This window comes from Pseudovibrio sp. Tun.PSC04-5.I4, assembly GCF_900104145.1.
Taxonomy (GTDB): domain Bacteria; phylum Pseudomonadota; class Alphaproteobacteria; order Rhizobiales; family Stappiaceae; genus Pseudovibrio.
The window spans coordinates 4,009,564-4,470,936 of the sequence record NZ_FNLB01000006.1; the positions used below are offsets into that span (position 1 = coordinate 4,009,564).

The following is a 461,373-nucleotide window of genomic DNA, read 5'->3' on the forward strand; positions in this document are numbered from 1 at the left end:
GGAACAGGTTGAGCGCTGGTTTGCGGACGCAGGCCTTGACCTTGTTTCAACGAATGATCTCGCCCCGGGCGCGGGGGAGAAAGACAAATTAACCGTTACCCTTTGGCTCGCTCAGGATCGTCGGGTTGTGACCGACTTGCCTGTAGCTGATCCGACCAAGGAGCTTGCTTAGTTATGAGCGAACACAGTATAGATCGCCGTTTTCGGCTCAATGGAGCCTCTGACATCTCCGTCTCTTTCGAGTTTTTCCCTCCTAAGAGCGAGAAGATGGAGCAATTGCTTTGGTCTGCAGTCAAACGGTTGGAACCACTGGCCCCTTCCTTCGTTTCTGTTACCTATGGCGCTGGTGGGTCTACCCGTGAGCGTACCCACGCAACTGTTTCCCGCATTGTGCAGGAAACGGCCTTGAAACCGGCTGCACACCTGACGTGTGTTGATGCTTCCAAGGAAGAAGTGAATGAAGTCATTCAGGCTTACTGGGATGCTGGCGTTCGCCACATTGTAGGGCTGCGGGGTGATCCGGCTGCTGGTCTTGGTGAGACCTACGCTCCCCATGATGGTGGGTATCAGACCACTGCGGATCTGGTTGCTTCCATCCGCTCGATTGGTGATTTTGAAGTTTCTGTTTCTGCCTACCCTGAAAAACACCCGGAGTCCCCGAGCTGGGATGTTGAGCTGGATGTGCTGAAGGCAAAGGTTGATGCGGGTGCTACACGGGCGATCACGCAATTTTTCTTCGATAATGATCACTACTTCAGATATGTTGATCGGGTTCGTGCCGCTGGCATCACTATTCCGATCATTCCGGGCATCGTGCCTGTTACCAGCTTCAAAGGCATTTCAAGCTTTGCGAAGAAAACCGGTGCATCTGTTCCGGGTTGGTTGGCGCACCGCTTTGACGGATTGGATAACGATCCACGGACACGTGAACTTGTAGCTGCTGCGGTTGCTGCTGAGCAGGTGATGAGCCTTGCTGATGATGGGGTAGAGGACTTCCACTTTTACACCATGAACAAAGCGGACCTCGTTTATGCCATCTGCCACATGCTTGGACTGCGTGAAAAACGGGCATTGACTGAGTCAGTGGCTGCTTAAGCTTCCCAAGCCAAACTGAAATATGAAAATTCAAGGCGAGCTGCGGCCCATACGCAACCCGCTGAATAGATAGTACCAGAGAAGATCAGATCCCATGAGTTTGCAGGACAAAAAAACCGGTCAGGACATTTTTGCAGCCCTAGAAGCGGCGACCAAGGAACGTATTCTTGTGCTTGACGGCGCCATGGGAACTATGATCCAGAATCTTAGGTATAGTGAAGCTCAGTTCCGTGGTGAGCGCTTTAAGAACTGGAACCAGGATCTGCAGGGCAACAATGACCTTTTGATCCTGACACAACCGGATGCCATTCGCGATATTCACCTACAATACCTTCAAGCTGGTGCAGATATCATTGAGACGAACACGTTCTCGTCTACATCCATTGCGCAGGCTGACTATGCAATGGAGAGCGTTGTTTATGAGCTGAACAAAGAGGGTGCCCGCCTTTGTTGTGAAGCTGTAGCGCAGATGAAGGCGATTGATCCTTCCCGTCCACGTTTTGTGGCGGGTGGTCTTGGGCCTACCAACCGGACGGCTTCTATCTCTCCTGATGTGAACAACCCGGGTTTCCGTGCTGTTTCCTTTGATGGTTTGAAGGATTCTTATGCCGAGGCGATCCGTGGTCTGATTGATGGTGGCAGTGATCTCATTTTGGTTGAGACCATTTTTGATACCTTGAACGCGAAAGCGGCCTTGTTCGCGATTGATCAGGTGTTTGAAGAAAAGGGTATCAAACTGCCGGTTATGATTTCCGGCACGATTACGGATTTGTCCGGTCGTACACTTTCCGGTCAGACACCCGAAGCATTCTGGAACTCTGTTCGCCATGCTGACCCGTTCACCATTGGTTTGAACTGTGCGCTGGGCGCAAAGGAAATGCGCGCGCACGTTGACGAGATCTCTCGTGTTGCAAATACGTTTGTGTGTGCTTACCCGAACGCGGGTCTGCCGAACGAGTTTGGCGAATATGATGAGAGCCCGGAATACATGGCCGGTCTCATGAAGGAGTTTGCCGTCTCTGGTCTAGTCAACATGGTTGGCGGGTGTTGTGGTACGACGCCTGCGCACATCAAAGCGCTTTCAGATGCCATGGTCGGTTTGAAGCCGCGGAGCGTGCCAGAAATTCCGCGCCTGATGCGTCTTTCTGGACTGGAGCCATTCACGTTCACCAAGGAAGTGAACTTCGTGAACGTGGGTGAGCGTACCAACGTGACGGGCTCTGCGCGGTTCCGCAAGCTGATCAAAAACGATGACTACAATGCTGCGCTGGATGTTGCCCGTTCTCAGGTGGAAAATGGCGCGCAGATCATCGACATTAATATGGATGAGGGGCTTCTTGAAAGTGAAGAAGCCATGGTCACGTTCCTCAACCTGATCGCCGCTGAACCGGATATCGCGAGAGTTCCAATCATGATCGACAGTTCTAAATGGACTGTGATTGAAGCTGGAATGAAATGTGTGCAGGGTAAGGCTGTGGTGAACTCCATCTCTTTGAAAGAAGGAGAGGAGAACTTCATTGCGCAGGCCAAGCTTATCCGCCGCTATGGTGCCGCTGTTGTGGTGATGGCGTTTGATGAAACTGGTCAGGCTGATACGTTGCAGCGTAAGACTAGCATCTGTAAGCGCTCCTATGATGTGCTGGTTGATAAAGTTGGCTTCCCGCCTGAAGACATCATTTTTGATCCGAACATCTTTGCTGTTGCGACTGGTATTGAAGAGCACGACAATTACGGTGTGGATTTCCTAAACGCGACCAAATGGATCTCCGAGAACCTGCCATACGCTCATATCTCTGGTGGTGTTTCCAACCTGTCATTTTCGTTCCGCGGAAACGAGCTGGTTCGTGAAGCGATGCATTCCGTGTTCCTGTACCACGCCATTCAGGCAGGCATGGATATGGGCATTGTGAATGCGGGGCAGCTGGCTGTTTATGATAACCTGCCGGTTGAATTGCGCGAGTGTTGTGAAGATGTTGTGCTCAACCGGCGCTCGGACTCCACTGATCGGCTGTTGGATGCAGCAGAGAAGTTTAAAGGCCCGGGCGGTAAGAAGCGTGTCGTTGACCTGACATGGCGTGAAGCGAATGTTGCAAAGCGTCTTGAGCACTCCCTTGTTCACGGGGTCACTGACTTCATCATTGCGGACACTGAAGAAGCGCGCCAGAATTATGATCGCCCTCTCCACGTTATTGAAGGTCCGTTGATGGACGGCATGAACGTGGTTGGTGATCTGTTTGGTGCTGGCAAAATGTTCCTTCCTCAGGTGGTGAAATCTGCCCGCGTGATGAAGGCGGCGGTTTCTCATCTTATGCCTTATCTGGAAGAGGAAAAACGCAGGACTGGGCTTGATGAAAGCTCCTCCAACGGCAAAATCCTGATGGCGACGGTTAAGGGTGATGTGCACGACATTGGCAAGAACATTGTTGGCGTTGTTTTGCAGTGTAACAATTTCGAGGTCATTGACCTTGGGGTGATGGTGCCTACTGCGAAGATCATTGAGGAAGCCCGTAAGCACAACGTGGACATCATTGGTCTCTCTGGTTTGATCACACCTTCGCTTGACGAAATGTGTCATGTGGCTTCCGAGATGGAGCGTGAGGGCTTGGATATTCCACTGCTGATTGGCGGTGCGACCACATCGCGGGTTCATACAGCGGTGAAGATCCACCCGAACTATTCCAAAGGGCAGACAATCTATGTGACGGATGCTGGCCGTGCCGTGGGTGTTGCCTCGCGTTTGATGAGTGAAGGTGGCCGTGAGGTTCTTTATGAGGCGACGCGGGCGGAGTATGTAGAGGTTGCGGAAAAGCACGCCCGGTCCCGGAGCAAAAAGGTTCGTGCACCTATTGCGCAAGCCAGAGCAAATCGCTTCAAGCCGAACTTCGAGGGATACACACCAACAAAGCCGAAATTCATCGGAACCAAGGCCTTCACAGAGGTCTCGTTAGAAAAACTGGTAAAGTACATCGATTGGACACCGTTCTTCTCCACCTGGGAGATCAAAGGAGCTTATCCAGCTGTTCTGACTGATGACCGTTATGGTGTGGCAGCTCAGGCTCTTTTTGATGATGCGCAAGAGCTGTTGAAGGAAATGGTTGAAGGTAAGCTGCTGAAGGCGAACGCTGTTGTTGGGTTCTGGCCGTGTGCGCAGGATGGTGATGATCTGGTGCTTTACACCGATGAGAGCCGCAGTACCGAGCTGAAACGCCTCTACACGTTACGTCAGCAGATGGACCGTTCCTCCTCTGATCGTGGCAACGTGGCGATGGCTGACTTTGTTGCTCCAGTTGAAAGCGGCATCCCCGATTATATCGGTGCGTTTGCTGTGACTGCAGGTATTGGCGAGGATGAGATCGCACGGCGTTATGGCGAGGCTGGCGATGATTATAACAAGATCCTTAGTCAGGCGATTGCAGATCGGCTGGCAGAAGCACTTGCGGAACATATGCACCAGTTGGTGCGGACTGAGTTGTGGGCTTATTCACCGGAGGAAGGGCTGTCTAACGCGGACCTGATTGGGGAAGTGTACGACGGGATTCGTCCTGCGCCGGGTTACCCTTCTCAGCCAGATCACACGGAAAAAGGCACACTCTGGGAGTTGCTTGATGCGGAAGCGCAGACTGGTATTTCCCTGACCGAGAGCTATGCCATGTGGCCGGGGTCTGCTGTGTCTGGTCTCTACTTCTCTCATCCAGATAGCCACTACTTCGGTGTTGGCAAGATTGAGCGGGATCAGGTGGAAGATTATGCAAAGCGCAAGGGTTGGGAACTGGCAAAAGCAGAGCGTTGGCTCGCTCCTATCCTGAACTACAATCCTATGGCTCAGGTCGCGGCTGAATAAGCAGCCTGAAATTATGATTTGATAGAGGGCTGCGTATGGTTACGCGGCCCTTTGTTTTTGGAGACTGTTGCTTGAGCGTGCAAAGACTGTTTCCAATTAGTGGTCTAATCATTCTCCGTGGTTCGACTATGTATGTTCGAGAGAAAACAATAGGGCCTGATAAGGGCATAGGAGACGATCAATGAAACAGTCGATTTTGAAGATTGAAAGTTCTGCAGCAACGTCAACATCTATCACGCGTCAGCTTTCGGCTGAGATTGTCGCGAAGATTTCCAATGAAGGAGATACTGTTGTTGAGCGGGATCTGAATACTCCTTTGACCTTCCTGAGCGAAGGTTGGATTGGTGCTGCATTCACCCCGGAAGATCAGCGTTCCGCTGAGCAGAAAGAGGGTCTGGCCCTTTCAAACGAGCTTATCAGCGAATTGAAAGAGGCAGATGTGATCATCATTGGTGCCCCGGTTTACAATTTCTCTGTTCCAGCGGTGTTAAAGGCGTGGGTAGACCAAATCGCGCGCGTTGGTGTTACCTTCCAGTATACCGAGAACGGCCCTGTGGGCCTTCTACAGAACAAGAAAGCCTATATTGTTGTGGCAAGTGGAGGCATCCTGACGGATTCACCCGTTGATTTCGCTATTCCGTACCTGAAACAGATCATGAAGTTTATCGGCATCACCGATGTGGAAGTTGTTATGGCGGAAGGGACTGCGATTGATCGCGACTCCGCAATTACAAAAGCACAGAACTCAATTTCTGTGATGTCAGCGGTCGCTGCTTAAAGCCGACACTTGTCTTTTGAAGGCTTTGAACCCACCTTGTTACAGCAAGGTGGGTTTTCTTTGTCCCAGTGCGCAGCTCGTTCGCCTGCGCTGTCTTTTAACTTTGGTTTTTATTCATGTCTTAGAGTGGGTGACTAAAGCAGGCCGAACACGACGGCACCTACAAAGGCAAAAGCAAGAGTGATTGCAACTGCGTTAAAGCTTCTTGTGACTGTCATGGTTTCGTCTCCCGATACTCACTAGCTCCGTGAAGCTTATGTGACAGAAGAGAGATTAGGAAGCAAAAATTTGCCACATTCCTTAGTGCTGTTAGAAAATAGTGTGAGACGAATGAAAAAACCTACATGAAAATATTTGTGTAAAGCTGTTGAGTGCTCATGTGCTCTTCTGGCTACAACCAAGGGAAAACTTGTGTTTTCTCTGTCAAATCAAGAAACGATATTTTTGTGTACCCTAGAATACTTTGTTAGTTGTGATATCTCTGAATTTGCAGTGAATTGGGCGTGGATAGTTTTAAACATTCATGACAAATAGGGCCGCGAAATAGAATTATTCAGTAATGATTCAGGAGCGGTGTCGGGCTTGCTGCTGTTCACAGTGGGGATTTTGAGTTGTTTTACGAGATGGGGTACCGGGCAACCGGGCGACTCTTGGCGGGAGTTTGTCTGGCAATCATGTGCGTTTATGCTGCACAGGTGCGAGCTACGCCTGTACCTAAAGTGCGTCCTTATGTGGTTGCTCCGTTTGCTGCCCCAACATTCAAGAGGCCTTTGACGAAGCCGAAAGATGCGCTTTATCTGCTGCCCCCGCAAAAACCGTTGTCTCTGATCCCTTCGTCTTTGGGCAGTGTAAAGGTGCCGGCTCCCACATCTAACGTGGCGATGTGTACGATGGGTGCATGGCAGGTGAAGATGGAAGCCAGTGTTAATGGCTCAGGCGGATGTGGGATTAAAAAACCAGTCTCTCTAAGTGCGATGGTTTCCCAAGGGCGACAAATTGGTTTTACACTTCCGGTACAGATTGAATGCTCCCTTGCGCAGAAGCTGGAACGCTGGATGCGAGATGTTGCTCAACCGGCTGCTCAGCGAGAGTTTGGCCTTTCCATCGTGAAGCTTCGAACTGCTGCGGGCTATGCTTGCCGGGGGCGTAACAACAAGAAGGGCGCAAAGCTTTCGGAGCATGGAAAAGGCAATGCAATTGATGTTGCTGCGTTTCAACTCTCCGATGGCCGGGAAATTACAGTTGAGGATGGGTGGGATGGATCTTCCTCAGAAGTTCGCTTCCTGACCAGCTTGCACAAGGGCGCATGTGAACGGTTCACGACTGTTCTTGGCCCTAATGCTGATCGTTATCATCAAGATCATTTGCACTTTGACCAAGGCTGTCACGGCAAGACCTGCACTTACCGTGTTTGCAAATAGGGACGCCCGTTTGACTGAGAACGGGATTTGTCTCAGTCAAACGGGCGGTTCTTGTGATTTTATAGGTTACTGACAGAAGCGGTTATGACCTGAGTAGGTGCGGTATGTCCCCGTGTTCGGGTTAAAGCTTCTGAATTTGCTTGTGCAGTAAGCGTACCAAGCAGGTGACCACGGTGCTGGTGCTGCAGCTCTTGCCTGATAAACTGGCGCTGGTTGGTAAGCGACCACCGGTGGGCGATATGCTGGTGCTGGCGGGCGATACGCAGGTGGACGGTATGCTGGCACAGGCGGGCGATAAGTGGGGCGTGGCGGTGCAACATACTGTGGCTGTGTTGCCGCGTTGCCGATGATGAGGCCTGCTGCCAGACCGATTACACCGATTGCTGCTGCTTCACCTGCATTGATGCCGCGCTTTTTTCTCTTATGATTCTTACGCTTGTGGCGATGGTTGTTTTCCACGTAGGTGTAATTGTAGCTGTTGTTCTCAACATAAGTGTTTTTATGGCGGGAAGAGCCTGCCTGAGCCACGGAAACAACTGGCAACATCATTGCCCCTGCGAGTGCTACTGAAATTACTGCTGCTGCTTTAGCCATTCTCGTCTCCGTAACCGGTATTTCGTGTTTGTTGAGACTACTTAAACAGATGGGGGCTGAACCAACTTTGAGGGTCTTATTCATCTTCTGTTCATGTAAAATAATGGGCGAATAATTAAGTTATATCAACGTGATAATACTTTTCCTTGTTGTGCAGAAACTTGTTTTGCCCGCAAAATATAAGTTGAATATGAATTTCATATTATTTACGACTGATGGATAGGACGGGAGAATCTCAGCAGATTTCTCCGAGCCAAGAGAGGTTGCTATGGAAAAGAAGATTGATCCCATTCGCGAAACCACAAAGGATGCGCGAGCCCTCGCAAAAAAACTGATCCGCTCCGCACGATTTGCCTCTCTTGCTGTTGTAGAGCCTGAGACTGGATACCCCATTGTCAGCCGTGTGGGGATTGCTGCTGATGTTGCGGGCGCTCCGTTTATGCTGGCATCCAGTCTTTCCAACCATTCGCAATGCCTGGAACAGGACAGCCGCGTTTCTCTTTTGATTGGAGAGCCGGGAAAGGGAGATCCGCTGGCGCATCCACGTTTGACTGTGATTGGCCATCTGGAAAAGCTGAGCAAAGGGGATCCTGACTGTGTTCAGCTGCGGGATCGATATCTCATGCGGCACCCTAAGGCCAAGCTCTACGTAGATTTTGCGGATTTCGATTGGTATCCGCTGCGTGTTGAGCGTGTGAATATGAACGGTGGGTTTGGCAAAGCGTACCTGATGAATGATCAGGATATTCTCTCCTCTCTCCCCGACAAGGCCCATTTTTCAGCTCAGACCCACAAGCTGGTGGAGATGATGAACGCTGAACATTCAACGCATCTCGCTGAGTTTGCGGTTGCTACGTTCAAAACCAATGCCGCGAAATGGACGTTGGTGAGCGCAGATACTGAGGGAGCAGATTTCTTTGATGGAGAAGCTGTTCATCGGCATTTATTTGGCAGTGTGGTGACACAAGAGAGTGTTGAAACGGTTCTCCTCCAAGCCCTTGGTTGTTCCGCTTAAAACTATTACGTAGGGTTTTGCTTGTATATCTGGTCTTGTTATAGGTGAGTGGTCATATTCACCGCAAAATTAGATTGGTGCCAGTATGAACAAAGAAAATTTGGACAGCACAGCAGGTGCAGCGGTTTACACTCCCCGTATGCTGCGCATCTATGATTTTTTGGTGCTGCGTTTTTCAAACACGTTCCTCTGGAAATGTTCTGCTCAGCGAGCCCTGCAATTCTTCAATCGAAATGCGAGCCGCAATCATCTGGATGTTGGGGTTGGGAGTGGGTATTTTCTGGAGCATGGCCGTTTTCATGACCAGACCCGTTTGGTGTTGATGGACCTTAATCCGACTTGCCTTGACTATGCCAGGCAGAGAGCAGTCGTTGACAATGTGACGTGTACGCAAGCGGATGTTTTGGAACCTATCGCGTGGTCTGATGAGTTGTTTGACAGCATCAATCTGGGCTATCTGCTGCATTGTTTGCCGGGTACCATGAAGCAGAAACATCTTGTTTTTGACAACCTTAAGCCGCTTCTCAATGAAGGTGGCGTGCTGTTTGGGTCAACTATTTTGGGGCAGGGCCGAAAGCCAAACTGGGCCGCGAAAAAACTGATGACTTTTTACAATAGCAAAGGCATTTTCTCTAACACGCAAGACAACCTTGATGATTTGCGCGCCGGTCTGGAAACGCAGTTCAGAGATGTCTCAATTGAGGTTGTGGGTGAGGTCGCGCTGTTTACAGGGCGTGTGTAGCTGCCTGTTAAGGGAATACCACGAGGTCATCTTCGGGCGACCATGGCTTCCACTTGGTGCCAAAGACGACTGCAAAGTCTGGTTGCTCAATTCTGTTGGTGAGCCAGGTCTGTACAGCTTTGGGTGCCTGACTGATGAAACGGTCCTTATCCGAGTTGGCAAACTGACGGATAAACGGAAACAGAGCCTGATCAGCTAAGGATGGGCCTCTTCCAAACAGATAGGTTGTTTTCTCCAACCGCTCTGAGAGCTTGGAGAGTTCATTAATGGCGAGCGCGTAATGCTCATCTGGGTCAGCCTCCTCATAGCGCGTGGCGTATTTGTAGCGGTCCAGATTGCGTTTAAACTCCCCATCTATTTCTTCGATGAGATCTAGCATTTCCTCAAGGCTACCTGATTCCGGTTTGAGCCAGTTTTGAGGATCGTTGTGTTGAAGGGCCCAGAGCATGATCTCAAGGCTCTCTTCAATCACCGTCCCGTCATTCAACTGGAGAACTGGAACCGTGCCTTTGGGGGAAATCTCCAACATGTGTGCGGGCTTGTTGCGCAGAACAATCTCCCGCAAGGCAACACTTATACCGCTGGCCACCAACCCCAATCTGGCGCGTATCGCATAAGGGCAACGGCGGAAGGAATAGAGGATTGGAAGGAGCGCTTGTTCAGCCATGTTTTCTGGTTTCTGCAGTTGAGAGATCGTTTTCAGCCGCTGGTATTTCTAAAGTGTCTACTGGGGCTATGCCAGCAGATTTGCGCTCATAGGCCTGGATTGCCTTCTCTTCTTTTAAAAAGGCTTCAATATGTGGTTGGAGCATCGGCGCTCTGTAGGGCGTATCGGTTTCGCTCAACACTGTGGCGGTTGGCACAAAGGCTTTTTGGGCGCGGTCGTACATGCTGATGCGCACCAACCCAGTTGCGGCGACGATATCCTTCTTTGGACCTTTCGTGAATATGAAGCGTTGTTCCATGACCGATGCTTCTTCCGTCCAATAGACGATTTTGCTCTCAAGTCGGAATGGTTCCCAAAATGGCAGCTCACGGCGAAAACGAACAGTTGCGTGGTTTGCAAGTGGGGTCCATTTGTTGCGGAAAATCGCTTTGCCGAGCTTGGTGCGGCTCATATGGTCTACGCGGCCATAATCCATCATCGCCAGATAGCGACTGTTGGTCAGGTGTAAGTTCATATCAATATCACCCGGCAAGACACGCAGACGCACAACTGACTTGCTGAGCATATCCGTGAGTTTTTGCTGGAATGGTAACTTCAAAAAATAGAGTATAAGTCTAAACCAGAGCTGCATAATTTCTCCAAGTGAAAGCTTGTGCAGCTTTCATAAATTTTTAAAGAGGTTTGCCCGATTACCCGTTACTCGAATAGCTTGATCTATGAGTGACATAGGCATCAGGTGTTCCCAATAGGATATTCTCTTTCCTAATACGTTAGGTGTGTTGTGCCAGATGTCTGATGGTTTTTCTAGTTATCTCTTTGGGTTGGAGATTGCATATAGCTCAACTGAGCTTGCAGCAATTGCGTGTACTTTTTTCTTTGCAGCTTTTGTTAAGGGGGCGACAGGTCTGGGTTTTTCAACCACTTGCTTGCCGTTTCTGGTTTATGCGGTCGGGTTGAAAAGAGGAATTCCGCTCATTATTCTGCCCAGTATTACCAGCAATATTTTTGTGATGATGGATGTCGGGCATTTCAAGGAAATCGCGCACCGTTTTCGTTGGATGCTCCTTGCCACTGTACCCGGTGTTTTGATCGGGCTTTGGCTGCTGGATGCAGCGCCTGCTCAACAAGCGGTTATGGTGCTCGGCGCTGTGTTGATTAGCTACGCATTATTTGCCGCGTTTACCCCCGATCTCAAGCTCTCACATGAAATGGAGAGGCTAATTGGGCCTGTTAGCGGCTTTGTTACAGGCGTTGTCAACGGTATAACCGGCTCACAAATCATGCCGGTTATGCCTTATCTTATGGCTTTGCAGTTGGACCGCGGGCGGTTTGTTCAAGCAATAAATTGCTCGTTCACCCTCTCTTCTCTGATCATGGCCGGGGGGCTTTACTATCTGGAATTGCTGGATTTAAGTGCAGTTGGCGTCTCCGCTCTCGGTCTTGCTTTTGTCTATCTGGGAACACGGTTGGGTTCTGTTGTTCGCCGTATGATGTCCCCTGCCGTGTTTCGAAACAGTGTTTTGTTGTTGCTGTTTGGGCTTGGAGTTAGCTTGCTGGCAAAGGGATTTTAGCCCTCCTGAACACTTAGGCTAATGACTGGTTGATGCTTCCCCTCGCATTGTACCGGGTGAAGTGAGGAATTGTTTTGAGTTAGTGCCTAGGCTTTGCGGCATGACCGAAGTTGACGCAAACATGGCCATGGCTACAGAATATCTTGGCTACACAGTGCTTGAAATTGCCATCATCATGTTCACGTTTTTTTTTGCAGCCTTTGTGAAGGGAATGGCTGGGTTGGGCTTCACGACCATCTGCCTTGCAATTCTTGCGTATTCTGTTGGGATCAAAAAAGGCATTCCCTTGATCCTTATCCCTGCACTCATTAGCGACGTGATCCTCGTTTATGAGGCCGGAAACTTCAAACGCTCAGCTCGGCGGTTCTGGCCAATTCATCTGTTTGCTATTCCCGGTGTTGCCATAGGGCTGTGGTTTTTGGGTTGGGTGTCAGGCTATATTTTAACAATTCTGCTGGGCTTTGTGATCTTCGCCTTTGTTGTGTTTGCCAGCTTCTCTCAAAACCTTCAGCTGCACACCCGTTGGGAGCGGACAGCCTGTATTATCTCTGGTTTTACGACAGGTATTTTGACTGGCATGACCGGATCTCAATTAATGCCGATTATGCCGTTCCTCGTTTCGCTTAACATGCCGCGAGATTATTTTGTGCAGGCGATCAACACCTTCTTCACGGTCGTCACAATCACCATGATCCTCGGTCTCTATTTAATGGGTATGCTGAATTTCGGCGTGCTCACGCTTTCCCTTGTCGGGCTGGTCTTTGTTTATATAGGTACCAAAACCGGTAATTACCTAGGTCGACGCTTCAGCCCCTCGGTGTTCCGATACTGCGTTTTGACGATGATGGCCTTCTCAGGCGCGGGTCTGATTATCAAGGAATTGTGGTTGCACCCGATGATGTGATTTGTGTTTTCTTTCTACGAGTATTGCCGTCATCCCTGACAAGCGTTGCGCGATCAGGTGTCTAGGGCCAAGAGCGCAGGCGTTAGTGGGTATCGCTCTGGATCCCGCAGTAAATGCGGGAAGACGGCATAGGGAGAGTGCGTGGTTTTCATTCTCTCATGGATGGCAGTGGAGAGTTTAGTGACTTCAAAATCTTATCCCCCTTGGGTAGATCTGCCCTATCTTTATGGAGTGCTCACGTAACCGGGCAGCTGGCGGGCCGTCCGTCAGTGCGGCGTGGGCTGGGCGGGGCTACCGGAAGAGGTAACGCATCTTTCGGCGGGTCCGTTGAAACACCCCCTGATAGTCAACAATGCAGGGACCAGGTGGATGCTGGTCAACCTGAAGGGTGTCTGCAACTGCTCTCAACGCCTTTTGGGGATGGCCTTGTTTCATGCAAAAACGTCCGGGTAAGGCGATCAGCCGATGCCGAAGACTCGTATCTAACACTTATGCGCAGGCCTTGCCTGCTCGCCTTACCCCTCCCGTTCTCCGGGTTCTCAAACACAACACTGCATGGAATGCCATGCGGTGATGTTTGTGTTTTGATTTGGGTGTGTGAGTGGTTGAGGCTTCTTCATAAAAAACGCCCGACATATAGCCGGGCGTTTGGTGTTTCGTTGGCGTCAAACAGACGTTATTCAGCTTTGCCCCAGCCGCCGCTGGTTGGGGGGATGACTGTGATGGCTTCGCCGGCTTCTAAAATGGTCTGGTCGCAGCCTTTTAGCTCTTCCATCTGGCCTGAGTTGCGGCGCACATAAGTGCGGCCCATCTGGCCGTCTTCCCCGCCCTGTAGGCCTTTGGGGGCGATGGTTCTGTGAGAGGCGAGGATCGCGCAGTCCATCTTTTCAAGGAAGCGGATGGTGCGGGAGGTACCTTCACCAGCAGACCATTTGCCCTTGCCAGCAGAGTTTTTCCGAATGTGGAAGTCCTCCAGCAGCACAGGGTAGCGGAATTCGAGCACTTCCGGGTCCGTGAGGCGAGAGTTGGTCATGTGGACATGAACAGCATCGGTGCCATTGAAGCCCGGACCAGCAGGAGAGCCGGAACACAGGGTCTCATAGTATTGGTAGGTATCGTTGCCGAAGGTCAGGTTGTTCATGGAGCCTTGCGAGTTGGACATGGCGCCCAGTGCTGCAAACAGCGCATTGGTGATGTGCTGTGAGGTTTCCACGTTACCCGCCACAACCGCCGCCGGATAATGCGGGCGCAGCATGGAGCCTTCTGGCACCACAATGTTGATTGGCCGCAGGCAGCCTGCATTCATTGGAATGTGGCCTTCAACCATCACACGGAAGCAGTAGAGCACCGCCGCGCGGGTGACAGGTTCTGGTGCGTTGAAGTTGTTGGGCTGCATTGCGCTGGTGCCCGTGAAATCAACGGTGGCTTCCCGCTTGGCCTTATCAACGGTGATCTTGACCTTGATGGTTGAGCCCTGATCGGTTGGGTATTCGTAGGAGCTGTCAGAGAGTGCCTCAATGACACGGCGGACGCTTTCTTCTGCGTTATCCTGCACATGGCCCATGTAGGCTTGCACAGTTTCCAGACCGAAGTGGTCTGTCATCTTGCGCAGTTCCTGAACGCCTTTTTCATTGGCGGCGATCTGGGCTTTCAGGTCAGCGACGTTCTGATGAACATTGCGCACCGGGTATTTGTGGTTGGTGAGCAGCTCAACCAACGCTTCTTCGCGGAACTCGCCTTGATCGACCAGTTTGAAGTTGTCGATCAACACGCCTTCTTCATCCACCACGGTGGCGAGCGGGGTCATGGAGCCGGGAGCGGAGCCGCCAACATCTGCATGGTGACCACGGGAAGCGGACCAGAACAGGATTTCGGTGTTGTCGTCATCAAACACCGGAGAGACAACGGTGATATCTGGCAGGTGTGTGCCGCCGTTGTAAGGTGCGTTAAGTGCGTAGACATCGCCCGGTTTGATGGTGCCTCTGTTGAGGGCAATAATGGCCTCAACGGAACGGTCCATGGAGCCAAGGTGCACCGGCATGTGCGGAGCGTTGGCAACCAGCGCGCCGTTCTGGTCAAACACGGCGCAGGAGAAGTCCAGACGCTCTTTGATGTTGACCGAATAGGCGGTGTTTTGAAGCGTCACGCCCATTTGCTCTGCGATGGACATGAAGAGGTTGTTGAACACCTCCAGCATCACAGGATCAGCCGTGGTGCCAAGCGCCATGTTGCGCTGTAACGGTATGTTGCGGGTGAGAATGATGTGGTTCTTGATGTTGACTTCCGCCAACCAGCCCGGTTCCACAACGATGGTTGCGTGTGGTTCCATGATAAGGGCAGGACCTTGCAAGCTCATGCCCGGTTGGAATGCATCGCGTTTGAGAACCGCGGCATACTGCCATTGGCCATCGGCGTAGAACTGGGTTTGTTGAGCTATAACCGGAGTATCTTGGGAGGTCGCTAGGTCTGGTTCCTGCAAATCAGCGCCACCGCCGATTGCTTCGACTTCCAGCGCTTCGACTACGATGGATTTATTCTCATAGGCAAAGCCGAACTGCTTGATGTGGTTTTGTGTGAACGCAGTAATCATCGCAGCGAGGTCTTTGGTGTTCAGCTCCACGGCAATCGGGGTGTCGGTTCCATCATAACGCAGATGAGCGCGCGGTATGAGGGTGAGTTCGTCTTCAGGAACACCCTGATTTTCGACCTCGGTTTTTGCCTCATTGGCAAGACGAGCCGCGAGTTTGTCCAGAGCGGGCAGGTTGTCAGTGTTCAGCTCGCGCACCACGGCCTGCTGGCGGGTTGCGCGGATATCCGCAAGGCCCATGCCGTAAGCGGACAGGATGCCGGAAAGCGGATGTACGATTACGGTTTTCATGCCGAGGCTGTCCGCCACCATGCAGGCGCTTTGGCCACCAGCACCACCAAAGCAGGTGAGGGCGTATTCGGTAACGTCGTAGCCGCGCTGGACGGAGATTTTTTTGATGGCGTTGGCCATGTTCTCAACAGCGATTTTCTGGAAGCCTTCGGCAACCTCTTCGCCGGTTTTGCCGTTGCCGATTTCATTGGCAAGGGTGTTGAATGCGGTTTTAACGTCATCAATCGCCAGAGGTTCGTTCTGGTTCGGGCCGAAGATCTTCGGGAAGTAGTCTGGGTTGAGCTTGGCGGTCATCACGTTGGCATCGGTCACGGTGAGCGGACCACCACGGCGGTAACATTTTGGACCGGGGTTTGCGCCAGCGGAATCTGGACCAACCTGGAAGCGACCATCTTTGTAGTGGAGGATAGAGCCACCACCAGCTGCAACGGTGTGGATCATCATCATAGGAGCGCGCATACGAACGCCAGCGACTTCGGTTTCAAAGGCGCGTTCAAACTCACCGTCGAAATGGGAGACGTCAGTTGACGTTCCGCCCATGTCGAAGCCGATGAGCTTTTCAAAACCCGCCATCTTGGAGGTTTCAACTGCGCCCACAACGCCGCCAGCAGGACCGGAGAGGATTGCGTCCTTACCCTGGAAGAGAGAGGCATCCGTCAACCCACCGGAGGATTGCATGAACATGAGGCGGCAGCCGGTGTTTTTTATATCAAGCTCGCTGGCAACCTGATCAACATAGCGACGCAAAATTGGCGAAAGATACGCATCGACAATGGTGGTATCACCGCGGCCCACCAGCTTCATGAGAGGGGAGACTTCATGGCTGACTGAAATTTGCGGGAAGCCGATTTTCTTCGCAATTGCCGCGATCTGCTTCTCGTGTTCAGGGTAGGCGTAGGCATGCATCAATACGATTGCCAGAGAACGGATACCATCCTCGTAAGCCTGCGCTAGTTGCTTTTGCAGCAGGTCAAGATTTGGAGCAGCTTCAACGGTGCCATCTGCCCGGACGCGTTCATCTGCTTCCAAGACCTGATCATAGAGGAGTTCAGGCTTGATGATTTCTTTTGCGAAGATATCGGGACGAGCCTGATATCCGATCTCTAAGGCGTCGCGAAACCCTTTGGTGATGAGGAGAAGCGTAGTGTCTCCCTTCCGTTCCAACAGGGCATTGGTGGCAACTGTAGTGCCCATTTTGACAGTCGCGATCTGGTCGGATGGGATACGGGCATCCTTTGCCACTCCCATCAGATCGCGGATGCCCTGGATTGCGGCATCTTTGTAAGCTTCTGGATTTTCGGAGAGAACTTTGTGGGCGCGAATTTTGCCCTCTGGTGTTCTGGCTACGATGTCAGTGAATGTGCCACCACGATCGATCCAAAAATCCCAGTTGCCTACCGTCATAATAAGTGCCCTCAAAACAAAGCTATTCAATATGTGTACTGTGATACATCTACAAAATGTCGATAAATTGTCAATGTGTTTATGGCGGTCCATTAGAAGGGGTATGTGATAATTTGGAGCTTGGGTATGGTGGTGCTGTTTTTGATGACTGCCGGTCAATCTGGCTTAAGTTATTGACATTGGACGATTTGAGGGCGATCAAATCTACGGTTTCTTGTTGGCTAGGAGGCGCGGTCAAATATGAGTGATACGGTGAACCATAAGAATATTGCGGCGTTTGGGGTTGGGCCCGTCGTTTCATCATCTCATCTTGCTTCAGGCGAGTTGCCTGCGCTGTCTGAGATTGAGTTTGCTGTGACGATGATGGTGAACGCTTATCATCGCTGGATGGTGCGGTGTATGGCTGCGGCGGGGCAGGAGGGGCTGTCTTCACTGGAAACTCTGGTCTTACATTCGGTTAATCACCGTGAGCGCCCTAAAACGCAGGCTGACCTATGCCTTGTGCTCAACATCGAAGACACGCACACAGTCTCCTATGCTTTGAAGAAGCTGGAGAAGGCGGGATTGATCCGATCTGGTAAGCGCGGGAAAGAGAAGACCGCTGAAATCACCGAGGCGGGCCATGATTTGTGTGGTGCCTATAAACAGTTGCGTGACGCCTTGCTGGTTAAGCCGGTGAAAGAACTGGGACTTGATGAGGTGGAACTCTCCCGTCTGGCTTCTATCTTGCGATCTGTTTCAGGTCATTATGATCAGGCGGCGCGATCTGCTGCAGCGATGTAGTGTTGCTGGAGCAGATCGTTTGGTTTCTGTACATCAGTCGATGTTTTCATTTTGAGCGAGTGCTGTATCGCCCATTAGAAGCTTGATCCACACTGGCATCTTGCCTGTTCTGCGCAGTGCTCCATCAATTGAGAACTCTCCAGCTCCTGTTGTTGTAAAGCTGAGATAGGACGCAAACAGGATCAAAGGTAGCTCCCAGGAGACAGCAGTGGCGAATGATACAAAGCCATGCTCCAGCGCGCCGCTTAGGGAGGCTGCGAAGAGTATGAAGGCTGCCCCGAGGAAGCAAGATAGGCGAGTAAGGAGCCCTAAACCAACACCTATGGCGATTGCAAACTCCGCAAGGCCGGCTGCATCAATGATCATTCCTGGATTTTGGAAACCCAACAGGGAGAAGAACTCGATGTGCTCCATGTATGGTAAGGGGCCTGCAAAGAGTTTATCGGTGAAGTGCGGCACCATGATAAAGCCGACCAGCATTCTGAAGAAGGTCAGTTGCCATTGCCACAAAGTGAGGCCGCGGCCTGCGGTTTCAAAGGAATTGCGCTGGATTGTGCTGAGGAACCACATCAGATTGATGAAAAACACAAAAGCCAGCGGCCAGCTTAATAGGTAGGCATAATAAAGCGATGCGATCCGCCATGCGATGAGCTGACACAGCATTGCGCAGAGAAAACCGACGGTGAAGTTTCTTGGTACGATGATCACTACAAAGAAAAAAGCCAGACCAAGCCACACCAGCAATGGCTTGAGGGCTTCTTCCGGAATGGGAGACATGAGTACTTCCAGTGAGATGAGTGCTGCTACGCCCAGAAGAAGAGCGGTTATGAGTGATTGAAGAAGTTGGAAGAATGAGAGGTAATGGAATGGACGAGCAATTTCTGCAAGATCGTTTTGCTCGCTCATTTCATCCGGTGTGGTTGTGCTCTTCTTCGCCATATCTACCTCACAAAGCAAGCCCGACTAGCGGGTCAGTTGTGTCAAGGTAACGTACAGTCAGCCTCCAGAGATATCCTGCTATTTCCGCTAGGCCTATTTAAGAGGGTCAACCCGCGTAGGCTGCTTCGATCAATCTGGCGTCATCCGTTCCCCATATACACCGGATGTTTGCGTGCGGGTTGGCGGGGTCCACATTTGCAGGTTTTCCGAAATAATAGCCTTGAACAATGTCACAGCCGCCAGCCCGTAAGATCTGAGCCTGAATTTCCTCTTCCACGCCCTCAGCTGTGATCAGCACGTCCAGAGATCGACCCAGACCGATAATGGCTGCAACAATTGCATCTGTATGAGCATCCTTACCGATGTTCATGATGAAGGTGCGATCGATCTTGATTTTGTCAAACGGGAATCTGGAGAGGTAACTCAATGAGGAATATCCTGTCCCAAAGTCATCCATTGCAATGGATACACCCATGTTACTGATCTTCTTGAGTGATTTCACCACACTCTTTGTGTCTGCGATCAGCAAGCTTTCGGTGATCTCAATCTCGAGCCGCTCAGGGGCAAGGCCAGACTCTTCAAGGGCTTCTGAGATTTTTTGCTCAATGAGGCCGGTTTTAAATTGGGCCGGTGAGAAGTTGACTGCCACCTTTAGTGTTGGATCCGCCCAAGCAGCTGCATCGGTACATGCTTTCTTCAGCACGTACTCACCCAATGCTTCGATCAAACCGGTATCCTCAGCGATTGGAATGAAGACTTCGGGGGAAATTCGGCCTTTTTCAGGATGTACCCAACGGAGCAGAGCCTCAAAAGCTTTGAGTTTGTTGTCTGCAAGGCCAACCTGTGCCTGATAAACGACAGAGAATCCATCGAGCTTTAGAGCTCGGATCATTTCGGTTTCCAATTCGCGGCGGCGTTCCAGCTCCTCGTCCATGCTGGATTCATACCACGTATATGTCGAGCGGCCCCCGTTCTTGGAACGATAAAGGGCAAGGTCAGCACAATGGAGCAAGCGTGAAGATCTCCATGCCGCGTCAGTTGCTTGTGCGATACCCATAGAGAACGAAATCTGAATCTCTTTGCTATCAATGGTGCAGTTTGGATTGGTGGTTGCAAGCGCGCGCTGGGCAAGGACAGTAACGTCGTGGTAGGTGTAATCCCCTTCAATCATCACTGCAAACTCATCACCAGACAAACGAGAGACAAGGTGGTCAGTAAAGACCAAACGCAGGCGGTCGGAGATGATTTGCAGGAAAGTATCACCTGCAGCATGGCCGTGGTTATCGTTGACATCCTTGAACTTGTCGATGTCGATAGCGATTACATAGACATTGGAAGCGGTGATAGAGGCCTTGCGCAAAGCCTTGTTGAGTTCGTCAGAGAAGACAGCGCGATTTGGCAAGTGTGTAAGGGGATCGTTGTGCGCCAGAAAACGGATGGTCTTGGAGGTCTTCCAGCGATCATGCAGGCCTTTCCATGCAAACATGATGGAAACCAGCGCGACGACCATGACCAAAAGAAAGGCAAAGGCGGAGCCAAACGCGATTACTTCCAGAAAAACGATCGTGTTGAGGTTTGGATCGACAGAGAAGATAAAGCCGCCGCGTGGTTTTCCTGCTTCATTTACGTAGGGAACGATTACGCCAAACCTCGGGATCTTCCAATCCAGCCACTCGAAATTGGAGTAGATCTGCAATTCACCTGAATTGAAGGAGGAATGCCAAGCATCATAAGCGGCGGGATCTGACAGGATTTCATCCACCCGCTGTGTGGTCATATCACGAGGATGAACTGCCAATGGACGGCCAGGAACGTTGAGCACCAGTAATTCAAAATTTTCAAACCGCTCTGAGAGTGCTTGTTTTACAGCTATCGCTCTTTTAGGGGGAAGCTTCCAACTTGGGGAGACAAGTTCAGAGGTGAGAGCGATGCTAGAACCACGTAAGCCAAAGCTTAGCGGGGAAGGGTTTGATTGTAACTGTGGCTTTTGAATTGTAGGTGCCTCAAAGGGCTTATATTTTGCGATTATTTCTTCTGCTGCTTCAAAGTCTTTTTGTGCTTCGCTTTTGAATAAATGAAATAAAGTTGCCTGATCAATGGCATAAAAACTAATAGCAATGGCGCCCAAAACAGCAACAACCATGGTGGCGTATAATATTTTGCGATGTGGAGGTATAGTTTCCACTTGAAAATCCCCATCCCGAAACGCAAGAAAAATTTGCGCATTGGCACCCGGCAACTGTAAGATCGTTGTTGTTGCCGGTATGTGTACATAATTGATAATCAATTTATCCGGAAAACATTACCCATATGTTTTCATTGCTTGTATTTTCAGGGTTAAATATCGAGTGGCAATGGAATTATCGTTGTTGGCTCCACGTTAGTTTGTGCTGCATGTGCTTTAAAACCCAAAGGAAACAGACTACTCGGTTTAATAAATGATTTGTTAGGTATGAATCTGTTTTGCGGTGGTTATGTTGTTTGACACCTCTCGAATTGAATTTTGGGTCGCACGGAATAACGATTGGCTTCACTAATAAAACGTATGCGCAGATTTGTGCAGAACGAGGAATATGAGCGTTAAAACTGAATGCGCAGTGCCTGCGCGCCTTCGCCCCTCCCCTAATCATAATGAGCGATGTGCTGGTGAGATTGATATGCTCATCCTGCATTACACAGCTATGGAAAGTGCCGAGAAGGCTGTTTCGTGGTTGTGTGACCCTCGCTCAGAAGTGTCCTGTCATTATCTCGTTGATGAGCTAGGCACTGTTACTCAGATGGTGCCAGAAAGCCGGAGAGCGTGGCACGCTGGGGTTTCTCGCTGGAAAGGCGAAGAGGATCTAAACTCCCGCAGTATCGGTATTGAGATTTCCAACCTCGGGGATCTGAAGACGGGCACACAGTCTTATCCTGAGGTGCAAATCGAAGCTGTTATTGCGCTGGCGAAGGATATCTGCGCGCGTCGCAACATTGCTCCGGAACGTGTTCTTGGTCATTCTGATGTTGCTCCTGCCCGTAAGCAGGATCCGGGAAAGCATTTCCCATGGAGTCAGTTGGCAGAGGCTGGCGTGGGCCATTACCTTGCACCAGTCGATATTGATGGGTCCAGCTTCTTTCAGGAAGGCGATGAAGGCCAGCCTATTGAAGCTCTGCAATCGCTGTTGGGGCTCTATGGGTATGATGTTCTTGTAAATGGTGTATTTGATGAGAAAACACGGTATGCGATGGAAGCGTTTCAGCGCCATTTTAGACCCAGCAAAGTGGATGGGATTGCAGATCCGCAAAGCATAGCGACCCTGCATAGCCTCCTTAAAAAGCTAAAAATCGACTGAGTGTGATGGATGTCATTGATATATCATGAAAATGACTGTTATCACTTAGTGGTTTTATGAATGCATTCCCTAGGGGAAGATGAAGCCTTTGCTTAAATGAATCCATATATGTGGCCACCGTGACATACGGTGGTCTCTTTTTTGCCATGAACCGGGGTTTATGCCAGTTTTTAAACATTAAAATTGTAACTTTTCGTGATCAGCATCGTCTGAATTTCGTCGCATCTTCTGAAGATAAACACTCCTGCTCAAAACATGATTGCCAGGAAATGAAGATGAACCTCACAAAGATAAAAAATATTGTAGTAATTCCAGCTCTAGCGCTAAGTGTAATGCTCGGCGGAGTTGTGAATACAAGCGTCTTTTCTGATGAAGCTGCGGCAGCGACAAAGAAATCTAGCTACGTTAAGATGATTGAAAAGAAAGCCAAAAAACACGGCGTCCCAAAATCAATTGCTAAGGCCGTGGTTGAAGTGGAAAGTAACTTCAATGAAAAAGCACGAGGCCGTGCTGGTGAAGTTGGTCTGATGCAAATTAAGCCTTCTACAGCACGTGGTATGGGCTACCGTGGATCGACAAGAAACCTCTACTCTCCTGAAAATAACCTCGAATGGGGAATGAAGTATCTCGCTGGTGCATATAAACGTGCGGGCGGTGATCTCTGTGGCACAATCTTGCGCTACAATGCTGGTCACTACGCAAAAAGAATGAACCGAGTAAGCGCCAAGTACTGTAAGCGCGTTAAGGCCATTATCGCTCGCAGCTAAGTGCATGTTGCATTTTCGGACCAGGAACGGTAAGTTCTTGTACAAAATTTCATAGAATTTTACGAATGTCTGACCCTAGGTCAGTCTGTCTGCAGGGACATAGAGATGGTTGACCGGGCAAAGTCAACCATCTCAATTCTTAAAATTTTAGACAAATTTCTCGAAAATTACGCGAACTTTTGTGCGGCCTTTGCTGGGGAGCCGGGGATTTTTACGCCTTCCAAGATTTTTCCATCATCTAACGGTTGCCCAAGGGATGTGGTGACAGGAATAACGCCCGCCCAATAGGGTTGCGCGTAATCCTCTTCATCATCAATGGGGGCACCTCGGCGGATTTTTGCAGAAGCGTGTTCGATCTCCACGGCTATGACACCCGTCGCAGCCTGTTCCTTCGGCGTCATTGGGCGAACTTCCTCCCATCTACCCGGAAGCAGATGCTCGGTTACCGCTTTGAGCGCGTCGTAAGCTTCCTGCTCATCCGTTAGCACACGGGCATTGCCGTGAATGATGGCTGTTCTGTAGTTCACGGAGTGATGGAAAGCGGAGCGTGCAGCAACGATGCCATCTACATGCGTGAAGGTGAGGCATACAGGTGAGCTATCGGACGTCTTTTTCACGATGCGGGCAGCTTTTGCGCCGTGGATATAGATGGTGCGTTCAATTACTGCGAAGGCCATCGGAATTACGATTGGGCGATCTCCATCCAGAAAGCCGACATGAACCACCAGCGAGGTTTCCATTATGGGTTGGATTGTCTCCCAATCGTACTCAGCGCGGAGACTGTTTCTCACACGGGCATACTTGGGTGGTTTAGTGCTTTGAGGCTCTGAAATCGGAGCCTTGGCGATTGTCATCGTATCATCTGTCATTTTCTTAACCGCTTCTGGTCCTCGGTTTTGAGCAAAGTCGGCAATATAGGACCAGTTGGCCCAGCAAATGGAATGCACCTTCGCAGGTTCTTCTGTTTGCTGGGTTTTCCGTTTAAATTCGTGCGTTCCTACTGATTTGAATCAGTGAGGCGCGTTGTGTTCCTGTGTATTCTCTGCAAAACTGGTCCTAAATATAGATCCGCTTAATGTTAGTTTGGGGTGCCAGTTTGTTTGAGCATGTGGTTGCAATATCTCGTGAGGAGAATGCCCCGCTTTCCAGCCAGATTTACCAGCAATATAGGGAGGCGATCCTTGCGCGTCGCATTCCTGAAGGGGAGCGCTTACCAAGCTCCCGTCAACTGGCTATTGGCCTATCTGTTTCTCGAAATACCGTGAATACAGCCTATGACTTGCTTCGCTCTGAAGGCTTAGTGGACGTGCGCTCTGGTGCGCGACCTGAGGTTGTTGCTTTGCCGGTGGTAGAGCGGTCTTCCCTCAAAGAGGAGAACATAGAGGGTGTTGTGCCTTTGTCCTCACGAGGAAAGCGATTTGCCACCAACCATCGCTATTATTGCGCGACAGGTCGTGGAGCGCATATGCAGCCGGGCGAACCCTCGAAAGAGCTGTTTCCCAAGGAGCAATGGGCGCGAAGTTTACGCAGGGCTGCACGGATGCTGAGCGGGAATGCGCTTGGCTATGAACATGCCTCCGGGTTGCCTGAGCTTCAGCGTGTGTTGGCTCAATACTTGGCACAGGAACGCGGTGTGATCTGCGCGCCAGAGCAAATCCTTGTGTTCCCCAGTGTTCAGTCTGTGCTGTCGTTGATGTCTCAGTGTTTTTCTGAGGAGGGCGATGTGGCCTTGCTGGAAGAACCGGGGTATCTGGGCGCAAAATCCGCCTTTGTTTCTGCCGGACTGGATGTTCAACCTCTGACCGAGAGTGAGCAGTTTCAACGCGCTTCGCTCATTTACGTGACGCCCTCTCATCAATACCCAACTGGCAAACGTATGGAGATGACTGAGCGGCTGGCTCTGTTGAAACAGGCCAGTGAAAAAGGTGCGGTGATCCTTGAGGATGATTATGACAGCGAGTTTTTGTTTGAGGGACGGCCTATTGCGGCGCTTCAGGGGCTCAGTGCGCACAGTCCGGTGATCTATATCGGCACCTCTGCCAAGTCATTGATGCCCGGTATTCGCCTTGCTTATATTGTGGTGCCCAAAGCACATGTGTTTGATCTGGCGATGGCGCAGCGGACATCGGGCGCACTTGCAAATGTGCATGTTCAGCTTGCCTTTGCTGATTTTATCGAGAGCGGTCATTTTCGAGCGCATCTGAATAAAATCCGCAGTGCTTATCATGAAAATGGCAGCGCTCTTTGCAAGCTGATTGGGGAGCGGTTTGGCAATCAAATTGGGGTTTCGATGCCCACGGGTGGTTTGCAAATGCCGCTGTACTTGCCAGAGTATTGCGATGATGTCGAGATCGCTGATTACATGAACGCGCAGGGGTATGGGGTTAATCCACTTTCTGGTTTTTACCTTGGTGAGCCGGTTAAAGGCTTGATTGTTGGTTTTGCAGAAGCGGATGAACGAAGGAGACTAGGGTTTGTGACAGCCTTGATTGAGGCGATGAACTGCGCAGGGCAGGCTGTGTAAGCGTAATTCTTTGCTTGACCTTTTCCGGCTAGCTCCGTACTTGATGCGGACCAGTCGGCCGGACGGTTGCTGCTGCAAGTGCTGAAAGGCCGCAGTGGAGGAAAGTCCGGGCTCCATGGAAACACGGTGCCGGATAACGTCCGGCGAGGGTGACCTTAGGGAAAGTGCCACAGAGAGTATACCGCCAGCGCATGCGTTGGTAAGGGTGAAAGGGTGGGGTAAGAGCCCACCGCGTTTTTGGCAACAAAAACGGCATGGTAAACCCCACCGGGAGCAAGACCGAATAGGGGCGGCGCGGAAGTTTACTTCCAGTCACGTTTTCAGACCTGACCGCCCGGGTAGGTCGCTAGAGGCGTCCAGTAATGGGCGTCCCAGATGAATTGCCGTCGCGTACAGGGGTTAAAGCCTGTGCCTTACAAAACCCGGCTTATAGGCCGACTGGTATTTTTTCTATTTTGGAACTAATCGCCCCGCGCTGCGGATGAGTGCAGGGTAATCGAGGATGTATGAAGGTACTTTTTGTCCTTGGGTTAACCCGTGAGGAAATCTTTTCTGACATTCCCTGCGTAGGTTGAATTTTGGCAAACTAGACCAATGTCTTTCTTTGTTCGAAGGTGGAGCTTGAATATTAGAAATGTCTCTCGCAGCATTAAAAAACTGCTCAATCATTTGGTGAGCTGAAATGGTATTTTCGAAATTATTGGGTGATGTCAGAATCCATTCGTAGTGGCTTTTGTCGGTAAATGTGAGTACGGGGTGATCTTTTAGATCATCTTCTGACTTTGGTATCTGCTCGCCTTTGAGATGGGCCACAATCATTGGCAAAATAACGAAGGTTACAATTTGAATGTCTTGGTGGGGCCATGCCTGAGTACAAATTTTCAGCAGGTCGATAGCTCTCAAAGCTTCGCGGGTACTTACTTGGTAAGCTTCCAGACCATTTGTTATTATTTCTCCCAGTTCCACACCATCAAGCGATAACAATGCACTTGTATTGAAGCTCGTTGCCGCTAAAGCAGCATCAACACTTGCTCTTAGTTTCGGAGGTTCAAACTTATAGGTCTGGTCGAAAAATCTCTGAAGATAGCGTTTGCCATCAAAGCCACTGCCATACACTGCCTTAACAGACTCTGCCAATTGTCCTGTGTCTGTCGCGAGAACAAAAATAAGTCCCTCAATATCGAAGAGGTGTTTGATCCGTTCTAGAAGCTCAATGGCGTAGGTTGGGCGGCATCGATCTAGCTCGTCAATGAATACAAAGAACGGTTGGGTCTTCCCGTCTTTATCTTGGGTGATGGCAGCAGCGAGTTGTTTTTTGAAAGATGAAATAGCGCTTTGATTACTTTTAAAATTTTCGAGTGAAGCGGCAGCAAAGTTTTCCAATCCGTTGATCAGTTCGTCTCCGCCTTTGTCAAAGGCACTTTCTTCTTCTGTATCAAAAGTATCAATAGCCTCCCCTATGTGCTTTTTGAGTTGATGTTTGGCAGCCGCTTTTACAAAGGAAAAAGAGAGCTTTCCCATGGATGAGAGAGTGTTTTTGAAAGAACGTTTGGCCTCATCGGAAAAGCTCTCATCTTCTTCAATTGTGCGTTGAATTTCTGACATGACGGCAACGAGTGGATCATCTGTATGGTCATCTTCCCAAGCGTTCACAAAAGCAACTTGTTGTCCCGAAATCTCTAACTGTTGCTTGAAGCGTTTAAGAAAAAATGTTTTCCCAACTCCCCAACTAGAATCGATGTTTAGGACGAAACTTCCCTTGTTGTGCTTTGTCTGCCCAAGTAGGAAAACTTCGAGAAACTCAGCATCATTAGCTCGCCCTAAGAGATCGTCGCCCCAAACGTTTGAAGTATCTAAGATTTTATCGAGCACAGGGATATCTGTCACATTTATCTCCAAAATTTTATGGCCTGACTATCGGTCGTGGTGATGTACATCGTCAATCTATGATTGTCGGCAGTGCTCTACAAAACCGGTGCACTTCTGTGCGTTTCCGCCCTTCCTTCTTGAAACTCCAGATTGCCTCCCCCAAACAGGAGGTAACAAGGAGACATGTGATGAGAACTGAATTCGATAGAGAGCTTGAAGAGCGTTTGGTGCGTTATGCTGCCGTTGATACGCAAAGTGATGAAACGTGCGATGCGTCCCCGAGCACGCAAATCCAGTTGGATCTTCAGCGCATACTCCGTGCGGAGCTGATGGAAATTGGCGCGTCTGACATTGAGCTGACTGACTACGGTGTTGTGCTTGCGACAATTCCAGCAACTGTTGAGGGTGATGTGCCGGTTGTTGGCTTGCTGGCTCACGTGGATACGGCTCCTGCATATCATGCCGTTGGTGTGAAGCCGCGCGTTCACCGTGATTACGATGGGTCTCCAATCGCGTTTCCTGATGCGCCTGAACTGATGCTTTCTCCAGAATTCTCCACGTATCTGGGAGACAAGATTGGTGATGACATCGTCACGGCCAGTGGAAGCACACTTTTGGGTGCGGATGATAAGGCCGGTGTTGCGATCATCATGTGTCTTGCACGGTATTTGCTGGCGCATCCTAAGATTCCTCATGGAAAGCTGCGCATTGCCTTTACGCCGGATGAAGAGATCGGTCGCGGTGTCCATGACGATCTGCCAAAAGCGATGGGTGCTGATTTTGCCTATACGCTGGACGGCGGCAAAGTGGGTGAGCTGAACTATGAGAATTTCGGCGCTGATGGGGCCGTTGTTAAGATCGTTGGCGTTTCTGTGCATCCGGGCTATGCGAAGGACAAGCTGGTTAATGCTCTGCATCTGGCGGGCAAGATCATTTCCACGCTGCCGCACGCGATAATGACACCGGAAACAACGGATGGACGTGAAGGCTTCATTTTTGTGAGCGACATGCATGGCACGGCGGCTGAAGCTGAGTTGCATTTTGTGCTGCGTGATTTTGAGCTGGAAGGCCTTGAAGCGAAAGCGGATCTTCTGGAGCAGGTGTGTGCAGCTGTGCAGGCGACAGAACCGCGGGCTGTAATCACCTGCGAAGTTAGGGAGCAATATCGCAACATGCATCATTGGCTGCGCGATGATATGACCCCGGTTGATCTTGCGAAGGCTGCGTTTGAAGAGGTTGGGCTTACCGTGTCCTCCAAGCCAATTCGCGGTGGAACTGATGGAGCTGCGATGACGGCAAAAGGCGTCTCCACGCCAAATATCTTCACCGGTATGCAGGAAATTCATGGTCCGCTTGAATGGATCAGCGTTCAGGATATGGCACTGGCGACACAGGTTTGCCTAAAGCTTGTTGAGCGCGTTGCAAAACCAGCTGCTTGATTGCTCTCTTTCGATGAAGTTATGGAAACCGCTGGTTATTTGGTCAGCGGTTTTTTGTTTGCCGACTTCGTTTTGCTTGCGACTTTGATCAGGCGTTGGAAGGAGGGGCATTCCAGATGGGATGGTGCCGGGCAATCAGCGACGTGGTGCAGTGCGTTTTTTAACGCTGTCAGCTCTTTGATTTGTTGATCAATTAAATCCGCCCGAGCGCGGAGGTCTTCTCGTGGGATTTGAAGTTTCCCATTCTCACTAAACATTCCGGCAATTTCAGCGAGTGAAAAGCCCGCAGATTTCGCCAGAGCAATCAGTGAAAGCTTCATGAGGGCGTGCGGCTCATATTGGCGTCGGAGGCCATGCCTGGTCACGGATTGAATCAGTCCAACTTCCTCATAATAACGCAGGGCTGAGGGCTTCACGCCGGAGCGTTCTGCAATTTCTCCAATATCCAACAGTTTCATACTTGACCTCAAGTTGACTTCAAGTCGTATCCTGACTTCAACTGAGCAATTTTGCAAGAGGAATACAAAAATGAAACAACACCAAACAGGGCCTGAACAACAGGTCTGGCGGGATCCCAGAGCGATCGCGCTGCTCATGGCAGCTACCCTTACAGTGATGGCAAATGCAACCATCAGCCCTGCTTTGGCAGGGTTGGAGAAGATGTTCATGAATGAGCCTAATGCGGCTTTCTTGACGCGGTTGCTCGTATCGGCTCCCTCTTTGACCGTTGTGATCTTTGCTCCGCTGGCTGGGTTGATTGCGGATCGCTATGGACGGCGGGCGTTGTTGCTGGTTGGCGTTTGTCTCTTCATCGTTGCCGGTAGCTCAGGCCTGTTTCTTCCAAGTCTCAAGTCTATGTTGATTAGTCGGCTGGGGCTGGGCGTTGCGGTTGCTATGGTGATGACGGCGCAGACGGCTCTTATTGGAGATTATTTTACGGGCAATCAACGCGGTTCCCTGATGGGGTTGCAAACCTCTGCCCGCAACTTTGGTGGGTTCCTCTTCATCTCCTTGGCTGGGTTCCTTGCTGTTAGTTCTCCACGGCTGCCATTTGCGGTTTATGGTTTGGCTCTCCTTTATCTGCCGTTTTTGTGGCGCTACATTGTGGAGCCGGGCGCACATAAGGCCAAAGCGAAGAGCACAGGTCAGGTGCAAACCGATGGGCATCCTGCATGGGCGTGGATGTTAGCTGCGCTGGCCGTTCTACAAATGCTGACGAATATGATTTTCTTCCTGATGCCGACGCAATTGCCGTTTTTTCTGGAAGCCCGTGGATTTGACAGTGCAAGCATGACAGGCGCAGGTCTTGGTGTTTTGATGCTCAGCGGCGGTACCGCAGCGCTGATGTACGGAAGACTTAAGGCGCGGATCGGGTATAGCGGGGCCTTTGCGCTTGGGTACGGGTTTATGGCGCTGGGTTTGATTACCCTAACGGTTCAGGAAACCTATGCCGTGTTTATCGGTGTTGCTGCCATGGGAGCAGGCTATGCACTTGCTATGCCCAATTTCCCCGCGATTGCCTTGCAAATTGCACCTGGTATCCGCAGAGGTATGGCAGGGGGTGTGCTGACATCCTCAGTCTTTTTGGGTCAGTTTCTCTCTGTTTTCATAAGTATCCCACTGATCGCAGCCATCGGGTTTACCGGTACATTTCAGGTTGTTTCTTCGGTGCTTGCCGGAATGGCAATTGTTGCACTGAGTTCACGTATCTGGATTGGCAAGCGCAGCACAACGACCGCCTCAATCGGCACTCAGGGCAGGTAGCATTCGTATGTTGAACGAGGCAGCATCAACGGAGGAATTCTCTTCGATATTTATTCTGTTGATGCTCGTTTTTACTCTGCAAAAATACGTAGATTTGAAGGTTCTGAGCTGACATTGTGCGATGATCTTTTGTTGTAATGCCTTTGACATGCAAGCTGTGTATTGGCCTTGGCATTACAAACAGTAGTGCCTGTCAGGCCGTATTTTGGATTTGCCGCATGAGTGATTTGCCAGTGTTAGGCGCAGCAATGTGCGTTAAACATCTCGCCCAGCATCGTGATTGGTTGTTGGAGCTGCCTCGTGATCTTGAACTTCAGGATTTTCACAATTGGAGCTTGCTGGATAGCGGCTGTGATGAGTTGATTGCTGACGCAAAAAAGCTTCTTGATGGGCATGAAGGCCGTGTGGGTATTCACGGCCCGTTCTGGAATATGGATCTTGCTGCGGGTGATCCCTTGTTTCAGGAGGTGGTGCGTAAGCGCTTGGACAAAGGGCTTGATGCCTGTGCCAAGATGGGTGGTGACCATATGGTTATTCATAGCCCCTACACGATTTGGGATCACAACAACCTTGCTACCTATGATGGTGCGCGTCAGGTGAAGCTGGATATGATCCATGCGAACCTGAAGGGTGCTGTTGCCAAGGCCGAAGATATTGGTTGTGTTATGGTGCTGGAGAATATCGAGGATCTGGATCCCGATTTTCGTCTTGATATCGTGAAGAGCTTCAACAGTGAGGCGCTTGCTGTTTCCATCGATACCGGGCACGCGCATTACATGCATGTTTCCCATGGGGCGCCTCCGGTTGATTGTTTCATCAAATCAGCAGGTAACGCGCTGGAGCATCTGCATATTCAGGATGTTGATGGCTATGCAGACCGGCACTGGAACCCGGGCGAGGGGGCTATTGCGTGGGAGCCGGTTTTTTCAGCTCTTGGCAAGCTGGAGAGCAATCCACGGCTGATTATTGAGGTGATGGATGAAACCAAGCTTCGTAAGGGCGCTGATTATCTCGTGAATCTGGGCGTTGCTCGTTAGATCACTCGCGCGGGAAGCTGGCTTCTTCCTGCGCGTATTTTGCAGTCTCCTACGGTCGCACGCAAAAACAACCAAGAATGTGCGGCCGCGTGACTGCTTCTTCATGCTTTTCAAATCAGAAAGAATGTTGGTTCTGGGCAATCATGGAAATTTGCCCCACACATGCGGATGAGCCCATGGAATCTCGCGATCTGAACTGGGATGTGGATCAAATGCCTTTGGCCTGTAGGTTGAAACCCTAGGGTCGCCAGGCCATATTTCTTTCTACATTATTTATAAAAACTGTGAGTACTTAGGGTTGTATCAGCTCTTGAAATACGTGTAAGTCACAGAAATCCCTGCGTAAAGTCTTATCAATACTTTGTTTACCATAATTGGTGATAACTAGCAGATGTTAAGGGGCATTCCTTTCGATTTGGAAGGGCGTGTTCATTGACGTCCCATGTGATCCCATGGTATCCCATAGGTTCCCGGAGTATTCCGGTGTGTACTTCAGTAATCTTGTTGTTTTTGCCTGATTTTAGCGCTGACCTACCGAGTGTTTGGCGGAACTATTGATGTGCAGTTGTTAGATCGTGGAGATCTGGCTCTTTGAAGAGGGAACCAATGGCTAGCTTTGTTTCGCACTTCACCAACCGGGTGGATGCCAAGGGTCGTGTATCGATCCCTGCGCCCTTCCGTGCGGCGTTGGCGAAGGATGGCTTTGAAGGGCTTTATTGTTTCCCATCTCCTTTTCAAGGAGCTGTCGATGCTGGCGGGAATGGTTTGACAGCTGAAATCCAGAAACGACTTGATGCGTTTTCGACGCTTTCAATGGAGTACGATGCTCTGTCCACCGCGCTTTATGGTGCGAGTGAAACACTTAAGATTGACCGTGATGGCCGGATTGTTCTTTCAGACATGATCCGCAACCACACCGGTATTGATGGTGAAGTAACTTTCGTGGGGCAGGGGTTTAAGTTCCAAATTTGGGAACCAACAAAGTTTGGCAAGCACCGCGACGAGGCCATGAAGCGGGCGCTTGCTGTATTGTCGTCTGGCGGAGTGCCAGGGGCAACAGCCGGAGGGGCACTATGATGACGGGCGGCGACGGAGACAAATCCGATATCGCTGGCGGACCAGCGCGTCACATCCCAGTCCTTCTGGAACGGGTGCGGGAGGCAATGGCCCCCGCCCCGGGTGATGTGATTATTGATGGCACGTTTGGTGCCGGTGGTTATTCCAGGGCTTTCCTTGATGCGGGAAGCAAAGTGATTGGCATTGACCGTGACCCGGATGCGATCCGGGATGGTCGTGCTTTGGAGCAGGCGTCTGATGGGCGGCTGCAATTGGTGCATGGGCAGTTTGTTGATCTGGACGATCATGCACGGGACCTTGGTTATGATGCTGTCGACGGCGTTGTGATGGATCTTGGCGTGTCTTCCATGCAGATAGATCAGGCTGAGCGTGGATTTTCCTTCCGCAATGATGGGCCGTTGGATATGCGCATGGCGCAGGATGGTCCAAGTGCTGCGGATGTGGTCAACCAGATGGAGCGTAAAGATTTGACGCGCCTCATCGGTATGCTTGGAGAAGAAAAGCGGGCTTCCGGTGTGTCACATGCCATTTGTCAGGCACGGGAATTAAAGCCGTTTGAGACAACGCTGGAGCTTGCTCGTGTTATTGAGAAGGTTGTTAAACGCAATCCGAAAAAAGCTGGCATTCACCCTGCAACGCGAACCTTTCAGGCGCTGCGCATCTATGTGAATGGTGAGTTACATCAGGCCGCGGGTGCGTTGGCTGCGGCTGAGCGGATCTTGCGTCCGGGCGGGCGATTGGTTGTGGTTACGTTCCACAGCCTGGAAGATCGTATTGTGAAGCGGTTTCTTGCTGATCGGTGCCGGACCATTGCGGGTGGCTCGCGCCACATGCCGGAGCTGGAGGTTCCTCCTGCAACCTTTGAGTTCATTGTTAAGGGTAATCAGGACGCTAGTGCTGAGGAGATCTTTGATAATCCTCGGTCGCGTTCCGCGCGGTTGCGTGCCGCACGGCGGTTGCCAGCTCCTGAGCGAACATTAGACATTCATGCTGCTGGCGTTCCACGTCTGGCATCATTCCACGGACTAGGGGGCTAGGTTTATTATGCTACGCTTCGTCAATCTGTTCTTTGTTATTGCAGTGGTTATTGGTGCTGCGGTTGTTTACGACATTAAAATGTCCAACGAAAACCTAGCGGATCAGGTGCGCCTGCTCTCTAACGAGATCGCTAAGGAAAAGGACGAAATCCGCTACTACAAAGCGCAGTGGAGTGTGTTGAACCAACCGGGGCGCCTGCAGGGTATTGTTGATCGTTATAATGATATTTTGAAGTTAGAGCCGTTGCGCGCAGAGCAGATTACAACTCTGAAAGCGTTGCCCGTTAGACCTGTGCTCATGGAGCCGGTTTCTGCAGATGCGATGAGCGGATACGCCAGTCGCTTCACATCCGTACAGTAATAGGAGGGGTTTGTGGCCAGAATAGCTGACAGCTCCTTTTTGCGGCGGTCTAAGTCCAGTCCAAAACATGGCACGAGTGCGATCCGGCTACGTGGGCCCGGACGCTCGCGTATCTTCTTTGCCATGGTGCTTTTCATTGGTGTTTACGGAGCAATTGCGGGCCGTCTGGTTCTGCTTGGTTTGCAGGATGGCGATCCGGCTGAGCGGTTTTTGGCAGCTCAAAACAGTGGTACGCAATCGCGCCCTGATATTGTTGATCGCAATGGAGAAATTCTTGCGACCGATATCAAGAGTGCTGCGCTTTATGCGGAACCACGCAAAATTCCAGACACCGATGAAGTGTTTGACGGGCTGATCTCTGTTTTGCCTGAACTCGATACGCCTGCGATCAAGAAACGTCTTGAAAGCAATGCGCTGTTTACGTGGCTTAAGCGTGAGATCACTGTTGAGCAACGTCAGGCGATCCATGGCCTTGGCCTGCCAGGGGTTGGCTTTCGTAGGAGCAACAAACGGTTTTATCCCGGTGGGCAAACTGTCAGCCATATTCTAGGTACGGTGAACGTAGATAACCAAGGCCTTTCCGGCATGGAGAAATACGTTGATCAGGCGTGGCTGAAGGATCTTCAGGACCTTGGCTTTACGCAGGATAGTACTATGGAGCCGGTTCGGCTTTCCGTTGATCTGCGCGTCCAGCATGCGGTGCGAGATGAGCTGCTTAGGTCCATGGAGTACTACAAAGCCAAAGCGGCTATGGGTGTGGTGCTCAAGGTGGATACTGGCGAAGTTATCGCCATGACCTCACTGCCGGATTTTGATCCGAACAACCGTCAGCAAGCGCTTGAGGCGGAGCGTATGAACCGTGTTACGGGCGGTGTGTATGAGATGGGCTCTATCTTTAAGGGCATTACTGTTGCAATGGCGCTGGATAGCGGCAAGGTGAAGCTGGAGGATAGTTTTGATGCCACAAAGCCTATCCGTATTGCGGGTCAGAAGATTGATGATTTCCACGGTAAACGCCGGGTTCTGACGGTGCCTGAAATTTTCATTTATTCTTCCAACATCGGCACTATCAAGATGATGCAGAAGGCGGGTATTCCTGCTCAAAAAGCGTTTTTGAAGAAGATCGGGCTGACAGAGAAGTTGCAAACGGAAATGCCGGGTGTTGCGCGTCCTTTGCTTCCTCCAAAGTGGAGTGAACTTGCGGCAATGACCATCTCTTTTGGTCATGGTTTGGGCGTGACCCCGCTTCAGATGGCCGTTGCTGGTGCTGCTCTGGTGAATGGCGGTAAGTACCTCCAACCAACTTTTCTGCCACGCACTGTTGAGCAGGCGGACAAGATAGCGAAACAAGTTCTGGCTCCTGAAACCAGCGAAATTCTTCGATATCTTAACCGTGAAAACGTGTTGCGTGGATCAGGTCGCCGGGCTGCGGTGCCGGGTTACGATGTTGGTGGAAAGACAGGGACGGCACAGAAAGTGGTCGACGGCCGCTACGCAGAGGGTATTTATCTGAATTCCTTCCTGTCTGCTTTTCCCATGTCTAACCCCCAATACCTTGTTTTGATTGTGTTGGATGAGCCGCAAAAAGTGGAAGGTCAACGCTACTCGACAGCCGGGTGGAATGCGACGCCAACCACAGCATCTGTTATCCGCAGAATTGCACCGATGTTGGGTGTGGTGCCTGATTTCGTGGATGACGCAGAAACCATTCCGGTTTCTTATCAGAGCCGGAATTAAACAAGAGCCAATTGAATGAGGCAGTACATGGTCATATTGAGGGGAATTGAAGTCATCAATTTTCATCGACCACTTTGCCACATTCATGTCTCATAGGCCGGACATATCGACATCATGTTGCTTAAAGACCTTACAAAACAAGAGATAGAATCCGCTGAAGCTGATGGATCAGACAGCGTTGATACTCTCACTATTACAGGGCTTACTGCTGATAGTCGGGCAGTTGAGCCAGGTTTTGTATTTGCGGCCTTAGATGGCGTCAAAGTTGATGGTGCGCGGTTTATTTCGCAGGCCGTGGACGCTGGCGCTGCTGCAATTTTGATAGATGCTGCACGTGTTACCGATGAAATTCGCGGGCAAGCCAAGCTGGTTGCTTTGATCGCTGCGGAGGATGCGCGTAAGGAACTTGCGTTGATGGCTGCTGCGTTTTCTGGTGAACAACCAGAGCGAATGGTAGCTGTGACGGGTACAGCGGGCAAAACGTCGGTTGCTGTGTTCATTCGCCAGATTTTTGAATATGCGGGGCACGTTTCTGCCAGTCTTGGGACGATCGGCACGGTTACGTCTACGGGCCAGAGTTATGGCGGCCTGACAACGCCGGATCCTGTCTCCTTGCATCAGGATTTAAAGCGTCTGGTAGACGATGGAGTTACCCATGCTGCCATGGAGGCATCCAGCCACGGGTTGGATCAGTTTCGTCTGGATGGGGTGCGTATTTGTGCTGCTGGGTTTACCAATCTTGGCCGCGACCATATGGACTATCATTCGACCATTGAGGATTACCTGCAAGCCAAACTGCGCTTGTTTAAGGAGATTCTTCCTGATGATGGTGTGGTTGTTGTTGATCCGGAAACTCAGTTTTCTGATCGTGTGCTTGCGATTGCCGAAGAACGCGGGCTCAAGACATTCACCATTGGCTACTTTGGCGATGACCTGAAGCTCCTTAGTGTTGAGCCGGAAGGATTTAGTCAGGTCTTACAGTTGGAAACAGCTGAAGGCCTGTATTCTGTTGCATTGCCGCTTGCTGGTGATTTTCAAGTCTCCAATGCGCTGCTCGCTGCGGGGCTGGCTATTTCTGCTGGTATTCCAGTTCAGACAGTGTTGGAAGCGTTGACAGTGTTGCAAGGCGCACCGGGGCGTATTGAGCTTGTTGGTTCGCGCGAAAACGGCGCGCTGGTGTTTGTAGATTATGCCCACAAACCGGAGGCCTTGGAAAATGTGTTGGCGGCACTGCGTCCGTTTGCATCTGGGCGTCTAATCAGCGTGTTTGGTTGTGGTGGTGACCGGGATACAGGAAAGCGTCAGCTGATGGGCGAGATTTCTGCTCGCCTTGCCGATGTTTCCATTGTGACTGATGATAACCCGCGTACTGAAGATCCAGATGCTATTCGTGCTGAGATTGTTGTAGCTTGTCCGGGTGCATTGGAGATCGGTGATCGGGCTGTGGCGATCCAGCAGGCCATTGGCATGCTGCAAGCAGGTGATGTGCTTTGTATTGCGGGTAAAGGGCATGAAACCGGCCAGATTGTTGGATCTGAAGTTCTGCCATTTTCTGATCATGAAGCGGTGCAAGGTGCATTGACACTTGCAGGCGAGCAAGCGGATGCTCCGGCCTCCTCAGAGGGAGAAGCCTCTGAATTCTCCTTAGACCTCGATGAAATGGATTTACTTGCCGGGGACGGTGAGGATGATGCGGCAGCTGATTTGAGCGATGATGATTTACTGGCTGCTGTTCAGGTTGGTGTTGAAGAACTTGAAGCTGTTCTGCCAGAAAACCCTGATGGTAGCGAAGATCAGGTTGAAGAAGATTGGCTTGTGCTGGAGGAAGACGCGCTTGGCAGCGACGATCTTGCCGATGCTGAGTTGGCGGATGCTGAATCTCGTGATCCAGAGCTTGCCAAGGAAACTTTTCCTACTGTTGCCGTGGATACGCCTGATGCGCTTGAAGATGAGCTGCTGGGTGATTTAGTGGCTATCGAAGCAGAAGCAGAAGCAGAAGCGATTGTTGCGGATGAAGGCCTTGAAGAGGTTGCCCCCATTGCAGCAGAGGATGTATCGCAAGCTCCTGAACCTGAGTTACCTGTTGAGCCTGAAATCCAGAGTGAACCAGAAATACAGAGTGAGCCAGAAGCGCCAAGTGAACCAGATCCTGTTCTGGACATTCCGGTGCCTGTTGCTGAATCTGATGAAACGCCTGCGAAAAAATCCGTACCTAAGTCAGCGATAGACAAGCCTAAGTGGACTATCGTTCCCCATATCAACCTGTTGGATTCAGAAGTTAAGTCGGAATATGAGCGGCAAATGATTGAACTGCCTGATATTGATCGTGGGCCGCTATGGACACTTACAGATTTTCTTGAAGCCGTGGACGGGGATGTCCTTGGTGACGTGACAACTGATGTGACCGGTATTTCCATTGATAGCCGGACATTACAGCCCGGTGATGCGTATTTCTCCGTCAAAGGCGAAAACTTTGATGGACATCTATTTGCAGTGGCAGCGGTGGAAGCGGGGGCATCTGTTGCTGTCGTCTCACGTGAAAAACTGTCGGAGTTGCCTGAAGGCGGTCGTTATGTGGTCGTTGATGATGTGCTTAAGGCACTAGAGCGGCTTGGTGTTGCAGCTCGTGCCCGGAGTAAGGCCCGTATTATTGCGGTGACTGGTTCTGTTGGTAAGACCGGGACGAAAGAAGCGTTGCGGCTTTGCCTGTCTAAATCCGGCTTTACACATGCGCCCGTTGCCAGTTTCAATAACCATTGGGGTGTGCCTCTCACGCTTGCGCGTATGCATGCTGACACCGAGTTTGGGATTTTTGAAATCGGCATGAACCACCGCGGCGAGATCACGCCGCTGGTGAAGATGGTGCGCCCACATGTGGCGATTGTGACCACTGTTGAGCCGGTCCATCTGGAAGCCTTCAACTCTATCGAAGACATTGCCCGTGCCAAAGGGGAGATTTTCTCCGGCCTTGAACGGGGTGGTGTGGCTATTTTGAACCGTGACAACCGGCAGTATGATTTGCTGCGGTATCTGGCAGCTGTGTCTGGTGTGAAAAACATCGTCAGCTTTGGGATGCGGGCGGGCGCGCAATCTATTGCCAAGAAGGTTGCAGCTAACCCTGATTGTTCTTGCTTGAATGCGAGCATTCTGGGGCAGGAAATATCCTACAAGATCGGTGCTCCCGGTGCGCACCATGTCATCAACTCTCTCGGGGTTTTGACGGGTGTGATGGAACTGGGCGCAAACCTTGCGTTTGCCGGTCTTGCGCTTGCGGAAATGGAAGCACCCATAGGGCGAGGGGCGCAGTCGGTTCTGGATATGAACGGCGGCTTGGCTCTACTCATTGATGAAAGCTATAATGCGAACCCTGCCAGCATGAAAGCGGCGATCAAACTGGTTGCTGATTTGCCTGTCAAACGGTCTGGCCGGCGCATTGCTGTTTTGGGTGATATGCTCGAATTAGGTGCAAATTCTGACAAGTTGCACGCTGACCTTGCGCGCGAACTGGATCAAGGCAAGATCGACATCGTTTATTGTGTGGGAACTCACATGAAGGTGCTGTGGGAGCGGTTGCCTGCACCGTCCCGAGGCGCTTATTCAGAGACCTCCGATAAACTGGAAAAACACCTGCTGTCGGACGTGCGTCCCAACGACATCGTTATGATTAAGGGCTCACTGGGGACCCGTATGGGTCCTCTGGTCGATGCTTTGAAGAAACGTTTTCCCGAGCCGGCTTCAGCCGGTGAGTCCTGAGGTTGTATAATGCTATACTTGCTGGCGGAGCTTGCTGAGGTTTACCCTTACTTTTCCGCATTAAATGTTTTCAAATACATTACGTTCCGCACCGGCGGAGCGATTATGACTGCGTTGCTTTTTGTGTTTTTGTTTGGCCCACGCATCATTACCGCTTTGCGATCGCGTCAAGGACACGGCCAGCCAATTCGTGAAGACGGACCTCAGAGCCATCTGCTGACCAAAAAGGGCACGCCAACCATGGGCGGCCTGATGATCCTTTCCGGGATGATTGTTGCAACGCTGTTGTGGGCTGATCTGGGTAATCCTTACACTTGGATCGTTCTGGGTGTGACCATTGGTTTTGGCCTGATTGGATTTTATGATGATTATCTGAAGGTCACCAGCTCCTCTCATAAAGGATTTAGCGGTAAGGCGCGTCTTGGGTTTGAGTTCTTGATTGCTGGCGCAGCGGCCTTTGCTGTGACGCTTTTGGATGCTGAACCCTTTTCTACCAGCATTGGTTTTCCGTTTTTCAAAGAGCTCACGCTGAATCTTGGTCTGTTCTTCATCCCATTCGCTGCTTTCGTGGTTGTTGGCGCGGGCAATGCGGTGAATCTGACTGATGGTCTTGATGGACTGGCAATTGTACCTGTGATGATTGCTGCCGGCTCGTTTGGTCTGGTAGCCTACCTGACGGGTAACGCGGTATTCTCCAGCTATCTGCAAATCCATTATGTGGCGGGGACAGGTGAACTAGCTGTAGTTTGTGGTGCTGTGATTGGTGCCGGGCTGGGGTTCTTGTGGTTCAACGCGCCTCCAGCCGCCATCTTCATGGGTGATACGGGCTCTCTGGCACTGGGCGGCATGCTTGGCGCGATTGCTGTTGCGACCAAACACGAAATCGTTCTGGCAATTATTGGTGGTTTGTTTGTGCTTGAGGCTGTTTCTGTGATTGTACAGGTGGCCTCCTTTAAGTTGACCGGTAAGCGTGTGTTCCGCATGGCGCCTATTCATCACCATTTCGAGCATCTGGGCTGGACTGAAAGTCAGGTGGTTATTCGCTTCTGGATTATTGCTGTTGTGCTGGCCTTGGTTGGGCTTGCCACACTGAAGCTGCGCTAGGAGAGACCAAGATGATCCCCATTCGTCATATGGCTGGCAAAGAAGTTGCATTGTTCGGACTCGGTGAGTCCGGGCTTGTCACTGCGCGCGCGCTTGAGGCTGGTGGGGCTCGTGTTGATGTATGGGATGACAATGCTGACCGCGTTGCCGCTGCTGAAGAGCAGGGGTTTGCGACCCTTGATCTGCGAGAAGCGCATATGGCCCGTTATGAAGCGCTTGTTGTCGCTCCGGGTGTTCCACTTACTCATCCTGAGCCGCACTGGAGTGTGGTTCGGGCGCAGGAGGCTGGCATTCCTGTCATTGGTGATGTGGAGCTTTTCGTGAGCGAGCGGGAAGCTGTTTGTCCAGAAGCTGCGTTTGTGGCGATCACCGGCACCAACGGTAAATCTACGACAACAGCGTTGATCTCTCACATCCTCAAAGAATGCGGGTTGGACGTGCAGATGGGCGGCAATATCGGTCGCCCTGTGTTGGACCTGGATAGCTTGTCCGAGGATCGTGTTTATGTGGTTGAGGTCTCCTCCTACCAGATTGACCTTGCGCCAAGCCTTGTCCCCGATATTGGTGTGATGCTGAACTTGTCACCGGACCATCTGGACCGACATGGCGATATGGATCATTACGCCTCCATCAAGGAGCGGCTTGTGAAGGCGGCGCGTCTTGCTGTTGTTGGTGTAGACGATGACTTGAGTGCAGCTGTCGCACAGCGTTTGATTGAGCGTGAAGAGCCGGTTGAATGCATCTCCTGCCAGAGTGCAGTTGAGACAGGCGTTTATGCGGAAGACGGTTGCGTTTACGAGATGTTTGAAGGTGAGGGCGTTGAAGTTGCCGACTTATCCTCCTCCAACTCGCTGCGTGGAGCGCACAATGGCCAGAATGCTGCGGCGGCTGTGGCTGTTTGCGGTGCGCTTGGTCTTGAGCTTGACGAGATTTCGAAGGCACTGCTGACCTTCCCCGGTTTGGCACATCGGCTTAAGCTGGTTGCGCGGGCGGGCAAGGTGTTGTTTGTAAATGACAGCAAGGCCACCAACGCAGAAGCGGCAGCCCATGGATTGGCGGCGTTCGATCGGATTTACTGGATTGCAGGTGGACGCCCGAAAGCTGGCGGTATTTCCTCCCTGCGGGCATACTTCCTGAAGGTTGCAAAAGCTTATCTGATTGGCGAAGCGGCTGATGAGTTTGCTCAGGAGCTGGATGGCTCCGTTGAGGTTTACAAGTTTGCAAGCCTTGCTCTGGCTGTAGAAGCTGCTGCAAAAGATGCAGCTCGTGATGAGAACGGCGAAGTCGTGGTGTTGTTATCCCCTGCCTGTGCCTCTTTTGACCAGTTCAAGAGCTTTGAAGTTCGCGGTGATGCATTTGAGAGTGCTGCGATTGCAGCTGCCCAAGTGCTGACTGGTGAGGGGGCTAGCTGATGGTTTCGCGCGTAGATCGCAGTGCATTTTCTGAATGGCTTTGGACAATTGACCGGTACATGCTGGTGGGAATTTTCATTCTCATGGTGTCGGGTCTTGTTCTGTCGCTTGCAGCCAGTCCGCCTGTTGCAGAACGGATCGGGCTGGAAAGCTTCTACTTTGTGAAGAAACAAGCGGCCTTCCTTATTCCCAGTATTGCGTTGATGCTTGGCATCTCGGCCTTATCGCCGCGCTATGTGCGCCGAGCTGCGTTGCTCGTGTTTTGCGCAATGCTGGTTTTGCTGCTGGGGACCTTGTTCTTTGGAGCTGATATTAAGGGTGCACGGCGCTGGATTAGTCTGTTTGGGGTCTCTATTCAGCCCTCCGAGTTTATTAAACCAGCTCTTGTTGTGATCATCTCCTTCCTTTTGTCGGAAGGGCGTAAAGCGCAAGGCGTACCGGGACAGTTGATCTCGATTATTCTGTTTGCTGTTGTGGCTGCCATGTTGGTTGCTCAGCCTGACTTTGGTCAGACCATGCTGCTGACAATCGTGCTGTTTGCTCTGTTCTTCCTCAACGGTCTTTCGTGGTTGGCGATTGTGCCACTTGGTCTTCTTGGCATTCTTGGGGTTGGCGCTGGGTTTACCTACCTGCCGCATGTGCGTGGCCGTATCATGCGTTTTCTTGATCCCTCTAGTGGTGATACCTACCAGATTGATAAGGCCATCGACTCCTTTATTGCGGGCGGTTGGCTGGGTCGCGGTGTGGGTGAAGGCACTGTGAAACGTATTTTGCCAGATAGTCATACGGACTTTGTCTTTGCGGTGGCGGCGGAAGAATATGGCATCATTGTTTGCGTTTTATTGGTGAGTGTCTTCGCGTTTGTTGTTCTGCGCGGTCTTTACATGGCGACGCAGGATCAGGACCCGTTTGGCCGTTTGGCCTCCTCTGGTCTTATCGTGATGTTTGGGTTGCAGAGCTGCATTAACATGGCTGTGAACCTCAATCTCATACCTGCTAAAGGGATGACGTTGCCGTTGATTTCTTCTGGTGTGTCTTCATTGATGGCGATTTCTTTAACTATGGGTTTTGTTCTGGCGTTGACGCGTAAGCGGCCTCACCCGCGTAAGAACCCGATTATTAGTGTTCCGCGTGCTGCCCCTGCGCAGCACGCTTAGATTATTTATTGTGTCGGAGAGTGAAATGAAGCCGAAGATTATGCTCACAGCTGGAGGAACGGGTGGTCACTTGTTTCCTGCACAAGCGCTAGCCGGTGAGCTTATGCGCCGTGGGTATGGTGTTGAGCTGATCACTGACAGCAGAGCTGACAGGTACGGCAGTGCGTTTCCGGCTGATAAAGTGCATCTGGTGAAGAGCGATACCATTCGCAGCAAAAACCCGATCTCTCTTGTCAAAACGGCCATTAAGCTTGGACTTGGCACATTACAGGCGATGAAGGCAATCCGCGCGGCTAAGCCTGCTGCGATTGTTGGCTTTGGTGGGTATCCAACTTTTCCGCCTATGTTTGCTGCGCGTTTGCTTGGTGTGCCTTCTATTTTGCATGAAGCAAATGCAGTGATGGGCCGCGCAAACCGGATGCTTGCCAAAGGGGCACGTTCTGTTGCGACCAGTTTCCCGTTGCAGTCCTTGCCTGCTGATCTGGCGGCAAAGGCGGTTATGACCGGCAATCCTTTGCGCGATAATGTGATCGCGGTTTGTGGGCATGCTTATAACTCACCGGAAGAGGGTGGTGCTTTCCATCTGTTGGTGTTTGGCGGGTCGCAGGGCGCGCGCGTCTTTTCTCAAGTTTTGCCAGAGGCACTTAAGTTGATGGCGCCGGAAGACCGCGAGCGGCTGGTGATCGTACAGCAGACACGGCCGGAAGACCTTGATGCTGTTGAAGCGGCCTATCGTGAGATGGGTGTTGCTGCTCAAGTGGCGTCCTTCTTTACCGACTTGCCGGAGCGCATTGCTGCGGCACATCTTGTTATTAGCCGGTCTGGTGCTGGAACTGTTTGTGAACTGGCTGCCATTGGGCGCCCCTCCATTCTGGTTCCGCTGCCGAGTGCTTTGGATAATGATCAGGGCCGCAATGCTGAAGTGCTTGCTGAAGTAGGTGGGGCATGGCCGATTGCACAAAAAGAACTGGATCCGCAAAGACTGGCCTTTGAGTTGAAAGAACTTATGGATAATCCGGGCCGTCTGGTTTTGGCAGCACAAGCAGCATTGGCGCAAGGCGCGCCGCATGCCGTGCAGCGCCTTGCAGACCTGACTGAAACACTTGTCGGCTCTGTTCCGACAACGACAAAGAAAGAGGCCACCTCATGAAAATGCCAGTAGATATTGGTGGTGTGCATTTCGTCGGTATCGGCGGCATCGGCATGAGCGGTATTGCAGAAGTTCTGCATAACCTCGGGTACCGTGTGCAAGGCTCTGACATGTCTGAGAGCGCGAACGTTCAACGTTTACGCGAAAAAGGCATCAAGGTCATGGTTGGGCACAATGCCGAGAACCTTGACGGTGCCGATATCTGCGTCATCTCCTCTGCGATCAAAGGCAGTAATGTGGAGCTGAAAGCTGCGCGTGAAAAAAACATGCCTGTTGTGCGCCGTGCTGAGATGCTGGCGGAGTTGATGCGCTTTAAACAGGCGATTGCCATTGGCGGCACTCACGGCAAGACGACGACAACCTCTATGGTTGCGGCGCTGCTGGACGCTGGTCATATGGACCCGACTGTTATCAATGGCGGCATCATCAACGCTTATGGCACCAACGCTCGTATGGGTGAGGGTGATTGGATGGTTGTTGAGGCGGATGAGTCTGATGGGACGTTTGTCAAGCTTCCTGCAGATATTGCTGTTGTGACCAACATCGACCCTGAGCACCTTGATCACTATGGTGATTTTGATGGTGTACGGGCAGCGTTCGCGCAGTTTGTTGAGAATGTGCCGTTCTACGGTTTTGCGGTGATGTGTCTTGATCATCCTGAGGTTCAAAGCCTAGTCGGGCAGATTGAAGATCGCCGTATTGTGACCTATGGAACGAACCCGCAGTCTGACATTCGGTTTACGGATGTATCGACCAAGGGCGGGAAGTCCATCTTCTCCGTGACTATTCATGATCGCCGTGGCAACAAAGTAATTGAGTTGAAAGACCTCGTGCTGCCTATGCCGGGTCTGCACAATGTTTCCAACGCGACTGCTGCAATTGCGGTGGCGCATACGCTGGGTATTTCCGGTGAGTGTATCCGCAATGGTCTTGCCTCGTTTGGTGGTGTGAAGCGCCGCTTTACGCAGACCGGGACATGGAATGGCGTTGAGATTTTTGATGATTATGGGCACCATCCTGTCGAGATCAAATCTGTGTTGCATGCAGCGCGGGACGCCAGCGAAGGTAAAGTGATTGCTGTGATGCAACCGCATCGCTTCTCCCGTCTGGAAAGCTTGTTTGATGATTTCTGTGCCTGCTTCAATGACGCAGATCGTGTGATCATTGCGCCTGTGTTTGCTGCGGGTGAGCAGCCAATCAAGGGTGCTGATCAGTCGGACTTGGTTTCTGGTCTCAAATCGGGTGGTCACCGTTCTGTTCACAGCATGGCCGGGCCGGAAGAGTTGGCTGGTCTTATCGCTGAGATGGCCGAGCCGGGCGATATTGTTATGTTCCTTGGTGCTGGCAATATTACGCAGTGGGCTTACAGCCTGCCGAAAGAACTGGAAGAGCTTTCCGCCAAAGATGGAGAGCATGCATGAGCTATCCCGATCTGACACCGCTTCTGGGTGATGCTATCGACGATATTCGAGGTCGTTTGATCCCGAACCAGCTGCTTTCTGCTGTGACGTGGTTTCGTGTTGGCGGACCTGCGCAATTGATGTTCCAGCCTGCTGATGAAGCTGATCTGGCTGTGTTCCTGAAGGCGTTGCCAGAAGACGTGCCAGTAACTGTGGTTGGGCTTGGGTCCAATCTGCTGGTTCGTGATGGTGGGTTGGAAGGTGTTGTTATTCGACTGCCAATTCGTGGGTTTGGTCAGGTTGAGTATCTGGGCGGACATCAGCTAAGGGCAGGGGCTTGTGTCCCTGACAAGAAGCTGGCGGAAGAAGCAGCGAAGACGGGGACGGGTGGATTTGCATTTTACACCGGTATTCCCGGTGCTGTTGGTGGAGCGCTGCGGATGAATGCAGGCGCACACGGAACTGAGACAAAAGACCGGGTTGTTAACGTTAACGCGGTAACAAGGTCTGGTGAACTCCTCACGCTTTCCAATGAGGACATGGGCTATGCCTATCGTCATTCTTCGGCCTCCCAAGACCTGATTTTTACCTCAGCGGTATTTGAGGGCATTGCGCAGAGCGAAGACGAGATCCGTGCTGAGATGGCAGAGGTGGTTGCTCACCGTGAACGGGCGCAGCCAATTCGTGAGAAAACCGGTGGCTCAACCTTCAAAAACCCCGAGGGGCACAGTGCCTGGAAGGTGGTTGATGAGGCCGGATGCCGAGGAAAGCAGATCGGCGGCGCAAAAATGTCGGAATTACACTGCAACTTTATGTTGAATGTTGCTGATGCTACCGCCCACGATTTGGAATTGCTTGGCGAGACTGTTCGCTCTGAGGCTTTGGCCAAGACAGGGATGCGTCTGGAATGGGAAATCAAGCGCCTTGGGGCGTTTGTAGACGGTGCGGCGATTGAGCCGTTTTTGGGTAACGCGGGCTAACTCCGACCATGTGTTGTTTTAGGTGTTTTAATCGGAATTGGGTTTTGTGATGGCCAAGCATGTAGCAGTTTTGATGGGCGGATGGGTTGCAGAGCGTCCGGTCTCCCTTGCCTCTGGCGAGGACTGTGCCACTGCGCTTGAAACGGCTGGCTATGAGGTGACGCGTGTAGATGTTGACCGCAACATCTCCGCAGTCCTTAAAGACCTGAAACCTGATGTTGCCTTTAATGCCTTGCACGGACCTTTTGGTGAAGACGGTGCCATTCAGGGTATTTTAGAAGTTCTGGACATTCCTTATACGCACTCCGGCGTTATGGCATCTGCACTTGCTATGAATAAGGAAAAAGCCAAAGCCGTGATGAAAGCGGCTGGTGTGCCTGTTGCCAATTCAATGGTGGTGAGCCGCGCTGATGCAGCGCGCCGCCACGTGATGGAACCGCCTTATGTCATCAAGCCGATTAGTGAGGGGTCGTCCTTTGGTGTGCTTATTGTGCAAGAGGGACAGGAGTACCCACCGCAAGAATTGACCCGCGAAGATTGGGCATTTGGTGAAATGTTGATGGTAGAGCGTTACATCCCCGGTCGCGAGTTGACGTGCGCGGTAATGGGTAATGTGGCTTTGGGCATCATCGATATTGTGCCATTGGGTCACAAATATTACGATTATGCTGCAAAATACGTCCCAGGCGGTTCACAACACATACTTCCTGCGGAAATTTTACCATCTGTTTACCAAGAAATACAAAAATCAAGTCTCAGGGCGCATCAGGCTCTGGGCTGCCGCGGTGTTACTCGTGCCGACTTCCGTTTTAACGAAGGACCCGGTGGCCTTGGAGAACTGATTTGTCTTGAAGTAAACACTCAACCCGGCATGACGCCAACATCGCTCCTACCGGAAATCGCGGCACATGCCGGACATGATTTCCCAGAGTTGGTCAGTTGGATCGTGGAGGACGCAAGTTGCGGAAGATAAAGGCGAAATTGTTTGCGATGCGAGATCGTACAGGTGGCTGGAGCACGCGCTTCAGAAGCCGTGGCGTATCGCGTCTGCACCAGAAATCCGCTTGGGGGGTTACTGGGTTTTTTGCTGTTATTCCTTCCTGGGCGCCGACTGCAAGCGCTCTGGGTTTCCTCGCTTTGTCCGCTATCTACGGGATTACACTGGGCGGTCATGTCCGTGAAGTGAGCGAATCAGTTACCTCCGCCGTTGGTTTTGCTGTTGGCGAGATCGAAATGGATGGATTGCAGCGCGTAACGGAGTTTCAGGTGCTTGAAGCGCTGGAACTTCATGATCGTCCTTCCTTGCTGCTGTTTGATGCAGGTGAGGCGAAAACACGGCTGGAAGGCATTGCATGGATCAAAAGTGCATCCTTACAAAAATTCTATCCCGGTACTCTTCGGGTCGTGGTTCAAGAGCAAGTGCCTTACGCGCTTTGGCAGCGCGGTGACATTACGTCGGTCATTGATAAAAAGGGCAAGGTCATCACGGATGAAGTGGATGGCCGCTATGCGAATTTGCTTCGTGTGGTGAACCACGGTGCGCAGTTGCGTGCTGGCGAAATTATGAGTGAGTTGGAAAAGTTCCCGGGCATCCGAGCCCGTGTTCGTGCAGCGCAGTTGCGCTCCGAACGCCGCTGGGATCTTGCCATGGAAAATGGAATTACGGTGCGGTTGCCGGAATTCAAAGTTGAGGAAGCTCTGGCCGAACTCAAAAAGCTCGATGATCAGGGTGGATTGCTCTCTCGTGATATTGTTGCGGTGGACCTGCGATTGCAAGATCGTGTTGTTGTACGTCTTTCCGAGGATGCAGCTTTGCGCCGCCAGACAACGATTAAGGGACGTCCTAACCGCTCAAAGAATGGGAGGGACACATGAACGCGAATAAGAATGTGATTTTCCTACCGCGTATGCGGCCTTTGCCAAGCCGCCGCTCTGTTGTGGTTTCCGTTCTGGACGTCGGCTCCACGAAAGTGTGTTGTATTATAGCGAAATTGGTGCCTGGTGAAGAGGAGGCCCTGATGCCGGGTCGTTCTCATGGCATTGAGGTGCTTGGCTACGGCTATCAAGCCTCTGCTGGTATCAAGTCCGGTGTGGTGGTGGACATGGATCAGGCGGAGCAGGCGATCCGCCGCGCCGTTGATCAGGCCGAGCGTATGGCTGGTGTGATGGTGGAAACACTGCTGGTGACTGTGACTTGTGGTCGCCTCCAGAGTGAGATTTTCTCTGCGACTGTACCTCTTGGAACTGAAAGTGTTACAGAAGCTGACATTCAGCGGGTTCTATCTGCAGGTTCCACGCATACAGCCACTGAGGGCCGGGCGGTGATGCATGCGCTGCCGATCTCGTACGCGCTGGATGGCAACCGGGGTATTCGTGATCCGCGCGGCATGATGGGCCGCAAGCTGGGCGTTGATATGCAGGTGGTTTCTGCGGAAGTGCCGCCTGTGCGTAATCTGGAGCTGTGTATCGAGCGCGGTCATTTGCATGTGGAAACACTTGTTGCGACGCCCTATGCCTCTGGACTTTCCACGCTGGTGGAAGATGAAACAGAACTAGGTGTTGCCTGCATCGACATGGGCGGCGGTACGACGACAATTTCCATCTTCGTGGATGGCCAGATGGTTCATCTGGACGGGCTGGCAGTTGGTGGCAATCACGTAACGATGGATGTGGCGCGGGCGCTTTCAACACGCATGGAAGCTGCGGAACGCCTTAAGGTTTTACATGGGTCGGCCCTGCCAAGTGTGGTGGACGACCGTGATTTTATTCAGGTACCGCCTGTTGATACAGATGGAGATCTGCCAACGCAGATCCCACGGGCGATGCTAACGCGGGTTATTCGCCCGCGTGTTGAAGAGATATTGGAGATGGTGCGAGACCGGATTGTCGCTTCCGGTTTTGCTGGCCGAGTGGGTAAACGCGTTGTGTTGACAGGAGGGGGCAGTCAATTGACCGGCCTTTCTGAGACGGCACGACGTATTCTTGGACGCAACGTGCGTCTGGGGCGTCCGCTGGGTATTTCCGGTTTGCCAGAGGAAGCCAAGGGTCCGGCTTTCTCGGCGGCTGTGGGCTTGCTGATTTATCCGCAGGTTGCGCAGATAGAACAATTTGAACCCCGGCACCAACGCCGCGGCCTTTCCGGGCGCGGGAGCTATTTGGCTCGAGTTGGTCAGTGGATTCGAGAAAGTTTTTAGGCGGGGAACGCATAACCCCCGTTACTACAAGTTTCGCCAGATGCGGCGGACGCACGAGAGGAAGAACGACATGCCCGAATTCGGGCATGTTATTAGGGTCGCGAGGTTAATATGACAATCAACCTGAAAATGCCTGATATTCAGGAATTGAAGCCCAGGATCACCGTGTTTGGTGTTGGTGGCGGCGGCGGAAACGCTGTAAATAACATGGTAACAAGTGGCCTTCAGGGCTGCGATTTTGTTGTTGCTAATACGGATGCACAAGCCTTGGCTCTTTGCCAGGCTGAACGTGTTATTCAAATGGGCGTTGCTGTAACAGAAGGCTTGGGCGCTGGTTCCCAACCTGAAGTTGGTGCAGCAGCAGCCGAAGAAGTTATTGACGAGATCAACGATCATCTGTCCGGTTCGCACATGGTGTTCATCACCGCGGGCATGGGCGGGGGTACCGGTACAGGTGCTGCACCTGTTGTTGCTCGTGCTGCGCGTGAGCAGGGGATACTTACGGTAGGTGTGGTTACCAAACCTTTCCAGTTCGAAGGGTCCCGTCGTATGCGTGTTGCCGAAGCCGGCATCGAAGAGTTACAACGTAATGTTGATACTCTTATTGTAATTCCAAACCAGAATTTGTTCCGCATTGCCAATGCGCAGACAACCTTTGCTGATGCCTTCTCCATGGCTGATCAGGTGCTGTACTCCGGCGTTGCGAACGTGACTGACCTGATGGTCAAAGAAGGTCTCATCAACCTCGACTTTGCCGATGTACGCTCCATAATGCGTGGCATGGGTAAAGCGATGATGGGTACCGGTGAAGCTTCCGGCGAACAGCGTGCCATTCAGGCTGCTGAAGCTGCGATTGCGAACCCGTTGCTTGACGAGACTTCCATGAAGGGCGCGCGCGGTCTGCTTATCTCCATCACTGGTGGTAACGATCTGACGCTGTTTGAAGTGGACGAGGCTGCAACTCGTATACGCGAAGAAGTTGACCCAGAAGCAAACATCATTCTTGGTGCGACCTTCGACGAATCTCTGGACGGTATCATCCGTGTTTCTGTTGTTGCTACTGGCATCGACAAGGAACTGCGTGAAGACATCTCCCCGGCTGAAGTTCGTATGGCTGAACTGACAGAGCGTCTGCAAAGCGCAACAATGTCTACGCCCAGTTCCACGGTAGCTGCGCCGATAGAAGTAGCTCCTGCACCGACCCCAGTTCGTGCGATGCGCGCGATGGGATCATCTGTTTTGGACACTCACATGCATTCTGAACCAGTTGCTTCTGCAACGGATCCGGAAGTTGAGATTGCTCCATACCAGGCTCGCCGTTATGAGCCTGTGCAGGAATATGACGCATTGGACGAACCAACTCAGGCCTATGAAGAGCCAACTTCAATTCCTGAGCCGTTCATTCCACCTGTTGCACAACGGGCAGAGCCTCAATCACGTATGCCACGTGTTGAAGACTTCCCGCCTATTGCACAGCGTGAAATCCGTGCACGTACACAACCAGAAACAAGCGCACCAGCTCCACAGCCTGCAAGTGCAACTCCACAGCCAGCTCCTGCAACTATGATGCAGCCAGCTCACGCTATGGAAGAGGCACATGTTGAGGACGACCGTCGTCCAATGGGCTTGCTGCGCCGTCTGACGGGTGGTCTTGGCCGCCGTGAAGACGACCACATGGAACAACACCATGAGCCAGTACAGGCAGATGCGTTTGTGGAAACGCCGCGTCAGCCTGCAGCACCGCGTATTTCTGAACCACAGAATCACGGTGCATCCGGAAATCATGATGCTGGTGGACGCCCTGCGCCTGCCCGTACACAGATGATGGAAGATGATCAGTTGGAGATTCCGGCGTTCCTTCGCCGTCAGGCCACCTGATTATCAACAGAACTCGCGCCTCTCGAGCAGCAATCCGGATTTTTCCGGATTGCTGCTTTGCGCTTTTTTTATAAATTATCCGTAAATATGCCTAAAATTATCAGTGCGTTACAAACCGTAATAAAGCTTTATTTTATTTGGTAAGACCCTCGGGCTATGTTCCGGTCATCCCGGTGGGGTATTCGAAAGTAGTGGCTCATGGGGACCTGCAATGGACCTAGAGCAGAAATATAAAGGCTGGAAAACCATGGGAATGCGTGTCGAAAAACAGACCACGCTTGCAGATAGTGTAACCCTGAATGGCATTGGGGTTCACTCTGGCGGTCCAGCTTCCATTACGCTCCACCCAGCAGACGCGAACTCCGGTATTGTTTTTCATCGCAGCACCAGAGATGGTTATGTTGAGACGGAAGCAAACTGGAAGCATGTAACTGCAACATCTTTATGCACCGTACTGGGTGATCCTCATGAAAACGGTATCTCCACTGTTGAACACCTGATGGCTGCCTTGCGCGGCATGGGTATCGATAATGTGACCGCTTACATTGATGGCCCTGAAATGCCAATCATGGACGGTAGCTCCGAAGCCTTCGTTGAAGCAATCGAACAAGTTGGCGTGAAAACCCTGAATGCAAAGCGTCGCTTCATCCGCATCAAAGAAAAGGTGCGGTATGTATCTGGTGATCAGTGGTGTGAACTGAACCCACATGATGGCACTCGCTTTGACATCACCATCGACTTTGATCATGCGAAGATTGGTCGTCAGCAGCTCACGTTTGACCTGACACCTGACGTTTTCCGCAAAGACATTTCACGCGCTCGTACATTTGGTAGTGTGCAGGACGTAGAGAAGCTTTGGAAACTTGGTTTCGCTATGGGGTCTTCTTTAGATAATTCCATCGCTCTGGATGGTGATCGGATCCTGAACCCAGAAGGCACACGCTGGACTGACGAATTCGTTCGCCATAAAAGCCTTGATGCGATTGGTGATCTGGCCCTTGCTGGCCTGCCGATTCTTGGTGAGTACCGCAGTTATAAAGGCGGTCACCGCATGAACCACTGCATTCTTGTTGAGCTTTTCAAGAATCCAGATGCTTTTGAAGTGGTTGAAGCTGACGTTGCTCTGGAAGAGCGTCATGTCCGCGAAAAAGGCCATGCAGAGCTGATCGGTGGACTGCAGGCTGCTGCATTCGGGCCTAACGTCTCTTGAGGCAAAAATAGTTATTCAACGGTTTTTGCCTCTATTCCGACATAAATTCGAGGCAAATGCTGTGGTACTACGTGACGTTATCCAAACATTGAGATAGAAGCGTGAAATGGGAGGGATTTTACCCGAATCCCAACACGATAGGAGTCGGAGACATTGCTGCGTTCAGATGCTGCTCGGAATGCTTTGGGGACCAATCGCCTCGGCAAAGTTATTAGATACGCCAGTTTGGCTGTTGCGCTCGTTGTTGCGGGTTGTGCGGCCAAGGATGATATTGATCAACTTGCGCTGAATGATACCCCTGCAGAAGTTATGTTCAACCAGGCTCTTGCTCTTCGCGCTTCTGGCGATGTGAAGAGTGCAGAGAAGAAATTCGCTGAACTGGATCGTGTTTACCCTTACTCAGAATTTGCACGTAAATCGCTCATCAACATTGCTTATCTGAATTTCAAGATGGGCAAGTATCCTGAAGCGATTTCTGCTGCCAACCGGTTTACCTCGCTCTACCCAGGTAACAAAGATTCCGCTTACGCGCTCTTCATCATTGGCGAATCCTACTTCCGCCAGATCCCTGATGTTGGTCGTGATCAGTCTGCGACTGCCAAAGCGTTGCAGGCGATGCGTGAACTTATTCAGCGCTACCCAGATTCCGAATACACCAAGCAGGCACGTCAGCGTATCCGCGCGACGGAAGATCAGCTGGCTGGTAAGGAAATGGAAGTTGGTCGCTACTACCTTGCGCGCAAAAACTACCTTGCCTCCATCAATCGCTTTAAGACAGTTGTCACCAACTACCAGACAACCCGTCACGTTGAAGAAGCACTCTACCGCCTGACCGAAAGCTACTATGCGCTTGGTGTTGTGAATGAAGCGCAGACGGCTGCAGCTGTTCTGGGTCACAACTTCCCGCAGAGTGAATGGTACAATGACTCCTATTCTCTTTTGAAAAAGGGTGGTCTTGAGCCGAAAGCGGGCAGTGGTAGCTGGCTCACCAACGTGTTTAGCGATATGAAACTCCTATAAGCCGTTAACGGATACGGAGTTACTTGAAGAATTATGCTGGCATCACTTTCTATTCGGGACATCGTTCTTATCGACAAGCTGGATTTGCATTTCAGTGATGGGATGAGCGTGCTTACGGGTGAAACGGGTGCCGGTAAATCCATTCTTCTTGATAGCTTGAGCCTTGCCCTTGGTGGGCGAGGCGATGCCGGTCTTGTTCGGCATGGTGAAGACCGCGGTCAGGTGAGCGCGGTTTTTGACGTTCCGATGGGCCATTCTGTCCGGGCGCTTCTCAAAGAAAATGAATTAGAGCACGACAGCGATATTATCCTGCGCCGTATTCAGGCGTCGGACGGGCGGACCCGTGCGTATGTGAATGATTCCCCTGTGAGCGCTGGCTTGTTGCGGCAGATCGGCTCCATGATGGTTGAGGTTCACGGGCAACACGATGACCGTGCGCTGGTCGATCCTGAAACTCATCGCCGGTTGTTGGACAGCTTTGGTGGGTTGGAAGGTGATGCGCACAAGGTGGGGCAGTGTGCTAAAGCCGTCCGCAAAGCTGAGAAGACCCTCAAAGACCATGTGGCGCGGATTGAAGAAGCCCGCCGTGAAGCGGATTATCTTCGCTCTAGTGTTGATGAGCTGAGCACGCTTGATCCTCGTAATGGGGAAGAGAACGAGCTCTCTCTGCGTCGTCAGGACATGATGCAGGTTGAGAAGGTTGCTGGTGATCTGCGTGATGGGTATGAGGCGCTTGACGGATCAGGCTCGCCGATCCCTGAACTTTCCAGCCTGTTGCGCCGGCTGGAGCGCAAGGTTGATCTGGCACCCAATTATCTGACCAGTGTTGTGGAAGCGATTGGCAACTCCATTGATCAGCTGGAGGATGCGCGCGCCGGTTTGGAGCAAGCGCTGCGTGATACGGATTTTGACCCTCGTGAGCTGGAGCAAACGGAAGAGCGTTTGTTCGCTTTGAGAGCTGCCGCACGTAAGTACTCGGTTCAGCCTGATAATCTTGCCAAGCTGCGTGAGCAGATGACCGGAGATCTTTCCGACCTTGATGCGGGTGAAGACACGTTGCTGGCACTACAGGCTGGCGTGACGAACACTCAGCAGACTTACGATAAGTTGGCGGTATCCCTTTCCAAAAAGCGTCAGAAGATAGCGAAAGCCCTTGAGAATGCTGTTCATGCCGAATTGCCAGCCCTGAAGCTTGAGCGGGCGCGATTCATCATCAACATTGAGAGTGATGCTGCGCTGCGCGGGGCGTCTGGTATCGACACGATTGAGTTTTGGGCTCACACCAATCCGGGCACGCGTCCCGGACCGATGTTCAAGGTTGCGTCCGGTGGCGAGCTGTCGCGCTTCCTGTTGGCGCTCAAGGTGTCGCTGGCTGATAAAGGTTCTTCTCCAACGCTGGTGTTTGATGAAATCGACACAGGTGTGGGCGGTGCTGTTGCTGAAGCAATTGGTGTGCGTCTTGCTCGCCTTGCTGAAAGTGTTCAGGTGCTGACTGTAACGCACGCACCGCAAGTGGCAGCTCGTGCCAAGGGGCACTTCCTCATTCGCAAGGATGAGGTTGCCAAGAACCGCGTTGCCACAAAAGTGAGTGAGATTGCGCTTGCAGATCGCCTTGAAGAGATCGCCCGTATGCTTGCCGGTTCCACCATTACAGAAGAAGCCCGCGCCGCTGCCAAGCGGTTGATGGGGCAAACCGGCGAAATCGGTTTGTTGCTATAAGCTGCAGGTCTTGCCCTCTGTTTCTCCTCACCGAATGGCAATCTGAAGCCTTGTCCTTACCACCAGTAGCTGGGGTAAGGCGCGCGCTTGCATAGGCGCAGGAATATCCATGATACGACTACCAGCAGTATCGCACCTGTCAGGGTTGGGAATATCAGAAAGTCCCACGCAGGTTGCCCGAGGAAGATGATTACCGGATTGGAGCCAGCAGGTGGATGTACGGTTCGCGTTGCCATCATTACAGCGATTGCAACCCCTGCTGCTAAGGCAAGAGCCCACCAGACCGGCCCGAACAAGGTTAGAAACAGTAAGCCGACGAATGAGCTTAGGACGTGGCCAGCAATGATGTTCCTTGGCTGAGAGAATGGAACTTCCGGGAACCCGAAGATGAGGACGCAGGAAGCTCCAAACGAGCCGAGGAGTAGGGTTGCTTCTAAACTGCCATCAAGTATTGCCAAGGAAGTAATGGCAATGACACCTCCAAGTCCTGCGATGAGAATATGACTCGAGGGATGTTTGGGTGGGAGTGGGCTGCTAGTTGATTTGAAGAGGTCTTGGATTTGCGGCATCAGGATTCTCGTTTCTCTTTGACGTAATGCGCGGTGGGTGCACTGTAATTTGTAGGTAGACCAATCAGTCTACTTGTATAAATAGACAAGTCGGTCTACCACTGTCAATAGCGACTACAACGGAGTGTTTGGGATGTCCGAGAAACGTCAGCAGCTCATCACGAGTGCTTTTGGTTTGTTTTATGAAAAGGGCGTACACGCAGTTGGCATAAACGAGGTTCTCGCGGCCTCCGGTGTTGCCAAGAAAACGCTCTATAATCATTTTGCAAGCAAGGACGAGTTGGTCTCTGCGGTGCTGGATCACCGCAATGAAGCTTATCTGAGTTGGTTACAACGGCGGTTGGACACAGCGGATACTGGTCTGCCCCAGGTCGATGCGTTGTTTGATGCATTGGATGATTGGTTTCATGACCGCGAAGAGGCCCTGTTTCCATTCCACGGTTGTTTTTTCATAAACGTGAGTGGTGAGTGTGGAGAGCCAGACAGCGCTATTCACCAGCAATGCGCAAAACACAAAGCGGATGTTGAAGAGCTTGTTCTCACCGCAATGAAAACGCTTGGCTTGTCAGCGGAGAAGACTGAAGAAATTACAGAGGCTTTGTGCCTGCTGAAGGACGGCGCTATTTCCAAAGCGCGTGTGCAGGGTGATAAAACAGCTGCCGTTAAAGCTAAAAGAGCGGCACGGCAGCTGGTGAGAAGTATCTTGAATTCCTAGTTTGGAATTTTGCGAGGCAACCTTTAGGCCTCACGACCCGAAATGAACTTTGTCTTCCTCATCAAGATCAGTTGTTAGGTGGTATTCAGTCAGGCGAGGGCTTTGGGTTGCAGCCCCTTTATTCTTCAGCAATAGATCGATGAAACGCATGGAAGACGGGTATTCCTGAAGGGTTGCATTGACCCCATTTCCCAGCGAAGTTACCCGAATCTGAGCTTGCGCCGTGTTGTGATCACCTGTGGTTATTTGGAGTGTTTTACCATCAAGCAAGGCAGATGGGTTTTCGGCTGAGAGAATTATTTGATTACCCTCTAGGCGCTGAACCACAACAGGTACGCTTTTGTTGGTTTTAAGCCGTACGACCGCCTGAATATTTGTATCGAGAACCGGAGCTGGGTTGCTCACTCCATAGCAACTGAAAACGCTGTCGTATTCGGTGGAAGCATAATGCTGCCGCAACAGGTTGAGGTCATCTGGAGAAAGTGCCGCTGCCCCTTTGATGGGTCCCTTGAGGAGGGCCTCCAGCTGTTCTGGTGACCAGAGGTTTCCGCTGTAAACAGTCGCTGCATGGCGGGGAATTTGAAAGCTCTCAAAGTCGCTCTCAAAATGATATTTATACATATTTCGCCATTCAGGAGCCTGCGCATACACGTTGGCGTAATCTGCCTGCATGGACGCAAGGTCCAGACGAGCGCCCACTGCTGACGTTCCATTTACATAGTCATAGGCGTCGATAACCTCATCGCTCAGTCGCTGGAATAAGAGGACGTCCTCATATAAACCCATATGCTCGGGCGTGCAGGCTATGACCAGGTCATGAATGCCAAGTGTGTCTCTTGCAATCTGGAATAGGTATTTTAACATGGCGTGTTTGATGTTGTCGGGGTGGGAACGGTAGTTTGGATGTACGGTGAAGGAGGATGCTTCTGCTGTTCGGCGATCCCATTTTAAGTGATCCGTTAGGGAGAAGATACTTTCGACGGGCAACTCCTCTTGTGATTTTATGATTATGGTCGTGGTGGCAATCACAGTATCGCCCGCCTTTGCAATGAGCGTATAGCAGGAGGGGAGAACGTAGAATGGCGTAAACCTATAGCCGGTCTCGTTGACCTTCATATAGCCAACCTCGGTGTAAGAATCATAGAGGATCTTGCAGGTCTGAGTGAGCTCATCCACTGTCTCGACAAGTTTAAATGTGATGCCCTCAGGTGCCTTCGACTGTAGGTTAAACCTGCTTGTGTAAGCAGAATGAGCCCTCAGCTTTGCTTCTCCGTTAAGTGCTGGCGCGGACTTCTGATTATGCATTATTCAATCCCCCACATGTAAAATCAAGTTTAGTTATTAAAATAATCATGACTTAACTTAGGGTTGTGAGTCGCGATGTAATGTAAAGATTAAATATAACTAAAGTATTATTAACGTTAATCTTTTTTTTATATTTAAATCAGATTGATAAAGTTGGAATTTATCTTATTCAAGTTGTGAGTTTGTTTTTATTACAACTCTGATAATCGTTTATTTCAGAAATTTAATTACCGGTTTCTGGAATTTATCTTCAATTTTGTGGAGGAAGCTATTGGCAGTACTTATTGCATCTCAATCTGAGAAGTCGTCAACCGATGGGCAATTGAGCTCGAGTTTCTCTTATGATGAGGCGTTTTCTCGCAACATTGGCTGGGTGACCACGGATGAACAGCAAGCCTTGAGAGGGAAACGCGTTGCGATTGCTGGGATGGGGGGTGTTGGTGGAATTCACGCCGTAACGCTGGCCCGGCTTGGCATTGGAGCCTTCAGCGTTGCCGATTTTGACCGCTTCGATATCGTCAACTTTAACCGCCAAATCGGGGCCACTGTACGTACCCTGAATGAGCCCAAGGTTTCTGTCATGGCCGAGCAGGTTCGTAACATTAACCCAGAGGTGGATCTGCGGGTCTTTTCCGAAGGAGTGAGCGACGACAATATCGAGAAGTTTCTGGACGGCGTAGACCTGTTTGTGGACGGGTTTGACTTCTTCGTTTTAGGGATACGGCGAAAGGTATTCGCTCGGTGCCGCGACCTTGGTATACCCGCTGTGACAGCAGCCCCGCTGGGTATGGGAACGGCTTACCTTTGTTTTACGCCGGATAGCATGCCGTTTGAAGACTACTTTCAATTTGAAGGTGAGGAAGAGGTTCATCAGTACTTGAAATTTATGCTGGGCCTTGCTCCCAGTGCCTTGCATCGCAGTTCACTTGTTGATCCTACGCAGCTTAATCTTGGTGAGAGACGCGGACCTTCCACCGCTGCGGGGTGCCAACTGGCCGCTGGTGTTGTGGGCGCGCAAACCGTCAAACTTCTTTTAGGCCGAGGCCCGCTTAAACCGGCTCCGTGGTACCACCACTTTGACGCCTATGAAGGTAAGTTTGTATCAAAACGCCTGCCTGCCGGAAACGGCAATCTCTTCCAACGACTGAAACTATGGCAGCTAAAACGCCACATGAAGGACGTGTTAGCTGCGGCGTAGTTGATTGCATAAGAGAAGGGGCTGCGGATGCTTTCATGATGGGATCAACACAGAAACCTGACGAGTCTCCTTAGCTTTCTTTGTTCTAATCCATTTTGTAGAGTGCCGCTTCCCTTTTTATACGCGGTTTCATTTCCCTAAGGAAATCTTAAATTACGTAGCGTATTCAATTAATTAACCGTGGATCATGTAAAGTCCTCATCAACTAAATCCTAATGGAGGCCGGTTGATGTCTGTTTCGTTTGCCCGCTTGCAGATCTATTTTGTTATTGCCTTGCTGTTGATTGTGGTGGTCTATCCGATCTACTTGATTGGGATGTCGCCAAGCCTTGATGCGATTGATCTGCGCCGTATTGGGGGTGACTTCTATGCCTTCCTGATGGCCTCTAAGTTGGCTGTCTCCGGGCAGGCGGCTCAGCTCTATGACTTAGAGTGGTTTTACGGTGAAATGCAGCGCAATGTGGAGAGCGGGTCCGGCTTTAATGCATGGTTCCATCCGCCTAGCCTGCTTGTGTTTCTGGTCCCGCTTTCTGGCCTCACCTACCTGCAAGCCTACAGCTTGTGGATGGGCGCGGGCGGTGCGTTTTCCCTACTCGTCTCTTTCAGCCGCAAGGCACCTATTCGGGCCGTCACGTTCTTTCTGCTTGCGCCTGCGACGTTGGTGAACCTGTTTTACGGTCAGTTTGGAATGCTCGCTGGTGGGTTCCTCTATGGCGGCTTGCGGTTGATGAATCGACATCCGGCATGGGCTGGTGTTTTGCTGGGCTGTGTTTCCATCAAGCCTGAGCTGTTTATGCTGATCCCGATTGTTCTGATTGCCCACCGCAGTATCCTAGCATTTTGCTCTTGCGTTGCCACTGTGGCGTTTCTGGTGGATGCATCCTCGGTGTTCTTCGGGTCCAGCTTGTGGTGGATTTATTTGGAGACCGTCCCGTCCTTGCTTGCGACGGTGATGGAAAAAGGTGAGGGCAGCTTCCTCTATCTGATGCCTTCTGCGTTTGGTGCTGTTCGGGCTTTGGGTTTTTCCGCGACCTCTGGATATATGGTGCAGTTGCCGTTTACGATAATGGCCCTTGTGGTTTCTTATTGGTTGTTCCAGCGGGATCGCGATCCGGTTGCGCGGAATCTGGCCTTCACACTTTGCGTGTTGCTGGCAACGCCGTTTTTGTTCCTTTGGGATTATGCAGTGGTCTCGCCTGCGCTTTATCTTTACGCCATGAAAACCGGTTTGTTTGATAACCGTGAAGATTCGCCGTTGTTTGAACCTCTACTTCTGTTTGCCGTATATTTGCTGCCCATCATCAACATTGCTCTTGCCGCGCATAATTTCCCCGTTGGGCCGATCTTCACTGCTTTGGCCTTGATGGTTGTGATTGTGCGTATGGTCAGCTCCTGCGAGGTGCTTGGTGAGGAGGGGGATAACTTCCCTGAGGATGGGAATAATGATGAAGAACTGGGCGCGGCCTGAGAAAAGACCGTTTTTCAGAGGAACGCAGGGAAAACGTGAAAAACGCAGATCCACGCAAAGCAATTCACAAAACCTTGCAAAGTGAGACACGTGAATTCCTGTCCAAATCCATTGTTCTTGCTGGCTTGTAATCCTCAGGGGCGATAAGGATAATTCCCTTATAGATGACGAGACAGGTGGGTAGACCGGTGAGCCTTGCTGATACTTCTTTGAAAGACGTTGGAGCCTTAACTGCTGAGGACGCAGCGCTTGAGCTTGAGCGACTGGCAGGGCTGATTGCTGAATACGATAAAGCCTATCACACCGAAGATGCGCCTGTTGTTGACGATGCGACCTATGATGCCTTGCGCCGCCGCAATGTGGCGCTGGAAACTGCTTTTCCTGAGCTTGTGCGGGCAGATAGTCCAAGCGAACGGATTGGCGGGGCTGTTTCTGAAGGCTTTGGCAAAATCACCCATGCGGTGCCCATGCTTTCCTTGGACAATGCTTTTTCCGACGGTGATGTGCAGGACTTCATTGGCAAGGTGCGTCGCTTCCTGAAGTATGATCCGTTGATGGGCGCGCTTGCTGTCACGGCTGAGCCCAAGATTGACGGCCTCTCCCTATCATTGCGCTATGAAAACGGCAGGTTGGTTTATGCGGCAACGCGGGGTGATGGCACCACGGGTGAAAATGTAACGTCTAACGCGCTGACAATTCAGGATATTCCGCAGGTGTTGCCTGCTGGCGTGCCGGATGTGGTTGAGGTGCGCGGTGAAGTTTACATGGCACATGCTGATTTTGCATCGCTCAATGCCCGTATGGAAGCCAATGGCGGCAAGGTGTTTGCTAACCCGCGCAATGCGGCGGCGGGCTCGCTGCGTCAGTTGAATTCGGAGATCACCAAGACCCGCCCGCTAAAGTTTTTCGCCTATGCATGGGGCGAAATGAGCGACATTTCTGCTGATACGCAGATGGGAATGGTGGAGTTGTTCGGGCAGTGGGGGTTCCAGATCAACCCGCTGATGAAACGCTGTGAGAGCGCCGAGGAATTGCTGAAAGTCTATCATGGAATTGAAGAGGACCGCTCTGGTCTCGGCTATGATATTGACGGCGTTGTTTACAAGGTGGACCGGTTGGATCTGCAGGGCCGTTTGGGTTTTGTATCCCGATCTCCACGGTGGGCAATTGCGCACAAATTCCCAGCAGAGCGAGCATTTACTACCCTCAATGCCATCGAGATACAGGTTGGGCGCACAGGGGCATTGGCGCCAGTTGCAAAGCTTGAGCCTGTTACCGTTGGCGGTGTTGTGGTTTCCAATGCATCGCTCCATAATGAAGACTACATTAAAGGCATCGGTCAGGACGGCGAATCTATTCGTGGTGGCAGGGACTTACGGGTTGGCGATACGGTCATTATCCAACGTGCTGGCGATGTTATTCCGCAGATCGTTGATGTTGATGTGAGCAAGCGTACTGCTGAATCGGTTTCATTTGAATACCCTGAAATCTGTCCTGCTTGCGGTTCTCATGCTGTTCGTGAAATAAACCCGAATTCAGGTAAGGTTGATGTCATTCGCCGCTGTACTGGCGGTTTGATTTGCCCTGCACAGGCTATTGAAAAACTAAAGCATTTCGTATCCCGCAATGCCTTGGATATTGAGGGTCTTGGCGAAAAACAGATTGAGGCGTTTTATGAGTATGACATGGACAAGGGCGGTGTTCGCAGCCCTGCCGACATATTCACGCTAGCAGAACGGGATAAGAGCTCATTTAACAAGTTAAGGAGCCGCGAAGGGTGGGGCGCTGTCTCGGCGCGTAAACTGTTCGATGCTATTGATGGCAAACGCCAAATTGAGTTGAACCGTTTGATTTTTGGCCTCGGAATTCGCCATGTCGGGGAGGGGAATGCCAAGCTGCTCGCTCGGGCTTATACCTCCTGGACTGGCTTTAATGAGGCCATGAATTCTGCGACGGATACGACTTCGGATGCCTATCGTGATCTCAACGATATTGATGGTATCGGCGGAACTGTTGCCAATGCCTTGGTTGAGTTCTTCGCGGAGGAACATAACCGAGAAGCCCTTGATGCTTTGCTGGCGGAAATTACACCACTTAATGTTGTTGTTGCCGATAGCTCAGGCAGCCCTGTTGCAGGTAAAACACTCGTGTTTACAGGTAGTTTGGAACGGATGAGCCGCGATGAAGCTAAGGCGCGGGCCGAAAGCTTGGGCGCGAAAGTATCAGGCTCGGTCTCCCAGAAAACGGATCTGGTGATTGCTGGACCTAAAGCAGGTTCCAAGCTTACCAAGGCACAAAGCCTTGGCATTGATGTTATCTCAGAGGACGACTGGTTCGAGCTTGTCGGCGACAATTAGAAGCAAAATGGTCAGGCTCTTATAAAATTCAGTCGTGGTCCGGGGTTTACCCCGGGCCGAACTTCAGTGTAGCGACTAGCTTTACTGAGGCTTCCGCTTTTTTACCGATGTAAACGAGCAGGTTTTTCTTGTCGTATTGCACGCTCATCTCAATTTTTTTGGAAACGTCTTTTTTGAGTTTATCATAAGCTTTGGTCACGTCATCACAAAGCTTTGCAAGTTTATCGTATTCCAGCTTTTTCTTGGCCACAACAGGTCTTGCTTTGATTAGTTTTTTGAGTTCAGTTTGAGAATCTATAAAATTCTGATCTTTCTTAGGGTCCAGTTTTTTTTCTACTAGCCTGCTTTCTATTACATCCAGCATTTGTTTTTTAGCACTGATCTCAGAATCCAAACGGCTCAAAGCATTAGCGTAGGTTAGAGCTGCTTTTTTCTTCTTCTCTACAGTTTCAATTTGCGTGCGTGCTTTGGCAAGTTCAGGAGCTGCGTCTACATGGTTGTCATAGGACTGCCGCATAGCTCCTTTGCCTTGAAAAATTGCTTTATCGAAGCGTCCTTTATCAGCAGAATTCAGGCCGACACGGCTATTAATCTGGCTCCAAAGCGAAGAGTAAGAGCCGTAAAAGTCGTCAAAGTTTTTGAATTTACACAATACCTGCGGCATGTTTTTTTCTCCATCAAGGTTGGGTTCGCATACTGCTAGATCTAACAATAATTCTGGAGACAAAAGCATAGGAATGGGTTTAGAAAACTGACGGTTATTGCGACTAATCCAATTTGAATTTAGCTTCAATATAGAGGGGTTTTTACCTAAGGTAAGATCAAGTGAAACCATCAGAATACTGTTGACCCTGACGGATAGATTCAATCAATGTGTCGCTAGATAACTAGCTGATTTGTTTGCGAATTTCTGCGAGCATCGTTAGATGCGTATGGATGAATGGTACCAAGATAGTTGCGGTTGCAACATTCACGTTGATCGGATTTTTACCAGATTCAGGCATTTGAACTGCCAACAAGTCTTCGTGACCAATAATTTCAGTCGAGATATAAAGCCGGTCAAAGTCTTCTCCAGAGGCAGCTTCAAGTTTTTTGTAGATATCTTCTAGTGCTGGCGGGCGTGGCGGTGCAATTGCGCCCGTGGATTCAATCAGGTGCGACACAGCTGTTTGCTCGCCTTTTTCCAGTTTGGCGAACTGGCGAACCAATGGGTTGGATGCCTTTGTTTCAGCCATCTCGCTGATCGCGAGGGAAAACGGGCTAATTGTGAGTGTTTTATCGACGTACTCACCTCCCGCATGATGATCCGCACTGGCGGAGGTGATGAGAGCGGGAGTGGCCAGCAAAGCGCCAGATAAGCCGATGAGTGTTTTTCTACGAGAAATTTGTAACTTACCAGTATTCATAGTTTTTCTTTCAGGTTGTTACGAGTCTACAAACTATATCTTTGGGGTTTGACCTTGTATGGAGTGAGCGTGCCGCTGTGAAATAGCTTATAATGTATTTTTCTATTTAAATTACTAAGTGCTCCTTCCTATTTTTCAGTGTTCTGAAGATCTCTTCAGTAAAACGCCGCAGGTTAAATTAGTATTTGACCAAGAGTAGTTGAGTGAAGGTGACCCGTGCTGCAAAACGATGTGTATCGCTTCGTAGATCTCTCGCATCTTCAACGCTGTTGCTATATTGTTCTTCATTAAGTATTGAAGATTCTCCCTCTGATTTTTGAGGGTAATGCGTTCAAAGGATCCTACGAGTTCAATGGCAAATTCTTCTGGCCCACTACATCGCGGAATGCCTCTTCACCCTGCTGATCCATCGGTTGCTCCGCAGCCCAAGGCGGGTGGTATAGCGGCACGAGCGATGGCTGCGCGTCAAACGGACATGCCGGCTTATATGGAAGGTTTGAACCCCGAACAAAAACTCGCCGTTGAGACGATCAACGGTCCAGTGTTGGTTTTGGCAGGGGCAGGAACCGGGAAAACCCGTGTCCTAACAACGCGCATTGCCCATATTCTTGCAACAGGACATGCGACACCCGGCCAAATTCTTGCTGTGACTTTCACCAATAAAGCTGCGCGCGAGATGAAGAACCGTATTGGCGCCTATATCGGTACTCACGTTGAAGGCATGGCATGGCTTGGCACCTTCCACGCGATTTGTGTCAAGATCCTGCGCCGCCATTCTGAGCTGGTTGGGTTGAAGTCTTCCTTCTCCATTCTGGATACGGACGACCAGTTGCGCTTGATCAAGCAGATCATTCGCGCTGAAGGGTTGGATGACAAACGCTGGACTGCAAAAGTCTTTGCTGGGCTCATGGATGGCTGGAAGAACCGTGCGCAGACGCCTGCGCAGATTTCTGCTGGAGATGCGCAAAGTTTTGCAAACGGGTTGGGGCGTAAGCTCTATGAGACCTATCAGGAACGCCTCTCCATTCTAAATGCTTGTGATTTCGGCGATTTGCTGTTGCATTGCATCACCATTTTCAAAGAGCATCCAGATGTTTTGAAGAGCTTTCAGCATCGGTTTCGATACATGCTGGTGGACGAGTATCAAGATACCAACGTTGCACAGTACCTGTGGCTGCGTTTGTTAGCTCAGGGCAATCCCAATGTGGCCTGCGTTGGTGATGATGACCAGTCAATCTACGGCTGGCGCGGCGCTGAGGTAGATAACATCCTGAGATTCGATCAGGATTTCCCCGGTGCGACGGTTGTTCGTCTGGAGCGGAACTATCGCTCGACCAGCCATATCCTTGCCGCAGCGTCTCATTTGATCGCTCATAACCAAGGTCGGTTGGGTAAGACCTTGTTCACGGATCAAGCGCTGTCTGAGGACGAGGAAAAGGTTCAGGTGGCTTCAGTCTGGGATTCTCAGGAGGAAGCGCGTGCTATTGGTGATGAGATTGAAGTGCTGCAGAACCACGGTCATTCTCTCAATGAGATGGCTATTCTGGTGCGGGCCTCTTTCCAGATGCGTGAGTTTGAGGATCGGTTTGTTACGCTTGGGTTGAGCTACCGTGTCATTGGTGGTCCGCGGTTTTATGAGCGCATGGAGATCCGCGATGCATTGGCATATTTCCGCTGTGTGCTGCAGCCAACTGATGATTTGGCTTTTGAGCGCATCGTCAACACGCCTAAACGTGGTTTGGGTGAAGCTACGCTTAAACTGGTTCATACATACGCGCGATCTCAGGGCATTCCGATGATGGCTGCTGCTGCTGAAATGGTGCAGACTTCTGAACTTCGCCCGAAAGCGCGTGCTGTTCTGGCGGATGTGCTGGGGATGTTTGATAACTGGCGCAATCAGGTTGAGGCTATGAGCCATACGGAGCTGGCCGAGATCATCCTTGATGAAAGCGGTTATACCCAGATGTGGCGGCAGGATCGTTCTGCTGAAGCGCCGGGTCGTTTGGACAACTTGAAAGAACTTATCCGCTCCATGGAAGAGTTCGAGAGCATGGCTGGCTTCCTTGAACACATCTCGTTGGTGATGGATAGGGATAGTGAAGCCAATGAGGATGCGGTCTCGATTATGACGCTTCACTCGGCAAAAGGTCTTGAATTTGATAGTGTTTTCCTCCCCGGGTGGGAGGAAGGTGTGTTCCCAAACCAGCGCGCTTTGGATGAAACCGGGCAAGCGGGACTGGAAGAAGAGCGGCGTCTTGCCTATGTTGGTGTGACGCGTGGACGGAAGCGGGTGAAGGTGTGGTTTGCCTCTAACCGACGCATTCATGGCTCCTGGCAGTCCAGTATTCCCTCCCGTTTTCTGGATGAACTCCCCCCTGATAGTGTTGAAGTTGTTGAATCCTCAAACTCCTATGGGGGCTATAACTCGGGTGGTTCCGGAGGGGGATATGGGGCAAGTCGTTTTGATAGCAGCGATGCGTTCCAGAATACCTACTCAACTCCCGGCTGGCAGCGCGCCCGCAAAACGCAGGCTTCTGGTCAGCAGTATGGCCGTATGCATGGTGGCAACCAAACCCGCAGAGCGAAAAAGGCTGGTCCGACGACCATTGAGGGCGATCTTGTTGCCAAAAGCGTCATTGAAGTCAGCAGTGATTTTGCCATTGGTGAGCGGATTTTCCACTTGAAGTTCGGCTATGGGATAATCAGTGACATCGAGGGGAATAAGTTGACCGTCGACTTTGAGAAATCTGGCCTAAAGAAAGTGCTGGATGGCTTTGTTGACCGGGCATAAGCTTCAAGTCACGCGTTAATTGCCTCTGCGGAAGTTTGTGTTATCTCTCTTCATGGTTGTGTTGGGAGGTGCGAATGAACGATGTGGTTATCGCTTTGGCGATGATTGTTGTTGCTGGTGTTGGTGCACAGTGGCTCGCCTGGCGGTTGGCACTTCCCGCGATTGTGGTTTTGCTTGTCGCAGGGTTTTTGATCGGGCCAGCGACAGGCATTTTGCATCCCACTTCGTTGTTTGGTGATTTATTGCGTCCTACTGTTGCGCTGGGTGTGGCCGTTATTCTGTTTGAGGGCGGTCTTTCCCTTAATTTTCAACGTATTAGCGGTGTTTATAAGGGCGTTTGGCGACTCGTTCTTATTGGAGCCTGTATCGCGTTTATGTTGGGTGCCCTTAATGCTCATTACGTAGCTGAGCTCAGCTGGCCTTCGGCTCTTGTCTTTGCATCTATCCTCATTGTCACTGGTCCAACGGTTATCATTCCGCTTTTGCGGCAAGCTCGTTTGGAGCGCCGTGTTGCCTCGCTCTTGCGGTGGGAAGCAATTCTGGCTGACCCGTTTGGGGCCTTACTCGCCGTTTTGATGTTCGAAGGATATCTGGTTTATCACGGTGAGCAGGGTTTTCAGATTTTGGCTGTTCGCGCCATCGCTGGTTTGCTGTTGGGCGGTGCTGGTGGTTGGGCACTGGGGAAGGGATTGATCTGGCTGTTTGTGGGTGGCCGTGTTCCTGAGTTTCTCAAAGTGCCGCTTATCTTCATCTGTGTGATTGGCTGTTATGCCCTTTCAGATCTGGTGCTGGAGGAGTCTGGTCTTTTGACTGTGACCGTTCTTGGGCTGGTTCTTGGAAATTCACGGCTTGCCAGTCTTGAGGAGTTGAAGCGTTTCAAAGAGGCAATCACGATTGTTCTGGTTTCCTCGGTGTTTATTGTTCTCACAGCTTCGGTGCAGCTTTCCAGTCTTGCTCAGTTTGGATTGCAGGATCTGGCCTTTGTGTTGGTTCTGCTGTTTGTTATTCGGCCAGTTTCTGTTTGGCTTGGCACTATTGGCGCGCATTTGAGCTGGAGGGAACGGGTGCTGGTTGGATGGATTGCCCCGCGCGGTATTGTGGCGGTTGCGGTTTCTGGCTTGTTCGCCCGTTCCTTAGTTGAGCATGACGTTGCCGATGGCGAACGGCTGGCTGTGCTTTCCTTCGCGGTTGTGGTGGCTACTGTTTTTGCGCATGGGTTTACGCTCGGCCCATTTTCGCGGTGGTTGGGGCTTTCCAGTCATACCGGGCCGGGTTTGCTGCTTGTTGGGTCCAGCAGGTTTAGTGTCGCGCTTGCGACTAAGCTGAAAACACTGAAGGTTCCTAGTCTGATCGTTGATCGAAACTGGGGCAAGTTACGTCTCTCCCGTCATGCCGGCTTGGAACATTATTACGGTGAGGTGCTTTCTGAAGAAGTTGAGAATGCATTGCCGTTGGAGAATTACAGCGCGCTTCTCGCACTTACCGATAATGATGATTACAACGCGTTGGTTGCAACCAACTTTGGTCCATTGTTCGGGCGCGGAGAGGTGTATCAGTTCGCGCCCTCTGAGGAGCAGGGGGAGCAGGAGCGCTTTCGGCGTGTTGTTACGCTTGGCGGCAGGCCCTTTCTCTCACCTGAGCACAGCTATAATGATCTTGAGACAAAGATGTGTGAGGGTTGGTTTATCAAAGCCAGTGAGTTGACGGAAACATATGGATGGGTTGCGTTTATGGAGGCACTGCCAGAAACGGCAATTGTACTCATGGTGATTGAGCCTAAGAAGAAGTTGCGTCCGCTGAATGGCCCCCCGAATGGAACTCCGGTTTCAGGTTCAATAATCCTTAGCCTTGTTGCTTGTGAATATGCAGAGGAGCGCGAGAAACGCTCCTGAGTACTGGCTTTTCCATGCCGCGCATTCTATACGCCTATTCAATGATTTTTTGGGTGAGTTTAGATAGCTCACCAAAACTAAGGGTTTATGCATGGACACGATCCGGGTTCGCATTCCTGCGCCTGAAGCGGAAGCCAAAGCACTTTCTGACGTTATGGAATATCGCTTTGAAGATGACGGTTTTCCTGTCGCTGTCTTTGAAAACTCCGAGGATGGTGAGATCTGGACAGCGGAAGTGCTGATTCTGGAATCCACCATTGATGAGGCCACCAGTTTTGTCGAAATGCGCTTGTTCGATCAATTTGAGGGCGGCGTTATTCCAAGCGATGCAGAGGTTGAGGTTCTTCCTGACATCAACTGGGTTGCTAAGTCCCTTGAGGGTTTGAAACCTGTTCGTGCCGAACGCATTATTGTGCATGGCGCCCATGATCGGGATGCCGTTGGTAGCAGCCATATCGGTATTGAGATTGAAGCGGCACAGGCTTTTGGCACCGGGCACCATGGTACGACTGAGGGTTGTTTGTTGGAACTTCAGCGCTTGCTGAAGCGTCACAAATATTCTCGTATGCTTGATTTGGGTACAGGAACCGGTGTTCTTGCTATCGCATTGGCTAAATTGACCGGCTCAGAAGTGCTTGCGACGGATATTGACCCTATCGCAGTAGAAGCAGCTATCGATAATGCACGCAAAAACAATGTCGGCCCGCTGTTTAAGGCGTTTACCGGAGCTGGTTTAGAAGACCGTCGCTTTAGTGAGTATGGTCCGTTTGATCTTGTGGTTGCCAATATTCTGGCAAAGCCGCTGGTACAGATGTCTGCCAAGCTGTGTTGTAATCTGGCGCATAAATCCACGCTGGTGCTTTCCGGGTTGCGGATTGAGCATGGACCGCGGATTATTTCCGCTTACGGCCAGCAAGGGTTGAAGTTGTCGCATCGCCACGAAATTGATGGCTGGCTGACGCTTACATTTATTAAAGGCAACTGGTCACCTTAAGCTGCAAGTTGCTGAACCAGATTTAAAACCCTCATAGCTTCGTGCTGTGAGGGTTTTTTGTTGGCTATACGCAGCAAAGCAACTTGCCTTCAACCTGGTTTTTTCGAACTGCTTTGATCTTTTGTTTTGTGCGTTTGCTGTTCGAAAACCGAGAGTATTTTTTGGGAAACACGCTTTAGAAAACAAAAAACCTTTGCTTCCGGTTCCAGCAGATTGGGAGGAAACTGCTGGGGAAGCAAAGGTCTTTTTGTGTGCCAAGCAACTGGGAGGAACTTGCTTGGTATGCCAAACAACTGGGAGGAGTTTGTTTGACGTGCCAAACACAGGGAGGGGTGTTTGGCGGTGTGAGCCGCTTAAAAGCGCTTTTCAGCGGCTCAGGGCTGCCAGCCGTATTCTGTGTTCTTAATTTTTGTGCACTTTGCAGTGCAATATTGTTTTAGATTCTGTGGAGCTTGCCTTTTACAACTTCATTTGCTTCTGATTGGCGCGCATTCCGAATAGATTTCCATACGCGGCTCATCAAAGAAGTCTTTTTGGTAACTTTTACGTCGAATGTTGCAGTAACCGGCATTGCCATAAGGTGTGCAGCGAGGATCATCATTTAGTTCCTTAATAATTATTTTCAATTTCATCATCGTACGGTCATTTGCTGCAGCGGTTTGTCTCGTCGACAGGCAGACTTATCTATTATTTCGGTTTGTAAAAAAATACATAGTTTCGCATGGCGACTATGCGTTACACGCATGTCTCAAGAACGTCACAATCTTAAAATGCATGGATTGCATACCAGATCTGCGTTTTTTGCATGAATTGTGTACCAATGTATTTGAGAGGAGCTTGCAGAATGAACAGTAATGCTCTGAGGAGCTTTTAATTGATCTGTTGAGTTGTGCCGCGATCAGCATTAGCCTCGCGGACATGTTTCAAAGCTTCAATACAGTAAATGATAAGTCTCGTGGGCCGGTACGGTTGACCGCTCTGCGAGAAGAGCTGGCCCTCCGCGGGCTTGACGGTTTTTTGGTGCCACGTGAAGATGCGCATCAGGGCGAGTATGTGCCTGCCTGTGATTGCCGACTGGAATGGTTGACCGGATTTACCGGGTCTGCTGGTGTTGCAGGCGTTCTGGCTGGGAAAGCCGCGATCTTTGTTGATGGCCGCTACACTATTCAAGTGCGTGAGCAGGTGGAAGAAGATGCGTTTGCCTATCGCCACTTACATGATGAGCCCATGAGCGCCTGGCTTGGTGAAAACGTCTCTGCAGGCCAGATGATTGGATATGATCCAATGCTTCATCCCGTTCGTCAGGTTCGCGTGTTGAAAGCAGCCGTTGAGAAGGTCGGGGCTGAACTGGTTGGTGTTGAGAGCAATCCGATTGATGCGGTTTGGCCAGACCGGCCAGAGGCTCCACTTGGGGCCGTTACTATGCATGGAATGCAGTTTGCAGGCGAAAGCGCAGCGGACAAGCTGAAACGTATTGGCGATCTCATTGCTTTGAGTGAAGCTGATACAGCGCTGTTGACCCAGCCGGACTCCATTGCTTGGTTGTTGAATATTCGTGGTAGCGATGTCACACATACGCCACTGCCGCTTTCTTTCGCTTTGGTTCCCTCCAAAGGCAAACCGTCCCTGTTCATTGATGGCCGCAAACTTTCCAATGAAGTGCGGGATGAGTTGAGCTCGCTGACAGAGATTGAAGCGCCTTCTGCCTTGCTGGGTGCGCTGGCAGCTCTTGGTACAGACGGTAAGCGGGTTCTGGTTGATACTGGTTTGGCTGGGCAGGCGCTTTATGATGCGGTTGCTACCAATGGCGGTAAGGTTGTTGAGGGGCAGGAGCCTACTCTGCTGCCGAAGGCGATCAAAAATCCATCCGAGATTGAAGGTGCACGGGCTGCTCATCTGCGTGATGGCGTTGCTTATGCCAACTTCCTTACATGGTTTGAAAAAACTGCTCCACTTGGTGAGCTGACCGAAGTGAGTGTTGCTGAGAAGCTTGAGGCGTTCCGCCGCGAAACAGGTGCGCTCAAGGATATCTCCTTTGACACTATTTCTGCTGCTGGTCCTCATGGAGCTATCTGTCATTACCGTGTGAGCAATGACAGCAATCTGCCGATTGAACTCAACAGCGTGTATCTGATCGATTCAGGGGCTCAGTATGAGGATGGCACGACCGATATTACGCGGACGCTGGCTGTTGGTGCTGTAACTGGCGAACAGTGCAAGCACTTTACGCTGGTTCTGAAGTCTCACATTGCGATTGCTACAGCGCGGTTCCCTGTTGGAACGGTTGGGTCGCAGCTGGACACATTGGCGCGTATTGAGCTTTGGAAACAAGGTCTCGATTTTGATCACGGTACCGGACATGGTGTCGGGTCCTATCTGGGTGTGCATGAGGGGCCGCAACGTATCTCAAAAGCACCGAATAGCATCGCGCTTAAGCCGGGTATGATCCTTTCCAACGAGCCGGGATATTACCGCGCTGGCGAATATGGCATTCGTATCGAGAACCTTGAGTTGGTGAGCGCTGCTGCCGGTATTGCTGGTGGTGATCAGGATATGCTGGGCTTTGAAGCGCTTACACTGGCGCCGATTGACCTGCGCATGGTGGACATCAAATTGCTCTCACCCTTCGAGCTGAATTGGCTCAACACCTACCACGCTCGCGTTAACGAGCTGGTTGGGCCGTTGCTGGGTGACGAGGCTCGGGCATGGCTTGAAGAAACCACGCGCCCAGTCTCCTGATTGTCGACTTCAGGATAACGAATCGAAAAAACCTCGCTTCGATTGGAGCGAGGTTTTTTGTTGATCTTATTTGCGCGTATTCCTATCCGAAAACCGGAGCCACTTTTCGGGAATACGCTTTACACGTAAAGGAAAGCAGCTCTTAAAACGACTACGCAAACCACCCCGATTGCCATAGCTGCCAGCATTGGTAGCCGCAGGGCCGCAATGGCTGTAGCTGCGGTTGCTGTTGTTTCTGGAATGCCGGTTGCGAAAGCCATTGGCGCGACAACTGACATAAGGATAGCAGGAGGCACAGCTTGTAGTGCAGCCTCAGTTCGTCCTGAAAAGACGACAAATTTCGTCAGGATAAGACCTGCAATTCTGGTGAGATAGGTTCCAGCGGCCATTGTGATAATGGTGAAGAGAACCAGCGGGTCAACGGAGAAGATTTCTGCGATCATGACTGAAGCGCCTCCTCGGTTTTCTTCAGAGCCTGTGACGTCTCGTCGTACTGGAGTGAGGCAGCGGCAACGCCTGCCGCTGCGCCTGCAATTATGTACCAGGCACCGGGAACGAATTTGTTGGTCAGCACAGCCGCAAGGCCACTTGCTGCAAGGACCACACCGGTTTTCCGACCCTGCCAGAAGCTCATGACCAGACAGATGAAGAGGGCGGTAAAGGCGAAATCGAGGCCGTACTTTGATGGATCACCCATCACAGCCCCAACCAAGCTGCCAACGAAGGTTGCTATTTGCCAAGTGACATAAAGCGTTACGCCGACCCCCAAGTAAAAACTGAAGGATGTTTTTTGCTTCATGGCCCTTTGTTCAGAGAGCGCCCAGACTTCATCGGCCAAGATGAAAAAGCCGAGGTATTTTTGCAATGGCGTCCAGTGACCAAGTTTAGGTGCGAGCGATGCGCTCATGAGGACATGGCGCAAATTGACCAGAAACGTGGAGAACGCGATGGTGAACCAGGACAGGGGACTGGACCAGAGATCAAGCGCTACGAACTGGGAGCCGCCTGCAAAGACGAATGACCCCATGAGTAAGACTTCCAGCGGAGACAAGCCTTTTTGAGCGGCAAGCGCACCAAAGAGAAGACCGATGGGGGTTGCTGCGAAAATCAGCGGGAAAAATGTTGAAACGCCGAGAAAAAATTCATTCGGACCAGCGTTGTTCGCCGTATTTTTTTGATTGGACTTCACAATGCCCTCCTAGAGCTTGGAGGGCTTTTAAAAGACTTCGCCAATGGCGTCTTGAATGAAATTGCGTTTCTTTATCAATATCAGAAAAACATTCAATCAGAGAGAGATACACGCTTTTTGGAATGCACCGGGCGTTGTGCCTACTCGGGATTTGAACTGGCGTGTGAGGTGAGCCTGATCAGCGAACCCGCACATGCTTGCTGTATTGCTGGGGGAGGTGCCAGCAACAAGAAGACGGCGGGCATTGCGTACTCTCACGTCAGTTAGATAGGCATGCGGGGTCTGGCCTGTGGCTTTTTTGAAGGACCGGATCAGGTGGTATTTTGAGCGGCCTGAGATGGTGACCAGATCGTCCAGATGTACATTGCCCATGAAGCTTTCCTCCAGATACTCGCGGGCGCGACGAACAGCGACCGGGTCTTTGGAGCCGACTTCTTGTTCTGCGAAGTTGGCGTATTTGGCGAGCATCTTGGCCAGTATCATATAGAGAGGCTCTTCTGCTTCCAGATCGATAGAGCGGCTCTGTATGGATTTATGTGCTTCGATGAACTCATTACAAAGCTCTGGGTCATGGACGCAAGCTTCAGGAAAATAGAGTGCACCGCTTTGCGGTTTGTCGGTCAGGTCTTCTGCTATCTTTTGCAGGAGTGAGATGCTCGGATATGTCATCCGGTATGTGTAGCCATAGCCCTCTGGTATGCCGTCATGTAACTCATGAGGGTTTACGAACACCAGATCTCCGGGGCCTGCAAATATCTGCTTGCCGCGCTGCCAATAGCACTGGCACCCTGAGAGAATGCCGCCAACAACAAAGGTGTCATGGGTATGAGGGGCGTACACATGGGTTCTGAAACTGGCAGCAAGGCACTCCAGCCCATCAAATCGTGGAGCGCACCAGAATTGTGCATTCTCTCCTGAATTGAGCGGAGTGGCTTCTAACGCTGCTTGTTGAGTTACTGGTTTCATAGTCCCAATTTATTCGCAAATGCCGTTCATGTCTTGAACGAGATTGCTGTTTTTTGCGATTGGGTCAATGGAGATTATCTGAGCATTGCTTAACGGTGCTCCTCAACATTCGCCTGAATGAGGGCGGAGTTGAAGTAACGCAGGGCCTTCACATAGCTTGCATATCCCATAATCACGGTTGGATTTTTCGCATCAATCACCGGAAGGGTGGATTTCCCAGTCTCATCAAACGTTCTGAGTGCGGTTTCCAGTGTGTCCAGCGGTGCCAGTGAAGCTTCACCTGCCTCTGGATTAAAGGCTAGGTCTGTATCTGGGCGCGGAGGATCAGCAAAGTCCTCCACATGAACGATGCGCACCAGCCATTTGTGGGCGCCGTCCTGCAACATGACACCGCGCATTTCCAACTGCCATTGGAAGTAGGAGCGCCCATGGATTGCCTGATTGAGGCCTGAGGAGATTGACACAGCAATCAGCAAGGCGATGGAAAGCTCGTAACCGCCAGTGAGTTCAAACACGATCATGGTGGTGGAGATGGGCGCGCCAAGCACAGCTGAGGCCACTGCACCCATGCCAAGGATGGCATAGAGGCCGTGGCTTGACGCCATTTCTGGCAGGTGGGTTGCCACTATCAGGCCGAATGCTCCGCCTGTCATGGCTCCCAGATAAAGCGAGGGAGAGAAAATACCCCCACCAAACCGGGAGGCGAGGGTGATTGCTGTTGCAACTGTTTTTGCCACGAGCAAGGACAGCATCAGCGTGAGGGGAAGCTCCGAATTGAGCGCGCCGTCAGTTGCTTCATATCCCACACCGATCACTTCTGGGTAAAACACAGCGATTGAACCGACCAGCGCGCCGCCAATGACAGGGCGCAGCCAGATCGGCATTTTGATGTTTCGTGCGATCCAGTCCGTGCCAAGCAGTGCAAATTGAAAGCTGACTGCAACCAGAGCACATATGATGCCCAGCAGAACAAACGCCGGGAACTCCCAGTAGGTGTTGATCTGATAGTGAGGCAAGATGAAAGCTGCCACATCCCCAAAATAGAGGCGTGAGACCAGTGTGCCCATTGCGGAGGAAAGCACGATCGGCACAAACGCTGACATTGCATAGTGCCCGAGGATGACCTCGTGTGCGAACAGGACACCAGCGATTGGTGCGTTGAAGCTGGAAGAAACCGCACTTGCCACACCTGCAGCCAGTAGAATGCGCATGGTGGAGTCTGGCAGGTTTAGTTTTGAAAACAGCGACGTGCCAAGCGTTGCACCCAGATGGACCATTGGTCCTTCTCGTCCGGCACTGGCGCCGCTGCCGAGCGAAATGATGGTGATGAGTGCTGAGCTGAGACTAGGCCAGAACGGCAGCCCCGTCCCACCATGTGCACGTGCCTCAATAACGTCTGCAACACCGCCTACGCGTTGTTTCTTCTGTATGGTTTGTAGCAGGAGCCCAACAATTGCGCCGCCCACCACGGGCGCTAGAACAACCACATACCAGGGTTGAGAGGTTGCTGCGCTGATCATCCGCTCTGACGTTGTTCCGAGCCAGGACCACTGCACCAACCCGATTCCAATACGAAACAGGATCGCCGATCCACCCACAGCGACCCCGATGAGAATAGCAAGGAACCACACCAGCGGAAGTCGCGATGACAAAAACAGACGTATATTTGGTTCAACCCACTTCAGGGCAATATGCATGGCATTTTTCAGCGCATTAGCTCGTTTAGGCATAATAGATTAAGAGATTCAGACAATGAATGATTAGCACTGTCTTTAAGAGATTCCTCCTGAAACGCCAATCTTGATGTCCTCTGATTATCAAATTAGGCCCCATTATTTTCCATAAGCACTGAAAAACACTTAAGGGTATGTGCCGCAAGTAACCTTTGGTCATGTTAAAAGTTTAATAGTAGTGCGCGTCAAGATGATTATAATTCCAAAAATTACAGAGTCATAGATCTGAATTTGGATTAAAGACTTAGGGTTGTGTTCCGTGGGAGGAGCACGTGGAATAAGAGGGAGGTCGGCAATGTCTTTGGCAAGTATGCAGCTAGAGGTGGCGCGCAATGAAGAGGGAATCCGCGCGGCGGTTACTTCTTTGAGCGAACAATTTGGAGAGCGGTGTCAGACTTCTCTGAGCCTGCGCGAGCAACATGCACATACAACGTCCTGGCTGCCAAACCAGCCGCCGGATGCTGTTGTCTTTGCGCATTCTACTGAGGAAGTTGCCGAGATTGTCAAAATTTGTGCTGCATTACGGGTGCCAATTATTCCATTTGGAACAGGGTCTTCGTTGGAAGGTCACCTCAATGCGCCGGGCGGCGGTATCTCACTTGATCTTTCTCTAATGAACGAGATTATTGCAGTCCACCCGGAAGATTTGGATTGTGTGGTGCAACCGGGTGTGACGCGCAAGCAATTGAATGCCTATCTTCGCGACACTGGTTTGTTCTTCCCTATTGATCCGGGTGCTGACGCTTCTATCGGCGGAATGGCGGCAACACGGGCCTCTGGCACCAATGCGGTTCTTTATGGCACCATGAAAGATGTGGTGCTGGGGCTGACCGTTGTGATGCCAGATGGAACTGTTGTTAAAACCGGTGGCCGCGCCAAGAAATCCTCAGCCGGATATGATCTGACACGGTTGATGATCGGTTCTGAGGGCACGCTTGGTGTGATCACCGAGATTACGCTCAAGCTGAACGGCATACCTGAAGCCGTTTCAGGTGGAATTGCCTCCTTTGATAGTATTGCAGATTGCTGCAACACGGTTATTGAGGCGGTTCAATATGGTATTCCTGTTGCGCGGATTGAGCTGCTGGATGCGCTTTCCGTCAAATCAGTGAATGCCTATTCCAAGCTTACCCTGCCAGAATCACCTTTGCTTCTTGTGGAATTCCACGGTTCAGATGCAGGCGTTCGCGAGCAGGCAGAGCGATTTGGGGAAATTGCTGCTGAAAACTCGCTGAAGAACTTTGAATGGACGGCTGACCCAGAAGAGCGGAACCGGTTGTGGGCGGCGCGTCACGATGCTTACTGGGCGGGCTGTGGCTTGGCTCCAGAGCGGACCGGCCTGTCTACTGATGTGTGCGTGCCGATTTCGCGGCTGGCTGACTGTGTGACGGCTACACACGATGATATCGCGGAAAATGGTTTGCTTGGCCCGATAGTTGGTCATGTTGGTGATGGCAACTTTCACGTTCTGGTGCTGACTGACATCAATGACCCAGAGGCAATTGCGCAGACTGAAGCGTTTGTTGAACGGCTCAATTACCGGGCCATTGAGATGGGTGGAACCTGTACAGGCGAGCATGGTGTCGGGCAGGGTAAGATGAAGTATCTGCCGAAAGAGCATGGTGCTGGAGTTGCTGTGATGGCAGCGATTAAGCGTAGTCTTGACCCGCTCAATATCATGAACCCCGGCAAGATTATCGCCATAGATACGGAGTAAAGAAGTGCCATAAACGCGCACTGGCTTCGTTCCGTTCGGAAACATTGCCTTATGCCGTTGCTGTCGACCTATTCCTGCTGTAATTCACATAGACAAACAAGTGTTTGCAGGCAACTCATGGTTGGACAGCTCGGCAAGGCAGGTGTTCGAAATGGGTAAAGGAGCTTAACGTTGAATTCGGTTTATATTACCGTCGGTGGGACATTGATATTGGCGCTGATGATTGCGCTGGTTGGACCCTTGGTCATCGATTGGTCAGCTTATCGGTCGATGTTTGAAAGCTATGGCGAGAAAGTTTTGGGGCATCAGGTTACCATTCTTGGTGAGACTGATGTCCAGTTGTTGCCTGCTCCCTATGTGAAACTTTCAGACCTGCGGGTTGGCGCGGTGGAAGATCCACTGCTGACAATCAAGGGGTTTGAAGGTCGCATAGATTTGCCATCTTTGTTCCGGGGTGAAGTTCACGTCACAGAAATGAAGCTGACAGAGCCTCAGTTGAACCTTTCTCTGGATGAAAACGGGCGTTTGGATGTGCTGCAGAGCGCGACCCGCCGTTCCGTTATTTCTGATATGGACCCAAGCTCGCTTGTGCTTGAGCAGGTGAGTGTTGAAAACGGCTCTATCGTGCTTACTGATGCCCGAACCGGTGAAGTGCGCCGGGCTGATAACGCCAATCTGGAACTGAGTGCGGGAGGTCTGGAAGGTCCTTTCAAAGCAGAAGGTGCGATGCGCTATGAAGGTGTGCCTTATACGTTGAAAATTGGCAGTGGCCGGTTGGAACGCACTGGGCAGATCCGCGTTAAAACTCAGGTTTCTCCAGCCAATGTTGCAGCTCAGTTCACGACTGATGGGTTTCTTGCGCACCAGAACGGTGTGGTTTCCTACTTTGGTGATGCAGCTGTTCGCTCCGTCACCAGCGAAGGCTCTGATGACCTGGAATGGGCTGGCAAAGGCAAATTCAATCTTAACAGTGACCGGCTTGAGCTGACCGAAAGCTCGCTGCGTCTGGGTTCTGAAGATCGTCCGATCACTGCTGAAGGCGGCGGTGTTTATGCGTTCGGGCCAGAGCCTCAATTCCAAGCTGTTGCGCAGTTTAAGCAGGTTGATCTGGATCGCTTGCTTGGTGGTGGACCTCAAAAACCGTTGGTCCCCTCAGATGCTGTCTTGGCTAGGGTTGCAGGTGGTTTGAGCTCTCTTCCGCTTCTGGATATTCAGGGCCAGATTGATCTGAGTGTTCCGGTTGTTGTTGCTGGCGGGTCTGTGGTCTCAAATTTGACTGCGATGCTTGAATCTATCGGAACGGGCTGGAAAATTAATGAACTCTCCGGTGAAATGCCGGGTCGCAGTGCATTTAAAACAAAGGGTTATTTGGATCTGCGTGGGTCCTCTGGATATCAGGGTGACTGGGAAATATCATCCCGCCAACCGCATCAATTGGCGCATTGGTGGCTGGGTGAACGGAAAGACGGCTCGAAGCGGCTTGCTCCGATTGCTCTTAAAGGACGAGTTGAAGCTGGGTCTGGCGCGTTACGTCTTCCTGATTTGAGGATTGATGCTGGCGATGTGCGCAGTGTTGGTTTGATATCACTGGAGCATCCGCTTGATCAAAGCCCGTTGATCACGATTGATATGGACAGTGATCGGGTCAATCTTGACGAAATTCAGCGCTACGTCGAAGCCTTTACGGGCAGAAAGATCGAGCCGAGCGCGGTTGATATGTCCTTGCGGCTTTATGCTGATGAGCTGGTGGCCAGCGGTGTGAAAGCCAAGAGCATGGCTGTGAGTGCGAGCTTAAGTCAGGATACCTTGTCTATTGAGCAGCTGAAAATTCGTGATTTTGCTGGCGCTTACATTGATATGAAAGGCCGGATTGATGACCTTAGCACCACACCGCAAGGGAACATCAAAGGCACGTTGACAGCTTCATCGTTGACAGGCGCTGTTGCTGTTTTGGAAGAATACGCACCAGATCACCCGTTTGTTGAGCGATTGAAACTGGCAGCTCCTAATCTTGCGCCTGCCAACTTGAAAGCTGAGCTTTCTGCCTATGCAGAAAAAGGCCGGACTGACATGTCTCTCAACCTGTTTGGAGAGGTTGGTGTGAGTGATGTTGATCTGAATGGCACGTTTGAAGGCCGCATTGACGATTTCGCAGAAGGCAACCTTTATGCGGAAGCAACGTTGGGTGGCAAAGATGGTGTTCGTGTTCTGCGCCAGCTTGGGTTTGCAGCTATTCCGATAACTCAGCTTAAACCGGGCGAAGTTCGTTTGTCAGTCTCCGGAAGCCCACGTGATGAGCTTGATTTTGGATTCTCCAGTGACCTAGTTGGTGTGAAAGTGCAATCAGAGGGGACCCTGCGTATTCCAGCGCGGTCTGATCCTGTTTGGTCTGCCAAGGTCTCTGTTCAGTCTGATGATCTCTCCGCCTATGGCCTCGCTTTTGGGAAAGTGTATCCGATTTACTCCGGTCCGTTGGTTGCGAACCTGACGACTGATGTTGAGGGCAGGGGACGGGAGTTCAAACTTAAAGATTTGAAAGGCCAGCTGGCCAATATGGATCTTAGCGGGTCATTGACTGGCACCCTTGAAAAAGGCGGCGTCCTGAAAGCAGGTGGGTCGGTTGAACTTTCCGAGCTGGATATGCGCGCACTCAGTGAGTTGCTGCTTGGTTCGAATGTTTGGGCTGGCGTGTTGCAAGATGATACCGTCTGGTCCTCGCAAGCTTTGGGACAGAGCCTGACTGAGGGTGTTGACCTGACGCTTGATGTGAAGAGTGATCGTGTGCTCTTCAGCGATGGGTTCCGCCTTGATGCGGCCAGCGGCGAGCTGCGGTTGCGCTCTGATCTGGTTGCCATCAACAAGGGCAAGGGGCGCTTTGCTGGCGGAGAGTTTTCCGGCGCATTTGATCTTCGGCGTGATCAGGGGCAAGCAATGCTTTCTGGCCGGTTCCGCTTGGATGATGCAGACTTTGAAGAGCTGGTCTGGACCGCTGATGAGCGGGCCTTGGCGACCGGTCGGTTGCAGGCAATTGCTGAGTTTGAGGGAACGGGCCGCACTATTTCCGGCCTTATTTCCGGCCTCTCCGGTGGCGGCACATTCAACGTTACTGATGGGGAAATTCGCCGGGTGAACCCTGCTGCGTTTGGCCTTGTTATCAAGGCCGCAGATGCGGGTATGGAACTGGATGAAGCTGCTATTCAAAAAACGTTTGCGAGCCATCTGGACGCAGGTTCTGTGAAGTATGAGCGCATCGACGGGGCACTGGCTATTGCAAGTGGACGTGTTCGAGCGCGAAACATCTCCGTTAATACCGCTGGTACGACGCTGTTCGGGTCTGCGTTGATTGATCTGGAGAAATGGGAACTGACTGGTGACGTTTCCATGAAGACCCACGATAAAGCGCAGAAGGTTGCTGGCGCTGAGCCTCAAGTGGCTATTTTGTATTCTGGAGCGCTGGAAAGTCCGACTCGCAAGTTGGATACTGGTCCGCTTCTCTCTTACCTCAATCTGCGTGCTATCGAGTTGAATGTTCAACGCATTGAAACAGAGCAGGCAAAGATTGCCAAGCAAGAGAAGATGCTGGATGAGTTGAAGAAAAAGCGGGAAGCAGAAGCTGCCGGCAAAGTGAAGGAAGCTGGAGACGCTAAGGCACGACAAGCGGAAGCTGCTGTTGCTGCAGCGCAGGCTCGAATTGCCAAGGCAAAAGCAGAGGCTGATGCGAAGGTGCAAAAGGCAAAGGCTGAGGCCGATGCTAAGGCGCGCAAAGCAAAAGCAGAGGTGGATGTTAAAGCACGTAAAGCGAGAGAGCTGGAAGCGTTAAGGATTGCGGAGAAAGCTCAGCGGGAGCTGGACATGCTGGTGGGTGAGAGTGCCGTGAAGGAGCCTATTGTGTTACCAAGTACACAGAGGACGCCAGCGCCTGCTCAAACCTCTCCCTCTCCAATTGGTAACAAAACTTCGGTTCAGGATTTTGAAGAGCGTATGCGCTCCATTCTTGAAGGAGGGGCCTCATCAAAAAAGCCCGATAGCCCCTCAGTTTCGATTGTAGACCCGCCGAAGCCACGAGCTAAAACCAGTTTGCCTGCATTGGAAACGCCGATCACTATTGGCAAGGTGAATGAGACGACAGTTTCTGCTGGTGAAGTGAACTTGTTAGGGCCAATCCAGCAATCAGGTGCTCCGCGCAATCTTGGTACGCTTGAGGTTGGGAATGATAATCAGGTTTTGCGTGCACCCTTACCCGATTTGACCGGTGAAGTCCGCGGAACACCGAAGTTTATTGAACTTCCAGGTGGTCGTCTGCTTCAAGTCAATTAGGGCTGCCAAGCTCAGTCGTGTCAGATTGATGGCTCTGATAATGTTTTAAAATTGCGACGCGGATACAGCTTGAGAGGTTATTCTCAGGATTTCGCTGATCATCTATCTCCGCGATGGTTGCGGTGATGTTTTTGCTCAGGCTTTTTGCCATCTCTTCCAAACCAGACCAAAATTCCGGCTCAAGTGTGATGCTGGTTCTGTGACCGTGAAGGGTGATGGAACGCTTCTTGAGGCTCATAACCGGCTCAATCTTCGTTGGATTGAGAGGAGGGGGATGCAGTTCGCTTGTGGCCCTCAAACCGCTTGGTCTGAAGGCTAGCTTCCACCTCTTCCCGAGATTTTTCGGGTTTGGTACGCCCAAACTTCCGCCGGTTTTCCGCTGCGGACTGGGCTTTGCTGTCTCTGGCCTTTTGCTTGCGGGCCTGACGGAGGCTTATGACGGTCGCACTCATGTTTCAATCATCCATTTATGACTGTTTATGAGCCGACCGTACTTGCCTGTCTTGTGAGATCAGCTCTTTTTACGGAATGCGTCCAGAGAAACGACTTGCGCGCTTGCTACATCGTCTTTTGGTTTGCTTTCCGTATCCTGCTCTGTCGCACCTTCCTGTATCTCTTCCTCAGCTGAGTCAGAATCTGTATCAGGGGTTTGGGCAGCGGGGGCAGCTTGTGCGTCTTCTTTGTTCTCGATGGTTTCCAGACGAGTCTGAAACTCTTCTACAGCTTCCAAATCACGTTCTGCGATGCGGAATTCTGCAGGTAGTTCTTCGCCGGTTTTACCTGGTTCGAACTCAAGCGCGAACTGCACGGACGGGTCAAAGAAGCCTTTGATTGCAGAGAACGGAACATAAAGATGCTCAGGAACTCCACCAAAGGACAAACTAACCTCGAAAGCATGCTCAGTGATCTGCAGGTCCCAGAACTGGTGCTGCAAAACAACTGTCATTTCTTTCGGGTAACGCTCTTTCAAGCGATTTGAAATCTTGACACCAGGAGCCGTGGTTTCAAATGCTATATAAAAATGGTGCTCACCGGGAAGTCCTGCCCGGTTGACCTCAACCAATATCTTCCGAACTGCGTTTCTCAACGCGTCCTGAATGATGATGTCATAGCGGATCAAATCTTCAGCCATGTTCGGCACCGCTCATCCTTTGCGTTCTTATTCGGCATAACTATAGCGTAGAGGCAATAAAAAGGCCTATCTTTTATTTCTATACCCTAATTCGGTGTAGAATAAGGAAGGCGCCTTTTAAATACTAAAGTGGAGGCTTCTGTTGCCAGGTGCCTCCGAACCCCGCCCGAAGGTGCTACCCAACAGGACTTAGCGGACTACCGGAACTGCATTACGCAGCTACAGCGTTGTCCATAGCGTAGTTGTCATTTGCAACTATCATTTTGGCCCGATATCGGTGGTACCATGCCGAGCAAAAGTAAAACCTTTACACCCTCGTCGATCCTATTTCGCCCCCCCGAAGACCGCTGGAGTACAACGGTCTTGGGTGGAGGCGCCGGGTACCGCCCCCGGGTCCGAATGGTTTATTGCGTTCACAATTTATTGCCGTAGCCAGCGAACTGGCACGGGGAATATAGGTGCAGGCTTTCCTAAATGGAAGGGCAAAAACTATCAGTGTTCATCGTAAAGCTAGGAGAACCTGTTGACAAAACGTCATATTCACCGGGCACCTTGTACAAGTTCGCTATTAGAGAATTGTAATCAGCATATTTGACGCGATTTGTGCAGTGCATTGTTGGCCATAATGGAATCCGCAGACCTTTTTATTGGCAGACGCTTGGGGTAAGACCTCCTGAGCATGAGCGCGCAGAGGCATAATCCCTGAGTTTGTCTATACTGAGCGCATTCGAATCGTATTACAGGAGATGGTCCTTCGTGCAGCAATATGTGGAGCTGATGCGCCGTATCATGGATGAAGGTGTGGTCAAGGAAGACCGGACCGGTACTGGCACCAAATCTGTGTTTGGTCATCAAATGCGATTTGATCTGGAGCAGGGCTTCCCTGTTGTTACGACAAAGAAATTACATCTAAAATCAATCATTCACGAACTTCTCTGGTTTCTTACCGGGGATACCAACATTATATATCTGAAGGATAATGGTGTTCGGATCTGGGATGAATGGGCTGATGAGAATGGCGACCTGGGCCCTGTATACGGGTATCAGTGGCGCTCCTGGCCGAAGCCTGATGGTGGGTCAATCGACCAGATTGCTAATGTAATCCATCAGATCAAAACCAATCCAGATAGCCGCCGCCTGATTGTCTCTGCCTGGAATCCTGCTCTGGTTGATGAGATGGCCTTACCGCCGTGTCATTCGCTATTCCAGTTCTACGTGGCTAATGGCAAACTTTCCTGTCAGCTCTACCAGAGGTCTGCGGATGTGTTTCTTGGTGTGCCGTTTAACATTGCGTCCTATGCGCTGCTGACCATGATGGTTGCGCAGGTCTGCGATCTGGAACCTGGTGACTTTGTGCATACGCTTGGTGATGCCCATTTGTATTCCAACCACATGGAACAGACAGAATTACAGCTTTCTCGAGAGTTGCGCGCCCTGCCGAAACTGTGCATCAATCCAGATGTGAAAGACATTTTTTCCTTCCGTTTCGAAGATTTTTCATTGGAAGGTTATGATCCGCATCCCCATATTAAAGGTGTGGTTGCAATTTAGTTGACCTCACATGACTAAAAGGAGTTCCCATGCGAGCGCTTATTTGTGTGCCTGCGCGTATCGGTTCTACTCGGTTCCCGCGTAAACCTCTGCATCCTATTAGCGGGCGCAGTTTGTTGGAGCGTGTTGTTCAGGTCGCTCGTGTTGCTGCCAAGCAAACCGGCTCTGACTTTGTTGTTGCCGTCGACCACGAAGAGGTTGCTGAGCTTTGCCGCCATATTGGCGCGCCTTTTGTGATGACCGATCCGGGGCATTCATCTGGCACGGACCGTGCGCTTGCTGCTGCAAAAGCTTTTGGCAGTCATCCTGAGTTTGTGCTCAATCTGCAAGGTGATGCTCCATTTACACCGCCAGAGCATGTGGCAGCATTAATTAGAGCTGCTGAAGTTCGTCCGGGAGCTGATGTTTTTACACCAGTTGTTCGTCTCGACTGGGACGGGCTGGACACGCTTCGTGCACATAAAAAAGAACATCCGTTTTCCGGTACGACGTGCGTTCGACGGGATGATGGTACGGCCCTATGGTTTTCCAAGAATATTCTTCCTGCTATCCGCAAGGAAGAAAAGCTTCGCGAAACAGATGCTCTATCACCCGTATTCAGGCATATCGGTCTTTATGGATACCGCATTGATGCACTGGAAGAGTTCACAGAGATTGGCCTTGGCTATTACGAGCAGCTGGAAGGTTTGGAGCAGCTTCGGTTCCTTGAAAACGGGATGGTTGTTCACGCAGAAGAGGTTGCGCCCCCTAAATTGTCCATGTCTGGTGTTGATACGCCGGCTGATGCTGAGCTTGCTGCCCAGTTGATTGCAAAGTTTGGCGATCCGTTTGACCATCTGGAGACTGGCCTGTGACACGTATTTATATTCTTCGCCATGGGAATACTTTTGATAAAGGCGATGTGGTTACACGTGTTGGTGGCCGCACAGACTTGCCGCTGAGCGTTTCGGGTTTGGATCAAGCTGAAAAACTCTCGGAGCATTTTGCAGAGCTTGCCGTGGGTTTTGATATGGCGTTTTGCTCTCCTTTGCAGCGAACCAAGCAGACCGCTCAGATTGCATTGAAAACTCAGGTGGAAGAGGTGGACCTTAAAGTTCTGCCATTTCTTGTTGAGATTGATTACGGTCCAGATGAAAACAAGCCGGAAGACGAGGTTCGCGCGCGGATTGGCGAGGATGCTCTAAAGGCTTGGGAAGAGGAGGGTATCCCTCCAAACGGATGGTATGTGGACCCACCAGCTGTGATTGGGCGGTGGCAGGAGTTTTTTGCTTCTGCGCCGAAAAAATATCCAAACAAGACGCTTTTAGTTGTCACCAGCAATGGAATTGCCCGTTTCGCGTTAAAAGCTTTAAAAGATGGGAGTGCCAACGCCGACCTGAAGTTGAAGACCGCTGCCTATGGTGTGTTCGATGTTACAGAGGATGGTCAGCCGAAGATGCTAAGTTGGAATGTGCGGCCATGACATTAAACTGGTCGTGTTAGCTTGAGCGTGACCTGAGGGTTTGCGATCATTTTGTGAGTGAGGACTGGCAGGTTCTTTGCAAATAATATTGAGGTTCCGATGAAACGTGTTTCGATGATTTCCGCAGTCGCTGAAAATGGTGTCATTGGCGCCAAAAACGATATGCCGTGGTCTATTTCGACGGATCTCAAGTTCTTTCGCAAAACCACAACTGGCAAACCAGTGATTATGGGGCGGCGGACGTTTGAGTCCATTTGTAACAGCCTGGGTAAGCCCCTTCCGAACAGAACCAACATCGTCATTACACGAGATCGAACCTATGCCCATGACGGGGCTGAGGTTGTTGGCAGTCTTAAAGACGCTCTGACATTCGCTGAACATGTCGCTGAAACCGATGGTGTTGATGAAATCATGATTGTTGGTGGCGGCCAGATTTATGCTGAAGCTATGCCAAGTGCGTCCACGCTTTACATCACCCGCGTTCACGCGGCTCCGGAAGGGGATACCAAATTCCCCGAGATTCATGAGAGTGAATGGGAACTAGCGGAACGCACGCCGTTTGATCGTGGTGAGAAAGATACCGCTGATACCTCGCTTGAGATCTATAAGCGTTTAGGCTGAGACTAGGTTTTTTGGGCTAATTAAAGCGGGCAGAGGCCTTTGTGGATATTTCTGCTCGCAACGCCAAACGCGGTGTCGTATGTGCATTTTGCGCGATGTTGGTGCTTGGCAACCTGCCATGGAAACCAGTTTCATCCCAGATGAGAAGTGTGTTTGCCTCTACTCGAAGAGGCAGTAAGGGCGGCAGGTCCAGCTCTTGCAAGTCTGTCAGACGTGTTGATGCGCCTTCCTCTTGATACTCCCTCTCGTCTTCTTCCAATTGTTTTTGGTATTCCCACTCAATGCGTTGATGTGACATGTGATGGGAGCCGGGCACGTAAAATAGGGCTCCATCTTCTGGCGTTATTTTTTCCAAAAAGAGCAAGGCCGTTGCTTTGGGGGCTCTGGCGTTATGTTCAATGGCAAAGGGAGCTGCGCCGAGGTTTTCACTGCCAAAGTTAAAGGCGGGTGCGCATTGAGCCATAGCCTCCAGATGGTATGTCGGTTTTGCTTTTCTTCCTGCCGCATATTGAAGTGGATGCGGGATAAAATCATCTGTGATTGCAGATTGCAGGAAGGGTTGGCGCAATAGGTTGGTGTAGCTCAACGGAAGCGTGAAGCTTTGGGATTTATGCCAGTTGGCCAGCAGGTTTTTGTTCCGGTCTCTTTGACCTACGAAATGGTCAAAGGCTTCAAATTTTAGCCGACGGAAGAATTCCAGAGGCAAAACGTTGTGTTTGAGCCAGATGCCGTGGGATTGCAATGCTTGGGCGCAGGGCGTTGGAAGGTTGCCTATGAGGTTTGCTTGTCTTGTTCTCTTCTGCCTGTGAAGGTCTGCAACTTCCCTGTGAAACCAATGTGGGACAGTGTGCTCGCCCCAATCTGATCTATGCAGGGAGGACGACAAAAACCTGCGATGCAGACTGCTCATGAGCTGTCTTGGCTTGATTGCCCTCATCTTATTCCCCACTCTGGTTTGTTAAGAGAAGGTTAAGGTGAGAACTGGAGCAGGTCTTTCCGCTTGATTGAGCTTGTGATTTTTGCCGATAATAGTTTTTCATCGGCATTTTCACCTTGCAAATTGCTGCAAGGCTAACAACATTAGAGGAAGCTTTGGGGTGTGGTTTTCATGAATGACCTCGCCTGCGTTTTTGGTGTTTGGGGTGGAATGTCCAAGGTTCTTGAACTGAGAGATTTTAACGAGTTTAGCGTTGAGCAGCTTTATGCTCTGCTGAAACTTCGTTGCGAAGTATTCATCGTCGAGCAGGAATGCGCCTACCCCGATGTGGATGGGTTAGATCCGGTAGCGAAGCATATTCTGCTGCTGAGTGGCACCGGTGCGCTTTTGGGTGCACTCCGAATTTTCATGAAATATGAAGAGGGTGATGTCTATAAAATTGGACGTGTGGTGGTCTCAAAAGCTGTGCGTGGGCAAGGGATCGCGCGTCAATTGATGGACGCTGCCTTGTCTTATTGTACTGCAACCAACTCAGATGCGCGTGTAGAGCTGCAAGCCCAAGCGTATTTGCAGGACTTCTATAGCCAGTGTAATTTTTCTGCAATTTCTGAAATCTATCCGGAAGATGGAATTCCGCATGTTGATATGCGTTTGCGGCAAGCGCCAGAAAGCTGAGACACATTCAGTTTACAGATTATTGCTGTGTTTCGGGCGGATTAAGAAACTGTTGAGCAAAAACAAAGGAATTTTGAGACATGTACCTCAAATTTTTGCAAGTCAGATTTGTGGGTATTGCTTACAGTACCAGTTGAAAGAGGGGAAATAGAGCTTATCTTCCTCAATAATAGTCAGTTTTGTGGGGTTATCGGCTTTTTTCTGTAAGTGCTGCCTATTGGCTCATGTGCTTTCGTTGAAAGGCGTTGGTAACTCGCTTATAACCCTAATCAAGTAATAGTTGGCTTAGTCCAACTCTCATTTATTTGTCGGCGTGTCCGGCATCATACCAAACAAAGGGATCACTCTATGCCTTGGAGCAATCAAAGCGGAGGTGGCGGCAATAACGGCGGCCCTTGGGGGAACTCCGGCGGCAACAAGGGCGGTGGTGGCCCTTGGGGTGGCGGCAATGGCCCACAGCGCGGCGGCGGTAACGGCGGCGGCAGTCCTCCGGATTTCGAGGAAATCCTCAAACGTGGTCAGGATCACCTGAAGACAGTTCTGCCTGGTGATGGCGGTGGTCTGGGCTTCAAGGGTATCTTGTTTGCTATTCTTGTTGCTGTTGTGATTTGGCTCGCAACCGGCATTTACCGCGTCGAACCAAGTGAAGTCGGCGTAGAGATGATCTTTGGTAAGGTTGTTGGTCGAACCGATCCGGGCCTGAATTACAACTGGCCCTACCCAGTTGGTGACGTTTACACACCAGAAGTACTGCGCGTTCGCGAATTGACCGTCGGTATGGAAGAGTTTGTTCGTGGAAGCACTGTCAACCAGCGTGATGTTCCAGAAGAAAGCTTGATGCTGACAGGCGATGAAAATATCGTTGACGTTGACTTCAAGGTACAGTGGCGTATTCAGAACACTCCGACTGGTGTTCAGGAATTCCTCTTCAACGTTCAGAACCCTGCTGGCACTGTGAAAGCAGTTGCTGAGAGTGCGATGCGTGAAGTTGTTGGTAGCTCTCGTATTGATTCAATTCTGACTGAAAACCGGGCTCCAATTCAGATTGCAGTGCAAAAACTGATGCAGGAAACGCTTAATAACTACAAGGCTGGTATCGAGGTCACTCAGGTCCAGATGCAGAAGGTTGATCCTCCTGCGCAGGTTATTGAAGCATTCCGTGATGTTCAGGCAGCTCGTGCTGACCAAGAACGTATTCAGAACGAAGCACAGGCTTACGCCAACAAAATCGTTCCTGAAGCTCGTGGTAATGCGGCTCGCGTTTCTGAAGCCGCTCAAGCGTACCGTGACAAGACCGTTGCAAATGCAAATGGTCAGGCACAGCGCTTTACCAAAATCTATGAGGAATACGCGAAGGCTCCTGAGATTATTCGCCAGCGCCTCTATCTTGAGACTATGGAAACTGTCTTGAGTAAGAATCCAAAAATCATCATCGATGGAAACGGTCAGCAAAGTGGTGTTGTGCCTTATCTGCCGCTTGACCAGCTGAATAAGCGTGCTGGAGGAAATAACTAATGAAAAGCGGTCTTCTTGGCATTGTTATAGCCGCAGTCGCCCTGGTTCTTTACTGGTCGGTTTACATTCTAACCCCAACCGAGCAGGCAATTGTTCTGCAGTTTGGTGAAGTTAAAGCGCAGGAAACTGAGCCGGGTTTGAAATTTAAAATGCCTTGGCAGAACGTCATTGTTCTGGATAAGCGTATTCTGGATCTCAATATGCCTCCTCTGGAAGCGATTGTTGCTGATAAAAAGCGTCTGAAAGTTGATGCGTTCGCTCGTTACCGCATCACCAATCCAGTGCGGTTCTACCAGTCTGTGAACAACGTAAACGAAGGCTCACGCCGTCTTGCTACGTTCCTGCAATCTTCCTTGCGTTCTGAATTGGCTAAAGCAACCTTTACACAGGTTGTGCGTGACGAACGTTCTGCCCTGATGGAAACAATCCGTCAGGATGTGGACAAGAGCGCTGCTGCAATCGGTATTGATGTGATCGATGTGAAGATCCGTCGTGCAGATTTGCCTGAAGCCAACTCTCAGGCGATTTTCCGTCGTATGCAGACTGAACGTCAGCGTGAAGCGACTGAAATCCGCGCGCAGGGTGAAGAGCAGTCTCGCCGCATCAAATCTCGTGCGGATCGTGATGCAACTGTGCTTGTTGCTGAAGCTCAGCGTGATGCCGACATCATTCGTGGTGATGGCGATGCTGGTGCCAACCAGATCTTTGCGAAAGCTTATGGCGAAGACCCGTCGTTCTTCCAGTTCTACCGGTCAATGCAGGCTTACACCAGAGCTCTGGGAGATGGGAACACATCGCTGGTTCTTTCTCCCGACTCAGACTTCTTCCGCTACTTCAACGATCCAAGTGGCAAAGGGAATGTTTCAGCGGCTGGTGCCGGGCAGTAATGAATGATTTTGTCGTGGCTCTGGGGCTTGTCCTCGTTGTTGAGGGAGTTGTTTATGCTCTTGCCCCAGGTCATTTGAAGGAATTCATGCGGAAAGCTCAGGATATTCCTGAGCAATCCCTCCGGATTGGTGGTGTTGCAGCCATCGCGTTGGGTGTGTTGATTGTATGGTTGGTGCGTTCCATCAGTGGGTAAACGCATATTTTCCAATGATACAACTACGAGAAATCAGCCTGACGCTGCGAAAAAATAAATGTTAGTTTTGCCCGCGCTTTATTAACCAAGCGCGGGCATATTTGTTTCCACTATGAGTTCTGGTGGCACGTCTATGCCCACCTTATAATCTGAGGAGATGGCTTATGGCCGGTGTTTTCTCCCGCCTTGAGCTGGGAAGATCTATTAAGTCTATTGTATTTGCAGGCGTTCTTGGCGTCGTGGCTGTAGCAGGTAGCTTTGAGAGCGCGGTGGCACGGGGGCCTGAATCCCTAGCTGACCTCACTGAGGAGCTGGCGGATGCTGTGGTCAATATCTCCACTGCGCAGCGCGTTAAGGCCAAGAGATCACTTCAGCTTCCCGATGTTCCAGAGGGTTCTCCGTTTCAGGAGTTTTTTGAAGAGTTTTTCAACGGGCAAGAGCCTGAAGGTGACAGCCCGCAACGGGTCCAGTCTCTGGGGTCCGGGTTTGTTATTGACGGCGAAAACGGCATCATTATCACCAATAATCACGTGATTGAGGATGCTGACGAGATTACTGTCAACTTCAATGACGGGACCAAGCTTTCAGCAAAACTGCTTGGGTCTGATGAGAAAACCGATCTTGCTGTTTTACAAGTCGAGCCAACATCCACGCTGGATTCCGTTAAGTTTGGTAGCTCGGAAGTGCTGCGTGTTGGTGACTGGGTTATGGCGATTGGTAACCCGTTTGGTCTGGGCGGAACGGTGACGGCGGGTATTGTTTCTGCTCGCAACCGTGACATCAACTCTGGTCCTTATGACAACTTCATTCAAACAGATGCGGCAATCAACCGGGGTAACTCTGGTGGCCCGCTGTTCAATATGGATGGCGAGGTTATTGGCATCAACACCGTAATTTTCTCACCGTCTGGTGGGTCTATCGGTATCGGCTTTGCTATTCCTGCAGAGACGGCGACCCGTGTGATTGCGCAGCTGCGTGAGTTTGGTGAGACCCGCCGTGGTTGGCTTGGTGTTCGTATTCAGCATGTGAACGATGAGATCGCAGAAGGTCTTGGCATGGATAGTGCCCGCGGTGCATTAATTGCCGGTGTCTCCGAGGGTGGACCTGCACAGGAAGCCGGTATTATGCCCGGTGATGTTGTTTTGACATTCGATGGACGCGATGTGCCAGAAATGCGCGACCTGCCTCGTATGGTTGCGACAACGACGATTGGGAGCACCGTTCCTGTGACCTTGTTGCGTCGTGGTGAGACTGTGAAAATCGAAGTTACTCTGGGCCGTCTCGATGAAGTTGCTGAAGTTGAGAAGGTTGAAGATCAGCAGGAAAGTCCTCAGGATAAACTTGATGAGACTGTTGTTCTTGGATTGTCCTTAGAAAAAATTGATGAAGCTTTGCGGGAACGGTTTGCACTTTCCGATGAAATTGAAGGTGTGGTGATTACGCGTGTCGCAGAAGGAAGTTCTGCCGAGGACAAGCGTGTTCGTGCTGGGGATGTTATCGTGGAAGTCGCGCAGGAGCCTGTGGCTGTTCCTAAGGACGTTGCCGCCATGGTGAAGATGCTGAAAGACGACAAGCGTCGTTCTGCGTTGTTGTTGCTTTCCAACGGTGCCGGTGAACTTCGCTTTGTGGCTGTCCGTATCAAAGACTAGCCTTTACTGAGCTGAACAAAAAAGCCGCTTCCAGATTTGGGAGTGGCTTTTTCTATTCTACGCTAAGGGGCAGGTGTCTTAAGCGAATTCTTCGATTTTATAGCCTTGCAAATAGAGCAGGGCGGTTAAGTCGCCGTGATCAATCTTAGCGCGGGCTTCAGCCGCGACTTTCGGCTTTGCGTGGAAGGCGACGCCAAGGCCGGCAGCGCAGATCATTGCCAGATCATTCGCGCCATCGCCAACAGCGAGCACATCACGCATTGTGATGCTTTTTTCCTCGGTGATCTCTGTGAGACGATCTAGCTTTGCTTGTTTGCCGAGGATTGGCATTCCGACTTCGCCGGAAAGTTTGCCATCTTCTTCAAGCAGTGTGTTGGCGCGGTTCTCATCAAACCCAAGAATTTCAGCGATCTTTTGGGTGAAGGATGTAAACCCACCCGAGACCAGTGCTGCGTAGCCACCATTTGCCTTCATTGTCCTGACAAGAGCCGTTCCGCCGGGTGTAAGAGTGATCCGGGTTTTGATGGTTTTTCCGATGACGGACGTGTCTAGCCCCTTTAGCAGGGCGACGCGCTCTTTCAGAGCTGGCTCAAATTCCATCTCACCGCGCATGGCACGTTCAGTGATGTGGGAGATCTTCTCTTTGAGGCCCAATTCGGCAGCCAGTTCGTCAATGCACTCCTGCTGGATCATGGTGGAGTCCATGTCTGCGATCAGGAGTGATTTTTTGCGTCCTAGCTGGGGTTGAGTGAAAACATCAACTGGCGCATCTGCAAGGCTTGTGCGAATAGTGCCCGTCAGTTCTTCCGCTTCTATGTGGTCTTCGATAAGCAGATCCACTGCAATGCCCGGATTGAGAGTTTTAATCTCGGGCGTGCTAGGCAGAAGGGCGCTGACCTTTGCAATAAGGTCTTGAGTGACAGCGGGTTTGGCTGGATTGGAAATGAGCGTGACAACGAACGACATAAGCAGCTCTCGAACTATGCAAGTGGGTGGATTTCAGAAAAAACCTGTTGCGGTGTTGATAGCCGGACCGACGGCAAGCGGCAAGACAGCTCTTTCGTTAAGGCTGGCAAAAGAGCTGAATGCGTCTGTTGTGAACGCAGATTCCATGCAGATTTATCGTGACCTGCGAATTTTGAGTGCCCGGCCGAGTCTCGAAGAAGAATCGCAAGCCCCTCATTTATTGTTTGGTTGCATTGAAAGTGAGCGTCCTTACAGCGTGATGACATGGCTGGAGGACTTCGCGGAAATATTCAATTCTGCCAAAAATGAAGGACGTCCACTTGTCGTCGTCGGTGGGACAGGTCTTTATTTCAAAGCAGCTTTGGAAGGGATTTCGCTGTTGCCGGATATTCCAGAGGATGTTCGTCGCTCCTGGCGGGAGTTTTCTCTTCATAATCCTACCGAAACCTTGCATGAGGCGCTTCGTGAGCGTGACTCTGTGATGGCTGACCGACTAGAGCCGGCTGACACACAGCGCATTGTGCGTGCGCTTGAAGTGATTGATGGGACAGGGCAATCGCTGGCTCATTGGCAAACTGAAAAAAGCACACCGATAATCAGCGCTGGTGAAGCGCTGCAGGTGGTTCTTGAGCCCGACCGGAAAGTCCTCCACGACCGAATTCAGCAACGGTTTGACATGATGATGGATCAGGGAGCCGTGGAAGAAGCGAGTAGTCTTTGGGCCAGGGGGATGGATCCAAACTTACAGGTCATGAAGGCCATCGGTGTGAAGCTGCTTGCAGAAGCGGAGTTGGGTAAGACGAGTCTTGAGTGGGCGATTGAAAGATCCAAGACTGAAACGCGCCGTTATGCCAAAAGGCAGTGCACGTTCTTTCGTGGACAATTAGGGGGCTGGCCTCGCCTTGATCCTTTAAACTCTCATGAGATTGATGTTTTTGTTGAGAGGATTCGAGCGGCCTTCTTATAAGGACATGTTTTGCTGCGCTTATTGATAACCGCAAATGCCTATTAAAAGAGGCGCCTAGATAATATTACCTGTGAAATTCAAGGTGACATCTCTTTCCGGTTTCCTTAAAGAGGTGCGCACGCTCAGCAGAGGCCGCTGAGCAAGTAAGACTTATTTCCAAGAATTTAAATATGCGGCGGAGCTGAGGCTCCCAAGAGTTCTGGTTGGTGTGAGATTTCTCCACCGGTCAGTACTTATTTTAATCTATTGCTTTCAGAGAGGTCACCAATAGATTACGCTAAGTCATTGTGAGGTCCTAGCTATCAGGGTTATGCGGTCCAATTGCGTTATGCACTCACCACAGTGTTGCCTTAATGAATGCAGTGTTCATGTGGTGGTTTGAAATAACTCACTGAATTTCAAGGGATTGCACAAAGTGGTTATTCCGACGCTTTTTAGACATATTCAAGTGCCACGAAGCACTCGGCTTTAAGTTTTACAGGTATTTATAAGCATAGTACATGCATTAAAATTAGCTGTTTTATGGAGAGGGTTTCTCCAGAATTGGACCGGTGTTTTTGGTCTTACGCGTTCGATCTACGATTTGGTGTTTGATCGTATGTGGCGTTTACAATGGAGGAAGCGAGCGTGATACTCCCTATACTGGAAACGAAACGGCTCAAGGCCCGACTTTTCACCTCCGAAGATTTAACCGACCTGATAGGTCTTCACGGAAACCCGAGCGTTAACCGGTACCTTCAGCCCACCAATGTGGCTTGGGATGTGAAAACCGTGAAAGGTCGACTAACTGAGATTATTGAGGTTCAGGAATTGTTCGGCTTCAGCAAGTGGCATCTTTCTACTCACTCTGGCGAGTTTGTAGGACGGGCTGGCTTTTCGCTGTTTAAAGAAACCGCTGAGATCGAGATGGGATATACGCTTCACGAGCATTTTTGGAATAAAGGTCTTGGCAGTGAGATTGCACAGGCTCTAGTGGAGTGGTTTTTCGAGAACACCTACTATTCTCATCTGTTGGCGTTTGCCCACCCTGAAAACCATGCTTCAAAAGTGGTGATGAAGCGGGCAGGGTTTGAATTCCGTGAGACTCGATTAGTAGAAGGAATGCCCTGCGAATTTTATCAGGTCCTCAGTCCTAGCTGCCAAAAACTGGCTGTTCCTGCATAGGTGAGATTGTCTTATTCTCTGGCTGAGACGATAAAAAGTAGAGGTGGCAGGAGCTGTTTGGATCTTGCCAGCTTTTCTCTATATCGTATCGCGCTTCTCTGAAAAGTTTGAGGGCGTGGTCTTCGGGATACTTGTGTGAACTTTTCAATATGATGTGTTCATCGGGCAGTATTTCAAATTGACGGCCAGCGATGCTAATTGTCTGCAGACACTGTGAGATATACGTCATTTCAATGGCATAGTCCGCCGGATTCCAGATAGCTGCATACTGAAAATTATCGATTTGAATATTGCCGTTCAACTCCTTGTTGATGCGGGTAATCAAGTTGTCGCAGAATGCTTTTCGTATTCCTTTGGGATCATTCTTATAGGCTTTCTGATGAGATTCAGGGTCTGACAATATATCCAGAGAGACAAGCAGACAGGCGTTCGGGCCTAGTGTTTTACGCGCGCACCGAAGGAACTCCGGGACTTGTTTTTGGGTAAAATTGCCTAGCGTTACACCGAAGAGGACGCCTAAGCGGTGTTTATGCGGCGGTAAGTGATTTAGATCTAAGATATTGAAAAAATTACCTAAAATCGGATTAATGTGAAATTCTGGATGCTCTTGCTTCAGTGTCGCTGATGCGGCGTTGAGAAATTGCTCACATATATCGATAGGGACGTAGCAGGTGAAGTTTGAGTTCTCTGAAAACAGGATCTGTGCTTTCTTGATGCTTCCAGCGCCGAATTCGATGAGGGCGCTGTCACTTCCCAAAAGACTTCCAATATCTTTTGCATGCGCTTTGATAAGGCCCGCGGATTCAACTCGCCAGTGCAACTTTACCTACGGTATGTGATGTGAGGCAGCGATGCCCATGTGTCTCTCACCGTCTAATGTAAAGGAACACGAATGCGATCCTATCACCGCCTCACTGAGGGTCAGCGTAACCAAGTTTACGCCTTGAAGAAAGCCGGTTTGACCCAACGAACCATTGCGGACCAGATCGGTGTTGATAAATCGACGATTTGCCGGGAGCTTCAGCGCAACAAAGGTCTTCGCGGATATCGTCCAAAGCAGGCCCATCGCCTGGCTTGTTTACGGCAGTCACAAATTCCGCGCACCCGTATTTTGGATAGGATGTGGACTGGGATTGAAAAGATGATCCGCGAAGACTGGAGCCCTGAGCAGATCAGTGGTCACCTGAAAGATAATGATGAGCCAAGCGTCAGCCCCGAGTGGATTTACCAGCGTATCTATGCTGATAAGCGCAGAGGTGGCGATCTTCACAGCCGCCTGAGGTGTCAAAAGAAACGGCGCAAGCGCTACGGCAGCATCGAGCGGCGTGGCCAGATCAAGAATAGGGTGTCCATTGAGAAACGCCCTGAAATTGTCGATCTGCGCAGCCGTATCGGAGATTGGGAAGCCGATACCGTGATCGGCAAACAGGGGCACTCAGTCCTTGTTACGCTTGTTGAGCGAAAGACACGCTTTAGCGTTGCCATCAAGGCCGCAAATAAAACAGCACGGGCTGTCACGGATGTGATTTGTGCTAACCTGAAACCCTACCAGGACCGGGTTCTCACCTTGACTTACGACAATGGCAGAGAATTTGCCTACCATGAAGAGATCGCTCGCGAACTGACAGCCGAGGGGTTCTTCGCTCACCCCTATCACTCCTGGGAGCGGGGCCTCAACGAAAACACCAATGGTCTGATCCGGCAATATATCCCAAAAGGAAAAGACATCGATGATCTGAACGATGCAGAGGTTGCCCAGATTATGGAGAAGATAAATAGTAGGCCCAGAAAATGCCTTGGCTTTAAAACGCCAAATCAGCTATTCCTTGGCCTTCACCATGCTGTTGCACTGGCGAGTTGAATCCGCGGCCAATTTCTGAGCGAGTAATGTAATAATTGGGGAGGTTTGTTACTTGTTCGAAGAGTTCTGAGCCTGCGTTATCATACATGTAATGACTTGGGAGGCGCTTGGGCCTTTGTTCAAGACATTGGAATACTTCAGCTTTGAAACGTTCGCTTTCCTCTGAGAAGATCTGGAGTTGGCTCTTCTTGGCAGATTGCATCGGGACGCCTATCTTCGAATAGTGACGGGTTATATCTATCGAAGAAGTAAAAAAATATCTGTTCGGTGGGCTGAGGGATTTAATGCACTTTGTATTTAATAGGGTGTTGGCGTCATCAGGCTAGTTCATTGTTTTAGCTTTGATTTTTGATGAGAGACTGGTTTCTCGGGGATATGCCTTTGAGACGGGATAACAAAAACGCGGACCAATGACCCGCGTTTTGTTGTCTCTATTCTGTCGTGGTTTAAACTGTGATTGCGTCTTCTACATTGACTTGACGTTGGCGCCGGATTGTCAGCTTGTTCAATGCGGAGACGTAAGCGCGGGCAGAAGCGACCAGTGTATCTGTGTCAGCACCTTTACCCGTAGAAATCTTGCCATTGTCTTCCAAACGAACGGACACTTCAGCCTGCGCATCGGTGCCTTCAGTCACTGCATGTACTTGATACAATGACATGTTTGCATCATGCGGCCAAATTGCCTTGATGGCGTTAAAGGTCGCATCAACAGGTCCGTCCCCCGTAGCTTCGCGGGTTTCATGCTTGCCGTTGACATCCATGGTCAGGATTGCCTTCTGCGGGCCGCCTGTACCAGCGATGACGGTCAATGCGATAACTTTGACGGTTTCGCTTTCGATGGTGATCTGATCTTCCACCAGAGCTTCAATGTCTTCGTCGTAAACGTTTTTCTTGCGATCTGCCAAGTCTTTAAAGCGGCGGAATGCATCCTGCAAAGCATTGTCGCCCAGCTCATAACCGAGCTCAGACAACTTGTCTTTGAAGGCATGACGGCCAGAGTGTTTGCCCATGACCAAGGAAGTTGCACGAACTCCTACGTCTTCCGGGCGCATGATTTCGTAGGTTTCAGCGTGCTTCAGCATGCCATCCTGATGGATGCCGCTTTCGTGTGCGAACGCGTTCTTACCGACGATGGCTTTGTTGTACTGGACCGGGAAAGAGGAGACTGCAGAAACCAGCTTGGAAGCGCGGGTCAGGTAGCTCGGATCGATTGTACACTCGTATGGCAGTACATCGCCGCGGGTCCGCACAGCCATGACGATTTCTTCCAGAGCTGCATTGCCTGCTCGTTCGCCTAAGCCATTGATTGTACACTCAATCTGACGAGCGCCACCAGCAACACCTGCCAAAGAGTTTGCAACAGCCAAACCCAAATCGTTGTGACAGTGGGCCGAGAATACTGCTTTATCTGAGTTTGGAACGTTTGCGATAACCTGTTCAAACATCATCTGATATTCAGCTGGGGTCGCGTAACCTACTGTATCAGGCAGGTTGATGGTCGTTGCGCCTGCGGAGATTGCAGCTTCAACACAGCGGCTCAGGTATTCGATGGATGTCCGGGTTGCATCCATTGCGGACCATTCAATGTCATCGATCAGGTTACGGGCCTGAGCAACTGTTTTTGAAATGATCTCAAGTACCTCTTCCTCGCTCTTATTCATCTGATATTGCAGATGAATTGGAGAGGTGGATACAAATGTATGGATGCGGCCTTGATTGGCGAATTTGACTGCTTCACCAGCGCGTTCGATATCCCCCGGGATAGCGCGGGCCAAGCCTGCTATGACGGAGTTTTTGGAGCGTTTCGCAATTTCGCTAACTGCTTCGAAATCGCCAACTGAGGCGATCGGGAAACCTGCTTCGATGATGTTGACGCCCATTGTGTCAAGCAACTCAGCAACTTGCAGTTTTTCTTCCAATGTCATGGAAGCGCCGGGAGATTGCTCTCCGTCACGCAAGGTGGTGTCAAAAATGACAACTTGGTCTTTGGCTGGTGCGGTCATTGGTGGTGCCCTTAATTTGCCCCGGTAGCCCGTTTGTCCTGACTGGCGCTGGGGGATCTTCCTTCTTTCTCAGATGTTTAGTGTGATCCCCTAAGTGTGCGCCCAGATACGGGGCCGCCGACGCCTAGGGGCATCTAAGTAGAAGGAGGGTACGCAGGAGGAGGCCGCCATGCTGGTGCATGGTGCTGGTTTCATTCAGATTGTCGCGGTTCGCGATCATTATCTGTCAGCTGCCTTCTTGTCGCTGCGGCTTGAAATCAAGTATTCGGATGCTCTGTGACCAGAATATTACCTTGATACTATTAGCCAAATCTTGTTTAGGTGTTCGCGAGTTCATCTCGTTTTTGCCAAATCTGTAATTTTCCTAGCGGATATAGGATGTAAACGCAAGAATTTTACTCAAAGCAGGGCCTCAGATTACTCAAAAGTATATGAGGGTTGCGCTGAGGTAATCTCAATATTCGTGCGATCACGCCTTTGACCACGCTGTGGCAGAGGGGATAAATGCCTCCCCTGCGTCAATTCTCTTAATAATTCAACTCACCACGCGCGAGGATAACTGATTGCCCACCGATGCGGTGCGTTCGGATGGCCCCACCTTGTATCTCCATCTCCAGCGATATGAAGGAGGGACGGCCCATCTCAAAACCTTGCTCGATTTTGTGGGTGTGGGTTCCATCCAATGGTTGGTCGAATTCTGCGATAACGCCGGCAAAGGCTGCAACCGCGGATCCGGTTGCTGCGTCTTCACGGGGGATGCCGCCATCGAAATACACCATGCGGGCGTGGAAGGCGCTGTCCATATGGATGGTCTGCCGGCAATAGGCAAAGGCGTTGTTGTGGGGGATAGCGCTGAAGGCTTCATCCCAATACTTTTGCACGGGCTGAATGCGCTTCATAGCGTCCATGTCTGCCACTGGTACAAATGCGAAGGGAATACCTGAATCCATGGAGATAGGACGATGGTTTTCAAATGTAATTTCATTTGGTTCCAGCGAGAGAGCTGCGGCAATGACGTCTTTGTCTCCCAGTTTCTGCCCGCGCTCTGGCAGTTTTGGTACGTCAAACTCAGCGGAGGTTGCCTGGCCATTTTGGATGGCCACGGCGCAACGGATGAGGCCGATTTTTTCTTCCAGCAAAACCAGCGCATCCATATCGTTATGAGGCGCGCCAAACCGGTTTTCGGCCAGCAATATGGCTGTGCCTACGGTTGGATGTCCGGCAAATGGCAGTTCCATGGCAGGTGTAAATATGCGAATGGCAGCGTTATGCGCTGGGTTTTGCGGAGGGAAGACGAAGACGGTTTCTGAGAGATTAAATTCCCCGGTGATTGCCTGCATTTCGGCGTCAGATAAGCCTTCTGCATTCAACACTACCGCGAGCGGGTTTCCTGCCAGCGCCTTATTGGTGAAAACGTCGAGCAGGGCATAAGGTCTGGCCATGGTGAAGTCCAACTATCTCAATGTGTTTTCGGGCTGAGGGGAAAAATCCACTCGCCAATCTGATGAAAAATGTAAGCAGAGCATTACTCAAGATTGTTTTAGCTGTAATTACAAGCCTGCTTTTAGGGAAAGCCCGTTAATTCAACACATGTTCAGCGAGCCTCCGTGCGTGAGGAGGGACATTATGTGCGTCCAAGTTCGAAAGAGTTTTAACGATAACCACTTCATCCAACTCAGGTTTTTCTTGGTTTGCGTTGAAATGTAAGATTTTTGCAAGGATTTGCTCTGCGGTGAGAGGTAATGTGAGAACTCGGGCTATGGCAAGGCGAGGGCCGTCTTCAACAGCGATCAACTCACCGAGGTCTCCATCGCTGTGTTTGAAGCCGGTTTCTTCCTCCAGCTCGCGGGCAATGGACCCATGAATGTCCACCAAGCCCGTTTCGGTGATATCATTGAGATCCAGATTGCCGCCGGGAGGATAAACCTGACCTGCCGTTGCTGTGTTGCTGGCCATCTTGCCAAACACGAGGTGCCCTTCGCTGGAGCGCAGGATTGTGCACCCGAAAAGGTTTTTGGCCTTGCGATCTGGAAATCCCCAATCTCTCCACGCCAGAAATGCGGAGTAGTTGGTTTCTACGAGTGACCCAACTAAATGTTGGGCCTCAAATGTGTAGTGATACAAAGAGAGGACACGGCCATCCCAAAGGTCTGGATTGCTCTGCGTGAGGGTCTGCCAGTGGTCTTGTATGGCGGTTTCGTTTTTTACCGCGAAATCCCAAGTGGTGTTTGTATTGAGCTTGAGATTGATGGATGAGATCTGCCGAATTTTCGGTGTCAGGTCCTTTTCCATAAAACGAATGTCACCGGCATTCTTAAAGGCGCTAGGGCGTTCGCTTGTGACTGAATACTTATGGCGTTCGTAGAAGGGCACTGCATTGGCATCTGATTCCAAACGCAGGTGATTGCAGTTCATGCGCTTTGCCAGTTCCTCCGCACCTTCTAGCAGCCAAGCTCCATAGCCTTTGCCGTGGGCTTGCGGCAACACAAACAAACAATCCAGTAGCGCAATGCCATTGCCCTCATTCACGACCCGTACAAACCCAAGGGGCGTTGTGTTTTCCGTGATGGTGAGGATTTTGTCCTCCTCAATCATTTGAGGTGTAATTTTCCAATGCTCACAAAACAGCTCCATATCCTTAGGGTCATATCCCCAGTGACCTTTTGCCTTATGCATTATGTGAGTGAGCACAGCTGCTTGGCTCGTTTTCGCTGGCCGCATTTGGCAAAGCATTACCTATAATTCCTTTTTGCAACTCAGAGTAGATGTAGCTTCGTCGCCAATTCATCACGGCGCCGAGAGAAGAAATACTCTGATTAAACCTAGACCAATTAAATGGCCCAAAAGAGGAAATGGTTTCAAGTGACCAACGCAATTTGAAGGATACACAACCTGAAGAGATTAACGATTAACTCTTTGCATGAGGTTTGTTGGCTGACAAGGGCTCGCAGGACCATACGACCTGTTTGGCGTAGCTGCATGGCGCGTGCTTTGTGACCCGTGACGATCGCGACTGAGAAGGTGCTCATGCGATTTCTGATTTCTCTTCTTTGCTTATTTGTTGTTGCTGGCGGAACGCCTGTGCTGGGCCTTGGTTGGCAGGCAACTGGCAGTGAGAAAGAGATTCTGCTGACCAAAGGGGTTGGCGGCTTAACGCTCCTGCACAATCGTGCTGGTAAAATACACCGTTCTGTCCGAGCGGAGATCTCCAAAAGTGCGCTGGTTACGACGTTGGATTCTGAAGCTCTTTCTGGCAATGCTGAGGCTGTGTTTGGTTTGGCCCTTGCCAATGAAATGGGACGTGGGGTTCCGCGTAATGTGGGTGCGGCCATTAAACTATATGAGGAGGCTGGCAGATTGGGTCTTGCCGCCGCCTATAACAACCTCGGTGAAATTTATCGGCAGGGCAAGCATGGGGCTGTGGATCTGGTCCGTGCGCGAGAACTCTACCAGAAAGCTGCTGATTGGGGAGATGCGTGGGCGCAGAATAATCTGGGCCTGCTTTATCTACATGGAATCGGTGTTGGGCATGATCCTAAGCTGGCGTTCTATTGGGTAAAGGGCGCTGCTATGGCTGGGCTGCTGCAGGGGGTTGAAAACCTTGCAGGATTATACCGGGATGGTGTTGGGGTGGACGCGGATGCCGGACGAGCGCGTGTGCTTTATAAAAAAGCCATCGCGCTTGGCTCTTTTGATGCGCACGTGTCGCTTGGCGAACTGATGGAAAATGGAGAGGGTGGCAAAGAAGATCTTGCTGGTGCCATTACACATTATCGCATTGCGGCCCAAGCTGGGAGCGCGCTTGGCCAGCACTACCTTGGTACGCTTTATGAAGACGGTGTTGGGGTGGGGCAGGATTATGGACAGGCCCGCGCGTTTTATAAGAAAGCGGCCAACAAAGGGTTGGCGCGATCTCAATTTGCACTTGGACGGTTGTCGTTGTTGGGGCGTGGTGCTGAGCCAGATATTGATAAGGCCCTTCGGCTTTATAAAGCTGCGGCGAAACAAGGAAATGCTCAGGCCCTGAATGATCTTGGTGTGCTTTATGAAAATGGTCGTGGTGTTCAGCAATCCTATGAGCTGGCCTTGGAATTCTATATGGCATCTTCTGCTCGCTTTCCGTTTGCGCTGACCAATGCGGGGTTGCTCTATTTAAATGGGCACGGTGTATCGCAGGATGTTGCGCGCGCAAAAGCTCTGTTTCAGGAGGCCTCAGATCGTGGGGAACCTGTTGGTGATGTGTTGCTGGGGAAGGTCTTTTTGCAAGGCTTTAATGAGGAGCCGAACGCAAGTGAAGCTGCGCGGTTGTTTTTTCTAGCCGCCTCAAAGGGTGTGCCGGAAGCGTTCTATCTGCTTGGATATTGCCATGAAACGGGACGTTGTTTGGAACGCAATTTGTTGAAATCACGTGATTTTTACAAAATAGCAGCAGATCAGGGATACCGGGAAGCAAACCGTGCTTTAAGGCAGTTGGAATGGAGATTGCGTACACAATCCACCAATTAGCTACATAGTGTTAGATGGAAAGAGCTGAGTTTGGAATAAGGGCTGATGAATAACGAGTATATGCTCGTTCGTGACCAGCCCTTATGTTGTACTAGTTGGCTTTATCAAGTGGGACAGGTCGCACAAGATTGAACCAAAACTCGAATGTGTCCAACATGCCCAACAAGGCCTGAAGCTTAGCGGCTTCTCCATCAATTGAGATGTCTCCGCCCTTCATGCTCTCCTCGAAGGTTTTCTCACCTAGCATGATTGCATTCAGTGTGGTCCTGTTGATGGTTATCGTGGCATCCGGGTTTTCCAGCTGGTAACCTTCAATATGGCTGAGAGCTGCATTTTGAAGCTCCATGGCATATTCCTGCTTGGTGTCCGGGAACACCCAGTTCAACTTGATCTGCTGGTCTCCGGCCTTCTTGTTGTTCAGCCGCATTGCGGCATAATCAAACAGCAGGTCCAGATCCATGGCACGAATGATATCCGGGCTTGCTGTATCTGGAGCTGGCAGCTCTTTGATGCCGGTTCTGAGTTCTTGCGCACCAGATAGATAGAAATTGCGCCATGGACCAGATTCAGCCTGGTAGCCAAGCTGTTCCAGTGCATCTGCTTGCAGTTGGGCTGCATCTTTATTGTCTGGATTAGCGAAGACCAGATGGTTCATCACTTCCACGACCCAGCGGTAGTCACCTTTGTCGAAGGATTCCTGGGCTTTTTGGATCAATATGACTGGACCTCCCATGAACTCCACATACTTAGCACCAGCAATGCGCTCCGGATATTCATGCAAGGTGGCAGGGTTGCCGTTGAACCAACCTAGGTATTTGACATAGGTGGATTTTACATTGTGGTTGAAGGAGCCATAGTAGCCGCGTGTGCTCCAGTCACGTTGTAGGGTTTCCGGCACGTCCAAAAGCTCAGCAATCTCAGTCATGCGGAAGCCATGGTTGGCCAGACGCAGAGGTTGATCGTTGATGTAACGGTAGAGATCACGTTGATTTCGCAGGTGTTTTAGAATGGTGTCGTTGTCTGATACGTGCCAGTGGTGTGGCGCAAACAGGGTTTGTACATCTTTGCCATACTTGTAGATGGCCTCATTGATGTATTTGGACCAGCCAAGCGGGTCGCGCAGTTTTGCGCCCCTCAATGAGTATGTGTTGTGCATGGTGTGGGTGGCATCTTCCGCCGTGCAGAGTGCTTTTAACTCTTCGATATAAAAGAAGAATTCTGATGGAGCCTCAGAGTCCTGCGCCATCCAGAAATCAAAGGTGAGGCCATCTATTTGATGAGATTCGCCATTGCCTTTGATGATGTCAGTCGGCGGAATGAGGGTCACCGTGCCGGTTGATGTTGTTGGCCCCAATCCGGCACCCACCTGACCTTCCGGTGAATGCGGCAGCAGATTGCCATACATGTAGGAGGCACGGCGGCTCATGGCATTACCGGCCATCACATTCTCGGAGACCGCATGTTCCATGAAACCTTCGGGCGCGTAGATTTTAACGGCTCCGCTTTTCACATCGGCTTCATCCACAATGCCGCGAACACCGCCAAAGTGATCCACATGACTGTGGGTGTAGATGATTGCTTTCACGGGCTTTTTGCCACGCTGGGCGTAGTACAGCTCTAAGGCGTAGCGGGCAGTTTCCTCTGAGATGAGGGGATCAACGACGATCAACCCTTCCTCACCCTCAATAAAGGTGATGTTGGAGAGGTCTGCTGCGCGGACCTGATAGATGCGGTCAGACACCTGATAGAACCCACCCAGCATAATCAGTTGAGATTGGCGCCACAGGCTGGGGTTGACTGTCTCCGGTGCGATGGAGCCTTGCATGATGAATTCAAACTTGGAGAGGTCATAGACAATCTCTCCCTTGGCGTTTGTGACCTGACCGGCATCAGGCAACGGCGCAAGGTATCCTTGCTTGGCGTCGAAGAAATCCTGTTCATCAGAAAACGGAAGCTGCTTTAAGATGTTCTCGTAAAGCTCACCGGTGAACCGTGTTGCAGGTTTGGTGATCGTCTCGGCTGAAGCTGTGCTCAGGGAGAGCGTGCTTGCAATAGCAAGACCAAGCGTGGTGCCAATAGCATGGCGTAGAAGGGATGTTTTGGTTTTATTGAACGTCATTCCCGACCTCCAGAGTAGAGTTGCCTCACACCTAGAGGATTTGAGTTAAGTTGCTCGCTTGGTCCTTGTTTGAAAAATTGTTTTTGGTTGCCAAATGGCTAAAACAGGTTGCAATCTTGAGTGGGATTTATCGATGTAGTAACCCTTATAGGTTGACTTGTGCAAATAGCGATGTGAATGATTTACCTATCGATTTATCAGGGTATTGGTCCAATGTTTTTCAAATCTCTTTTCCTTGGAGTTGCCTGTTCTCTTGTTCTTGGGACTGTTCATCTTGCCTCAGCAGCTCCGTCCTTGGAGATTTCACGGAACGAGCGAACGAAGCGTGGAATTGAGGACAAAGTTGTTGGGCAATCTCTGCTCAAAAAGTACCAGAGCGATGTAGAGAGCTTTGATGTTGATGAAGTCCGACTTTTGGCGGAACAAGGTGATCTTAAGGCACAATTCCAGCTTGGAGATGCTTTCTGGCAGGGCTTTGGCGTCGAGATTAATTACGAAAAAGCCTTCTATTGGCTGAATAAAGCTGCTCAGGGAAATTACCTTGATGCGCTGACCTCTCTCGCATTGATGTATGAATTCGGCCAATTCGTTGAGAAGGACGAGAAGCGGGCGTCAGAGCTGTATTTCGATGCTTCCCAGCAAGGAAGTGACTGGGCGCTGGCGCAACTGGCGGACATGTATATTGATGGGCGCGGGGTTCGAAAAGACATGCCCTATGGGCTCGGGCTGCTCAATCAACTTGCTCAAGGCGAGTATCATGAAGCTCTGCTTTATCTCGGAGAATTTTATGATGATGGACGAGATGGAGCGCCTAACTACGAGAAAGCTGCCGAGTATTATGAGAGGTCCAGAGCTGCTGGAAGCAATATTGCCGCCACCCATCTTGCCTTCCTCAAATATTATGAGCATTTGGGGCCGGTTGATATTGAGGATGTAATTGTTCTGTTTGAAGAAAACCTGCCTGACCGTACATCTAGGGCAGCGTTAGGGCTTGGTCATATCTATTTCGATGGGGTTGATGCTCCTCGGGATTATGAAAAAGCGTTAGAATACTATGAGTTGGCGGCTTCATGGGGATCTCGTTATGCATATCTTCGCATTGGTAGTATGTTTGAGGGAGGGCATGGTGTTGCTCAAAATTATGCAAAGGCTGCGGAGTATTATCAAAGTGCAATTAAAAGCGGGTATGCCGTCGCCTCTGCTGATATTGCCTATCTTTATGAACGTGGATTTGGTTTCGAAGAAGATTTACTGAAAGCCAAAGAGCTTTATGAAACAGCCAATGGTGTTGGAAGTAGTTTTGCCGCTTTCAGGTTAGGGTTGCTTTATTATTATGGCTCTGGTGTCGAGCCTGATTATCCAAAGGCTTTGGGCTATTTTCTTTCTGCGGCACGTGATGGAAATGATGCGGCCTACCCTTATCTTGGTCTCACTTATCACTATGGTTATGGAGTTACACCTGATCCTTTTGAGGCTCGTTATTGGTATGAGCGCGCGATCAAGGCAGGTAGTGATTTTGTGAAAATAGATCTGGCTTTTTTGTTGGAGGATGGGCTGGGAGGTTCGTTGGATCTACAGCGAGCCGAGCAACTTTACAAAGATGCCAGTTCAGAAGACCCAGATGCTCTCTATCATTTGGCGCGGATAGCAGACGCCGCTGATACAGAGGGAAAACAAACATCCAAGCATTTGACCGCCTATTTAGAAGCTGCGAAGAAAGGTAGTAATCGCGCCAAACTCAAGCTTGCTGTTGTCTATATATATGGTGAGGGGGAGCTTAGAAATCTAAAAAAGGCAGAGAGTTTGTTATTGGAGTTGGCCGAAGCAAATTGGACGGATGCCTATGTGTACCTTGGCGTACTTAATGATGAAATGATATATGATCGTAAAGGCACGCAGCAAGAAGCCGTTAAATGGTTGTCAAAAGCAGCTGATAATGGAAATAGGTTTGCAGCTGAACGGTTGGCATTGAAGTACAAGAATGGCTATCAAGTTGAAGCCAGTAAAACGAAATTTGTGCATTGACGGCAAGTGCTTGGCTTGAATGGAGATCCAGAAACGGCTTTGGATGCTGCCCGCGAGCTGGAATATAGCCGCTTAGATCAAGATATGAAGATGCAGGAACGTCTTTATAAGGTTGCTGCAAATGCAGGATTGCTGTTTGGTCAAATAGACCTCGCAAAGAAATACATATTCGGTTCTGAGTTTTCTGGCGATTATGAGCGCGCGATTGATCTTTTAAGATCTGCGCTTAGAAAACATGGAGCATTAAATGCTCACAAAATTACGCGTTCGCTATCTGGTGGTAAAACCCTCAAAGAACTGCTTGCAATTAAAAACAGCAATATGCGGGATTGGGATAGTAAACTTCTGACTGCTGTTAATTTTTCTTATGGTTTGACCATTCCGCAAAACACGAAGATAGCCGAGCTGCTTTTGCGCTCTGAACCGGATGAATGGCAGTATTCTCCCGCGGCTCGATACACTTTGGCACAAATTATATTTTCTGAGGATGACCCAAGTGCGGAGCGTGTGAAGGAAGCCTTGCAGGAGCTGATTATCACTGCAAATTCTGGTTATGTGAGCGGTCAGGTAAAACTGGCAGAGTTGTATGAGCTGGGGCTTTATGTCGAGAAGGATTTCAAGAAAGCGGCGCTGTGGTACCGAATTGCTGGTTCAAAACTACCGCGCATTAAGGTTCACCTTGCAAAACTTATTCTTGAGGGGAAAGTGGCGGCCAATTACGGTGAGGATGCGCTTGAAATTTTGACCCGTGCAGCGGAAAACCTTGACCCCACTGCGATTGAGGCGCTGGTTCAGTATTGGGCCAAAGAGCAAAATGATGGCTATGACCATGAGCGTTGGATGCGTCGTCAGAAGCTTTTGAACTGATCAGTGAGGGAGGGCGTGCCCTCCCGTGTTTATCGTCGCCTAGCTATTTTGCATAGATAGATCGGTCCAGCTGCTCCATCATTTTTTGTGGTGCTGAAAGTGATGTGAAGCCGAATTGTTTGTAGAGGTCGTGCGCGTCAGCTGTTGCCAGTGCAAAGCGGGCGGAGGTTTTGTAGATCTGGATGGGTCAGTATGGCTTTCATAAGTTGTTTAGAGAGGCCTTTGCCTCTGTGGTTCTCCGCAACGAAAACGTCTCCCAGATAACCGAATGTGGCCTTGTCCGTAATGACACGGGCGAAGGCAATTTGATCCCCGTTTGGCAGGTATACGCCGAAGCAGAGTGAGTTTTCGACCGAACGATCAAACACGTCGCGAGGCAAGCCTTTGCTCCAATAGGCTTCCTGTGAGAGATACCGGAATATTTTGTCCAACTGGAGTTTGTTTTTATCGGTCGAGATTTCAATTTCTAAAGCTTGGGTCATCGTATTTCAGCGCTGTTTGTGATCAAGGTTGTGATGGGTGCAAGGCCACTTGTGGATTTGGCGGGCGGATGAAGAGCAAGATTGCCGCTGCCAGCATGGTGGTGACCGCCGAGAGCTGAATGGTGTTCTGGAACGTGGTGACGCTGGCGACTGTTCCCGTAATCATATTGCCCACCAGTCCGCCCGCAAATATTGCATTGACGTAATACGCTGTGGCTATGCCCGGTCTGTGGGGTGCATAGGACTGAATGTAGGTGAGTCCTATGCCGACGTTAATGCCGTAGTATAGCCCCTCTAATGCGCAAAGCAGATAGACCTGCGTTGGATCTGTCACTCTCACAATCATAAAAAAGAACAGAGTGCCAAGCAGGGCTGAGAGCATCATTAGGTTTCTGTCGCCAAACTTTTGAGCAGGTTTAACGACAAGGTAAATGGCGAAAACTTCAACCAGACATTTGACTGAAAATGCCAGTCCCGGTGTTGCTGTCGGGAAGCCCATCTCTTCTATGAAGAATACAGGGCCTGCGGACACGAAGGTGACGTTGGCAGCTGTGAGTGCGAAGATTGGGAGGCAGGCGAGTAACAATGGCAGTGGAACCGGTTCAATGGCCTTGCTCTGCGTCTTCTGGATTGGGTGATGGGTTTTGAAGCCATTTGGAACGACAACAACACCCATGATGAGCCATAGGATTGCGAGACCACCAGCGGTTGGGAAGATGGAGTTGATGCCGTAGATGCCATAGAGCGTGAAGGCGATGGGCGTGCCAATCATCCAACCTAAGGACATGCTGATGCGCATGTGAGAATTGAAACGGGCCGGGTCTCGGTTGGTCTGTTCTGCAAACAGGCGACCGAGTGAAAATGTGGTTGAGAGTGTTCCGCCTGAAACGCCCATGAATGGAATTCCAAGAAGCAGCATCCAATATGTTGGAACGGCTGACTGTAGCCCCATGTTGACGGTGTATAAGGCCGTACAGAGCAATAGGATTGGCTTTAATGCGGTTCCTGCGTCAATTTTCGCGCCGAAATACCTGTTTGAGAACAACGTAATAACCGTGGACCCAGCAATATAGACCGCGAGTTTCCAAGCCGGCTCTCCCAGTTCAGTCACAACGTAGGAACTGTAAAGCGGGATGAGGCAGGAAATGGAGAGCGCGCCGACGAATAGGTAGAGTGGCACAAGAAAAGGAAATCTATCCAGCAGAGCTAGAGAGCTTGGTACTTGGCGCATGAAATGTGGTCCAGAAGACTGGGAGGAATAAATACTGGAAACGCGGTGGTCTAAAGCATGTCCCGTATTTTACATTCACAAGACAGGCTCCAGTTTTCAATTTTGGGCGAATTTTTATCCTTTGATTGAAGCCAATCAAAGGGAACGTGCCCTACGTATTGATACAGGCTTTGCGTATATTTGCAAGCAAGCTGCCTCTGCAACTTTTCCAGCTTACGCCTGTGTGGCCGCTTGGGGCAGCGCCTGTCTAGTTTGTTGCGATCTGCTGCGAGGCAGGGGGCTTGATTACCAGCAAAACGGATGCGGCGAGCAAGGCCAGCACGACACTGGTTGAGATCGTGTTTTGGAAGCTGGTGTAAGAGGCGATGATACCGGTGAGGACGTTGCCTGCAAATCCACCCACAAAGACAGCGTTGACGAAATAAGACGTGGCAACGCCCGGCTTATGGAGGGCATAATTCTGGATGAATGTGATGCCGATGCTGGCGCAGATGCCATAATACATCCCTTCGATCATACAGAGCATGAGGACTTGCCCGACGGATGTTGCGCTTGTGATTGTTGCAAAAAACAGCAATGCGCCAAGGCTGGACAGAACCATCATGTTGCGTTCGCCTAATCGTGCTGTTGGTTTGACTGCGAAATAGATGACGACCACTTCAGACAAGCACTTCACGCCAAACGCCCAGCCGGGGGTTGAGGCTGGCAGAGAAAGCTCCTTAAGCAAAAAGATTGGTCCTGCGGAGACAAAAATTGAGTTGGCCGCAGCAAGAGCGAACACCGGAATGCAGGCAATCACCAGAAGCGCCGGAACTGCATCGGTTTTGCCAGCTGCTGTCAGGCGTTTTGCGATGTGTGTTTTTAGGGAGCTTGGAACAAAAGCAATACAGAGGCTGAGCCAGATCAACGCTGAGACAACAGCTGCCATATGGATTTGTAAGAAGCCAAATGAGCCATAGAGCAGGAATGCGGCCGGAGGCCCGAACACCCAGCCAAGGGAGAGGCATATGCGCATGTGCAGGTTGAAGGTGCCGGGATTGCGGCCTGTTTGCTCTGCAAAAAGACGCCCCGTGGAATACATTGTCGAGAGGGCTCCGGTGCCGATGCCCAGCAGAGGAATGCCGAGCACGACCAGTGTGAAAAAAGTGGGCGCGATCAGCTGTGCCAAGGCATGAGCGGTTATTGCGCAGACATTGATGAGCAGTAGAGGTTTAACGCGAGCGCCATTGTCTATCCAGCCACCAAAGACGCGGTTGGTGAGCAATGAGACCAGAGAAAAACCGCCGATCACCAGAGCTAAATTCCATGCTGGCTTTTGCATCTCCTCGATGATGTAGGTGCTTAAAAGCGGGATTATGAATGCGATTGAGAATGCGCCAAAGAAAAGGATGGCAAAAAATAAAATCGGATGCTTATCAAGTCTTTGTAGTTCAATATTTACGGGTTTCAAAATAACTCCACGCCCAGATTGAATAGAGGTGTCTATGGGCTAGTTTCTTCAATAACTACGTAAATTACCTGATGAGCCAAGCGTGTAAAGTGAGCAATTTTAAGCACAAAAAAACCCAGCAGTGTGCCGGGTTTTTTTGGATATCGCGTATACCTAGGGATCTGGAAGGTCCTTGATTATTGATATCTTGGTATTGCTGAGCTGAATTAAAGCAGCCTGTCGCCAAGTTGCTTTACTCTGCAATGCCTCTTAGTTCTTTGATTTGTCGACGAGTGCGCCAGACTTGATCCAAGGCATCATATCACGCAGTTTGGTGCCGATTTCCTCAATTGGATGCTCGTCGTTCAAGCGGCGAGTTGCTTTGAACTTAGCACCGCCTGCACGGTATTCCTGCATCCACTGGGAGGTGAAGGTACCGTCCTGGATTTCGGTCAGAACGCGCTTCATCTCTGCTTTGGTCTCAGAGGTTACGATGCGCGGGCCGGTCTGGTACTCACCCCATTCAGCAGTGTTGGAGATGGAGTAGTTCATGTTGGCGATGCCACCTTCGTAGATCAGATCTACGATCAGCTTCACTTCATGCAGACACTCAAAGTAGGCCATTTCAGGAGCATAACCAGCTTCTGTCAGGGTCTCGAAACCAGCACGGATCAGTTCAACCAAACCGCCACACAGAACGGCCTGTTCGCCGAACAAATCGGTTTCACACTCTTCACGGAATGTGGTTTCAATGATGCCGGAACGACCGCCACCAACGCCGGATGCGTAAGCCAGACCGAGGTCTTTTGCATTACCGGTTGCGTCCTGATGAACAGCGATCAAACATGGCACGCCGCCGCCCTTCTGGTATTCGCCGCGTACGGTATGGCCTGGGCCTTTTGGTGCAACCATCAGAACGTCGATGGTGGACTTAGGCTCGATCAGACCGAAGTGAACGTTGAGGCCATGTGCGAAAGCAATTGCTGCGCCGTCGCGGATGTTTGCCGCGATGTCGTCTTTCCAGATGTCGGACTGCAACTCATCAGGAGTTGCCATCATCATCAGGTCAGCTTCAGCAGCAGCTTCTGCAACGGTCTTAACAATGAAGCCATCAGCTTCAGCTTTAAAACGTGTTGTGGAACCTTCACGCAGAGCAACAACGATACCAGTTACGCCGCTGTCTTTCAGGTTCATTGCATGTGCACGGCCCTGTGAACCGTAGCCAATGATCGCAACTTTTTTAGCCTTAAGCAGGTTTAAATCTGCATCGCGGTCGTAATATACGCGCATGGTATTTCCCCTAGTTTCCAAGTGTGCCTTTCCCAAAGCACATGTGGTTTTTGTTTCTAAAGCAATTTGACGGTGCCAATTTGCTTTAATCTTCTGATCTGACGCGTATTCTTTTCCGAAAACCGGTAGCCACTTTTCGGGAACACGCTTTAGTCCTTAGCTCCGTAGAGCTGCATGAACTGTGAGACTGCGGTTTTGGCCGCACCGTCTAATTCTTTCCGGCTTGCTTGTGGGCTTGCGCCAAGAAGCAAGCGGATGTGCTGATCGCGAACGACCAGCCCGTAAAGTGTGCTGTAAGCTTCCTGCGGATCTTCGCACTGCAGGTAACCTTGTATGCAGCCCTTTTCCAGCAGGACTGTGGTCTGTCTGCCAATGCGGGCGCGGCCACTTTTTTCAAGGACGGCGCCAAGACCTGTTTCAGCTTTACTGGCTTGCCCGATGGCAAGTCTGTTCAGGGCCAGAGAGACATCACCGGAGATTGTCTCCAGCAAGCTCTTGGCAAATTCTTCAAGTGCGGCACGAAGGCCGGTTTCGCTCATGTTGGCTGCAGGATCTGCGCCCGGAATAACCTTGGAGGCCTGCCGGGTAACAATTGCAGCCAGCAAACCATCCCGATCTCCAAACCACTTGTAAAGACTCTCTTTGGAGCATCCTGCCGCCCGTGCGATAGCTGCTGTTGTCAGCGCTTTTTCGCCGCCTTCTACGAGCAGTTCCAAGGCCTTATCCAGAACCGCACGCTGGCGATCTGTGAAGTCTTGTTGTTCTGGCTCGGTTGGCATTGTGGGTTGGCATTCCTGTAGTTTATCGTTGGTTATTTTCTGTACCGTACGGTACGGTTCGGTTATGCCCGAGAATCATTTGGTGTGCAACAGGAAAGTGTGAGGACCGCCCAGAAATTTGAAATTTAAGTATAGGGCTTGGGGTGATGACGTTGCGATTGTTGCTGTTTGCACAAAACGCAAATACCCCGGAGGCTTGTGCTCTCCGGGGTATCGCTGTGCTGAACTAGATGCAGTTCAGTCGGGGGACGTTAAACTATGCATGTGCTGTGGTTGATCCCACAGATGCAGTGTTGTTCTGATCCATGCTGCGATCTGTTTTCCATGGCCGCGCCATTTCCAGAGCAACCATGACGACGATAAGCGCACCGGCTGTGATCAGGCCCAGCATCCAAAATGGCAGGGCAGGGAACAGGTCGGCATAGGTGATCTTGCCGAAGCTTCCCAGATCCAATGCGCCGTCAATGAGGGACTTGTTGTAGCCATAGAAAGCTGCGCCGAGGATGCCGCCGGTGACGGTGAACCATGCATCTTTGTAGCCGCGGCCAATCTGAGCAAAGACTGTGCCCGGACAAGCGCCTGCGATGGCAATACCAACGCCGAGAATAGCACCACCAACGATGATGTTGCCAACTACAAAGCCCTTAGGGTGCAGCTCGGCAAGGCCAAATGCTGTCAGGCCGGAAAGAACGATGAGGCCAGTTGCGGTTGCTGCCAGAAACATCTTGAGCATGGTGTAGTCTTTGAACAGGAACTGTCCGATGAGAACACCCGGTTCCATGACGCGTGATTTTTCAAGCGCGACGCCGAAGACGAGGCCCATAGTCAGGCCGAGGATGACAAGCCAGAAAACTTCCATGATATCGCTCCTTAAGCCCGTTTGTAGAGAAGATTGGCAGCAACTATGCCGCCTGCAAACATTGCCGCAACAGCGACGCTAGACCCGACGCTCAGCTGAGCCAGACCAGAAATACCGTGGCCGGATGTGCAGCCCCCGGCGATGCGTGCGCCGACCAGAAGCACGAAGCCACCAATGAAGCCTTGCAACATGCGGACCACTGGGGATGTGCTTGCGCCGACGCTTTGCCAGCTGAGAGATGAGAAGGTGGCTTTGCGGCCACTTGCTTTGTAGGAGATCAACGCGCCCAGAGCTATGCCGATGACCAGAGCACTCTGCCAGAAGTATTTGTCCTTCGACATGTACTTGGCGAAATATTTGATGTCTGTCACGCTGGAATCAAACATGGAAAAGATGAAACCAGTCGCTGTCACGAATGATGATGAAGCCCCCAGTGCCGTATCCACCAACAAAAATGCAGGGATTTGCAGAAGCCCGATAACTATGCCCGCCAGATAGGGGGACCAAACGTTTTGCTTGAGAATGTCCAATTGATTGCCCTCTCTTTAATTTAATATATTCATATATGCTAATAAACTAATATACAAGAGAATTGTGCATGGCGGTCGGATTTGGGATTTTCATTGCCAGCGGTCTGGGAGTAAGTGACCTCGCTGGGACGGGGCATTCGCTTGCTGGAGGAGTTGTTGCCAATAGGGCAGAACGCAGTAAAGCGTGACTGGGTGGTTTTGCTGTTCTTATAAGCGAGGCAGAGCTCTTCAGTTTTGATCTGGAGAATGCCCCATAGCCTGAGCGCGGGAGATTTCATCTTTGCGTAGATGCTCAAAGGCTTCCCTTGCCGTTTCGGCGGCGAGGGAATGTTTAGCAAGAATTACTGGTTTCTAATGATTTAGCCCGATAGGCGCGCTCGTTCCTCAGCAGCTGAGGTGCGTCGAGCGTGCTGATTGGGACTGACTTGTCTTTGGGAATATCGTCTGTCAGTTGCAAAGACAGATAGCGCAGGCAACACACGCGTAGGAAGCTGGTGAAATTGCCAAGGTCATGTCCGGCTTCAACGGATTCGATGTGCAATCTCGTCAGAAGTTGCCCAACGGATATGCTATCCCGCTGAGCTATCTCCTCAAGTATCGTCCAGAAATACGTTTCCAAGCGGACACTTGTCACCATGCGGTCAACGCGAAGAGATCGTGTTGTGCTCTCCCACAAGTCAGTGTCTGCCTTGATGAAAAGCTCGCACATGGTTCTCTCCGCATTGGTTTACTGGTGTTGATTAAGCATAGGCTGGCTGGTTGAGCCGGGCAAGGAACTGCTTAAGCCATGCAGGATGAGCTGGCCAAGCCGGTGCTGTTACGAGATTTCCGTCAGTTATGGCATCAGCCACATCAATATCTGCAAACGTGCCGCCTGACATGGTGACTTCAGGAGCACAGGCTGGGTAAGCAGAGCAGGTTCTGCCTTCTAGCACACCAGCAGCGGATAGAAGCTGCGCGCCATGGCAGATGGCAGCGACGGGCTTATTTTCCTTGAAGAAATGACGGATCATGTCCAGAACGGCTGGGTTCAGGCGCAGGTACTCGGGAGCGCGGCCTCCAGGAATGACGAGTGCGTCGTAGTCTGCCGGATTGATGTCATCGAATGTGGCGTTGAGTGCGAAGTTGTGACCACGCTTTTCCGTGTAGGTCTGGTCACCTTCAAAATCATGAATGGATGTTGCGATTGTATCGCCGGCGTTCTTGTCCGGGCAAACGGCATGCACATCGTGGCCAACAGCGCCTAGAGTTTGGAATGGCACCATGGTTTCGTAATCCTCGGTGAAGTCACCGGTGATCATAAGGATTTTTTGAGCAGACATGTTTCCCTCCCAGATATAACTGCGAGGGAAACCTAGCAAGGGATGTGGCTGAGCGGGTAATAGCGTAATACTACATAGTTCAGTCACATGTTGGAGCTTATTGGATTTCGTTTGTTGTAATGGAAACCCAACGCTGGATTTGCGGCAAATCAAGGCCCGCAGACGTGCGATCATTTGCTTTCAGAGTAGATGTACCGAATTGGTAGAACGCACCAACGCGGACCTCATGAACCATTGGCTTGTCAGTATCATCACCTGGTTTGAAGTCGTATCCGTTGTAGGCGGCAGAAACACCAATCGGTAGGGATGCCAGCTTGTGCTTTACACCTGCGCCCCAACCCAAAATTGTAATTGTTGGATCATAGTCATCATTACCCTGATAACGATTACCAGCAAGATAGCTTAGATCAGCACTGAACTTGGTGTTTTTGGTCAGGTAGTAATCAACGCCGCCGCGTACAAAGACAGCTTCGCTGATTGATTCCTGATATTCGTCGTGATCATTACTGCTCAGGTAACCGGCCTGACCGAGAAGCGTCACCTCACCAAGATAGTACTGTGTTTCGAGACCGCCAAAGGTGAAGAACTTGTTGGTGTCATCATCACCATTGTCTTCTGTGAGGCCAACACCTGCAAATGCGCCAACCAGGCCAGATTCTGGAAGGCGGTAGGTCACGTGGGATGCGAGGTACCCTTCGCCCACTGTGAAGTCGTTGTTGTCTTCGTCTTTATTTTGATAATAAAATGTAGCAAGTCCGTCGAACTGAGCGCTGAAGTTTGCAGCAATCGGAAGGGAATATGCCCCTTTGACGGTCAGGGATTCAACCTCTGTATCATCTACGTCGACCTCTCCTTCTTCAAAGTCGGTACGGCCAACGTTCAGTTCCAGGATGCCACCTGCCGTCAGCTGAGCTGCATCGGGTTTGGTGTTGGAGTGAAAGGCTGAGATATCGGCTGCAAAAGTCGGAGATGCGATCAACGCTAGTGGGAGGGCCACTGCAGTAAGCTTAAACATTGTAATACCTGTAATTCTGGTCGCCTGTGAGGCACTAGATATAATTATTCTGAGTCTTTGTTGGTTTTCTGAAAGTAAGGTCTCAGGAAATACTTATTTATGATTTAGAAGCTTCAGGTTGTGTGCCGAATGGTACAGGTGGAAATTTTGTGATTGTTGGTATGGCAATGGTATGCTTGCTATAGTTGTGTAAATATATGTGGATGTATTTCGTGGCAGTGCAGATACGTGATTTTCATTAGATTTAACTTCAAATTTTATCAGAGGTTTCATGGTGAAATTCATGAGTGTGCTTTGAAGAACAGGACATGTAGAAAATAATTCTCCGCAATCTGGAAGTTGTATTTTGCTGACTTGTATTTATTGTTGAGAACTCGTCGCAAATAAGGCAGCGTTTTGCTGATAAAAAAAGCAGCTGCGATAGGCAGCTGCTTTCATTGATTTTCAATTTTGTTGATAGACGCCTGCTACAGCTCTCCAAGGGCTCCGCGGAAGCGGCGGACGCTTTCGGTGAAGCCGTGGATGAGGGCGTCGGCTGTAAAGCCGTGGCCGATCGAGACCTCGGAGATGTACGGGACGCGCTCGATCAAGGCTGGCAGGTTTTCGACAGTCAGGTCATGGCCTGCGTTGACCAGAAGACCTGCAGCTTTTGCGGCTTCCGCCGTTGCAACAACCTTCTCCAGTTCCCGCTTTTCAGCCTCTTTATCTGCGTGGCAAGCGCCATAGGGGCCGGTATAAATCTCAATGCGTTCTGCACCCGCTTCTGCTGCCAGTGTTGGCTGGCTTGGATCCGGGTTCACGAACAAGGAGGTGCGGATGTCCAGAGATTTTGCCTGTGCAATGACCTCTTTGAGAAGATCCATGTTCTCATCAAAATCCCAACCATGGTCAGAAGTTTGTTGGGATGGGTCGTCTGGCACAAAGAGAACCTGCGTTGGACGAACTTCTTCCAGAAGCTCCATAAAGCGTTTGTCGGGGTACCCTTCAAGACATAGCTCTTTACCCTGCATGTCTTCGGTAAGCATATTGGAAAGGTCCAGCACGTCCGTGCGGCGAATGTGGCGCTCATCGGGACGTGGATGAATGGTGATGCCCTTTGCTCCGGCATTCAGAGCCAAAGCAGACAGGTGCGTGACGCTCGGCCACGGCACGTCGCGGCGATTGCGTATCACGGCGACAGCATTAACGTTGACGGATAGGCGACTTGGCGTCTTCATGGGGCAGCTCGTATGTGAGTTATGAATTTATATTAAAACGGCGTCTTTGCAGGTTTGCAAAAGACGCCGCACAATAGCAATAGGACAAAATTGTCCGCCACCATTAAATTTCGTCTTGCAAATCCTTCAATGCCTGACCACCACGGGCCAATGCTGCAACGCCCGTACGTGAAACCTCTACAAGGCCGAGCGGAGTAAGAATTTCGATGAACTGGTCGATTTTATTTGTTCGGCCAGTAATCTCGAATACGAAGTGCTCGGTGGTTGCATCAATAACGGTTGCTTTGAAGGCATCTGACAGGCGTAACGCCTCCAGACGTTTGTCGCCTACACCGCGCACTTTGATCAGAGCCAGCTCGCGTTCCAGCGGCTTTTCCTGATTGGTGTTGTGTGCTGCAACGGTGAGGTCGCGAACAAGATGCACTGGCACAAGCCGGTCAAGCTGATGGCGGATCTGCTCGATCACCTGCGGCGTACCGGTTGTGACAATTGTTATGCGGGAAACATGCTTCTCGTGCTCGGTTTCAGATACACTGAGGCTATCGATGTTGTAGCCGCGGCCTGAGAACAGGCCGATCACGCGGGCAAGAACACCGGGTTCGTTGTCCACGATGATGGATAGCGTATGTGTTTCGAGGACATCACTGGTTTCAGCTAGGAAGTAAGCTGATAGAGCGTCTGTTTTCTGTGCGTTCATAATGTATCTCCCAGCCTACCTATACCAATGACTTGCCAGCGGTGTCGATGGCATTTGCAATGACTTCATCAGTTGCTTCATCTGGCAACAACATTTCGTTGTGGGCTTTGCCTGATGGGATCATTGGGAAGCAATTGGCCAGCTGAGCGATGTGGCAATCAAACAGAACCGGGCCAGGGGTTTCAATCATTTCCTGAATAGCATCATCCAGTTGATCCGGTTTGGTGACGCGAATGCCCTTGCCGCCGTAAGCTTCTGCCAGTTTAACAAAGTCGGGCAGGCTGTCGGTGTATGAATGGGACATGCGGTTACCGTGCAGCAGTTGCTGCCATTGGCGTACCATGCCCATGTGGGAGTTGTTCATGATAAACGTTTTAGGCGCCAGACCATGTTGAACTGCGGTCGACATTTCCTGAATGTTCATCAGGATAGACGCATCGCCTGCAACGTTGATACACAGGGCATCGGGATGAGCAACCTGCGCGCCAATTGCTGCTGGCAGACCGTAGCCCATGGTGCCGAAGCCGCCTGATGTCAGCCAATGGTTTGGAGATTCAAAACCAAGGTACTGAGCAGCCCACATCTGGTGCTGTCCAACCTCGGTCGAGATGTAAACATCTTTACGGCCTTCAATCGCCGCACTCAAACGCTGCAGAGCGTATTGAGGCATGATGATGTCATCGTTCGGACTATAGGAGAGACACTCGCGGGCCCGCCATTTGGCGATCTGGTTTTGCCAGTCTTTCAGCTCTGGTTGAGAGCGGAAACTGGACGCGCGCCAGATGCGAACCATATCTTCCAGAACATGCGCAACATCGCCAACAATCGGCAGATCAACATGTACGATCTTGTTGATTGAGGATGGGTCAATGTCCACGTGGATTTTGGTTGAGTTTGGCGAAAATGCATCCAGACGGCCCGTGATACGGTCATCGAAGCGCGCACCGATGCAGATCATCAGATCACAATCGTGCATGGCCATGTTGGCTTCATAGGTGCCGTGCATGCCCAACATGCCAAGCCACTGCTTGCCAGATGCCGGGTACGCACCTAGACCCATCAAAGTGGAGGTGAGGGGGAAACCTGTCAGGTCAACCAGCTCACGCAGCAACTGGCTGGCAGCTGGACCAGAGTTCACAACACCGCCGCCCGTGTAAAACACAGGGCGCTTTGCCTTAGACATCAGCTCCACAGCCGCACGGATGGCAGGCATGTCGCCTTTCAGTTGTGGGCGATAGCTTTTGTGGGCGCTCAGGTTTGACTGAGGGCTTTCATACATGCCGGTTGCAAACTGAACATCTTTGGGGATGTCGACAACAACCGGGCCTGGACGGCCGGATGTGGCAATATAGAAGGCTTCATGCAGGATACGCGCCAGATCATTAACGTCTTTTACCAACCAGTTGTGCTTGGTGCAGGGACGGGTGATGCCAACAGTATCGCACTCCTGGAATGCATCTGTACCAACGAGGTTTGTTGGAACCTGTCCGGTGATACAAACCATTGGAATGGAATCGAGCATTGCATCCGTCAGGGCCGTGACCATGTTGGTTGCGCCTGGACCTGATGTGACAAGAGCGACACCGGCTTTGCCTGTCGATCTTGCGTAGCCTTCCGCAGCATGGCCTGCGCCCTGCTCGTGACGGACAAGGATATGCTGGATATCTTCCTGCTGGATCAGTTCATCGTATATGGGCAGGACTGCGCCGCCCGGATATCCGAAAACATGTTCCGCTCCATTGTCCCGCAGCGCCTGGAGAACCATTTCAGCGCCTGTCATCTCCCGTTGCATCATCAAGTCCTTGTTGCCTGTATCTGCTCGCGACACCCGATTGAAGGGTGTCCGATCAATCTTGCTGTTTGGTTGCAAAGAGCCTCATTGAAGTTCTTTGCCAATTAGCCATAAAAAAAGGAGCCGTTTGGCTCCCTGTACGCGTCTAACCGTTCCGAGTGAACTGGTTCACTCCGGCGACGCGCATCCCACGACGATAAGAAGAATTGAAGTTTGCATACTGGTAATGGAAGCCAGATGGCTTCACTCTCCCTTTACATTGCTCGAACACTCTCAGAGTTCACCGCGCTTCTGGATTGAATCGCTCAGGTAAACTCTAAAATCTAATGAGAGATTAGGCTCAGATACTTAATAAGGTCAAGTGGGTATGCATAAAGGTTGCGTGGTGCTCTGCTCCTGTTTTCTTGAGTTATCTGCAACAGTGTTTTTGCTTTTTAAAGATTGCTTGCGTGAGAGAACTTCAGGTTAGGCCTGTGAACGTTAGGGAGCGTAAAACAGAGTGCGCATATGAACCGGCAGAATCATGCGGTTTTGCAAAGCGGGGAACCTTGGGACGGGTCTTCACGCGTGCAAACAGTCGCCATTGTGGTTTAGTGCAACTGAAAAGTGTTGCTCCTAAGGGGGAGGGAAGCGTGTGCTACTAATTGATAGGGGTAGTGAGATGGGGAAACCGTGCTGTGGAGCAAAGTTATGCACTTTGAGGTTGTTTTTAAATGGTTCCTCCTCGTAGATTTGCATAGGCGGGGCTTGGATAAGTTTAGTTTACACAAGACATTTTTGAAAACTGATGGTCTGACCCTTGCGCTCTTTGAAAAGGCTAGATATATACCCGCCATCGCTTCGGCGAGAACATTGGGTGTATAGCTCAGTTGGTAGAGCAGCTGACTCTTAATCAGCCGGTCCACGGTTCGAACCCGTGTGCACCCACCAATGTTCTTGTTATTAGTGAGCCTGTAGCTCAGCTGGTAGAGCAACTGACTTTTAATCAGTAGGTCCACGGTTCGAAACCGTGCGGGCTCACCATTTAACCTCATGGTACCTAAAGAGGTTTTGCGAAGCTCCCTTACGGGAGCTTTTCGCTTTTGGGCTTCGTGTCTGCACTATGTAAGCAAATGAGAGCGTTTGTAAGCATCATTTTGCCTCTCACGACCCCTCCAATTACCTATTTAAATTAATACTGGAAAAGCTGTTGATGTCGTCATTGCCGTCAACAAACAGCCATTCTGTGAGGTTTTGACTCTCATGAGTTGTCAGTAAGCTGGAACGAGCCGTCACAAGTTCAGCTATTTTCCAGGCCAGATTGACTTATGCTCCGCAAGTGGCAGAGATTTACCGCTTGGAACCCTTAGCTGACTTGACTTATTCATTACAACAGATGGGTGCCTGCCATGCGGATAAACAAGATCCTGCAGTATGCAGAGTTGCAATCTAGTTACGGACGATATAGCACTTCGGCACTCAATTGTGCTGTCAGCGGAGCACAAAAAGAAAACCCTCACGCATCCTCATTATCAAGACACGGAGGTCGTGATAAAGAACTAGGCGACGGTTTAGCTTGTTTAACTCGCGGATGATCTGCCCATGCGGGCATAGTCGCCATGTAATCAAGGGTATCATTTTCGGCTTGGCCTTTAGCTGTTCCTTTGCGCATTTGCCACGCGACCATTCGTGCAAACCTTGCATCAAAATCCTGTAAGTGACCGTGCTCGTCAACGCAGTGTTGGCAATAAGCGCCGGTTTCAATCGGCATGCCGCAGCTAAGGCATTTCTCATTCATAGTCTCTGGACTCCATCATTTACCGCTTGGACAATGTTGCGCGCAGATCGCCAAGCAGATTGGCCAGTTGCACTTGCTCTTCTGGCGCAAGATGTTGAGCAGCGAAAGCCAGCTTGTCGATATCGAGAACTGTTTGGGCTTCGCTCAACGCCGTCTGTCCCAATTCTGTCAACCAGATCAGGGACTTTCTGCCATCATCTGGGTCTTTTTGCTTTTCAACGAAACTCTTCGTTTCCAGATGGTCGATCATCTCGCTAAGAATGGACTGAGCACGATCAAAATGCACAGCTAGCTCAGACAAAGTCATTGGGCCTGTCATTGCCAAATGGTTTAAAAAACCAATGGTTGCCGGTGACAAACGATGTCGTTTGTCCCTCACTCGTCGCATAGCGTGCGTATAAATGTCTTTGTAGAGCGCTTCGAATTCTTTGGCGAACTGCAAATTTTTTGTTTTTGCCATGGTGCGACGATAGGCTTCACAAACTCCATCGTAAATCCCGAACTAAAAATTTTTTACATCGGGGTGTGGGATGGAGTTGCAGCAATTAACGTATACCAACGTTGAAAGCTAAGGAGCGCAAAAGTAGTGTTGAAAGTTGTTGTAACATTGTGTGCCGTTCTTAACGGTGGCTGGATGCTGTTTGATGGGATTCATGTGCTGCGGCACGGCAAATATTTTGGGCCAGCCGAACCCGGACCATGGCAACATATTGTGAAGATGATTGGTTTAAAACCAATGACGCTGGGACCCGTATTTGTCATTTTTGGAATCGACTGGCTTTTGTTGGCGGCTTACACATTGATGCCCAATAGCCATTTTTTCTGGCCTGCTTTGGTCATTGCAATTTCAACTTTGTGGTACATCAAAATCGGCACCGGATTCTCGCTAATTGTACTTTTGGTGCTGCTCTTCATTTGAACACAAAAGATAGTGGCTTTGGGCTCTATGCGGAGATTCCACTTAATTTCTCGGGGCAAAATATTGCGACATCTAGGCCGTTGAAAACGCAGATCACTAAAGCCTTCCATTTAGCGACCCACATGAACCCACCCCATTGCGCTGCCAATCAAAAAAGGCCTGAGAAGCATCACGCTTCCCAAGCCAGAATATTCCGTGAGAGGCAATGCCCCTCTTCATTCCGTGTTATTTTGTTTTGGAGACTTCCAGCGCGCAAGGTTCAAGCAGCTCTGAGATATTCACGCTACTTCCCTGTACATTTTCTATGTGATTGCGCACAGTATCAAACAGCGTCAGCAACGCTTCATATTCCTGTGTGTGCTCCATGCGCTCACTCAGAACCACGCTCATGGAATAAACTAGATTTTTGAGGTGGTTGGCTGTGAGGTGAAGCTGGTCCACTTCATTGCGAAGGGACGTATGGGCACATTTCTCTTTACCAGTTTCAGTCATCATAAAGCCTTCTCTGTTGGCTTGTTGAACAAACCACTCAGCAGAAGGTCTTCGACAACCCACTGGCGAGCGGGAGGTTCGAAACCTGACAGAGACAGGCGGGTTTATTCCCCCGCAAAGGGTATTGTATTCACCGCCCTCCCGCCCATAAGCGAGAGTTTGCGTTTGGAGAATTAACTCCAGCGCAAATTGACCGCCGATATTACGGCAGCGGTGACCGCTCTGTGAGAGGTTTCGACGCCTCAACCGGAAGATGCGATGTATTGGTTAAACTGTCAATGAGAGGAAAATGAATTACCCCATAAACCCATGGGATTAGCTGGGTCTTAAGCTGAAACAACAACATGAACATCAACACCAAGCCCTCGCGAAAACCATATAGGCGCTTGCGCCGTGGTCTCGAACTACCCGTAGGCAGAGAAAAGGCTACGAAGGACCCTTAGTTAGGTGATTTGGATTAGCTTTCGTTTTCCCGTTTCAACGCGCCGGGAAAATAGCCGGGATCAGGTGCATGTAGTGCCCATATCTCTTCGGTTGCGACGCACTTGTATCGCTTTGTGCCAGCGAAGCCCCCTTGCGCTTCGTCCGATAGTAATTCTTCGATATGTCCGGCATTCTCTTGATGCAAAGCCCAGCTCGGAAATCGTTCATATTCTGCTGGCGAGGCGAACTGATCTATCTCATCAAATATACATTTCGACATGGCAAGCCTTCAGCCGTCAGCAGGATAGGAAACAGGTTTTCAGGTCATCGGCAGGTAGCTACTTTGCCTCATCTACATTCGACCAAATAACAACCTTTCGCCTTTTGTAAGGAGGTCATTTTTGTATCTTCGCTGCATTTGATCTACTGGAGATCTGATGTAAACATGTTGCGCTAACAACTGCTTTTCAACACTTACAGTGTTTTCCGTTCAATGACATAAGCAACTATAGGGAAGTTGTAAAAATTTTATCAACTAAAGATTGTGGTTAAAATTTCCTGAGAATTTCTAATGCTAGAAGACTAATAATGCCTACATAAATAAATTATGGGCTCGATTTCAGAGCATTAAGGTGCAGATGTTGCAAATTTCCGAGAGGGTGTAATCTGATCGTAACAGCGTACTGACTCGGATATTACAGAGGAGATCATCAATCTTCCATTTTTTAATATATCGTGTTATTAATCAGATAGATAAGCTAGTAACTGCTTCATGAAAATGGGCCTGTTGATGGTTGCTTTTGATAGTCCGTGATTACGATGCCACTGGTGCGGGACACTCCATTTAAACTCGAATTTCTCGATGCGTGATTTTCTTTCATCGATGTGACTACCTGAAATCATTTTGAGTAAATTGCGAATTAAATCGTATTTGATATCAGATTTTTTACATGAAAGCGTCTCTGGGAATTTTTGATTTATATGAGGTTTGCATGTCTGATTCTGTTTCTGCGGCACCGTCCAACAACGCACCTGCATTTGGTCCAGTCGAGGTCATTTCCTCTTCAGAGCTTATTCTTGACTCGAATGGTTCCTTTTTTGATGAGTTTGGTTCCAGTATCGCGGTGAATGCTTCGGGCACTATGATTGTCGGCGCTCCTCAAGAAACGATCTCAGGTGATGGCTCCATCTTAATCCGCCAGCCAGACGGGCAAGGCGGATACCATGAAACCAAACTGACAGCTCCTGCTGGTGTTTCAAATGGGAAATTTGGATCATCTATTGCAATCAACGACGCTGGAGTAATTGCTGTTGGTGCAAAGAATGATGGTGCTGGGGGTGAGCTTTATGTTTACCTGCCTGATGAAAATGGGGCCTATGGAGAGCCAGTAAAACTTGCTGTTGAAACCAGTGGAGGAAGTCAGCTTGGTAGTTCTGTTTCCATCAGTGAAGACGGTACCATAGTCAGCGGCGCGCCTTACTCGTCTAGTGACGCAACCCCGGGAAACGGTAGTGTTCAAGTTTTTGTTCCAACCGAAGACGGAGGTTACATAACACAGCTCCTGGAAGCGCCAGATGCAGTTTCAGGAGCTCTCTTCGGAACTGCAGCCAGCATTAATAGCTCGGGATTACTGATTGTTGGCGCACCAGGGGATGATGACAATGGATCACAAAGTGGTTCGGTTTACGTCTACCAAAAGAATGCGGAAGGCCTTTACCAAATTCCGACGAAGTTGGTTCTGCCACAGGGTGTAGCGTACGATCAGTTCGGCAGTTCCGTTAGTGTGAACGAGCAAGGGATTATTGTTGTTGGTGCAAAGGGGGTTGACGCCGGCAACTTTGACGCTGGTTCTGCCTATGTTTACGTTCCATCTGAAGATGGAGCATATGGCGAACCGATCAAGCTTTCGGTAGACGGAGCTGCTATCTTGGACAGAGCTGGCAGCTCGATTGCGATCAGCGATGATGGTGTCATCGTTGTTGGTACAGAGCCTGGTGTCAATACGGCAGGACTTGCCTATGTATTTACTCCGAATGGCGAAGGCGGTTATGTCTCCACTAAGCTAGTGGCTCCTGATGGGATTCCTGATGATGCCTTTGGTCGTCATGTTGCTATTGGCAGTGACGGAACAATTTATGTCGGCGCTCCTGGTGACGACGATAGCGCATTTAATGCTGGATCCGTTTATGCCTTCCAACAAGATGTGCTCGGAAACTACGTCCATCTCTCAAATGAGCTGGCCTTCCTTGAAAGCACCGATGACGCTGCTATTTCCGATAGTTTGGAGTTAGCGTTTACAGATGCGGATGTAACTGATGCGGGCCATAGCGCTACAGTGTCGTCAGTAAGCTTTACTGGTGTTGCATCAGGGCTTTCTTCTTTGAGCAATTCTGAACTCGTCGATCTGCTCCAAGTAATTGGTGTTACATCTTCTGATAACAGTGTTGATGGGCGCGTTAATCTTACATTCTCTGCTGCTTCATCAGTGTTTGATTACTTGGCACAGGACGAGCAGGTCAAACTGACTTTCACAGTCGAACTGAGCGATGGCGCTGGCGGAACTGCAACCCATCCAGTGATTGTAACAGTTGTTGGCACAAATGACGTGCCGGTCGTCTCCGATATCTCGGCCTCTACTTCAGAAGACAGCCTCGTAGAAATTACGCCCGATTTTGTGGACCCAGATCACTCTGATACGCATACGATTACATTTGACGCGACTGACACAACAGGCGAAGTGTCTCTTATCGATGGTAAGTTCCACTACGATCCGGATGGTCAGTTTGATGGTCTAGGTTCAGGCGAGAGCGCGACTGATACGTTCACCTACACCATCAATGACGGCAATGGCGGTGTGATCACCAAGACGGTGACGGTGACGATCAACGGCACCAATGATGTGCCTGTTGTGAATGACATCGACATTACGGTTGTGCAGAACACCAATGTGGTCATCATCAACGCAGACTTTAGCGATGTTGATATCAACGATACGCACATCATCACCATCGACAACAGCACGACGGTTGGTGTTGTGATCAACAATGGTGACGGCACGTTTTCTTATGATTGCGGCGATGCGTTCATCCATTTGAGCGTTGGCGAGACAGCGACCGACACGTTCACCTACACCATCAATGACGGCAATGGCGGTGTGATCACCAAGACGGTGACGGTGACGATCAACGGCACCAATGATGTGCCTGTTGTGAATGACATCGACATTACGGTTGTGCAGAACACCAATGTGGTCATCATCAACGCAGACTTTAGCGATGTTGATATCAACGATACGCACATCATCACCATCGACAACAGCACGACGGTTGGTGTTGTGATCAACAATGGTGACGGCACGTTTTCTTATGATTGCGGTGATGCGTTTGTTCATCTGAGTGTTGGCGAGACAGCGACCGACACGTTCACCTACACCATCAATGACGGCAATGGCGGTGTGATCACCAAGACGGTGACGGTGACGATCAACGGCACCAATGATGTGCCTGTTGTGAATGACATCGACATTACAGTTGTGCAGAACACCAATGTAGTCATCATCAACGCAGACTTTAGCGATGTTGATATCAACGATACGCACATCATCACCATCGACAACAGCACGACGGTTGGTGTTGTGATCAACAATGGTGATGGCACGTTCTCCTATGATTGCGGCGATGCGTTCATCCATTTGAGCGTTGGCGAGACAGCGACCGACACGTTCACCTACACCATCAATGACGGCAATGGCGGTGTGATCACCAAGACGGTGACGGTGACGATCAACGGCACCAATGATGTGCCTGTTGTGAATGACATCGACATTACGGTTGTGCAGAACACCAATGTGGTCATCATCAACGCAGACTTTAGCGATGTTGATATCAACGATACGCACATCATCACCATCGACAACAGCACGACGGTTGGTGTTGTGATCAACAATGGTGACGGCACGTTTTCCTATGATTGCGGTGATGCGTTTGTTCACCTGAGTGTTGGCGAGAGCGCGACTGATACGTTCACCTACACTGTTGATGATGGAAATGGCGGTATCGTCACTAAAACCGTTACTATCACCATAAACGGAACAGATGAAACTCCGGTTGTGCAAGGAATGATCATCATTGGCGATGAACATGACAATGTGCTTACAGGAGGTCAGGGAAACGATACCATTCAAGGCAAGGAAGGGGCAGACGTCCACAATGGCGGCGAAGGGCAGGATACTGCTCACTACGGCAACTTCTCAGACCTAACTTCGGTCTCTGTAATCAACTTGGCTGATGCAAGCGAAAATACGGGTCTTGCAACAGGTGATACCTACAACAGTATCGAAAATGTGATCGGCTCAGCTGGGCAAGACACCATAATTGGTAACTCAGAAGCCAACTCCTTATCAGGAGGCCGTGGGGATGATGTTCTGATAGGTGGCAGCGGTGCAGACATCTTGAACGGTGGTTCTGGGACGGATACTGCAAGCTATTCGGACTTTACTGATGAAGCTGTGTCTTCCCGTATCAATCTATCAAACTCTGCACAAAATACAGGCGTTGCTGCGGGAGATACCTACACCAGCATAGAAAACGTTATTGGTTCAGCTGGTCGGGATACTATCATCGGTAATGCACATAATAATGAGTTATCAGGTGGTCTTGGCAACGACAGTCTTTACGGAGGGCTCGGAAACGACACGCTGAAGGGCGGTGAAGGTAACGACTATCTGCGAGGTGACGCTGGTGATGATGTTCTGATTGGTGGACTTGGAGATGACAATCTGCAAGGAGGCACCGGCAATGACACCTACCATTACAGCCTTGGTGATGGAAACGATACGATCACCGAGACTAACAGCGCTGATCAGGATCGCTTGATCCTTGGAGATGGCATTACGCTTGAGAATGTCCAGTTCACCCGCGTTGGTCGGGTGGTTTCCAGAAACAAGGTGACTCGTGAGAACATTGATCTTGAACTGACTTTTGAAGATGGCAGTGTGCTTTTGATCAAGGATCAATTCAATGCCAACAGCAACTACGGTGTTGAGTTCATCGAGTTTGCCGATGGTACGGTTCTGAGTGGCTACGACATTTTGCGTGTTGCGTATGAGGATGCAACAGATGGAGCTGATTGGCTCTATGGTGGTTCTCAGGATGATGTGATCAATGGCCTTGGCGGTAATGACATCATCGTGGGTGGATCAGGCAATGACACCATTGATGGTGGTGAAGGCAGTGATACGATCCGTGGCGAAGCTGGTGACGATGTTCTGATTGGATCAGAAGGCAATGACGGTCTCTATGGTGGTGCAGATAACGACACGCTGAAGGGCGGTGAAGGTAACGACTATCTGCGAGGTGAAGCAGGTGATGATATTCTGATTGGTGGACTTGGAGATGACAATCTGCAAGGTGGTACGGGTAGTGACACCTATCATTACAGCCTTGGTGATGGAAACGATACGATCACCGAGACCAGTAGCGCTGATCAGGATCGCTTGATCCTTGGAGAAGGCATTACGCTTGAGAATGTCCAGTTCACCCGCGTTGGTCGGGTGGTTTCCAGAAACAAGGTGACTCGTGAGAACATTGATCTTGAACTGACTTTTGAAGATGGCAGTGTGCTTTTGATCAAGGATCAATTCAATGCCAACAGCAACTATGGTGTTGAGTTCATCGAGTTTGCCGATGGTACGGTTCTGAGTGGCTACGACATTTTGCGTGTTGCGTATGAGGATGCAACAGATGGAGCTGATTGGCTCTATGGTGGTTCTCAGGATGATGTGATCAATGGCCTTGGCGGTAATGACATCATCGTGGGTGGATCAGGCAATGACACCATTGATGGTGGTGAAGGCAGTGATACGATCCGTGGCGAAGCTGGTGACGATGTTCTGATTGGATCAGAAGGCAATGACAGTCTCTATGGCGGTACAGATAACGACACGCTGAAGGGCGGTGAAGGTAACGACTATCTGCGAGGTGAAGCAGGTGATGATATTCTGATTGGTGGACTTGGAGATGACAATCTGCAAGGTGGTACGGGTAGTGACACCTATCATTACAGCCTTGGTGATGGAAACGATACGATCACCGAGACCAGTAGCGCTGATCAGGATCGCTTGATCCTTGGAGAAGGCATTACGCTTGAGAATGTCCAGTTCACCCGCGTTGGTCGGGTGGTTTCCAGAAACAAGGTGACTCGTGAGAACATTGATCTTGAACTGACTTTTGAAGATGGCAGTGTGCTTTTGATCAAGGATCAATCCAATGCCAACAGCAACTACGGTGTTGAGTTCATCGAGTTTGCCGATGGTACGGTTCTGAGTGGCTACGACATTTTGCGTGCCGCGTATGAGGATGCGACAGAAGAGCTGGATTGGCTCTATGGTGGTTCTCAGGATGATGTGATCAATGGCCTAGGTGGTAATGACATCATCGTGGGTGGTTCAGGCAATGACACCATTGATGGTGGAGAAGGCAATGATACGATCCGTGGCGAAGCTGGTGATGATCTCCTGATCGGATCAGAAGGCAATGACGGTCTCTATGGTGGTGCAGATAACGACACGCTGAAGGGCGGTGAAGGTGACGACTATCTGCGAGGTGAAGCCGGTGATGATATACTGATTGGTGGTGAAGGAGATGACAATCTTCAAGGAGGCACCGGCAGCGACACATTTGTGTTCATGGTGGATACTGCAGGCCATGATATCATCAAGGATTTTGCAAGTGGAGAAGGAGCTTCGGATGTTATCGAGTTTGCAACATCTGTCTTTGCTGATTTTGAGGCAATACTTGCAGCAGCCGAACAGGATGGTGCGAATTCGGTGATCACGATCGACGCTGATACCTCTATTACGCTTGAAGGCGTCACTCTCTCTAGTCTGCATCAAGATGACTTCACGTTCCTAGGATAAGTAATTGTGATTTTAAGAGAGACCCCAGCGATATGTTTCGCTGGGGTTTTGGTTCGGTGAGGCCAATAAATTCACGCAAGGAAACTAACCTTGACTAGAGTTAAAGGCAAAGGAGTTGCTGACCATTAAAGTAGTCAGATGCTCTAACTAGAGACGTTCAGCTTCAAGGCCACTGGCAGCTAGTATCACATAGTGACAAGCAGCAAATACGAAAGCCTGTGAATGGATGAATAACCGTCTTTCTAAAGATGTTATCCTGCATTTCATGTGAGATGCCCTGAGGGCTCGTACGTTGCAAATACCAATAATAATTAGATTCACGATTGTGTGTTTTGGCTGTCAAACTGCCCTAGCGGGAGTAAATCGTTTCCCCTCAACCCCGCTTCAATCCTCTCACCAACCGTCTCAGATAGCATCCTGATAGGGTGCGCATCTTGGTTCACATAGCGGTTGGTGATGGTCACGTTGCGGTGGCGTAAAAGGTGGCTGATGAGGAAGGCGTTGCTTCCAGCTTGTGCGGCAAAGGTGCCGACTGTGTGCCTCAGATCATGAATGCGTACATCTGGAATGCCTGCATGATGCCTCACCCGCTGCCATGCACTCTCAATAACCTCTACTGATGTATGCCGTTGCGGGTCACTGATGCGGGGAAGTACAAAGGGCGACGTGTCAATGCGCGGAATTTCGGCAAGAATATCGAGCACATTTGCGCTCACAGGGTGCGGTTTGCGACCATCCCCTTTTCTTGAAGGCAGAGCAATGGTGCCCAATTCAAAATCTACATGCTTCCATTCCAAAGTGGCAATCTCGCTCAGGCGTGCGCCCGTATATAAAAGCAATCGTAAACAAAAGAAGGTCATCGGGCTTATTGGCGTTCTGCGCTTTTCGATATCCTTTCGTAAATGCTTTGCGGTTTCCGGTTTGGCTTTGATAATCCACGGCAACCCCTCGTTCTTGGCGAGTTCAAGGGTTTGTCCCAACCTACGAAGCTCTTCATCTGATAAGAACCGATCACGTTCATTTTCTTTATAACGCTTGATCAGTCGCACAGGGTTGCTGTGCTCAGGTCGTAGCCCCCAAACTTCAGCGAGGTTGAACGCCTTTGAGAGGATTGCCAACACATGATTACCTTGGCGCGGGGTTGCTTTCATTGAGCGGTGAAGCTTGGAAATATCCGGCCGCATGACGGAACCCAGCTTCATCTGGCCTAATTGTGGACGAATATTCTGCGTGACCAGACGCGTAATATCTCTCATTGTCCTCGGTTTGTTGTGCACCTGCACATGTTCTGCAATGTACATATCAAGGAGGTCGTTCACGGTGGGAGCTGCCCGAATGGTTTTGCGGTTTGCAGTCGGGTCTTCGCCATTACGTACCTTTGCTAAAACGTCCGTGCCCAGTCCTCTTGCCTGATCGGGTGTTAGCTCACCGTATTTCCCAAGGCTCATACGACGAGAGCGCCCCTCTAATGTGCGATATTGCACAATGAATGACTTAATCCCACTTGGCATCACCTGAAGCCCAAATCCTTTGAGCTTGCCATCCCAGACAAAGTACTTCTTCCCGATTGGCTTTGCCGCATCCACTGTCCGTTTCGTTATGTTCGGCATAAGCACACCTCTCCCGATGACGGCCCATGACAAGAACCACCGCACATGCGAATATTGAAATTGAAAATAGTCCCCGATTGCTGCTGTTTCTGACGGCCTGACAGCTTGCGACGACCTTTGAGCCTTTGTTGCTCTGCTTATGCAAAACACTGCTCAAACTGTCATAGGTCGAAAACTACCTGCTTGCCGTTCTGTGTCAGCACTATGTCAGCAAATGTATGAGATTGAGCGCGAAATGCAAGGTAGGCGAACGTAAATAATTTTCTACAACTATTTGATTCATAGTAGATAATCGCTCTTCATCGCAAGTGGGCGCGATATGATGAACCGGTCTTTTAATCAGTAGGTCCACGGGTCGAAACCGTGCTGGCTCACCATTTTCTCCTAGAAAATTGGTGAGCATAACTAAGGCAAGCGTTGTTGCTTGTCTTGTAGATTCGTTTCTCTGTCACAAAAACCGAACGGATGTGTCTAGTAAGGACAGATCTGCTGCTGTCCCATGAGATTGTCCTTAGATGATTTTTGGGTTGTGCGTCGTTGTGTTTTACACCTTATAGGTTGTTAACAGGCGTTGTTCTTGTTTCAGGTTGTGTTGTATATATGCATAGTTTTGCAAACTCGATTTATAACAGACTGATTTCTCTAATCTTTCCCCCATGTGCAGTAGGTAAGTAATTTAAAGTTGCGCTACTTAATTTGTACAACCCATAAGATTACGTTGGTTTCCGTTCCGAAAAAATATCCGTAGCTTCAACCTCATTGAGACGGGCACTTTCTCAGTAAATGCAGATGAAATCTGGCGGTGGTTCTTTTGAAGTCCACCGGGGCGATTAGTTTTGCTTAATTATGAGAGAAGGGGGCCTGTAATACATTGAGGTGTGACGGATGTATTACAAGAATACTCAGATTGAACATCTTGATGGGCGTCAGGATCTTACGCCTGTTTGGGAGTACTGGAGTGAGCATAGAAGAAGGATCTTCGGAAGAGCATTTCATCTCACTGGTGGGGATATGGATGCGGCAGAAGAATTAATGTCTGCAACCATTATTAAAGTGGCGACACACTTTGAACAGCGTCCTTTGAATATGAGGGAGCCAATCGCGTTTTTTATGTATGCGTTGAAGAACGAGTTCATCAGCCAGTATCGCAAAAAACGCTATGAGTATCAATTTCGAGATGGGGAGAAGGATGTTTATGATGAACATCTCTCCAGCTCAGATGGGGAGCCTGCTCCTCAGGAAACCATATTGGCTCAGAAAGAGGAATTGGCGCTGATCAGCCAGACTCTGGAGAGCTTGCCCAAGATTTACCAACAGATTTTCAAGATGAAGTTCGCGGAGGATCGCAACTACAGCGAGATATCTGAGGACCTGAATATTTCCCAGGCTTTGGCCCGCAAACGGGTGCAGTTTTTGCGTGAGAAGCTGAGGAATGCACGGTCGAAGAAAAGGCCGCGGTTCAATTGATGTGATTGAGAGTTCACAGGAGAGTGTGGAGTGCGTCTCTCCAAATAGTTAACCATTTTGGATTGTGAGGGTGAAGGCATGGCGGAAGAGACTGTAAACGCACAGGTGACGGATGCCGTTACTCAGACGAATGTGAAGGTGGTTGGAGAGGCACCCTCTCAGGCAATTGCCAACCTCTATCAGGTGGTCAGCAACGCGACCGGGCTTTCTGTTCAAAACGCCACACACGCCCAACAATCCATGAACCAGATCTCGACAGCTGTGGTTTCCAAAGGTGTGCAGCTGATTATGGAAATTGGGCCGGGAACCAAGGTTTAAGGTGGGAACTGTTGAGGGACGTTGATGACGGGGGAGAGGCGTGAGAGTTCAGTTTCGCAAGACTATGAGGATGCTGTCACACGACGCCGACGGTTGATCTCATTGCTGCATGGAACTGCCGGTGAGAAGAGTATGCGTCCACCGCCTCGTTTGTCTGCGGGACCTGTACAGGGCAGTCAGGCACAGGAGCTTTCTCCGACTTCTAAAGTGAGCTCACAGACGCGTGAGACAACCGTCAAAGGTACAAGAGAAAACAACACTGAACCCGGAGCGCATCAAACCATGGCGATGGATAGTCAAAAGGGGTCTGCTGGCGGCGCAGACCAAGAGAGTACCTCATATTCTGCTATTCTTGCCAAGGGGTTGCAGGATTCGTTAGCTGGTAATGAAGCAGATGACAGCTCTGGTCCTAAATACCCCCCTTTGCCGATGTCTCCGCCGTCTACTCCTGCTGTGAATAGCCAGATTACGCAGGCGGTTCAGTTTACGAATTTCGAGAATTATCAGGGTTTGGAAACAATGATTTCCGTGCCTGAGAGTGTGATGACCAATCAATCCATCGGTCATGCCTCACAAAATGCGGAAAGCTATATGAACGGCGTTATGCAAATCTCCATGGCGGCGCAGGCCATTGTTGCAGCCAAGATTGCGCAGGACCCGGCTTTGGCCGCTACGCCCGCTCTTACTGAACTCAATACGATGGTGACCAATGCCATTACTGCCTTTCAAGACGTGAGTAAGTGACTATGAGCAGTCCTTCTGAACGGCCCAGATACGGTTTTGAGAAAATCGCGATTGCTGAGCCGGTAAAGGAGGAGCCACCTGAGATAGACCAGTTGGCTTTGCTTCTTCATCAAGTCACGCTGTTGTTTCAACGGGACTACATTATGCTTGTAATTTTTCTGCGGGCTTTAGCGCGTTGAGCTGAACGCCTGCCGACTTAAAAAAGGTGGATCATGGAACGCGATGTTACATATATTCGTGAGGAATTAGAGGAAGTTATCCTCAATCAACTGCGGCGCTGGGAGGATGTTATTGAGCAAGAAGAAGCTGTGACGCTTTCCCGATCTGGGGTTGAAGCTTTGCCGGGGTTGCTCTGGCATCTGAGTTCTGCACGCGATGCGCTGGTTAAAGCGGAAGGGGTTCTGGTTGGCGGGGAAGCCTTTAGTACCGCAGATACCGTCCTTGGGTTTCGGCAGGAGCCGGAGAGGGATGATGGCCGTATAGAGCAAGATCGCGTCGTTCAGGATGACGTGGAAGAGGAAATTCTTGCGCGTTTTACGTCAACTGGCGAGATAGAATTTGAGGAGCGAAGTGATGGGCGGGACTACGGACGATCTTCAGACTGCTACCGAGCCTAAAAAGGTAACGGCAACACCGGGGCCTGAATTGAATGTTGCCCTTGATGATGCTGTGGTGCAGCTGACCAAGGTGAAAGAGAATGTGGATCAAGCTGCCAGTGAGTTTGCTGAGCTGCGAAAGGGAATTCCCAATTACAATGAAGTGATTGCGGATATTCGTCAGCAACAGGTGCAGATTAACCGGGCTTGTGTAGATGCTTCCAGTTCTGCGCAGACAATAGTCTCTGAAGTGGAGGAGGCGGCAGCGAAACTTTGCAGCTCTATTGATGAAGAGATCAACACCATCAAAAGCGTGATTGGTACAGGTGAGGAGGCAACTGTTCCAGTTACACCCGAGCCACAGCCAGCCCCTCCGCAACAGCACGCGCCGGTGGCCCAAGGGCAGGGCGTTCCTTCAGGTATTGGCGGTCCCAATCAAGAGGTTGTGGCTGTGCAAGTCGCAGAAGCTTTGCGGGAATATTTAAAAAGAGAAATACAGACAGAGCTTTCCAACCAGATTGCGCCTCTTTATGAGAAAATGACTGAGTTGTTGATCGGATTTATGCAGCAACGCTCACGAGACAGGTAATAGTTTTGTAAACCATGTCTTGTGGATGCCAAGATTTATTAGGAATTGGTTCACAAATGGAGGTGAGGGGCGTCAATAATCTGTAAATGGCAAAAATAACAAGCATATTGGAGAAAAAATGCCAAAGATTATTGAGGAACAATGTGGTGTGCCGACCCCATCCGACGGTGAAATGAGCGAGGCTAATGTAATTCAACTTCTGGGTGTTGCACCCGCATTTGCGATGGCGCTTACTTTTTTAACAGCGGCGCAATCGACTGGAGTGCTATTTGAGAATTCTGTTGCGACAGCGCAGCGCCAAAACACGATTGCGCAATGCGCGCTGACTCAGGGGATCTTACATATTCACTCGGTTGGCACAATGGCCGCTGCGACAAGTGTTGCGCATATGGACCCTAAAGAGGTGGAGCAGGCGGCGGACAGTCTGCTTTCTAATATGTGTAAGTACTTTAAGCGTTAACTCGTGCGTACTGGCAGTGCAACCACAGTTTTAAGTCAATGAGACAATTAGGAGTTTGCTTCTGGCTGGAACCCATATCCGGTGTTCGGTCAGGAGCGAAGCAGGGCTGCTTTGTGCCGAATTGCTCTAGTATTCGGCGGTATTGGGGGAAGTGGGTGTATGGCAGATCTTCCGGGGATTGGCCCCGTTATTGGTGAGGGCAATATGGTCACAGATGCTGTGACACAAACGAACGTGCAGGTTATTGGTGACGCGCCTGCAATGGCTATGGCAAATATTTATATGTCTATGGCTCATGCGACTGGAATTATGTTCCAGAATTCTGTCGGGGCAGCTTCTCAGCAACTTATCCTTTCACAAGCGGCAACCACTCAGGGCGTCATGCAAATCAATTCCGTCAACACAATGGCAGGGGCATCTGCAACGCAAAAGATTGCCCAGGTCGGAACCGCCGACCAGCTGACTACGCTGTTGACCACCTTGCAAGGTCTTAACCAGTAAACCGGAACTTTCGAACTTCGTCATCTGGCGTAATGCCAGTGCGTGGAGAGCGGTTCTGATGCCTCCTTACTTTGTTGTAGTGCGTACTCCTTTGGAGCCAGTTCAAGGAAAGACAGAACCGGATTTAAACAAGGACTGTATGAAAGAGGACTTTTAGCATGCCAACTACTGTTAGCCCTATGATCACTGATGCTGTTACTCAATCCAACGTGAAAGTTGTTGGTGAAGCCCCTGCAATGGCAATGGGCAGTGTCTATCAGACAATGGCCCATTCCACCGGTATTCTCTTTGAGAACTATGTCTCTGCCGCTCAGCAGCAGAACATTCTTTCTCAGGCAGCAGCCAACCAGGGTGTCATGCAGATTTACTCTATGGATACAATGGCTGGTGCTGGTGCTACCGAAAAAGTGGCTCAGAGCGGTACCCCGGATCAGTTGAATACACTGCTGACAATCATGAAGGTGTTCAACCCAAGCTAAGCATTGATGTCGCCCTCAGGCGGTGTTTTCTCTGCATACAATTAAGTGGGTTCCGGTTGATTGACGTAGCAAGATCTGCCTGTAAACGGGTCTCTATGGAGATCACCGGAAGCCATGTCTCTCTTTTTCAAAGGATATAGATTATGCCAGATATGGTTAATCCGATGATTACCGATGCCGTCACTCAAACCAATGTGAAAGTTGTTGGTGAAGCCCCTGCCATGGCGATGGGATCGCTTTTTCAGACAATGGCGCACTCTACCGGTATTCTCTTTGAGAATACTGTAGCAGCTTCCCAGCAGCAGAATATTTTGGCTCAGGCTGCGACCAACCAGGGTGTTATGCAGATTTACGCGTTGGATACCATGGCTGCGGCTGGTGCGACAGAGAAGGTTGCTCAGACTGGTACACCAGACCAGTTGCAGACCTTGCTTTCTATGATGCAGTCTTTCCGTCCCGGACGATAATGTCGCCGTCATCGGTAAATCTGTTCTGGACACGACCTTGCGCGCGTTTCCTTTTACCCTTCCCTACTTCGGTAGGGGAGGTTTTTTTGGTTCTAACGATGTGTCTTTTGCTGACAGACCTGATTGAAATGAGTATAGGTACTGCTACGATTAAGGCCAAAAGGCAAAGAATGACACATACCCTTACCCCCATTTTGGTTTGCGCACTTTATAAGTTTGTAGAGTTCGCGGACTTTGAAGATATGCGCGAGCCATTGCTAGCCTATTGTAAAACCCGCGGTGTAAATGGCAGCATCCTGCTGGCCCGTGAAGGGATCAATGGGACCATTGCCGGTGAAGAGCCACAGGTGCGTGATGTGATTGCATACCTGCGCAAAGAGCCTCGGTTCAGTGATCTTGGTGCAAAAGAAAGCTGGGCGAAGCGGGGCCCGTTCAAGCGCATGAAAGTGCGGCTCAAAGCAGCGATTGTGAATATGGGCATGAACGAGATTGATCCGAACGATCTTGTTGGATCCTACGTTAAGCCTGAGGACTGGAATGCCCTGATCGCGGATCCTGAGACCGTTGTTATTGACACTCGCAATGACTACGAGTTTGCGCTGGGTACGTTTGAAGGGGCGCTTGACCCTGAGACGGAGACGTTCAACGAGTTTCCTGAGTGGGTGAAGCGGAACGACAACAAGCTACGCTCCAAGAAGAAGGTTGCCATGTTCTGCACCGGCGGTATTCGTTGTGAGCGGGCGACAGGCCTGATGCTGGAACAAGGTTATGATGAGGTCTACCACCTTGAAGGCGGTATTTTAAATTACCTAGAGACAGTGCCGGAAGAGAATAGTCTTTGGAAGGGCGAGTGTTTTGTTTTTGACGACCGTGTTTCAGTTGATCACAAACTGAATGCAGGATGGGGCAGGAACCTGCCGGAGAAAACCAAAGCAGTTCTGGCGCCATACCAGATCGACGATAAGCCTTTAAAAAGCTCTGAGAGCTAAAATGGGTTGAAGGAGGGGCAGCACGTACTGCCCCTTTTTGTATTTTTCTTTAGCCGAACCGGAATGTTGGCAGGCCTTTGTGTTCCACATCCATTGCGAACAGGCCGCCGGATTTCGGGAACTCTTTCAGCAGATCTTCATCGCCGTGCGGGCGTAGGCTGGCCACGACCATCGTTTTTAAGTGCGGACCGGCGAAACATGGAACAGTCGGGCGTGGCACTGGCATCGGGATTGAAAAAATCAGCTCTCCATCCGGTGCAAAGCAGTTGAGGTTGCCTGCGGATATGCCTGCGGACCAGTAGTTCCCTTCCGTATCGGTTGTTGCGCCATCTGGACGGCCCACTGTGTTATCCAGCTGCAAAAATTGCTTCTGGTTAGAGGCGGTGCCGAAATCCTTATCAAAGTCGTAGGTGTACACCATGCCTGAGCCGGTATCGGAATGGTACATGGTTTTGTTATCTGGTGACCATGCCAAGCCGTTGGAGGTGCGCAATTCCTCGGCAAACTTCTGTACTGTGCCATCAGGTGCGACGCGGTACAGGCCTGCGATTGGTGTGCGTGGGCTGATGTCGTCCATGGTGCCGACCCAGAACGCGCCGTCTGGTCCGACCTTGCCATCATTCAGGCGCGTGCGCGGGTTATCTGGTTCAATCTTGGCGATGGTGTCGTATACTTTTGACGTAGTGTCGAAGAGGATGATTTCATCCTTCATCGCCACGACCAGGCGCCTGTCCTTACACAGGCCGAATGAGCCAACCACTTCGGGGAAGTCCCATGTGACGACTTCTTTGCTATCCCATTGCATTGCATGGATCTGCTTACCGAGAATATCGCAGAAGAACAGGTTATTACTGAGTTCATCCCAAACGAGGCCTTCTGCCAACTCGTAACGGCCATCCAGTAAGCAGGTGATAATCGGGGTCAAAGTCGTACTCCAAAACGTAAGCGAGGCTAAAGCAGTTTGCCCCTTTGTCAGGGGCGGCCAAATTGCTTTAGCCTTATGTTTTATGGTGTATTCTTAACCGAAAACCTGAACCACTTTTCGGGAATACATCTATGAACTGAATAGGCAAACTGCAATTTTACATTGTTATAGAATGCTTCTAGCGGAGCGTCGAGTATTAGCCCTCTGAAATCGGAACGGCACTGCCTTGTTTTGTGGAGCGGATCGCAAAGGATGAACGCATACGCACAACTCCGGGCAAGCGGGTGAGGTGATCGCGGTGAATGCGTTCGAAATCAACCGGATCCTCTGCCATCACACGGAGGATGTAATCCGCATCGCCGCCCATGAGGTGGCATTCCATTATCTCGTTGGACCGGTCGACGGCCTTCTCAAAAGTGGAGAGGGCCTCTTCTGATTGTGATCCCAGAGAGATCTCTACAAAGACATTCATGCGCTTGCCGAGCTTTTTGGGGTTAAGCAGGGCAACGTACTTCTCAATGACACCATCTGACTCCAACGTGCGGACACGGCGCAAGCATGCAGAGGCAGATAACCCTATCTGGTCGGCGAGGTCGGAGTTGGAAATCCGGCCATCATTTTGCAAGGTGCGGAGGATTTTCTTGTCGAGCTTGTCCAGTTTCATAGCTTTGCCATTTTCGCAGATTATTGTGTCAAGGCGATAGTAATTCGAAGAAGTTTGCTAAAATGTACAGTGTGACGCGCACATTGCAAGCATCTGCAAGTGAAAACTCCATAAAGTAGGTAGAATGACAAAGTCGAAGCTGATTGGGAGAACGAGATGCTTGTAGGTGTTCCTAGAGAGATCAAAAATCACGAATATCGCGTTGGCCTGACGCCAGACAGCGTGCGTGAAGTTGTTGCGCACGGTCATCAGGTGGTTGTTGAAACCAACGCTGGTGTTGGTATTGGCGCAAGTGATGCAGCTTATGAAGCGGCTGGTGCAACCATTTTGGCAACAGCTGTTGAGATTTTTGCAAAAGCTGAGATGATCGTGAAGGTGAAAGAACCTCAGGCTGTCGAGCGCAAGATGCTCCGCCCTGATCACCTGCTGTTCACCTACCTGCACCTAGCTCCGGATCCAGAACAGACTGCCGACCTCGTTGCTTCCGGGGCGGTATGCATTGCTTATGAAACTGTAACTGATACAAAAGGTCGCCTGCCATTGCTGGCGCCTATGTCTCAGGTTGCTGGTCGTCTCTCCATTCAAGCTGGTGCTACTGCTTTGCAGAAAGCAAATGGCGGTTCTGGTGTTCTGCTCGGCGGCGTACCCGGTGTTGCTCCTGCCAAGACCGTTGTTATTGGCGGTGGTGTTGTTGGGGCCCATGCTATTGAAATGGCAATTGGCCTTGGTTCCGATGTGACTGTGCTTGACCGGGATGTGAACGTTCTGGATGCACTCTCCGCTCGTTTCGGTTCCCGTCTGAAAACAGTTTACTCCAACCGTGCTGCGCTTGAAGAACAGGTGCTGGCCGCTGATCTGGTTGTTGGTGCCGTTCTCGTTGCTGGTGCTGCTGCTCCTAAGCTGGTTACCAAAGAGCACATCAAAGCGATGAAGCCGGGCTCTGTTGTGGTTGATGTTGCAATCGATCAGGGCGGTTGTTTTGAAACCTCTCGTGCAACAACTCATCAGGACCCAACCTACATTGTAGATGAGGTGGTTCATTACTGCGTGGCAAACATGCCGGGCGCTGTGGCTCGGACCTCTACCTACGCGTTGAACAATGCAACTCTGCCGTACGTTCTTGCGCTTGCTGATAAAGGCTACGCCACTGCACTGCGCACCATTCCGGGCTTCATGCCGGGTTTGAACGTTTACAAAGGTCAGGTAACTGTTGCTGAAGTGGCTGAAAGCCTTGGTTACAGCTACGTTGCACCGGAAGCTGCTCTGGCTAAGGAAACCGAAGCAGCTTGAAAGGCTGGCGAGACCTAATTTGATTTTGAAGCGGGGGCCTTTGGGCTCCCGTTTTTGTTTAGAAGGGTTTATTAACCCTGTCAGATCTTTGTCTGCGCGTTAATCTCTTTTCAGTTCCTGATTATTATGATGACCCTGAATATAATACTGGTTGAAATTTACTATAATTTATTGGTTAGGGCATTGCCGTGTATCACGATTTGGAACTGGTTCTTCAGCACGATTTGATTGTTGATTGGAAAGAACACTACAAAGAAGTGTATGGCAAACAGACATTGCTTTTGCAGAACCGTCTGCATGAGCTCCCCGTTTTTCGCCCCGAAAACCTTGCCCGCCTCATTGAAGTGGCGCCTTCTGAGCACTATGATTTTGTGCGCCCCGGAGCTATTGGCACCAAAAAATCTGAATGGCTACAGTGCAGTCTTGAAGGCACGAAGGGCGGCGATGTGCTGCGGGCAGTTGAAGAGGGACGGTTCTGGCTCTCTCTGCGTGCTTTGCAAGAATGGGACGAGGGCTTTCGCCTGATCACTCGTAAGATCTTTGATGAGCTTGAGATCAAAATGCCTGGGTTTGAAACCTTCAAACATAAAACGGGCATGTTGATCTCCTCTCCGGGCGCGCAGGTTTATTACCACGCAGATGTTCCGGGGCAGTCACTCTGGCAGGTGAAGGGTCATAAGGACGTTTACATCTACGATAATACAGCGCCGTTCCTCTCTGACGAGCAACTGGAAGAGATCTTCCTTGGTGAGACGGAGGAGGAGATCAGGTTCGAGCCTTGGTATGATGAGTTTGCGACCAAGGCCACGCTTAAGCCGGGTGAGATGGCGCATTGGCCGCTTAACAACCCGCACCGGGTCGAAAACCATGATGAAGTGAATATCTCGGTGACGACAGAGCATTTCACTTCAGAGATCCGCGATTTTTACGCGATTGTTTATGCAAATGGGCTGCTGCGGGCTGCAGGAATTTCAGGCAGCCGGCACAGCCGTGGTGCGATGAAATATGCCAAGATGGCTTTGGCTGCTGCACATAAGATGATCTACAAGAAGATGGTTCGCTCAAGTGCAAACGCCAAGAGCCCACGGAGCTTCAAGCTGGATATGACAGCGCCGGATTTTATGGCTGAGCTGTAGATTGATTTTATCGATGCTCTAGCAACGATAGTAGTAAGGGCGACCTTGGCGATCATACCCAACACAGCGACGCGGTGTGGTGTATGCGCCGATCAGTCCTCCGGCCAATGCGCCTATGCCAGCACCGGCAAAGGCGGCACCCACATCCCCTGTTGATGCGCCGATGGCTGCGCCTGTTGCTGCGCCTAATCCGCCGCCAACAAGGGCGCGGTCAGTGCGGTTGTATTCGCTACATGCACTGAGGGTGAGCAGAGTTGCTGTGACTAGGATTGCTTTTTTCACGGTTTGTCTCGTGTTGTTGTTTCTTTGGAGACAACCGTAGTGTGCAACCATTGCCGGTGTGTGAACAGGGCATGGCGCCTTTCGTCATGGTTAAAATGAGCTGATCTTGTGTGTGTCAAACGTAAAAAGGCCCCGCTTGGAGCAGGGCCTTTGAAATGGTTTTACCAGTTCTAGCGTAAAGCTTATGGGCATTTTACGCGGTAGGGGCGACCATACTGATCATAGGCAGTACAGTTTTTTGGGGTGGTTACGTTGCCGAGAATGCCGCCTGCAACGCCGCCGATTGCGGCACCTGTAACTGCTGACCTCACGCCGCCGCCTGTGGCCGCGCCGATAGCTGCACCAGTTGCAGCGCCGAGGCCACCACCAAGAAGGGTACGATCAGTACTTGAGGATGTGTTACAGCCAGCAAGAGCCAGCAGCGCAACACTTACACCAACAAGAGCAAATTTTTTCATTCCAGTCTCCTTTTGCTGCCAATCCCAATCTGACCGGACCCCGATATCTCCTGGCAGCTCAAATTTTATGAATTCGAACTAACAAAAAGAACATGGTTAAAATTTGTTAAAACTTAGAGACTTCTCGCCTTCTTTAGGTATTTCAACAAGCCTTGGGTCGAACTGTCCTTGTTTGCGGCGGATTGACTGCCTTCAACCATTGGCAAAAGCTGTGTCGCAAGTTCTTTACCGAGTTCAACACCCCATTGGTCAAAGGAATTGATGTTCCAGATCGCACCCTCAACAAAGACGCGATGTTCGTAAGACGCAATCAACCTACCCAGTGTGAATGGATCGAGACGATCATAGATGAGGGTCGTTGAAGGCCGGTTACCCGGGAACACCTTTTGTTGAGCTAGTTTGGCAATCTCTTCTTCAGCTTTTCCGTCTGCTTTAAGCTTTTCTTCGACTTCTTCTTGCGAACGACCACGGAGCAGAGCTTCACTTTGAGCCAGACAGTTTGCCAGCAGGAGATTGTGATGCACCTTCAGGTCGTCTTCATGATTGTTGGCAGCAACCAGAAACTCACAGGGGATGATGCTCGTGCCTTGGTGGATAAGCTGGTAGAATGCGTGCTGGCCATTGGTACCGGGTTCACCCCAGACAACAGGCCCGGTTTGTGTTGCAACCGGAGTGCCGTCTTTGGTGACGCTCTTGCCGTTGGATTCCATATCCAGCTGTTGCAGGTAAGCCGGGAAGCGGGAGAGGCGTTGATCGTAAGGCAATACGGCGCGGGTGTCGTAGCCCAGAATGCTGCGATGCCAAACACCGATCAAACCCATGATAAACGGGATATTGTCTTCAATCGGAGCTGAGCGGAAATGGTTGTCCATGGCATGGCCACCGGCAAGGAAATCTGAGAAGGCATCCGGGCCGATTGCGATCAGAAGTGGCAAGCCAATAGCTGACCAGATGGAATAGCGCCCGCCGACCCAATCCCAAAACCCGAAGACGCGATCTTCTGTAATTCCAAAGGCAGTGACTTTGTCGAGTGCAGTTGAGACAGCTGCGAAGTGCGCTCCAACTGCCTCTTCACCACAATGCTTTGCAATCCAGCGGCGTGCTGTTGCTGCATTGGTCATGGTTTCAATGGTGGTGAAGGTCTTGCTGGCAATGATGAACAGGGTGGTAGCTGGGTTCAGTTTTGCCAGCGTGTCAGCAATGTGCGCTCCATCAACGTTGGAGACGTAATGCAGGTTCGGGCCGTCATGGTAGGGAGCCAGCGCCAGCGTTGTCATTGCTGGGCCAAGATCAGAGCCGCCGATGCCGATGTTGACCACATCTGTGATAGCCTCGCCGGTATAACCAGCAATTTCGCCAGAGCGGATACCTTCAGCGAAGTCGCCCATATTAACGAGAACTTCGTTGATGTCTGGCATCACATCTTTGCCGTCCACCAGAACCGGATTTTCTGATTGGTTGCGCAGAGCTGTGTGGAGGACTGCGCGGTCTTCGGTTGTGTTGATGTGTTCACCGGCGAACATGGCATCGCGTTTTGCTTCAACGTTGGCAGCTCGGGCCAATTCCAGCAGAAGGTCAAAGGTTTCTTCTGTCAGTTTATTCTTGGAAAAATCGTAGAGCAGATCATCAGCTGAGCGGGAAAACTTGTCAAAACGGGACGGGTCAGCTGCAAAAAGATCTGTAATCTTGGTGGAATGAATAGCCTGCGCGTGGTCTTCGAGGCGTTTAAAGATATCTTTTGGATTTGCTGTCGGCATGAAGGCCTCCATTCATCATTATAATGGCTGTTGGCTGGCTGCGAGTGTCGCGCCTTGCCCAATTGCCTGGGACCTGTGATGTAAGGCCCCAAGCAGATTATTCAATGCAATCAAATGTGATTGGCTGCGATTAAACGGTCAAAGCTGCTGCTTCGCGGGCCCGTTCTTCAATGCCTGCCCAATCTTCAGCTTCGATTGCTTTTGCATCCGCAATCCACGAACCACCTACGCAAAGAACGTTTGGAAGAGCGAGGAAATCGCGCGCGTTGCCTAAGTTAATACCACCAGTTGGGCAGAACTTAGCCGCAGCAAAGGGAGAGGACAGGCCTTTCAACATTGGTGTGCCGCCCGCAGGAACTGCTGGGAAGAACTTAAGGCGCTCATATCCAGCTTCCAAAAGCATCATCACATCAGAAGGAGTGCTTGTCCCCGGAAGAAGGGGGGCGTGCTGAAAATCTTCGGCAGCTGCGATAAGACTGTCTGTAATGCCTGGTGAAACAACAAAGGTAGAGCCTGCTTTGACAGCTGCTTCATAGAGTTTGTGATCCAGAACTGTACCGGCGCCAACCAGAGCGCCTTCTACTTCATCGGCAACGGCTTTGATGCAGGCAAGTGCATTTGGTGTGCGCAGAGTAATTTCGATACCTGGAATACCGCCTTTAACCAATGCTTTGGCCATTGGGACAGCTTTTTTAGGGTCATTTACAATGAGAACTGCGATCACCGGGGCGGCGGTCATGATTGCTTCTACGCGCTCTATGTTTTGAGCCATTACACTGTCTCCATTGCGCTGACCGGGTCAGCATAGTTTTTGGTTTTGGTTGTTTGCTCTAGATTGAAAACGCGTGCACCTGAGTCGGCGGAGCTGACGTTTGCTCTAAAGCTTGCGAATAATTCTCGTCCGATTCCGCTCTGGTAGCCTCCAAAATCTACAGGTTCGATAGATCTATTGGAGAGCTCTTCCACGGGAACCAAGATGTCCAGAGTGCCGTTCACAGCATCGAGACGCAAAATGTCTCCGTCCTGCACCTTGGCGATCAGCCCTCCGTCCATGGCCTCTGGAGTAACATGGATTGCAGCTGGGATCTTGCCGCTGGCGCCGGACATGCGCCCATCTGTTACAAGTGCGACTTTATATCCACGGTTCTGCACAACGCTCAAGGGCGGCGTTAGTTTGTGAGCTTCCGGCATACCGCAGGCTTTTGGTCCCATGTAGCGCAGGACAACGACAACATCTTTGTTCAGCTGGCCAGCTTTGAAGGCGGCCTCAACATCTTCCTGTGTGTGGAAGAGTTGTGCCGGTGCTTCAATAATGTAGCGGTCTGGAGCTACTGCTGAGCTTTTGATGATTGCAGCGCCGAGGTTACCAGTGAGGACCTTGAGGCCACCGTTTGTATTGAAAGGGTTTTTGGCGGTTGCGAGGACAGTCTCATCCAAGGCTTTTGCCGGAGCAGGTTTGCGCAGGACATTGCCATTGTCGTCTAGGAAGACATTTACGGTGTAGCCGTCCAATCCCGTTCCATTGACGGTTTTTACGTCTTTGTGAAGCAGGCCTGCCTCTATCAGTTCGCGGATGAGGAAGCCCATGCCGCCAGCAGCTTCGAAGTGGTTTACATCGCTTTTGCCATTTGGATAAACGCGGACCAACAAAGGAACGATCTCTGAAATCTCCGAGATATCCTGCCATGTGAGCTGAATGCCTGCGGCGGCGGCGATCGCAACAAGGTGCATGGTGTGATTGGTGGATCCGCCGGTTGCATGAAGCCCCACAACACCATTTACAATGGCGCGTTCATCAATGATTTCATAGAGCGGTGTTGGATTGGCGCGTTGGGCCGTGAGGTCAATAACCTGTTTCACGGCTTCTTTCATCAGTGCGTCCCGGAGTGGGGTAAGCGGGTTGATGAAGGAGCTGCCCGGCATATGAAGACCCATGATCTCCATCAGCATCTGGTTTGAATTTGCTGTGCCGTAAAACGTGCAGGTGCCCGGCGAATGATAGGAGGCACTCTCTGAGGCGAGGAGTTCTTCGCGTGTGGCTTTGCCTTCAACAAACAACTGACGGGTGCGGGACTTCTCATCGTTTGGAAGGCCGGACGTCATTGGGCCTGCTGGCAGAAAGATTGCCGGGAGATGACCGAAGGTGAGAGCTCCGATCAGCAGTCCGGGAACGATCTTATCGCAAACACCAAGAAACACTGCTGCATCAAACATGCCATGGGACAAACCAACGGCAGCGGACATGGCAATCAGGTCTCGTGAGAACAGGGAGAGGTCCATTGCCGGCTGGCCTTGCGTGACACCATCACACATAGCCGGTACGCCGCCGGCGACCTGTGCCGTTGCCTGCACTTCGCGAACAATTTCCCGAATGATCTGCGGGTAGTTCTCATAGGGTTGGTGCGCGGAGAGCATGTCATTGTAGGCGGTGATGATGCCTAGATTAGGCTGCTTGTCTGAGGCGAGGTGCTGCTTGTCTGAGACTGAGCACGCTGCGAAGCCGTGGGCAAGGTTGGTACACGCGAGACCTGCGCGTTGCGGAGCGTTGGATTGCTGCGCTTTCATACGGAGAAGGTAATCTTGTCTGCTGTCTGCGCTTCGGCTGACAATGCGATCTGTAATCTCTTTGAGGCGAGGATGGATCATGTCGTGTGCTCTGCCTTTTGTTTTGACTTTTATTTAGCCGAACGGAATAGAAAATAGGGGGACTTGGGTGGAGTCCGCAGCCCTGAATTTAGCCGTTTTAATCGATTTAAATCGTGGAGCCAATCATTTTTTACCAACTCTGCCTATAGGTAACTTTGATTGTTTCCGTGGGGATCGCAAGTGGGAGTAATACTTGCTTTAGTGCACAGGTGCCGGAGAACCGGCACCTGAATCTTAATCAGTCGCTTTCGTCATGCCATGTGCGGCCATCACGCTCGATGAGGGCAATAGAGGAAGACGGCCCCCAAGTCCCGGAGGTGTAAGGCTTCGGGCTTTCCTTGACATGGGACCAATGGGAGAGGATCGGATCAATCCATGCCCAGGCCGCTTCCACTTCGTCACGGCGCATGAACAGGGTCTGGTTGCCACGGATCATGTCCATGATCAGGCGCTCATAGGCATCTGGGTGACGGGCGTTGAAGGCTTCAGCGAATGTCATATCCAATGGCACTTCGCGCAGACGCATGGATCCTGGACCCGGGTCCTTGATCATCACCTGCATTTTGACGCCTTCATCTGGCTGCAAGCGGATGACAAGTTTGTTTGCTGCAATTCGGCCAGCATCAGGTAGGAAGATGGAGTGGGGCACGTCTTTGAACTGAATGGTGATTTCGGAGACACGCGAGGCGAGGCGTTTGCCTGTGCGCAGGTAGAATGGAACGTTGGCCCACCGCCAGTTGGCGATATCTACCTTCGCTGCCACAAAGGTTTCGGTTGTGGACGTGTCATTGCCCAGCTCTTCGAGATAGCCTCTTACAGCGCCGCCAGCAGATGCCCCTGAACGGTACTGTCCGCGAACGGTGTTCCGCTCAACCATCTCCGGTGTCATCCGGCGCAGAGCTTTGAGAACTTTAAGCTTCTCATCACGCACACTGTCTGGCGCCATGGATTCCGGTGCTTCCATCGCAACAAGGCAGAGCAGTTGGAGGAGGTGGTTCTGTACCATGTCGCGCAGTGCGCCAGCGGTGTCGTAATAACCTGCCCGGCTCTCAACGCCGAGGGTTTCGGCCACTGTGATTTGTACATGATCGATATGGGCTGAATTCCAGAGTGGTTCGAACAGGACGTTTGCAAAGCGTAGGGCCATCAGGTTCTGAACGGTTTCCTTACCAAGGTAGTGATCGATACGGAAAATCTGGTGTTCTTTGAAAACCGAGCCAACAGTTTCGTTCACTTCATGCGCAGAGGTGCCGTCTTTGCCGATTGGTTTTTCGATGGTTACACGGGATTTCTCGGTAACCAGATTGTGCTCACCCAATGCGGAACAGATTGGGCCGAAGAAATCAGGAGAGACGGAGAGATAAAAGGCACGAATAACGTCTTCGCGGCCTGCTAGTTTTTCCTCCAATGCTTCCCATCCGGTGTTCTGGGCAACATCGACAGATACATACTGGATGCGCTTCAAGAAACGACCCAAAGCATCCTGATCAACGTCTTTAACATGCTCGCAGATCGCTTTGCCGGCCCATTCGCGGTATTCTTCATCGGTCAGTTGGCGGCGGGATACTGCAATGATGCGTGCGTCTTCGCAAATGTGTCCGACTGGTTCGCGGTGGTAGAGAGCTGGTAGCAGTTTGCGATAAGTTAGGTCGCCAGTTCCGCCAAATACGACGAGGTCAAACGGGTCAGTTGGTGCAGGACGGTTAGGCATGGAGTTCCCTTTTGGCGAGCCGGAGACCGGATTTCCGACTTTAATAATTTGTCATGCAACCGCTTCAGCTGGTGTCGCGTCGTCGTTTTACGAGCAGACCTTCTGAATGTAATTTGGTTGTAGAGTTTGAAGATGCGCAGCACATTACCTGTGTGGCGGCAGCTTGGTCGTCTTGCTGCTCTTTTTCGCGTCAAAACTCATACAAAGGTTGCATTTATGAATTTGCACCCTGTTTGATGCGGGTTTAATCAAAAAGCAAGCAAAAATACGCGGGTGCCTAGAAAGTGGGCAGTCGAAGTGCATTTCGAACGAATTGGTATTGGGAGTTTTCTGGTTTCTGTGAGTTTTGTTGTGGAACTGTCATGATTTGCACAGTTACAGCAAGAAGTTGAGGGGACAAGCATTGGGGTCCCACTCTTCCTTTGCTAGTCTTGCCTCTAGGTCATAAACATGCGGAGGCGTCCACGCGCTTCCTGATAAAGGGAGAAGTGCTATGGGATCTCGGCAGGATAAAGTCGCTGGATTAAAAACACTCATTGATCAGGGGCAGGGAGCTGTGCCAGCTGATCTGGTGCTGAAGAACGTAGAACTCTTCAACGTGATTGATGGAAGCCTGACAAAAACTGATATCGCCATTTGCGGTGATAAGATCGTCGGGACATACGATACCTACAGTGGTGAAACCGAGGTGGATTGCAGCGGTAAGATTGCTGTGCCGGGCTTCATTGATACGCACTTGCATGTGGAATCCTCTCTGGTAACACCGTTAGAGTTTGATCGCTGTGTTCTGCCGTATGGTGTGACGACTGCGATTTGTGATCCGCATGAAATTGCGAATGTGACGGGCGCGGCGGGCATTAAGTATTTCCTCGACAGTTCACTCGAGACCATCATGGATTTGCGGGTGAACTTGTCTTCCTGTGTGCCAGCAACTGAGTTTGAGACGAGTGGTGCGCGGTTGGATATTGATGATCTGCTACCGTTCAAGGATCATTCCAGCGTCATCGGTCTTGCGGAGTTTATGAACTTCCCCGGTGTGCTGGCAGGTGATCCGAATGCACTTGCCAAGATTGCTGAATTTGAGGGTGAACACATTGATGGGCACGCGCCCTTGGTTCGAGGCAAGGCGCTGAATGGGTATCTTTCTGCTGGTATCCGCACAGACCATGAAGCAACAACTGCAGAGGAAGCGCTGGAGAAAATCTCCAAGGGGATGACGATCCTCATTCGCGAAGGGTCCGTTTCCAAGGATTTGGATGCGCTTGCGCCGGTGTTAACACCAGAGCGCGCCAGCTTTGTTGCTCTGTGTACGGATGACCGCAATCCACTTGATATTGCCGAGGAAGGGCATCTCAACTGCCTGATTAAGCGCCTGATTGGTCATGGAAGTGCACCGCGTGATGTTTACCGTGCTGCAAGTTGGTCCGCCGCCAATGCGTTTGGTTTGCGTGACCGTGGTTTGATTGCTCCGGGTTGGCGGGCTGATATCGTTCTGCTGAACGATCTGGAAACCTGTGACATCAGTGACGTTATTTCTGCTGGTCGACTGGTCAATGATGAGCTGTTTGCAGGTCGGAAACTGATTGAGCCAATCGGATTGCTTGATACGTGCCATGCGGAGCAAGTGAGTGCGGCTAGTTTTGTGGTGCCTGCACAACGAGAGACATCGGTTATCGGTGTGAAACCGGGCCTGATTATCACTGAGCATTTGAAGATGGATCTGCCTGTTGCAGACAACTATTCACAAATCGATCTGGAGCAGGATGCAATCAAAGTTGCAGTGGTTGAGCGGCATGGCAAGAATGGGAACATTGCCACGGCGTTCGTAAATGGGTTTGGTATGGCGGGCGGGGCTATTGCCTCTTCTGTGGGACATGACAGTCATAACATCTGCGTTGTTGGAGCAGATGAAGAGGCAATGGCTGCGGCGGTAAACCGGTGTATTGCCTTAAAAGGCGGCTTTGTTGTAGCCAAAGGCAGTGACGTGCTTGCAGAGATGGAACTTCCGCTTGCTGGGCTTATGAGCTTGGACCCATTTGAAAAGGTGAAGGAGCGTCTTGAGGAACTCCGGGCCGCAGCTAAATCGCTGGGCTGTGTGCTTCCGGAGCCGTTTTTGCAGGTGGCATTTCTACCTCTCCCCGTTATTCCCCACCTTAAAATCACTGATTTTGGGTTGTTTGACGTCTCACGATTTGAGCTCATTCAATAGAGCAGGGCGTTGATATCTCTCAGTTTCCTCACAAAATGTCAGTGTACATGAGGAAAATGTCACATTGCGGGTCAATCGTATGTCTGAGTTGACGTTACCGTCAACTTGACGCAAATTCCGTGCAAAGCATCGGGATGTAAGGTTTTTCTGGTATGTTGGAAGCGTCAACTTTGGCTTGATGCCGAGGAAGTTTGCCAATTACTTCAGAAGAACAATAATAATCGGGGAGGAGATCTGCGCATGACGACAGGTCGTGAGGCACAAGTCGAATTTCCAGTTCGTACTATCGACAGCTATCTGGATGATACGGTTAAGGGCTACGCACATCGTCCAGCCATCTACTTCATGGGTAAAACCACGAGTTATGGCGAGCTTGGGGCTCTTGTTGAGCGTGCGGCTGGTTCTCTTCAAACTATGGGTGTGAAGAAGGGAGACAAAGTTGGTCTTTGTCTGCCAAACACGCCTTATTACACCATTTTCTACTTTGCGGTTTTGAAGATTGGCGGCGTCATCGTTAACTTCAATCCGCTGTATGTTGAGCGTGAGATTGCGTTTCAGGCCCGTGATTCTGGGGCTCGCATCATGGTCACCATGGATCTTTCGGTCATTTACGACAAGGTTGAGACTGTTCGTCAGGAGGGAGCGCTGGACAAGGTTATTGTTTGTCCAATGGCTGACATTCTGCCTCAACCCAAAAAGCTGTTGTTTAAGCTGTTCAAGCGCAAAAACGTTGCGAAAATTCCGGCGGACAGCGCTCATGTGAAGTTCGATGCCCTTCTTGCGCTGTTCAAAGGTGTTACGCCTGTTGAGATTTCGCCGAAGGAAGACATTGCGGTTCTGCAGTACACTGGTGGAACCACTGGAGTTCCCAAAGGGGCAATGCTGACGCATTATAACATCACCTCCAATATGGAGATGTTGGAAAGCCACTATGGTGGGTTGAAGCGTGGGTATGAAAGGACACTTTGTGTGCTTCCCTTCTTCCATGTGTTTGCGATGACCGTGTTGCAGAACCTTTCTGTGCTGGGTGCGGCTGAAATGCTGATGATGCCACGCTTTGATCTGAAAGAATTGCTGGATCTAGCTGGTAAGAAGCAACCTACGTTGTTTGCTGCTGTGCCAACCATTTATACGGCGATTAACAACAGCGAGATGACCAAGGATTATGATCTTACCTCTATTCGCTACTGTATGTCTGGTGGTGCGCCGCTTCCTGTTGAAGTGAAACAGAAGTTTGAAGCGCTAACCGGTTGTGTGCTGGTGGAAGGGTACGGCTTGACCGAGAGCTCTCCTGTTGCGACAGCCAATCCAATGGATGGAACTGGCAAGGACGGCTCCATCGGCGTTCTTATGCCTGGAACGACCCTTGAGTTCCGCGATTTGGAAGATTTGGAAAAGATTGTCGAAAAAGGTCAGAAGGGTGAGGTTTGTATCATTGGCCCTCAGGTGATGAAGGGCTACTGGAACCGACCTGATGAGACTGCTAAAACGCTGGAAGATGGTCGTATCTTGCATACCGGTGATGTTGGTTACATGGATGAAGACGGGTTCATCTTCCTTGTGGATCGCATCAAAGACCTCATTATTTGCTCCGGTTACAACGTTTATCCGCGTGTGATTGAAGAAGCACTTTATCAGCACCCAGCTGTTGCTGAGGTGATTGTGATCGCAATTCCAGATGGATACCGCGGGCAGGCCCCAAAAGCGTTTGTGAAACTGAAGGACGGTGAAAGCTCGACGGAGAAGGACCTGAAGGACTTCCTGAAAGGGCATATCTCCAAGATCGAAATGCCGAAATCCATTGAGTTCCGTGATGAGCTGCCAAAGACCATGGTTGGTAAGCTCTCCAAGAAGGAACTTGTTGAGGAAGAAGCTTCTAAGTCTCGCAATTCTGAGCGTATCTAGTGGTTCAGCTTAATTGATAGATTAACCCCTCGCAGTGATGCGGGGGGTCTTTGTCTAGAGCGGGCCGACTTGTTGGGTAACCGCGTTAATGGGTTTTGGCTGGTGCCGTTCCCATCGTTACTTTCCTACCCAACACTGTTTCGCGGTGCAGGGTGTAAAGCGATGCGCCAACAATGATTGCGCCGCCGAGATATGTTGTCCATAGCGGCCAGACGCCGAAAATTACAACGGAAATCAGAGCTGCGTAGACCAAGCGGATGTAGTCGAATGGGGCGATTGCGGAAGCTTCCCCATATCTGAGCGCTTGGATGTTACACATTTGCGCACTCCAGCTGACACCGGCAAGAGCCAGCAGCAACAGACCTTCATTGAACTCAATCGAGACCCAGTAGTAGATGCCGAAGGGCGCCATGATCAGGCCGACGAATGTGGCTTGAAATGTCAGGATGGTGATCGGTCTATCCAGTTGAGTGACCTTGCGCAGGATAATGCCCACCATGGCAGCACATGCTGAGGCCAGAATAGCCATGAGGCTGTAGGTTCCTAGCGCTGCGCCGTTGCCGGGCTGGACGATGATCATCACGCCAATGAAGCCCAGCACTGTCGCTGAAATCCGATGGATGCCAATGACTTCCTTGAGGAAAAAGACCGCGAAAATGGTGATGAAGAACGTTCTGGCAAACCCAATCACGGTGCTTTCTGCCAGAGGTAGGTGAATGACGGCTGTGAACCCGAAGTACATTGCTGCAGAGGCCAGCAGGATACGGCCCAAGTGTAGCAGAGGTGCTTGCGTTTTAATGGAGCCCGGAAAGCCCTTGATGATGATCGGTGCTGAGATGATCAGCATAAAAAACTGGCGCAACATAAGAATTTGAGTGACGTGCATACGATCGCCAAGCAGTTTTATTATGGTGCTCATTATGGCCATGAGAAAAGTAGCCAGAAGAGCCCAGCAGATGCCGCGTGTGTTGTTTGAAAGGCTTTGCCATTTTTTGGAAAACCTAATCTTGAACGCAGCAGTTGTTGAGCTGTCTTCAGACTTCGCTGAAGGAACAGGCATGTAACTGCTTTCGAAGCTGCCCTGTTGCAGGGGAAATGGACCGGACACTATGTCAGGTGCAGAGGGCGCTTTGATGAGAGCAAGCGCTAAAAGCAACAGAGAACAGGTGGGTGTAAGTTATAAATAACCCCATGTTCCCTGTTTGGTCAATTTCAAAAACACCAATGCGATTGAGAGTTTCGACAGTAAGCGCGAAGACACTGGCAACAATTTACCTTAAAATTACTGGATTACTGCTGTTTTTAAAGCGTATCTGGCCTGCGCCAATTGCCTTAGTTGAGTTGAATTTTGAGTTTAGAAAAGACTTGCAGGTGATGAAATCCGCTGTAGGTTCTCTTGTAATACGTAATTTGCTGTATTTGGGAGATGGCAGTTTTCTGCTGCTCTTCGGCGTTTTGAGGTTTTTATGAATCAGGTTGCGACACCTAAATTTGGAATTGGCGCTCCCGTGCGTCGTAAAGAAGACAATGCCTTTATTACAGGGCAAGGCCATTACACCGACGATATATCCGTTGAGGGTGCGGTACATGCCGTTGTCCTCCGCTCCTCTCTTGCACACGCAAAAATTACATTGAGCGGCGTGGATGATGCGCGATCCATGGAAGGTGTTCACCTCATCCTGACTGCAGCTGATCTGGAGGGAATCAACAAAATCCCTTGTAAAGCAGTGCTTAAGCAGCTGGATGGAACAAGGCACTGGGTTCCCCACCGTGAAGTATTGTGTTCTGACACTGTTCGCTTTGTGGGAGATGCTATCGCCTTTGTGGTGGCCGATAGTATTGACCAAGCGCGTGCTGCGCTTGAAGTGATCGAGGTTGATTACGATGATCTTGATGTAGCTATTGGGTGTGAAGCTGCTCTGGATGAGAACGCTGCTTGTGTGTGGCCGGAACATGGAACAAACAAGGCGTTCCATATTGGCATGGGCAACAAGGACGCCATGGAAGAGGGCTTTGCTCAAGCGCACCATATTACCAAAATCAAGGTCGTCAATAACCGTTTGGTTTCCAACGCCGTTGAGCCTCGTGCCTGTATTGGTGAGTTTGATAATGAAAGCGGACGCTACACTCTGACGACTGGGACGCAGGGTGGTCACGGTATGCGTGACCTCATTACCAAAAATATCCTCGGCATTGATCCCAAAGATTTGCGTGTTGTGACGCCGGATGTGGGTGGTGGTTTTGGCACTAAGATGTTCACTTACCTTGAGTATCCGCTCTGCCTCGTTGCCGCTAAGCGGTTGGGGCGGCCTGTAAAATGGCTGCAGGAGCGCACTGAGCATTTCATGTCTGATGCACAAGGGCGTGACAACGTTTCAGAAGCTGAGCTGGCGCTTGATGCGGATGGCAAGATGATTGGGCTTAAGGTTCATGTCATCGCGGATATGGGAGCTTACTTGCACGAGTTTGGTCCGGGTATTCCTTCTATCGGCATCACGATGACCTCCGGGCTTTATGATATCCCCGGTACTTGGGTTGAAGCGACAGGGGTTTACACCAACACTGTTCCCGTTGATGCGTTCCGTGGTGCTGGTCGTCCAGAAGCTGCGTATGTGCTGGAACGGCTTGTTGATAAAGCTGCGTTTGAGACTGGTGTTGATCCGGCTGAGTTCCGCCGCAAGAGCTTTATCAGTTCTGAAGCTTTGCCTTACACAACGGCGCTGGGCCGGATGTATGATACTGGAGAGTTCGACGTCCATCTGACAAAGGCTTTGGAAACAGTAGGTTATGCTGGTTTTGCTGAGCGTGAAGCAGAAAGCAAAGCGAATGGGCTGTACCGCGGTATTGGTATGGCGACCTATGTTGAAGCCTGTGCGTTTGCTGGCGGCGAGGAAGCAACATTGGAGTTGAACAAAAACGGCTCGGTCACATTGTTGATTGGAACGCAGAGCAATGGGCAGGGTCATGCGACGGCGTATGGTCAGGTTGTTGCCGAGCAACTGGGTTTGCAACTGGATCAGGTGGAGATGGTTCAAGGTGATACGGACCGGGTGAGGACTGGTGGTGGTACTGGCGGGTCGCGTAGTATTCCGCTTGGACTGACCTCTGTGAAAGCTGCCTCTGAAACTTTGGTGCGTAAAATCAAAGAGATAGCCAGTGAGAAGTTAGAGGTTGGTGTTGCTGATCTTGAACTTGAAGATGGGCATGTTCGTGTTGTCGGGACTGATCAGCAGATCAGTCTTGTTGATATTGCCGGATCTTTACCTGAACAGTTGAGTGCAGCTGAGAAGGTGATGCAGGATGAGTGTACATATCCCAACGGAACTCATATCTGTGAGCTGGAAATTGACCCGGAAACCGGTAAGACTGAGATCTTAAAGTATGTAATCGTTGATGATTTCGGTGTGACCGTGAATCCGATGTTACTCGCCGGACAAGTGCATGGCGGAGCTGGGCAAGCGATCTCGCAGGCGTTGTATGAGAACACCGTTTATGACGAAACCGGACAGCTGCTGAGTGCATCCTATATGGACTATCATATTGCGCGTGCTGATAATTTGCCGAGTTTTGACTTCTCGACGAACAATGTTCCGTCGACGACAAATGCGCTGGGCATTAAAGGTGCTGGTGAGGCTGGATCTATTGGAGCAGCGCCTGCTGTGATGAACGCAGTGATGTATGCGCTTCGGAAGAATGCCGGTCTTGATGAGGTGGATATGCCTGCAACACCGGTGAAGGTCTGGAGCGCTCTTCAGCAGGCTCAAGGCTAAGTATTTCGTAAATCAGAAGCAGGCGGATTGATGTTGCTCCGCCTGTTTTCTTTAATATTTAGAATGCCTTAAAGGTGATAATGGTCTTTGTGTCCTGAATGCCTTCAAAGACTTGAACCTTCTCAGCGACGAAGTGGCCGATGTCGTCATCGTCATTGATGTAAAACTTTGCCAGTAGATCATAGTCGCCGGAGGTGGAGTAAATTTCCGAAGCGATTTCCGCATCCGCAATGGCGTTGGCGACCAGATAGGTTTTGCCCAACTGGCACTTAATTTTCACAAAGAACGGAATCATAATAGTGCTATCCTTCTGTCCCGTAAGCTCAATTTTGAGTTTGCGTGGTTTTGTGGGCATTTTGCGGTGAAGTTGCGTATTCTTGCAAGCTTTTGCGTTTTTTAAGAAAGATCTACCCCCAGTTGCTTCAATGAGGTGTCTGCGTGTTTTCTCTTGCAGTTCTGAGTCCGGTTTGCTAGCAAAATAACTCACCAATGGGGGTGCCGGATTTTAAGATGACGGCTGAGAGGCAACTGTGCCAACTCCTAGAACCTGATCCGGATTGTGCCGGCGGAGGGAATTGGGATGATTACCTGTAGTGTCGTTCCCACCGATTTAGGAAGAGGGAGCGCAAGCGAGATGGCTTATAAAACAGAGGACCTATGGCAGGTTTTTGAAACCGTGCGTGAGCGCGGTGTTCGTGTGCATTGCCTTACCAACTCAGTTGCGCAAAATTTTACCGCAAATGTGATGTTGGCCTGTAACATCGTACCGTCTATGACATCCTCCCATGATGAAATCCCGATCTTCACGGCTGGCGTTGATGGCTTGTTGATTAATCTGGGAACACTGGATGGGAAACGCCGGCATGGAATTCGCCTTGCGCTGGATGTGGCTGTAGAGCGTTCCATTCCTGTTGTGCTTGACCCCGTGAAAGTGGACCGTTCTTCCATCCGATTGGAATTTGCGCAGGATATCCTAAAGCAGAACATTTCTATCCTGAAAGCCAATAGCGCTGAGCTTGATAGCCTTAAACTCTGTGTTGGTGCGCAAACATTGGTGGCGCGTACTGGGGTAGAGGATTTTGTTCTTGGTAAGGATGAGGCTTGGCTTGTGCGCAATGGTCATCCGTTTATGGACAAGGTGACGGCTGTTGGCTGTGCACTTGGTGGTGTGCTTGCCGGTTTTGCAGCGGTTGAGCCTGATAAAGAGCTGGCAGTGTTGGCGGGCCTTGCCATTTATGGGGTTTGCGGCGAACTTGCCGCAGCCAATGCGAATGGTCCGGGAAGTTTCGCGCCAGCTTTTATCGATAGCATCTATGGGCTCAATGCTGATCAATTTGGGCAGCATGTGAAGTTGGACATAATTAAGAATAAGAGTGGAGAATTGGCCGGATGAGTGCAATTGCAGTCACGATAGCTGGGTCAGACTCAGGTGGCGGAGCTGGTATTCAGGCAGATTTGAAGACGTTTTCAGCCCTTGGCGTTTATGGCGCCAGCGTGCTGAGCGCCTTAACGGCTCAAAACACCAAGGGCGTAAGCGGTATCCATGATGTGCCGCCGGAGTTTGTTGGTGCGCAGATTGATGCGGTCTTTTCTGACCTTAAGGTAAATGCTGTCAAAATCGGGATGTTGTCTCAACCTGCAGTCATTGATGTGGTTGCCACAAAGCTGACGGAATATGGCGTTAAGCGCGTCGTTCTTGATCCGGTGATGGTGGCGACCTCCGGGGATGTTTTGCTACAAAACTCAGCGATTTCAGTCCTTAAGGACAAGTTGTTTCCATTGGCGGATCTTATTACGCCAAATATGCAGGAAGCGGCTTTGTTGCTGGATCAACCCGTCGCGCACTCCCGAGAAGATATGCTGATGCAGGCGAAAGCTCTGTTGGAGATGGGTGCTAAGGGTGTGTTGTTGAAGGGGGGACATGGGTCGGGCGACACCTGTGACGATCTTTACCTCACACATTTGGCGGAAAAGTGGTATACGGCTCCTCGTTATAATACGCAGAATACACATGGGACAGGATGTACCCTGTCTTCTGCTGTTGCTGCCGGGCTCGCCAAAGGGTTGGAGCTGGGCGCTGCGATTGGCGAGGCGAAAGACTATATTAGTCGTGCGATCAAAGCTGCGGACACGCTGGATATTGGCGAAGGCCATGGGCCTGTGCACCACTTTCATGAATTTTGGTCTAAGTAACAAAGGGCGGTCCTGATGACCAATAAAAAAGAACAATTTCTGACACGCCGTCAAGCTCTAAGCTTTGCTGGTGGGGTTGCCGCAGGCGGTGTTGTATTGGCCGCACCGGCACTGGCGCAAGAGGCTGCTCCTACCATTGAATGGCGCATGGTGACCAGCTGGCCGAAAAATCTACCGGGCCCGGGTATGTCTGCCCAACGCATTTGTGATCGCATCAACCTCATGAGCAATGGCCGTATACGCGTTCGCCTTCATGCCGCTGGTGAGCTTGTTCCTTCGTTTGAAGTGTTTGACGCGGTTTCCAGCAATACGGCTCAGATGGGGCATTCAGCCTCCATGTATTGGGTCGGTAAGATGCCGGGCTCTGCTTTCTTTACCACTGTTCCTTTTGGTATGTTGCCGCATGAGCATACAGCCTGGATTGACCAGATGGGTGGTCAGGACCTTTGGGATGAACTTTACCTCCCCTTTGGCGTTAAACCATTTATGGGTGGGAATACTGGCCCAACTATGGCGGGCTGGTATCGTGATCCGATTGAAACTCTGGATGACTTGAAGGGCAAGAAAGTTCGGATGTCTGGTCTGGGCGGGGAAGTGATGCGCCGTCTTGGTGTGACGCCAGTCAATATTCCTGTTGCGGAGATCTTCACCAGCTTGCAGACCCGTGTGGTTGACGGTGTCGAGTTCCTTGGTCCATGGAGTGACAGCGCTCTTGGGTTCCAAAAGCTCGTTAAAAACTACTACGGTCCGGGCTTCAATAAGCCTAATGGTACAGGTGAAGCTATTGTCAATGCAGTGGCGTTGGCTGGTCTTCCCGTTGAGCTGCAAAGTGTTGTAGAAGAAGCGTGCCGTGTTGAAGCGGATGTGGCACTGGCGGAGGCGAATGCGCAAAACGCACTTGCCCTTGATGTACTGCAGAGTGAACATAACGTGACGGTACGTGAGTTCCCAGAAGAAGTGCTGCAAACGCTGAAAGCAACCTCTGAAGAGGTGCTGGATGTGTACACGCAAAAGGACAAGCCGGCTCGTAAGATCTTTGAGAGTTATCGTGAAGCTCAGCAGGCTTTAGCAAACTGGAGTTCTCTTTCTCTTGGTAAGAATATAGCGGCAAGAAGCTAGTAAATAGTTTGGTGATTTGTATGAAAGGCCCTTTTTTTGGAGGGCCTTTTGTATTTCATAAGGTTTGTCACAGAAAATATTGTATATAAACTGCATTTAATGCTGATGAGTATACTAAAAAATTATCAGTTATTATTGGTAAATGATGAAAATACGAAATTTGTTCTAAAAAATACCAGTGCAACAAGTATTTAATATCTTTAGAAATGTAAGAGAGGGCCGAATCAAAAAGTAACTCGTAGTTTGATCATGGCGCTGCTGTTTGCTGTATTAGAAACAGAAAGTACCGTACATGACCAGAACCATTCCCTTTGCTGTAGCAGCAACTCTTTCAACTATCCTTTTCAGTTCTAGTGCGCTTGCTGGCGCTTTTGCCCTTCGTGAACAGTCCTCTTGGTTTCAGGGAATGTCATTTGCAGGGCATGCGACGGCAACCAAAAGCCTCTCCAGTATGTACTGGAATCCCTCCACTATGACGGCCCATGATGGTGTGCAAAGTGAAACTGTGCAGACTTTTGTGCTGCCGCGAGGAACTATTGACTTGGATAATGCCACTATTGATGTTCTTGGCATTCCTGTGACTGGCGTTCCATATTCTTCCGGTGATGTTGGGGTTAATGCATGGTTGCCATCTGGATACGGTACCTGGAAAGTGAATGACCGGTTGTCCCTAGGCGTTAGTTCAAACGCGCCTTATGGACTTGAGACTAAGCCAGATATTGAATGGGCCGGGCAGGTTTATGCCAGATCGTCTCGCGTGTTTTCTGTGAATGTAACGCCAATGGCTGCGTTTCAGGTGACGGACAAATTTTCGGTCGGAGCAGGACTTCAGCTCGAGTACATTCAGGTGCGCTTAAAGTCTGCGACAGGTGTTCCCCCTATTGCGGCGGCGTCGCCGACAGCTGAGCTGCGTGGAGAAGATTACAATCTTGGCTTTGGGGCGACTGTTGGAGCGCTCTTTGAGCCATGGAAGGGAACCCAGTTGGGCATTGGCTATCGTTCTCCTGTAGAGCATAATCTCAAAGGACGACTTGTTGTTGGAGGGGATGCGCCGACACCAATTCGCGCGAATATAATCATGCCTGAAACTGTGAGTGTTTCCTTCCAGCAAGAGCTCAATACGGAATGGCGTGCCCTCGGATCGTTTGAATGGACGCACTGGTCGCGGTTTGGAACTTTCCCAGTCTTCAATCTAAGCGGTGATGTGGTGACGGAACTTCCGTTCCAGTATAATGATGGCTATTTGATCGCCCTGGGAACCGAGTATGATTTTACCGAGAATATAACAGGTCGTTTCGGATTAGCTTATGAGTGGTCGCCGATTGATGAAGCGAACCGGACACCACGCTTACCAGATTCCAACCGCTTCTGGTTAAGTGCTGGACTGAGTTACTTTTATGAGGATTGGCTTTCTTTCGATTTTGGTTATACGCATATCTTCCCTGAAGCCAGCAACATCAATATCAATCCAGACCATCCGTTTTATGAGGGTATCACGATCCAGGGCCCTGTGAATGACACGAATATTGATATTCTCAGCGCGGCTTTGAGGATTACTTACTAGGTTAGTGATGCCGCGCTGGTGTTAAGCTGTGATTTAAAAAGCGCTTGGGTATAGACCGCCGTCCAGAAGCAAGTTCTGGCCCGTTATATAACCAGCGTGCGCAGAGCACATGAATGCACATGCATTGCCGAACTCATCAGGATGACCAAGGCGTCTTGCTGGTATTTCTTCAGAAGACAATCGCTTGGCTTCTTCCAAGGAAATGCCAGTTTGCTGTGCCTGACGCTCGAACCCACCTTTGAGGCGATCGGTATCAAACTTGCCGGGCAGGACGTTGTTGATAGTGACGTTGTATTGTGTGTACTGCCTGCACACACCTGCGAGGAACGCCGTCAGGCCAGCGCGGGCTCCGCTGGAAAGATCCAGCCCTTCAATCGGCATTTTAACAGACATGGATGTAATATTGACGATGCGGCCGAAGCGGCGCTCAGCCATGCCTTCAATGACGGCTTTGATGAGTTCGATCGGGGTGATCATGTTCTGGACAATGCCAGCCTGAATGGCTTCCCTATCCAGTTCCTTAAAGTCTTTACGTGGCGGACCACCATTGTTGTTGATCAGAATATCTGGTTTGGGGCAGGCAGCCAGAACAGCTTGTTGACCCTCAGGTGTGGAGATGTCTGCCGCGACTGGAATGACAGCAACATTGTGTGCGGTTGAAAGTTCGCGTGCAATCTGGTTGAGCAGGGTTTCATTACGCCCATTGATGACAAGATCACAACCCGCTTCGGCCAGAGCCTTTGCTGTGCCCAGTCCCAAACCCCGACTGGATGCACAGATAATCGCTTTGCGCCCGTTAATTCCTAAGTGCATTTGAATATTCCATTGTTTCAACTGGATAAATCGTGGAGGCATCCTACTGTGTCTTTGCCTGCTGAACCAGTAAGGATCAAGCTTAGCAAGCGAAAGGAATATTGAATTGAATTGCAGAGCCTTGGTTTGGCATCCCCTAATATTCGTAGAGTTATATTAACAGGGATAGGAGCAAGGAGCTGCGCGGTTCCAGTATATCTACGCTGTCATATTTGTTTCTTGTGAATCGTTTTAAAAGAAATGAACGTTTTCTTATTCCGGAGGCATATGGTGACCGGGGATTCCAACAGTAAAAACTACAAGAGCTTGTTTTTGTCCGATGTACATCTTGGTACGCGTGGTTGTCAGGCGGATCTCTTACTGGATTTTCTGAAAAATAACGATGCCGAGACGGTCTATCTTGTCGGTGATATTATCGATGGGTGGCGTCTGAAGCGGTCGTGGTATTGGCCGCAATTGCACAATGATGTGGTGCAGAAGCTGCTCCGTAAAGCTCGTAAGGGAGCGCGGGTAATCTACATTCCGGGCAACCATGATGAGTTCCTGCGGGATTTCTTCGGCGTTTATTTTGGCGGCATCGAAGTTGTCGAACAACACATTCATGAGGGTGCCAATGGCAAAAAGTACCTGATCATTCACGGAGATCAGTTTGATGTTGTTGTGCGTCATGCCAAGTGGCTCGCGTTTTTGGGGGACTGGGCTTACGTCTCCGCGCTCAATCTCAATACAGTTTTGAATTACGGTCGCCGGAAAATGGGGCTGACCTATTGGAGCTTGTCTGCATGGGCGAAACTCAAGGTCAAAAACGCGGTCAACTTTATTGGCAAGTTTGAAAAGACATTAGCCTCCGAGGCACGACGTCAGGGTGTTGATGGGGTCATCTGCGGGCATATTCACCATGCTGCGGATCATGAGAGTGACGGCATTCATTACATCAATACGGGTGACTGGGTTGAAAGCTGCACCGCTGTTGCGGAACATTTCGACGGAACGTTTGAGGTTATCCATTGGGGTGAAGGGAATGCCCTCGCTATTATTGAGGATGGCTCTGAGACTGGTCGTCAGGTGGCAGCATGAGCTCAATTCTGATTGTCACAGATGCATGGAAGCCGCAGATCAATGGCGTTGTTGGCTCGCTGGAGCGGTTGGCGAAAGAATTGAAGCAGATGGGTATACGGGTTGAGTTTCTGACCCCATTGTCCTTTAAAAGCGTTCCTATGCCATCGTACGGGGAGATCAGGCTTAGTTTGACACTGCCTCATAGAGTGCGGCACTTCATTGAGGACTTTGACTGCGATCATCTACACATTGCCACTGAAGGCCCACTGGGGCTGATGGCGCGGCAGGTTGCCAAGCGAGATGGACGTGTCTTCACCACCAGCTACCACACCCGGTTTCCCGAGTATTTGCAGGCGCGGTATCCGGTACCGTTATCCTTCAGTTATTCGTGGCTGCGCTGGTTTCACAACAGCGGGCAGGGTTGCATGGTGGCCACCAATACGTTGGAGATTGAACTTCGTGCGCGTGGATTTGAGAACTTGATGCGCTGGTCTCGTGGTGTCGACCATAAACGGTTCCGTCCTCTGAAGACCGACAGGTTATCTCCTCTATCTGGGCCTACTTTCCTCTATGTGGGACGTGTGGCTGTTGAGAAGAATATTGAAGCGTTTTTGAAGCTGGACCTGCCGGGAACCAAGATCATTGTTGGCGGTGGTCCGCAATTGGAAGAACTGCAAAAGGCTTATCCTGAAGCTGTGTTTACTGGCCCTAAAGAAGGGGATGAGCTGGTTGAGTACTACGCCAACGCAGATGTTTTTGTGTTCCCAAGTCTAACCGATACATTCGGCAATGTGCTGCTGGAGGCGATTGCTTGCGGAACGCCTGTCGCCGCGTTCCCTGTGATGGGGCCGATTGATGTGATCGGAAACAGCGGGGCGGGCGTGTTGAACAAAGACCTGCAAATTGCAGCGCTGGAAGCGTTGGAAGTTTCGCGAGAACACTGCCGGGATGTCGCTTTGCGGTATACATGGCGGGCAAGCGCTGAACAGTTCTTGGCAAACGCAGATCAGGCGTATAATCCAGCTTTGCCTGTTGGCTTTCGGCAGGGACCTTCTTCTGCAAGCACTTCTGTTGGAAATCATCTGAATGGTTGAGCTGATCTCTGCGTGAGGGTTAAATAATACTCAAGGACGATGTGAATTTGCGTGCTATGTTTGGCCTCAATTTCCTAATGCCTTGAGGTTCCGATGTCTTTTGATGTTTCCAATCCCGTAGAGCTCTCCTTTTCCGAGATTGAGAAAGCAAGAGCGCGGATACAGGGCTTTGCAAGCCTGACACCTTTGTTGAACTTTCCCGTTTTGGATGAACACGTGAATGGTCGGGTTTATGTGAAGGCAGAAAACCTGCAACGGACTGGATCTTTCAAATTCCGTGGTGCTTTCAACCGTCTGTCTCTTATTCCGCAGGCAGACCGTGCAGCTGGCGTAGTTGCATGTTCTTCCGGTAATCATGCGCAGGGTGTTGCTGCTGCCGCGAAAATTCTTGGATTTCCGGCTGTTATCGTAATGCCTGAAGATGCGCCTGCTTTGAAAATTCAGCGGACCAAAGCATTGGGCGCACAGGTCATTCTATACGACAGAGAACGAGAAAACCGCGAAGGGATCGCCAAGCAGATTTGTGCAGAACGTGGTGCGACGTTTATCCATCCTTACAATGACAGTGGTGTGATTGTCGGGCAGGGCACAACTGGATTGGAGATCGCTGAACAGTGCGAAATTCTGGGTGTTACGCCAGATGTATTGATCAGCTGTACGGGCGGTGGTGGTCTCACCAGCGGTATTGCTCTGGCGCTGGAAGAACTCTTGCCAGAATGTCAGATCTACACGGCGGAGCCTGCTCGATTTGATGATTATGCGCGATCTTTAGAGACTGGTGAGCGGGTTGCCAATTCCGCTCTGAGTGGTTCTGTGTGCGATGCAGTTCTAACTGAAATGCCGGGTGAGAAGGGTTTTTCTGTTCTGAGACGGCGCGGAGCCAAAGGGCTGAGTGTTAGCGATGACGAGGCAATGGATGCTGTTGCGTTTGCCTATTTTGAGCTGAAACTGGTGGTGGAGCCAGGTGCAGCTGTGGCGCTTGCTTCTGTCCTGTCGAGGAAAATTGATCTGGCAGGTAAAACAGCCGTTCTTACAATCTCTGGTGGAAATGTTGATCCAGCTGTGTTTGAGCGGGCCTTGACGCAGTATGCAGCGGGCGAAAAGACGCCCGCTTAAAGTCTTGGTGAATTACGAGAAGAGAGCCAGACGCTCTCCAGTAGACAGGTGATGCAGAGGGTCTGCATTGCTGCTTGGCGGCGTTGTTAAAGGTGGAGATTGCCCTTCGATTTCAATAGGGCTTTCCTCAACTTCCAGCGCAATCGGTTTAACAGGCAGTTCTGCTGCAACTTCAGGTATTTCCTGCTCTTTTTGCGGTGCCTGTATAACGATGAGCTCTTCACTCTCAAAGCTTATAGCTGCCGTGTGAGTGTCTTCTTCCAGAGAGGTTTGTGTTGCTGGATTAGCCGCCAACTGGATAACATTCTCACTCAGTTTTTCATCCGCAGAGGCAGGCGCTTCACCAAACAGCGCATCAATGTCAGCCTGATCAACGCCATCGCCATCCATCTGCGGGCCATTTAGCAAATGTGCATCCGGGCGCTTGTCGATGTGGCGTTCGTCTTCCTCATGAGGGTCTTCATCAAGATTAATCTGAGGACGCTCGCGGTTCTCATCGTCTAGATCAATGCCCCAAATGCGGATCATTTTGTTGATGCGACCTTCAAGGTAATGAAGAGCCTTGACCACTTTGTTGATGCGCTGGCCTGTTAGATCCTGAAAGGAACAGGCCATCAGAATTTCCATGGCCATTTCTTCAATAGCATCACATGGAGCATCTTCTGCACCAGAAGCGCGAAGTTTATCTGTCAGGTCCTGAATGGCTTCAGATGATTCCAAAATGGTCTGTGTGGCATTTTCAGTTGAAGAAACAATGGCATCCAGCTCATCAGAGGCGGCAGAAAATCGGCTGTTGTCTGCATTTTCGAGCTTGATCTTGGAGATCTCATCTCTGGTTCGCTCAATTGCCTCAAACATTTCGTAGGTATGGAGGCGGTAGCTTTCCATCTCTGAAGGCAGCTCGCGTTCAACCAGCGTCTTTTCCAACCGGCGAACAGCTTCAAGGAGTTGCTCGGATTCCACCGAACGACTGTTTGCTATATGGTCGTGTAGGAACGCGCGGCCACGGTCGGTTTCCGACAGTGCACTCTCGATGGCATCAAATTCCTCGGGGCTCAAAAGGACCTTTCGGTTTTTGCCAGCCATAAACGGCTCCTTCGCAACTAATTAAGAAAATACTACAAGTTTATATAACAGATTCTATGGCTAATAATTGGTTTACATTGATTTGGATAGTCCCTATTAGCACAAGTCCAAGGAGTGTTCCTTATCAGCTTAGTTTTGGGATGCTCTCCACCCCATTCGTAGTATTTTTCAATGACCAGCCCCAGAACTACTTCCCCAAAAGGGAAAGCAAGCAACCTATTCTGGGTTGCCGCAGGCGTTAGTGGCTTGTTCGCAACATTCAATTTTGCGAATGCGTTCTTCCTTGCCTACTTTCCACTGTTCCTTGAGCAGATTAGCTTTACTCCCGTGCAGATTGCATTCGTAATTGCACTGCCAAACATTGTGCGGGTGTTCGCAACTCCAATTATGACGAGTATTTCGGATAAGGCCGGGCGCCGCCGCCATTCCATGGCGCTTTTTAGCGTTATCTGTCTTCTCTCGTTTCTGGTGCTGATTTACTCCAGCGATTACTGGGTCGTTGTGGGGATGGTGTTCTTTCTCTCAATTTTCTACGTGCCGATTCAACCACTTCAGGATGCTTATGCCTATGAAGCGGTAAATACCTGTGGCCTTAATTATGGTCCCATGCGGTCCTGGGGCTCTGCCGCCTTTGTTGTCGCCACGTTGATTGGTGGTTGGTACCTGTCATTTGGCGCGCCTGCTGACCTGTTGTTTTTAACTGTGGGAAGTTTGGGTTTGCTGGCCGTGGTTGCATTGATGCTTCCCGGTATGCCTTCTGAAAGTCGGAGCACGACACAGGAGAGCGTTTGGAAATCCAAGGAACTTCGAGATCCGCAGTTCCTGCTGGTTATTCTGGCATCGGGCCTTCTGTTGGGAAGTTTCTCGGCTCTCTATTCCTTTGGCAGCATCTTTTGGCTTTCTGTGGGCCTCAGCGATACTGTTGTTGGTGGCCTTTGGGCGCTGGGTACACTGGCCGAGATCGGTATTTTCCTTGGTGGTACATTCTTCCTTCGTCACTTTGGAGCGTGGGGATTGATGATCACTGGTGGATTGGCAAGCCTCATTCGCTGGATTTTGTTCCCGTATGCGACAGAGATATGGTCAGCGATGACCCTGCAACTGCTGCACGCCGCGAGCTTTGGAATGGTTTTCCTCGGCCTTGTGGCTTACCTGTCAACTTTGGTCTCTGACAAGCGATTGGCAACGGCACAGGGTCTGGCGCAGACTGCCCTTGGTCTCGTGATGGGTGTGGGCGGTATTTCCAGTGGCTGGCTTTACGAGGTCAATCAGGCTTATGCATTCTATCTGATGGCAGCGATTTGCGGTGCGGGTGTTCTCGTGCTTTTGATGGTGCATCGCCGCGCTTAAGACGGATCGATATGTTTAAAGAAAAGGCGGGCCCTGTTGAAGGTCCCGCCTTTTTGCATTTTTGAGAGGTTTGCCGCTACCCCCAGAGCAATGGGGAGGGCGGATGCATCAAACTGCCCTCAAAATGGATTGGATGGTCCCGGTCTTTTGCTAAAAGTAGTGGCCCGTCCAGATCTACGAATTCTGCATTTTGAGCCAGTAGCATGGCGGGGGCCATGGCCAGAGATGTGGCTAGCATACAGCCAACCATGATGACGTAGTCCATCTCTTCGGCTTTGCGCAGCAGCTTTAGACCTTCTGTCAGGCCGCCGGTCTTGTCGATTTTGATATTGATGGCGGAATACCTGTTCCGCAGCGATTCTAAATCTGCTGAGGTGTGCAAGCTTTCATCTGCACAGATCGGAATGAGGTGCTTGATCTCCGCCAGAATGCCGTCTTTACCTGCCGGGAGAGGTTGTTCCACCAAACCAACGCCCGCGTTCTGGCACGCCTTGATGTTGGCTTCCAGATTGCTTTCTGACCAGCCTTCGTTGGCATCCACAATCAGCTTGCTGTTTGGTGCAGCTTGTCTAACAGCAGCTATGCGCTCCACATCCCCATCGCCAGCTAGTTTGACCTTCAGCAGCGGACGGCTTGCCGCTTTGGCTGCATCTGCTGCCATCTTTTCCGGTGTACCGACGGAAATGGTATAGGCGGTTTCCAGAACTTTCTGTGTGTTGATTCCGGCGAGTTTGGCAACTGTTGTGCCCTGACGCTTGGCCGTCAGATCCCAAAGGGCACAATCAACGGCGTTTCTTGCAGCGCCTGCGGGCATGAGAACCTGAAGTTCTTTTAGGGACACTCCGGCTTCAATAGCAGATTGTGCGGCCATAATTTGTTCGGAGACACTCGCAACGCTTTCACCATACCTCGGGTAGGGCACGCATTCGCCGCGCCCGACAATGCCATCCTGTTTGAGGATGGCGGCGACAACGTTCACCTCGGTTCGGGAACCGCGGGCAATTGTAAAACTCCCGGCAATTGGGAAGGTTTCTGCTTCAATGGAAAGGCGACAGGTCAAACCAGTTTAAACTCCGCACACATGTGGTCGATGATTGGATCAGTCCCGAAACGGACAGGATCGGTTGCGGGTAGTCTATGTTCTTCGCTCAACTCTGCAATCAAGTTTTTCGCATGGTTTTGTGAAAGCATCATGGTGTTGATAGCCAAACCCACACAGCAGATATCGGGATTGGTCAGTCTCCCGAAGCGGATTGTGAGGTCGATGATTTCCTGAATGGTCGGAATCGGGGTTGCCACTCCGCGCATGGTGGCGCGGGTTGGTTCATGACAAACCACAAACGCGTCTGGTTGGGAGCCGTGTAGCAGGCCTAAGGATACGCCAGCATAGGAAGGGTGAAGCAGCGAGCCTTGTCCCTCAATTACATCCCAGTGGTCATCTTTGGTTGCTGGGCTGATATGTTCGGCGGCGCCCGAGATGAAATCTGAGATGACTGAATCGATTGCTATGCCGCGCTCTGCAATCAGGATGCCGGTTTGACCGGTGGCGCAGAAGTCGGAGCTCAAGCCGCGATCTGCCATGCCTTGCTGGAGGGCGAGAGCTGCGTATTTCTTGCCAACAGAACAGTCTGTGCCAACTGTTAACAGGCGTTTGCCTGAGCGGTTTTCACCTTTGCCCGTGGGGAATGACACATCCGTGAAACGCAGGTCGTGCAGTGTGCCGCCGTTCTTTTCAGCGGCCTGTGCGATTGCGGGAATGCTGCCGAGCTGGATATGCAGACCTGCCGCAATGTCCAGACCTGCATTCAACGCCGCAACAATGGTGGCAATCCAATGATCTGGAAGAACGCCGCCTGCATTAACGCAGCCAATGACCATGGTTCTTACGCCAGCCTCGGAAGCTTCTGAGACTGTCATCTCCGGCAGGGAGGTGTGGGCCTGACAGCCGGGCAGAGTGATCTGGCCAAGGCACCAGTCGGGACGCCAATCAAGTACGCCGTGAGCAGTTTTTGCTGCCAACTCGTCTTTTACGTCCCCAAGAAATAATAGGTATGGTTTAGAAATAGACATGTTCCTACCCGTTGTACTTGTAGTTGTGCTTGAATGAGGAATACTAGACGACAGACTACAGAAGCCTGTATAGGATCAATAGGATTTTTGGCGTACGGGGGCGCGGGTTCCGATTATGAATCTGACTGAACAAATGGAAGCGCCGGGCCTGATAACCAAGGAAGACGGAGCGTCACTCCTTGTTACGGTATCAGGTGCATGGAGCATACGGCAGGGTGCTACTTGCGAAAAACTCATCAATGAGGCGGCTTCCAACCTCTCCAAATCCGCAATTCATGTGGATTTAAAGGCGGTTAGTTTTCTGGATACGGCTGGAGCCTGGCTGTTACAACGGTTTCAAATTGAACAGACGGAGCAGGGGCGGTCCGTCAAGTTCCTCTATGAGGATGCGCGTTATGATATCCTGCTCAAAGAGGTTGATCGGCGGGAAGTTGACAATCCAACAATCGAGCCTCGTAGTAACTCAATCGTAAATTATCTGGAATCAACGGGCGAGGCGACACGGCAATTGGGTCGTGATATCCGTGATGTCCTTGCTATGTTGGGTGAGCTTACCGCCACGATCACTGCCGCGACCACACACCCGAGACGACTGCGGCCTCTTTCCATTGCGGTTCAGTTCCAGCGTACCTGTATGGGCGCTGTTCCAATTGTGTGTCTGATGAGCTTTCTCATTGGCGGGATTATTGCGCAGCAAGGCGGCTTTTATCTGAAGCAATTTGGGGCGGAGATTTTTGTTGTCGACCTGACCGGCATTCTGGTGCTACGTGAAATTGGTGTCATTTTAACCGCTATTATGGTCGCAGGGCGCTCCGGGTCCGCGTTCACCGCTGAGCTTGGTTCCATGAAGATGCGCGAAGAGATTGATGCGCTTCAGGTGACGGGCTTGCGTGTAACTGAGGTGCTCATCTTGCCTCGTCTTGTGGCGTTGATGATGGCACTTCCTATTCTGGTGTTTTTGGCAAACCTTTCAGCTCTGGCAGGTGCAGGCCTGACGTGCTGGTGGTATCTGGATATTGTGCCGGATTCCTATGTTACTCAACTTCAAGCTGCTGTTACGCTTGATACGCTTATGGTCGGCATCATCAAGGCTCCGTTTATGGCGTTGATTATTGGCCTGATCGCATGCATGGAAGGTATGAAAGTTGAAGGATCAGCCGAGTCTCTTGGTCGGCATACAACTGTTTCTGTTGTGAAATCTATTTTCATGGTCATCGTAGTTGATGGGATATTTGCTGTGTTTTTTGCGTCGATTGGATTTTAGCAAGTATGGGAGATGACCACACTCAATTCCCACCGGAACCGCAGGCAGAGCATCCCAAAGGGGATCGGGAGATTTTGCTCCGCGCCCGTGATGTAACCGTTGGTTTTGGAAGCAAGCTTGTGCTGGAAAACCTCAATCTAGATGTCTATCGCGGAGAGGTTTTGGGGTTTGTCGGCGCTTCGGGCATGGGTAAATCTGTTTTGATGCGAACGGTGCTGGGCCTTACGAGAAAGAAGTCCGGTAGTATTGAGGTCTTTGGGCAGGATTTTGATAGTGCTACTGATCGTATGCGACGAGAAATGGAGCAGCGCTGGGGCGTTCTGTTCCAACAAGGTGCTTTGTTTTCGTCGCTGACCGTTAAGCAGAATGTGCAGTTGCCTATGCGAGAGCATATGAAGCTGTCTTCCCGGTTGCGGGATGAATTGGCCCTGCTGAAAATTGAGATGGTTGGCCTACCGTTGGATGCTGCTGATAAATTTCCCGCTGAACTTTCCGGGGGGATGATTAAGAGAGCTGCTTTGGCTCGTTCTCTCGCGCTTGACCCTGATTTGTTGTTTTTGGATGAGCCCACATCTGGACTTGACCCTATCGGGGCGGCTGATTTTGATGAACTGATTGTAAAACTTAAAGAAACTCTGGGGCTCACAGTTTACATGGTTACCCACGATCTAGATAGTCTACACAGTATTTGTGATCGTATTGCTGTTTTGGGCGAGCGTAGGGTTTTGGTTGAGGGCACCATTGAAGATATGTTGCAGGTGGAGCACCCTTGGGTGAAATCCTACTTCCGCGGGGCTCGCGCCCTTAAGCGGGTATGAGGAGATTGCATGGAAACCCGTGCTAACAATATCGCAATTGGCGGCTTCGTTCTTGTGGTTGTCGGAATTGCGTTTCTGTTTTCGTTCTGGTTGCTCAGCGCAGGCGATCGATCCAGCCGCCGTGATGTCAAAATTATTTTCCCCGGTGCTGTGACCGGCCTGCCTATTGGCGGGCAGGTGCTGTTTAACGGTATTAAAATTGGTGATGTGAGCGCACTCACCTATGATCAGGATAACCCGAAACTTGTTGTTGCGATTGTGCGCGTTGATGCTGCGGCTCCGCTGCGCCGTGACACGGTTGCTTCCCTCGGGTTTACCGGTCTGACGGGTGTGGCCTATGTGGATTTATCTGGCGGCTCTAACCAGTCGCCAGCTATCTTTGCAAAGGGTGGGGACACTATTCCGGTTATGTATGCGCGCCGGTCCCAGTTTGAAGACCTTCTGGAAGGCGCCAAGGATATCATGCGTAAGGCGGATTCGACGCTGGCGCATATTGATGAGCTGGTGATGACGGCGCGTCCTGAAGTGCAAAAGACCATCAAAAACGTTGAAGTCTTTACGGACGCTTTGGCAAAGAATGCCAAGGGTGTTGATGATTTTCTCGCGGGCGTGACGGAAACCAGCAAGGCGCTGACTGGCCTTTCGGGGCGCATTGGCAAATTGGTTGACCGTGGTGAGGCACTGCTTGCAAATGTGCCTCCGGACAAACTTGGCGATATCGTCAGCAATGTAGAGGTTATGACCAAAAAGCTGTCTGTTTCTGCAGATGGTGTTGGCGATATTATAGCAAACGGCAAGCTTGCCTCTGAGCAATTGTTGAATTTTTCGACTGAGCTGGTTGATGAGCTTGAGCAGATTGAAGCTGTCATCGCAGCGATTAAACCGGAAGATGTTGCGCGCACGTTGAAAGGCGCGGCTGACCTTGGTGGTGTTTTGACCGAGCGCCGCGGTGACATCAATAGCATGCTTTCCTCTGCCTCTGTTGTTGCTGATAATGCGCGGCAGTTGACGGAAGAGCTGACGAAGAACAAGGATGCCATTGATCTGATCGTTAAGAATGCCGAGATTGCCTCTAACGAGATCGTGACAACAACGCGGAACGCAAATCGTATTTTGAGCATGGTGAAGTCCGAGCAAATCGGCAACATCGTTAGCTCTGTCGAAAAGGTTACCAAAACGCTGGCTGACAAAGATCAGGTGATCGCTAAAGTCATTGATGATGCGGGTGTCGCGACTGCAAACCTTCGCAAGGTGAGTGACACGGTGGCCGGGCGTACCAAGGAGATTGATAGTGTTATTGTCTCCGCCAAAGACACTGGCAATAATTTGAGTTCTGCTTCTGATCAGCTGAGCGAGACGATGGAAAATGCAAATGGCTTGATTTCCAATGCCAAGGACGTGTTGGCGGCGATTGATCCGGCGAAGGTTTCCAATATCATTGCCTCAGCGGATACGGTTGCGACAAGCCTTGCAGCTAAAGCACCTGAAATCGGTAAGGCTATTGATCAGATTCAAAATGCGGCACAATCTGTCAGTGACATGGCTACCGAGCTGAAGAAGAAGGTGCCTGACGTTGATAAGGTCATTGATCAGGCGAAGTCCATTGCGACCAATCTCAATGCTGCTTCGGTTCGCGTGAATTCAATTTTGGAGAAGGTTGATGGCATGGTTTCTGCTGATGGGCAGGGCTTTATCAAGGAAGCAACTGATGCTGCAGCCTCTATTCGGAAGGTTGCGGATGCTTTTGCCAAGCGTGCAGAGCCAATTTCGGCTGCCCTGTTGAAACTAAGTCAGCAAGGTGGACAGGACTTTACAGCAGCGATGCAGCAACTAAATCAAACACTTATAGAAGTTAGGCGCGCGGTTAGTAATTTTGACCGTAACCCAAATCGTGTAATTTTCGGCGGATCGGACACACCTGTCTTTAATGGTGCGCAGCGGCGTTGAGTTTTTTGAAATGTTTGACAAAATCATAAGTGGACGACTCGGGACAATCCGGGGTGCCAAGAGATGTAGGCTGGAGCTCAGCGTGTTCGGTACGGCAATTACAAAACTAGTGGTCAGCGCCGTTCTGTTGAGTGGTTTGGCAGCGTGCGGGACAAGTGGCCCAGAGGCGCTTTATGGGCTTACGGCTCCGCGCAATGTGCCTGTGAAAGCGGGCCGCTCTGACTATCAGGTGCTTGTTGCTACGCCAGTGGCGTTGCAGGCTCTCGACACCACCAATATTGCCGTGACGCAGGGTGGACCGGTTTACTCCTATTTCCCGAAGGTTGCGTGGTCGGATACTTTGCCACGGGTGTTTCAGGCCAAATTGATTGAGACACTGGAGAATACAGGCAAACTGCGCGGTGTTTCTCAGCCGGGACAGGGATTGTTGATTGATTATCAACTGCAGACCACTTTGCGGGCCTTTGAGCTACAGGTGAATGGCGGTTCACGGGCCTATGTGGAAGTTTCCGCAAGGCTGGTGGATGATCGTGACGGTCGCTCTGTGGCGATGCGTGTGTTTGCCTCTGAAGTGCCTACAACAAGTGATGGTGTTGGTGATGCTATCCCGGCGTTGAATGCAGCCTCGGATCAGGTGTTGGCTCAAATTGCCAGTTGGTCTCTGATCACCGTTGGTCGTATGCCGCGCTCTGCAGCGGCGGCTAAGCGGGCTGAACTGAACAAGCAACAAGCTCCGGGTAAACGTCAAGTGGTTGCGGCAGCTGTGCCTGCGGAAGATGCGGCAACCAAGGCAAATTAGTTCACGCAGTCTGTTGCTACATGAGTTCCGAATTTGGCGTGTGTCGTGATGGCATTTTCTAGGGTGATTCCCGCGGCTGCGGTTTCAAGCTGGCAAGGGGAACGATTTTATTCCTTGGTTTTCAGAAGTTCGACTTCAACAAATGCGCATTCAAATTCGTTCATGCTGATCACATCATGCTCCACACCAACCTCGCGGAAATAGGGTATCCCGTTCTGCATGAGGGCGTGGTCTCTTTTGCCATTTCCCAGATCAATTTCAAGTACGCCATCGAATAACGGGATGACAACATAGTCGAAGGCATGGCGGTGCCAGCCGGTGTTGTCACCTTGGTTTTTAAAACGCCATTCGGTGATTTTGACGCTCTCATTTTCTATCAATACTGTAGGTTGGGCTGAGCCCTTCTGGTTGCACATGGCAAATCCTTTTATTTTAGAACTTACGCTTGCTAGCTGAATTGTTGCCGTTCTGCATAGAACCAACCAGCTGCAATGGGTGTTGCCAGCTTTGATCGCAGCGTCATAAACATACAAAAAAGGCTCCTGAAAATGTCAGGAGCCTTTTTTATAGTGTAATGGCAGTTCAGCTTAGTCGAAGCGGCCACTTGCGTGTGCCAGCATGGTGTAGACCTTGCCGGTATCAGAGGTCAGGTACGTCTGACCAAGCTGATTATCGGTGTCGCTTTTGGAGACCTGAGAGAGAAGCTGCTCGAAGTCCTGAATATAACGCTCTACAGCGCCGCGGAATTCAGGATCGCGACCGTACTTCTGACGGATCTCATCAAAGGTTTGCTGTCCTTGCAGGGTGTAAAGGCGACGTGTGAAGACGTCCCGCTCACCGCGTTTGTACCGCTCCCACAGATCAACAAAGGTTTCGTGATCAACTGCGCGAGCGATGTCCATGCTCAGGGAGTTGAGGGATTCCACCATGTGCTGCGGGGTGCGTGTGTTGGACGTATCCGGCGTTTGGGCTGCGCCCATACCGTCTTCGTCGTCTGACGCACGGCGGAGCAAATCACTGATCCAGCCTTTTGGTGTGCCGTTTGCCTGTGTTGGTGCGGCTGGTTGTGCCCGTTGCATTACGCGCGGGGCCGGAGCTTCCATGCGGCGCGGGGCAGGTGCCATACGTGCTGTTTTTGCAGGGCTTGCTGCAACTTGCTGCAAGGTTGGTGCTGCAACTTCTCCAGCGTACTGACTGCGAGCAGAGACTGCCGCCGGTGCTGCATTCACAACACGGGCTGGTTCGGCTGGCGTGGACACATCAAACTGAGAGGACTGGCGAGACACGATGGTGGAGAGTTCCTCCAGCGCTTTCACTTGCTCACTTACGATGCGGCGCAGAGCGGATGTTGAGGCTTCTGCTTCTTCTGGAAGGGCCAGAATACCTGCGTTCAGTTCGCTGCGGGTTGCTTCCAGTTCGTGATGAACAGAGCGGGCAACTTCACGCATCCGGGATGTTGCATCTGTAAAGCGTTCAGATGCCTCAGTCACAGTGGACTTCATGTCGCGGAGGATATCATCATGTGCTGTACGAACAGCATCACGTGCCTTCTGACCTTCCATACCAGCTGTCATGCGCATGCTCTCAAACTGTTCAGTGACAGATTTGGTAGCAGCTTCTGCAGCTGCACGGAGCATGCCAGAAACTTCGCGGGCCTTGTCGTCCGCCACTTCCAGGGTATCCCCGAGAGTTTCGGTGTAATTGGCCATGAGTTGTTCGACACCCTGTGTCTTCTCAATAAGGGTGTCTGCAACCATCTCAATGGCCATCCGGCGGTCAGTGAAGCGGCTGTCCACGTGGTTGTTGGTTGCTTCGAGGTCGGAAATAGCCTGACCGAGAAGCTGGTTCTGGTTTTCCATGCGGCCTGCGATTTTCGCTGCATCAGCAAGCACAGTATGTGTTGTGTTGCGGAGCTGACCGACCTGAACTTCGATGGTTGCGTTTGCAGCCTCGGTCTCGGTGACAGCACGATCAATCGCGGTTCTGAACTCACCTGCACGGTGCGCCAGATTGACTTCAACTTCAGACAGGTTCTCGCTTGCGCTGGAGAGGATCTGACGAAGGTTACCGTTGGATGCGTTCAGGCGTGTCAGGATTTCAGAGACATCTGTTTCCAGACGTTCTTTGGTTCCTGTCATCACATTCACAGCCATGCGAGTGCGATCTTCGATGGTGTTGCCGATGCCGTCGATGGTCTGGGTGAGTGCTTGCGTGGCGACTGCACCCTGACGTGTGACGTTTTCAGCAACTTCATGGCCCTTTGTAGCAACCGCGTTGAGCAAGACATTCATGTCAGACTGCATGCGCTCACGGCTGCTGTCCAAACGAGTGGTTGCAATGTTGCTGCGCTCGTCGATGACAGTGGCGATTTTCTCACCCGCTTCAACGAGGTCACGGGTTGCCTGAAGACCGTTCTGAGCGAAGCGATCGGATACTTCGCGGCCCTTCACGGTCACAGCATCAAGAATTGCGTTCTGCACTTCGTTGACGCGGGAGGTGAGGTCATGGGCGCGGGTCTCGATGGCCGTGATGAGCTCGCTGCCGTCCTTGCCGATGATTTCGGAAAGCTCAGCAGAGCGGCTGCCGAATGCGTCGTTGAGGTTCTCTGCTTTGGCAAGCAGTTCATCTGCAACAGACTTAACGCGGATGGACAAGGTTCCTGCAGCTTCTTCGATGGTGGTGAAGACACGGGCCCGAACTTCGTCCGTTTCGCCAGCCAGCAGTTTGCGGACATCTTCAGCAGATTCTGCGAGGATCCGTTTGGAACGTTCGCTTTCTGCGGAGAGACGGCCAGTGACCAGTTCAATGGTATCAGCCAGATCGCCCCGAACCTTGTCGCTTTCGCCTGTCAGCGCACCAGACATCTGTGCCAGTGTTGCTGAGTACATGGCGCGTGCGTTTTCGCTTTCCACGGCCATGGTGTTGGCTGCCTGCGCAACCGTTGCCAGTACGCGCTCTGCAACCTGGTCGCTTTCCTGGGTAAGTGTGCCACGAACAGATGCCATCGCTTGCGTGACGGCTGCTGCGGCTTTCTCGCCTTCGCCTTCCAGAGAGTGACGTGCCTGACCAATGGAGTTGGAAACGATTTCCTGAAGGCGTTCGCCTTCTTTGCTCAATGTGCCGGAAAGCTGCTCTACGCTGCTGACAACCTTCTCGGTTGTAAGGTCGCGTTCTTGAGCAAGGCGGTCGGATGCCTGTCCAACAACCTCAAGGATGAGATCGCGAACGCGGGTGCTTTCGGAGCCAAGAGAAGAGGTCGCCTCTGCCATTGCGGTTGTAAGCGTACCGGCTGCCTTTTCGCTCTCATCACCCATGGTGGTGGAGATGGCTTCAAGGCGATCGGTGAGGATTGCCTCAAGAGCTTTGGAGCGGGTGTCGAGCGTTTCAGCGACTTCAAAGACTTTGGAGCCAAGAGAGACGTTGATCTCTGCAACCTGCTCAGACAGGGCGTCTGTGAGGTTTTTGGACTGCTGCACAATGATGCTGCCAGCTTCTTCCAAACGGCTGTCGAGTGCTTCGTTGATCTCGGTCTGACCATCGTGGAATGCCTTGGCAATTTCACGGGTGCGGTTGACCAGTGTCTCGGAGATCTGCTTGGCACGGGCATCCAGAGCTTGGTCAATACGGTCGGTACCGGAAGACAAAGATTCTGACAGATGCTCGGCACGATCGGAAATAACGGTTGCAGCCGCTTCGACTTTGTCGCCAACAGCCTGATTGAAGGTGGACAGGCTCGTGGAGATTGTTTCTTCGATGGTCGTGCTGCGCTCTGCGAGGATTTCGCCGATCTTTTCTGCACGATTGGAAAGGGAAACGCCAACTTGCTCCACACGCTCGGAAAGATTGATCGCGATGAGGTCGGTGCGATCCTCCAAAATCTTGGAGATGGACTGGGTTTTCTCTTCCAGAGTGCTTGCGATGATGCCTGTACCCTGTTCCACAGCATCGGTCAGCTTGGTGGTGCGACTTTCGATGGTTTCTGTCAGGGCAATTGCGCGCGTATCGAAGCTCTGTTCGAAATTGCTGGTGCGTTCTTCGAGCGTTGCGTCCAGTGTCTGAATACGGCTGTCGAAGGAAGCGCCAAGGTTCTGACTGCGCAAATCCAGAGACTGAACAAGATCGGAACCGTTTTCAGTAACAACCTGTTCCAGTTCTGCAAGGCGACTTGCCAGACCGTCGTTCAGTGCGCGACCACGAACATCAAGGGTTTCGGTGATGCGATCACCGATCTCGTTCAGGTCAGCTGTTACACGTTCACCACGGGACCCGATGAGGTAGGCAAGCTCAGTACCTGTATCAGCCAGCTTGTCAGCCAGTTCTTCAGTCCGCAGACCAAGTGCGCCGGTGATGTCAGCTGTTGTGCTTTCCAGAGCAATTTTGAAGGCAGATGTCTGTGTGCTGATTGTTTCAGCAACTTCAGCGCCGCGTTCTGCCAGACGTTGATCCAGTTCAGCACCGTTGATTGTGATGCTTTCATAGATCTGCGTGCTGACGGACCCAAGACGATCAGCCAATGCGCCGCCACTAATAGTGATGGTTGAGCCGAGGCTGGTGGCTGTTTCATCAAGGCGGGTGGCAATGTCACCACCGCGCAGGGACAGATCAGCAATGATGCTGTCGCCTGTGCCACGGAGAACTTCAGAAACTTCCGTAGAGCGATGGGATAGTGTGTCGATGAAGTCTGTGCACTGGATTGCAATTGCTTCGTTGATCTCGCGACCACGGTTTGCAATGCCGTCTGCTGCCTGTTCGCCAGTGGCGCGCAGGGCGGTGTCCAGATTGGTCACACGTTCGTCGACAACGCCCATCATCTCTTCCGTACGTCCGGTGATCGTGTCGATCAGGCGGCCACTTGTAAGAGACAGGTTGGCATTGATTTCTTCGCCGCGTGTGAGGATCTCGTCTGACAGACGGGTACTTGCGGTGGAGAAATGCTCTGTAATGCCAGAGATGGAGGTTTCGAGTGTTTCGTGCAGCTGAGAATTTGCGGTGTCGAACTGACCTGCAACCTGCGTCACGGTCAGGTTCAACGTATCTGTCAGCTGTGTGTTTGCAGAGTTTACGGTCTCATTCAGACTGCCAACACCACCGTCCAGTGTTGTTGAAATCCGGGAGGTTGCAAAGCTTACGGCCGCGTTCAGGCTGCCAACGCCGCTGTCCAGAGTAGTTGAGATCTGGGAGGTTGCCGAGTTGACTGTCTCGCTAAGGTTGCCAACGCTGTTGTCCAGAGTTGTTGAAATTTGAGAGGCCGCAGAGTTCACGGTCTCATTCAGGCTACCCACACCGCTTTCCAGCGTTGTAGAAATGAGGGTGTTTGCAGTGTTTACAGTATCACTCAGGTTCCCTACGCCGCTATCCATCGTCGTGGAGATTTGAGAAGCTGCAGAGTTGACTGTTTCGCTGAGGGCGCAGACGCCGCCATCCAGAGCTGTTGAGATCTGGGAGGTCGCAGAATTGACTGTTTCGCTGAGGTCGCCAACACCACCTTCCAGTGTCGCGGAGATCTGGGTGGTTGCAGTGTTGACTGTTTCGCTGAGGTTGCCAACTCCGTCTTCCAGTGTCGCGAAAATCTGGGAGGTTGCAGTGTTCACAGTATCGCTCAGGCTGCCTACGCCGCTATCCATCGTCGTGGATATCTGGGAGGTTGCCGAGTTGACTGTTTCACTGAGGGTGCAGACGCCGCTGTCCAGCGCAGTCGAGATCTGGGAGGTTGCGGAGTTAACTGTTTCACTGAGGTCGCCAACGCCACCTTCCAGTGCTGCTGAGATCTGAGTGGTTGCAGAGTTAACTGTTTGGCTAAGATGGCTGACACCGCCGTCCAGGGTTTCGAAAATCTGGGACTTAGCGTCGGAAACAGTTTCGCTCAGGCTGGATACACCGCCTGCAAGTGCATCAGTAATGTTTGCAGTTGCACCAGATACGGACGCTGTGAAGCTGCTTGCGCTGGTCTCCAGAGTCTCGGAAATCTGAGTGTTCGCAGTGGAGACAACGGAACTGAGGTTGTTTACACCGTCTTCCAATGCGTCTGTGATGTTTGCAGTTGCACCAGATACGGACGCTGTAAAGCTCTTACCGCTGGTATCCAGAGTTTCAGAGATCTGAGCAGATGCGTTGTAAACAGACTCGTTGAGGTTGCTTACGCCATTTTCCATTGTCTCGGCAATGGCAACAGTTGAACCAGTTACGGTCTGAGACAAAAGCTCAACGCCTGTGTCCAAAGACTGGGAAAGTTCACCGCTTACGCCATCCACTGTACGTGTAATGGTTTCAACGCCATCCTTGAGGGTTGCTCCAAGGTTGTCATTGGCCGTGATGATCTTTTCAGTCACTTCGTTGGAGGCTGTGAGCAGTGTCGTTGTCAGTGCAGAGCCAGCCGTTTCGACACTCTGGTTGATGGAAACAACACCAAGGGTCATTGTCTCATTCAAAGTGTCGTTTGCGCTGTTGATCTGATCGGTAACGGCAGCTGTTGTGTTTGTCAGCGTTGCACTAAGTTCTGCAGTTGCGCCAGAAACGCTTTCGGTCAACGTCGCAACGCCAGTGTTCAGCGTATCGACAACCTTCGAGCTTGCCTGTTCTGCAACGTCGCTGATGGACTGTACAGATGTGTTGAGTGTGCCAGTGAGGGCAGAGTTTGCCTCATTGATCTGCTCAGTAACAGTAGAGGTTGTGATGACGAGGGTCTGGGCCAGTTCGGAGCTGGTTTCGGACACACTTGTTGTGAACTCAGAAAGACCATTGGTCAGTGAGGTGTTCAGCTGTGCGTTTGCAGAGTAGATCTGCTGGGTTACATCGGAGGATGTCGTCACCAGAGTCTCGGTCAGCTGAGTACTTGCACCCGTAAACTGCTCTGTAACAGCGCTGACTGTTGTCTCAATGGAGTTGGTCAGCTCGGAGCCCTGAGCTTCCAGTGCACCCTTCATTGCGTCCGTCTGCTGGGTAATTGTGGCTGACAGTTCAGCGCCAGCTGTTCCCAGTGTTGTGTTGAGTGCGTCACCGCGCTCTGCAAGGAGTTCGCTGATTTCATTGCCACGGTTGGTGAGGCCATCGACGATTTCAGTGCCGGTTGCAGATAGCGTGCCGGTGATTTCTTCACTGCGGCTTGCCAGATTATTGACAAGAGCTTCAGAAGTTTCTGAAAGTCGGGTGTTGAGGTCCGTGCCACGCTCGGTGAGATTATCAATGAACGAGTTTGCGGTGGAGGAGAATGTGTCGTTGATAGAGGACCCGCGTTCCTGAAGCGTTTCAGAAAGCCGGGAGCCAGTGTCAGCCAGTGTTTCGACGAGTTCAGATCCGGTTGACGTCAAGCGCTCAACGTAATCGTCGGAGCGCAGGGTCAGCGAGGAGACCATGTCGCTGCCGGCTTCTGTAAAGCTGTCGGTGACTTCTGAGACGCGGGTTTCGATCTTGCTTGTCATCTGCTCAAGCGTTGCATCGATCGATCCGGTGAGGCGTTCCCGGGCGCGATCTACAGAGGAGGCGAATTCCTCTGATGTGTTTGCGAGCTGTGATGCAAGGTTTTCGTGAGAGCCGGAGATGGTTTCGCGCACCAGTTCTGCATTGGCCTGAATGGCTTCGCGCTGGCTGACGAGTTCTTCTACAAGACGGCGGATTTTCAGTTCGTTGTCATTATAGGAGTTCTCCAGAGAAGAGACTTCCTTATGAATCAGAACTTCAAGTTCACTGGCGCGGGCAATCGCCCGCTCAATACCGTCGCCCATGGCTGCGGCTTCGCGGCGAATAGCCTGACCAACGTTCAAAATGCTTTCTTTGGCAACATCTTCTGGTTCAGCAAGACGAAGAGCAACCTCTGTCATGCCTCTCGCGACGTTGCGCATTTCCTGCGCACGCCAGAACAGAAGTGCCATGACCCATGCGAACGTAATCGGAATAACAATAAGGACAGAGACAAGAACCAGCGTTGGGTTCTCGAATACACCTGCAAAGGAAGAGGATTTTTCCAGCTGAGCTGCGAAAGCTTCCCAGGACATTGCAAGGCCAAGACTTGCCCATACAACGGAAACGGCAAATGCGAACCAGAACGGAGCCGCAGATGGTTTGCGTTGCAGAGCAAACATCAATGAGCCGATAGACTGGCGGTCATCGTTGCTTGCCGTCGGTGGGCGTCCACCTCGACCCCGTTTACGAAGTTGTCTGGGTGCTTGGTTTTCTTCAACCAACTCAGATAGCTTTTTATCAGAAGGCGGAGGTGTATTCGTCACTTCCTGTGCAGGGCTTGCAGACATTGGTGGTTTGTCCGCGCTCTTGCTTTCCTGATCATTGGATAAAGTGGTGTCCTGCGGAGCGTTAAAATCAGCCTGAAGGGCTTCTTCTACCGCAGACAGTGCCACTTCCGATGGAGCTTTCGCCTTCGGGGTGTTCGCCATAACTTGCCTCGCGTCCGTACTCTTTACTCATCGGTCGTCAGCACACTATTTCGCCTTTGTGCCAGCGACGCCGCCGCAAGTGATTGCCAATGCCAGATGGCGCTCTTTCCCAAACAAGAACGCCGGACAAATCAGAACAAACAATATGACCGTCGAATATTCAGGGGTTCGGTTGTAAAGCACCTTGAACTTCTTGGGCCAAAAACAGGGAGTTTCCAGAATCTATTCACCTCGTTAAGATTAACGAGGCATTAAGAATTAGAGGTCCCCACCTTGCAGCTACCCTTAACCTAATGGCACAATCCGTAGGACTGCACAACAGAAGTTACCGCCATTTGTGGATGCCCCACGATAAGTCACAGGCGGCAATTTTGGGGGGAACTCACTCTGCCTAATCGCGAAAAATCACCAGTAGGTTCTATTGCATCTCGTGGACCGAGTCCCACACAAGTCAAATGGTTAAGGCAAGGTCTTAACGAAGCAGGTGGGAAATTACCCCTGTACGATGACAGTGGTCGACAGGTGCCTTCTGCAACTGTGCGTGCTTGCATCGCTGCGGGTTGGGCGGAGCCTTGGTTTTCCAACCCATTGAAGCCAGATTGGTTGGTATGCAAGCTGACTGAAAAGGGGTGGGCGCTTTTGCAAAAGGATGCCGGTTCGAAAAATACTGTTAACCATTTTTAACAGAGCACCTTGTCAATTTTAGCGTGTAATGGCACTGAAAGCGGGCAGTCGGTGGGTGAGTCTAGATTTGAATTTGGACGATAAGGGCTTGTTAACCATAAAATAAAAACCTGTGTTTTCTTTTGGGGAATAGATTCCGTTGCCCATTGGAATTGAGGGGTGGAGTCACTGCAGAGTCATCGTGGTGATAAGTTTTGAGTCATCTTCGCGAATCAACTTCCCCGGTATCACTATAACTTTGAGTCACCTGGTCCTGTTGGAAGGCGCTACGTAAACTTGATGGTAGAACTACATGGAAATACAAGAGCAATATGCAGGGATCACTTCTCATCCGTGACCTTTGATGACCCTGAGTTGCAGGAGGAGATCCTCGAACTATTCAATCAGCAGGTCGAAGACTTCGATTCAACTCTGTCTGATGTCGTGACTTCAGAAGTTTTGCGTGGCGTTCTTCATCGCTTCAAGGGATCAGCCCGCGGTGTTGGTGCTTTTGCGCTTGGGGACGCATTGGAGGCAGGGGAAGCACAGGCTGCAGTGGGAGCTGTTCCCGCGATGGAGCCGATCCGAAATCAAATCGGGTTGGTGAAACTGGATTTGCAGCAGTTGAAGGCTGCGAGCACGTTTCTTGCGAAAATTGCGCCACTTTGACTATACCCGCTTCAGCAGAAGTTCTTGAATAGCTGCGCGCCTGCCTGTATCTGAAGACAACATAATAAGCCAATCAGGGTCGGGACGACTTAAAATATGCCAAAGATTACTTTCATCACCTCAACAGGTGAAAACCATGAGGTGGATGCTGCTGCCGGTTCTACCGTTATGGAAAACGCGATTAAGAACATGGTGCCTGGAATTGAAGCTGAATGTGGTGGTGCCTGCGCTTGCGCGACCTGTCACGTTTATGTGGACCCTGCCTGGAGTGGTAAGACAGGTGAGCCGGAACCAATGGAAGAAGACATGCTGGATTTCGCTCAGGATGTCCGCGATACATCCCGGCTTTCCTGCCAGATCCGAGTCAGTGATGAACTCGATGGCCTTGTGGTTCATATTCCAGAGAACCAGAGCTAGCCATCTTTTAGCAGTTTGAACTCAAAAAGGCTGGTCCATTGGATCAGCCTTTTTTGTTTGTTTGCAGCGGCTTTCTTATTCAGCACCAACAGCTTGTGGCCGTGAACCATTTATCCAAACTGTTTCGTTTCCAGCTTCGGGATGGCGCGGAATCATGCGGCTCAGGATCAAGCTCACGACTGCCATGGATGCACCGGCGATAAACACCATGGTTGGGGAGTAAAGCCAGATTGCGCCGAATGCGACCGGAATTACGACCGCTGCTATGTGGTTGATGGTGAAATCAACAGCAGAAGTCGGGGCGATATCAGCAGGGTCTGCAATCTTCTGGAAATACGTCTTCATGGCAATCGCCATGGCAAAGAATGCATGATCAACCACGTAGAGTGTTCCGGCGACATACACGTTGGTGACGAAGGCGTAGGACAGGAAGACGATGATCAGGCCAGCGTACTCACAGGTGAGGGCGGTCCGTTCGCCTACTCGGCCGATGAAGGAGCCAATTTTGGGGGCGACATAGATGTTGATGAGGCCATTGATGAGGAATAGGCCAGCTACTTCATGTACGTCAAAATTAAAGCGTTCCACCATCAAGAAGCCCGCAAACACTGTAAAGATCTGGCGACGTGCTCCACTCATGAAGGTGAGGGCATAGTACAGCCAGTAGCGTTTGCGTAGGATCAGCTTTTTGTTCTGCTCAACATGGGCTTTGTAATGTGGGAATGCGAAGGCCGCAAAAAGCGTTAGAGCCACACTTGCGATGCCGCCAGCAAGGAAGAGATCCTTGTAAGACAGGTCAAATGTCTTCCAGCTCAACATGATCAACCCGTAGATGCACAGGGATACCAGTGAAGAGACGGAGAGGATTTTGCCCAATAACGCTGGTGCATCTTTTTTAGGAAGCCATTGCAGAGACAAAGACTGTTTCAGTGTCTCATAGTAATGGAAGCCGAAGGACATGACCAAAGTGGTGGCGTAAAACCCAATGGATGACGGGAAGTAGCCCGTTGCTGCAATGCCAACACCCATCAAAGCCAACGACATAAGTGCGAAGGTTTGTTCTTTGAAAATCAACAGCATGAAGACGACAGTAAAGGCCAGCAGGCCCGGTATTTCGCGGATTGATTGCTGAATGCCGATTTCCTGACCTGTAAAGTCAAGTGTGTTTACTGCAAAATTGTTGATGAGGTTCCACCACACAGAAAACGAGAGCTGTGAGGCAACGGTAAGAACCAGCAGGAAAACAAATGGGGAGCGCCAATCGGCGCGGATTTCTTTAAAGATATTGAACATGAGCTTCGATCTTTTGTTTAACTACGTAATTAAATAAGGGATAACTATATTTACGTGTTAGCATTAGTTTGCCAAAAAATATCTCGGTTTCGCCAAAGGTATCCTGATGTCAATTCATGCGGATGTTTACACACTTCCCCAACATGAGCTTTCGCAACCTATTGTTGCCTATGCGGTGGAAATGCCGCGCGGCGAGCAAGGTGAAGCCCATTCTCATTCTCGGGGGCAGTTGGTCCATATTGTCAAGGGAGCCACGACTGTCTTCACAGAAGAGGGGACATTTGTTGCTCCACCCGAGCGGGCGGTTTGGGTTCCCGGTGGAATGGCCCATAGAACCGTCTATCCGGTCAAAACGCAGTTTCGCAGCCTGTATATGCGGGAGGACCTGCTGGGTTCGCTTTCGCCGGACCCTGTGGTGATACAGGTAACGCCGCTTTTGAAGGAGCTTATTCAGGAGTTGATGGCTGCCCCGCGTGATTATGCTTTGGATGGTCCTACGGCTCGAATTGCTGAAGTCATTCTGGATCAATTGCAGAGCTTGCCGGATGCGCCGTTGCAGCTACCTATGCCCGTTCATCATGAACATTTGAAAGCGCTTTGCCGGTCTATCATTTCTTGTCCGGCTCATTTGCCAAGTCTGGCGGATGCGGCAGAGAGGACGTTGATGTCTCAAAGGACATTTGAGCGGCGCTTTTTTGCTGAAACAGGCTGGAGCTATCGGAAATGGTGCGGGCAAGCAAAGCTGTTTCGCGCGCTGGAGTTGCTCTCAATTGGGTACAGTGTTGGTGATGTTGCCCATAAACTGGGGTATGAGGGAGCAAGCCCGTTTATCTCGCAGTTTCGCAAGGCTTTTGGCACGACACCGGGCAAATATTTCAAACCTCAATAGGTTATCTAGATCCGCTGCATGCACGGATGAAATCGCGGACTGGCTTGGCGCTGCCTTTTAGGCTCACGTTGTAGGTGGCATATCCAGCCAGATTGATTTTGAGTTCGGTGTCTCTTGCCATACGGTTCCACAGGGATGAGCCGTTGTTCAGGAAGAGGAGTGGCAACGGTACTCCAGATTCGGGTTCCAGCGCACTGCCAACACCTACAAAACTTTCGGTGAAGCGACGTGTGTTTAGGGAGATCAGAAGACTGTCGCCCTCCTTCAGGTCTGGCACTGTTTGTTGAAACATGATCTCCACATCTCCACTACCCGCCAAGCAGCGGGCATAGAAGTCTATGTCGTCGGTTTCCGGAACTCCATGCACCAGTACGGCGCCTTTGTCACCCTCTCCGACTGGCAGACCAGCTACCCACACGTATGAACCATCATAGCCATTCAGAGAGGCTTTCTCTTTGGAGAATCTATCTAGGTTCGGGACCAGGTCTTGCGTGATCAGGTCCGCGTTTTGTTCATGGAAAACAAAGTGCTGGGCGGTGTTGCCACTGCGATTGAGTGCGCAGGAAAAGTTGAAAGGCGTATACAGGCCCTGATTTTGGTAGAGGCCGCGCCCGGCGAGCTTGTCGCCTGTGCGAACCAGAACAGGTTTCTGGTTCATCTGCGTGTTGTTGAATGTGCCGAGGCCTAGATACACTGGCGGCAATTCAGAGAGGGAGAGTTTACTGGCGATAATCTTGCTACCAAGCTTTGAACAGGCTCTGCGTGCTTTCCAAAGAGGTTCTGCAACGCTGGTGGTTTGCTCATCTGGTGGGGCGAGCAAGCTGTTTTCCAGCGGAGGCAGATCTTGCGCCACAACCTGTGTTGGTGGTGTTGCTTTAGGAGAGCTGCTGTCTTGCTTCAGCTTGTAATAACATGCCTTTCTTGCATTGGGGGCAGGGTCGCCAAACGTTCCTGTTCTGCAGTGAACATCCCCTTTGCCGCTCTTTTCATAGAATGCGCCGGGTTTGCCGAAGCGAACTGTTGTTGGATATGGCAGTTCGCAGACTTGGAACTCCAATGCACATTTACGCCAGCCATCACTGGTGAATTCTGGCAATTGAGGGATTGGTGTAATTAACCCACCTGAGCTCGCAGCCTGTACGCGCCGTTTGAGTGAGGATGAACTGGCACTCACTTTTTTATCTGATTTGGGAGCGTAAGGCTTGTTGCCAAGGTAGAAGATGCCAGCGCAGCCTTTATCTGTCCAAAGATGGGACGGCACAACGCCCCAGCTTTCGTTCAGTTTACACAGCGCCGTTGAGGTTTGACGCAGCAGTTGAACGTAATTCCGGTTAGCATTGGAGACGCGGCATTTGGTGTATTGGGCATTGTTTGAGGAGCAGACCACCACGTTGGTGTTGTCCAGCCCGTCAGGTGTGTTCGTGATATGGTTGGCAGTTGACGGGCGATGGGTTGGGTCGCTGCGGTGGACGTTTTTGCCCTCCGCATTTTCCGTCAATGTATTGGTCAGGCAATCAATAAACTCCGGGCTATCCAAAGATGCGTCGGTTTTATCGAGGCAGCTTTCAATGATGAGCGCCGGGATGAGGGTATTGAGTGCAGGTATTGACGCGCCGAATGCTGAAGGTGCAACAACTGTTCCCAGTAGAAACAGGCTGCACCCGGCTATTAGTGCGGGAGTGCGCCTAAACATTGATTTGCTCATGGCATCGCCTCTGTTAGCTCGTTGGGTGCATACATTGCCTAACGCAGCCAGCTTGCGCCCAGCTTGGCTGGAGATCTGTGAGCGCGTCAAAAATTAAAGTGACTGCCAGTCTAGTTTGAAATTTGTGGCGTTGGGAGAGCTAAATCGCACAGGTTGTGCATTTATTATCGCACAAGCTCTTTCATGGCCGAATCCAATCCCTCCAGAGTGAGGGAATACATGCGTTGTTCAAAGAGTTCCCGCATCATTCCAATGGAATGAGTGTAGTCCCAATGCTTTTCCTGAACCGGGTTAAGCCAGATTGCTCTTTGGTAAAGGTCTGTGACCCGTTTGATCCAGAGGCTGCCCGCTTCCTCGTTCCAATGTTCCACTGAACCGCCGGGATAGCTGATTTCATAGGGGCTCATGGACGCGTCACCTACGAATATAATCTTATAATCGCTTGGGTACTTATGCAGCACATCCATGGTGTTGATGCGCTCTGTGTGGCGTCGGTTGTTGTCCTTCCAAACGTATTCATAAAGGCAGTTGTGGAAGTAGAAGTACTCCATCACCTTGAATTCAGTTTTGGCGGCGGAGAACAGCTCTTCGCAAACGCGGATGTGGTCATCCATTGAGCCGCCGATATCAAAGAACAGCAGCACCTTCACCGCATTGCGGCGTTCCGGACGCATCTGAATATCCAGCAAACCTTTGTGAGCTGTGGACTTGATTGTTCCGTCCAGATCCAGTTCTTCTGCTGCCCCGGTGCGAGCGAATTTACGCAAGCGTTTGAGGGCGACTTTGATGTTGCGGGTGCCGAGTTCGACTGTGTCGTCAAGGTCCTTGAATTCACGCTTGTCCCACACTTTGACAGCGCGGCGATGGCGACTGCCATCCTGCCCGATGCGAATGCCTTCCGGGTTATAGCCGTAGGCTCCAAATGGGGAGGTGCCACCGGTGCCGATCCATTTGCTGCCGCCTTGGTGGCGTTCTTTCTGTTCTTCCAAGCGCTTCTGTAATGTTTCCATGAGTTTTTCAAAGCCACCCATGGATTCAATCAGTTGCTTTTCCTCTTCGGTGAGGTGTTTTTCGGTGAGCTTGCGCAGCCATTCCTCGGGAATATCCGTGGTTTGAACTTCGCTCATCAGATCAAGACCGTTGAACGTGTGACCGAATACGCGGTCAAACTTGTCCAAATTGGATTCGTCCTTCACCAGAGTAGTGCGAGCAAGGAAATAGAAATCTTCAACCCGTTTGCCTGCCAGATCAGCATCCAGCGCTTCCATAAGCGTTAGGTATTCGCGAACGGAGACGGGCAGGCCAGCGGATTTGAGCTCTTCGAAAAACTGAATAAACATAGGGGCAGATTATGCGAAGGGGCGGCTTCCTGTCGAGTGCTCAGTGACTGCCTTGGGAAAAAGGATAATTAAGAAGTCCCTTGCCCGCAAATGGCTGCATTGTTTAACCCGCATCGGTGGACTTATCAGGGGCGGATTTGGTGATCTCGCTCATAAACTCAGAAAGCTTAGGTCCATTGGACGCGACAAAGGGAGCGGGACGGCAGGTTTGGATTGCAGCCACGCCAATGCGTGCCGTGAGGAAGCCGTTGACTAAGCCCTCGCCCAGACGGGCGGAGAGTTTTGCAGCCAGACCCTGCCCAATAAACTGCTCAATCAAACTGTCTCCTGCGGCCATGCCTCCGGTGACAGCGAGATGGGCTGCAACATCGCGTGCAAGGCGCCAGAAGCCGAGAGCTCCGGGGCGTGCTCCGTATAAGCGGGACACGCGACGAATGATCCTCAGGTTCTCGTAAAGCACCACAAGAATATCCACCAATGCACGGGGTGAAAGGGCGGTGACAACGGAGACGCGCTTGGCGCTTTCCATAACGATCATTCTGGCGCGAGCATCTAGCGGTGATAACAGGTCTCGCTCTGCCAGCTTCACCAGATCGCGGCCATCAATGATTTCTTGCATGTGGCCTTTGAGCAGGGCGCGTCCGTGAGCGGTTTCCGGCCTGTCTGCATAAAGAGACATTAGGGCTTTGATGGCGGCGCGGGCTTCTTTATCGCTGTTGTTGTCTGCAGCTTCTTGCAGGTCATCGCGGATGTGGTCGATGTGTTCCAGCTGAGCGAGTGCGCGCCATTCCTTAAAGGCCAGCCCAAACAAGCCAAGAAAGGCAACTGAAGTTAAGCCAACACCTGCCCAGCCCAGCCATTCGTAGCGGGCAAACAGCTCTCTTATCAATCCGTCAATGGCCAGACCAACTGCAAGGGAGACCAAACCGCCGCCGCCAATGGCAAGGATTCTGCCCCATCTGCTCTGAGTGGGTTTCGGTTCTGGCGCAATTGCCAGTTGCTGAGTGGAAAGAGCATTTTCGGCTTCCGGGGCGACAATGGCTTCAGATGAAAGCGGTTCATCGGCAAACTCATCCTCAAAGCGAACGGATGTATCATCGAGTTTGAAGGCCTTGGGTGCCCGCCGAACCTTCGGGTTTTGCTGTGTTGGTTTCTTTGCGGTCATGCCAGTTTGTCTCCCAGCAGGAATTCCAGTGCATTGTCCAGGCGGATATGCGGAAGCGATAGTGTTATGCCTTCCGCTGTTCGTTCCAGATTTGGCGGGCGAAAGCGCACGTACTTCAAAGAGGCCTGATCTTCAGTATCTGTTGCGCTGCTCTTTTCTGAGAACAGATCGTCAAGATCTTCTGGCAGATCACCGGGGAAGATTGCAGCTTCCTCCTCTCCGTTAAACGCCATCTCACCAATGGTTTCATTGGGCATGGGAGTTCCCAGAAGTGCCGGGGTTTCAACGCCCTCATGATGCACGGTTGCCTGCTTGGTCGCTCTGACGGACGCGATTGCCAGTGTCTCCACCTGAGCACCTGAAAACTCTGCGCGGTTGATTGCTTTTTGTACCAGCTGCTGAAGGAGAGATTCTAGATGATTGTGATCTTCGCGGCGGAGGTGATCCGCTTTGGTGGCGGCAAACAGGATCCGATCAATTTTTCGGTTCATGATAGAAAACAGCCAGCTGGATTTGCCGGGACGGAACGCCCCCATGATCTCGGAGAGGGCATTGTTGAGATCGTCCAGCGCATCCGGGCCTGCGTTGATGGCTGTCAGAGCATCAACAAGAACAATTTGCCTATCCAATTTTGCGAAATGGTTTTTGAAGAACGGACGCACAACGTGCTTGCGATAGGCCTCGTAACGGCGCTCCATCATGGCCAAAAGCGTGTTTGCTTTCGGTTTGATGTGCGTATTGCCGAGATCGAGCGGAGCAAAGGTGAGGGCTGGGGTGCCCTTCATATCTCCCGGCATGAGAAAGCGACCTGGAGGCAACATGGATAAGGCGTTTTCATCTTCGCGGCACCGGCTCAGATAGGTTGTGAATGTGGTGGCGAGTTCGCGTGCGATGTCCTCAGAGAACACATCATGTAAGTTATTTTGGTGTCTGGCCAGAGTAGACAGGAAATCGCCGGACAGGTCTGGTCTTGCTTTTGCGCGTTTGATGGCCTCTTCCGAGAAACGGCGGAAGTCCTGTCTTAACAAAACAAGATCTAACAGCCATTCGCCGGGATAATCGACGATATCAAGATGAATTTTACCGTGGCCGAATTGGCGGTTAAAAAACGTGGCGGACTCGTATTCCAATGTAAGGCGGAGTTCGGAAATCTGGTGCGTGGATTCCGGCCAGAGGCGATCCCTAGTCAACGTCTCAATATGCTGCTCATAGTTGAAACGGGGAACATTGTCGTCAGGTTGTGGCTGCAGGTAAGCTTGCGCCAATCGTCCTGTCCCGGCTGCATCAAACAAAGGTAAGCGGCCTCCGGCGATCAGATTGTGCACCAGTGCTGAGATAAAGACGGTCTTTCCGGACCTTGCCAATCCAGTAACACCCAAGCGCACAGTTGGAATGGTTAGATCTTTTGCAGACTCCGTCATATTATCAACGGCGGTCTGGGCATCAGCCAAAGCCAGCTTGGCGTTTTTAAATAATGAATTCAGTGGGCTCACAACTCATCCTCCAAAAGACGATGTGGTGTGTCCTTAGAAGGAATGCAATTGCAAGGAGTTTATAAATTGTCCCCTAGCCTCTTTGTCGGTTTTAGGAGCGGGAGACAGCTTGCAAGTGGCGCGGTTGAAAGAACGAGATAATCCGTCCCTTTTTCCGTTCAATCTGCGACCAGCGATGTTCTTCAAAATCCAAGACGGCGAGAGCACCTGTTGGATATTTGGATTGAATTTGATGCATGTACTCAGGGTTGCCTTTGCCTGTCAATTCCGTGGCAGTATCTTGCATTGCAGTATTATGGCCGATTACCAGAACTGAGCTATAGCCACCACCATAGGCACGGATCGCGTCGACATAATCGCCTTCGCTGGAATTGTAGAGATCTCTCATCAGTTGTATGCGCGTATCGCCTCTCAGGTACGGCATAAGTTCCATAAGTGTTTGCCGAGTGCGCAAAGCAGTGGAGCAGAGGATTAGTTTTGGAAGAAGTTCATGTTGGTGTAAATGCGCTCCAACTCGCGATGCTGCTTTCCAGCCCGGCGTGTTTAAAGGGCGGTCATGATCATGAAGGACATCGTCACTCCAATCAGATTTGGCATGGCGAAGTAGCATCAGACGAAGCATATGTTGTCCTCCAAATATACATTGTTACTTTGATATTCCTTCGAGTAAGGAATATCAAAGAGGTATTTGTGCTGCAGGTTGATGTTGCATTGCAGCAAATTTGGGAGCGTTTATTTGTTTTACTTGTTGTGTTTCTTCGTTTGAACCTACAGGTTTTTAAAGTACTTTGAAAGTCAGGAGTAATCCCCTAATAGTATGGGGTTTTTGTGTCTCAATTACTGAAATGTTTATGGATGTCGCATGCAATTTACATAATCTAAGCGAAACTTAGCTCGCCTTATATTGATTGAATAATTAAATGGATTCAGGAAATCCGTTTCCGAATACGAAACGATGAAATCGCACTCGTATTTACGAATAACGGCTGCTGAACATTTTTCCTATGAGCTTATTGAGTTCATGCTGCATGCAGGTTTACTGTCGTGAGGACAACTAGTTCTTTTGCAGGTCGGTTTCTATTTTGATCGCCAGATTCATGAAGTTTAAACGAACTTCGTCAAGTTCACTGATGGGCAATTGGTCCGAAATGGAAGTCCATACGGTATAGTCAGAGGTTGGCGCCGTATAGCTTATTAAGCTTTCAATTCTGCCCATTCCCTCCATTGTTTCTGTTCGAAATGCGATTTCGTTTTCAGGGATTCCTAGTTTAAGCTGCTGGAAATGACTTTCTGTGAAGCCAGAATTAAAGTTGCTCAATACCTGCTTTGCTGTGCCCTTTTTATGTCTACGGAATATGGTCTTGATCTTGCCGCCTTCCGTTTCATAGATGCAACCAATACCCAGTTCTTTCATATCTGGAATAAGAACTGACCTTGACAGTTTACCAATGTAATCTGGACAGAACATGCCCGAGAAATGGGTGAGGGCGTCGATATCCTTACGCCACCCATTTTGCAGTATACGTGGTTGGTAAAGCAGGCTTTCGGAGACTCTGTTGTTTGATTGCGCCAGAGTGCTTGCTGCCGAGCCCATAAGAAAGCATAGACTTACTGCAAGTCTGATCAGCATTGCAGGTGTGTGAGTTAAATTCAGGCTGTGCCTCATGTTATTCTTGCTCTTATAAGGCACAGCTGTGCTCGTATTATTCTGGCTTAGCGTCGGTTCATAAAGGCAAGACGTTCAAACAGATGTACGTCCTGTTCGTTTTTAAGGAGCGCGCCATGGAGTGGTGGGATGATCTTACGGCTTTCTGTTTCTTTGAGAGTATCGGGATCTATATCCTCATTCAGAAGCAGTTTGATCCAGTCCAGCAGCTCAGAGGTCGATGGTTTTTTCTTCAAACCCGGAATATCGCGCAGATTGTAAAACGAGTTGAGGGCTTCCTTCAAAAGGCGGTCTTTGATCTTCCCGAAATGAACATTGACGATCTCCCTCATCGTTTCCGCATCTGGAAATTTGATGAAGTGGAAGAAGCAGCGGCGCAGGAATGCATCAGGCAAATCTTTTTCGTTGTTCGAGGTGATGATGACAATCGGGCGCTGACGCGCTTTGATCACTTCGCCAGTCTCGTAAACGTAGAACTCCATGCGATCGAGTTCTTGTAAAAGGTCGTTCGGAAACTCGATGTCTGCTTTGTCGATCTCGTCAATCAGGAGAACCGGGCGCTCGTCCATCTCGAAAGCAGTCCAAAGCTTACCCTTGCGAATGTAGTTTCCGATGTCTTTGACGCGTTCATCACCCAACTGGCTGTCGCGCAGACGAGAAACTGCATCGTACTCATAAAGGCCCTGTTGGGCTTTTGTGGTGGATTTGACGTTCCATTCCAGGAATGGCCTGCCCAGACTGTCGGCAATCTCTTTTGCTAGGACAGTTTTGCCGGTTCCAGGTTCACCTTTAACAAGCAGGGGGCGCTCGAGGGTAATTGCTGCATTGACTGCAATACGGAGATCTTCCGTGGCAACGTACTGGGAGGTCCCTTCAAATTTCATGTCTAATTCCTGCTTGTATAAATGTGCTTGGCGAAAACACTAGTGATTTGCATTCGCTTCGGCAATCCCTTCCTGTTTGCACTGGAGCTAACAATTGGTTTCAGTTTGTGTGGGTGAATTTTTCCCGGTATGGCAGATTGTGCCTAGTTATTCGATATTTTTGCCGAGTAAGACTTAGGTTTTGCTTGGTTAACAATAAGTTAAAATTTTAAGTTATTGAATTACATGAAGAAAATTCCAATTAATTGGTTGGCATGTAAGTTGCATCGGCATCTTCAGAATTTGCGCAAGTATGAGCGTATTAGATTTAGGTGGGCTCGATGAGTATTTATGGTGCAATTAACTCTGCAACGACCGGTTTGGATGCCCAATCCAAGGCGTTGGAGAATATTTCTGGTAACGTGGCGAACTCGTCGACCACAGGCTATAAGCGTTTGGATACCAGCTTTTCTGATTTGGTTGCCAGCACCGGTAGCCGTCAGAGTGAGCAAGTTTCCGGCACTGTGGTCGCGACATCGCGTGCGACCAACTACTTGTCTGGTGACATCAAATCTGCCGATAAAAATACATACATGGCGATCAATGGTCCTGGTTACTTTGTAGTGACTGATCGTGACGGTCTTTCTCAGCCAACACCGGATCTTTATTATACCCGTGCAGGCGATTTCGAGCTTGATGCAGACCGTAATCTAGTGAATGCAGCGGGTTATTTCTTGCAAGGATATCCGGTCAATCAGGCGACGGGATCGACAAGTGATAAGGCTGAGGCAATTCAGGTTTCAGATAAGCCAATGCCTGCTGAACCTTCCACTAAGATTGACTACCAAGGCAATTTGCCGTCAACGCCAACAACCAATGACTACAATGCGACTGTTCCTAATTCGCAATACGTAGATCTTGGTGTGTTTTCTACGCCTGAAACGAGTTTAACGCCTGCTCTGGTTGCGACTACGGGTGGAGCGGCATTGACGGCTACGGGTAAGCTTGTGGATTCCACTCAGTTTATCGCTGGTGACACTTTGACGTTCAAGCTTAGTAAGAACAAAGACGTCACCTTTAATATTACAGCCGATACAACGGTTGAAGATCTCGTCAATAAACTTAATGGTATGCACGGTGTTACAGCTGAACTGCAGGCAAGTGGTGAGATTAGCATTTCTTCCTTTGATACGCTTGAAGTGGACCAAGCGTCTGCATCTGCTCCAGCTTCCGGCTTAGTTGATATGGATTTTACACCCCAACCGCTCAATGTGGGTGGTACGGTTGATCGCAGTGTTGTGACGGGTGAAAAAGCGCAGGACTTCATTGATAGTTCTGTTCCAGGTGGATCTGAAACTGTCTATGATAAAAATGGTACGCCGGTAAACGTCGAGTTACGTTGGGCGCTTAATGCTGAAGATAACTGGACGCTGTATTACAACAGCGACACGAAGGCGACTGGAAACGAAGTTGCCTGGAAAGCCGTAACTGATGTGACTTTTGACGCTGCGGGGCGCCTGGTTACTCCTGCTGCGGGAATTGTTCAAATTCCTAATTTAGAAGTTAATGGCGTTTCAATGGGCGACATCAACCTCGACCTCGGTACAGATAAGCTCACACAGTATGAAGACAAAATTGGCTATGCGGCCGGTATCGATTTGGCTCAGGATGGTTATCCAGCAGGTACTTTGAGAGATGTTTCCATCGATTCTGAAGGTTACGTCATTGGCGAATACTCAAACGGTAAATCACAGAAGCTGTTTAAAGTTCCAGTAGCAACGTTTGCTGCTGAGCAGGAGCTGCAGCGTATAGATGGTGCAGCGTTTGCTGAAACCTCATCGTCTGGTGAACCCGACTTCCGTGGTGGTGGTACTATTCGTGCCAAAGCGCTTGAGAGCTCCAATGCTGATATCGCGAAAGAGTTTTCGAAGTTGATCATCACACAACAGGCCTATTCTGCAAATTCAAAAGTGCTCTCGACAGCAAACCAGATGCTGGATTCTGTCCTGAATATCGTTCGTTGATTTACGGATTTTGGGTCATGCGTGATGTCTGACCCATCCTCTTTAGGAGAGTAGCGGATGAGTCTGGGATCTGCACTAAATGCAGCAATGTCGGGATTGACACTGACAAAGGCTCAGTTGGCGGTCACGTCGCAAAATATCGCCAATGCCAGTGTTGATGGCTACACACTGAAAAGCGTTGTTGGTACTGAGGTCTATAACACCGCTACATCTGCGTCGTCAGTCCTTTCCAATCAGGTGCAACGCCAAGTCAATACTCAATTGCAGTCTTCCTACTGGGAAAGTCAGAGCGACGCTGCCTTCGCGACGCAATATAACGCCTATATCAAACAGTTGGACCAGATGTTTGGGAAAGTCGGGGATACATCTTCGATACCAAATCTGGTCAATACCTTTGAGAGCGCGTTGACGTCACTTGCTACAGATCCCAGCTCGCAAAGTGCGCAACAAGTGGCTGTGACATCTGCTCAAACATTATCGCAGAGTATCAATCGAACTTCCAATTCAGTTCAAGAGATGCGCCGGGATGCCGATACTCAAATCTCAGAGAACGTAGATGGCATTAATTCGACGCTTAAAGGGATTGAAAGTCTAGAAGACAGCATCATCTCTGAACGCGCTGCGGGCAGAACAACGGTTCATCTGGAAGATCAGTTGGACCGCCAGCTTGAATCACTGTCCAGTCAAATGGATATCGATGTTGGTCGGGATGGTGATGGGTATCTGCGAATTTCCACACGCACGGGGCAAACGCTTTATAGTGACAAGGCCTCAGAACTTAAGTTCACATCTAGCCCAACCTTGGGTGCAGGTGTTGAGGGTAATCCTATTGAGGTAATTACGCCGTCAGGGTCGTCCATTGAACTCAATAAATATGATTTGCAAAGTGGTAGCATAGGGGCGTTGGTTTCATTGCGAGATGAAGCCTTGCCAGATACGCAAGCTCGTCTTGATGAACTCGCTGGTCAAATGTCGCTGGCATTGTCTCAACAAACAGCTGAGGGCGTTGCCGCAGATGATGGAGGAGCCCCTGCTGCCGCGACTGGCCTTAGCGTGGATACGTCGAGCCTCAAGTCTTCAGGCGACAAAATCGAGTTGGAGTTCAAGGTCAATGGCGGCGAAACGCGTAAAGTTAGTTTTGTCGCGGTAACCGACTCTAGTTTGTTACCACTGTCCCCTGATGTTACGGCGGATTCAAACGATATCGTGCATGGGATTGTGATCCCAGCAGATGCGGCATCGTTGCAAAGCCAGATCTCTAGTGCTCTTGGCACTGGATTTGATGTCAGTGTTGATGCAACGGGTAGTTTGAAGGTATTAGCGCCGACAAGCCCAGGGGCGATCGAAGTTACTGGGTTAGCTGCCAAGAATACTCGTACTGTCACCAGCGCTGATGGGGCTGAGCTCCCTTTATTCGTAGATTCCAGAGATGGCGGTACGCCCTATACCGGAGCGTTGGAAAATGGCGGACAGAAGACGGGGTACGCGCAACGTATCGTTGTTAATCAAGCAGTTTTAAATGACCCGAGTTTATTGGCTGGTGAATCTGATAAACAGAATTCTGATCGGGCCAATCTCATAAAAGATAGATTAACGAAAACAGAGTTTACGTTTTCTCCTGGGACTGGCATAGGCGCGCAGAATGCTCCTTATGTGGGGTCTATATCTGATTTTGCGATTGAAACGGTCGTTAAGCAGAGTTTGGTGGCGGGTGCCGCAAATACTGCTGAGAGCAATACGAGCGCTGCGAAGGTGATCTCGAAAAATGCTTACGAAAACAGCTACAAAGTAGACGTTGACGAAGAACTTGTTAAACTCACAGAATTGCAGAACGCATATGCTGCAAATGCGCGTGTGCTCAAGGCTATTGATGAGATGCTTGATACTCTTATGAATATTATTTAGCGCTTTTGAGGATTGGACCGTCCAATGAATACAATCGGATACTCAAAATCTCATAGTTATATGATTGATTTGCTCATGCAGCAAAAGACGCAGCTGGAAGACAAATCGATCCAATTGACTTCGGGACATAAGGCGCAAACATACGGCGGTATGAGTGCTGATGCCCGTATTGCGTTGGATATGCGGCGTGAAATTTCGGGCATTGAAACCTACGAAGATACGAATGCGACCGCGAGTCTTCATCTGACGCTTATGAGTAAATCTCTGGAATATATGGAGAAAATGCGTTCTGAAAGTGTAAGCTCTATTGATGATAACAACTACACGTTGACAACTGGTGGTCAAACGACAAGCCAACAAGCTACAGAAATTATGCTGCATGAGACGATTTCGCAGCTGAATACTGATGTTAATGGTTATTATCTTTATGGCGGTAAAGACGCGAGTGGGCCTCCTGTTGCTCCTCTTGATGATATTATGGACGGCAAAGATGGGAAGATGGGTCTTAAGGAGCTTATGGCTCGTTATGAAAGCGCCCACCTCGGGAGTTCGCAGAATGGGCGATTGGGAAGTAGTGTAACCGTCCCTGCTGGCTCTCCTGTTCTGACACTTCAGCAAGATAATGTTGAGGGCTTTGGCTTTAAGATCAACTCAGTAACCGCTTCATCTGCTGATGTGGCAACGGCAGTTGTGCCTGAAGATCTAACTGATCCTCTTAATCCGAAGGGAAAACAGGGGTCTTTTACATTTAATGACACCCCAAAAGTTGGCGATACGATTGAAGTTGAGCTTGAGCTTCCAGATGGCACAAAATCTATTGTTAGGCTAACCGCTACAGATGATCCTGATGCAGGTGAGGGAACCTTTTTGATTGGTACCGGCGCTGACCCTGCACTTGAAAGCACTCAAAATGCCCAAGTCGCCTTTGATAAAGCCATCTCTGATATTGCGAAGACAGATCTTCGCGCCGTTGCTGATGTGCAGGCAGGTGAGGAATTCTTCGGCAATCATGGACGCGCTGATCCTGCTCCAAAAGTACCGAAGGCGAATGGGTCTGGGTATGAGACTTCCACTGATCTTCTTGTCGATTGGTATACGGGTACAGAAAACTCCGAGGATCCGCGTGCTGATAAGTCAGTTCAAATCGACGATAATGTAAGTGTCAATTATGGTGCACGTGCAAATGAATCCGCCTTTTCTGAACAGCTGCAGAACTTAGCGGTCTTTGTTGCGGCAGATTTTATTGCAGCTACACCTGATGACGCAGCCAGTGAAGCTGAGGCGAAATCTTATTACAGTGCTTTGGCAAAGCGCAGCGACGCTGCACTCTCTGTTGCTGGTGATAGTAATTCCGGCATTCAGAGCGTAGCCGCTGAGATTGCCGTTGTGAACACAGCTGTTGTGAGCACTGCTGAACGCCTGACACAGACCAAGCTGAGCTATCAGAATACTCTGGGCAGCGCGGAGAATGTAGACAAAACATTGGTTGCAACGGAAATTGCAGTTTTGCAGACTGATTTAGATGCGTCCTTTAAAGCAACATCAATGCTGCTGAACCTGACGATCACTCGGTTTCTTTAGAAATCGTGGGCATCTACGAAAAAGCCTCCGGCATTTGCTGGAGGCTTTGGTGTTTATGGAGCCGCTTTTTGACCGCGTAGTCCTGCCGCCAAAGACTTATTGATGTTGATCATGGTCTCCAAGGCAACAGGGTCTTCCCCTGCCATCATCTCTAAGGTGCGATTAAAAATGAACAAACCCAGATTTGCAATATTGTTTTGCAGCGGGAAAGGAAGTTCACTGGTAGTCTCAGTCGCTTCGGCAACAAAAATCGTCCAAAGTGTGCGGTTGAATATGAGAGCGTCATTACGTTCTTCTATCGAAACAGTAGTCCACTCCCTTTGCAGCACTGACAGTCGCGCAGCAGCTTTCATCAAAGCTTCAGCTTCCAGAGCTCTCGGATCCATCGATGCCGAGGTGTTGGCGGATTGCTGATATGCTTGAGTTGCTTGTTGATACATGACTGATCAAAGTCCTTTCATATTCAACCAATTTTTTGGCGAGCTTAAGTGCACGATAAAGCTCTTCCGCCAAAATGGCTGTGCTGATGTCACTGATATAGGGGTGAGTGCTTGGTGCGGCGTTGAGCATCTGTTCAATTAGAACCAGATATTCACTCTGCGTTGTCGTAATGTCGCCCTCGAGATACATGAGCTGAACAGCAAGATATATCTTCTTTGCTTGCGTATCTGCCAATTCAACGGTCATGATATCTTTCTCCCGTAAAATGGGAGCTTTTCCCTGTATGAACAGGCGCGCACGCTGTTTGTCGTTGGTGATGAGTGTATCGCCAACAATCAGCATTTCTCCAGGTTTTAATTCTACCTTAAGCGCCATGTTCACCTTCCTTACTTAAATCTAGTCTCAATTGCCCATCAATTGGTTAATATTGGTTGTTTGTACAATGGAAATTCTTCGATATTCCGTGGGCTTAAGGAAAGCAAGCGACTTTAGTTTTCTCCTGTCATTTTAGATTCCGGTGTCGCTCTCCATATGTACTTACGGGTCTTTTCTGACGGTGTAATTTCTTGGTGATAAGTCTGTATATCCTGTCAAAAATAACTACTCTGGGTTGCTTGTTAAGAGGCTGGCAATATTGTGGCTCCCATACAGAGGCAGTGACGATTGTCACGAATAGCTCAAGAATGAGCTTCTCTTCATCCTAGAAAGGATAGTTATTATGTCTGATATTACACTCACTGCAGCGGTGCGCTCCAACCTTAGTACTCTGCAAAATACAGCTTCTTTGATTTCTCAGACTTCCGAGCGTCTTTCCACCGGCAATAAAGTGAACTCCGCGCTCGACAATCCAAATTCATTTTTCACAGCATCCTCTTTGAATTCACGTGCGTCCGATTTGAGCAACCTGCAGGATGATATTGGGCAGTCTGTTTCTACACTGGATGCTGCTGATAAGGGTATTGGTGGTATCAACAAGCTTCTTGATGCGGCTAAAGGTAAAGCAAACCAGGCTCTTCAATCAAAAGACGAGTCTACTCGTGCCAAGTATGCAGAAGAATTCAATGAACTGCGTACACAGATTGAAGATATTGCCAAGGATTCTGGCTACAAAGGTAAGAACCTTCTTGGTGGTGACGGCAATGATCTGACTGTTAAGTTCAACGAAGATGGTTCATCTCAGCTGAAAATTGGTGCTGTTGATTACACCGACCTAGACTCCGAAAACTCCTCGTTCACTTTGGATAAGATTGGTTCCACCAAGTCTTCTGTAACTGAGCGTAACGAAGAAGCCGCATTTAGCCTTGGACGTACGCCGTCAACTGATCCGAATGCAGGTAAGTTTGACATTGGCATTACTGCTGGTGCTGCTATAACCGGCGCAAGTAATATTAGTGCTATTAATCAATTTGAGGAAGGCGATAAAATCACGCTTTCTGCTGGTGATCAGAAATTTGAAGTAGAGACGAAGGATGCTGAAGATCTTGATGCAACGGCTTTAAAAATTCAAACTGAGCTGCGGAAAATTGATGGTAATGATGCGGCTACTGTAACGTTTAATGTCGATAAATTTGAGATTTCCGGCGCGAATGAAGATTTCAAAATTGGTTATGAAGCAGCTGGCACAACAGCTACTGGGTTCACAGACACCAACGTAGCTGGTGAAGAAAAGTTGCTTGCAACAACTAAGCTTGAAGATCTTGATGCGTTTAAATCCGGCGACGTTATCGAGTTCCAGCTTGGAGATGGCAATAAATCCTCCTTTGATGTAACTGGTAAATCTGTAAGTGATCTTGCTACTGCTATTGGTGGCCTTACAGGCGTTACGGCTAACGTCGCAGATGATAAGATTAACATTGATGTTACCGACCAGGACCTTAAATTCAGCTTTAAAGGGGATGGTGCAGGTGCAGAATTTTCTGACCCTAAGAAAAACGAGATCGGAAAAGATCTTGATGCGGTTGATGGACGCGGTTGGGGTGATGACGATCTTATCGAGAAATCTCTCGAACAGGTTCGTACAGCTCAGACTGATCTGCGTGCGCAAGCATCTACTTTTGGTACCAACCTTTCCGTTGTGACCAACCGTCAGGACTTCACTTCAGATTTGATTAACACACTGCAAACTGGTGCTGGTAAACTGACGCTTGCAGATTCTAACCTTGAAGGTGCGAATCTTGCAGCTTTGAACACTCAGAACTCCATTGCGACAACAACTCTAAGCTTGGCTACTCAGGCTGGACAGTCTGTTCTGCAGCTTATCCGATAAGCTCTCGACCAGATTTGAGTTTTGGAGAACGCGCCTTTCGGGGCGCGTTTTTCTTTGTTTGCGCAAGGAGATTCGTGGTTTGCGTTGCTGCGTGCGTTGCTATGCGTATATCTGAGTGGTTTTGCGTTGTTGTGTTGCTAAGGGGCATGATAGGCAAAAAAAGAGCCATGCTGCGGGGCAACACGGCTCTAGGGGGATAGATTTAGCAAGCTGCGGGGATAAAGCTTAGGCTGCTCGTTCCTGCTCGGCTTGTGTGGGCTGGGTCTGCTTAGTTTCGTAGGCTGCTGGATCAACTTCTTTGGCTTCACCGCCAAGATTACGCTTTTCCTGAAGCTGAATGACTTCGTCAACGAATGCGCGAATGCGACGGGCAGTCTTGGACGGAAGTTCATAGATGACGTCGCCTTCAGGTTCTTGTGTCAACGAATAGATGAGTTCTTTTGAATCTTCATCGTAATTGTATTGACGAACTAGTCGGGCTTGATCCAGCGTGGCCTGTTCAGTCTTTTGTGGATCTCCTGTGCGAGAATCCGACTTGAACGGCTTATTCGTTGCTGTTTGATTGTCAGTGGTCTCTGCTGACGCGGTAACAGCGCGTGCGCCAGACAGCTCTGTCTGAACCTGTTCGGTTTCAGCTTTTGCCGGAGCGACCTGAGATGTTAACGACTGATGTAAGAGTGTCGGTCTCTGTGCTGTAATTTCCATATAGCCCCCACGGTTTTCTTCTTGGCAACTTTACGGTGTATATTCTTAAATAAACTTAATATTAACGAGTGTTATTTAATCAAAATTTAATGAAATTACATTCAAATCCGCACAATTCCCCTATTTCTCAGCGAGGCAAAGTGAGGGGCTTTGGCCTATTTCGTTAATATGCACGCCATTATTTGCGTGTTTAGAGTGTTTGATTAACAGCAATGCCCTGAGCGGATCTTTGTGGTGAAGTCATGACACCCGCAGCGGTGTAACCTTTTGTTTTCATTTGCGAACCAACGGCCTTAGCGACAGTCTCAATAACGTTGTCAGTCACTGAGCGCGCTGTTGATACCACTTGCAGGTTGGTTTGCAGGATGGGCCTCAGGTCGCCGTGGCGCTCGCGCATACGTTGAATGGAATGCGGTGCAAGGTTTCCCAGAGCAATCGCATTGTCACTCGCAACCTGAATACCAGATAGGTAAGATTCGATTGCGGCATGCTTTCGCGGCGCCACTGTCGGAAGCTTCGAGATATGCCCGTCTCGCAACAGCTCCGTTTCGGCCTCGATAGCGGTTACGAGGTTTTCCATTGCGGTGTGAAAGCTTTCGCAGAAGACTTCAGCTTGTGTCCGGGTTTGGATCGGGGCTTCTTCAAACAATACAATTGCCTGAATAGCGTCAGGGTCGTTCTGAACTGTCATTCCGAGGTCTCTTGAAGTTGTAATAGTTGTGAATGAACCGTGGAAGCTAGGCCAATGCCACCAGATTGAGACAATGTGTTGGCGTACTCGTTAATCAACATAGATTTCCACGCATCAGAGCCTTCTTCTGTTCCGAATGTCCCGCCGTTTTCCAATCCTGTGAACATGTTCTGCAGCATTTCGTTCAAGAAAACGGATTCAAATTCCTTTGCCTTCTCCATTAACGCATCGTTGGTTTTAGCGGACACGCGGGATGCGCCCACCTGATTTGCGTTGGCACCTGCGATAAGGTCGGCAGACGTTGCCAGAGAAGGGGAGGGCAGTTGGGCTTGAGATAACATTAGAGAACCTCAATTTCTGCTTGCAGCGCGCCTGCTGCTTTGATGGCTTGAAGTATGGAGATCAGGTCTCTTGGGCTGATGCCCAATGCATTGAGACCGTCGACCAGCTGCTGAAGGGTGATTGTCTCATTTACGAGCGCCAGCTGTTTGTTGTCTTCGGTTACTTGCACATCAGTACGAGGTACTTCCGCCGTCCGGCCACGTGAGAAGGGAAGCGGCTGCACCACTTCAGGTGACTCTGCGATGGTTACGGTGAGGTTGCCTTGCGCGATTGCGACTGTGGAGACCTTCACCTGCTGTCCCATGACAATGATGCCTGAGCTTTCGTCGATGACGATTTTGGCTGGTAGGTCTGGCTCAACAATCAGCTGTTCAATGTCTGTGAGGAGGTCAACGATGTTGCCATCATATTGTTTTGGCAGTGTCAGACGGACAGTCGCTGGATCGAGTGGCTCAGCGGTTGGCAGGCCGATCAACTCGTTTACTGCAATTGCAATGCGGCGTGATGTTGTCAGGTCCGGGTTGCGGAGCGCCAGTTTGATTGTGCTGAGTGAGGAGAGTTTGAAGTCCACTTCGCGTTCAACAAGGGCACCATTTGGGATACGGCCGGATGTTGGTACACCGCGCACGATGGAGGCTGCTTCGCCCTGTACTGCAAAGCCAGCAATTGAAACTGGGCCCTGTGCGATTGCATAGGCCTCACCGTCGGCACCCATGAGCGGGGTAACCAGCAATGTGCCGCCTTGCAGGTTTTTGGCATCACCAAGGGCGCTCACTGTTATATCGATGCGAGTCCCTTGCGTGGAAAAGGCTGGGAGGTTCGCTGTCACCATCACTGCAGCTGTGTTTTTGGTGTTGAGTTCAGCCTCATTGGTGTTAACGCCTAAGCGCTCCAGCATTGCCTGCAAAGATTGCCGGGTGAAGGGTGAGGCGGTGAGCGAGTCACCAGTTCCCTGTAGACCGACAACAAGTCCGTACCCGATCAGCTGGTTGTCACGAATACCTTCAAAGTCAGCAATATCCTTGATCCTTGAGGCAGCATGACCTGGAAGGGTTGCGCCAAAAAGAACGATAAATGCCAAGACGGCGATTCTACTTAGACTTGCGAGATTGAACATCGGTACCCGACTATACGATTCATATTTGCCAAATACATGCGAAATTTATGCCAGTTTTGAGTGGCTATTTTCAATTTCTTAACTAACTGAACTTAATAGGAATTTTTAGTATAGGGTGGATAAAGGGTTAAAGCACAATAAATTTGCGTGCGGCAATTGTTGCCTGCTTGGTAAAGTTTTGTGTGAGACGGTCGGCAAATCTGTTCTGGCTGGCCTTTTATTCCAAACACGTAGCTCAGAGGGTAACGCTTTGCTTGTTCGCACCACACCAGTTTCTGGTTTAAACTCTACGAGCAAAGTGGGGAGCAAACGACGTAAGGAGTCTGGCTCAGATAACGGCTCTGGGTTTGTTGTTGAAGAAGACGCGGCAAATGTAGGACATGCCTCTGCCAGCGTTGCCTCCTCGAACATTCAGGGCGTGGATTCCCTTCTTGCTCTTCAGCAGATGGACGTTCCTGTCGATGATAGGCGCCGTGCCGTTCAACACGGAAGCAAATTGCTGGATCAGTTAGATGCGCTGCGTCTGGACATGTTGCAGGGGAAAGTTCAACCAGAACGCCTCGAGCGTCTGGTGGACAACCTGTCCATGCGAGTCAAAAGCGGCAACTCCGGATTGGACAGAGTGATCGAAGATATTGAGGTCAGAGCTAGAATCGAACTGGCAAAACTGGGTCATTTTGTCGATTAACCCAGCTTATTCGGTTAGTTATAAATATTTATAGGCGTGTAAATCGCTGAATACACTGAATAATCGCATTCATAGACAAATTCGTCTTTTTAGTAGATTGTTGTTTTAACCTCCCCTCGTTATATTCCAGCCGCCAATATAGGTAGGCGGAGTTTCAGATGGCAGTTGACGTCGCAATTGATTATCGTCCTTCAGAGGGTGAACCATTCATGAACGACCAACAGCGGGAGTACTTTCTTAGAAAGTTGCTCACGTGGAAGGAAGATATTCTGAAAGAGAGCAAGGACACCCTTGCGACCCTTCAAGAAGAGAACACGAACCATCCTGATTTGGCTGATCGTGCATCGTCAGAGACCGACAGGTCTATTGAGTTGCGTGCACGTGACCGGCAGCGGAAGTTGATCTCTAAGATCGATGCTGCCTTGGCCCGTATAGAAGATGGGTCCTACGGTTATTGTGAGGAGACCGGCGAGCCGATCTCCGTGCGCAGATTGGATGCGCGTCCTATTGCGACGCTCTCCATTGAAGCGCAGGAAGCTCACGAGCGCCGCGAAAAGATCTATCGTGATGATTGATCTTTAGGCTCTTGGAATATTAGCCTTTCAAGCTGTGGTCCTTAATTCTTAGGCACAATTTCTTGGAAGAAACAAAACAAGGGAAGTGCGGGTCTACTGCGCTTCCCTTGTTTTGTGTTTGGGGGCTTTTGTTAAGCTCAACCCACTCGTGAAATGAAAACGAGCCCGGCATGCTGGGGAGCATGTGGCCGGGCCCGTTTTATTTGCCGCTCAAGCTGGGGAGCTTATTGAGCGGTTGTAGGTTCTTCAAATTATTTAAAATGGTAAAACGATATCGAGCACCTGGCTGCCATAGCGCGGCTGTTGGGTAGCGGAGATCTGTCCGCGACCACCGTACCCAATGCGGGCTTCTGCGATTTTCGTGCTTTCCACCGTGTTATCCGAGGCAATATCTTGCGGACGTACGACACCGGCAACGATGAGCTCACGCACTTCGTGGTTCACACGGACCTCCTGACGACCTTCGATGACGAGGTTAGAGTTGGGGAGGACCTGCGTTACAACGGCTGCTACGGTGGTCTTCAGGCTCTCTGTGCGGTCAATTGTACCGCTGCCCTGAAAGTTGTCGGAGCTGTTGATGGAGGCGATTGCATCTGCAGAGGAGCCTCCGGGTAATGCAAATTTGTCAATTGCTGCCCCAAGTGCGCCGCCTGCGCCTGCGTCTTTCTTGTCGGATCGGCTGCTTTTGGATGTATTGGCAAAAGCGGCTTTATCTGAAATCGTCACGTTGACTGTTACAATGTCACCGACACGTTTTGCGCGTTGATCCTGAAAGAACGCCCGATTGCCGTTACTCCAGAGGGAGTTGGCGTTGTAGCGCTGGGTTTCCTTCATTGGCATTGGCATTTGCACTGGGCGGTAACCCGGCTGCGTGCGTGGGTCCTGAATGGCAGTCAGGACTGGTTCCTGACCGATCTTGGAAAGTTTGTCAGCAGTTTCACACCCTGCCAATGCGACCAAGCTGATTGCAAGAGCGGTGTACTTCTGGATTTTTGTTGCAAAGGTTATTGTAGGCATCAACGGTTCTCCAGTAGGGCTGCAACTTGTGTGGTTGCGCCGCTTACAATGGCGATGTTTTTGCCAACGACTTCAGCAAGGATTGTCTTTTGGGAAATTGGATTGACGATCTCGATCAGGTCGTTTTTGCCGCCGTCAGATTTGGCTTTGCCCTGCGTTGAAATGTTCATGCCCGGAATCTTGTAGATCACGGTTACTTTAGCGCCGCGTTTTACCAATATAGGTTCGCCGACATCTCTAGGTGTCAGAGTAGAGCCTGCGCGCATGTTGCGGCGGACTTCCATTCCAATCAGGTCGGCTGCGGCGAGAAATTCACGGCCTGCGTAACGTCCTATCGGTTTGCGCTCCTCGCGGATGTCTTTGGCGGTGATGACTGTGCCGCGGTCTAGCCGGCGTGCTAATGTGGAAATGGAAACCATTTGCGATGCGTTGCCAAGGATGGAAATTGGTTTTGTCCTGCCTTCCTGAACGATATTCAAAATGACTTTGAAGCGGGAGGTGCGTGGGGACCAGTTGATGCGTCCGATTGTCAACGGTGAGATTGCATCAACGTCAGCGTGCATGTCCATCGGGAGAGGTGTGGTGTAGGAGATCTCGATGTCCTCAGGCAGAATGCGGGCCCGTTCTGCAAAGGCGTTGCGCAGGATATCTGAAATCAGTGCTTCATCTACCGGGATAGAAAGGCGATGAACGCTGACTGTCGTCAGATTGTTGGTTCCGGCCTGAATGAAGCCCGCTGCCTGTGCTTGCTGCGCAATGATCATTGCAGAGACATTGCCAGTCGTTCCAAGATCGGGACTACGGAAGATTGGGGTTTGAGCCAGATCACCCGCTTCGGTATAGAAGTCGCCGATGGTAACAACCGGGCCCGCGACATTCACTGTTGGGCGCAATGTTGCTGCCGCAAAAGCGTTGCTTGCTGTGAGCATCATAAGGCCCGCAAAGAGTGTGGTCGCCAACTTCCTCATAACATCACCCCTTAGCGTAGATTCGTGGTTGTGGAGTACATCTCATCAGCGGCTTTGATGATCTTCGAGTTCATCTCATAAGCGCGCTGTGCGGAGATCAGGTCGGACAGTTCGGTCACTGCATCCACATTGGAGGCTTCAAGGTGACGCTGGAGCGTGTTGCCGAAGCCTGCTGCTCCTGGGTTGCTGGTTTGTGGTGGGCCGCTGGCCGGGGTCTGAAGGAAGAGGTTGTCTCCGATGGCATCCAGACCGGCTTTGTTGACGAAACGCGCAAGTTCCAACTGGCCAAGGCTCAACACCTGATCGTTGTCATCCATAGCCTGAACCAGACCTTGAACATTGATCGTGATGTCGCGGGCGTTTTCCGGGATCACGATGCCGGGCTGGACCTGGTAGCCGTCTTTGGTCACCAGTTGCCCGGATGCAGAACGCGCGAAAGAACCGTCACGGGTGAAGCCAGTTGAACCATCCGGGCGCTGGATCTGGAAGAAGCCTTCGCCGCGAATAGTAACGTCAAGTTCATTACCAGTCTGATTGACCGGACCGGCGGACATGATGCGGGTTGTGGCGGCTGTTTTTACGCCGGAGCCGATCTGTACGCCGTTGGGAACAATGGTGCCGGCATCGGAGGTTTGTGTCCCCATACGGCGCTGGTTTTCGTAAAGTAGATCCTGAAAATCTGCGCGCTGGCGTTTGTAGCCGGTGGTGCGCATGTTGGCCACGTTGTTTGAAATGACTTCGACGTTCAGTTCCTGAGCTTTCATGCCGGATGCGGCGATGTGAAGAGCTTTCATTGTTCTATTCCTTAAGCCTCAACCGATCCAAGTTCGCGGATGGAGCGCTGACGTAGTTCGTTGCGCTGCGACATCATCTTGGACACGCTTTTGTATTGACGGGTGATTTCGATCATGCGGGAGATTTCGCGAACGCCTTCTACGTTGGAGCCTTCCAGGGCACCTTGTAGAACGGATGGGTTGGTTGCTGGGATCGGGTCTGTGCCGGAGAACAGATTTGCGCCAACATGCATAAGCTCTTGGCGGTTATCGAAGGTATAAACGTCCAGACGGCCAAGCTCACCTTGAGGTGTTGAGAGAACGCCTTCTCTGGTGATGGTGATTGCGCCGTCTTCCGGATTGATCTGAATTGGTGCGCCATCGGCCAGAACCGGGAGGCCCGCATCTGTGACGAGCATTCCATCGGGATCAATGGCCAGACTGCCAGCGCGGGTGTAAAATTGTTCACCCTCAGCGCCAGCTACGGCAAAATAGCCCTCGCCATCAATTGCGATGTCCAGCGGATTGCCAGTCAACCGAATTGGACCCTGTGTCAGGACAGTGGCTGTGCCTACATCCTGTGTGAAGGAGAGGGGATGATCTGAGCGTTGAAACTCGGATGCCTGTGCGTTTGGCATCAAGTATTCCTCAAAGATCATTCTTTGAGCCTTGTAGCCAGTTGTATTCGTGTTTGCCAGATTGTTGGCGACCACATCCAAGTTCCGTCGAAGGGTACTTTGGCGTGATAAGCCGATCAGCTGTGCGTTTTCCATTTTATGCTCCCCAGCATACTGCAGGTCTCCTCAGACCCGCCGCACCAAGGTTCTTGCAGAAGTTGTGCCAGTTTTGCGCTTTGGCGGATTTCTGCAGTTTTGCAGAGGTGGTCGGCAAAATATCTGTTAAGTCTCTGATAAAATGTGCCTACTTTGATTTCCTAGTGGGCAAAAATTGCTTAGTAAGATCAAATTAACCATTTGGTAACCTTTGTTAACCAATTAGGTTGTATTAACACTTTTTAAACCTTTGATTGCGATTCACCGGGGCGCAAAATGGCAGATACGGAACTGCAAAAAACTGAGGACGAGGGTAAAGCTGGCAAGCGCAAGGTTGTTATCGGCGCGATTGCGGGTATTTTACTGCTCACTCTTGGTGTGGGTGGTGCCTATGTCATGGACTGGTTTGATATGAGTGGTAGCACCTCGGTCGAGCTGGCGGATGGGAGCGTAACGCAGGTGCAGACAAAGCCTGTTGTCTTCTATGACCTGCCTGAAATGACGGTAAATCTCTCAACTCAGGGTCGTACTACTTATCTTAAGGTCCGTATCGCACTTGAAGTCGAGAGCGATCGCATGGTTTCTCAGGTAGAACCATATTTGCCTCGTATTCTTGATGCCTTTCAGATTTATCTGCGTGAGCTGCGTCCAGCTGATCTTGAAGGGTCTGCTGGTCTGTTCCGTTTGAAAGAACAGCTTTTGCGCCGCATCAATTCCGCCATTTATCCAGCCAAGGTTGAAGGGGTTCTCTTTAAAGAGATCCTTGTTCAGTAGGGGAGCGGCATATGTCAGATACCGATACTCCTCCTGAAGACGAAAACATGGATGACGCTTGGGGGGAAGCTCTTGCCGAAAGCGGCGACAGTGATGGGGATGAAGATCTTGCCGCAGCCTGGGGCGCGGCGCTTCAGGAACAAGGCGTAGAAGGCGGAGAAGAGGCAGCAGCTCAATGGGCTGCTATGATCGATGACAGCGAGCCTGACATTGAGAGCGCGTCTCGTGGTGCCGACCGTATTCTGAATCAGGAAGAGATCGATAACCTGCTCGGTTTTACGCTGGACGGGTCCCTGACGGGTGATGAAGGCGGCATTCGTGCGCTGATTAACTCAGCATTGGTGTCCTATGAACGCCTGCCGATGCTGGAGATTGTGTTTGATCGTCTGGTGCGGTTGACCACGACTTCTCTGCGCAACTTTACGTCGGACAATGTTGAAGTCTCTTTGGACTCTATGACCAACGTTCGGTTTGGTGATTATCTGAATTCTATTCCGTTGCCGGCAATCCTGGGTGTCTTTAAGGCGCGGGAATGGGACGGTCTCGGTCTTGTTACCGTTGAAAGCTCTTTGATCTATTCCATTATCGACGTGTTGCTTGGTGGTGGTCGCGGTTCCTCTCCAACTCGCGTTGAGGGACGTCCCTACACGACGATTGAGAGCAATCTGGTTCGCCGGATGATTGAAATTATTTTACTGGATGCAGAGCAGGCCTTTAGTCCGTTGTCTCCAGTGAGTTTCCCGCTTGAGCGATTGGAAACCAACCCGCGTTTTGCTGCGATTTCTCGCCCTGCGAATGCCGCCATCATGGTCGAGCTGCGCATTGATATGGAAGATCGTGGCGGCAAAGTTGAAATTGTCCTGCCTTATGCGACCCTTGAGCCTATTCGTGACCTGCTATTGCAGATGTTCATGGGTGAGAAGTTCGGGCGTGATCCGATTTGGGAAGAGCATCTTGCGACTGAAGTTCATGCTTCAGAAGTGCAGGTGGATGCAGTGCTTTACGAGAATACTATCCCGCTCCAACGGGTTCTTAATCTGGAAGTTGGTCAGACGCTTTTGTTTGACATTGGACCTCGCGATCCTGTGCAGGTTAAATGCGGAGGGGTTGCTTTGACCGAGGGACTTATGGGGCACGTTGATGACCACATTTCTATTGAAATATCGAAGAAGCTGACGCAATCAAAAATGACGCTGGCCGCTTTTGAACAATCCTTACAAAGCGAACTGGAGACAAACTAAAGATGTCCCTAGGTCTTATTATTGAATGTATCGTTGCCGTTCTCCTTGTGATCACCATTGGTTACTGCTGGACGCTTAATGGTCGCCTTAGTCGCCTTCGATCTGATGAAGAGTCATTGAGGGCAACAATTGCCGAATTGATTACAGCAACTGAGATTGCTGAACGCGCCATCATGGGCCTCAAATCTACTGCTGGAAATGCCGATCGTACCCTTGGTGCACGCTTGGGTGAGGCCGAAGCTGTCTCTCTCAAGCTTTCCAATCAGTTGGGTGCAGGTGAAGAGGTTCTGGACCGGATTGGCGAGGTTGCTGATCGTGCGCTTGCTGATCGTGGCGCACGTGGTTCTGCACCATCTGTATCTCAGCGCACTTATGAGACTGCTGCTGAAGGGCTTGTTGCCGGGATCATTGCTGAACAGGAAACTGTTGCTCCGGTTAATACCTACCGGGAGCCTGCGCCAAAAACGACTGTCCGTTCTATGGCGCATGAAATTCGCGATGCTGCAAATGAATCTGCTGCGCGTCTTGAGCGGTTCCGTAGGCAAGCTCAGGACCGTGTGGCATGAGACTAAGGCTCCTTCCCATTGTTGTTTTTGCAGGCAGTGCTCTTCTTGTCTTGAAAGTCCTCGGGTTCTTTCTGGAGGGCAGCTACCCGATCGGGGCTGTCCGTGTTTCGGAAGCGCAGCAGGCTGAACCAGCAAAGGCGAAGGAGAGTGAAAAGACAGATGCCAGTGTTTTGCCCCATCCATCTGGAGGCCAAAAAATTCGATTGGCTCAGGTTAGTAGTGGGGTAAAGGAAAGCGGTGTTCCAACCAACTCCGTGTCTGAACTTGCTGTATTGAACAGCCTTGGCAATCGCCGGAGTGCGCTCAACAAGCGTGAGGAAGAGCTGGAGTTACGGGAACAGATGCTGGGTGCTGCGGAAACCCGCCTCAATAAGCGTTTTCAAGATCTTAAAGCGTTGGAAGCCAAGATTGATGCGGATGTTGAGCGGAAAGAAAAGCAGGCCGCCGAAGAAATCCTAGATCTTGTGAAAATTTATGAGAGCATGAAGGCTAAAAACGCGGCCCGTATCTTCGACCGGCTTGATCTGGATATCATGCTGAAGGTGGTACGAGAGATGCAGCCACGTAAAATGGCGGATGTGTTGTCTGCGATGGATACTGAGGTTGCAGAGCAATTGACGATTGCGCTCGCATCTGGCGAAAGCCGAGAAGTGAAAACCACTTCAACTATTCTGCCTAAGATTCAGGGAAATTAATCGTTTGAATTGGTGGTTTCATGCTCTAAATGCTGGAGTGTGTAAGCTTGCGTTAATAGCCAATTGCTACACATACCTAATTAATTTTGGGAGTAAGAATCGGGCATGGGCGACATAGGGGAAAAGCAGAAGCGTTCCTTTCTGCGCGCTATATTACCTTGTTCGCTGCGTCGTGCGCGCATTGTGAGGGGTAAAGCTTGGCTCGCCTCGATTATGCTCGCAACGACGGCTCTTAGCGGCAGTGTGCTGAATGGCTGGGCTGAGCCTGCCTCAGCAATTGTCTCGGCTGAAGATGCCGGAACATATGCCCGCATGGTGATCACTTTTCCTGATCGCAATTTGCTGCCACCCTATGAAGCTTCCATCTCCACGAGTGTTTTGCGTATTTCATTCCCTGACGGAGTTGATGCTCAGGTTGATGGTGTGCCTGAAGCGCTGGCCAATTATATCTCCGTTGCCCGTTCTGACCCTGATGGGGCTGCCCTCCGCTTTGCTCTGCGCCAACCGCTTAACATCAACAGCATGGAAGCGGGCGAGAAGCTTTTTATCGACCTGTTGCCCTCTACTTATGAGGGGCGACCACCAGCTTTGCCGCAGGGTGTGATTGATAAACTGGCACGGCGTGCAGCGAAAGCACTGGAGCGGGTTAAAGAACTTGAAGAAGCCAACGCGCTGGAAGATCAGGAAGTCAAAGTTGCTTTGCGCATTGGGGAGCACCCGACGTTTACGCGTTTGATCTTTGATTGGAATGTGAATGTTGGCAGCACGTTCGAGCGCAGTGGGAACAACATTCGTGTTGGTTTTGATCACTCAGCAGCTCTGGATCTTTCTGAACTTAAAGCGCACCTGCCGCCCAGTGTTTTGGATGCAGCTTCCAAGTCTCGTGAGAACGATCTGATCTTCAACATGATTGTTGACCCTAAGGCGGATGTGCGGTCGTTCCAAGAAGGTAAGCAGCTCATTGTTGACATCACACCGGATGAGGCTATTCAGCTGGATTCTCGCGTTTCCGATGTTCGGGAACAAGTGTTTGGCAACACAGATGTGCCTCAAGGCGCGTCGAACGTTGTTACAGCACTCGGCGATAGAACAACAGTAACGCCTGCTCTGCCAACAGCTGCGCCACAGGCTTATCCTCGATCTCCGGGTAGTTTGATGCCCGCTGCTGAACCTGTTCCAGAGGCTGTCGTGGATGAGGAGGTGCTTGAATTCGCGCTGATGCCGACACCGGTTGCTAAACCTGAGCTGGAACGTGTTGGTGAGCCACTCAACGGCGATGTGCCCGTAGATACCCCAAGGGTGAAGCCTGCTGTTGATGAGACTGTCGCCGAGCCAGCATCTAATGCAGCGAGCGCGAGCCCAGTTGAGCCAGCTCCCGCCCCCGCGCCGGAAACAGATTTGATTGCCGAAGTGGTGAATGCAGGCCGGCCGGCCTCCATTCCGCTGGAGATTGCGCCGAAGGCCGTGGAAGAGCCTGTGCCATTTGTCATCGCAGCGCCTTTTGAGGTTCATGAAGTGGGATCGCTGCCAATGGCGCGGCCTGCCTCAGCTGAATCTATCATTCGGGAAGAGGATGATGCGGCCGGGCAAGTGGTTGGGGTAGAGACTTATCGCATTGGCGATACTGTGCGGCTGGTGTTCCCGTTTGTGGGGGATGTTGGTGCTGCTGTTTTCCGCCGTGATGATAAAGTTTGGGCTGTCTTTGATAGTGAAGACAAACTAGATGGCCGCGGTATTCCTGCTGTTTTGAGTGACCTGGCTCGTAATGTCGAGCTAGAGGAAACTGATGGTGCGCAGGTTTTACGTTTTGACCTGAAACGAACCACGCTGCTTTCAATTGAATATCAAGATGAAGCATGGGCGATTACCCTTGGGCCTTCCATCTCCACCAAAACCAAACCGGTGGATGTGGAGCGGAATGTACAAGGGGATGGCTCCAGCATTTTGCGCCTTCCATTTGGTGCAAGTGGTCGCTTGCATACGCTGACAGATAAGAGTGTTGGTGACCGGATTTATGTTGTCAGTGGACCTGCGCCTGTTCGGGGTATCCTGAAATCACATCGGTTCCCGCAGGTTCAGATCTTGCGGAGTTCTCAAGGTTTGGCTGTTGTTCCGAATGCAGATGGTATTGATGTTGAGCTGTCGGGCGATGATCTGATTATCTCCAGACCGGATGGTTTGAAAATCTCCAATCGTGGCCTTTCCAAAGGGACGGCTGTGGGGTCTCAGGTGAAGGATCCGACACAGCCGAGATTGATTGAGTTTTCGCAGATCAACCAGCAAAAGCCAGAGGACTACATGCGTAATCTGCGTGTGCATGAGGAGAACCTTGCTAAAGCTGATCCTCAAGAGATGAATGGCCCGCGGCTGGATTTGGCACGGTTTTTTCTCTCTAGTGGATTTGCACAGGAAGCGATTGGCATGCTGCGGATGATGGAGGAGGAAGATCCTCTCATCGAGAAGGATGCCACCTTCAATGTGATGATGGGTGCAGCTCAGATACTTGCGTCTCGACCTGCGGAAGCTCTTGAATATCTTGCTGCTCCAGAACTGGCGAGTAGTCCAGATGCTGCGGTTTGGCGTACGTTCGCCCATTCCGACCTCAGGGATTGGACCGGAGCGCATGCCAATTTGGGGCGCGCTCAGGCCGTGATGGCCAACTACCCAGTGATGTTGCAGGTTAATTTTAATCTGGCAGCAGCCAAAACGCATTTGGCGCTCGGTAATTTTGGTAAGGCTCTTGCCGTGCTGTCACAGATTGAACCATCTGATGTGAATGAAGAGCAGGCGGTGCTCTATGATTTGCTGCGTGGCCGTATTGCGGATGCCTCGGGGCGATCTCAGGAAGCGCTGGATGTGTATGATCTGGTCGTGCGCTCCAACAACGGGCCGCTGAGTGCTGAAGCTCAATTCCTCAGCGTTAAGCTGCGATACCGTGATGGTTTGATTGGTGCGCGGGACGCACTTTCGGAGCTGGAAGGTCTGGCGGCATCATGGCGTGGTGATGACACCGAGCTGAAGACCTTGCGGCTGATGGCTCAGTTGCATTCACAGGAAGGCAATTACCGCAGAGCGTTTGAGGCTATGTCTCAGGCTGTTCAATCGGATGCAGGAGCTGAAATCACCTCCAATATTCAGCAGGAAATGGGCTCCGTTTTCGCAACGCTGTTTTTGGAAGGTAAAGCGCAGGCGCTGGAGCCGGTCAAAGCACTGGCATTGTTCTATGATTTCCGCGAGCTGGTGCCTGCTGGGCGTCAGGGCGATGAAATGGCGCGTATGTTGGCCAGTCGCTTGATCGACATGGATTTGCTGGATCAGGCTGCTGCTGTGTTACGCCATCAGATCGATAAGCGTCTGAAAGGGGCAGCGCGTGCGCAGATTGCTGCGGATCTAGCTGTTGTCTATCTGCTTAACCGTAAGCCTGACGAAGCGCTGCGCGTGCTTTCGCAGACACGTCAGGGACAGCTGCCAGCTGCGTTGCAACGGCAACGTAATATCGTGGAAGCGCGTGCTTTGAGCGAGAGCAGTCGTCCTGATCTTGCGCTTGAACTTGTGCGGAATATGTCCGGCTCTGATGTGGACCGACTAAGGGCGGACACGTTGTGGTCCGCACGGTCCTGGCAGAAGGCTGGCGAGCAGCTTGAGCGGATGAACGGCAGTCGCTGGTCTGATGAAGTGCCGCTGGCTGACTCTGAACGGGTTGATGTTATTCGTGCTGCAATTGCTTACACATTGGCCGAAGACGGACTTGGGTTGGAACGGCTGCGTCAGAAGTTCTCCGAGAAGATGAGCCAGTCCCCGCATGCGACTGCCTTTGAGGTTGTTACGCGCCCTATTGATGATCGTGGGGTAGAGTTCCTGTCGGTCGCAAGCACAATGGGCGGTGGCGACAGTCTTGATTCCTTCCTTGAGGAATATAGGCGCCAATACCTCTCTGCTAAACCTATATTGCAGACGGAAGAGGCTGGTTTGCAGTCTGGCGATACACTAGGAGCAGCTTAAACGGCTTGCATTTTTGTTGCCTGTTTAAGCTTTAACCCGCCTACGCTATTCCTTGTTTTGCAAAGCGCCTTATTCGGGAACATATTGGAAACCAGCGGTGTTCTTTACGGCTTTGAAGCGCATTGGTATGGATGCAACACGCTTCAAAGTCATTTTTCATCTCATTCCTGGCTATGCGATCGGCTTTGCTATCCGCCGAAACTTCGCACGAGGCTGCCTGCGATTAACTGCCATCCATCTACAAGCACAAAGAAAATGAGCTTAAAGGGGAGGGAGATCACAATCGGTGGCAGCATCATCATACCCATTGACATGAGTACTGACGCAATTACCAGATCGATGATCAGGAAGGGGAGATAGAGCAGAAAGCCTATCTCAAAAGCTCTGCGTAGCTCACTGATCATGAAAGCAGGTACAAGAACACGTAGGTTCAGGTCTTCTGGCGTCTCTGGAATCGGGAGCTTTGAAAGTTCCTGAAACAGAAGCAGATCAGACTCGCGGACCTGTTTGCGCATGAACTGATGGAACGGTTCGGATGCGCGATTGAAGGCTTCTAGAGGCTCAATGGTCCCGTCAATCATAGGCTTTGCGCCCAGATCCCACGCGGTTTCAAAGGCAGGTGCCATGACGAAGGCCGTCAGGAACATGGCCAGTGACAACATGACTGCGTTTGGCGGTGCAGTTTGCAGGCCAATGGCAGAGCGTAGAAGAGACAACACCACCACGATACGGGTGAAGCTTGTCACCATAATCAGGATGCTTGGCGCAAGCGAAAGCACCGTGAGCAGCATGACCAGCTGCACGGCACGTTCTGTTACTGAGTTGCCTTCACCGCCTCCAAAATCAATAGAGATGCTTTGCGCTGCAGCGGGCCCGAACCAGAGAAGTAAAAGAGCGAACGCCAAAAAACCGATTTGCCCTTTGGCTCCGCCCATTTTTGCTTTTGCAAGTGTCAGGAAATTATTTTGTATTGGCTTCAATGTCATCCAACAGGTCTGCCATTTCTTTTTCCATGCCTTCTGAGGCGACTTTAGGGGCTTTTTTAGAAGCCTTACCTTGTTTTTTCTCGTGGGCTGCTTTGGGAGCAACTTCCACTTTAGGAGCGCTGTCTTGGGGCTTTGCAGGGTTTGAGGTAGAGGCTGGGCTTTCCGTTGTCGGCCCTTTGTCCTCTTTCTTATCTGCGGGAGTAGGCTCAGGTTTTGCGGAGACTCCCGTTACAAGCGCAGGTTTAAGGTCTTCTTCCTTTGGCCCTTTTGGTGCGGCTGGTTTTGGAGCAACGCGCGGGCGCATGAAGGCACTTGCGGCGTGAGCTGCCGGGCCATTCATTGGCGGCTTCAGTGCCGCTTTTGGAATAGGCTTTACAGGTGCTGGCGGTTCTGCCTTTGGCGTTTCAACGATTGGGGCAGTAACATCTGCCGGTTTATGTGTCGTGATTGTTGCTGGTGCTGGCGTCGCAGGTTTGGTGCGAGGCGAACTCAAAGAGCGAGACACTGGTGGGCGCGCTGTAATTGGACGTGCAGCTATTTTTTGAGCGCTGCGTGCGCCGCCAATAGTCGGTGTCTGCAAGGCAGCCGGTTTTGTTACTGGTGAGACTGGTGGCGCTGGTCTAATAGGGCGCGCTGCAGGCATTAGTGGTGTTGTCTTCTCATGCGGTGCTTTGGCGTAGGCTGCGGCTCGCGTCTCTGTTGGGGTGGCTTGAGCAGGCGCTATAGGTTCAATGGCTGCATTCGGTTCCATTTTTACTGCAGGTGCAGGATTAGGTGCTGCCATTTTTTGTTTTGGCTCTTCACCCCAATCTGGTTGTGGTGATGGTGTCACTGGCTCTGCAGGCTGTGCCTCACTGTCATAAGAGGCAGGATAGACACCAGATTGCATGTTGCTTGCAAATGAAGATCCGCGCGGATGAGGTGTTACCGGGACACCGCGGACGATGCCTTGTTCCACCACCAGATCATTTGCGCCGCCGATCAAAATGAGATGCTCGACATTATCGCGGCGAACCAGCAGAAGTCTGCGGCGCGCGTCTATGTCTGTGGTATCCATAATTGCGAGGCGTGGCTGGCGACTGCGGGAGCCTTTGTAGCTTGTCCTTGCCAGCCGTTTTAAGAGCGGAATACAGACCGCAATAAGAACGGCGATTATAAGCATTGCCAGTACGACTGCGAGAAGCTGTGCGCTCCCTTGGGACATACCAGTGGTTTGAGCTAGCCAGTCAGGCATAAATGGTCCTCGACTAATTTACAACATTTACAGGACTGGCTTGCATGCAAATCAGTCATCACGTCATGGGATCCGAATCCCATTTAAACTCACGGGGCAGTTGTACCCTATAGTTTGTCCAGAATGAACAGTTCAGAGGGGTGAAGTTTGCAGAGTTACCCTAGTTTTTAATAGAAATCCGCGCCTGGGTCAGGTGAGCTAGGTGTAATTTGCTAGCTGGGCAAAATTTTCCACCTGTAAGGACGATGAAATCTTAACGGGAACGCCAACTCTTGATTCCAGGAGCTGGCTGTTAAACGGTGAGATTGAGTTATGCCACTGCTTTCTCTCGTTTCTTTGGTGCGAAATTATTAATGATCTCTTAATATTAACCATTTATTAACCATTACCTAGGCACTTTCTACCTAGTTTAATTTACCAAATATGTTCGTATAGGTTGAGTGGTCTCATGGCACTAACTGATCTTCCGATGTTTCAGGCTTTACGCCAGAAGATGCAATGGCATCAGCAACGTCAGGGTGTGCTCGCAGAAAATGTCGCGAATGCCGACACGCCGGGCTACCGCAGTCAGGACCTGAAGGATTTGAGTTTTTCTGAGATGGTTAACACTGAACAGAGGGCAGGAAACCTGCGCCCTGTTGCTACTGTTTCAGGACATATCACGAGCGGTGGGATTAGTTCAGGTGGCCGCATCAAAACAACGCGTGCCAGTAGTTTTGAGCGAACACCAGATGGGAACAGTGTCGTTCTTGAGGAGCAGATGATGAAAATCGCTGAAAACCAGATCGACTATCAGACAGCGACGAGCCTTTATTCGCGTAGTCTTGGAATGCTGAAAACTGCGTTGCGCAAGTGAACCAATGCACCTGCAACAGCGGATGCGCTGTCGTGGTGAGTGTGGGAGGAACCCATGGATTTTATTAAGTCGATGTTTATCGCAGCATCAGGTTTGAAGGCCCAAACGGGTCGTATGCGTGTGATCTCTGAAAACATTGCCAATGCGGATTCGACTGGCCAGACACCGGGTGAAGACCCGTACCGCCGTAAAGTTCCGACTTTTACGAGCACGTTTGACAGCAAAGTTGAAGCTGAACTGGTGAAGCTGGGCAAGGTTCGTGAGGACCAGAGCCCGTTCAAACTGCGTTATGAGCCTGACCACCCAGCAGCTAATGACAAAGGTTACGTCAAAATGCCTAATGTAAATACATTGGTCGAAATGGCGGATATGCAGGAAGCGACGAGAACCTATGAGGCTAACCTCAATGTGGTGAAATCGTCGCGGTCCATGATGCAAAAAACACTCGATATTCTTAGAGGTTGAAGACCGGTTGTTAAAAACCGGAAGGGGAGACACTTATGTCTAATGCTTTTGTTGCTGCAAGTGCATATGCAAACACAGCAAAGCTCGCTAACCCATTGGAATCCGTCAATGAAGCTGCGGCTAAAACTGGGTCTTTTGGCAATATGGTGCAATCTGCGATCAGCGAAGTAAATCAGGCTGGTCAGGCATCCGAAATTCAGTCTTTGGGCCTGTTGCAGGGCAAAGCCAGTGTGGTGGATGTCGTGACAGCAGTCGCTGAAACCGAGTTGGCGCTGGAGACGGTTGTTTCTGTGCGTGATCGTGTTATTTCGGCCTATGAAGAAATTATGCGGATGCCTATGTAACGGGCTTCACCCTTTTTTTCTTGTTTTGAGATTGATAGATGACTGTAAGAGCGCAATGACCGGTCCAGAGGTTTTGGATATCGCCAGTGAGGGGATCTGGACACTTATTTTGGTGTCCTCCCCGGTTATGCTGGTTGGCTTGTCGGTTGGTGTTATTGTTGCTCTGTTTCAGGCGCTCACACAGATTCAGGAGCAAACATTGGTATTTGTTCCCAAGATCCTGAGCATCTTTATAGCGCTGCTTGTGACCTTGCCCTTTATGGGGGACATGATGAGTTCCTTTACAAACCGCATTGCCGGATTGATTATTGCCGGATACTAGGCGAAATCGGTGCCGGACCTCGCGCACCCTAGGAGCACTTCTGTGACGATCAATCTGGATTTTCTGCCGGTGATCGTTGTCACGTTTTTGCTGATGTTCGCGCGGGTCGGCACCATGATTATGCTTGTCCCGGCTTTTGGCGAAACCTTCGTTCCCGTGCGGGTGCGGTTGACCATTGCACTCCTGCTGACCTATGTGATGTTACCCATCAACATGAACCTTTACCCAACCGATGTAATGAGCAGTTTATCTCGCCTGCTGGGAATGTTGGGCGGTGAGCTGTTGGTTGGGTTTGCCGTTGGCCTCTCTATGAAAATGATGGCCTATGCGCTTTCAACGGCAGGCACAATTATGGCGAACCAGTCCGGCCTCGCTTTTGCTATGGGCGGGGATGCGACGAACTCTGGTCAACAGGGTGCGTTGCTTGGTAACTTCCTGAATGTTCTCGGTATTTGCATGGTGTTTGTCACCAATCTGCATTACGTGATGATTGCGGCCATGCATGACAGCTTTGTATTGTTTCCGCCCGGCAATCCGCTTCCGGTGGGTGATCTATCTACGCTCGCCGTTGATAATGTCACCAATATGTTTTCTGTCGCCGTCAGACTGGGATCACCCTTTATCGTGGTTGGGGTGGTCTTCTATTTCAGCCTTGGTTTGCTGAATAAGCTGATGCCTCAAATGCAGATCTTCTTCATTGCCATGCCCGTTAACATCCTTATCGGGTTTGGTATCTTCGTGCTGCTGCTTTCTACGCTCATGGGTTTTTACCTCAATGCGTTCCGTGAAGCACTGCAGCCGTTCCTTTTGAATTAGACGAGGGACGCGATGTCAGATGATTCCGACGATTCGGAGAAGACCGAGGACCCAACCCAAAAACGGTTGGATGATGCACAGGAAAAAGGCGACATACCAAAGTCACAAGAGGTGTCTGCGTGGTTCTCGCTTCTTGGTACGGCTTTGGTGGTGTCATTCCTTGCTCCTTCCATGGTGAAGGGCATCGCTTCACTTTTGAAAGGTTTTTTGGAGCATACAGACACGATTGCTGTTGATGGAGGTGCTCTTGTTTTCCTTTTGGAAATAACTGGCCCCGAAATACTAGGGGTGGTGGCACTTCCTTTGCTTACCCTTCTTGCGCTTGCTGTTGTTGGTAATGTGATACAGCACAAACCGCTTTGGACGGCAGAGCGTATGAAGCCAAAGCTGAATAAGATCTCGCCCCTTGCAGGTGTGAAGCGGCTATTCTCTAAGGATAGTCTTGCTAACTTCCTCAAAGGACTAGTGAAAATGACAACGGTGGCTGCCGTTGTGTTTATGGTGCTGTGGCCTGAACGGGACAGGCTGGACACTGTGGTTTTTCGCGAAACGGGGATGCTTCTGGAGGATGTCCAGGAGCTTGCTGTGAAGGTGATTGGGGCAATTCTGGCTTTGATGACTGTTGTTGCGGGGTTGGATTTTGTCTGGCAGCGCAAAAAATGGTTCGACAAACAGAAGATGACCCAGCGGGAAATCAAAGAGGAATACAAACAATCCGAGGGTGATCCTCAGATTAAAGCGAAAATTCGAGAGTTGCGTATTCAGCGCTCACGCAACAGAATGATGGCAAGTGTGCCAAAAGCGACGGTCGTCGTCACTAACCCGACCCACTACGCGGTTGCTCTGCTTTATGATGAAGGCATGGGAGCACCGCAATGTGTGGCTTTGGGAGTTGACGAACTGGCGTTGCGCATTCGAGAAGTTGCGAAGGAAGCTGATGTGCCTATCGTGGAGAATCCACCGCTGGCACGCGCGTTGTACGCGTCGACTGAATTGAATGATTATGTGCCAGAGGAGCACTACGCCGCAGTCGCTAAGGTTATTGGCTACGTTATGCAACTGCGGAAAGCGAAGAGTTGGCGAACGTAATTGCACTTCGGTGCTGACACGCTGACTTGACGCGAGGAGTTCTCTCAGTGCGACGTACATGAGGTGTCTGCGGGGCAGCCGTGGAGAGGGTGAAATGACGAAGACCGAAACGCGGCGGCCAGAGCCGGTTATTGACAGGACAGACAAGGGCGGCAGCCTTGGTGCGCTAATGTTGCTCGCACTGGGGTTGGTTGGGGCAACCGTTGCCTTTGCGTTGATGCGCAAGGAGCAGGCGGAGCCTTACATCCTTGGGTTGCTTGGAGTGCTGGCGGTTGTTGGCGTGTTTTCGCTGTTCGCCATGGCCATTGGATTGCTGCGGTTTATCTCCAAAACCCATCGTAATCCACTGGCAGAATCCTTCATGAATTCGTTGGATGACGGCGTTTTGCTTTCTGACCACAACGGACGGATCGTTTACGCCAATCAGTCTTATGCCGAACTCACAGGTGCCCGCGGCCCTGCCGATGTGCGCACGGTGGAGCGGGTGTTTTCTTCTGACCCTGATGCGTCTGATGCGATCTTCCGGTTGTCGCAGGCTGTGCGTGCTGGCAGATATGCGCAGGAAGAAGTGCGCCTACCCAATGCTGTAGGTGAGGTTGCTAACGGTGCACGTTGGTATCGCATTGGTGTGCGGCCCTTGGAACAGGATGCAGCTGTTGGTGTTGAAAGTGGGATCACCATCTGGCAGGTGAGTGATATCACTCGCGACCGGACCGAACAGGAAAATTCCTTTCAAGAGTTGCAAAGGGTTATCAACTTCTTGGATCATGCGCCCTGTGGGTTCTTCTCTTCTGACAACACGGGTAAACTGGTTTATCTCAACGCCACACTGGCAGACTGGCTTGGATATGATCTAACCCAGTTTATCTCTGGAGAATTGTCACTCAAAGATATTGTCCGTGGTGAGGGAGCCGCTCTTGTTGAGGCTTTGCAGGGCTCTGAGGGCGAAGTTAAAACCGAGAGCTTCGATATCGATCTGGTAACGCGTAGCGGCACAGGGCTTCCTGTGCGGCTTGTGCACCGTGTTCCGTTTGGTGGTGATGGTTTGGCGGGGGACAGCCGGACGCTGGTGATCAACCGATCTGCTGGCAATGATGATGAAGAGGCGCTGCGCGCTGCAGAAGTTCGCTTCTCACGCTTCTTCAACAACACACCTGTTGCGATTGCTTCTCTTGATAAGAACGGGCGTGTTGAGCGGACCAACGGTCCGTTTATACGGTTATTTGAGCAGGGCGAGGGCCTTGGCAAAGATGTTAAACTGACCGAATTCGTGGCTGAGAACGACCGGGTTGCCTTGCAGAGTGCGTTGGAAGAAGCTGCACTGGGCAAGAGTGAAATTGCTCCACTTGATGTTTCTCTGAAAGGGAGCGGGGATCCAAGGTCGGCAACGTTTTATGTATCTGCTGTACAGGACGGTCAGGCTGGTGAAGATGCCGCCGTGATTTATGTGCTGGAAACAACGCAACAACGGGCGCTGGAAGCGCAATTTGCGCAAAGCCAGAAAATGCAGGCGATTGGCCAACTTGCTGGTGGCGTGGCGCATGATTTCAACAATGTGCTGACGGCAATTATCGGGTTCTCTGACCTGTTGTTGGTAAGTCATCGCCCAACAGATCCTGCTTTTCAGGACATCATGAATATCAAACAGAATGCGAACCGAGCTGCGGGGTTGGTGCGCCAGTTGCTTGCGTTCTCGCGCCGGCAAACGTTGCGGCCACAGGAACTGGTGCTTGCTGATGTGCTTGCTGATGTTTCCATTCTTCTGGATCGGTTGCTGGGTGAGAAGGTTGAACTCAAACTTGTGCATGGGCGGGACCTCTGGCCAGTGATGGCTGATGTGAACCAACTTGAGCAAGTGATTGTGAACCTAGCGGTGAACGCGCGTGATGCGATGGTAAATGGTGGTGAGGTTTCTGTCCGGACCCTCAATGTGAATGAGGAAGCCTCCAAGACCTATGAGAATACACGAGGCATGCAGCCTGGAGAGTATGTGCTGATTGAAGTGACTGATAATGGTCACGGCATGTCTCAGGACGTCATGGATAAGATCTTTGAGCCATTCTTCTCAACCAAAGACGTTGGCAAGGGGACGGGCCTTGGTCTGTCTACTGTTTACGGTATTGTTAAGCAGACCGGTGGCTATGTGTTCTGCACGAGTGAGGTGGGTTTCGGTACTATTTTCCGTATCTTCCTGCCGCGTCATGTCGCGAGCGGAAAAGAAGAGGTTGTTGAAGTTAAGCCAGAGTTGGAACCAACAAATGCTGACTTGACTGGTTCTGCAACTATTCTGCTTGTGGAAGATGAAGAGGCCGTGCGTGCCTTTGCAGCGCGTGCGTTGAGCGGGCGCGGTTATACCGTGCATGAAGCGGGCTCAGGCACGGAAGCGCTGGAGATCATGGAGGAAACCGGTGGTGAGATCGATCTGGTTGTTTCTGACGTGGTTATGCCGGAGATGGATGGGCCGAGCCTTTTGATTGAATTGCGTAAAACCCGACCAGACCTCAAAATCATTTTTGTTTCTGGTTATGCTGAGGATGCGTTTGAAAAGAATTTGCCTCCGGAGGAAGGTTTTACCTTCCTACCAAAGCCGTTTACGCTGAAGCAGCTTGCGACCACTGTGAAGAAAACGCTGGATGCAAAGACGCAGGAACGAGCGTAAACCAGAGCTGGCTACAAATAAAAAAGCCGGAGAGTGCAGGGTGCAGTCTCCGGCTTTTTTGTTGAACTGTTCGGATTAGCAGGGAGACGTTGCTTCCGCATTTGCTTTTAACTGCTGCAAACTTTGCATGGAACCAGGGCTGCCCGGCAATTTAAATGCCTGTTCTTGTGGCGTGTAAATATTGTTTACGAGCGCGAGATCCTGAACCACACTTGTGTTGCACTGATTTCCTGAGAACCGCAGACGGATGCGATAGGCGCGTTCTCCGGAATCTGATAGGCCAAACTCTTGATCTAAAACAGGATTTCTTCCGTGCACATAGTTTTCCATAACAACCATGTTAGGTTGGTTTTGCTGGATGATTGTGCCGCGGGCGGTCGCGCTTTTCACTAGGGTGGCGCGTACGACTTCTGGCGATGCTTTGATCTGAATGGACTGGGCGTCAGCGTCCGGGCGAAGAGTCGATTGACCACTGCGGTTTGATGGGCCGCTTTGACAAGCAGCAAGTGCCGCGGTTAATCCGATAAAAATGAGTTTTTTCATTGCGTAAATCCTGCGGATGACAATGGATGAAATACCCCTCGCCAAACCATGAAACTCTGTTGGGCGTGATTTAGTGGAACTACCCAATAATGGGATTGGCCCGTTATCGCATATGCCCGCCCGATGGCGTTTTGATGTGCACGGTGTGACTACAAAATGCAGATGCGCTAATAAAAGCACAGCGATGTAAATGAACTCTAGTGCAGAAACACCTAGAATATTTAGGGCTGAAAAACAACGGAATCTTTGCCGACAAGCTCATGGAAATTCTCAGCAAGTATTGAGTTTTTGCGAGACCAACTACGGACTAAAATGGAACTTTGGGGTATATTTGGAGGAAAGTTAACTCCGGGTCAGCCTTGCCGACCCGGAATTTTTGATGATTAGCTTGTCAGTCCGCATGCAATTTTTGCAGAAAGCTTTGCATTATTTTTTACCAGCGCAATGTTGGTGGCAAGGCTTCTGCCTTGTGTGCGCTCAAAGATGTCTTGCAGAACGAATGGAGTAACGTTCTTGCCTCTGACGTTCTGCTCTTCAGCTGCCTGAATGGATGCATCGATGAAGACCTGCATTTCATCTGCCGGGATCTCGTTTTCCGCTGGTACAGGGTTAGTTACGAGAATGCCGCCGTGGTCAGCGAATTTTTCACGGAATTTGATGAGTTTTGCAACATCAGCTGCATCATCCAGGCGGTACGGTGCTTTAAGCTGTGAATCGCGAGACCAGAATGCTGGGACGTTGTCGCAGCCAAAGCCGATGACAGGTACGCCGCGGGTTTCCAGAACTTCCAGTGTTTTTGGAATATCGAGCAGGGCTTTTGCGCCAGCTGAGACAACACAAACTGGGGTGCGGGAAAGTTCTTCCAGATCAGCAGAGATATCGAAGCTTGTTTCTGCACCTTTATGTACGCCGCCAATGCCGCCAGTTGCAAATACGCGAATGCCAGCTGCGTGAGCAGCCATCATGGTTGCTGCTACTGTGGTAGAGCCGTTTTTGCCCAGTGCCATTGCAAAGGAAAGGTCAGCGCGGGAACACTTCATCACATCTTTGGCGTTGGCCAGCTTTATAAGCGTGCTGTCTTCCAGTCCAACGTGAAGTTCTCCGTCCAGAACTGCGATGGTCGCAGGAACTGCTCCGCCATCACGAATGATCTGTTCAACTTCGCGAGCTGTCTCAACATTTTGAGGGTACGGCATGCCGTGGGTAATAATTGTAGATTCTAATGCGACAATTGGGGAGCCGTTGCTTAGGGCATCTGCAACTTCTTTTGAATGATGAATTTTAATTGAACTTCCCATGGTTTCCCAGTCTTTCATTTGTTGATTGCGCGTCAGGCGTGCTCAAGTAAACGCGCCTGAAGCGAGTGTGGTGAAAGCGTTTCCGGTGCTGCACCAGTTGCCTCCACCGTAATAGATGCGGCAGCAAGTCCGCTGCTTACTGCTGCATGTGGGGTTTCATCGAGGCAATTTGCATAGAGGAAGCCAGCTATAAATGCATCGCCGGCACCAGTTACATCTGTTGGCGTAACTGCAAAGGGTTCGTGCATGCTGGTCGTACCACCGCTATAAAGCGCCAATGGTTTGCTTGAGTTGCTCACCACAACCGTTTTTGCCCCGCGCTCTGCAAGCATCTTTGCCATCACCTCATTGGAGTGGCTGTCTGCTTCACAGTTCAGAAGGGCCGTGGCCTCATCCTTGTTTGTGAAGAGAATGTCAATTTGTGGCAGAAGAGCGCGAAGTTTGGGGGCTTTTGCTATGGAAACAGTATCTGCTGCGAGGAGCCGGTGGCCTTTGGCATTTGTAAGAGCTGCTAGAGTATCTTCCTCAAGGTTGGTTTCACACAACCAGATATCGCAGTTAAGGAGGGCTTGGGGGATCGGATTGTCCTTACCGAACCGCACTTTGGATGTGATCTCGCTATCGGAGATAGCACAAAATAGCGTGCCATCCGGGTTATGAAGTGCAAGGTATGACCCCGTCCGGCCGCCCTTAACAGTGTTAAGGCTCGACGTATCAATTCCGCACTGAGATAGAATTTCAGCAAGGAAGGCTCCATCCGCATCATCGCCCAGACAACCGTTCATTACGGGCTGCATGCCCAAGCGAGCCATGGCTCGCGCGATGTTTGCTCCTACGCCGCCCGCACGGGACATAATTTCCCCGGGTGTAGATGTATCTGGTTTAAATTGTCGATCTGCATGCGCAATCCTGTCTAAGTGAATTGCGCCTATTACTCCGACATTGCGTAGAGACATAACCAAAACTTCCCGCCAGTTTTTTTGAAACACTGTTGATATGCAATGCGGGCACTCAGCGCAAGCTAATCACAAATACGGACTGTGGGTGGATTGCAAATCGACTGTTCTTGCGCAATGATTCCGAATTCTGATTTAATTGAAGCACGGAACAAAAGTTATCTACATACTGAACAATAAGAGAACGAATTGTAATAAATCTATTTTTATTAGTTAGTTATAGGGTATTGCGTATTTGGAACAAAATGAGTACAAATAACTGACTTTGAAACTGCGCGTCCATCGTGAAATAAGGGATGAGAACGTATGGCACAAACTTCACTTCGCCTTATTGAGGGCAATCAGATGGATAAAAATAAAGCACTGGATGCAGCGCTTTCTCAAATCGAACGAGCCTTTGGTAAAGGTTCGATTATGCGCATGGGCCAAGGACAGGTCGTGGAAATCCAAAGTGTCTCGACTGGTTCTTTAGGTCTTGATATCGGTCTTGGTATCGGTGGGCTTCCTAGAGGGCGTATTGTTGAGATTTACGGGCCAGAAAGCTCGGGAAAAACGACTTTGGCTCTGCATACGGTCGCCTGTGCGCAGCAGGCTGGCGGTGTTTGCGCGTTTATTGACGCTGAACACGCGCTTGATCCTATTTACGCACGCAAGCTTGGCGTGAACATTGATGACCTATTGATCTCTCAGCCTGATGCTGGTGAACAGGCGCTTGAAATTGCTGACACACTGGTTCGTTCGGGTGCGATTTCTGTACTCGTGATTGATTCGGTTGCTGCGCTGACTCCAAGAGCTGAACTTGAAGGAGAAATGGGGGACTCGCTCCCAGGTCTTCAGGCTCGCTTGATGAGCCAGGCTCTTCGTAAGCTTACAGCTTCGATTTCCAAGTCGAAAACTATGGTGATCTTCATCAACCAGATTCGTATGAAAATTGGTGTGATGTTTGGGTCTCCGGAAACAACGACTGGTGGTAACGCGCTTAAGTTTTACGCATCCATCCGCCTTGATATTCGCCGTATTGGTGCGATTAAGGATCGTGATGAAATCGTTGGTAACCAAACCCGCGTGAAGGTGGTTAAGAATAAGCTGGCGCCTCCATTCAAACAGGCTGAATTTGACATTATTTATGGTGAAGGCATATCCAAAATGGGTGAGTTGCTGGATCTGGGTGTTAAAGGTGGCATTGTTGAAAAATCTGGGGCTTGGTTCTCTTACAACAGTCAGCGACTGGGGCAGGGACGAGAAAACTCGAAGAATTTCCTAAAAGAAAATCTTAAGCTTGCTGATGAAATCGAATTGGCGATCCGTCAAGGCGCTGGTCTGATCGCTAAAGCGCTTGATGACCCAGAAAAAGTAGCGGAAAAACAATAAGAGTTAGAAGAGGCTGGTTTTACCAGCCTCTTTTTTTTGTAGGGTTTTATGGACAGACTTGCTGCGGATGGCTAAAACGCGGCAGATACATTTTTTTGCGGCATCTTGATGATGCACAAACCCTGCAGTTCGGGTGCTGTGATTATTTCAGCAGCAATCCCTTTAAAACGAGACGGACATCAAGACCTATGAGTGGCGTCAATGAAATTCGGTCGACTTTTCTCGACTACTTTGCAAAAAACGGACATGAAGTTGTTCCTTCCAGTCCATTGGTGCCACGTAATGACCCGACATTGATGTTTACCAATGCGGGAATGGTGCCTTTTAAGAACGTGTTTACGGGTCTTGAAAAGCGTGATTATGTTCGCGCTACGTCCTCTCAAAAATGTGTACGCGCAGGCGGCAAGCACAACGATCTGGACAACGTTGGGTATACGGCTCGTCACCACACATTCTTCGAAATGCTGGGCAACTTTTCGTTTGGTGATTATTTCAAGGAAAACGCTATCGAATTGGCGTGGAACCTTATTACCAAGGAATTTGGCCTCGCAACTGATAAGTTGCTTGTGACTGTGTATTCCGAGGATGATGAAGCGTTTAACATCTGGAAGAAACTCACCGGCTTTGCCGATGAACGGATCATCCGTATTCCAACCTCAGACAATTTCTGGGCAATGGGGGATACGGGGCCGTGTGGTCCGTGTTCCGAAATATTTTACGATCACGGTGAGCACATCTGGGGAGGCCCTCCTGGTTCTCCTGAGGAAGACGGTGACCGCTTTATTGAGATCTGGAATCTCGTGTTTATGCAATACGAGCAGTTGCCTGACAGACGCATCGATTTACCGCGCCCGTCAATTGATACTGGTATGGGTCTTGAGCGGTTTGCGGCTATCATGCAGGGCGTTCATAACAATTATGAAATTGATCTCTTTAAAGCGTTGATTGCGAGTTCTGAGCATCTCACAGGCGTTGAAGCTGAAGGTAAAGCGCAAGCAAGCCACCGTGTGATTGCTGACCACCTACGGTCGATGGCTTTCCTCATTGCTGATGGCGTTACGCCCTCTAATGAGGGACGCGGTTATGTGCTGCGCCGTATCATGCGCCGCGCGATGCGCCACGCAAACTTGCTTGGTGCGAATGAGCCGGTCATCTTTAAAATGCTGCCGACGCTTGTACGCGAAATGGGGCAAGCCTTCCCTGAGCTACACCGCGCTGAAAAGCTTATTGAAGAAACTGTCCAGCTGGAAGAAAGACGCTTTATCAAAACACTGGAACGCGGTCTTGGTCTTCTGGAAGATGCAACGAGCTCGCTTGGTTCTGGTGACCAGTTGGATGGAGAGACTGCTTTCAAGCTCTATGACACATTTGGCTTCCCGCTTGATTTGACACAGGATGCATTGCGTAACCGCGAGATCGCTGTTGATACGGATGCCTTCAATGTTGCCATGGAACGCCAGCGTGCTGAAGCACGTGCGGCTTGGTCTGGCTCTGGCGATGCTGCGACGGATGCGATCTGGTATTCTATCAAGGAAAAAGCGGGTGCTACTGAGTTCCTTGGGTATGGAACTGAGAAGGCTGAGGGCGTTGTTCTGAGCCTCGTAAAAGATGGTGAAGAGGTAACTGTCCTGACACAAGGTGAGGAAGGATTCCTCATTTTGAACCAGACGCCGTTTTACGGTGAGTCCGGTGGTCAGGTTGGTGATTGCGGCATCATGAAGGGCGATAATGTCTCTATCCGTGTAACCAATACGCAGAAAAAGACTGATGGCCTGTTCATTCACGCGATCACCGTAGAGAGCGGTGACGTGAAAGTTGATAATGCGCTTGAGTTGATTGTCGAGCATGGTCGCCGCAGTGCAATTCGCTCCAACCACTCCGCAACGCACTTGGTTCATGAAGCGCTTCGCGAAGTTTTGGGTGCACATGTAGCGCAGAAGGGGTCACTTGTGACACCCGAGCGTCTGCGTTTCGATTTCTCTCACCCCAAACCAGTGAGCAGTGAAGAATCAGCGCTGGTTGAAGCGTTTGCCAACGAAGTGATTTTGCAAAACACGTCTGTTGAGACGTCTCTCATGGAAGTTGACGAGGCGATTGAAGCAGGTGCGATGGCACTCTTTGGTGAGAAGTACGGCGATGAGGTTCGTGTCGTTTCCATGGGAACGGCCACGCGTGGTGAGAAAGCTGGCAAAGCCTTTTCCGTTGAGTTGTGTGGCGGGACTCATGTGCGGCGCACAGGCGACATCGGTCTTGTGACTGTTGTGTCTGAAGGTGCTGTTGCGGCTGGTGTTCGCCGTATTGAAGCGCTGACCGGCGGAGAAGCTCGTAAATACCTTGCTGAGCAAGATGCTTTGATGCGTGAGACGGCTGGTCTTTTGAAAATTTCAGCGACTGATGTTCCTGCGCGTGTTGCGAGCTTGTTGGAAGAACGCAAGAAGCTTGAGCGTGAGCTTGCAGAAGCGAAGAAGAAGCTTGCTATGAGTGGCGGTGGATCTGGCGCAGATACTGGTGTGTCTGATGCAGGCCAATTCAAGCTTATGGCTCGTGTTTTGAACGGTATCAACCCGAAGGACCTTAAGTCTATTGCTGATGAGGGTAAGACAGCCCTTGGCTCCGGTGTTGTGGTGCTTATCAGCAAGGCTGAGGATGGCAAGGCAGCTATCGTTGTTGGTGTGACCAAAGATAAAACCGAGACAGTGAGTGCTGTGGATCTTGTTCGTATAGGTTCCGCTGCGTTGGGCGGTCGTGGCGGCGGCGGTCGTCCAGACATGGCGCAGGCAGGTGGGCCAGACGCGGATAAAGCGGATGATGCGATTGCTGAAATTAAGTCGCATCTTGAAGGTCTCTAAGAGATATCTAAAGTAGCTATGTGAATTGAGGGGGGATTTAAGTCCCCCTTTATTTTTGGCGGATATTCTCTCATTGGCTCGGGCAGCCATTGGGGGATTAGGTGGCCAGCACCATTAAATTTAAGGTTTACAATCTTTTAGAGCGTAGCAGTGCGGGCAATCGTCTGGCTCAGCAGATTGATGCAATTCTCATCATATTTATCGTGATCAATGTGGGTTTGGCGGTTCTGGAAACTGAACCGAGTATTGGCGAGGTTTATATTTGGGAGATTTTCATTCTAGACTTCATCGCTGGTTCAATCTTTGCGATTGAATACCTGCTGCGGCTTTGGGTTTCTGATCTCCATCCTCCTTTGAAAAAGTATGGCTCCTTCAAAGCCCGCTTTGTTTACGCGCTTCAACCTTTGTCTGTTGTTGATTTTGTTGCGGTGATGTCGTTCTGGCTCTCCCTATTTTTCACGAGCATCAGTTGGAAATCATTGGTTATTTTGCGCCTGCTGCGTTTCTTGAAGATTGCACGGTATTCCCCCGCGGTGCGTTCCCTTATTTCCGCGGTGGTTGCTGAACAGACGGCGATTATAGGCAGCCTTGTGCTTATTCTTGGTGTTGCTCTCGTAGCCGCGACCCTTCTTTACAGCGTAGAACATGCCGCTCAACCTGAGCATTTTGGGACGATTCCCAGTGCGCTCTGGTGGGCATTTTCTACACTCACGACAGTTGGGTATGGGGACGTTGTGCCTGTTACTGTTATGGGTAAGATCATTGCTAGTGTGGTGATGTTGATGGGGTATTGCCTGTTTGCTCTGCCTGTTGGAATCGTAGGTACGGCGTTTGCCCGTGAGATTCACAGCCGCGACTTTGTTATAACCTGGGGTATGGTTGCCACGGTTCCGTTGCTTGAGCGTCTGTCCGCTGTTGAAATTGCTGCTGTCACAGAGTTATTGCATTCACACAGTGTACCAGCTGGCCACTTCATTTGTGAGGCGGGAGAGGAAGGAGACAGCTTGTTTCTCATCGCATCAGGGGAGGTGGAGGAAGTTTTTGCTGATCATACTGTACACCACGGCGAAGGTGAACATTTCGGCGAGGCTTCCTTGTTTGGCCATAGCAAACGCAGGGCCAGTGTCTTTGCTAAAACACCTGTTCAATTGATGGTTTTGAAGATGGAAGACCTACGCGGATTTATGGAACGCAAACCTGCAGTCGCCCGCAAAATTATTGATGAAGCTATTGATGAGCGGAAGAGCCATCATGTGGATGCGGAATTCACGCCTTAACGCGAGAGATGCCATTGAGGTCCCATCTGTTCTATTTTACTTGTCCAAATATAACCGCCAAAGCCTCCTGGAATTGAGCTCTGTTCCATCGGGAGATCTCTCACATCAAATGCATTCACGAAATGACCCGTTTTCTGGATGGTAGCGCTTAATGAACGGGATAAATTTCCGCATTTCAGAGCTGGAGAAAGTTCTTATTACAGTGGCCTGTGTGTGGCAGACGATAATACCCTTGCATTTGTTGATCCTGAAATAAACGAGGATAGCTTGGCGCCATTTTGTTCCTGCTGTACTCACACTTTTAATGGGAAGAGATTTGGTCAACGATATCAGCTTAGATAACTCGGAGTGTCTATTTTCGGTTGTTGTGCTTGCTTGCGGATAAAGCAGGCAATAAAAAAGGGCACCCGGAGGCACCCTTTTTCGTGAAAGCGGTATCGGTTGCTTATGCAGCCATAGCTTTTTGTAGGTTTTCGTCAACTTTGTCGAGGAAGCCAGATGTGGTGAGCCATTTCTGGTCTGGACCAACGAGCAGTGCCAGATCTTTGGTCATGTGACCGCTCTCAACGGTGTCGATGCAGACGCGCTCAAGAGTGTTTGCAAAGTCGGCAAGTTCTTTATTGTCGTCCAATTTGGCACGGTGAGCCAGACCACGTGTCCATGCAAAGATTGATGCAATGGAGTTCGTGGAGGTGTCTTCGCCCTTCTGGTGCTGACGGTAGTGACGGGTCACTGTGCCGTGTGCAGCTTCAGCTTCAACAGTTCTGCCGTCTGGTGACATCAGAACGGAAGTCATCAGGCCAAGGGACCCGAAGCCCTGTGCAACGGTGTCGGACTGAACGTCGCCGTCGTAGTTTTTACAAGCCCAGACGTATCCGCCAGACCATTTCATGGATGCAGCAACCATGTCATCGATGAGACGGTGCTCATAGGTGATCTGCGCTTCCTCGTACTTTTCTTTGAACTCAGCGTCGAAGATTTCCTGGAAGATATCTTTGAAGCGACCATCGTACACTTTGAGGATTGTGTTCTTTGTAGAAAGGTAACAAGGAACCTTACGGCCCAAAGCGTAGTTTAGGGATGCGCGCGCAAAATCGCGGATCGAATCATCCAGATTGTACATCGCCATTGCGATACCAGCTGATGGAGCATCGAATACTTCGTGCTCGATCTCAGCACCATCTTCACCAACGAACTTGATGGACAGCTTGCCTTTGCCAGGGAATTTGAAATCAGTCGCGCGGTACTGATCACCATATGCGTGACGGCCAACGATGATTGGCTGAGTCCAGCCTGGAACCAGACGTGGTACGTTGGACATGATGATTGGCTCGCGGAAGATTACGCCGCCCAAAATGTTACGGATGGTGCCGTTTGGAGAACGGTACATGCGCTTCAGGTCGAATTCTTCAACGCGTGCTTCATCAGGAGTGATGGTTGCACATTTAACGCCGACACCGTGTTCTTTGATCGCGTTTGCTGCGTCAACGGTGATCTGGTCATCAGTTGCATCACGAGACTCAATGCCGAGGTCGTAGTACTTCAGATCGATGTCCAGGTAAGGATGGATCAGCTTTTCCTTGATGAACTGCCAAATAATGCGAGTCATTTCATCGCCGTCTAGTTCGACGACTGGATTTGCTACCTTGATCTTCGTCATATTAGTAGACCTCGTGTTTTTATGTACGTGACTATGGAGCTTGAAACAGCTCGAATTGCCATGTGTATACACATGTGCGCAATTTAATGCCAGAGGGAATCCCAAGTTGAATGGCCCATAATACCAAATTCGTATGTGCCGCATAAGTGCCGTTCCCTAACAAACCGCAATTTCAACCGCAATTGCGCCTTGTGTCAGCGTGAACCGCATACAATAGTAGTTTTGCTGGTCTAAATTATGGGATTGGGTCCGGTTCAATAATGCGCTTCAATGCGAGCTCGATAATCGCACAGTACCAAGGTGTTATCCACTAGTGGTTGTGGGTGTGAAGTTTGTCCTTAACTCCACAATCATATCCAATTACTCTACCGGCAACACAGTGCCTTATTTGGGACGCGAGTATTTTGTAGTACGCATTTGTACTAAGGACACTGCGCTCGTTGACTTAGGAGTTAAGGAATATGCGGGTTGTTGTAACCGGTATGGGAGTGGTTTCGCCACTTGGTGTGGGCACTGACCGATTTTGGAAGCAGTTGGTGGCTTCTGAAAGCGGAATTCGTGCTCTCACCCGGTTTGATGGAGACGAGCATGCTTGCCAAGTTGCGGGGCAAGTCCCGACTATTGAGGAAGATGAGTTTGGGTTTGATGCAAGTGTTGTGATTTCGCGGCGCGACCAGAAGAGAATGGATTTGTTTATCCACTATGCGCTGGTTGCTGCAAAGGAGGCTTTGACACAAGCTGAATGGGCACCCAAAACAGCTGAGGAACGTGAAGGTACGGCTACCATTATTGCCTCCGGAGTCGGTGGATTTCTATCCATGAAGCGCGCAACTTTGTTGGTTGAGAGCAAAGGCCCTAATCGTCTGTCACCTTTCAGTGTACCGGCATTTCTTGCAAACCTTGCGGCCGGACAGGTTTCTATTGCTCACGGATTTCAAGGACCTCTTGGCACTCCAGTTACAGCGTGTGCAGCTAGTGTGCAAGCAATTGGCGACGCTGTGCGTCTTCTCAGAAGTGGCGAAGCACTGGTTGCTTTAGCGGGCGGTGCTGAGGCTTGCATTGATGCAGTATCGTTTGCTGGCTTCTCAGCTGCACGCGCGCTTTCTAGCGGATATAATGCAGATCCTAAGAAAGCGTCGCGCCCATTTGATAAAGACCGGGATGGCTTCGTAATGGGGGAAGGGGCTGCAATGCTGGTGCTTGAACCTCTTGACCATGCTTTGGCCAGAGGGGCAACGCCCCTTGCCGAAGTTATGGGATATGGAACCTCTGCGGATGCATACCATGTAACAGCTTCTCCGCCAGATGGTTCCGGCGGACAGAAAGCTATGCGTAAGGCGCTGAAGCAAGCAGGAATCAATCCAGATGACATCGACTACATAAACGCGCACAGCACGTCCACTCCTGTTGGAGATGCCGCGGAGATCGCCGGTATTCAGGCGGTGTTTGGAGATCGAGGTAAGGATCTTGCTATTTCATCGACTAAATCTGCGACTGGACATTTGCTTGGGGCGGCTGGAGCGCTAGAAGCGATTGCATCTATTATGGCTCTGCGTGAGGGAATTTTACCACCAACGCTCAATCTAGATGATCCAGACGATGCAGCCTCTCAATATGAATTGGTTGCCAAAACAGCCAAGGAGAAGGAGCTTGAGTATGTTATGTCCAATGGCTTTGGGTTTGGCGGCGTTAATGCCTCACTGATTTTTGGTAAGATTGATTAGTCTCGGCATATTTTTATAGGTTTAGGAAAGGCTCGGAGGTTCTCTGAGCCTTTTTCTTTTCGCCATAATCGCTTAGTAAGCAGAATCTGATAGACGAATTTTTTGAAAATTAATTGGACTTACCTTTTATGGCACGTGGATTAAACAACAAGCACTATGCACTCATCACTGTTGGTCTCATTGTTTTGACGGCTATTATCTTACTTGCGATGGGCCGCGAGCCGATCTGTAAATGCGGTGAGATCAAGTTCTGGACATGGGATGTTAACAGCTCTGACAATAGCCAACATATCGCGGACTGGTATGTCCCATCCCACATAATTCATGGGATGTTGTTTTACGCTCTGTTCTGGTGGATGGGGCGGTTGTTTACCGGCGGTACTGGTTGGTCAATGGGCTTGCGCGTGGTGCTTTCGGTTGTTGTGGAAGCGGCCTGGGAAATACTTGAAAACTCAAGTTTCATCATTGATCGGTACAGAGAAGCCACCATTGCACTGGACTATTTCGGCGATAGTGTTCTGAATTCTGTTTTTGATCTGTTGTGGATGTTGCTTGGTTTTTGGCTTGCTGCGCGCCTACCAGTTTGGTTGACCATCGCACTCATTGTGATCATGGAAATTTTTGTGGGTGCGATGATCCGGGACAATCTAACACTGAATGTATTGATGTTGGTCTATCCGCTGGATGTCGTTAAAGAGTGGCAGATGCAGGCCTATTAAGGCTTAACTGCTGCCATCTCCTGCATGTTTATGGGCCGCCAATGAAATGGCAATATAGCTCCAGCCATTGAACATGATTGAAATACCGGCAACAAGGCCAAGTGCCCATGCGCTTGATCCAGGAAAGTCAAATAGGATGAGAATGCCTGCGGCAACTGAAATGATGCCGGAGGCCAGTATCCAACCCCAGCCATCGTGCGGCCTTATGCGGAAGGCAAACATGGCTTGCGCAACACCCTGCGCCATGAAGACGATGGACAGGATGAGCGTCAGGGCCTCTGTGCCTGCGACCGGATTGTAATAGATGGCTATGCCGCCGATGATGGCGATGAGGCCTGTTAGGGTTTGCCATAAAAATCCAGCCCATGCTTTCACCTGCATGGCATGCCAGATCTGAAGAACCCCGACGACGATCAGAACCAGTCCGATCACCAATGCTACGCCGATGGAGGACGCCAGCGGCATGATCAACACGACCATTCCACCAATCACCATCAATACTCCGAGCACTAGAAATTTCCACCAATTGTCACGCACAAGTTGCGTGAGTTTTGGGACTGGGTCAGGGACAGTAGCAGGCGGGGTGCCACCTGTGTTGGGATTTTGTCCAGACATGTCGTCGGGGTCTCCTTCGTTGAGGGCAGATGTTTCACAAAGGCTGCTCTGAAACGTCGTTGCTCTCTACCTAACACCAAATCACAGCTTTACTCTTGATTGAATTCGCTGAATTTTACCCTCTTTAGGTGCTTGGTCAGAGCTCCCACCTGTGATTTTGGGGCTGAGGTGCTGTGGGTGACCTGCCACCCAGGACTAAGCGTGGTCTTTTGTCTCTCCAAGGAAACATTAAGGGTGTTTTAAGATGGCACTAGATTGGCTCAAGTGACAAAACGGCTCTGGAAATTTGTTTGATGATCGGCTAGAGGATCGATATGTCTGAAAGCACTCTTGAAACTAACTCCGCCATTCCTCCCGTTGTCGTCTTGTGTGAGCCTCAGCTTGGCGAGAACATTGGCATGGTTGCCCGTGCAATGGCCAACTTTGGCCTGAGCGATTTGCGCTTGATTAATCCGCGAGACGGATGGCCGAGTGACAAAGCCCGCTCCACATCCAGTCGTGCGCATCATGTTATTGAAGCAGCCCGCGTATTTGACACTGTTGAAGCGGCGGTTGCTGATCTGCAGCTGGTGTTTGCGACGACAGCGCGTAACCGGGATATTCCCAAGCCGGTTGTTGGTCCAGACGAGGCTGCGACTCAGAGTGTGGCGCAAGGACTAAGCGGAATTTCCTCCGGCTATATGTTTGGGCGTGAGCGCTGGGGCCTCAACAACGATGAAGTGGCACTGGCGCATAAGATCGTCACATTGCCCGTTGATCCGACTTATGCATCTTTGAATATTGCTCAGGCTGTTTTAGTCTGTGCCTATGAATGGCGCCGTGTGGCGACAGCAGGTGTCCTACCTTTCTCTCTGGAAGATTATGATGGGGTGCCGGCTGCTCAGGATGACATTCAACGGATGTTCAATCATCTCGAACAGGCATTGGATGCCCGTGGTTTCTTCCGTCCCCTTGAGAAAAAGCCCGTAACAACTCGTAGATTACGGAACCTTTTCCAAAAATCTGACCTGACAGATAATGAAGTTCGCATTATGCGAGGCGTTATCAGTTGCTTTGAAAAGTACGGTGTGAAGAACAAGGGCAAGGGCTGATGAGAGACCGACCATACTCCTCGCCAGTTGCCAGCGCTTTCCAGTGTTGGAACGGGGATGTGTGGTCGAAGACGCCTGAAGCAGAACGTTTTGGGCGGGTGTTGGTTCTGGATAGTGGGGTGGGCGGGTTTTCTGTTGCACGTGCCATTCAAGAACTGATGCCAGAGGCCAGATTGCTTTATCTGGCTGATACTGCTGCCTTTCCTTATGGTGATTGGCAGGAGGATGAATTGCGCGACCGTATTGTTGGCTTAGTGGTTGAAACCTGTCGCACATGGCAGCCAAGTGCTGTCGTTGTTGCGTGTAATACGGCCTCCACCTTGGTTTTGCAGGCGTTGCGGGCAGTGATTGACGTTCCCGTAGTTGGAACTGTACCTGCTATTAAGCCGGCCGCTGAGCAAACTCAGTCTGGTGTTTTTGCTGTTTTGGCTACGCCGGGTACTGTGAAGCGAGATTACACGCAGGAACTCATTTCTACGTTTGCACCAGACCACCATATCGAGCTGGTTGGAGCAACGCGGCTAGCTGAATTGGCGGAAAACAAGCTTGCAGGCAGAGGCGTTGATAAACAGCTTCTAATGAATGAGATCAGCCCCTGTTTTGTGGAGCAAGATGGCAAGCGAACTGACCACATTGTGCTTGGTTGCACGCACTATCCCTTTTTAAAAGAAGACATGGAGAAAGTTGCTCCTTGGCCCGTGACGTGGATTGATCCTTCACCCGCCATCGCAAAACGGCTTGCCTCTGTTTTGGCTGGGGCTGTTGTGGCCTCTACGGGTACAGACATTTATCTGCATACAGTGTGATACAAGCTGGTCAGACCTGCCTCTCTTTTTTCAATATGAATTAAGTGTAAAATCTCAATTGGTTCCTATTTTAAGAATGAACCGAGTAAAAACATGAATATGTATGGAACTCTCAGTTCTGTATTGAAATTCATTTTCTATTGTTAGAGGTTTTGTTACAAATACAGGTCCTAAATCTAGAATGACTTAAAATCATCATGGTATACCCCTGCGCTAATAGTAATTCAGGCTCGCGCAAGATAGGGAATACCTGCTTTGGTCGATCTCATCGTCAACTCCGTCAATACAGTTTTGTGGAATTATGTTTTGCTGTTCGGCCTGCTGGCTGTTGGTATTTACTTTACAATCCGGTTGAGATTTCTGCAGTTCATACATTTCTGGCAGTGCTTTGAAGTTCTGCTGAAGTCCAGACATGAAGACAGTCACGGGATCAGCCCTTTTCAGGCGTTGTGTACCAGTCTGGCCTCGCGCGTTGGAACGGGCAATATTGCAGGTGTGGCGGTTGCCCTCACGCTAGGCGGTCCGGGGGCTATCTTCTGGATGTGGGTTGTTGCTTTGGTTGGTATGGCAACAGCTTATGCCGAAAGTACACTCGCCCAACTTTATAAGGTTGAAGATAAAGATGGGCAGTTTCGTGGTGGCCCTGCTGTCTACATGGCCGCAGGGCTCAAGAGCCCGCTTATGGGGCATGTCTTTGCTATTGCGTTGATTTTTGCATTTGGCGTGGTGTTTTCCGCAGTTCAGTCCAATTCTATCGCTGATGCGATGTCGAGTGCATTTGGAATGCCTGTAATGGCGACAGGTGCGGTGCTTGTGGTTGCTGCTGGTGTGGTTATTTTTGGCGGACTGCGTAAGATCGCGCACTTCGCTGAGATTGTTGTGCCCTTTATGGCAGGTGCCTATGTCGTTGTTGCTATTGGCATTCTGGCAATGAATTATTCTGAAGTTCCAGGCGTGCTTTGGAGTATTGTGGCTCATGCACTTGGCTTGGAAGAGGCTATTGGCGGCATCTCCGGCGGTGTTATGGCGGCTATGATGAATGGTATACGCCGTGGTCTATATTCCAATGAAGCTGGTATGGGGTCAGCACCAAATGTTGCAGCCTCAGCTATTCCCGATCCGCATCACCCAGCTTCTCAAGGCTTTGTGCAGGCGCTTGGTGTTTTCATTGATACGATTGTGATTTGTACGGCGACTGCACTGATCATTTTGCTTTCCGGTATCTACGACCCAACATCAGGGGTCACGGGAATTTCATTGACGCAGTCGGCAGCTGAAGCTCACGTGGGTGGTTTTGGGGTCTACTTTATTGCTGTGGCAATCCTGTTCTTCGCGTTTACCTCTATTGTGGCGAATTATTCTTATGCAGAAAACGCCATGATCTATCTTGATCATGGGTGGAAGCCGGGGCTCACTATCTTGCGGCTTGTTTCTCTTGGCATGGTGTTCTGGGGGGCGCTCCAAACCGTTGATACGGTGTTTAATGCAGCCGATGCGGCTATGGGGATAATGGCAACGATTAACCTGATAGCGATTGTGTTGCTTGCGCCAAAAGTGAGCTTGATTACCAAGGATTATCTGAAGCAATTGAAGGAAGGCAAGGAGCCGCAATTTGATGTTTCGGAGCATCCCGAACTTGCAGATGGTGTGGATGCCACTATCTGGAGTAAGAAACGCGGTGATGAAGCGCGTTTGCGCTATTGATACGGCGCAGTCATTTGGCAGGCTCCGCGCTATAGTGCGTTGACTCTTGCGTGCATTTTCACTAGATATGCGCTGTTCAAGGCGGTTCCATTGGGGCCGCTTTGATTTTACGCACCCGTGTGGTTCGGCATGCGCTATTTGCCAGGACCGCTGTCAACCTTTGTAGGCTTTTGGGTTTACAAAGGAAAGGAGGGCGCGTTTCCTTTAAAATTACAGATAAACGCTAAGGAAACTGCGAAATGTCTAAGCGCCAAAGCGCCAAGTATAAACTAGATCGCCGGATGGGTGAAAACATCTGGGGTCGTCCTAAAAGTCCTGCGAACCGTCGTGAATATGGCCCAGGCCAGCACGGTCAGCGTCGTAAGGGCAAGCTTTCTGACTTTGGTGTGCAGCTGCGCGCAAAACAGAAGCTTAAGGGCTACTACGGCAACATCTCCGAGAAACAGTTCCGTAAGACTTATGATGAAGCTTCCCGTCAGCGCGGTGATACTTCTGAAAACCTTATCGGTCTGCTCGAGTGCCGTCTTGACGCAGTTGTTTACCGCGCAAAATTCGTTCTCACAGTGTTTGCTGCTCGTCAGTTCATCAACCACGGTCATGTGAACGTTAATGGTCGCCGCGTAAACATCGGTTCTTACATGTGTAAGCCTGGTGACGTTGTTGAAGTTCGTGAAAAGTCCAAACAGCTGACAATGGTACTGGAAGCAGTACAGTCCGCTGAGCGTGACGTTCCTGACTACATTGACGCTGACTCCCATAAGTTGACCGCGACATTTGCTCGTGTGCCTTCTTTTGGTGACGTGCCTTACCCAGTTCAGATGGAACCAAACCTGGTTGTGGAATTCTATTCCCGCTAATAGGTTTAGTCTTGAACTTGTTGATTTGGGCCGCCTTCTGGGTGGCCCTTTTCTTTTGCCCAATTGGCGGGCTTGTCTGCAATTGACCTTGGTGCAGGGCGGCGGTATAGCGCTCAGGCCGTGTCCAAGTCATCTAGCAGAGCAGATATGAAGCCCATGAGCACCTTCGACCCCAGCGATGTTGTTAAAGCAGCAGAGATCGAAAAGACATTTGATCCTGATTGCCACCCGCTCTTTCGTCGTGTGCCGAGCTCTGTATCTTTCAAGAAACTACGCAAACGGCTGCTGAATGAAACACGTCAGGCTATCGACGCGTACAAGATGGTTCCTGACGGAGCAACGCCTGAGAAGACCAAGTGGTTGGTTTGTCTTTCTGGCGGTAAAGACAGCTACACATTGCTGGCTGTTTTGATAGATCTTAAATGGCGCGGCTTGCTGCCCGTTGATTTGATCGCCTGTAACCTGGACCAGTCTCAGCCGGATTTTCCGCAGCACGTTCTTCCTGAGTTCTTTGAACGCTATGAGATTCCAAATAAAATCGTGCGCGCAAACACATACGGTGTCGTGAAAGAAAAGCTGCCTGAAAACAGCACCTATTGCTCTTTATGCTCACGTCTGCGGCGAGGCATTCTTTATCGCACCGCGCGTGAATTGGGCTGTGAGGCCATTGTGCTTGGTCATCACCGCGATGATGCACTGGAAACGTTCATGTTGAACATGTTCCACGGGGGGCGTATGTCCTCTATGCCGCCAAAGCTGGTGAATGATGATGGCGACCTGATGGTGTTGCGTCCGCTGATGAATTCTTGCGAAGCGGATATAGAGAAGTTCTCTGCTGCAATGGAATTCCCGATCATCCCTTGTAACCTTTGTGGCTCGCAGGACGGATTGCAGCGCGTTCTGATTAAACAGATGTTGCAGGATTGGGAAACTGCGACACCGGGGCGCTTGGGTATTATGGCTCGGGCCTTGTCTCATGTAAGCCCATCTCATTTGCATGATCCTAAGGTATTCGACTTCAAAGGCTTGCGTCCGAATATGAGTGTACAGAGCGGTGAAGACGCAGAGCCATGTGCAGCAGCGTTGGCGATGACTGAGAAGTTGTTGGGCGATGAGATTTAAGACCGAAAATACTTCGAGTTTTTTGGCGACTGCATTTATTGATATGGTAGCTTTTTAGGATGCTCCTGTAATTAAAGTACAAAAATCCCATCAAATAAGTATGAAAACAACTTTGTTTTATGGATTTTATAAAGATTATGTCCAGAAGGCCACGTGTAATCTGAAGGCCGATCATTTATTGCAAAATCTGTATCCCAGTTTCGGGTTTTGTATTCTCAGTTTTCTCGATGTGACTTTTCCGCACAAATATCATTGGAGAGCAGCTATGAATATGATTATCGACGGCTTGAACGGCATCGGCTGGAAGAAGCAGAAAGATACTGCTGATGAGGTTTGCCGATGTAACTCCTTAAAGGAACATTGGATTCAGCATTCACGAAAGAGCTGGCCTGCAAAATGCGGTAATGTTGGGTGTCACAATAAACCCACGCATGGTGCGCATGTGAAATGGTTGAGTGGCAGTCGAAGCCTTATTATCCCACTGTGTGCCAGCTGTAATAAGCAAACTGAGCGCTTTAACGTTCGAGACGGTATTGTTACCGTTGCCAAGTATCAATTGCAGTGCGGTTAGCGGACTATTTCATTCCACCATAATACTTACAGGCACCGGAACCAGTCAGTATGGATGGCTTCTGAAATACGGTTATTTGATTACATTCGTACCGTGCAAGGCCCTCTTTGTTGGTTGGAACAATGCTTGCGGCAACTGCACCCATTGTGGTGCCTGCCATAAGACCGAGTATTAGAACTCTCAGATAAACTTGCATCTCTCATCCCCCGATGATCTTCATTTGATGAGATGTTTTTAGCAGGGGGACTGTGAGAGTGACCTGAGAGTGATATTCATATTGGGTTCAGAAGTGTTAAACGGTAAGGGTGCTCCAGTTAACCTTTAGGAGTTCTGCGGTTTCAATTGCTTGTTCAAATGCATCGATGCTGAATGGGGTCATTTCCTTTTCATGAGGCGCGATATGCAGTGCTCTCCAACCTGCAGCGCGTGCCGGGTTTATATCTTTCTCCAAATTGTCACCGATGAACAGAGCTTGATTTGCAGAGAAACCGTGCTTGGATTCTAGTTTACGGAGTAGTCCGACGCTTGGTTTGTTTTCTGCTGGGAATGCATCTCCACTTGCATATGCAAAGTCAACATAATCAGAAACGTGCAGTTGGTTCATGACAGCCCATTGGAAACTTGATGGTCCGTTGGTCAGGATACCCACCTGACAATTGTAGTGGGATTTGAGCAACGCTATTGCATGGAAGATACCTGAGAAGGGCTTTTGACACTCCGCCCAACGCGTTGTGAAGTGCTCCAGTGCTTCTTTTTGCTGGGCGACGGACATATGAGGGAAACACGCATTCACGGCTTCCATGCCCGTGTGTGCTCCATTGTGCATCATATGGCGAAGCCAGACATTGCTGTGTTTGTTGAATTGCTCGCCGAAGATTTCATGAAACATTTTGGGGTAGGAGGCTTTGTGATGGCAGATCGTGCCATCCAGATCGAATATAATTGCTTTGAACATGAGTTTTGAGCGCTCCCGAGAATACTCTGAAATCTTATGCTCTTTTGGCGTGATAACAATAAAAAACGGGCCCTCAAATGAAGGCCCGTTTTGAAACTTGGTGTGTCAGCAGAGACTTATGCAGCTGGTGCTGTCTCGATGCCTTTTTTTGTCAGTAGAGCCTGAAGTTCCTTGGACTGGAACATCTCGCGGATAATATCACACCCGCCTACGAACTCACCTTTGACGTAGAGCTGTGGGATTGTTGGCCACTGGCTGTAATCTTTGATGCCCTGACGAAGGTTATCATCTTCCAGAACGTTATGGCCGACGTATTTTACGCCGATATAGTCCATAATCTGCACGCACTGACCTGAGAAGCCACACTGTGGGAAGCTCGGTGTGCCCTTCATGAACAGCACAACATCGTTGTTATCTACTTCGTGCTTGATCCAGTTATTGATATCGCTCATTTCGTCGAATTCCTTTCGCTCGACCGGGGTCAAAGCCCAGTGACCGTGATTGTATTTTTGTTTATGGTGCGGCCCCTCATATGGGGAATTGCATTTCTAATACAAGACAAAGGTCGCACCGTTAGGTTTTGTTATTCCGGGATAGATGTTTGCAACGCGAGTGCATGCAAATCGCCACCCATTTTCCCTTTGAGAGCCTGATACACCACCTGGTGCTGCTGCACGCGGGATTTTCCGCGGAAACTTTCTGAGATAACGACGGCGGCGTAATGATCACCATCACCGGCCAAGTCTCTGATTTCCACGTGTGCGTCCGGTAAAGCCTCTTTAATAAGGGACTGTAGTTCGCCTGCGTCCATGGCCATGAGTGTGCCTCCTTGCCCAACTGGGTTGCTTCTGTTTGGTTGCTTCCCTCTGTGGTTAAAAGAGGGAAGCGAATCTTATTTTAGAACTCAGTTTAGCAGTTCGGTGGACGAGTATCAGCTCGCCTGCATAAAATGCGGGAACCATCCCTCGAAAGCACTATTCAGCTTTTCAACTGACACACTGATTTTATCGCCGAGGATAAGAGTATCACCACCTGTCTTACCGATTTCTTCTGTGCTGATACCAGCGTCGATGGAATCTTCTAAGAACGCAGCAAGTTTATCCTCTGCCACAGTCACTATATAGCGACTTTGATCTTCGCCAAACAGAATTGCATGAAGGTGTTCGCCGGAGATTTTTACCCGCGCCCCGACATTGCCTTTGAATGCCATCTCAGCTAGCGCAACAGCCAGACCGCCGGAAGAGATATCGTGGGCGGCGGTGATACGGCCCTCAACAATAGCTTCGCGGACGAAGGTGCCGACCTGTTTTTCTTTTTCAAGATGGACCGGAGGAGGTGCCCCTTCTTCTCGGCCCAGCACTTCCTGTAGGTACTGGGAGCAGCCAAGGTGGGTTCCATGTCCGCCAAGAAGTACGATGGTCTCGTCAGCTTTCACAAATGCATTGCCAACGCGCTGATTAATGTTTTTCAGCAGGCCTACGCCACCGATAGCCGGTGTTGGCAGGATGCCTTCGCCGAAGGTTTCATTGTACAGGGAGACGTTACCGGAAACGATCGGGGTTTCCAGCACTTCACATGCCTCACCAATGCCTTTCAAGCAACCAACGAACTGGCCCATGATCTCTGGCTTTTCCGGGTTGCCGAAGTTCAGGTTGTCGGTGATTGCCAGCGGCAGAGAGCCGACAGCGGACAGGTTGCGGTAGGTTTCTGCAACAGCCTGCTTGCCACCTTCAAATGGGTTTGCGTAGCAATAGCGCGGGTTTACGTCCACGGTGAACGCCAGACCCTTGTCTGTACCTTCTACGCGGATCACACCAGCATCGCCGCCCGGAGTGGCAGCGGAGTTGCCTTGAATGAGCGTGTCGTACTGCTCATAAACCCAGCGACGGGAAGAGCCGTTCGCGCCACCCAGAAGCGTCAGCAGAGCGTCTTCGTAGTTCTCTGGCTCTTCAATGGCTGAAGCTGCAATTGCCTCAGGTTCTGCCCACTGTGTCCAAGGACGATCATATTCAGGAGCTTCATCGCCAAGTTCTTTGATTGGCAAATCCGCGACCACTTCACCGTGCTGGCTCACAACAAAGCGACGCGTGTCTGTGGTGACGCCACAAAGTGCGAAATCCAGTCCCCATTTGATGAAGATGGCTTCTGCTTCTTGTTCCTTGGATGGTTCAAGCACCATGAGCATGCGCTCTTGGCTTTCTGAGAGCATCATCTCGTAGGCGGTCATGTTCTCTTCACGAGCCGGAACTTTGTCGAGGTCCAGATCTATACCGAGGTTGCCCTTTGCACCCATTTCAACTGCAGAACAGGTGAGGCCGGCGGCGCCCATGTCCTGAATTGCGATAACAGCGCCGGTTTTCATCAGCTCAAGGCACGCTTCCATCAGGCACTTTTCAGTGAATGGATCGCCAACCTGAACTGTTGGGCGCTTCTCCTCAATGGAATCGTCAAATTCAGCAGATGCCATGGTTGCGCCGCCAACACCGTCGCGACCCGTTTTTGCGCCGAGGTAGACCACTGGAAGGCCAACGCCTTTGGCTTCTGAGAGGAAGATCTTGTCTGAATCGGCAAGGCCAGCTGCAAACGCATTCACCAGACAGTTGCCGTTGTAGGATTTGTGGAACTCGACTTCGCCGCCAACAGTTGGCACGCCGAAGGAGTTGCCATAACCGCCAACACCGGACACAACACCTGACACGAGGTGGCGTGTGCGTGGATGGTCTGGGTCACCAAAGCGCAATGCATTCATAGCCGCGACAGGGCGTGCGCCCATGGTGAACACGTCGCGCAGAATGCCGCCAACACCGGTGGCAGCGCCCTGATACGGCTCAATGTAGGATGGGTGGTTGTGGCTTTCCATTTTGAAGACAACAGCCTGGCCATCGTCAATATCAACAACGCCGGCGTTTTCGCCTGGGCCTTGGATGACGCGAGGGCCGGTTGTTGGAAGTGTCTTCAACCATTTCTTGGAGGATTTGTATGAGCAATGCTCATTCCACATGGCGGAGAAAATTCCCAGCTCGGTGAAGGTTGGCTCTCTGCCAATCAGCTCCAGAATGCGAGCGTATTCATCATCCTTAAGACCGTGGGCCTCAATGAGTTCGGGGGTGATCTTGACGGTATTTTGGATCATCACACTCAGAATATTTGGGCGCACAGCGCCGGGGCCAAATGTCACGGGCTGCTTAGCAGAATTCACAGCAAAAAGGAAACATTAGGACGTTAAATTTTGCAAGTTTTCTGTCGGGAAATTGTAATGGGCCGCGCAGCGGAGTGGGGTTTGGGTCTACGGATCGGTATGTGCTAAACTTTTGACCTGCTTGCAAAATTTTTCACATGAGAGATGCTGTTACGTAACCTTTAAAAAGTGACTTCACCCTTAAGGGTTGAGACTGAAAGCGTAATGTTTGGGAGTTGGATTTTGCTCCATGTCCCACTTCCCTTTGCTGAAGACCATTTGTTACTGCCACCTAAAATTGCCCAGGTTCCTGAATAAGTGCCGCCTTCTATCATCGTGATTTCAAAGTTGATGGCAAATGGGTTGCCATCTTTATCTTTCAGGCTGCAAACACCGCCCCCTTGTACCTCCATGTTTCGCAGCACAGCACCACCGAAACAACTGCCAGATACGAGTTCGAAAGGGTCCTCGGGGTTTGCGCTGAAAAAGACATAGTCCGCGTTAATCCGCTTGAGGTTCAGCTTGTCGGTAATGACCGCATTGTTGTAGAGGCCGAAAGTTGCCAGCTTGCCCGTATGTGAAAAACTGGCTGCGCGGACATCAACTTGCTCAGCTTGAGCGGTGGCTAATGAAGTGGCTGAGAAGAAAACAGCTGCTGCAAGGGTGGCAAAGGTCGTGATTAACTTCCGACTGTTGGCCATTGGTTTTCTTTCTTCGGGGTTGGGCTGCCTCGTGCAACCTCCATGTTCATCCGCAGATGCAATCACATTCACTGGGTTATATTCAATGGAAGTTTGTAGGGCTGGTTAGCTTTTTATGTCGCGTTTTGCAACGACAGTAGGTTAAAATTTTACCCTTCGGAAACATTAGTTAACATGTTGTATTTACTACCTACTTTGAATTAGGAGAGTTGGGTTTCATGATTTTAAAAGGTTCAGGTGCGATGCTGTCTCGTGCCTCCAAATAGGCGCTTTTAGACCAGTGCTGCATGTTGGTCGTCTAACAAGAATTCACCAATGCTTGTGTACAGCGTAGTGTTAGGTGAGCGGAGATAAGAGTGCCTGGAGGCATTTTTCATATAAGTGGACCGATCAAGGTTGTCATTGGCGCATGCGCCTTGATCGGCACTTATATGGTGCAGGATTATTACTTCACCTACACAGCTGATGCTTATGTTTCTGCCGATGTTGTTCTGGTGGCACCGGAGATCTCTGGATTTGTGACAGAGGTTCCTGTTGATCGGAACAAGCAGATCGGTGCAGGTCAGCTGCTGATGCAAATCGACCCCGAGCCTTTTGCTCTGTCGGTTCAGGAAGCGCGCGCTGATGAAGCCAAGGCCCTTGCCAATCTCAGAACTGCAGAGGCTGAAGTGCAGGTTGCCGAAGCGGCTATAACGGCCGCTGTTGCGAAAGTGTCAAACTTTGCCGCGAAACAACAGCGCTTTGAGGAACTGACAGATAATGGGTTTGTGACCCAGCAGCGGTTGGACAACATCACACTTTCTTTAGAAGAGGCGAATGCGGAAACGGATGGCGCGCGGGATACTTTGCGTGCAGCTACGCATCAGGTGGAGGTGATGCGGTCCAATTACGATGCAATGCGAGCAGCAACAGCTTTGGCTCAATATAACCTTCGGAAGTCATCATTGTTGTCTCCCGTTGACGGTGTGGTGAGTGAATACACGGTTAACCCTGGCAATTATGTATTGGAAGGGATACCGCAACTTGCGCTGATCACGAACAGGAACTGGCGCATTGTCGCAAATATTGTGGAACGCCATGCAGCGCGACTGAAACCGGGGCAAACAGTTTGGTTTCAGGTCTCCAGTGATCCTTACCGCATACATAAAGGGACTGTCCGCTCCATTGGGCGGGGGATTTCGCGCAGCATAACGGATCCACGAGTGCTTCCCTATATTCCGCTCACAACGGACTGGATCCGATTGTCTCAGCGGTTTCCTGTCGAGATCGATATGGGAGAACTTTTGGAAGACCACAAACCCATGCATGGGGGAGATGCGCGCATCTTCCTCGTTCATTGAGCGAGGGAGACCCAAGGCATGTTGTTTAATTACACTTACGGATTGAGAACGAGCCTCATCGTTACTCTCGCTGCGGTTATAGCTCTTGTTGTAGATACGGATGACCCTTGGTGGGCCGGTATGTCGGCGATGACCGTTGCCAATGCTGATTGGACGAATGTGTGGCGCAAAGGCATGCAGCGTATTCTTGGGACTGTTCTCGGCGGATTTAGCGGTTATTGGGTTGGTTTGGCTTGCAAAAACTATGAATTTTTTCAATGGCTTGCAGTTGCAGGGTTTGCATCTTTTGCTGTTTACAAGCGGATGGAGAGCCCAAATTATGCATATGCGTGGCTTATGGGCTCAGTGACGGCGTTGCTTGCCGTATATATATCGCTGCTTGAGATCGATAACCTGTTTTACCTCATGGTGGACCGAACCATAACGGTGGCAATTGGTGTGGCTACAGCTGCTGTGGTTTCCTACTTTTTTATAGAAGGCAGCTCGGTTGAGGTGGGCATCGGACCAGCCTTACCTCCCAACATAGATAGTTTAGATCCTAATTGGGTTTTTGCTTTGTGCTTGAGTGGCGCGGTTGTTGCTATTCTAGCGCCTATTATCTACGTGGGCCACGATCTGACGGCAATGGTTCAAATTATCATCACATCGCTTGTGGTGCTTTATGGGCCTGTCGTCTCGGTCAAGAAATTTGCACTTAACCGTAGTTTGGGATGTTTGATTGGCGGGGTAATGGGACTCGGCTTTGTGATGATTGGCATTCAGTCATTTTTCTGGTGGGTGATCATTCTGGCGGCGGGACTGTTTTTTCTTGCAGGGCTACATCATGGGAGCAGTTACTGGGCTTATGCTGGCACGCAGGGAGGGTATGCCTTTGTTATCGCGGCTTTGGCCTCCAAGGGTCCGGTCAACGACATTGACCAGGTGCTCGATCGCCTAGTAGGAACCGTGCTTGGTGCTGTTATTGCAATTATTATATTAATTATGGTGCGTGTTTGGCAGGGGGCAGAACTGGGCGATATCGAGCATTTGGCGCGAGAGAAAGCTGAAGGGGATGCTGGCGACCAATAAAAAAGAGAGACTGCAAGAAGCAGCCTCTCTGTGCATCAAGAATACTGTTTGTGGTAGTTACGATTAAAGTGCTCCGGTGTATTCACCGCGAGCTGGATAATCATTCTTGATGCAAAAGTCGAGTGCGCCGAGCATTGGTTTGAAGTCCGGGCGTGCAAACGGCATTGTCTGAACATTGCCGAAGTACAAAGTGCCGTCTGCTCTGACGAAGAACAGGCCAGGTTCTGCGAACAACTCAGGTTCTTCGATACCGATAGAGGTTTTGCCGCGACCAGCGGAGAGGAAGAGACCCCATTCGCGAGCTTTCGTCAGGGTTACACCATAACCAACACGCAATTTGTCTGCTTTAATGGCATTGGCAAAGGTCTGGGCGCGATCTTCTGTGTCTGTTGAAAGGGCAATGGTTTTTACGCCGCGCTCTTCAAATTCTGGGGTGAGACGCTCCAGCTCTTTCAGGTAGCTTGCACAGATGGGGCAATGCAAACCACGGTAGAACACAACAAGGGTCGCAAAGTCGGGGGTTTCGGCTGACAGATCAAATGTGCCACCACCGAGAAGATTTGCAGTTAAGCTTGGGACGGGCTTACGAGGGATCAGCATTTTGTTCTCCAGAACTGCGTTTCTTTTTGTTGCTTTGCTCAAGTTTTATGAGATGAGCGATCAGCAGTGGTTGTTTCGTGTTTAATATGATATTGAACGTTTGATTGCTTTTTGTACCAATAAACATACCGAGAGTCCGGATATGGCGACAGAGCTTGCTGAGATCTTACCACGAGAGCTTCGATATGACCGCCTTTCTGCGTTAATTGAGCGGTTCAAGGTAGAAGCACACGTCCTGCATAACACTGAAGAAGACGTGTTGGAGGGTAACTTCTTCATTCTAAAATGTGTGCAAGGTTACAAGAAGCTGGTGTTCCTTCCTTCTACGCCCAACAATTCGACTTTAGCGCGTAGTTTGTGCGAAAATATGGTTGTTCTGGCTGGAGCCAAGGTCGTGTTTGGCGGGCCAGGGTCTCAATTAGGCAAAGCGCTTCCGAATTTTGTCGAGATTTATCTGCATGAAGCGCCGGATCTGGAAAGCCTTGCTGATCTGGTGGTTGAAGAAGTGCTTTCGCCGCGGTGTGGTGGCTCTGCAGTGATTAACCGCCTCTGCGAAGTGGTTGTTATTCGGTTGCTTCGCCATGCCGTGCGCTCAGGTGGTATCGGAACTGGCTTGATCGCAGGACTGGCTCACCCCAACATCGCGCAGGCACTGGTTGCTATCCACGAAGGGCCTGCGCAGCCATGGCGACTGGAAACACTGGCCGAAGTTGCAGGCATGTCACGCACGCAATTTGCTGTGGTCTTCAAAGAGGTTATGGGCGAAACACCGGGGTCATATCTCAGCAACTGGCGTCTTGCCTTGGCTAAGTTAGATTTGGAAGCGGGGCGCCCCTTAAAGAGCGTTGCCGCTCGTGTTGGCTTTGCCTCCCCAACGGCGCTGTCTCGTGCCTTTCAGCGCCGGTATGATGAATTACCGCGCAATGTGAATGTCAAAACTATTGTTGCTGCGTAGACCCGAACCATTGAGTTTTTTGCTTTTGTCATACTGTCATAGCTATACATTATGAGCAGACCATCTTTTAATTTTCATGACAAGCATGAGCCCGCAAATGAGTTTTTCCGAACGTCCCTCAAATCTGCCTGAAGTGCATCCGCAAGGGCACGTGATTGAAGTTTTTCTTGCGTTTTTAAAGTTGGGATTGACTTCTTTTGGCGGCCCGATTGCGCATCTTGGGTATTTCCGTGAGGAGTTGGTCAAGCGCAGAAACTGGCTAACTGAAGAAGCTTATGGTGATCTGGTTGCCCTTTGTCAGTTTTTACCGGGGCCGGCGAGCAGTCAGGTTGGGTTTGGGCTTGGTTTATTGCGTGCCGGTCCGCTGGGCGCTCTCGCTGCCTTTCTGGCGTTTACGGCTCCCTCAGCTGTGCTGCTGATTGTGTTTGCGACTTGGGCAAACGCGTTTTCGGGTCCTATTGGCCTTGGGTTGATCCATGGATTGAAATTGGTGGCTGTTGCTGTGGTTTCTCAGGCAGTTTGGGGCATGGCGAGAAATTTCTGCGTTGACCAAACTAGAGCGGGACTTGCGTTGGTAGCGGTCATTCTCATAGTGTTTTTTGGCGGGGCATTTGGTCAGATTGCAGCCATTGTTGCTGGTGGATTAGGTGGATATCTGCTGTGCCAATCTGATGATCTTGTGCGTAAACCCGAGGCATTGTTTCGTTTGAAGCGACGTACTGGTGTGATTGCTTTTGGGGTATTCGCTGTCTTGCTTCTTGGCTTGCCGTTGGTCAGTGGTATGGCAGAAGATCCGCTGCTGGGTGTGTTTTCCGGGTTTTATCAGTCAGGTTCTTTGGTTTTTGGCGGTGGTCACGTTGTGCTTCCCCTGCTGGAAGCAGAGGTTGTCGGAAAAGGCTTGGTAAGTGAAACCAGTTTCTTAACCGGATATGGGGCGACGCAGGCTGTACCTGGACCACTTTTCACTTTTGCCGGATATCTGGGTGCTGAGATGCAGACTGGATACAGTGCGTGGATTGGTGCTAGTGTTGCGCTTGTCGCAATCTTTCTGCCAGGCTTTTTATTGCTCATCGGCGGATTGCCATTCTGGTCTGTCTTGCGGCAAACACCGGCAGCTCGTGGTGTGATGGCAGGTGCGAATGCAGCTGTGGTTGGTGTGCTTGGAGCTGCGCTCTACTCCCCTGTCTGGACCAGTGCGATACTAGAAGCTAAAGATTTTGCTGCTGCACTCCTTGGTTTTGTCCTGCTTGTTTCCTTCAAGGCTCCGCCGTGGGTGGTTGTGGTTGTTCTGGCGCTCACTGGTGTTGGGTTTGCGTTGGTCTAAGCAAAGAAAAACCCGAGTGCAGACCACCCGGGTTTTTGAAATTTTGGCGCTTGGTGCTGATTAGGCAGCCAGGCTTTGCATCACACTTTCAAACAGCGCACGGCCTTCAATGCCACCATGAAGATCCTCAATGAGGTTTTCAGGGTGAGGCATCATGCCAAGCACGTTGCCGTTTGCGTTGGTGATGCCTGCGATGTTGTTGAGGGACCCATTCGGGTTGGTGCCATCTGCATACCGGAATGCAACGCGGCCTTCGCCTTCAACTGCTTTCAGCGTTTCCGCATCAGCAAAATAGTTGCCGTCGTGGTGCGCAACAGGACAACGCCAGACTTTGCCTTTTTCCATATGGGAGGTGAAGGCACTGTTGGTGTTTGTTGTTTCCAACATAACTTCCTTACACACGAAGTGTAGGGAAGCGTTGCGCATCAAAGCCCCTGGCAGCATGCCAGCTTCTGTCAACATCTGGAAGCCATTACATACACCAAGCACATGACGACCCGCACCAGCTGCAGCTTTCAGGGCTGGCATGATGTTGGAGCGTGCTGCAATGGCGCCGGAACGCAGGTAATCACCGTAGGAAAAACCGCCTGGAAGCACATAAAGGTCTGCTTCTGGCAGCTGCGTTTCGGTATGCCAAACTGTGGCAACAGACTGGCCGGAGATCTGCTCCAGCGCTTTGATCATATCACGGTCCCGGTTTGAGCCGGGAAATAGGATCACTGCGGATTTCATGAATGTATCCTCTTGGGTGGAGGGTCCGCTTGTCACAGACGAGGTGTTTTACAGCAGTAAAAATACAGCAAGAACGGAGAGAGCAGCTGGCAAGCCAATGAAGATGATGGCTTTGATTACCATGAACCGAATAATACGGCCTGTGTCCTCTTGCACGTTCTTGTCCTCGCAGGTTCGGCTATCGGCTTTCAGCTAGAGAAGCTCGATAGAATAGTTTTCGATGACTGTGTTGGCCAGCAGCTGCTCACACATCGCTTCGATATGGGCTTTTGCCTGATTTTCGCTGCGATCAGTCAGTTCAAGGTCAAACACCTTACCCTGACGAATGCCTGCAACACCTTCAAAACCAAGAGAACCAAGGGAGCCTTCAATTGCTTTACCCTGGGGATCTAGAACGCCGTTTTTAAGAGTAACGGTGACACGTGCCTTCATGGTTCGATCTGGTCCTTCCTACCGAAATTAAGGGGTTTTAGGTGCGTCCTTGAGCACCATTCATTCTTGCGCGCTTCATAGCGCGGGAATCTTTGCTGGGAAAGCAAAATCGACCCGAGGTCGTGATATAGTCGAATTCCCCTAGGTCGGTTTGCTGCCCCAAAATGCAAAACGGGCCAGAGCGGCCCGTTCGACGTTTATTTTACAAGAGTTGGTCCAGATTGGCCCGGACGGTCGTTGTCAATCAAGATACCAAGCCTGCGGGCTACTTCCTGATAGGCTTCAACCATTCCACCCATGTTCTGGCGGAACCGGTCTTTGTCCAGTTTCTCGTTGGTTTTGGTGTCCCACAAGCGACAGCTGTCTGGTGAGATCTCATCTGCCAGAATGATACGCATCATATCGCCTTCGATCTGACGTCCAAATTCGATCTTGAAGTCAACGAGACGGATATCAACACTTATGAACAGACCGGAGAGGAAGTCATTGATGCGAATGGCGAGAGCCATAATGTCATCAAGTTCCTGCGGGGCTGCCCAGCCAAATGCAGTGATGTGTTCTTCAGACACAAGCGGATCACCAAGCTCATCATTCTTGTAGTAGAATTCAATGATGGAGCGTGGGAGCTGTGTGCCTTCTTCCACGCCAAGGCGCTTGCACAAGGAACCAGCTGCAATATTGCGGACAACAACCTCGATCGGGATGATTTCCACTTGATGGATCAGCTGTTCGCGCATGTTCAACCGACGAATAAAATGGGTTGGGATTCCCATGTCATTCAGATTGTTGAAAATGTACTCGGAAATCCGATTGTTCAGGACGCCCTTTCCATCAACAATTTCATGTTTTTCGTTGTTGAAGGCTGTAGCATCATCTTTGAAGTGCTGAATCAGCGTTCCCGGCTCAGGACCCTCATAAAGGATCTTGGCCTTGCCTTCGTAAATTCGCCGACGGCGGTTCATAAGCACTTACCATTGCGTTTGTGGAACAATTACTACGGGCGACGTAGGGGTGGAAACAAAAGCCTTGCAGATCGTTGGTGCCAATTGGCTCAAATGACCTGCCAAAACTTCGTTTTCACATCTATCATCGGTGCGAAAATCGCGATCCCGCCATGCGGCGCGGAACTTAACCGACTTTTGGGAAAAGTACAAATGTGTAATTTAGTTGGCCTTACGGCTTATTGAAAATCAGTCCGATTACAACTAATGGCTTTTGACCTACAAATAGAAGTTGCGTACAATGATTCACGTAGTTAATAGCGTGGCTTGTAAGGAGGGGACGGACCTTTTTACATTGGCTAAGCTAGGAGGAAATAGATGACCACGTTTGACAAACGAGCTGATGCGTTTGAAGGCGGTTTCGCACTTGGATCTGAGCTTGCATTTAAAGCGACTGTACGCCGGGACAAGATGCTTGGCCTATGGGCTGCTGATAAGCTTGGGTTAGCCGGGGACATTGCTGAAGAGTATGCCAACAAAATCGTTGTAACTGATCTTCAGGAACCTGGCGACGAAGACATGTTTGCCCGCATCACCAAAGATTTTGCTGATGCCAAGGTGGATCAGTCTGAACACCAGATTCGCCGTACAATGGAAGAGCTGATGATTGAAGCTCAAAAGGAATTTTCTGAGCAAGCGTAAGCTCTCAAAGACCCTTTTGAAGGCCATCTGATCGCGCCTTTCATAAAAGAATTTGCCGTTTTCCCGAAATTGCGCTGGGGAGACGGCTTTTTTATTTGTTAAACTAAGATTTCGTGGATGAATAAGTGCCAGTGGCCAGATTGTGGTGAACTGATGCTGAGTTGAGATGAGAGGTTGCATGGCTGAGAATATGTGTCTGGCAGAGAAGCTAAGAGCGGGACAAACGATTGTAAGCGCCTGGGCAAGCTTACCTTCTCCCATTTTTTCCAATCTGTTTTTGAAGGGCGGATATAAAGTCATCACACTGGATTTGCAGCATGGGCTTCAGACCGCCGCCGAGGCTCGCGATTCTATCAAGGACATCATTGCCGGTGGCGGACATGCGGTTGCGCGGACCTGCGTGGATGATTTTAAAACCGCCAGCTGGTTGCTGGATGCTGGCGCGGAAGTGATTATAGCACCGATGATCAATTCAGTTGCTGACGCCAAAAAACTGGTCGAGTTTTGTAAGTATCCCGCGCTTGGAGCACGCAGCTATGGGGCGTTCGGGGCGATGCTTAATTCTGGTGTGCCGATGGAAACTTACTTTGAAGGTGCCAATCAGAAGACACTCGCGATTGCGATGATTGAGACACCGGAAGCATTGGCTGCTTTGGACGAGATTTTGCAAGTTGACGGGCTGGACGGTGTTTTTGTCGGTCCTGCGGATCTGTCCTTAACCGTTTCCGGCGGCGCACGCGTTGAGCCTGTTGCTGATGCCTCTTTGGAGATGCAAAAGCTCATTGCAAAGAAAACACGGGCTGCAGGCAAGATTGCTGGCATCTATTGCGTTTCTAAGGGCCACCTGCAGCATTCAAAGGCTGCTGGCTACCAGTTTATGACTTTTGGCACCGATGCGACGCTGTTTATCAATGCTGCTGCTGAGGCTGCGCAGGCACTGGATTAAGCTTCTCGTTTTTCAAATAAGAAAGGCCGCTGTTGAAGCGGCCTTTGTGCATATGGAGTTGAGCAGGATTTATGCCTGAGTTGCCGCGCGGATGGCTGCAATGTTCTGACGGTAGCTTTCAACTGTGCCGCCCTTGAATACGGCAGAGCCAGCAACAAGCGTATCTGCGCCAGCTTTTGTGACCAGCGGCGCCGTTTCTGTGGTCACGCCGCCGTCAATCTGAATACGGATCGGGCGATCACCAATCATCTTTTTGATGCGTTCGACTTTTTCAATCTGGGACATGATGAATTTCTGGCCGCCAAAGCCGGGGTTCACAGTCATAACCAGAATCAAGTCGACGCGATCTAACACGTATTCGAGGCAGCTCTCGGACGTTGCTGGGTTTAGTGAAACGCCAGCTTTTTTGCCCAAATTGCGGATTGCCTGAAGAGAGCGATCGAGATGCATCGTCGCTTCCGCATGGACGGTGATGTAATCGGAGCCTGCTTTGGCGAACGCTTCCAGATATGGATCACAGGGTTCGATCATCAGGTGTGTGTCGAATATCCTATCGGTGTGGGGGCGGAGTTTTGCTATGACGTCTGGGCCGAAGGTGATGTTTGGCACGAAGTGGCCGTCCATAACATCCAGATGGATCCAGTCTGCCCCAGCTTCCACAACATCTCTAATTTCCTGACCCAGTTTTGAGAAGTCGGATGCCAAAACTGAAGGTGCAATTACGAGTGGCTGTGCCATAGCTGGGTTTCTCCTTAGGAAGACTATTTTTTGAGCGGCTACCATGGTCGGTAAAAAGAGGCAAGAGGGCCAAAATGTGCAGTACTGTTGATCCTAAACTAGGTCTGTCTGTTTTCGGCTGCTTTTGCACGCAGAGCAAGCGGTCTCAGTATCCACGGTAGTAAATATATCGGGAATTGTGCAAAGGCGAAAAAGAGCCATGCAAGTTCGGGGACTGTTCCCCCTAACGCGGCAACCATCAGGCCCAAATTGCGACTGGCCACTCCGTAGGATGCGATAAACGCGTTTTGCACGCCCGCTGACAGAAAGCTCAAGTAAGTCAGGAGGAACTGGACAGTTGCGATGGAAAAGACGGTTAAGAACAGTGCTGCCGCTTTGAATGGGGAGGTCCAAGCAAAATCTGCCACACCATCCATGGCTGCAACTGCAAATACGAAGAGTACGATACAGTTCAAACCGTTGATCTGGTCTGTTGCGGCGTCAATACGTTTCGCTCCAAGGGCGTAATATAAGAAACGCCCAAGCAGCGCGGAGCCCAGAAGGAAGCCAGCAAGGTTTAGTGCAAGATCATATGGATTAACTTGCAGTGAGGCCGGCAGGATCATTGAAGCAAAGAATGCCGTGGTGAGCGGAGCTGCGATCAGAGCGAGTGTTGAGATCGTTAAAGCCAGCGCTCCATTCATGCCGTACATCCAGATGAAAATCGGAGTGGACATGACCGGCGGAGCTGCGGACACCATAAATAGGGCAGTTAAAACGCCTACATCGATCTGGTCGAGCCCAATTTGCCAGCAGGCGAGAGCGACAAGGGCTGGAAGAAAGATCATCTGCCAAAGGGTCGCTGCAATGGCGAGTTTAGGATGTTTGAGCTGACTGGCTATTGCGGTGTTGTTGACACGCACAAAACTGAGAGTGAGCAGGATAAAAATTGCGGGCGTGAGAAATAACCTAAGGGCTTGTGCAATGCCGGGAAGGAAAAGCCCGAGAAAAATGGAGATCGCGATTGCGTTCATTCCATTTTTGCCAAGATATCCCAGCGCAGTGTTGATGTACCCTAAGATTACGCGGATGAGATTGTATGCTCGCATAGATTAAAGTCGTTTGTTTTAACAGGTCCTATTCCAACTGCTTTCATGCTTTTTTCAAGCGTATCGCATGTTGAGAACCCCGGATCATTTTTTGGCAATACACCTTAATCGACGTGGACCCTTTGGTTGAAAGAGACCACGCGACTAAATCATATCAGTCGAATTTGAACAAATATTTCAGATCCAAAGGGGTTAAGGAGAAAGGATCCTCACTTAAGCTGGACCGTGATTATCAGCTCGCGAATTCCCTCAGAGGGAGAGAGACTGTTTCCTTAATTGTCGAAACGACAATGCGGGACTGAACATCTGAGATCAGCGAGTTGTCCAGCAGCTTCAAGCGGAGGAAGTCATCATAGGATTTAATATCAGAGGCGACCACTTTGATAAGGTAATCGACAGCTCCTGTGATGCGTTCACATGTGACGACTTCAGGCCATAGACCGATCAGTCGATCAAATGTCTCCATGTTTTCGCGGCTTGGGACATTGAGCTTCACAAAAGCATACGCAAGGAAGCCCAGACCGACAGCTTCGCGATCCACCAGAGCAGCTGTTTGTTTTATAACACCTGTCTCTTTGAGCTTCTTAATGCGTCTCCAGCATGGGGTCTGGCTCATTCCGGCTTCTTTGGCGATATCCGCGATAGATTGGGAAGCATCTTTTTGCAGAATCCGTAGAACGCGAATGTCGGATGGGTCCAATAAAGATTTTTCGCTCATATGCCCTCATAGGAATAATTTTTCGACTGAATACGTATTTGTAGGTAGGATAGCACAGAAATCACGTAAAAAAAGGATCACTATGGGCTAGGACGAAAGATTTGGTTTTGGCGGGGGGAACCGTCCACAACCATGATGGGAGAGGAGCTCATTGGAATGAACGTAAGTGTGCCACCGATCAGCCTGCATGACAAATATACCGCTGAAGCAGGCAATGTGTACCTGAGTGGTATTCAGACGCTGGTGCGACTGGCGCTGGATCGCGGCCGACTGGATCGTGCTAAGGGCTTGAATACAGGCGGTTTTATCTCGGGATACCGCGGGTCTCCAATCGCTGGCTACGATACTGAGCTTCAAAGATCACGCCAGTACCTCGATCCGCTGGACATTCAGTTCCAGCCGGGAGTGAACGAGGAACTGGGCGCGACTGCTGTATGGGGATCTCAAAAGGTTCGCCAACACGGTATGGGTTCTAGTTTTGATGGCGTTTATGGCATCTGGTACGGGAAGGCGCCGGGTGTTGATAGAGCAGGGGATGTGCTGCACCAAGCCAGTGCATCTGGTACCGATCCGAATGGCGGCGTCGTTGCACTTGCCGGTGATGATCATCTGGCAAAATCTTCCATTTTGCCGGCACAGAGCGAATTTTTCTTTCAACACGCAGAAATCCCTGTTCTGAACCCAGCTGATATTCAGGAAGTGCTCGACTTCGGTCTGCATGGGTTTGAGATGTCACGCTACACAGGTTTGTGGAGTGCGTTGATTTGCCTTGCGGACACCATGGATGCGTCAGGAGTTGTGTCTGTTGATCCGGGGCGTTTGTCGTTTAAACGACCTGTTGCTTTTGATCCGCGCAAGAATGCTGAATTAAACCGTGTGTTGCTGCTTGGTAATCGTTTGGAAACAGAGCGCTTATTGCGGGATATCCGCATACCAGCGGCTCTGACTTATGCGAAGGCCAATCGTCTGGATCATCTGGCCTACGGTGCGCAGAAGCCGCGGATCGGCATGGTCGCGACTGGTAAGGCCTTCCGCGATTTGTGTCAGGCGCTTCAGCTCATGGGGATCACCGACCAGCGCGCCAAAGAAATTGGACTGGCGGTTTACAAGGTGGGTATGCCTTATCCGTTGGAGCCTACCGCGTTTTCAAGTTTCGCTCGTGGGCTTGATAAGATCCTCGTTGTTGAGCACAAGCGTGCGTTTATTGAGCCTCAAATCAAAGAGATAGCTTACAACTGGCCAAGCAATCAGCAGCCAAAGGTTCTTGGTAAGAAAGATCATGAGGGTAATCCGTTGCTCTCTGATGTGCTTGAGCTTTCGATTGATGAAATGATCCGTGTGATCATGAGTTTCCTGCCCAAAGAGTACATCAATGACCAGATGCGCTCCGTGGCCGATACCATGATGCGCCAGCAAATGTGGGCGCAAGGTAATGGCGAGTTGGCAGCGCGGTCACCTTTCTTCTGTTCTGGTTGTCCGCATAACTCCTCTACGGTTGTGCCGGAGGGATCTCGCTCGATGCCAGGGATTGGGTGTCATGCGATGACCGAGATCAATGGCCGGACGACCGATGGCCAGATTGCAATGGGTGGCGAAGGGTCGCTTTGGGTTGGTCAAGCCAACTTTGCTCGCGATAAACATGTGTTTGCCAATATGGGAGATGGCACTTATTTCCACTCCGGGATTCTGTCTATTCGTCAGGCGGTTGCCGCTCGCGTGCCGATCACTTTCAAAATCCTTTACAATGATGCTGTTGCGATGACAGGTGGTCAGGAGTTGGATGGGTCTTTGACGGTGCCACAGCTTCTCAATCAGCTCCATGCCGAAGGTGTTGAGAAGGTCGTGCTTGTTACTGAACACCCTGATGATTATGCCGGGCGCCGTGATCTGGCGGTTACGGAGCCGGTTCATCATCGTGATGATTTGATGAAGGTGCAGAACGCGCTCAAAGAGTTCAAAGGCGTTTCTGCGATCGTGTTTGACCAGACCTGTGCTGCTGAAAAGCGTCGCCGTCGGAAAAGGGGTCTGTATCCTGATCCTGATCTTCGCGTGTTCATCAATGATCGTGTCTGTGAAGGGTGTGGTGATTGCTCCGTTCAATCCAACTGTCTTTCTGTTGAACCTATGGAAACGGTGTTTGGAGAAAAACGCCGGATCAACCAATCCTCCTGTAATAAGGATTTCTCTTGTGTGAAGGGCTTCTGTCCATCCTTCGTATATGTGGAAGGGTCGACGCTTCGTCAGGCAAAACCTGCTGATTTTGCGCTTGAAGAGCACGTCAGAAAACTGCCGGATGTTACGCTTCCAAGCTTGGAGAATACGCGCAACCTTCTTGTCGCCGGTATCGGTGGTATGGGCGTGACAACCATCTCTGCGATTGTTGCGATGGCTGCTCACATAGATGGTCTCAAAGCCTCAACACTGGATATGACCGGCCTTGCTCAAAAGGGTGGACCTGTTACGTCGCACGTTCGGTTTGCAGCGGCGACTGATACGATTGAAGGGCCGCGCGTTCCTCCTGCCCAGCTTGATGTGCTGATTGCAAGTGACATGCTTGTTGCGAGTAAGGCAGAGCAATTGTCGCTTTACCATAAGAACCGGACGCATGGATTTGTGAATGTCAACGTGACGCCGACTTCTGAATTCGTGATGAAGCAGCAGCAGTCATTTGATGTGAACAAGATGACCCGTACCCTTGAACAAGGGACGCATGATCTGCGTGCGCATGATCTTGCAGGTATCGCAGAAAAATTGCTTGGGGACTCGATCTTCACCAACATGATGTTGGTTGGGCTGGCATATCAAGCGGGGACACTGCCTATTTCGTCTCAAGCGATTGAGACCGCAATTTCCCTCAACGGGACTGCTGTTGAGAAAAACATCCGTGCATTTCAGGCCGGGCGTGTTCTTTATAGTAATCCTGATGCCGTTTTTGCTGCGCTTCCACGTATGGAAGCGGTTAAAGTGATGACTCTTGATGAGAAGATTGCATTCTTTGCCAAAGAGCTGATGGATTATCAAAACAAGCGCTACGCGGATGCCTATCTAAAGACGGTCGCTAAAGTTCGGGCTCGTGATGACGAGTTCGGTCCCGGTTCCATGGCTATGACCCATGCGACTGCAGAAATGCTTTATAAGCTTATGGCTTATAAAGATGAGTATGAAGTTGCTCGGCTCTACAGTGCGCCTGAATTCCGGCAAAAGCTGGAGGCTCAGTTTGCGCATCCGGGTGAGTTGAAGATTCTTCTCGCGCCGCCAATACTGCCATCAAAGCCTGATGCTAAAACGGGCCGTCCGCAGAAACGTGCTTTTGGCCCGTGGATTTTTAAGGCGTTTGAGCTGCTGGTTTCCTTCCGCCGTTTACGGGGAACTGCGTTTGATCCGTTTGGATATGCGCAGGAACGCAAAGAAGAAAGAGCGTTGATTAAGCAGTACACCGAGGATCTGTCACTTGTTTCTGCCAAGGTTGGAACAGCCAACTATGGTTTGATGTGTGAACTCCTGAACCTGCCTGATTCTATTCGTGGTTATGGGCCGATCAAGGATGAGAGCATCGTGATTGCGCAAAGTAGACGAGGAGAATTACTTGGTCAGTTGGCAGAGGATCCCACTACGGTAACTTTGAAGGAAGCGGCCGAGTAATCAGCCAATATTCACTGAAATTGCGAAATGCCGATCTGTGACAGGGTCGGCATTTTGTGTTTCAAGTCACAGTTGTACTGATTTCTCCCTACTATTCGTTTTCTGTCGGGCTGCTATCTCATTTATCTCAATTTTGAAACTTGTCTTTCCCAAACGATTCATATAAAAACCGACCGGACGGTACAGAAACCGACTGGACGGTACAGTCTTAACCTAAGGTAAATAGGTGCCAGTGTGGAAACAACAAGCGAGCATATTCTGGATGCTGTAGAGCGTCTCATCAGCGACGAAGGTACGCGTAAACTGACCATTGACGCAGTGGCAGCTGAAGCGGGCATGTCAAAAGGTGGGATTCTATACAATTTCTGCAATAAAAGAGAGCTGCTGCTTGGGGTAATCCGGCGGGCTGTAACGCAGTATCGGCAGAGAACATATGAGCTGAGTGATAAGCTTTCTGCTCAGGGGGTTGCTTGTCCAGTATTGCGGGCAAGTTTTGATATTTATCGTGACTACAGAAACAAAACAGCTCCTAAAGCGCTGTTTGCTCTTGCCGTTCAGGAGCCAGAACTGGTCGCGGAATTTCATGAAATGAGCGGAGAGTTTGCGCAAGCAATCAGCGATGAGGCGGATGACCCAGTTATTGGGCATATCTGTGAGCTGGTTGTTGATGGGCTTTACTATCGCGTTGCTATGGATATCGAGACCCGTAGCAGTGAAGAGATTGAAAAACTAATTGATCGTGTGCTGATGATCACTTCCCACAGCAGCCAGTACACCGAGATAAAAGCTGAAGTCGGAAACTAGGGTAAGATGCAGAAAATTAGCGAAAATAGAAGAATGGGGCGCCGGGGCGCTACCATTTTTGTTGGGGCCCTTGCTGTGCTACTTGCAGGGTGCCAGGAGCAAGACGTCGCTGAAGCGCCTAAAGAAGCTATCGTTCGGCCAGCGAGCGTGATGATCGTTTCCGAGATTGATGATCTGTCAACGCGTAACTTCACAGGTCGTGTTGATGCTGTGCAGACTGTCGATCTGGCATTCCGTGTTTCCGGCCAGCTTGTTGAGCTCCCTGTCTCTGATGGTCAGCGTGTCAAAAAGGGTGATTTGATTGCTGCCCTTGACCCAACCGATTATGAGAATGTTGTTCGTGAGGCTCAGGTCAATTATGAGCAAAAGAAGAAAGATCTGAAGCGCTTTGAGACGCTGAAGAACAAACAGGTTATTTCTGAAGGTAAATATGATGGTGCGAAGACTGCCTTTGATTTGGCAGAGGTAACACTGGACAAAGCCAAGCAGAACCTTGGATATACTAGGATCGTTGCTCCATATGATGCTGTTGTAACCTCTCGCAGCCTTGATAACTACGCGATCATCAAAGACGGTAACAGCATTGTCCGTCTTCAGGATGTGAGCGAAGTGCGCATTGATATCAACGTGCCTGAAACGCTATTCTCTCAAGCAACAGAGTCTTCTGTTTTGAAGATGACTGCTGAGTTTCCTTCCCATCCGGGCAAGGTGTTTCCTCTGCAGTACCGTGAGCACAGCACCGAAGCCGATAAGGTTGCACAGACCTACCGTGTGACACTGGCTATGGATAACAAATCTGGCTTCAACATTATTCCCGGCATGACAGCGAGCGTTAAAGTTAGCCTCAATGGTCTTGGGAACCGAGATGAAACAGCCTTTTTTGTTCCAACTTCCGCAGTGGGCGCAGCGCCAGATAAGAGCGCATACGTTTGGGTTGTGAACCCGGATGACAAGCGTGTGACGCGTCGTTCTGTAACCCTTGGAACTATTTTGGGTGCTTTTATTCCGGTTCTGTCCGGTTTGAAAGACGGTGAAATGATTGTGACTGCTGGTGTAAGCCACCTTGATAACAATCAGCTAATTGTACCGAAGCTGTAAGAGCAGGCGTCTAGGAGTATTAAAAATGGATATTGCGCGCTACTCAATTGAGAAGCCGGTCAATGTCTGGATGGTTGTCCTTATCGCCTTCCTTGGCGGTTTATGGGCACTAGGCGGCATCGGACGGCTGGAAGATCCAGCATTTACAATTAAAGAAGCTCAGGTCATCACCTCTTATCCCGGCGCGAGTGCTGCTGAGGTGGAAGAGGAAGTTACTGAACGGCTGGAAAGCGCCATTCAGCAGATGCCTCAGCTGAAGCAGGTTCGCTCCACTTCTGAGCCCGGACTCTCCCGTATTCAGGTTGAGATGAAAGAAACCTATGATGGCACTGAGTTGCCACAGGTTTGGGATGAACTTCGCCGAAAAGTTGGCGATGAAGCTGGTGATTTGCCAAGTGGAGCACGCACGCCGACTGTTTATGACAGCTTTGGTGATGTGTTTGGCATGTACTATGCTCTAACGGCTGAAGGATATTCCAATCGTGAAATCCGTAAGACAGTTAAAGAGCTGCGCCGTGAGCTACTGACCGTTGACAATGTTGCGAAGGTTTCCGTTCTTGGAGCACCTGAGGACGAAATTGTCATCGAGATGGATCAAGATCGTCTTGCCCAGCTTGGTATTACCGTTGCTGATGTGCAGAATGTGTTGAATGCGGAAAACGCAATTCAGGCAAACGGTACAACTGTTTCCGGTGATTTACGTATCCGTATCTCAACCGTTTCGGCCTTTGACAGTTACCGTAGTATTCAGGATCTGGTGATTGGTGAACCGGGTTCTACTGCGATGGTTCGCTTGTCTGATGTAGCGACCCTTTCCGTTCAGGAGCCTGAGAACCCTAAGGTTCTGGTTCGCCATAACGGTCAACGTGCTTTTACGCTGGGCGTTGCTGCGGTTAAAGACACCAACGTTGTTGCTGTAGGTAAGTCGGTTGAAGCGCACTTGAGTACACTACGGGCCAATTTGCCTGTGGGTATGGAAGTTATACCAATCTACGAACAACATAACGTGGTTGATAAGGCTGTCGGGTCCTTTGTTGGGAACCTGATTATGTCGGTTTCCATTGTGATTGTGGTTCTTGGCATCTTCATGGGCTGGCGTGCTGCTGTTGTCGTTGGTTCGGTTTTGCTGCTGACAGTTCTTTCTACTATCCTGTTGATGAAACTGGGCGGGATTGAGCTTGAGCGTATTTCACTGGGTGCTTTGGTTATCGCCATGGGCATGTTGGTGGACAACGCGATTGTGGTTGCCGAAGGCATGATGATCAACATGCAGCGCGGTATGCGGCCCATCAAAGCTGCTTCTACTGTGGTTGAGCAAACCAAATGGCCGTTGCTCGGTGCGACTGTTATCGGCGTGATGGCGTTTTCCGGTATCGGGCTTTCCAATGACAGTACAGGTGAGTTTATGTTCTCCCTGTTTGCTGTGGTTGGTATTTCCCTGCTGATGTCCTGGTTCTTTGCTATCCTTGTTACACCGTTGTTTGGTAAGTACTTCTTCAAGATGTCTGCCATCTCCGGTAACGAGCATGATCCTTATAAAGGGATGCTCTACACAGGTTTCCGTAAGATACTGGTGCTGACATTGCGCTTGCGCTGGTTGTCTTTGGCTGTGCTGATTGGTGTGACCGTCGTCTGCTTCTGGTCTTTCCAGTTCGTGTCCAACTCCTTCTTCCCGAACTCTGCAACACCAATGTTCTATGTGAACTACTGGTTGCCGCACGGAACGGATATCCATGCAACTGCCAAGGATATGGAGAAGCTGGAAAGCGAGATTCTTTCTTTGCCGGGAGTTGTGGCCACAGATGCTTTTGTTGGGCGGGGTGCAACGCGCTTTATGCTGACCTACGCTTCGCAGGATGGCAGCTCCAACTACGGGCAGATTATTGTACGTACTGAAAACATTGAAATCATTGATGATCTTGCTCTGAAGATCCGTGAGTTCGGTTTTACTCAACTGCCTAGAGGGCAGGTTTACACGGAACGTCTTGTCTTCGGTCCACCAACTGGTGCTGATGTTCTGGCACGTATTTCCGGGCCTGATGCCAACGTCCTTCGCAGTGTTTCTGATCAGATCGGCATGATCTTTAAAGATCCACAGTACCGTTTGAGTGATGTTCGCACTGATTGGCGTGAGCGTGAGCTGGTGATGCAGCCGAAGTTTGATGAGCAGCGTGCTCGGATTGCTGGCATCACGCGTCAGGATTTGTCGACTGCAATTAAGTTTACCTCGGATGGTATTCGTGCTGGCAGCTACCGTGATGAAGAGGAAGATATTCCGATCATCGTGAAGCGGATGCGCGCAGAAGGTGAGACGGTCTCTGAAGCCCTTGTAAACACTCTTGTTTGGAGTTCGCAGCAGCGCTCATATGTGCCAATTGATCAGGTCACCAGCGGTATTGCGACCGTGCCTGAGGATACTCTGATCCGTCGCCGTGACCGTGTGAAGACCATCAGTGTTATGGGTGCGAGTGCTCCTGATGAACTTGCTTCTGTTGCGCATGCTCGGATACGCGGTGCCATTGAAGCTGTTGAATTACCTAATGGTTATGTCCTTGAGTGGGGCGGTGAGTATGAGAATTCCAAGGATGCGAATGAATCTCTAGGCGGGAAGGTTCCAGTTACTTTCCTAGTCATGATCATCATTTCCATTCTCTTGTTCTCTAAGGTTCGTGAGCCGCTGATCATCTGGTTGATTGTTCCGATGTCTATCAACGGCGTTGTGATTGGTTTGCTTGGCACTGGTATGCCGTTGGACTTCATGGCGATCCTTGGTGTGCTGTCTCTTTCCGGGATGCTTATCAAGAATGCGATTGTTCTGTTGGAGGAGATTGATCTCCAGTTGGAACAAGGAGGGGACCGGTTCGATGCTGTTGTAAACGCTACTGTTTCTCGTCTTCGGCCTGTGTCAATGGCTGCGATCACAACCATTCTTGGTATGGCGCCGCTGATTGTTGACCCGATGTTTGCGAGTATGTCTGTCACGATTATGGGTGGTCTGACCTTCGCAACTCTGCTGACGCTGATTGCTGTGCCGTTGCTCTTCATCATGTTCTACAGAATTCGCCCAGGCGAAAAGCCTGCTGGCGAGAATAAAGATAAGCCTATGAAAGAATTGGATAAAAAATTATCTGATGGCGTCAGGGCTGAGCCTGAGCTGGCTTAATGCAAGATAAGTGTCTTCCCGATTTGAAGTGATAACATCGGGAAGACACTCTCTAGATAAGCAAAGGACGGGCGTATACCTACCGCAAGATTCCGTCTTTTGCTCCCCCGCGTCGTCTCTGCCCCCAACAGCAGAGGCGGCGCATCTTTTTCTGCTGGATCATCTTCGCCACTCAATAATGGCTAAGTGCCTATTAGGAATGAGCATTCTGCCGGTCGTAAACGTTGCGCGGAATTTGCATTGATTTGCGTTTTAAGCGCATATCCTGCGTTTTACTGCGTTTTACTGAGTTTTTCTGCGTTGCAGTGTGGCCGTTTTTGTTAGTTTGGCAAATCACACATTCCGCAGCCGTGTTCTTTCAGGATCCGTGGGCTTTCTTCCACGTTGGTACTGTATCCCCATCTCGCTCTGATGCGCAGTACACGCCGCGGGCAATCGCGCGTGATACGGTTTGTGCTGCGTAGGCACCAAGTTCCAGAAGTTCAACGAGTGGATCATTCATGGCCCGTTTACCCGTGGAGAGCACGAACAGCAGGTCTCCATCCATAGGTGTGTGCGCTGGCCAGAGGGCTCTGGCGAATCCGTCATGGGCAGCTGTTGCAACGCGTTTGGCCTCTGACTTGGCGAGGATCAAATCTGTCGCGACAATGCCAATCGTGGTGTTGGTGTTCGGGGAGAGATCAATGGTTCCGAGGGAGTATTTGGTCTGGACGGTTTTATCCATGCCCGGCATTTTTGAAGGCCAGCCTCTGCCGCCGAACTCCTCTTTGTATTCACTCGGCGCAGCCCAGAAATAAGGGGTGTCGCCGATTGTGGTGCGGCCAAGTGCGTTGACTGCGATGAGAGAACCGACTGTGCCGCCGCGAGGCAGTTGCAATGAGGCTGAGCCGAGCCCGCCTTTCAGGTCCGCAGTTGTTGCGCCAAAACCTGCTCCGGCTGTTCCGATCTCGAAATCAATCCCAGCATTGTCGACAGCATCGATGCCCATGTCCCGGTAAACCGGATTTCTGCCCCACGATTTATCTCCTCCGTTGAGGAGATCGAATAGAATGGCTGTTGGGGTGATGGGGATGATGGCGCTGCCAACTGCAAAGCCTTTGCCAAGTTCAGCAAGTCGAACTTGCGCGCCGCTGCCAGCATCAAGACCGTAGGCAGACCCTCCGGCCAAGACGAGTGCATCAATGGCGTTGACTGTCTGCTCGGGTTCCAAAAGCGCAACATCGCGTGTCCCCGGAGCTCCGCCCATAATGGCAACGGAGGCAACGGCCTGCTGATCTGGAATTAGGACTGTGACACCTGACCTTGTTTTTTCGCAATGGGCGTTGCCGACTTTCAGTCCAGGTACGTCACTAATTAAATTGCGGAGGCCTGGGGTCATCAGTTTTCCCTAAATTTGAAAATCAATAGCTGTCAGACAGAATGGTAGTTTCGGTCGAGGTAGATCAATGCTGGTGCAAATTCACCAAGGCGTGCGGCAACAACTTCTCCGAATATAACAGAGTGTGTGCCGACTTCAGATACTTCTTTAATATGGCAATCGAAGCTTACGCGCGCGCTGTTGAGGATCGGGCTGCCGGTCGCCAACAGGCTCCAGTCTGCCTTTGCAAAGCGGTCTTCCATGGCCAGATCGCCCTGACCGGCGAAGATATTGGAAATCTCTGTATGGTCATGAAGCAGGGTGTTGATGGAGAACACACCATTGGTTTTGACCATTTGGTTTACGCGAGCGGTGCGGTTGAGGCACACGAGCAACGTGGCCGGGTCATCTGATACAGAACAGACAGAGGAGACCGTTGCGCCGTTTTTTCCCGCAGCCCCATCGGTTGCCAATAAGTGAACGGCAGCACCCAGACGACTCATTGCTTCCCTAAACTCATGGGATGCCAGACTTTTATTGGTATTATCAGGTCTTGCCATTGTTATTGCAGTCGTCATTCGGTTAGATCCAAGATATTCCCACAGAATTGATCTGCGTTTTATGCTGTATACTTATCATGAGTACTTTTCAGTCGTCCGAAAACGACAGGTATTCAAACATGAGTAGTTAAAGCCATTTGCCCAGAAAAGCTAGTTCTCCTGCGAAAAACTGATTACCATACTCGAACCTTAGTTCTAGCGTGAGCTGGATTTACGGGGGAAATGAATATTTTTCAAAGACCGTGTAGGGCAGGGCTTGGGTTTAGGGAAATGGATAATTGCATAAATCCAAATTTTCCTAGGAACTATCTTGCAGTTTTGAATTGGATATGTTCAATATACACGGTCAGTGATATATTACTGGTAGGGTTGAGGGTTTCCCATAGGTGAGAAAAATTCACAAAGAACTGACCTGATACATCTTATGGTTGTGGTCTGGTGAATTTATGAGAGTGGGAGCGCTCGCGATTTTGGGTCGCGTGAAATAAAAATGCGCAATAGCAGCTAAAACAATGCGAATATTCCAAAATACGGACTTGTAGGTATGGGTAATATACTTACTAATCGTCTTACCATAAAATATTGATGGTCTGAAACCGGAGGCATTCAGACTAGACAGCAACCGGATGCTGATCTAACGCGGGGAACAAAATAAAATATGGATTACTTTCTCCAACAACTTATAAATGGCGTAACACTAGGGTCCATCTATGGGCTCATCGCCATTGGTTATACGATGGTTTATGGTATTATCGGCATGATTAACTTCGCTCATGGCGATATATTCATGGTTGGTTCTTTCATAGCACTTGTGCTTATCGTTGCACTTGGCATTACAGCAGCAACACCTGTTTTGCTTTTGATTTTGGCTCTGGCCCTCGTTCTTGTGGTGGCCATGGCATTAACTGCCGTTTGGGGATGGACGGTAGAGCGGGTGGCCTACCGCCCGTTGCGCGGATCATTTCGATTAGCGCCGCTTATTACAGCGATCGGCGCATCAATTGCTCTGCAAAACTTTGTTCAGGTGTCTCAAGGCGCAAAGAACAAACCATTGCAGCCTCTCTTTTCTGGCAACTTTCAGCTGACCGATGGTGGGGCAGATGGTTCGGGGTTTATCGTAAACCTGTCTTACATTCAGATCCTGATTGTTGTGACAACTGTCCTCTTGATGGGGGGCTTTACGTATCTGATCAACAAAACCAGCTTGGGCCGTTCGCAACGTGCGTGTGAGCAGGACCGGAAAATGGCGTCTTTGCTGGGCGTGAATGTTGATCGTACTATCTCACTCACCTTTGTGATGGGAGCTTCTCTGGCCTCCGTCGCGGGTCTTATGTTCCTGCTTTATTACGGTGTTATTGATTTTTACATTGGCTTCCTTGCTGGTGTGAAGGCCTTTACCGCTGCGGTTTTGGGCGGAATTGGATCACTGCCGGGTGCGATGCTGGGTGGTTTGCTGATCGGACTTATTGAGACGTTCTGGTCTGGTTATTTCTCCGTTGAATACAAAGACGTTGCCGCATTCTCGATTCTGGCAATTGTTCTCATCTTTATGCCGGAAGGACTTCTCGGCCAACCTGAGGTGGAGAAGGTCTGATGCAAGCAAGAAAAAGAGACAGCTTGCTTGTTGCAAGCTTGAAAGACAGTTTGGGCGGTGCCGTTATTACGTTTGCACTTGCCTTGGTTATGATTGGCCTACGGGTTGATGTGGCTTCTGGCCGTGGCGCGGAACTTTACCTTGAACATCGCTGGCTTGCCGTTGCTTTGGCTGTGCTTGCTGTGTTCGCAGGTCGTTTTGCGATGAACATGTTTTTCTGGAAACGTGAAGATCCGCCATCCCTCAACCTTTCCCGGTTTATGCCAAAAGGTGGACTTGGAAACCGGCGTACCAGTCTGCTCAAGTATGGTCTCCTCATTATCGCTGTCGCACTTCCGTTTGTGTTGATGTTCTGGCTCGGCTCTCGCGGGTCGCGCCAGTATATCGATCTTGGTATTTTGGTGCTCACCTACGTGATGTTGGGCTGGGGCCTTAATATTGTGGTTGGTCTGGCTGGTCTGCTGGATCTGGGATATGTGGCGTTTTATGCGGTTGGAGCTTATTCCTACGCATTGCTGGCTCACTATTTCGGCTTCTCCTTCTGGATTTGTCTGCCATTGGCCGGTATTCTGGCTGCCTTCTGGGGTGTTATACTGGGCTTTCCGGTGCTCCGGCTGCGCGGCGATTATCTTGCGATTGTAACTCTGGCCTTTGGTGAGATTGTTCGCATTGTGCTGCTGAACTGGTACCAGTTCACGGGTGGTCCAGATGGCCTTTCCGGCATTCCTCGTCCAAGCTTCTTCGGGTTGGAATTTACCCGTGGCGAAGGCGGATTTGCGAATTTCTTCGGGCTGGATTACAGCAGTATTCACCGCATCATCTTCCTGTACTACCTCATCTTCGCGATGGCTTTGTTCACCAACTTTGTGACCATGCGTTTGCGCCGGATGCCAATTGGTCGGGCATTGGAAGCGTTGCGTGAAGATGAAATCGCGTGTCGGGCATTGGGTATCAATACAACGACCACCAAGCTGACAGCGTTCGCACTTGGTGCAATGTTCGCCGGCTTTGCAGGATCCTTCTTTGCAACCCGTCAGGGCTTTATCTCGCCTGAGAGCTTCACCTTCTTGGAATCTGCGATCATTCTTGCGATTGTTGTGCTGGGTGGGCTTGGCTCGCAAATAGGTGTGGTGATTGCTGCGGTTGTGATGATTGGTGGCTTTGAACTCTTCCGGGAGTTTGAAGAATTCCGCATGCTCGCGTTCGGTCTGATTATGGTGGTTATCATGGTTTGGAAACCGCGCGGACTTATCTCCAGCAGAACGCCGAGTGTGGCACTTTCGAAAACCGCCAAGGGCATTTCTGCCGATCTTGTTCAGGAGGGTCACGGATGAATACCTGGGACAACAACCCTGTTCTGAAGGTTGACCACCTGACCATGCGCTTTGGTGGATTGACTGCTATCAACGACCTCAGCTTCAATATTGGGCGCGGTGATATTACGGCGCTTATCGGGCCCAATGGTGCTGGTAAAACCACGGTGTTTAACTGCATCACCGGCTTTTACAAGCCAACCGAAGGCCGTCTTGTTATGGCCCGGTCCAGTGGTGAAAAACACCTTCTGGAGCGGATGGCTGACTTCAAGATTACGGCTGATGCGAAGGTTGCCCGGACTTTCCAGAACATTCGCCTGTTTGGCGGTATGACTATTCTGGAAAACCTGATGGTTGCTCAGCACAACCCGCTGATGGTTGCCTCTAACTGGACAATTGGTGGACTGCTGGGTCTGGGAGGCTATCAAAAATCTCACCTGGCCGCCCTTGAGAAAGCCAAATACTGGCTGGAGCGCATCGATTTGATTGATCGTGCCGATACGCCTGCCGCGGACCTTTCCTATGGCGATCAACGCCGTTTGGAAATTGCCCGTGCCATGTGTACCGGTCCTGAGCTTCTCTGTCTGGATGAACCAGCTGCTGGTTTGAACCCGAAAGAGAGTTTGGAGCTGAACACTTTGCTTCGATACATCCGGACGGAACATGACACATCTGTTGTTCTGATTGAGCACGATATGTCTGTGGTGATGGAAATCTCTGACCACGTTGTGGTGCTGGATTACGGCGTGAAGATTTCTGACGGCGCGCCTGATTTCGTCAAGAACGATCCGCATGTGATTGCGGCGTATCTGGGCGTTGAGGATGATGAAGTCGAGAAGGTAGAAGAGGAGGTGGGCCTATGACTGCTGGACAACCACTCCTGAGCATTCGCGGCGTCAAAACTTTCTACGGTAAGATTCAGGCCCTACATGGTGTTGATCTTGACGTTTATGAAGGTGAGATTGTGACGCTGATCGGTGCCAATGGCGCTGGCAAATCCACTTTGATGATGACGGTTTGCGGAACACCTCAGGCGCGTAACGGGTCGGTGACCTATTGCGGCGAGGACATCACCTACAAGCCAACCTACGAGATTATGCGAACTGGTATTGCACAGTCTCCGGAAGGGCGGCGTATCTTCCCAAGGATGACGGTTCTTGAGAACCTGATGATGGGCGGTATGGTGGCAGGCAATGAGCACTTCGAAGAAGATCTTCGTCGTGTTTTTCAGCTGTTTCCACGCTTGAAGGAACGTCAGCAACAGCGCGGCGGCACACTGTCGGGTGGTGAGCAGCAAATGCTTGCGATTGCCCGTGCTTTGATGAGCCGTCCGCGTTTGCTGCTTCTGGATGAGCCATCTCTTGGCCTTGCTCCGATTATCGTCGCGCAGATCTTTGATGCAATCCGTGAGCTGAACCGTAGCGATGGCCTGACTGTATTCCTTGTTGAGCAGAACGCGTACCACGCGCTCAAACTGGCTCACCGTGGATATGTGATGGTCAACGGTACAATCACCCTGACCGGCACAGGTAAGGAGCTTCTCTCTCGTGACGAGGTGAAGGCTGCATATCTTGAAGGCGGCGCACACTAAGGAGGTGATGAGATGGGTATTCTTTATGGCAGCTCGTTGACTGTCTTTATTGTGCTTGTGGTGATTCTTGGCGGGATTGCGGCGGCGGCAACCGGGCGCTCAGTTGCGACGACCTGGCGGCCTTTGCCGGTTCTGTTGTGGTTCATTTTTCTGCTGTCTTTGGCGGTTCGTTTCTTGTCGTTCGCGTTGTTTGAAGAGCCGTTGCTTTCCATCCAGTATCTGCTGGTGGATTACTGCGTTGTTCTGGCAATCGGTCTGGCGAGTTACCAAGCCACACGGACCACGCAAATGGTGACACAGTACAGCTGGCTTTACGACAAGACCGGACCGTTTGGCTGGAAACTGAAACCGGGCCAGCACGAAAATTACTAATTCGCAATATTACTTATATATTTGTTGCGCAATCGGCCAGTTCTAGTCACACTAGTTTCTGGTGAAGCATCCAGCTGATGAGTTCGGAGAGGCTCGTTACTGGAAGCATTGAGCAGGCGAGGGGTTTGCCTGCTCCGGCGGAAAACGAAGGTGTTCCGCTGGTGTTTTATTGAGAAATGCACCTGACTCTGGGGAGTTTTTATGAAAAAGTATCTTTTGGCGAGTGTTGCCGGTGTTGCTGCATTAGCAATGTCTGGCGCGGCCATGGCTGAAATTATTGTTGCTACTGCGGGCCCTATGACGGGTCAATACGCCTCTTTTGGCGCACAGATGAAAGCCGGTGCTGAGCAGGCTGTTGCCGATATCAACGCTGCTGGTGGTGTGAACGGCGAAATGCTTGTTCTGGAAGTTGGCGATGATGCATGTGATCCAAAACAGGCCGTTGCTGTTGCAAACCAGATGGTTGGCAAGAACGTAGCGTTCATAGCCGGTCACTTCTGTTCAGGTTCCTCGATCCCTGCTTCTCAGGTATATGCTGAAGAGAGTATCATTCAGATCACTCCAGCTTCTACCAACCCGAAGTACACCGAGGAACGTGCAGGTCCTGGTACTTACCGTGTGTGTGGTCGTGATGATCAGCAGGGTAAAGTTGCTGGCGAACTGCTTGCTGGCGAATTCGGCGACAAAAACATTGCTGTGATCCACGATAAAACAGCCTACGGTAAGGGTCTTGCTGACGCGACCAAAGCTGTGATGAATGGCCTTGGTAAGCAGGAAGCTTTGTATGAAGCTTACACAGCTGGTGAAAAAGATTACACAGCACTGGTTTCCAAGCTGAAGTCTGAAAAAGTCGACGTGCTATACGTCGGTGGTTACCACACTGAAGCTGGCTTGTTGAAGCGTCAGATGGCTGATCAGGGCATGGACACCATTCTGGTTTCCGGTGATGCGCTTGTGACCGATGAGTACTGGTCAATCACTGGTCCAACTGGTGCGGGCACTTTGATGACATTCCCACCGGACCCACGTAACAACGCTGCAGCTGCTGCGGTTGTCGCTGCGCTTGAAGCTGCAGAGAAAACCACCGAAGGTTACGCACTTTACACCTACGCTGCGATGCAGACATGGGCTGCGGCTGCGACTTCTGCCGGTACGACCGACTATGATGCCGTTGTTGAAAAGCTGGATGAAGGCAAGTTTGCCACTGTTCTTGGTGAAGTGTCCTTTGATGAAAAAGGCGACGTTTCCCTCCCAGGTTACGTTTGGTACGAATGGAAAGACGGTTCTTACTCCTACCGTTAATTCATAGCACCTGTCTTTTCAGGTTTAAGAGGGTTTCGGGGCGCCGCTCCGGGACCCTTTTTTGTTGGACTAGGACATTTGGGGGCCATGCTGTTCTGCTCAGATTGTAATGGTCTCAAACTCTTCACATTAAAGGGTCTGCTCTATTGTTCCGTTTTCGCAATTTAAAGCGGTTTGCCTCTGAAACTGATCAGTCAAATGGCTTTAACTCTTTGTTCCCGCGTATCCCTTTTGAAAAACAGTTTGGTTTTGGATATGCGCTGTCGGGGGTTTCATGATGATCAGAGCCTTGATGTTATGCGTTGCACTTTGTTTGCCCGCAGTTGCTTTTGCGCAAGGACCGAACACCCCAAGACCCGAAGAAACTAGGGTGTTTCATGCGTGCCTTAAAAAAGCGGGGATGGTCTTCAATGACAGAGTTCAATGTATTGGGAAGGTCTTTGAATATTGTAGCTTAAAGCCTGATCAACAGACCACCATGGGAATGCGTGAGTGCTATTCGAGGGAGAGTGCTCTTTGGGAGCAGATGATGGCGATTGCAATCAAAAAACTGGATATGCAACAGAGCAAAAACACACAAACGGAACTTCGCGGGGCAGATAAATCGTGGACGGCCTTTCGAAATACAGCCTGCAATATTCCCTTCACTATCTATCAAGAGGGCACAATTGGTCCCGTTTTGGGCGTTGAGTGCTTTAACCGGACGACGGCATTGTGGGCGCTGCAATTGGATGAATTTGCGACACCATTGGGGAATTGATCAGTGATGAAGGCTTGTTTTTTGCAGGTTATGCTATTGGTGTTGAGCATTGTGTCCGTTCATGCCGCGCAGCAAGTTGACTTGCCTGAGTGTAAGCCGGGCGAGAACAAAACCTCAATCCCACGCTGGGAGGTTGTTGCCGATCCTGTCAGAGATGAAGCCGGAAACCCTGTAGAATTCACCTATTCGGTAAAGTATCCGCCTCCTGCTTCGCATGGGTTCATGGCGCATTTGCGTGTGCAATTGGGGGATTTGGATGAAGCGGCTTGTTCTCAATTGGGTGCAAATTTATTGGAGGTAAAGACCCAAGGGCAGGAGCCAGTCCCGCTCATTGTTCAATGGCGCTATGAAGATAATGGCCCTCTTACCGGTGAAACCCACATGCGGTTTAAAGAAGTGCCGGAATTTAACGGAGAGGGTTGCTGGCTGGATGGTGTTTTTCAGTTCGTCACTCTTGGTGATCAGAGTGTAGAAAGTCGACGCTACATACTTAATTTGGTGCCATTAAGTGAACTGCAGAAAACTGAGCTGTTTTGCCGTCCTATCCAGGAAGGGTGACATAGTGTTTTCCAGTATAGTTATTCGTTGCTAGTCACTATTTTTCAAAAAAACTATATTTATTCATGGTGTTGCATGCCTTGATGCGCATGAGGAACTCACTTTAATAGTGAAATTCTGAGTTATTTCTCTGTTCAAACCCCCCATAAATTTACTAAGTTAAGAATGCTGATTTGAATCAATTTGTCTTTAATTGAGAAGTCGGTTGGGGGAATAGGTACAGGCAACCATCGTGTTGGGCGATTGTGGGTGCTTGTCCGGGCATGCTTAGGGGCATCCATGCAGTTAAAACGTGTTGCGCTGATTTTGTGTTTGGGGATGGCTGGTTGCGCGCAATTGATTGACAGCAGTTTGAATGATCTTGCTGACACACCGCTTAGAGAAACTAATCAAAAATCTTCGGTTTCTCGTCGTCAACCAACTGAGGAACACCTCACAGGTCTTTTGGAACTTGCTGGCAAATGGTCGGTTGTGCGCAGCGATGCACAAAAACCATGTGCCCTGCAGCTCAAGACTGCGCAGTTTGGGGCAAACTTCGCTGCAAGTTCTGTTTGTTCCGGCAATCCAAATATCTGGAGTTGGAACCGTACAGAGCAAACGCTTGAGCTGTTTGATCACCGTGGAGACAATATTGCGTCTCTTACCAAAAGTAGCGCTGGCGGTTGGGTCGGTACACGGAATGATACAGGGGCCTTAATTGGGTTGGTTCAGTAAGAGTGAGGTTGCTTCGGCAGGGAATTGAGTTTGGCGCTTGCGCCGGGGGAATTTGAATATGAAAAAATTTATTATAGCAGTGAGCCTGTTGGGGATGGCAGGTTGTCAGGGTGCTGGTGGCTCTCTAGCGCCGCCTGCGTCTTCGCTTTCAACGCCACAGGCCACTGCTGCACAGACCTTACCGGTGAATGCTAATGGGACACCACTGGCGAATGATGAAACTGTAACGACGAAAACCTATCGCCGGGCAGATGGCACACTGGTGAGCGAGACGACCAGAACATCGGCCAAAGCGAGTGTTGACGCTGGTGAGGCAACTGCATTTGTGGCAGGCGTTGTAGCAGCTGCGGCGCTGGGGAGTGAGGAGAAAACCACTCAACCGGTTGTACAATCCAGTGATATGGTTGGGGACTGGACCGTTTACCTCAAGTCTGATGACCGGGTGTGTAAGCTTGCTTTGGGAACGACGCCAAAGAGCAATGGGTCTATGGCCAAAGCCAAAAATTGTATGGATGGGGATCTGTTCTTCGTTTCTAATTGGGGCATGAAGGGTCAGGAGCTTGTTTTGTTTGATGACTTCTCACGCATCAAAGCCAGTCTACGGATGAGTGAATGGAACCGTTGGGAAGGCAAGCTTGCCTCCAACGATAAGCCAATTACCATTGCTCGCTAACGTGTTCGTATCTGGAATCCATTGCGCCTGATACGGAGTTGTATCAGGCGTTGTCCTTCATGATTTCATTTGGAAGATGTGCCATCCATTTACGGCGGATCGCTTTTTCCAAATCAATGTTGTTTTTATCTGCATAGAGAACGAGGTGTGCGAGCAAATCTGCTGCTTCCTCTTCTTTTTGCATGTGCAGTTCGTGTGGTGTTTGTGAGCCTACCCGCCCGCGACGGGTGGCTTTCAAGTGTGCAGAGGTCAGCTCTCCCAGTTCTTCCTGGAGTTTTGTTAGGTACCAGATCTCATCGCGGTTGATGTCGAAGCGTTTGGCGTAGATGCCGGAAACGGTTTTGACGATGTGCAGAAGTACGGTGAGTGTCATAGCGCTCGTTTTCACAGATGAGTTAAGAGAATCTCTGGGTTGCATCATATGAACTAAATATGCGCTTGTCATTTAGGGAAAGACAAAGATCTTTAACTGCATCCAGTGAATGTATTGCCCGAAACTCATCGGTATGGGGGAGTATAGCCTGTATGCCGCGTGCTTTAGCTTCAAATTTATCATAGCGTAACAAAGGGTTGAGCCAGATTAGTCTACGGCAAGAGCGGTGTAGACGGTCCATTTCAATGCTCAGGTCTTCATAGGCCTCGCGCTCTAATCCATCTGATATGAACAGCACAATTGGGCCACCAGTACATACCCGGCGCAACCATTGACGGTTGAACGTTTGCAGCGAGGTTGCAATGCGGGTGCCGCCGGACCAGTCATCGACATCCTGTGTACACGCGGCCAAAGCCTCATCGGGGTCTTTCATGCGCAGGGATCGGGTGATGTTGGTCAGGCGTGTTCCGAATAGGAATGTATGTGTTCTGCGCTTTTCCGACAGGGCATGCAGGAAATGCAGCATGATGCGCGAGTACTGGCTCATGCTACCGGAGATATCGCAGAGGGCGACCACGGGCGGATGGATCTGGGCGGGTGCTTTGTGCTTGAGATCGATGAGTGACCCACCGGTTTTCATGGTGGCTCGCATGGTGCGTCTGGCATCTACCCGCTTGCCTAGCGTGTGGGAATGGGCTGGCTTGAAGCGGCGAGAGGCAACTTTGTCCGCTGGCAGGGTGAGCAAGGCAAGAGAGCGGCGTGCTTGTGCAATCTCCTCAGCGCTCATCTGCGCGAAGTCTTTCTTTTGCAAAACTTCGTTTTCAGATACAGTGAAGCGGGCATCCACCTCAACCAGAGGCTTGGTCTCTTTCGCTTCGCGCTGCTTGTTGGCCTCAAATGCATTTGCGACACGGGATTGAGCTGCTCTTGGTTTTTCGGGCTCGCGTTGACCTGCCGGAGCGACGGGAGAGAGCAGGGCTAACATCTTCTCGATAAGGTTTTTACTTTGCCAGTAGAGCCGGAAAGCTTCATCAAACACGGGTTGCTGATCGCGTTTATGGACAAAGACGGAGTGCAGGGTCCAATACAGATCCTGCTTGTTTTCAATGCCGCAGATTGTGACTGCGTTGACAGCATCCACCACAGCAGCCGGACCAGCCGGGAGGCCAGCCTTGCGCAGTGTTCTGGCAAAGTGGACGATGTTTTCCGTTATTCTGCCATGAGGCGGGGCAGGTGTTCTGGGCTTGTCGGTTTGACTGAGCATGAGGGTCGTCCCCGCTATGCCGTTGGCATGGGCATGTTGCCAGCAATACTGGACTGGCTGTTGGCCTCCATGCGGATCTCATCAAGGATCGCTTTGGTTTTGGAGCCTTTGATGCGGTCAATATCCTCTTGATATTTGAGCAGGACGCCAAGCGTGTCCGAGATCATTTCCGGGTCGAGCGCAACTTCATGCAACTCAGTGAGGGCGGTTGCCCAATCCAGTGTTTCTGCAACGCCGGGTTTTTTGAAGAGGGCGTCATCCTCACGTAGCTTCTGCACGAAGGCTACGATCTGCTCTGACAGGGTTTTCGCGGCCTCTGGCAGTTTGGTCTGAACGATTTGCAGCTCGCGTTCTGCATTTGGATAATCGACCCAATGGTAGAGACAGCGGCGCTTGAGCGCATCGTGAATTTCGCGGGTGCGGTTGGTGGTGATGATGGTGATTGGCGGCTCATCAGATTTGATAGTTCCAAGTTCCGGGATTGTGACCTGACTGTCTGCCAGCACCTCCAGCAAGAAAGCCTCAAACGCTTCATCTGTGCGGTCAAGCTCATCAATCAGGAAGATCGGAGCGCCGGTTGCAGATGGTTCCAGTGCCTGAAGTACAGGGCGTTTGATGAGGAACTGCGGGCTGTAAAGCGAGGTGTTGAGGTTTTTCCTATCCACCTGACCAGATGCTTCTGCCATGCGGATTTCCACCATCTGCGCGGCGTAGTTCCATTCGTAAACGGCGGAGGAGATATCTAGCCCCTCATAACACTGAAGGCGCACGAGTGGGCGGTTGAGGGTAGCAGCCAGCACCTTGGCGATTTCGGTTTTGCCGACACCGGCTTCACCTTCCAAAAACAGCGGGCGCTTCATGCGTAGGGACAGGTACAGGACTGTAGCGAGAGAACGGTCTGCCAGATACCCGCCCTGTTGCAAAAGGGTGAGGGTTTCTTCAATGGAGTTCGGTAGATCGACCTTGCTGCTCATAGTCGTTTCTCATTTCCTGCCCGTTGTCTTCGTGTTGCGCTCCTATGAGTTCGTAAGGCGCACTGAAGGATCATAATAGGGAGAAAAACGTATATGGAAAGAGGGTTTCTGCGAGTGAACCCTCTTGAAAGCACTTAACGGTTTGCGAGTTGCAAGCCTGCGCCATCTCTCAGGACAGTTGATGCTTGCTGGGTGAACGGCCCACCTGCAACTTCGTGTATCGTGAAGCCGGGAAGGATTTGTAGAGGTGCTTTGCTGGCAGCGACAGCTCTTAGAATGATGCGTGTTGCAGGGGCATCTGCTGTGGGGCGAATGGGGATGATATCAATGGCCCCGAAACGGCGTTGCATCGGGTCCAGCAGATCCTGTAAGCCATCTGCCCGAAAAATGATGGAGAGCGTACCGCCATCTTTGAGCAGGTCTTTCGCCGTTCTGATCCATGGTTCGATACCGCGATCATCCAGCGCATGGGCTGGTGCGCGGTCTGACTGAGGAGTGACGCGGAAGCGGGCACTGTCATAGTATGGTGGGTTCATGATGACATGATCGGCGATGGAGGATATCAGGCCGCTCTCATGGCGCACGCTGCCTTTTGCAGTGAGGTTGCTTTCCATGATCTTTACGCGATCTGCAAACCTTGCATTTTCCGGCAGAGACAGAGCATTGCGCGCCAGCTCTGCGGCATATGGGTCGACTTCCACACCGACAGCTTTGATGTTTGGCAGGCGGCTTGCTGCACAAAAAGCTGCGGTGCCAACGCCGGTGCCCAGGTCAAACACGGTGCCCGCGGTGTCATCTGGGAGAGAGGCGGCAAGGTAGACCGCATCCAGCCCAGCTCTGTGACGACCCTTCGCCGGTTGCTCCACCATAACTTTCCCACCGAGGAACTTGTCCTGCGTGGTTTGGGGGAGGTTTGGTGGTGTATCGGAGCTTGTCATGGTTGGGACCGGATATAAAAATGTGAGGTGTCTAGATACAGTTTGCCAGCTCTCATGCAAACTATAATGCGTATGCGCTGGCAGTTATCACACCTCTTTTAGATAGTCTTCCAGCCCTGCGCTTTTCATAAGGTCGCGGGCTTCCTTTATCCGGTCAGTTTCCACCATAATGCGGCGGGGCAAAAACCCGAGCGATCCATCAAGGATGCTCATGTTGGTGTCTGCAACGAAATAGATGATGTCAGTTTCGCCCATCAACGCTTCGACATGGGAGATGAGGACGGGATCTGTGGTTCTTACGAGCTCTTCCATGAGATCTTTCTCTGGCTGATTAAGGCTGAAACTTACACAATTTATGCAGTCTGAGGTTGGTTTTGTGAAAAAAACTAATTGTGATTGGTAAATTATCCATTGGGCACGACTTTCTTAACCTGAAAATACCAGTAATGCTTGCTCGCATTCATCTACCAACCTATTGTCCCGTTGGAATCAAAATAGAGGTATCCCGTGGGCGTAGTTGGTCTTCAATCACAGACAGCCAAAGCTGCTGGAATTCAGGGGCTCGTTGAGCTCGTTTCCGGCGACATGGAAAAGGTGAACGAGCTTATCCTCTCCAAAGCCGGTTCTAACGTTGAACTGATCCCGGAAATTGCGCGCCACTTGATCGATTCAGGCGGAAAGCGTTTGCGCCCGATGCTGACCTTGGCCTTTGCGCAAATGTTTGGCTATCAGGGCGAGGGGCATGTCATTCTTGCGGCCTCCGTTGAATTTATGCATACCGCAACTTTGCTGCACGATGATGTGGTGGATGAAAGCGATATGCGCCGCGGTAAGCTGGCAGCTCGCAAGCTTTGGGGTAATCAGGCCAGTGTTCTGGTTGGTGATTACCTGCTCGGTCAGGCTTTCAAAATGATGGTTGATGTGGGCTCTCTGGAAGCACTGCGCATCCTTGCTGACGCTTCTGCTATCATTGCGGAAGGCGAAGTGCTTCAACTTGGCGCTGCACAGGATACCGGTACGACCTATGAGATGTACCTGCGTGTGATTGAAGCCAAGACAGCGGCTTTGTTTGCGGCGGCTTGTGAAGTGAGCCCCGAGATTGCTGGCGAGAGCGATGACGTTCGCGCTGCAGCTCGTAAGTTCGGCCTTGAGCTTGGCTATGCTTTCCAGCTGGTCGATGATGCGCTCGATTATGGCGGGGCGACCGTTGATCTGGGTAAGGATATCGGCGACGATTTCCAAGAGGGCAAAATCACTCTCCCGATCATCTACGCTTTGCAGCGTGGCAGTGATGAAGATCTCGCGTTCTGGAAGCGTTGCCTAGAAGAGGGTGACATCAAGGACGGTGATCTGGACCACGCCATCAAGCTGCTGGGTGAAACCGGTGCTCTGGCTGATACGGTTCAAAAAGCGCGCGATTACGGCTCATCTGCTATCGAGGCGCTCTCTGTCTTCCCGGATGGACCAGCCAAGCAAGCTTTGAAAGAAGCCGTTGATTTCTGTATCGCTCGTGTGAGCTAACAGACCTCTCAGTATGTGAAAAACGAAAGCGCCATGCATTGCTGCAGTGGCGCTTTTTTGTTGTTTGTTTAATGGCCTCAGAACGGAGCTGCTGCGATCCACCAGTTGCTTTCGCTTTCAGCCAAGCGGGTGGCGATGGCTTCGGCTTCTGGCAGGGTTGCGCAGAGTGCAAAGCAGGTTGCCCCGGAGCCGGACATGCGGGCGAGCAGGGTTTCTGGCTGTGCAGATAGTACCTCTAGTACCTCGGCAATTTGTGGTGCCAGAGAGATTGCTGGCGCTTGGAGGTCATTGCGGCAGGTTTTGAGCCAGCCAGCCAGATCCTTCATGTTTTCAAAGTGAGTAGGAAACTCTGGCAATGGTGAATTATCGCGTTTCTCCAGCGCTTTGAAAACGGAGGGTGTTGGCAATTCAATCAGCGGATTGACCAGCACGACGGCACCCGATGGGAAGCCGGAGACGGGTTCAATGACTTCCCCAATGCCTCTGACGCGGGCTGGTGCTTCTTCCAGACACATTGGCACATCTGCCCCAAGGCTCAAAGAGAGCTTGGAGAGTTCTGAAATCGATGGGGATGCCCCCCAAATTTTTGCAAGTGCCCGAAGAGCTGCAGCTGCGTCCGCTGAACCGCCGCCAATGCCTGCCGCGACTGGAAGGTTCTTCTCCAGTCCGATCATTGCACCGGTTGCAGCAGGTACATGTTCCGACAGGAGTTGAGCGGCTTTGTAGACCAGATTGTCTGAGGGATTGGAGCCAATTTGGGCCGCAAACGGTCCTTCAATATCCAGAGAGAGGCGAGGGGATAGTTCCACCAAAATTCTGTCGCCAACTTGCGGAAATACAACAAGGCTATCGAGCGTGTGGTAGCCGTCCTCGCGCTGCCCGGTAATGTGGAGTGCGAGGTTTACTTTTGCGCGGGCTAATTCCTCAACCCGCGTTGTTTGAATTTCTTCGGTAATCATTGGTCACTACTACAATCTGACTCAGTTAGTGTCCTGGCCGCTGCTGGCAAGACCGACTGGCACGGCATCTGTCATGCCATTTTCAATCTTGTCCAGAATACGCTTGAGATCTTCTGGCTCTGGTTCCAGATCACGAGCTTGGTTCCATTTGTAACGGGCTTCAAGTTTACGGCCTACCTGCCAATATGCGTCACCCAGATGATCATTTATAATCGGATCATGCGGGCGTAGAGAGACGGCGCGTTCCATGACGTCGGCAGCTTCTTCATAGCGACCAAGGCGGTAATACACCCAGCCGAGGCTGTCGACGATGTAACCATCTGTTGGGCGCAGGCGAACCGCGCGCTCAATCATTTTGAGAGCTTCGTCCAGCTTCAAACCTCTGTCTACCAGTGAGTAGCCGAGGTAGTTGAGGATCATTGGCTGTTCTGGTTTTAGCGTGAGGGCTTCACGGAAATCCGCTTCAGCTCCTTCCCACTTATTTTGGCGTTCGCGGGTGATGCCGCGGAAATACAGGAGAGTCCAGTGGTTCGGCTGAACTTTGCTAAGAGAGTTAATACCCTTATCGTATGCGCTTTCGGCTTCTGGGAAGAGTGAAGAACCACGGAGTACATTGCCCAATGATGCGATGGCTTCCAAATCATCTGGGTCAGATTTAACCAGTTTCTCCAAAGAGGAGCGAGCTCCTTCCAAATTACCCAACACGTTGTAGTGGAGAGCGATCTGGATTTCTGCTTCACGCTTCATTGGGGACGTGTCGGAGACGAGAGAGAGATAGTCTATGGCGCGTACATTGTCGCCAAGCTGTTCAAACAGAGATGCCAAAGCAATAATGGCGGAATCATTTTGTGGGCTGAGGAATGCTGCCAGCTGTAGGTAAGTGGCGGATAGCTCCTCACCGTCTTTGCTGATTGCGACGCCAAGGCCATAAAGTGCTTCTGCCAAGCCTTCTGCCGGAGTTGCTGCGACTGGTTTTAGCAGCTCGCCGCTTTCAATGTTTTCCCGGATGGATACCAGAAGCGGATGATCAGGGATGAGTTTTTCGTACTCGGCAATGATGTCCAGTGCTTCTTTTTGCCGACCAGAGGCTGCAAGCATACGCGAATAAGAGATTGCATTGCGCAGAGCGCCGCGATCAATCTCATAAGCGGTTTTGTAAAAATCTGCGGCTGCTCGGGCATCACCGCTGTATTCTGCAATCAGGCCAGCGTTGTAATTAACGAAAAGCTCAAACCATTTTGGACCTGTGATTTTCGTGAGTTCTTCAATCGCCTGTTTGGATTTGTCTTGTCCGGCCAGTTCCCAGGCTGTGACAATAGCAAAGGTCAGGCGGGACAGGGGGTTTACGTTTTGAGTGATGGAACTGTTCAGCCCAGTCTCGTAATCTCCCTCATTGATGCGGTTGGCTGCAGTGATGAGCTGAGCGAGGAAGTGTTCTTTGTCCTCATCCAAAATGCGATTTGCCAGTGGAAGAGCTTCGTTGATCTCACCATTAGCCAGCGTTGTAACAAAAGCGCGGTCTAGGAGATAAAAATTGGCTGGATCTTGCTTCAATGCGTTTGAGAAATAAGTTGAGGCTGCTAGCATATCTTGCGAAAAAAGCGCACTTCTACCAGATAGATAGCTACCGGACAGGGAACTTGCAGACGGGAGAGAGGCGGAGTTCGCCCTTGCCTGTGTAAACCCTGTCAGGGGAGCACCCAGTATGACAAACGCCAGCGCTGAGGCTATAATCGCCTTATGCGAAATCCTGCGTTTGCGCGCAGGCTCATTCAACAATAGGCAGCCGGGCTGCTGAGGTGCAGATGATGGGCGAAACAGCGTGAAATAGCTTGTCAGGGTCATATATGTCTCTCATTGAGAGCCGAGTGCGACTCAATATTACATCAATCTGTTAGAAGCGAAGAATGGCGTTTTTATAGCAGCCGGACAATTCATCATGTTCTGTTAATTGTAGCCGATCATTCTTCCAATTGAACCAGTATTTTTTCAAGTATCTGCGGATAAGTAAGCGCCTTGATATTTCTCAATAATTGAGAAGTATTTGCGCAATAACACTAAGGTTGAAGTCTGAGACTCTTGCTATAGTGAGCTTGTTCATTGCAGATAGTAGGCAGTGGTGCAATTCCAATTGGGATTGGTTGAAGTCCCGCTCAATAATAGGGGGGTGTTATGACCAAGTGGGTCTACATCTTTGGAGAAAATAAAACCGAAGGCGATGCTTCTATGAAGGAGTTGCTCGGCGGCAAGGGGGCCAACCTTGCTGAAATGAGCCGACTCGACTTGCCTGTCCCGCCCGGATTTACGATTACGACGCAAGTTTGCACACATTATTACGAGGAAGGGCAGCAGTATCCCGAGGACCTGAAAAAGCAGGTCCTGACTGCTATCGCCAGTGTGGAAGACCTGACAGGACGTCAATTTAACAGCACGACAAACCCGTTGCTGTTATCTGTTCGTTCTGGCGCTCGCGTATCCATGCCAGGCATGATGGATACCGTTCTCAATCTTGGCTTAAATGACAAGAGTGTTGAGGGGCTTGCGAAAGAAGCTGGAGATGACCGGTTTGCTTACGACAGCTACCGTCGTTTTATTCAGATGTACTCTGATGTGGTTTTGGATGTTGACCGTGACTACTTCGAGGAAATTTTAGAGGATTACAAGGACGAGCACGACTACTCCCTTGATACGGATCTGACCGGTGGTGACTGGAAGAAGATCGTTGTTTCCTACAAGGACAAGGTTGAGGAAGAGCTGGGTCGTCCATTCCCAGAAGATCCTGAAGAACAGCTTTGGGGTGCCGTTGGCGCTGTGTTCAAAAGCTGGATGATCCCACGCGCAAAGACGTATCGTGCACTGCATGAAATCCCAGAGAGCTGGGGTACGGCTGTAAATGTGCAGGCGATGGTGTTTGGCAACACGGGCGATGGTTCTGCCACAGGTGTTGCCTTTACGCGGAACCCTTCTACCGGTGAAGATTCGCTTTATGGCGAGTTCTTGCTCAATGCACAGGGTGAGGATGTTGTTGCCGGTATACGTACACCGCAGGACATTACCGAAAAATCTCGCATAGAAGCGCACTCGGACAAACCATCTCTTGAAGTGACCATGCCAGTCGTTTTCAAAGAGTTTCAGGCCGTCTGTGACAAGTTGGAAAACCACTACCGCGATATGCAGGATCTTGAGTTCACCGTTGAGCACGGCAAACTTTGGATGCTTCAGACCCGTAATGGTAAGCGCACGCTGAAGGCTGCGTTGAAGATTGCGGTTGATATGGCGGAAAAAGGGCTGATCACCAAGGAAGAGGCTGTTGAGCGCATCGCGCCAAGCTCTCTGGATCAGCTGCTGCACCCAACGATTGACCCGAGCAGTGAGCGCGATGAGCTGACTGTCGGGTTGCCTGCCTCACCGGGTGCCGCTTGTGGTGCAATGGTTTTCAACTCTGATGATGCTGAAACCGAAAAGGCCAATGGCCGGTCTGTTATTCTGGTTCGCGCAGAAACCAGCCCGGAAGACATTCACGGGATGCATGCAGCTGAAGGGATTTTGACCACACGCGGCGGCATGACCAGCCATGCTGCGGTTGTTGCACGCGGTATGGGTAAACCTTGTGTTGCCGGTGCTGGGTCTATTCGCGTTGATGCGCGCAATGAAATCATGACAGTTGACGGTCGCAGCTTCGGCAAGGGTGATATCATCACCATTGATGGCGGCAACGGTCAGGTGCTTGCGGGCAAAGTGCAAATGCAGGAGCCCGAGCTTTCTGATGATTTCAAGAAGCTGATGGAATGGGCCGACAGTATTCGCCGTATGAATGTGCGTGCCAATGCGGAAACTCCCGCTGATGTGAAGGTTGCGCTCTCGTTTGGGGCTGAAGGCATTGGCTTGTGCCGGACTGAGCATATGTTCTTTGAAGGGGAACGCATTCTTGCCGTGCGCGAGATGATCCTTTCTGACACACTTAGGGAGCGTAAAGCTGCCCTTGCGAAGCTGTTGCCAATTCAGCGGCAAGACTTCATCGATATTTTTGAGCTGATGGTTGACCGACCTGTCACCATTCGGTTGCTGGATCCACCTTTGCATGAGTTCCTTCCTAAAACGGATGAGGATATTGCTGAAGTTGCCAAGCAGATGGATATTGATCCTGAAGAGTTGCGCGAGCGTGCAGAAGAGCTGGAAGAGTTCAACCCAATGCTCGGCAATCGCGGCTGTCGTCTGCTGATTTCTTATCCGGAAATTGCAGAGATGCAGGCACGGGCGATCTTTGAAGCAGCTCTGGATGTTTCCAAGCGACATAAGCGCAAAGTCTCTCCTGAGATCATGGTTCCGTTGGTTAGCTTGAAGAGCGAACTGGATATCGTGCGTGAAAGCATTGATGGTATGGCCGAGATTGTTGCCAAGGAGCTGGGTGTAAAGCCTGACTATTCCGTTGGCACCATGATTGAATTGCCACGGGCTGCATTGCTTTCCGAAGAGATTGCAGCTTCCGCCGAGTTCTTCTCGTTTGGCACCAATGATCTGACGCAGACGACCTTTGGTATCTCCCGTGATGATGCTGCTTCTTTCCTTGGAAAGTATCAGGAACGTAAGGTGTTGGAAAAAGACCCGTTTGTCTCGTTGGATATTGATGGTGTTGGCCAACTTGTCCAGCTTGCAGCCACCAATGGCCGTAAGACAAAGAGCCATATCAAGCTTGGTATCTGCGGGGAACATGGGGGTGATCCTGCCTCTATTGCCTTCTGCGAAAAGGTTGGATTGGACTACGTATCCTGCTCTCCATTCCGTGTCCCGGTTGCTCGCCTTGCTGCGGCGCAGGCGGTGCTGGCACAACGGAAAAAAGGTTGAGTGGATCGGTAAAACCGGTTCGGAGCTGGCCTAAGTCAGCTCCGATTTGCCTTGAAAATTTGAGGGCTGGCGGTAAGCCAGCTCTTGCCCGTCTGCTCAGTGCTGTTGAAAGCTTTGAGGGACATCCGCAGTTGATCTCCCTTTTGGATGAGGCACTGCAAAACCCAATTGCGCAGGTTGTTGCGCTCACCGGACCTCCCGGTGTTGGAAAATCCACTCTCACAAATACAATGATTTCCCTGTATCGCAGCGCTGGTAAAAGCGTTGGCGTGATTGCGGTCGACCCATCTTCTCAGGTGAGCGGTGGCTCGTTGCTTGGGGATCGAACACGCCTGACCACAGACCCTGAAGACAGCAAGATCTTTGTGCGCTCGATGGCAGCGCGAGATCGGCTCGGCGGGCTATCCGAACATGCGATTGCTGCTGTTGTTTTGATGCGGGCTGTTATGGACTATGTGCTGGTGGAAAGTGTTGGCATTGGGCAATCTGAAGCGGATGTGGCTTTGGTTGCGGATACGTGCGTTCTTTGTATTCAACCAGGCTCTGGCGATAGCCTGCAGTTTATGAAAGCTGGCATCATGGAACTGCCGGATGTGATCTGTGTGACCAAAGCGGATATGGGCGATGTGGCCATCAGAGCACAAGCTGATGTGCGAGGTGCTATGAGCCTCAGCTCGCGCGGTGGTCAATCTTGGAAAGTGCCTGTGCTTTTGCTGAGTGCTGTTGATCGCTCTGGAATTGCTCACCTCATTGAAACGTGCAGTGAGCATTTTTCAATGCTTTGCGACAGGGGTCAGCTTCACAGTCAACGGGAGCAGCAGGTGAAAGCATGGCTGAGTGACCAGCTTAAGATGCAGTTTGGATCTCACGGTGTACAGGTGCTGCAAAGGCTGGATGTGCCTTGGGGCGAGGCAGTGCTGCAGCCATTCGCTTTCAAACAGAAGATAGCCTCCCGATTTCAAGGCTTTTGGAGTAATTTTCCCTTAGCTTAACGTGCCAGCTTTGCTCTGAATTTGCGTGGATTTTGGTGGTGTTCTTCATCCAGATCATCACGCCACAGGCGGAATTTACCAAGTGGGATCGGGCGTGAGAACAAGAAGCCCTGCATCATTGGGCAATCCATGGTGAGCAGAAGTTCTTTCTGCTCTTCTTCCTCAACACCTTCAACACACACATCCATACCCAATCGCAAGCCGAGTGAAATGGTGCTTGCCAGAATCTCTCGTGCCTTGTCGTCTGTTACTGCGCCATTGATGAAGGAACGATCCACTTTGATCTTGTCGAACAAATCGCGACGCAGGTAACTCAGGGAGGAGAAACCAGTCCCGAAATCATCGAGAGCGATCTTTACGCCAAGATTACGCAGGCGTTCAATCACCTCAATCACTGTTTCAGAATAATTGATTAGCACATCTTCAGTGACTTCGAGTTCGAGCCGTGCTGGTTCGAGTTGATGTTTTTTGAGTAATTTACTGACCAACTCCGGGAATTCCGGGTGGCGGAGCTGGCTGGGAGAAATGTTGACGCACATTGTAACGTCATCCAGTGAGGTGCCATCGCTTATTGCACTTTCCAACACCCATTCACCGATGCGGTTGATGAGCATGGATTCTTCGGCAACCGGCAAAAAGGCTGCTGGTGGAAGAAGACCCTTTTTGGGGTGGTTCCATCGGATGAGGGCTTCTGCCGCCAGAATTTTCTTGCCGGTGGAGTCCATAATTGGCTGATAGAAGTTCTGAAATTCATTGGCGTTGAGCGCGCGCTTGATATCTTCCTCGATCTCGCGTGAGATCTGGAGCGTATCCTCCATCTCTTTTTCAAAGAGGACATACCGGCCCCGGCCAAGTTTTTTTGCTTGATAAAGTGCGATATCCGCGCGGCGTAAAAGAGCTGTCAGGTCATGTCCATGGGAGGGAGACAGGGCGACGCCCATGCTTGCTGTGGTTAGTATCTTGTGCTTTTCCACGTGCAACGGATCAGATAACATCTTCTCAATGTACATACACGTTTCAATGACTTCCTCAATGTTGCTACGATGAGACAACACAATGAGGAACTCATCGCCACTGACACGGGCGACGCGATCTTCGTGATTGATTGCGGCACGTAAACGCTCCGCGACTAGTTTGATGACCTCATCCCCGATGGAATGACCAAGGCTATCATTGATTTGTTTGAAGTGATCCAAATCCAGAAAGACTATGCCTGTGGTGCGCTGCTTTTGACGGTCACGGCGCAACACATCAGCTGCAAACACCTCAAACCACGTTCTGTTGGGCAAGCCGGACAGCGCATCATGTAGTGCTGCATGGGTTGCATCTGCTTCGTTCTGTAAGATCCTGTCCGTCATCTTGATATATCGGAGTAAGATGAGAATCGTCATCAGGATGATTGCGCAGATTGCGCCCATGAAATACGGGGCGGAGTCGGTGTAAATCGCGCTAGATGCGGCTGTTGTTTTCCAACTCAAGTTTGCGATTGTCTCGCCATTGCGGCGCAAAAGAGGGATCGACACGCGCTGGAAGTCGGCTTGTGGTTTGTTTGTGCTGATGAACATGTCAGCTAGGCCAGTGGATTCCTCAAATGACCTGATTGAGCGAATATCTAAAGAGCGGACCCACAGTAGATAACCTGCGACAGCCGGCATGCCTTTGGGGGGCGCTGTTGATGGGGTGATTGCAGCAACTGTGACCAAGCCAATCGCGCCATCCACCATAGCAATGTCGCGAAAGCTCAGCGACAGAGGAGCGTGGCTGCGCAGTGGCTCTGGTACACGAAATTCCAGTTTTTTGGTGTTTGCTTTGGTTTCCAGCTCGGATAGGGTTTGGCTTAGCTGGGAGCGTAATTGGCCTTCATAGATCTCGCTATGCCATGGAAGATCTCGCCGATAGGTGTAAAGAGCTTCCATCTCCTTGTTGAGAATAACAAAAATGTCCCGGTCACCGCGTGTGCTTGGTGTGGGGGTCAAATCCTCGTCAAGTAGGATGTTGGTTTCCTCGGAAAGAACCGATGCATAGGCTTTGTTTGAGATTGCGATTCGCTCGGCTTCATTTGCCAGGCCATTGCGAAATACTTTGAGATTGCTTTGAACCAGTCTGATTTCTTTCTCAACCTCAAAGTCGAGCGCGCGCTGGGTTGACCAGTAAAACGCCAGATAGCCGACAGCCAAAGCTGCTGCAACTACGGATAGAATAAGCAGAGCCGTTACACGAGCTCCAAATTTTTTCCCGCGTGTAATCGTATTGCCGAAAGTTCCACCCAATACCGCATTGGTGATCGGGGTTTTCGAACTTGTATGTCCTGCCATCGGCACTTTACTCATGCTGCCTTTTACACTCTTGTCGTTTGTGCAAACGCACAATCCCAGTCTTATTTTCGGGGAGTTTGCTTGAGTGAGCCTGTAGTGAGTGTGCCTTTAGGTATGGAGCTGGCAAATTTATGTGAATGTACGTGTTAAAATCGGGAAGTAGCCGAGTTAGATGAGGTTAAGGCCTCTGAAACTGACGTGACCTGAACCCGCGATAATAATGTGGTCGTGCAAAACGATGCCCAACGGGTCCAGAGTGGTTGCGATTTTGGTGGTCATCTCGATATCTTGCCGGGAGGGTGTCGGATCTCCAGAAGGATGATTGTGAACCAGAATGACGGCGCAAGCTGAGAGTTCCAACGCTCGTTTTGTAACTTCGCGGGGGTAAACGGGCGTGTGGTCTACTGTGCCGGTTTGTTGAACTTCGTCCGCAATCAGGCGGTTTTTTTTGTCCAAAAACAGGATGCGGAACTCTTCCTTATGGTTGTGGGCCATCGCAGCCCGCACATATTCCAGAACCTTGCTCCACGAGGAGAGGGGATCTCGCTCAACGACCTGATCTTTAGCGTAGAGGATGGCCGCTGCCTGGATCTCTTTTAGGAAGCTGGCCGTGCGTGGACCACAACCCGGTACCTCTTCCAAACGATGCTTGGGAGCCGCCAAAACCTGTGCGAAGGAGCCAAATTGGGCGAGGAGTGCCTTTGCGAGCGGTTTTGTATCGCCTTGTTTTATGGAGGAGAAGAGTAGCAGTTCCAGCGTTTCATAGGACTGTAGCCCGTTAGCGCCGGTTTCTTCAAAGCGGTCCCGCAAGCGAGTTCTGTGGCCGTGGTAGTGCTTGCTTGGCTGCTTGGTGGGCTTTGGTTTTGCTGAGGGTTGCGCGGGTAGTGGGAGTGGTTCGCTCAAAGGCAGTGGTGTTTTTAAAGCAGGCCCAGCAGGTGCCTGCTCCTGTGGAGAGGGAGTTGCCTCATGAAACCCGAAACTGGTTTGTTTCATTCCCCCTCCTTCGTGATGAGCTGTTATGCAGCAGTGCCTGTTTCTGGCTCCATTGGATTGAACAGGCCAGCTGGAGATGTTGTGAAGATATCGCAGCCAGTTGAGGTGATGCCGATTGAGTGTTCAAACTGAGCTGAGAGCGTTTTGTCTTTGGTTTCAGCTGTCCAACCGTCTTTCAGCACTTTCACATCTGGATGGCCCAAGTTGACCATTGGCTCGATGGTGAAGATCATGCCCGGCATCAGCTTTATGCCTGTGCCTTTCTGGCCGTAGTGCAAGATATTTGGCATGTCATGGAAGAGTTTGCCGACGCCATGACCGCAGAAATCGCGAACAACGGAGCAGCGCTCGCCTTCTACATATTCCTGAATGGCATGGCCGATATCGCCTGTTGTGTTGCCAGGTTTTGCTGTAGCAAGTGCGCGCATCAAGGATTCGTGTGTCACTTCAATCAGGCGTGTGGCTGCAGGTTTAAGTTTGCCAACTGGATACATGCGGGAACTGTCGCCGTGCCAGCCATCAACGATGTAAGTTACGTCTATGTTGACGATATCGCCGTCTTTCAGTTTTTTCTTTGAATCTGGAATGCCATGACAGATAACGCGGTTGATAGAGGTACAGCAGGATTTGGTGTAACCACGGTAATTGAGCGTTGCTGGCACGCCGCCCCGTTCCTTACCGAAGTTGAAAACGAAGTCGTCAATTTCCTGCGTTGTGACGTCTGACTTCACCAGAGGCACCAGCGCATCCAGACACTGGGCGGTCATCTGGCTTGCTTTGCGCATACCTTCAAAATCTTCCTGGCTGTAGATTTTAATCTGACCAGTGTTTTTTATGGGCGCATTGGCAGCGTCTACGTACTCAATCATTTTCCCGTTTTTTCCTTGTTCCGGTTTCGCGTAGGGACTAACGCACCTTACCTCATGAGGAATTGTAAAGTGCTGTGAGCATCCCCCGCAAGCCCTGCTTCTCCGTAGAAGCATCTCCTAGAATTTTAGGGCTTTGCGGGTAAAAGCTCCTGCAATTATGGGGCATTCTATGGAAGAGAGTGATATTTTCCCCTCTTATATCGTGTTATTTTGAGAAGGGCAGCCAAAAAAGAATGTGGGTATACACTCTGCGCACGCATTTTTTTGAGGGGACGTCCAGCGGCAGAAATCGGTAATTTCCCGAGATCTAATGCTCGCAACTTCTTGGCTGCGCTTTATGATCGTCTTGGATAACAACAAAGAGGTACTTGCACGATGCTCATTGGCTCGTGTACTCAGGTGCTTGTAAGCGGTCGTGGTGGAATTGGTATACACAGCAGACTTAAAATCTGCCGCCGATAGGCTTGCGGGTTCGAGTCCCGCCGTCCGCACCAAATTCTCTTAATTGAAATTATAGAATCGCAGCATGGTGCGTTGCGCTTGTTGTGTGGGCTGCACCTTCTAGGCTGTGACGAGCTCTTGTCTTGTCTCTGAAAGCGGCTTTCTTTCAAGAATGTCCGTATAAATTTTTTGATGTCGACCTAGAACTTCCTCCCAAGTGATTGCACTTTGGTCTTCATGAGCGCCAGTCATGAGTTGATCAAAAATATCATCGTGATTGCTGAGTAGCTGATCGAAAATCCGGGCATCCTCTTTTGCATTCCCTGTTAAAAACAGGCCGTTGATGTTTGGTGTTATCAGGTCATGTGCCATTCCGATTGGGGTTGTGATAACCGGTGTGCCACTTGCCAAAGCTTCAGGAAGATTAGCAGGACCACCTTCTGCGGAACTCAATATGAGTAGGAAATCAATCTCCTCATACACCTGAGGGAATAAACGATAGGGCAAGGCTTCAAAAGTGGTGCAGGAAAACCCTATCGGCTCCAGCATAGCGGCGTCTAAAGACCTGCCTTCTCCTACGAGTACAAACTCTACTTGATGTGGTGACAGCACCTGAGAGAGTTCATAGAGCAGGGCTTCTCCCTTAATTCTGCGATCATATCGCTTTGAAACCACACCGAATTTTACTTTTCTGTTCCTACTGTATCTTTTGAGTGGTCGTTTTTGGAACAGGTTTTGATCATATCCATGAGGAATGATTGCGGTGTGTTGTATACCAAGGGCATGTAATTGGTTTGCTTGCACAGAATTCAAACAAATTACTCTGCTGGCTTCTCGGTAACGTGGTTCAAATTTCTCAATTGAGAGGAAAGGGTCATTGTCATGGAGGTCGTGGTGCACCGTCGCAACACTGGGGAATTTGAGGCGTTTTTCATATTGAGGGCGATGGTAATGATAGATGTTCCAATGCTGCTTCGCTGTTTCTGAAACGAGAATGTCAAAGCTGGGGTGGTTGGAAAATCTTCTAAATATGTCAGCAAAAATTTTGCTGTTCATGTTTTTTGAGGTTACAAAATTTATCTTCATGACACGCACTCAAAATCGGGTGTTGCAGAAAATTCCTCGTCCAGAACCTTTTGATGAGAGATAGTTTGCGGCGTTGAAAACAATCCGTTTAACTTTTTATCTTCGGCAGAGCTCGCAGCAACAAGTTTGTACTTAAATAGACCGGCCATATGTCGCTCGAAGGTCTTGTATTCGCTTAGGTTCAATAGATTTGAGGTGGAGTTGTTCTCCAGCTCATGAAGTAAAGCTGTTACATCATCAAAATCGTTCGTGAACCCGCAATTTCCGTAGAAGCTCCCGCCGATGATATAGGGTTTGAACCCAGCTCTGGCGGCATCAATGCCTGCTTGAGAACATAGTGTGAAGACACGATCAGATACTCTTAGGAGTTGATTTAAATTCCAGTTGTCGACCAAGAGGACGCGCTTTTGCTGAGACAGTGGCAGCCCTTTAATGAATTCCTGTAGATATTCAAAAGTGAAGTTTCTCCCACTAATCTGTCGTTTGCCTTCCCAAGGATGAGCTTTGAAAATAACGACGCGATCTGGATCCTTGAGTAATCCTCCCAAGAGTTTCTCATAGGTTGGGATTGTGTTCTTAAGCGACCCAGCCCCGGTGATGATCGAGTAATCATTGATGACCTGTCCAATGATCAGACACACCTCATTGTTACCTGCTGAGATTGGCAGAGTTTTATCGGGTGGTTGAACTACATTCTTGTTTTTGGCTGTCGTGAAGTGGTTGTGTGCTTTGATAATATCAGTGTAGCTGATTTTCTGTGTTTCGTGTATTTGCGATAGCTCTCTAAGAGCATTGGAAGCATTCGGGAGTGGGGTGTATCTATGCTCCAGAAGATAGTGATTTCCGGTCATAAAGCTTTCGCAAACGAAGCAGCGAACTTGTGTTTCTCTTAGTATTCTCAATAGGGTTGCGGCGTAGATGTGGGCGCCGGAAAAGACGATAGCTGTATGGTATTTATGAACGCCTTTGATCGACTGCCAGTAGTCGATCCAATAAATTGCTGCAGCAAAGCAAGATAGAATCTGGCTCTTGTGGTTTTGGAATAGTTCTGGAATTATTGATTTGTAATTGTCGGCAATCTCATAACTCTGGAAAATCTTCTCGTGCAGTAAACTAACTAGAACCTCCGGGTAGGCCAGATTCCATAGGTTGAAACCCCTGTATTGGAATGAATTTACGTCATCCGAAGTCAACTCATTCAGTGTTTCCAACTGAGCTGAAAGAATATCTTGATGTGGGCCGTAATTTCCATTGGCTATCATAAGCTGAGACGCTGTGGTTCCTAGCTCGATTCCAATAGTTATTTCAGCCTCAGTCGTATTCATAAATTTTAAGAGTGAACCGAAATTTCGGGTATTAAGGTGAAAATTTTCAGCCAGTAATACTTTTGAATATTTTCTTTTAATCTTGTTATTGCTGGTGTTATTACTAGTATTGTTGCTTAGCTTTAAGCGTTTATATCCTGGTAATTTCTGGATAAATTTCATATCTACCCCAACTGATTATTTGGAGTTAAACCACAATTCATTATGTTAGTTGCATAATATAATTTTGCAAACATTGGTATTTTATCTATTGGATTTCTAGGGCAGCCGTAGCCTCTTTACTATTCTATCAAGCATGATTCATGTTGTATCCTAGTGATTCTTCGAGACTTTCTCCTCCTGCATTTTTCCAAGCAGTTTCAACTTCCGCAGTCCATAGTGAAGACTGGGTCCAATCGCTGGGTTTTCCTGTCCACGTTACGCTATTCCCGAGAGTAAATGTATTGTGAGTGCGGGTATCTATCTGCAAGTAACTGTATATTTTTTGGTATTCCTTGCTAGAGAGATCTAGAAGATTTTCATAGTGAACAACGCACGTGTTGCCATGATGTATCCAGTCAATATATTTTCTGTAATGTTCAGGAATACTTTGACCGAAAATGCCCCTTGATATCAAATCCACAAGACATTCAGCGCATAAATTAATGTTACTGGATTGAGTAACTCTTTGTCTAAGCCAGCTTATTGCCACGTTTCGTGGGTTTCTTATAATAAAGACATGCTTGAGTTTTGAAAAAACGTTTCTTGAATAATCATCGCATGTGACGTGCGCATGCGTGAATATGTTGTCGTCTTTTGAAAGAAGGCCCTCAAGAGATGGAGGGTTTTCGCCCTTTTGTCGCATTTTGATTGATGGATCCCGATATATGAGTGATCCATCAAGTTGTTGCAATTTGGCATTCTTGAGAAGTTTGGTGAGTAAATGAGTGCCTGTTTTGGGTGTCCCATTACATATGATCATATGGCCTCATTGCACAGTTTTAGATAGTCGATATCTGCACAGAATATCTATTGGCTTCAGCTATCGCAATTACTGGATTGTAGAGTATCTCCGAGAGTCGACTGGTAGGGGAGACCATTACCCAGATCTATATGGAAAACTCATAATGCCCTTGATATGCCTTGGTCGTTGGTGGTGTTTTGGTTCGTTCAAACAGGTCGTAGCCTTGTTTGAGGTTTTGCCAGAAATTCATCCAGTTAGATGAGGCGTGGCGCTGCATGTTTTCTGGTGTCATAGCGAATGGGAATATGTGGACTGGAATTTGCTGTTGCCCGTTTTGTAGCGCTGCTTCCATCAACAGATAGATCTCTTCAATACCTGTATTTGTCATCGCATAGCAGCCAATGGATACACAATTGCCGTGCACCATGAGGTAGGAGCCTGTTCGGCCTTGTGACCTATCGAAGGCATTTGGGAAGCCTAGATTGAAGGAGAGGTGATAGCGGCTGTTGGGGTTCAGCTGCTGTTCTGAAACATTGTAAAATCCCTCTGGTGATTGGCCGTCACCTTCCTTCAGCTTAGGGCCTAGGTCTCCAGAATATTTGCAGATCTCAAAGTCTTTGTAGGGTGAGTAGGTCTCGCCTGATTTCATCCAGACTTCGATGCGTTTCTCCTGCTTCAGTACACGTAGAAAGACCGGGTTCCCAAGTTTTTGGTTTTTGAACGTGAGCTTTGCCTGCAATGCTGGGAGGCGCTCTTGCTTTACTTTTGTTAGATTGGCTGAGCCGGGGAGGTTATAGGGTAACATCAGATAGGCTAGAAAAACGACCGAGAGCATTAAAAATGCGATGGTTAGTGATAAAAGTATTGGACGAGAAATGGCTTTTATCATGAGGATATGAGGTCTCTTTTGCGCACAACACTTGGTTTTTCGTCTTTCTACGAACCCCTTTTGCCTTCGCAGAAAGCGGCTTTGTTAGGCGACACAAAAGAAGAGTAATGTGGCTATCTCATGAAGTGGTGGAATGCGCCTGTGTAAAGGTATCATCCAAAATCCTGTGGTGTATTCACGCAGATGTTTTGTTTTGCTTCATTTTATCAAAACAAATGTTAGTGTCCGCCCCCGTCTGATCTGGAACCTCTATTGTGTTATAGAGCCTTTCGATAAGCGTATTTAGAGGTGAAGTTTCTTGGATATCCGGCAATTACAGTACCTGGTGGTTTTGGCAGAGGAACGGCACTTTACCCGTGCTGCGGCAGCTTGCAATGTGACACAGCCAACGCTTTCTGGTCGGATTCGTCAGCTTGAAATTGAGTTGGGTGCGCCGATTATTGAGCGCGGTAAGAAGTTTCATGGTCTGACTGCCGAGGGTGAGCGCATCCTTGTCTGGGCCAAGAGGGTGCTGGCCGACTGCAACAGCTTGCGCAATGAGGTTTCCGGCAAAAGTACCGAGGTGTTCGGCAAGGTCAATATAGGTGTAATTCCATCTGCTGTTGCTGCCGTTGCCCCGCTTCTGCTGGACTTGAAAAAGAAGTACCCTTTGGCGCATGCAACAATTCAGTTGATGAGCCATGACGAGGTTCATCAGGCTTTGGAAGATTACCGGATTGATGCGGGGATCACTTACACGCAGTTTAGTGATGCAAAGAAGCATCGGAGCTTTTCTCTTTATGAGGAGAGCTACCGTTTGTTCATGCCAGTGGGGCATGCCTTGCAAAACCGGGATGAACTGGAATGGGAAGATGCGTTCGGCGCTGGACCAATGGTTGCTTTGGCACTAAACATGCAAAACCGTCAGATGGTGGATAGCACGCTTCGGTTTCTTGGAGTGGAGCTGGACCCTGAGATTGAGGCAGAAACAATCTCGTCTCTTGGCGGTTTTATCTGCGCGGGCTATTGCGCGATTTTGCCTGAGCTTTCTGCTTTGTCACTTGGGCCGGGGGTCGTGTCGGTGCCGCTGGTTAAGCCTGTCGTGTCGCACCAAATTGGGATGGTGATGACGAAGCGAGAGCTGGAGCCTGCCATCATTACCTCGCTTACGGAATGTGCCGGGCAATATAAAAAACCGTTGATCCCGGAAAAGCATTAGGGGTTGAGTTTATAGGCCAGTTAAAGAAAAAGCCCGCATTTGATGCGGGCTTTCTTGTTCAGGTATGGAGGATTTAGGCAGCTTGCCTTTCACCCACTTTTCGTAAGGACGCTTTATTCAGCGGGCATTGGAGCAGCTGCCTGCTTGCCAACTTCAGCTGGTTTTGGAGCATCGCCTTCGCCCAATGCACCTTCCACCATGTGGTATTTGGCGTTTACTGGCCGCATGAACAGATTGGCTACTAAAGCTGCAACCAGAAGAGCTGCCATCACATACATTGTTGTGTTGTAAAGGCTCGGGGTCGGGTCAATCGTTCCTTCCGGAGCAACTTCCATCAGTCTTGAAACAGAGATGGATTTTGCTGCGATGAGCTCAGCGAGTTTTTCTTTCCCCTCGCCAAAGGTTTGCAGGAATACGGCAGGATCTACTTTTTCAGTCAGCTCGTAGATTTTGTCGTTGACGGATCGCTCCCGCAAGAAGGTGATGAGGAATGGACCAGCCACGCCTGCTGCAGACCATGCGGTGAGCAACCGGCCGTGGATGCCGCCGACAAACTTGGTTCCGAAGATATCTGCCAGATACGCTGGGATTGTTGCAAAACCACCGCCGTACATGGTGAAGATGGTCATTGTTGCTGCGTAGAACATCACCAGCCACATGAGGGATGGGCTCGCTGCTGCCTGCGCTGCGACAATCGGAATGGAGAGGTAAAGGGCACATCCCAGAACAAAGAAGACGGTGTAGGTGTTTTTGCGGCCAATGTAGTCAGACAGAGTTGACCAGCCGAGGCGTCCCATTGCGTTGAAGACAGAGATCATCAAAACGTAAGTCGCAGTGAAGGCTCCATCTACAACGCTTGGCATACCAGCGCCAAAGATTTCGTAGATCATGGTTTTGGAGACAGAGATCACGCCGATGCCTGCTGTCACATTGAAGCACAGGACAATCCAGAGCTGATAGAACTGTGGGGTGCGCAGAGCTGTATCAATGTGAACGTGATGGCGTGTGATGAGACCTTCTTTTGCTGGATCTTCTTTTGGTGGTTCCCAGCCTTCTGGTTTCCAGCCCGGTGCAGGAATGCGGTAGGCGAAGGAGGCAAGGATCATCACGAAGAAGTAGACAATGCCGAGTGTGAGGAATGTTGATGCAGCGCCGGTGTTGCCAGTGCCGGCAACATATACGCCAGCTTTTGCACCCTCAAAGGCAGCTTCTGCCTGTGATGCGCTAACGACAATGGCTTCCAGTTTCTGACCAGCAACTTGAACGTAACGAACGCCGCTTTCGACAGTTGTTTGAACGTCAGCAAGAGGACCAAGATAATCCGGAGCTTTGGCGAAGAGGTTGAGGAGCCAGCTTTTGAGCGGAACAGCAATAATAGCGCCGCCGCCAAAACCCATGATCGCCATACCGGTTGCCAGACCGCGGCGATCTGGATACCAACGGATCAAGGTTGAAACCGGTGAGACGTAGCCGAGCCCCAGCCCGCAGCCGCCAATAACGCCATAACCCAGATACAGCAGCCAGAGCTGGTGTGTCATGATGCCGATGGAGCCGATGATATAACCGCCACCCCAACAGAACGCTGCAGTGGTGCCGACACAACGTGGGCCAACTTTTTCAAGCCATTTACCAGCGAGCGCTGCTGACAGGCCTAGGAAGAGAATGGCGACTGAGAAGACCCAGACAACTGAACTGAGGGACCAATCTTGTGCGGCTGGTGCGATGCCGCCAATTTCTCGAATGAGTGCTGGATTGTAGATACTCCATGCATATGCAGAGCCGATGCACAGGTGGATTGCGATTGAAGCAGGTGGAACGAGCCAGCGATTGAAGCCAGGTTTGGCTACAATCGCGTCTTTAAGCATAAAGCTTGGTATTTTGAGCATAGGCAAACCCCTAGGTCATTTGGAAAAGCAGGCGAGTGGAAGGTGTGCCTGCATCCTTAGGGTGAGTTTGCTCTGATTGCTGAAGAGGTTGAAATTGTCAGAGTCTATCGCGTTATAGATGCAATCTATTACAGCTTTTAGTTATTGAATGAAATTGAGCATTTGAGGTAATGGGTTGTGCCCTGCGAGTTTTTGCATATCCTGATTTATGATGAGATATCAGTGCAGTAAGTATACATACTGTATTTTCAAAGGGGTTCTTGCCTGTCGCGTGTTATTCGTGTCGGGCGTTCCTGACCTGCGATTTTTGGCGCTGGCGTGGTGTTGCATTGGTTGTGCATAAAAAAAGGCGCATCAGAAACCTGACGCGCCTTTGAGACTCAGTGTTTTTTCAGCTTACAGAAGAGCTGGAATACCAGGCAACATGCCAACAGCAGCCATTGCCAGAGTACAGACAATTACTGCACCAGCTGGAATGATAATGCGGTCTGTGAAGCTCAAGCGTTGTGCGCGCTCTTTGTCACCAATCAGGCCATTGTTGTCGAGGAACATGGTCAATGCCCATGCCAGAACAGGGTTGGTCACGATTGCAGCAAAGATACAGATACCAGCAGAGTTGGTGTCGTTGCTTGATTTCACCATCTGAAGACCAGCTTCAAGCAGTGGCAAGAATACACCCACGAGCAATGCACAAGACATCACTGGCTGCCATACGGCAACGTCCATTGGGTAGCCGAGGGTAGCAATCACGATGCAGAGCGCACCAAGCACGATAGCACCAGCTGGGATAGGACGCTTCGCGATAGCAGCCGGGATCATGTATGTGCCCCAGGAAGATGTGATGTTACCACCACCGAACAGTGTGCCTGTGAACTGACGCAGGGAACAACATGTCATGGTGTCATCAACGTCCATCAGAACTTTATTTGTGTTCTTAGGGTAGTTGAGTTCCTGGAAAATACGGTGACCAAGGAAATCAGGAGACCACATTGCAACAGCCAGAATAGCCCAAGGCAAAGATGCAACGAAGTGGCCCATGTTTGGAAGACCAAGCTGCCAGCCGCTTTCGGTAGAACCCCACCAGTACCAAGGGTTCATGTTTGGCAAGCCAGGAGCAGTGGTGAACTGAAGATCAACGCCAGCGCCGAGAGCCAGAGCCAGAACAACAGCAGCTACTGAACAGGCCGGAATTGCGAGCCAACGCTTACCAATTTTGGCGAGGTATGCGTAAAGAACGATGTTGATCGCAAAGATTGCAAGAGCCACGTAGGAAAGGCTGGAGGCAAGATCATGTTTTCCCTGCAGGCTTTCAGCCCAGGAGAACAAGGAGGTAATCTGCCCTTTTGCTCCCATAAAGCCGAGGAACACGAGAAGACCACCTGCTACACCCTGACTTGTCAGGTTCACAAGACGGGAACCGCCTTTGAAGTAGCTGAGCAACAACCCGAAGACACAGAGCAAAATTGCAAGTGCGAGCGGATGTGCGCCGGCAAGAGCAATGGAGCCGATCAACGGGATCATTGGGCCATGGTTACCAGCAAGGTTGGCACGTGGGTTGAGGAAACCGGAACCGATGATGCAGAAGATCAGGGCAGGGATCAGCATTTCAATGCGGACAACCTCAATGATCCATTCTGCGCCAAGGTTTACGTTTGGCCATCTGGCAGTCAGGCCAGAAGCCCAAGCGGTCATCACAGCGGAGTACATCACGGAAATGCCGATTGTGCCTGCGATCGCGGGTACAAGATCTTCCCATTCAAAGCGGAAATCACGACCTGGAAGGTTAAGACCCCAGATACGTGGTTTCATGATCTGGAGTTCGTGGTCCAGATATTCGGTGCGAGTTTCAAACTCGCTCGCAGGCTTATGAAGCTCGCTGTAGGATTCTTCATTTTTGTCTGTCTGCTGAAGCATAACAGCCACTCTCCATAAAAGCTGACAGGGGAATGGACAGAGAAGTCATTGGGCGTCCGTCTAATGGACGGAGCTGGCGATGACTTCACAATTTATGATCTTCATTTTTGGTTTGCTTGGGAGGTGATCAGAACCGTCAGGATATCTGTTTCTCAGTTGTTGCTCTTTGGGAGGTTTGTCTCCCGAAGCGGGTTTCACTCTCTAGTCATAGGAGACCAATTGAGTTTTGTCTCATTGACTGAATTCGGTTCAGCATCTTGTGATGCCTTGGTATCCGAATGTGAAATCGCTGTGACGAGGTGAAATAAGGCGCAACTGATGCAGCGGTTTCAAGCTCGCTGCGGTATCCTTCCGGGTCATCCACCCTTCGCTGGAAAGGCTGACAAACCAGAAATTTAGATCATAAATACCTATCCCCTGTTCCACAGTTCCGTTCGCTTCCTCGTTAATCTGACGTAAGGAAGCTTACGGGTTCTGGGAGAACTTGCAGAAGGTTGCAGCTTAAATAAAATCGTAACAGTCTATTGCGTTATAGATTTTGTCGATGATAGGTGAAATTGACTTGATCAATGCTATCTCATTGATTTTGTTGAGTAGACCGGCCCGTGATTACAGTGAAATTTCAGTTCATTTTTCGCTATTTAAAACAATAGTCTAAGAAGATTTTATCGATCTATATTCTCTGAAAGAGTGACCTCGCTGGTGCCTGAGTGCTTCCATTCTGTCGCGGTAGAAGGACGTATATGTAGTATTGTCGCAGGACTGTGGGAACTTTCGAACCTAGTGTTTTTCCGAGTTTAAAACGCGTTAGAGGCATCCTAGATGGTAAAATATTTGATAAAAAATTCTAAGTCTCACTCAATAAATATGCAGGGATAAATTTGCAGAGCTAGGTTTGTCGACAAAGAAAAAACTTGGACATGTCATACTTATGGCGTAAATAAGCGACCCGCGCGGCCTTGCACTGAAGGCCTGTTTGAGTTGCCTTAGATTTTCACTTCCCAGTAACCTCATATTTCATCATCAGAAATGGAAGGTCCTCCTTCGCTGAGAAGCTTAACCGAGACTCTGTAGGATTTGAGATTAAAGCTTGCTGGTGTTTCGTTGATCGCGGCACTGCTTTCTGAAATGAGAGAAGCTATGGCGTTGGTGGGTCCCGTTTTACGGGTGCTTGGATATTTTCTGGTCGGGCTTGCATTGCTTATGCTTGCGCCTGCGCTGCTGGATGTTTATTTCAGCAACCCGGATTGGCTCGCGTTTACACTTTCCGCTTTGTTTGTCGGCTTGTTTGGGCTTCTGCTGGCTGTTTCTACTAATAATTATAAACTGACGCATCTGAGTATCCGCCAAGCGTTTCTGCTTACAACGGCCTCGTGGATCGCTATGCCCATCTGTGGGGCACTGCCATTCCTGAGCCTTGGTATTGGCTTTGAGGATGCGTTTTTTGAGAGCGTTTCTGGATTCACGACAACAGGCTCAACTGTACTTATCGGCCTTGATGGCATGCCACCCGGTTTGCTGTTCTGGCGATCTTTGACACAATGGATTGGCGGAGTTGGAATTATTGTGATGGCTATCCTGCTGATGCCATTGCTGCGCATTGGTGGAATGCAATTGTTCCGGACTGAAAGCTCAGATCGCGGTGAGAAGATCGTGGCACGTGCAACAGATCTGACACGCCTTATTGGCGGTATCTATATACTCCTTACCTTGGCTTGTACCGTCCTTTACATTTTTGCAGGCATGACGCCGTTTGATGCACTCAATCATGCGATGACAACTCTGTCTTCCGGTGGGTTCTCAACACACGATGCGTCCTTTGCTTATTTCGACAGCGTTGCTGCGCAGTGGGTGGCTGTTGTTTTTATGCTGGCATCTGGCTTGCCGTTTGTGGTGCTTATCAAGGCGTTGACAAAGAACCCGAAAGCCTTGTTGGAAGATCCTCAAGCGCGCGTATTCCTATACCTGATCATCGTTCTTTCCAGTGTGACTGCGCTGTATCTTGGGGTCGAGAATAAATTTCCGTTTGGGCGTGCTGTTGTGGAAGCCTCATTTGTGGTGATTTCCATCATTACAACAACAGGCTATGGGCTGGGTGATTACACAGCGTGGGGCCCGCCGATGATGGGGTTCTTCCTGATGCTGACCTTTATTGGTGGGTGCACGGGGTCTACCAGTGGTGGGATTAAGATCTTCCGCTTCATCGTCTTTTTCGGCACAGTGCGTGCTTATATGAACAAGATGATCCGGCCAGACCAGGTTGTGCCGGTTCGCTATGGCGACACGAAAATCACGCCAGATCTTGCGTTTTCCGTCCTTGCCTTTCTCGTCGTTTACATGGCGACGGTGGGCATCATTACGGTCATCCTTGGTGGCCTTGGATTGGACCTTGTGACGGCGATGAGCGCAGCAACTACAGCAATCTCAAACGTGGGTCCTGGATTGGGTGACATTATTGGGCCAGTTGGCAACTTTGCTGACCTTCCAAGCAGTGCGAAGATAGTTTTGTCTGGAGCAATGTTACTGGGAAGACTTGAGCTGTTTACAGTGCTTGTGCTGTTTAATCCTGCTTTCTGGCGATAACGCTGCGTTCGCGGGTTCTCTCTCGCTGCAAATCTTCAATTCCGCATGCATTCTCTTTGAGTGAATAGGTAATTGACCGATTTAATCAATTGCCAGATATCTGCAATTAGCCTAAAACCTGTATCTTATTGAGCTTGTGAGCATACCGTTCTGGTCACGTCCTAACCGGGGCAATTTATGACTAACGGGCGAACAAAATGATGTTTGACGTCGGCGGTATTGATGTTGGTTTCCTTACGACCGGTTTTAAGTGTGCTTGGGTATCTTTATGTCGGCCTTGCGGCGGCAATGTTGATCCCGGCTTTAGTTGATGTTGTTTCTCGAAATGCTGATTGGCAGGCTTTTGTTCTTTCTGCTTTAATCACCGGCCTCTTTGGAATGCTGCTCATCGTTGCTATGGGCGGCGCCTTGCGTGATGGCCTTGATACGCGGCAGACATTTATCCTGACGACATTGTGCTGGGTGAGTTTGCCCGCGTTTGGAGCGCTCCCTTTTCTCTGGCTTGGTGTCGCTTATGTAGACGCTGCGTTTGAAGCTGTTTCGGGGTTTACAACGACGGGATCGACGGTCTTATCCGGCCTCGATTCTCTTCCGCCGGGCTTGTTGGTCTGGCGTTCGCTGATGCAGTGGATGGGCGGTGTTGGGATTGTCGTTATGGCGATTGTTCTTTTGCCGTTTTTGCGCATCGGTGGAATGCAACTTTTCCAAACTGAGAGCTCTGATCAGAGTGAAAAGATCGTAGGCCGTTCCATTGAGCTTATCCGTCTGATTGGTTTGACATATTTGTTTCTGACCAGCCTATGCATTATGTTCTTCTGGTTTTCTGGAATGACCATGTTTGATGCGTTTAATCATGGTCTCACAACAATTGCGACCGGCGGGTATTCCACCCATGATGACTCGTTTGGTTATTTCACCAATCCGGTGACCGGTTGGATTGCCATTGTCTTTATGGTCATTGGGTCTTTGCCGTTTGTTTTGATCATTCAAGCATTGCGCGGTCAGCCTTTGTTGTTGTGGCGAGATCCGCAAGTGCGGTCTTTCCTGTGGTTGATTGGTGTTATTTCCATTGCTCTGACGATCTACCTCGGGGCGTCTGGCAATGCAGATAGCTTTGGCAGTGCTGTTTTACAGTCTACGTTCAATGTGATTTCGGTTGTAACCGGCACGGGCTATGCCATGGGGGATTACACTTCGTGGGGTGCTCCAGTTATTGGCCTCGCGTTCCTGCTTAAGTTCGTTGGTGGGTGTACTGGGTCGACAACGGGCGGCATTAAAATCTTCCGCTTCCTCGTCTTCTTTGGAACCGTCATTGCGCATATGCGCCGGATGGTGCGTCCTAACCGCGTTATCTCTGTGACCTACGGAAACACGCACCTGACGCCTGAGCTGACCTTCTCGGTTTTGGCGTTTTTGGTGGTTTACATTGGCACCGTTGGTATTCTGACGTTGATCTTGTCCCTGTTCCATCTGGATCTTGTGACGGCAGTATCTGCTGCTGCGACATCCGTTGGTAATGTTGGCCCGGGTCTTGGAACGATGATCGGTCCTGCTGGCAACTTTGCTCCGCTTCCTGATCCGGTTAAGTGGATCCTATGTGTTGCTATGCTGATGGGCCGGTTGGAGTTGTTTACCGTTCTTATTCTTCTGGATCCGGATTTCTGGTCCAAATAATCAAACTAGAGTGGAGTGATCGCCATGCGATTTGAAAGTCAGTTGCTTACTGGCCGTCTGGTGAAGCGCTATAAGCGGTTTCTGTCCGATATTATTCTGGATGGGAGTGGTGAAGAGGTGATCGCTCATGTGGCCAACTCTGGTTCTATGATGGGGTTGAAGGATGAGGGGCTCAAAGTGTGGGTTTCTCCCTCCAACAATCCTAAACGTAAGCTGAAGTACTCTTGGGAAATGCTGGAAGTGGGTGGTGCTATGGTTGGCATCAACACCAGTAGACCTAACAAGTTAGTTGAAGAAGCAATTGAGGCTGGTCGCATTCCTGAGTTGACTGGCTATGAGACACTGCGGCGTGAAGTGAAGTATGGCCAGAATTCCCGCATTGATATTTTGCTGGAAGGGCCGAATGATCAGCTCACTTACGTTGAAGTGAAGAATGTAACACTTGCGCGGCAGCAGGGTATTGCTGAGTTCCCTGATGCAGTGACAGCGCGCGGGGCAAAGCATTTGGTTGAGCTTGGGGATATGGTCAAGGAAGGGCATCGTTCTGCAATGGTGTTTCTAATCCAGCGTGATGATTGTGATGCACTCACCTTGGCACGGGATATTGACCCCAAGTATGGCAAGATTTTTGATGAAGCCATTGCGGCTGGTGTTGAGGTTTATGCCATCGGCTGCCGCCTGACTGCAGAAGAGATTATTGCAGACAGGCCAATTGCAGTGAAATGCTAGGTTGCTATTGCAGAGCCTCTGGTGTTGCAGCTGGGATATCTCCGGCGATGTTTTTCTCTAGCTTCTGTGTTGCGGCTATTACATCCAGATAATACTGCGCGGCTTCATTGCCGTAATCTTGCAAGGATCGGGTGAGGTAGCGCTCTGCTTCCTCAAAACGTTGGGTGAGGAAGTACAGTTCCCCAAGGTTGCTGATTGTTGCGCGTTTGGTGAAGCTTTCCTCATTTATTGTGAGTGCCTCGGCCTGTTTGAGGAGACCTTCTGCATGGCTGAAATCGCCATGTTTCATCGCAACCCAGCCAGCTGTGTTGACGACAGACGTGTCCTCAATGTTCAGCTCGTGCCGAATAATGATGGCTTTGTTGAAGGCTGCTTTGGCGTTGGGATAGTCATCCAGCTCATGATAAGCGAGGCCGAGGTTGAAATACGCTCGGAAATAATCGGCTTTGCTTTCAACAACTTCCAACAGCTGCTCAACTGACTTTTTCGGATCATAAGTGTCAGGCCTAAAAGGTTGGCGCAGCATTCTTGCAAGTAGCGTTTTTGCCTCAAGTTCCGGGGATACGTCCTGTCCGAATTTATCCATGGCCCACGACGAGGAGAGGAATAAAAGGAGTGCAGTCATGCTAATCAATATCAGTTTGAGCAGTTTCATAGCTTCAGCCTCCCTGTAGCATTTCGAGTGTTTGCGAAGAGACTGGAGCCTCTGGTGGGCCAATTGCAGGTTGAACCGGCATGTTTCGTGCTGCATTGAGAGCTGCAAGCTGTGCTCTTATGGTGCGAATGATGTTGTGAACCTTGGCAGCATTGAGAACGACGGTGTCGTCCTCCCGGTATTCTCCTGTGTGCTGCCTATTGATTATTGGAACTTGTTGACCTTTGTGAAGCAGAACGACCTGACCTAGAGTGTCATCCCAAGCTGGTTGAGGCATGGTGATTGTTAGTTTGATTTTTTTCTCTGTCACCTGCGAGTTCACGTAGATCATGGCGATCTGAAGCGGAGCGGCGATGATCATGAACAGCATGGCCCCAATCATGAAAAATTTTGAAAGATTGACAGCAGCCTCTGTCGGCTTGTCATCTTTGATGACTTCGCGGATGTTTGTGTAAGCCAGATAGACGAAGAGGAAGGATAGGCCGAGGAAGCCGTAACCCAATATGGTGTCTATGTTATCGAACGGGTTCATCGAGCAGTTCCAGCACAGAGGGAGGATTTATTCCGTTCTCATTATAAGGGATGCCGAAGCGAACGTATGCTGAGTGTTATTTAGGGGTAGGCACAAATAAAAAGCCCCAGCTGATGCCGGGGCTTGAAAACAATTTGGAACTTCTAAGTCTCAAAGCGCGTATTCCTGTTTGGAAACCGGAACCCGCTTTGGGGGAATAGACTTTAGCCTGCAGTGTCTTTTGAGATTGGTGGCTGGAACTGCCAACCCATGTCCCAAGGGAAGTACACCCAGGTGTCCTGAGAAAGTTCGGTTACGATGGTGTCGGCAAGTTCTGCGCCCATTGGTTTTGCGTAGACAGCTGCGAAATGTGCTTTTGGAAGCATTTCGCGAACCACTCTTGCCGTTTTACCTGTGTCGACGAGATCGTCGATGACAAGGACGCCTTCTCCGCCGTCACTTCCAACGACTTTAGGGTCGATTGGCTTGATGACTCTCAGTTCGCCCTGATCATCGTAGTCGTGATAGGACGCAATACATACTGTTTCGATCATGCGAACGCCGAGTTCACGCGCAATAATGCCGGCTGGAACCAGACCACCGCGGGTGATGCAAACGATCGCTTTAAATTCGCCTTTGTCAGCAAGGCGCCAGGAGAGGGCCCGACAATCACGGTGGAACTGATCCCAGGAAACCGGGAAGGCTTTGGACTGCTGCTGATTTTCCATGTGTCTTCTTTCAAAGATATTTCGTCTTTGCGGTCTCTACGGCCGCTTGGACTGCTGCACTGGTCTGTTCCAGTACAACATTTGACCGGCATCGCACAACAATCTGTGTGGAAAATACGCCATCTTTTGATTGCGGGTATGATCCAATTGATGTTTCCGGGAATTTTTTCTGAATTTCCCCTAGGTCAGTTGCAATGCGACTCTCCGGCAGGGGGGCGTCAATAGCCTTGGAAAGCATCTTTAACCCAGTGTCCAGCGTTGGTGCTACTGCATCTACCATGGCCTGCATGATGGCTGGCACGCCTGCCATGACATGGACGTTTTCAATTTTGAAGCCCGGAGCGATTGATACTTTATTTTCGATGAGATCGGAGCCTTCCGGCAAACGTGCCATCCGTTGACGAGCTTGCGTGAAGTTTTCTGCGCCGTAGTGATCTTCCAACAGTTTGAATGCGCGTGGATCAAGGCCGATCGGAACGTTGAATGCTTTTGCAATTGCATCTGCTGTAATATCGTCGTGGGTCGGGCCGATGCCACCAGAGGTGAAAACATAGGTGTACTCGGCGCGTAATGCGTTGACGGCTTCCACAATCTTATCTTGCACATCCGGCACAATTCGAACTTCGTTCAGGTCAATGCCAATTTCAGTCAAATAAGATGCGAGGAACCTGATGTTTTTGTCTTTGGTTCGGCCTGACAGAATCTCGTCGCCGATTACAAGAAATGCTGCGGTGATTACCTTTTCAGTCATAAACTCGGTATTCCTCAAATAACTTGAACTATTTTTTTGGGTTGATGCAGTCGTCGGGTGTCCACTCGTAGACCCAGTCCAAACGATCCAGCAGTTGCTCTGGTGAGTTGGAGCGCATGACTAAATCCCGTGCGAGGCGCATAGGGAAGCCCATGTGGTAGATCCGTTGATTTCGCTTCACGAGTTTGCTCATCTTCTCAATACGAGGACGACGGGCATCTTCGTATGACTGAAGCGCATGCGGGGTCGCACCGTGAATATCTACCATTTTGGAAAGGACTGCCGCATCTTCAATGGCCATTGCTGCGCCTTGCGCGGCAAAAGGGAGCATTGCGTGGGCAGCATCCCCAATCAAGGTGATCGGACCTTTTGTCCATGCAGGCTTTATGTCGTTTTCACACAACGCCCAACGGGTCCAGGTTTCCGGAAGAAAAACAAGCCGCAATGCTTCCGGCGTCCATTTTCTGAAGTGTTTTCTTACTTCTTCTGAACCAACTTGATGTGACCAGCTGTCGTGGTCCCAGTTTTCTTTGGTGACGGCGACAACGTTAAGAAGTCTGCCGTTCTTTACCGGATACTGGACTAGATGTGCGTTTGATGCCATCCAAAGGCCTGAGGTGCTGAGTAAGTGTTCCAGATTGAACGGGGGTTCAGCAGTCGCCCTATAAGCGACAAACCCAGAATGTTTCGGGCCAGGATTGCCAAGCGTGTTCTGCCTAATCTGGGAACGTACCCCATCGGCGCCAATCAGTAGGTCAAACTGGCTTGGTATCTTGCTGTTTTCCTGCGCAAAAGCAAGACCTTGCAGAGTAACAGTCTCACCAGTGATGCTGGCATCTTCAACGGCGGTTTGCAGGTGGAGTGAGATTTCCGGGGTCTGGTTCACAGCTTCAACCAGAAGCGCCTGCAAATCAGCTCTATGGATGACGTAATAGGGCGCGCCGTAACGGTCCTCAGCAATGCGGCCGAGGGGAACAGTCGCCAGATGCGCACCATCATGTCCAGAGCGAACGTTTACGCTTGCAGGAGATACTGCGCGGGACATTAAGGCCGGTCCGAGACCAAGTGCCTGCAGGCAACGCATAGCATTTGCTGAAAGTTGAATGCCTGCGCCTGCTTCTGAGAGTTCAGTCGCCGCATCAAACAGGTGAACACTATGCCCTTTGCGGGATAGATAAAGTGCAGCCGTTAAGCCAGCAATGCCGGCGCCTGCAATGGCTATTTTTTTTGGTATCATTACGCAGTTTACCTGCCGCGCTTTGCCGGGAGGAAAAGCCTTTGGGCATCGCAGCGGTATGTCTGGTTATTCGTCTATCATTTGAATAATGAGGCACTTAAGCCGCATCAGGCGTCCAAACACAATCTTCAGGCTGAGACTGATTAGATTTGAGCTTAGGATCGTGATTGTAAAGTGTAGAGCAATAAGGGCACACAACGCTGCCTTCTGAACCCATATCCAAGAAAATATGTGGGTGGTCCATAGGTGGGTTAGCACCGATGCACATGAATTCCTTAGCACCAATATGGATTGCGTCTACTCCATGGCTATTATGGAAGTGCGGTACGACTTTATCGGCCATTTGTTTTGCTCTGCTCCAAAGAACCAAATTTTATGAGACAATAGATTGGTTCATTCAAAAAGAACAGGTTCATTGCGCCTATGATTTATCACTAACGTATGCGGTCCACAGTTGTACTGTGAATTTTCACGTAGCTTTGAACTGTTCTACTCGCTTTATGGTTGTTGATTTGGTGCTTGGTTAGGTTGTGAATTGATGAAGGATTAATCCAAAGTGATAGATCTTCAGCCTTTCCTTTCCTCTAGGCAGGCTTTAACTTCGCATGTTCATAGAGTTTCCTTTACGTATGCGTCAGGTTCAATGCCTATATTTTCTAATAATGATCACCCTATTGCCTATCTCGATGAAGGAGAGGGCGATCCGATTCTTCTGATCCACGGATTTGCGTCCAACAAACATGTGAACTGGGTGTATCCTGGTTGGGTCGATCTTTTGGTGAAAGATGGTCGCCGGGTCATTGCAATCGATAACCGTGGTCACGGCGAGAGCTACAAATACTATGAGGCTGAGGACTACGGTGCGCCGGTGATGGCGAAAGACGCCCTCAAGCTGTTGGATCACCTTTATATCGATCAAGCTGATTTGCTTGGTTACTCCATGGGTACGCGCATTTCTGCCTTTTGTGCGCTGCAGGCCCCTGATCGGGTTCGTTCACTCACCCTTGGTGGAATGGGTTATGGTTTGATTTCCGGTGTTGGTAATCCAGAGCCTATTATTGAAGGTTTGCTTGCCGAACGGATTTCTGATGTGAAAGACCGGACTGGCCGTGCCTTCCGTGCGTTTGCAGAGCAGACTAAATCTGATCGTCGCGCTCTGGCTGCCTGTATGCAATCAGCTCGCAAGCCCATCTCTGAGGAAATGATCTCCACCATCACGGCTCCGACGCTTATTGCCGTGGGGACAAACGACGATATTGCCGGTGACCCGCAAGCCTTGGCCGATTTGATGCCAAATGCCGAGTTTCTGGAAATTGCCAACCGGGATCATATGACAGCGGTTGGCGATAAGATTTTCAAAAAAGGCACATTAGAATTTTTGGAGCAATTTTCATGAGTAAACTGACTTGCGAATTTATTGGCGCTGACGGTAATCGGATTGTTGCGGACAGATTTGGTCATGAAGGTCAGTCTGTCATGTTGATGCACGGTGGCGGGCAGACAAGACATTCGTGGGGTAAAACTGCCGAGGGAATTGCTGATGCCGGTATGCAGGCTTTCTGTCTTGATATGCGCGGGCATGGGGATAGTGCTTGGGTAGATGGAGAGAAATACTTCTTCTCTGATTTTGGTGCGGATGTCGCCGCGGTTGCCGCTCAGGTTTTTGAGCAAACGGGTAGCAAACCAATTGCTATCGGCGCTTCTTTAGGCGGGTTGGCCTCTATTATGGCGGAGGGGGCTTTACGCCCGGGAGCACTGGCGGGTGTTATTCTTGTTGATGTGACGCCTCGGCTTGACGAAGGCGGCGTAAACAAAGTTCTTTCGTTCATGGCAGAAAAAGTAAATGACGGCTTTGGTAGCGTTGAAGAAGCTGCTGATATGATCGCCTCCTACTTGCCTCACCGGAAACGCCCGAAATCACTGGATGGCCTCTCTAAGAACCTTCGTTTGAGGGAAGATGGCCGTTATCGCTGGCATTGGGATCCGCGCTTTATTACTCATCATGCCAATCGTGTGGATGTGAAAGAGCGAGTGCAGTCTGAGCTTTTGGAAGCGGCGGCTAACCTTAAAGTGCCAAGTTTGTTGGTGAGAGGGGCGGCCTCTGAGCTTGTCAAACAAAGCCATGTAGATGAATTTCTTGAACTGGTTCCGCATGCTCAATTCACAGATGTGAAAGACGCCGGTCATATGGTGGCAGGAGATGTGAATGATGCTTTTACCGCAGCCATCATGCCGTTTTTGAGAGAGTACCAAGCTGCTGCCTAAAAATAGAATGGATTTCTGTATTTTGTTTGAAATGTAGTTCTCCTTTCTCTTTAGTCCTTTGGCTTTGGTACGGATTTTCTCTAATGGCGATAATGCGTGATGTACTATAGGCGGATAATTCAAATCGGGTAGGTGGGGCTTGGAATGATTTGGTCCGCACCTATGTAAGATTGAACAGGTCCTACATATAAAGGAACGCTCTTTCATGGTGCAATTATCTTCAAGTAGCCCCAAGGAGGTTGCCTCCCATGATCCAGTTTGGGATCGTGTGAAAGCAGAAGCGCAAGCCATGGCTAGTTCTGAGCCAGCGCTTGCCTCATTCGTTTACGAAACCGTCCTGAACCATGCCTCCTTAGAAGAAGCAATCGTTCACCGTGTAGCTGATCGATTGGGACACGTTGTTGTGTCTTCTTCTCTTATTCGCCAGACTTATCTGGATGTGCTGGAACAAGCCCCCGAGATTTCTCAAGCCTTCCGTGTTGATTTGTCTGCAGTCTTTGACCGTGATCCTATTTGCGACCGGTTTTTGGAGCCGCTTCTCTATTTTAAGGGATTCCACGCTCTTCAGACACACCGATTAGCCAACTGGTTGTGGTTTAAAGGCCGAGAAGATTTTGCGCTTTATCTGCAAAGCCGCAGTTCCGAAGTGTTCCAGATGGATATTCATCCTCAAGTTCCGATGGGGCGAGGGGTCTTTTTCGATCATGGAACCGGTATTGTGATTGGTGGTACTGCCATTATTGAGGACGATGTCTCTATTCTGCAGGGAGTTACTCTTGGTGGAACCGGTAAGGTTTCCGGTGATCGGCATCCAAAAATTCGCCACGGTGTCTTGATCGGTGCTGGTGCTAAGATTTTAGGTAACTTGGAAATTGGCCATTGCTCTCGAATAGCTGCCGGGTCCGTTGTGTTAAAAGATGTGGATCCATGCACAACAGTGGCTGGTGTTCCTGCTAAGGTTGTGGGTGAAGCAGGATGCGATCAACCTGCCCGGGCCATGGATCAAATGATAGGTCAAGGTCAAGAACTTTCCTCGCAAAACAAACAAGGATAAGCTGGTTTCATAGGGTTGGCACGGCGGCAAACTTGTATATTTTGTGCTCAAAGTTTGATGTTGAAATTGGTAAGGAGACGGCTGTGAAGCCTGATGAAATTCGTAAGGTGCAAGCCTTCATGCGTAACGCTTTCAAATCACCAGATCTGGAAGTTCGTGCACGTTCGAACAAAGATGACTCTGCTGAAGTTTTCATTAACAACGAGTTTCTCGGCATTGTTTTCCGTGATGAGGAAGATGGTGAGCTGAGCTGGGGCTTCCAGATGGCTATTCTTGAAATCGACGTTGAAGGCCTCTAAGGCTTTTATCTGATTGCAAGCGCAAATATTAGGGCTCCTTCGGGAGCCCTTTTTTGTGTCAGAAGATGGCACAAGCGCTGTCTTAGTTGTTTTGTTTCGAGACACTGTTTGATCTGCATATTACCTCTGAAGATTGCCAATACCCCTTAGTTAAATATTACCAAGAAGTTAACGCGATTAGCCAAGGCGGCATGCCTTTTGCTTCTATCAAAGCTGTATTGCGTTTGGGCTTGTGAAAGCTCGCAGGTATTTGGGGGAGCACATAGTGGGTGAGTTGTTCATTGCAGTGTTTATTGCTGCATCCGGCTTTATCGTTGCAGGAATATGCGGAAGTTTCTATCAACTGGTGACAGGAGAACCGCCGCGGTTCTTTGGTGAAGCGAAGGGCCCGATCTCCAGCCTTATTGCGATTGCGCTGTGGATCTTTGCCGGCCCGTTTATGTTTATGCGCTACGCGATCGAAGGATATTTCAGGGAGAGTTTTCGGCCAAGTATGTTAGCGGCGGCAGGTGGATTGGCCGCTATGTGGAGCATCTGCTCGGGAACATTCATCCTGAGTTTTCTCTTGGCACTTTGATAGGGCTCTATGGTAGATTGCACGAGATTTGAATTGTACAATCTAGGAGAAGTGTGTGCCTTTTTACAAACTCGGAGATCGTAGTCCTAAGGTTCCTGAGAACGGCAATTATTGGGTCGCTCCGTGTGCGAGCTTGATTGGTCATATCCAGCTTGACGAAGAATCAAATGTTTGGTTTGGAGCGGTGCTGCGCGGTGATAATGAACTCATTCACATTGGTGCACGTTCCAACGTTCAAGATGGATCTGTTTTACATACAGATTTGGGATACCCGCTCGTAATTGGACCTAATTGCACCATTGGTCACAAAGCAATTTTGCATGGATGTACCGTTGGAGAAGGCTCTCTTATCGGCATGGGGGCAACTATTCTGAATGGGGCGAAGATTGGTAAGGGCTGCATCATTGGTGCCAATGCACTGATCCCAGAGGGTAAAGTTATTCCTGACGGCTCACTGGTGGTTGGTATGCCAGGTAAGGTTGTCCGTGATCTGGATGACGCAACCAAGGATATGCTTATCCGTTCTGCGGATGGCTATGTGCTCAATGCCAAGCGGTTTAAAGAGCAACTGGTTGAAGTTGAAATTTAAGAAGTGACTATAGCCGAGAAACACAAAAGCCGCGGACACCAGTCCAAGGCTTTTCTTGCCAAGATTGAAAAACTGTTATTCCGGGATACTTGCGACGGTGGTTACACGTTTATCGGAAATTGAGGACCACGCTGCTGCGTGACGTGCGGATTGACGCTTTACATAGCGATAAGGCGTTGAGTACCAAGGCAGGATCGAAGAGACTTGGTTGTCTAAAATGAGGTCGCCCTGATCTGTTCTGACGCTAAGAACAGCGTGCCCGCCATTATTTAGATCTTTCACAACAGTAATAAGAAGAGCGCTTTTTGGCCAACCTAGTTTTGCCAGTTGCCGCTGCTTCTCCAATACGTACTCCTCACAGTCGCCAGCACCTTGCGGATAAGTCCAGTATTCCGCGACACCGAAAAGTTGTTCGTCGGTGAACGGGCGAACCTCTTGGTTGATGGTGGCATTGATGTTGAGAAGTTCCTGCCAGCGCTCTTTTGTCAGGCGCACAACAAGTGGAGTTTTGGTGCCGTACTGGCACTGCTGGGGGTAGTTCTGACAAAACTCTACGTGTCCTATCGGTGCGCTTGCCCGACCGATCACTGGCATAAACCTACCAGGAATCTGCTCAGCATTTGCTTGCGTAGCGAATATTAGGCCACCTAACGCGATACCAAAAACACTTTTCGCGAATAGCTTAAATTCAAACACCAGTAGTGCCCTCCAATCTTGGCTGGCTCTACTTTCATTCGATCAGTTTTATTTGGTCCTAAACTTTAAAGTCAGTATTTAATAAAAATATTGTCAGTTTTTATTCAAATACAACTTGTAATCTAATTAAATAATAGGCAAATAAGACGCTAATTAAATTCAAATTTTATGTAATTTAGATTCCTGCAGAAAACAGTCATTTCATGAGCTTGGGGAAGGAGTATGTCGACCCATAACCCTGTTTGCGTTCACTCATAGAACAGCGAAGTATGCGCTTGGCATGGGATTACCACGTCGGATATTTTTTTGTAAATTTGTTATAAACCTGAGGAAAGTCCATCAGAATTAGAGAATCGCACTTTGTTTTGCTGCCTCAACGTTTTTCTGGATTTGAAATGTGGTGTTCCAGGAGTTCCTGGTTCTGAATTGCTGCGAATTCTACGGCGACCCCATCTTCGAAATGACGGATTACGCGAGCACGCATCTTGCCAAGGGTAATTGGTGTGCCGAGTGCTGGGCGAACGTCTGTTTTTAATGCGGCACCAGACAGAGAGACATCGACTATGCGACAATCATATTCTCGGTTATCCGGCATGATGATCTTTGTCATTGGCTTCTTTGGAATGAAACGGTCGAAGCGACGATCCTCAGACAGGTTCAACTCGTCTTTATTTGCCAGCCATGTGAGGACAGATGCCAGTTTGTCTCGTTTACGAGCGCTGGCATTTACCGTCATTGAAAATCCGCCGTCAATTTCTCGGACAATCTTACCTTCAACACGGCCAATATGGTCGAGGTAGGCAACTACGCGCTCGCCAATTGTTCCCATTACAGGAGAGATGAGAGCTGCACCGCCGGGTGACATGTTTACCACCTGACATGGGTACTCCCGTCTGTCTTCCAACATAAAGCGGCCTAAGACGTTGATTTCTACGCGAGAAAAACGACGTTTGTCAGGTTCTTTTGCTGCCAGAGCAGTAATTCGTTGGGTGGCTAAGCGCCCTGCCATTTTCTAAGAACCTCGAGCACGCAATTAATGATTAACTGGAAACACGGGTCATACCCTAAAAAAACAATGTTAACAGAATGGTAACTGCGTTCGTTAATTGCTACTTATATTTTCCCACCATCAACAACTCGCAGGTGTCCAACCTGTCGACTGCCCGGCAGCTGCATCAGTTTTGGTGCCGGATTTGCTGGAGTTTGGTGCGTTCTGCTGGTTCTTGGCTCCATAGGGCCGACTGAACGGTGAGCAGGTGTGCCAAAATGTGGGACATAATCGTTTTCATCAGTAAACAGGGGAGAATCTTCATCTGGCCAAATGAGACGCAGGCTATTGACGGATTGTTTGTTTATTGCTTGCACGCCGAGCCAGAATGGACGCTTAAGCGGGGCCATACATCCTAGGATACGTGTGCAGCCTTCACCTTGTACGCGAATCGGCAGCAACAACAACTCAAGATCTACGGACTGACCCATTTCTGTTGCGCCTGTAAAACTGATCACTGCCGCCGCGCCGTCTTGAGTGATGGCTGAAAGCATTGCTGAGACGGCCTGTTGGTCTTTTTTCTGCCATCCATCAAGGAAGTTGCGACCTTTTAATTCGCGGCAGAACAAAGAACACAGCCGCGTTCCAGCAAGGCGGAAACGGAAAGTATCTGTATTCGAAAGTTCCAAAATGAAGGTATCACCCAGCACGCTTTTGATTGCGGAAGGTTGGATATCCCCCCGTTCAGGGGCTGGGCGTTCGGCTCGTATTTCGTCCCAGTATTCAAAAAGTATACGTGATGCGCCGTGTTTCATTTTCCTACCATCCCCAGTCCCGTTTGTTGGGTCATCCCTTTGGACCAGTGTCCTTTTTATGGACAACTTTAACTATCCTCAGGTCTATGGTGGGGAATAAGCAGGGAGCATGCCAAGTCATTGAATAATTAAAATTTTAGTAAAAAATTAACGTTAACAAAAGGTTTAAGTTGTGCTTATGTTGAGCTGACTTCATTGTGGTTGTGTTGTCTCATTTGAACCCTGAGGCCTCACGAATTGAGCTAATTTTTGGCCGAACGCCTCGTGATTTTCGCTTGAACAAGTAGAGAATCTATAAGAAGCACGATGCCAGATAGGGAGCAGCTCCAATTAACCGTCGGCATCTTGGGGGAGAGCCGGCGGTTTTTTGTGTCTAATGGTTCTTCTTCAAATACTCAGAGTGCTTGCGAAGCATGCCAACATGTCCTAGTTCAAAATGGGACAGTTAATTTGGGTCTGTAGTGAAATGAACCAGCACCACGACGAACACATGAAAAATGGCCAGCCGGACTTTGAGCCGCTTCCACCCAAAAGGGAGCCAATGTTCAACCTACCGGGTGTGGTTGTAGGGCTCTCGCTAGTTTTCATTGGCATTCATTTAATAAGAACTTATGTCCTCAACTCAAATGCTGATGTTCAAACGCTTTTGTTGTTTGCCTTCTGGCCTGTGAGATATGTTGCTGGGTTTACTGCGGATTATTCATGGCCAGGTGGAACTGCGTCTTCAATCTGGAGTTTTCTGAGTTACGGATTTTTGCATGGCAGCGCCACACATCTAGGATTTAATGTGTTGTGGATGGCTGTGTTTGGCAGTGCGGTCGCTCGACGATTTGGAGCGGGGCGCTTTTTGCTTCTGTCTGCAATTTGTGCCGTTGCAGGTGCTGGGGCGCACTTAGCAACCAACTGGGGGCAAAGCATTCCTGTCATTGGTGCCTCTGCCGCAGTTTCTGGACAAATGGCAGCTTCTTTGCGGTTCATTTTTGAGATGGGTGGTCCGTTGGGTTCTTTTAGAGGGAAGGATGCGAGGGCTTACACTGTTCCTGCTCGGCCTTTGATGGCCGCTTTAGGTGACCGGCAAGTTCTGACATTTGTTTTAGTGTGGTTTGCACTTAACTTTGTCTTTGGCGTTTGGTCTGCGCCGATTGCTGGTGAAGGTTCCAGCATTGCGTGGCAAGCTCACGTAGGAGGCTTTATTGCGGGCCTCGTGTTATTCCCGCTTCTGGGCCCCGTTCGCCGATACCAAAAATGACAGTTTAAATGTTAGCTGACTACATATATTAACAGCACCGGAGATGTGGTCTAGGCAAGCTCAGTTTTATTTGTCATGATGCCGTAGGGTTAGGATGTTGTTTTTCCTTTTTTAACTTGAAAGAAGGATGACATAGACAAACGAGGAGGTCGCCATGACAGTTGCTGCCATTCTAAACGGTAAAGGGCGAGACGTTTATACGGAACCAAGCACCCGTAGCTTAAACGAAATTTGTTCGAGCTTAGGCGGGCGCCGCGTAGGCGCGATTATTCTATGTAATGAGCCGGGTATTATTGTCGGAGTCGTTTCAGAACGTGATGTCGTGAAAGCTATTTCGTTGGAAGGGCCGGATGTTCTGACCCAACCAGTAAGCGAATATATGACGAAAGAGGTTGCTGTTTGCGGAGAAGGTGATTCTGTGAACGGCGTTATGGCACGTATGACTGAAGGGCGCTTCCGTCACATGCCTGTTGTGGAAGATGGCAAGCTCATCGGGCTTGTTTCAATCGGTGATATTGTGAAGTACAGAATTGCACAGGTTGAACAGGAAGCGAAAGACATGCGCAACTACATTCAAGCTGTATAAGCGATCAAAATATTCTGCTGTGCTTACCCAAGCACAGCAGTTTCAGGGCTGCATTTCTGCTAGTTGATGAATTTCTGGCAGAGCTCGACACGTGGTTTCATAGCCCACCCGTATTGCCTCTTCTCCGCGATGAAAATCAAACAGCCCCAAATGCGACAAGCGCAGCGTGAGAATGGTGTCTGGCGGGTCCCCCGCAAGTCTGGAGCGGCCAATCCTATCCTGTATGATGTTGTAGCTGTCCATCATGACGCCAGAGATACCTGGCAATCCCTTTTGTTTGCCAAAAAGCTGGTGGCGTAGTGCGCGTTTGATTGTTCCACCAGGTCCTTTCTGGAGCTTATTATCAATCTCAGGAATCATATCTTTTGGGATTGGCGGCAACTCGTGCACGACGGTTGACCCACGGCCAAACGTGTCGGAGTTCAAGTTCACTGCAATGACGGCTCTTGCGCCTAATGCACGACATACCGACACAGGAATTGGATTTACGAGCGCGCCATCTACCAACCAGCGTCCACCGTAGGCGACGGGTTCAAATACACCGGGCAGGGAGGAGGAGCACCTCATAGCCTGCGCCAGTGAGCCGTTTCTGAGCCAAATTTCGTGGCCTGTTCCCAACTCTGTTGAAACAGCTGCAAAGGGGCGCTCAAGGTCTTCGATCATGATGTTGCCGAAGTGCTCTTCAAACAGTGACAGAAGTTTCTTGCCGGAAATTAGCCCTGACCCGCCGAAAGACAAGTCGACCAAGCTGAAGACACGGCGGCGTGAAAGGGAAAGTACATAGTCTTCCAGCTCGTTCAACTTACCGCATAAATAACAGCCACCAACCACAGCGCCTATGGAGGTTCCTGCGACAAAATCCAACTGAATCCCGGCTTCTGAGAGCGCTTTGAGTACACCAATGTGAGCCCAACCGCGAGCTGCACCCCCCCCTAAGGCCACTCCAATGCCGGGTGTTGGTTCCGGCGCAGGAGGTGTTGGTGGTTCCGCTGGAGTATCATCCAAAGACTGTCTGCTGTTAGGCCAAAGAGGTAGATTTTGCAGCACTGCCATCTCCCGGATTATGTCTTCCTCAGGTCAATTAAACGAAATTACCCTAAGGTAACTATGTAGGTTAAACCTATAAAAAGACTGAATCTGGGAGCACTAAAAGCTATTGTTTTTTCCCGTAAACTTCCTCCGGGTCATAAACAGGGGCAACTTCCGTTCGCTTCAGCCAAATCTCACCGTCTGTGTTTGACTTCACCTCCCGAAAGAAGCAGGAGCGGTAGCCAACGTGGCATGTGGCACCATTACCCTCGACTGTGACGCGCAGCCAGATTGCATCTTGGTCGCAGTCGGTGCGGATCTCTTTGACTTTCTGGACTTGCCCGGAGGTGCCACCCTTTTTCCAGTATTCTTGTCGGGAACGGCTCCAATACCAAGCTTCGCCTGTCTCTATAGTCCGGCGCAAGCTTTCGTCATTCATATAGCCGACCATCAACAGCTCGCCGCTGTCATAATCAGAGACTGCTGCGGCAATCAGGCCGTTGTCGTCAAACTTCGGGCAAAGCTCATAGCCAAGCTCAATTGCCTTTTTGTCAGTACGCGGCGCAAAGCCTTCAGCCTTTATGTTCGTCGTCATGGAGGTGCCTAAATTTAGATAGGTTATTGGTCCAGCACCTGTTAGGAGCGGATCATTGTCATAAAGCGAACCTGTTCAGCAGCATTGTCTTTGAAAATGCCAGAGAACCGATTAGTCAGTGTTGAAACACCTTGCTTTTGAATTCCACGCATAGACATGCATTGATGTTCTGCTTCAATCATAACGGCGACGCCACGTGGAGCGAGATAGGTTTCAAGTGCATTTGAAATCTGCACTGTCAGGTGTTCCTGCGTTTGCAAGCGACGTGCAAAGATGTCAACGACACGTGCAATTTTGGACAGGCCAACAACAGCATGGTCTGGATAGTACGCAATATGGGCTTTGCCTGTGAATGGCAGGACATGGTGCTCGCAGAACGACGTAAAGCTAATGTCCTTCAGCAGAACAATATCGTTGTAGCCGCCAACTTCTTCAAAGGTGCGCTCCAGATGTTCGCGCGGATCATCATTGTATCCAGAAAAGAGATCCTCGTAAGCTTTTACCAGTCGCTTTGGCGTGTCCAGCAATCCTTCGCGCTCTGGATTGTCGCCAATCCATTGCAGGAGTACGTGAGCAGCTGCCTCAGCTTCAGCCCGAGATGGGCGGTTGGGGAGCTTGTTGTCTTCTGTAGCCGTGGGATCGGTCTCTATAACCGGTCTCAAAACAGCGTCCATATTATGTCTCCAACAATACGCAGGCGAGTATGTGTAATTTAAGACATCATTTTCTTAAAAAAACACTGAAACCGCCGAAAGTTCCTGCGCAATATCTATTCAGATCGACCTGTTTTCGTTCAGGCTCTTTCCATTTTCGTCAAGCAACTCTAAATCAAAGCCTTAGAAACAAAAGTATGACGCAGGCTGTGGGCTGCGACAACCCAATTAGATAGCCAATAAATTGGCACCTATGGTTTCTTCTAGGTAATGTGTGCTAGGTTGCAATAGTCCGCTTTTGACCTCTAGCAAGGTCTCGGCAGCACCACCTATATAAGATAGATGTCTTGGTTAGGAAAGGGTCTTCCCTTGTTAGGGAGTGATCCTAGGTCTCTTCTAGATCTAAAGCGTTAGTCAGCTTATCAGCTTAGAGTTTTACATGTTGGATGACATTTACAATAGCAAGATCCTTGAGTTTGCAGGGAATATTCCTCATCTGGGGCATCTGGAAAACCCTCAGGCGCAGGCGAAAGCACATTCACGTTTGTGTGGTTCAACAGTAAGTGTTGAGGTTTGTGTGGCGGGTGAACAGATTGTTTCCTTCGCTCAGGATGTGAAAGCTTGCGCGCTTGGGCAAGCATCTGCTTCCATTTTAGGCAAAAACGTCATTGGTGCGTCTCCTACTGAAATCAGGGAGGCTTATACGCAGTTGCACGCTATGCTGAAGGAAAATGGAGCGCCGCCAACGGGCCGTTTCGCTGATTTGGCGTTTCTTGAGCCCGTGCGAGGGTACAAAGCGCGACACGCTTCTACTATGTTGGCATTTGAGGCTTTGGTCAAAGCGCTGGATGATGTTGAAGCACCTGTTTCTTAGGTCCGATATATATGTGTAAACTGGATTTGCCCAAGAACGGGTCTCCCGTCAGCCTAGCTGCCCGTCTTGGGATTGGGCTAATCTGGATTTACCAGCACACCCTTTCTTTGTTTTTGGGGCGTGCCTGCCGCTATCAACCGTCTTGCTCTCATTACACTGCTGATGCCATTGGCAAGTACGGATTGTGGCGAGGAGGTTGGATTGGCCTTTCGCGTATTATTAGGTGCAATCCTTATGGTGCAAGTGGATTTGACCCGGTGCCGGTTGTGCTACCTACTGATGCGAAGTGGTATCTGCCATGGCGATATGGTCATTGGACTGGAGATCATATTGACCCCAATACCCGGTTCGATTTGAAGGACTGACTTTCACCTGTTACGGACAGGCGAACTGCTCTTTTTCTTCGGCAGTTGGTGTTATCTGCACCGTAAATTCGCCAGTAATAGGCAGATTTTCGAATGGTTGGGAGTTGACCACAACGCCGTAGGCTTTCCCCGTTGCAGCGTCCAACGTCCAGACCCATCCAAGATTGGATTCCTGTGGGTTATCTTTCCACGATATCTGCGTAATGGTAGGTGTCACCTGCTGGACGGTGTAGTTCGCCGACCCTTTGGCAGGGCCTAACTCCGTTGTTGTCGACTTCCATGCCAGCTTCTCTGCATTGCATATAAATGTCGTAAAGGTCTCTTCGGCAGCTTCAGTGCCTTCTTTGGTGGCTTTCCAAGCCAGATTAATTGACCTCCCAAGCCATGCCTCTACAGTCTCCGCAGATATGCTGGCACTGGAAGAGCCTGCCAGTGTGCGTATGCTGCTTTCTGCGTTGCGTGCAATTGGTGTCGGAACGCCGCCCTCAACGATGAGGGTGTCGGCAAGGTTGGTTGTTGTTGGAGCTTGTTTGAGTGCTGAAGTTGGAGATTTGGAAAGTGAGGTGTCAGCGGATCCTCCCAGAGGCTTCTGATTTGTAAGAGTATCGGCCAGAAGAGGGGATGTACCGAGAAATAAGGAGATGCCAACTGTTGCGTTAAGAAACCATGATTTGCTCATGTGGACGTCCTTTTTTCGCAGATATTGGTTTCTGCTTCAGGGTGAGGCTCGAGGCTTCACTGGAGGATGCCGAGATAATGGAGCAGCGTGGAATAACGTCCAGCAACCTCTGGTAGATCCGGGATCTTCACTTAATAAAGAACTACTTACGCAAATTGTATTTCTCAGCTTTGTTGGTTGTGGAATCCGTAAAATCACTGATTAATCCGAGTGTGCAAGGGGTGGTTTTTCACAGATAGGGATCGAAAAATGCCTTTTCCGTTGTTTTCCCAACTCAATTTTAAATGGGGCGTTGACAAGTAGGGTACAAATGAAGATAAACCGTCCTCAACGCCGCAGCTTACTTGGCTTATGCGACGGAGGAGTGCCCGAGTGGCTAAAGGGGGCGGATTGTAAATCCGCTGGCTATGCCTACGTTGGTTCGAATCCAACCTCCTCCACCACCTTTCTTCAGAGAAATCAATTAGATCTGGTGGTTATTGCGATGTCCGACACTTCCGAAAATCTCCCTAGTTTTTCTTTTGGTGATAGCCCAGAGCTTGCCGATGAACTTTTGCAACTTGTCCTGAATGGCATGAAAACCGCAACATGCGGTGACCTTCATTCTTATGAGGCTGAAGGCGAGACTTTGCCGAAACCGGGTGACCAGTTTGTGATTCTGGATGGCAAAGGGCAGGAAGCCTGCATCATTGAGATGATCACGGTGACCGCTCGTCAATTTGATGAAATTGATGAAGTGTGGGCTGTGCTTGAAGGCGAAGGTGATTTGAGCCTTGAGCACTGGCAGCAGGGTCATAAAGAGTACTTTGAGCGCAACGGTGTTTATGCGCCGGATATGAAGCTGGTCTGCGAATATTTTAAAGTGGTTCAAATCTTTAAGCTCGACAACGCTCCTGTAAAACCAAACTAAGATAATGCCGGAGCTGCGCTTCGGTTGTTTTCGTGCATCGCACGTTTATCTGATGTTGTGTTGTTTTTTGTAATGACCTGCCAAATCTCCGACTGCACATCCTCCCAGGATCGTAATTCCGATCTGTCTGGCACTTCTGCGCGCAACGTTTCCTGAGAATTTACCGTTGATACCATGAGATTGGCGAGCTCCTCCGCATTGTTGGGATCAAAGTACTGACAATGGTCTCCACCAACCTCTGGAATAGACGTGGCATTGGACGCTAATACGGGTGTTCCCATCCATAAAGCCTCGCCAACTGGTAAACCGTACCCCTCAAACAGGCTGGGGTAGATGAGGGCTACGGCCTGCTCATAAAGCGCTGCCAAAGCTTCTTGTGGGGGTGACTGTACGATGGTGACGTATCTTCCGATTGGCGTATATTTCTGATCTGTGTTCAAGCTTGCAAACGAGCCATTGGGGATGAGGCCTGCGCACACCAATTGTGGCAACTGGGCATCCTTATCATTCGCAAGGATGTGCAAGTACGCGTCGAATACGAGTTTTGCGTTCTTTCGATAGCGAATATCACCCAAAAGCAGAAAGAAACCATTTTTCGGCGAATGTTTGAGCGGTAACTTAGGTTCTCCGGTCAAAAATTCATGCGCTAAATGCACGACTTTGGTGCTTTGAGGTGAGGGGAGCTTTTGCTCTGCCAAATACTTCAGGAAATCGGTTCTGGTAAATTCAGAATTGGCGATGATGTGCGGGCGAGTGGTTACTGTGCGCCTGAGATGCTCTAACCAAACTTTGGCGCCTGCGTCTTGCTCTGGATCGTTAAGGCGAAGTGGCGAGATGTCGTGGATCATAGCGTAGACCGGCACATAGGGTGCGTGGCTTTTTGCATACTCGCAGAGGCGTCTAACCTCCTCCAGATTGCCAAGGCATAAAAACGGGGCGTCAATGTCTCGCAAGGGTCTTCCCAATGCAGCGCCTTCGTAGGCTCCAGTTGTTTCTTTGACGTGAGTGCGCAGAGAATGGCGAAACCGATGAAAGAGGCCTTTTAGTTTTTGGTTCCTATATTTTTCTGGATTGAAGGTTTTGACGGGGGCGCCGAGTAAATCTGGCAGAGCTGCCGGGTTAAGCTGGTTCCTATTAAAGAAGGGAGCAGGGTCCACGCTCACGTACTCATTCTCACGGGCGTCATGACAAATGAAAGTGACTTCAATATCGCTTTGGAAAAAGCGCTTGGCTGTTTCAAAGAGCGTTCTGGTGACGCCATTTGCCTGAATGGAGGTTGAGCGATTTTGCCGAAGCGTTGTTAGGTCAAAGTAGAGCCTTGGCTTCTGCGTGGACATGCTTAGCTCCTCATGGATGCCAATGCGTGTGCGTCCTGCACTTCATTAGATCCTATCTGTCGAATCTCAATCGTGCCACCAAGTATGAGGAGGGGCGTGAGTGTTGACCAGCTAAACCCTTGTGAACCAGTTAGTATTCAAGGTGTGTAACTTCTGTGGGTGAGCTGATTGAGGACCAGAAAGCTGGCTGAATGATTGCAAAATGATCTGGACGTTGCGCCGGGAATTGTATATTCAAACATCCCATGTTTAACACCAAACCGCTTACCTGCCTTGTTTGCAGGAGTGAGCTGGAGACTTGATATGCTTCAACTGTCTTTTCCCGATAATTCCACTCGTGAATATGCCCCAGGCACCACTGGTTCTGAGGTTGCGGGAAGTATCTCCAAATCTTTGCAGAAGAAATCCGTTGCGATCGCTATTGATGGTGAGTTGCGCGATCTTTCTGACACGATTGACGCCAATGCTGCGATTGAATTCGTTACGCGCGATGATCCGCGTGCGCTTGAACTGATCCGCCATGATGCGGCTCACGTGATGGCTGAAGCGGTACAGGAATTGTGGCCTGAAACGCAGGTTACGATCGGTCCTGTTATCGAGAATGGCTTCTACTACGATTTCAAACGTGCAGCGCCTTTTACCACTGATGATCTGCCGAAAATCGAGAAGAAGATGCAGCAGATCGTTAAGCGGAATGCAAAGTTCACCAAAGAGATCTGGAGCCGGAACGAAGCTAAAGAGTATTTCGCTTCCAAAGGTGAAGATTACAAGGTTGAGCTTGTAGATGCGATCCCGGAAAATGAGACCGTCAAGATCTACAAGCAGGGCGACTGGCTTGACCTTTGCCGTGGTCCGCATTTGGCATCAACTGGCCAGGTTGGTCAGGCATTTAAGCTGATGAAGGTTGCTGGTGCATACTGGCGCGGAGATTCTGACAACGAAATGCTGACCCGTATTTACGGGACGGCATGGGCTAATGATGAGGATCTCAAAGCTTACCTTCACATGCTTGAAGAAGCTGAGAAGCGCGATCACCGTAAGCTTGGCCGCGAAATGGACCTCTTCCATTTCCAGGAGGAGGGTCCCGGTGTTGTTTTCTGGCATCACAAAGGCTGGCAGCTGTTCCAGAACCTGACCAACTACATGCGTCGCCGCCTTGCTGATGACTATCAGGAAGTGAACGCACCGCAGATCCTTGATAAGTCTCTGTGGGAGACTTCCGGTCACTGGGAATGGTACCGCGAGAACATGTTCGCGACTGAAACCGAAGACCATCGTGTCTTCGCGATTAAGCCGATGAACTGTCCGGGTCACATACAGATCTACAAGCACGGCCTGAAGTCCTACCGTGATTTGCCGCTGCGTATGGCCGAGTTCGGAGCGGTTTCCCGCTATGAGCCATCCGGTGCTCTGCATGGTCTGATGCGCGTTCGTGCGTTTACTCAAGATGATGCGCACGTCTTCTGTACAGAAGAGCAGCTGGCGGCTGAGTGTCACAAGATCAACGATTTGATCTTGTCCGTTTATAAAGATTTCGGATTTGATGAGATTGTTGTGAAGCTCTCAACACGCCCTGAAAAGCGTGTGGGTGCTGATGAAGTTTGGGATCATGCTGAAGCTGTGATGTCTGAAGTTCTGAGGGAAATTGAAGAACAGTCAGAAGGTCGGATCAAGACTGGTATTCTGGAAGGCGAGGGTGCGTTTTACGGACCTAAGTTTGAATACACCCTGCGTGATGCGATTGGCCGTGAATGGCAGTGCGGTACCACTCAGGTTGACTTCACCCTTCCAGAGCGTTTTGGCACCTTCTATGTGGACAGTGATGGTGCGAAGAAGCAGCCAGTGATGATTCACCGCGCGATCTGTGGTTCTCTGGAACGCTTCCTTGGTATCTTGATTGAAAACTTTGCAGGTCACTTCCCATTGTGGTTGGCACCTCAGCAGTTTGTTGTTGCTGCGATCACCTCAGATGCCGATGAGTATGCACGTAAAGTTCAGCTGGCTCTGAAAAAGGCTGGTCTGCGTGGTGTGCTTGATCTGCGGAACGAGAAAATCAACTACAAGGTTCGCGAACACTCACTTGCCAAAGTGCCTGTGATCATTGCGGTTGGTAAGCGTGAAGCAGAAGAAACGTCTGTGAGCATCCGTCGTCTTGGTTCTCGTGACCAGACCTCCATGACACTGGATGAAGCAATTGCGAGCCTGACAGATGAGGCAACGCCTCCAGATCTGAAAGAGTAAGCGTTTAAACGTTAAAGTCTTAATTTAACTCTGAGGGTTGGTGACGGTTTTCTGTTGCCGGCCCTTTTTCTTTTGATGGTCTACCGCCAGAAAATCCCTCAGTTTCGCGTGAGGTCTGGAAGCTCGCATTGGTGATACTCGTCAATGTGGGGAGCTATGGATGTTTGGTAGTCGGAAGGGTGTGAATGATTTTTGTATGAGACTGAGGTGATTGCAGGCAAATAAAAAGGCGCCTGAGTGGGCGCCTTGTCTGGTTTGGTCTAATCACTTTGGATCAGATCGGGTTCTCTGTAAGAACTTCCACTTCAACACTGTTGATGCTTGGGCTTACGGTGAACTCATCGCGGTACATCTCGCCATTGTTGCGAGCCATCACGGTGTAAGTTCCTGCTGCAAGGGTCAGGTCGAGGAATGCGCCGTTGCCGCTTGCAACAGTATCGCCGCCCGGAGAAAGGATCGTCCATGATGTGTTCGCAAGGGACGTCTTGTTCTTTGCGCTCACCAGCTTCAATGTTACATTGCCTGCTTGGTGGTAGAGTGTTGCTTCGGTCAGTTTGCCCGCTTGCACGTGAATGTCAGCCCGAACCACCGCGTTCACATCACCATAACGGCTTACTACATGGTAGGTGCCTGCGCTGACAGGGACAAGCTCACCTGCTTTGACGTCAGAGGCAACCAAACCACGGTTGCCCACGCTGTCGTAGGTCATGTCGTAGATGTTGAAGCGGACATCTTTGCGCGGCATCTTCTGCTCGTTGCCAAGTGCTGCATCTAGACGAATGCCACCAGCGTTGAGAATAATGGTGCCTGTTTTAACGCCTCTGGTCAGTTCATAGCGTGTGGTTGCGGTTACTTTACCGAATGAGGTGTGGACCAGATAGGTGCCCGGTTCCAAACGGAACTCAGCGTCCTGATCCTGAGAAGAGGCCACCATATTCAGGGAGCCGTCCGTATTCTCTTTGGAATCATAGACACGCCATTTGAGGCCGCGAGTCAGGTTTGGGGTATCTTCTGCAAGTTTGGCAACAAGGTAGAGAACTGGTTTAGCGCCAATAAGTGGTTGTTCTGTGCCAACAGTTGGTGGAGCGTACGGTAGGAAGTTGGTTCCAAATGTTGGTGCCAGGGATTGGCCCTGATACCCGCTCAGTGGGTCGTAGCTGATAGGTGGAACAATGGTCCTGTCAGGCTTTGCACTTAAGTCCAGGATTTCTTTAGAAAACGGTAAGTCAGGCTTGGAAACCGGGATTGGTCCGGTTGCCTGAGCGGAGGTGCTAAGCAATGCAATACCGGCCACGAAAAGAGTGGCTGTCGCTACGCGCTGCAGCGCTTTGTTGAACGTCGATATCCGCTCTAACTTCACTTGGGCTCTCGCTATTACTTCCGAAAGTGTTACTTGAATGTGACAGTAAATACAAAACCGTCTTTATCACTAGAGAATTCAGATTACAGTGACAAACTGTGATTTGGAAGTGTTTTATAAATTTTTACTGAGTGCCTTGGGGATTGATAGGCAATGAGGCAAGAATGAGGCAGGACCACCCTCCAATTGACACAGTTGAAATCCTGTATAGGACTATTGCTTAGCTTTAACTGTGTTGATCTTGAAAAGAAACGTGACATTGGAACATAAAAACCTCCCCGAATTAGCGAGCTTTCTCAAAACTCGCCGCTCTCACCTTGCGGTAACGCTAGAATTTCCCGGTCCTGACAGCGCTCAAGTTCAGGAATTGTTGGGAATGGCTAGTCGCGTCCCCGATCATGGGAAAATTTCTCCCTGGCGATTTGTTGTCTACCAAAGCCCACAGGCCGCAGCCATCGGTAAAAAGCTTGCCGAGATTGCCGAAGAGCGGGAAGGGCCGCTTGGTGAAAATACCACCGCGATGGAACTGGAACGCTTTATGCGGGCGCCATTGGTCGTTGGTGTTTTGTCCTCCCCAAATCGCGACCACAAAGTTCCCGTTTGGGAGCAAGAACTCGCTGTGGGAGCTGTCTGCCTTTCCCTGCTGAACGCTTGTTTTTCACTCGGCTTTGCAGGCCAATGGCTTACGGAATGGTATGCCTATGACGACGAGGCCGCTGCTTACCTTGGTGCTCGCGAGGGCGAGCGGTTTGCAGGCTTCCTTCATATTGGCAGTGCGAGTGTGAAACCAGCAGAGCGTCCGCGACCCGATGTAGCTCAACTTACTGAATATTTTGAGGATGTATCCTCAAAGATCGAAGCGTGAAAGACGGAACTGATTAATGTTTTACGAGGCACATAAGCCCCACGGTTTACCGCATAATCCGTTCAAAGCAATTGTAGCACCACGTCCTATCGGTTGGATTTCTACACTGTCAAAGGATGGGACGCCAAATCTGGCGCCCTACAGTTTCTTCAATGCAGTGTGTGATACGCCGCCGATTGTTGCAATTGGGTCCAGTGGTTACAAGGATTCTGTGCGTAATATTGAAGCGACAGGCGAATTCGTCTGCAATCAAGCCACCCTTGATCTTGCGGATGCGATGAATATGTCCTCTGCAATGGTTGACTCAAATATCAATGAATTCGAGCTGGCCGGATTGACTGCTGGTGAGAGCAATCTGATTAAGGCTCCGCGTGTGCTGGAGGCTAAAACAGCATTGGAATGTAAGCTCATCAATATTCAGCGCCTTGTTGATATTGACGGAAATGAGACCAACAGTTGGCTTATACTGGGTCAGGTTGTAGGTGTGCATATCGATGAGAGTGTGCTCACTAACGGCATACTTGATGTGGCGAAAATGAAGCCATTGGCTCGGTTGGGATACAAAGATTATTCAGTGGTGGATTCTCTGTTCCAGATTGAACGGCCTGTTGTTGCTGAAAATAGTTAGCTGTGTGGGCGCGTTCAGTGCCCATTTCATTGAGCCGGAGAGACAAACGTTTTCTCGATGATCCTGATGTCGTCAGGCGCGCAAGTCCATTTTCCATCAAACCCAAGCTGTTTGGCTTCGCTGCAGTCCTTTGTCATGGCTGTTCTATCGTTGATATAGGGGCTCGTCGAATCCAATGCTTTGAGATGCGCAGACCTGGCTGCAAACAAACACTGGGTCTGTGCAAAGAGGAAAGGTGAGAGGAGATTGCCTTGATCGTCTCTCGTTCTTTTGGCATTGAGCGCGACTTTCAATGCCTCCTCATTCCATGCCAGTGTGGTCAGCCGTGGGCTGGAATGAATTAGCCCAACAGTTTGGTTAAATATAACGGGGTATTTTCCAAGTTCCGCGATGATGTGCAGGCTTTCATCCTGAAGCCCATGTTCTGCCTCAAAAACAGAAAGTATCGTATGGAGGCGCTCAATATCCGTTCCAGCCTTGATAAAGGTCGGTATGGTGCCTTTAAGTTTCAGATCAACGTATGGAGCCATGGTGGATAAGATGGTTCGCTCGGAGCTCTCATCCAGAACAAGGTAGATATCGTATTGGCTTGCCAGATGGGTGAGTACGCGCGGTGGGCCGTAACGCTCTCGTTCAGTGGCCGATTTTTCGGGCTGTACTGCAAGGGAAGCGTTGTGCAGGTTGCTACTTTTAAGGCTTTGGATTAGAGCGGTGGCGGTTGTGTAGAATAGGCAGTTCATAGTGCTCTCTCCTAATCCAATTAGAAACTGAAGTGTAGCTCTCCTGAGATTAAAGGATAGATACCTGATTTTTCCTATTAGATCTTAAATAGTTCAGTGATTTCAGTGCGACATTATTTTTAGTTAACTTTCTGTTAACTAGTATTAAGGGATATTAACTAGTGGTATTATACGGAGTGCACATTCGTGAAGGTTGCAGGTGATCCTTCTATTGCTGGACGTATTGAATTGGCTTTTCAAAAGGCCAGTTCAAAGACTGGCACGTCTTTTGGATTCCTCCTTCAGGCCGCTGCCCGAGAGTCATCTTTCGATCCCAATGCCAAAGCCAAAACCTCTTCTGCTTCCGGTTTATTCCAGTTTATCGAGTCTACCTGGCTCGAGACTCTGAAGAAAAACGGTGAGGAGCTTGGGCTTGAAGATTATTCTAAACACATTCGCGTCGATGCTAGTGGCAAATACCGCGTGGATAATCCGCAGTTGAAAAAGCAACTGCTGGACCTGCGGAATGACCCAGAAGTTTCCTCTCTGGTTGCAGGCGCTTTGGCGCAGAACAATGAATCCGGTTTGTCGTCTTCGCTGGGGCGCGACCCATCTGCAGGTGAATTGTATCTTGCACACTTTTTGGGCGTGAATGGTAGTTTACGCCTGTTAGATGCGGTTAAGGAGCAACCTCAAAAAGCGGCGGCGGATCTTTTTCCGCTTCAAGCTCGCGCTAATAAGGCTATTTTCTATAGTAAGGACGGTCAGGCCCGTTCTGCGCTTGATGTTCATGCTAAATTGGTCGGCCGGTTCAATGAGGCGATGGGCAGTGAAGCGCAAGCACCTGTTGGTGTTGGTAATACTCCAATTACCAAGCCTATCGATGGGCATCGCGTTGAGAGCCGAATTCTGACTGCCTGGCGGGCGACTACCGATCAAAACACCGGCCCGTTCCAATCTCTCTTCCGCACGACTGATGCGGATGAGGTTGCTGCATCCAAAGCTGTGAGTGCGACTAAGGCTTCTGGTTTTGAAGTGCAAGAATCGATCAGTCAGCAGTTCTCAGCACCACGGCCTGTTGCGCGCCCGTCTGGCGCACCGTTGGATCTGACTAAGTTCCTTGCGCAGAATCAGATCAGTGGAAGATCCCTAAGTAAGAAGGTTTAAATCTTCAAAGATCTCCTTAGGGCAATCTTGTTATTTCATGAAAATTTGTAGTTTTACATCGATCTGTGATCGCGGTGAACGAAACCTTAAGCATTATGATTAATTAATTCTACCCATAGTTGGTGGATACAGGTCTCTGAGTGCCATGATTATCAAGAGTTTTCTAAACTGGGTGCAGCATGCACCAAGTGGTAGCCGAGCGCTGGCAGCAGGTGCGTTGGCACGTGCGTTTTTGTACTCGGACCTTGAAGGTTCTGAGTATGATGAAGCTGAGGCTGCTTTGACGTTCCTCCTGGATGACCGTGATCTTGCCGTGCGTGTTGCTCTCGGGGACGCGTTTGGTAGTGCTGAGGTTATTCCCCAACACATTCTTTCCGCGTTGCTTGTTGATGAAGATGTTGTCGCGCTGCCTTTGCTGTCTGGCGCAACCATTATTCCAGAGAGTGAACTTATCGATCTTGTTGCCACTGGATCTGCGCAGCGGTGTGGTGCAGTTGCGAGCCGCCCTAACATCTCTGTCAGTTTGGCCGCTGCAATTTGTGAAGTTGCTTGCGAAAGCGCGTGTGCTGCTTTGCTTTCTAATAGCAAAACTGAAATTACAGCTACCAGCATGGAGCGTGTTGTTGAGCGCTTTGGTGACAGTAGAGATGTGAAAGACGCTTTGATGTTGCGCGAAGATGTTCCTCTGCAGGTTCGCCATATGATGTTGCGTCGCTACACGGAAAGTTTGAGCCGTCATCCGCAAGTTCTTGGCGCGCGGAATATGCGTGCGCCGGAACAGCTTGTTGCAGATGCTCAGGACCGATCAACCATCTCATTGGCCTGGAGCGCTTCGGAGAAGGAAGTTCATGGTTTGGTTGAGCATTTGGTTGTCTCAGCCCAGATGACAAGCGTGTTGCTGTTACGTGCAGCTGTGACGGGTTGTTTTAATCTTCTGACGTCATCATTGGCTCGCTTGTCAGGTCACGGAGATGACGAGGTGTTTGATGCACTTGGTACGCCGGATGGTCCTTCTTTGCGACGCGTGTTATCTGCGGCAGGGTTGCCGGACCGGACGCATGCTCTGTTTCAGGAATGCATCAGCAGCTGGCAGCGTGTTGAAAACATGCAGATCGATCACTGGGCGAAATCTCGCATTGTTGCTGGCGACTTGATTGCGTTGGAAGATAATCTTGGCATCGAGGATCTGGGAGATCTACAGGATCTGCTGCATCGTCTCTCCAATGAGGCTGCACGTGAAAGTGCGCGCGCTCACGTCGCTGAGATGCTCAGCGACGTTGCTTAGATCTTACTTAAATATTTGAATTTATTAGCTGTCAATCAATTGTGTAAGCGGCTCGCTGGCTTCTTCCAGACGGATGACCAAAGCGACACCGAGTTTGCTGGTGCTGTCGCGTGCATCCTCTGAAATCATTGCTCTGATGGCATTGACGTGCTGCGAGATCAGCTCCTTAGGGTAGGAGCCTTGGGTGTGGGCAACGATCAGAAGCGTCGTCAGGTTGTTGGCGACCCGCCCGATCAGTGGAAAGCCCAGAGTCTCTGCCTGGCCTTTGATGTCGTGAGCGCAACGGAACAATGCGTCATAGGTTTCTGATGAAAAATCAGAGGTTTGAGCCGCGTCATTGGCTATTTTGAGGCAGTCAACTTCAGAACCCATCCAGCTCTCAAACTGACCGGAGAGCTTTTCAATAGCTTCTTCAGCAGCTTTTACTGGATCAAACTTTGCAGCTTCGACTTTCGACATCTTCCGTACTTTTTTCGAAAGGTCGTTGGGAGTTTTAATGCGTTCCGGGGCAGGTTTGTCTGATGTGGGTTGAGAAGCCATGTTCTGCGTAATTCCTCAGTCTGCTTTCCCGGATGTACTCGTGTGTTTCGAGTAGATATTAATTTCTAACGAATTCAAGACGGAATGCCAAGTTTCTGTTGGTGTGTGGAGAATTTTATTTATCCCCGCACGGTTCAGACTTGCACCATCTCAGTATTTGAACATTTCAGAGAGTATCCGTTCGTCCCAGCTGTGATCTTGATCGAACATGATGCAGCTTTGTGCCGTAGCATCCTGATAAATCGTTGTGCTGATAACATTTCGGAATTCAAGGTGATCAGCTGCCGCGTTTACAGGGCGCTTATCTGCCTCAAGGACTTCAATCTTAACGGTATTTTGTGTGGAGAGCAGGGCCCCACGCCACCGTCTTGGTCGGAATGGACTGATGGGAGTAAGTGCCATGAGCGGCGAGTCTATCGGCAGGATCGGGCCGTGGGCTGACAGGTTATAAGCTGTGCTGCCTTGCGGTGTTGAGATGATGACACCATCACATGCCAGTTCTTCCATGCGAACACGACCATCGACAGATATCCGCAGTTTTGCAGCTTGATGAGACTTGCGCAGGAATGAAACTTCATTAATTGCGCGCGCTGTGAACTCTTCTCCGGTCTTATCAATGACTTCAATATTAAGTGGGTGAAGCGGAGTTATCTCTGCTTTTTCAATGCGTTCGACAAGATCTTCGGTTTTGTACTCGTTCATCAAAAAGCCAACGGACCCGCGGTTCATGCCGTAAATTGGCATGCCGGTGTTCATGAACTTATGTAGATAAGTGAGCATAACTCCATCTCCGCCGAGCGCGACGACAACGTCAGCGTCTTCCGGGGCGACAAATCCGTACATCTTTTCAAGCTCTTGGCGAGCAGCTAAGGCACCTTCGGTGTCGCTGGACACAAAGCTGATGCGGTTGATAGTTCTTCTCTTCAAAGACTGCTCCTCCCTGAAAAAGGAGGTAGCATGACTTTTGTGAAAATCAAACTGCCTATATGTCGCTTATTGCGAGATAACCAAGGGTTCATACACTTCCTTACAGTTTTATACTGTTAAAACTACGCGGCTCCACTTAGTATTATATAGTATATTTGTGCACTCTTACTTGTCATTGCTCGGAAAAACATCAAGGGACTGAATTGCAACAGTTTAGGTTTAAGTCGTTATGAGGGGTATGTGTTAAATTAACTTTTAGGTATGTTGATTGTGTTGCAGGTGATTGGGTTTCCATCGAGATATCAATTATCTATAACGTTGCGACGAGAATATACTACTTAACTTTTCTATATATATTTGAGAGTAAGGCCTTTTGGGGCTTGAACAAGAGGTCGGTGGGAGTGCTTGCGCGGCGGCAAGGGCTCCCACTTTTTATTCCCCTGTTCTCATCGAAGGTTGGTCGCTTTATGCCCGCTGTGAACGAGGATAAGTTTTTGTGCCACCTGACATGGCTGAGGGTACGCCGGTTGTTCCGGGAAAGCTGATGGGCAGGCCTTGGTCGCATCTGGCAGCCAGGAAGGCGAAGCACTCGGCCTCAACCGCATCTCCGCGCCAGCCAAGGTCCTCTGCTTGTACGGTTGCGACGTTTGCGCAGCGCTCTATTTCTCGCAGCAGGTGAGGGTTTTTGCGCCCTCCGCCACAGACCACAAGCCGTTTAGGCCGAAGAGGGAGACAGTCCAACCCCTTGCCAACTGCGGAGGCTGAAAAGGCGGTTAAGGTGGCTGCGCCATCTTCTAAGGATAAGCCATCTGCCATGGTCTTGGTAAAGCTGTAGCGATCCAGTGATTTGGGGTAGGCCTGCGTGAAATATGGATTATTGAGTAGATCTTTAAGACGCGCTTCGTCAACGGCACCGCTTTGTGCGATTTTTCCATCCAGATCCATCTCACCCCTGCCGTGGGCGTTGATCCAGTCATTGAGGGGCGCGTTGGCTGGTCCGGTGTCGAAGGCGATCAGCGTGTCTTTGCCATCCCACCAGGAGATATTGCCAACACCGCCGAGGTTGAGGATTGCTGTGCCTGTTGGATCTTCAGAAAGGCCAGCGCTGCGCAGCAAGGCCTGATGATAGATGGCTGCCAAAGGTGCGCCTTGTCCTCCGGCTTCAATATCCTGACTGCGGAAATCGTAGATAACGGGGATGCCGAGGATATCTGCAATGATTTGCCCGTCTCCGAGTTGACGGGTGGCCCCTTTGTTCCCGTTGAGTGGTGCGCGGTGCAGAACTGTTTGACCGTGAAAACCGATCAACGCAATATTTTGCGTGGAAGTCGTGTTTTTTGAAAGGAATTGTGAAATTGCGTGGCCTTGAGCCTCACTCAGTGCCTTTTCCGCTCGCGAGAAGATTTCAGGCTCCTCAGTAGCGAAATTCCAACTCTGAGCGGCAGCCATTGCCTCGGCGATCAACTTATTGGTTTCGGGGGGGTAGGCTGCAAGTGTGTAGGGGCCAAACTCTTCGATGGTTCTGCCATCGGTTTTGATCATGGCGATGTCGATGTTGCCATCCATCACTGTTCCGGTCATCAGACCGATGCACCATTGCGCCGCCATTTATTCCCCTCTCGAAAACCCATGGTATTTTAAAACTGAAAAGATCTCGCAGGTAGAGCATATCCCTCTGCAAATACGAGATTGCATTTCGGGGCTCCGCTCTTACGTGGTCTCCAATTTATAGCTGGTTCGGCACCTGTTACAAATACCGGAACTGTAAATGACCTGTGATTTATGCGGGTTCTTCTGTCTTTGTGGCGACAACACGTACGGCTTTGCCATCAGCATTAAGGACGTGGGGCGGTGCGTTTATGGGACATAGGCTTTGCGATGATGTTTTCAGTCCTACCTGGCCGTGCTCATTAAGCCAAATGGCTAGGTTGCCGATTAGGTAAAGTCAAAATAGCTTCTTTAAACGAAGTTACTTCTGATCTGGAGCTGGCAATGAGCGGAGCGCGTAGAAGCTTTGCAGGCGTGGACTGTGCGGTTGCACAGGCGATTGAGCAGATGGGGGATCCGTGGATCCTGCTTATCCTGCGTTGCCAGTTTCAGGGCATCAAGCGGTTTGATGACTTTCAGGGACATTTGCAGATCTCCTCCAGTGTTTTGACGGACCGGTTGGGACGGCTTGTCAAAGCTGGTCTGTTGCACAAAGAGCAGGACAAGCAAGACAAGCGCGGCACGGTTTATCTGCTCACTGAAAAGGGTCTGGATTTTTATCCGGTGATGATTGCGCTGCACCAATGGAGTGAGCGCTGGGAAGCGCGAGAAGGTGGCCCGCGATTGGAGTTGCTGGACAAAGTTAAGGGGGAGGCTGTGCGCGAGGTGCGGGTGCTTTCCCAAGACTACAAAGAATTAGGTGCCCGGGATGTTGTGGCTCAGATCGGTGATCAGGGCGGCGACATGATGCAGGACATTCAGGACAGATTGAAGAAGCGAAGAGGGGATACTGCCTAACGCCCACATTAGGGATGGCAGTGTGAGACCTTAAAGGGAGTGAGTTTGATATGGCGTTGCCAGATATTTTGAAAAAGACATTACGGTTGCCTGTTGTTGGTAGCCCGCTGTTTATCATCAGCAACCCGGACCTTGTTATTGCGCAGTGTAAGGCCGGTATTGTTGGCTCGTTTCCTGCGCTTAACGCAAGGCCGAAGGAAAAGCTGGAGGACTGGCTGATCCAGATCACGGGGGAGCTGGCAGCCTATGATGCCGCGAACCCGGATAAGCCATCAGCCCCATTTGCCGTCAATCAGATTGTGCATCGCTCCAATGATCGGCTGGAACATGATGTAGCGCTCTGTGTGAAGTACAAAGTGCCAATCGTGATTTCCTCGCTTGGGGCGCGGGCGGAAGTGTTTGATGCGGTGCATTCGTATGGCGGTATTGTTCTGCACGACATCATCACCAACACCCACGCGAAGAAAGCGGTTGCAAAAGGGGCTGACGGCTTGATTGCTGTTGCTGCCGGTGCGGGTGGTCATGCTGGCACAACTTCTCCTTTCGCGCTTATTCAGGAAATTCGTGAGTGGTATGAAGGCCCGTTGTTGCTCTCAGGTAGTATTGGGAGCGGTCGGTCTATTTTAGCTGCGCAGGCTATGGGTGCTGATCTGGCGTATATCGGCTCTGCGTTTATTGCGACAGAAGAGGCCAACGCGGAGCAAGCCTACAAGCAGATGATCGTGGACAGTGGTGCCGAAGACATCGTGTACTCCAACCTGTTTACAGGTGTACATGGCAACTACCTGAAACCATCCATTGAGAACGCGGGTATGGATCCGAGTAATCTGGCGGAAGGCAACCTTAAAACCATGGACTTTGGCAGTGATAAGGACAAGCCAAAGAGCTGGAAAGAAATCTGGGGCTGTGGTCAGGGCATTGGTGCGATTAAGTCTATTGGCACTGTTGCAGAGTTGGTTGCCACGTTTACCGCCGACTATGAGAAAGCCCGGAAAGAGCTGATCGGTTCGACCGCTTCTCTGGAAGCTGCGGAATAAGAGTGGTGTTGCAGCTATTAGGCTGCTGTTTGCTGGAAAATGACTGCACATGACAAGATTGCCGGGGGGTGGCCTCGGCAGTCTTTTTTATTCACATAAGCTTGGGTGTTTCGTCCTTATGAATGTCCTGCCATGAACGTGTGTGAGCGGGGCCAATAATAAAGGAAGAAAAATGCGTATTCTTTGGTGTCTCGGTCTTTTACTGGCCGGTGCTATTATGGCTACAACAGAAGGCCATGCACAAAACCCCCGCCCTTTGACTGATTATTGCAATGGAGCTGACGTGCTGTATGCAAATGGCAGCAATGGCGGTGGCCCTTACCCAATCTTGAAGTGTGGGGAGACCTCAGTCGTCTACAATCGGACAGATTTGAGTTTCCCGATTGCAGTTGTTCAAGGGAACCAGTTCTCACAATCGGCTGCAAATTCTGCGTGTCAAAGTGCAAAGCGAGAAGGGGCCTCTGCGATCGTCTCAAATCTTGCTTCTTTGTGTGTGATCGAACTGGGTCGTGGCTTTTGCTCCTCATGTAATTGAGGGTTGTAGATATATCATGAGTAGTATTGGTTACGGATCTATAAATGTAATCAGTACTACTTATCATATTGAGTTAAGCTCACGAAAGTAATCGTAGTAATCAGTGTTACTCACTTCTGAGCATCGTGACACCCAATGGATATCTATGAGAAACTCTGTTTCATAAATAGGGTATGAGTCTTGCATTATGTTGCTAGACTTGGACGACTTGCGAAAGTTGATTTCAAAATACTCTTTAGCAAAATAAACAAGAATGGCTTAGGTCACATGCAACGAGAGCATTGGGGAAGTCGTATCGGCTTCATTCTGGCTGCTGCAGGTTCTGCGGTAGGCCTTGGTAATATCTGGAAATTTCCTTATTTGGTTGGCGCGGAAGGCGGCGGGGCGTTCCTCATTGTCTACGTGGCATTTCTTATCGCAATTGGCCTGTGTGTCATGATTGCGGAGATTGCGCTGGGCCGTCGTGCTCAGGCTAACCCGTTTGGCGCTTTTGGTCGTATTGGCGGCAAAGGCTGGTCGGTCTTTGGCTTTCTGGCGGTTTTGACCGCGTTTATCATTCTCTCATTCTATTCCGTTGTGGGTGGTTGGACCATTGCTTACATCGTTAAGACGTTAACCGGTGGTTTTGTTGGTTACACGGGGTCAGAGTTTGAAAGTCACTTCGGCGCGCTGGTAACAGATGCTGTTGAGCCAGTTGTGTATCACGGTGCATTTATGGCCATTAGTGTGCTGATCGTTATCAAAGGGATCACCGGCGGTATCGAAAAAGCATCCAAAATCATGATGCCGCTCCTGTTCGTTCTGCTGGCGCTGCTGGTGGTTCGATCTCTGACGCTACCGGGCGCGATGGCTGGCGTGGAGTACTTCCTGGTTCCTGACTGGTCGCACTTGAATGCGGATATGGTGAGTGCTGCGCTGGGTCAGGCATTCTTCACGCTCTCCCTTGGTATGGGTGCGCTGATTACCTACGGTTCTTATCTGGGTAAGAAGGAAAGCATTCCGAATGCAGCCATGTGGGTTGTTGGGTTGGATCTGCTGGTTGCCGTCCTTGCCGGCTTCCTTATCCTTCCCGCAGTGTTTGCTTTTGGTATGGATCCAGCTGCCGGGCCGGGTCTGACCTTTATCACTCTGCCCGCGATTTTTGCTGAACTGCCCTTTGGATTGGTCATTCAGCTGAGCTTCTTCCTGCTGTTGTTTGTAGCTGCGATCACCTCTGCAATCTCCTTGTTGCAGGTTGTGGTGGCATTCGTCTGCGAAGAGTTCAATGTTGCACGTAAGCCAGCGACCATCTGGGTTGGTTTGGCGATCTTCTTGTTTGGCGTTCCAAGTTCTTTGGCGCTGGGCGTTTGGGGAGATATTACGTTCTTTGGAATGAACATCTTCGACCTGCTTGGTTACATCACTGACAACTACTTCCTGCCACTTGGCGCTATTGCGACTTGTCTGGTTGCCGGTTGGGTGAGCTACGACAGTTTTACTGATGAAGTTACTAACGGCGGCGAACGTCCCTTTGCATACCTCACTGCATGGAAATGGATGTGCCGTGTTGTTGCTCCGATTGCGATTATCTGGGTGATGATCCACGCTCTGCTGTAATTCGATAGAATTGCATTAAAAATCAATGAGAAGGCCATCTTTCGGGGTGGCCTTTTTTTAATTGTAAACTCCGGACGCAGCTTGAATGTCTGATGGTTCTCTGAGAAACATTGTTTTCTACTTACGCAAGGTCAGGTCTCGTGCGTAAGTTGTCTTAATAAGGAAACGAGAGATGTTGAGGCAGATTAAGCGTTTTTGGGTCAACTCTATGAATGCGAGATTGCCACGTGAACTCGCTGTTCTGGATGTAGGCAAACAAGAAAGATACCGTTGTGTCAGGGAACATTGGCCGCAATCCTAGATGCAATGTACATGTAAAAAATTTGAGAGAGGCATCGCGTTAGCGGTGCCTTTCGTGTTGTTACAGTCGGGTGTGGCGGCAAACTGGCTGTTTTGAGAAAAATAATTGTGGGCTGGCTTGTAAAGCAGGAAATTGCGTTCCGACATTTGATGTTTTAGTGAAAAGGCAGGTGTGCTCTGCTTGTCTATTAATATTGGCATTATGTAGCTACATCACGCCAAATATGAGTACATATGTCTAGTTTTTGGAAACTAATAGAAATTGTAAAGTAAAAGTATTCCCGTTTTTACTTGTAAGTGAAATTGCCTGTGACAATCTGCCGGGTCAACAAGGCTCAAAATTTCATCAAAACAGCCCCAACACTTAATTCATTTCAAGTCTCCGCACTTGAGTGAAACAATCCATCACATGTTGACTGGCAATAATAAAAATGAAACGTGAGCAATGGGGAAGCCGCTTCGGCTTCATTATGGCGGCTGCAGGCTCTGCAGTTGGTCTGGGTAATATCTGGAAATTCCCATATCTGGCAGGTACCGAGGGCGGCGGCGCTTTCCTCGCGGTCTATCTTCTCATCATGGCAACGATTGGCGTTGGTCTGATCATGGCAGAAATTGCCATTGGTCGTGCGGCTAAGCTTAATCCTGTCGGTGCCTTCCGTGCTCTGGGCGGTAAGCTTTGGATGCCCACTGGTATTCTTGGTGTGGTCACCAGCTTCCTGATCCTGTCGTTCTATTCCGTTGTTGGTGGTTGGACGATTGCATATCTGGTGAAGAGTGTTGTTGGTTCCATACACGTGAATGAGCCTGAGTTGCTTGCCGGGCAGTTCACCGAGCTTGTAAGCGGCATAGGAGAGCCAATCCTGTATCATGGTGCCTTTATGGTGCTCACTATTGGCATCGTGTTGCTGGGCGTTGCAAAGGGTATTGAACGCGCAGTTAAAGTGCTGATGCCGCTGCTGTTTGTCCTGTTGATGGTTCTTGTGGTTCGCAGTGTGACATTGCCGGGTGCGTGGGAAGGTATTGAATTCTTTCTGGTGCCTGACTGGTCGCAGGTAGATGGACCCATGATACGGACAGCTCTTGGACAGGCCTTCTTCAGCCTTTCCCTTGGTATGGGCGCGATGATCACCTATGGCTCTTACCTTGACCGGGGCGCTGATATTCCAAATGCGGCTTACTGGGTGGTGTTCCTTGCAGCTATGGTCGCGGTGCTTGGTGGTTTGCTTGTTCTTCCCGCTGTGTTTGCGTTTGGTATGGATCCAGCTGCCGGACCGGGTCTTACTTTTATCACTCTGCCAGCTGTGTTTGGTGAGATGATTGGCGGTTACTTCTTCCAAATCCTCTTCTTTGCGATGCTTTTGATTGCAGCTCTTACCTCTTCCATTTCGTTGCTTGCTATTCCTGTTGCATACTTTGCGGAGGAGTTTAGGGTTTCGCGCAAGTGGTCAGCAATCATTGTAGGTTTTTTGATCTTCCTACTGGGTATTCCATGCTCGCTTGCAATGGGCATTTGGGGTGATGTTAAGTTCTTTGGAATGAACATCTTCGACCTGATGGCTTATGGCGTTGATGCCTACACCCTGCCATTGGGCGGTATTTTGACAGCTCTGTTTGCAGGTTGGATTGTGCTGGAGAAGGTTGGGCAGGAATTGACCAATGAAGGCACATTGCAGTTTGGGTTGATGACCAGCTTCACTTGGATTATGCGGATTGTTGCGCCAATGGCTGTTCTATGGGTCATGGTTTCCGGTTTGCTTGCTGGTTAAAGCAACCAAGGTTACAAATTAAAACACCCCGCCTTGCCAAGGACGGGGTGTTTTTTTATGCCTGAGCCATGAGTGGCCGTGCTCTTTGGTTCATTCTATGTGATCTTGTTGGGTTACTGGTTGAGAGAGTGCCACTTATTCCAACTAGGACAAAGCTGAACTGGCGTTTTTAATGTTCCTGAAGGGGGAAAAGATCCCTTGATGTTACACCACCCAACCTTGTTGGCTGCGACTTTTTCAGTGGTGAAATCTACTTTGCGCAGCCCTCCCCAATGATCGCAGGTTGCACAGTGTTTATTTGTGATCTTGACTGAGCGATGGTCTGAAACAGCAGAGACAGCTTCAGACCTTAGGGGAAATGCCGCTGTGCCCAATATGGCAAGCGAGGCTGTGGCAAGTATTTGGCGGCGATCCGGTTTCTTTTGAGACATGTTTAGGGGTCCTCAATGCATTGCATGAGAGCGTAGCTAAGAGCTCTTTCTGAAAGATCTTGAGCAACCAACCAATTTATTCGGATTTTTAAGTGCTGGATGAGAGCCTTGGTAAGCTTTTCTTGTTTGGGGTTAGCAGGGCTCATCCAAATAAAAAAAGGGCTGCACGAGGCAGCCCTTTTTTGTATTGCAGCGGAATTTAATTATCCGTTGGTTGGAGCCGTAAATACTTTCACTTCTGGAAGTTCGCCTTCGAACTTTTCGAAGTCAGCAATTACGGTGTGACTACAGTTGCCTTGAGCCAATTTGGACGTGCCAAGGTCAGGGGTCAAAGTGTTGATATCGCCGTAGGCACACAGGCTACCAATTTTGCCACCTTCAACTGGATCGTACCAACCACCTTCGTAAAGGCGGATGACGTTTGGCATAATATCTTCACTTACAATAGCGCCAGCAAGGGTCTGGCCACGATCGTTGAAGATACGAACCACGTCACCGGATTTGATGCCGCGTGCTTCTGCGTCTTTCGGGTTGATCATGCATGGTTCACGTCCTGCAACTGCATAGCCTTCGCGGAGGATCGTGCCGCAAAGCTGGGAGTGCAGACGATCATCGGGGTGAGCGGAGTTGACGTGGACCGGGAACTTCGCGTTTGGACCATCAAGGCGTTCGAGTGGCTCCATCCACATTGGGTGCGGAGGACAGTCGTCGTAGCCCATTTTCTCGATGTTCTTGGAGTAGATCTCGATTTTACCGGATGGTGTTCCAAGGGGTTCAAGAAGCGGATCTTCGCGGAAGTCTGCGTAACGTACGTAGTCTTTGCTGGCTTGAGAAACTGGGTGTACGACAACGCCGTCTTCCCAGAACTTATCGAAGTCAGGCATCTCAATGTTCTTAGTTGCTGCCTGGCTTTGAGCTTTCTCGTAGAAGAATTTAATCCAGTCCATTTCGTCGCGACCTTCAGTAAAGGCTTCCTTGTTGCCAAGGCGGTCGGACAGATCGGCGAAAATGTCGTATTCGCTGCGCGCTTCAAAGACCGGATCAACGATCTTCTTCATCGCACATGTTGCTTTGTTGGAGTAAGAGCCCATTGCTTCAATGTCGTTGCGCTCATAAGCAGACGCTGCCGGAAGCACGATATCGGCAAAGCGAGCTGTTGCAGTCCACTGATAATCCTGAACAATCACTGTTTCCAGTTTCTGCCAGGCCTTGATCATCCGGTTGCGATCCTGATGGTGGTGGAACGGGTTACCGCCAGCCCAGTAGGCAATCTTGATGTCAGGGAAGGTGTAGCGTGTGCCGTTGAAGTCGTATTCTTCGCCTGGTCTTTCCAGCATTTCAACAACGCGGGCAACAGGGATAGAGACAGACCCTTCCATAGCGCCGCCATCGTTCATGCCAGACAGAGCTGGGCCATCGGATGTTGGTACGCCGCCGTTGGAGTAGTGGTAGGAGAGACCGAAGCCACCGCCTGGAAGACCGATCTGGCCGATCATGGACGCGAGGGTAACAAGCATCCAATGTGGTTGTTCGCCGTGGTGCTGACGCTGCATGGACCAACCACTGGTGAGCATGGTGCGGTTGCCCATGAACAAGCGAGCCAGTTCTTTGATTTTTTCAACCGGAACGCCACAGATTTCAGAGGCCCATTCCGCAGATTTTGGTGTTTTGTCTGTTTCGCCAAGCATGTAAGGCAGGAATTTATCGAAGCCTGCTGTGTACTCGTCCATGAAGTCTGCATCATACAGTTCTTCTGTGTAGAGCGTATGTGCCATGCCGAGCATCAAGGCAACGTCGGTCTGTGGTTTGACCTGCACCCAGTCAGCATCAAAGAATTCAGCTGTTTTGGACTTCAGTGGGTCAATACAAATGACTTTTTTGCCGGTCTTTTTGTACTCTTCCAGATAGCCGTAGCTGTCATGGTCTGCGATGAGCCAATCGATCTGGTTGGTTTTGACCGGATCAGCACCCCAAACAACAAGAACATCGGTGTTTTCGACAACAACTGGCCAAGAGGTCTGTTGTTCGTATACTTCCAGCGTACCCATCACGTGCGGCATGATTACCTGTGATGCAGCAGTGGAGTAATCACCTGTGTGAGTTACGTTTGGCATTTGCAGGCCGCGGTTGAGCATACGGCGCAGCAGGCTGCGGCTGTTATGAACTTTACCTGCGCTCTTCCAGCCGTAGGTGCCAGTGAAGACACTGCGTGGGCCGTGCGTTGCTTTGGCGTATTGCAGTTCCTGAGCTACGAGCTCAAGCGCTTTATCCCAGCTTACGCGTACGAAATCACCGTTGCCGCGTTCTTCAACAGATGCTCCGCGACCGTTTTCAAGGTAAGAGCGGCGAACCATTGGGTATTTGATGCGGGATGGTGAGTAAACGGAATCCATTACACCAGCGAGCTGATGGCTAGGGGAAGGATCCAACTCCCAAGGCTTAACCTCTGTCCAGCGGCCATCTTTTACAACTGCCCGGAATGCACCCCAGTGACTGCCGGAGAAAACTTCTCCGTTCGTCGCAGCAAATGCAGCGCCGGGGGTGAAGATTGAGGGAGCCAGTACCCCAAGAGCGCCTAGTGCAGATGCGCCCTTCAGGAAGCTACGTCGGGACGTATAGTTTGCCATGATCTTTGACATCTCTGCTGTCCTTTTTATTTGCAGAACAATCAACTATTTGAGCTCGGTGCTCGATGAAAGCAGCCTGTTTTCTTTGGATTTAACCGTAACCATTGCGTGTAAATGTGGTTCGCGACAGGATTGAACGGGATGTAAAATCGCGTAAACAGGTTGTAAATGAGAGCCCTTAGGGTCTGTCTTTTCCCTCACTCAAAAGCTCAAAATCGGCTGTTAGCCAGCTTTCGAGTGAGGTTGCCAACTCTTTGTAAAGCCCGACAGAATCAAACAGTTTGCAGCTCTCGCAAAACGTGGGGACCCAGTTGAGCAGGTGGCTGGAGAAGAACGAAATCTGGTTTTGGTGGAAGGTTTGCGCCAGAGTGCTATCGCCATTCGCCTCTGCCAAAGCTTCGCGGTCTATGTATTCCGCTAGCACGTTGAGCTGGATGCCAAGGTGATCTGCCGGCTCTTTCAAAGAGTGGTTTACCGAGATGCCAAGATCTTGCAGAATCTCGTTCATTTCAGCAGTCGGCTTTTGGAAGAGCGTGCCTTTTTCATTAAAGTAGGCAGACTCATAAGGCGGGGCTGTGCGTTGGCCGCCGGCTCCCAAAAACAGCTTGGAGAAGGCTGATGCGAGATCCAAGGTCAACTGAGGCTGTGTTTTGTGTTGGTCCGCTAGTTTGGTGAGTTCTGCTGTGAGCGGAACCAATGCTGGGGCCATCGCAAACACCTCCAAGAGGGCTTTGCCTTCTGGAGAGCCGTAGCTCTCCAGTGTTTCTGCTTTCACTTCTGTGGTGAAGAAGCTTGCCAGCCAACGGTAGACGAGGGATCTATCATTGTTTGCCAGGGTGATATCTTCGTGCTTACCCATGTGAGGCCTTTCCACCGGTGTCTTTTGCGTTGAGCTGCAGGTATTTCTGGAGGAGACGGTATTGTTCTTTGTCGAGGGAGATGAAGCGCTTCATTGCTTTCAGGGAGCCAATCCACTGATTGGCGAGGAAGTGTTCCGGATCGCGCAGGCCATGACAGGTGGAGCAGCTGGAGCTGTACATTTCTTTGGTGTACGCCCAGAGCTGGTTTGGATCTGAAACGAGGTTCTCCTTGGAGACCCATGCGTCCAGTTGGACCTGATGCCATGTGAGCTCTGTATCTGGATCAACTTCGGTTTTCAGGCGCTCGATCTTGTCGATGATTTTTTTGCTTACCGTGACGGAGAAAATGCGTTGGCCGCGCAGCGCGTAGATGATGCGGTCCACTTTATCCTGCTGCCAGCCCGCCATGCGGACTTTCACGAAATTACCATCGCGTTCCAGAACGGTGACGTCGGTTCCGCCCATCAAACGACCACTGTTCTTGCCGCCTTTTTCTGCGGTTTTCAGTTCCATGAAGTATGGTTTGCTGGTGATGGCGTAGAGGCGATCTGCTTTTGCACCTTCGCGTGCTGACAGAGCTTTCAAGTCATCAAACATGGTTTTGAAGCCCTGAGACATGTCTGGCAATTTGTGTGCGATGCCTTTGTGACAGGAAATACAGGTTTGACCGTCTTTGAAGCCCTGCTGCATGGTTTTTGAAGCTTTGGGATGCTGCTTCTTGAAATCCATAGAGGCTTGTTTGTGGCAGTTACGACATTGCTTGGAATCGTTGGCTTCCATCTCCGCCCATACGCTTTTGGCCATGGTCAGACGATGTGCTTCAAACTTTTTCTTGGTGTCGATTTTGCCGGTGAGCTTGGAATAAACTTCCTTGGCCGCCTTCACCTTGCGGATGATTTTTGGAATGGTTTCCTTCGGTACGTGACAGTCTGAACAGACTGCTTGCACGCCGGATGCGTTGGAGAAGTGAGGGGATTTTTTGTACTCCTCATAAACAGTGCTCCGCATCTCGTGGCAGGACACACAGAAGTCCAGTGTGTTTGTGTAGTCCATGGCGGTGTTGAACCCACCCCAGAACACAATGCCAGTCGCGAAAGTCACCAAGAGAAGCAAACTGATTGGGAAAATTGCGGTTTTCGTCCGCAGGAGTTGCCAGATTTTCATTGGTTATCTCTTTTGCACTCTCGGACAATTGGTCCGGTCAATGCTCAGAGAATTAGACTAAGGTTGTAAATAGCGTTTGGAATAATTATGAACGGCGTGTAGAATGGTGTAAACACGATGTAAACAAACGAGCCAATAACAAGCATATGTCTAACAAGTCACACATTCTCGTTGTTGATGATGATCTCACCAGCCGCGTCGCACTTTCCGGGTATTTTGAGACTGAAGGCTACCATGTTTCGGAGGCGGAAGACGGGGCGCAAATGCGTGCTGTTTTTGCTGTTGGAAATGTGGATCTGATCATGCTTGATATCCGCCTGCCCGATGATGATGGCCTGACTCTCCTGAAGGAAGTGCGCAAGCATTCTGACGTCGGCGTGATTATGGTGACAGGCCGGACTGATGATGTAGACCGCATTGTTGCGCTTGAAATGGAAGCCGACGATTATGTGATGAAACCGTTCAACCCGCGAGAATTGTTGGCGCGTTCCAAGAACCTATTGCGCCGTGTTAAAGCCGGGCGTGCCCATGTGCCTGCAGATGTGCGGGTGAGGAATTTTGCTGGTTGGCAGTTGGATCTGGATAAACGACGGTTGCTTTCTGCCGCGCAGGAAGATGTGCGCCTGACACGAGGTGAGTTTGAGCTTCTGGCGGCGCTTTGTGAAAACACGGGCCGCGTTCTTACACGAGATAACCTGCTGGATTACCTCAACCACCGCGAATGGGATCCGAGTGACCGTACCGTGGATGTTTTGATTGGACGGCTGCGCCGGAAAATCGAAGTGAACCCCAAAGATCCCTCCCTCATCGTGACGGTTCATGGGGTTGGTTACGTCTTTACCGGCACAGATTGATGTCCAGCGGTTCCGCCTTTATTCCGCAGCGTCTTGCAAGCAGCTCAACCATGTTTCATTGAGAATATGTTTTGAGGCTGTAAATGCGATTTCCAGTGAGCCAAACAGCTCCATCACTTTGTGCTCTTCCTTGTTATTTGCGGCGTGTTCTAGGCTCTGTGATAGGTGCGCTACATGGATGAGGCCTACATTGTGAGAGGCGCCTTTCATGCCATGGGCTCTGTTTTCAATCTTGCAGAAATTCTTGGCCGCGATATCGTTGCGCAGTTCGGGAATAAAGTAGAGCGTTGACTTCATATAAGCTTCAATAATCCGTCTAGCACGTGCTTCCCCAAGCATATTGTAATGGCCATGAACCACTGCTACGTCGATCAACTCGGTGAGCTGTTCGCAGGTCTTTTCTTTGGCGTTGCGGGCAAACATGGCTCTGTCAGACAGGCAGGAGGCGATGGCATCTTCCAATTCGTCCTGCGTGTAGGGTTTGCCGAGGAACCCATCTGCTCCGACAGCGAAACTTCTTTCTATCTCCGCTAAGATGATACAGGCGCTTTGGACGATGACAGGGATTTCTGCGATGCTGAAGTGCTTGGAGGCACGGATTTGGGCGATACTATCAATTCCGCTCAAGCCCGGCATACGGTTGTCCATCAACACCAGATCATAGCGGTGCTCGTTGAGCTTTTGAAGCGCGTCTTCCCCGCTGGAAACGGTTGTGGACGTGTGGCCGAGTTTTTCCAAAAAGCCTTCAGTAACCAGTTGGTTGACCTCGTTGTCTTCCACCAGCAAGACCTTGAGCTTCTTTGGTTTCCAGATGGCTTTTCTGTCATCGATCATGCTGACGGATTGGTCCGTCTCATAAAACGGGACTGAAAAGCGGAAGATGCTTCCGGCTTCTGCATTGGGCTGACATCCTATCTCGCCCCCCATCGCTGTGACCAATCGTTTTGATATGGCCAAGCCTAGCCCTGACCCACCAAACAACCGGTTGGTAGATGCATTTTGTTGCACGAATGGTTCGAAGAGGTAACTGGCATCTTTGGATGGCAATCCGATACCGGTATCAGTGACCGTAAATTGCAAGCAGTTTGTGTGACGGATTTTTAAACGCGGTATCGCGACCTGAATGGAGACAGACCCTACATCGGTGAATTTAACCGCATTACTCACTAAATTGAGAAGGACTTGTCTGATTTTGGTGGGGTCGGCCCGAATGATATCCGGCACATCCTTGCTGACGTGAATGTTGAGTGAGAGCGCCTTTTTTTCTGCATCCTGTGCGACGAGGTTTTCAACTTGCTCCACCACTTGCCGAATTTTGAAATCGACCGTCTCAAGTTCCAGTGAACCAGCTTCAATCTTGGAATAATCCAGCACGTCATTGAGGATTGAGCGCAGCATTTCACCAGAGGAGACAATCCCGCTGAGGTAACGCAGTTGATCCTGCCCCAACTCTGTATCCTTCAGCAGATCCGCTAGTCCTAACACCCCGTTGAGCGGCGTGCGGATCTCATGGCTCATTGCAGCGAGGAACGTGGATTTGGCGTTGTTGGCCGCTTCTGCTTCTTCCCTGGCTTTCTTGTGGTCTGTGACATCGTTGAGGATGACGATCAATCCAAAGTATTTTTCGCTGAAATCGGCCATTTGTTGCGCGCGAATATCGAAAAATCTTGGGCCGGATGCCGTGTCCAGCTGCACATCTGTAAAGCAACTTTCCATACCTTTTGGTAGATATGGCCTGAGCTGGTCAGTTAGTGTGTTGAGCCTGCTGTGATTTTTATGTTTGGCACCGCTGTATTGTAAGCCGGTGAAGATCGTCTGAGTCGCATAGTTGAAGTCGTTGATAGACCCGTCTTCATTGAGTAGAACGATAGGGTCGCTGAGGCTTTCCAGAATAGTCAGGTATTTGTTCTTGTCATTGGTGATCCGGCGATTTTCTTCATAAGCTGTATTTAGTTTGTCGCTTTCTGTGACGCTGCACCATTCAGTTGAAAAGCCTAGCTCCATGAAATCGAAATAACGATGCAAAAAAGCATGGTAATTGGCGATTTGAGCGGGCTCATAGCTCTGGCCATCTACCAGATCCAGATAGGATTTGCGGTAGTACTTGGTCAGACCAAGGAAATAACCAAGAGTGACGCCTCTGGATCGGTGGCTGCGTGCTTGTTCTACGCCAAACGCTGCGATGGGGTGGGTTGAGAAATCTGCGTTGACGGGAATTTCCGGAGGATGATCATAGGTGTCCAATGCCTCAATAATGGAACTGGACAGGCCGGTGATTGAAGCTCTCCAAGCTTCTCGGAGGGTGGCCGTATATTGGGTGTAGCCCTGATTTTTTGCGTAAAAGAAAATGCGGTCAATCAGAGAATTTTCACTCTGTAGAATAAGGGTGCGCAGCACGTCCATAACGGCCTCCATCTTAACCCTATGGTATTATCCGAAGGGTGAAGATGATCAATGGAAAACTACTGTTCTACGTGCTGAAGCGTAGGGGAAAACCCTATTGAAAACAAAGCATAAGGCATTTCCAAAGTTGCCATAGAGAGGGTTTAGTTCAGATACCTCAGGCCAAATTTATGCAGGGCATCTCGCAGTGTTTCCTGGTTCTCCAGATGTTGAACTGTTTCCGCTTCATGGCGATCAATTTGGGGGCTTTCCTCTGACATCCGCAGGTTATCATCTGCGGATTCTCCAAGTTCCATGAGTATGTGGCCAAGGAGTTGCGTTCGTTCAGCAGGGGTATGCTCCAACTTGAGCGCTAAGTAGTCTTTTAGTTTTTCGAAGTCGTCATGCAAGATGGCATTGTCGTCAATTTCGGACCTATAATTGCTGATGATGCCTTCAAGGGCGTTCAAGTCTTCACCTGCATTTGGGTTTTCAAAGCTCATCACAGATCTCCTGTTTATCTGCCAGTTGTATGTATGTCGCTGACGTGAATCACTGAGGTTTATCTAGCCATAAAATCAGGAACTGAGATTTGAACATTGGTTTTGTCGTAAATCTACGGCTAAGCCGGGTCGTGCAATTCTATGACATTTGTAAGTTTCCGTTGCTCTTTTGAAGAGCTGAGGATTGTGTTTGTTCAAGATAGTTTAACCATAGAACGCACCTTGTTTTTACATCCCTCACGAAGGCCGTTGCGTCTCGTCTTGCCTCATATGATTTCAAAACTGCGATTTTGTGAGGAATAGCCGCGTGACACAAACAATTACAGCAAAAGACTTAGATACAGCCACTTTGGATTTTGGGCTTCTTGTGGGGCTTTTGCTCCCCTTGGGGAAAGAGCCTGAAGAGTATGAGTTAAATCAGAACTGGCTTCGCGATCCCGTTGCTCAGTTACGCAAACGCCTTGAAACGGTCAGTGATGACCTGAAAGCATGCCTTAGAAACGCGGTGCATTCGTTGAGCATTGCTCCTCATTCTAAGGAAACGTCTTCTTCTGCAGACGAATTGGTGGAATGGAACCCGCTGCTGTTCCCCGCAGTTGGATTTGGGGGACATGTGGGAGATCTTGGTGAGGTGCCAGCTGTTGATTGGCTCTCATTGATTGCCAATGGTGGTGATGTGCCTGAAACGCTTGAGAATTGGGTTCAACGTATAGCGGGTGACCAAAAAACACTGAAAGCTTGGGGTGCTGCGCTGGCTGGTTTGGTCACCGGTGATGTTGATGAGCCAAAAGGGACGGGGACCAGCGGTGATCCCTATCTTTTTGCCCTGCGAGAGTTTGGCAATATGGGAACGCTGTACTTATCCCTTGCAGGTAAGAGGGAAAAAAATGGCTCTTCCGCGCTTATTCCAGGATTGGCGTTTGACAGTGACCCCATAAACCTAACGGGCAAAAGCTAGTGCTTTGGTGATCTGCGTATGGCGGCTTCTCTTCTCAAGCGGGGAGCTTGCTGGCTGAAGCCAGAAAAGCAAAAAGCCTCTCGGAGGAGGCTTTGAAATACTCTTGATAAATCAAGAAGAAGAGTGGTGCCGACAGTAGGGATCGAACCCGCGATCCCCTGATTACAAGTTGCAATTGGCAACTGGAGGTTACTTACCCTGAACTACGATTCAGTACTATGAATCAATGAGTTGTAGAAAATTATTTGCTTCCGCCTACCTTGTATTTCGCGGTGAAACTCGTACATTTACTTACAATATGCTGACAAAGAACGGTAGGCATAAGACAAGCGACCTATGAGGGCTTGAGGCCGTGTTTCACACAGGGCCTTAAGAGAACCTAATGGTCGCATAGCTACATCGCATGTCATCTGAAAGGTGTTGCGACGTTAAGCTGATTCTGGTCGCAAAAGGCTCCTGCAGACGCATTTCAGGCGTTAATCGTGACAGCCCGCTTCCGCTCAGTAAAAGTGTCGAGGCGATGCTTGCGGATAGTGTTTGAACATCGTTGCTGGCGGGGTGTAACGAAGAGGTTGCGCAGGCCCGAAAAGCCAACCAGAAACCTCTGTAATTGGCCTACAGGTTTGAACCTTTGCATGGTTCGCTCCCGCTTTAGCAAGGCAAGTGCGAGTTTTCTGCCCGGTTGTTGAGGCTCTTATGGGAGCGATGCTCGACCTCTGGCATGACCCAGCGTTTTGCTGTCCCATAGGAGCTGAGCTTGTCGGTTATTATTCGTTTTGGCGTAAGGCCCTGCCTCGATAAAAGCCGGGTGAGTGAGCGCTTGGCAGCCTTGGTATTTCGGCGGTTCTGAAGAGTTTTGTCAAGTTTATAGCCACCCTGATCGACGGCTCGCCAGAGATAATAACGGTTACCCTAAATGGTGATGACGACCTCATCCAGATGCCAGGCGTCCTCGCTACCGCGCGCATTGCGACGCAACCGGCGAACGCAGGCTGGTCCGAATTTGGTCCCCCAGCAGCGGATGGTTTCATACGAGACCATAATGCCGAGCTTCACCGCCATTTCTTCCACCTCGCGCAGGCTGAGAGAGAAACGGTGATAGATCCAAACGGCGTGGGCAATAATCTATGGCGGAAAGCGGTGTCGGTTGTAGTCGATCGGGACTGAAGTCATACGCCACTGCTATCCTATCAATCTGGCCGGAAAGTTAAAGTGACATCACCCCACCACTGCATGGGAAGTCATGTGGTGCTGTTGGTGTTTGCTGGTCCTATTCGCCGACGACAGGCCCCTTAGCTGTCTTGCTGTCGTCCTTATGAAATAACTCGTGGATGTCTTCCAGAGCGACGCCTTTGGTCTCTGGTGCGCGGCGGATGGCGTAGACGGTTCCGATACAACAACAAATGGCGAAGAACAGGAAGATTTCGGTGATCGAAAAGAGCTGATTCAATTTGGGGAAGCCAAACACCACGAGGAATGTGAAGACCCAGTTGACGGTTACCGCCACTACCATCCCTTTGGCCCTTAGGTAATTTGGGAACACCTCAGACATGTAGACCCATGGTAGAGGCCCCATGGAGAGGGAATAGGATATCACATAGAGGCAAAGACCTGTAACGGCCAGTGCTGTACCAATCCCATCTCCCATGAGAAAGCCACCCACGATCAAGAACTGGGAAAATGCGCAGGCGGGCAATCCGTAGACCATCAAAGGTCTTCGGCCGACGCGATCAATAAGGAACAAGCTGGCAGCAGCTGCCAGAGCGAGTGCTGCGCCAAGCCCGACCGTTGCAGACAAACGGCTTGCCTCCTCAGAAAATCCCAGGTCACCAAAAAGTTCTGGCGCATAGAGGACGACTGCATTGATGCCACTGAGCTGCTGGAACAGGAAGGTAAAGACGCAGAAACTGGTGATGGGGCGGTTTCGCGGGTTGATAAGGTCCAGCCACCCTCCCTTTTGGTCTGCCACTTCGGCGAGATCTTGTTCGATCCGTTTAACATTGCCTTTAACCCATGCCTCCGATCGGTCAGGCTCTATCTTTTCAAAGACGGCTTTGGCCTCCGCTGAGCGGTTTGCCATGATCAGCCAGCGCGGACTTTCGGGTGCGCTCCAAATTCCGAAGAGCAAAAGTGCTCCAGGGATCGCGGAGAGGAGAAACATGAACTGCCAGCGATTGATGGTTTCTGCGCTGTAGCCAAGATCGAGCGTGATTAGATTGGAAAGGTAGCCAAGAAAGACACCAAAGGAGATCATGAACTGGAACGCGGCAAGCATACGACCTCTGATTTTGCGCGGCGCAATTTCAGAGACGTATTGGGGCCCTGCCATTGAGGACAAGCCAATTCCCATTCCGATGAGAGAACGAGCAAACGTGAGCACAAAAAGGTCTTGGGCAACACTGGATAAGACGGCTCCGGTGATAAAGAACAGGGCTGCGATGATGACTGTTGACCGTCTGCCAAATGTATCACTGAGGTAGGCGCTCAGGTATGCTCCGATCAAACCGCCGATGGACAAGGACGCGACCAGAAGGCCTCCCCAATACGCAGAGAATTGCAACTCTGCTTTGATGGGTTCGTAAGCGCCAGCGATAACGCCTTCGTTGTAGCCATAGAGTAAACCGCAGAGTACGGCGATGCATGCCAGAAGGATAATCATACGCAATCCCTTTCAAGACCAAGGGAAAGTATAGGCAGAGGTCTCTAACCAACCGGAGAACACACAGCTCTGAATTGAATTATTTTTCACAAGACCCCAATAACGTTTGGCCATCTACAGAAAAAGCAACACTGAATTTTTCAGTGTATCCAAGGAGATCAAGGTGCTTATGCTGTGCCTGTTAGGCCCTATGGGCACATAGAGCTGGCTCGGGAATTTTGACAGGTTGTATAAGTGGATTTAGCTCCTGAAACTGGCATGATGCTAAGAACAGGAGACCATCATGAGCAGACGTCCCCACTGGTCCCATAGTCCCGCGTTCAAGGAAAAGGTAGCTTTAGCCGCTATTCGCGACGAGAAAACCTTGAGTTAATTAGCTCAGGACTTTGACGTGCACGCGAACCAAATCAAGCAACGGAAAGATCAGGCCCTTGCAGCCATACCAGATGTGTTTGGAATTAATAAACAAGCCAGGTAAGAGCCTGATGTGGAGGTCAAACGGCTGCATACCAAGATTGAGGAGCCGGCTTTGGAGACCGATTTTTCGGACTTCGATGGGATCGTGGCCCCAGTGGGCCTCGTTAGCCCGTAAGAAGGCACTCACAAAAGCGGGTTTACTGAACGCCAAAAGATGATTGACCACAAACATGACCTTACAATATTCCGTCAGGCCAAAGCCCTGAGTATATCCAGAAGCAGTGTTTGTTACCGGCCCCACCCAGTTTCATCGGAAACGTTGAAATTCATGCGTGGGCTGGATGAGCTGCATCTGGAGTATTCGTTTGCAGGTAGCGGCATGGTGATTGTTGAAGGCAGAGGGCTTTCATATCGGTCAGTGCGCAGTGAGATCCTTGATGAAAAGGACGGGTATTGAGGCAATCTACTGACGCTCAAACACTTCTAATCCCACACCGTATCACAAGATCTTCCCGTATCTGCTGCGCGGTGTGGCGGTCTTGAGATCCATCAGACCTGGGCGGTCGACATCTCATATATTTCGATGGCGAAGGGGTTCGTCTATCCGGTTACCATCATTGACTGGCACACGCCGGATCAGGCTTACTGCAACCACACGCTGCACATAACGCAAGCAGCGGCGTAACCGGAGCGGATCCACTTATAAACGACATTCAACTGTTCAAATAAACCGAACCACCTCCATCAATCATGGCTCACATTCTGAAGCACCGAGCAATGGTCCCTAGGACTATCATCCCGATTTCGCAATTTGGTGATGATACTTTTGAGCAGAGGACATGGACGCTCAGAGGGGAAACGCGCGAACGTGGAGATTGCTAGGTGTTCTTCGCCAGATTATGTTGGTGCCGAGGAGGTGCTGGCTCAGGATCTTCTTGGCGCAGTAGACTATTTCAGAGACCAACCCTGTGTTATCGCCGATCAAATTGTGTTGGTTGGCCATTTGCAAGGCGGGAGCGTCTCTCTTGCTGCTGCAAACAAAACCCTGAGGGCGGTCGCGGCGTGATTGCATTTGCGCCCGGCGCCGGACGCATCCCCCAAACCCAATTTTCCGAGAAAATTTGGTGGAAGCAGCCTTTAAGAAAATTGGCACGAAGGATGTTCAAGGCGTACATGCCTGATGGGGCTACCGGTCCTGAGTTAGGTATCCTACCGCCCGCCGGTAACGAAGGTCACAGCCTTTTTCTTAGAAATTATAGGCCAGACATATGGGTACCTATCGCAGAACCATTTCTTGAGCGTGTTCTGCAATATCCGAACTGCGCCAGTCCATAGATCCGCAACTTTCCGTGAGATTTTCGCTCAAAGGTAGGTTGCGAGACTAGCAGAAGTAGCGCTTCCAGCCAGAATGAAGTGGCTTTGCTTTTCTGCTGTCGGTCGCTTTGGACTCCAAAAGGTACTCGTTGAGTGGCTGAAGAGCATAAGTCAATCTTGCTTGGGGGATAACTGAGTGTGTGAAGGCTTGTGACAAGAGGTGACAAAGTTCTGACGGCTTCGATTGTGTCAAACCTCACAGAAATCCTGTCTGCTGACGACTAGTGACAACATCAGCAGCTTTTCCAGTATTAAATTGAAAGGGTATTGGGAGGGGTTAGGAGGGGCGAAATCCTGCTTACAAAAATACCCATTGCTTACAATATGCTGACAAAGGGTAGAAAAGCAAAAAGCCTCCCGGAGGAGGCTTTGAAATTCTCTTGATAAATCAAGAAGAAGAGTGGTGCCGGCAACAGGGATCGAACCCGTGACCCCCTGATTACAAATCAGGTGCTCTACCATCTGAGCTATGCCGGCGCGTCTTCGTTGGAGCGGTATTTACGGCCGACAGCGGGGTTTGTAAATACCCAAAATGCAAAAAAATGGAAGAATTCACAGGGGAGCGAATAATTCACTCCAAATGAGCGTCAAAATGTCGATTTCGGCATGTCTTTTCCACATGCTCTAGCTTCAGCTCGTTGATATTGATGGAATAATTCAGCTGCGGACACTGTTTGCGTTGTTTTGTGCGTTCTTTTGAAAGCTTGTGGTTTTTTATGAGTGGCTTTGTTTTCTGAAGGAAAAGGTGCGTGTTTCCCGAGAAACCAGCCAAGCAGATGTGTGGAAGGTTGCGCACGGTGTTGGGGTAAGCTGTGGTGGGTGTCTTATTCCCCTTGCGGACCGAAGAAACTCGTTCCTGTCTAAGTGGGGAAGGGTGCCAGCGCACCTGTTGATAGGTGCGCCTGGCTGACCACTGTCTTAATAGCTTAGAGAGAGCGGGAGGCTGTCAGGTTATGATAATCCCATTTTCATGCGCGCTACATATAATGAGAGAATTGCAGCGTTGGAGACGTTGAGCGATTTGATCGGACCTGGCATATCCAGCCGGGCCAATGCATCACAGTTTTTCCGCACGCCTTCTCTGACGCCTTTGCCTTCTGAGCCCAGGACAAGGAGGGTCTTATAGGTAAAGGGTGTGTCTTCGAGCGATGCTGGGCCTTCACTGTCCAGCGCGATGGCCTGATAGCCCATCTTTTGCATCTCGCCCACAAAGCGGGACATGTTTGGTACGCGGACGTGTTTGAGCATGTCCAATGCACCGGAGGCAGCTTTTGCCAGTACGCCGCCTTCTTCAGGAGCGTGACGCGTGGTGGTGACAACAGCGTCTGCACCAAGGGCAACAGCTGACCGCAAAATTGCACCTACATTGTGTGGATCGGTCACCTGATCAAGCGCAAGAACAAGTGTGCCTTCTTCCAACTCACTCGCGTCATATTCAGGAAGGGGGTCAACAAGTAGCAGTATGCCCTGGTGGACAGCATCCTTTGAGACCATGCGATCTATGTCGCGCGGGCTTTTAGATTCAATTGGCACATCGATTGTGACGTTCCGCTCTTCCAACCGGCGAAGTGCATTTTGTGTCACGACCAGCGTGTGGCGTTTGCGATCGGGATTGTTGAAGGCAGCTTCCACTGTGTGAAGCCCATATATATAGTAGGGCCCATCATCACTTGCTGATTTTTTGAGCCATGGTTTTCCCTTGGACCCCTTGTTAGGGCCTGATTTGGAAAACTCTTTGCTCTTTGCGTCAGCTTTGGGGTGCTGAGAGGATCGCTCGCCGCCTTTTGGAGGGCTCAAACGGGTTTCACTCTCGCTCTTTTGATTTCTATAAGTGCTCATGGCTCCTCGATACTCTTGTCGCGGCAATGCTTCAAGAAGATTGGATGCAACATTCTAAACATTCTGCATTCCTGATAATTATTGCTGAGAATTGGATACGCCTTGAAGAGCCAAATATTTTGGACTTAGGGATTCCCGCAGATTTGAATTGTAGGAAGGAAGAAATAGGCCCTCACATGTGAAGAACCCTGCTTTCGCAACACCATACCTGGGGAACTCAACGTCATTTTCACCCAAAAAAGGGGGAAAACCGGTTGGCCTGTTGATTTTGCACAGGCACTTGCAAAAGAGGCGTTGACAGATGGCGTTAGCATCGGCATAAACCGCGCCACAGGACGCGGCGCATCTCTTGCAGATTAGCGGCGTGTTTCGTAAAGCGAGTTTCGAAAGTTTCTCCACACTGGAGAGTTTTCTGTCGATCTCGGAGGAGTGCCCGAGTGGCTAAAGGGGGCGGATTGTAAATCCGCTGGCTATGCCTACGTTGGTTCGAATCCAACCTCCTCCACCATCGACAAGAAATTGGTTATGCGGGTGTAGCTCAATGGTAGAGCAGCAGCCTTCCAAGCTGAATACGAGGGTTCGATTCCCTTCACCCGCTCCAACTTCCATTCTTGCTAGTAAGCGAGTTTATCCTGAAAGAATCCTTGAGGTCTTTATTTAGGCTTCGAGCTTTGATCAACGGAACTACGATTAAATAGAGAGCTACGCCCATGGCTAAAGCAAAATTTGAACGTAATAAGCCGCACGTCAACATCGGCACAATCGGCCACGTTGATCACGGCAAAACTACGTTAACTGCAGCAATTACCAAATTCTTTGGTGACTTCAAAGCTTACGACGAGATCGATGGTGCTCCAGAAGAGCGTGCTCGCGGTATCACTATTTCAACAGCACACGTTGAATATGAAACCGAAGCTCGTCACTACGCACACGTTGACTGTCCAGGTCACGCCGATTATGTGAAAAACATGATCACTGGTGCGGCTCAGATGGATGGCGCGATCCTCGTAGTTAACGCTGCAGACGGCCCAATGCCACAGACACGTGAGCACATCTTGCTCGCTCGTCAGGTTGGTGTGCCGGCTCTGGTGGTCTTCATGAATAAAGTTGACCAGGTTGATGACGAAGAATTGCTTGAACTCGTAGACATGGAAGTGCGTGAGCTGCTTTCTTCCTACGAATACCCAGGCGACGATATTCCAATCGTTGCAGGTTCTGCACTTGCTGCTCTTGAAGAACGCGACGACGCGATCGGCAAAGACAAAATTGTAGAGCTGATGGCTGCAGTTGATGCGTACATCCCAACTCCTGAGCGTCCACGCGATTTGCCGTTCCTTCTGCCTATCGAAGACGTGTTCTCAATTTCCGGCCGTGGTACTGTTGTAACCGGTCGTGTTGAGCGCGGTATCGTTAAGGTCGGCGAAGAAGTTGAAATCGTTGGTGTTAAAGACACAGCTAAAACTACCGTTACCGGTGTTGAAATGTTCCGCAAGCTGCTCGATCAGGGTGAAGCTGGCGATAACATTGGCGCATTGATCCGCGGTGTTTCTCGTGAAGAAGTTGAACGTGGCCAGGTGCTTTGTAAGCCAGGTTCGGTTAACCCACACACGAAGTTTAAAGCTGAGGCTTACATCCTCACCAAGGAAGAGGGTGGACGTCATACTCCATTCTTCACCAACTACCGTCCGCAGTTCTACTTCCGTACGACTGATGTGACTGGTGTAGTTTCTCTGCCAGATGGCATTGAAATGGTGATGCCTGGTGATAACGTTTCAGTTTCGGTTGAACTTATCGTACCAATCGCTATGGAAGATGGTCTGCGCTTCGCTATCCGCGAAGGCGGTCGTACCGTCGGCGCTGGCGTCGTAGCTGAAATTATCGAATAAAGACTTTTTAAGTCTTTACACTTCGTGTCGCGACATGTATTGCGACACGGTACCTTCTGAAAGGAAGTGTTTTCAGAAGGTTATAGGTTTTTGCTCCTTTCGTGGAGCGCTTGTAGGGGTATAGCTCAGTTGGTAGAGCGACGGTCTCCAAAACCGTAGGTCGCGGGTTCGAGCCCTGCTGCCCCTGCCACTTTTTCGATATTAAATAATTCTTGATTAATCGAAGAAGGTGGCATATGAAGAGTTTTCAGGGATCGGGCGCGTGGAAGTTTCTGCGCGCCCACCTGTCGTGCAATAGGCCGGGACCGGATGGCAAAAACCAACCCTTTTACATTTATCCAGCAAGTTCGTTCAGAAACAGCGAAGGTCACTTGGCCGTCGCGTAAAGAAACCGGTGTGACCACATTGATGGTCTTCATTATGGTTTTTCTGGCGGCGATGTTCTTTCTTGCAGCTGATCAGCTGATGAGCTTAGGTATCAGTTTTCTGCTTGGCTTCTAAGTAGCTCTGCGGGCAATTATAGTAGGAACGAGATTTAAGATGGCCAAGCGCTGGTATATTGTTCACGCTTATTCTAACTTTGAACGCAAAGTTGCGGAAGCGATTAAAGAAAGAGCGAAGCAGCAGGGCCTTGAGGACTCATTTGATGAGGTTCTGGTTCCGACTGAGAAATTCGTTGAAGTTCGTCGTGGTCGCAAGGTTGATGCCGAGCGTAAGTTCTTCCCAGGTTATGTGCTTGTGAAGATGGAGATGAGCGACGACGCTTATCACCTGATCAACGATACGCCGAAGGTTTCTGGCTTTCTTGGTAATGACAAGAAGCCTATGCCTATCTCTGAGGTGGAAGCGCAGCGTATTCTTAATCAGGTTCAGGAAGGTGTCGAAGCTCCTAAACCTTCCATTAGCTTTGAAGTGGGTGAACAGGTTCGCGTTAGCGATGGGCCGTTTGCTTCCTTCTCTGGTCTTGTCGAGGAAGTCGATGAGGAACGGACACGTCTTAAAGTGACAGTGTCCATTTTCGGCCGGGCTACCCCGGTTGAGCTTGAATACGGACAGGTCGACAAAGTCGGCTAAGTTCGGGTTAGGGCGGCAGGTGAGGCATACTTTCGTCGGTGTGTCGGAAGCCAGACCGCCCGCTCTCTTATCCAGTGAGATGCGACAAGCGTGATCTCACTAATCCATTCTGGAGAGAATTATGGCGAAAAAGATTGTAGGCTTTATTAAGCTTCAGGTGCCAGCAGCTTCTGCTACACCATCCCCACCAATTGGTCCTGCGCTAGGTCAGCGCGGTCTTAACATCATGGAATTCTGTAAGGCGTTTAACGCTAAGACCCAAGATGTTGAGAAGGGTGCTCCTTGCCCAACCATCATTACTTACTACTCCGATAAGTCTTTCACTTTTGCAGTTAAGACAGCTCCGGCTTCTTACTTCATCAAGAAAGCTGCGAAAGTAAAATCTGGTTCAGCAACTCCAGGTCGCGGAACAGTAGCTTCCGTAACCAAGGCTCAGGTTCGTGAGATCGCTGAAGCCAAGTTGAAAGACCTCAACGCTAACGACATCGAAGCAGCAATGCTGATGATCGAAGGCTCCGCCCGTTCCATGGGCGTGGAAGTTACGGAGTAAGGGTATCATGGCTAAAGTAGGTAAGCGTATTAAAGCTGCTCGCGAAGGTATCGATCGTGAAAAAGATTACGGTCTGACCGAAGCTCTTGACATGATCAAAGCTCGTGGCACAGCTAAGTTTGACGAAACTGTTGAACTTGCGATGAATCTTGGTGTTGATCCACGTCACGCAGACCAGATGGTTCGCGGCGCGTGTGTTCTTCCAAACGGTACCGGTAAAACTGTACGCGTTGCTGTTTTTGCTCGTGATGCGAAAGCTGACGAAGCAAGAGCTGCTGGCGCTGACATTGTTGGTGCTGAAGAACTGGTTAAGGAAGTGCAGGGCGGTACGATCAACTTCGATACCGTTATCGCAACTCCTGACATGATGCCACTCGTTGGTCGTCTTGGTAAAGTTCTCGGTCCTCGTGGCATGATGCCTAACCCTAAGGTTGGCACTGTGACCCCTGATGTGACTAAGGCTGTTACCGACGCTAAAGGTGGTTCTGTACAGTTCCGCGTTGAAAAAGCTGGTATCATCCACGCTGGTGTTGGCAAAGTTTCTTTCGGCGCTGAAAAGCTTGCTGAAAACGTGAAATCTTTGGTTGGCGCAGTGATTAAAGCTAAGCCATCTGGTGCAAAAGGTATCTACGTGAAGCGCGTAGCACTTTCATCCACGATGGGACCGGGCGTAAAGGTTGAACTTGGTTCAATTACCGAGTAAAGACCACGCTTATAAGAGTTGCCTCCCGCTTTATTGCGGGAGGTTTTAACGCTGGAAGGCTGTTATGGTCTTTCGGCATCCCTGTCCGAGACTGCAGGTGTTGGCTTTGCCAACTTAAGTTTTCTTTCGAGAAGGCCTGCATAGATGGAGAAGATCTGAATTGGTTGATATAGCATATTGCTGTTCGTCAGTACAGTTCGAACCAAATTGCCTTGCTGCGTCGCTCCGGCGCGTAAGGGGACAGGACCCTAATCGTCGTTTTCGAGGTTGGGTTTAACCTGATTTTGATGCGGCAAAGGCAAACCGGCAACAATGTAAGTTGTTGCCAACTGGAGAAGGCAAGTGGAAAGAGCGGATAAGCAAAAGTTCGTCGGCGATTTCAACGAAGTGTTGTCAAACACTGGCGTTGCGGTTGTTGCGCACTATGCAGGCCTTTCAGTTTCTCAGATGACGCAGCTTCGTGCTGCTGCTCGTGAAGCTGGTGGTACTGTTAAGGTTGCTAAAAACCGCCTTGTCAAGCTTGCCCTTCAAGGCACTGAACTAGAGCATATCAGCGAGTTGTTCACGGGCCCAACTGTCATCGTTTATTCAAACGATCCAGTTGCTGCTCCTAAGGCTGCTGCTGACTTCGCTAAGGCTAACGAAAATTTCGTAATCCTTGGTGGTGCTCTTGGTTCAACTAACCTGGACACAGCTGGTGTTAAAGCACTAGCAGCGATGCCGTCTCTGGACGAGCTTCGTGGCAAGCTGGTGGGTATGATTCAAACCCCAGCGACCCGTATGGCCATGGTTACGAGCGCACCGGCCGGGCAACTTGCTCGCGTCTTCAATGCGTACGCCGAGAAGGACCAAGCCGCGTAAGGCGGAACCACACATATTTTTGTCAAAACCGAATACGGTTCGAACAACTAAGGTACTGAAAAATGGCTGATCTCGAAAAGATCGTAGAAGAACTCTCCGCATTGACCGTTATGGAAGCTGCTGAGCTTTCCACAATGCTTGAAGAAAAATGGGGCGTTTCTGCTGCTGCTCCTGTAGCTGCTGCAGCTGCTGCAGGTCCTGCTGTAGTTGTTGAAGAACAGACCGAATTCGACGTTGTTCTGGTTGACGCTGGCGCGAAGAAAATCAACGTGATCAAAGAAGTACGTGCGATCACCGGTCTTGGTCTTAAAGAAGCTAAGGAACTCGTAGAGTCCGCTCCTAAGGCTGTTAAAGAAGCTGTTTCTAAAGACGAAGCTGCTGACCTGAAAAAGAAGCTTGAAGAAGCTGGCGCAAAAGTAGAACTCAAGTAATTTTGAGTTCTAACGATATCGGTCCCGGAGTGATCCGGGACCTTTTCCGTACCCTGGCGGGTTTTCCGGCCGGGGTAAACGTCCCGACGGGGGAGGGTGCTTAGCAGCACCTTTTGTGGACGGTTCTGAGAAGCTACGTTTTTTGCCACAGGCAAGGCGTCGTTTTTCTGAACCGTCACCTTGAGTGATACGAGGAGCGACAATGACACAGACGTTCAACGGTCGCAAGCGGGTCCGTAAATACTTCGGATCCATCCGCGATGTAGCGGCTATGCCAAATCTTATCGAAGTGCAGAAGGCGTCTTATGACCAATTCTTGCAGGTCGGTAAACCTGAGGATGGTCGTGTTGACGAAGGCCTTGAGGCCGTATTTAAGTCCGTATTCCCCATTTCGGACTTTGCTGGCAATTCCCTTCTTGAATTCGTAGATTACGAATTTGAGGCACCAAAGTATGATGTAGACGAGTGCCGCCAGCGTGATATGACGTACGCTGCGCCACTGAAGCTTACGCTTCGTCTCATCGTGTTTGATGTTGATGAGGATACTGGCGCTAAATCGGTTAAAGACATCAAAGAACAAGATGTCTACATGGGCGATATTCCGTTCATGACCGATAATGGCACCTTTGTGATCAATGGTACTGAGCGCGTTATCGTGTCTCAGATGCACCGTTCCCCGGGTGTATTCTTTGATCATGACAAAGGGAAGACCCACTCTTCCGGTAAGCTTCTGTTTGCTGCGCGTGTGATCCCATACCGTGGTTCATGGCTCGATATCGAGTTTGACGCCAAGGATGTTGTTCACGCACGTATCGATCGTCGTCGTAAGATCCCAATGACATCTTTGCTGATGGCGCTTGGTCTTGACAGCGAAGAGATCCTGAACACCTTCTACAACCGCATTGATTACGTACGTGATCGCGAAAACAGCTGGTCCGTACCGTTCGATGGTGCCCGCCTTAAGGGGACTAAAGCAGTTGCCGACATGGTCGATGCTGCGAGCGGTGAAGTTGTTTTTGAAGCGGGTAAGAAAATTACCGCTCGCACAATCCGTGAGCTGACCGAAAAGGGTGTTAAATTCCTTAAGGGCACTGATGCTGATTTGTACGGCCAGTACCTTGCTGAAGATATCGTTGATACCCGTACCGGTGAAATATACGCTGAAGCTGGTGAAGAACTGACTGAGAAGCTTCTTCATGAGCTTATTGAGCGTGGCTACCACGAACTTCCAGTTCTGGATATCGATTACGTTAACGTTGGTCCTTACGTTCGTAATACATTGGCTGTTGATAAGAACGATGCTCGTGAAGGCGCATTGTTTGATATCTACCGTGTTATGCGTCCAGGCGAACCACCGACCATCGATACAGCAGAGGCTATGTTCCAGTCTTTGTTCTTCGATTCTGAGCGCTACGACCTTTCCGCGGTTGGCCGCGTGAAGATGAACATGCGTCTTGACCTTGAGTGTGAAGATACTGTTCGTGTTTTGCGTAAAGACGACATCCTGTCTGTGATCAAATTGCTGCTTAATCTTCGTGATGGCCGCGGCGACATTGATGACATTGACAACCTCGGCAACCGTCGTGTTCGCTCCGTTGGCGAATTGATGGAAAACCAGTACCGTGTTGGTCTTCTGCGTATGGAACGTGCGATCAAAGAGCGTATGAGCTCTGTTGAGATCGACACTGTCATGCCGCAGGATCTGATCAACGCTAAGCCTGCAGCTGCTGCAGTTCGTGAGTTCTTCGGTTCTTCACAGCTGTCTCAGTTTATGGATCAGACCAACCCACTTTCTGAAGTGACGCATAAGCGCCGCCTTTCAGCGCTTGGCCCTGGTGGTTTGACCCGTGAGCGCGCTGGCTTTGAGGTTCGCGATGTTCACCCAACGCACTATGGTCGTATCTGTCCGATTGAAACACCGGAAGGTCCGAACATTGGCCTGATCAACTCACTTGCTACCTTTGCGCGTGTGAACAAGTATGGCTTTATTGAAAGCCCATACCGCCGCGTTATTGATGGCATTGTGACGAAAGACGTTGTCTATCTCTCCGCTATGGAAGAGAGCAAGTACTACGTTTCTCAGGCTAATGCTGGCATGAACGAAGACGGAAGTTTCATAGATGAGTTGATCCAGTGTCGTCACGCTGGTGAAAACATTCTTGTCGCTTCTGATCGCGTTGATCTCATGGACGTTTCGCCTAAGCAGCTGGTTTCTGTTGCGGCCTCTCTCATCCCGTTCCTTGAGAACGATGATGCGAACCGGGCGCTGATGGGTTCCAACATGATGCGTCAGGCTGTGCCGCTCGTTCGTGCACAGGCGCCATTTGTTGGTACCGGTATGGAACCAATCGTTGCTCGCGACTCCGGTGCTGCTATTGGTGCACGTCGTGGTGGTGTGGTCGATCAGGTTGATGCTACTCGTATCGTTATCCGCGCGACTGAGGATCTTGATCCTTCTAAGTCGGGCGTAGATATCTACCGCTTGATGAAGTTCCAGCGTTCCAACCAGGATACCTGTATTAACCAACGTCCGTTGGTAAACGTAGGTGACCGCGTTGGTAAAGGCGATATCATTGCAGATGGTCCTTCGACAGATCTGGGTGATCTGGCGCTTGGCCGGAACGTAATGGTCGCGTTTATGCCTTGGAACGGCTACAACTTCGAGGATTCTATCCTTCTTTCCGAGCGCATCGTTCGTGATGACGTGTTCACCTCCATCCACCTTGAAGAATTTGAGGTAATGGCGCGTGATACTAAGCTTGGTCCTGAGGAAATCACTCGCGATATTCCTAACGTTTCTGAAGAAGCCCTGAAGAACCTTGATGAAGCCGGCATTGTTTATGTTGGTGCTGAGGTTAAGCCTGGCGACATTCTCGTTGGTAAGATCACTCCAAAGGGCGAAAGCCCGATGACACCAGAAGAAAAACTTCTGCGTGCGATCTTCGGTGAGAAAGCTTCTGACGTTCGTGATACATCCATGCGTCTGTCTCCTGGCGTTGTTGGTACTGTTGTTGAAGTTCGTGTGTTCAACCGTCACGGTGTTGAAAAAGACGAACGCGCAATGGCTATCGAGCGCGAAGAGATTGAACGTCTCGCGAAAGATCGCGACGATGAGCAGGCAATTCTTGACCGTAACGTCTATGGCCGTCTGGCTGAGATGATCATGGGTCATGTGACTGTTGGTGGTCCGAAAAACTTCCGCAAGGGTGTTGTCATCGACGGCAACGTTCTGAACGAGTTCCCGCGGTCTCAGTGGTGGCAGTTTGCCGTTGAAGACGAAAAGCTTATGAGCGAGCTTGAAGCACTTCGTGGTTCTTATGATGAGAGCCGGAAGCATCTTGAGCAGCGCTTTATTGACAAGGTTGAAAAGCTGCAGCGTGGCGATGAATTGCCACCTGGCGTTATGAAGATGGTTAAAGTCTTTGTTGCGGTTAAGCGTAAACTTCAGCCTGGTGATAAAATGGCTGGTCGTCACGGCAACAAGGGTGTGGTTTCTAAAATCAACCCATGTGAAGACATGCCATTCCTTGAAGACGGTCAACACGTTGATATCGTTCTGAACCCGCTCGGCGTGCCATCACGTATGAACGTTGGTCAGATCCTTGAGACGCACCTTGGTTGGGCTTGTGCCGGCATGGGGCAGAAGATCGGCGAGCTTTACGACGAATATCGTAAGTCTGGCGAGATCGAACAGCTTCGCGGCAAAGTGATCGAGATTTATGGCGACAACATCAAAGGTGAGCCTGTTAAGGACTATGACGACGAAGGAATTGCTAAGCTCGGCGAACAGCTGAGAAAAGGCGTTTCCATCGCGACCCCAGTCTTTGATGGTGCACGTGAGCCTGATGTGGTTGACATGCTGAAGATCGCTGGGATGAAACCATCTGGTCAGTCTACCTTGTTTGATGGACGTACTGGTGAACAGTTCGACCGTCAGGTGACTGTTGGTTACATCTACATGCTCAAGCTTCATCACTTGGTTGACGATAAAATCCACGCGCGTTCTATCGGACCTTACTCGCTTGTTACTCAGCAGCCGCTGGGTGGTAAGGCACAGTTCGGTGGTCAGCGCTTCGGTGAGATGGAAGTGTGGGCGCTGGAAGCTTATGGCGCAGCGTACACCTTGCAGGAAATGCTCACTGTTAAGTCTGATGATGTGGCAGGTCGTACCAAGGTTTATGAAGCTATCGTCCGGGGTGACGACACATTCGAGGCAGGCATTCCAGAGAGCTTCAACGTTCTCGTTAAGGAAATGCGTTCACTGGGCCTCAATGTCGAGTTGCAGGATAAGGAACCGCGTCAGAAAGCCAATGATGACGCTGAAGCAATCGATGCCGCGGAATAAAGCCTTTTAAGGTATTTCGCTGTAAGTCATGTATTCATGCCGGAAGAGGGGAGCCTGCTTATTAGCACGCTCCCCAAACCGCGCATTTTAGGAGAGAGCTGATGTCGCAAGAGGTCATGAACCTGTTCAATCAACAGGCTCCCGCACAGACATTCGATCATATCCGCATCTCCATCGCCAGCCCGGAGAAAATTCTGTCCTGGTCGTTCGGTGAGATTAAAAAGCCGGAAACGATCAACTACAGAACTTTCAAGCCTGAGCGTGATGGGCTGTTCTGTGCTCGGATTTTCGGTCCGATCAAAGATTATGAGTGCTTGTGTGGTAAATACAAGCGCATGAAATACAAAGGCGTTATCTGTGAGAAGTGTGGTGTCGAAGTCACTCTTTCCCGCGTACGCCGTGAACGTATGGGCCACATTGAGCTTGCTGCTCCTGTTGCACATATCTGGTTCCTGAAGTCGCTACCATCCCGTATTGGTATGCTGCTAGACATGACGCTTAAAGATCTTGAGCGCATTCTGTACTTCGAGAACTACGTTGTTATTGAGCCCGGTCTTACTCCGCTGAAAATTCGACAGCTTCTTTCCGAAGAAGAGTTCGCTGCAGCGCAGGAAGAGTACGGCGAAGACAGCTTTACAGGAATGATTGGTGCTGAGGCGATCCGCGAGATCCTTGCCTCCATGGATCTGAAGCGTGAATCTGAGAAAATCCGTCAGGAAATCGCAGAAGCGACCACTGAGCTGAAGCCTAAGAAATTGGCTAAGCGTCTGAAGGTTGTTGAAGCATTCATGGAATCTGGCAACCGCCCAGAGTGGATGATCCTGACTGTTGTTCCTGTGATCCCACCAGATCTTCGTCCTTTGGTTCCATTGGATGGCGGTCGTTTTGCGACGTCAGATCTGAACGATCTGTACCGCCGTGTGATCAACCGTAACAACCGCCTGAAGCGTCTGATCGAGCTTAAAGCGCCGGACATCATTATCCGTAACGAAAAACGTATGCTGCAGGAATCTGTAGATGCATTGTTCGATAATGGTCGTCGTGGTCGTGTGATTCAAGGTGCGAACAAACGTCCTTTGAAATCCCTTTCAGATATGCTGAAGGGTAAACAGGGTCGTTTCCGTCAGAACTTGCTCGGTAAACGCGTGGATTACTCCGGTCGTTCCGTTATTACCGTTGGTCCTGAGCTGAAATTGCACCAGTGTGGTTTGCCGAAGAAGATGGCGCTTGAGCTGTTCAAGCCGTTCATCTACTCCCGTCTTGACGCGAAGGGTTACTCCTCGACTGTTAAGCAGGCGAAAAAGCTCGTTGAAAAAGAACGCCCGGAAGTTTGGGATATTCTTGATGAAGTGATCCGTGAGCACCCGGTTCTCCTGAACCGTGCACCTACGCTTCACCGTCTTGGTATCCAGGCCTTCGAACCTATCTTGATTGAAGGTAAGGCTATCCAGCTGCACCCCCTCGTTTGTTCAGCGTTTAACGCCGATTTCGATGGTGATCAGATGGCTGTTCACGTTCCGCTTTCTCTGGAAGCGCAGCTTGAAGCCCGTACCCTCATGATGTCTACCAACAACATTTTGCACCCAGCGAATGGTGGTCCTATCATCGTTCCTTCGCAGGATATTGTTCTTGGTCTTTACTACCTGTCTATCATGGCAGAAGGTGAGCCGGGCGAAGGCATGGCCTTTGGTAACATGGGTGAGTTGCTTCACGCTCTTGAGAATGACGTTATTACTGTTCATTCTAAAGTCCGTGGCCGCTTCCGTACTGTTGATGAGCTTGGCAACGAAGTTATTCAGATCCATGAGACCACACCTGGTCGTATGATGATCGCTGAGCTTTTGCCGAAGCACTTCGAAGTGCCGTTTGATGCCTGTAACAAGCTGATGACCAAAAAAGACATCTCCAAGATGATCGATACGGTTTATCGTGCATGTGGTCAGAAAGAGACTGTTATCTTCTGTGACCGCGTTATGCAGCTTGGCTTCAAGAACGCTTGTCGCGCTGGTATTTCCTTCGGTATGGATGACATGGTTATTCCAGATACCAAGGCGAAGCTGGTTGAAGACACGACATCAATGGTTACTGAATACGAACAGCAGTACAATGATGGTCTGATCACTCAGGGCGAGAAGTACAACAAGGTTGTTGACGCTTGGGCTAAGTGTACTGACAAAGTCGCTGATGAAATGATGGGCCGCATCTCTGCAACGCAGTTTGATGAAGAGACTGGTCGTCAGAAGCAGATGAACTCTGTTTACATGATGGCTCACTCCGGTGCGCGTGGTTCACCAGCTCAGATGAAGCAGCTTGGCGGTATGCGCGGTTTGATGGCTAAGCCAGATGGCTCGATCATCGAAAACCCGATCATCGCGAACTTTAAAGAAGGCCTGTCGGTTCTCGAATACTTCAACTCCACCCACGGTGCCCGTAAGGGTCTTGCCGATACGGCGTTGAAAACTGCGAACTCAGGTTACCTGACCCGTCGTCTCGTTGACGTTGCACAGGACAGCATCATCCTTGAGGTTGATTGTGGGTCTACTGGTGGCATTACCGTTCAGCCTATTGTTGATGCTGGTAACGTTATCGCGACACTTGGCATGCGTGTTCTTGGTCGTACTGCGGCTGAAGACATCTGCAACAACAAGACTGGCGAAGTTCTCGTTCCTAATGGACGTTTGATTGACGAAAAAGACGTGGAGCTGCTGGAAGGCGCCAAGGTCCAGATGGTCAAGATCCGTTCTGTGCTGACTTGTGAAACCAAGACCGGCGTTTGTGGAACTTGTTACGGTCGTGACCTTGCACGTGGTACTCCGGTTAACATCGGTGAAGCTGTTGGCGTTATTGCTGCGCAGTCCATTGGTGAGCCAGGTACACAGCTGACAATGCGTACGTTCCACATTGGTGGTACGGCACAGGTTGTTGATAGTTCCTTCATCGAATCCAACTTCGAAGGCACTGTGACACTGCGTAACCGCAATGTGGCTCGCGATTCCGATGGCAACGTTGTCGTCATGGCGCGTAACATGGTGATCCTCATCATCGATAGCGATGGTAATGAGCGTGCGTCTCATCGCCTGACTTACGGTGCGAAGATCTTTGTTGACGAAGGTGATCAGGTCAAACGTGCTCAGCGCTTGTCCGAATGGGATCCGTACACTCGTCCAATGCTGACCGAAGTATCCGGTCGTGTTGGCGTGGAAGATCTTGTTGATGGTGCTTCCATTCAGGAAACTGCCGATGAAGCCACTGGTATCACGAAGCGTGTCGTAATTGACTGGCGTTCTTCGCAGCGTAGTGCTGATTTGGTCCCTGCCGTCGTCGTTAAAGACGAAAGCGGAAAGATCAAGAAGGTTGCTCGCGGTAGTGATGCTCGTTTGCTGTTGTCCGTGGATGCAATTCTGTCGGTTCAGCCAGGTGACATGGTTTCTGCTGGTGACGTTTTGGCTCGTATTCCTTTGGAATCAGCGAAAACGAAAGATATTACCGGTGGTCTGCCGCGTGTTGCGGAACTGTTTGAAGCACGTCGTCCGAAAGATCATGCGATTATCGCTGAGATCGACGGTACAATTCGCTTTGGTCGTGATTACAAAAACAAGCGCCGTATTATCATCGATCCTAACGATGAGAGCATGGAACCTGTTGAGTACCTGATCCAGAAGAACAAGCACTTCCACCTGCAGGAAGGCGACACCATTGAGAAGGGTGAGTACCTTGTTGATGGCAACCCGGCACCGCATGATATTCTTGCGATTAAGGGTGTTGAAGCACTTGCAGCGTTCCTCGTGAACGAAATTCAGGAAGTGTACCGTCTTCAGGGCGTGGGCATTAACGATAAGCACATTGAAGTTATTGTTCGTCAGATGCTTCAGAAAGTTGAGATTACTGATCCGGGCGAAACAGAGTACTTCTCTGGTGAGCAGGTCGATAAGATCGAATTTGATGCAGCTAACCAGCGTGCAATTGATAATGCACGTGATCCTGCCAAGGCAAACCCGGTTCTTTTGGGTATCACCAAGGCAAGCTTGCAGACCCGTTCGTTCTTCTCTGCTGCCTCGTTCCAGGAAACAACTCGTGTTCTCACGGAAGCAGCTGTGTTCGGCAAAACTGATCCACTTGACGGTCTTAAAGAGAACGTTATTGTTGGTCGCCTGATCCCAGCAGGTACTGGTGGGGCGATGAACCGTACTCGTAAGATTGCGACATTGCGTGATGATCTTATTCAGACAGCACGCCGCGCAGCGTCAACTGCAAACACAGCAGATTCGATGCTCGAAGACTTTAGTCGCACCGATCAGTTCTAATGGTTGCGAAAACTTAAAATCTGGTTTGGCCGCCCCTCGGGGCGGCTTTTCCGTTTCAGGAAAATATCTTCACGCTTATTCTGGATGTCCGGCGATTAACGCTTTCCAGACTCTGTGATGTAAGGGAAATGAAATGTCTGATGTAAATGATGAGTTCTCCGAGGACGAAACCCGTCCTGTTGTCTACCTGATCACGGGACGTGCCTGGAAGGAAGAGGGCGGCAATGAGGAAGATTCAACGCCTTTTCATGTGATGGTTACTGCTCCAGATGATGACGGCGCTGTGCGCCGGGCGGTTGAAGCTCTGGGAGAGCAGGGGTTTTTGGACGCCGCGCTCGATCAGTTGGGATACATCACCGAGGTGCCGGAGGAAGAGTTCTTCATTCTGCCCTATAAAGATGCACTTTCCGGCAATGTCTCCGTTATCACTTTCTAGCAGTTGATGAAAATCTGAGTGTTTTGAAAGGAGAGGGGAACCTCTCCTTTTTTATTTGAGTTTTAGCTGCAACTCCAGATGCGTCTATTGGTTTGATGCACTTGAGTCTTTTGTTCTATTTGAACTTCTGCCTGGGGAATCAGCTGCCTTCGTGTGCTGACGGTGAGTCAGAATAGATTTTCGCCTTATTTGCTTTTAGGTTTAGAGTCTAACTGCCGTGAAACCTTAGAAGCTTCCAATATCCAGATGCTTTCGTGGCCAATTTGCCGAAACTGGCCGAATCCTGGGGTCCTACGCATTAATAAGGGAGGCATGCCCGAAGAATCTCTTGTAAGGGACTTGACGTGCAGTGTCTTCATGAGTACGTTCCGGCTACCCAATGACAGGCAGTAAGCAATGCCTTTCTCCTGAGGCGCCTCGCCTCGGAGTACTGAAGCTTAAACGCTGTCGGGTTTAAAAGGCGAATACAAGTCGAATGCAAGACTGCGGGTGATCCGTGGTCCTCTGGTTTTCGCAGCGCCTTCTGCGGATTTTGTCCGTGGAATTGGTGCGCTTGCGTATGTCTACCAGTTACTGCGTCCGGTCGAAGAGCAAAAGTAGTTAAAGGGCAAAATATGCCAACGATCAACCAGTTGATCCGCAAGCCGCGGAAAGACCCGGCTAAGCGGAACAAAGTTCCTGCTATGGAAGCCTGTCCGCAAAAGCGGGGCGTTTGTACGCGTGTCTATACCACTACACCTAAGAAGCCTAACTCGGCTTTGCGTAAAGTGGCTAAGATCCGTCTGACGAATGGCTTTGAAGTTATTGGTTACATTCCGGGTGAGGGTCACAACCTCCAAGAGCACTCCGTTGTCATGATCCGTGGCGGTCGTGTAAAGGATTTGCCTGGTGTGCGTTACCACATCATCCGTGGCGTTCTTGACACACAAGGTGTTAAAGATCGTAAACAGCGTCGTTCCAAGTACGGCGCTAAGCGTCCGAAATAATAGGATATAGACCAATATGTCCCGCCGTCACGCCGCTGAAAAGCGTCAAGTCATTCCGGACCCTAAGTTCGGAGATATCGTCGTTACTAAGTTCATGAACGCAGTAATGCTCGATGGTAAAAAATCAACTGCCGAACGCATCGTATATGGTGCATTCGACGTGATCGAAAACAAAGCTAAGTCTAGCCCTATCGAGATGTTCCATCAGGCGCTCGAAAATGTTATGCCAGCTGTTGAAGTTCGTTCCCGTCGTGTTGGTGGTGCAACATACCAGGTTCCCGTTGAAGTTCGTACAGAACGTCGTCAGGCACTTGCTATCCGCTGGTTGATTTCAGCTGCACGTAGTCGTAACGAAACCACTATGGTTGGTCGTTTGTCTGGCGAGCTGCTGGATGCTGCGAATGGCCGTGGTAACTCCGTTAAGAAGCGCGAAGATACTCACCGGATGGCTGAAGCTAACCGTGCATTCTCGCACTACCGTTGGTAATCACCCTGGATAGAGGCTGACGCAATGTCACGTACGCACAAAATCGAGGACTACCGTAACTTCGGCATCATGGCTCACATCGATGCTGGTAAGACGACCACTACAGAACGTATTCTGTATTACACTGGTAAGTCCCATAAAATCGGTGAAGTTCACGATGGCGCAGCTACCATGGACTGGATGGAGCAGGAGCAGGAGCGTGGTATTACCATTACTTCCGCTGCTACGACTGCCCACTGGAACGGTAAGCGTCTAAACATCATTGACACTCCAGGTCACGTTGACTTCACGATTGAAGTTGAACGTTCGCTGCGTGTTCTTGATGGTGCTGTTGCACTTCTCGATGCGAATGCTGGTGTTGAACCTCAGACTGAGACCGTATGGCGTCAGGCTGATAAGTACAACGTTCCACGCATGATCTTCGTCAACAAGATGGACAAACTCGGTGCTGATTTCTTCCGTTGTGTAGAAATGATCGAGAAACGTCTTGGTGCAATCGCCGCTTGTGTTCAGTTGCCAATCGGTGCTGAAAACGAGTTTGCTGGTGTCATTGATCTGCTGAAGATGAAGGCATTGGTTTGGAACGGCGAAGCTCTTGGAGCAACGTGGGATGAGTTGGATATTCCGGCTGATCTTGCTGACCAAGCTGCTGAATACCGCGACAAACTGATCGAAATCGCAGTAGAAGTTGACGAAGAAGCAATGGAAGCTTACTTGGAAGGCGAAATGCCTTCTACAGAAAAGCTTCAGGCGCTTATTCGCAAGGGCACTATCGCAGGCGCTTTTGTTCCAGTCTTGTGTGGTACCGCGTTCAAGAACAAAGGCGTTCAGCCGCTTCTTGATGCTGTTGTTGATTACCTGCCGAACCCGATTGAGGTTCCGGCAATTAAAGGTATCGACGCCAAGACTGAAGAAGAGACTACTCGCGAGCCTTCTGATGAAGCGCCGTTGAGCATGCTCGCATTTAAGATCATGAACGATCCGTTCGTTGGTTCTTTGACCTTCGCACGTATTTACTCTGGTGTGCTAAATAGAGGCACGTCCGTACTGAATACTGTTAAGGACAAGCGCGAACGCGTTGGTCGCATGATGCAGATGCACTCTAATTCCCGCGATGACATCGAAGTAGCTTACGCAGGTGATATCGTTGCTATTGCAGGCCTGAAGGACACGACCACTGGTGATACGCTTTGTGATCCTCTGCAGCCTGTGATTCTGGAACGTATGGAGTTCCCGGATCCGGTTATTGAGATCGCAGTTGAGCCTAAAACCAAAAGTGACCAAGAGAAGATGGGTGTTGCCCTACATCGCTTGGCTGCTGAGGATCCGTCCTTCCGCGTGAAGACAGATGAAGAGTCCGGCCAGACAATCATTGCTGGTATGGGTGAACTTCACTTGGACATCCTTGTTGATCGCATGCGGCGTGAATTCAAGGTTGAGGCAAACATCGGTGCACCTCAGGTTGCTTACCGTGAAACCGTTACTCGTACTGCTGATGTGGATTATACCCACAAGAAGCAGTCCGGTGGTACTGGTCAGTTTGCTCGCATTAAGCTCACAATCTCTCCCAACGAAGCTGGGACTGGTTTTGAGTTCGCTAACACGATTGTTGGCGGTAACGTTCCTAAAGAATACATCCCTGGTGTTTCTAAAGGTATCGAATCCGTCATGTCCTCCGGTCCACTCGCTGGTTTCCCGATGGTCGACATTAAAGCTACCCTCACTGATGGTGCTTATCATGATGTTGATTCCTCGGTCCTCGCGTTTGAGATCGCAGGTCGCGCTGGTTTCCGCGAAGCTGTGGCCAAAGCTGGTCCTAAGCTTCTCGAGCCAGTGATGAAGGTTGAGGTTGTTACCCCTGAAGATTACATGGGTGACGTGATTGGTGATCTGAATTCCCGTCGTGGTCAGATTGCTGGTACCGAAAACCGCGGTGTCGTGACCGTTATCACTGCTATGGTTCCGCTGGCCAACATGTTTGGTTACGTCAATAACTTGCGCTCTATGTCGCAAGGACGCGCGCAGTATTCCATGGTGTTCGATCATTACGACCAAGTCCCACAGGCTGTTGCAGATGAAGTTATGGCGAAATTCGCCTAACTTCAAATTCACCAGTCAAAGGGATTACAGAGAGAACGGAGAAATCCGATGGCTAAAGCAAAATTTGAACGAAATAAGCCGCACGTCAACATTGGTACAATTGGCCACGTTGATCACGGCAAAACTACCCTTACCGCAGCAATTACGAAATTCTTCGGTGATTTTAAAGCTTACGACGAAATCGATGGCGCTCCTGAAGAGCGTGCTCGCGGTATCACTATTTCAACAGCACACGTTGAATATGAAACCGAAGCTCGTCACTACGCACACGTTGACTGTCCAGGTCACGCCGATTATGTGAAAAACATGATCACTGGCGCGGCTCAGATGGATGGCGCGATCCTCGTAGTTAACGCTGCAGACGGCCCAATGCCACAGACACGTGAGCACATCTTGCTCGCTCGTCAGGTTGGTGTGCCGGCTCTGGTGGTCTTCATGAATAAAGTTGACCAGGTTGATGACGAAGAACTGCTTGAACTCGTAGACATGGAAGTGCGTGAGCTGCTTTCTTCCTACGAATACCCAGGCGACGATATTCCAATCGTTGCAGGTTCTGCACTTGCTGCTCTTGAAGAACGCGACGACGCGATCGGCAAAGACAAAATTGTAGAGCTGATGGCTGCAGTTGATGCGTACATCCCAACTCCTGAGCGTCCACGCGATTTGCCATTCCTTCTGCCTATCGAAGACGTGTTCTCAATTTCCGGCCGTGGTACTGTTGTTACCGGTCGTGTCGAGCGCGGTATCGTTAAAGTCGGCGAAGAAGTTGAAATCGTTGGTGTTAAAGACACAGCTAAAACTACCGTTACTGGTGTTGAAATGTTCCGCAAGCTGCTCGATCAGGGTGAAGCTGGCGATAACATTGGCGCATTGATCCGCGGTGTTTCTCGTGAAGAAGTTGAACGTGGCCAGGTGCTTTGTAAGCCAGGTTCGGTTAACCCACACACGAAGTTTAAAGCTGAGGCTTACATTCTCACCAAGGAAGAGGGTGGACGTCATACTCCATTCTTCACCAACTACCGTCCGCAGTTCTACTTCCGTACGACTGATGTGACTGGTGTAGTTTCTCTGCCAGATGGCATTGAAATGGTGATGCCTGGTGATAACGTTTCAGTTTCGGTTGAACTTATCGTACCAATCGCTATGGAAGATGGTCTGCGCTTCGCTATCCGCGAAGGCGGTCGTACCGTCGGCGCTGGCGTCGTAGCTGAAATTATCGAATAGAGTTGAGTTTGGGCTGCGGTTCCTCACAGTGTTGAATCGCAGTTGCCTTGCTCAGTAGGGATTAGTCATGAACGGTCAGAATATACGGATCCGCCTGAAGGCGTTTGATCATCGTGTTCTTGACGCTTCCACTAAGGAAATCGTGAACACGGCGAAACGGACCGGCGCACAAGTGCGTGGTCCCGTTCCGTTGCCGACGCGGATTGAGAAGTACACAGTACTTCGCGGACCGCATGTTGATAAAAAAAGCCGTGATCAGTTTGAAATGCGCACTCATAAGCGTCTTTTGGACATCGTCGATCCAACACCACAGACAGTAGATGCTTTGATGAAGCTCGACCTGGCTGCTGGCGTTGACGTCGAGATCAAGCTTTAAGTGCGGCGAGGGGACACAGTGATGCGTTCTGGAGTGATCGCACAGAAGGTGGGTATGACCCGCATCTATAACGCGGCAGGCGAACATGTGCCCGTTACAGTGCTACGTCTAGATAACTGTCAAGTTATCGCTCACCGGACGGCAGATAAGAACGGCTACACAGCGCTTCAGTTGGGCGTTGGTGCAGCAAAAGTAAAAAATACGGATCGCGCTATGCGCGGCCACTTCGCGGTAGCGAAGGTGGAACCAAAGCGTAAGCTTGCCGAGTTCCGTGTTACAGAAGACAACCTCATTGAAGTCGGTGCTGAGCTTACAGCTGATCACTTCCTCAATGGCCAGTTTGTTGATGTGACCGGCACTTCTATCGGTAAGGGCTTTGCCGGTGCTATGAAGCGTCATAACTTTGGGGGCATGCGTGCTTCTCATGGTGTGTCTGTTTCTCACCGTGCGCACGGTTCTACAGGTCAGTGTCAAGATCCAGGTAAAGTGTTCAAAGGCAAGAAGATGGCCGGACACATGGGTAGCGAGCGCGTTACCACTCAGAACCTTAAAGTGGTTCGGACCGACGTTGAACGTGGTCTGATCATGGTTGAAGGTTCTGTGCCTGGCTCTAAAGGCGGTTGGATCCTTGTTCGTGATGCAATCAAGAAGTCTCTGCCAGAGAACGTACCTATGCCAGGTGCTTTCCGTCAGAACTCTGCTGTTGCAGCGGCTGAAGCCGGTAAGGAAGGTGAGTGATGGAACTCGAGGTTAAATCCCTCGGCGGTAACGCAGCGGGTTCGATCACAGTGTCTGATGAGATCTTTGGTCTCGAGCCACGTGTCGACCTTATCCAGCGCGTCGTTCGCTGGCAGCTTGCAAAGCGCCAGGCTGGTACACATAAAACTCTGGGTCGTTCAGAAGTTAATGGTACCACTAAAAAATTCGTACGCCAGAAAGGTTCTGGCGGCGCACGTCACGGTAACCGTAAAGCACCTCAGTTCCGTGGTGGTGGTAAAGCATTTGGTCCAGTAGTGCGCGAGCACGCTCACGATCTTCCTAAGAAGGTTCGTGCACTGGGTCTTAAGCATGCCCTGTCTGCAAAAGCAGCTTCCGGCAACCTTTTCGTTGTTGAAGATGCCAAAGCGGCAGAAGCCAAGACCAAAGCTCTTAAGGAGCAACTTGGTATTCTTGGTTTGACCAATGTGTTGTTCGTGGACGGTTCTGAAGTGGACGCAAACTTCGGTTTGGCCACTCGTAACATTCCACTCGTAGATGTACTGCCAATTCAGGGCATTAACGTGTATGACATTCTTCGTCGTGACACGTTGGTTCTGACCAAAGCGGCAGTTGCAGCTTTGGAGGAGCGCTTCTAATGAGCAAGCTCGTTCACTACGACAAAATCGTATCGCCGGTGATCACCGAGAAAGCGACTTTTGCTTCTGAAGAGAACAAGGTTGTATTCAAGGTTGCTATCACTGCAACTAAACCGGAAATCAAGGCAGCTGTTGAAGCACTGTTCGGCGTTAAGGTGAAGTCTGTAAACACACTTATCCGCAAGGGTAAAGTTAAGCGTTTCAAAGGCATCACTGGTCGTCAGAATAACTTCAAAAGGGCTGTGGTCACACTGGAAGATGGTCAGTCCATCGATGTGACGACCGGTCTCTGAGGTAGGTAGGACAAATGGCACTTAAGACATTTAATCCGACATCTCCTGGCCGTCGTCAACTCGTCCAGGTAGATCGTTCTGATCTTTGGAAAGGCAAACCAGTCAAGAAATTGACTGAGGGTCTTTCAAAGTCCGGTGGTCGTAACAACCACGGTCGTAAGACTGCGAACAACATCGGTGGTGGGCATAAGCGCACCTACCGTATGATCGACTTCAAGCGTCGTAAATTCGACGTTGTCGGTACTGTTGAACGTTTGGAATACGATCCTAACCGTACCGCGTTCATCGCCCTCATCACGTATGATGACGGTGAGCAGGCTTACATTCTTGCACCACAGCGTCTTGCTGCTGGCGATAAGATTGTGGCTGGTGAGGCTGTCGATGTTAAGCCAGGCAACGCTATGCCTTTGGCTTCTATCCCAGTCGGTACAATCGTGCACAACATCGAGTTGAAGCCAGGTAAGGGTGCACAGTTTGCACGTTCTGCTGGTGCTTACGCTCAGATTGTTGGCCGCGATGCGGGTTACACAGTAATCCGTCTGCTTTCCGGTGAACAGCGCCGTGTGCTCGGCACCTGTATGGCAACCGTTGGTGCGGTTTCCAATCAGGACCACTCGAACATCAACCTTGGTAAGGCTGGTCGTTCGCGTTGGTTGGGCCGTCGCCCACATGTTCGCGGTGTTGCTATGAACCCTGTCGATCACCCTCATGGTGGTGGTGAAGGTCGTACATCAGGCGGACGTCATCCGGTTACCCCTTGGGGTAAACCGACCAAAGGCAAACGCACACGCAGTAACAAGTCCAGCGATAAGTTTATCGTTCGGTCTCGTCACGCGCGTAAGAAGTAGAGGAACGGATCGTGGCACGTTCGATCTGGAAAGGGCCGTTCATCGACGGTTACCTCCTGAAGAAAGCGGAAAAGGTTCGTGAATCCGGCCGGAATGAGGTCATTAAGACCTGGAGCCGTCGTTCTACCGTTCTGCCGCACTTTGTGGGGTTGACTTTTGGCGTATATAACGGTCAAAAGCACATTCCTGTTTTGATCAGTGAAGACATGGTTGGTCACAAGCTGGGTGAATTTTCACCTACTCGTACCTACTACGGTCATGGTGCTGACAAAAAGTCAAAGAGGAAGTAAAGATGGGCAAGCAGAAGCGTGAGCGGACGCTCGCCGACAGCGAGGCGAAGGCAGTATGCCGGATGCTGCGGGTTTCCCCGCAGAAACTAAACCTCGTTGCTGCATCGATCCGCGGTAAGAAGGTTGGCGCAGCTCTTGCTGATCTTACCTTCTCCCGTAAGCGCATTTCAGACGATGTTAAGAAAGCCTTAATGTCTGCGATTGCGAATGCGGAAAACAATCACGAACTCGACGTCGACAATCTTGTCGTCGCCGAGGCCTTCGTTGGAAAGGCGCTTGTAATGAAGCGTTTCCAACCACGGGCTCGTGGTCGCGTTGGACGGATTCAGAAACCGTATTCCAACCTGACTATCGTTGTTCGGGAAGTTGAGGAGACTGCCTGATGGGACAGAAGATTAATCCAATTGGCTTCCGCCTTGGTATTAACCGGACCTGGGATTCTCGTTGGTTTGCTGGCAAGAACGAATACGGCGATCTTCTTCATGAAGATTTTCGCATCCGCGAATACCTGCTTAAAGAACTTAAGCAGGCAGCCGTTTCCAAGGTCGTCATTGAACGTCCGCACAAGAAGTGCCGTGTAACTATTCACTCTGGTCGTCCAGGTGTTGTTATCGGTAAAAAAGGTGCTGACATCGAACGACTTCGCAAGAAGTTGTCCGAGTTGACGGATTCGGAAGTTCACCTCAACATTGTTGAAGTGCGCAAACCGGAAACTGATGCAGCGCTTGTTGCAGCATCTATCGCTCAGCAGCTCGAACGTCGTGTTGCTTTCCGTCGTGCCATGAAGCGTTCAGTTCAATCTGCAATGCGTCTTGGCGCCCAGGGCATCCGCATTAACTGCGGTGGTCGTCTTGGTGGTGCGGAAATCGCGCGTATCGAATGGTACCGTGAAGGTCGTGTTCCTTTGCACACTCTTCGTGCAGACATCGACTACGGTACTGCTACTGCACACACTGCTTACGGCACGTGTGGCGTCAAAGTCTGGATCTTCAAGGGCGAAATTCTTGAACATGATCCAATGGCTTCTGAACGTCGTGCGACCGAAGGTGGTGGCAAGAGCGAACGCCAAGGTGGCGGTCGGCGTGAGCGCGCTGCGTAAGCAGCGCCTTCACACGGCTTAACTATTAAAGCGAGAGAAAACGATGCTGCAACCAAAGCGTACTAAGTTCCGCAAGCAGCACAAGGGCCGCATCCATGGCAATGCCAAGGGTGGTACGGACCTCAATTTTGGATCCTTTGGCCTGAAGGCCTTGGAACCAGAGCGGGTAACCGCTCGTCAAATTGAGGCGGCCCGTCGTGCGATGACCCGTTACATGAAACGTGCGGGTCGTGTGTGGATTAGAATATTCCCGGATGTTCCTGTATCCTCCAAGCCGGCTGAAGTCCGGATGGGTAAGGGTAAAGGTGCTCCTGAGTACTGGGCGTGCCGGGTTAAACCTGGTCGCATCATGTTCGAAATGGACGGTGTGTCTGAAGAAATTGCTCGTGAAGCAATGCGTCTGGCCGCTTCTAAGCTCCCGATTAAGTGCCGGTTCGTCCAGCGCGTCGGCGAGTAATCGGACAGTCGAAAGGAAACAGCCATGAAGGCTAGCGACGTACGAGCAAAGACCTCAGACGAGCTTGCGGTAAACTTGGAAGAACTGAAAAAAGAACAGTTCAACTTTCGTTTCCAAAAAGCAACAGGTCAGCTCGAAAACACCGCTCGTGTCCGTCAGGTACGCCGGGACATCGCGCGGGTTCAGACAATATTGCGCGATAAGCGCATGTCTGACAACGCATAAGGAGCAAGTGGTGCCAAAGCGTATTTTGCGGGGCGTCGTTGTTGGCGATGCGAACGAAATGACAATCACGGTTAAGGTAGAGCGTCGCTTTACCCATCCGTTATTGAAAAAAGTTGTGCGCCGTACGAAGAAGTATCGTGCACACGATCAAAATAATTCTTACAAGGTTGGTGATCTCGTTCAGATTGAAGAATGTGCTCCAATCTCTAAGAATAAGAAATGGACCGTTGTTTCCTCGGAAGCAGCGAGCTAGTGAACGCATCCAGAGCTTCTAATTATTTAGGACTCTGAGAAAGAACAAGGCGACGAGTCATGATTCAGATGCAAACAAACCTCGACGTAGCCGATAATTCCGGCGCACGTCGTGTCATGTGCATCAAAGTGCTCGGCGGCTCCAAACGGAAGTATGCTGGCGTTGGCGACATTATTGTCGTCTCCGTCAAAGAAGCAATTCCGCGGGGCCGTGTAAAAAAGGGCGACGTGATGAAAGCGGTCGTCGTGCGCACGGCTAAAGACGTCCGTCGCGCCGACGGCAGTGTGATCCGTTTCGACAGCAATGCTGCCGTACTGATCAACAATAACAAAGAACCGATCGGAACACGTATTTTTGGTCCAGTTCCTCGTGAACTGCGTGCTAAGAATCACATGAAGATCATTTCGCTTGCGCCGGAGGTGCTCTGATGCCCGCGAAGATCAAAAAGGGCGACAAAGTCGTCGTTATTGCCGGTCGTGACAAAGGAAAGTCTGGGGAAGTTATCCAGATGTTTCCGTCCGAAAACCGCGCTGTCGTGCGTGGCGTAAATATGGTGCGTAAGCATCAACGCCAGACCCAGCAGAGCGAGGGCGGAATCATCGCAAAGGAAGCTCCTATTCAGCTTTCCAACATTGCCATTGCTGATCCTAAGGATGGCAAACCGACCCGCGTCGGTTTCACGACTAATGAAGCAGGCGTCACAGTACGTGTCGCCAAGCGTTCAGGAGACGTGATTGATGGCTGACGCTACCTTTACTCCACGGCTTAAAGCGCACTACAAAGATGTAGTGCGTGGACAGCTTCAGGAGAAGTTTAACTACACCAACCCAATGATGATTCCTTCGATCGAAAAGATCGTTTTGAACATGGGTGTTGGTGAAGCTGTTGCTGATAGTAAGAAAGTTCGGATCGCTTCTGAAGATCTTAGCTTGATTGCTGGTCAAAAGGCGGTTATTACCCGTGCTAGAAAGTCTATCGCGACCTTTAAGGTTCGTGAAGATATGCCTCTGGGTACTAAGGTTACACTTCGTCGTAATCAGATGTTCGAATTCATGGATCGTTTGATCACAATCGCGCTTCCGCGTGTACGTGATTTCCGCGGCCTGAATCCGAAAAGCTTTGACGGACGTGGCAACTACGCCTTGGGACTGAAAGAACACATTGTTTTCCCTGAAATTGACTACGATAAAGTAGATCAAATGTGGGGCATGGACATTGTCGTTTGCACCAACGCAAAAACTGATGACGAAGCGCGTGAACTGCTGCGCGCGTTCAACTTCCCGTTCCGCAAATAAAAGCGGTATACGGGAAAGGAACGAGGACAGACGATGGCGAAGAAAAGCGCGGTCGAGAAAAATAAGCGGCGTATAGCTCTTGTAAGCAAGTTTGCTGCAAAGCGCGCTGCCCTGAAGGCGACGGCTAAAGACGAAAGTCTTTCTCTTGAGGAACGGTTCACTGCACGGCTCCAGCTTGCTAAGCTGCCGCGCAATTCCGCACCTACAAGGGTACGTAACCGGTGTGAAATCACTGGGCGCCCACGCGGTTATTACCGCAAGCTTAAGATGTCGCGTATTGCGCTTCGTGAGTTGGGTTCCATGGGCAAGATCCCGGGTCTCGTAAAGTCGAGCTGGTAAGGAGTTACTGCTATGTCAATTTCCGATCCAGTCGGTGATATGCTTACGCGCATTCGTAATGCGCAGATGCGTCGCAAATCTAAAGTAAGCACACCTGCTTCTAAGTTACGCGCACGCATTTTGGACGTTTTGGCCTCGGAAGGTTATATCCGTGGTTACACTGCCGTTGATTTCGGTGGTGGTAAGTCCGAAATTGAAATTGAACTGAAGTACTTTGACGGTGCACCAGTGATACGCACGATTGAGCGTGTATCTAAGCCTGGTCGTCGTGTATACTCTTCAGTCAAGAACATTCCACACGTGGCCAATGGCCTCGGTGTTTCTATTCTGTCCACACCTCAGGGTGTTATGGCGGATCATGATGCACGTGATAAAAACGTTGGTGGTGAAGTACTCTGCCGCATCTTCTGATGCGGCAGAGTCCGATTGAGTAAACTAACAGACAGGTTGATCCTATGTCTCGAATTGGCAAAAAGCCAGTCCCCGTGCCAAGCGGGGTAACGGCAACGATCAACGGCCAGAATGTTATCGTAAAAGGCCCGAAGGGGGAGCTCTCCTTCGTGGTCCACGATATTGTTTCGGTCGAAATGACGGATGATGGTATCCGTCTTGATCCGCGCAACCAGACTAAAGCTGCGCGTTCCATGTGGGGTATGTCCCGCACCATGGTCGCAAACCTTATCACTGGTGTAACCTCCGGCTTCGTAAAGCAGCTGGCGATTACCGGTGTTGGTTATCGTGCACAAGTTCAAGGTAAAACCCTTAATCTCGCTCTCGGTTTCTCTCATGATGTCAAATTTGACATTCCTGAGGGTGTTGAGATCAAATGTCCGAAGCCGACAGAAATTGTCATCAACGGCATTGATAAGCAGCAGATAGGGCAGGTAGCCGCGAACATTCGTGAATATCGCCCACCTGAGCCATACAAAGGCAAGGGTATTCGTTATGCGGACGAATTCATCGTTCGTAAAGAAGGCAAGAAGAAGTAACGGTACGGACCATGGCGAATGGAAATTCTTTCGAACGTCGTCGCGCCCGTGTGCGCCGTTCGGTCAAAAAGGTAGCGAATGGTCGTTTACGACTATCCGTCTTCCGCTCATCCAAGCAAATTTACGCTCAGATCATCGACGACGCCAAGGGTGTTACCCTTGCATCTGCGTCTACGATTGAAAAAGACGTAAATGTAGCAAACGGCGGCAACAAAGATGCTGCTGTTGCTGTAGGCAAGCTGATTGCTGAACGCGCTATTGCTGCGGGTATCAAAGAAGTCGTGTTTGATCGCGGTGGTTATATCTATCATGGCCGTGTTCAGGCTTTGGCAGATGCTGCCCGTGAAGGCGGTCTGAGCTTCTGATCAGCGCCTTTTGGTGCTCCTAAATAACGGGAAACATTATTATGGCGAGACAGGATAACCGGGATCGTGAAGAGCGCGACAGCGAATTTGTCGATAAGCTTGTTCACATCAACCGCGTCGCTAAAGTTGTCAAGGGTGGTCGTCGTTTCGGCTTCGCTGCTCTTGTAGTAGTTGGTGATCAAAAAGGCCGCGTTGGCTTTGGTCACGGTAAGGCTCGTGAAGTGCCAGAAGCCATCCGCAAAGCGACTGAAGCCGCTAAGCGTACTATGGTTCGTGTGCCACTTCGTGAAGGCCGTACACTCCATCACGATGTTGAAGGTCAGCATGGCGCCGGGAAAGTTGTGCTTCGCGCAGCTCCTGCAGGTACTGGTATTATTGCCGGTGGTCCTATGCGTGCTGTGTTCGAAACGCTCGGTGTTCAGGATGTTGTTGCGAAGTCCCTCGGAACTTCCAACCCATACAACATGGTGCGTGCGACTTTTGACGCACTGAAAAAAGAAGACAGCCCGCGTTCTGTTGCAGCACGTCGTGGTCTCAAGGTTTCATCCTTGCAGGCACGTCGTCGTGACAAAGACGATGCGGCACCAGTAAAGGCTGAGGCGTAAGCCTCACAGCTTTTGCTGGCTGGAGAACAAGGGTTAGTGTCATGGCTAATACTGAACAGACCGTAACGGTCGAACAGATCGGTAGCCCGCTTCGCCGTCCTGCTGATCAGCGTGCAACGCTGATTGGTTTGGGTTTGAACAAGATGCATCGTCGTCGTACTCTGAAGGATACTCCAGAAGTACGCGGCATGATCCGTAAGGTTCAGCATCTGGTTCGCGTCGTAGACGAAGCATAGCGAACCGGGAGAACTATCATGAAACTCAACGAACTCCGGGATAACCCGGGTGCTGTTAAGGACCGTACACGCGTAGGACGCGGCATCGGTTCTGGCAAGGGAAAGACTGGCGGCCGTGGTGTCAAAGGTCAAAAATCCCGTTCGGGTGTTGCCATTAAGGGTTTTGAGGGCGGGCAGATGCCATTGCATCGTCGTCTTCCAAAGCGCGGCTTCACCAACATTTTTGCTAAGGACCTGAATATCGTGTCCTTGGGACGTGTTCAGACAGCGATTGAAGCCGGTAAGCTTGATGCTTCCGCAACAGTTACTGTTGAAACACTTAAAGCAGCCGGCATTGTTCGCCGCGTTCTGGATGGCGTTCGCCTCCTGTCCGACGGTGAACTGAAGACTGCTGTGAACTTCGAGATTGCTGGTGCTTCCAAAACTGCTGTTGAAGCAGTTGAGAAAGTAGGCGGCAAGGTCGTCATCAAGGAAGGCAAGGCTTAACAGCCTTGCTTTTTTTTGGGGTGTATCCAAACTGACCGGAGCGCGGGATGGCTTCTGCTGCCGAGCAACTTGCTTCAAACTTAAACTTTTCTGCCTTTGCAAAGGCTGAGGAACTGAAGAAGCGGATCTGGTTCACGCTAGGCGCGCTTTTGGTTTACCGATTCGGTACCTATATCCCTCTGCCTGGAATTAATCCTGACGCGCTTGCTCAGGCCTTCGGAAACGTACAGACTGGCATTGTTGGTCTGTTCAATATGTTCTCCGGTGGTGCTGTCGAGCGTATGGCTATTTTTGCCCTCGGCATTATGCCATATATTTCTGCGTCGATTATTATTCAGCTTATGACTTCTGTTGTTCCTTCGTTGGAACAACTGAAGAAAGAGGGTGAACAGGGCCGGAAAAAAATCAACCAGTACACTCGTTTTGGTACAGTGATTTTGGCTACTTTCCAGGCATACGGTATTTCCGTAGGTTTGGAATCTGGCGCGAACATTGTTATCGATCCGGGCTGGTTCTTCCGTATTGCTACTGTTCTTACTCTTGTTGGTGGTACAATGTTCCTGATGTGGCTGGGTGAGCAAATCACCTCACGCGGCATTGGTAACGGCATTTCCCTAATTATTTTCGCCGGTATTGTTGCTGGTCTTCCCTCTGCTATTGCTTCTACATTGGAGCTCGGTCGTCAGGGTGCACTAGCTACGCCAATCATTCTGTTGGTCATTGTGCTTTCAGTTGTGATTATTGGTGTCATTGTATTTATGGAACGTGCACAGCGCAGGTTGCTGATTCAGTATCCTCGTCGCCAACAGGGAAATAAGATGTTCGAGGGGAACACGTCGTTCCTCCCGCTTAAGCTCAATACGGCAGGTGTTATTCCACCGATTTTTGCTAGTTCCTTGTTATTGGTGCCTGCAACCGTTGCTGGCTTCCAAACGGCTGATGCCACTGGTGCGATGGCGTGGTTGACTACAATCACTGCTTTGCTTGGTAATGGCCAGCCGCTTTACATGGCACTTTATGCGACATTGATCGTTTTCTTCTGTTTTTTCTATACCGCGATTGTTTTCAATCCGACGGAAACTGCAGATAACCTCAAGAAACATGGTGGCTTTATACCAGGGATTCGTCCCGGCGAACGGACTGCGCAGTACATTGACCATGTGCTAACTCGTATTACGGTTGTTGGTGCAATATACATTACGTTAATTTGTATGTTGCCAGAGTTCTTGATCTCAGCAACGGGTGTTCCGTTCTACTTCGGTGGTACGTCTCTACTCATTGTTGTTAGCGTTACCATGGATACCGTTTCTCAGATCCAGGGACATCTTCTTGCACATCAGTACGAAGGTTTGGTGAAGAAAACGAAGTTGAAGGGGAAACGCAGATGAGACTGATTCTTCTTGGACCCCCTGGTGCTGGAAAAGGTACTCAGGCGGGCCGACTTGTAGACGCACATGGTATTGTGCAACTTTCTACAGGAGATATGCTTCGCGCGGCTGTTGCCGCTCAAAGCGAAATCGGCCTGAAGGTTAAAGATGTTTTAGCTCGTGGTGAGCTTGTTTCTGATGATCTCATTTGTTCCATTATTTCTGATCGTACAGATCAGTCTGATTGTGCGAATGGTTTTATTCTGGACGGTTTTCCGCGTACCATTGCGCAGGCTGATGCACTTGCTGCATTGCTTGATAAGAAGGGCCAGAGACTCGATGCTGTTGTTCAGTTGAAAGTCAACGAAGGTATTCTTCTTGAACGAATTGAAACACGTGCTCGCGAGAGCGCAGAAATTCGTTCCGATGATAATGCTGAAGCTTTGAAGAAGCGTCTTGCGGTTTATAACGAACAAACAGCTCCACTCGTTCACTACTACGATGAGCGGAATATGCTGATGACTGTTGACGGTATGCGTTCCGTTAACGAGGTTGCTTCTGAAATCGATGCTATTTTGAGCACGGTTTAATCCGTGCTTTTTAAAGGCAGGCGCTTGCGCCTGTCTTCATAATAAAGTATAGCCGGCGCACATCGACACCATAATCGATTGGCGCCGGTTTTCCTTGGGAAACTGAGGCTGATCTTTTTGCTGTGTGATTGGACGCTGTTGCTCTTCGGGGTGAGGGTGTTTTATCTGCAGGAAAATGGGAGAGGGAGCAATCCGCCCCTCGTATTTGGAGAAACGAAACGTGGCACGTATTGCTGGCGTCAACATTCCGACGAACAAGCGCGTAGTTATCGCGCTGCAGTACATTCATGGTATTGGCTCGAAGTTCGCGCAGGAAATTACCGAAAAAACCGGTATTGCTGCAGAGCGTCGCGTTAATGAACTTTCTGATGCAGAAGTTCTGAAAATCCGTGAAGCAATCGACGCAAATTACACCGTAGAGGGTGATCTTCGTCGTAGCACTGCAATGAACATTAAGCGTCTCATGGACCTTGGTTGCTACCGTGGCCTTCGCCACCGTCGTGGTCTGCCTGTTCGTGGTCAGCGCACTCATACCAACGCTCGTACTCGCAAGGGTCCTGCTAAAGCGATCGCTGGTAAGAAAAAATAACTAGCCGGTTTTCCGGTGGAGCCGCCGGCCATACGGCGGTGTAGATATCGAAGTTAGGAATTATAATGGCTAAAGAATCGACGCGCGTGCGTCGTCGCGAACGGAAGAATATTTCTTCAGGTGTCGCGCATGTGAACTCTACGTTCAATAACACCATGATCACGATCACCGATGCACAGGGCAATACGATTTCTTGGTCGTCTGCTGGCGCGCTTGGCTTTAAGGGGTCTCGTAAGTCCACCCCTTACGCAGCACAGGTCGCAGCCGAAGACGCTGGTCGTAAAGCTGCTGAGCACGGCATGCGTACTCTCGAAGTAGAAGTACGTGGACCAGGTTCAGGTCGCGAATCCGCATTGCGTGCGCTCCAGGCTGCAGGTTTTGTTATTACGTCTATCCGTGACGTAACACCAATCCCGCACAACGGTTGTCGTCCTCGTAAGCGTCGCCGCGTCTAACAGTTTGTTAGGCAGTTTTCCACCCAGGCAAGGAATTGTGGGCCATTAGGCCTACGGGATAGCCAGAGGGTATTTAAACGTGACAATTCAGAAAAATTGGCAAGAGCTTATCAAGCCAACTAAACTCGACATTCGTACTGGTGATGATGCCCGCTTTAAAGCTTCTGTAGTTGCAGAGCCGCTTGAGCGTGGTTACGGCCTTACTCTTGGTAATGCCCTGCGTCGCGTGCTGCTGAGCTCCCTTCAGGGTGCTGCAGTGACCGCGATTCAGATCGATGGTGTTCTCCATGAGTTCTCGTCTATTCCTGGCGTTCGTGAAGATGTTACTGACATCATCCTGAACATCAAGGAAATCGCACTTCGTATGGAAAGCGAGGGGCCAAAACGTATGGTTCTGCGGAAGCAGGGTCCAGGTTCGGTCTACGCTGGTGATATTGAAACTGTAGGTGACGTTGAGGTTCTTAACCCCAACTTGCTGCTGTGTAACCTTGATGAAGGTGCTGAAATTCGCATCGAATTCACTGTTAACATCGGCAAGGGTTATGTTCCTGCTGCCGCTAACCGTCCAGAAGATGCTCCGATCGGCTTGATTCCGGTTGACAGCCTTTATTCTCCGGTTAAGAAGGTTTCTTATAAGGTTGAGAACACCCGTGAGGGTCAGGTTCTTGATTATGATAAGCTGTCTATGACTGTTGAAACTGACGGATCTGTGATCCCTGAAGATGCTGTAGCATTCGCTGCACGTATCCTACAGGATCAGCTGTCTATCTTCGTTAACTTCGAAGAGCCGCAGCGTGAAGTTCAAGAAGATACAGTTGCAGAACTTGCGTTCAACCCAGCACTGCTGAAAAAGGTTGATGAGCTTGAGTTGTCTGTACGTTCGGCGAACTGCCTGAAGAACGACAATATCGTCTATATTGGCGATCTCATTCAAAAGACTGAGGCAGAAATGCTTCGTACACCGAACTTCGGTCGTAAGTCTCTTAACGAGATCAAAGAAGTTCTGGCGCAGATGGGCCTGCATCTCGGTATGGAAGTGGCAAACTGGCCACCTGAAAATATCGATGAGCTTGCTAAGCGCTACGAAGACCACCAATATTAAAGGAACAGGAACCAAACGCTTTGCGTGAGGTTCCGGCGATCTACTGTTAGATCGCAATTGACTTAACAAAGGAGAGGGCCATGCGCCACGGTAAATCCGGCCGCAAGCTCAATCGGACGTCAAGCCACCGTAAAGCGATGTTCGCTAACATGGCAGCTTCGCTCATCGAACATGAGCAGATTGTGACGACGCTTCCGAAAGCAAAAGAAATGCGTCCAATCATCGAAAAGCTCATCACTTTGGGCAAACGCGGTGACTTGCATGCACGTCGTCAAGCGATCTCCCAGATCCGTGACATTCCAATGGTAGCAAAACTTTTTGATACCCTTGCGAAACGTTACGCTGATCGCCAGGGTGGCTACGCACGTGTCCTGAAAGCTGGTTTCCGTCATGGTGATAATGCACCAATGGCTGTTATCGAGCTGGTTGAGCGCGATGTAGAAGCTCGCGGCGCTGCTGATCGTGCACGCGTTGCTGCTGAAGAAACTGTAGAAGCGGAAGTTGCTGCGTAAGTTTTTTTCAGAGTTGATTTTAAAAAGGGTGCCTTTGGGTGCCCTTTTTTATTGCCTGAATGACGTTCATCGATGCAAATGATAATAAACTGCGTGATTTATACATACTGAATTGGGGAAATGCATCACGGATGCTGTTTTGGCGTTACCAGCGATAAAAGGACGTGGCTGGAGCATGAATACAACCAATACTGGCAGAGAAAGAACTGCTTATTGCGAAAAAACCCCACCAAATCAGTCCGGTATTCGAATTATTCGTGGATTTGAAAGAAATTTTAAATAATTGTTTTAAGCAGTGCTTAACACTAAAGAATGACTATGCTCCCAACGTATTATTCGGGGGCAGATATGCGATCCATATCTAATAAAAGTGGCTCTGGAGCCTCTTCAGGTGTCATAAACAAATTTAATCGTATTGCTGTTCGGTTGCCAATCATTATGGTTGGCCTTGCAATTGTTGCGAGTGCTGTTGTTGCATTCCTTGGATACACTGGCGCGGAAAGCGCGCTGACAGAGGCTAGTAAGAAACAGCTGGTTCTGGTGGCGCAAGCGCGCAGGGATACCTTGGACGCAAAGCTCATGCGCGTGGATAGCGACATCAAGCGGTTGGTCAAAGGCAATGCGATGCGTGTTGCAATGACAGACCTGCTCGCGTCGATGGACTCGCTGAGTGCCGACAAGGGCGATATCTTGTCCTATTTCCAAAAAAGTGGTTCTACCGCTGCTGATCGCCTTCAGTTGACCGGTGAGGGGAACAAGACATTATATTCTTGGCGCCATTCTGTGGTCCACCCTGATTTTGTGGCCAGCGTAAGTGGCGGCGGGTATGCCGACATCCTCATAATGGATGCCAAGGGCACTGTTATTTATAGTGCTACTAAGTCAGCTGAATTTTTGGAGAATGTGAATAGCGGAAATCTATCCGGATCCTTGTTGAGTGCTGAGTATACAAAAGCAACCAAGGCTTCTGAAGGGGACGTCCTATACTCTGAAATCGCACGGTATGAGCCGGAGGGTGGAGCTCCTTCTCTGTTGATTTCAGCTCCGGTCTATCTGGTGGATTTCGACAAGAAAACTTTCAAAGGTGTCGTTACCATTCGGCTTGATACCTCGTTCTTCGATAGTGTCCTGCAAAATCGTGAGAATATGGGTGAAACCGGCCAGACGTACCTTGCCCGTGTGGACGGGACAATTCTTTCCAATCAGGTCTTGGCAGATAAGCCGACTGCGTTGGTTCTGAAAGATGATCCTGAAGTCGTCGAAAAAGTGGTTGCAGATCTCCTTGCGAACCCGGATACGAATGTGGGCTTTGCTGAAGCCAAAGATCAATTCGTGCTGGCATTGCCGCTTGGGTTTTCAAAAATTCCCGCAGTTATCGTTGCTAAAACTCATGTGAGTGAAGCGATGGCTGTTGTTTATGCGCTCGCAAAAGAGATCATCATCAGCGGCCTGATCGTCTTGGCTGCGGCAGCTGCTGTGGGCATCTTTATGGCCCGGAGCCTTTCTACTCCGCTTAAGCGCTTGTCTTTCAATCTCGACCAGATTGCTGGCGGGAATTTGGAAGTAAAAATTGTCTCGGCTCAGCGTAAAGATGAGATCGGTGACATTGGTCGCGCTGTTGTTTCTTTCCAGAACGGTCTTATTCGTGCGAAAGAACTGGATGCTAAGCAGGAACGTGAGCTCCAAGAGCGCGCCGAGCGAGTTAAGCGCGTTGAGGTTCTGAACGAGAACTTTGATGTTGGCGTTCGTGATATCCTGACAACTGTTACTGATGCTGGTGGCAATCTGGAAACCACTGCAAAGAGCATGGCGAGCATTTCTGAGCAGACCAACTCTGAAGCTCAGACAGTGTCTTCTGCCTCTGAGCAGTCCCTAATGAACCTTCAGGCTGTTGCTGGTGCTGCTGAAGAGCTTTCTGCTACTGTTGGTGAGATTGACCGTGAGGTTCGTCGTTCAGCTGATGTTTCCCAGCAGGCTGCCGAGAAAGCTGCTGCCGCAGAAGTTTCCGTCAACGGTTTGTTGGAAGCTGCGCAACGCATTGGTGAGGTTGTCTCGCTGATTAACGACATTGCTGATCAAACCAACCTTCTGGCGCTTAATGCAACCATTGAGGCTGCGCGTGCTGGTGAGGCTGGTAAAGGCTTTGCGGTTGTTGCTTCTGAGGTGAAGGGGCTTGCGAACCAGACAGGTCAGGCAACTGGTGAAATCAGTATCCAGATCCAATCTGTTCAGGCCGAGACTGAAAAAGCTGTTGCTGCAATTAAAGAGATCAGCGCTGTTATTGGTGACGTGAATGAAGCGACCACGGCGATTGCCGGTGCGGTTCAGGAGCAGGCTGTGACAGCAACTGACATCTCCAGCAATATTCAACAGGTGACGTCTGGCAGTTCTGAAGTTGCACAAGCGATCACGCGTGTGAGTATGATTGCAGGAGACGCGGGTCATGAAGCTGAGAACGTTCTTGGTGCTGCTAACCAGCTGACACAACAGTCAGATGAGCTGAAGGCTATGGTTGAAACGTATCTTGAAAATATTCGAGCTGCATAATCTTCAGTTGAAATATTTGAGATCAAAGAGCGCTGGGGAAACCTGGCGCTTTTTGCTTTTGGAAATGATTTTTCAGTAAGGGCTGTTGGAGACCCAGTGAAATGACTGACCCGTGTTAAATACTTAAAACGAGGAGGTTGGCCTTTTCATTTCCATGTTGCAGACTTATCTGTAGCCTGCTGCTCCCCTTTCTATTGATTATTGTCTTCATTTTCTAAAGAGGGAGCATTGCCGAAGGGATCGACGAATGGGTCAATTTAAGAAATCGGTTGCGCAAATTGCATTGTGCGCGGCTCTTGCGTCTACGGGTGTTATTGCCTCAAACTATTCTAGTGCTCTTGCCGGAGAAAAGACGGTTCCGTCTTCTAAAGCTGAGATTTCACTTTCCTTTGCGCCAGTGGTCAAATCTGTTGCTCCTGCCGTTGTCAATGTGTACGCGAGCCGGACTGTGCAAGAACGCCAACGCCGCTCTCCTTTCTCAGATGATCCTTTTTTCCGCCGTTTCTTTGGCGATCAGTCTGATCGATTTGCGCCACGTTCGCGTAGCCGGGTTCAGAGCTCTTTGGGGTCAGGTGTTATCGTTTCAGAGGATGGCATCATCATCACCAACAACCATGTGATTGCAGGTGCTGATGAGGTGCGTGTTGCGCTTTCTGATCGTCGCGAGTTTGATGCGGACATTATCTTGGCGGATGAACGCACTGATCTGGCTGTTCTCAAAGTGCGAGATCCTGGTAATGCATTCCCGGTTGTTCCGTTTGCCAATTCTGATGAGTTGGAAGTGGGCGACCTCGTTCTAGCGATTGGTAACCCATTTGGTGTGGGGCAAACTGTGACGCAGGGTATTGTTTCTGCCGTCGCCCGAAATCAGGTCGGTGTCTCTGACTACCAGTTTTTCATCCAGACTGATGCTGCGATTAACCCAGGGAACTCGGGTGGAGCGCTTGTTGATTTGAAGGGTCGTCTTGTTGGTGTGAATACAGCAATTTTTACGCGTTCTGGCGGATCCAACGGTATCGGCTTTGCTATCCCGGCAAATATGGTTGAGGTTGTTGCGGCAGCGGCTGAAGAAGGCGGTATAGTGCGGCGACCATGGGTGGGCACCAGCGTTCAGCCTGTTGGTTCTGATCTTGCTGCAAGTCTTGGCCTAGACCGCCCGAGTGGTGTGTTGGTCACGCGTATTCAAGAGGGTAGCCCTGCAGACCGCGCGGGTGTGCAGGTCGGGGATTTGATAACCGCAGTCGGTGGTGCTCAGGTTGATGATCCGGATGCTTACGGATACCGTCTTGCCACGAAAAAAGTAGGTGGAACGACTGTTTTTGAGGTGATGCGGGAGGGAGAATCCCTAAGCCTGAATGTAAGCCTTGAGCGTGCACCGGAAACTGTGGCTAGAGATGTAAGAGAGATCGAAGGGAACTCGCCATTTGCCGGTATGCAGGTTATGAATTTATCACCTGCAGTTGCTGAAGAGCTTCGCATGTACAATGAGTTCTCTGGTGTTGTGATCGCTGATATCAAGACACGGACAAATGCGGCCTATGTTGGCTTTAAGCCGGGTGATATTCTCGTAGATGTGAACGGAAACGAGATTAACACAACCAAAGATCTTGTCGGTGCGACACGCACTCAGCAGCGTGCCTGGAAAATTGCATTCAAGCGTGATGGTCAGCTTCGGCAGGTCAACTTGCGTTAATTCTGCTTTTGAGCAGACAAAAGGAATAAGAGAGACCATGAGTGATCTGTTTTCAGCAAGTGGGATGGATCAGATAGAAAACAGGCCGTTGGCGGATCGCTTACGGCCTCGTGTTCTGGAAGATGTTGTTGGCCAGAGACACCTCCTAGGTGAAAACGGTATCCTAAGCCGTATGCTTCGGTCAGGGTCTTTGGGCTCTCTTATATTCTGGGGTCCTCCGGGGACTGGCAAGACGACGGTTGCGCGGTTACTTGCGGATGCGACCGAGTTGGAGTTCGAACAGATCTCCGCTATTTTCTCCGGTGTTGCTGATCTCAAGAAATGCTTTGAGCGTGCCAGAGGACGACGTATTTCCGGCAAACGGACATTGCTTTTTGTTGACGAAATCCATCGTTTTAACCGAGCGCAGCTGGATAGTTTTCTGCCGGTTATGGAAGACGGGACTATTACGCTCGTTGGGGCGACCACGGAGAACCCAAGCTTTGAGCTTAATGCCGCGCTGTTGTCTCGTGCGCATGTTCTTCCGTTTGAATCCTTGAATGAAGATGCGCTCATTGATCTGCTGAAACGCGCAGAAGACGAGATGGGTCGTGAACTGCCATTGGACGAGGAAGCACGGCTTTCCTTGGTACGGATGGCGGATGGTGACGGTCGGTCTGCACTTACTCTGTCTGAGGATGTCTGGAGAACAGCTGGTGAAGGTGAAATCTTTGATGCTGCTCGTCTTTCTGATGTGGTGCAGCGCCGTGCTCCGATTTACGATAAAAGTAAGGATGGCCATTACAACCTCATCTCAGCACTTCATAAGTCTATTCGTGGGTCTGATCCTGATGCCGCTCTTTATTGGATGTGTAGGATGATGGAAGGGGGCGAGGATCCTATGTTTATCCTGCGCCGTCTGACCGTGATGGCTTCGGAAGATATTGGGATGGCCGATCCTCAAGCGCTTGTGCAGGTTAATGCAGCTCGGTTTGCTTATCAGCTGGTTGGCTCGCCGGAAGGTGAGTATGCGCTGGCACAGGCAGCTGTGTATTTGGCGACGGCTCCAAAATCCAACGCATCTTATCTGGCTTATAAGAGTGCGCGGCAGGATGCGAAACAACATGGCTCTTTGGTGCCGCCGAGGCATATCCTGAACGCGCCAACCAAGCTCATGAAAGAAATGGGTTACGGAGATAGTTACCAGTATGACCATGACGCGCCGGATGCTTTTTCTGGTCAGGATTATTTCCCCGAAAAGATGGGTCGTCAGAAATACTACGAGCCTAATGCGCGTGGCTTTGAACGGGATATTCAGAAGCGTTTGGACTATTGGGACCGCCTAAGAAAAGAGCGTTCTACTAGCTAAACTCAGGTACACGTAACTTTGTTTCGGTTTCCTGATTGCAATCGGGCATCCTTCTTCGCACATTGACCTATGATTATTTGCGGTGTGTGAGATGCGACAACTCGAATTACGACTTGGGCTGGTTCTTTATGGCGGGGTTTCTCTTGCAATCTATATGCATGGGGTAACGCGGGAACTGCTTAATCTGCAGCGTGCCTCTCATGCCCTTCATCAAGTGCGACGCGATCGTGAGCGCGGTGTTGAAAGCGATGTTGTTCTTGAAGGCTCTGCAAAATCCTACTTCGATTTGCTAGAGAGTTTTACCCCACAATTGGACCTGCGGGTTGTTATTGATGCGATCTCCGGCGCATCAGCTGGTGGTGTAAACGCTATCATGTTGGCCCGGGCGCTGGCGCATGACCTTCCCTTAAAACACCACAGTGATTTATGGCTCGAACTTGCGGATGTCGATAAGCTGGCTAATGAAGCGTCGGGCTTGCGTAAACACGCTAAGCGGGCGCTAGCTCCTATTTTGGATAGGCTGCTGGTTCTGCTGGGAACTGATGTGCCTGCGGATAAAGAGGCGCGCAACAAACTTCGGAACTTCATCAGTTCTCGCTGGTTTACTCCTCCGTTCTCTGGTGAGCGATTTTCTGGATGGTTGCTTGATGCCTGCCGCGCTATGGATGAGGCTGATTGCGGTGAGACGCTGATCCCCTTTGGGCAGCGGTTGGAGCTGTTTGTTACGCTCACAGATTTTCACGGTGTGCTGCGGAAAATTGCGTTGCATGATCCTGAATATATTGAGGAGTTGGATCACCGACGCATCATCAAGTTCAGCGCTCATCACTTTGTGCCCAACGGTTTGCAGAGTGAAATGAGCCGGGATTTTATTCCTGAACTGGTATTTGCCGCACGTGCAACTTCAAGTTTTCCGGGTGCATTTCCTCCCATGAGTGCTGAGGAGATGGATAAGGTTCTTGAGGCCCAGGACATGCGGTGGCCGGGACGGGAGAAGTTCTTGACGAACGTCTTGCATGCGCGATGTGATGCGGAGAGCGAGCGTCTTTTTATTGATGGCTCTCTGGTTATGAACAAGCCGTTCCAACCCTTGATCGATTCTATTGCTCAGCGACCAGCGGCAAGAGAGGTTGTGCGGCGATTGCTTTATCTTGACCCCTTGCCATTTTCTCGTGGGGATGTGCCTTCAGACCCAGAGGCACCGGGTTTCTTTAAAAGTATTTTTGCCTCACTTGCACATATCCCTCGCAATGAACCAATTGGGGATGAATTGCAGGAGATTGAGCATATCAATTTGAAAGTGCGGCGGATTCAGGAAGTGGCAGATGCGGCTTTGCCGGTGGTGCGGAAAGAAGTGAAGGTAATACTGGAAAAACAAGGGAGACCTCCCCAAAATGAAGGTGATTTCTCTGTTGTTCGTGAAAGCGCTGAAGCGGCGTCTATGGAACATTCTGGCTTTGCAAACGCCGGCTATTTGCAGCTTCGATTAGGGCATTTGGCCCATAGGCTCGTATTGCTCATGGCAGATCTTTCCAAAGCAGGTGGTGATGGCTGCATCGAGAAGGAGGAGGAGGTGCAGCTGTGGTCCTGGGAGAGTGTGGAAAAGACAATCGTCAAAGCTCTGACATTTTCCATGGAAAACGAAGTGGACCGAGATCAGGTTAAAATGCTCTGTGAGTTGCGGACGCTGGACGTGGACTACCGCATTCGCCAGCTGCGTTTCCTCATCGAACAAATCAACAAATACTACCACCATAACGAGATTGTCGGTTCTGCTGAGTTTGCCAGACATTTGGACGTGTTTAAGCGGGAGCTGTATGAACAGATTGCAAATCTGCGCAACAGATGGTCTGAGGGATTTTATGGCACGGAGACAGTCCAACTTTCCAAGTTGCTGAAGGGGGTACCTTCCAGCATAGAAAACGTGCGAACTGTCCTCAATGTCCTGAGCTCGCGGATGGGATTGGCTGATCTTGACCGTTTGACGGATTCGCTTGTGTTTGATGGTGTCCAGAAGTTGAAAGACTTGAAAGCTGGTCAGGAAATCCTTGAGAGTTATATTGGTTTTTCGTTTTTTGACACGAGCATGTTCCCCGTACAGCAAGCGCTTGATGCATTTGAATTGCGAAAGATTGAGGTTGGGCGGATCAGCCCCAGGGATTCACCAGTGCTATGTCCCGGAGGTGTTGAACTCAAGGGTGTGCAGCTGCAGATGTTTGGCGCATTTTTCAACAAGGGTTGGCGAGAGCATGACTATCTTTGGGGGCGATTAAATGCAGCGGAACGGTTGGTGCGGCTGCTGCGCGATGTCTATCACCAAAGCTATGGAGCGGATAAGCAGATTGCACCGGATGATGACATGCATCTGAGGGGGGCATTCCTTGATATTCTGGAGGAGGAAGAGACACATCTGGAAGATCAAGCTCAGTTGATTGAATCCTGCCGTGAGCGAGTGGACAAGGTGTTCTCTAAGGGATGTTAGCTATGCACAAATTTATAGAAGACAGCCCCAGATAAATCCGTTAGTGAAAAGACATGAAGCATCTTATTCTTGTCGCTATCGGTGGTGGTGTGGGGGCCGTCTGCCGCCACTTAATCTCAATGGCTGGGCTGCGTCTTCTCGGATCTGGATTTCCATGGGGAACCGTTGCCGTTAACATTCTTGGTTCTTTGTTTATGGGGATCTTTATTGAGGTTCTGGCACAGCGCCTGAATGGCTCTTCTGAACTCAGGTACCTCATTGCAACTGGATTCCTAGGTGGTTTTACAACCTTCTCTACGTTCTCGTTGGATGTTGCTGTTTTGTGGGAACGTGGCGAGCTGGTTACGGCTGCTGCCTACGTGCTTATGTCACTTATTCTGTCCGTCTCCGCACTTTTTATTGGGCTTTATCTGACACGACAAGTCTTAACCTAATTTTGCAGTTTCCCTCGAAAACTCATAGAAACTTGATGGTTTTTTGCTTTTGAAGGCATTCCCTCACGTGAAACACTTGCATGTTTTGTCCTCAGCTGCCAAATGAGCGCCAACGAATTTAATCAGAAACGGTTGGCGCGCTGTTGTTTGCTGCCTCCCTCAAACGTCAGGACGTTAGCCCATGAGTGGCTCCGAGAAAAAAGAAGTAACCCCAATCAAAGGCAGCAGCCCGGTTAAGATCGAAATGCGCCGTGTTGATGCAGACGAAACCGGTATGCGGTTGGATCGCTGGTTTAAAGAAAATTTCCCAGAACTCGGGTTTGGTCGCTTACAGAAATTGTTGCGGACTAAACAGGTTCGTGTGGACGGCAAACGCGCTGAAAGCTCTACCCGGTTGGTAACTGGACAGGAAGTTCGCATCCCACCGCTTGGTGTTGAGCTTGCTGCTGATGATCGTGCTAATGCAAGGCCGCGTGCCCGCAAACAAGTCGATAGCGACCGTGAAGCTATTGAACAGATGATGCTGTTTGAAGATGCCCATGTGATGGTGCTGAACAAACCAGCTGGCCTTGCTGTTCAGGGCGGTTCTGGATTGACACGCCACGTGGATGGCATGCTTGATGCGTTTGCCAATCAGAAGGGCGATAAGCCTCGCCTTGTTCACCGTCTTGACCGTGAAACCTCCGGTATTTTGCTCATTGCAAAAACGCGTCGTGCGGCTCAGGAGCTGACAAAGGCATTTCGTCACCGGAATACGCGCAAGATTTACTGGGCTATGGTTGCAGGTGTGCCAAAGCCAAAACAGGGCCGTATCTCAACCCATCTTGCTCGCGATGAAAGCGAAGAGCGTATGAAGATTGTCCGTCACGGTGTTGAGGATTCTCAGCACGCGGTCAGCCTTTACAGCGTTGTTGAGCAGTCTGGACAAAAGCTATCCTGGGTCAGCCTTAAGCCTGTTACCGGTCGGACGCACCAGCTTCGCGCCCATGCAGCCCATATTGGTTGCCCGATTATTGGTGACCCGAAGTACTTTAACATTACGAACTGGGAATTGCCGGGCGGCATTCAAAACAAGCTGCACCTTTTGGCGCGGCGCATTTTGATTCCTCATCCTTCTGGAAACGGCGTCATTGATGTTTCGGCTCCTCTGCCTCCACACATGCAGCAGACATGGAATTTGCTGGGTATGGATGTGAAGGAATACGACCCTGAAATGAACGATCCTGAATAAAGTTTCTATTCAAACGTGGTTTGAGCTCTATGTATCTTATTGTTTTTGACTGTGATGGCACGCTTGCGGATAGCCAAAACAACATCATGACCGGGTTTGAAGCTGGTTATAAAGCGGTCGGATTGCCTGTTCCTTCTCGGGAAGAGGTTCTCCAGACGGTTGGCCTGACGCTTGATGTTGCTTTTGAGAAGCTTCTCGGTCGGAGTGATCCTGAGCTTATTACTCGCATGATTGAAGGTTACCAGCAGGTGATCTGGAATATGCGTGCAGAAGGCGCTGAGCATGACCCGCTTTATGAGGGGACACTTGAAGCGCTGAATGCTCTTGCTGGCATGGATGATGTTCTGCTTGGTATCGCGACGGGGAAGCATTCTCGCGGTATGAAGCATCTAATTGCTCTGCATAAACTGGAAGGCAAGTTTGTAACCGTACAAACGGCGGACGTTGCACCTTCCAAGCCTCATCCAGGTATGTTGTACCAAGCGATGAACGAGGCGGGCATTGATCCTGAAAACACCATAATGATAGGTGATACTACCTATGATATGCAGATGGCGTGCAATGCAGGTGTAAAATCTGTAGGCGTCACTTGGGGCTACCATAGCGCAGAAGACGTGAAGAACGCAGGCGCGACCCATGTCATCAATCAGTTTAGTGAGCTAATTCCGGTGCTTTCGAAGCACTTCATGTGGAATGGAGAAGTCGCATAATGCGTGACGTTTTTGAGCAGATTGCAGAGGATATCGCAAGAGGGCCTGTTGATGCAGTACAGGCGGCGCGTGCGCACAGCAAACAGAACTTGCCTAAGCGGTTTTATGAGCGTGTAAGCGTTGAACTAAAAGACGATGTTTATGCCGTTCTCCTTGATGGTAGCTCTATCAAAACGCCAGCTCGGAATACCTTGGTGTTTAAAGATGAGACGATCGCTGAGGGTGTCGCGGCGGAATGGGAGTTGCAGGAGGAGGAAATTGATCCAGCCACCATGCCGCTCACCCGCATTGCGCACTCCGCTATAGATTCTGTTGAAGACAAATTTGGTGATGTGGCCGATGAAATTACCCGGTACGCGGGTAATGATCATTTGTGCTACCGCGCTGAGGCACCTGCTGAACTGGTGGAACGCCAGAAAAACCAGTGGGACCCTGTGATTGAATGGGCTGAAAATCTATTTGGTGGGTCGTTTGAACTTGCCAAGGGGATCATTCATGTTGCGCAGGATGCTGCGATTACGCGCGCCTATCGTGAGCAACTGAATAAGTACGATGCACTTCAACTCGCCGGCATCCATACCGTGACGTCTATCTCGGGCTCTGCGCTTCTTGCGCTGGGGCTTGCGGAAAAAGCATTTGATGCTGACATTGTTTGGTCTGCAGCTCATGTGGATGAGGACTGGAACATCGAGCTGTGGGGGCAGGATGATGAAGCCGCCCGTATTCGTCGTTTTAAGCACGAGGAATTCATGGCTTCTGTGCTTATTCTTGTAGGTGTGCCTGAGGAAGAATAGATCTTTTTGTTGCTAAATGTAATGATTTTGGAAAGCGCAACACCCAGTTGCGCTTTTTTGTTTTATCGCCGGTTATCGGACACCAACATGCGTGCAATTAAACGTTTGGTGTATGTGGTTTCTTGAAAAGATATTATCTGCAATAACATCGAATCTGTTGAAGAGTATGGCCGCTAGGCCATATGTAGGGTGTATACCCGTTTGAAGCGGGAAGATCGTCGACCATTGGAATAATCAATAATTTTGAAGGAATCCCGCTGATGAAACATAATGAAAAAGTAATAGAGCGGTTGAATGAAGCGCTGCGTTTAGAACTTGGTGCGGTGAACCAGTACTGGCTGCATTTTCGTCTGTTGGAAGACTGGGGTTTTGGCAAGCTTGCGCAAAAAGAGCGTGAAGAGTCCATTGAGGAAATGCAGCACGCAGATAAACTGATTGAGCGCATTCTTTTCCTCGGCGGTCACCCGAATATGCAGAGCATTGGCTCGCTGAAAATCGGCGCAAACCTGAAAGAGGTTCTGGAATCAGACCTTTCTGGCGAGCATGAAGCGCGCACCTCTTACAAAAAAAGCCGTGAGATTTGCGATGAAGAAGGTGATTACGTCACCATGAAATTGTTTGATGATCTGCTGGCAGATGAAGAAGGTCACATTGATTTTCTTGAAACCCAGCTTGATCTTCTGGCGAAGATTGGCGAGCAAAACTATGGCGCGCTTAACGCCAAATCTGCAGATCAAGGCGAATAATCCTTTTTATTCCTAGTTGATTAGTTAAGGAGCTGCCTTTTTGGTGGCTCCTTTTTTATTGCCCTAAACTTGTCTTTGTCGGGCTAGTGGTTCGTTAGCAACAATCCTCGATTTGGGTAGGCGCGCCTCTCTGTTGATCTATGTTTATGATGAAAGACATTTCCCATGATCAGCACGCAGGGCAGCCGGCCAAATGAGACAGCACTGAAGAGGTGGGTTGGCGGAAAAATGCGTACCTAAAGGAGCGGCAGTCAGCGCCGGGATTTTATGAAAGCAAAAGACGGTATCATCGAACGCCTAAACATTGCCATTTCCATGGAACTTGGGGCAGTCAATCAATACTGGGTGCATTACAGGTTGCTTGCAGATTGGGGCTACACCAAGCTGGGGAAGAAGGAGCGCGCTGAATCCATTGAGGAAATGGGACACGCGGACCGGCTTATTGAACGTATTGTTTTTTTGGAGGGGCGTCCCAACTTGCAACATGTTGCTCCGTTGCGCATTGGCTCGACAGTTAAGGAAACGTTGGAAGCTGACCTTGCCGGAGAGCGTGAGGCTATTCAATATTATGGCGAATCCCGCCGGTTTTGTGAGCAGCAGGGTGATTTTGTTACAATGGCGTTGTTTGACTCACTTTTAGCGGATGAAGAAGGCCATTGTGACTACCTGGAGACTCAACTTGAACTTTTAGGGCAAATTGGCGAAGAAAAGTATGGATTGCTGAATGCAGGTAGCGCAGAGGAATCCGGCTAGTTTTTGACACGAGAAATGGCATAAAAGCTTGGTTTTCTGCAGGGTCTTACGGGTAGAATTGTGAGGTAGATCGGTTGCATTTGGCTGATGCTCTCAATCCAACGGCTCACTAGTTTTATTGCGTAGGGGCGTGCTAGGAGATATCTCAGTTAGATTGGGAGCTGAGATATCTTATGAAGGAAGTTCTGGCTGAATTGGAAAAACGGCGCGATGAAGCGCGGCTTGGTGGAGGGCAGCGCCGGATTGATGCGCAGCATAAGCGCGGAAAGTTGACCGCACGAGAGCGCATTGAAATTCTGTTAGATGAAGGTTCCTTTGAAGAATACGACATGTTCAAGCAGCATCGCTGTACTGAATTTGGTATGGAGGAAACGCATTTTCCAGGAGATGGTGTTGTAACGGGCTGGGGTACGATCAATGGTCGTACGGTCTATCTCTTCTCCAAGGACTTTACGGTGTTCGGCGGCTCACTTTCTGAGACCCACGCTGAGAAGATTATGAAAATCCAGGACATGGCGCTGCAGAACCGCGCGCCGATCATTGGTATTTTCGATGCAGGTGGCGCGCGAATTCAGGAAGGTGTTGCTGCACTTGGTGGATATGGCGAGGTGTTCTGGCGTAATATTCAAGCGTCCGGCGTTATTCCGCAGATTTCCGTGATTATGGGCCCATGTGCCGGTGGTGATGTGTATTCACCCGCCATGACTGACTTTATTTTCATGGTGCGCGACACATCCTATATGTTTGTGACCGGCCCTGATGTTGTGAAAACAGTGACCAACGAGACCGTAACAGCGGAAGAGTTGGGTGGTGCGAGTATTCACACGACCAAATCATCCATTGCGGATGGTGCTTTTGACAATGATGTTGAGGCGTTGCTGCAGATCAGGCGGTTGGTTGACTATCTGCCAATGAACAATAAGGCCTGCCTTCCAGAGTTGGAAGTTTATGATGACCCAGCTCGTTTGGATGAGAGTCTGAACACGCTGGTTCCCGATAATCCGAATAAACCTTACGACATGCGGGAATTGATCCTGAAGACTGTCGACGAGCGTGACTTTTTCGAGATTCAGGAGAGCTTCGCGGGCAATATCATAACCGGGTTTGGCCGTATTGAAGGTCGTAGTGTTGGTATTGTGGCTAACCAACCCATGGTTCTTGCTGGTGTGTTGGATAGTGATGCGAGTCGCAAAGCTGCACGTTTTGTTCGGTTCTGCGATTGCTTCGGCATTCCGCTTGTTACCTTCGTGGATGTTCCTGGCTTTTTGCCGGGAACTGCGCAGGAATATGGTGGGTTGATCAAGCATGGCGCGAAGTTGTTGTTTGCTTATGGCGAGGCGACCGTTCCAAAAATCACGGTTATTACGCGTAAGGCTTATGGCGGTGCGTATGATGTGATGAGCTCCAAGCACATTCGCGGCGATGTGAACTATGCATGGCCATCCGCTCAGATTGCTGTGATGGGTGCAAAAGGCGCAACCGAGATTCTTTACCGCTCAGAATTGGGTGATCCAGAGAAAATTGCAGAGCGCACGAAGGATTATGAGGATCGCTTTGCGAATCCGTTTGTTGCCGCAGAGCGTGGCTATATTGATGAGGTGATCATGCCTCAGGCAACCCGCATGCGTATTTCGCGGGCTCTCGCTATGCTGCGAACCAAGGACCAGCAGATGCCTTGGCGTAAGCACGATAATATTCCGCTCTAAATAGCGATAAGCTTGCATGAAACAACAAGAGCCCCAACCTTCATTTGAAGGTTGGGGCTCTTGTTGTTGGGGGAGGATACCTAACTTGGGGCGAGCTAGGCTTAACTGTCGTTGTTATCTACGACGCAGGTGTATCCGATGAGGGAGGCATTGGAGTCCTTAGTAACGACGTAGGCGCTTTGTGTTTCTTCGTTTGGAGAACAGTAAGAACCGTTTGCTACGTAACGGTCATAAAGGCCTGGGCCAGTTGCCAGAACGATTGCACCGCGATCTTGAACCAGTTCTTTAACCTGTGAACTAGACAGATCAACAGTGCTTGTAAGAGGAACGTTCATAGCCTGAGCAACAGAAGCAGCAGAGATGAGGCCGAGTACGGAAAGGGTCAGAGCGATCTTTTTCATTGTGATTAACTTTCAATTTTTTAAGTTTTATAGATGGGTTTGACCTGTACTTAATAAGTATTCAGATCTGTATATTCTTTAGATTTGTTGCTTTAATCTGTATTTGTCATTGATGGTGCGTCCCTATTTCTAATCATTGTCAGTTGTTATTATTTTATCGGCGGATTGTTGTTTCCGTCTGTAGGTATATAGATAACCATATCAAAAAATAATTATGTGTTACGCAACACAAAATCACCAATTTGCTTACTCTGGACTGTGGATTTGTCAGTTCACAACTTTGTTATTCTTGAAGGTGTTAAGTAAAATGTGATGTGGATCACTGTGAGGGTAATTCAACCACTCTGAAACCTGTCGTTTGTAATGAAATGTCGCCGAGGAGAGTGTTTGCTCGCCTGATCAGTCAAAAAAGTCGAAATCATTGTCGTAAGGTGGCTCGCAGGAGTAGCCAATAAAGCATTTCTTTTGATCTTTTGTCGGAACCCACCTGCTCTTCAGGCGTTCGGGGGGCTGGCAAAACCGCAAACTGCTGACGAAACGATCATACGTACGAACGCCTGTGCTGAGCACTATACCACCGGATTTTTGTACCAACGTCTGCGTTTGCTGACAGGTCATCGTACGTGTATCTGGCCGCGCTTGTGCGGTTATGGTGGTTGCCAGAATGAGGCCTGCTGATGTGAGGAGGGTTGAGAGGAACATTTTATATTCCCCTCCTACTGATTGCGACGGGTGCGAGGTGAACAGCTATAGCCTATCTGACAGCTTTTCTCGTCAAGTGTGGGGACCCACTTCCGGCGCAGAACCTCGTTGTGCAGGCAATATCTTATATCACTGACATAGCGATCATAGGTTCTAGGCCCCGTATTTAAAACGATGCCACCGGTTTTGTTGACGAGGCTCTTGGCCAGCTCGCAGGTGAGTTTTGTCGTGTCAGGTCTTGCTTGCGCTTGTGCAGAGGCAGCCCAGAGCAGGGTGATGAGAGAGCTGGCAACAATGGTCGTGGGAACATGTCTCATGACGTCAGCTAGTCCTTACAAACAGGTGATGTTTGTGACTTTAAAAGCCGCAGTTTCTTCTGTTTTGCAGGGAATACCCGGGTTGTGCGAGTATGAAGACGCGGCGTGGTTAGCCGACCTTGAAGAAAATCAAGGTGAATTGAGTTTAGGTTTCCGGTCTCTCGCGTGTGATTTCCACTGCAAATCCACCCACATGAACAGGGACCGGAGCTGATGGCTTGTTCACCTTCACTGTGACTTTTGAGATGCGCACATCCATTTTGAAAACAGCTTCACAAATGGCTCCTGCAAGACGTTCTAATAGGTTGAAGCGGGATTGGGTGACCACGGCCTCTACAGTCTTGGCAAGAGTGCCGTAGCAAACTGTATCTTCGTATTCATCCGAATGAGTGGCTTTTTCAAAATCTGCCCAACAGGTGAGGTCTACGATAAAGCGTTGGCCAAGTTTGGCTTCCTCATCATAAAGGCCATGAAATGCAAAGAAGGACAGGCCTTCCAGATAAATCTTATGCTCATTCATTGTGAGGCTCCGTTCCTATTCTTGGCAGTTGGAGTTCTTCTGTTGCCAGAGGTTGCTGGTAAACTCAATGCTATGTGCTCAAAAATTCTCGAAACACCGTTGTTTTGAGGGGGGTGTTTTCTGTTTTGGGAAAAGCGATTTGCCATAGGGCCGCACGATGGTTCTTCGCCCTATTGTGAGGTTGCGGAGTTGTGTGGAGATGCCTACAACCCAGCACTGTATAGTAAGACTACGTGTATTTGGGATGGGCGCATGTTTTCAAAAATTCTGATCGCAAACCGTGGCGAAATCGCTTGCCGTGTCATTAAGACTGCTAAGGCGATGGGAATCAAAACGGTTGCAGTTTATTCCGATGCGGACCGGGATGCACTTCATGTTGAGATGGCTGACGAGGCTGTTCATATTGGTGAGCCGACAGCTGCAAAATCCTACCTTGTGATCGACAAGATTATTGATGCATGCAAACAGACGGGTGCTGAAGCTGTTCATCCGGGGTATGGTTTCCTTTCCGAGCGCGCTGAATTTTGTGCGCGCTTGAAGCAGGAAGGCATTGTCTTCATTGGTCCAAATTCCAAAGCCATCGAAGTTATGGGCGATAAAATCACCTCCAAACGCTTTGCGTCGGATGCTGATGTTTCGACTGTTCCAGGCTATATGGGACTGATCGAAACACCTGAAGATGCCAAGCGTATTGCAACTGAAGTCGGTTACCCGGTGATGATTAAAGCATCAGCCGGTGGTGGCGGCAAAGGCATGCGCATTGCATTGAACGATAGCGAGGCAATGGATGGCTTTGATCGTGCCAGATCTGAGGCAATCAGTTCGTTCGGTGATGATCGCATCTTCATCGAGAAATTCATTGAAAATCCGCGCCATATCGAAATTCAGATCATGGGCGATAAACACGGTAACGTTATTTATCTGGGTGAACGTGAGTGTTCTATTCAGCGCCGAAATCAGAAAGTAATTGAGGAAGCTCCATCTCCGCTTTTGGATGAAGAAACCCGCCGCAAAATGGGTGAGCAGGCTGTTGCACTGGCTAAAGCCGTTGATTATGACAGTGCTGGTACGGTTGAGTTCGTGGCAGCTCAGGACAAGAGTTTCTTCTTCCTTGAGATGAATACCCGTCTTCAGGTGGAGCACCCTGTAACGGAATTAGTTACCGGTGTTGACCTTGTGGAGCAGATGATCCGTGTGGCTGCTGGTGAAGAACTGGCTATTAAGCAAGAGGATGTGAAGTTGAATGGTTGGTCCATTGAAAGTCGCATCTACGCTGAGGATCCATACCGCAATTTCCTGCCTTCCATTGGTCGTTTGACATATTACCGCCCGCCTGCTGAAGGAAAGCATGGCAACTACGTGGTTCGTAATGACACTGGTGTTGTTGAGGGATCTGAGATCTCCATGTTCTACGATCCGATGATTGCAAAGCTGGTGACGCATGCTGCGACCCGAGCCGAGGCGATTGCAGGCATGAGCACAGCGCTTGATGAGTTTCAGGTGGATGGCATTCAGCACAATGTGCCGTTTCTAGCCTCTTTGATGAAACATCCTCGTTGGCGCTCCGGCGAAATTTCAACTGGCTTTATTGCAGATGAATATCCAGATGGGTTCGAGCCTGCGATTCCAGATGCAGAGGCCCGCTCTGTGCTGGCTTCTGTTGCACTCTCTATGCATTTGATTGAGCGTGAGCGTCTTGATCATTTGCCGGGTCGTTTGCGTCCGCACCATGGGGCTGTTCGCCGCGAGTGGGCTGTTCTGATCAATGGAGAGAAGCTGGTCGCTGAACTCCTTGAAGGTATGCCTGCAACGCCTATTGATCTGGACGTGTGCATTGAGGGCGGCGCACATGAGCGCGTTGCCTCCAGGTGGGCTCCAGGTGAGATGTTATGGAAAGGGCAGGTTGGCGCTCGTAATGTTAGCGTTCAGGTGCGTGCTGTTGATAATGGCTACCAGTTGGATTGGCAGGGTTATTCTGTAGTTGCACAAGTGACGAGCCCGCGGATTGCGGAACTTGCCGCATTGATGCCTGAGAAGATTGCTCCAGACACATCCAACTTGTTGCTTTGCCCGATGCCGGGGCTTGTTGTTTCTCTTCATGTGGAAGAGGGACAGGAGGTAAAGGCTGGTGAGCAGCTTGCCATTGTTGAGGCCATGAAAATGGAAAATGTGCTTCGGGCTGAACGTGATTGTGTGGTAAGCGCAATTAAGGCTGCGCCGGGTGATAGTCTGGCAGTTGATGCAGTGATCATGGAATTTGAATAAGGGGTTGGCGCAAAGCCAATGCCCAGTTTGAGGAATTGGCTTTGCGCACTCTGCTTTTTGATTTGGATGGAACGCTGACAGACCCGTTTGTTGGCATTGTTACCAGCGTTCAATATGCGCTTGAAAAACTTGGCCGTGATGTTCCTCCGGCAAAAGACCTTGCTTTTGTTATCGGCCCTCCGCTCACCGAAACGCTTAGTCAACTCCTTGATACTGAGGATGAAGAGCTGGTTCTTGAAGCTGTTCGCCTGTACCGTGAGCGCTATACCACCATCGGTCTTTATGAAAATAAGCGCTATGAGGGCATCAAAGAGATTCTTAGTGAAGCTCAAGCCCGCGGCGATCGCCTGTTTGTGTGTACCTCCAAGCCATGGGTTTATGCGGAAAAGATCATCGCCCACTTTGAGCTGGATGGCTTTTTTGAAAAGACCTACGGCTGTGAGCTGGATATGACCCGCGGCAACAAGGTTGAGCTGCTGGCTTATCTGCTGGAGCAGGAAAAGCTCGACCCTTCAAAAACAGTTATGATCGGAGACCGGAAGCACGACCTTATTGCGGCTTCTGAAAATGGCGTTGCCTCAATTGGTGTGCTGTGGGGGTACGGTTCTGCTGAGGAGCTTGCAGAGTATAAGGCCGGTACTGTTGTGTCATCGCCTACAGAGCTTGCTACGCATCTTGCTGGAAGCCTCGTTTCCTGATTTCACCCTCTTCTAATGAGTGTTTTATGCCGATTTACTTTGCTTATGGCCGTCTGTTGGATCCTAAAATTATGGCAAGCCGTTGCCCGAACGCGAAAGCGCTCGGTCCTGCTTCTATGGGTGGGTATCGCTTTATCGTCACCTCTGAAGGTGTGCCTTCTATGGTGAAGTCTCCGGGGAAAACCGTTCACGGCGTACTTTGGGACTGCCGGGTTGGTGAAATCGCTGTTGTTGATGGAGCGGAAGCTCTTTTCCGAAAGGGACTGGATAAAGTGTTCCTTGCCGTTCGTTTTGGCCAGCAAAGCAAATCTGCAATTTTGTATGTGAGCCGAACTGCGAAAACAGGCAAACCGCACATCAAAGCGTGGGAAGGGGTTATGTCTGGCGCCGCGCACTGGCAGTTTCCTGAGTTGTACCGGGAAGAGTTACGTCAGTGGGATTTGCGGTAACAGCGCTATGTTTCCCTATAGGATTGTTTTCAGTTAGACTGAAAGCCTACTCGTAATTTCCTGAGAATCTGTTAGATAACAGTGTTCCCTTTTTGGGGGGACCTAATTCTCAGGGCGGGGTGAAACTCCCTACCGGTGGTGATGGGTCTTTCATGATCATAAGTCCACGAGCGCCTTCTCTATGGTGAGAGGGGTCAGCAGATCCGGTGAGATCCCGGAACCGACGGTTATAGTCCGGATGAAAGAGAATGTAGGTGTGGAGGTGTTCCAATGAACGCCGCTTGCTTGCGCGTCCTGATTCAATGGAACTTTGCAGCCTGATTGTGCTGCTCTTTGGATCAGAAAGATGTTTATGTTCAATCTGTTTATAGCTGACCTAAATGAGGCGCGTGTATGAGTACATCACGTAGCTCTATGCGGACATCTGCTGCCGTTGTTGGCGCGAGTTGGATGATTTTTGCAGGTGCGGCTTTCGCTATCACCAACTCCGCTATGCAGTATCTGACGTTGGTGCAAGGGCTTAGCTCCACGAGTGCAACGTTCTGGCAGTACTTTGTTTCATTGGTTGTTATGCTGCCGGTCATCTGGCGTATCGGTTTTGTCGGGCTAAAAACCACACAGCTTGGTCTTCATGTCTTCCGCGTGATTTTGGCAGCGCTAGGCGTTCAGTTCTGGATTGCGGGTTTGGCAAACGGTGTGCCGATCTGGCAGGCCATTGCGCTTTTGATGACCTCTCCTTTCTTTGTAACCATTGGTGCTGCTGCATTTCTTCGCGAAAAAGCGAGTGGTCAGCGCTGGTTAGCAACGGCTATTGGGTTCGTTGGGGGGATGATTATCCTGAGTCCATGGGATGAGACATTCCAGCTGGTTGCACTGCTGCCGATTGTGGCTGCATTGCTCTGGGGGTCTTCCATCTTGTGTATGAAGAAGCTTGAAGAGAAAGAGAGCCCGCAATCGGTTACGCTTTATCTACTGCTGCTTCTGACTCCGATCAATCTTGTTCTGGCGTTGCTGGCTCCAAGTGGCTTGGAATTGCCTGTAGGCATGAGCATGTGGTGGCTTGTTATTCTGGCTGGTTTGCTGGGTGCCATTGCGAACGGCTCTCTAGCAATGGCTTATGAGCGCGTTGATGCTGCTTATCTTCAGCCATTCGACCATTTGAAGCTGCCGCTGAATGTGCTTTGTGGCTTTCTCGTCTTTGGATGGGCGCCGCCTGGAAATCTCTGGCTTGGTGCAGCCCTTATTATTGGTGCGTCGCTTTACATTGTTCATGTGGAGCGCACGTCCAGTTAAACAAAAGCCCGGTGGTTTCTCCGGGCTTTTTTAATGCTCTGTGGGTGTTAGTTAAACCAGGCGGCAAAAGAGCCGAAGTTACGGCCCATGGGCCTTGTAATGGTTCTCAGGAAATTTCCCTCCCAGACCGGACCATCTTCAACATAGTCAACCGAGTTCGGTCCGGTGATGAAGAGGACCAGATCAAACGAGGGAGCGGTTTCAAAGAATTTCTTCATGTTGATCCCGTCTTCAAAAACCATTGAAGGAACAAGAAGTTCTCCGTTTAACACCTGTTCCGTTGCGCTTACCGCTTTGAGCCATGCATCGATAGTCTCTTGAGTGACGGCAAGAGATTGAAACGGGCTTGTTTGATTTGGATTGGGAAGCCATTCATTGTCGTCATCTGTCTCTTTTCCAACAAGTTCCCATGTCTCGTAATTCAGTTGCATAACTTTGAGCAGGTTTTGATGGGTCGCTTTGAGACGATCCGGGTTTTCAACCTGCCAGTTTATGCTGTGAATGAAGTTGAGGGGAGCGGCGAATGAAGCAAAGCCGCTGCCATCTTCATACTTTTTCTTCTCCTCCAGCAACTGGCCGTACTCAGTTGCGGATGGACCAAAAACACTGTGAAAGGTGAGATCGTATGTGTTCTGGTAATCAAAGGCGAGAAGGAAGTTTGCCGCGGACATAAGCAGGTTAGAGTAGCCCTGAAGCCATTTTGCGTCTGCCTGATCAAAGGTGACTGGAAAAGACTGAGCTTTGTCATTCACTTTGAAAACGCGAGAACTTGAGAGGCTTCCCAGAATATTTGAGAGATTTTCGTGGGGCTCGATTGTTCCACTCTGGTCAGCGTCCAATGAAATCTTCAGGAGATCAACTGGCAGCTTAACCGGTTGATCTGAAAGAGTTTCCAATGTCTGATTGGCTTGTTCCATGGAGGATACAAACCTCTCAAGCATTTCTCTTGTTTTCTCGTAGGTTATTGCCTCTGGGGAAGGATTAGGTGCGACTGGTATTCTGAATATAGGCAGGAAAGACCGTAGATTTCTGTCGACTGCTGCATTGCCTGCGCCGTACCGGTAGAGGTCCTGCTGTAACACTTCTAGTGCACTGAGGAACTGCAGGGCTCCCAATGCGAAGATGGCTTCGTTGTCGGTCTGGTTCTGCTTGGTTTGCTGGGTAAAGCTTTTGATGCCCAGCTTATAGGCGGCGGTTTCGACGATCTCATTAAATCGCTTTGATGTGCTTTCCGCTGCTGTCGCGTAGGTGGGGAAGGTCGTTGCGACTGCTGTTGCAGATAGTGTCACGGCAATAAGGCTGCCTTTGAAAAAATGCATAAAGTGTCTCCTAATGCGATGACCCTATAAGATATGGGAGTTGATGTTTTTTTTAAGGCTTGCAATCTAGGCGTGCTTGGCAGAAATGGCCTGCGTCACTGTTCTCGAAGAGAAAATGAGCCGTTGGCTATAACGGCCAGCGTTTCAGGAGATGTTTATGAAAACCATACACTTTTCCATCAAGGGATTGGTGCAGGGTGTTGGGTATCGCGCCTGGCTCTATAAAAAAGCGGGAATGCTTGGTGTTTCCGGCTGGTGCAAGAACCTGCCGGATGGGTCTGTTGAGGTTGTTGTTTCTGGTGATCCAGAGAAAGTTGATGCTTTGCTGATGGCAATGCAGGTTGGACCTTCGGCTGCGCAGGTGGATGCGTTGAGCAGATTGGAAGAGGCCCCAGAAGAAAAGGGGTCTTTCCGGATCGAACATTGATTACTCTGAGCTTGTTTCAGGCGCTCGTACCAGACCAGATGGTCCGATAGTTGTTGTTGGCCCGAAGATCTCTTCAAATTGCGCCCGTAGGATAATATCTACCTCCGGCAGAGAGAGCGGCAGGCCCATATCTACAAGGCTGGTGACGCCGTGTTTCTGTATCCCGCAAGGTACGATACCGGAGAAGTGCTCCAGATCGGGGTCCACGTTTAGTGAGATGCCATGAAACGTGACCCACTTCCTCAGGCGAATGCCGATGGCTGCGATCTTGTCTTCAACACCTTCCCCTTTTTGCGGACGCTTTACCCAGACGCCAACGCGATCTTCGCGGCGTTCTCCGCGCACGTGATGTTGCCAGAGTGTATCGATAAGCCATTGTTCTAATGCAGCAACAAAGGCTCGGACATCCTGTTTTCTCCGCTTCAGATCCAGCATGACGTAAGCAACGCGCTGCCCGGGGCCATGGTAGGTGTACTGTCCGCCGCGGCCTGTTTCAAAAACTGGAAAACGATCTTTTGAGATGAGGTCAATAGGGTCGGCGCTGGTGCCTGCTGTATATAGAGGGGGGTGCTCCAAAAGCCAGACGCGTTCTGCTGCCGTGCCTTCTGCTATGGCTGCGACGCGTTCGTCCATCTCTTTTTGCGCAACTTCATAGGGGACAAGATCGTCATCAATGACCCATTCAACGGGGGGAGATCCTTCGATTGGAAGGAAGTCAGTTGTGAGTGTTTGACGATCTGCCATGTTTTTTCCCAAAATGATCTGCGGATTTCGGTTAGGAAGTTTGCCCTAATGAGATGTAAGCGTCTACACTAAAAATAACAGGGCACTCAACTCACAGAGTATATGATTGCTGGTTTTTATTCTCTGACTTGCTGGAGGACAGATATGAACAGGTTCGATGATATCACCGTTGATATTTCGGTGGTGCTGGGAAAATCCGACATGCCAGTGCATCAATTGTTGCGGATGGGACGTGGTGCGGTGATCGAGTTGGATACTCAAGAAGCTGATGATGTTGTCATTTTAGCCAATAACACACCGGTTGCCGAAGGGCAGGTGACTGTTGTTGGCGATAAAATTGGCGTTGTCATCACAAAGGTTTTGCAGCGTGCTGTAGAAATGCGGCCCATTTCCATGGAAGATCGTATCTGAAGCCACCCGTTCGGTGGATAAGTCCCCGTCAAAACGAGGTTTTTTCGATTTTTTTGCAGTGTGCTGTGAATTTCTGGAAAAGGGCACTTGCGCTGGTTCGAGGGGTTGGCTATATCACCGCTCACCAGCCGACGGGGCGAGGCTAACAAGCCAAGCCAACCGGAGGCAGCCTAGGTTTTGCGGCCGTGGCGGAATTGGTAGACGCGCAGCGTTGAGGTCGCTGTGGGGTAACACCCGTGGAAGTTCGAGTCTTCTCGGCCGCACCAAAAACCCCGAGTTCTTTATTGAACCGGGGTTTTTTGCCATCTACCTCCCTGTTTTCAAATGTAAATACAAACACAGCTCTGTTGTACGGAAACGAGGGAAGGCCTTCATTTGCGTTGATATGCGCTTATTTGAGTGGTTTTGCGTTTTTTACGATTTCCATGCGTTCCAATGTAAATCGCGAATTCTTCGCAAAAGCATTGCACGGTCTGACAAGGTCGCTATAAACACAAAACTGTGCACAGGGACGGCGGTACCTGGGTATTTCAAATTTCTGCAATCTTGAGGGACGATGCTCAGTTCAGGCATTTGGTTCAAACCAGTGGAGGTCTCATGACCCAATCGGAAAATCCCGGTGCGCTTCATGCTGTGCCCCCTCCACCGAATGTTCGAGATGCAAGCGGGCACCTTGATGCTCAATACGTCACTCGTATTGAAGCTGCGCTCGAAGTGCGCAATGCAGGTGTCATCCGTGAGCTTGCGGGTAATCTGCATGAAGCGGACATGGGTGACCTGCTGGAAACCCTTCGACATGATGACCGCGTTCTCCTTATTCAACTGCTTGGTGATGATTTTGACTTCGCCGCTTTGACAGAGATGGAGGAATCTGTGCGTGCGCAGGTTCTGGAAGCTTTGCCAGATGATGAAGTTGTTGAGGGGATCGGTGAACTTGAATCCGATGATGCGGTTTATCTGCTTGAGGATATGGAGCAGGAAGAGCAGGATAAGATTCTTGCTCAGCTGCCGAATGTTGATCAGGTTCAGATTAAACGTGCGCTGGAGTTTCCCGAGGAAACCGCTGGGCGTATTGTTCAGACCGATTTTATTGCTGTGCCTCCGTTCTGGACAGTGGGGCAGGTGATCGACCATCTGCGGAGCTCTGAGGACCTGCCTGAAAGCTTTTATGAGCTTTATGTGGTTGATCCCGGTTTCCGTCTGCTGGGAGCTGTGGCGCTGGACCAATTGCTGCGAACTAAGCGCTCCAAGAAGATCTCCAAGATTATGGAGGAGACACGCCATTCCGTTCTGGTTACTAATGACCAGGAGGATGTGGCTCGGTTGTTCGAGCGGTACAATCTTATTTCTGTCGCTGTTACGGATGTTTCCGAGCGGTTGGTCGGTATCCTTACTGTTGATGACATTGTGGATGTTATTCAGGAAGAGGCTGAAGAGGACATGCTGGCGATGGCTGGTGTGGGTGACGAGGAAATCTCAGACAGCGTTCTGGAGATTGCCAAATCCCGTATCTCATGGCTGACGGTCAACGTGTTTACTGCCATTTTTGCAGCCTATGTGATTTCCCTGTTCTCCGCCACTATCGAACGTATGGTGGCGCTTGCTGTGTTGATGCCGATTGTTGCCTCTATGGGTGGTAATTCCGGCACTCAGACGATGGCGGTGACGGTTCGCGCAATCGCAACACAAGAGTTGAATAGACGGAACCTGCTCCGCGTTTTACGACGCGAGTTGCTGGTTGGCATTCTCAACGGCGTGGGTCTTGGAGTGTTTGTTGGTGTTATTGCAGGGGCATGGTTTGGCAACCCAGAACTTGGGGTAGTGATTGGGAGTGCAGTTCTGATTAACTCCATTTGTGCCGGTTTGTTTGGTCTTCTTGTTCCTATGGGATTAGAGAGGATTGGAGCGGATCCTGCCATTGCTTCTTCAGTGTTTGTGACCATGATAACGGACGTGGTTGGTTTCTTTACGTTTTTGTTCCTGGCAGCGTGGTGGTTTGCCTTACCATACTAGCCAGGCAGGAGGTCTGGAATGGGTGCCCCAGGTATCAATGGTATTGTTGAAACAGCAGTTTACGTGGACGATTGCGAGGTCGCACACACATTTTACGGTGAAATGCTGGGATTGAAGCGCGTCGTGCAGGGTGAGCGAATGTGGGGCTATGCTGTTGCTCCCGGACAAATGCTGCTTATCTTCAAGCGCGGTGCCTGCCGGAAGGACGTTGAAAGCCCTTATGGTGTGGTGCCGGGACATGGAGCTGATGGCCGGTCACACTTTGCATTTGCGATTTCAAGAGATGAGCTTATCGATTGGCGTGAGTATCTGGAGGATAAATGCATCCCGATCCGAAGTGAAGTGCGCTGGCCGCAAGGAGGCATAAGCCTCTTTTTTGATGACCCTTTTGGCAATGTGGTGGAATTAGCAACACCGGGTTTGTGGCCCAACTATCAAGATTAAACAGAGCTTAGCCGTTTGACCCATTAGACATACTGTTTCAGTGATCGTTACACTACGCCTCTTTAAAGCTGAGGGTGGCCCGTTGCGTTTGTGCGGCCTGCCCCTGATTTTGGTGCGGGCTCCAATCGTTTGAGTAGTACGCGCTCTTGAGGACTGTTTATGAGTGAATTTATTCCAGCTTGCGCGCATTGGCAGAGCCGGGTTGAGCAAAGCTTCAACAAACAAAAGATGATGGGGCACATTGGTGCCTACCTTGGTGATATGGAGCCGGGGGCTATTGATGTGGTGTTGCCGCATGAGGATGGCGTTACACAGCAGCATGGGTTTTTCCATGGGGGTGCTATTTCCACCATTGCTGATGTGGCAGCAGGATACGCAGCTTTCTCGCTGATGCCAGCAGAGAAGGGCGTCTTGTCTGTTGAGTTCAAAGTGAATTTCCTGCGACCTGGAATTGGGGAACATTTGATTGCCAGAGGGCGCGTCCTCAAGCCGGGAAACATGGTCACCACCGCAAAAGCAGATGTGTTCGGGATCAGTGATGGCAAAGAAACACTGGTCGCAACAGGGCTTTTCACAATGTTCGGCAAAGATGGATTTGTAGATTAAGGTTGTTATCACGAGTGGTACAATTCGCTCTGATGCAATCACATCGTCGCGAATTGTGTTTTTGCTGTCGATACAGATAAAGATTTTGCTTGGTTCAGGAGTTCAAAAATTTAACTGCAGCTTCGTCACGTTTGCCAATGTAAACGATGAGCTTACTTCCATCACTTTGTACACTGACGCCCACCTTCGTCGCGACTTCCTTTTTCTTTTTTTCGCAGGCTGAGTTGGCTACTTTCAGCTTTTCTTGGAGGCTATCGTATTCTTTTTTCGATTTTAGGATTGGCTGCCTCTCTTTCACCATATCCTTCAAAATACTTTTTTGATTTTTATAATTTTCATCTTTTGAAATGTCTGTTTTCTGCTGTTTTGCCTGATCTTCTAACCCCTTAATGTAAAGCATCTTTATTTTGATGTTATGATTTGCTTCCTCCATCTTACTCACGATGGGGGCTTTGGCTTTAATCGCTTTGTCTATGCTTTCGATTGCAGCGGTGTATTTTGCAATAATTGGAGATTCTTCGACTTGTTGATCGAAGGCTTTACGCAGGCCCTGCTTACCGCTGCCGATAACCTTACTAAACTTTACCTTATCTTTAGCACCGACCTTTTCTTTTTTACTGATGGCATCCCAACCGGACTTGTCATATTTGCCAAAGAAATCATCAATGTCTTTGAATTTACATAGAACTGTAGGCATTTTTGCGTCCCTTTTTGAGGTTTCTCATTCCGCTTTTTTGAAACGAGATCTGGTAGAACTACCTAGATCTTCCGGGAGGTGCCCTAGCAAATTGTTTATTTGATTTTGAGATTTGTGTTAGATTTTAAGAAGCCAGTTGCATTTGTTTTCATATTGAATTCTGGGTTTTAGATCTGAGGAGTGAGTATGCCATCACATGGTTTGACGGATTTGCAGGAGTTGCTAGCTTCCTTGCGGGCGTCGGTCTCTGAGGAGGGGTATGTTTTTGCCAGTTTTCCGAATGGGAGTATTCATGAATTGGCGGAGTATTCTCCGCTGGGATTGTTTTGGGAAAACGAGGGGTTAACGGCAATTCTCTCCGTTGAGAATGCTGGTAAGGCGGGTGTGGAGACAGAGCCATGTTTTCGGCGGATCTCACTTGCTGTTCATTCTTCATTGGAAGCGGTGGGGCTGACTGCCGCGCTGTCTAACGCCCTTTCCGAGGCGGGAATATCTGCAAATGTTGTGGCCGCTTATTATCACGATCACATTTTCGTGCCCGATGAGAGAGCAGAGGCTGCGCTGGCTGCTTTGGAGGCATTGAGCGCATCTGCCCAGGCTGGATTAAGATAAAACGCTTGCTGCCGCTTTTGGCAAAGTGACGGCGCTCTGTCCTTTTAACAGGCATTCAAAGGTCTTGGCAGAAACGGCAGGGGAATAAAGGTATCCTTGATATTCATGACAGTTGAGTTTTTGGACCTGCCGTAATTGTTCTTCTGTTTCAATACCTTCTGCGACCAGTGTAAGGTTCAACAGGCGGCCCATCTGTACGATCATCTGTACTATTGGCCATCGTTTGGTATCGGCAATGAAAGAGCGGTCAATTTTTAGCGCAGTTACTGGATAGCGTTGCAGGTAGCCAAGGTTTGAATAACCGGTACCGAAGTCATCAATTTCCAACGCAAAGCCAATATCGCGCAGGGCATTGAGTTCCTTCAGGGTTTCATTGGCATCGCTGAGCAGGGCGCTCTCGGTTATTTCCAAGCGGATTGAGTTCGCAGATGCGCCGGTTTCTTCCAATATATTCTTTAGTCGCTGGGATATGCGGCCTCTGCGGAACTGAGCAGGGGACAGGTTGATCGAAAGAGCGATGTTGTAACCGGCCTCTGCCCATTGCTTTTGCTGCAGCATGGCGACACGGGCCACCCAGTCGCCAATCTCATCAATCATGCCAGCTTCCTCGGCAATCTCAATAAAGCTGGCCGCGGAAACCAGACCGCGGGTCGGGTGGTGCCAGCGCAAAAGGCCTTCAGCGCCGACAATACGATTGGAGGAGATATCGAGGCGAGGCTGGTAGTGAACTGCGAGCTCTTTGTTGCGCAGGGCCTGACGTAACGCGGTTTCAAGGCTGATGCGTTCTTCGGCCTCGCGAGACATGGAGACATCAAAGAAGCAAATGCGATCACGGCCCAGATCTTTGGCCTTATACATGGCCAGATCGGATTTGCGCATGAGTGTGTCGAGATCAGTTCCATGCTCAGGATAGGTGCAGACGCCTATGGAGGGCGTGACCTGCAACATGTGGCCCCTTACTTTACACGGCTGAGATAGGATAATTCGAATTTCCCGGCTGATCTCTTCCAGTAAATCTGTATCAGCGAAGTTGGCTATCAGGACAACGAATTCATCGCCGCCCAAACGAGCGACAAAGCCGATGCCTTCCACCACTTCTTTCAAGCGCTTGGCGATGATGACTAGAAGATCATCACCCACGAGATGACCGAGAGTGTCATTGATGGTTTTGAAGCGATCCAGATCAATGAAGATAAGGGCGCCGGGGTTTCCCGTCAGGCGGGTTTCATCCAGATAGCGCTCTGCTTCAATTTCAAGGAATGTGCGGTTGGCGAGGCCGGTTAAAGTGTCATGATGCGCGAGGTACCGCACTTCGTGCTCTGCCTTCAAACGCTTCGTGACATCCACTGCGCTGAGCAAAACGGTTTTAGCCCCTGAATAAGGGTCAAACCCACGGCGGGCATTGAGATCAAACCAGCGTTCCCCTTGCGAAGAATGCATCAGAGCCACAAGACTGGCCTGACCATTGGTGTGCAGAGCGTCCATCATGGCATCGTAATCACGGCGATTACACATGCGGTTTGCGAGGTTCTCGCAGCCGTTGGGCCGGTTCAGGCGGCTGGCCGGGTTTTCAAAGATGAGATTGCCGTTCTCATCGAACATGGTGATCATGGAGGTGGTGTGCAGTAAAACTTGCGCACTGCGCACTTGCGTTGGTTCTTGTCCGACCTCTGAGGTGATCTGCATCATTAAGGCTGGTCTGCCGGTCACGAGCATTTGCGGTGATATGGAGCAGTACACGGAGACTGGCTGAGAGTTAGGAACGAGCGTGATGCACTCTGCAATGCGGCCTTCTTCTGTAACGCGGCGCATATAGGAGTGCAGATTGCGACGGTAAGCCGGATTATTAAATGGCGCAGGAAGTTCCGTTTTGAACTCGCCCGTGGAATCAATACAGTCGAAAAGCTTTTTCCCTAGGAACGACAGACCAGAAGGATTTGCCCAAATAAGCTTGGTCTGATCTATATCCACGACATATATAGGAACCTCAACACGCGCAAAGGCGCGTTGATCTTCTGGCGGAACAGTCGAATGATAAAGGACAGTTGTGTCTCGTGTCTCAATATGTCCAGTCAAACCAGAAAATCCCTTCGTCCTGTGTCCTGGGGCTAGACACCGTTCCGTTTATGGCTTCATCAGCTTTAAGTGGATTGTTATTTATACCTATTATGTGAGTTGCAAGGTTATTAAAACGTTATTCCTTTACCTTTAAGTTGGATAAAATGGGCAGTCACTTGTGTACATTTTTCAGTTTCACGGTGAATTGAACTAGCCTTTCAGAAAGATCCACCAAAAGTGGGGGAGAACACCCTCTTTTTCCTAGGGAATTTCTGTTAGACTATGACTATGGGTGTTTGCGGTCCGCCGCTGTTTCTTTTAGTTATGTTTGACCAGAGTCTGCCGCGTCGGGCGGTAGCGAATATTAGGGAGCATGTCATACGCATGACGGACTATTGTGCTTCGACGTCGGTTCGCCTTGACGGTGATGAAGACGCGCCAAAGAATCCTGAGAAGTCTATACCAGTAGACAAACATCTTTTTGATGCGCGTACGGTGTTGATTACAGGACCTGTGAATCAGGAGATGGCTCAGGATATCTGTTCTCGTCTGCTTGCGCTTTCCCAGGTTGGTGATGATCCAATTACCGTAATTGTCTCCTCTCCAGGTGGACACGTCGAATCTGGTGATATGATCCACGACATGATCAAATTCATCAAACCGGAAGTACGCATTCTCGGCATGGGCTGGGTTGCGAGTGCTGGTGCCTTGATTTATGTCTCTGTGCCGCAAGAGCGTCGGTTCTGTACAGCGAACACACGTTTCCTGCTTCACCAACCATCTGGTGGAGCTGGCGGTATGGCGACTGATATTGAAATTCAGGCCAAAGAAATTCTCAAGATGCGTGATCGTCTGAACCAGCTCTTTGCTGATGCAACTGGCCAGAAGATTGAGCGTATTGAAAAAGATACGGACCGTGATTACTGGATGAGCCCAAGTGAGGGTATCGCGTACGGTCTGGTTGGCAAAGTGGTGAGCAGCGTTTCCGAACTTGCTTAAGCTCTTGTCATAGGGAATTGAAAAAGGCAGCCGGTTGGCTGCCTTTTTTGTTGGGCGAGCGGGTGCTCAACAAAGGCTTTAGTGTTGCCAGGTTCTGGCCGCAGAAATCCAGTCTGCAATTCGCTTGTCCGGGTTCTGTGCTTTTGTGACATCGGAGATGGTCGCGATTGAATCTGCGCCAGCTGCAAAAACGTCCGCCGCCCGTTCCAACGTAATACCGCCGATGGCAACCAGTGGCTTGTTGGTGCGTTCTCTCCAACGTTTCAAAGTTTGCAAGCCTTGTGGTTGCCAGCGCAATTCTTTGGTGGCGCTATTGTAAATTGGACCGAGAGCCACATATTCAGGATCGAGCGTCAGTGCTGTGTCCAGTTCGGCCTCATTATGAGTGGAGATACCGTAGTGGATACCAGCGGAACGGAGAGCGTGGAAATCTGCAGTCTTTAGATCGTCCTGCCCGAGGTGAACGTATCCCGCATTCTCATCATATACGGCTTTCCAATGATCGTTGACGATAAGAACGGCACCGGCTTTGTTGCAAAGCTGTTTGGCGGTTCTTATCTGTGAACGGACCTCGTCCTCTGATTTGTCTTTGATGCGAAGTTGGATGAGCTTTACGCCGAGAGGAAGGATACGTGGGAGCCAGTTGGCATCATCCACGATTAGATAAAAACGATCTAGCATTCTCATATTCTCAGTTGGTTAGTCCGTGATCTTTGGTTGATAACGGAATGTGTGTTGCCTGCAATTTATAAAAATTTAGAAGATGACAGAGAAATTATCCATTTTTTTCGTCATATATTCGATATTTACAAGTTATGCGTGTGTCCAATTGTGGAGAAACTCTAGTAAAAAACATAAAATTTTCTTGATGTGGAACTGGTAAATATCTGAGATGAAAAGTAAATGACGAAAAAATCTATGTATGCCGGGAAGGTTGCTTTGGGAACACCAAAAAATCTTGCATCAACCTCTTTCGCTCTGTTCGGGAGTGTGAATGTCTTACGTTGAAGCTCTCTCCACCGATGAGATTGCGGGCTGGCTGTCTAATGACGCAAAAATGTTGGGCAGACCTTGCCGCATATTTGCTGCGCTTGGAGAGCGTTTGATCGCACTCGGAATTAGGGTGGACCGGATTTCAAGCGGTGTGTCTATTTTGGATCCCAACTTTCAGGGCGAGGGTATTATCTGGGAAAATGGTGTGGGGCCAAGGCTCCGCTATTTCCAGCACATGCCGGAGCTGGATGAATCCTACAATCAGAGCCTGTGGAAGCGGACCAATGAATCGCGTATGATGATCCGTCATAAGTTTGGGCACCATGATGAGTATGATCAGCTGATGGTTATTCAGGAGCTGAAAGAGCAAGGATATACGGATTACGTTGCCATACCTATGCTGTTTTCAGATGGCGGTGCTCACGGACTCGCCTTTGCCTCACGCGATCCAGATGGATTTAAGGACAAAGACGTTCGCCTGTTTAATGAAATATCCCGGCCTCTGTCGCTCGTTTTTGAGTTGTTTAGTTCTCAAAAGACCTCCGAAAATATTTTAAATACTTACCTTGGCGCTCGCGCAGGACATCGCGTTTTGAATGGCGAGATTAAGCGCGGGGATGGTGAGCGGATCAACGCTATTGTTGCGTTCTGCGATATTCGAAACTTCACCGGGTTTTCAAACTACCTGTCAGACCGCAGTCTTTTTACCCTGCTCAATGAGTATTTTGGCATCGTGACGTCTAGAGTAGAGCAGCATGGCGGTGAGATTTTGAAGTTCATTGGGGATGAGGTTCTGGCAGTCTTTCCCTATACAGATGGCCAAAGCGCACGGATCGCTGCCTTTGAGGCGATGAATGCGCTTCGTGAAAGCTTGACAGATCTGGCCCAAGCTAATGTGCGCGGGTTCCCTAACTTGCCTGCCATACATGTTGGCATGGGCGTTCATGCGGGACGCGTGTTTTTTGGAAATGTTGGTGGGGAGCGTCGGCTCGATTTTACTGTGATCGGCCCCGTCGTGAATGAGGCCGCAAGGATTGCGACCCTTTCTAAGAGGCTCAATAGAGAAATGCTCATTTCCCAATCTGTTGCAGAAATTCTCACATGCTGTGATGAGCACTATATTGGAACGTATCCACTGAAAGGCTTCCAGAAGCCAGTGAAGGTGTATCAGGCGCCTGAGTTGACGCGATCCTGTTTGTTTGGTCCGGGCAACACTGCTTTTCTGGCTTGCGAGAAAAACTGACGACGGAGCAGGACGAGCGTTACCATGAGTGTTGTGCCTACGAATACCAGTGGGCCTGCATACCATCCAAGATATCCGACTGCGAAAAACAATGCCTGCTGGCCGTTGCTGAAATGGCGGCCCGCAAGCGTTGCCAACCGCGCTGCACGTAGGGATGTTTCGAGCGCTTCCTCATTTGTGTCATTACAGCCATCTGGAATGGAGCCCATGACAATGGTTGTGTAATTAAAGAGACGATACGCCCAGCCAAACTTAAAAAAGGCGTAGGCGAGGATAACCATCAGGCCAAACGTTTTGGCTTCTGTTTGCAAAGGATCTGCCAGATAAGGCAGGTTGATGTTGCGGGCAAGCGCTGTCACTTCCTCCGTGGCGCTTAGGAGCGTGACTGTGCCGCCGATTGCCAGAAGAGAGGCTGAGGCGAAGAAGGCCGTCCCTTGTTGCAAACCGGATGCTACGTTTGTGTCTGCTATGCGGACATCCCGGTTCAGCATCGCACGCATCCACCGGTACCGGTAGGCATCCATGGCATGAGATAGAGTGTATTTAGCCCATGGGCTACGATAAGCGAGCCAGCTGTACAGTCCCCATGCGAAGACAAAAAATATGATGGCTGCGATGTTGGATGCGGGAATTTGAAACATTGGTCTTTCTGTTCTTATACCGAAGGCTGAGTGGCTATTGGATTGCACAACTTTATAGGTGCATTCTGTCTCGCACGAAACCGCGTTGGCGAATAGTGGCGTTTGCGGGAGGTGGGTATTCTCAATCTGAATAACTGATTGAGGCGTTAGACTCATGATTTCCGCGGAAGATAGGTATCAGAGTTGTCCTAAATGACTCCGTCCATCCTACAAAAGACGTGTTTTAAACGAATTTTTCCATGAAATTTGATCAGCTTTTTCTCAAGTGTTAATAATATTTTTGAGGGCCTGAAAAAGACGTAACTAATTGTAAGTATATGGTTTTATTTGACTGGTATTTCTGTCTAGTGACATCTTACTGTTTACTTTTGTAGGAGGAGACTATTTAGGCAGGCTAAAATACGCCGTTTTGCTGTTGCGCTTTGGTGACAGAAGGGATATTTCGTGCGCCCTGTGCTGATAGGGGTTCCTCAGGTGCATGAATATCAACCATTAAACGGTGTTTTATGGACCATGAAATCCAAAAATCTTGCTGGGGTTTTACAGTCTGGACTGTAGTTACCCTCGGCGGCGTTATGGCTCTGTTCTACGTTTTTGCAGGTGCAGGCAGTTAACCTGAGACAACTGCTGTTAACACGCGGGATTTGAAAGGGATGCAAACCGAGTTTGCGTCCCTTTTTTCGTTTTCGGCTAGTCCGAAACCTGCAAGACAATTTTGTCCAAACGGGGCTTCTCCTGAAGCATATCCTGCGCTTCACCGATATGTTTGTGCAAGGTATGAGCTAAGCCTGTGGCTTTGGCTGGAAATGCGTCTGCGTTCCTGTTAATGGAGTGCTATGACACAGCATCTGGTAAAACTTTGTGTTGGCGTGGAAAGCGTCGATCAATTGCGCGGCTACATTGAGCAACGGCAAATCCTCGCCCTTGCGCATGGGCTGAGTAATGAGCAGATCCACACCACCAGAATGGTGCCCACGCGTATAGATGAGCTGCTTGATGGTGGGTCCCTGTATTGGGTCATTAAGGGCAACGTTCAGGTTCGTCAGAAGCTGATTGATATTCGCGTTCACAAAGATGATGCAGGTAAGAGGAGCTGTGACCTTGTAATGGAGCCCTATCTCCATCAGACGCAGTTTCAGCCGCGCAGGCCGTTTCAGGGCTGGCGGTATCTGAGCGTGTCAGATGCGCCTGCGGATTTGACTGGTTCGATGCTTGCTGGGGATCAGCTTGCTGAGATGCCTGAGGCAATGCGCCGTGAATTGCAGGATCTAGGCCTGATTTAGGCCTGTTGGCCTTCAGGGGAAGTGCCAGGTACCAGTGAAGCTGCTACCCGGACTGAAACTTATACTTCGATATTATCAATCAGCCGTGTGGTGCCGATTTTTGCGGCGACCAGAATGCGGACGCCTTTGATGTCGATTGGCGTGCCGAGGTGTTTTTCATCGCGCAGCTCAAAGTAGTCTGTCGTAAATCCTGAGAGCTTCAGAGCGGCGAGCGCTTTCTTCTGCACAACAATCCAGTTCTCCCCGTTGTGGAGTGCATTGCGCGCTGTGGTCAGCGTTTGGGAGATTGTCCGCGCGTTGGTGCGCTCCTGCTCGTTGAGGTATTCGTTGCGAGAGGACATGGCCAGCCCGTCGTGCTCGCGAACTGTTGGTGCACCGAGAATCTTGGTTGGCAAGTGCAAGTCTTTTGCCAGTTGTTTGATAACACACAGCTGCTGGTAGTCTTTTTCCCCAAATATTGCGGTGTCTGGCATAACAGCCAGCAAAAGCTTAGCAACAACGGTGGCGACACCCGTGAAGAAATGCGGGCGGTGTTCTGATTCTAAGCCGATCGCCGGGCCATCAATCTGGATGGTTGTTGCATACCCGTTGGGGTACATCTCTTTGCCGTTTGGCGCGAAAACGCCGAACACGTCATGGTCTGCGAGTTTTTCAAGGTCGGAATTTTCTGTCCGAGGGTAGCTCTCAAAGTCTTCGCCCGGTGCAAATTGTTTTGGGTTCACAAAGATTGAAACAATCACGATGTCCGCGTGTTCCTTTGCTTTTTCAACCAGAGACAGGTGACCGGCGTGCAGCGCTCCCATCGTTGGAACCAGAGCGATTTTTTTGCCATCTCGTCTCAGAGGTGAAAGCGCAGTCCGTATGTCGTCTACACTGCGATATACGTCTGGGAGATTTCTCATAGGTGTCTCCATGTCGGAACACATATCCCGTTATTTCTTGCTGTTGCAGCTGTTATTATCTGTTGTTGGTAATGGGTTTGCGCAAGTCATGTTGAACCCAAATGCAAGCAGAAACTGATATAAAGAATATTAGCAGATTTTGTGACAACTCTCACTGCGCCAATAGTGGATACTGGAGGTAAGGTGGCTAAATTACTAATCTGTCCCATATTTGGGTAAGGTATTGGAATAAAATGCCTTCATTGCGATTTTAGTTGCTTGAGCCGAGGTGCGCCTATGTCTGATAAACCCGCCAATACATCTGGCTTTTTGCGAAAGCAGGCAGAGGACAAAACCGATCTCTCTGATTTCCTGCAGTCGGCTAAAGGCGCAATTGCGGCTCCGGCAGCCGCTGAGCGTGGGCGGTTGATCTTTGCGTTGGATGCTACCATGAGCCGGCAACCGACGTGGGATCAGGCCTGTCATCTGCAACAAGAGATGTTTGGGGAAACGGGCCGCATTGGGTCGCTGGATGTTCAGCTGGTGTTCTTCCGTGGATTTGGTGAGTGCAAAGCGTCGCGTTGGGTGAGTAACTCGCGGGATCTTGGGAAGATGATGAGCCGCATTCGGGTTCAGGCCGGGCGGACGCAGATTCGCAAAGTATTAGACCATGTTTTGCAGGAGACGCGGAAAACCCGTGTGCAGGCGGTGGTCTATATTGGCGACAGCATGGAAGAGAATCCGGACCGGGTGTGTGATCGTGCTGGCGAGCTTGGTTTGCTCGGCGTACCTATGTTTGTGTTTCAGGAAGGTCAGGATTCGGCGGCGGAACGCACGTATCGGGAAATCGTCCGATTGACCAACGGCGTCTACCTCAATTTTGATGCAGGGGCCGCGTCTAGTCTGCGCGGTTTACTGGCCGCAATTGCCGCGTATTCTGCTGGGGGAAAGAGCGCCCTTGAGCAGTTGGATCAATCAGGGCATAAAGGTGCACAATTCCTGCTAGAACACCTTAGGTAATATATGGGCTATTTGGTTATGGGAGGATTGCTGCTTGCCATCCTCTATTTCATCGCAAAGGCGCTGTCGCGATCTAATCCGGCAAAATTAGTTGAACAGCTAAAGATGCTGATCGGTTTAGTGCTTATTCCGGTTTGTATTTTTCTCGCCGTCACGGGAAAATGGATAGCGGCGATTCCGCTTGGCGTTTTTGCGCTTTCCCTTTTGGGGGTTAAATCGGCGCAGAACTATAAGTTCCCCGGCGGGTTTAGTCTTGGCGGGCTTGGCGACGTTTTCAACCGGACTGGCAAAAGCGCTGGTCAAACCTCTTCCGTTTCCTCCACCTATTTGAAGATGGAGCTGGACCATGACAGTCGTAAGCTCGAAGGCGACGTGCTTGCCGGTTCTTATTCAGGCCGTGCTTTGAGTTCACTTCAGACTGGTGATCTCAAAGGTTTATGGCATGAAGTGCAATCCGACGGAGACAGCGTGTCGCTACTCGAAGCTTACCTCGATAGCAGGCTCCCCAACTGGCGTGTAGACTTCCAGGCGGATTCCACAACGCGGGAGCGAAACGCGTCGGGCTCGAGCACTCTGACTGAAAAGGAGGCCTACGAGGTTCTTGGACTTGCGCCGGGCGCTTCCTTGGACGACGTTCGTGCCGCCCATCGCAGATTGATTAAGCGTTTGCATCCCGATAGCGGAGGCTCTGCTTTCTTGGCTTCCAAACTCAACGAGGCGAAGGATAGGCTTCTCAACAGACATTAAACTCACCGTAAAGATACTAGTTACTGATAGACGGCATAGCAGGAGTACTTGGCCTTTTTTAATTTGGCACACGCATCCCAAGCTGCTGTTTTGGTTTCAAACCCGATGAACCGAGCGCGGTACAAGGTTTGCTTCTTTGACATGACTGGTTCTGTGTAAATGCGCTTGTTGCGGAGGGTTGCTCCAGCTGCAGCACGCGCAGTCTCCAGGATTTTGATGGCTTTATCCTGGCTGTCGGTCGCGGAGATCTGAATCTGCCAACCGGATATGCTGATATCCTTAGGCTTCAGGCTCGCAATCTTTTGCTCAATAGGAGTAGAGGATGGCGTGTTTGTAGCCACCTTTTGTTGTAACCGAGCGGAGGCGGAAACAGCAGGCGCTGCCAGTGAATTGGCGACCAGTTGTTTCTGACGAGCTGCTGCCGGGGCCCTTACCTGTTTTTCCAGCATCTTAGCTATCGGGTCAGATGGCTTCGAATTTGGTGCTTTGGACAGGGCGGGGTTGGCATAAGCTAACAGAGTTGGTTGTTGTGGTGCGGGCGTGGAAACCTTTGCCACAGGGATCGCCGGAGCATTCTTCGGAAACTTATAACGCGATTTCTTCGCGGTAATTCCAGCATAAAGCATTGGCGTTGTGCGACGACCACGGGATGCTTTTGGCAAGTACTGACTGATCAGCTTGACCATTTGCGCATCTCGGCGTTTGCCGGTTCTACCACCAAGAACAACAGCCACGATCTGCCGGTTATCACGCTTCACATTGGTTACAAGGTTGAAGCCTGATGCATTCGTGTAGCCGGTTTTGATGCCATCTACACCACGGACACGTCCGAGCAGCTTGTTGTGGTTGCCCATGCGTCGGCCTGCATAGGTGTAAGAGCGGGTGTTGAAGTACTTGTAGTACTTCGGAAAACGATCCTGGATCGCGCGACCTAACAAGGCGAGGTCAGCGGCGGTTGTTACCTGCTTGGAGTTTGGCAGGCCGTGCGGGTTTCTGAAAGTGGAATTGCGCATGCCAATGGCACGAGCGGTCTGTGTCATACGGCGACCAAAAGCAGTTTCAGATCCGGAGATATGTTCGGCGATCACAGTCGAAGCGTCATTGGCTGACTTTGTGACCAGCGCGTATATGGCATCTTTCACGCCTAGCGTGCTGCCAACCTTTAAGCCGAGCTTGGTTGGCGGGCGGCCAGCAGCGTAGCGAGACACCTTCATTCTTGTTTTCAATGTGAGGCGGCCAGCTTCCAGTTCTTCAAAGAGAACATAAAGCGTCATGATCTTGGTGGTTGAGGCCGGGTAGCGTTTGGCATTTGCGTTTTTTGCGTAAAGCACCTTACCCGTTTTTGCATCTACAACGATGCCGGCATATTTGGGGTTTGCCTGAGCCACCGTTGGTGCAGCAATGAGTGCAGCGGAAACGGCTAGAATACCGACAGCTTGTCCAAAAGCCCTTTTAAGGCGACCGAATGGTCCTAAAATACGCAGACCCATGTTTTTTCTCGCCCCGTGAGCAATGGATGGCAGCAAACGCGCTCTATACTAGCAAATGTGTGAAGTGCCTGTGGAGGTGTGTTCAGAAAGCCTCAGCTGCAGAAAATGCAGCGGAGATGGCCCCCCCGGTTCGCTTCGTACCCAGAATGCTGTGATTACGGTTACAATTCTGTAAATACGGAGAGGCAGATTGCAAAAAAAATGATTTTATTCGTTTTTTAGATGCGGCTAGGGCGCTGGGATCGCTCTATATTGCAGTGCAAAATAAAGATTGACAAAATTTGTGCAGCGCATAATATCTCCGCATAAAGTTGAGAGATGTGGTGTTTGCTCCGCGCGAGATAATTACCTCATTATCGAAATACCGGCGCCGTCTAATGATGAGGGAATTTTTATGGTTACAGGATTCGAGAATATGCAAAAGCTTGGAAAAGATAACATGGAAATTGCCATGCAAAGCTTCGGCACCTTGTCTAAAGGAATGCAGGCGATCTCAACTGAGGTTGCAGAGTACTCCAAAAAATCTATGGAACAGAACAGCACCGCAATGGAGAAAGTTGCAAGTGCGAAGTCTATGGATAAGGCTATGGAAGTTCAGGCAGATTTTGCCAAGGTCAGCTATGAAAACATGGTAGGCCAGGCAACAAAGATCGGCGAAATGTATGCTGAAATTGCCAAGGCCGCCTGCAAGCCTTACGAAAACATGATGCCTAAGGTTGCCAAGTAGTCATTAAATGGAGCGCTTGTTTGGACCCGGAGCTGGGATTGGCTTCGGGTTTTTGTGTTTTTAAGGCCGGTCAATCTGGTTGATCGTGATGCCTTGTTTTTCTTAAAACCTCTCTCTCTTCTTCAAATACCTCTCAAAACATTGTGATTCTGGGCCTGTCTTTCTCGTATTTTGATGGCGTGCCTTTTATTTGATTAGCGTCAGCTCATCTTCCGTAAGGAGGTGTGCCTATTACTTCGGATAGTTCATGGTGGTTTTATCGAGATAGGGGTTTGCATTTTCCTGTTTGCTTAGGGAATAATCCTACTTAAGATAGGGAGAATGAAGAGCTGCTTTCAATGACCCGCAATTTGTTGATCTGGCAGGGACAATTTGAAAGTGATCTGTAGTCAGAAATCTCGGCATGCTGAGGGAAGATGGCTAATAGCTTGATGTAAAGCACAGCGTAGCTGCTGTAACAGGACAAATGAATGAAAGACCGACACCAGGCAATGAGTGTTCTCAAGGGAGATAAACTTATGCTTCCAGATTACAATGAAACAAAAGATGAAACGTTGTTTGATTTTTTTGGAGTTGTTGGTGCACCCTATGAAAATGCATATCCCTTGAATTCGTGGGGGTTACGTTTAAATACTATAAAGTCCTCTGCGCTATACATGGAGGGACATCGAGAAGTTATGAGCAGTGATTTCGACCTGAACAATGAGGATGATGGCGGGACGATTACAGCTACCAAGCCTAAGCCAAAAATAAAAAGGCCAAGCTTGTATCGCGTGTTGCTGCTTAATGATGATTTTACGCCGATGGAGTTTGTGATCCACGTGGTTGAGCGGTTTTTTCATAAGGACCGCGAAGACGCAACGCAGGTCATGCTTCATGTCCATCATCATGGCTTAGGGGAGTGTGGAGTCTTCACCTATGAAGTGGCCGAGACCAAGGTCACACAAGTAATGGATTTCGCCCGAAAACACCAACATCCATTGCAATGCGTAATGGAGAAAAAGTAATAGGGGGCGCCTGTGCCGTCATTTTCTCGCAGTCTGGAGAAAGCTCTCCATCAAGCTTTGGCGTTTGCCAACGAACGTCATCAGGAATATGCGACCCTGGAGCATTTACTGCTATCATTAATTGATGATCAGGATGCTGCAGCAGTAATGCGTGCATGCAATGTGGATCTCGACCAATTACGAAAAAGCATTGTAGAATACATTGATACTGAATTGGAGAACCTCGTCGTTGACGGGGATGATGATTCAAAACCAACAGCTGGGTTCCAGCGCGTTATTCAGCGTGCTGTCATTCATGTCCAATCTTCGGGACGTGAAGAGGTAACCGGGGCAAATGTACTTGTCGCCATTTTTGCTGAGCGTGAGAGTCACGCCGCTTACTTCCTGCAAGAGCAGGAAATGACCAGGTATGATGCCGTCAACTACATCTCACATGGAATTGCCAAACGGGCTGGAATGTCCGAACCACGCCGCGTGCGCGGAGTGGAAGAAGATTCTGATAGTGGCGGCAATGAAGCAAATGTGGGTATGCCACCTCCGCCATCTGGCGGTGGGTCTACAGATCAAACCAAACGGAAAACGGAAGCTCTTGAGGCGTATTGCGCCAACCTGAATGAGAAAGCGTTTTCCGGGAAGATCGATCCGTTGATTGGTCGGAGCAAAGAAATTTCGCGCACCATCCAGATCCTGTGCCGTCGGTCCAAAAACAATCCACTTTATGTGGGTGACCCAGGCGTTGGTAAAACAGCAATTGCCGAAGGGCTTGCGCGGCGGATCATCGTTGGTGACGTTCCTGAAGTCCTGCTGAATGCGACCATCTTTTCGCTAGATATGGGCTCGTTGCTGGCTGGGACCCGTTACCGGGGTGATTTTGAGGAGCGTCTGAAGCAGGTCGTCAAGGAAATCGAAGATTATCCCGGCGCGATCATGTTTATTGATGAAATTCATACGGTGATTGGTGCCGGTGCGACTTCCGGCGGAGCTATGGATGCGTCCAACCTGCTGAAGCCAGCTCTGGCTTCTGGTTCTATCCGGTGTATCGGGTCGACAACCTACAAAGAGTATCGTCAGTTCTTTGAAAAAGATCGTGCTCTTGTACGCCGCTTCCAGAAGGTGGATGTGAATGAGCCATCTATTCCAGATGCGATTGAAATTCTGAAGGGGCTTAAGCCTTACTTCGAGGAATTCCATAACATCCGCTACACCAATGAAGCGATCAAGGCGGCTGTTGAGTTGTCCTCCCGCTATCTTTCTGATCGGAAGCTGCCGGATAAAGCGATTGACGTGATTGACGAGTCTGGTGCTTCGCAGATGTTGCTGCCGGAGGGTAAACGTCGCAAGACGATTGGTCTGAAGGAAATTGAAGCAACCATTGCAACAATGGCGCGGATTCCACCTAAATCTGTTTCCAAAGATGATGCGGCCGTTCTGTCCAACCTGAAGAATAGTCTGAAACGTGTTGTTTATGGTCAGGACCCTGCAATTGAGGCTCTAACTGCGTCCATCAAACTGGCGCGTGCTGGTTTGCGTGAGCCGGATAAGCCAATCGGGTCTTACCTGTTCTCCGGTCCGACCGGGGTTGGTAAAACGGAAGTGGCGCGTCAGTTGGCCTCTTCCCTTGGTGTGGAACTGGTGCGGTTTGACATGTCCGAGTACATGGAACGCCACACGGTTTCCCGTCTGATCGGTGCGCCTCCGGGCTATGTCGGTTTTGATCAAGGTGGTTTGCTCACTGATGCGATTGATCAGCATCCGCATTGTGTGCTGCTGCTCGATGAAATCGAGAAGGCCCATCCTGACTTGTTCAACATATTGTTGCAGGTGATGGATCACGGAAAGCTGACCGATCATAACGGTAAGGCTGTGGATTTCAGAAACGTTATCCTGATCATGACAACCAATGCCGGTGCTGCGGATATGGCGAAGGCCCCAATTGGCTTTAACCGCTTGCAGCGCGAAGGCGATGACATGGAAGCGATCAACAAGATGTTTACTCCGGAGTTCCGGAACCGTCTTGATGCGATCATTCCGTTTGCGAACTTGGATAATGAAGTTATCCATCGTGTGGTTGAGAAGTTCGTCATGCAGCTGGAAGCTCAGCTTGCAGAACGGAACGTGACCTTTGAGCTGACACCTGAAGCGGTGGCCTGGCTCTCTGAAAAGGGGTACGACCGGACGATGGGTGCGCGTCCTTTGGGCCGTGTTATTCAGGAACACATCAAGAAGCCATTGGCCGATGAAGTGTTGTTTGGCAAACTTCAAAAGGGTGGCACTGTGAAGGTGTCTGTCTCTGAAGATCAGGAAGGGCTTTTGCTCGAGACTGTCGAGGAGCGCCCGCCGGTTAGGAAGACGACCGGTGCGAAGAAAAAGCCTGCATCAAAAGCCAAGAGCAAGTCAGGTGTGCCGCGGACTGGTAAGGGAGCGACCAAGCGCGGTCCTATTCCCGGATTGCCGATAGCGGACTGACCTTCAAGCTGTATGTTTGAACACTTGAGAAAAAAGCCGGAGTCTATGCTCCGGCTTTTTTGTATGGTGCATCTGCGTATTATTATGTACCCGAGCTGGTGCACTTAGATTCTGTTGTGCTTATGATCTTGGGCTAGCGGTTCGGGTCCTTCCTTTTGAGTTCTTAAATGACCAGTCGAGATATTGAAACTGTTGAAGGGGATGCCCCTTCTGAATTTGAGGGTGGGGCCTACTGGTTCCGTCAGGGTGCCAAAGGTGCGTTCTGTCTGCCCACATTGATTTTGATGATGGCGTTTGTCGGCTTTACATCTCTGGCGCGTGAAGTTGGCCTGACATTGAGCGAGGTTCTTTTGATGAGCCTCCTCATGTGGGCATTGCCCAGCATTGTTGTTTTAACCGGCGCGATGAGTGCGGGTGTCGGTATGATCCCGGCTGCTATCGCGGTCGCGCTTTCTGCCGTACGGTTGATGCCGATGACTGTTGCGCTTATTCCGGTGTTGCGAGACGGGAAGCGCACAAAGCTTTGGCAGTTGTTTTTGGTGTCTCATTTTGTGGCGGTCACGGCGTGGGTGTTTGCCATGCGCAATCTGCCTGATTTACCGCGCGCAGCGCGCCTACCATTTTTTGCGGGCTTTGGAAGTACCGTTCATTTTGTCGTTCTGTGCTCAACCACTTTGTTTTACATAGTGTTGCCAGTCATTCCTGCACCGCTTGCTGCCGGATTGGTGTTGTTGACCCCTGTCTATTTCATGTTTTCTATGTACCAAGCCTCTCGCACAGGCGGGGATAGGTTAGCTCTCGGGTTGGGCCTTGTGCTTGGGCCGGTATTCTACCTGCTGTTTCCGGGGGCTGATTTGCTGCTGACAGGGTTTGTTGGCGGAACGGTTGCCTTTGTAGCGTGGTTGTTTGCAACGCGGAGGGCGAGCCTATGAGTGAGGTGGCACAAAGCTGGTGGTGGCCTTATGCCATGATCCTCGTGGCTGGCTTTCTAGCAACGGAATGCTGGCGGTGGTTTGGTGTTGTTGCTGCTGGTCGCCTGCGGGAAGATAGCTTGCTGTTTGCGTGGGTGAGGGCGGTGGCGACCGCGCTGATTGCCGGGATCATCTCCCGTCTCATTCTCTTTCCGGATGGGGTGCTGGCGGATGTGCCAGTCTGGTTGCGTATCGCGGCGGTTATTGGCGGTATCATTGGATACAAAGTGCTCAATGACCGATTGATGGCGGGCATACTTTCTGCCGAGTTTGTGTTGATTGGTGGTTGGATGTTTGTGGTCTAAACAGTGCTTTCGGACTTGATGCACTTCAATGTTCCGGGGTTGCGTGTGGTGCTATGCTTTCTATGCGTTGATGACCGGGGGATGTGATGGAGTACCTTTCGTTAAATACAGACAGTCTGTGTGATGAGCATATCTGCTGTGCGATCTCTGATAAAAAGTGCGCGCGTGGGTATCAGCTCAAGAAGGATTGGTTGCGAGATCAGTTTGAGCAGGGCTACCAGTTTGTGCGTCTTGATGAGCGGGCCAAGGTGTTTATGGAATTCGGCCTTGCTGAACATGCATGGTGCCCGGTTTTTGCTCCCAATCATTTGCTGATCAACTGCTTCTGGGTTTCTGGAAAATACAAAGGGCAGGGACATGCCAAGGCGCTGCTTGCTAAGGCTATTGAGGATGCTCAAGAGAAGGGCTGTGATGGTCTTGTGACTGTCGCTGGGTCCAAAAAACTTCACTTCATGAGTGAAGGGAAATGGTTCAAGCGGCAGGGTTTTGAGGTGTGTGATAGCTCTCCAGATGGGTTTGAGCTTTTGCACTTAGCGCTGGGTGATGATGTGCCCAAGCCTCAATTTAGTGATGTTGTCAGAGCGGGTACTGGTCCCCAAGAGGCAGGCTTGGTTGCATACTATTCCAACCGTTGTCCGTTTACTGATCTGCATGTCACTCAGTCTTTGAGCGAGAGTGCTGCGGAGCGAGGCTTGCCGCTTACCATTGTGCATCTGGATAGCACTGCAAAAGCGCAGTCAGCGCCAACGCCAGCAACCATCTTCTCGCTGTTCTGGAACGGAAAATTTGTGACCACAGACCTGAGTGTTTGCATGAACTCGCGTTTTGATAAGATCACGCAGAAAGCTCTGGGGCATGAATTGCTTGCACCTGCTGGGTGATGTTCCTTGCGCGAAATCCGAATTGTTCGCGCAAGGTTGGTTCAAATGAAATGATGCGTTCTTAGCCTAGCACTGCACGGATCTTATCCGCATTGGCTTTCAGCACGTCGCTGTTTTCCATCTCGCCGCTATGCGGGCGTAAGGAAACACCAGCATGGCGTGGGATGACGTGGAAGTGGGTGTGGAATACCATCTGCCCGCCGGCACTCTCATTGAACTGATGGATCGTAATGCCATCCGCATCGAAGGCCTTCTTTACGATCTGAGCCATTTTCTGCGTTGTTTTGAGGGTGGCGAAGAGGTCAACCTCAGCAATGTCCAAAATGTTGCGAGAGCCGTTCTTTGGCAGAACGAGAACATGGCCATCGCCGCGTGGCATGATATCCATGATGACGAGCGTGTTCTCATCCTCAAAAACCTTCTCGCTGGGCAGTTCGCCGCGTAGAATTTTCGCGAAAATGTTCTGATCATCATATGCAGAGCTGGTCATTGTAGGGTCCTCAGTCATCACAGAAATGTTTGGCTTCTTACATATCGCGATTCACTGCTGATTACCCAATGAGAATCATGTGTGGTGATCTGGTAAGTGTTGAGAACCCAAAGCAGTTAGATTCGATCAAACTGTTTTGGGTATTGCTTTTGCGCGGATTCCTATCCGAAAACCGAAGCCACTTTTCGGGAATACCGCACGATCCTACTTAAGAAATCGAATCAAGTTTGGAGGGATTCGTGAGTCCCTTCATGCGGTTGAATCGGTTTTTTAATGTGAGTTTTAGGTGTCCTGCTGACGGAATGGACCGTGAGAGGAGAGAATTTCTTGTTCATACAGAACGGCTTGGCGTTCTTGATCGAGATAGTGTGCCACCGCATTTCTTAAAGAAGGGTTTGCAATCCAGTGCGCGGAATAGGTGAGGTTTGGCATATAGCCACGGGCGAGCTTGTGGGTTCCCTGTGCTCCAGCCTCAACGCGCTTTAACCCCTTTGCGATTGCAAACTCGATGGCTTGGTAATAGCAAATCTCGAAATGAAGGCAGGGATGGTCTTCTACACACCCCCAGTTACGACCATAGAGCGTATCACTGCCGATCATATTCAGGGCGCCTGCTATGTAGCGTCCCTCGCGTTTGGCCATGATGAGCAGGGTGTGATCTGCCAATCGTTCCCCCAGCAATGAGAAGAATTTACGGTTGAGGTAGGGAGATCCCCATTTGCGGCTGCTCGTGTCCTTATAAAACTCGTAGAACGCGTCCCAGTGCGCTTCGGACAGATCTGGGCCTGTGATCCATTCCACCTCAATATCATGCTCCAGAGCGGTTTTACGCTCCTTGCGGATGCTCTTGCGTTTTCGGGAGGACAGGGCGTTGAGAAATTCGTCGAAGTTTGCGTAGGTATTGTTGTCCCAGTGGAATTGTTGGTCTGTGCGCAGCAGGAAGCCTTGATCGCCCAATTCCTTCCATTCCTGCTCGGTGAGGAATGTGAGGTGGGCGGAGGAGCCTTCGATTCTGTTTGTCAGTTCCATCAGGCCGCTGGTCAGAACCTTGACGGCCTTTGCGCGGTTTACATCCGGTGAGATCAGCAAGCGGCGTCCGGGAACCGGCGTAAAGGGGATGGAGCTTTGGAGTTTGGGATAATAATCACCGCCAACGCGCTCAAGGGCATCAGCCCATGCATGGTCGAAGACGTATTCGCCCTGACTGTGGCTTTTGGCATAGGTGGGAACGGCGGCAACGGGTTTGCCGTTCTCTTCCCAATACAGGTGCTGAGGAATCCATCCAGCATCCCAACCCACACATCCGCTTTCTTCCAATGCTTGCAAAAAAGCGTGAGATAACATCGGATTGAAGCTGGTTCCCTGAGGTGTTGAGTCAGGGAGTTGATTGATTTCTGGCTGGGTCATTTCAGGTGAATCGATCCAGCCAGCTTGTTCATGCAAAATAGGTGGATAGCCGGGATTTGCCAGAGAGTCCCAGTCAGCGCTTGGGATCTCATCAAGGGATGAGAGAACTTTCAGAAGAGGCGGATTGGTCTCTGGCAAATTCAGGTATCCTAGATTGGGTCTTTGTCTGGGTTGAAGCCTTCAAAGACGATCTGGTCTGCGTATTTGGCAGCGTTGATCCGGTCTTCTTTGCTGCGAACGGTCCAGGTCATGATCGGCAGGCCGTAGAACTCCCGCAGGAAGCTTGTGCCATCCGCAGGCAGATCCTTAACATAGTAGGAAACAAAATGCGGATCAGTCCCTGCCATATGGAGCATCCATGAAATGTGTTTGCGCTCGTGTTCTGTCAGGCGTTCCAGTTTATCATAGCCAAAGGATGTCATGGAGATTGCACCGCGCGGAATTTGCGGGGCCACGCCTTTCATGCATCGCAGCATGTGCTGGTCGAAAGACTTGATTGCCACAGGACCAATGTAAGCGCTGAGCGTGTTGCCTATGGTTTTGATAAACTCGTGTTGGCCGGCTTTAAGGTTAAGTGATTTGATCTCGATGACCAAAGGCACTTTGCCATTCACCTGTTCCAGGACCTCTTCCAGTGACCAGAGATGATCTGTGGACCCGCGTAGGGAGAGTTTGCGCAGGTCTGCCAGATCATAGTCGATCACTTGCCCTTCGCCTTCTGTCAGGCGGTCCAGATGCTGATCGTGAAAGACGATGACTCGTCCGTCTTTCGTTTCTTGCAAGTCAACTTCAATGGAGAAGTTGTTGTCGATTGCAGCCTGAGTGGCTGAAGGGGTGTTTTCCAGAACGCCCGCGTCTTTATCGTGAAAACCGCGGTGTGCAATCGGACGGCTTGTTAGCCAAGAAAGGTTTTGCATGGGCATTATAATCTTTATCAGTCCAATAGAGCTGGTCAGCTGGGCTGACCCTGTTTGCTCAGCTGGAATATCTAGTTGTCTACGAGTTCGAAGATGGCTTCGATTTCGACAGCGGCGTTGAATGGCAATGCGCCTGCGCTTACGGCTGAGCGAGCATGATGGCCAGCTTCACCCATTGCAGCGACGAGGAAGTCTGACGCGCCATTTATGACTTTTGGCTGATCTCCAAAGTCACCTTTTGAATTAACAAAGCCAACGATTTTAACAAGACGCGCGATTTTGGACAGATCGCCCGTTGCAGCTTGGGCCTGTGCCAGCAAGTTGATTGCGCACAAGCGGGCAGCTTCAATCCCATCTTCAACGCTGAGGTCAGCGCCGACCTTGCCAGTCTTTGCAATCTTGCCGTCCTGCATTGGAAGTTGGCCAGAGATGAAAAGCTGGTTGCCTGTTTTTACGTAGGGTACGTAATTGGCAGCAGGCGCTGCTGCTTGTGGCAGTGAAACGCCCAGTTTTTCCAGATTTTGAAGTATGATGTTGGACATCCGAATATCCCTCCGCTTGAAGTGTTTGTTGCATAAAGTGATGCAATCGCGCGGGAACTCAAGAGAGCGTCTCTTCAAATTTCCGTGCCTGCAATATTGCGGGAAGCCTCACACCAAAATCAGGCGCGGCGCAAGAGTGCAGGTCCGGTTTTCTACGTGGAAAATGTGTGTCCAATTTGAAAGGTTTACCATTCCTCGTAGTTTCCTTGCAGAGGGTTTGCGTTGGGGGGCTGGTTTATGCACTCTTTGAGGCTCGGAAGAGGGCGGTTCGCGTGCTCAAGCTTCCGATGTGATCGGAGGTTTTATGCGCTTCAGTTGTCACCGTCGTTTTCTTACCGGGGTTGCTGGGATTTCCCTTTCCCTTGGTTGGCTTGGTCTTCCCAACAATGTTTTATCTGCAGAACTTCAGCCGCATCGAGCTATCTATGACATGAGATTGTCGAGTGCTGAGAGCGGATCGAAGATTTCTGATGTGACGGGCCGCATGGTTTATGAGCTGTCCGGCTCTGCCTGCGCCGGGTTTACGGTAGATCTGCGCTTTGTGGTGATGACAACGGACGGCGATGGGGCAGAGAGCGTTACTGATATACGCACCACTTATTATGAGGCCCCGGATAACGGCAAGCTGACGTTCGCTTATCAAACATTCATTGATGATTATCTGGCGGAGGAAGCACGGGGTACAGCCACGAACCAACCTACAAAGGTTGATGTGGATCTGGTCGGCCCTGATGTGAAGCAGCTCAGCTTTGATGGGTCCATCATGTTTCCGCTGCAACACTTGCACAGTATGATTGATGCGGCGGCCTCTGGTCAGCATTTTATGGCGACCAAGCTTTATGATGGCAGTGCGACGGGAGATACGCTGTATGATTCGAGTGTTGTTATTGGCCGTCAGTTGCCTGACCCACTTGCGCAGCGGTCTGACCATGCCTTGATGCCAAAAGGTTTAGCACGTGCGGATGCGTGGCCCGTTTCCATTGCCTACTTTGACCTAAATAATAAGGTGAGAGGCGAGCGATCCCCGGATTATCAGCTGCGGGCGGTTCTTCATGAAAATGGTGTTTCCAGAAGTATGCATTTGAATTACGGGTTGTTTCAGCTGGATGGCGCGCTGGTTGAGCTTGATCTTAAGCCCATCGTGCCAATGAGTGCCTGCAACACGTCTGCTTCGCTTGAAGAAGAGGTTAGCGTGCCACTTGGTGATGTGATTGCAGTTGAGCCAATCCGTTGAAATGGTGTTCAGGTGTCTTTGGACGGTTTAAACGAGCGTCCAAGGGATACGATTGAGCTGTCTTTGAATTTACCGCGCAGCACATCCATAGCCCGTTCTGCTTTAGCCCGTTTGCCTGCCTGTTCATCCAATAGGTCCTCTGGGTCGGCCTGAGTGGCGGGTCCAAGATCGCTGATGCCAACGCCAATCAAACGAAACCGGAGTTTTCCATCTGCGACATTTCTTAGGAGCTCATCCGCAGTGCGGTAGATTTTGTCTGCCAGCTGGGTCGGGTCGTGCAGCATGCGTGAACGGGTGATGGTTTTGAAATCTGAAGTTTTCAGCTTCAATGTTACCGAATGCCCAGAGGTTTCGGCTTTTTTGGAGCGATAAGATACTTTTTCCGTCAGGTCCCAAAGGGTGTTTGAGAGTTGTTCCACATCTGAGACGTCTTTGTTGAAGGTGGTCTCATTGCTGATGCTTTTGGCGCCGCGGTTGGAGGTAACTGTGCGATCGTCCTCTCCTTGGCAAAGCTTGGAGAGCCGCAGGCCCATGGCGCCGTATTTGCGGGCGAGGTCTGCCGGGTCCTTTTGCTGGAGCTGACCAATGGTTTTGATGCCATCACGTTCCAGCTTGGCCTGAAATACCTTTCCAACCCCCCAAATGACACTGGTTGGCTGCTTGGCGAGGAAATCTTTGGTTTCACTGCGGCCAATGATTGAAAACCCACGCGGTTTATCTAGGTCAGAGGCGATTTTCGCGAGAAACTTATTGTGCGCTAGTCCGACTGAGACTGAGAGGTTGAGTTCTTTTTGGATTTTGAGCGTAAATCTGACAAGCAATTCTGCCGGTGTTGCGCCGTGGAGCTTTTGGGTTCCTGAAAGATCCAGAAAAGCCTCATCGATAGAAAGAGGTTCGACCAGCGGTGTGAGTTTTTCCATCTCATCGCGGATTTGTTGCCCGACCTGTGAATACAGCTCCATGCGCGGGCGGATGACAACGGCCTCCGGGCATCGCTCCAGTGCTTTGAACATGGGCATTGCCGATTTGACGCCGTAAATGCGGGCGATGTAGCAAGCCGCTGACACCACACCACGTTGTCCGCCGCCGACGATGACTGGTTTGTCCGAGAGCTCAGGGTTGTCGCGTTTTTCAACGGATGCATAAAAGGCATCGCAGTCGATATGCGCGATTTCCAAGGTGTCCAGTTCTGCATGAGAAATCACGCGCGGACTGCCACATTTAGGACAGCGCGTCAGTTCTGCCCGAAACCGATGTGTACAGTCCCGGCACATTGCTTTGAGAGGAGCAGTCGCCTCAGTCATCATGGAGTTTAAGTCTCAGTTTGTGTGGTGAGACTAGCTTACCGCAGAGCGGAGCAGGTTTTCAATGAAATCACCGGTTTCTTCCCAACAGTTACTTTTAAGAGCGACGTTGGGTAGGTCTGATGATGTTTTGAAGAACCTTGGGTCTGCAATGAAGTGAACAAGGTGGACGTGCGGTGTGCTTTTGCCAACAGACAGAATGTTGGTTGGGCTGTCGTCGATAAAGAAGATCGGATGATGTCCGCGTTCAGCACATAACGCTGCAACTGCACCGCCTTTGGGGCCGTCATTGGTGACCAGTGGATAATCAATGTTCAGAGACTTCAGCAGATTTTCGCGGATGGTCTTGTTCTCGGCCCCGGGAAGGTTTGTAAGAATCACAATGTCGCAGTGTTGGGAGAGGCGCTTAAGTTGTTTGGCTGCGTGAGGCACAGGTTCCTGCTTGCCGCCTTCTGATGCAAAGAACGCATGAATTATCCTCATGCATGCGTCATCACTCAGGTGTTCCCCAGTCTGCACATTGATCATGTTTGCTTTGAGACGGTACGCGACTTCCTTGAAAACGATGCCTTGCTCGCTCATGAAGCGTTCCAGATGCGGGATGAATTGAAGAAGCACTTCGTCAACATCGCATATGACAAGAGGGTGAGCGCGCCGTTTCAGTTGACTGATCTGATGGAGGGCATCTGCGTTGGCTGTTTCTAACTTAGGCAAAGTAGTCCTGGCCTCCTGCAAGTTTTAGGTGAGCTGCTGCAATCATGGTTGGGCGCACACCAGCATTTTCCGTGTAGGCCAGCAGAAGCTGTTCGTCCTGCATCATGAATTCCAGCACACCTGCAAGAAATCCCGGTTCGGCCGCTGCGTCGCGAATCTCTTGTGGGCCAATGCCGGCCAGAGAGAGGAAACGACCGAGCTGTTCGGGGTTACTTGTGAGAAAGGTGAGAGCACCAATTGCAATTTCCTGTGCAGTATCTGCGGTTAAACTGCCGGTTTTGCCTAAATTCATTGGTGTTTGCCTTTCTGAAACGAATCCGAATTAACTATGTAGCAGGAAATTTAGTGTGGGACTTGTTCCAATGCCAGTCACTCGATGACTGCCTCACACGTTTATTCATGGCTAAGCCCTCTTTGGGGCCGCTTTTTATGCAGGACTGAACCGATGCAAAAGACCGTGTTGATTGTTGAAGACAACGAACTCAACATGAAGCTGTTTAACGACCTGCTTGAAGCTCATGGCTATACCACCTTGCAGTCGCGCAGTGGTATGGAAGCTATTGATCTTGCTCGCGCCCATAAGCCAGACCTGATTTTGATGGATATTCAATTGCCAGAGGTCTCCGGTCTTGAGGTGACGAAGTGGATCAAGGAAGACGATGAACTCAAAGCCATTCCGGTGATTGCAGTGACTGCATTTGCCATGAAAGGCGATGAGGAGCGAATCCGTCAGGGTGGATGTGAAGCGTATATCTCCAAGCCCATTTCCGTTGCTAGCTTTTTAGAGACTGTTTCAGGTTTTTTGAAGGAGAGCTGATAGGCAACACGTAACTTGCTATTGCAGCTAATGCTTGAGCTGTATTCAGCTTGAAGTTGCGCCTCTCCTAAATATCCTCAGCTTGTTCTTGAGTATTCCGACACGTGATGTCAGGTTTAATTGGATGAAAGTTGCATATCTAAGGTCGTAGGTCTTTGAAACTATACGAAAACACTGTGTGAATTTTACAAGGTGCCTCTGTTCCTGTATTTGCACCGCAGGCAAAGCAGAGGTTTCCTTGGTTTTGTTGTGTATAGTTTAAGAATCCCCTCCTATTTCAGGAGCGCAATTACCTTAAAGCTTTACTAAAGTCGTAAATGTTGCGATGGTGATATACGGTGATATCAACGTTAGATAATGCTTGACTAAACATTTGCGGTATTTGTTCAGGTCGATTGCTACAATCCCGACAGTGCCGCTCTGCAGACTCCCTACGGAGCGCTCAGGTCCGCCGCATCTCCTGGGTCCGTGGGGTTGGCCGGCGGGTATACGGGTTCTGAGTGGCCTCCTCGTGTCATCCGGTTCTCGCCGGCCACCGCTTTCCCTCTCACATTCTATGCCTTTTGTATGATGTTCGCAGTCCAGCGTGTGCAAGGCTTTGCCGTGCCGCTGAGTGTGGCTTGGCTCAGCTCTAATACAGATTAGGTGGGCGGAAGGTAAGGCTTCTCACGATAGTATCGGTTCACCCGTGAAAATCCAAAATACACCCAGCACCGAATTCGGCAGCTTGTGGGGATTATACTCAGAGGACCTGCACTTGTGTGTGGAAATGCTGTCTACCCCTGACAATTGAGAGGCGAAGTGGGTGAGGCGTAGAGCATTGATTTCGACAGTTTTCAATTGATCGGGCTTGGCTGAGCAGCTCTGGTTGTTTTTCGTGCGTATTCTTGACTAAATATGAAATCGTCTAGGGCTCGTCGCTGAGCTGCACATACAAAAAAGGCGCTCGCAATGCTGCAAACGCCTTTTTGATAATTCACAATGAACCCGAAGATTACTTGATCTTGGTTTCTTTGAAATCAACGTGTTTTTTTACGACTGGGTCGTATTTCCGCTTTACCATTTTATCGGTCATGGTGCGGGAGTTCTTTTTTGTTACGTAGAAATAGCCGGTGTCCGCAGTGGACTGCAGCTTGATCTTAATGGTGGTCGCCTTGGCCATCGCTAAGGATCCTGTCTGTTTTCGGCCTTAAGTGGCCAGTTGTTTTGTTTGTCCCGGTGGCACCCTCACACTTCGCTGGGCGGGGTGCTCTTCCGGTGAAACTTAGGGAATTCAGCGCGCACATTACTAATCACAGGGCTAAAGTCAAGATGCATTAGGGCGCTGCCCTGAGTCTTGCCCCTCTTATCAGGCATATAATTACATATCCGGCAAGGAATCCTGCAAATACCAGTGGTAAGCCAGAAGCACCCCACGCAGAAAGAGCAATTCCCGTGGTTGCCGGGCCCACCAGTTGGCCAATGGAATACATGAGCACAAAGGCTGCATTTGCTGACGCCAGATCCCCGCCTTCAAAGCGGGCCCCCAGATGTGTGAGACCAACTGTATAAAGACCAGCAACGACCCCACCCCAGAGGAAAAGTAGGACCAGTATGCCGATGAGGCTGCCGGAAAGCGGGATCATGAGCAAGGTGCCCAGGACACCAAAGGCACCGCAATAGATCAGAAGATGGCGCCTGTTCATACGGTCTGACAGCATGCCCAGAGGGATCTGCAGGATCATATTTCCTGCCGCCATGGCAGAGACCAGCAGGGTTGCAGTTACCGGTGTTAGTCCAATTTTGAGGCCATATAGAGGGAGCAGTGAAATACTTGATTGTTCCACAGCTCCAAAGACAAAGCCGGCGAGTGTTGCAGCCGGAGCTATCCACAAAAATGCGTAGAGCTTTGAGCTTGCTTCGCGTTCGATTCTCGGCGCGGCGTTGAAGCCAATGAGAACCGGGAGGGCGGCGATGATGATTGCAGCGCCTGCAAGGAGGAAGGGGAGCAGTCCTGTGGTTCCTGCTAGTGCCAGCATCAAAGGACCAGATGCGAAGCCCAGAGACAGCACAGTGGCGTACACGCCCATGAGCAGGCCTCTGTGCTTGGGCGGGGCGAGCGCGTTGATCCAGAACTCTGAGAGGATGAAGGCGGATGTGGTTGCGCCATGAAACAGCAGGCGCAGGGGGAACCATGCCCAGAAATTTTCCAGAACGAAGAAAAACGGCAATGAAACACCGGCCACAAGCAGGCTTATGAGTAGGGCCTGAGGCGTTCCTAGCTTGCGAGCCAGATAGGGCCCAACCGGGGTCGCTATGATCGAGGCTATGCCGGAGAAGGCTGTGTTGAGGCCAATCCACGTATCGCTGACACCGCGATGTTCCAGTGTCAGCGTTAATAGGGGCAGGCTTGCGGACAGAGAGAGGCCGACTGCGGTAATGGCAGCGATGGCAGCAATGATGCCGCGTATCTGTGTTTTTGAGAAAGAGTTGGCAAAAGAGCCGGAAGGTTGAACCATTTACAAAACTGCTTATTGCGCTTCTGCGAGCGATTGTTTGAAATGGTTCTAGCAGGAAAGATGTAAGGCGCAACAAAATGCGGTGGCAATGTTTTCTGTTTGCTGCGCCTTGGGTGTCTTACGTTTAAATTTCTTCGCGGGCGAAGCTGTCGTTCTTCCAGTAGTAGTAAGGCACTGGGCCATCTGGAGAGAGGTCGGGATCATTTGCGAGGCGGTGTTCCAGATCTGTCAGCACTGCCAATGTAATGCGTGGCAGATCCAGTTCTTTGCATTGCTCAATAGGAAGCCACTGAAGTTCTTCCAGTTCATCTGTTGGGCCAACACCAGTCTCCAGCTTATGCGCGATCTGGTCTGCCCAGACTGCGAAGAAACGGGCATCAAAGCGCCGTGTGCGCCCCGGAGGCGTGATTGCTCTGGCAACGTAGCGCATGGGTTCCAGATCCAGCTGGATGCCAAGTTCGTCAAACGCTTCAAAGCCGGGGCCAATTGGTCCTGTATTTTCATCGGCCTTACACCCAATGAAAATGCCGGCTTCTTCGTAGGTCTCACGAATGGCAGCAACAGCAAGCGCCCGCAGGCGACTTTCGGTTTTGATCTGCTTTTTGTCGTAGTTCAGCTTGGTGAGAACATCCGGGTGGTAATCGCGCACATATTTAGCGCGAGAATCATCAGAATCGACCCGACCGCCCGGAAATACAAATTTGCCCGGCATGAACTTGTGCGCCATATGGCGTTTGCCCATAAGCAAATGCAGCGAACCGTCTGGCTTGCGGTCCAAAATAAGCAGTGTTGAGGCGTCTTTAGGCCTCAAAGGTTGAGCGGCCGGATCGTTGCTTTCTTCCGTTCGCTCAACTTTAACTTCCTTCGTCAGGTCTTCCGTCGACATTCCTTACCCCTGATTGACACGCGTTGGGGTGAAACTAGGTGCTTTGCCAGCTGTTGCAAAGCCATCCATACGTAGTGCCCATTGCAAGCCAACCAAAGCGCCTTTGATTGGGCGAAGAAGGCCAAGAGCCATCACCAATGTGAGGGGAAGCCATACAGCCATATGGAGCCACATCGGCGGCACGTATGCCATCTCAACCCACATGGCGAGCAAAACGACAACGTGGCCCACAATGAAAATCGTGAAGTAGGGCGGCGCATCATCAGCGCGGTGGTGATGCAATTCCTCACCGCAATTTTTGCAGGACTGGCTCACCTCCAGATAACCATTGAAGGTGGAGCCGACGCCGCATGAAGGGCACTTGCAACGCATACCGCGCAGTACCGCTTCACCGGCGTTCCGTTCTTGATGGGTGCTCATATGTTCCTGCCTTTCCCGTCCTGTCAGTGCAGGGGAGGCACGCTTTAAGGCGTGCGCTTTCGCTTATTTCCGTCTTTTGACCGGCGTAACGCTTTTGGTTTGCTGTCACTTCTTGCTTGCCACCCTTTGTGCTTTGCAACCCGTCCAGCTGCATCGCCCTTGGTTTTGCCTTTTGTTAGCATTTCAAATCGCAGAGACCCCGCAAATGGAGCGGCTTCCACCAATTTGACCTGAACGGCATCCCCAAGTTGGAAGGTTTCACCGGTCGCTCTGCCCACAAGGGCATGAGCTGACTCTACATATTCGTAGTAATCCATACCAATAGTAGATGCAGGAATGAAGCCATCTGCGCCATTTTGTAGCAGCTTGACGAACATACCGGATTTGGTAACACCTGCAATTCGACCAGAAAACTCGGCCCCGACACGATCACAAAGCCAAAACGCAATCAGGCGATCAATGGTTTCGCGTTCGGCAAACATTGCGCGGCGTTCTGCGCCGGAAATCTCTGCTGCGATAGCAGGGAGCTTCTCTTCTACGCCATGTGGTAGGCCGTCATCGCCAAGTTTCAGGGCGCGAATAAGCGCTCTGTGTACTATTAGATCCGCATAACGGCGAATTGGTGATGTGAAGTGCGCATAACGGCGAAGATTGAGCCCGAAGTGGCCGATGTTGTCCGGATTGTACTCAGCTTGCGCTTGCGAGCGGAGCACCACTTCAGACACCATTGTGGCGCTGGCAGTGTCTTTGAACTTGTCGAGAATGTTATTGAAGACCGAAGCGCGCAGGCCACCAATGTGAGGTACTTTCACATTGAGCGTGGACAGGAAGTCGCGCAGGTTTTCCAGCTTTTCTGGTGTGGACGCATCGTG

General features: G+C 50.3%; 418 protein-coding genes, 9 tRNA genes, 2 other RNA genes, 1 pseudogene and 2 riboswitches (2 of these 432 cut by a window edge). Of the genes and pseudogenes, 257 read left to right on the forward strand and 173 right to left on the reverse strand.

The genetic code is table 11. The features are described 5' to 3' along the window. From BLS62_RS23895 to BLS62_RS23915, 5 genes are all read left to right on the forward strand, one after another. A protein-coding gene (locus BLS62_RS23895; protein WP_093189516.1) for an ArsR/SmtB family transcription factor crosses the window boundary here: on the forward strand, nt 1-172 show its final stretch. It extends 803 nt beyond the left edge of the window; only the last 172 of its 975 coding nucleotides appear in the window; its start codon lies beyond the left edge, outside the window; its stop codon occupies nt 170-172. Nucleotides 173-174: 2 nt separating this feature from the next. Further along, nucleotides 175-1,095 carry a methylenetetrahydrofolate reductase [NAD(P)H] gene (gene metF / locus BLS62_RS23900; protein WP_208991065.1) on the forward strand — a complete coding sequence of 307 codons (921 nt, stop codon included), beginning with the start codon at nt 175-177 and terminating at the stop codon, nt 1,093-1,095. 94 nt (nt 1,096-1,189) lie between these two features. After that, nucleotides 1,190-4,936, forward strand: a complete 3,747-nt coding sequence (gene metH / locus BLS62_RS23905) for a methionine synthase (RefSeq protein ID WP_093187136.1) — start codon at nt 1,190-1,192, stop codon at nt 4,934-4,936. A gap of 181 nt (nt 4,937-5,117) precedes the next feature. Then, nucleotides 5,118-5,714, forward strand: coding sequence for an FMN-dependent NADH-azoreductase (locus BLS62_RS23910; RefSeq protein WP_093187138.1), 597 nt, complete (start codon nt 5,118-5,120; stop codon nt 5,712-5,714). Between the two features lie 611 nt (nt 5,715-6,325). Then, on the forward strand, nt 6,326-7,135 hold the full coding sequence (locus BLS62_RS23915) for an extensin-like domain-containing protein (RefSeq protein ID WP_208991066.1): 810 nt from the start codon (nt 6,326-6,328) through the stop codon (nt 7,133-7,135). Between the two features lie 66 nt (nt 7,136-7,201). Here BLS62_RS23915 and BLS62_RS23920 read toward each other — a convergent pair whose 3' ends face one another. Beyond that, complete coding sequence (locus BLS62_RS23920; protein ID WP_208991067.1) at nt 7,202-7,729, reverse strand: BA14K family protein; 528 nt, start codon at nt 7,727-7,729, stop codon at nt 7,202-7,204. A gap of 268 nt (nt 7,730-7,997) precedes the next feature. On the opposite strand from BLS62_RS23920, the gene BLS62_RS23925 reads away from it, so the two are divergent. Both BLS62_RS23925 and BLS62_RS23930 read left to right on the forward strand, forming a co-directional pair. Continuing rightward, nucleotides 7,998-8,744 carry a HugZ family pyridoxamine 5'-phosphate oxidase gene (locus BLS62_RS23925; RefSeq protein WP_093187145.1) on the forward strand — a complete coding sequence of 249 codons (747 nt, stop codon included), beginning with the start codon at nt 7,998-8,000 and terminating at the stop codon, nt 8,742-8,744. 85 nt (nt 8,745-8,829) lie between these two features. Further along, the gene (locus BLS62_RS23930) at nt 8,830-9,486 is read left to right on the forward strand and encodes a class I SAM-dependent methyltransferase (protein WP_093187147.1); all 657 of its coding nucleotides are present in this window, start codon (nt 8,830-8,832) and stop codon (nt 9,484-9,486) included. Nucleotides 9,487-9,493: 7 nt separating this feature from the next. On the opposite strand, the gene BLS62_RS23935 is transcribed toward BLS62_RS23930, so the two are convergent. Continuing rightward, nucleotides 9,494-10,153 (reverse strand): glutathione S-transferase, encoded by a 660-nt coding sequence (locus BLS62_RS23935; RefSeq protein WP_093187149.1) that lies wholly within the window; start codon nt 10,151-10,153, stop codon nt 9,494-9,496. Beyond that, nucleotides 10,146-10,784 (reverse strand): thioesterase family protein, encoded by a 639-nt coding sequence (locus tag BLS62_RS23940; RefSeq protein WP_093187151.1) that lies wholly within the window; start codon nt 10,782-10,784, stop codon nt 10,146-10,148. The genes BLS62_RS23935 and BLS62_RS23940 overlap by 8 nt, the downstream gene beginning before the upstream one ends. 157 nt (nt 10,785-10,941) lie before the next feature. Here BLS62_RS23940 and BLS62_RS23945 point away from each other — a divergent pair, with 157 nt between their 5' ends. Together BLS62_RS23945 and BLS62_RS23950 are read left to right on the forward strand one after the other, a co-directional pair. Beyond that, nucleotides 10,942-11,724, forward strand: coding sequence for a sulfite exporter TauE/SafE family protein (locus BLS62_RS23945; RefSeq protein WP_093187153.1), 783 nt, complete (start codon nt 10,942-10,944; stop codon nt 11,722-11,724). A gap of 100 nt (nt 11,725-11,824) precedes the next feature. Then, a complete protein-coding gene (locus BLS62_RS23950; protein WP_093187156.1) occupies nt 11,825-12,628 on the forward strand; it encodes a sulfite exporter TauE/SafE family protein in 804 nt (267 codons plus the stop codon). Between the two features lie 676 nt (nt 12,629-13,304). On the opposite strand, the gene BLS62_RS23955 is transcribed toward BLS62_RS23950, so the two are convergent. Further along, nucleotides 13,305-16,910, reverse strand: a complete 3,606-nt coding sequence (locus BLS62_RS23955; protein WP_093187159.1) for a hydantoinase B/oxoprolinase family protein — start codon at nt 16,908-16,910, stop codon at nt 13,305-13,307. Nucleotides 16,911-17,150: 240 nt separating this feature from the next. Here BLS62_RS23955 and BLS62_RS23960 point away from each other — a divergent pair, with 240 nt between their 5' ends. Next, entirely contained in the window at nt 17,151-17,693 is a 543-nt protein-coding gene (locus tag BLS62_RS23960) for a winged helix DNA-binding protein (RefSeq protein WP_093187162.1), read from the forward strand. A 33-nt stretch (nt 17,694-17,726) separates the two neighbouring features. Here BLS62_RS23960 and BLS62_RS23965 read toward each other — a convergent pair whose 3' ends face one another. Then, nucleotides 17,727-18,632, reverse strand: coding sequence for a DoxX family protein (locus BLS62_RS23965; RefSeq protein ID WP_093187164.1), 906 nt, complete (start codon nt 18,630-18,632; stop codon nt 17,727-17,729). A 106-nt stretch (nt 18,633-18,738) separates the two neighbouring features. Then, complete coding sequence (locus BLS62_RS23970) at nt 18,739-20,817, reverse strand: putative bifunctional diguanylate cyclase/phosphodiesterase (RefSeq protein ID WP_208991068.1); 2,079 nt, start codon at nt 20,815-20,817, stop codon at nt 18,739-18,741. A gap of 388 nt (nt 20,818-21,205) precedes the next feature. Here BLS62_RS23970 and BLS62_RS23975 point away from each other — a divergent pair, with 388 nt between their 5' ends. Together BLS62_RS23975 and BLS62_RS23980 are read left to right on the forward strand one after the other, a co-directional pair. After that, nucleotides 21,206-21,964 carry a peptidoglycan recognition protein family protein gene (locus tag BLS62_RS23975; RefSeq protein WP_093187167.1) on the forward strand — a complete coding sequence of 253 codons (759 nt, stop codon included), beginning with the start codon at nt 21,206-21,208 and terminating at the stop codon, nt 21,962-21,964. Between the two features lie 269 nt (nt 21,965-22,233). Then, complete coding sequence (locus BLS62_RS23980; protein WP_093189525.1) at nt 22,234-22,731, forward strand: lytic transglycosylase domain-containing protein; 498 nt, start codon at nt 22,234-22,236, stop codon at nt 22,729-22,731. 167 nt (nt 22,732-22,898) lie between these two features. Here the strand turns inward: BLS62_RS23980 and BLS62_RS23985 are convergent, their stop codons facing one another. Further along, nucleotides 22,899-23,600, reverse strand: a complete 702-nt coding sequence (locus BLS62_RS23985; RefSeq protein ID WP_093189528.1) for a pyridoxamine 5'-phosphate oxidase family protein — start codon at nt 23,598-23,600, stop codon at nt 22,899-22,901. A gap of 206 nt (nt 23,601-23,806) precedes the next feature. Here BLS62_RS23985 and BLS62_RS23990 point away from each other — a divergent pair, with 206 nt between their 5' ends. Then, on the forward strand, nt 23,807-25,255 hold the full coding sequence (locus tag BLS62_RS23990; RefSeq protein WP_093187169.1) for a MocR-like pyridoxine biosynthesis transcription factor PdxR: 1,449 nt from the start codon (nt 23,807-23,809) through the stop codon (nt 25,253-25,255). A 50-nt stretch (nt 25,256-25,305) separates the two neighbouring features. Continuing rightward, nucleotides 25,306-25,701: RNase P RNA component class A (gene rnpB, locus BLS62_RS23995), an RNA gene on the forward strand. Between the two features lie 4 nt (nt 25,702-25,705). On the opposite strand, the gene BLS62_RS24000 is transcribed toward rnpB, so the two are convergent. Then, nucleotides 25,706-27,142 carry a KAP family P-loop NTPase fold protein gene (locus BLS62_RS24000; protein WP_159436568.1) on the reverse strand — a complete coding sequence of 479 codons (1,437 nt, stop codon included), beginning with the start codon at nt 27,140-27,142 and terminating at the stop codon, nt 25,706-25,708. Nucleotides 27,143-27,312: 170 nt separating this feature from the next. Between BLS62_RS24000 and pepT the strand changes: the two genes are divergently transcribed. Further along, on the forward strand, nt 27,313-28,563 hold the full coding sequence (gene pepT / locus BLS62_RS24005; protein ID WP_093187174.1) for a peptidase T: 1,251 nt from the start codon (nt 27,313-27,315) through the stop codon (nt 28,561-28,563). Between the two features lie 35 nt (nt 28,564-28,598). Here pepT and BLS62_RS24010 read toward each other — a convergent pair whose 3' ends face one another. Beyond that, nucleotides 28,599-29,021, reverse strand: a complete 423-nt coding sequence (locus tag BLS62_RS24010) for a helix-turn-helix domain-containing protein (protein WP_093187177.1) — start codon at nt 29,019-29,021, stop codon at nt 28,599-28,601. Nucleotides 29,022-29,091: 70 nt separating this feature from the next. On the opposite strand from BLS62_RS24010, the gene BLS62_RS24015 reads away from it, so the two are divergent. From BLS62_RS24015 to recN, 20 genes are all read left to right on the forward strand, one after another. Then, nucleotides 29,092-30,327, forward strand: coding sequence for an MFS transporter (locus BLS62_RS24015; protein ID WP_093187180.1), 1,236 nt, complete (start codon nt 29,092-29,094; stop codon nt 30,325-30,327). A 218-nt stretch (nt 30,328-30,545) separates the two neighbouring features. Then, nucleotides 30,546-31,364: a sugar phosphate isomerase/epimerase family protein gene (locus BLS62_RS24020; RefSeq protein WP_093187183.1), complete on the forward strand. Its 819-nt coding sequence runs from the start codon at nt 30,546-30,548 to the stop codon at nt 31,362-31,364. 606 nt (nt 31,365-31,970) lie between these two features. Further along, the gene (locus BLS62_RS24025; RefSeq protein ID WP_093187186.1) at nt 31,971-32,441 is read left to right on the forward strand and encodes a division/cell wall cluster transcriptional repressor MraZ; all 471 of its coding nucleotides are present in this window, start codon (nt 31,971-31,973) and stop codon (nt 32,439-32,441) included. After that, entirely contained in the window at nt 32,441-33,478 is a 1,038-nt protein-coding gene (gene rsmH, locus BLS62_RS24030; RefSeq protein WP_208991248.1) for a 16S rRNA (cytosine(1402)-N(4))-methyltransferase RsmH, read from the forward strand. Before BLS62_RS24025 ends, rsmH begins: the two co-directional genes overlap by 1 nt. Before the next feature lie 7 nt (nt 33,479-33,485). After that, complete coding sequence (locus tag BLS62_RS24035; protein WP_093187191.1) at nt 33,486-33,839, forward strand: cell division protein FtsL; 354 nt, start codon at nt 33,486-33,488, stop codon at nt 33,837-33,839. A gap of 12 nt (nt 33,840-33,851) precedes the next feature. Next, nucleotides 33,852-35,576, forward strand: coding sequence for a peptidoglycan D,D-transpeptidase FtsI family protein (locus BLS62_RS24040; protein WP_093187193.1), 1,725 nt, complete (start codon nt 33,852-33,854; stop codon nt 35,574-35,576). A gap of 114 nt (nt 35,577-35,690) precedes the next feature. Next, nucleotides 35,691-39,329: a UDP-N-acetylmuramoylalanyl-D-glutamyl-2,6-diaminopimelate--D-alanyl-D-alanine ligase gene (locus BLS62_RS32845; RefSeq protein ID WP_093187195.1), complete on the forward strand. Its 3,639-nt coding sequence runs from the start codon at nt 35,691-35,693 to the stop codon at nt 39,327-39,329. A gap of 9 nt (nt 39,330-39,338) precedes the next feature. Further along, nucleotides 39,339-40,433, forward strand: coding sequence for a phospho-N-acetylmuramoyl-pentapeptide-transferase (mraY, locus tag BLS62_RS24050; protein ID WP_093187198.1), 1,095 nt, complete (start codon nt 39,339-39,341; stop codon nt 40,431-40,433). Nucleotides 40,434-40,444: 11 nt separating this feature from the next. Continuing rightward, the gene (gene murD, locus BLS62_RS24055) at nt 40,445-41,845 is read left to right on the forward strand and encodes a UDP-N-acetylmuramoyl-L-alanine--D-glutamate ligase (protein WP_093187201.1); all 1,401 of its coding nucleotides are present in this window, start codon (nt 40,445-40,447) and stop codon (nt 41,843-41,845) included. Further along, the gene (locus BLS62_RS24060; RefSeq protein WP_093187204.1) at nt 41,845-43,002 is read left to right on the forward strand and encodes an FtsW/RodA/SpoVE family cell cycle protein; all 1,158 of its coding nucleotides are present in this window, start codon (nt 41,845-41,847) and stop codon (nt 43,000-43,002) included. The genes murD and BLS62_RS24060 overlap by 1 nt, the downstream gene beginning before the upstream one ends. A 25-nt stretch (nt 43,003-43,027) precedes the next feature. Continuing rightward, a complete protein-coding gene (gene murG / locus BLS62_RS24065) occupies nt 43,028-44,152 on the forward strand; it encodes an undecaprenyldiphospho-muramoylpentapeptide beta-N-acetylglucosaminyltransferase (RefSeq protein WP_093187207.1) in 1,125 nt (374 codons plus the stop codon). Then, the gene (gene murC / locus BLS62_RS24070) at nt 44,149-45,573 is read left to right on the forward strand and encodes a UDP-N-acetylmuramate--L-alanine ligase (protein ID WP_093187210.1); all 1,425 of its coding nucleotides are present in this window, start codon (nt 44,149-44,151) and stop codon (nt 45,571-45,573) included. The genes murG and murC overlap by 4 nt, the downstream gene beginning before the upstream one ends. Further along, nucleotides 45,570-46,532, forward strand: a complete 963-nt coding sequence (murB, locus tag BLS62_RS24075; RefSeq protein WP_093187213.1) for a UDP-N-acetylmuramate dehydrogenase — start codon at nt 45,570-45,572, stop codon at nt 46,530-46,532. The genes murC and murB overlap by 4 nt, the downstream gene beginning before the upstream one ends. Before the next feature lie 49 nt (nt 46,533-46,581). After that, a complete protein-coding gene (locus tag BLS62_RS24080) occupies nt 46,582-47,505 on the forward strand; it encodes a D-alanine--D-alanine ligase (RefSeq protein ID WP_093187217.1) in 924 nt (307 codons plus the stop codon). Further along, on the forward strand, nt 47,493-48,407 hold the full coding sequence (locus BLS62_RS24085) for a cell division protein FtsQ/DivIB (RefSeq protein ID WP_208991070.1): 915 nt from the start codon (nt 47,493-47,495) through the stop codon (nt 48,405-48,407). Before BLS62_RS24080 ends, BLS62_RS24085 begins: the two co-directional genes overlap by 13 nt. After that, nucleotides 48,404-49,726, forward strand: coding sequence for a cell division protein FtsA (gene ftsA, locus BLS62_RS24090; protein WP_093187220.1), 1,323 nt, complete (start codon nt 48,404-48,406; stop codon nt 49,724-49,726). Before BLS62_RS24085 ends, ftsA begins: the two co-directional genes overlap by 4 nt. A 111-nt stretch (nt 49,727-49,837) precedes the next feature. Next, entirely contained in the window at nt 49,838-51,604 is a 1,767-nt protein-coding gene (gene ftsZ / locus BLS62_RS24095; RefSeq protein ID WP_093187223.1) for a cell division protein FtsZ, read from the forward strand. 247 nt (nt 51,605-51,851) lie between these two features. After that, the gene (lpxC, locus tag BLS62_RS24100; protein ID WP_200798619.1) at nt 51,852-52,814 is read left to right on the forward strand and encodes a UDP-3-O-acyl-N-acetylglucosamine deacetylase; all 963 of its coding nucleotides are present in this window, start codon (nt 51,852-51,854) and stop codon (nt 52,812-52,814) included. 153 nt (nt 52,815-52,967) lie between these two features. Next, nucleotides 52,968-53,834, forward strand: coding sequence for an outer membrane protein assembly factor BamD (locus BLS62_RS24105; protein WP_093187226.1), 867 nt, complete (start codon nt 52,968-52,970; stop codon nt 53,832-53,834). Nucleotides 53,835-53,867: 33 nt separating this feature from the next. Further along, a complete protein-coding gene (gene recN, locus BLS62_RS24110) occupies nt 53,868-55,553 on the forward strand; it encodes a DNA repair protein RecN (protein ID WP_093187229.1) in 1,686 nt (561 codons plus the stop codon). A 56-nt stretch (nt 55,554-55,609) separates the two neighbouring features. On the opposite strand, the gene BLS62_RS24115 is transcribed toward recN, so the two are convergent. After that, nucleotides 55,610-56,122 carry an HPP family protein gene (locus BLS62_RS24115; RefSeq protein ID WP_093187233.1) on the reverse strand — a complete coding sequence of 171 codons (513 nt, stop codon included), beginning with the start codon at nt 56,120-56,122 and terminating at the stop codon, nt 55,610-55,612. 133 nt (nt 56,123-56,255) lie between these two features. On the opposite strand from BLS62_RS24115, the gene BLS62_RS24120 reads away from it, so the two are divergent. After that, nucleotides 56,256-56,837, forward strand: a complete 582-nt coding sequence (locus BLS62_RS24120) for a TetR/AcrR family transcriptional regulator (RefSeq protein ID WP_093187237.1) — start codon at nt 56,256-56,258, stop codon at nt 56,835-56,837. A 30-nt stretch (nt 56,838-56,867) separates the two neighbouring features. On the opposite strand, the gene BLS62_RS24125 is transcribed toward BLS62_RS24120, so the two are convergent. After that, nucleotides 56,868-58,142, reverse strand: coding sequence for an N-acyl amino acid synthase FeeM domain-containing protein (locus BLS62_RS24125; RefSeq protein WP_093187241.1), 1,275 nt, complete (start codon nt 58,140-58,142; stop codon nt 56,868-56,870). A 271-nt stretch (nt 58,143-58,413) separates the two neighbouring features. Here BLS62_RS24125 and BLS62_RS24130 point away from each other — a divergent pair, with 271 nt between their 5' ends. The 3 genes from BLS62_RS24130 to ligA all read left to right on the forward strand — a co-directional run bounded on the left by BLS62_RS24130 (nt 58,414) and on the right by ligA (nt 63,165). Next, nucleotides 58,414-59,340: a ThiF family adenylyltransferase gene (locus tag BLS62_RS24130; RefSeq protein ID WP_208991071.1), complete on the forward strand. Its 927-nt coding sequence runs from the start codon at nt 58,414-58,416 to the stop codon at nt 59,338-59,340. Nucleotides 59,341-59,569: 229 nt separating this feature from the next. Further along, nucleotides 59,570-60,808 (forward strand): glycosyltransferase family 87 protein, encoded by a 1,239-nt coding sequence (locus tag BLS62_RS24135; RefSeq protein WP_093187244.1) that lies wholly within the window; start codon nt 59,570-59,572, stop codon nt 60,806-60,808. A gap of 164 nt (nt 60,809-60,972) precedes the next feature. Then, nucleotides 60,973-63,165, forward strand: a complete 2,193-nt coding sequence (gene ligA / locus BLS62_RS24140) for an NAD-dependent DNA ligase LigA (RefSeq protein ID WP_200798567.1) — start codon at nt 60,973-60,975, stop codon at nt 63,163-63,165. 46 nt (nt 63,166-63,211) lie between these two features. On the opposite strand, the gene BLS62_RS24145 is transcribed toward ligA, so the two are convergent. Beyond that, the gene (locus BLS62_RS24145; RefSeq protein WP_208991072.1) at nt 63,212-64,000 is read right to left on the reverse strand and encodes a hypothetical protein; all 789 of its coding nucleotides are present in this window, start codon (nt 63,998-64,000) and stop codon (nt 63,212-63,214) included. A 52-nt stretch (nt 64,001-64,052) separates the two neighbouring features. Then, nucleotides 64,053-64,571: a DUF4142 domain-containing protein gene (locus BLS62_RS24150; protein WP_093187250.1), complete on the reverse strand. Its 519-nt coding sequence runs from the start codon at nt 64,569-64,571 to the stop codon at nt 64,053-64,055. Between the two features lie 385 nt (nt 64,572-64,956). On the opposite strand from BLS62_RS24150, the gene BLS62_RS24155 reads away from it, so the two are divergent. The 4 genes from BLS62_RS24155 to BLS62_RS24175 all read left to right on the forward strand — a co-directional run bounded on the left by BLS62_RS24155 (nt 64,957) and on the right by BLS62_RS24175 (nt 72,987). Then, entirely contained in the window at nt 64,957-67,362 is a 2,406-nt protein-coding gene (locus BLS62_RS24155; protein WP_244283664.1) for an ATP-dependent helicase, read from the forward strand. 74 nt (nt 67,363-67,436) lie between these two features. After that, nucleotides 67,437-69,254, forward strand: coding sequence for a cation:proton antiporter (locus BLS62_RS24160; RefSeq protein ID WP_093187256.1), 1,818 nt, complete (start codon nt 67,437-67,439; stop codon nt 69,252-69,254). Between the two features lie 91 nt (nt 69,255-69,345). Continuing rightward, on the forward strand, nt 69,346-70,248 hold the full coding sequence (locus BLS62_RS24165) for a 50S ribosomal protein L11 methyltransferase (protein ID WP_093187259.1): 903 nt from the start codon (nt 69,346-69,348) through the stop codon (nt 70,246-70,248). Nucleotides 70,249-71,166: 918 nt separating this feature from the next. Next, nucleotides 71,167-72,987 carry an aminopeptidase P family protein gene (locus tag BLS62_RS24175; RefSeq protein WP_093189543.1) on the forward strand — a complete coding sequence of 607 codons (1,821 nt, stop codon included), beginning with the start codon at nt 71,167-71,169 and terminating at the stop codon, nt 72,985-72,987. A gap of 119 nt (nt 72,988-73,106) precedes the next feature. Here BLS62_RS24175 and BLS62_RS24180 read toward each other — a convergent pair whose 3' ends face one another. The 4 genes from BLS62_RS24180 to BLS62_RS24195 all read right to left on the reverse strand — a co-directional run bounded on the left by BLS62_RS24180 (nt 73,107) and on the right by BLS62_RS24195 (nt 76,839). Further along, complete coding sequence (locus tag BLS62_RS24180; RefSeq protein WP_093187266.1) at nt 73,107-73,430, reverse strand: AzlD family protein; 324 nt, start codon at nt 73,428-73,430, stop codon at nt 73,107-73,109. After that, on the reverse strand, nt 73,427-74,176 hold the full coding sequence (locus BLS62_RS24185) for an AzlC family ABC transporter permease (RefSeq protein ID WP_093187269.1): 750 nt from the start codon (nt 74,174-74,176) through the stop codon (nt 73,427-73,429). Before BLS62_RS24185 ends, BLS62_RS24180 begins: the two co-directional genes overlap by 4 nt. A gap of 96 nt (nt 74,177-74,272) precedes the next feature. After that, entirely contained in the window at nt 74,273-75,142 is an 870-nt protein-coding gene (locus BLS62_RS24190; RefSeq protein WP_093187272.1) for an AraC family transcriptional regulator, read from the reverse strand. A gap of 89 nt (nt 75,143-75,231) precedes the next feature. Continuing rightward, entirely contained in the window at nt 75,232-76,839 is a 1,608-nt protein-coding gene (locus tag BLS62_RS24195; protein ID WP_244283612.1) for a chloride channel protein, read from the reverse strand. Nucleotides 76,840-77,170: 331 nt separating this feature from the next. On the opposite strand from BLS62_RS24195, the gene BLS62_RS24200 reads away from it, so the two are divergent. Both BLS62_RS24200 and BLS62_RS24205 read left to right on the forward strand, forming a co-directional pair. Beyond that, entirely contained in the window at nt 77,171-78,592 is a 1,422-nt protein-coding gene (locus BLS62_RS24200) for an FAD-binding oxidoreductase (RefSeq protein ID WP_093187278.1), read from the forward strand. 171 nt (nt 78,593-78,763) lie between these two features. Further along, a complete protein-coding gene (locus BLS62_RS24205) occupies nt 78,764-82,909 on the forward strand; it encodes an AsmA family protein (protein ID WP_093187281.1) in 4,146 nt (1,381 codons plus the stop codon). Here BLS62_RS24205 and BLS62_RS24210 read toward each other — a convergent pair. From BLS62_RS24210 to ssrA, 4 genes are all read right to left on the reverse strand, one after another. After that, nucleotides 82,902-83,147, reverse strand: coding sequence for a ribbon-helix-helix domain-containing protein (locus BLS62_RS24210; RefSeq protein ID WP_093187284.1), 246 nt, complete (start codon nt 83,145-83,147; stop codon nt 82,902-82,904). The genes BLS62_RS24205 and BLS62_RS24210 overlap by 8 nt on opposite strands. Nucleotides 83,148-83,154: 7 nt before the next feature. Next, nucleotides 83,155-83,361 (reverse strand): DUF4169 family protein, encoded by a 207-nt coding sequence (locus tag BLS62_RS24215; RefSeq protein WP_093187287.1) that lies wholly within the window; start codon nt 83,359-83,361, stop codon nt 83,155-83,157. A 59-nt stretch (nt 83,362-83,420) separates the two neighbouring features. After that, nucleotides 83,421-84,041 (reverse strand): SspB family protein, encoded by a 621-nt coding sequence (locus BLS62_RS24220; RefSeq protein WP_093187290.1) that lies wholly within the window; start codon nt 84,039-84,041, stop codon nt 83,421-83,423. A gap of 128 nt (nt 84,042-84,169) precedes the next feature. Next, nucleotides 84,170-84,525, reverse strand: a transfer-messenger RNA (tmRNA) gene (gene ssrA / locus BLS62_RS24225). A 272-nt stretch (nt 84,526-84,797) separates the two neighbouring features. On the opposite strand from ssrA, the gene BLS62_RS24230 reads away from it, so the two are divergent. The 4 genes from BLS62_RS24230 (at nt 84,798) to BLS62_RS24245 (ending at nt 87,675) form a co-directional block, all read left to right on the forward strand. Beyond that, nucleotides 84,798-85,592 (forward strand): thymidylate synthase, encoded by a 795-nt coding sequence (locus BLS62_RS24230; protein ID WP_093187293.1) that lies wholly within the window; start codon nt 84,798-84,800, stop codon nt 85,590-85,592. Nucleotides 85,593-85,621: 29 nt separating this feature from the next. After that, nucleotides 85,622-86,446, forward strand: a complete 825-nt coding sequence (locus BLS62_RS24235; protein WP_093187294.1) for a 3-deoxy-manno-octulosonate cytidylyltransferase family protein — start codon at nt 85,622-85,624, stop codon at nt 86,444-86,446. Further along, on the forward strand, nt 86,443-87,054 hold the full coding sequence (locus BLS62_RS24240; protein ID WP_093187297.1) for a histidine phosphatase family protein: 612 nt from the start codon (nt 86,443-86,445) through the stop codon (nt 87,052-87,054). The genes BLS62_RS24235 and BLS62_RS24240 overlap by 4 nt, the downstream gene beginning before the upstream one ends. A 99-nt stretch (nt 87,055-87,153) precedes the next feature. Continuing rightward, the gene (locus tag BLS62_RS24245) at nt 87,154-87,675 is read left to right on the forward strand and encodes a dihydrofolate reductase (RefSeq protein WP_093187300.1); all 522 of its coding nucleotides are present in this window, start codon (nt 87,154-87,156) and stop codon (nt 87,673-87,675) included. Nucleotides 87,676-87,691: 16 nt separating this feature from the next. Here BLS62_RS24245 and BLS62_RS24250 read toward each other — a convergent pair whose 3' ends face one another. Then, nucleotides 87,692-88,612 (reverse strand): phytanoyl-CoA dioxygenase family protein, encoded by a 921-nt coding sequence (locus BLS62_RS24250; RefSeq protein ID WP_093187302.1) that lies wholly within the window; start codon nt 88,610-88,612, stop codon nt 87,692-87,694. 171 nt (nt 88,613-88,783) lie between these two features. On the opposite strand from BLS62_RS24250, the gene BLS62_RS24255 reads away from it, so the two are divergent. From BLS62_RS24255 to BLS62_RS24275, 5 genes are all read left to right on the forward strand, one after another. Beyond that, nucleotides 88,784-89,287, forward strand: coding sequence for a GNAT family N-acetyltransferase (locus tag BLS62_RS24255; RefSeq protein WP_244283613.1), 504 nt, complete (start codon nt 88,784-88,786; stop codon nt 89,285-89,287). A gap of 348 nt (nt 89,288-89,635) precedes the next feature. Next, a complete protein-coding gene (hflK, locus tag BLS62_RS24260; protein WP_093187305.1) occupies nt 89,636-90,802 on the forward strand; it encodes an FtsH protease activity modulator HflK in 1,167 nt (388 codons plus the stop codon). Beyond that, a complete protein-coding gene (locus tag BLS62_RS24265; protein ID WP_093187308.1) occupies nt 90,802-91,689 on the forward strand; it encodes a protease modulator HflC in 888 nt (295 codons plus the stop codon). Before hflK ends, BLS62_RS24265 begins: the two co-directional genes overlap by 1 nt. Next, nucleotides 91,689-91,883, forward strand: a complete 195-nt coding sequence (locus tag BLS62_RS24270) for a DUF2065 family protein (RefSeq protein ID WP_093187311.1) — start codon at nt 91,689-91,691, stop codon at nt 91,881-91,883. Before BLS62_RS24265 ends, BLS62_RS24270 begins: the two co-directional genes overlap by 1 nt. 164 nt (nt 91,884-92,047) lie before the next feature. Next, on the forward strand, nt 92,048-93,532 hold the full coding sequence (locus BLS62_RS24275; protein ID WP_093187314.1) for a Do family serine endopeptidase: 1,485 nt from the start codon (nt 92,048-92,050) through the stop codon (nt 93,530-93,532). Nucleotides 93,533-93,610: 78 nt separating this feature from the next. On the opposite strand, the gene serB is transcribed toward BLS62_RS24275, so the two are convergent. Continuing rightward, nucleotides 93,611-94,498, reverse strand: a complete 888-nt coding sequence (gene serB, locus BLS62_RS24280; protein ID WP_093187317.1) for a phosphoserine phosphatase SerB — start codon at nt 94,496-94,498, stop codon at nt 93,611-93,613. Between serB and miaA the strand changes: the two genes are divergently transcribed. Continuing rightward, nucleotides 94,476-95,465 carry a tRNA (adenosine(37)-N6)-dimethylallyltransferase MiaA gene (miaA, locus tag BLS62_RS24285; RefSeq protein ID WP_244283614.1) on the forward strand — a complete coding sequence of 330 codons (990 nt, stop codon included), beginning with the start codon at nt 94,476-94,478 and terminating at the stop codon, nt 95,463-95,465. The genes serB and miaA overlap by 23 nt on opposite strands. A gap of 627 nt (nt 95,466-96,092) precedes the next feature. Further along, nucleotides 96,093-96,629: a GNAT family N-acetyltransferase gene (locus BLS62_RS24290; protein ID WP_208991074.1), complete on the forward strand. Its 537-nt coding sequence runs from the start codon at nt 96,093-96,095 to the stop codon at nt 96,627-96,629. Here BLS62_RS24290 and BLS62_RS24295 read toward each other — a convergent pair. Next, nucleotides 96,598-97,449, reverse strand: a complete 852-nt coding sequence (locus tag BLS62_RS24295) for an L-histidine N(alpha)-methyltransferase (protein WP_093187324.1) — start codon at nt 97,447-97,449, stop codon at nt 96,598-96,600. The two genes, BLS62_RS24290 and BLS62_RS24295, sit on opposite strands and share 32 nt — an antisense overlap. A gap of 72 nt (nt 97,450-97,521) precedes the next feature. On the opposite strand from BLS62_RS24295, the gene BLS62_RS24300 reads away from it, so the two are divergent. Then, complete coding sequence (locus BLS62_RS24300; protein ID WP_093178195.1) at nt 97,522-98,490, forward strand: IS30 family transposase; 969 nt, start codon at nt 97,522-97,524, stop codon at nt 98,488-98,490. Here the strand turns inward: BLS62_RS24300 and BLS62_RS32635 are convergent. From BLS62_RS32635 to BLS62_RS24315, 4 genes are all read right to left on the reverse strand, one after another. Next, a complete protein-coding gene (locus BLS62_RS32635) occupies nt 98,432-98,692 on the reverse strand; it encodes an L-histidine N(alpha)-methyltransferase (RefSeq protein WP_159436570.1) in 261 nt (86 codons plus the stop codon). The two genes, BLS62_RS24300 and BLS62_RS32635, sit on opposite strands and share 59 nt — an antisense overlap. A 244-nt stretch (nt 98,693-98,936) precedes the next feature. Further along, on the reverse strand, nt 98,937-100,493 hold the full coding sequence (locus BLS62_RS24305; RefSeq protein WP_093187327.1) for a 2-isopropylmalate synthase: 1,557 nt from the start codon (nt 100,491-100,493) through the stop codon (nt 98,937-98,939). A 527-nt stretch (nt 100,494-101,020) separates the two neighbouring features. After that, on the reverse strand, nt 101,021-101,935 hold the full coding sequence (locus BLS62_RS24310; protein ID WP_093187330.1) for a PhzF family phenazine biosynthesis protein: 915 nt from the start codon (nt 101,933-101,935) through the stop codon (nt 101,021-101,023). A gap of 136 nt (nt 101,936-102,071) precedes the next feature. Further along, nucleotides 102,072-103,169, reverse strand: coding sequence for a GNAT family N-acetyltransferase (locus BLS62_RS24315; protein ID WP_208991075.1), 1,098 nt, complete (start codon nt 103,167-103,169; stop codon nt 102,072-102,074). A 351-nt stretch (nt 103,170-103,520) separates the two neighbouring features. Here BLS62_RS24315 and BLS62_RS24320 point away from each other — a divergent pair, with 351 nt between their 5' ends. Continuing rightward, on the forward strand, nt 103,521-104,999 hold the full coding sequence (locus tag BLS62_RS24320; RefSeq protein ID WP_093187336.1) for a tetratricopeptide repeat protein: 1,479 nt from the start codon (nt 103,521-103,523) through the stop codon (nt 104,997-104,999). 91 nt (nt 105,000-105,090) lie between these two features. Here BLS62_RS24320 and BLS62_RS24325 read toward each other — a convergent pair whose 3' ends face one another. Then, nucleotides 105,091-107,118 carry an alkyl/aryl-sulfatase gene (locus BLS62_RS24325; RefSeq protein WP_093187339.1) on the reverse strand — a complete coding sequence of 676 codons (2,028 nt, stop codon included), beginning with the start codon at nt 107,116-107,118 and terminating at the stop codon, nt 105,091-105,093. A gap of 294 nt (nt 107,119-107,412) precedes the next feature. Between BLS62_RS24325 and BLS62_RS24330 the strand changes: the two genes are divergently transcribed. Beyond that, nucleotides 107,413-109,143, forward strand: coding sequence for a tetratricopeptide repeat protein (locus BLS62_RS24330; RefSeq protein WP_159436571.1), 1,731 nt, complete (start codon nt 107,413-107,415; stop codon nt 109,141-109,143). A gap of 15 nt (nt 109,144-109,158) precedes the next feature. Continuing rightward, on the forward strand, nt 109,159-110,010 hold the full coding sequence (locus BLS62_RS24335; protein WP_143521594.1) for an SEL1-like repeat protein: 852 nt from the start codon (nt 109,159-109,161) through the stop codon (nt 110,008-110,010). A gap of 137 nt (nt 110,011-110,147) precedes the next feature. Here BLS62_RS24335 and BLS62_RS24340 read toward each other — a convergent pair whose 3' ends face one another. The 13 genes from BLS62_RS24340 to BLS62_RS24400 all read right to left on the reverse strand — a co-directional run bounded on the left by BLS62_RS24340 (nt 110,148) and on the right by BLS62_RS24400 (nt 122,653). Continuing rightward, on the reverse strand, nt 110,148-110,492 hold the full coding sequence (locus tag BLS62_RS24340) for a GNAT family N-acetyltransferase (RefSeq protein WP_208991076.1): 345 nt from the start codon (nt 110,490-110,492) through the stop codon (nt 110,148-110,150). 22 nt (nt 110,493-110,514) lie between these two features. Next, the gene (locus tag BLS62_RS24345) at nt 110,515-111,723 is read right to left on the reverse strand and encodes an MFS transporter (RefSeq protein WP_093187348.1); all 1,209 of its coding nucleotides are present in this window, start codon (nt 111,721-111,723) and stop codon (nt 110,515-110,517) included. A 247-nt stretch (nt 111,724-111,970) separates the two neighbouring features. Continuing rightward, complete coding sequence (locus BLS62_RS24350) at nt 111,971-113,173, reverse strand: MFS transporter (protein ID WP_208991077.1); 1,203 nt, start codon at nt 113,171-113,173, stop codon at nt 111,971-111,973. Between the two features lie 249 nt (nt 113,174-113,422). Beyond that, nucleotides 113,423-114,442, reverse strand: coding sequence for a ketol-acid reductoisomerase (ilvC, locus tag BLS62_RS24355; RefSeq protein WP_093187351.1), 1,020 nt, complete (start codon nt 114,440-114,442; stop codon nt 113,423-113,425). A gap of 149 nt (nt 114,443-114,591) precedes the next feature. Beyond that, nucleotides 114,592-115,221 carry a TetR/AcrR family transcriptional regulator gene (locus BLS62_RS24360; protein WP_093187354.1) on the reverse strand — a complete coding sequence of 210 codons (630 nt, stop codon included), beginning with the start codon at nt 115,219-115,221 and terminating at the stop codon, nt 114,592-114,594. A 256-nt stretch (nt 115,222-115,477) separates the two neighbouring features. Next, a complete protein-coding gene (locus BLS62_RS24365) occupies nt 115,478-116,080 on the reverse strand; it encodes a YeeE/YedE thiosulfate transporter family protein (protein WP_093187357.1) in 603 nt (200 codons plus the stop codon). Between the two features lie 11 nt (nt 116,081-116,091). Then, complete coding sequence (locus BLS62_RS24370; RefSeq protein ID WP_093187359.1) at nt 116,092-116,610, reverse strand: YeeE/YedE thiosulfate transporter family protein; 519 nt, start codon at nt 116,608-116,610, stop codon at nt 116,092-116,094. Between the two features lie 331 nt (nt 116,611-116,941). Further along, nucleotides 116,942-117,319 carry a ribbon-helix-helix domain-containing protein gene (locus tag BLS62_RS24375; protein ID WP_093187362.1) on the reverse strand — a complete coding sequence of 126 codons (378 nt, stop codon included), beginning with the start codon at nt 117,317-117,319 and terminating at the stop codon, nt 116,942-116,944. Between the two features lie 31 nt (nt 117,320-117,350). Beyond that, nucleotides 117,351-117,932, reverse strand: coding sequence for a DJ-1/PfpI family protein (locus BLS62_RS24380; protein WP_093187365.1), 582 nt, complete (start codon nt 117,930-117,932; stop codon nt 117,351-117,353). 97 nt (nt 117,933-118,029) lie between these two features. Further along, nucleotides 118,030-118,947, reverse strand: a complete 918-nt coding sequence (locus BLS62_RS24385) for a hypothetical protein (RefSeq protein ID WP_093187368.1) — start codon at nt 118,945-118,947, stop codon at nt 118,030-118,032. Nucleotides 118,948-119,414: 467 nt separating this feature from the next. Continuing rightward, the gene (locus tag BLS62_RS24390; protein ID WP_093187371.1) at nt 119,415-120,164 is read right to left on the reverse strand and encodes a pyridoxine 5'-phosphate synthase; all 750 of its coding nucleotides are present in this window, start codon (nt 120,162-120,164) and stop codon (nt 119,415-119,417) included. Nucleotides 120,165-120,267: 103 nt separating this feature from the next. Further along, on the reverse strand, nt 120,268-120,861 hold the full coding sequence (gene ilvN, locus BLS62_RS24395; RefSeq protein WP_093187374.1) for an acetolactate synthase small subunit: 594 nt from the start codon (nt 120,859-120,861) through the stop codon (nt 120,268-120,270). Between the two features lie 19 nt (nt 120,862-120,880). After that, on the reverse strand, nt 120,881-122,653 hold the full coding sequence (locus BLS62_RS24400) for an acetolactate synthase 3 large subunit (RefSeq protein ID WP_093189551.1): 1,773 nt from the start codon (nt 122,651-122,653) through the stop codon (nt 120,881-120,883). 854 nt (nt 122,654-123,507) lie between these two features. Between BLS62_RS24400 and BLS62_RS24405 the strand changes: the two genes are divergently transcribed. Both BLS62_RS24405 and BLS62_RS24410 read left to right on the forward strand, forming a co-directional pair. After that, nucleotides 123,508-123,583, forward strand: a tRNA-Lys gene (locus BLS62_RS24405). A 17-nt stretch (nt 123,584-123,600) separates the two neighbouring features. Next, a tRNA-Lys gene (locus BLS62_RS24410) sits at nt 123,601-123,676 on the forward strand. Between the two features lie 472 nt (nt 123,677-124,148). Here BLS62_RS24410 and BLS62_RS24415 read toward each other — a convergent pair. Further along, nucleotides 124,149-124,430: a hypothetical protein gene (locus tag BLS62_RS24415; protein WP_143521595.1), complete on the reverse strand. Its 282-nt coding sequence runs from the start codon at nt 124,428-124,430 to the stop codon at nt 124,149-124,151. Between the two features lie 19 nt (nt 124,431-124,449). Beyond that, on the reverse strand, nt 124,450-124,890 hold the full coding sequence (locus BLS62_RS24420) for a MarR family winged helix-turn-helix transcriptional regulator (RefSeq protein ID WP_093187380.1): 441 nt from the start codon (nt 124,888-124,890) through the stop codon (nt 124,450-124,452). A gap of 126 nt (nt 124,891-125,016) precedes the next feature. Here BLS62_RS24420 and BLS62_RS24425 point away from each other — a divergent pair, with 126 nt between their 5' ends. After that, nucleotides 125,017-125,349, forward strand: a complete 333-nt coding sequence (locus tag BLS62_RS24425) for a hypothetical protein (protein WP_093187383.1) — start codon at nt 125,017-125,019, stop codon at nt 125,347-125,349. 225 nt (nt 125,350-125,574) lie between these two features. On the opposite strand, the gene BLS62_RS24430 is transcribed toward BLS62_RS24425, so the two are convergent. Then, nucleotides 125,575-125,844, reverse strand: coding sequence for a hypothetical protein (locus tag BLS62_RS24430; protein ID WP_208991078.1), 270 nt, complete (start codon nt 125,842-125,844; stop codon nt 125,575-125,577). A gap of 454 nt (nt 125,845-126,298) precedes the next feature. Continuing rightward, complete coding sequence (locus BLS62_RS24435) at nt 126,299-126,544, reverse strand: hypothetical protein (protein ID WP_093187386.1); 246 nt, start codon at nt 126,542-126,544, stop codon at nt 126,299-126,301. Between the two features lie 712 nt (nt 126,545-127,256). Between BLS62_RS24435 and BLS62_RS24440 the strand changes: the two genes are divergently transcribed. Beyond that, the gene (locus BLS62_RS24440; RefSeq protein ID WP_159436572.1) at nt 127,257-133,181 is read left to right on the forward strand and encodes a VCBS domain-containing protein; all 5,925 of its coding nucleotides are present in this window, start codon (nt 127,257-127,259) and stop codon (nt 133,179-133,181) included. A gap of 317 nt (nt 133,182-133,498) precedes the next feature. Here BLS62_RS24440 and BLS62_RS24445 read toward each other — a convergent pair whose 3' ends face one another. Then, entirely contained in the window at nt 133,499-134,791 is a 1,293-nt protein-coding gene (locus tag BLS62_RS24445) for a tyrosine-type recombinase/integrase (RefSeq protein WP_093187392.1), read from the reverse strand. Nucleotides 134,792-135,676: 885 nt separating this feature from the next. On the opposite strand from BLS62_RS24445, the gene BLS62_RS24450 reads away from it, so the two are divergent. The 11 genes from BLS62_RS24450 to BLS62_RS24495 all read left to right on the forward strand — a co-directional run bounded on the left by BLS62_RS24450 (nt 135,677) and on the right by BLS62_RS24495 (nt 141,401). After that, a complete protein-coding gene (locus BLS62_RS24450) occupies nt 135,677-136,258 on the forward strand; it encodes an RNA polymerase sigma factor (protein ID WP_093187395.1) in 582 nt (193 codons plus the stop codon). Between the two features lie 78 nt (nt 136,259-136,336). After that, entirely contained in the window at nt 136,337-136,576 is a 240-nt protein-coding gene (locus tag BLS62_RS24455; protein WP_093187398.1) for a RebB family R body protein, read from the forward strand. A gap of 24 nt (nt 136,577-136,600) precedes the next feature. Further along, nucleotides 136,601-137,320, forward strand: coding sequence for a hypothetical protein (locus BLS62_RS24460; RefSeq protein WP_093187401.1), 720 nt, complete (start codon nt 136,601-136,603; stop codon nt 137,318-137,320). A 2-nt stretch (nt 137,321-137,322) separates the two neighbouring features. Then, entirely contained in the window at nt 137,323-137,499 is a 177-nt protein-coding gene (locus BLS62_RS31405; protein WP_200798568.1) for a hypothetical protein, read from the forward strand. A 33-nt stretch (nt 137,500-137,532) separates the two neighbouring features. Then, nucleotides 137,533-137,937 (forward strand): hypothetical protein, encoded by a 405-nt coding sequence (locus BLS62_RS24465; protein ID WP_093187403.1) that lies wholly within the window; start codon nt 137,533-137,535, stop codon nt 137,935-137,937. Then, on the forward strand, nt 137,894-138,505 hold the full coding sequence (locus BLS62_RS24470) for a hypothetical protein (RefSeq protein ID WP_093187406.1): 612 nt from the start codon (nt 137,894-137,896) through the stop codon (nt 138,503-138,505). Before BLS62_RS24465 ends, BLS62_RS24470 begins: the two co-directional genes overlap by 44 nt. 118 nt (nt 138,506-138,623) lie before the next feature. Continuing rightward, nucleotides 138,624-138,965, forward strand: a complete 342-nt coding sequence (locus BLS62_RS24475; protein ID WP_093187408.1) for a RebB family R body protein — start codon at nt 138,624-138,626, stop codon at nt 138,963-138,965. 204 nt (nt 138,966-139,169) lie between these two features. Then, nucleotides 139,170-139,466: a RebB family R body protein gene (locus BLS62_RS24480; RefSeq protein WP_093189556.1), complete on the forward strand. Its 297-nt coding sequence runs from the start codon at nt 139,170-139,172 to the stop codon at nt 139,464-139,466. 158 nt (nt 139,467-139,624) lie between these two features. Then, nucleotides 139,625-139,945, forward strand: a complete 321-nt coding sequence (locus BLS62_RS24485) for a RebB family R body protein (RefSeq protein ID WP_093187411.1) — start codon at nt 139,625-139,627, stop codon at nt 139,943-139,945. A gap of 143 nt (nt 139,946-140,088) precedes the next feature. Next, on the forward strand, nt 140,089-140,412 hold the full coding sequence (locus tag BLS62_RS24490; RefSeq protein WP_093187414.1) for a RebB family R body protein: 324 nt from the start codon (nt 140,089-140,091) through the stop codon (nt 140,410-140,412). A gap of 170 nt (nt 140,413-140,582) precedes the next feature. Then, a complete protein-coding gene (locus BLS62_RS24495; protein WP_093189558.1) occupies nt 140,583-141,401 on the forward strand; it encodes an oxygen-dependent tRNA uridine(34) hydroxylase TrhO in 819 nt (272 codons plus the stop codon). A 49-nt stretch (nt 141,402-141,450) separates the two neighbouring features. Here the strand turns inward: BLS62_RS24495 and BLS62_RS24500 are convergent, their stop codons facing one another. Further along, nucleotides 141,451-142,326, reverse strand: coding sequence for an SMP-30/gluconolactonase/LRE family protein (locus tag BLS62_RS24500; protein WP_093187416.1), 876 nt, complete (start codon nt 142,324-142,326; stop codon nt 141,451-141,453). A 196-nt stretch (nt 142,327-142,522) separates the two neighbouring features. After that, on the reverse strand, nt 142,523-142,990 hold the full coding sequence (locus tag BLS62_RS24505) for an Lrp/AsnC family transcriptional regulator (RefSeq protein WP_093187419.1): 468 nt from the start codon (nt 142,988-142,990) through the stop codon (nt 142,523-142,525). A 156-nt stretch (nt 142,991-143,146) separates the two neighbouring features. Between BLS62_RS24505 and ald the strand changes: the two genes are divergently transcribed. Together ald and BLS62_RS24515 are read left to right on the forward strand one after the other, a co-directional pair. Then, complete coding sequence (ald, locus tag BLS62_RS24510; protein ID WP_093187421.1) at nt 143,147-144,280, forward strand: alanine dehydrogenase; 1,134 nt, start codon at nt 143,147-143,149, stop codon at nt 144,278-144,280. Nucleotides 144,281-144,468: 188 nt separating this feature from the next. Further along, nucleotides 144,469-145,416 carry a transcriptional regulator gene (locus BLS62_RS24515; RefSeq protein ID WP_093187424.1) on the forward strand — a complete coding sequence of 316 codons (948 nt, stop codon included), beginning with the start codon at nt 144,469-144,471 and terminating at the stop codon, nt 145,414-145,416. A gap of 18 nt (nt 145,417-145,434) precedes the next feature. Here BLS62_RS24515 and BLS62_RS24520 read toward each other — a convergent pair whose 3' ends face one another. The 6 genes from BLS62_RS24520 to zwf form a co-directional block, all read right to left on the reverse strand. Beyond that, complete coding sequence (locus BLS62_RS24520; protein ID WP_093187426.1) at nt 145,435-145,698, reverse strand: glycine zipper domain-containing protein; 264 nt, start codon at nt 145,696-145,698, stop codon at nt 145,435-145,437. 182 nt (nt 145,699-145,880) lie between these two features. Then, on the reverse strand, nt 145,881-146,156 hold the full coding sequence (locus BLS62_RS24525) for a YMGG-like glycine zipper-containing protein (protein ID WP_093187429.1): 276 nt from the start codon (nt 146,154-146,156) through the stop codon (nt 145,881-145,883). A 113-nt stretch (nt 146,157-146,269) separates the two neighbouring features. Then, nucleotides 146,270-147,913 (reverse strand): glucose-6-phosphate isomerase, encoded by a 1,644-nt coding sequence (gene pgi / locus BLS62_RS24530; protein WP_093187432.1) that lies wholly within the window; start codon nt 147,911-147,913, stop codon nt 146,270-146,272. Nucleotides 147,914-148,043: 130 nt separating this feature from the next. Further along, the gene (gene eda, locus BLS62_RS24535; RefSeq protein ID WP_093187435.1) at nt 148,044-148,685 is read right to left on the reverse strand and encodes a bifunctional 4-hydroxy-2-oxoglutarate aldolase/2-dehydro-3-deoxy-phosphogluconate aldolase; all 642 of its coding nucleotides are present in this window, start codon (nt 148,683-148,685) and stop codon (nt 148,044-148,046) included. After that, the gene (gene edd / locus BLS62_RS24540; protein WP_093187438.1) at nt 148,685-150,559 is read right to left on the reverse strand and encodes a phosphogluconate dehydratase; all 1,875 of its coding nucleotides are present in this window, start codon (nt 150,557-150,559) and stop codon (nt 148,685-148,687) included. Before edd ends, eda begins: the two co-directional genes overlap by 1 nt. 238 nt (nt 150,560-150,797) lie before the next feature. Further along, entirely contained in the window at nt 150,798-152,270 is a 1,473-nt protein-coding gene (gene zwf, locus BLS62_RS24545) for a glucose-6-phosphate dehydrogenase (RefSeq protein WP_093187441.1), read from the reverse strand. Nucleotides 152,271-152,763: 493 nt separating this feature from the next. Here zwf and ade point away from each other — a divergent pair, with 493 nt between their 5' ends. Together ade and BLS62_RS24555 are read left to right on the forward strand one after the other, a co-directional pair. Then, a complete protein-coding gene (gene ade, locus BLS62_RS24550; RefSeq protein ID WP_093187444.1) occupies nt 152,764-154,479 on the forward strand; it encodes an adenine deaminase in 1,716 nt (571 codons plus the stop codon). A 240-nt stretch (nt 154,480-154,719) separates the two neighbouring features. Then, nucleotides 154,720-156,384: a long-chain-fatty-acid--CoA ligase gene (locus BLS62_RS24555; protein ID WP_093187447.1), complete on the forward strand. Its 1,665-nt coding sequence runs from the start codon at nt 154,720-154,722 to the stop codon at nt 156,382-156,384. A gap of 85 nt (nt 156,385-156,469) precedes the next feature. Here BLS62_RS24555 and BLS62_RS24560 read toward each other — a convergent pair whose 3' ends face one another. Further along, entirely contained in the window at nt 156,470-157,444 is a 975-nt protein-coding gene (locus BLS62_RS24560) for a DMT family transporter (RefSeq protein WP_093189561.1), read from the reverse strand. Nucleotides 157,445-157,850: 406 nt separating this feature from the next. On the opposite strand from BLS62_RS24560, the gene BLS62_RS24570 reads away from it, so the two are divergent. Continuing rightward, nucleotides 157,851-160,154, forward strand: coding sequence for a xanthine dehydrogenase family protein molybdopterin-binding subunit (locus tag BLS62_RS24570; protein ID WP_093187450.1), 2,304 nt, complete (start codon nt 157,851-157,853; stop codon nt 160,152-160,154). 58 nt (nt 160,155-160,212) lie between these two features. Here the strand turns inward: BLS62_RS24570 and BLS62_RS24575 are convergent, their stop codons facing one another. Next, the gene (locus tag BLS62_RS24575; protein ID WP_093189564.1) at nt 160,213-160,449 is read right to left on the reverse strand and encodes an Lrp/AsnC ligand binding domain-containing protein; all 237 of its coding nucleotides are present in this window, start codon (nt 160,447-160,449) and stop codon (nt 160,213-160,215) included. Between the two features lie 186 nt (nt 160,450-160,635). Then, nucleotides 160,636-160,745, forward strand: a riboswitch (TPP riboswitch). A gap of 43 nt (nt 160,746-160,788) precedes the next feature. Between BLS62_RS24575 and BLS62_RS24580 the strand changes: the two genes are divergently transcribed. From BLS62_RS24580 to BLS62_RS24595, 4 genes are all read left to right on the forward strand, one after another. Beyond that, nucleotides 160,789-161,547: a hydroxyethylthiazole kinase gene (locus BLS62_RS24580; protein ID WP_093187452.1), complete on the forward strand. Its 759-nt coding sequence runs from the start codon at nt 160,789-160,791 to the stop codon at nt 161,545-161,547. Further along, nucleotides 161,544-162,347: a bifunctional hydroxymethylpyrimidine kinase/phosphomethylpyrimidine kinase gene (thiD, locus tag BLS62_RS24585; RefSeq protein WP_093187454.1), complete on the forward strand. Its 804-nt coding sequence runs from the start codon at nt 161,544-161,546 to the stop codon at nt 162,345-162,347. Before BLS62_RS24580 ends, thiD begins: the two co-directional genes overlap by 4 nt. Before the next feature lie 15 nt (nt 162,348-162,362). Further along, nucleotides 162,363-163,466: a TRAP transporter substrate-binding protein gene (locus tag BLS62_RS24590; RefSeq protein ID WP_093187456.1), complete on the forward strand. Its 1,104-nt coding sequence runs from the start codon at nt 162,363-162,365 to the stop codon at nt 163,464-163,466. 292 nt (nt 163,467-163,758) lie between these two features. Further along, nucleotides 163,759-165,030 carry an OmpP1/FadL family transporter gene (locus BLS62_RS24595; RefSeq protein ID WP_093187459.1) on the forward strand — a complete coding sequence of 424 codons (1,272 nt, stop codon included), beginning with the start codon at nt 163,759-163,761 and terminating at the stop codon, nt 165,028-165,030. 33 nt (nt 165,031-165,063) lie between these two features. On the opposite strand, the gene BLS62_RS24600 is transcribed toward BLS62_RS24595, so the two are convergent. Continuing rightward, nucleotides 165,064-165,843, reverse strand: coding sequence for an SDR family oxidoreductase (locus BLS62_RS24600; RefSeq protein WP_093187462.1), 780 nt, complete (start codon nt 165,841-165,843; stop codon nt 165,064-165,066). A gap of 267 nt (nt 165,844-166,110) precedes the next feature. Here BLS62_RS24600 and BLS62_RS24605 point away from each other — a divergent pair, with 267 nt between their 5' ends. The 3 genes from BLS62_RS24605 (at nt 166,111) to BLS62_RS24615 (ending at nt 169,112) form a co-directional block, all read left to right on the forward strand. Beyond that, a complete protein-coding gene (locus BLS62_RS24605) occupies nt 166,111-166,920 on the forward strand; it encodes a UDP-2,3-diacylglucosamine diphosphatase (protein WP_093187464.1) in 810 nt (269 codons plus the stop codon). Then, nucleotides 166,917-167,996, forward strand: a complete 1,080-nt coding sequence (locus tag BLS62_RS24610; protein WP_093187467.1) for a glycosyltransferase family 4 protein — start codon at nt 166,917-166,919, stop codon at nt 167,994-167,996. Before BLS62_RS24605 ends, BLS62_RS24610 begins: the two co-directional genes overlap by 4 nt. Nucleotides 167,997-168,089: 93 nt before the next feature. Next, a complete protein-coding gene (locus BLS62_RS24615) occupies nt 168,090-169,112 on the forward strand; it encodes a threonine ammonia-lyase (protein ID WP_093187469.1) in 1,023 nt (340 codons plus the stop codon). 12 nt (nt 169,113-169,124) lie between these two features. Here BLS62_RS24615 and BLS62_RS24620 read toward each other — a convergent pair whose 3' ends face one another. Continuing rightward, complete coding sequence (locus BLS62_RS24620) at nt 169,125-170,198, reverse strand: protein phosphatase CheZ (protein ID WP_093187472.1); 1,074 nt, start codon at nt 170,196-170,198, stop codon at nt 169,125-169,127. Between the two features lie 246 nt (nt 170,199-170,444). Here BLS62_RS24620 and BLS62_RS24625 point away from each other — a divergent pair, with 246 nt between their 5' ends. Beyond that, entirely contained in the window at nt 170,445-171,548 is a 1,104-nt protein-coding gene (locus BLS62_RS24625) for an MFS transporter (protein ID WP_208991081.1), read from the forward strand. A gap of 76 nt (nt 171,549-171,624) precedes the next feature. Here the strand turns inward: BLS62_RS24625 and dgcA are convergent, their stop codons facing one another. Together dgcA and dgcN are read right to left on the reverse strand one after the other, a co-directional pair. Next, on the reverse strand, nt 171,625-172,608 hold the full coding sequence (gene dgcA, locus BLS62_RS24630; protein ID WP_093187477.1) for an N-acetyl-D-Glu racemase DgcA: 984 nt from the start codon (nt 172,606-172,608) through the stop codon (nt 171,625-171,627). Continuing rightward, nucleotides 172,605-173,618 carry an N-acetyltransferase DgcN gene (dgcN, locus tag BLS62_RS24635; protein ID WP_093187479.1) on the reverse strand — a complete coding sequence of 338 codons (1,014 nt, stop codon included), beginning with the start codon at nt 173,616-173,618 and terminating at the stop codon, nt 172,605-172,607. Before dgcN ends, dgcA begins: the two co-directional genes overlap by 4 nt. Before the next feature lie 115 nt (nt 173,619-173,733). On the opposite strand from dgcN, the gene BLS62_RS24640 reads away from it, so the two are divergent. From BLS62_RS24640 to BLS62_RS24655, 4 genes are all read left to right on the forward strand, one after another. Further along, nucleotides 173,734-174,882 (forward strand): MlaE family ABC transporter permease, encoded by a 1,149-nt coding sequence (locus BLS62_RS24640; protein ID WP_093187481.1) that lies wholly within the window; start codon nt 173,734-173,736, stop codon nt 174,880-174,882. Between the two features lie 5 nt (nt 174,883-174,887). Then, complete coding sequence (locus BLS62_RS24645) at nt 174,888-175,700, forward strand: ABC transporter ATP-binding protein (protein ID WP_093187483.1); 813 nt, start codon at nt 174,888-174,890, stop codon at nt 175,698-175,700. Nucleotides 175,701-175,709: 9 nt separating this feature from the next. Further along, complete coding sequence (locus tag BLS62_RS24650; protein WP_093187486.1) at nt 175,710-177,647, forward strand: MlaD family protein; 1,938 nt, start codon at nt 175,710-175,712, stop codon at nt 177,645-177,647. Nucleotides 177,648-177,729: 82 nt separating this feature from the next. Continuing rightward, nucleotides 177,730-178,446 carry an ABC-type transport auxiliary lipoprotein family protein gene (locus BLS62_RS24655; RefSeq protein ID WP_208991082.1) on the forward strand — a complete coding sequence of 239 codons (717 nt, stop codon included), beginning with the start codon at nt 177,730-177,732 and terminating at the stop codon, nt 178,444-178,446. Between the two features lie 107 nt (nt 178,447-178,553). Here BLS62_RS24655 and BLS62_RS24660 read toward each other — a convergent pair whose 3' ends face one another. Both BLS62_RS24660 and BLS62_RS24665 read right to left on the reverse strand, forming a co-directional pair. After that, complete coding sequence (locus tag BLS62_RS24660; protein WP_093189570.1) at nt 178,554-178,862, reverse strand: cupin domain-containing protein; 309 nt, start codon at nt 178,860-178,862, stop codon at nt 178,554-178,556. 171 nt (nt 178,863-179,033) lie between these two features. Beyond that, complete coding sequence (locus tag BLS62_RS24665) at nt 179,034-186,833, reverse strand: apolipoprotein A-IV repeat region-like domain-containing protein (protein WP_208991083.1); 7,800 nt, start codon at nt 186,831-186,833, stop codon at nt 179,034-179,036. Nucleotides 186,834-187,850: 1,017 nt separating this feature from the next. Here BLS62_RS24665 and BLS62_RS24675 point away from each other — a divergent pair. Beyond that, nucleotides 187,851-188,165 carry an Hpt domain-containing protein gene (locus BLS62_RS24675; RefSeq protein ID WP_093187491.1) on the forward strand — a complete coding sequence of 105 codons (315 nt, stop codon included), beginning with the start codon at nt 187,851-187,853 and terminating at the stop codon, nt 188,163-188,165. Nucleotides 188,166-188,261: 96 nt separating this feature from the next. Next, nucleotides 188,262-188,582, forward strand: a complete 321-nt coding sequence (locus BLS62_RS24680) for a 2Fe-2S iron-sulfur cluster-binding protein (protein ID WP_093187494.1) — start codon at nt 188,262-188,264, stop codon at nt 188,580-188,582. A 75-nt stretch (nt 188,583-188,657) separates the two neighbouring features. Here the strand turns inward: BLS62_RS24680 and BLS62_RS24685 are convergent, their stop codons facing one another. Next, a complete protein-coding gene (locus BLS62_RS24685; RefSeq protein ID WP_093187496.1) occupies nt 188,658-189,875 on the reverse strand; it encodes an MFS transporter in 1,218 nt (405 codons plus the stop codon). Between the two features lie 106 nt (nt 189,876-189,981). Here BLS62_RS24685 and BLS62_RS24690 point away from each other — a divergent pair, with 106 nt between their 5' ends. Then, entirely contained in the window at nt 189,982-190,764 is a 783-nt protein-coding gene (locus BLS62_RS24690) for an AraC family transcriptional regulator (protein ID WP_093187499.1), read from the forward strand. 1 nt (nt 190,765) lies between these two features. Here the strand turns inward: BLS62_RS24690 and BLS62_RS24695 are convergent, their stop codons facing one another. From BLS62_RS24695 to BLS62_RS24725, 7 genes are all read right to left on the reverse strand, one after another. Further along, nucleotides 190,766-192,457, reverse strand: coding sequence for a DUF3011 domain-containing protein (locus tag BLS62_RS24695; RefSeq protein WP_093189572.1), 1,692 nt, complete (start codon nt 192,455-192,457; stop codon nt 190,766-190,768). Nucleotides 192,458-192,633: 176 nt separating this feature from the next. Next, nucleotides 192,634-193,809 carry a vWA domain-containing protein gene (locus tag BLS62_RS24700; protein WP_093187502.1) on the reverse strand — a complete coding sequence of 392 codons (1,176 nt, stop codon included), beginning with the start codon at nt 193,807-193,809 and terminating at the stop codon, nt 192,634-192,636. A 103-nt stretch (nt 193,810-193,912) separates the two neighbouring features. Further along, nucleotides 193,913-194,974, reverse strand: coding sequence for a YcjF family protein (locus tag BLS62_RS24705; protein ID WP_093187505.1), 1,062 nt, complete (start codon nt 194,972-194,974; stop codon nt 193,913-193,915). Further along, complete coding sequence (locus tag BLS62_RS24710) at nt 194,971-196,467, reverse strand: YcjX family GTP-binding protein (protein ID WP_093187507.1); 1,497 nt, start codon at nt 196,465-196,467, stop codon at nt 194,971-194,973. The genes BLS62_RS24705 and BLS62_RS24710 overlap by 4 nt, the downstream gene beginning before the upstream one ends. 91 nt (nt 196,468-196,558) lie before the next feature. Continuing rightward, complete coding sequence (locus BLS62_RS24715; RefSeq protein ID WP_093187510.1) at nt 196,559-197,089, reverse strand: SixA phosphatase family protein; 531 nt, start codon at nt 197,087-197,089, stop codon at nt 196,559-196,561. A 432-nt stretch (nt 197,090-197,521) separates the two neighbouring features. After that, a complete protein-coding gene (locus BLS62_RS24720) occupies nt 197,522-198,133 on the reverse strand; it encodes a hypothetical protein (RefSeq protein ID WP_143521596.1) in 612 nt (203 codons plus the stop codon). Between the two features lie 47 nt (nt 198,134-198,180). Continuing rightward, nucleotides 198,181-199,017 carry an AAA family ATPase gene (locus BLS62_RS24725; RefSeq protein WP_093187515.1) on the reverse strand — a complete coding sequence of 279 codons (837 nt, stop codon included), beginning with the start codon at nt 199,015-199,017 and terminating at the stop codon, nt 198,181-198,183. Nucleotides 199,018-199,337: 320 nt separating this feature from the next. On the opposite strand from BLS62_RS24725, the gene BLS62_RS24730 reads away from it, so the two are divergent. Genes BLS62_RS24730 through BLS62_RS24740 form a run of 3 tightly spaced genes read left to right on the forward strand, consistent with a single transcriptional unit; the run spans nt 199,338 to nt 204,506 of the window. Beyond that, nucleotides 199,338-201,020 carry a flagellar hook protein FlgE gene (locus BLS62_RS24730; RefSeq protein WP_093187518.1) on the forward strand — a complete coding sequence of 561 codons (1,683 nt, stop codon included), beginning with the start codon at nt 199,338-199,340 and terminating at the stop codon, nt 201,018-201,020. Between the two features lie 57 nt (nt 201,021-201,077). Then, the gene (flgK, locus tag BLS62_RS24735) at nt 201,078-202,925 is read left to right on the forward strand and encodes a flagellar hook-associated protein FlgK (RefSeq protein ID WP_093187520.1); all 1,848 of its coding nucleotides are present in this window, start codon (nt 201,078-201,080) and stop codon (nt 202,923-202,925) included. Between the two features lie 24 nt (nt 202,926-202,949). Beyond that, nucleotides 202,950-204,506, forward strand: coding sequence for a hypothetical protein (locus tag BLS62_RS24740; protein WP_208991084.1), 1,557 nt, complete (start codon nt 202,950-202,952; stop codon nt 204,504-204,506). Between the two features lie 53 nt (nt 204,507-204,559). Here BLS62_RS24740 and flaF read toward each other — a convergent pair whose 3' ends face one another. Both flaF and BLS62_RS24750 read right to left on the reverse strand, forming a co-directional pair. Continuing rightward, on the reverse strand, nt 204,560-204,946 hold the full coding sequence (gene flaF / locus BLS62_RS24745) for a flagellar biosynthesis regulator FlaF (RefSeq protein ID WP_093187523.1): 387 nt from the start codon (nt 204,944-204,946) through the stop codon (nt 204,560-204,562). Then, nucleotides 204,867-205,322, reverse strand: coding sequence for a flagellar biosynthesis repressor FlbT (locus tag BLS62_RS24750; RefSeq protein WP_093187527.1), 456 nt, complete (start codon nt 205,320-205,322; stop codon nt 204,867-204,869). The genes flaF and BLS62_RS24750 overlap by 80 nt, the downstream gene beginning before the upstream one ends. Nucleotides 205,323-205,665: 343 nt before the next feature. Between BLS62_RS24750 and BLS62_RS24755 the strand changes: the two genes are divergently transcribed. Beyond that, nucleotides 205,666-207,213: a flagellin N-terminal helical domain-containing protein gene (locus BLS62_RS24755; protein WP_093187530.1), complete on the forward strand. Its 1,548-nt coding sequence runs from the start codon at nt 205,666-205,668 to the stop codon at nt 207,211-207,213. 225 nt (nt 207,214-207,438) lie between these two features. Here BLS62_RS24755 and BLS62_RS24760 read toward each other — a convergent pair whose 3' ends face one another. From BLS62_RS24760 to BLS62_RS24775, 4 genes are all read right to left on the reverse strand, one after another. Continuing rightward, nucleotides 207,439-207,918 (reverse strand): hypothetical protein, encoded by a 480-nt coding sequence (locus tag BLS62_RS24760; RefSeq protein ID WP_093187533.1) that lies wholly within the window; start codon nt 207,916-207,918, stop codon nt 207,439-207,441. A 190-nt stretch (nt 207,919-208,108) separates the two neighbouring features. Then, nucleotides 208,109-208,609, reverse strand: a complete 501-nt coding sequence (locus BLS62_RS24765) for a hypothetical protein (RefSeq protein ID WP_093187536.1) — start codon at nt 208,607-208,609, stop codon at nt 208,109-208,111. Beyond that, nucleotides 208,606-208,950, reverse strand: a complete 345-nt coding sequence (locus tag BLS62_RS24770) for a rod-binding protein (RefSeq protein ID WP_093187538.1) — start codon at nt 208,948-208,950, stop codon at nt 208,606-208,608. Before BLS62_RS24770 ends, BLS62_RS24765 begins: the two co-directional genes overlap by 4 nt. Continuing rightward, nucleotides 208,950-210,032: a flagellar basal body P-ring protein FlgI gene (locus BLS62_RS24775; protein ID WP_244283616.1), complete on the reverse strand. Its 1,083-nt coding sequence runs from the start codon at nt 210,030-210,032 to the stop codon at nt 208,950-208,952. The genes BLS62_RS24770 and BLS62_RS24775 overlap by 1 nt, the downstream gene beginning before the upstream one ends. Nucleotides 210,033-210,246: 214 nt before the next feature. Between BLS62_RS24775 and BLS62_RS24780 the strand changes: the two genes are divergently transcribed. Beyond that, nucleotides 210,247-210,756 carry a flagellar assembly protein FliX gene (locus tag BLS62_RS24780; RefSeq protein WP_208991085.1) on the forward strand — a complete coding sequence of 170 codons (510 nt, stop codon included), beginning with the start codon at nt 210,247-210,249 and terminating at the stop codon, nt 210,754-210,756. Nucleotides 210,757-210,914: 158 nt separating this feature from the next. Further along, entirely contained in the window at nt 210,915-211,331 is a 417-nt protein-coding gene (dksA, locus tag BLS62_RS24785) for an RNA polymerase-binding protein DksA (protein ID WP_093187542.1), read from the forward strand. 255 nt (nt 211,332-211,586) lie between these two features. Here dksA and flgH read toward each other — a convergent pair whose 3' ends face one another. Genes flgH through flgF form a run of 4 tightly spaced genes read right to left on the reverse strand, consistent with a single transcriptional unit; the run spans nt 211,587 to nt 214,862 of the window. Next, on the reverse strand, nt 211,587-212,348 hold the full coding sequence (gene flgH / locus BLS62_RS24790) for a flagellar basal body L-ring protein FlgH (RefSeq protein ID WP_093187544.1): 762 nt from the start codon (nt 212,346-212,348) through the stop codon (nt 211,587-211,589). Then, on the reverse strand, nt 212,348-213,316 hold the full coding sequence (gene flgA / locus BLS62_RS24795; RefSeq protein WP_093187547.1) for a flagellar basal body P-ring formation chaperone FlgA: 969 nt from the start codon (nt 213,314-213,316) through the stop codon (nt 212,348-212,350). Before flgA ends, flgH begins: the two co-directional genes overlap by 1 nt. An 11-nt stretch (nt 213,317-213,327) precedes the next feature. After that, on the reverse strand, nt 213,328-214,110 hold the full coding sequence (gene flgG / locus BLS62_RS24800) for a flagellar basal-body rod protein FlgG (protein ID WP_093187549.1): 783 nt from the start codon (nt 214,108-214,110) through the stop codon (nt 213,328-213,330). 11 nt (nt 214,111-214,121) lie between these two features. Then, a complete protein-coding gene (gene flgF, locus BLS62_RS24805; RefSeq protein WP_093187552.1) occupies nt 214,122-214,862 on the reverse strand; it encodes a flagellar basal-body rod protein FlgF in 741 nt (246 codons plus the stop codon). Between the two features lie 276 nt (nt 214,863-215,138). On the opposite strand from flgF, the gene BLS62_RS24810 reads away from it, so the two are divergent. From BLS62_RS24810 to BLS62_RS24830, 5 genes are all read left to right on the forward strand, one after another. After that, the gene (locus tag BLS62_RS24810) at nt 215,139-215,636 is read left to right on the forward strand and encodes a flagellar basal body-associated FliL family protein (protein ID WP_093187554.1); all 498 of its coding nucleotides are present in this window, start codon (nt 215,139-215,141) and stop codon (nt 215,634-215,636) included. A gap of 47 nt (nt 215,637-215,683) precedes the next feature. After that, the gene (gene fliM / locus BLS62_RS24815) at nt 215,684-216,877 is read left to right on the forward strand and encodes a flagellar motor switch protein FliM (RefSeq protein ID WP_208991255.1); all 1,194 of its coding nucleotides are present in this window, start codon (nt 215,684-215,686) and stop codon (nt 216,875-216,877) included. 2 nt (nt 216,878-216,879) lie between these two features. Next, complete coding sequence (locus tag BLS62_RS24820; protein WP_093187560.1) at nt 216,880-217,443, forward strand: DUF6468 domain-containing protein; 564 nt, start codon at nt 216,880-216,882, stop codon at nt 217,441-217,443. Continuing rightward, a complete protein-coding gene (locus BLS62_RS24825; RefSeq protein WP_093187563.1) occupies nt 217,440-218,138 on the forward strand; it encodes a MotE family protein in 699 nt (232 codons plus the stop codon). The genes BLS62_RS24820 and BLS62_RS24825 overlap by 4 nt, the downstream gene beginning before the upstream one ends. Before the next feature lie 105 nt (nt 218,139-218,243). Further along, nucleotides 218,244-222,140 carry a tetratricopeptide repeat protein gene (locus BLS62_RS24830; RefSeq protein WP_208991086.1) on the forward strand — a complete coding sequence of 1,299 codons (3,897 nt, stop codon included), beginning with the start codon at nt 218,244-218,246 and terminating at the stop codon, nt 222,138-222,140. 188 nt (nt 222,141-222,328) lie between these two features. Here BLS62_RS24830 and fliP read toward each other — a convergent pair whose 3' ends face one another. Together fliP and BLS62_RS24840 are read right to left on the reverse strand one after the other, a co-directional pair. Further along, on the reverse strand, nt 222,329-223,075 hold the full coding sequence (fliP, locus tag BLS62_RS24835; RefSeq protein WP_093189582.1) for a flagellar type III secretion system pore protein FliP: 747 nt from the start codon (nt 223,073-223,075) through the stop codon (nt 222,329-222,331). 25 nt (nt 223,076-223,100) lie between these two features. Beyond that, nucleotides 223,101-224,360, reverse strand: a complete 1,260-nt coding sequence (locus BLS62_RS24840; RefSeq protein ID WP_093187569.1) for a flagellar biosynthetic protein FliO — start codon at nt 224,358-224,360, stop codon at nt 223,101-223,103. A gap of 448 nt (nt 224,361-224,808) precedes the next feature. Between BLS62_RS24840 and flgB the strand changes: the two genes are divergently transcribed. From flgB to BLS62_RS24875, 7 genes are all read left to right on the forward strand, one after another. After that, nucleotides 224,809-225,216, forward strand: coding sequence for a flagellar basal body rod protein FlgB (flgB, locus tag BLS62_RS24845; RefSeq protein WP_093187572.1), 408 nt, complete (start codon nt 224,809-224,811; stop codon nt 225,214-225,216). A 54-nt stretch (nt 225,217-225,270) separates the two neighbouring features. After that, nucleotides 225,271-225,681: a flagellar basal body rod protein FlgC gene (flgC, locus tag BLS62_RS24850; protein WP_093187575.1), complete on the forward strand. Its 411-nt coding sequence runs from the start codon at nt 225,271-225,273 to the stop codon at nt 225,679-225,681. A gap of 35 nt (nt 225,682-225,716) precedes the next feature. Continuing rightward, nucleotides 225,717-226,025, forward strand: coding sequence for a flagellar hook-basal body complex protein FliE (locus tag BLS62_RS24855; protein WP_093187578.1), 309 nt, complete (start codon nt 225,717-225,719; stop codon nt 226,023-226,025). Nucleotides 226,026-226,080: 55 nt separating this feature from the next. Further along, nucleotides 226,081-226,347, forward strand: coding sequence for a flagellar biosynthesis protein FliQ (fliQ, locus tag BLS62_RS24860; RefSeq protein WP_093187581.1), 267 nt, complete (start codon nt 226,081-226,083; stop codon nt 226,345-226,347). Nucleotides 226,348-226,389: 42 nt separating this feature from the next. Next, nucleotides 226,390-227,163, forward strand: a complete 774-nt coding sequence (gene fliR / locus BLS62_RS24865; RefSeq protein WP_093187584.1) for a flagellar biosynthetic protein FliR — start codon at nt 226,390-226,392, stop codon at nt 227,161-227,163. A 12-nt stretch (nt 227,164-227,175) separates the two neighbouring features. Further along, entirely contained in the window at nt 227,176-228,252 is a 1,077-nt protein-coding gene (gene flhB, locus BLS62_RS24870) for a flagellar biosynthesis protein FlhB (RefSeq protein WP_093187586.1), read from the forward strand. A gap of 94 nt (nt 228,253-228,346) precedes the next feature. After that, nucleotides 228,347-230,911 (forward strand): cell cycle histidine kinase CckA, encoded by a 2,565-nt coding sequence (locus BLS62_RS24875; RefSeq protein WP_093187589.1) that lies wholly within the window; start codon nt 228,347-228,349, stop codon nt 230,909-230,911. A gap of 75 nt (nt 230,912-230,986) precedes the next feature. On the opposite strand, the gene BLS62_RS24880 is transcribed toward BLS62_RS24875, so the two are convergent. From BLS62_RS24880 to BLS62_RS24890, 3 genes are all read right to left on the reverse strand, one after another. Continuing rightward, on the reverse strand, nt 230,987-231,454 hold the full coding sequence (locus BLS62_RS24880) for a hypothetical protein (RefSeq protein WP_093187592.1): 468 nt from the start codon (nt 231,452-231,454) through the stop codon (nt 230,987-230,989). A 383-nt stretch (nt 231,455-231,837) separates the two neighbouring features. After that, the gene (locus BLS62_RS24885) at nt 231,838-232,752 is read right to left on the reverse strand and encodes a pseudouridine-5'-phosphate glycosidase (RefSeq protein ID WP_093189584.1); all 915 of its coding nucleotides are present in this window, start codon (nt 232,750-232,752) and stop codon (nt 231,838-231,840) included. A 32-nt stretch (nt 232,753-232,784) separates the two neighbouring features. Beyond that, nucleotides 232,785-233,708: a carbohydrate kinase family protein gene (locus tag BLS62_RS24890; RefSeq protein WP_093187594.1), complete on the reverse strand. Its 924-nt coding sequence runs from the start codon at nt 233,706-233,708 to the stop codon at nt 232,785-232,787. Nucleotides 233,709-234,014: 306 nt separating this feature from the next. Between BLS62_RS24890 and recA the strand changes: the two genes are divergently transcribed. The 3 genes from recA (at nt 234,015) to BLS62_RS24905 (ending at nt 239,205) form a co-directional block, all read left to right on the forward strand. Further along, nucleotides 234,015-235,079 carry a recombinase RecA gene (recA, locus tag BLS62_RS24895; RefSeq protein ID WP_093187597.1) on the forward strand — a complete coding sequence of 355 codons (1,065 nt, stop codon included), beginning with the start codon at nt 234,015-234,017 and terminating at the stop codon, nt 235,077-235,079. 188 nt (nt 235,080-235,267) lie between these two features. After that, nucleotides 235,268-237,928 carry an alanine--tRNA ligase gene (alaS, locus tag BLS62_RS24900; protein WP_093187599.1) on the forward strand — a complete coding sequence of 887 codons (2,661 nt, stop codon included), beginning with the start codon at nt 235,268-235,270 and terminating at the stop codon, nt 237,926-237,928. A 101-nt stretch (nt 237,929-238,029) separates the two neighbouring features. Next, on the forward strand, nt 238,030-239,205 hold the full coding sequence (locus BLS62_RS24905) for a cyclic nucleotide-gated ion channel (RefSeq protein WP_093187602.1): 1,176 nt from the start codon (nt 238,030-238,032) through the stop codon (nt 239,203-239,205). A 445-nt stretch (nt 239,206-239,650) separates the two neighbouring features. Here BLS62_RS24905 and BLS62_RS24910 read toward each other — a convergent pair whose 3' ends face one another. Beyond that, nucleotides 239,651-240,865 (reverse strand): NADP-dependent isocitrate dehydrogenase, encoded by a 1,215-nt coding sequence (locus tag BLS62_RS24910; RefSeq protein WP_093187605.1) that lies wholly within the window; start codon nt 240,863-240,865, stop codon nt 239,651-239,653. A 461-nt stretch (nt 240,866-241,326) separates the two neighbouring features. On the opposite strand from BLS62_RS24910, the gene fabF reads away from it, so the two are divergent. Both fabF and BLS62_RS24920 read left to right on the forward strand, forming a co-directional pair. Then, on the forward strand, nt 241,327-242,589 hold the full coding sequence (gene fabF, locus BLS62_RS24915) for a beta-ketoacyl-ACP synthase II (protein ID WP_093187608.1): 1,263 nt from the start codon (nt 241,327-241,329) through the stop codon (nt 242,587-242,589). A 128-nt stretch (nt 242,590-242,717) separates the two neighbouring features. After that, nucleotides 242,718-243,308 carry a DUF2585 domain-containing protein gene (locus BLS62_RS24920; RefSeq protein WP_093187610.1) on the forward strand — a complete coding sequence of 197 codons (591 nt, stop codon included), beginning with the start codon at nt 242,718-242,720 and terminating at the stop codon, nt 243,306-243,308. Nucleotides 243,309-243,311: 3 nt separating this feature from the next. On the opposite strand, the gene BLS62_RS24925 is transcribed toward BLS62_RS24920, so the two are convergent. Further along, nucleotides 243,312-243,923: an HdeD family acid-resistance protein gene (locus tag BLS62_RS24925; protein WP_093187613.1), complete on the reverse strand. Its 612-nt coding sequence runs from the start codon at nt 243,921-243,923 to the stop codon at nt 243,312-243,314. Nucleotides 243,924-244,237: 314 nt separating this feature from the next. Here BLS62_RS24925 and BLS62_RS24930 point away from each other — a divergent pair, with 314 nt between their 5' ends. From BLS62_RS24930 to BLS62_RS24955, 6 genes are all read left to right on the forward strand, one after another. Beyond that, entirely contained in the window at nt 244,238-245,014 is a 777-nt protein-coding gene (locus tag BLS62_RS24930) for an RNA methyltransferase (protein ID WP_093187616.1), read from the forward strand. Further along, nucleotides 245,014-245,820, forward strand: a complete 807-nt coding sequence (gene murI / locus BLS62_RS24935; RefSeq protein WP_093187619.1) for a glutamate racemase — start codon at nt 245,014-245,016, stop codon at nt 245,818-245,820. Before BLS62_RS24930 ends, murI begins: the two co-directional genes overlap by 1 nt. A 255-nt stretch (nt 245,821-246,075) precedes the next feature. Continuing rightward, complete coding sequence (locus tag BLS62_RS24940) at nt 246,076-247,524, forward strand: alanine/glycine:cation symporter family protein (protein ID WP_093187622.1); 1,449 nt, start codon at nt 246,076-246,078, stop codon at nt 247,522-247,524. A 239-nt stretch (nt 247,525-247,763) separates the two neighbouring features. Further along, the gene (gene rpsD, locus BLS62_RS24945; RefSeq protein ID WP_093187624.1) at nt 247,764-248,381 is read left to right on the forward strand and encodes a 30S ribosomal protein S4; all 618 of its coding nucleotides are present in this window, start codon (nt 247,764-247,766) and stop codon (nt 248,379-248,381) included. 156 nt (nt 248,382-248,537) lie between these two features. Then, nucleotides 248,538-249,503: a tRNA 2-thiocytidine(32) synthetase TtcA gene (gene ttcA, locus BLS62_RS24950; protein ID WP_093189587.1), complete on the forward strand. Its 966-nt coding sequence runs from the start codon at nt 248,538-248,540 to the stop codon at nt 249,501-249,503. Between the two features lie 265 nt (nt 249,504-249,768). After that, a complete protein-coding gene (locus tag BLS62_RS24955; protein ID WP_093187627.1) occupies nt 249,769-250,074 on the forward strand; it encodes a hypothetical protein in 306 nt (101 codons plus the stop codon). A gap of 4 nt (nt 250,075-250,078) precedes the next feature. Here the strand turns inward: BLS62_RS24955 and BLS62_RS30840 are convergent, their stop codons facing one another. The 6 genes from BLS62_RS30840 to BLS62_RS24980 form a co-directional block, all read right to left on the reverse strand. Next, on the reverse strand, nt 250,079-250,270 hold the full coding sequence (locus tag BLS62_RS30840; RefSeq protein WP_143521597.1) for a hypothetical protein: 192 nt from the start codon (nt 250,268-250,270) through the stop codon (nt 250,079-250,081). Between the two features lie 96 nt (nt 250,271-250,366). Then, complete coding sequence (locus tag BLS62_RS24960) at nt 250,367-251,029, reverse strand: HAD family hydrolase (protein WP_093187631.1); 663 nt, start codon at nt 251,027-251,029, stop codon at nt 250,367-250,369. Between the two features lie 116 nt (nt 251,030-251,145). Continuing rightward, nucleotides 251,146-251,481 (reverse strand): Grx4 family monothiol glutaredoxin, encoded by a 336-nt coding sequence (gene grxD, locus BLS62_RS24965; protein ID WP_093187634.1) that lies wholly within the window; start codon nt 251,479-251,481, stop codon nt 251,146-251,148. A gap of 131 nt (nt 251,482-251,612) precedes the next feature. Next, nucleotides 251,613-251,846: a BolA family protein gene (locus BLS62_RS24970; protein WP_093187638.1), complete on the reverse strand. Its 234-nt coding sequence runs from the start codon at nt 251,844-251,846 to the stop codon at nt 251,613-251,615. 114 nt (nt 251,847-251,960) lie between these two features. Continuing rightward, a complete protein-coding gene (gene purL / locus BLS62_RS24975; protein ID WP_208991256.1) occupies nt 251,961-254,165 on the reverse strand; it encodes a phosphoribosylformylglycinamidine synthase subunit PurL in 2,205 nt (734 codons plus the stop codon). Nucleotides 254,166-254,389: 224 nt separating this feature from the next. Beyond that, nucleotides 254,390-254,980 (reverse strand): hypothetical protein, encoded by a 591-nt coding sequence (locus tag BLS62_RS24980; RefSeq protein ID WP_208991087.1) that lies wholly within the window; start codon nt 254,978-254,980, stop codon nt 254,390-254,392. A gap of 284 nt (nt 254,981-255,264) precedes the next feature. Between BLS62_RS24980 and BLS62_RS24985 the strand changes: the two genes are divergently transcribed. Further along, nucleotides 255,265-256,248 (forward strand): HlyD family secretion protein, encoded by a 984-nt coding sequence (locus BLS62_RS24985; RefSeq protein ID WP_208991088.1) that lies wholly within the window; start codon nt 255,265-255,267, stop codon nt 256,246-256,248. A gap of 18 nt (nt 256,249-256,266) precedes the next feature. Beyond that, complete coding sequence (locus BLS62_RS24990) at nt 256,267-257,316, forward strand: FUSC family protein (protein WP_093187641.1); 1,050 nt, start codon at nt 256,267-256,269, stop codon at nt 257,314-257,316. Between the two features lie 63 nt (nt 257,317-257,379). Here the strand turns inward: BLS62_RS24990 and BLS62_RS24995 are convergent, their stop codons facing one another. Beyond that, nucleotides 257,380-257,916 carry a peroxiredoxin-like family protein gene (locus tag BLS62_RS24995; protein WP_093187644.1) on the reverse strand — a complete coding sequence of 179 codons (537 nt, stop codon included), beginning with the start codon at nt 257,914-257,916 and terminating at the stop codon, nt 257,380-257,382. 142 nt (nt 257,917-258,058) lie between these two features. On the opposite strand from BLS62_RS24995, the gene BLS62_RS25000 reads away from it, so the two are divergent. Both BLS62_RS25000 and chrA read left to right on the forward strand, forming a co-directional pair. Next, entirely contained in the window at nt 258,059-258,871 is an 813-nt protein-coding gene (locus tag BLS62_RS25000; RefSeq protein WP_093187647.1) for an AraC family transcriptional regulator, read from the forward strand. A 97-nt stretch (nt 258,872-258,968) separates the two neighbouring features. Next, the gene (chrA, locus tag BLS62_RS25005) at nt 258,969-260,195 is read left to right on the forward strand and encodes a chromate efflux transporter (RefSeq protein WP_093189596.1); all 1,227 of its coding nucleotides are present in this window, start codon (nt 258,969-258,971) and stop codon (nt 260,193-260,195) included. Between the two features lie 60 nt (nt 260,196-260,255). Here the strand turns inward: chrA and purQ are convergent, their stop codons facing one another. From purQ to purC, 4 genes are all read right to left on the reverse strand, one after another. After that, a complete protein-coding gene (gene purQ, locus BLS62_RS25010) occupies nt 260,256-260,927 on the reverse strand; it encodes a phosphoribosylformylglycinamidine synthase subunit PurQ (protein ID WP_093187650.1) in 672 nt (223 codons plus the stop codon). 48 nt (nt 260,928-260,975) lie between these two features. Then, a complete protein-coding gene (locus BLS62_RS32305) occupies nt 260,976-261,083 on the reverse strand; it encodes a phosphoribosylformylglycinamidine synthase-associated small membrane protein (RefSeq protein ID WP_200798570.1) in 108 nt (35 codons plus the stop codon). 36 nt (nt 261,084-261,119) lie between these two features. Further along, entirely contained in the window at nt 261,120-261,359 is a 240-nt protein-coding gene (gene purS, locus BLS62_RS25015; protein ID WP_093187653.1) for a phosphoribosylformylglycinamidine synthase subunit PurS, read from the reverse strand. A 197-nt stretch (nt 261,360-261,556) separates the two neighbouring features. After that, entirely contained in the window at nt 261,557-262,321 is a 765-nt protein-coding gene (gene purC / locus BLS62_RS25020) for a phosphoribosylaminoimidazolesuccinocarboxamide synthase (protein ID WP_093187656.1), read from the reverse strand. A 357-nt stretch (nt 262,322-262,678) separates the two neighbouring features. On the opposite strand from purC, the gene BLS62_RS25025 reads away from it, so the two are divergent. After that, nucleotides 262,679-263,002, forward strand: a complete 324-nt coding sequence (locus BLS62_RS25025; protein ID WP_093187659.1) for a DUF1476 domain-containing protein — start codon at nt 262,679-262,681, stop codon at nt 263,000-263,002. A gap of 178 nt (nt 263,003-263,180) precedes the next feature. Then, nucleotides 263,181-263,948: an HpcH/HpaI aldolase family protein gene (locus BLS62_RS25030; protein ID WP_093187662.1), complete on the forward strand. Its 768-nt coding sequence runs from the start codon at nt 263,181-263,183 to the stop codon at nt 263,946-263,948. Between the two features lie 69 nt (nt 263,949-264,017). On the opposite strand, the gene rpe is transcribed toward BLS62_RS25030, so the two are convergent. From rpe to BLS62_RS25045, 3 genes are all read right to left on the reverse strand, one after another. After that, entirely contained in the window at nt 264,018-264,686 is a 669-nt protein-coding gene (rpe, locus tag BLS62_RS25035) for a ribulose-phosphate 3-epimerase (RefSeq protein ID WP_093187665.1), read from the reverse strand. 98 nt (nt 264,687-264,784) lie between these two features. After that, nucleotides 264,785-265,774 (reverse strand): symporter, encoded by a 990-nt coding sequence (locus tag BLS62_RS25040; RefSeq protein WP_093187667.1) that lies wholly within the window; start codon nt 265,772-265,774, stop codon nt 264,785-264,787. Nucleotides 265,775-266,006: 232 nt separating this feature from the next. Then, complete coding sequence (locus BLS62_RS25045) at nt 266,007-266,492, reverse strand: Lrp/AsnC family transcriptional regulator (RefSeq protein ID WP_093187670.1); 486 nt, start codon at nt 266,490-266,492, stop codon at nt 266,007-266,009. Nucleotides 266,493-266,648: 156 nt separating this feature from the next. Between BLS62_RS25045 and BLS62_RS25050 the strand changes: the two genes are divergently transcribed. The 4 genes from BLS62_RS25050 to BLS62_RS25065 all read left to right on the forward strand — a co-directional run bounded on the left by BLS62_RS25050 (nt 266,649) and on the right by BLS62_RS25065 (nt 275,199). Then, entirely contained in the window at nt 266,649-270,134 is a 3,486-nt protein-coding gene (locus tag BLS62_RS25050) for an indolepyruvate ferredoxin oxidoreductase family protein (protein WP_093189599.1), read from the forward strand. Between the two features lie 234 nt (nt 270,135-270,368). Beyond that, complete coding sequence (locus BLS62_RS25055) at nt 270,369-270,938, forward strand: TetR/AcrR family transcriptional regulator (RefSeq protein WP_093187673.1); 570 nt, start codon at nt 270,369-270,371, stop codon at nt 270,936-270,938. A gap of 6 nt (nt 270,939-270,944) precedes the next feature. Further along, nucleotides 270,945-272,036, forward strand: a complete 1,092-nt coding sequence (locus BLS62_RS25060) for an efflux RND transporter periplasmic adaptor subunit (protein ID WP_093187676.1) — start codon at nt 270,945-270,947, stop codon at nt 272,034-272,036. Nucleotides 272,037-272,061: 25 nt separating this feature from the next. Further along, nucleotides 272,062-275,199, forward strand: a complete 3,138-nt coding sequence (locus BLS62_RS25065) for an efflux RND transporter permease subunit (RefSeq protein WP_093187678.1) — start codon at nt 272,062-272,064, stop codon at nt 275,197-275,199. A gap of 358 nt (nt 275,200-275,557) precedes the next feature. On the opposite strand, the gene BLS62_RS25070 is transcribed toward BLS62_RS25065, so the two are convergent. Beyond that, the gene (locus BLS62_RS25070; protein ID WP_093187681.1) at nt 275,558-276,577 is read right to left on the reverse strand and encodes a P1 family peptidase; all 1,020 of its coding nucleotides are present in this window, start codon (nt 276,575-276,577) and stop codon (nt 275,558-275,560) included. 32 nt (nt 276,578-276,609) lie between these two features. Next, nucleotides 276,610-277,134, reverse strand: coding sequence for a flavin reductase (locus BLS62_RS25075; RefSeq protein WP_244283617.1), 525 nt, complete (start codon nt 277,132-277,134; stop codon nt 276,610-276,612). A gap of 640 nt (nt 277,135-277,774) precedes the next feature. Here BLS62_RS25075 and BLS62_RS25080 point away from each other — a divergent pair. The 10 genes from BLS62_RS25080 to BLS62_RS25125 all read left to right on the forward strand — a co-directional run bounded on the left by BLS62_RS25080 (nt 277,775) and on the right by BLS62_RS25125 (nt 285,993). Next, entirely contained in the window at nt 277,775-278,710 is a 936-nt protein-coding gene (locus tag BLS62_RS25080; protein ID WP_093187683.1) for an ABC transporter permease subunit, read from the forward strand. Further along, nucleotides 278,710-280,044 (forward strand): high-affinity branched-chain amino acid ABC transporter permease LivM, encoded by a 1,335-nt coding sequence (livM, locus tag BLS62_RS25085; RefSeq protein WP_093187685.1) that lies wholly within the window; start codon nt 278,710-278,712, stop codon nt 280,042-280,044. Before BLS62_RS25080 ends, livM begins: the two co-directional genes overlap by 1 nt. Next, complete coding sequence (locus BLS62_RS25090; RefSeq protein WP_093187687.1) at nt 280,041-280,886, forward strand: ABC transporter ATP-binding protein; 846 nt, start codon at nt 280,041-280,043, stop codon at nt 280,884-280,886. The genes livM and BLS62_RS25090 overlap by 4 nt, the downstream gene beginning before the upstream one ends. Further along, nucleotides 280,883-281,614, forward strand: coding sequence for an ABC transporter ATP-binding protein (locus tag BLS62_RS25095; RefSeq protein WP_093187690.1), 732 nt, complete (start codon nt 280,883-280,885; stop codon nt 281,612-281,614). Before BLS62_RS25090 ends, BLS62_RS25095 begins: the two co-directional genes overlap by 4 nt. 12 nt (nt 281,615-281,626) lie before the next feature. Beyond that, nucleotides 281,627-281,986, forward strand: coding sequence for a DUF6867 family protein (locus BLS62_RS25100; protein WP_093187692.1), 360 nt, complete (start codon nt 281,627-281,629; stop codon nt 281,984-281,986). Nucleotides 281,987-282,187: 201 nt separating this feature from the next. Next, complete coding sequence (locus BLS62_RS25105) at nt 282,188-283,288, forward strand: branched-chain amino acid ABC transporter substrate-binding protein (RefSeq protein ID WP_093187694.1); 1,101 nt, start codon at nt 282,188-282,190, stop codon at nt 283,286-283,288. A gap of 400 nt (nt 283,289-283,688) precedes the next feature. Beyond that, nucleotides 283,689-284,048: a lysozyme inhibitor LprI family protein gene (locus tag BLS62_RS31795; protein ID WP_348271874.1), complete on the forward strand. Its 360-nt coding sequence runs from the start codon at nt 283,689-283,691 to the stop codon at nt 284,046-284,048. Between the two features lie 6 nt (nt 284,049-284,054). Next, the gene (locus tag BLS62_RS25115) at nt 284,055-284,606 is read left to right on the forward strand and encodes a hypothetical protein (protein WP_208991090.1); all 552 of its coding nucleotides are present in this window, start codon (nt 284,055-284,057) and stop codon (nt 284,604-284,606) included. A gap of 279 nt (nt 284,607-284,885) precedes the next feature. Further along, entirely contained in the window at nt 284,886-285,320 is a 435-nt protein-coding gene (locus BLS62_RS25120) for an AprI/Inh family metalloprotease inhibitor (protein ID WP_093187699.1), read from the forward strand. A gap of 58 nt (nt 285,321-285,378) precedes the next feature. Next, the gene (locus tag BLS62_RS25125) at nt 285,379-285,993 is read left to right on the forward strand and encodes an AprI/Inh family metalloprotease inhibitor (protein WP_093187702.1); all 615 of its coding nucleotides are present in this window, start codon (nt 285,379-285,381) and stop codon (nt 285,991-285,993) included. 43 nt (nt 285,994-286,036) lie between these two features. Here the strand turns inward: BLS62_RS25125 and BLS62_RS25130 are convergent, their stop codons facing one another. The 5 genes from BLS62_RS25130 to BLS62_RS25150 all read right to left on the reverse strand — a co-directional run bounded on the left by BLS62_RS25130 (nt 286,037) and on the right by BLS62_RS25150 (nt 289,854). Then, nucleotides 286,037-286,366, reverse strand: coding sequence for a nucleoside triphosphate pyrophosphohydrolase family protein (locus BLS62_RS25130; protein WP_093187705.1), 330 nt, complete (start codon nt 286,364-286,366; stop codon nt 286,037-286,039). Between the two features lie 22 nt (nt 286,367-286,388). Beyond that, nucleotides 286,389-287,630 carry a vWA domain-containing protein gene (locus tag BLS62_RS25135; protein ID WP_093187708.1) on the reverse strand — a complete coding sequence of 414 codons (1,242 nt, stop codon included), beginning with the start codon at nt 287,628-287,630 and terminating at the stop codon, nt 286,389-286,391. A 14-nt stretch (nt 287,631-287,644) separates the two neighbouring features. Next, nucleotides 287,645-288,604 (reverse strand): AAA family ATPase, encoded by a 960-nt coding sequence (locus BLS62_RS25140; protein WP_093187711.1) that lies wholly within the window; start codon nt 288,602-288,604, stop codon nt 287,645-287,647. Between the two features lie 134 nt (nt 288,605-288,738). Continuing rightward, the gene (locus BLS62_RS25145; protein ID WP_093187714.1) at nt 288,739-289,542 is read right to left on the reverse strand and encodes a tRNA1(Val) (adenine(37)-N6)-methyltransferase; all 804 of its coding nucleotides are present in this window, start codon (nt 289,540-289,542) and stop codon (nt 288,739-288,741) included. An 87-nt stretch (nt 289,543-289,629) separates the two neighbouring features. Then, nucleotides 289,630-289,854 carry a putative signal transducing protein gene (locus BLS62_RS25150; RefSeq protein WP_093187717.1) on the reverse strand — a complete coding sequence of 75 codons (225 nt, stop codon included), beginning with the start codon at nt 289,852-289,854 and terminating at the stop codon, nt 289,630-289,632. A gap of 195 nt (nt 289,855-290,049) precedes the next feature. Here BLS62_RS25150 and BLS62_RS25155 point away from each other — a divergent pair, with 195 nt between their 5' ends. Then, nucleotides 290,050-291,063, forward strand: a complete 1,014-nt coding sequence (locus tag BLS62_RS25155) for a polyprenyl synthetase family protein (protein WP_093187720.1) — start codon at nt 290,050-290,052, stop codon at nt 291,061-291,063. A gap of 77 nt (nt 291,064-291,140) precedes the next feature. Here the strand turns inward: BLS62_RS25155 and BLS62_RS25160 are convergent, their stop codons facing one another. Further along, on the reverse strand, nt 291,141-292,022 hold the full coding sequence (locus BLS62_RS25160) for a 4-(cytidine 5'-diphospho)-2-C-methyl-D-erythritol kinase (RefSeq protein ID WP_093187723.1): 882 nt from the start codon (nt 292,020-292,022) through the stop codon (nt 291,141-291,143). A gap of 21 nt (nt 292,023-292,043) precedes the next feature. Next, complete coding sequence (locus BLS62_RS25165) at nt 292,044-293,867, reverse strand: tetratricopeptide repeat protein (RefSeq protein ID WP_093187731.1); 1,824 nt, start codon at nt 293,865-293,867, stop codon at nt 292,044-292,046. A 327-nt stretch (nt 293,868-294,194) separates the two neighbouring features. Here BLS62_RS25165 and ppdK point away from each other — a divergent pair, with 327 nt between their 5' ends. Both ppdK and BLS62_RS25175 read left to right on the forward strand, forming a co-directional pair. Continuing rightward, complete coding sequence (ppdK, locus tag BLS62_RS25170) at nt 294,195-296,867, forward strand: pyruvate, phosphate dikinase (protein ID WP_093187733.1); 2,673 nt, start codon at nt 294,195-294,197, stop codon at nt 296,865-296,867. Beyond that, nucleotides 296,864-297,859, forward strand: a complete 996-nt coding sequence (locus BLS62_RS25175; protein WP_208991091.1) for an ArgK/MeaB family GTPase — start codon at nt 296,864-296,866, stop codon at nt 297,857-297,859. The genes ppdK and BLS62_RS25175 overlap by 4 nt, the downstream gene beginning before the upstream one ends. Here the strand turns inward: BLS62_RS25175 and BLS62_RS25180 are convergent. The 3 genes from BLS62_RS25180 to map form a co-directional block, all read right to left on the reverse strand. Beyond that, nucleotides 297,856-300,174 (reverse strand): bifunctional diguanylate cyclase/phosphodiesterase, encoded by a 2,319-nt coding sequence (locus tag BLS62_RS25180; protein WP_093187738.1) that lies wholly within the window; start codon nt 300,172-300,174, stop codon nt 297,856-297,858. The genes BLS62_RS25175 and BLS62_RS25180 overlap by 4 nt on opposite strands. Nucleotides 300,175-300,342: 168 nt before the next feature. Beyond that, nucleotides 300,343-301,167, reverse strand: coding sequence for a RadC family protein (radC, locus tag BLS62_RS25185; protein WP_093187743.1), 825 nt, complete (start codon nt 301,165-301,167; stop codon nt 300,343-300,345). A gap of 23 nt (nt 301,168-301,190) precedes the next feature. Continuing rightward, a complete protein-coding gene (map, locus tag BLS62_RS25190) occupies nt 301,191-302,036 on the reverse strand; it encodes a type I methionyl aminopeptidase (RefSeq protein ID WP_093187745.1) in 846 nt (281 codons plus the stop codon). 409 nt (nt 302,037-302,445) lie between these two features. On the opposite strand from map, the gene BLS62_RS25195 reads away from it, so the two are divergent. Further along, nucleotides 302,446-302,530, forward strand: a tRNA-Leu gene (locus BLS62_RS25195). A 67-nt stretch (nt 302,531-302,597) separates the two neighbouring features. Here the strand turns inward: BLS62_RS25195 and BLS62_RS25200 are convergent. From BLS62_RS25200 to BLS62_RS25215, 3 genes are all read right to left on the reverse strand, one after another. After that, nucleotides 302,598-303,563: a glycosyltransferase family 4 protein gene (locus BLS62_RS25200; protein ID WP_093187748.1), complete on the reverse strand. Its 966-nt coding sequence runs from the start codon at nt 303,561-303,563 to the stop codon at nt 302,598-302,600. Next, nucleotides 303,560-305,050 (reverse strand): capsular polysaccharide export protein, LipB/KpsS family, encoded by a 1,491-nt coding sequence (locus BLS62_RS25205; RefSeq protein WP_093187750.1) that lies wholly within the window; start codon nt 305,048-305,050, stop codon nt 303,560-303,562. The genes BLS62_RS25200 and BLS62_RS25205 overlap by 4 nt, the downstream gene beginning before the upstream one ends. Before the next feature lie 926 nt (nt 305,051-305,976). After that, entirely contained in the window at nt 305,977-306,720 is a 744-nt protein-coding gene (locus tag BLS62_RS25215; protein WP_200798571.1) for a L,D-transpeptidase family protein, read from the reverse strand. 298 nt (nt 306,721-307,018) lie between these two features. Between BLS62_RS25215 and BLS62_RS25220 the strand changes: the two genes are divergently transcribed. Then, a complete protein-coding gene (locus BLS62_RS25220) occupies nt 307,019-307,918 on the forward strand; it encodes a LysR family transcriptional regulator (RefSeq protein ID WP_093187755.1) in 900 nt (299 codons plus the stop codon). 113 nt (nt 307,919-308,031) lie between these two features. Here BLS62_RS25220 and BLS62_RS25225 read toward each other — a convergent pair whose 3' ends face one another. Further along, entirely contained in the window at nt 308,032-309,804 is a 1,773-nt protein-coding gene (locus BLS62_RS25225) for an OFA family MFS transporter (RefSeq protein WP_093187757.1), read from the reverse strand. Nucleotides 309,805-310,200: 396 nt separating this feature from the next. Then, nucleotides 310,201-311,718, reverse strand: coding sequence for a DUF3360 family protein (locus BLS62_RS25230; protein ID WP_093187759.1), 1,518 nt, complete (start codon nt 311,716-311,718; stop codon nt 310,201-310,203). A gap of 1,167 nt (nt 311,719-312,885) precedes the next feature. Between BLS62_RS25230 and BLS62_RS25235 the strand changes: the two genes are divergently transcribed. The 3 genes from BLS62_RS25235 to sfsA all read left to right on the forward strand — a co-directional run bounded on the left by BLS62_RS25235 (nt 312,886) and on the right by sfsA (nt 316,704). After that, entirely contained in the window at nt 312,886-314,301 is a 1,416-nt protein-coding gene (locus tag BLS62_RS25235) for a TrkH family potassium uptake protein (RefSeq protein ID WP_093189611.1), read from the forward strand. Between the two features lie 222 nt (nt 314,302-314,523). After that, nucleotides 314,524-315,975, forward strand: coding sequence for a TrkH family potassium uptake protein (locus tag BLS62_RS25240; RefSeq protein ID WP_093187761.1), 1,452 nt, complete (start codon nt 314,524-314,526; stop codon nt 315,973-315,975). A gap of 24 nt (nt 315,976-315,999) precedes the next feature. Beyond that, on the forward strand, nt 316,000-316,704 hold the full coding sequence (gene sfsA / locus BLS62_RS25245; RefSeq protein ID WP_093187764.1) for a DNA/RNA nuclease SfsA: 705 nt from the start codon (nt 316,000-316,002) through the stop codon (nt 316,702-316,704). A gap of 4 nt (nt 316,705-316,708) precedes the next feature. Here the strand turns inward: sfsA and BLS62_RS25250 are convergent, their stop codons facing one another. From BLS62_RS25250 to BLS62_RS25275, 6 genes are all read right to left on the reverse strand, one after another. Continuing rightward, the gene (locus tag BLS62_RS25250) at nt 316,709-317,359 is read right to left on the reverse strand and encodes a tetratricopeptide repeat protein (protein WP_159436573.1); all 651 of its coding nucleotides are present in this window, start codon (nt 317,357-317,359) and stop codon (nt 316,709-316,711) included. 4 nt (nt 317,360-317,363) lie between these two features. Then, nucleotides 317,364-317,891 carry a hypothetical protein gene (locus tag BLS62_RS25255; protein WP_093187768.1) on the reverse strand — a complete coding sequence of 176 codons (528 nt, stop codon included), beginning with the start codon at nt 317,889-317,891 and terminating at the stop codon, nt 317,364-317,366. Nucleotides 317,892-318,094: 203 nt separating this feature from the next. Beyond that, nucleotides 318,095-318,598 carry a xanthine phosphoribosyltransferase gene (gene gpt, locus BLS62_RS25260; protein WP_093187770.1) on the reverse strand — a complete coding sequence of 168 codons (504 nt, stop codon included), beginning with the start codon at nt 318,596-318,598 and terminating at the stop codon, nt 318,095-318,097. A gap of 10 nt (nt 318,599-318,608) precedes the next feature. Then, nucleotides 318,609-319,349: a competence/damage-inducible protein A gene (locus BLS62_RS25265; protein ID WP_093187772.1), complete on the reverse strand. Its 741-nt coding sequence runs from the start codon at nt 319,347-319,349 to the stop codon at nt 318,609-318,611. 28 nt (nt 319,350-319,377) lie between these two features. Beyond that, complete coding sequence (locus tag BLS62_RS25270) at nt 319,378-320,586, reverse strand: FAD-dependent oxidoreductase (RefSeq protein WP_093187775.1); 1,209 nt, start codon at nt 320,584-320,586, stop codon at nt 319,378-319,380. A 97-nt stretch (nt 320,587-320,683) separates the two neighbouring features. Then, nucleotides 320,684-320,929, reverse strand: coding sequence for a zinc-finger domain-containing protein (locus BLS62_RS25275; RefSeq protein WP_093187778.1), 246 nt, complete (start codon nt 320,927-320,929; stop codon nt 320,684-320,686). A gap of 300 nt (nt 320,930-321,229) precedes the next feature. Between BLS62_RS25275 and BLS62_RS25280 the strand changes: the two genes are divergently transcribed. From BLS62_RS25280 to BLS62_RS25305, 6 genes are all read left to right on the forward strand, one after another. Continuing rightward, nucleotides 321,230-321,982 carry an alpha/beta fold hydrolase gene (locus tag BLS62_RS25280; protein ID WP_093187781.1) on the forward strand — a complete coding sequence of 251 codons (753 nt, stop codon included), beginning with the start codon at nt 321,230-321,232 and terminating at the stop codon, nt 321,980-321,982. Next, entirely contained in the window at nt 321,979-322,851 is an 873-nt protein-coding gene (locus BLS62_RS25285; RefSeq protein WP_093187784.1) for an alpha/beta fold hydrolase, read from the forward strand. The genes BLS62_RS25280 and BLS62_RS25285 overlap by 4 nt, the downstream gene beginning before the upstream one ends. Before the next feature lie 205 nt (nt 322,852-323,056). Then, nucleotides 323,057-323,905 (forward strand): serine O-acetyltransferase, encoded by an 849-nt coding sequence (gene cysE, locus BLS62_RS25290; protein ID WP_093187787.1) that lies wholly within the window; start codon nt 323,057-323,059, stop codon nt 323,903-323,905. A gap of 83 nt (nt 323,906-323,988) precedes the next feature. Then, a complete protein-coding gene (locus BLS62_RS25295; RefSeq protein ID WP_093189614.1) occupies nt 323,989-324,204 on the forward strand; it encodes a DUF3126 family protein in 216 nt (71 codons plus the stop codon). Nucleotides 324,205-324,469: 265 nt separating this feature from the next. Continuing rightward, nucleotides 324,470-324,781: a DUF6949 family protein gene (locus tag BLS62_RS25300; protein WP_208991093.1), complete on the forward strand. Its 312-nt coding sequence runs from the start codon at nt 324,470-324,472 to the stop codon at nt 324,779-324,781. 55 nt (nt 324,782-324,836) lie between these two features. Continuing rightward, nucleotides 324,837-325,370 (forward strand): gamma carbonic anhydrase family protein, encoded by a 534-nt coding sequence (locus tag BLS62_RS25305; RefSeq protein WP_093187790.1) that lies wholly within the window; start codon nt 324,837-324,839, stop codon nt 325,368-325,370. A gap of 75 nt (nt 325,371-325,445) precedes the next feature. Here BLS62_RS25305 and BLS62_RS25310 read toward each other — a convergent pair whose 3' ends face one another. The 3 genes from BLS62_RS25310 to BLS62_RS25320 form a co-directional block, all read right to left on the reverse strand. Continuing rightward, nucleotides 325,446-326,066 carry a transglutaminase-like cysteine peptidase gene (locus tag BLS62_RS25310; RefSeq protein WP_093187793.1) on the reverse strand — a complete coding sequence of 207 codons (621 nt, stop codon included), beginning with the start codon at nt 326,064-326,066 and terminating at the stop codon, nt 325,446-325,448. Between the two features lie 373 nt (nt 326,067-326,439). Then, nucleotides 326,440-327,075 carry a PilZ domain-containing protein gene (locus tag BLS62_RS25315; protein WP_093187796.1) on the reverse strand — a complete coding sequence of 212 codons (636 nt, stop codon included), beginning with the start codon at nt 327,073-327,075 and terminating at the stop codon, nt 326,440-326,442. 104 nt (nt 327,076-327,179) lie between these two features. Next, nucleotides 327,180-327,869 (reverse strand): PAS domain-containing protein, encoded by a 690-nt coding sequence (locus BLS62_RS25320; protein WP_093187799.1) that lies wholly within the window; start codon nt 327,867-327,869, stop codon nt 327,180-327,182. A 466-nt stretch (nt 327,870-328,335) separates the two neighbouring features. Here BLS62_RS25320 and BLS62_RS25325 point away from each other — a divergent pair, with 466 nt between their 5' ends. Together BLS62_RS25325 and BLS62_RS25330 are read left to right on the forward strand one after the other, a co-directional pair. Further along, entirely contained in the window at nt 328,336-329,118 is a 783-nt protein-coding gene (locus BLS62_RS25325) for a rhomboid family intramembrane serine protease (RefSeq protein WP_093187802.1), read from the forward strand. Nucleotides 329,119-329,272: 154 nt separating this feature from the next. Then, nucleotides 329,273-329,704 (forward strand): CBS domain-containing protein, encoded by a 432-nt coding sequence (locus BLS62_RS25330; protein WP_093187805.1) that lies wholly within the window; start codon nt 329,273-329,275, stop codon nt 329,702-329,704. Nucleotides 329,705-329,746: 42 nt separating this feature from the next. Here BLS62_RS25330 and BLS62_RS25335 read toward each other — a convergent pair whose 3' ends face one another. From BLS62_RS25335 to folE, 3 genes are all read right to left on the reverse strand, one after another. Further along, the gene (locus tag BLS62_RS25335; protein WP_093187810.1) at nt 329,747-330,757 is read right to left on the reverse strand and encodes a patatin-like phospholipase family protein; all 1,011 of its coding nucleotides are present in this window, start codon (nt 330,755-330,757) and stop codon (nt 329,747-329,749) included. Between the two features lie 100 nt (nt 330,758-330,857). Next, a complete protein-coding gene (hisI, locus tag BLS62_RS25340; protein ID WP_093187812.1) occupies nt 330,858-331,328 on the reverse strand; it encodes a phosphoribosyl-AMP cyclohydrolase in 471 nt (156 codons plus the stop codon). 41 nt (nt 331,329-331,369) lie between these two features. Next, nucleotides 331,370-332,002, reverse strand: a complete 633-nt coding sequence (gene folE, locus BLS62_RS25345; RefSeq protein ID WP_093187815.1) for a GTP cyclohydrolase I FolE — start codon at nt 332,000-332,002, stop codon at nt 331,370-331,372. A gap of 418 nt (nt 332,003-332,420) precedes the next feature. Here folE and BLS62_RS25350 point away from each other — a divergent pair, with 418 nt between their 5' ends. After that, the gene (locus BLS62_RS25350) at nt 332,421-332,855 is read left to right on the forward strand and encodes an iron-sulfur cluster assembly scaffold protein (RefSeq protein WP_093187818.1); all 435 of its coding nucleotides are present in this window, start codon (nt 332,421-332,423) and stop codon (nt 332,853-332,855) included. Nucleotides 332,856-332,866: 11 nt separating this feature from the next. Beyond that, nucleotides 332,867-333,220, forward strand: coding sequence for a membrane protein insertion efficiency factor YidD (yidD, locus tag BLS62_RS25355; RefSeq protein WP_093187820.1), 354 nt, complete (start codon nt 332,867-332,869; stop codon nt 333,218-333,220). A 10-nt stretch (nt 333,221-333,230) separates the two neighbouring features. Here the strand turns inward: yidD and BLS62_RS25360 are convergent, their stop codons facing one another. Beyond that, a complete protein-coding gene (locus BLS62_RS25360) occupies nt 333,231-333,899 on the reverse strand; it encodes a hypothetical protein (RefSeq protein ID WP_093187822.1) in 669 nt (222 codons plus the stop codon). 358 nt (nt 333,900-334,257) lie between these two features. On the opposite strand from BLS62_RS25360, the gene BLS62_RS25365 reads away from it, so the two are divergent. After that, nucleotides 334,258-334,342, forward strand: a tRNA-Tyr gene (locus BLS62_RS25365). A 41-nt stretch (nt 334,343-334,383) separates the two neighbouring features. Next, on the forward strand, nt 334,384-334,809 hold the full coding sequence (locus tag BLS62_RS25370) for an ASCH domain-containing protein (protein WP_093187824.1): 426 nt from the start codon (nt 334,384-334,386) through the stop codon (nt 334,807-334,809). On the opposite strand, the gene BLS62_RS25375 is transcribed toward BLS62_RS25370, so the two are convergent. Next, nucleotides 334,806-336,146 (reverse strand): glycosyltransferase family 4 protein, encoded by a 1,341-nt coding sequence (locus tag BLS62_RS25375; protein ID WP_093187827.1) that lies wholly within the window; start codon nt 336,144-336,146, stop codon nt 334,806-334,808. The genes BLS62_RS25370 and BLS62_RS25375 overlap by 4 nt on opposite strands. Nucleotides 336,147-336,449: 303 nt before the next feature. Here BLS62_RS25375 and thrS point away from each other — a divergent pair, with 303 nt between their 5' ends. After that, a complete protein-coding gene (gene thrS, locus BLS62_RS25380) occupies nt 336,450-338,387 on the forward strand; it encodes a threonine--tRNA ligase (RefSeq protein ID WP_093187830.1) in 1,938 nt (645 codons plus the stop codon). 274 nt (nt 338,388-338,661) lie between these two features. Here thrS and BLS62_RS25385 read toward each other — a convergent pair whose 3' ends face one another. Further along, on the reverse strand, nt 338,662-339,747 hold the full coding sequence (locus BLS62_RS25385; protein WP_093187833.1) for a hypothetical protein: 1,086 nt from the start codon (nt 339,745-339,747) through the stop codon (nt 338,662-338,664). A gap of 253 nt (nt 339,748-340,000) precedes the next feature. Here BLS62_RS25385 and BLS62_RS25390 point away from each other — a divergent pair, with 253 nt between their 5' ends. Continuing rightward, nucleotides 340,001-340,612 (forward strand): nitroreductase family protein, encoded by a 612-nt coding sequence (locus BLS62_RS25390; protein ID WP_280141880.1) that lies wholly within the window; start codon nt 340,001-340,003, stop codon nt 340,610-340,612. 16 nt (nt 340,613-340,628) lie between these two features. Further along, entirely contained in the window at nt 340,629-341,240 is a 612-nt protein-coding gene (locus BLS62_RS25395) for a flavin reductase family protein (protein ID WP_093187835.1), read from the forward strand. Nucleotides 341,241-341,266: 26 nt separating this feature from the next. Here BLS62_RS25395 and BLS62_RS25400 read toward each other — a convergent pair whose 3' ends face one another. Further along, nucleotides 341,267-341,980: an aldolase/citrate lyase family protein gene (locus BLS62_RS25400; RefSeq protein ID WP_093187838.1), complete on the reverse strand. Its 714-nt coding sequence runs from the start codon at nt 341,978-341,980 to the stop codon at nt 341,267-341,269. A gap of 186 nt (nt 341,981-342,166) precedes the next feature. Here BLS62_RS25400 and BLS62_RS25405 point away from each other — a divergent pair, with 186 nt between their 5' ends. Together BLS62_RS25405 and BLS62_RS25410 are read left to right on the forward strand one after the other, a co-directional pair. After that, entirely contained in the window at nt 342,167-343,126 is a 960-nt protein-coding gene (locus BLS62_RS25405; RefSeq protein WP_093187840.1) for a lytic transglycosylase domain-containing protein, read from the forward strand. Between the two features lie 145 nt (nt 343,127-343,271). Continuing rightward, entirely contained in the window at nt 343,272-344,411 is a 1,140-nt protein-coding gene (locus BLS62_RS25410) for a DUF2336 domain-containing protein (RefSeq protein ID WP_093187843.1), read from the forward strand. Nucleotides 344,412-344,435: 24 nt separating this feature from the next. Here the strand turns inward: BLS62_RS25410 and BLS62_RS25415 are convergent, their stop codons facing one another. The 3 genes from BLS62_RS25415 to BLS62_RS25425 all read right to left on the reverse strand — a co-directional run bounded on the left by BLS62_RS25415 (nt 344,436) and on the right by BLS62_RS25425 (nt 347,486). Beyond that, entirely contained in the window at nt 344,436-344,951 is a 516-nt protein-coding gene (locus BLS62_RS25415) for an Hpt domain-containing protein (protein ID WP_093187846.1), read from the reverse strand. A gap of 150 nt (nt 344,952-345,101) precedes the next feature. Further along, complete coding sequence (locus BLS62_RS25420) at nt 345,102-345,878, reverse strand: NAD kinase (protein WP_093187849.1); 777 nt, start codon at nt 345,876-345,878, stop codon at nt 345,102-345,104. A gap of 465 nt (nt 345,879-346,343) precedes the next feature. After that, nucleotides 346,344-347,486: an anhydro-N-acetylmuramic acid kinase gene (locus BLS62_RS25425; protein ID WP_093187851.1), complete on the reverse strand. Its 1,143-nt coding sequence runs from the start codon at nt 347,484-347,486 to the stop codon at nt 346,344-346,346. A gap of 384 nt (nt 347,487-347,870) precedes the next feature. Here BLS62_RS25425 and BLS62_RS25430 point away from each other — a divergent pair, with 384 nt between their 5' ends. From BLS62_RS25430 to BLS62_RS25450, 5 genes are all read left to right on the forward strand, one after another. Continuing rightward, nucleotides 347,871-348,383 carry a winged helix-turn-helix transcriptional regulator gene (locus BLS62_RS25430; RefSeq protein ID WP_093187854.1) on the forward strand — a complete coding sequence of 171 codons (513 nt, stop codon included), beginning with the start codon at nt 347,871-347,873 and terminating at the stop codon, nt 348,381-348,383. Nucleotides 348,384-348,433: 50 nt separating this feature from the next. After that, nucleotides 348,434-349,420, forward strand: a complete 987-nt coding sequence (locus BLS62_RS25435) for an NAD(P)H-dependent flavin oxidoreductase (RefSeq protein ID WP_093187857.1) — start codon at nt 348,434-348,436, stop codon at nt 349,418-349,420. Nucleotides 349,421-349,592: 172 nt separating this feature from the next. Next, a complete protein-coding gene (locus tag BLS62_RS25440; protein ID WP_093187860.1) occupies nt 349,593-349,955 on the forward strand; it encodes a hypothetical protein in 363 nt (120 codons plus the stop codon). A 267-nt stretch (nt 349,956-350,222) separates the two neighbouring features. After that, nucleotides 350,223-351,551, forward strand: coding sequence for a sodium-dependent transporter (locus BLS62_RS25445; protein ID WP_093187863.1), 1,329 nt, complete (start codon nt 350,223-350,225; stop codon nt 351,549-351,551). A gap of 731 nt (nt 351,552-352,282) precedes the next feature. Next, the gene (locus BLS62_RS25450; RefSeq protein ID WP_093187866.1) at nt 352,283-353,617 is read left to right on the forward strand and encodes a sodium-dependent transporter; all 1,335 of its coding nucleotides are present in this window, start codon (nt 352,283-352,285) and stop codon (nt 353,615-353,617) included. A gap of 113 nt (nt 353,618-353,730) precedes the next feature. Here BLS62_RS25450 and BLS62_RS25455 read toward each other — a convergent pair whose 3' ends face one another. From BLS62_RS25455 to BLS62_RS25470, 4 genes are all read right to left on the reverse strand, one after another. Next, a complete protein-coding gene (locus BLS62_RS25455) occupies nt 353,731-354,048 on the reverse strand; it encodes a hypothetical protein (RefSeq protein ID WP_093187869.1) in 318 nt (105 codons plus the stop codon). A gap of 203 nt (nt 354,049-354,251) precedes the next feature. Then, nucleotides 354,252-356,687, reverse strand: coding sequence for a trimethylamine-N-oxide reductase TorA (torA, locus tag BLS62_RS25460; RefSeq protein ID WP_093187872.1), 2,436 nt, complete (start codon nt 356,685-356,687; stop codon nt 354,252-354,254). 166 nt (nt 356,688-356,853) lie between these two features. Further along, nucleotides 356,854-357,534, reverse strand: coding sequence for a molecular chaperone TorD (gene torD, locus BLS62_RS25465; RefSeq protein ID WP_093187875.1), 681 nt, complete (start codon nt 357,532-357,534; stop codon nt 356,854-356,856). Further along, entirely contained in the window at nt 357,527-358,699 is a 1,173-nt protein-coding gene (locus BLS62_RS25470; protein WP_093187878.1) for a NapC/NirT family cytochrome c, read from the reverse strand. The genes torD and BLS62_RS25470 overlap by 8 nt, the downstream gene beginning before the upstream one ends. A 146-nt stretch (nt 358,700-358,845) precedes the next feature. Between BLS62_RS25470 and BLS62_RS25475 the strand changes: the two genes are divergently transcribed. Continuing rightward, nucleotides 358,846-359,553, forward strand: a complete 708-nt coding sequence (locus BLS62_RS25475; protein WP_093187881.1) for a response regulator — start codon at nt 358,846-358,848, stop codon at nt 359,551-359,553. 18 nt (nt 359,554-359,571) lie between these two features. On the opposite strand, the gene BLS62_RS25480 is transcribed toward BLS62_RS25475, so the two are convergent. Both BLS62_RS25480 and BLS62_RS25485 read right to left on the reverse strand, forming a co-directional pair. Continuing rightward, nucleotides 359,572-361,956 (reverse strand): ATP-binding protein, encoded by a 2,385-nt coding sequence (locus BLS62_RS25480; RefSeq protein ID WP_093187884.1) that lies wholly within the window; start codon nt 361,954-361,956, stop codon nt 359,572-359,574. Nucleotides 361,957-362,099: 143 nt separating this feature from the next. Further along, on the reverse strand, nt 362,100-362,438 hold the full coding sequence (locus tag BLS62_RS25485) for a hypothetical protein (protein ID WP_093187887.1): 339 nt from the start codon (nt 362,436-362,438) through the stop codon (nt 362,100-362,102). A gap of 307 nt (nt 362,439-362,745) precedes the next feature. Between BLS62_RS25485 and BLS62_RS25490 the strand changes: the two genes are divergently transcribed. After that, entirely contained in the window at nt 362,746-363,396 is a 651-nt protein-coding gene (locus BLS62_RS25490) for a hypothetical protein (protein ID WP_093187890.1), read from the forward strand. 469 nt (nt 363,397-363,865) lie between these two features. Here the strand turns inward: BLS62_RS25490 and BLS62_RS25495 are convergent. The 3 genes and pseudogenes from BLS62_RS25495 to BLS62_RS25505 form a co-directional block, all read right to left on the reverse strand. Further along, nucleotides 363,866-364,521 (reverse strand): annotated as a pseudogene (locus tag BLS62_RS25495) (IS6 family transposase). A gap of 145 nt (nt 364,522-364,666) precedes the next feature. Next, complete coding sequence (locus BLS62_RS25500) at nt 364,667-366,055, reverse strand: sugar porter family MFS transporter (RefSeq protein WP_093187897.1); 1,389 nt, start codon at nt 366,053-366,055, stop codon at nt 364,667-364,669. 373 nt (nt 366,056-366,428) lie between these two features. Beyond that, on the reverse strand, nt 366,429-366,773 hold the full coding sequence (locus tag BLS62_RS25505; RefSeq protein ID WP_143521598.1) for a hypothetical protein: 345 nt from the start codon (nt 366,771-366,773) through the stop codon (nt 366,429-366,431). A 27-nt stretch (nt 366,774-366,800) separates the two neighbouring features. Between BLS62_RS25505 and BLS62_RS32640 the strand changes: the two genes are divergently transcribed. Both BLS62_RS32640 and BLS62_RS25510 read left to right on the forward strand, forming a co-directional pair. Continuing rightward, complete coding sequence (locus BLS62_RS32640; RefSeq protein ID WP_280141881.1) at nt 366,801-366,929, forward strand: hypothetical protein; 129 nt, start codon at nt 366,801-366,803, stop codon at nt 366,927-366,929. Nucleotides 366,930-367,340: 411 nt separating this feature from the next. Then, nucleotides 367,341-367,538, forward strand: a complete 198-nt coding sequence (locus BLS62_RS25510; RefSeq protein ID WP_093187904.1) for an alpha/beta hydrolase — start codon at nt 367,341-367,343, stop codon at nt 367,536-367,538. Nucleotides 367,539-368,247: 709 nt separating this feature from the next. Here the strand turns inward: BLS62_RS25510 and BLS62_RS25520 are convergent. Further along, nucleotides 368,248-368,323, reverse strand: a tRNA-Thr gene (locus tag BLS62_RS25520). Between the two features lie 474 nt (nt 368,324-368,797). Further along, entirely contained in the window at nt 368,798-369,685 is an 888-nt protein-coding gene (locus tag BLS62_RS25530) for a TrmH family RNA methyltransferase (RefSeq protein ID WP_093187911.1), read from the reverse strand. A gap of 423 nt (nt 369,686-370,108) precedes the next feature. Between BLS62_RS25530 and BLS62_RS25535 the strand changes: the two genes are divergently transcribed. The 55 genes from BLS62_RS25535 (at nt 370,109) to BLS62_RS25805 (ending at nt 417,642) form a co-directional block, all read left to right on the forward strand. Beyond that, a tRNA-Tyr gene (locus BLS62_RS25535) sits at nt 370,109-370,193 on the forward strand. A 19-nt stretch (nt 370,194-370,212) separates the two neighbouring features. Next, a tRNA-Gly gene (locus BLS62_RS25540) sits at nt 370,213-370,286 on the forward strand. A gap of 109 nt (nt 370,287-370,395) precedes the next feature. Further along, the gene (gene tuf / locus BLS62_RS25545) at nt 370,396-371,571 is read left to right on the forward strand and encodes an elongation factor Tu (RefSeq protein ID WP_093187914.1); all 1,176 of its coding nucleotides are present in this window, start codon (nt 370,396-370,398) and stop codon (nt 371,569-371,571) included. A gap of 114 nt (nt 371,572-371,685) precedes the next feature. After that, nucleotides 371,686-371,761, forward strand: a tRNA-Trp gene (locus tag BLS62_RS25550). A gap of 119 nt (nt 371,762-371,880) precedes the next feature. Further along, nucleotides 371,881-372,072, forward strand: coding sequence for a preprotein translocase subunit SecE (secE, locus tag BLS62_RS25555; protein WP_093187916.1), 192 nt, complete (start codon nt 371,881-371,883; stop codon nt 372,070-372,072). A 39-nt stretch (nt 372,073-372,111) separates the two neighbouring features. Further along, a complete protein-coding gene (gene nusG / locus BLS62_RS25560) occupies nt 372,112-372,645 on the forward strand; it encodes a transcription termination/antitermination protein NusG (protein ID WP_093187919.1) in 534 nt (177 codons plus the stop codon). Nucleotides 372,646-372,766: 121 nt separating this feature from the next. Then, complete coding sequence (gene rplK / locus BLS62_RS25565; RefSeq protein WP_093187921.1) at nt 372,767-373,195, forward strand: 50S ribosomal protein L11; 429 nt, start codon at nt 372,767-372,769, stop codon at nt 373,193-373,195. Nucleotides 373,196-373,202: 7 nt separating this feature from the next. Beyond that, nucleotides 373,203-373,898, forward strand: coding sequence for a 50S ribosomal protein L1 (rplA, locus tag BLS62_RS25570; RefSeq protein ID WP_093187924.1), 696 nt, complete (start codon nt 373,203-373,205; stop codon nt 373,896-373,898). A 342-nt stretch (nt 373,899-374,240) separates the two neighbouring features. Next, the gene (gene rplJ, locus BLS62_RS25575) at nt 374,241-374,759 is read left to right on the forward strand and encodes a 50S ribosomal protein L10 (protein WP_093187927.1); all 519 of its coding nucleotides are present in this window, start codon (nt 374,241-374,243) and stop codon (nt 374,757-374,759) included. A gap of 62 nt (nt 374,760-374,821) precedes the next feature. Continuing rightward, the gene (gene rplL / locus BLS62_RS25580) at nt 374,822-375,190 is read left to right on the forward strand and encodes a 50S ribosomal protein L7/L12 (protein ID WP_093187929.1); all 369 of its coding nucleotides are present in this window, start codon (nt 374,822-374,824) and stop codon (nt 375,188-375,190) included. A 202-nt stretch (nt 375,191-375,392) separates the two neighbouring features. Then, entirely contained in the window at nt 375,393-379,535 is a 4,143-nt protein-coding gene (gene rpoB / locus BLS62_RS25585) for a DNA-directed RNA polymerase subunit beta (RefSeq protein ID WP_093187932.1), read from the forward strand. Nucleotides 379,536-379,636: 101 nt separating this feature from the next. Then, nucleotides 379,637-383,839: a DNA-directed RNA polymerase subunit beta' gene (rpoC, locus tag BLS62_RS25590; protein WP_093187934.1), complete on the forward strand. Its 4,203-nt coding sequence runs from the start codon at nt 379,637-379,639 to the stop codon at nt 383,837-383,839. 133 nt (nt 383,840-383,972) lie between these two features. Next, nucleotides 383,973-384,275, forward strand: coding sequence for a regulator (locus tag BLS62_RS25595; protein WP_093187936.1), 303 nt, complete (start codon nt 383,973-383,975; stop codon nt 384,273-384,275). Between the two features lie 614 nt (nt 384,276-384,889). Next, a complete protein-coding gene (gene rpsL, locus BLS62_RS25600; RefSeq protein ID WP_093187939.1) occupies nt 384,890-385,261 on the forward strand; it encodes a 30S ribosomal protein S12 in 372 nt (123 codons plus the stop codon). 16 nt (nt 385,262-385,277) lie between these two features. Further along, on the forward strand, nt 385,278-385,748 hold the full coding sequence (gene rpsG, locus BLS62_RS25605) for a 30S ribosomal protein S7 (protein ID WP_093187942.1): 471 nt from the start codon (nt 385,278-385,280) through the stop codon (nt 385,746-385,748). A gap of 24 nt (nt 385,749-385,772) precedes the next feature. After that, nucleotides 385,773-387,848 carry an elongation factor G gene (fusA, locus tag BLS62_RS25610; protein ID WP_093187945.1) on the forward strand — a complete coding sequence of 692 codons (2,076 nt, stop codon included), beginning with the start codon at nt 385,773-385,775 and terminating at the stop codon, nt 387,846-387,848. A gap of 48 nt (nt 387,849-387,896) precedes the next feature. Next, on the forward strand, nt 387,897-389,072 hold the full coding sequence (gene tuf / locus BLS62_RS25615; RefSeq protein WP_093187914.1) for an elongation factor Tu: 1,176 nt from the start codon (nt 387,897-387,899) through the stop codon (nt 389,070-389,072). Nucleotides 389,073-389,139: 67 nt separating this feature from the next. Further along, complete coding sequence (rpsJ, locus tag BLS62_RS25620) at nt 389,140-389,448, forward strand: 30S ribosomal protein S10 (protein WP_008547405.1); 309 nt, start codon at nt 389,140-389,142, stop codon at nt 389,446-389,448. A 21-nt stretch (nt 389,449-389,469) separates the two neighbouring features. Next, on the forward strand, nt 389,470-390,186 hold the full coding sequence (gene rplC / locus BLS62_RS25625; RefSeq protein ID WP_093187948.1) for a 50S ribosomal protein L3: 717 nt from the start codon (nt 389,470-389,472) through the stop codon (nt 390,184-390,186). Continuing rightward, nucleotides 390,186-390,803 (forward strand): 50S ribosomal protein L4, encoded by a 618-nt coding sequence (gene rplD, locus BLS62_RS25630; protein ID WP_093187951.1) that lies wholly within the window; start codon nt 390,186-390,188, stop codon nt 390,801-390,803. The genes rplC and rplD overlap by 1 nt, the downstream gene beginning before the upstream one ends. Beyond that, nucleotides 390,803-391,096: a 50S ribosomal protein L23 gene (locus BLS62_RS25635; protein ID WP_093187954.1), complete on the forward strand. Its 294-nt coding sequence runs from the start codon at nt 390,803-390,805 to the stop codon at nt 391,094-391,096. Before rplD ends, BLS62_RS25635 begins: the two co-directional genes overlap by 1 nt. A gap of 14 nt (nt 391,097-391,110) precedes the next feature. Next, nucleotides 391,111-391,944: a 50S ribosomal protein L2 gene (gene rplB / locus BLS62_RS25640; protein WP_093187957.1), complete on the forward strand. Its 834-nt coding sequence runs from the start codon at nt 391,111-391,113 to the stop codon at nt 391,942-391,944. 11 nt (nt 391,945-391,955) lie between these two features. Then, complete coding sequence (gene rpsS / locus BLS62_RS25645; RefSeq protein ID WP_093187961.1) at nt 391,956-392,234, forward strand: 30S ribosomal protein S19; 279 nt, start codon at nt 391,956-391,958, stop codon at nt 392,232-392,234. 2 nt (nt 392,235-392,236) lie between these two features. After that, nucleotides 392,237-392,617 (forward strand): 50S ribosomal protein L22, encoded by a 381-nt coding sequence (gene rplV / locus BLS62_RS25650; RefSeq protein ID WP_093187964.1) that lies wholly within the window; start codon nt 392,237-392,239, stop codon nt 392,615-392,617. Further along, nucleotides 392,617-393,333 (forward strand): 30S ribosomal protein S3, encoded by a 717-nt coding sequence (rpsC, locus tag BLS62_RS25655; RefSeq protein WP_093187966.1) that lies wholly within the window; start codon nt 392,617-392,619, stop codon nt 393,331-393,333. The genes rplV and rpsC overlap by 1 nt, the downstream gene beginning before the upstream one ends. Before the next feature lie 43 nt (nt 393,334-393,376). Then, nucleotides 393,377-393,790, forward strand: a complete 414-nt coding sequence (gene rplP / locus BLS62_RS25660) for a 50S ribosomal protein L16 (protein ID WP_093187969.1) — start codon at nt 393,377-393,379, stop codon at nt 393,788-393,790. Between the two features lie 24 nt (nt 393,791-393,814). Then, nucleotides 393,815-394,015: a 50S ribosomal protein L29 gene (rpmC, locus tag BLS62_RS25665; RefSeq protein ID WP_093187972.1), complete on the forward strand. Its 201-nt coding sequence runs from the start codon at nt 393,815-393,817 to the stop codon at nt 394,013-394,015. Between the two features lie 10 nt (nt 394,016-394,025). Beyond that, on the forward strand, nt 394,026-394,268 hold the full coding sequence (rpsQ, locus tag BLS62_RS25670; RefSeq protein ID WP_200798573.1) for a 30S ribosomal protein S17: 243 nt from the start codon (nt 394,026-394,028) through the stop codon (nt 394,266-394,268). Between the two features lie 59 nt (nt 394,269-394,327). Further along, on the forward strand, nt 394,328-394,696 hold the full coding sequence (rplN, locus tag BLS62_RS25675) for a 50S ribosomal protein L14 (protein ID WP_093187978.1): 369 nt from the start codon (nt 394,328-394,330) through the stop codon (nt 394,694-394,696). Then, nucleotides 394,696-395,013, forward strand: coding sequence for a 50S ribosomal protein L24 (rplX, locus tag BLS62_RS25680; protein WP_093187982.1), 318 nt, complete (start codon nt 394,696-394,698; stop codon nt 395,011-395,013). Before rplN ends, rplX begins: the two co-directional genes overlap by 1 nt. Next, nucleotides 395,006-395,563, forward strand: a complete 558-nt coding sequence (gene rplE / locus BLS62_RS25685; RefSeq protein WP_093187984.1) for a 50S ribosomal protein L5 — start codon at nt 395,006-395,008, stop codon at nt 395,561-395,563. The genes rplX and rplE overlap by 8 nt, the downstream gene beginning before the upstream one ends. A 33-nt stretch (nt 395,564-395,596) precedes the next feature. After that, on the forward strand, nt 395,597-395,902 hold the full coding sequence (rpsN, locus tag BLS62_RS25690) for a 30S ribosomal protein S14 (protein WP_093187986.1): 306 nt from the start codon (nt 395,597-395,599) through the stop codon (nt 395,900-395,902). A gap of 12 nt (nt 395,903-395,914) precedes the next feature. After that, nucleotides 395,915-396,313 carry a 30S ribosomal protein S8 gene (gene rpsH / locus BLS62_RS25695; protein ID WP_093187989.1) on the forward strand — a complete coding sequence of 133 codons (399 nt, stop codon included), beginning with the start codon at nt 395,915-395,917 and terminating at the stop codon, nt 396,311-396,313. A 44-nt stretch (nt 396,314-396,357) separates the two neighbouring features. After that, a complete protein-coding gene (gene rplF / locus BLS62_RS25700; protein ID WP_093187991.1) occupies nt 396,358-396,891 on the forward strand; it encodes a 50S ribosomal protein L6 in 534 nt (177 codons plus the stop codon). Between the two features lie 11 nt (nt 396,892-396,902). Beyond that, entirely contained in the window at nt 396,903-397,256 is a 354-nt protein-coding gene (gene rplR, locus BLS62_RS25705; RefSeq protein WP_093187994.1) for a 50S ribosomal protein L18, read from the forward strand. 41 nt (nt 397,257-397,297) lie between these two features. Then, nucleotides 397,298-397,861 (forward strand): 30S ribosomal protein S5, encoded by a 564-nt coding sequence (gene rpsE, locus BLS62_RS25710; protein WP_093187996.1) that lies wholly within the window; start codon nt 397,298-397,300, stop codon nt 397,859-397,861. 41 nt (nt 397,862-397,902) lie between these two features. Further along, a complete protein-coding gene (gene rpmD, locus BLS62_RS25715; protein ID WP_093187999.1) occupies nt 397,903-398,097 on the forward strand; it encodes a 50S ribosomal protein L30 in 195 nt (64 codons plus the stop codon). 18 nt (nt 398,098-398,115) lie between these two features. Beyond that, entirely contained in the window at nt 398,116-398,583 is a 468-nt protein-coding gene (rplO, locus tag BLS62_RS25720; RefSeq protein ID WP_093188002.1) for a 50S ribosomal protein L15, read from the forward strand. A gap of 47 nt (nt 398,584-398,630) precedes the next feature. After that, a complete protein-coding gene (gene secY / locus BLS62_RS25725) occupies nt 398,631-399,971 on the forward strand; it encodes a preprotein translocase subunit SecY (RefSeq protein ID WP_093188004.1) in 1,341 nt (446 codons plus the stop codon). Further along, the gene (locus tag BLS62_RS25730; protein WP_093188007.1) at nt 399,968-400,540 is read left to right on the forward strand and encodes an adenylate kinase; all 573 of its coding nucleotides are present in this window, start codon (nt 399,968-399,970) and stop codon (nt 400,538-400,540) included. The genes secY and BLS62_RS25730 overlap by 4 nt, the downstream gene beginning before the upstream one ends. 220 nt (nt 400,541-400,760) lie before the next feature. After that, the gene (gene rpsM, locus BLS62_RS25735; RefSeq protein WP_093189622.1) at nt 400,761-401,129 is read left to right on the forward strand and encodes a 30S ribosomal protein S13; all 369 of its coding nucleotides are present in this window, start codon (nt 400,761-400,763) and stop codon (nt 401,127-401,129) included. Nucleotides 401,130-401,194: 65 nt separating this feature from the next. Further along, nucleotides 401,195-401,584: a 30S ribosomal protein S11 gene (rpsK, locus tag BLS62_RS25740; RefSeq protein ID WP_093188009.1), complete on the forward strand. Its 390-nt coding sequence runs from the start codon at nt 401,195-401,197 to the stop codon at nt 401,582-401,584. A 79-nt stretch (nt 401,585-401,663) separates the two neighbouring features. Continuing rightward, on the forward strand, nt 401,664-402,686 hold the full coding sequence (locus tag BLS62_RS25745) for a DNA-directed RNA polymerase subunit alpha (RefSeq protein WP_093188012.1): 1,023 nt from the start codon (nt 401,664-401,666) through the stop codon (nt 402,684-402,686). Nucleotides 402,687-402,766: 80 nt separating this feature from the next. Then, on the forward strand, nt 402,767-403,198 hold the full coding sequence (gene rplQ / locus BLS62_RS25750; protein ID WP_093188015.1) for a 50S ribosomal protein L17: 432 nt from the start codon (nt 402,767-402,769) through the stop codon (nt 403,196-403,198). A 348-nt stretch (nt 403,199-403,546) separates the two neighbouring features. Continuing rightward, complete coding sequence (locus BLS62_RS25755; RefSeq protein ID WP_093188018.1) at nt 403,547-405,745, forward strand: methyl-accepting chemotaxis protein; 2,199 nt, start codon at nt 403,547-403,549, stop codon at nt 405,743-405,745. A gap of 247 nt (nt 405,746-405,992) precedes the next feature. Continuing rightward, the gene (locus BLS62_RS25760) at nt 405,993-407,438 is read left to right on the forward strand and encodes a DegQ family serine endoprotease (RefSeq protein ID WP_093188021.1); all 1,446 of its coding nucleotides are present in this window, start codon (nt 405,993-405,995) and stop codon (nt 407,436-407,438) included. Between the two features lie 37 nt (nt 407,439-407,475). Continuing rightward, nucleotides 407,476-408,786 carry a replication-associated recombination protein A gene (locus tag BLS62_RS25765; RefSeq protein WP_093188024.1) on the forward strand — a complete coding sequence of 437 codons (1,311 nt, stop codon included), beginning with the start codon at nt 407,476-407,478 and terminating at the stop codon, nt 408,784-408,786. 91 nt (nt 408,787-408,877) lie between these two features. Next, complete coding sequence (locus BLS62_RS25770) at nt 408,878-411,268, forward strand: patatin-like protein (RefSeq protein ID WP_093188026.1); 2,391 nt, start codon at nt 408,878-408,880, stop codon at nt 411,266-411,268. Between the two features lie 53 nt (nt 411,269-411,321). Continuing rightward, on the forward strand, nt 411,322-411,702 hold the full coding sequence (crcB, locus tag BLS62_RS25775) for a fluoride efflux transporter CrcB (RefSeq protein ID WP_093188029.1): 381 nt from the start codon (nt 411,322-411,324) through the stop codon (nt 411,700-411,702). A gap of 181 nt (nt 411,703-411,883) precedes the next feature. Next, nucleotides 411,884-412,933, forward strand: coding sequence for an RluA family pseudouridine synthase (locus tag BLS62_RS25780; RefSeq protein WP_093188032.1), 1,050 nt, complete (start codon nt 411,884-411,886; stop codon nt 412,931-412,933). A 29-nt stretch (nt 412,934-412,962) separates the two neighbouring features. Then, nucleotides 412,963-413,643, forward strand: coding sequence for an HAD-IA family hydrolase (locus BLS62_RS25785; RefSeq protein WP_093188035.1), 681 nt, complete (start codon nt 412,963-412,965; stop codon nt 413,641-413,643). Beyond that, complete coding sequence (locus tag BLS62_RS25790; protein WP_093188037.1) at nt 413,643-414,437, forward strand: ATP12 family chaperone protein; 795 nt, start codon at nt 413,643-413,645, stop codon at nt 414,435-414,437. Before BLS62_RS25785 ends, BLS62_RS25790 begins: the two co-directional genes overlap by 1 nt. Before the next feature lie 260 nt (nt 414,438-414,697). Then, nucleotides 414,698-415,183: a bacterioferritin gene (bfr, locus tag BLS62_RS25795; protein WP_093188039.1), complete on the forward strand. Its 486-nt coding sequence runs from the start codon at nt 414,698-414,700 to the stop codon at nt 415,181-415,183. A 267-nt stretch (nt 415,184-415,450) separates the two neighbouring features. After that, on the forward strand, nt 415,451-415,936 hold the full coding sequence (gene bfr, locus BLS62_RS25800) for a bacterioferritin (RefSeq protein WP_093188042.1): 486 nt from the start codon (nt 415,451-415,453) through the stop codon (nt 415,934-415,936). 173 nt (nt 415,937-416,109) lie between these two features. Beyond that, nucleotides 416,110-417,642 (forward strand): acyl-CoA carboxylase subunit beta, encoded by a 1,533-nt coding sequence (locus BLS62_RS25805; protein WP_093188045.1) that lies wholly within the window; start codon nt 416,110-416,112, stop codon nt 417,640-417,642. A 101-nt stretch (nt 417,643-417,743) separates the two neighbouring features. On the opposite strand, the gene BLS62_RS25810 is transcribed toward BLS62_RS25805, so the two are convergent. From BLS62_RS25810 to folB, 4 genes are all read right to left on the reverse strand, one after another. After that, nucleotides 417,744-418,043, reverse strand: coding sequence for a hypothetical protein (locus BLS62_RS25810; protein ID WP_093188048.1), 300 nt, complete (start codon nt 418,041-418,043; stop codon nt 417,744-417,746). A 399-nt stretch (nt 418,044-418,442) separates the two neighbouring features. Further along, nucleotides 418,443-418,745: a hypothetical protein gene (locus BLS62_RS25815; RefSeq protein WP_093188051.1), complete on the reverse strand. Its 303-nt coding sequence runs from the start codon at nt 418,743-418,745 to the stop codon at nt 418,443-418,445. Between the two features lie 14 nt (nt 418,746-418,759). Then, entirely contained in the window at nt 418,760-419,062 is a 303-nt protein-coding gene (locus tag BLS62_RS25820) for a hypothetical protein (RefSeq protein ID WP_093188054.1), read from the reverse strand. Nucleotides 419,063-419,207: 145 nt separating this feature from the next. Further along, entirely contained in the window at nt 419,208-419,582 is a 375-nt protein-coding gene (gene folB / locus BLS62_RS25825) for a dihydroneopterin aldolase (RefSeq protein ID WP_093188056.1), read from the reverse strand. A gap of 252 nt (nt 419,583-419,834) precedes the next feature. Here folB and BLS62_RS25830 point away from each other — a divergent pair, with 252 nt between their 5' ends. The 4 genes from BLS62_RS25830 (at nt 419,835) to BLS62_RS25845 (ending at nt 424,287) form a co-directional block, all read left to right on the forward strand. Next, nucleotides 419,835-421,847 (forward strand): acetyl-CoA carboxylase biotin carboxylase subunit, encoded by a 2,013-nt coding sequence (locus BLS62_RS25830; protein ID WP_093188059.1) that lies wholly within the window; start codon nt 419,835-419,837, stop codon nt 421,845-421,847. A gap of 41 nt (nt 421,848-421,888) precedes the next feature. Next, nucleotides 421,889-422,545, forward strand: a complete 657-nt coding sequence (locus tag BLS62_RS25835; protein ID WP_208991095.1) for an HAD hydrolase-like protein — start codon at nt 421,889-421,891, stop codon at nt 422,543-422,545. A 26-nt stretch (nt 422,546-422,571) separates the two neighbouring features. Further along, nucleotides 422,572-422,994: a gamma-glutamylcyclotransferase family protein gene (locus BLS62_RS25840; RefSeq protein ID WP_093188064.1), complete on the forward strand. Its 423-nt coding sequence runs from the start codon at nt 422,572-422,574 to the stop codon at nt 422,992-422,994. 101 nt (nt 422,995-423,095) lie between these two features. Continuing rightward, nucleotides 423,096-423,248, forward strand: a riboswitch (FMN riboswitch). A 139-nt stretch (nt 423,249-423,387) separates the two neighbouring features. Next, nucleotides 423,388-424,287 (forward strand): DMT family transporter, encoded by a 900-nt coding sequence (locus BLS62_RS25845; RefSeq protein ID WP_093188067.1) that lies wholly within the window; start codon nt 423,388-423,390, stop codon nt 424,285-424,287. A gap of 47 nt (nt 424,288-424,334) precedes the next feature. Here the strand turns inward: BLS62_RS25845 and BLS62_RS25850 are convergent, their stop codons facing one another. Continuing rightward, nucleotides 424,335-425,606 (reverse strand): hypothetical protein, encoded by a 1,272-nt coding sequence (locus BLS62_RS25850; RefSeq protein ID WP_093188069.1) that lies wholly within the window; start codon nt 425,604-425,606, stop codon nt 424,335-424,337. A 157-nt stretch (nt 425,607-425,763) separates the two neighbouring features. Here BLS62_RS25850 and BLS62_RS25855 point away from each other — a divergent pair, with 157 nt between their 5' ends. Further along, nucleotides 425,764-426,033, forward strand: a complete 270-nt coding sequence (locus BLS62_RS25855; protein WP_093188071.1) for an acylphosphatase — start codon at nt 425,764-425,766, stop codon at nt 426,031-426,033. Here the strand turns inward: BLS62_RS25855 and lipB are convergent, their stop codons facing one another. After that, nucleotides 426,034-426,777: a lipoyl(octanoyl) transferase LipB gene (gene lipB, locus BLS62_RS25860; protein ID WP_093188074.1), complete on the reverse strand. Its 744-nt coding sequence runs from the start codon at nt 426,775-426,777 to the stop codon at nt 426,034-426,036. Between the two features lie 144 nt (nt 426,778-426,921). Here lipB and BLS62_RS25865 point away from each other — a divergent pair, with 144 nt between their 5' ends. From BLS62_RS25865 to BLS62_RS25885, 5 genes are all read left to right on the forward strand, one after another. After that, a complete protein-coding gene (locus tag BLS62_RS25865; protein ID WP_093188077.1) occupies nt 426,922-427,188 on the forward strand; it encodes a FliM/FliN family flagellar motor switch protein in 267 nt (88 codons plus the stop codon). A gap of 179 nt (nt 427,189-427,367) precedes the next feature. Beyond that, nucleotides 427,368-427,454: transfer RNA gene (locus BLS62_RS25870), tRNA-Leu, on the forward strand. Between the two features lie 331 nt (nt 427,455-427,785). After that, nucleotides 427,786-429,201 (forward strand): magnesium transporter, encoded by a 1,416-nt coding sequence (gene mgtE / locus BLS62_RS25875; RefSeq protein ID WP_093188079.1) that lies wholly within the window; start codon nt 427,786-427,788, stop codon nt 429,199-429,201. 18 nt (nt 429,202-429,219) lie between these two features. Beyond that, entirely contained in the window at nt 429,220-429,645 is a 426-nt protein-coding gene (locus BLS62_RS25880; RefSeq protein ID WP_093188081.1) for a VOC family protein, read from the forward strand. A gap of 159 nt (nt 429,646-429,804) precedes the next feature. After that, nucleotides 429,805-430,251 (forward strand): PaaI family thioesterase, encoded by a 447-nt coding sequence (locus BLS62_RS25885; RefSeq protein ID WP_093188083.1) that lies wholly within the window; start codon nt 429,805-429,807, stop codon nt 430,249-430,251. 94 nt (nt 430,252-430,345) lie between these two features. Here BLS62_RS25885 and BLS62_RS25890 read toward each other — a convergent pair whose 3' ends face one another. Then, complete coding sequence (locus BLS62_RS25890; protein WP_093188085.1) at nt 430,346-430,948, reverse strand: hypothetical protein; 603 nt, start codon at nt 430,946-430,948, stop codon at nt 430,346-430,348. A gap of 186 nt (nt 430,949-431,134) precedes the next feature. Between BLS62_RS25890 and BLS62_RS25895 the strand changes: the two genes are divergently transcribed. Further along, nucleotides 431,135-431,560, forward strand: coding sequence for an ACT domain-containing protein (locus BLS62_RS25895; RefSeq protein WP_093188087.1), 426 nt, complete (start codon nt 431,135-431,137; stop codon nt 431,558-431,560). On the opposite strand, the gene BLS62_RS25900 is transcribed toward BLS62_RS25895, so the two are convergent. Continuing rightward, a complete protein-coding gene (locus BLS62_RS25900) occupies nt 431,552-433,636 on the reverse strand; it encodes an EAL domain-containing protein (RefSeq protein ID WP_093188089.1) in 2,085 nt (694 codons plus the stop codon). The two genes, BLS62_RS25895 and BLS62_RS25900, sit on opposite strands and share 9 nt — an antisense overlap. Nucleotides 433,637-434,002: 366 nt before the next feature. Here BLS62_RS25900 and BLS62_RS25905 point away from each other — a divergent pair, with 366 nt between their 5' ends. Further along, entirely contained in the window at nt 434,003-434,617 is a 615-nt protein-coding gene (locus BLS62_RS25905; protein ID WP_093189625.1) for an ATP-dependent Clp protease proteolytic subunit, read from the forward strand. 78 nt (nt 434,618-434,695) lie between these two features. On the opposite strand, the gene BLS62_RS25910 is transcribed toward BLS62_RS25905, so the two are convergent. Next, nucleotides 434,696-435,298, reverse strand: a complete 603-nt coding sequence (locus BLS62_RS25910) for a thiamine phosphate synthase (RefSeq protein WP_093188092.1) — start codon at nt 435,296-435,298, stop codon at nt 434,696-434,698. A gap of 313 nt (nt 435,299-435,611) precedes the next feature. Between BLS62_RS25910 and BLS62_RS25915 the strand changes: the two genes are divergently transcribed. Further along, on the forward strand, nt 435,612-436,853 hold the full coding sequence (locus BLS62_RS25915) for an adenylate/guanylate cyclase domain-containing protein (RefSeq protein ID WP_093188094.1): 1,242 nt from the start codon (nt 435,612-435,614) through the stop codon (nt 436,851-436,853). Here BLS62_RS25915 and BLS62_RS25920 read toward each other — a convergent pair. After that, nucleotides 436,778-437,494 (reverse strand): DUF599 domain-containing protein, encoded by a 717-nt coding sequence (locus BLS62_RS25920; RefSeq protein ID WP_093188097.1) that lies wholly within the window; start codon nt 437,492-437,494, stop codon nt 436,778-436,780. The two genes, BLS62_RS25915 and BLS62_RS25920, sit on opposite strands and share 76 nt — an antisense overlap. An 836-nt stretch (nt 437,495-438,330) precedes the next feature. On the opposite strand from BLS62_RS25920, the gene BLS62_RS25925 reads away from it, so the two are divergent. Beyond that, a complete protein-coding gene (locus tag BLS62_RS25925) occupies nt 438,331-438,777 on the forward strand; it encodes a DUF1489 family protein (protein ID WP_093188100.1) in 447 nt (148 codons plus the stop codon). Nucleotides 438,778-438,836: 59 nt separating this feature from the next. On the opposite strand, the gene panC is transcribed toward BLS62_RS25925, so the two are convergent. After that, the gene (panC, locus tag BLS62_RS25930) at nt 438,837-439,679 is read right to left on the reverse strand and encodes a pantoate--beta-alanine ligase (RefSeq protein ID WP_093188102.1); all 843 of its coding nucleotides are present in this window, start codon (nt 439,677-439,679) and stop codon (nt 438,837-438,839) included. 276 nt (nt 439,680-439,955) lie between these two features. Between panC and BLS62_RS25935 the strand changes: the two genes are divergently transcribed. Next, the gene (locus BLS62_RS25935) at nt 439,956-440,678 is read left to right on the forward strand and encodes a vWA domain-containing protein (protein ID WP_093188105.1); all 723 of its coding nucleotides are present in this window, start codon (nt 439,956-439,958) and stop codon (nt 440,676-440,678) included. Nucleotides 440,679-440,681: 3 nt separating this feature from the next. After that, complete coding sequence (locus BLS62_RS25940; RefSeq protein WP_093188108.1) at nt 440,682-441,425, forward strand: J domain-containing protein; 744 nt, start codon at nt 440,682-440,684, stop codon at nt 441,423-441,425. Nucleotides 441,426-441,445: 20 nt separating this feature from the next. On the opposite strand, the gene BLS62_RS25945 is transcribed toward BLS62_RS25940, so the two are convergent. Next, nucleotides 441,446-442,915 (reverse strand): D-alanyl-D-alanine carboxypeptidase, encoded by a 1,470-nt coding sequence (locus BLS62_RS25945; protein ID WP_093188110.1) that lies wholly within the window; start codon nt 442,913-442,915, stop codon nt 441,446-441,448. 394 nt (nt 442,916-443,309) lie between these two features. Between BLS62_RS25945 and BLS62_RS25950 the strand changes: the two genes are divergently transcribed. The 6 genes from BLS62_RS25950 (at nt 443,310) to BLS62_RS25975 (ending at nt 449,272) form a co-directional block, all read left to right on the forward strand. Then, nucleotides 443,310-443,642, forward strand: a complete 333-nt coding sequence (locus BLS62_RS25950; RefSeq protein ID WP_093188113.1) for a phasin family protein — start codon at nt 443,310-443,312, stop codon at nt 443,640-443,642. Between the two features lie 677 nt (nt 443,643-444,319). Further along, nucleotides 444,320-444,649, forward strand: coding sequence for an ATP-dependent Clp protease adapter ClpS (gene clpS, locus BLS62_RS25955; RefSeq protein ID WP_093189628.1), 330 nt, complete (start codon nt 444,320-444,322; stop codon nt 444,647-444,649). A 12-nt stretch (nt 444,650-444,661) separates the two neighbouring features. Next, complete coding sequence (gene clpA, locus BLS62_RS25960; RefSeq protein WP_093188116.1) at nt 444,662-447,115, forward strand: ATP-dependent Clp protease ATP-binding subunit ClpA; 2,454 nt, start codon at nt 444,662-444,664, stop codon at nt 447,113-447,115. A 167-nt stretch (nt 447,116-447,282) separates the two neighbouring features. Then, complete coding sequence (locus BLS62_RS25965; RefSeq protein WP_093188118.1) at nt 447,283-448,047, forward strand: AzlC family ABC transporter permease; 765 nt, start codon at nt 447,283-447,285, stop codon at nt 448,045-448,047. Beyond that, on the forward strand, nt 448,044-448,391 hold the full coding sequence (locus tag BLS62_RS25970) for an AzlD domain-containing protein (protein WP_093188121.1): 348 nt from the start codon (nt 448,044-448,046) through the stop codon (nt 448,389-448,391). The genes BLS62_RS25965 and BLS62_RS25970 overlap by 4 nt, the downstream gene beginning before the upstream one ends. An 86-nt stretch (nt 448,392-448,477) precedes the next feature. Then, nucleotides 448,478-449,272 carry a GNAT family N-acetyltransferase gene (locus tag BLS62_RS25975; protein ID WP_093188123.1) on the forward strand — a complete coding sequence of 265 codons (795 nt, stop codon included), beginning with the start codon at nt 448,478-448,480 and terminating at the stop codon, nt 449,270-449,272. A gap of 61 nt (nt 449,273-449,333) precedes the next feature. Here the strand turns inward: BLS62_RS25975 and BLS62_RS25980 are convergent, their stop codons facing one another. The 4 genes from BLS62_RS25980 to BLS62_RS25995 all read right to left on the reverse strand — a co-directional run bounded on the left by BLS62_RS25980 (nt 449,334) and on the right by BLS62_RS25995 (nt 452,628). Then, nucleotides 449,334-449,762 (reverse strand): HIT family protein, encoded by a 429-nt coding sequence (locus BLS62_RS25980; protein ID WP_093188126.1) that lies wholly within the window; start codon nt 449,760-449,762, stop codon nt 449,334-449,336. 282 nt (nt 449,763-450,044) lie between these two features. Further along, entirely contained in the window at nt 450,045-451,307 is a 1,263-nt protein-coding gene (locus BLS62_RS25985; RefSeq protein WP_244283618.1) for a GNAT family N-acetyltransferase, read from the reverse strand. An 11-nt stretch (nt 451,308-451,318) separates the two neighbouring features. Next, a complete protein-coding gene (locus BLS62_RS25990) occupies nt 451,319-452,086 on the reverse strand; it encodes a glycerophosphodiester phosphodiesterase family protein (RefSeq protein ID WP_093189634.1) in 768 nt (255 codons plus the stop codon). Nucleotides 452,087-452,157: 71 nt separating this feature from the next. Next, entirely contained in the window at nt 452,158-452,628 is a 471-nt protein-coding gene (locus BLS62_RS25995) for a RidA family protein (protein ID WP_093188129.1), read from the reverse strand. Between the two features lie 304 nt (nt 452,629-452,932). Between BLS62_RS25995 and BLS62_RS26000 the strand changes: the two genes are divergently transcribed. Continuing rightward, complete coding sequence (locus tag BLS62_RS26000; RefSeq protein ID WP_093188132.1) at nt 452,933-453,862, forward strand: cell envelope integrity EipB family protein; 930 nt, start codon at nt 452,933-452,935, stop codon at nt 453,860-453,862. A gap of 8 nt (nt 453,863-453,870) precedes the next feature. Here BLS62_RS26000 and BLS62_RS26005 read toward each other — a convergent pair whose 3' ends face one another. From BLS62_RS26005 to BLS62_RS26015, 3 genes are all read right to left on the reverse strand, one after another. Next, nucleotides 453,871-455,136 carry a DNA polymerase IV gene (locus BLS62_RS26005; protein ID WP_244283667.1) on the reverse strand — a complete coding sequence of 422 codons (1,266 nt, stop codon included), beginning with the start codon at nt 455,134-455,136 and terminating at the stop codon, nt 453,871-453,873. 63 nt (nt 455,137-455,199) lie between these two features. Beyond that, the gene (locus BLS62_RS26010; protein WP_093188136.1) at nt 455,200-455,880 is read right to left on the reverse strand and encodes a hypothetical protein; all 681 of its coding nucleotides are present in this window, start codon (nt 455,878-455,880) and stop codon (nt 455,200-455,202) included. Next, complete coding sequence (locus tag BLS62_RS26015; RefSeq protein ID WP_093188138.1) at nt 455,873-456,172, reverse strand: DUF3572 domain-containing protein; 300 nt, start codon at nt 456,170-456,172, stop codon at nt 455,873-455,875. Before BLS62_RS26015 ends, BLS62_RS26010 begins: the two co-directional genes overlap by 8 nt. Before the next feature lie 153 nt (nt 456,173-456,325). On the opposite strand from BLS62_RS26015, the gene BLS62_RS26020 reads away from it, so the two are divergent. Then, nucleotides 456,326-456,697 carry a response regulator gene (locus tag BLS62_RS26020; RefSeq protein ID WP_093188141.1) on the forward strand — a complete coding sequence of 124 codons (372 nt, stop codon included), beginning with the start codon at nt 456,326-456,328 and terminating at the stop codon, nt 456,695-456,697. 994 nt (nt 456,698-457,691) lie between these two features. On the opposite strand, the gene rpmG is transcribed toward BLS62_RS26020, so the two are convergent. The 5 genes from rpmG to rnr all read right to left on the reverse strand — a co-directional run. Further along, nucleotides 457,692-457,859 (reverse strand): 50S ribosomal protein L33, encoded by a 168-nt coding sequence (gene rpmG, locus BLS62_RS26025; RefSeq protein WP_093188143.1) that lies wholly within the window; start codon nt 457,857-457,859, stop codon nt 457,692-457,694. 154 nt (nt 457,860-458,013) lie between these two features. Further along, nucleotides 458,014-459,195: an MFS transporter gene (locus BLS62_RS26030; protein WP_093188146.1), complete on the reverse strand. Its 1,182-nt coding sequence runs from the start codon at nt 459,193-459,195 to the stop codon at nt 458,014-458,016. 124 nt (nt 459,196-459,319) lie between these two features. Beyond that, nucleotides 459,320-460,081: an NUDIX hydrolase gene (locus tag BLS62_RS26035; RefSeq protein ID WP_093188149.1), complete on the reverse strand. Its 762-nt coding sequence runs from the start codon at nt 460,079-460,081 to the stop codon at nt 459,320-459,322. Nucleotides 460,082-460,084: 3 nt separating this feature from the next. After that, the gene (locus BLS62_RS26040; RefSeq protein ID WP_093188152.1) at nt 460,085-460,501 is read right to left on the reverse strand and encodes a DUF983 domain-containing protein; all 417 of its coding nucleotides are present in this window, start codon (nt 460,499-460,501) and stop codon (nt 460,085-460,087) included. A gap of 44 nt (nt 460,502-460,545) precedes the next feature. Further along, nucleotides 460,546-461,373, reverse strand: partial view of a ribonuclease R gene (gene rnr, locus BLS62_RS26045; protein ID WP_093188155.1) — the end only. The gene runs 1,440 nt beyond the window's last position; 828 of the gene's 2,268 nt are visible here — the last part of the coding sequence; the start codon falls outside the window, past its right edge — the gene reads right to left on this strand; its stop codon occupies nt 460,546-460,548.

Excerpts from the sequence above, each read along its gene's own strand:
- metF (WP_208991065.1), top strand. The coding sequence starts at position 175 with ATGAGCGAACACAGTATAGATCGCCGTTTTCGGCTCAATGGAGCCTCT.
- metH (WP_093187136.1), top strand. The coding sequence starts at position 1,190 with ATGAGTTTGCAGGACAAAAAAACCGGTCAGGACATTTTTGCAGCCCTA.
- BLS62_RS23910 (WP_093187138.1), top strand. The coding sequence starts at position 5,118 with ATGAAACAGTCGATTTTGAAGATTGAAAGTTCTGCAGCAACGTCAACA.
- BLS62_RS23920 (WP_208991067.1), bottom strand. The coding sequence starts at position 7,729 with ATGGCTAAAGCAGCAGCAGTAATTTCAGTAGCACTCGCAGGGGCAATG.
- BLS62_RS23925 (WP_093187145.1), top strand. The coding sequence starts at position 7,998 with ATGGAAAAGAAGATTGATCCCATTCGCGAAACCACAAAGGATGCGCGA.
- BLS62_RS23930 (WP_093187147.1), top strand. The coding sequence starts at position 8,830 with ATGAACAAAGAAAATTTGGACAGCACAGCAGGTGCAGCGGTTTACACT.
- BLS62_RS23935 (WP_093187149.1), bottom strand. The coding sequence starts at position 10,153 with ATGGCTGAACAAGCGCTCCTTCCAATCCTCTATTCCTTCCGCCGTTGC.
- BLS62_RS23940 (WP_093187151.1), bottom strand. The coding sequence starts at position 10,784 with ATGCAGCTCTGGTTTAGACTTATACTCTATTTTTTGAAGTTACCATTC.
- BLS62_RS23945 (WP_093187153.1), top strand. The coding sequence starts at position 10,942 with ATGTCTGATGGTTTTTCTAGTTATCTCTTTGGGTTGGAGATTGCATAT.
- BLS62_RS23950 (WP_093187156.1), top strand. The coding sequence starts at position 11,825 with ATGACCGAAGTTGACGCAAACATGGCCATGGCTACAGAATATCTTGGC.
- BLS62_RS23955 (WP_093187159.1), bottom strand. The coding sequence starts at position 16,910 with ATGACGGTAGGCAACTGGGATTTTTGGATCGATCGTGGTGGCACATTC.
- BLS62_RS23960 (WP_093187162.1), top strand. The coding sequence starts at position 17,151 with ATGAGTGATACGGTGAACCATAAGAATATTGCGGCGTTTGGGGTTGGG.
- BLS62_RS23965 (WP_093187164.1), bottom strand. The coding sequence starts at position 18,632 with ATGGCGAAGAAGAGCACAACCACACCGGATGAAATGAGCGAGCAAAAC.
- BLS62_RS23975 (WP_093187167.1), top strand. The coding sequence starts at position 21,206 with ATGAGCGTTAAAACTGAATGCGCAGTGCCTGCGCGCCTTCGCCCCTCC.
- BLS62_RS23980 (WP_093189525.1), top strand. The coding sequence starts at position 22,234 with ATGAAGATGAACCTCACAAAGATAAAAAATATTGTAGTAATTCCAGCT.
- BLS62_RS23985 (WP_093189528.1), bottom strand. The coding sequence starts at position 23,600 with ATGACAGATGATACGATGACAATCGCCAAGGCTCCGATTTCAGAGCCT.
- BLS62_RS23990 (WP_093187169.1), top strand. The coding sequence starts at position 23,807 with ATGTTAGTTTGGGGTGCCAGTTTGTTTGAGCATGTGGTTGCAATATCT.
- pepT (WP_093187174.1), top strand. The coding sequence starts at position 27,313 with ATGAGAACTGAATTCGATAGAGAGCTTGAAGAGCGTTTGGTGCGTTAT.
- BLS62_RS24010 (WP_093187177.1), bottom strand. The coding sequence starts at position 29,021 with ATGAAACTGTTGGATATTGGAGAAATTGCAGAACGCTCCGGCGTGAAG.
- BLS62_RS24015 (WP_093187180.1), top strand. The coding sequence starts at position 29,092 with ATGAAACAACACCAAACAGGGCCTGAACAACAGGTCTGGCGGGATCCC.
- BLS62_RS24020 (WP_093187183.1), top strand. The coding sequence starts at position 30,546 with ATGAGTGATTTGCCAGTGTTAGGCGCAGCAATGTGCGTTAAACATCTC.
- BLS62_RS24025 (WP_093187186.1), top strand. The coding sequence starts at position 31,971 with ATGGCTAGCTTTGTTTCGCACTTCACCAACCGGGTGGATGCCAAGGGT.
- rsmH (WP_208991248.1), top strand. The coding sequence starts at position 32,441 with ATGACGGGCGGCGACGGAGACAAATCCGATATCGCTGGCGGACCAGCG.
- BLS62_RS24035 (WP_093187191.1), top strand. The coding sequence starts at position 33,486 with ATGCTACGCTTCGTCAATCTGTTCTTTGTTATTGCAGTGGTTATTGGT.
- BLS62_RS32845 (WP_093187195.1), top strand. The coding sequence starts at position 35,691 with ATGTTGCTTAAAGACCTTACAAAACAAGAGATAGAATCCGCTGAAGCT.
- mraY (WP_093187198.1), top strand. The coding sequence starts at position 39,339 with ATGCTATACTTGCTGGCGGAGCTTGCTGAGGTTTACCCTTACTTTTCC.
- murD (WP_093187201.1), top strand. The coding sequence starts at position 40,445 with ATGATCCCCATTCGTCATATGGCTGGCAAAGAAGTTGCATTGTTCGGA.
- BLS62_RS24060 (WP_093187204.1), top strand. The coding sequence starts at position 41,845 with ATGGTTTCGCGCGTAGATCGCAGTGCATTTTCTGAATGGCTTTGGACA.
- murG (WP_093187207.1), top strand. The coding sequence starts at position 43,028 with ATGAAGCCGAAGATTATGCTCACAGCTGGAGGAACGGGTGGTCACTTG.
- murC (WP_093187210.1), top strand. The coding sequence starts at position 44,149 with ATGAAAATGCCAGTAGATATTGGTGGTGTGCATTTCGTCGGTATCGGC.
- murB (WP_093187213.1), top strand. The coding sequence starts at position 45,570 with ATGAGCTATCCCGATCTGACACCGCTTCTGGGTGATGCTATCGACGAT.
- BLS62_RS24080 (WP_093187217.1), top strand. The coding sequence starts at position 46,582 with ATGGCCAAGCATGTAGCAGTTTTGATGGGCGGATGGGTTGCAGAGCGT.
- ftsA (WP_093187220.1), top strand. The coding sequence starts at position 48,404 with ATGAACGCGAATAAGAATGTGATTTTCCTACCGCGTATGCGGCCTTTG.
- ftsZ (WP_093187223.1), top strand. The coding sequence starts at position 49,838 with ATGACAATCAACCTGAAAATGCCTGATATTCAGGAATTGAAGCCCAGG.
- lpxC (WP_200798619.1), top strand. The coding sequence starts at position 51,852 with ATGGGAATGCGTGTCGAAAAACAGACCACGCTTGCAGATAGTGTAACC.
- recN (WP_093187229.1), top strand. The coding sequence starts at position 53,868 with ATGCTGGCATCACTTTCTATTCGGGACATCGTTCTTATCGACAAGCTG.
- BLS62_RS24115 (WP_093187233.1), bottom strand. The coding sequence starts at position 56,122 with ATGCCGCAAATCCAAGACCTCTTCAAATCAACTAGCAGCCCACTCCCA.
- BLS62_RS24120 (WP_093187237.1), top strand. The coding sequence starts at position 56,256 with ATGTCCGAGAAACGTCAGCAGCTCATCACGAGTGCTTTTGGTTTGTTT.
- BLS62_RS24125 (WP_093187241.1), bottom strand. The coding sequence starts at position 58,142 with ATGCATAATCAGAAGTCCGCGCCAGCACTTAACGGAGAAGCAAAGCTG.
- BLS62_RS24135 (WP_093187244.1), top strand. The coding sequence starts at position 59,570 with ATGTCTGTTTCGTTTGCCCGCTTGCAGATCTATTTTGTTATTGCCTTG.
- ligA (WP_200798567.1), top strand. The coding sequence starts at position 60,973 with ATGACGAGACAGGTGGGTAGACCGGTGAGCCTTGCTGATACTTCTTTG.
- BLS62_RS24145 (WP_208991072.1), bottom strand. The coding sequence starts at position 64,000 with ATGGTTTCACTTGATCTTACCTTAGGTAAAAACCCCTCTATATTGAAG.
- BLS62_RS24150 (WP_093187250.1), bottom strand. The coding sequence starts at position 64,571 with ATGAATACTGGTAAGTTACAAATTTCTCGTAGAAAAACACTCATCGGC.
- BLS62_RS24155 (WP_244283664.1), top strand. The coding sequence starts at position 64,957 with ATGCCTCTTCACCCTGCTGATCCATCGGTTGCTCCGCAGCCCAAGGCG.
- BLS62_RS24160 (WP_093187256.1), top strand. The coding sequence starts at position 67,437 with ATGAACGATGTGGTTATCGCTTTGGCGATGATTGTTGTTGCTGGTGTT.
- BLS62_RS24165 (WP_093187259.1), top strand. The coding sequence starts at position 69,346 with ATGGACACGATCCGGGTTCGCATTCCTGCGCCTGAAGCGGAAGCCAAA.
- BLS62_RS24175 (WP_093189543.1), top strand. The coding sequence starts at position 71,167 with ATGTTTCAAAGCTTCAATACAGTAAATGATAAGTCTCGTGGGCCGGTA.
- BLS62_RS24180 (WP_093187266.1), bottom strand. The coding sequence starts at position 73,430 with ATGATCGCAGAAATCTTCTCCGTTGACCCGCTGGTTCTCTTCACCATT.
- BLS62_RS24190 (WP_093187272.1), bottom strand. The coding sequence starts at position 75,142 with ATGAAACCAGTAACTCAACAAGCAGCGTTAGAAGCCACTCCGCTCAAT.
- BLS62_RS24195 (WP_244283612.1), bottom strand. The coding sequence starts at position 76,839 with ATGCATATTGCCCTGAAGTGGGTTGAACCAAATATACGTCTGTTTTTG.
- BLS62_RS24200 (WP_093187278.1), top strand. The coding sequence starts at position 77,171 with ATGTCTTTGGCAAGTATGCAGCTAGAGGTGGCGCGCAATGAAGAGGGA.
- BLS62_RS24210 (WP_093187284.1), bottom strand. The coding sequence starts at position 83,147 with ATGAGCCTCAAGAAGCGTTCCATCACCCTTCACGGTCACAGAACCAGC.
- BLS62_RS24215 (WP_093187287.1), bottom strand. The coding sequence starts at position 83,361 with ATGAGTGCGACCGTCATAAGCCTCCGTCAGGCCCGCAAGCAAAAGGCC.
- BLS62_RS24220 (WP_093187290.1), bottom strand. The coding sequence starts at position 84,041 with ATGGCTGAAGATTTGATCCGCTATGACATCATCATTCAGGACGCGTTG.
- BLS62_RS24235 (WP_093187294.1), top strand. The coding sequence starts at position 85,622 with ATGCGAGCGCTTATTTGTGTGCCTGCGCGTATCGGTTCTACTCGGTTC.
- BLS62_RS24245 (WP_093187300.1), top strand. The coding sequence starts at position 87,154 with ATGAAACGTGTTTCGATGATTTCCGCAGTCGCTGAAAATGGTGTCATT.
- BLS62_RS24250 (WP_093187302.1), bottom strand. The coding sequence starts at position 88,612 with ATGAGGGCAATCAAGCCAAGACAGCTCATGAGCAGTCTGCATCGCAGG.
- BLS62_RS24255 (WP_244283613.1), top strand. The coding sequence starts at position 88,784 with ATGAATGACCTCGCCTGCGTTTTTGGTGTTTGGGGTGGAATGTCCAAG.
- hflK (WP_093187305.1), top strand. The coding sequence starts at position 89,636 with ATGCCTTGGAGCAATCAAAGCGGAGGTGGCGGCAATAACGGCGGCCCT.
- BLS62_RS24265 (WP_093187308.1), top strand. The coding sequence starts at position 90,802 with ATGAAAAGCGGTCTTCTTGGCATTGTTATAGCCGCAGTCGCCCTGGTT.
- BLS62_RS24270 (WP_093187311.1), top strand. The coding sequence starts at position 91,689 with ATGAATGATTTTGTCGTGGCTCTGGGGCTTGTCCTCGTTGTTGAGGGA.
- BLS62_RS24275 (WP_093187314.1), top strand. The coding sequence starts at position 92,048 with ATGGCCGGTGTTTTCTCCCGCCTTGAGCTGGGAAGATCTATTAAGTCT.
- miaA (WP_244283614.1), top strand. The coding sequence starts at position 94,476 with ATGAGCGTGACAACGAACGACATAAGCAGCTCTCGAACTATGCAAGTG.
- serB (WP_093187317.1), bottom strand. The coding sequence starts at position 94,498 with ATGTCGTTCGTTGTCACGCTCATTTCCAATCCAGCCAAACCCGCTGTC.
- BLS62_RS24300 (WP_093178195.1), top strand. The coding sequence starts at position 97,522 with ATGCGATCCTATCACCGCCTCACTGAGGGTCAGCGTAACCAAGTTTAC.
- BLS62_RS32635 (WP_159436570.1), bottom strand. The coding sequence starts at position 98,692 with ATGCAATCTGCCAAGAAGAGCCAACTCCAGATCTTCTCAGAGGAAAGC.
- BLS62_RS24305 (WP_093187327.1), bottom strand. The coding sequence starts at position 100,493 with ATGACCGCACCAGCCAAAGACCAAGTTGTCATTTTTGACACCACCTTG.
- BLS62_RS24310 (WP_093187330.1), bottom strand. The coding sequence starts at position 101,935 with ATGGCCAGACCTTATGCCCTGCTCGACGTTTTCACCAATAAGGCGCTG.
- BLS62_RS24315 (WP_208991075.1), bottom strand. The coding sequence starts at position 103,169 with ATGCATAAGGCAAAAGGTCACTGGGGATATGACCCTAAGGATATGGAG.
- BLS62_RS24320 (WP_093187336.1), top strand. The coding sequence starts at position 103,521 with ATGCGATTTCTGATTTCTCTTCTTTGCTTATTTGTTGTTGCTGGCGGA.
- BLS62_RS24325 (WP_093187339.1), bottom strand. The coding sequence starts at position 107,118 with ATGACGTTCAATAAAACCAAAACATCCCTTCTACGCCATGCTATTGGC.
- BLS62_RS24340 (WP_208991076.1), bottom strand. The coding sequence starts at position 110,492 with ATGACCCAAGCTTTAGAAATTGAAATCTCGACCGATAAAAACAAACTC.
- BLS62_RS24345 (WP_093187348.1), bottom strand. The coding sequence starts at position 111,723 with ATGCGCCAAGTACCAAGCTCTCTAGCTCTGCTGGATAGATTTCCTTTT.
- ilvC (WP_093187351.1), bottom strand. The coding sequence starts at position 114,442 with ATGCGCGTATATTACGACCGCGATGCAGATTTAAACCTGCTTAAGGCT.
- BLS62_RS24360 (WP_093187354.1), bottom strand. The coding sequence starts at position 115,221 with ATGCCAACCGAGCCAGAACAACAAGACTTCACAGATCGCCAGCGTGCG.
- BLS62_RS24365 (WP_093187357.1), bottom strand. The coding sequence starts at position 116,080 with ATGGAAGTTTTCTGGCTTGTCATCCTCGGCCTGACTATGGGCCTCGTC.
- BLS62_RS24375 (WP_093187362.1), bottom strand. The coding sequence starts at position 117,319 with ATGTGCGAGCTTTTCATCAAGGCAGACACTGACTTGTGGGAGAGCACA.
- BLS62_RS24380 (WP_093187365.1), bottom strand. The coding sequence starts at position 117,932 with ATGTCTGCTCAAAAAATCCTTATGATCACCGGTGACTTCACCGAGGAT.
- BLS62_RS24385 (WP_093187368.1), bottom strand. The coding sequence starts at position 118,947 with ATGTTTAAGCTTACTGCAGTGGCCCTCCCACTAGCGTTGATCGCATCT.
- BLS62_RS24390 (WP_093187371.1), bottom strand. The coding sequence starts at position 120,164 with ATGAAGACGCCAAGTCGCCTATCCGTCAACGTTAATGCTGTCGCCGTG.
- ilvN (WP_093187374.1), bottom strand. The coding sequence starts at position 120,861 with ATGAACGCACAGAAAACAGACGCTCTATCAGCTTACTTCCTAGCTGAA.
- BLS62_RS24400 (WP_093189551.1), bottom strand. The coding sequence starts at position 122,653 with ATGCAACGGGAGATGACAGGCGCTGAAATGGTTCTCCAGGCGCTGCGG.
- BLS62_RS24415 (WP_143521595.1), bottom strand. The coding sequence starts at position 124,430 with ATGAATGAGAAATGCCTTAGCTGCGGCATGCCGATTGAAACCGGCGCT.
- BLS62_RS24420 (WP_093187380.1), bottom strand. The coding sequence starts at position 124,890 with ATGGCAAAAACAAAAAATTTGCAGTTCGCCAAAGAATTCGAAGCGCTC.
- BLS62_RS24430 (WP_208991078.1), bottom strand. The coding sequence starts at position 125,844 with ATGATGACTGAAACTGGTAAAGAGAAATGTGCCCATACGTCCCTTCGC.
- BLS62_RS24435 (WP_093187386.1), bottom strand. The coding sequence starts at position 126,544 with ATGTCGAAATGTATATTTGATGAGATAGATCAGTTCGCCTCGCCAGCA.
- BLS62_RS24440 (WP_159436572.1), top strand. The coding sequence starts at position 127,257 with ATGTCTGATTCTGTTTCTGCGGCACCGTCCAACAACGCACCTGCATTT.
- BLS62_RS24445 (WP_093187392.1), bottom strand. The coding sequence starts at position 134,791 with ATGCCGAACATAACGAAACGGACAGTGGATGCGGCAAAGCCAATCGGG.
- BLS62_RS24450 (WP_093187395.1), top strand. The coding sequence starts at position 135,677 with ATGTATTACAAGAATACTCAGATTGAACATCTTGATGGGCGTCAGGAT.
- BLS62_RS24455 (WP_093187398.1), top strand. The coding sequence starts at position 136,337 with ATGGCGGAAGAGACTGTAAACGCACAGGTGACGGATGCCGTTACTCAG.
- BLS62_RS24460 (WP_093187401.1), top strand. The coding sequence starts at position 136,601 with ATGACGGGGGAGAGGCGTGAGAGTTCAGTTTCGCAAGACTATGAGGAT.
- BLS62_RS31405 (WP_200798568.1), top strand. The coding sequence starts at position 137,323 with ATGAGCAGTCCTTCTGAACGGCCCAGATACGGTTTTGAGAAAATCGCG.
- BLS62_RS24465 (WP_093187403.1), top strand. The coding sequence starts at position 137,533 with ATGGAACGCGATGTTACATATATTCGTGAGGAATTAGAGGAAGTTATC.
- BLS62_RS24470 (WP_093187406.1), top strand. The coding sequence starts at position 137,894 with ATGGGCGGGACTACGGACGATCTTCAGACTGCTACCGAGCCTAAAAAG.
- BLS62_RS24475 (WP_093187408.1), top strand. The coding sequence starts at position 138,624 with ATGCCAAAGATTATTGAGGAACAATGTGGTGTGCCGACCCCATCCGAC.
- BLS62_RS24480 (WP_093189556.1), top strand. The coding sequence starts at position 139,170 with ATGGTCACAGATGCTGTGACACAAACGAACGTGCAGGTTATTGGTGAC.
- BLS62_RS24485 (WP_093187411.1), top strand. The coding sequence starts at position 139,625 with ATGCCAACTACTGTTAGCCCTATGATCACTGATGCTGTTACTCAATCC.
- BLS62_RS24490 (WP_093187414.1), top strand. The coding sequence starts at position 140,089 with ATGCCAGATATGGTTAATCCGATGATTACCGATGCCGTCACTCAAACC.
- BLS62_RS24495 (WP_093189558.1), top strand. The coding sequence starts at position 140,583 with ATGACACATACCCTTACCCCCATTTTGGTTTGCGCACTTTATAAGTTT.
- BLS62_RS24505 (WP_093187419.1), bottom strand. The coding sequence starts at position 142,990 with ATGAAACTGGACAAGCTCGACAAGAAAATCCTCCGCACCTTGCAAAAT.
- ald (WP_093187421.1), top strand. The coding sequence starts at position 143,147 with ATGCTTGTAGGTGTTCCTAGAGAGATCAAAAATCACGAATATCGCGTT.
- BLS62_RS24525 (WP_093187429.1), bottom strand. The coding sequence starts at position 146,156 with ATGAAAAAATTTGCTCTTGTTGGTGTAAGTGTTGCGCTGCTGGCTCTT.
- pgi (WP_093187432.1), bottom strand. The coding sequence starts at position 147,913 with ATGCCGACAGCAAATCCAAAAGATATCTTTAAACGCCTCGAAGACCAC.
- eda (WP_093187435.1), bottom strand. The coding sequence starts at position 148,685 with ATGGCTCAAAACATAGAGCGCGTAGAAGCAATCATGACCGCCGCCCCG.
- edd (WP_093187438.1), bottom strand. The coding sequence starts at position 150,559 with ATGATCCATCCTCGCCTCAAAGAGATTACAGATCGCATTGTCAGCCGA.
- zwf (WP_093187441.1), bottom strand. The coding sequence starts at position 152,270 with ATGCCTAACCGTCCTGCACCAACTGACCCGTTTGACCTCGTCGTATTT.
- ade (WP_093187444.1), top strand. The coding sequence starts at position 152,764 with ATGGGATCTCGGCAGGATAAAGTCGCTGGATTAAAAACACTCATTGAT.
- BLS62_RS24555 (WP_093187447.1), top strand. The coding sequence starts at position 154,720 with ATGACGACAGGTCGTGAGGCACAAGTCGAATTTCCAGTTCGTACTATC.
- BLS62_RS24560 (WP_093189561.1), bottom strand. The coding sequence starts at position 157,444 with ATGCCTGTTCCTTCAGCGAAGTCTGAAGACAGCTCAACAACTGCTGCG.
- BLS62_RS24570 (WP_093187450.1), top strand. The coding sequence starts at position 157,851 with ATGAATCAGGTTGCGACACCTAAATTTGGAATTGGCGCTCCCGTGCGT.
- BLS62_RS24575 (WP_093189564.1), bottom strand. The coding sequence starts at position 160,449 with ATGATTCCGTTCTTTGTGAAAATTAAGTGCCAGTTGGGCAAAACCTAT.
- BLS62_RS24580 (WP_093187452.1), top strand. The coding sequence starts at position 160,789 with ATGGCTTATAAAACAGAGGACCTATGGCAGGTTTTTGAAACCGTGCGT.
- thiD (WP_093187454.1), top strand. The coding sequence starts at position 161,544 with ATGAGTGCAATTGCAGTCACGATAGCTGGGTCAGACTCAGGTGGCGGA.
- BLS62_RS24590 (WP_093187456.1), top strand. The coding sequence starts at position 162,363 with ATGACCAATAAAAAAGAACAATTTCTGACACGCCGTCAAGCTCTAAGC.
- BLS62_RS24595 (WP_093187459.1), top strand. The coding sequence starts at position 163,759 with ATGACCAGAACCATTCCCTTTGCTGTAGCAGCAACTCTTTCAACTATC.
- BLS62_RS24600 (WP_093187462.1), bottom strand. The coding sequence starts at position 165,843 with ATGCACTTAGGAATTAACGGGCGCAAAGCGATTATCTGTGCATCCAGT.
- BLS62_RS24605 (WP_093187464.1), top strand. The coding sequence starts at position 166,111 with ATGGTGACCGGGGATTCCAACAGTAAAAACTACAAGAGCTTGTTTTTG.
- BLS62_RS24610 (WP_093187467.1), top strand. The coding sequence starts at position 166,917 with ATGAGCTCAATTCTGATTGTCACAGATGCATGGAAGCCGCAGATCAAT.
- BLS62_RS24615 (WP_093187469.1), top strand. The coding sequence starts at position 168,090 with ATGTCTTTTGATGTTTCCAATCCCGTAGAGCTCTCCTTTTCCGAGATT.
- BLS62_RS24620 (WP_093187472.1), bottom strand. The coding sequence starts at position 170,198 with ATGGCTGGCAAAAACCGAAAGGTCCTTTTGAGCCCCGAGGAATTTGAT.
- dgcN (WP_093187479.1), bottom strand. The coding sequence starts at position 173,618 with ATGTCTATTTCTAAACCATACCTATTATTTCTTGGGGACGTAAAAGAC.
- BLS62_RS24640 (WP_093187481.1), top strand. The coding sequence starts at position 173,734 with ATGAATCTGACTGAACAAATGGAAGCGCCGGGCCTGATAACCAAGGAA.
- BLS62_RS24645 (WP_093187483.1), top strand. The coding sequence starts at position 174,888 with ATGGGAGATGACCACACTCAATTCCCACCGGAACCGCAGGCAGAGCAT.
- BLS62_RS24650 (WP_093187486.1), top strand. The coding sequence starts at position 175,710 with ATGGAAACCCGTGCTAACAATATCGCAATTGGCGGCTTCGTTCTTGTG.
- BLS62_RS24660 (WP_093189570.1), bottom strand. The coding sequence starts at position 178,862 with ATGTGCAACCAGAAGGGCTCAGCCCAACCTACAGTATTGATAGAAAAT.
- BLS62_RS24665 (WP_208991083.1), bottom strand. The coding sequence starts at position 186,833 with ATGGCGAACACCCCGAAGGCGAAAGCTCCATCGGAAGTGGCACTGTCT.
- BLS62_RS24680 (WP_093187494.1), top strand. The coding sequence starts at position 188,262 with ATGCCAAAGATTACTTTCATCACCTCAACAGGTGAAAACCATGAGGTG.
- BLS62_RS24685 (WP_093187496.1), bottom strand. The coding sequence starts at position 189,875 with ATGTTCAATATCTTTAAAGAAATCCGCGCCGATTGGCGCTCCCCATTT.
- BLS62_RS24690 (WP_093187499.1), top strand. The coding sequence starts at position 189,982 with ATGTCAATTCATGCGGATGTTTACACACTTCCCCAACATGAGCTTTCG.
- BLS62_RS24695 (WP_093189572.1), bottom strand. The coding sequence starts at position 192,457 with ATGTTTAGGCGCACTCCCGCACTAATAGCCGGGTGCAGCCTGTTTCTA.
- BLS62_RS24700 (WP_093187502.1), bottom strand. The coding sequence starts at position 193,809 with ATGTTTATTCAGTTTTTCGAAGAGCTCAAATCCGCTGGCCTGCCCGTC.
- BLS62_RS24705 (WP_093187505.1), bottom strand. The coding sequence starts at position 194,974 with ATGACCGCAAAGAAACCAACACAGCAAAACCCGAAGGTTCGGCGGGCA.
- BLS62_RS24715 (WP_093187510.1), bottom strand. The coding sequence starts at position 197,089 with ATGCTTCGTCTGATGCTACTTCGCCATGCCAAATCTGATTGGAGTGAC.
- BLS62_RS24720 (WP_143521596.1), bottom strand. The coding sequence starts at position 198,133 with ATGAGGCACAGCCTGAATTTAACTCACACACCTGCAATGCTGATCAGA.
- BLS62_RS24725 (WP_093187515.1), bottom strand. The coding sequence starts at position 199,017 with ATGAAATTTGAAGGGACCTCCCAGTACGTTGCCACGGAAGATCTCCGT.
- BLS62_RS24730 (WP_093187518.1), top strand. The coding sequence starts at position 199,338 with ATGAGTATTTATGGTGCAATTAACTCTGCAACGACCGGTTTGGATGCC.
- flgK (WP_093187520.1), top strand. The coding sequence starts at position 201,078 with ATGAGTCTGGGATCTGCACTAAATGCAGCAATGTCGGGATTGACACTG.
- BLS62_RS24740 (WP_208991084.1), top strand. The coding sequence starts at position 202,950 with ATGAATACAATCGGATACTCAAAATCTCATAGTTATATGATTGATTTG.
- flaF (WP_093187523.1), bottom strand. The coding sequence starts at position 204,946 with ATGTATCAACAAGCAACTCAAGCATATCAGCAATCCGCCAACACCTCG.
- BLS62_RS24750 (WP_093187527.1), bottom strand. The coding sequence starts at position 205,322 with ATGGCGCTTAAGGTAGAATTAAAACCTGGAGAAATGCTGATTGTTGGC.
- BLS62_RS24755 (WP_093187530.1), top strand. The coding sequence starts at position 205,666 with ATGTCTGATATTACACTCACTGCAGCGGTGCGCTCCAACCTTAGTACT.
- BLS62_RS24760 (WP_093187533.1), bottom strand. The coding sequence starts at position 207,918 with ATGGAAATTACAGCACAGAGACCGACACTCTTACATCAGTCGTTAACA.
- BLS62_RS24765 (WP_093187536.1), bottom strand. The coding sequence starts at position 208,609 with ATGACAGTTCAGAACGACCCTGACGCTATTCAGGCAATTGTATTGTTT.
- BLS62_RS24770 (WP_093187538.1), bottom strand. The coding sequence starts at position 208,950 with ATGTTATCTCAAGCCCAACTGCCCTCCCCTTCTCTGGCAACGTCTGCC.
- dksA (WP_093187542.1), top strand. The coding sequence starts at position 210,915 with ATGGCAGTTGACGTCGCAATTGATTATCGTCCTTCAGAGGGTGAACCA.
- flgH (WP_093187544.1), bottom strand. The coding sequence starts at position 212,348 with ATGCCTACAATAACCTTTGCAACAAAAATCCAGAAGTACACCGCTCTT.
- flgA (WP_093187547.1), bottom strand. The coding sequence starts at position 213,316 with ATGAGGAAGTTGGCGACCACACTCTTTGCGGGCCTTATGATGCTCACA.
- flgG (WP_093187549.1), bottom strand. The coding sequence starts at position 214,110 with ATGAAAGCTCTTCACATCGCCGCATCCGGCATGAAAGCTCAGGAACTG.
- flgF (WP_093187552.1), bottom strand. The coding sequence starts at position 214,862 with ATGGAAAACGCACAGCTGATCGGCTTATCACGCCAAAGTACCCTTCGA.
- BLS62_RS24810 (WP_093187554.1), top strand. The coding sequence starts at position 215,139 with ATGGCAGATACGGAACTGCAAAAAACTGAGGACGAGGGTAAAGCTGGC.
- fliM (WP_208991255.1), top strand. The coding sequence starts at position 215,684 with ATGGATGACGCTTGGGGGGAAGCTCTTGCCGAAAGCGGCGACAGTGAT.
- BLS62_RS24820 (WP_093187560.1), top strand. The coding sequence starts at position 216,880 with ATGTCCCTAGGTCTTATTATTGAATGTATCGTTGCCGTTCTCCTTGTG.
- BLS62_RS24825 (WP_093187563.1), top strand. The coding sequence starts at position 217,440 with ATGAGACTAAGGCTCCTTCCCATTGTTGTTTTTGCAGGCAGTGCTCTT.
- BLS62_RS24830 (WP_208991086.1), top strand. The coding sequence starts at position 218,244 with ATGGGCGACATAGGGGAAAAGCAGAAGCGTTCCTTTCTGCGCGCTATA.
- fliP (WP_093189582.1), bottom strand. The coding sequence starts at position 223,075 with ATGGGCGGAGCCAAAGGGCAAATCGGTTTTTTGGCGTTCGCTCTTTTA.
- BLS62_RS24840 (WP_093187569.1), bottom strand. The coding sequence starts at position 224,360 with ATGCCTGACTGGCTAGCTCAAACCACTGGTATGTCCCAAGGGAGCGCA.
- flgB (WP_093187572.1), top strand. The coding sequence starts at position 224,809 with ATGGCACTAACTGATCTTCCGATGTTTCAGGCTTTACGCCAGAAGATG.
- flgC (WP_093187575.1), top strand. The coding sequence starts at position 225,271 with ATGGATTTTATTAAGTCGATGTTTATCGCAGCATCAGGTTTGAAGGCC.
- BLS62_RS24855 (WP_093187578.1), top strand. The coding sequence starts at position 225,717 with ATGTCTAATGCTTTTGTTGCTGCAAGTGCATATGCAAACACAGCAAAG.
- fliQ (WP_093187581.1), top strand. The coding sequence starts at position 226,081 with ATGACCGGTCCAGAGGTTTTGGATATCGCCAGTGAGGGGATCTGGACA.
- flhB (WP_093187586.1), top strand. The coding sequence starts at position 227,176 with ATGTCAGATGATTCCGACGATTCGGAGAAGACCGAGGACCCAACCCAA.
- BLS62_RS24875 (WP_093187589.1), top strand. The coding sequence starts at position 228,347 with ATGACGAAGACCGAAACGCGGCGGCCAGAGCCGGTTATTGACAGGACA.
- BLS62_RS24880 (WP_093187592.1), bottom strand. The coding sequence starts at position 231,454 with ATGAAAAAACTCATTTTTATCGGATTAACCGCGGCACTTGCTGCTTGT.
- BLS62_RS24885 (WP_093189584.1), bottom strand. The coding sequence starts at position 232,752 with ATGGGAAGTTCAATTAAAATTCATCATTCAAAAGAAGTTGCAGATGCC.
- BLS62_RS24890 (WP_093187594.1), bottom strand. The coding sequence starts at position 233,708 with ATGTCTCTACGCAATGTCGGAGTAATAGGCGCAATTCACTTAGACAGG.
- recA (WP_093187597.1), top strand. The coding sequence starts at position 234,015 with ATGGCACAAACTTCACTTCGCCTTATTGAGGGCAATCAGATGGATAAA.
- alaS (WP_093187599.1), top strand. The coding sequence starts at position 235,268 with ATGAGTGGCGTCAATGAAATTCGGTCGACTTTTCTCGACTACTTTGCA.
- BLS62_RS24910 (WP_093187605.1), bottom strand. The coding sequence starts at position 240,865 with ATGACGAAGATCAAGGTAGCAAATCCAGTCGTCGAACTAGACGGCGAT.
- fabF (WP_093187608.1), top strand. The coding sequence starts at position 241,327 with ATGCGGGTTGTTGTAACCGGTATGGGAGTGGTTTCGCCACTTGGTGTG.
- BLS62_RS24920 (WP_093187610.1), top strand. The coding sequence starts at position 242,718 with ATGGCACGTGGATTAAACAACAAGCACTATGCACTCATCACTGTTGGT.
- BLS62_RS24925 (WP_093187613.1), bottom strand. The coding sequence starts at position 243,923 with ATGTCTGGACAAAATCCCAACACAGGTGGCACCCCGCCTGCTACTGTC.
- BLS62_RS24930 (WP_093187616.1), top strand. The coding sequence starts at position 244,238 with ATGTCTGAAAGCACTCTTGAAACTAACTCCGCCATTCCTCCCGTTGTC.
- murI (WP_093187619.1), top strand. The coding sequence starts at position 245,014 with ATGAGAGACCGACCATACTCCTCGCCAGTTGCCAGCGCTTTCCAGTGT.
- rpsD (WP_093187624.1), top strand. The coding sequence starts at position 247,764 with ATGTCTAAGCGCCAAAGCGCCAAGTATAAACTAGATCGCCGGATGGGT.
- ttcA (WP_093189587.1), top strand. The coding sequence starts at position 248,538 with ATGAGCACCTTCGACCCCAGCGATGTTGTTAAAGCAGCAGAGATCGAA.
- BLS62_RS24955 (WP_093187627.1), top strand. The coding sequence starts at position 249,769 with ATGAATATGATTATCGACGGCTTGAACGGCATCGGCTGGAAGAAGCAG.
- BLS62_RS30840 (WP_143521597.1), bottom strand. The coding sequence starts at position 250,270 with ATGCAAGTTTATCTGAGAGTTCTAATACTCGGTCTTATGGCAGGCACC.
- BLS62_RS24960 (WP_093187631.1), bottom strand. The coding sequence starts at position 251,029 with ATGTTCAAAGCAATTATATTCGATCTGGATGGCACGATCTGCCATCAC.
- grxD (WP_093187634.1), bottom strand. The coding sequence starts at position 251,481 with ATGAGCGATATCAATAACTGGATCAAGCACGAAGTAGATAACAACGAT.
- BLS62_RS24970 (WP_093187638.1), bottom strand. The coding sequence starts at position 251,846 with ATGGCCATGGACGCAGGCGAACTACAGTCCCTTATTAAAGAGGCTTTA.
- BLS62_RS24990 (WP_093187641.1), top strand. The coding sequence starts at position 256,267 with ATGTTGTTTAATTACACTTACGGATTGAGAACGAGCCTCATCGTTACT.
- BLS62_RS24995 (WP_093187644.1), bottom strand. The coding sequence starts at position 257,916 with ATGCTGATCCCTCGTAAGCCCGTCCCAAGCTTAACTGCAAATCTTCTC.
- BLS62_RS25000 (WP_093187647.1), top strand. The coding sequence starts at position 258,059 with ATGGCGACAGAGCTTGCTGAGATCTTACCACGAGAGCTTCGATATGAC.
- chrA (WP_093189596.1), top strand. The coding sequence starts at position 258,969 with ATGAGTTTTTCCGAACGTCCCTCAAATCTGCCTGAAGTGCATCCGCAA.
- purQ (WP_093187650.1), bottom strand. The coding sequence starts at position 260,927 with ATGAAATCCGCAGTGATCCTATTTCCCGGCTCAAACCGGGACCGTGAT.
- purS (WP_093187653.1), bottom strand. The coding sequence starts at position 261,359 with ATGAAGGCACGTGTCACCGTTACTCTTAAAAACGGCGTTCTAGATCCC.
- purC (WP_093187656.1), bottom strand. The coding sequence starts at position 262,321 with ATGAACCGCCGTCGGCGAATTTACGAAGGCAAGGCCAAGATCCTTTAT.
- BLS62_RS25025 (WP_093187659.1), top strand. The coding sequence starts at position 262,679 with ATGACCACGTTTGACAAACGAGCTGATGCGTTTGAAGGCGGTTTCGCA.
- BLS62_RS25030 (WP_093187662.1), top strand. The coding sequence starts at position 263,181 with ATGGCTGAGAATATGTGTCTGGCAGAGAAGCTAAGAGCGGGACAAACG.
- rpe (WP_093187665.1), bottom strand. The coding sequence starts at position 264,686 with ATGGCACAGCCACTCGTAATTGCACCTTCAGTTTTGGCATCCGACTTC.
- BLS62_RS25040 (WP_093187667.1), bottom strand. The coding sequence starts at position 265,774 with ATGCGAGCATACAATCTCATCCGCGTAATCTTAGGGTACATCAACACT.
- BLS62_RS25045 (WP_093187670.1), bottom strand. The coding sequence starts at position 266,492 with ATGAGCGAAAAATCTTTATTGGACCCATCCGACATTCGCGTTCTACGG.
- BLS62_RS25050 (WP_093189599.1), top strand. The coding sequence starts at position 266,649 with ATGAACGTAAGTGTGCCACCGATCAGCCTGCATGACAAATATACCGCT.
- BLS62_RS25060 (WP_093187676.1), top strand. The coding sequence starts at position 270,945 with ATGCAGAAAATTAGCGAAAATAGAAGAATGGGGCGCCGGGGCGCTACC.
- BLS62_RS25065 (WP_093187678.1), top strand. The coding sequence starts at position 272,062 with ATGGATATTGCGCGCTACTCAATTGAGAAGCCGGTCAATGTCTGGATG.
- BLS62_RS25070 (WP_093187681.1), bottom strand. The coding sequence starts at position 276,577 with ATGACCCCAGGCCTCCGCAATTTAATTAGTGACGTACCTGGACTGAAA.
- BLS62_RS25075 (WP_244283617.1), bottom strand. The coding sequence starts at position 277,134 with ATGACGACTGCAATAACAATGGCAAGACCTGATAATACCAATAAAAGT.
- BLS62_RS25080 (WP_093187683.1), top strand. The coding sequence starts at position 277,775 with ATGGATTACTTTCTCCAACAACTTATAAATGGCGTAACACTAGGGTCC.
- livM (WP_093187685.1), top strand. The coding sequence starts at position 278,710 with ATGCAAGCAAGAAAAAGAGACAGCTTGCTTGTTGCAAGCTTGAAAGAC.
- BLS62_RS25090 (WP_093187687.1), top strand. The coding sequence starts at position 280,041 with ATGAATACCTGGGACAACAACCCTGTTCTGAAGGTTGACCACCTGACC.
- BLS62_RS25095 (WP_093187690.1), top strand. The coding sequence starts at position 280,883 with ATGACTGCTGGACAACCACTCCTGAGCATTCGCGGCGTCAAAACTTTC.
- BLS62_RS25100 (WP_093187692.1), top strand. The coding sequence starts at position 281,627 with ATGGGTATTCTTTATGGCAGCTCGTTGACTGTCTTTATTGTGCTTGTG.
- BLS62_RS25105 (WP_093187694.1), top strand. The coding sequence starts at position 282,188 with ATGAAAAAGTATCTTTTGGCGAGTGTTGCCGGTGTTGCTGCATTAGCA.
- BLS62_RS31795 (WP_348271874.1), top strand. The coding sequence starts at position 283,689 with ATGGTCTTCAATGACAGAGTTCAATGTATTGGGAAGGTCTTTGAATAT.
- BLS62_RS25115 (WP_208991090.1), top strand. The coding sequence starts at position 284,055 with ATGAAGGCTTGTTTTTTGCAGGTTATGCTATTGGTGTTGAGCATTGTG.
- BLS62_RS25120 (WP_093187699.1), top strand. The coding sequence starts at position 284,886 with ATGCAGTTAAAACGTGTTGCGCTGATTTTGTGTTTGGGGATGGCTGGT.
- BLS62_RS25125 (WP_093187702.1), top strand. The coding sequence starts at position 285,379 with ATGAAAAAATTTATTATAGCAGTGAGCCTGTTGGGGATGGCAGGTTGT.
- BLS62_RS25130 (WP_093187705.1), bottom strand. The coding sequence starts at position 286,366 with ATGACACTCACCGTACTTCTGCACATCGTCAAAACCGTTTCCGGCATC.
- BLS62_RS25135 (WP_093187708.1), bottom strand. The coding sequence starts at position 287,630 with ATGCTCAGTCAAACCGACAAGCCCAGAACACCTGCCCCGCCTCATGGC.
- BLS62_RS25140 (WP_093187711.1), bottom strand. The coding sequence starts at position 288,604 with ATGAGCAGCAAGGTCGATCTACCGAACTCCATTGAAGAAACCCTCACC.
- BLS62_RS25145 (WP_093187714.1), bottom strand. The coding sequence starts at position 289,542 with ATGACAAGCTCCGATACACCACCAAACCTCCCCCAAACCACGCAGGAC.
- BLS62_RS25150 (WP_093187717.1), bottom strand. The coding sequence starts at position 289,854 with ATGGAAGAGCTCGTAAGAACCACAGATCCCGTCCTCATCTCCCATGTC.
- BLS62_RS25160 (WP_093187723.1), bottom strand. The coding sequence starts at position 292,022 with ATGATTACCGAAGAAATTCAAACAACGCGGGTTGAGGAATTAGCCCGC.
- BLS62_RS25165 (WP_093187731.1), bottom strand. The coding sequence starts at position 293,867 with ATGACCCTGACAAGCTATTTCACGCTGTTTCGCCCATCATCTGCACCT.
- ppdK (WP_093187733.1), top strand. The coding sequence starts at position 294,195 with ATGACCAAGTGGGTCTACATCTTTGGAGAAAATAAAACCGAAGGCGAT.
- BLS62_RS25180 (WP_093187738.1), bottom strand. The coding sequence starts at position 300,174 with ATGGCAGGACATACAAGTTCGAAAACCCCGATCACCAATGCGGTATTG.
- radC (WP_093187743.1), bottom strand. The coding sequence starts at position 301,167 with ATGAAACAAACCAGTTTCGGGTTTCATGAGGCAACTCCCTCTCCACAG.
- map (WP_093187745.1), bottom strand. The coding sequence starts at position 302,036 with ATGATTGAGTACGTAGACGCTGCCAATGCGCCCATAAAAAACACTGGT.
- BLS62_RS25200 (WP_093187748.1), bottom strand. The coding sequence starts at position 303,563 with ATGAAGATAAATTTTGTAACCTCAAAAAACATGAACAGCAAAATTTTT.
- BLS62_RS25205 (WP_093187750.1), bottom strand. The coding sequence starts at position 305,050 with ATGAAATTTATCCAGAAATTACCAGGATATAAACGCTTAAAGCTAAGC.
- BLS62_RS25215 (WP_200798571.1), bottom strand. The coding sequence starts at position 306,720 with ATGATAAAAGCCATTTCTCGTCCAATACTTTTATCACTAACCATCGCA.
- BLS62_RS25225 (WP_093187757.1), bottom strand. The coding sequence starts at position 309,804 with ATGCTCAAAATACCAAGCTTTATGCTTAAAGACGCGATTGTAGCCAAA.
- BLS62_RS25230 (WP_093187759.1), bottom strand. The coding sequence starts at position 311,718 with ATGCTTCAGCAGACAGACAAAAATGAAGAATCCTACAGCGAGCTTCAT.
- BLS62_RS25240 (WP_093187761.1), top strand. The coding sequence starts at position 314,524 with ATGTTGGTTTCCTTACGACCGGTTTTAAGTGTGCTTGGGTATCTTTAT.
- sfsA (WP_093187764.1), top strand. The coding sequence starts at position 316,000 with ATGCGATTTGAAAGTCAGTTGCTTACTGGCCGTCTGGTGAAGCGCTAT.
- BLS62_RS25250 (WP_159436573.1), bottom strand. The coding sequence starts at position 317,359 with ATGAAACTGCTCAAACTGATATTGATTAGCATGACTGCACTCCTTTTA.
- BLS62_RS25255 (WP_093187768.1), bottom strand. The coding sequence starts at position 317,891 with ATGAACCCGTTCGATAACATAGACACCATATTGGGTTACGGCTTCCTC.
- gpt (WP_093187770.1), bottom strand. The coding sequence starts at position 318,598 with ATGGAAAATCAGCAGCAGTCCAAAGCCTTCCCGGTTTCCTGGGATCAG.
- BLS62_RS25265 (WP_093187772.1), bottom strand. The coding sequence starts at position 319,349 with ATGACTGAAAAGGTAATCACCGCAGCATTTCTTGTAATCGGCGACGAG.
- BLS62_RS25270 (WP_093187775.1), bottom strand. The coding sequence starts at position 320,586 with ATGATACCAAAAAAAATAGCCATTGCAGGCGCCGGCATTGCTGGCTTA.
- BLS62_RS25275 (WP_093187778.1), bottom strand. The coding sequence starts at position 320,929 with ATGGCCGATAAAGTCGTACCGCACTTCCATAATAGCCATGGAGTAGAC.
- BLS62_RS25280 (WP_093187781.1), top strand. The coding sequence starts at position 321,230 with ATGCCTATATTTTCTAATAATGATCACCCTATTGCCTATCTCGATGAA.
- BLS62_RS25285 (WP_093187784.1), top strand. The coding sequence starts at position 321,979 with ATGAGTAAACTGACTTGCGAATTTATTGGCGCTGACGGTAATCGGATT.
- cysE (WP_093187787.1), top strand. The coding sequence starts at position 323,057 with ATGGTGCAATTATCTTCAAGTAGCCCCAAGGAGGTTGCCTCCCATGAT.
- BLS62_RS25315 (WP_093187796.1), bottom strand. The coding sequence starts at position 327,075 with ATGGCAGGGCGCTTAGCCACCCAACGAATTACTGCTCTGGCAGCAAAA.
- BLS62_RS25320 (WP_093187799.1), bottom strand. The coding sequence starts at position 327,869 with ATGAAACACGGCGCATCACGTATACTTTTTGAATACTGGGACGAAATA.
- BLS62_RS25325 (WP_093187802.1), top strand. The coding sequence starts at position 328,336 with ATGAACCAGCACCACGACGAACACATGAAAAATGGCCAGCCGGACTTT.
- BLS62_RS25330 (WP_093187805.1), top strand. The coding sequence starts at position 329,273 with ATGACAGTTGCTGCCATTCTAAACGGTAAAGGGCGAGACGTTTATACG.
- BLS62_RS25335 (WP_093187810.1), bottom strand. The coding sequence starts at position 330,757 with ATGGCAGTGCTGCAAAATCTACCTCTTTGGCCTAACAGCAGACAGTCT.
- hisI (WP_093187812.1), bottom strand. The coding sequence starts at position 331,328 with ATGACGACGAACATAAAGGCTGAAGGCTTTGCGCCGCGTACTGACAAA.
- folE (WP_093187815.1), bottom strand. The coding sequence starts at position 332,002 with ATGGACGCTGTTTTGAGACCGGTTATAGAGACCGATCCCACGGCTACA.
- BLS62_RS25350 (WP_093187818.1), top strand. The coding sequence starts at position 332,421 with ATGTTGGATGACATTTACAATAGCAAGATCCTTGAGTTTGCAGGGAAT.
- yidD (WP_093187820.1), top strand. The coding sequence starts at position 332,867 with ATGTGTAAACTGGATTTGCCCAAGAACGGGTCTCCCGTCAGCCTAGCT.
- BLS62_RS25360 (WP_093187822.1), bottom strand. The coding sequence starts at position 333,899 with ATGAGCAAATCATGGTTTCTTAACGCAACAGTTGGCATCTCCTTATTT.
- BLS62_RS25370 (WP_093187824.1), top strand. The coding sequence starts at position 334,384 with ATGTCCGACACTTCCGAAAATCTCCCTAGTTTTTCTTTTGGTGATAGC.
- BLS62_RS25375 (WP_093187827.1), bottom strand. The coding sequence starts at position 336,146 with ATGTCCACGCAGAAGCCAAGGCTCTACTTTGACCTAACAACGCTTCGG.
- thrS (WP_093187830.1), top strand. The coding sequence starts at position 336,450 with ATGCTTCAACTGTCTTTTCCCGATAATTCCACTCGTGAATATGCCCCA.
- BLS62_RS25395 (WP_093187835.1), top strand. The coding sequence starts at position 340,629 with ATGTTTTACGAGGCACATAAGCCCCACGGTTTACCGCATAATCCGTTC.
- BLS62_RS25400 (WP_093187838.1), bottom strand. The coding sequence starts at position 341,980 with ATGAACTGCCTATTCTACACAACCGCCACCGCTCTAATCCAAAGCCTT.
- BLS62_RS25410 (WP_093187843.1), top strand. The coding sequence starts at position 343,272 with ATGATTATCAAGAGTTTTCTAAACTGGGTGCAGCATGCACCAAGTGGT.
- BLS62_RS25415 (WP_093187846.1), bottom strand. The coding sequence starts at position 344,951 with ATGGCTTCTCAACCCACATCAGACAAACCTGCCCCGGAACGCATTAAA.
- BLS62_RS25425 (WP_093187851.1), bottom strand. The coding sequence starts at position 347,486 with ATGGCGGCGCAATGGTGCATCGGTCTGATGACCGGAACAGTGATGGAT.
- BLS62_RS25430 (WP_093187854.1), top strand. The coding sequence starts at position 347,871 with ATGAGCGGAGCGCGTAGAAGCTTTGCAGGCGTGGACTGTGCGGTTGCA.
- BLS62_RS25435 (WP_093187857.1), top strand. The coding sequence starts at position 348,434 with ATGGCGTTGCCAGATATTTTGAAAAAGACATTACGGTTGCCTGTTGTT.
- BLS62_RS25440 (WP_093187860.1), top strand. The coding sequence starts at position 349,593 with ATGCGTATTCTTTGGTGTCTCGGTCTTTTACTGGCCGGTGCTATTATG.
- BLS62_RS25445 (WP_093187863.1), top strand. The coding sequence starts at position 350,223 with ATGCAACGAGAGCATTGGGGAAGTCGTATCGGCTTCATTCTGGCTGCT.
- BLS62_RS25450 (WP_093187866.1), top strand. The coding sequence starts at position 352,283 with ATGAAACGTGAGCAATGGGGAAGCCGCTTCGGCTTCATTATGGCGGCT.
- BLS62_RS25455 (WP_093187869.1), bottom strand. The coding sequence starts at position 354,048 with ATGTCTCAAAAGAAACCGGATCGCCGCCAAATACTTGCCACAGCCTCG.
- torA (WP_093187872.1), bottom strand. The coding sequence starts at position 356,687 with ATGTCAAAGATCATGGCAAACTATACGTCCCGACGTAGCTTCCTGAAG.
- torD (WP_093187875.1), bottom strand. The coding sequence starts at position 357,534 with ATGGGTAAGCACGAAGATATCACCCTGGCAAACAATGATAGATCCCTC.
- BLS62_RS25470 (WP_093187878.1), bottom strand. The coding sequence starts at position 358,699 with ATGAAAATCTGGCAACTCCTGCGGACGAAAACCGCAATTTTCCCAATC.
- BLS62_RS25475 (WP_093187881.1), top strand. The coding sequence starts at position 358,846 with ATGTCTAACAAGTCACACATTCTCGTTGTTGATGATGATCTCACCAGC.
- BLS62_RS25480 (WP_093187884.1), bottom strand. The coding sequence starts at position 361,956 with ATGGACGTGCTGCGCACCCTTATTCTACAGAGTGAAAATTCTCTGATT.
- BLS62_RS25485 (WP_093187887.1), bottom strand. The coding sequence starts at position 362,438 with ATGAGCTTTGAAAACCCAAATGCAGGTGAAGACTTGAACGCCCTTGAA.
- BLS62_RS25500 (WP_093187897.1), bottom strand. The coding sequence starts at position 366,055 with ATGATTATCCTTCTGGCATGCATCGCCGTACTCTGCGGTTTACTCTAT.
- BLS62_RS32640 (WP_280141881.1), top strand. The coding sequence starts at position 366,801 with ATGCGTGGGCTGGATGAGCTGCATCTGGAGTATTCGTTTGCAGGTAGC.
- BLS62_RS25530 (WP_093187911.1), bottom strand. The coding sequence starts at position 369,685 with ATGAGCACTTATAGAAATCAAAAGAGCGAGAGTGAAACCCGTTTGAGC.
- tuf (WP_093187914.1), top strand. The coding sequence starts at position 370,396 with ATGGCTAAAGCAAAATTTGAACGTAATAAGCCGCACGTCAACATCGGC.
- secE (WP_093187916.1), top strand. The coding sequence starts at position 371,881 with ATGGCAAAAACCAACCCTTTTACATTTATCCAGCAAGTTCGTTCAGAA.
- nusG (WP_093187919.1), top strand. The coding sequence starts at position 372,112 with ATGGCCAAGCGCTGGTATATTGTTCACGCTTATTCTAACTTTGAACGC.
- rplK (WP_093187921.1), top strand. The coding sequence starts at position 372,767 with ATGGCGAAAAAGATTGTAGGCTTTATTAAGCTTCAGGTGCCAGCAGCT.
- rplA (WP_093187924.1), top strand. The coding sequence starts at position 373,203 with ATGGCTAAAGTAGGTAAGCGTATTAAAGCTGCTCGCGAAGGTATCGAT.
- rplL (WP_093187929.1), top strand. The coding sequence starts at position 374,822 with ATGGCTGATCTCGAAAAGATCGTAGAAGAACTCTCCGCATTGACCGTT.
- rpoB (WP_093187932.1), top strand. The coding sequence starts at position 375,393 with ATGACACAGACGTTCAACGGTCGCAAGCGGGTCCGTAAATACTTCGGA.
- rpoC (WP_093187934.1), top strand. The coding sequence starts at position 379,637 with ATGTCGCAAGAGGTCATGAACCTGTTCAATCAACAGGCTCCCGCACAG.
- BLS62_RS25595 (WP_093187936.1), top strand. The coding sequence starts at position 383,973 with ATGTCTGATGTAAATGATGAGTTCTCCGAGGACGAAACCCGTCCTGTT.
- rpsL (WP_093187939.1), top strand. The coding sequence starts at position 384,890 with ATGCCAACGATCAACCAGTTGATCCGCAAGCCGCGGAAAGACCCGGCT.
- rpsG (WP_093187942.1), top strand. The coding sequence starts at position 385,278 with ATGTCCCGCCGTCACGCCGCTGAAAAGCGTCAAGTCATTCCGGACCCT.
- fusA (WP_093187945.1), top strand. The coding sequence starts at position 385,773 with ATGTCACGTACGCACAAAATCGAGGACTACCGTAACTTCGGCATCATG.
- tuf (WP_093187914.1), top strand. The coding sequence starts at position 387,897 with ATGGCTAAAGCAAAATTTGAACGAAATAAGCCGCACGTCAACATTGGT.
- rpsJ (WP_008547405.1), top strand. The coding sequence starts at position 389,140 with ATGAACGGTCAGAATATACGGATCCGCCTGAAGGCGTTTGATCATCGT.
- rplC (WP_093187948.1), top strand. The coding sequence starts at position 389,470 with ATGCGTTCTGGAGTGATCGCACAGAAGGTGGGTATGACCCGCATCTAT.
- rplD (WP_093187951.1), top strand. The coding sequence starts at position 390,186 with ATGGAACTCGAGGTTAAATCCCTCGGCGGTAACGCAGCGGGTTCGATC.
- BLS62_RS25635 (WP_093187954.1), top strand. The coding sequence starts at position 390,803 with ATGAGCAAGCTCGTTCACTACGACAAAATCGTATCGCCGGTGATCACC.
- rplB (WP_093187957.1), top strand. The coding sequence starts at position 391,111 with ATGGCACTTAAGACATTTAATCCGACATCTCCTGGCCGTCGTCAACTC.
- rplV (WP_093187964.1), top strand. The coding sequence starts at position 392,237 with ATGGGCAAGCAGAAGCGTGAGCGGACGCTCGCCGACAGCGAGGCGAAG.
- rpsC (WP_093187966.1), top strand. The coding sequence starts at position 392,617 with ATGGGACAGAAGATTAATCCAATTGGCTTCCGCCTTGGTATTAACCGG.
- rplP (WP_093187969.1), top strand. The coding sequence starts at position 393,377 with ATGCTGCAACCAAAGCGTACTAAGTTCCGCAAGCAGCACAAGGGCCGC.
- rpmC (WP_093187972.1), top strand. The coding sequence starts at position 393,815 with ATGAAGGCTAGCGACGTACGAGCAAAGACCTCAGACGAGCTTGCGGTA.
- rplN (WP_093187978.1), top strand. The coding sequence starts at position 394,328 with ATGATTCAGATGCAAACAAACCTCGACGTAGCCGATAATTCCGGCGCA.
- rplX (WP_093187982.1), top strand. The coding sequence starts at position 394,696 with ATGCCCGCGAAGATCAAAAAGGGCGACAAAGTCGTCGTTATTGCCGGT.
- rplE (WP_093187984.1), top strand. The coding sequence starts at position 395,006 with ATGGCTGACGCTACCTTTACTCCACGGCTTAAAGCGCACTACAAAGAT.
- rpsN (WP_093187986.1), top strand. The coding sequence starts at position 395,597 with ATGGCGAAGAAAAGCGCGGTCGAGAAAAATAAGCGGCGTATAGCTCTT.
- rpsH (WP_093187989.1), top strand. The coding sequence starts at position 395,915 with ATGTCAATTTCCGATCCAGTCGGTGATATGCTTACGCGCATTCGTAAT.
- rplF (WP_093187991.1), top strand. The coding sequence starts at position 396,358 with ATGTCTCGAATTGGCAAAAAGCCAGTCCCCGTGCCAAGCGGGGTAACG.
- rplR (WP_093187994.1), top strand. The coding sequence starts at position 396,903 with ATGGCGAATGGAAATTCTTTCGAACGTCGTCGCGCCCGTGTGCGCCGT.
- rpsE (WP_093187996.1), top strand. The coding sequence starts at position 397,298 with ATGGCGAGACAGGATAACCGGGATCGTGAAGAGCGCGACAGCGAATTT.
- rpmD (WP_093187999.1), top strand. The coding sequence starts at position 397,903 with ATGGCTAATACTGAACAGACCGTAACGGTCGAACAGATCGGTAGCCCG.
- rplO (WP_093188002.1), top strand. The coding sequence starts at position 398,116 with ATGAAACTCAACGAACTCCGGGATAACCCGGGTGCTGTTAAGGACCGT.
- secY (WP_093188004.1), top strand. The coding sequence starts at position 398,631 with ATGGCTTCTGCTGCCGAGCAACTTGCTTCAAACTTAAACTTTTCTGCC.
- BLS62_RS25730 (WP_093188007.1), top strand. The coding sequence starts at position 399,968 with ATGAGACTGATTCTTCTTGGACCCCCTGGTGCTGGAAAAGGTACTCAG.
- rpsK (WP_093188009.1), top strand. The coding sequence starts at position 401,195 with ATGGCTAAAGAATCGACGCGCGTGCGTCGTCGCGAACGGAAGAATATT.
- rplQ (WP_093188015.1), top strand. The coding sequence starts at position 402,767 with ATGCGCCACGGTAAATCCGGCCGCAAGCTCAATCGGACGTCAAGCCAC.
- BLS62_RS25755 (WP_093188018.1), top strand. The coding sequence starts at position 403,547 with ATGCGATCCATATCTAATAAAAGTGGCTCTGGAGCCTCTTCAGGTGTC.
- BLS62_RS25760 (WP_093188021.1), top strand. The coding sequence starts at position 405,993 with ATGGGTCAATTTAAGAAATCGGTTGCGCAAATTGCATTGTGCGCGGCT.
- BLS62_RS25765 (WP_093188024.1), top strand. The coding sequence starts at position 407,476 with ATGAGTGATCTGTTTTCAGCAAGTGGGATGGATCAGATAGAAAACAGG.
- BLS62_RS25770 (WP_093188026.1), top strand. The coding sequence starts at position 408,878 with ATGCGACAACTCGAATTACGACTTGGGCTGGTTCTTTATGGCGGGGTT.
- crcB (WP_093188029.1), top strand. The coding sequence starts at position 411,322 with ATGAAGCATCTTATTCTTGTCGCTATCGGTGGTGGTGTGGGGGCCGTC.
- BLS62_RS25780 (WP_093188032.1), top strand. The coding sequence starts at position 411,884 with ATGAGTGGCTCCGAGAAAAAAGAAGTAACCCCAATCAAAGGCAGCAGC.
- BLS62_RS25785 (WP_093188035.1), top strand. The coding sequence starts at position 412,963 with ATGTATCTTATTGTTTTTGACTGTGATGGCACGCTTGCGGATAGCCAA.
- BLS62_RS25790 (WP_093188037.1), top strand. The coding sequence starts at position 413,643 with ATGCGTGACGTTTTTGAGCAGATTGCAGAGGATATCGCAAGAGGGCCT.
- bfr (WP_093188039.1), top strand. The coding sequence starts at position 414,698 with ATGAAACATAATGAAAAAGTAATAGAGCGGTTGAATGAAGCGCTGCGT.
- bfr (WP_093188042.1), top strand. The coding sequence starts at position 415,451 with ATGAAAGCAAAAGACGGTATCATCGAACGCCTAAACATTGCCATTTCC.
- BLS62_RS25805 (WP_093188045.1), top strand. The coding sequence starts at position 416,110 with ATGAAGGAAGTTCTGGCTGAATTGGAAAAACGGCGCGATGAAGCGCGG.
- BLS62_RS25810 (WP_093188048.1), bottom strand. The coding sequence starts at position 418,043 with ATGAAAAAGATCGCTCTGACCCTTTCCGTACTCGGCCTCATCTCTGCT.
- BLS62_RS25815 (WP_093188051.1), bottom strand. The coding sequence starts at position 418,745 with ATGTTCCTCTCAACCCTCCTCACATCAGCAGGCCTCATTCTGGCAACC.
- BLS62_RS25820 (WP_093188054.1), bottom strand. The coding sequence starts at position 419,062 with ATGAGACATGTTCCCACGACCATTGTTGCCAGCTCTCTCATCACCCTG.
- folB (WP_093188056.1), bottom strand. The coding sequence starts at position 419,582 with ATGAATGAGCATAAGATTTATCTGGAAGGCCTGTCCTTCTTTGCATTT.
- BLS62_RS25830 (WP_093188059.1), top strand. The coding sequence starts at position 419,835 with ATGTTTTCAAAAATTCTGATCGCAAACCGTGGCGAAATCGCTTGCCGT.
- BLS62_RS25840 (WP_093188064.1), top strand. The coding sequence starts at position 422,572 with ATGCCGATTTACTTTGCTTATGGCCGTCTGTTGGATCCTAAAATTATG.
- BLS62_RS25845 (WP_093188067.1), top strand. The coding sequence starts at position 423,388 with ATGAGTACATCACGTAGCTCTATGCGGACATCTGCTGCCGTTGTTGGC.
- BLS62_RS25850 (WP_093188069.1), bottom strand. The coding sequence starts at position 425,606 with ATGCATTTTTTCAAAGGCAGCCTTATTGCCGTGACACTATCTGCAACA.
- BLS62_RS25855 (WP_093188071.1), top strand. The coding sequence starts at position 425,764 with ATGAAAACCATACACTTTTCCATCAAGGGATTGGTGCAGGGTGTTGGG.
- lipB (WP_093188074.1), bottom strand. The coding sequence starts at position 426,777 with ATGGCAGATCGTCAAACACTCACAACTGACTTCCTTCCAATCGAAGGA.
- BLS62_RS25865 (WP_093188077.1), top strand. The coding sequence starts at position 426,922 with ATGAACAGGTTCGATGATATCACCGTTGATATTTCGGTGGTGCTGGGA.
- mgtE (WP_093188079.1), top strand. The coding sequence starts at position 427,786 with ATGACCCAATCGGAAAATCCCGGTGCGCTTCATGCTGTGCCCCCTCCA.
- BLS62_RS25880 (WP_093188081.1), top strand. The coding sequence starts at position 429,220 with ATGGGTGCCCCAGGTATCAATGGTATTGTTGAAACAGCAGTTTACGTG.
- BLS62_RS25885 (WP_093188083.1), top strand. The coding sequence starts at position 429,805 with ATGAGTGAATTTATTCCAGCTTGCGCGCATTGGCAGAGCCGGGTTGAG.
- BLS62_RS25890 (WP_093188085.1), bottom strand. The coding sequence starts at position 430,948 with ATGCCTACAGTTCTATGTAAATTCAAAGACATTGATGATTTCTTTGGC.
- BLS62_RS25895 (WP_093188087.1), top strand. The coding sequence starts at position 431,135 with ATGCCATCACATGGTTTGACGGATTTGCAGGAGTTGCTAGCTTCCTTG.
- BLS62_RS25905 (WP_093189625.1), top strand. The coding sequence starts at position 434,003 with ATGACGGACTATTGTGCTTCGACGTCGGTTCGCCTTGACGGTGATGAA.
- BLS62_RS25910 (WP_093188092.1), bottom strand. The coding sequence starts at position 435,298 with ATGCTAGATCGTTTTTATCTAATCGTGGATGATGCCAACTGGCTCCCA.
- BLS62_RS25915 (WP_093188094.1), top strand. The coding sequence starts at position 435,612 with ATGTCTTACGTTGAAGCTCTCTCCACCGATGAGATTGCGGGCTGGCTG.
- BLS62_RS25920 (WP_093188097.1), bottom strand. The coding sequence starts at position 437,494 with ATGTTTCAAATTCCCGCATCCAACATCGCAGCCATCATATTTTTTGTC.
- BLS62_RS25925 (WP_093188100.1), top strand. The coding sequence starts at position 438,331 with ATGACACAGCATCTGGTAAAACTTTGTGTTGGCGTGGAAAGCGTCGAT.
- panC (WP_093188102.1), bottom strand. The coding sequence starts at position 439,679 with ATGAGAAATCTCCCAGACGTATATCGCAGTGTAGACGACATACGGACT.
- BLS62_RS25935 (WP_093188105.1), top strand. The coding sequence starts at position 439,956 with ATGTCTGATAAACCCGCCAATACATCTGGCTTTTTGCGAAAGCAGGCA.
- BLS62_RS25940 (WP_093188108.1), top strand. The coding sequence starts at position 440,682 with ATGGGCTATTTGGTTATGGGAGGATTGCTGCTTGCCATCCTCTATTTC.
- BLS62_RS25945 (WP_093188110.1), bottom strand. The coding sequence starts at position 442,915 with ATGGGTCTGCGTATTTTAGGACCATTCGGTCGCCTTAAAAGGGCTTTT.
- BLS62_RS25950 (WP_093188113.1), top strand. The coding sequence starts at position 443,310 with ATGGTTACAGGATTCGAGAATATGCAAAAGCTTGGAAAAGATAACATG.
- clpS (WP_093189628.1), top strand. The coding sequence starts at position 444,320 with ATGAGCAGTGATTTCGACCTGAACAATGAGGATGATGGCGGGACGATT.
- BLS62_RS25965 (WP_093188118.1), top strand. The coding sequence starts at position 447,283 with ATGACCAGTCGAGATATTGAAACTGTTGAAGGGGATGCCCCTTCTGAA.
- BLS62_RS25970 (WP_093188121.1), top strand. The coding sequence starts at position 448,044 with ATGAGTGAGGTGGCACAAAGCTGGTGGTGGCCTTATGCCATGATCCTC.
- BLS62_RS25975 (WP_093188123.1), top strand. The coding sequence starts at position 448,478 with ATGGAGTACCTTTCGTTAAATACAGACAGTCTGTGTGATGAGCATATC.
- BLS62_RS25980 (WP_093188126.1), bottom strand. The coding sequence starts at position 449,762 with ATGACCAGCTCTGCATATGATGATCAGAACATTTTCGCGAAAATTCTA.
- BLS62_RS25990 (WP_093189634.1), bottom strand. The coding sequence starts at position 452,086 with ATGCAAAACCTTTCTTGGCTAACAAGCCGTCCGATTGCACACCGCGGT.
- BLS62_RS25995 (WP_093188129.1), bottom strand. The coding sequence starts at position 452,628 with ATGTCCAACATCATACTTCAAAATCTGGAAAAACTGGGCGTTTCACTG.
- BLS62_RS26000 (WP_093188132.1), top strand. The coding sequence starts at position 452,933 with ATGCGCTTCAGTTGTCACCGTCGTTTTCTTACCGGGGTTGCTGGGATT.
- BLS62_RS26005 (WP_244283667.1), bottom strand. The coding sequence starts at position 455,136 with ATGTGCCGGGACTGTACACATCGGTTTCGGGCAGAACTGACGCGCTGT.
- BLS62_RS26015 (WP_093188138.1), bottom strand. The coding sequence starts at position 456,172 with ATGAATTTAGGCAAAACCGGCAGTTTAACCGCAGATACTGCACAGGAA.
- BLS62_RS26020 (WP_093188141.1), top strand. The coding sequence starts at position 456,326 with ATGCAAAAGACCGTGTTGATTGTTGAAGACAACGAACTCAACATGAAG.
- rpmG (WP_093188143.1), bottom strand. The coding sequence starts at position 457,859 with ATGGCCAAGGCGACCACCATTAAGATCAAGCTGCAGTCCACTGCGGAC.
- BLS62_RS26030 (WP_093188146.1), bottom strand. The coding sequence starts at position 459,195 with ATGGTTCAACCTTCCGGCTCTTTTGCCAACTCTTTCTCAAAAACACAG.
- BLS62_RS26035 (WP_093188149.1), bottom strand. The coding sequence starts at position 460,081 with ATGTCGACGGAAGACCTGACGAAGGAAGTTAAAGTTGAGCGAACGGAA.
- BLS62_RS26040 (WP_093188152.1), bottom strand. The coding sequence starts at position 460,501 with ATGAGCACCCATCAAGAACGGAACGCCGGTGAAGCGGTACTGCGCGGT.